This is a genomic window from Pseudomonas migulae (genome assembly GCF_024169315.1).
GTDB lineage: Bacteria > Pseudomonadota > Gammaproteobacteria > Pseudomonadales > Pseudomonadaceae > Aquipseudomonas > Aquipseudomonas migulae_B.
This window is the reverse complement of the sequence record NZ_JALJWR010000001.1, coordinates 3,873,944-4,331,763: the sequence shown is the minus strand read 5'-3', so window position 1 is coordinate 4,331,763 and position 457,820 is coordinate 3,873,944. Positions and strand designations below refer to the sequence as shown.

The 457,820-nt window shown below is 59.3% G+C and carries 419 protein-coding genes, 5 tRNA genes, 4 rRNA genes and 5 pseudogenes (2 of these 433 running past the window's edge); 224 read left to right on the top strand and 209 right to left on the bottom strand.

Annotated elements, in window-relative coordinates; all coding sequences use genetic code 11:
- The 15 genes from gspD to J2Y86_RS19890 all read right to left on the bottom strand — a co-directional run.
- Positions 1-717, bottom strand: partial view of a type II secretion system secretin GspD gene (gene gspD / locus J2Y86_RS19960; protein ID WP_253435268.1) — the beginning only. Its footprint begins 1,212 nt before the window's first position; only the first 717 of its 1,929 coding nucleotides appear in the window; its start codon is at positions 715-717; the stop codon falls past the left edge of the window.
- An 8-nt stretch (positions 718-725) separates the two neighbouring features.
- On the bottom strand, positions 726-1,235 hold the full coding sequence (locus tag J2Y86_RS19955) for a type II secretion system protein N (RefSeq protein ID WP_253435265.1): 510 nt from the start codon (positions 1,233-1,235) through the stop codon (positions 726-728).
- Positions 1,232-1,774, bottom strand: coding sequence for a cytochrome b (locus tag J2Y86_RS19950; RefSeq protein WP_253435263.1), 543 nt, complete (start codon positions 1,772-1,774; stop codon positions 1,232-1,234). The genes J2Y86_RS19955 and J2Y86_RS19950 overlap by 4 nt, the downstream gene beginning before the upstream one ends.
- Positions 1,775-1,851: 77 nt before the next feature.
- Positions 1,852-3,318, bottom strand: a complete 1,467-nt coding sequence (gene gbpA, locus J2Y86_RS19945) for an N-acetylglucosamine-binding protein GbpA (protein WP_253435261.1) — start codon at positions 3,316-3,318, stop codon at positions 1,852-1,854.
- A 293-nt stretch (positions 3,319-3,611) separates the two neighbouring features.
- Positions 3,612-4,679, bottom strand: a complete 1,068-nt coding sequence (gene hemE / locus J2Y86_RS19940) for a uroporphyrinogen decarboxylase (protein ID WP_253435258.1) — start codon at positions 4,677-4,679, stop codon at positions 3,612-3,614.
- A 253-nt stretch (positions 4,680-4,932) separates the two neighbouring features.
- Positions 4,933-6,351 carry an FAD-dependent oxidoreductase gene (locus tag J2Y86_RS19935; protein ID WP_084323148.1) on the bottom strand — a complete coding sequence of 473 codons (1,419 nt, stop codon included), beginning with the start codon at positions 6,349-6,351 and terminating at the stop codon, positions 4,933-4,935.
- Between the two features lie 33 nt (positions 6,352-6,384).
- Entirely contained in the window at positions 6,385-10,830 is a 4,446-nt protein-coding gene (gene gltB / locus J2Y86_RS19930; RefSeq protein ID WP_253435255.1) for a glutamate synthase large subunit, read from the bottom strand.
- Between the two features lie 350 nt (positions 10,831-11,180).
- Positions 11,181-12,776, bottom strand: coding sequence for an AAA family ATPase (locus J2Y86_RS19925; RefSeq protein WP_253435252.1), 1,596 nt, complete (start codon positions 12,774-12,776; stop codon positions 11,181-11,183).
- A gap of 9 nt (positions 12,777-12,785) precedes the next feature.
- Positions 12,786-13,886, bottom strand: coding sequence for a 3-dehydroquinate synthase (gene aroB / locus J2Y86_RS19920; RefSeq protein ID WP_253435250.1), 1,101 nt, complete (start codon positions 13,884-13,886; stop codon positions 12,786-12,788).
- A 151-nt stretch (positions 13,887-14,037) separates the two neighbouring features.
- The gene (aroK, locus tag J2Y86_RS19915; protein ID WP_017336125.1) at positions 14,038-14,556 is read right to left on the bottom strand and encodes a shikimate kinase AroK; all 519 of its coding nucleotides are present in this window, start codon (positions 14,554-14,556) and stop codon (positions 14,038-14,040) included.
- A 4-nt stretch (positions 14,557-14,560) separates the two neighbouring features.
- Positions 14,561-16,648, bottom strand: a complete 2,088-nt coding sequence (gene pilQ, locus J2Y86_RS19910; RefSeq protein ID WP_253435247.1) for a type IV pilus secretin PilQ — start codon at positions 16,646-16,648, stop codon at positions 14,561-14,563.
- Positions 16,649-16,661: 13 nt separating this feature from the next.
- On the bottom strand, positions 16,662-17,189 hold the full coding sequence (locus J2Y86_RS19905) for a pilus assembly protein PilP (protein ID WP_253435244.1): 528 nt from the start codon (positions 17,187-17,189) through the stop codon (positions 16,662-16,664).
- On the bottom strand, positions 17,186-17,809 hold the full coding sequence (pilO, locus tag J2Y86_RS19900; RefSeq protein WP_214380303.1) for a type 4a pilus biogenesis protein PilO: 624 nt from the start codon (positions 17,807-17,809) through the stop codon (positions 17,186-17,188). Before pilO ends, J2Y86_RS19905 begins: the two co-directional genes overlap by 4 nt.
- Positions 17,806-18,369 (bottom strand): PilN domain-containing protein, encoded by a 564-nt coding sequence (locus tag J2Y86_RS19895; protein ID WP_253435241.1) that lies wholly within the window; start codon positions 18,367-18,369, stop codon positions 17,806-17,808. The genes pilO and J2Y86_RS19895 overlap by 4 nt, the downstream gene beginning before the upstream one ends.
- Positions 18,369-19,433, bottom strand: coding sequence for a pilus assembly protein PilM (locus J2Y86_RS19890; RefSeq protein ID WP_253435238.1), 1,065 nt, complete (start codon positions 19,431-19,433; stop codon positions 18,369-18,371). The genes J2Y86_RS19895 and J2Y86_RS19890 overlap by 1 nt, the downstream gene beginning before the upstream one ends.
- A gap of 219 nt (positions 19,434-19,652) precedes the next feature.
- Between J2Y86_RS19890 and J2Y86_RS19885 the strand changes: the two genes are divergently transcribed.
- Positions 19,653-22,088, top strand: coding sequence for a penicillin-binding protein 1A (locus J2Y86_RS19885; protein WP_437180688.1), 2,436 nt, complete (start codon positions 19,653-19,655; stop codon positions 22,086-22,088).
- A gap of 264 nt (positions 22,089-22,352) precedes the next feature.
- On the opposite strand, the gene J2Y86_RS19880 is transcribed toward J2Y86_RS19885, so the two are convergent.
- The 3 genes from J2Y86_RS19880 to rpmE form a co-directional block, all read right to left on the bottom strand.
- Complete coding sequence (locus tag J2Y86_RS19880) at positions 22,353-23,621, bottom strand: malic enzyme-like NAD(P)-binding protein (RefSeq protein ID WP_253435232.1); 1,269 nt, start codon at positions 23,619-23,621, stop codon at positions 22,353-22,355.
- Positions 23,622-23,803: 182 nt separating this feature from the next.
- Positions 23,804-24,604, bottom strand: coding sequence for a thermonuclease family protein (locus J2Y86_RS19875; protein WP_253435229.1), 801 nt, complete (start codon positions 24,602-24,604; stop codon positions 23,804-23,806).
- Positions 24,605-24,618: 14 nt separating this feature from the next.
- Positions 24,619-24,849 carry a 50S ribosomal protein L31 gene (gene rpmE, locus J2Y86_RS19870; protein WP_253435226.1) on the bottom strand — a complete coding sequence of 77 codons (231 nt, stop codon included), beginning with the start codon at positions 24,847-24,849 and terminating at the stop codon, positions 24,619-24,621.
- A gap of 349 nt (positions 24,850-25,198) precedes the next feature.
- Here rpmE and J2Y86_RS19865 point away from each other — a divergent pair, with 349 nt between their 5' ends.
- From J2Y86_RS19865 to J2Y86_RS19815, 10 genes are all read left to right on the top strand, one after another.
- Positions 25,199-27,418: a primosomal protein N' gene (locus J2Y86_RS19865; protein WP_253435222.1), complete on the top strand. Its 2,220-nt coding sequence runs from the start codon at positions 25,199-25,201 to the stop codon at positions 27,416-27,418.
- 226 nt (positions 27,419-27,644) lie between these two features.
- On the top strand, positions 27,645-29,381 hold the full coding sequence (gene argS / locus J2Y86_RS19860) for an arginine--tRNA ligase (RefSeq protein WP_253435219.1): 1,737 nt from the start codon (positions 27,645-27,647) through the stop codon (positions 29,379-29,381).
- Between the two features lies 1 nt (position 29,382).
- Positions 29,383-30,081, top strand: a complete 699-nt coding sequence (locus J2Y86_RS19855) for an SPOR domain-containing protein (protein WP_253435216.1) — start codon at positions 29,383-29,385, stop codon at positions 30,079-30,081.
- A gap of 272 nt (positions 30,082-30,353) precedes the next feature.
- Positions 30,354-30,884: an ATP-dependent protease subunit HslV gene (hslV, locus tag J2Y86_RS19850; protein ID WP_007899242.1), complete on the top strand. Its 531-nt coding sequence runs from the start codon at positions 30,354-30,356 to the stop codon at positions 30,882-30,884.
- 55 nt (positions 30,885-30,939) lie between these two features.
- Positions 30,940-32,277 carry an ATP-dependent protease ATPase subunit HslU gene (hslU, locus tag J2Y86_RS19845; RefSeq protein ID WP_253435213.1) on the top strand — a complete coding sequence of 446 codons (1,338 nt, stop codon included), beginning with the start codon at positions 30,940-30,942 and terminating at the stop codon, positions 32,275-32,277.
- A 153-nt stretch (positions 32,278-32,430) separates the two neighbouring features.
- Positions 32,431-32,808: a gamma-butyrobetaine hydroxylase-like domain-containing protein gene (locus J2Y86_RS19840; RefSeq protein WP_084322547.1), complete on the top strand. Its 378-nt coding sequence runs from the start codon at positions 32,431-32,433 to the stop codon at positions 32,806-32,808.
- Between the two features lie 260 nt (positions 32,809-33,068).
- Positions 33,069-34,748, top strand: a complete 1,680-nt coding sequence (gene phaC, locus J2Y86_RS19835; RefSeq protein WP_253435210.1) for a class II poly(R)-hydroxyalkanoic acid synthase — start codon at positions 33,069-33,071, stop codon at positions 34,746-34,748.
- A 146-nt stretch (positions 34,749-34,894) separates the two neighbouring features.
- Positions 34,895-35,749, top strand: a complete 855-nt coding sequence (gene phaZ, locus J2Y86_RS19825) for a poly(3-hydroxyalkanoate) depolymerase (protein ID WP_219093393.1) — start codon at positions 34,895-34,897, stop codon at positions 35,747-35,749.
- 114 nt (positions 35,750-35,863) lie between these two features.
- Positions 35,864-37,546: a class II poly(R)-hydroxyalkanoic acid synthase gene (phaC, locus tag J2Y86_RS19820; RefSeq protein WP_253435208.1), complete on the top strand. Its 1,683-nt coding sequence runs from the start codon at positions 35,864-35,866 to the stop codon at positions 37,544-37,546.
- A 59-nt stretch (positions 37,547-37,605) separates the two neighbouring features.
- Positions 37,606-38,226, top strand: a complete 621-nt coding sequence (locus tag J2Y86_RS19815) for a TetR/AcrR family transcriptional regulator (protein WP_253435205.1) — start codon at positions 37,606-37,608, stop codon at positions 38,224-38,226.
- Between the two features lie 198 nt (positions 38,227-38,424).
- Here J2Y86_RS19815 and J2Y86_RS19810 read toward each other — a convergent pair whose 3' ends face one another.
- From J2Y86_RS19810 to J2Y86_RS19800, 3 genes are all read right to left on the bottom strand, one after another.
- Positions 38,425-39,294: a phasin family protein gene (locus J2Y86_RS19810; protein WP_253435202.1), complete on the bottom strand. Its 870-nt coding sequence runs from the start codon at positions 39,292-39,294 to the stop codon at positions 38,425-38,427.
- A 10-nt stretch (positions 39,295-39,304) separates the two neighbouring features.
- Positions 39,305-39,727, bottom strand: a complete 423-nt coding sequence (locus tag J2Y86_RS19805) for a phasin family protein (protein WP_214380288.1) — start codon at positions 39,725-39,727, stop codon at positions 39,305-39,307.
- A 252-nt stretch (positions 39,728-39,979) separates the two neighbouring features.
- Entirely contained in the window at positions 39,980-40,255 is a 276-nt protein-coding gene (locus J2Y86_RS19800) for a polyhydroxyalkanoic acid system family protein (RefSeq protein ID WP_149416788.1), read from the bottom strand.
- 155 nt (positions 40,256-40,410) lie between these two features.
- On the opposite strand from J2Y86_RS19800, the gene ubiE reads away from it, so the two are divergent.
- The 11 genes and pseudogenes from ubiE to J2Y86_RS30485 all read left to right on the top strand — a co-directional run bounded on the left by ubiE (position 40,411) and on the right by J2Y86_RS30485 (position 48,596).
- Positions 40,411-41,181, top strand: coding sequence for a bifunctional demethylmenaquinone methyltransferase/2-methoxy-6-polyprenyl-1,4-benzoquinol methylase UbiE (ubiE, locus tag J2Y86_RS19795; RefSeq protein ID WP_007948968.1), 771 nt, complete (start codon positions 40,411-40,413; stop codon positions 41,179-41,181).
- Positions 41,181-41,804: a ubiquinone biosynthesis accessory factor UbiJ gene (locus J2Y86_RS19790; RefSeq protein ID WP_253435199.1), complete on the top strand. Its 624-nt coding sequence runs from the start codon at positions 41,181-41,183 to the stop codon at positions 41,802-41,804. The genes ubiE and J2Y86_RS19790 overlap by 1 nt, the downstream gene beginning before the upstream one ends.
- Positions 41,801-43,405, top strand: coding sequence for a ubiquinone biosynthesis regulatory protein kinase UbiB (gene ubiB / locus J2Y86_RS19785; protein WP_253435196.1), 1,605 nt, complete (start codon positions 41,801-41,803; stop codon positions 43,403-43,405). Before J2Y86_RS19790 ends, ubiB begins: the two co-directional genes overlap by 4 nt.
- An 80-nt stretch (positions 43,406-43,485) precedes the next feature.
- Entirely contained in the window at positions 43,486-43,887 is a 402-nt protein-coding gene (gene hisI, locus J2Y86_RS19780; protein ID WP_054054645.1) for a phosphoribosyl-AMP cyclohydrolase, read from the top strand.
- Positions 43,880-44,212, top strand: coding sequence for a phosphoribosyl-ATP diphosphatase (locus J2Y86_RS19775; protein ID WP_008047820.1), 333 nt, complete (start codon positions 43,880-43,882; stop codon positions 44,210-44,212). Before hisI ends, J2Y86_RS19775 begins: the two co-directional genes overlap by 8 nt.
- A 25-nt stretch (positions 44,213-44,237) precedes the next feature.
- Positions 44,238-44,516, top strand: coding sequence for a twin-arginine translocase TatA/TatE family subunit (locus J2Y86_RS19770; RefSeq protein WP_010464483.1), 279 nt, complete (start codon positions 44,238-44,240; stop codon positions 44,514-44,516).
- Positions 44,517-44,526: 10 nt separating this feature from the next.
- Entirely contained in the window at positions 44,527-44,967 is a 441-nt protein-coding gene (gene tatB, locus J2Y86_RS19765) for a Sec-independent protein translocase protein TatB (RefSeq protein ID WP_253435193.1), read from the top strand.
- Positions 44,964-45,758: a twin-arginine translocase subunit TatC gene (tatC, locus tag J2Y86_RS19760; RefSeq protein ID WP_008025235.1), complete on the top strand. Its 795-nt coding sequence runs from the start codon at positions 44,964-44,966 to the stop codon at positions 45,756-45,758. The genes tatB and tatC overlap by 4 nt, the downstream gene beginning before the upstream one ends.
- Positions 45,755-46,462, top strand: coding sequence for a 16S rRNA (uracil(1498)-N(3))-methyltransferase (locus J2Y86_RS19755; protein WP_253435189.1), 708 nt, complete (start codon positions 45,755-45,757; stop codon positions 46,460-46,462). Before tatC ends, J2Y86_RS19755 begins: the two co-directional genes overlap by 4 nt.
- A gap of 217 nt (positions 46,463-46,679) precedes the next feature.
- A pseudogene (locus J2Y86_RS30490) lies at positions 46,680-47,738 on the top strand (methyl-accepting chemotaxis protein); the annotation flags it as partial.
- Positions 47,724-48,596 (top strand): methyl-accepting chemotaxis protein, encoded by an 873-nt coding sequence (locus J2Y86_RS30485; protein ID WP_437180687.1) that lies wholly within the window; start codon positions 47,724-47,726, stop codon positions 48,594-48,596. The pseudogene J2Y86_RS30490 and the gene J2Y86_RS30485, both read left to right, overlap by 15 nt.
- Before the next feature lie 157 nt (positions 48,597-48,753).
- On the opposite strand, the gene J2Y86_RS19745 is transcribed toward J2Y86_RS30485, so the two are convergent.
- From J2Y86_RS19745 to hutC, 20 genes are all read right to left on the bottom strand, one after another.
- Positions 48,754-49,488 (bottom strand): amino acid ABC transporter ATP-binding protein, encoded by a 735-nt coding sequence (locus J2Y86_RS19745; protein ID WP_253435182.1) that lies wholly within the window; start codon positions 49,486-49,488, stop codon positions 48,754-48,756.
- Positions 49,481-50,440 (bottom strand): amino acid ABC transporter permease, encoded by a 960-nt coding sequence (locus J2Y86_RS19740; RefSeq protein WP_253435179.1) that lies wholly within the window; start codon positions 50,438-50,440, stop codon positions 49,481-49,483. The genes J2Y86_RS19745 and J2Y86_RS19740 overlap by 8 nt, the downstream gene beginning before the upstream one ends.
- Positions 50,441-50,579: 139 nt before the next feature.
- Complete coding sequence (locus tag J2Y86_RS19735; protein WP_060542934.1) at positions 50,580-51,377, bottom strand: transporter substrate-binding domain-containing protein; 798 nt, start codon at positions 51,375-51,377, stop codon at positions 50,580-50,582.
- A gap of 187 nt (positions 51,378-51,564) precedes the next feature.
- Complete coding sequence (gene mdoH, locus J2Y86_RS19730) at positions 51,565-54,135, bottom strand: glucans biosynthesis glucosyltransferase MdoH (protein ID WP_253435176.1); 2,571 nt, start codon at positions 54,133-54,135, stop codon at positions 51,565-51,567.
- Entirely contained in the window at positions 54,128-55,942 is a 1,815-nt protein-coding gene (locus tag J2Y86_RS19725; protein WP_253435173.1) for a glucan biosynthesis protein G, read from the bottom strand. The genes mdoH and J2Y86_RS19725 overlap by 8 nt, the downstream gene beginning before the upstream one ends.
- Before the next feature lie 321 nt (positions 55,943-56,263).
- The gene (dtd, locus tag J2Y86_RS19720; protein WP_253435170.1) at positions 56,264-56,701 is read right to left on the bottom strand and encodes a D-aminoacyl-tRNA deacylase; all 438 of its coding nucleotides are present in this window, start codon (positions 56,699-56,701) and stop codon (positions 56,264-56,266) included.
- On the bottom strand, positions 56,698-57,669 hold the full coding sequence (pip, locus tag J2Y86_RS19715) for a prolyl aminopeptidase (RefSeq protein ID WP_253435167.1): 972 nt from the start codon (positions 57,667-57,669) through the stop codon (positions 56,698-56,700). The genes dtd and pip overlap by 4 nt, the downstream gene beginning before the upstream one ends.
- A gap of 111 nt (positions 57,670-57,780) precedes the next feature.
- Complete coding sequence (locus tag J2Y86_RS19710) at positions 57,781-58,704, bottom strand: alpha/beta hydrolase (protein WP_253435164.1); 924 nt, start codon at positions 58,702-58,704, stop codon at positions 57,781-57,783.
- Between the two features lie 217 nt (positions 58,705-58,921).
- On the bottom strand, positions 58,922-59,878 hold the full coding sequence (locus J2Y86_RS19705; protein ID WP_253435160.1) for a choline ABC transporter substrate-binding protein: 957 nt from the start codon (positions 59,876-59,878) through the stop codon (positions 58,922-58,924).
- Positions 59,879-60,154: 276 nt separating this feature from the next.
- Positions 60,155-60,958 carry an N-formylglutamate deformylase gene (gene hutG, locus J2Y86_RS19700; RefSeq protein WP_253435157.1) on the bottom strand — a complete coding sequence of 268 codons (804 nt, stop codon included), beginning with the start codon at positions 60,956-60,958 and terminating at the stop codon, positions 60,155-60,157.
- A 10-nt stretch (positions 60,959-60,968) separates the two neighbouring features.
- Positions 60,969-62,174: an imidazolonepropionase gene (gene hutI, locus J2Y86_RS19695; RefSeq protein WP_253435155.1), complete on the bottom strand. Its 1,206-nt coding sequence runs from the start codon at positions 62,172-62,174 to the stop codon at positions 60,969-60,971.
- A gap of 103 nt (positions 62,175-62,277) precedes the next feature.
- A complete protein-coding gene (gene hutH, locus J2Y86_RS19690; protein WP_253435152.1) occupies positions 62,278-63,810 on the bottom strand; it encodes a histidine ammonia-lyase in 1,533 nt (510 codons plus the stop codon).
- A 119-nt stretch (positions 63,811-63,929) separates the two neighbouring features.
- Positions 63,930-65,453: a histidine ammonia-lyase gene (gene hutH, locus J2Y86_RS19685; protein ID WP_253435149.1), complete on the bottom strand. Its 1,524-nt coding sequence runs from the start codon at positions 65,451-65,453 to the stop codon at positions 63,930-63,932.
- A 177-nt stretch (positions 65,454-65,630) separates the two neighbouring features.
- Positions 65,631-66,461: a quaternary amine ABC transporter ATP-binding protein gene (locus J2Y86_RS19680; protein WP_253435146.1), complete on the bottom strand. Its 831-nt coding sequence runs from the start codon at positions 66,459-66,461 to the stop codon at positions 65,631-65,633.
- Positions 66,458-67,309 carry an ABC transporter permease gene (locus J2Y86_RS19675; RefSeq protein ID WP_253435143.1) on the bottom strand — a complete coding sequence of 284 codons (852 nt, stop codon included), beginning with the start codon at positions 67,307-67,309 and terminating at the stop codon, positions 66,458-66,460. The genes J2Y86_RS19680 and J2Y86_RS19675 overlap by 4 nt, the downstream gene beginning before the upstream one ends.
- A 71-nt stretch (positions 67,310-67,380) precedes the next feature.
- On the bottom strand, positions 67,381-68,349 hold the full coding sequence (locus tag J2Y86_RS19670; RefSeq protein ID WP_253435141.1) for an ABC transporter substrate-binding protein: 969 nt from the start codon (positions 68,347-68,349) through the stop codon (positions 67,381-67,383).
- A gap of 69 nt (positions 68,350-68,418) precedes the next feature.
- Positions 68,419-69,891 carry a purine-cytosine permease family protein gene (locus J2Y86_RS19665; RefSeq protein ID WP_253435139.1) on the bottom strand — a complete coding sequence of 491 codons (1,473 nt, stop codon included), beginning with the start codon at positions 69,889-69,891 and terminating at the stop codon, positions 68,419-68,421.
- Between the two features lie 156 nt (positions 69,892-70,047).
- On the bottom strand, positions 70,048-71,730 hold the full coding sequence (gene hutU / locus J2Y86_RS19660; protein ID WP_253435135.1) for a urocanate hydratase: 1,683 nt from the start codon (positions 71,728-71,730) through the stop codon (positions 70,048-70,050).
- A gap of 488 nt (positions 71,731-72,218) precedes the next feature.
- Entirely contained in the window at positions 72,219-72,791 is a 573-nt protein-coding gene (locus J2Y86_RS19655) for a HutD/Ves family protein (protein ID WP_253435133.1), read from the bottom strand.
- Positions 72,788-73,498: a histidine utilization repressor gene (hutC, locus tag J2Y86_RS19650; protein ID WP_174602685.1), complete on the bottom strand. Its 711-nt coding sequence runs from the start codon at positions 73,496-73,498 to the stop codon at positions 72,788-72,790. Before hutC ends, J2Y86_RS19655 begins: the two co-directional genes overlap by 4 nt.
- 146 nt (positions 73,499-73,644) lie before the next feature.
- Between hutC and J2Y86_RS19645 the strand changes: the two genes are divergently transcribed.
- Positions 73,645-75,009, top strand: coding sequence for a formimidoylglutamate deiminase (locus J2Y86_RS19645; protein ID WP_253435130.1), 1,365 nt, complete (start codon positions 73,645-73,647; stop codon positions 75,007-75,009).
- Positions 75,010-75,129: 120 nt separating this feature from the next.
- Here the strand turns inward: J2Y86_RS19645 and J2Y86_RS19640 are convergent, their stop codons facing one another.
- On the bottom strand, positions 75,130-75,699 hold the full coding sequence (locus J2Y86_RS19640) for a lipocalin family protein (protein ID WP_253435116.1): 570 nt from the start codon (positions 75,697-75,699) through the stop codon (positions 75,130-75,132).
- A 31-nt stretch (positions 75,700-75,730) separates the two neighbouring features.
- Positions 75,731-75,985, bottom strand: a complete 255-nt coding sequence (locus J2Y86_RS19635) for a hypothetical protein (protein WP_007907841.1) — start codon at positions 75,983-75,985, stop codon at positions 75,731-75,733.
- A gap of 281 nt (positions 75,986-76,266) precedes the next feature.
- Between J2Y86_RS19635 and J2Y86_RS30480 the strand changes: the two are divergent.
- Positions 76,267-77,304, top strand: a pseudogene (locus J2Y86_RS30480) (HAMP domain-containing protein); the annotation flags it as partial.
- Positions 77,305-77,394: 90 nt separating this feature from the next.
- Complete coding sequence (locus tag J2Y86_RS30475) at positions 77,395-78,159, top strand: methyl-accepting chemotaxis protein (RefSeq protein ID WP_375538756.1); 765 nt, start codon at positions 77,395-77,397, stop codon at positions 78,157-78,159.
- Between the two features lie 134 nt (positions 78,160-78,293).
- Here J2Y86_RS30475 and J2Y86_RS19625 read toward each other — a convergent pair whose 3' ends face one another.
- The 5 genes from J2Y86_RS19625 to J2Y86_RS19605 all read right to left on the bottom strand — a co-directional run bounded on the left by J2Y86_RS19625 (position 78,294) and on the right by J2Y86_RS19605 (position 87,842).
- Positions 78,294-78,896 (bottom strand): DUF924 family protein, encoded by a 603-nt coding sequence (locus tag J2Y86_RS19625; RefSeq protein ID WP_253435096.1) that lies wholly within the window; start codon positions 78,894-78,896, stop codon positions 78,294-78,296.
- 3 nt (positions 78,897-78,899) lie between these two features.
- Complete coding sequence (locus J2Y86_RS19620) at positions 78,900-79,910, bottom strand: class 1 fructose-bisphosphatase (protein WP_253435084.1); 1,011 nt, start codon at positions 79,908-79,910, stop codon at positions 78,900-78,902.
- Positions 79,911-80,212: 302 nt separating this feature from the next.
- Positions 80,213-81,586 carry a DUF3999 domain-containing protein gene (locus J2Y86_RS19615; protein ID WP_253435074.1) on the bottom strand — a complete coding sequence of 458 codons (1,374 nt, stop codon included), beginning with the start codon at positions 81,584-81,586 and terminating at the stop codon, positions 80,213-80,215.
- Entirely contained in the window at positions 81,583-85,185 is a 3,603-nt protein-coding gene (locus J2Y86_RS19610) for a DUF2339 domain-containing protein (RefSeq protein ID WP_253435063.1), read from the bottom strand. Before J2Y86_RS19610 ends, J2Y86_RS19615 begins: the two co-directional genes overlap by 4 nt.
- Positions 85,186-85,391: 206 nt before the next feature.
- On the bottom strand, positions 85,392-87,842 hold the full coding sequence (locus tag J2Y86_RS19605; protein WP_253435055.1) for a glycogen/starch/alpha-glucan phosphorylase: 2,451 nt from the start codon (positions 87,840-87,842) through the stop codon (positions 85,392-85,394).
- A 259-nt stretch (positions 87,843-88,101) separates the two neighbouring features.
- Between J2Y86_RS19605 and J2Y86_RS19600 the strand changes: the two genes are divergently transcribed.
- Positions 88,102-88,542: a YkgJ family cysteine cluster protein gene (locus J2Y86_RS19600; RefSeq protein ID WP_090473876.1), complete on the top strand. Its 441-nt coding sequence runs from the start codon at positions 88,102-88,104 to the stop codon at positions 88,540-88,542.
- 216 nt (positions 88,543-88,758) lie between these two features.
- Here the strand turns inward: J2Y86_RS19600 and typA are convergent, their stop codons facing one another.
- Together typA and thiI are read right to left on the bottom strand one after the other, a co-directional pair.
- Complete coding sequence (typA, locus tag J2Y86_RS19595) at positions 88,759-90,579, bottom strand: translational GTPase TypA (protein ID WP_150712542.1); 1,821 nt, start codon at positions 90,577-90,579, stop codon at positions 88,759-88,761.
- 139 nt (positions 90,580-90,718) lie between these two features.
- Positions 90,719-92,173, bottom strand: a complete 1,455-nt coding sequence (thiI, locus tag J2Y86_RS19590; protein WP_253435043.1) for a tRNA uracil 4-sulfurtransferase ThiI — start codon at positions 92,171-92,173, stop codon at positions 90,719-90,721.
- 328 nt (positions 92,174-92,501) lie between these two features.
- Here thiI and glnA point away from each other — a divergent pair, with 328 nt between their 5' ends.
- From glnA to ntrC, 5 genes are all read left to right on the top strand, one after another.
- Positions 92,502-93,908, top strand: a complete 1,407-nt coding sequence (gene glnA, locus J2Y86_RS19585) for a glutamate--ammonia ligase (RefSeq protein WP_017336068.1) — start codon at positions 92,502-92,504, stop codon at positions 93,906-93,908.
- Positions 93,909-94,206: 298 nt separating this feature from the next.
- Positions 94,207-94,716 carry a DUF4124 domain-containing protein gene (locus tag J2Y86_RS19580; RefSeq protein ID WP_253435040.1) on the top strand — a complete coding sequence of 170 codons (510 nt, stop codon included), beginning with the start codon at positions 94,207-94,209 and terminating at the stop codon, positions 94,714-94,716.
- Positions 94,713-95,333: a DUF4124 domain-containing protein gene (locus J2Y86_RS19575; RefSeq protein WP_253435038.1), complete on the top strand. Its 621-nt coding sequence runs from the start codon at positions 94,713-94,715 to the stop codon at positions 95,331-95,333. The genes J2Y86_RS19580 and J2Y86_RS19575 overlap by 4 nt, the downstream gene beginning before the upstream one ends.
- Before the next feature lie 230 nt (positions 95,334-95,563).
- Positions 95,564-96,649 carry a nitrogen regulation protein NR(II) gene (gene glnL, locus J2Y86_RS19570; RefSeq protein WP_010464561.1) on the top strand — a complete coding sequence of 362 codons (1,086 nt, stop codon included), beginning with the start codon at positions 95,564-95,566 and terminating at the stop codon, positions 96,647-96,649.
- Positions 96,646-98,082: a nitrogen regulation protein NR(I) gene (gene ntrC / locus J2Y86_RS19565; protein WP_253435034.1), complete on the top strand. Its 1,437-nt coding sequence runs from the start codon at positions 96,646-96,648 to the stop codon at positions 98,080-98,082. The genes glnL and ntrC overlap by 4 nt, the downstream gene beginning before the upstream one ends.
- A gap of 524 nt (positions 98,083-98,606) precedes the next feature.
- Here ntrC and J2Y86_RS19560 read toward each other — a convergent pair.
- Positions 98,607-99,047: a hypothetical protein gene (locus J2Y86_RS19560; RefSeq protein ID WP_253435031.1), complete on the bottom strand. Its 441-nt coding sequence runs from the start codon at positions 99,045-99,047 to the stop codon at positions 98,607-98,609.
- Here J2Y86_RS19560 and J2Y86_RS19555 point away from each other — a divergent pair.
- Positions 99,046-99,501 (top strand): tRNA (cytidine(34)-2'-O)-methyltransferase, encoded by a 456-nt coding sequence (locus J2Y86_RS19555; RefSeq protein ID WP_007949025.1) that lies wholly within the window; start codon positions 99,046-99,048, stop codon positions 99,499-99,501. The two genes, J2Y86_RS19560 and J2Y86_RS19555, sit on opposite strands and share 2 nt — an antisense overlap.
- A gap of 131 nt (positions 99,502-99,632) precedes the next feature.
- Here the strand turns inward: J2Y86_RS19555 and secB are convergent, their stop codons facing one another.
- Genes secB through J2Y86_RS19540 form a run of 3 tightly spaced genes read right to left on the bottom strand, consistent with a single transcriptional unit; the run spans position 99,633 to position 100,835 of the window.
- Positions 99,633-100,124: a protein-export chaperone SecB gene (secB, locus tag J2Y86_RS19550; RefSeq protein ID WP_017336062.1), complete on the bottom strand. Its 492-nt coding sequence runs from the start codon at positions 100,122-100,124 to the stop codon at positions 99,633-99,635.
- Between the two features lie 41 nt (positions 100,125-100,165).
- On the bottom strand, positions 100,166-100,420 hold the full coding sequence (gene grxC, locus J2Y86_RS19545) for a glutaredoxin 3 (RefSeq protein WP_010464569.1): 255 nt from the start codon (positions 100,418-100,420) through the stop codon (positions 100,166-100,168).
- A 1-nt stretch (position 100,421) separates the two neighbouring features.
- Entirely contained in the window at positions 100,422-100,835 is a 414-nt protein-coding gene (locus tag J2Y86_RS19540; protein WP_008024918.1) for a rhodanese-like domain-containing protein, read from the bottom strand.
- A gap of 153 nt (positions 100,836-100,988) precedes the next feature.
- Here J2Y86_RS19540 and gpmI point away from each other — a divergent pair, with 153 nt between their 5' ends.
- The 4 genes from gpmI (at position 100,989) to J2Y86_RS19520 (ending at position 106,179) form a co-directional block, all read left to right on the top strand.
- A complete protein-coding gene (gene gpmI, locus J2Y86_RS19535; protein WP_253435028.1) occupies positions 100,989-102,518 on the top strand; it encodes a 2,3-bisphosphoglycerate-independent phosphoglycerate mutase in 1,530 nt (509 codons plus the stop codon).
- A gap of 239 nt (positions 102,519-102,757) precedes the next feature.
- A complete protein-coding gene (locus tag J2Y86_RS19530) occupies positions 102,758-104,056 on the top strand; it encodes a murein hydrolase activator EnvC family protein (RefSeq protein ID WP_253435025.1) in 1,299 nt (432 codons plus the stop codon).
- Between the two features lie 34 nt (positions 104,057-104,090).
- On the top strand, positions 104,091-105,410 hold the full coding sequence (locus J2Y86_RS19525; protein WP_253435022.1) for a S41 family peptidase: 1,320 nt from the start codon (positions 104,091-104,093) through the stop codon (positions 105,408-105,410).
- Position 105,411: 1 nt separating this feature from the next.
- Positions 105,412-106,179 (top strand): divergent polysaccharide deacetylase family protein, encoded by a 768-nt coding sequence (locus tag J2Y86_RS19520; protein WP_253435020.1) that lies wholly within the window; start codon positions 105,412-105,414, stop codon positions 106,177-106,179.
- Positions 106,180-106,323: 144 nt separating this feature from the next.
- Here J2Y86_RS19520 and J2Y86_RS19515 read toward each other — a convergent pair whose 3' ends face one another.
- The 7 genes from J2Y86_RS19515 to J2Y86_RS19485 all read right to left on the bottom strand — a co-directional run bounded on the left by J2Y86_RS19515 (position 106,324) and on the right by J2Y86_RS19485 (position 112,101).
- Positions 106,324-107,079 (bottom strand): substrate-binding periplasmic protein, encoded by a 756-nt coding sequence (locus tag J2Y86_RS19515; protein WP_253435017.1) that lies wholly within the window; start codon positions 107,077-107,079, stop codon positions 106,324-106,326.
- Between the two features lie 78 nt (positions 107,080-107,157).
- Positions 107,158-107,928 carry an imidazole glycerol phosphate synthase subunit HisF gene (hisF, locus tag J2Y86_RS19510; protein WP_007897430.1) on the bottom strand — a complete coding sequence of 257 codons (771 nt, stop codon included), beginning with the start codon at positions 107,926-107,928 and terminating at the stop codon, positions 107,158-107,160.
- Between the two features lie 9 nt (positions 107,929-107,937).
- Entirely contained in the window at positions 107,938-108,675 is a 738-nt protein-coding gene (hisA, locus tag J2Y86_RS19505; RefSeq protein ID WP_017336056.1) for a 1-(5-phosphoribosyl)-5-[(5-phosphoribosylamino)methylideneamino]imidazole-4-carboxamide isomerase, read from the bottom strand.
- A 42-nt stretch (positions 108,676-108,717) separates the two neighbouring features.
- Complete coding sequence (locus tag J2Y86_RS19500) at positions 108,718-108,978, bottom strand: DUF2164 domain-containing protein (protein WP_253435014.1); 261 nt, start codon at positions 108,976-108,978, stop codon at positions 108,718-108,720.
- Positions 108,979-109,617, bottom strand: coding sequence for an imidazole glycerol phosphate synthase subunit HisH (gene hisH / locus J2Y86_RS19495; protein ID WP_253435011.1), 639 nt, complete (start codon positions 109,615-109,617; stop codon positions 108,979-108,981). It abuts the gene before it with no gap.
- The gene (hisB, locus tag J2Y86_RS19490) at positions 109,617-110,210 is read right to left on the bottom strand and encodes an imidazoleglycerol-phosphate dehydratase HisB (protein WP_003218037.1); all 594 of its coding nucleotides are present in this window, start codon (positions 110,208-110,210) and stop codon (positions 109,617-109,619) included. The genes hisH and hisB overlap by 1 nt, the downstream gene beginning before the upstream one ends.
- A gap of 226 nt (positions 110,211-110,436) precedes the next feature.
- Complete coding sequence (locus J2Y86_RS19485; RefSeq protein ID WP_253435007.1) at positions 110,437-112,101, bottom strand: OFA family MFS transporter; 1,665 nt, start codon at positions 112,099-112,101, stop codon at positions 110,437-110,439.
- 220 nt (positions 112,102-112,321) lie between these two features.
- On the opposite strand from J2Y86_RS19485, the gene J2Y86_RS19480 reads away from it, so the two are divergent.
- From J2Y86_RS19480 to J2Y86_RS19450, 7 genes are all read left to right on the top strand, one after another.
- Entirely contained in the window at positions 112,322-112,726 is a 405-nt protein-coding gene (locus J2Y86_RS19480) for an acetyl-CoA sensor PanZ family protein (protein ID WP_253435004.1), read from the top strand.
- 77 nt (positions 112,727-112,803) lie between these two features.
- Positions 112,804-115,029 (top strand): AsmA family protein, encoded by a 2,226-nt coding sequence (locus tag J2Y86_RS19475; protein WP_253435001.1) that lies wholly within the window; start codon positions 112,804-112,806, stop codon positions 115,027-115,029.
- A complete protein-coding gene (gene mutY / locus J2Y86_RS19470) occupies positions 115,026-116,093 on the top strand; it encodes an A/G-specific adenine glycosylase (protein ID WP_253434998.1) in 1,068 nt (355 codons plus the stop codon). The genes J2Y86_RS19475 and mutY overlap by 4 nt, the downstream gene beginning before the upstream one ends.
- Complete coding sequence (locus tag J2Y86_RS19465) at positions 116,090-116,362, top strand: oxidative damage protection protein (protein ID WP_010464608.1); 273 nt, start codon at positions 116,090-116,092, stop codon at positions 116,360-116,362. The genes mutY and J2Y86_RS19465 overlap by 4 nt, the downstream gene beginning before the upstream one ends.
- A 103-nt stretch (positions 116,363-116,465) precedes the next feature.
- Positions 116,466-116,541: transfer RNA gene (locus J2Y86_RS19460), tRNA-Phe, on the top strand.
- Between the two features lie 330 nt (positions 116,542-116,871).
- Complete coding sequence (locus J2Y86_RS19455; protein ID WP_253434995.1) at positions 116,872-117,951, top strand: hypothetical protein; 1,080 nt, start codon at positions 116,872-116,874, stop codon at positions 117,949-117,951.
- Positions 117,952-118,022: 71 nt separating this feature from the next.
- Complete coding sequence (locus J2Y86_RS19450; protein WP_253434992.1) at positions 118,023-118,814, top strand: TSUP family transporter; 792 nt, start codon at positions 118,023-118,025, stop codon at positions 118,812-118,814.
- Between the two features lie 13 nt (positions 118,815-118,827).
- On the opposite strand, the gene J2Y86_RS19445 is transcribed toward J2Y86_RS19450, so the two are convergent.
- Positions 118,828-119,277: a carboxypeptidase regulatory-like domain-containing protein gene (locus J2Y86_RS19445; protein WP_253434990.1), complete on the bottom strand. Its 450-nt coding sequence runs from the start codon at positions 119,275-119,277 to the stop codon at positions 118,828-118,830.
- A 261-nt stretch (positions 119,278-119,538) separates the two neighbouring features.
- Between J2Y86_RS19445 and J2Y86_RS19440 the strand changes: the two genes are divergently transcribed.
- The 6 genes from J2Y86_RS19440 (at position 119,539) to vapC (ending at position 123,362) form a co-directional block, all read left to right on the top strand.
- Positions 119,539-120,597 carry a PDDEXK nuclease domain-containing protein gene (locus tag J2Y86_RS19440; RefSeq protein ID WP_253434987.1) on the top strand — a complete coding sequence of 353 codons (1,059 nt, stop codon included), beginning with the start codon at positions 119,539-119,541 and terminating at the stop codon, positions 120,595-120,597.
- Positions 120,598-120,666: 69 nt separating this feature from the next.
- Entirely contained in the window at positions 120,667-121,647 is a 981-nt protein-coding gene (locus tag J2Y86_RS19435; RefSeq protein WP_253434983.1) for an alpha/beta hydrolase family protein, read from the top strand.
- 20 nt (positions 121,648-121,667) lie between these two features.
- Entirely contained in the window at positions 121,668-122,084 is a 417-nt protein-coding gene (locus tag J2Y86_RS19430; protein WP_084318230.1) for a hypothetical protein, read from the top strand.
- A 6-nt stretch (positions 122,085-122,090) separates the two neighbouring features.
- Positions 122,091-122,543, top strand: a complete 453-nt coding sequence (locus J2Y86_RS19425) for a hypothetical protein (protein WP_253434980.1) — start codon at positions 122,091-122,093, stop codon at positions 122,541-122,543.
- Between the two features lie 181 nt (positions 122,544-122,724).
- The gene (gene vapB / locus J2Y86_RS19420; protein WP_253434977.1) at positions 122,725-122,955 is read left to right on the top strand and encodes a type II toxin-antitoxin system VapB family antitoxin; all 231 of its coding nucleotides are present in this window, start codon (positions 122,725-122,727) and stop codon (positions 122,953-122,955) included.
- Positions 122,955-123,362 (top strand): type II toxin-antitoxin system tRNA(fMet)-specific endonuclease VapC, encoded by a 408-nt coding sequence (gene vapC / locus J2Y86_RS19415; protein ID WP_253434974.1) that lies wholly within the window; start codon positions 122,955-122,957, stop codon positions 123,360-123,362. Before vapB ends, vapC begins: the two co-directional genes overlap by 1 nt.
- Before the next feature lie 80 nt (positions 123,363-123,442).
- On the opposite strand, the gene J2Y86_RS19410 is transcribed toward vapC, so the two are convergent.
- The 3 genes from J2Y86_RS19410 to J2Y86_RS19400 form a co-directional block, all read right to left on the bottom strand.
- Entirely contained in the window at positions 123,443-123,769 is a 327-nt protein-coding gene (locus J2Y86_RS19410) for a hypothetical protein (RefSeq protein WP_084318232.1), read from the bottom strand.
- A 368-nt stretch (positions 123,770-124,137) separates the two neighbouring features.
- Positions 124,138-125,529, bottom strand: a complete 1,392-nt coding sequence (gene gabP / locus J2Y86_RS19405; RefSeq protein WP_253434971.1) for a GABA permease — start codon at positions 125,527-125,529, stop codon at positions 124,138-124,140.
- Between the two features lie 257 nt (positions 125,530-125,786).
- Positions 125,787-125,966, bottom strand: coding sequence for a hypothetical protein (locus tag J2Y86_RS19400; RefSeq protein WP_253434968.1), 180 nt, complete (start codon positions 125,964-125,966; stop codon positions 125,787-125,789).
- A 115-nt stretch (positions 125,967-126,081) separates the two neighbouring features.
- Here J2Y86_RS19400 and J2Y86_RS19395 point away from each other — a divergent pair, with 115 nt between their 5' ends.
- The 10 genes from J2Y86_RS19395 to J2Y86_RS19350 all read left to right on the top strand — a co-directional run bounded on the left by J2Y86_RS19395 (position 126,082) and on the right by J2Y86_RS19350 (position 133,859).
- Positions 126,082-126,855 carry an ABC transporter ATP-binding protein gene (locus tag J2Y86_RS19395; protein WP_253434965.1) on the top strand — a complete coding sequence of 258 codons (774 nt, stop codon included), beginning with the start codon at positions 126,082-126,084 and terminating at the stop codon, positions 126,853-126,855.
- Between the two features lie 13 nt (positions 126,856-126,868).
- Entirely contained in the window at positions 126,869-127,615 is a 747-nt protein-coding gene (locus tag J2Y86_RS19390; protein WP_253434962.1) for an ABC transporter substrate-binding protein, read from the top strand.
- Positions 127,616-127,693: 78 nt separating this feature from the next.
- A complete protein-coding gene (locus J2Y86_RS19385) occupies positions 127,694-128,389 on the top strand; it encodes an ABC transporter permease (RefSeq protein WP_214380217.1) in 696 nt (231 codons plus the stop codon).
- Positions 128,386-129,075: an ABC transporter permease gene (locus tag J2Y86_RS19380; protein ID WP_214380216.1), complete on the top strand. Its 690-nt coding sequence runs from the start codon at positions 128,386-128,388 to the stop codon at positions 129,073-129,075. The genes J2Y86_RS19385 and J2Y86_RS19380 overlap by 4 nt, the downstream gene beginning before the upstream one ends.
- Positions 129,056-130,285 (top strand): methyltransferase, encoded by a 1,230-nt coding sequence (locus J2Y86_RS19375; RefSeq protein ID WP_253434959.1) that lies wholly within the window; start codon positions 129,056-129,058, stop codon positions 130,283-130,285. The genes J2Y86_RS19380 and J2Y86_RS19375 overlap by 20 nt, the downstream gene beginning before the upstream one ends.
- A 296-nt stretch (positions 130,286-130,581) precedes the next feature.
- Positions 130,582-131,823 (top strand): nucleoside deaminase, encoded by a 1,242-nt coding sequence (locus J2Y86_RS19370; protein ID WP_253434956.1) that lies wholly within the window; start codon positions 130,582-130,584, stop codon positions 131,821-131,823.
- 119 nt (positions 131,824-131,942) lie between these two features.
- A tRNA-Thr gene (locus J2Y86_RS19365) sits at positions 131,943-132,018 on the top strand.
- A gap of 195 nt (positions 132,019-132,213) precedes the next feature.
- Positions 132,214-132,756: a hypothetical protein gene (locus tag J2Y86_RS19360; protein ID WP_253434952.1), complete on the top strand. Its 543-nt coding sequence runs from the start codon at positions 132,214-132,216 to the stop codon at positions 132,754-132,756.
- A gap of 220 nt (positions 132,757-132,976) precedes the next feature.
- Positions 132,977-133,486: a Panacea domain-containing protein gene (locus J2Y86_RS19355; protein ID WP_253434950.1), complete on the top strand. Its 510-nt coding sequence runs from the start codon at positions 132,977-132,979 to the stop codon at positions 133,484-133,486.
- Positions 133,476-133,859 carry a hypothetical protein gene (locus J2Y86_RS19350; RefSeq protein ID WP_253434947.1) on the top strand — a complete coding sequence of 128 codons (384 nt, stop codon included), beginning with the start codon at positions 133,476-133,478 and terminating at the stop codon, positions 133,857-133,859. The genes J2Y86_RS19355 and J2Y86_RS19350 overlap by 11 nt, the downstream gene beginning before the upstream one ends.
- An 81-nt stretch (positions 133,860-133,940) precedes the next feature.
- On the opposite strand, the gene J2Y86_RS19345 is transcribed toward J2Y86_RS19350, so the two are convergent.
- The 5 genes and pseudogenes from J2Y86_RS19345 to J2Y86_RS19325 all read right to left on the bottom strand — a co-directional run bounded on the left by J2Y86_RS19345 (position 133,941) and on the right by J2Y86_RS19325 (position 136,390).
- Positions 133,941-134,651, bottom strand: a complete 711-nt coding sequence (locus J2Y86_RS19345; protein WP_253434944.1) for an SDR family NAD(P)-dependent oxidoreductase — start codon at positions 134,649-134,651, stop codon at positions 133,941-133,943.
- 43 nt (positions 134,652-134,694) lie between these two features.
- Positions 134,695-135,351, bottom strand: coding sequence for a DsbA family oxidoreductase (locus tag J2Y86_RS19340; protein ID WP_253434941.1), 657 nt, complete (start codon positions 135,349-135,351; stop codon positions 134,695-134,697).
- Complete coding sequence (locus tag J2Y86_RS19335) at positions 135,348-135,569, bottom strand: tautomerase family protein (RefSeq protein WP_008025002.1); 222 nt, start codon at positions 135,567-135,569, stop codon at positions 135,348-135,350. The genes J2Y86_RS19340 and J2Y86_RS19335 overlap by 4 nt, the downstream gene beginning before the upstream one ends.
- A gap of 210 nt (positions 135,570-135,779) precedes the next feature.
- Positions 135,780-136,064 carry a helix-turn-helix domain-containing protein gene (locus tag J2Y86_RS19330; RefSeq protein ID WP_017335959.1) on the bottom strand — a complete coding sequence of 95 codons (285 nt, stop codon included), beginning with the start codon at positions 136,062-136,064 and terminating at the stop codon, positions 135,780-135,782.
- Positions 136,054-136,390: pseudogene (locus J2Y86_RS19325) on the bottom strand (transcriptional regulator). Before J2Y86_RS19325 ends, J2Y86_RS19330 begins: the two are co-directional and overlap by 11 nt.
- Positions 136,391-136,839: 449 nt before the next feature.
- On the opposite strand from J2Y86_RS19325, the gene J2Y86_RS19320 reads away from it, so the two are divergent.
- Positions 136,840-137,121: a DUF3077 domain-containing protein gene (locus J2Y86_RS19320; protein ID WP_253434936.1), complete on the top strand. Its 282-nt coding sequence runs from the start codon at positions 136,840-136,842 to the stop codon at positions 137,119-137,121.
- 310 nt (positions 137,122-137,431) lie between these two features.
- Here the strand turns inward: J2Y86_RS19320 and J2Y86_RS19315 are convergent, their stop codons facing one another.
- The 6 genes from J2Y86_RS19315 to J2Y86_RS19290 all read right to left on the bottom strand — a co-directional run bounded on the left by J2Y86_RS19315 (position 137,432) and on the right by J2Y86_RS19290 (position 144,041).
- A complete protein-coding gene (locus J2Y86_RS19315; RefSeq protein ID WP_253434932.1) occupies positions 137,432-138,205 on the bottom strand; it encodes a DeoR/GlpR family DNA-binding transcription regulator in 774 nt (257 codons plus the stop codon).
- Between the two features lie 55 nt (positions 138,206-138,260).
- Entirely contained in the window at positions 138,261-139,262 is a 1,002-nt protein-coding gene (gene pdxA / locus J2Y86_RS19310; RefSeq protein WP_017335953.1) for a 4-hydroxythreonine-4-phosphate dehydrogenase PdxA, read from the bottom strand.
- A 5-nt stretch (positions 139,263-139,267) separates the two neighbouring features.
- Complete coding sequence (locus J2Y86_RS19305; protein ID WP_253434929.1) at positions 139,268-140,548, bottom strand: four-carbon acid sugar kinase family protein; 1,281 nt, start codon at positions 140,546-140,548, stop codon at positions 139,268-139,270.
- Entirely contained in the window at positions 140,545-141,558 is a 1,014-nt protein-coding gene (locus J2Y86_RS19300; RefSeq protein WP_367399716.1) for a 2-keto-3-deoxygluconate permease, read from the bottom strand. The genes J2Y86_RS19305 and J2Y86_RS19300 overlap by 4 nt, the downstream gene beginning before the upstream one ends.
- Before the next feature lie 284 nt (positions 141,559-141,842).
- A complete protein-coding gene (locus J2Y86_RS19295) occupies positions 141,843-143,129 on the bottom strand; it encodes an OprD family porin (protein WP_253434926.1) in 1,287 nt (428 codons plus the stop codon).
- A gap of 243 nt (positions 143,130-143,372) precedes the next feature.
- A complete protein-coding gene (locus tag J2Y86_RS19290; protein ID WP_253434923.1) occupies positions 143,373-144,041 on the bottom strand; it encodes a DsbA family protein in 669 nt (222 codons plus the stop codon).
- A 257-nt stretch (positions 144,042-144,298) separates the two neighbouring features.
- On the opposite strand from J2Y86_RS19290, the gene J2Y86_RS19285 reads away from it, so the two are divergent.
- On the top strand, positions 144,299-146,392 hold the full coding sequence (locus J2Y86_RS19285; RefSeq protein WP_253434920.1) for a TonB-dependent receptor: 2,094 nt from the start codon (positions 144,299-144,301) through the stop codon (positions 146,390-146,392).
- 209 nt (positions 146,393-146,601) lie between these two features.
- Here the strand turns inward: J2Y86_RS19285 and J2Y86_RS19280 are convergent, their stop codons facing one another.
- The 4 genes from J2Y86_RS19280 to J2Y86_RS19265 all read right to left on the bottom strand — a co-directional run bounded on the left by J2Y86_RS19280 (position 146,602) and on the right by J2Y86_RS19265 (position 152,263).
- A complete protein-coding gene (locus J2Y86_RS19280) occupies positions 146,602-146,814 on the bottom strand; it encodes a hypothetical protein (protein ID WP_084318254.1) in 213 nt (70 codons plus the stop codon).
- A 244-nt stretch (positions 146,815-147,058) separates the two neighbouring features.
- The gene (aguA, locus tag J2Y86_RS19275; protein ID WP_253434917.1) at positions 147,059-148,165 is read right to left on the bottom strand and encodes an agmatine deiminase; all 1,107 of its coding nucleotides are present in this window, start codon (positions 148,163-148,165) and stop codon (positions 147,059-147,061) included.
- Between the two features lie 4 nt (positions 148,166-148,169).
- On the bottom strand, positions 148,170-149,048 hold the full coding sequence (aguB, locus tag J2Y86_RS19270; RefSeq protein WP_253434914.1) for an N-carbamoylputrescine amidase: 879 nt from the start codon (positions 149,046-149,048) through the stop codon (positions 148,170-148,172).
- A gap of 302 nt (positions 149,049-149,350) precedes the next feature.
- Positions 149,351-152,263 (bottom strand): aminotransferase, encoded by a 2,913-nt coding sequence (locus J2Y86_RS19265; protein WP_253434909.1) that lies wholly within the window; start codon positions 152,261-152,263, stop codon positions 149,351-149,353.
- 176 nt (positions 152,264-152,439) lie between these two features.
- Here J2Y86_RS19265 and rfbB point away from each other — a divergent pair, with 176 nt between their 5' ends.
- Genes rfbB through J2Y86_RS19230 form a run of 7 tightly spaced genes read left to right on the top strand, consistent with a single transcriptional unit; the run spans position 152,440 to position 159,507 of the window.
- Positions 152,440-153,522 (top strand): dTDP-glucose 4,6-dehydratase, encoded by a 1,083-nt coding sequence (gene rfbB / locus J2Y86_RS19260; RefSeq protein ID WP_253434906.1) that lies wholly within the window; start codon positions 152,440-152,442, stop codon positions 153,520-153,522.
- Positions 153,519-154,394 carry a glucose-1-phosphate thymidylyltransferase RfbA gene (gene rfbA / locus J2Y86_RS19255; protein WP_253434903.1) on the top strand — a complete coding sequence of 292 codons (876 nt, stop codon included), beginning with the start codon at positions 153,519-153,521 and terminating at the stop codon, positions 154,392-154,394. Before rfbB ends, rfbA begins: the two co-directional genes overlap by 4 nt.
- The gene (rfbC, locus tag J2Y86_RS19250; RefSeq protein WP_253434900.1) at positions 154,391-154,936 is read left to right on the top strand and encodes a dTDP-4-dehydrorhamnose 3,5-epimerase; all 546 of its coding nucleotides are present in this window, start codon (positions 154,391-154,393) and stop codon (positions 154,934-154,936) included. Before rfbA ends, rfbC begins: the two co-directional genes overlap by 4 nt.
- Positions 154,933-155,802, top strand: coding sequence for a dTDP-4-dehydrorhamnose reductase (gene rfbD, locus J2Y86_RS19245; RefSeq protein ID WP_253434897.1), 870 nt, complete (start codon positions 154,933-154,935; stop codon positions 155,800-155,802). The genes rfbC and rfbD overlap by 4 nt, the downstream gene beginning before the upstream one ends.
- Positions 155,803-155,838: 36 nt before the next feature.
- Complete coding sequence (locus J2Y86_RS19240; protein WP_253434893.1) at positions 155,839-157,647, top strand: sensor histidine kinase; 1,809 nt, start codon at positions 155,839-155,841, stop codon at positions 157,645-157,647.
- The gene (locus tag J2Y86_RS19235) at positions 157,644-159,029 is read left to right on the top strand and encodes a sigma-54-dependent transcriptional regulator (protein WP_253434890.1); all 1,386 of its coding nucleotides are present in this window, start codon (positions 157,644-157,646) and stop codon (positions 159,027-159,029) included. The genes J2Y86_RS19240 and J2Y86_RS19235 overlap by 4 nt, the downstream gene beginning before the upstream one ends.
- A gap of 22 nt (positions 159,030-159,051) precedes the next feature.
- Positions 159,052-159,507, top strand: coding sequence for a thioesterase domain-containing protein (locus J2Y86_RS19230; RefSeq protein ID WP_253434887.1), 456 nt, complete (start codon positions 159,052-159,054; stop codon positions 159,505-159,507).
- A gap of 174 nt (positions 159,508-159,681) precedes the next feature.
- Here J2Y86_RS19230 and cysQ read toward each other — a convergent pair whose 3' ends face one another.
- Together cysQ and nudE are read right to left on the bottom strand one after the other, a co-directional pair.
- Positions 159,682-160,509: a 3'(2'),5'-bisphosphate nucleotidase CysQ gene (gene cysQ / locus J2Y86_RS19225; RefSeq protein ID WP_253434884.1), complete on the bottom strand. Its 828-nt coding sequence runs from the start codon at positions 160,507-160,509 to the stop codon at positions 159,682-159,684.
- Positions 160,506-161,072, bottom strand: a complete 567-nt coding sequence (gene nudE, locus J2Y86_RS19220; protein WP_253434882.1) for an ADP compounds hydrolase NudE — start codon at positions 161,070-161,072, stop codon at positions 160,506-160,508. Before nudE ends, cysQ begins: the two co-directional genes overlap by 4 nt.
- Before the next feature lie 90 nt (positions 161,073-161,162).
- On the opposite strand from nudE, the gene yrfG reads away from it, so the two are divergent.
- Entirely contained in the window at positions 161,163-161,825 is a 663-nt protein-coding gene (yrfG, locus tag J2Y86_RS19215) for a GMP/IMP nucleotidase (protein ID WP_253434879.1), read from the top strand.
- A 127-nt stretch (positions 161,826-161,952) separates the two neighbouring features.
- Here the strand turns inward: yrfG and lysM are convergent, their stop codons facing one another.
- On the bottom strand, positions 161,953-162,393 hold the full coding sequence (gene lysM, locus J2Y86_RS19210) for a peptidoglycan-binding protein LysM (protein ID WP_253434877.1): 441 nt from the start codon (positions 162,391-162,393) through the stop codon (positions 161,953-161,955).
- Between the two features lie 136 nt (positions 162,394-162,529).
- On the opposite strand from lysM, the gene J2Y86_RS19205 reads away from it, so the two are divergent.
- The 4 genes from J2Y86_RS19205 to J2Y86_RS19190 all read left to right on the top strand — a co-directional run bounded on the left by J2Y86_RS19205 (position 162,530) and on the right by J2Y86_RS19190 (position 167,532).
- The gene (locus J2Y86_RS19205; RefSeq protein ID WP_253434872.1) at positions 162,530-163,417 is read left to right on the top strand and encodes a LysR family transcriptional regulator; all 888 of its coding nucleotides are present in this window, start codon (positions 162,530-162,532) and stop codon (positions 163,415-163,417) included.
- Positions 163,418-163,510: 93 nt separating this feature from the next.
- Positions 163,511-164,350 (top strand): formate dehydrogenase accessory sulfurtransferase FdhD, encoded by an 840-nt coding sequence (gene fdhD / locus J2Y86_RS19200; protein ID WP_253434869.1) that lies wholly within the window; start codon positions 163,511-163,513, stop codon positions 164,348-164,350.
- Complete coding sequence (locus tag J2Y86_RS19195) at positions 164,347-166,695, top strand: FdhF/YdeP family oxidoreductase (protein WP_253434866.1); 2,349 nt, start codon at positions 164,347-164,349, stop codon at positions 166,693-166,695. The genes fdhD and J2Y86_RS19195 overlap by 4 nt, the downstream gene beginning before the upstream one ends.
- Before the next feature lie 357 nt (positions 166,696-167,052).
- Entirely contained in the window at positions 167,053-167,532 is a 480-nt protein-coding gene (locus J2Y86_RS19190) for a glycine zipper domain-containing protein (RefSeq protein ID WP_253434863.1), read from the top strand.
- A 69-nt stretch (positions 167,533-167,601) separates the two neighbouring features.
- Here the strand turns inward: J2Y86_RS19190 and J2Y86_RS19185 are convergent, their stop codons facing one another.
- From J2Y86_RS19185 to J2Y86_RS19170, 4 genes are all read right to left on the bottom strand, one after another.
- On the bottom strand, positions 167,602-168,033 hold the full coding sequence (locus J2Y86_RS19185) for an acyl-CoA thioesterase (RefSeq protein ID WP_253434860.1): 432 nt from the start codon (positions 168,031-168,033) through the stop codon (positions 167,602-167,604).
- Between the two features lie 167 nt (positions 168,034-168,200).
- Positions 168,201-169,430: a 3-hydroxyacyl-CoA dehydrogenase gene (locus J2Y86_RS19180; RefSeq protein WP_253434857.1), complete on the bottom strand. Its 1,230-nt coding sequence runs from the start codon at positions 169,428-169,430 to the stop codon at positions 168,201-168,203.
- Positions 169,431-169,658: 228 nt separating this feature from the next.
- Positions 169,659-171,593: a RecQ family ATP-dependent DNA helicase gene (locus J2Y86_RS19175; RefSeq protein WP_253434853.1), complete on the bottom strand. Its 1,935-nt coding sequence runs from the start codon at positions 171,591-171,593 to the stop codon at positions 169,659-169,661.
- A gap of 284 nt (positions 171,594-171,877) precedes the next feature.
- The gene (locus J2Y86_RS19170) at positions 171,878-172,381 is read right to left on the bottom strand and encodes a polysaccharide deacetylase (RefSeq protein ID WP_253434850.1); all 504 of its coding nucleotides are present in this window, start codon (positions 172,379-172,381) and stop codon (positions 171,878-171,880) included.
- A 296-nt stretch (positions 172,382-172,677) separates the two neighbouring features.
- Here J2Y86_RS19170 and J2Y86_RS19165 point away from each other — a divergent pair, with 296 nt between their 5' ends.
- From J2Y86_RS19165 to J2Y86_RS19150, 4 genes are all read left to right on the top strand, one after another.
- Positions 172,678-172,953, top strand: a complete 276-nt coding sequence (locus tag J2Y86_RS19165) for a hypothetical protein (protein WP_253434847.1) — start codon at positions 172,678-172,680, stop codon at positions 172,951-172,953.
- Between the two features lie 22 nt (positions 172,954-172,975).
- A complete protein-coding gene (gene relB, locus J2Y86_RS19160; protein ID WP_253434843.1) occupies positions 172,976-173,176 on the top strand; it encodes a type II toxin-antitoxin system RelB family antitoxin in 201 nt (66 codons plus the stop codon).
- A 335-nt stretch (positions 173,177-173,511) separates the two neighbouring features.
- Positions 173,512-173,808 (top strand): hypothetical protein, encoded by a 297-nt coding sequence (locus tag J2Y86_RS19155; RefSeq protein WP_253434840.1) that lies wholly within the window; start codon positions 173,512-173,514, stop codon positions 173,806-173,808.
- Positions 173,809-174,054: 246 nt separating this feature from the next.
- A complete protein-coding gene (locus J2Y86_RS19150; protein ID WP_253440375.1) occupies positions 174,055-174,408 on the top strand; it encodes a DUF1493 family protein in 354 nt (117 codons plus the stop codon).
- A 143-nt stretch (positions 174,409-174,551) separates the two neighbouring features.
- On the opposite strand, the gene J2Y86_RS19145 is transcribed toward J2Y86_RS19150, so the two are convergent.
- Complete coding sequence (locus J2Y86_RS19145) at positions 174,552-176,093, bottom strand: phosphoenolpyruvate carboxykinase (RefSeq protein WP_253434837.1); 1,542 nt, start codon at positions 176,091-176,093, stop codon at positions 174,552-174,554.
- Between the two features lie 179 nt (positions 176,094-176,272).
- Complete coding sequence (hslO, locus tag J2Y86_RS19140) at positions 176,273-177,175, bottom strand: Hsp33 family molecular chaperone HslO (protein ID WP_253434833.1); 903 nt, start codon at positions 177,173-177,175, stop codon at positions 176,273-176,275.
- A 101-nt stretch (positions 177,176-177,276) separates the two neighbouring features.
- Between hslO and J2Y86_RS19135 the strand changes: the two are divergent.
- Positions 177,277-177,516 (top strand): annotated as a pseudogene (locus J2Y86_RS19135) (phosphatase PAP2 family protein); the annotation flags it as partial.
- Positions 177,517-177,754: 238 nt separating this feature from the next.
- Here J2Y86_RS19135 and J2Y86_RS19130 read toward each other — a convergent pair.
- Complete coding sequence (locus J2Y86_RS19130; protein WP_253434830.1) at positions 177,755-178,162, bottom strand: RNA-binding S4 domain-containing protein; 408 nt, start codon at positions 178,160-178,162, stop codon at positions 177,755-177,757.
- Positions 178,163-178,278: 116 nt separating this feature from the next.
- On the opposite strand from J2Y86_RS19130, the gene J2Y86_RS19125 reads away from it, so the two are divergent.
- The 3 genes from J2Y86_RS19125 to rimK are packed head-to-tail and all read left to right on the top strand — an operon-like array spanning position 178,279 to position 180,456.
- Entirely contained in the window at positions 178,279-179,058 is a 780-nt protein-coding gene (locus tag J2Y86_RS19125) for an EAL domain-containing protein (RefSeq protein ID WP_253434827.1), read from the top strand.
- Between the two features lie 34 nt (positions 179,059-179,092).
- The gene (locus J2Y86_RS19120) at positions 179,093-179,554 is read left to right on the top strand and encodes an ATP-dependent zinc protease family protein (protein ID WP_193393014.1); all 462 of its coding nucleotides are present in this window, start codon (positions 179,093-179,095) and stop codon (positions 179,552-179,554) included.
- The gene (gene rimK / locus J2Y86_RS19115) at positions 179,551-180,456 is read left to right on the top strand and encodes a 30S ribosomal protein S6--L-glutamate ligase (RefSeq protein ID WP_007952690.1); all 906 of its coding nucleotides are present in this window, start codon (positions 179,551-179,553) and stop codon (positions 180,454-180,456) included. The genes J2Y86_RS19120 and rimK overlap by 4 nt, the downstream gene beginning before the upstream one ends.
- A gap of 130 nt (positions 180,457-180,586) precedes the next feature.
- Here the strand turns inward: rimK and J2Y86_RS19110 are convergent, their stop codons facing one another.
- Positions 180,587-181,900, bottom strand: coding sequence for an ATP-binding protein (locus J2Y86_RS19110; RefSeq protein ID WP_253434825.1), 1,314 nt, complete (start codon positions 181,898-181,900; stop codon positions 180,587-180,589).
- 103 nt (positions 181,901-182,003) lie between these two features.
- On the bottom strand, positions 182,004-182,744 hold the full coding sequence (ompR, locus tag J2Y86_RS19105; protein ID WP_008032260.1) for an osmolarity response regulator transcription factor OmpR: 741 nt from the start codon (positions 182,742-182,744) through the stop codon (positions 182,004-182,006).
- Between the two features lie 363 nt (positions 182,745-183,107).
- On the opposite strand from ompR, the gene J2Y86_RS19100 reads away from it, so the two are divergent.
- From J2Y86_RS19100 to tauD, 7 genes are all read left to right on the top strand, one after another.
- Positions 183,108-185,432, top strand: a complete 2,325-nt coding sequence (locus tag J2Y86_RS19100) for a Tex family protein (RefSeq protein ID WP_253434821.1) — start codon at positions 183,108-183,110, stop codon at positions 185,430-185,432.
- Complete coding sequence (locus J2Y86_RS19095; RefSeq protein ID WP_007972875.1) at positions 185,432-185,815, top strand: PaaI family thioesterase; 384 nt, start codon at positions 185,432-185,434, stop codon at positions 185,813-185,815. The genes J2Y86_RS19100 and J2Y86_RS19095 overlap by 1 nt, the downstream gene beginning before the upstream one ends.
- Positions 185,816-186,107: 292 nt before the next feature.
- Positions 186,108-187,691 (top strand): glutamate--cysteine ligase, encoded by a 1,584-nt coding sequence (gshA, locus tag J2Y86_RS19090; RefSeq protein ID WP_253434819.1) that lies wholly within the window; start codon positions 186,108-186,110, stop codon positions 187,689-187,691.
- Positions 187,692-187,935: 244 nt separating this feature from the next.
- Complete coding sequence (tauA, locus tag J2Y86_RS19085) at positions 187,936-188,913, top strand: taurine ABC transporter substrate-binding protein (RefSeq protein ID WP_253434816.1); 978 nt, start codon at positions 187,936-187,938, stop codon at positions 188,911-188,913.
- Positions 188,914-188,929: 16 nt separating this feature from the next.
- Positions 188,930-189,724 carry a taurine ABC transporter ATP-binding subunit gene (gene tauB, locus J2Y86_RS19080; protein ID WP_253434813.1) on the top strand — a complete coding sequence of 265 codons (795 nt, stop codon included), beginning with the start codon at positions 188,930-188,932 and terminating at the stop codon, positions 189,722-189,724.
- Complete coding sequence (gene tauC, locus J2Y86_RS19075) at positions 189,721-190,554, top strand: taurine ABC transporter permease TauC (protein WP_253434810.1); 834 nt, start codon at positions 189,721-189,723, stop codon at positions 190,552-190,554. The genes tauB and tauC overlap by 4 nt, the downstream gene beginning before the upstream one ends.
- A 55-nt stretch (positions 190,555-190,609) precedes the next feature.
- Positions 190,610-191,452, top strand: a complete 843-nt coding sequence (gene tauD / locus J2Y86_RS19070; protein ID WP_253434807.1) for a taurine dioxygenase — start codon at positions 190,610-190,612, stop codon at positions 191,450-191,452.
- A gap of 163 nt (positions 191,453-191,615) precedes the next feature.
- Here tauD and mgrA read toward each other — a convergent pair whose 3' ends face one another.
- The gene (gene mgrA / locus J2Y86_RS19065; RefSeq protein WP_253434804.1) at positions 191,616-192,653 is read right to left on the bottom strand and encodes an L-glyceraldehyde 3-phosphate reductase; all 1,038 of its coding nucleotides are present in this window, start codon (positions 192,651-192,653) and stop codon (positions 191,616-191,618) included.
- A 160-nt stretch (positions 192,654-192,813) separates the two neighbouring features.
- Complete coding sequence (locus tag J2Y86_RS19060; RefSeq protein ID WP_253434801.1) at positions 192,814-193,704, bottom strand: LysR family transcriptional regulator; 891 nt, start codon at positions 193,702-193,704, stop codon at positions 192,814-192,816.
- Positions 193,705-193,833: 129 nt separating this feature from the next.
- On the opposite strand from J2Y86_RS19060, the gene J2Y86_RS19055 reads away from it, so the two are divergent.
- Both J2Y86_RS19055 and J2Y86_RS19050 read left to right on the top strand, forming a co-directional pair.
- Entirely contained in the window at positions 193,834-194,574 is a 741-nt protein-coding gene (locus tag J2Y86_RS19055) for an SDR family oxidoreductase (protein WP_253434797.1), read from the top strand.
- Between the two features lie 194 nt (positions 194,575-194,768).
- Complete coding sequence (locus J2Y86_RS19050; protein ID WP_253434794.1) at positions 194,769-195,029, top strand: hypothetical protein; 261 nt, start codon at positions 194,769-194,771, stop codon at positions 195,027-195,029.
- Positions 195,030-195,046: 17 nt separating this feature from the next.
- Here the strand turns inward: J2Y86_RS19050 and betT are convergent, their stop codons facing one another.
- Positions 195,047-197,002, bottom strand: coding sequence for a choline transporter BetT (betT, locus tag J2Y86_RS19045; RefSeq protein ID WP_253440371.1), 1,956 nt, complete (start codon positions 197,000-197,002; stop codon positions 195,047-195,049).
- Positions 197,003-197,542: 540 nt separating this feature from the next.
- A complete protein-coding gene (gene epsC / locus J2Y86_RS19040; RefSeq protein WP_253434791.1) occupies positions 197,543-198,469 on the bottom strand; it encodes a serine O-acetyltransferase EpsC in 927 nt (308 codons plus the stop codon).
- Positions 198,470-198,661: 192 nt separating this feature from the next.
- Between epsC and J2Y86_RS19035 the strand changes: the two genes are divergently transcribed.
- The 11 genes from J2Y86_RS19035 (at position 198,662) to J2Y86_RS18985 (ending at position 210,338) form a co-directional block, all read left to right on the top strand.
- A complete protein-coding gene (locus J2Y86_RS19035) occupies positions 198,662-199,660 on the top strand; it encodes a D-cysteine desulfhydrase (RefSeq protein WP_253434788.1) in 999 nt (332 codons plus the stop codon).
- Positions 199,661-199,997: 337 nt separating this feature from the next.
- The gene (gene tcyJ / locus J2Y86_RS19030; protein WP_253434785.1) at positions 199,998-200,792 is read left to right on the top strand and encodes a cystine ABC transporter substrate-binding protein; all 795 of its coding nucleotides are present in this window, start codon (positions 199,998-200,000) and stop codon (positions 200,790-200,792) included.
- Positions 200,792-201,457 (top strand): cystine ABC transporter permease, encoded by a 666-nt coding sequence (gene tcyL, locus J2Y86_RS19025; RefSeq protein ID WP_253434782.1) that lies wholly within the window; start codon positions 200,792-200,794, stop codon positions 201,455-201,457. Before tcyJ ends, tcyL begins: the two co-directional genes overlap by 1 nt.
- A gap of 4 nt (positions 201,458-201,461) precedes the next feature.
- Entirely contained in the window at positions 201,462-202,217 is a 756-nt protein-coding gene (gene tcyN, locus J2Y86_RS19020) for an L-cystine ABC transporter ATP-binding protein TcyN (protein ID WP_253434779.1), read from the top strand.
- Positions 202,218-202,677: 460 nt separating this feature from the next.
- Complete coding sequence (locus tag J2Y86_RS19015; RefSeq protein ID WP_253434776.1) at positions 202,678-203,442, top strand: hypothetical protein; 765 nt, start codon at positions 202,678-202,680, stop codon at positions 203,440-203,442.
- A 383-nt stretch (positions 203,443-203,825) separates the two neighbouring features.
- Positions 203,826-205,067, top strand: coding sequence for an SfnB family sulfur acquisition oxidoreductase (locus J2Y86_RS19010; protein ID WP_253434772.1), 1,242 nt, complete (start codon positions 203,826-203,828; stop codon positions 205,065-205,067).
- A 23-nt stretch (positions 205,068-205,090) separates the two neighbouring features.
- A complete protein-coding gene (locus J2Y86_RS19005; protein ID WP_253434769.1) occupies positions 205,091-206,284 on the top strand; it encodes an SfnB family sulfur acquisition oxidoreductase in 1,194 nt (397 codons plus the stop codon).
- Positions 206,284-207,642 carry an LLM class flavin-dependent oxidoreductase gene (locus J2Y86_RS19000; protein WP_253434766.1) on the top strand — a complete coding sequence of 453 codons (1,359 nt, stop codon included), beginning with the start codon at positions 206,284-206,286 and terminating at the stop codon, positions 207,640-207,642. Before J2Y86_RS19005 ends, J2Y86_RS19000 begins: the two co-directional genes overlap by 1 nt.
- Before the next feature lie 128 nt (positions 207,643-207,770).
- Positions 207,771-208,580 carry a MetQ/NlpA family ABC transporter substrate-binding protein gene (locus J2Y86_RS18995; protein ID WP_253440367.1) on the top strand — a complete coding sequence of 270 codons (810 nt, stop codon included), beginning with the start codon at positions 207,771-207,773 and terminating at the stop codon, positions 208,578-208,580.
- A gap of 2 nt (positions 208,581-208,582) precedes the next feature.
- Positions 208,583-209,704 (top strand): methionine ABC transporter ATP-binding protein, encoded by a 1,122-nt coding sequence (locus J2Y86_RS18990; protein ID WP_253434763.1) that lies wholly within the window; start codon positions 208,583-208,585, stop codon positions 209,702-209,704.
- On the top strand, positions 209,694-210,338 hold the full coding sequence (locus J2Y86_RS18985; RefSeq protein ID WP_017335887.1) for a methionine ABC transporter permease: 645 nt from the start codon (positions 209,694-209,696) through the stop codon (positions 210,336-210,338). Before J2Y86_RS18990 ends, J2Y86_RS18985 begins: the two co-directional genes overlap by 11 nt.
- A gap of 45 nt (positions 210,339-210,383) precedes the next feature.
- Here J2Y86_RS18985 and J2Y86_RS18980 read toward each other — a convergent pair whose 3' ends face one another.
- The gene (locus J2Y86_RS18980; RefSeq protein WP_253434760.1) at positions 210,384-213,209 is read right to left on the bottom strand and encodes an RHS repeat domain-containing protein; all 2,826 of its coding nucleotides are present in this window, start codon (positions 213,207-213,209) and stop codon (positions 210,384-210,386) included.
- Positions 213,210-213,517: 308 nt separating this feature from the next.
- Between J2Y86_RS18980 and J2Y86_RS18975 the strand changes: the two genes are divergently transcribed.
- The gene (locus J2Y86_RS18975; RefSeq protein ID WP_253434757.1) at positions 213,518-214,147 is read left to right on the top strand and encodes a class I SAM-dependent methyltransferase; all 630 of its coding nucleotides are present in this window, start codon (positions 213,518-213,520) and stop codon (positions 214,145-214,147) included.
- A 122-nt stretch (positions 214,148-214,269) separates the two neighbouring features.
- Here the strand turns inward: J2Y86_RS18975 and J2Y86_RS18970 are convergent, their stop codons facing one another.
- From J2Y86_RS18970 to J2Y86_RS18960, 3 genes are read right to left on the bottom strand one after another with little or no spacing between them, the layout of a single operon-like run.
- Complete coding sequence (locus tag J2Y86_RS18970; RefSeq protein WP_253434754.1) at positions 214,270-217,323, bottom strand: efflux RND transporter permease subunit; 3,054 nt, start codon at positions 217,321-217,323, stop codon at positions 214,270-214,272.
- Positions 217,320-218,387 (bottom strand): efflux RND transporter periplasmic adaptor subunit, encoded by a 1,068-nt coding sequence (locus tag J2Y86_RS18965; protein ID WP_253434751.1) that lies wholly within the window; start codon positions 218,385-218,387, stop codon positions 217,320-217,322. Before J2Y86_RS18965 ends, J2Y86_RS18970 begins: the two co-directional genes overlap by 4 nt.
- Positions 218,384-219,487 carry an efflux RND transporter periplasmic adaptor subunit gene (locus J2Y86_RS18960; protein WP_253434747.1) on the bottom strand — a complete coding sequence of 368 codons (1,104 nt, stop codon included), beginning with the start codon at positions 219,485-219,487 and terminating at the stop codon, positions 218,384-218,386. The genes J2Y86_RS18965 and J2Y86_RS18960 overlap by 4 nt, the downstream gene beginning before the upstream one ends.
- A 314-nt stretch (positions 219,488-219,801) precedes the next feature.
- On the opposite strand from J2Y86_RS18960, the gene J2Y86_RS18955 reads away from it, so the two are divergent.
- A complete protein-coding gene (locus J2Y86_RS18955) occupies positions 219,802-220,998 on the top strand; it encodes an AAA family ATPase (RefSeq protein ID WP_253434744.1) in 1,197 nt (398 codons plus the stop codon).
- Positions 220,999-221,132: 134 nt separating this feature from the next.
- Here J2Y86_RS18955 and J2Y86_RS18950 read toward each other — a convergent pair whose 3' ends face one another.
- The 8 genes from J2Y86_RS18950 to J2Y86_RS18915 all read right to left on the bottom strand — a co-directional run bounded on the left by J2Y86_RS18950 (position 221,133) and on the right by J2Y86_RS18915 (position 228,865).
- Positions 221,133-222,014, bottom strand: coding sequence for a transporter substrate-binding domain-containing protein (locus J2Y86_RS18950; protein WP_253434741.1), 882 nt, complete (start codon positions 222,012-222,014; stop codon positions 221,133-221,135).
- Positions 222,011-222,793, bottom strand: coding sequence for an amino acid ABC transporter ATP-binding protein (locus tag J2Y86_RS18945; protein ID WP_253434737.1), 783 nt, complete (start codon positions 222,791-222,793; stop codon positions 222,011-222,013). The genes J2Y86_RS18950 and J2Y86_RS18945 overlap by 4 nt, the downstream gene beginning before the upstream one ends.
- Entirely contained in the window at positions 222,790-223,449 is a 660-nt protein-coding gene (locus J2Y86_RS18940) for an amino acid ABC transporter permease (RefSeq protein ID WP_253434734.1), read from the bottom strand. Before J2Y86_RS18940 ends, J2Y86_RS18945 begins: the two co-directional genes overlap by 4 nt.
- Positions 223,430-224,095 carry an amino acid ABC transporter permease gene (locus J2Y86_RS18935; protein ID WP_253434731.1) on the bottom strand — a complete coding sequence of 222 codons (666 nt, stop codon included), beginning with the start codon at positions 224,093-224,095 and terminating at the stop codon, positions 223,430-223,432. The genes J2Y86_RS18940 and J2Y86_RS18935 overlap by 20 nt, the downstream gene beginning before the upstream one ends.
- A gap of 578 nt (positions 224,096-224,673) precedes the next feature.
- Positions 224,674-225,456: a MetQ/NlpA family ABC transporter substrate-binding protein gene (locus J2Y86_RS18930; protein WP_253434728.1), complete on the bottom strand. Its 783-nt coding sequence runs from the start codon at positions 225,454-225,456 to the stop codon at positions 224,674-224,676.
- 274 nt (positions 225,457-225,730) lie between these two features.
- On the bottom strand, positions 225,731-226,651 hold the full coding sequence (locus tag J2Y86_RS18925) for a sigma 54-interacting transcriptional regulator (RefSeq protein WP_253434725.1): 921 nt from the start codon (positions 226,649-226,651) through the stop codon (positions 225,731-225,733).
- A 59-nt stretch (positions 226,652-226,710) separates the two neighbouring features.
- Positions 226,711-227,292, bottom strand: coding sequence for an alpha/beta hydrolase (locus J2Y86_RS18920; protein WP_253434708.1), 582 nt, complete (start codon positions 227,290-227,292; stop codon positions 226,711-226,713).
- A gap of 499 nt (positions 227,293-227,791) precedes the next feature.
- Positions 227,792-228,865, bottom strand: coding sequence for a fatty acid desaturase (locus tag J2Y86_RS18915; RefSeq protein WP_253434705.1), 1,074 nt, complete (start codon positions 228,863-228,865; stop codon positions 227,792-227,794).
- Between the two features lie 100 nt (positions 228,866-228,965).
- On the opposite strand from J2Y86_RS18915, the gene J2Y86_RS18910 reads away from it, so the two are divergent.
- Positions 228,966-229,970, top strand: coding sequence for an AraC family transcriptional regulator (locus tag J2Y86_RS18910; RefSeq protein WP_253434702.1), 1,005 nt, complete (start codon positions 228,966-228,968; stop codon positions 229,968-229,970).
- A gap of 155 nt (positions 229,971-230,125) precedes the next feature.
- Here the strand turns inward: J2Y86_RS18910 and J2Y86_RS18905 are convergent, their stop codons facing one another.
- Both J2Y86_RS18905 and J2Y86_RS18900 read right to left on the bottom strand, forming a co-directional pair.
- Positions 230,126-230,491 (bottom strand): response regulator, encoded by a 366-nt coding sequence (locus tag J2Y86_RS18905; protein WP_201255345.1) that lies wholly within the window; start codon positions 230,489-230,491, stop codon positions 230,126-230,128.
- A 70-nt stretch (positions 230,492-230,561) separates the two neighbouring features.
- Positions 230,562-231,248 carry a Crp/Fnr family transcriptional regulator gene (locus J2Y86_RS18900; RefSeq protein WP_253434699.1) on the bottom strand — a complete coding sequence of 229 codons (687 nt, stop codon included), beginning with the start codon at positions 231,246-231,248 and terminating at the stop codon, positions 230,562-230,564.
- Positions 231,249-231,332: 84 nt separating this feature from the next.
- Between J2Y86_RS18900 and J2Y86_RS18895 the strand changes: the two genes are divergently transcribed.
- Positions 231,333-231,851: a DUF962 domain-containing protein gene (locus J2Y86_RS18895; protein WP_253434696.1), complete on the top strand. Its 519-nt coding sequence runs from the start codon at positions 231,333-231,335 to the stop codon at positions 231,849-231,851.
- A gap of 82 nt (positions 231,852-231,933) precedes the next feature.
- On the opposite strand, the gene J2Y86_RS18890 is transcribed toward J2Y86_RS18895, so the two are convergent.
- From J2Y86_RS18890 to dibA, 6 genes are all read right to left on the bottom strand, one after another.
- Complete coding sequence (locus J2Y86_RS18890) at positions 231,934-232,923, bottom strand: sulfate/molybdate ABC transporter ATP-binding protein (RefSeq protein ID WP_214380133.1); 990 nt, start codon at positions 232,921-232,923, stop codon at positions 231,934-231,936.
- 3 nt (positions 232,924-232,926) lie between these two features.
- On the bottom strand, positions 232,927-233,799 hold the full coding sequence (cysW, locus tag J2Y86_RS18885; RefSeq protein ID WP_253434693.1) for a sulfate ABC transporter permease subunit CysW: 873 nt from the start codon (positions 233,797-233,799) through the stop codon (positions 232,927-232,929).
- Between the two features lie 13 nt (positions 233,800-233,812).
- Positions 233,813-234,631 (bottom strand): sulfate ABC transporter permease subunit CysT, encoded by an 819-nt coding sequence (cysT, locus tag J2Y86_RS18880; RefSeq protein ID WP_253434690.1) that lies wholly within the window; start codon positions 234,629-234,631, stop codon positions 233,813-233,815.
- A gap of 70 nt (positions 234,632-234,701) precedes the next feature.
- Positions 234,702-235,715, bottom strand: a complete 1,014-nt coding sequence (locus J2Y86_RS18875; RefSeq protein WP_253434687.1) for a sulfate ABC transporter substrate-binding protein — start codon at positions 235,713-235,715, stop codon at positions 234,702-234,704.
- Between the two features lie 70 nt (positions 235,716-235,785).
- Positions 235,786-235,968, bottom strand: coding sequence for a sulfur starvation response protein OscA (oscA, locus tag J2Y86_RS18870; protein ID WP_253434684.1), 183 nt, complete (start codon positions 235,966-235,968; stop codon positions 235,786-235,788).
- Between the two features lie 299 nt (positions 235,969-236,267).
- Complete coding sequence (gene dibA, locus J2Y86_RS18865) at positions 236,268-238,187, bottom strand: phosphodiesterase DibA (protein ID WP_253434681.1); 1,920 nt, start codon at positions 238,185-238,187, stop codon at positions 236,268-236,270.
- 147 nt (positions 238,188-238,334) lie between these two features.
- Here dibA and desA point away from each other — a divergent pair, with 147 nt between their 5' ends.
- Together desA and J2Y86_RS18855 are read left to right on the top strand one after the other, a co-directional pair.
- A complete protein-coding gene (gene desA / locus J2Y86_RS18860; protein WP_253434677.1) occupies positions 238,335-239,522 on the top strand; it encodes a delta-9 fatty acid desaturase DesA in 1,188 nt (395 codons plus the stop codon).
- A gap of 259 nt (positions 239,523-239,781) precedes the next feature.
- A complete protein-coding gene (locus tag J2Y86_RS18855) occupies positions 239,782-240,771 on the top strand; it encodes a GGDEF domain-containing protein (protein ID WP_253434674.1) in 990 nt (329 codons plus the stop codon).
- Positions 240,772-240,906: 135 nt separating this feature from the next.
- Here the strand turns inward: J2Y86_RS18855 and J2Y86_RS18845 are convergent, their stop codons facing one another.
- From J2Y86_RS18845 to gabD, 3 genes are all read right to left on the bottom strand, one after another.
- Complete coding sequence (locus J2Y86_RS18845) at positions 240,907-242,121, bottom strand: response regulator (RefSeq protein ID WP_253434671.1); 1,215 nt, start codon at positions 242,119-242,121, stop codon at positions 240,907-240,909.
- A gap of 123 nt (positions 242,122-242,244) precedes the next feature.
- Positions 242,245-243,522: a 4-aminobutyrate--2-oxoglutarate transaminase gene (gene gabT, locus J2Y86_RS18840; RefSeq protein ID WP_253434668.1), complete on the bottom strand. Its 1,278-nt coding sequence runs from the start codon at positions 243,520-243,522 to the stop codon at positions 242,245-242,247.
- 183 nt (positions 243,523-243,705) lie between these two features.
- Complete coding sequence (gene gabD / locus J2Y86_RS18835) at positions 243,706-245,148, bottom strand: NADP-dependent succinate-semialdehyde dehydrogenase (RefSeq protein WP_253434666.1); 1,443 nt, start codon at positions 245,146-245,148, stop codon at positions 243,706-243,708.
- Positions 245,149-245,497: 349 nt separating this feature from the next.
- On the opposite strand from gabD, the gene J2Y86_RS18830 reads away from it, so the two are divergent.
- The 9 genes from J2Y86_RS18830 to J2Y86_RS18790 all read left to right on the top strand — a co-directional run bounded on the left by J2Y86_RS18830 (position 245,498) and on the right by J2Y86_RS18790 (position 253,281).
- Positions 245,498-245,574: transfer RNA gene (locus J2Y86_RS18830), tRNA-Arg, on the top strand.
- A 167-nt stretch (positions 245,575-245,741) separates the two neighbouring features.
- Positions 245,742-246,977, top strand: coding sequence for a tyrosine-type recombinase/integrase (locus J2Y86_RS18825; RefSeq protein WP_253434662.1), 1,236 nt, complete (start codon positions 245,742-245,744; stop codon positions 246,975-246,977).
- 492 nt (positions 246,978-247,469) lie between these two features.
- On the top strand, positions 247,470-247,718 hold the full coding sequence (locus J2Y86_RS18820; RefSeq protein ID WP_253434641.1) for a helix-turn-helix domain-containing protein: 249 nt from the start codon (positions 247,470-247,472) through the stop codon (positions 247,716-247,718).
- Positions 247,719-247,816: 98 nt separating this feature from the next.
- Entirely contained in the window at positions 247,817-248,071 is a 255-nt protein-coding gene (locus J2Y86_RS18815; RefSeq protein WP_092281582.1) for a helix-turn-helix transcriptional regulator, read from the top strand.
- Complete coding sequence (locus tag J2Y86_RS18810) at positions 248,068-248,373, top strand: hypothetical protein (protein ID WP_253434638.1); 306 nt, start codon at positions 248,068-248,070, stop codon at positions 248,371-248,373. Before J2Y86_RS18815 ends, J2Y86_RS18810 begins: the two co-directional genes overlap by 4 nt.
- Before the next feature lie 531 nt (positions 248,374-248,904).
- Positions 248,905-249,195, top strand: coding sequence for a hypothetical protein (locus tag J2Y86_RS18805; protein WP_253434635.1), 291 nt, complete (start codon positions 248,905-248,907; stop codon positions 249,193-249,195).
- The gene (locus J2Y86_RS18800) at positions 249,192-249,479 is read left to right on the top strand and encodes a DUF3077 domain-containing protein (RefSeq protein WP_253434632.1); all 288 of its coding nucleotides are present in this window, start codon (positions 249,192-249,194) and stop codon (positions 249,477-249,479) included. Before J2Y86_RS18805 ends, J2Y86_RS18800 begins: the two co-directional genes overlap by 4 nt.
- Positions 249,469-252,351, top strand: a complete 2,883-nt coding sequence (locus J2Y86_RS18795; RefSeq protein WP_253434629.1) for a DUF927 domain-containing protein — start codon at positions 249,469-249,471, stop codon at positions 252,349-252,351. Before J2Y86_RS18800 ends, J2Y86_RS18795 begins: the two co-directional genes overlap by 11 nt.
- An 87-nt stretch (positions 252,352-252,438) precedes the next feature.
- On the top strand, positions 252,439-253,281 hold the full coding sequence (locus tag J2Y86_RS18790) for a chromosome segregation protein SMC (protein WP_253434626.1): 843 nt from the start codon (positions 252,439-252,441) through the stop codon (positions 253,279-253,281).
- A gap of 83 nt (positions 253,282-253,364) precedes the next feature.
- Here the strand turns inward: J2Y86_RS18790 and J2Y86_RS18785 are convergent, their stop codons facing one another.
- The 5 genes from J2Y86_RS18785 to J2Y86_RS30280 form a co-directional block, all read right to left on the bottom strand.
- On the bottom strand, positions 253,365-254,882 hold the full coding sequence (locus J2Y86_RS18785) for an HsdM family class I SAM-dependent methyltransferase (protein WP_253434623.1): 1,518 nt from the start codon (positions 254,880-254,882) through the stop codon (positions 253,365-253,367).
- Positions 254,883-254,884: 2 nt separating this feature from the next.
- Complete coding sequence (locus tag J2Y86_RS18780) at positions 254,885-255,700, bottom strand: hypothetical protein (RefSeq protein WP_253434621.1); 816 nt, start codon at positions 255,698-255,700, stop codon at positions 254,885-254,887.
- Positions 255,697-257,433 (bottom strand): AAA family ATPase, encoded by a 1,737-nt coding sequence (locus J2Y86_RS18775; RefSeq protein WP_253434618.1) that lies wholly within the window; start codon positions 257,431-257,433, stop codon positions 255,697-255,699. The genes J2Y86_RS18780 and J2Y86_RS18775 overlap by 4 nt, the downstream gene beginning before the upstream one ends.
- On the bottom strand, positions 257,430-259,205 hold the full coding sequence (locus tag J2Y86_RS18770) for a restriction endonuclease subunit S (RefSeq protein WP_253434615.1): 1,776 nt from the start codon (positions 259,203-259,205) through the stop codon (positions 257,430-257,432). The genes J2Y86_RS18775 and J2Y86_RS18770 overlap by 4 nt, the downstream gene beginning before the upstream one ends.
- Positions 259,206-259,472: 267 nt before the next feature.
- On the bottom strand, positions 259,473-259,805 hold the full coding sequence (locus tag J2Y86_RS30280; protein ID WP_437180686.1) for an HVO_A0114 family putative DNA-binding protein: 333 nt from the start codon (positions 259,803-259,805) through the stop codon (positions 259,473-259,475).
- A 770-nt stretch (positions 259,806-260,575) separates the two neighbouring features.
- Here J2Y86_RS30280 and J2Y86_RS18765 point away from each other — a divergent pair.
- The 5 genes from J2Y86_RS18765 to J2Y86_RS18745 all read left to right on the top strand — a co-directional run bounded on the left by J2Y86_RS18765 (position 260,576) and on the right by J2Y86_RS18745 (position 265,512).
- Positions 260,576-261,502, top strand: coding sequence for a hypothetical protein (locus J2Y86_RS18765; protein ID WP_253434598.1), 927 nt, complete (start codon positions 260,576-260,578; stop codon positions 261,500-261,502).
- A gap of 68 nt (positions 261,503-261,570) precedes the next feature.
- The gene (locus J2Y86_RS18760) at positions 261,571-262,149 is read left to right on the top strand and encodes an HNH endonuclease (protein ID WP_253434595.1); all 579 of its coding nucleotides are present in this window, start codon (positions 261,571-261,573) and stop codon (positions 262,147-262,149) included.
- Between the two features lie 339 nt (positions 262,150-262,488).
- Positions 262,489-263,484 (top strand): restriction endonuclease, encoded by a 996-nt coding sequence (locus J2Y86_RS18755; RefSeq protein ID WP_253434592.1) that lies wholly within the window; start codon positions 262,489-262,491, stop codon positions 263,482-263,484.
- An 81-nt stretch (positions 263,485-263,565) separates the two neighbouring features.
- Positions 263,566-264,573 carry an Abi family protein gene (locus tag J2Y86_RS18750; RefSeq protein ID WP_017335860.1) on the top strand — a complete coding sequence of 336 codons (1,008 nt, stop codon included), beginning with the start codon at positions 263,566-263,568 and terminating at the stop codon, positions 264,571-264,573.
- A gap of 645 nt (positions 264,574-265,218) precedes the next feature.
- Positions 265,219-265,512 (top strand): DUF3077 domain-containing protein, encoded by a 294-nt coding sequence (locus tag J2Y86_RS18745; protein ID WP_253434590.1) that lies wholly within the window; start codon positions 265,219-265,221, stop codon positions 265,510-265,512.
- Between the two features lie 82 nt (positions 265,513-265,594).
- Here J2Y86_RS18745 and J2Y86_RS18740 read toward each other — a convergent pair whose 3' ends face one another.
- The 5 genes from J2Y86_RS18740 to J2Y86_RS18720 form a co-directional block, all read right to left on the bottom strand.
- Positions 265,595-265,861, bottom strand: a complete 267-nt coding sequence (locus J2Y86_RS18740) for a hypothetical protein (RefSeq protein WP_253440365.1) — start codon at positions 265,859-265,861, stop codon at positions 265,595-265,597.
- Positions 265,862-265,881: 20 nt separating this feature from the next.
- Positions 265,882-266,484, bottom strand: a complete 603-nt coding sequence (locus tag J2Y86_RS18735; protein WP_253434587.1) for a hypothetical protein — start codon at positions 266,482-266,484, stop codon at positions 265,882-265,884.
- Positions 266,481-267,047, bottom strand: coding sequence for an RNA polymerase sigma factor (locus J2Y86_RS18730; RefSeq protein WP_253434584.1), 567 nt, complete (start codon positions 267,045-267,047; stop codon positions 266,481-266,483). The genes J2Y86_RS18735 and J2Y86_RS18730 overlap by 4 nt, the downstream gene beginning before the upstream one ends.
- Position 267,048: 1 nt before the next feature.
- The gene (locus tag J2Y86_RS18725; RefSeq protein WP_253434581.1) at positions 267,049-268,746 is read right to left on the bottom strand and encodes a vWA domain-containing protein; all 1,698 of its coding nucleotides are present in this window, start codon (positions 268,744-268,746) and stop codon (positions 267,049-267,051) included.
- 87 nt (positions 268,747-268,833) lie between these two features.
- Complete coding sequence (locus J2Y86_RS18720; RefSeq protein ID WP_253434578.1) at positions 268,834-269,394, bottom strand: YbhB/YbcL family Raf kinase inhibitor-like protein; 561 nt, start codon at positions 269,392-269,394, stop codon at positions 268,834-268,836.
- 139 nt (positions 269,395-269,533) lie between these two features.
- Here J2Y86_RS18720 and J2Y86_RS18715 point away from each other — a divergent pair, with 139 nt between their 5' ends.
- On the top strand, positions 269,534-271,060 hold the full coding sequence (locus J2Y86_RS18715; RefSeq protein ID WP_253434575.1) for an apoptosis inducing factor family protein: 1,527 nt from the start codon (positions 269,534-269,536) through the stop codon (positions 271,058-271,060).
- Between the two features lie 3 nt (positions 271,061-271,063).
- Here the strand turns inward: J2Y86_RS18715 and J2Y86_RS18710 are convergent, their stop codons facing one another.
- From J2Y86_RS18710 to J2Y86_RS18680, 7 genes are all read right to left on the bottom strand, one after another.
- A complete protein-coding gene (locus J2Y86_RS18710; protein ID WP_253434571.1) occupies positions 271,064-272,569 on the bottom strand; it encodes a YdgA family protein in 1,506 nt (501 codons plus the stop codon).
- A 284-nt stretch (positions 272,570-272,853) separates the two neighbouring features.
- Positions 272,854-273,489, bottom strand: coding sequence for an NADH:ubiquinone oxidoreductase subunit N (locus J2Y86_RS18705; protein ID WP_253434569.1), 636 nt, complete (start codon positions 273,487-273,489; stop codon positions 272,854-272,856).
- 82 nt (positions 273,490-273,571) lie between these two features.
- On the bottom strand, positions 273,572-275,020 hold the full coding sequence (locus J2Y86_RS18700; protein WP_253434554.1) for an efflux transporter outer membrane subunit: 1,449 nt from the start codon (positions 275,018-275,020) through the stop codon (positions 273,572-273,574).
- Positions 275,017-275,904 (bottom strand): efflux RND transporter periplasmic adaptor subunit, encoded by an 888-nt coding sequence (locus J2Y86_RS18695; RefSeq protein WP_253434540.1) that lies wholly within the window; start codon positions 275,902-275,904, stop codon positions 275,017-275,019. Before J2Y86_RS18695 ends, J2Y86_RS18700 begins: the two co-directional genes overlap by 4 nt.
- Positions 275,901-276,110, bottom strand: coding sequence for a DUF1656 domain-containing protein (locus J2Y86_RS18690; RefSeq protein WP_008034684.1), 210 nt, complete (start codon positions 276,108-276,110; stop codon positions 275,901-275,903). The genes J2Y86_RS18695 and J2Y86_RS18690 overlap by 4 nt, the downstream gene beginning before the upstream one ends.
- Positions 276,107-278,179: an FUSC family protein gene (locus tag J2Y86_RS18685; protein WP_253434535.1), complete on the bottom strand. Its 2,073-nt coding sequence runs from the start codon at positions 278,177-278,179 to the stop codon at positions 276,107-276,109. The genes J2Y86_RS18690 and J2Y86_RS18685 overlap by 4 nt, the downstream gene beginning before the upstream one ends.
- Entirely contained in the window at positions 278,176-278,604 is a 429-nt protein-coding gene (locus J2Y86_RS18680) for a MarR family winged helix-turn-helix transcriptional regulator (RefSeq protein WP_008034693.1), read from the bottom strand. Before J2Y86_RS18680 ends, J2Y86_RS18685 begins: the two co-directional genes overlap by 4 nt.
- A 194-nt stretch (positions 278,605-278,798) precedes the next feature.
- Here J2Y86_RS18680 and J2Y86_RS18675 point away from each other — a divergent pair, with 194 nt between their 5' ends.
- On the top strand, positions 278,799-279,077 hold the full coding sequence (locus J2Y86_RS18675) for an antitoxin of toxin-antitoxin stability system (protein ID WP_253434532.1): 279 nt from the start codon (positions 278,799-278,801) through the stop codon (positions 279,075-279,077).
- Entirely contained in the window at positions 279,074-279,286 is a 213-nt protein-coding gene (locus tag J2Y86_RS18670; RefSeq protein WP_437180666.1) for a type II toxin-antitoxin system RelE/ParE family toxin, read from the top strand. The genes J2Y86_RS18675 and J2Y86_RS18670 overlap by 4 nt, the downstream gene beginning before the upstream one ends.
- A gap of 62 nt (positions 279,287-279,348) precedes the next feature.
- On the opposite strand, the gene J2Y86_RS18665 is transcribed toward J2Y86_RS18670, so the two are convergent.
- Positions 279,349-279,594 (bottom strand): DUF2789 domain-containing protein, encoded by a 246-nt coding sequence (locus tag J2Y86_RS18665; RefSeq protein ID WP_253434530.1) that lies wholly within the window; start codon positions 279,592-279,594, stop codon positions 279,349-279,351.
- A 138-nt stretch (positions 279,595-279,732) separates the two neighbouring features.
- Positions 279,733-280,194 carry an aminoacyl-tRNA deacylase gene (locus tag J2Y86_RS18660; RefSeq protein WP_253434527.1) on the bottom strand — a complete coding sequence of 154 codons (462 nt, stop codon included), beginning with the start codon at positions 280,192-280,194 and terminating at the stop codon, positions 279,733-279,735.
- 262 nt (positions 280,195-280,456) lie between these two features.
- Here J2Y86_RS18660 and J2Y86_RS18655 point away from each other — a divergent pair, with 262 nt between their 5' ends.
- The 3 genes and pseudogenes from J2Y86_RS18655 to J2Y86_RS18645 form a co-directional block, all read left to right on the top strand.
- The gene (locus J2Y86_RS18655; protein ID WP_253434524.1) at positions 280,457-280,987 is read left to right on the top strand and encodes an NfeD family protein; all 531 of its coding nucleotides are present in this window, start codon (positions 280,457-280,459) and stop codon (positions 280,985-280,987) included.
- Between the two features lie 2 nt (positions 280,988-280,989).
- A complete protein-coding gene (locus J2Y86_RS18650; RefSeq protein ID WP_253434521.1) occupies positions 280,990-281,748 on the top strand; it encodes a slipin family protein in 759 nt (252 codons plus the stop codon).
- Positions 281,749-281,923: 175 nt separating this feature from the next.
- A pseudogene (locus J2Y86_RS18645) lies at positions 281,924-282,295 on the top strand (NYN domain-containing protein); the annotation flags it as partial.
- Here the strand turns inward: J2Y86_RS18645 and J2Y86_RS18640 are convergent.
- The 8 genes from J2Y86_RS18640 to J2Y86_RS18605 form a co-directional block, all read right to left on the bottom strand.
- Positions 282,276-283,862, bottom strand: coding sequence for an efflux transporter outer membrane subunit (locus J2Y86_RS18640; RefSeq protein WP_253434517.1), 1,587 nt, complete (start codon positions 283,860-283,862; stop codon positions 282,276-282,278). The pseudogene J2Y86_RS18645 and the gene J2Y86_RS18640 sit on opposite strands and share 20 nt — an antisense overlap.
- Positions 283,859-284,923, bottom strand: coding sequence for an HlyD family secretion protein (locus J2Y86_RS18635; RefSeq protein WP_253434515.1), 1,065 nt, complete (start codon positions 284,921-284,923; stop codon positions 283,859-283,861). The genes J2Y86_RS18640 and J2Y86_RS18635 overlap by 4 nt, the downstream gene beginning before the upstream one ends.
- A gap of 26 nt (positions 284,924-284,949) precedes the next feature.
- Positions 284,950-286,485, bottom strand: coding sequence for an MFS transporter (locus tag J2Y86_RS18630; RefSeq protein ID WP_253434512.1), 1,536 nt, complete (start codon positions 286,483-286,485; stop codon positions 284,950-284,952).
- Positions 286,486-286,690: 205 nt separating this feature from the next.
- Positions 286,691-287,611 carry a LysR family transcriptional regulator gene (locus tag J2Y86_RS18625; protein ID WP_253434510.1) on the bottom strand — a complete coding sequence of 307 codons (921 nt, stop codon included), beginning with the start codon at positions 287,609-287,611 and terminating at the stop codon, positions 286,691-286,693.
- A gap of 182 nt (positions 287,612-287,793) precedes the next feature.
- A complete protein-coding gene (locus J2Y86_RS18620) occupies positions 287,794-288,660 on the bottom strand; it encodes an ABC transporter permease (RefSeq protein ID WP_253434507.1) in 867 nt (288 codons plus the stop codon).
- 20 nt (positions 288,661-288,680) lie between these two features.
- A complete protein-coding gene (locus J2Y86_RS18615; protein ID WP_253434504.1) occupies positions 288,681-289,541 on the bottom strand; it encodes an ABC transporter ATP-binding protein in 861 nt (286 codons plus the stop codon).
- 5 nt (positions 289,542-289,546) lie between these two features.
- Positions 289,547-290,572, bottom strand: a complete 1,026-nt coding sequence (locus J2Y86_RS18610; protein WP_253434501.1) for an ABC transporter substrate-binding protein — start codon at positions 290,570-290,572, stop codon at positions 289,547-289,549.
- Positions 290,573-290,590: 18 nt separating this feature from the next.
- Entirely contained in the window at positions 290,591-291,478 is an 888-nt protein-coding gene (locus J2Y86_RS18605; protein WP_253434497.1) for a TauD/TfdA dioxygenase family protein, read from the bottom strand.
- 229 nt (positions 291,479-291,707) lie between these two features.
- Here J2Y86_RS18605 and J2Y86_RS18600 point away from each other — a divergent pair, with 229 nt between their 5' ends.
- The gene (locus J2Y86_RS18600; RefSeq protein ID WP_253434495.1) at positions 291,708-292,073 is read left to right on the top strand and encodes a tryptophan synthase subunit beta; all 366 of its coding nucleotides are present in this window, start codon (positions 291,708-291,710) and stop codon (positions 292,071-292,073) included.
- A gap of 158 nt (positions 292,074-292,231) precedes the next feature.
- On the opposite strand, the gene lapD is transcribed toward J2Y86_RS18600, so the two are convergent.
- Both lapD and lapG read right to left on the bottom strand, forming a co-directional pair.
- Entirely contained in the window at positions 292,232-294,178 is a 1,947-nt protein-coding gene (gene lapD / locus J2Y86_RS18595) for a cyclic di-GMP receptor LapD (RefSeq protein WP_253434492.1), read from the bottom strand.
- Between the two features lie 14 nt (positions 294,179-294,192).
- Positions 294,193-294,885 (bottom strand): cysteine protease LapG, encoded by a 693-nt coding sequence (gene lapG, locus J2Y86_RS18590; protein ID WP_253434489.1) that lies wholly within the window; start codon positions 294,883-294,885, stop codon positions 294,193-294,195.
- 198 nt (positions 294,886-295,083) lie between these two features.
- On the opposite strand from lapG, the gene J2Y86_RS18585 reads away from it, so the two are divergent.
- The 5 genes from J2Y86_RS18585 (at position 295,084) to J2Y86_RS18565 (ending at position 302,053) form a co-directional block, all read left to right on the top strand.
- On the top strand, positions 295,084-295,794 hold the full coding sequence (locus tag J2Y86_RS18585) for a GntR family transcriptional regulator (RefSeq protein WP_253434486.1): 711 nt from the start codon (positions 295,084-295,086) through the stop codon (positions 295,792-295,794).
- A 636-nt stretch (positions 295,795-296,430) separates the two neighbouring features.
- On the top strand, positions 296,431-297,207 hold the full coding sequence (locus J2Y86_RS18580) for a DUF3050 domain-containing protein (protein WP_253434483.1): 777 nt from the start codon (positions 296,431-296,433) through the stop codon (positions 297,205-297,207).
- The gene (locus J2Y86_RS18575) at positions 297,204-298,133 is read left to right on the top strand and encodes a diiron oxygenase (protein ID WP_253434481.1); all 930 of its coding nucleotides are present in this window, start codon (positions 297,204-297,206) and stop codon (positions 298,131-298,133) included. The genes J2Y86_RS18580 and J2Y86_RS18575 overlap by 4 nt, the downstream gene beginning before the upstream one ends.
- Before the next feature lie 13 nt (positions 298,134-298,146).
- Positions 298,147-301,563, top strand: a complete 3,417-nt coding sequence (locus tag J2Y86_RS18570; protein WP_253434478.1) for a non-ribosomal peptide synthetase — start codon at positions 298,147-298,149, stop codon at positions 301,561-301,563.
- A 22-nt stretch (positions 301,564-301,585) separates the two neighbouring features.
- Positions 301,586-302,053, top strand: coding sequence for an SRPBCC family protein (locus tag J2Y86_RS18565; RefSeq protein ID WP_253434475.1), 468 nt, complete (start codon positions 301,586-301,588; stop codon positions 302,051-302,053).
- Between the two features lie 125 nt (positions 302,054-302,178).
- Here J2Y86_RS18565 and J2Y86_RS18560 read toward each other — a convergent pair whose 3' ends face one another.
- Positions 302,179-304,059 carry a methyl-accepting chemotaxis protein gene (locus J2Y86_RS18560; protein WP_253434472.1) on the bottom strand — a complete coding sequence of 627 codons (1,881 nt, stop codon included), beginning with the start codon at positions 304,057-304,059 and terminating at the stop codon, positions 302,179-302,181.
- A 312-nt stretch (positions 304,060-304,371) separates the two neighbouring features.
- Between J2Y86_RS18560 and J2Y86_RS18555 the strand changes: the two genes are divergently transcribed.
- The 3 genes from J2Y86_RS18555 to J2Y86_RS18545 all read left to right on the top strand — a co-directional run bounded on the left by J2Y86_RS18555 (position 304,372) and on the right by J2Y86_RS18545 (position 308,468).
- Positions 304,372-304,872 carry a sigma-70 family RNA polymerase sigma factor gene (locus J2Y86_RS18555; protein WP_253434469.1) on the top strand — a complete coding sequence of 167 codons (501 nt, stop codon included), beginning with the start codon at positions 304,372-304,374 and terminating at the stop codon, positions 304,870-304,872.
- The gene (locus tag J2Y86_RS18550) at positions 304,872-305,885 is read left to right on the top strand and encodes a FecR domain-containing protein (protein ID WP_253440362.1); all 1,014 of its coding nucleotides are present in this window, start codon (positions 304,872-304,874) and stop codon (positions 305,883-305,885) included. Before J2Y86_RS18555 ends, J2Y86_RS18550 begins: the two co-directional genes overlap by 1 nt.
- Before the next feature lie 87 nt (positions 305,886-305,972).
- Positions 305,973-308,468, top strand: a complete 2,496-nt coding sequence (locus tag J2Y86_RS18545; RefSeq protein ID WP_253434466.1) for a TonB-dependent siderophore receptor — start codon at positions 305,973-305,975, stop codon at positions 308,466-308,468.
- A 140-nt stretch (positions 308,469-308,608) separates the two neighbouring features.
- On the opposite strand, the gene rrf (J2Y86_RS18540) is transcribed toward J2Y86_RS18545, so the two are convergent.
- The 8 genes from rrf (J2Y86_RS18540) to J2Y86_RS18505 all read right to left on the bottom strand — a co-directional run bounded on the left by rrf (J2Y86_RS18540) (position 308,609) and on the right by J2Y86_RS18505 (position 317,167).
- A 5S ribosomal RNA gene (rrf, locus tag J2Y86_RS18540) occupies positions 308,609-308,724 on the bottom strand.
- Positions 308,725-308,828: 104 nt separating this feature from the next.
- Positions 308,829-308,944, bottom strand: a 5S ribosomal RNA gene (gene rrf, locus J2Y86_RS18535).
- Positions 308,945-309,099: 155 nt separating this feature from the next.
- Positions 309,100-311,991, bottom strand: a 23S ribosomal RNA gene (locus J2Y86_RS18530).
- Positions 311,992-312,227: 236 nt separating this feature from the next.
- Positions 312,228-312,303, bottom strand: a tRNA-Ala gene (locus J2Y86_RS18525).
- A 28-nt stretch (positions 312,304-312,331) separates the two neighbouring features.
- Positions 312,332-312,408, bottom strand: a tRNA-Ile gene (locus J2Y86_RS18520).
- Between the two features lie 162 nt (positions 312,409-312,570).
- Positions 312,571-314,107 (bottom strand): 16S ribosomal RNA (locus J2Y86_RS18515).
- The 16S, 23S and 5S rRNA genes sit together here with 2 tRNA genes alongside, the layout of an rRNA operon.
- Before the next feature lie 644 nt (positions 314,108-314,751).
- Positions 314,752-315,972, bottom strand: a complete 1,221-nt coding sequence (locus tag J2Y86_RS18510) for a CaiB/BaiF CoA transferase family protein (protein ID WP_253434462.1) — start codon at positions 315,970-315,972, stop codon at positions 314,752-314,754.
- 13 nt (positions 315,973-315,985) lie between these two features.
- Positions 315,986-317,167 carry an acyl-CoA dehydrogenase gene (locus J2Y86_RS18505; protein WP_253434458.1) on the bottom strand — a complete coding sequence of 394 codons (1,182 nt, stop codon included), beginning with the start codon at positions 317,165-317,167 and terminating at the stop codon, positions 315,986-315,988.
- 157 nt (positions 317,168-317,324) lie between these two features.
- Here J2Y86_RS18505 and J2Y86_RS18500 point away from each other — a divergent pair, with 157 nt between their 5' ends.
- The 11 genes from J2Y86_RS18500 to J2Y86_RS18450 all read left to right on the top strand — a co-directional run bounded on the left by J2Y86_RS18500 (position 317,325) and on the right by J2Y86_RS18450 (position 327,414).
- Positions 317,325-318,224, top strand: a complete 900-nt coding sequence (locus tag J2Y86_RS18500; protein WP_253440359.1) for a LysR family transcriptional regulator — start codon at positions 317,325-317,327, stop codon at positions 318,222-318,224.
- Positions 318,225-318,659: 435 nt separating this feature from the next.
- The gene (locus J2Y86_RS18495; protein ID WP_253434455.1) at positions 318,660-319,781 is read left to right on the top strand and encodes a Re/Si-specific NAD(P)(+) transhydrogenase subunit alpha; all 1,122 of its coding nucleotides are present in this window, start codon (positions 318,660-318,662) and stop codon (positions 319,779-319,781) included.
- Between the two features lie 15 nt (positions 319,782-319,796).
- Positions 319,797-320,120, top strand: coding sequence for an NAD(P) transhydrogenase subunit alpha (locus tag J2Y86_RS18490; protein WP_007947884.1), 324 nt, complete (start codon positions 319,797-319,799; stop codon positions 320,118-320,120).
- The gene (locus tag J2Y86_RS18485) at positions 320,120-321,553 is read left to right on the top strand and encodes an NAD(P)(+) transhydrogenase (Re/Si-specific) subunit beta (RefSeq protein WP_253434451.1); all 1,434 of its coding nucleotides are present in this window, start codon (positions 320,120-320,122) and stop codon (positions 321,551-321,553) included. The genes J2Y86_RS18490 and J2Y86_RS18485 overlap by 1 nt, the downstream gene beginning before the upstream one ends.
- Positions 321,554-321,733: 180 nt before the next feature.
- Positions 321,734-323,227 carry an acetyl-CoA hydrolase/transferase family protein gene (locus tag J2Y86_RS18480; protein ID WP_253434448.1) on the top strand — a complete coding sequence of 498 codons (1,494 nt, stop codon included), beginning with the start codon at positions 321,734-321,736 and terminating at the stop codon, positions 323,225-323,227.
- Positions 323,228-323,546: 319 nt separating this feature from the next.
- Positions 323,547-323,762, top strand: coding sequence for a DUF1127 domain-containing protein (locus J2Y86_RS18475; protein ID WP_007947887.1), 216 nt, complete (start codon positions 323,547-323,549; stop codon positions 323,760-323,762).
- A gap of 257 nt (positions 323,763-324,019) precedes the next feature.
- The gene (locus J2Y86_RS18470; RefSeq protein ID WP_253434446.1) at positions 324,020-324,229 is read left to right on the top strand and encodes a DUF1127 domain-containing protein; all 210 of its coding nucleotides are present in this window, start codon (positions 324,020-324,022) and stop codon (positions 324,227-324,229) included.
- Positions 324,230-324,374: 145 nt separating this feature from the next.
- Positions 324,375-324,692, top strand: coding sequence for a DUF2388 domain-containing protein (locus tag J2Y86_RS18465; protein ID WP_017335802.1), 318 nt, complete (start codon positions 324,375-324,377; stop codon positions 324,690-324,692).
- A gap of 107 nt (positions 324,693-324,799) precedes the next feature.
- Complete coding sequence (locus tag J2Y86_RS18460) at positions 324,800-325,108, top strand: DUF2388 domain-containing protein (RefSeq protein ID WP_253434442.1); 309 nt, start codon at positions 324,800-324,802, stop codon at positions 325,106-325,108.
- A gap of 27 nt (positions 325,109-325,135) precedes the next feature.
- Positions 325,136-325,456, top strand: coding sequence for a DUF2388 domain-containing protein (locus J2Y86_RS18455; RefSeq protein WP_253434439.1), 321 nt, complete (start codon positions 325,136-325,138; stop codon positions 325,454-325,456).
- Complete coding sequence (locus J2Y86_RS18450; RefSeq protein WP_253434436.1) at positions 325,453-327,414, top strand: DUF7844 domain-containing protein; 1,962 nt, start codon at positions 325,453-325,455, stop codon at positions 327,412-327,414. The genes J2Y86_RS18455 and J2Y86_RS18450 overlap by 4 nt, the downstream gene beginning before the upstream one ends.
- 110 nt (positions 327,415-327,524) lie before the next feature.
- On the opposite strand, the gene J2Y86_RS18445 is transcribed toward J2Y86_RS18450, so the two are convergent.
- The 3 genes from J2Y86_RS18445 to trpB form a co-directional block, all read right to left on the bottom strand.
- Positions 327,525-327,968 carry an anti-virulence regulator CigR family protein gene (locus J2Y86_RS18445; protein ID WP_253434432.1) on the bottom strand — a complete coding sequence of 148 codons (444 nt, stop codon included), beginning with the start codon at positions 327,966-327,968 and terminating at the stop codon, positions 327,525-327,527.
- Positions 327,969-328,089: 121 nt separating this feature from the next.
- Positions 328,090-328,902: a tryptophan synthase subunit alpha gene (gene trpA, locus J2Y86_RS18440; RefSeq protein ID WP_253434429.1), complete on the bottom strand. Its 813-nt coding sequence runs from the start codon at positions 328,900-328,902 to the stop codon at positions 328,090-328,092.
- The gene (gene trpB / locus J2Y86_RS18435) at positions 328,902-330,137 is read right to left on the bottom strand and encodes a tryptophan synthase subunit beta (protein WP_253434426.1); all 1,236 of its coding nucleotides are present in this window, start codon (positions 330,135-330,137) and stop codon (positions 328,902-328,904) included. Before trpB ends, trpA begins: the two co-directional genes overlap by 1 nt.
- Before the next feature lie 112 nt (positions 330,138-330,249).
- Here trpB and J2Y86_RS18430 point away from each other — a divergent pair, with 112 nt between their 5' ends.
- Positions 330,250-331,143, top strand: a complete 894-nt coding sequence (locus tag J2Y86_RS18430) for a LysR family transcriptional regulator (RefSeq protein ID WP_253434423.1) — start codon at positions 330,250-330,252, stop codon at positions 331,141-331,143.
- On the opposite strand, the gene J2Y86_RS18425 is transcribed toward J2Y86_RS18430, so the two are convergent.
- Positions 331,140-331,466, bottom strand: coding sequence for a DUF883 family protein (locus tag J2Y86_RS18425; RefSeq protein ID WP_253434420.1), 327 nt, complete (start codon positions 331,464-331,466; stop codon positions 331,140-331,142). The genes J2Y86_RS18430 and J2Y86_RS18425 overlap by 4 nt on opposite strands.
- Before the next feature lie 158 nt (positions 331,467-331,624).
- Here J2Y86_RS18425 and J2Y86_RS18420 point away from each other — a divergent pair, with 158 nt between their 5' ends.
- Both J2Y86_RS18420 and J2Y86_RS18415 read left to right on the top strand, forming a co-directional pair.
- Positions 331,625-331,840 (top strand): dodecin, encoded by a 216-nt coding sequence (locus tag J2Y86_RS18420; RefSeq protein WP_010465710.1) that lies wholly within the window; start codon positions 331,625-331,627, stop codon positions 331,838-331,840.
- A gap of 122 nt (positions 331,841-331,962) precedes the next feature.
- A complete protein-coding gene (locus tag J2Y86_RS18415; RefSeq protein ID WP_253434417.1) occupies positions 331,963-332,187 on the top strand; it encodes a DUF1161 domain-containing protein in 225 nt (74 codons plus the stop codon).
- A gap of 68 nt (positions 332,188-332,255) precedes the next feature.
- On the opposite strand, the gene J2Y86_RS18410 is transcribed toward J2Y86_RS18415, so the two are convergent.
- Complete coding sequence (locus J2Y86_RS18410; RefSeq protein WP_084317486.1) at positions 332,256-333,257, bottom strand: LLM class flavin-dependent oxidoreductase; 1,002 nt, start codon at positions 333,255-333,257, stop codon at positions 332,256-332,258.
- Between the two features lie 244 nt (positions 333,258-333,501).
- Here J2Y86_RS18410 and J2Y86_RS18405 point away from each other — a divergent pair, with 244 nt between their 5' ends.
- Entirely contained in the window at positions 333,502-333,933 is a 432-nt protein-coding gene (locus tag J2Y86_RS18405) for an OsmC family protein (protein ID WP_253434414.1), read from the top strand.
- Between the two features lie 150 nt (positions 333,934-334,083).
- Positions 334,084-334,323, top strand: coding sequence for a DUF1161 domain-containing protein (locus J2Y86_RS18400; RefSeq protein WP_253434411.1), 240 nt, complete (start codon positions 334,084-334,086; stop codon positions 334,321-334,323).
- 6 nt (positions 334,324-334,329) lie between these two features.
- Here J2Y86_RS18400 and J2Y86_RS18395 read toward each other — a convergent pair whose 3' ends face one another.
- Both J2Y86_RS18395 and J2Y86_RS18390 read right to left on the bottom strand, forming a co-directional pair.
- Entirely contained in the window at positions 334,330-334,752 is a 423-nt protein-coding gene (locus J2Y86_RS18395) for a hypothetical protein (protein WP_253434408.1), read from the bottom strand.
- 40 nt (positions 334,753-334,792) lie between these two features.
- Positions 334,793-335,215 carry a hypothetical protein gene (locus J2Y86_RS18390; RefSeq protein ID WP_253434406.1) on the bottom strand — a complete coding sequence of 141 codons (423 nt, stop codon included), beginning with the start codon at positions 335,213-335,215 and terminating at the stop codon, positions 334,793-334,795.
- Between the two features lie 60 nt (positions 335,216-335,275).
- On the opposite strand from J2Y86_RS18390, the gene J2Y86_RS18385 reads away from it, so the two are divergent.
- Complete coding sequence (locus J2Y86_RS18385; RefSeq protein WP_253434402.1) at positions 335,276-336,367, top strand: aminopeptidase; 1,092 nt, start codon at positions 335,276-335,278, stop codon at positions 336,365-336,367.
- Positions 336,368-336,459: 92 nt separating this feature from the next.
- Here J2Y86_RS18385 and J2Y86_RS18380 read toward each other — a convergent pair whose 3' ends face one another.
- Entirely contained in the window at positions 336,460-337,110 is a 651-nt protein-coding gene (locus J2Y86_RS18380) for an HAD family hydrolase (protein WP_253434399.1), read from the bottom strand.
- Positions 337,111-337,137: 27 nt separating this feature from the next.
- Positions 337,138-337,683 carry a gamma carbonic anhydrase family protein gene (locus tag J2Y86_RS18375; RefSeq protein ID WP_253434397.1) on the bottom strand — a complete coding sequence of 182 codons (546 nt, stop codon included), beginning with the start codon at positions 337,681-337,683 and terminating at the stop codon, positions 337,138-337,140.
- Positions 337,684-337,772: 89 nt separating this feature from the next.
- On the opposite strand from J2Y86_RS18375, the gene prlC reads away from it, so the two are divergent.
- Positions 337,773-339,824, top strand: a complete 2,052-nt coding sequence (gene prlC, locus J2Y86_RS18370; protein WP_253434394.1) for an oligopeptidase A — start codon at positions 337,773-337,775, stop codon at positions 339,822-339,824.
- A complete protein-coding gene (locus J2Y86_RS18365; protein ID WP_253434391.1) occupies positions 339,821-340,108 on the top strand; it encodes a YheV family putative zinc ribbon protein in 288 nt (95 codons plus the stop codon). Before prlC ends, J2Y86_RS18365 begins: the two co-directional genes overlap by 4 nt.
- A 45-nt stretch (positions 340,109-340,153) precedes the next feature.
- On the opposite strand, the gene J2Y86_RS18360 is transcribed toward J2Y86_RS18365, so the two are convergent.
- Positions 340,154-340,795, bottom strand: coding sequence for a phosphatase domain-containing protein (locus tag J2Y86_RS18360; RefSeq protein WP_253434388.1), 642 nt, complete (start codon positions 340,793-340,795; stop codon positions 340,154-340,156).
- 191 nt (positions 340,796-340,986) lie between these two features.
- Positions 340,987-341,289 carry a hypothetical protein gene (locus J2Y86_RS18355; protein ID WP_253434385.1) on the bottom strand — a complete coding sequence of 101 codons (303 nt, stop codon included), beginning with the start codon at positions 341,287-341,289 and terminating at the stop codon, positions 340,987-340,989.
- A gap of 231 nt (positions 341,290-341,520) precedes the next feature.
- Between J2Y86_RS18355 and J2Y86_RS18350 the strand changes: the two genes are divergently transcribed.
- The 3 genes from J2Y86_RS18350 (at position 341,521) to J2Y86_RS18340 (ending at position 345,165) form a co-directional block, all read left to right on the top strand.
- On the top strand, positions 341,521-342,579 hold the full coding sequence (locus J2Y86_RS18350) for a PA0069 family radical SAM protein (protein ID WP_253434383.1): 1,059 nt from the start codon (positions 341,521-341,523) through the stop codon (positions 342,577-342,579).
- Between the two features lie 244 nt (positions 342,580-342,823).
- Entirely contained in the window at positions 342,824-343,555 is a 732-nt protein-coding gene (locus J2Y86_RS18345; RefSeq protein WP_253434381.1) for a carbonic anhydrase, read from the top strand.
- An 83-nt stretch (positions 343,556-343,638) separates the two neighbouring features.
- The gene (locus tag J2Y86_RS18340) at positions 343,639-345,165 is read left to right on the top strand and encodes a SulP family inorganic anion transporter (protein WP_253434378.1); all 1,527 of its coding nucleotides are present in this window, start codon (positions 343,639-343,641) and stop codon (positions 345,163-345,165) included.
- A gap of 123 nt (positions 345,166-345,288) precedes the next feature.
- Here J2Y86_RS18340 and J2Y86_RS18335 read toward each other — a convergent pair whose 3' ends face one another.
- On the bottom strand, positions 345,289-345,939 hold the full coding sequence (locus J2Y86_RS18335; protein WP_253434373.1) for a hypothetical protein: 651 nt from the start codon (positions 345,937-345,939) through the stop codon (positions 345,289-345,291).
- Positions 345,940-346,310: 371 nt separating this feature from the next.
- Here J2Y86_RS18335 and coxB point away from each other — a divergent pair, with 371 nt between their 5' ends.
- The 4 genes from coxB to J2Y86_RS18315 all read left to right on the top strand — a co-directional run bounded on the left by coxB (position 346,311) and on the right by J2Y86_RS18315 (position 350,770).
- A complete protein-coding gene (gene coxB, locus J2Y86_RS18330) occupies positions 346,311-347,438 on the top strand; it encodes a cytochrome c oxidase subunit II (RefSeq protein WP_253434370.1) in 1,128 nt (375 codons plus the stop codon).
- Between the two features lie 82 nt (positions 347,439-347,520).
- Positions 347,521-349,110 carry a cytochrome c oxidase subunit I gene (ctaD, locus tag J2Y86_RS18325; protein ID WP_253434367.1) on the top strand — a complete coding sequence of 530 codons (1,590 nt, stop codon included), beginning with the start codon at positions 347,521-347,523 and terminating at the stop codon, positions 349,108-349,110.
- Between the two features lie 195 nt (positions 349,111-349,305).
- Positions 349,306-349,857: a cytochrome c oxidase assembly protein gene (locus J2Y86_RS18320; RefSeq protein ID WP_214380049.1), complete on the top strand. Its 552-nt coding sequence runs from the start codon at positions 349,306-349,308 to the stop codon at positions 349,855-349,857.
- 25 nt (positions 349,858-349,882) lie between these two features.
- On the top strand, positions 349,883-350,770 hold the full coding sequence (locus J2Y86_RS18315; RefSeq protein ID WP_253434365.1) for a cytochrome c oxidase subunit 3: 888 nt from the start codon (positions 349,883-349,885) through the stop codon (positions 350,768-350,770).
- A 3-nt stretch (positions 350,771-350,773) separates the two neighbouring features.
- On the opposite strand, the gene J2Y86_RS18310 is transcribed toward J2Y86_RS18315, so the two are convergent.
- Positions 350,774-350,977 carry a twin transmembrane helix small protein gene (locus tag J2Y86_RS18310; RefSeq protein WP_008064738.1) on the bottom strand — a complete coding sequence of 68 codons (204 nt, stop codon included), beginning with the start codon at positions 350,975-350,977 and terminating at the stop codon, positions 350,774-350,776.
- 70 nt (positions 350,978-351,047) lie between these two features.
- Between J2Y86_RS18310 and J2Y86_RS18305 the strand changes: the two genes are divergently transcribed.
- From J2Y86_RS18305 to J2Y86_RS18285, 5 genes are read left to right on the top strand one after another with little or no spacing between them, the layout of a single operon-like run.
- Positions 351,048-351,788 (top strand): SURF1 family protein, encoded by a 741-nt coding sequence (locus J2Y86_RS18305; protein WP_253434363.1) that lies wholly within the window; start codon positions 351,048-351,050, stop codon positions 351,786-351,788.
- Positions 351,754-352,347, top strand: a complete 594-nt coding sequence (locus J2Y86_RS18300; protein ID WP_253434360.1) for a hypothetical protein — start codon at positions 351,754-351,756, stop codon at positions 352,345-352,347. The genes J2Y86_RS18305 and J2Y86_RS18300 overlap by 35 nt, the downstream gene beginning before the upstream one ends.
- A gap of 10 nt (positions 352,348-352,357) precedes the next feature.
- A complete protein-coding gene (locus J2Y86_RS18295; protein ID WP_253434357.1) occupies positions 352,358-353,437 on the top strand; it encodes a COX15/CtaA family protein in 1,080 nt (359 codons plus the stop codon).
- On the top strand, positions 353,425-354,324 hold the full coding sequence (cyoE, locus tag J2Y86_RS18290) for a heme o synthase (protein ID WP_253434354.1): 900 nt from the start codon (positions 353,425-353,427) through the stop codon (positions 354,322-354,324). Before J2Y86_RS18295 ends, cyoE begins: the two co-directional genes overlap by 13 nt.
- Positions 354,321-354,956, top strand: a complete 636-nt coding sequence (locus tag J2Y86_RS18285) for an SCO family protein (protein ID WP_253434351.1) — start codon at positions 354,321-354,323, stop codon at positions 354,954-354,956. Before cyoE ends, J2Y86_RS18285 begins: the two co-directional genes overlap by 4 nt.
- A gap of 153 nt (positions 354,957-355,109) precedes the next feature.
- Here the strand turns inward: J2Y86_RS18285 and J2Y86_RS18280 are convergent, their stop codons facing one another.
- The 3 genes from J2Y86_RS18280 to J2Y86_RS18270 form a co-directional block, all read right to left on the bottom strand.
- Entirely contained in the window at positions 355,110-355,880 is a 771-nt protein-coding gene (locus tag J2Y86_RS18280) for a MetQ/NlpA family ABC transporter substrate-binding protein (RefSeq protein ID WP_214380043.1), read from the bottom strand.
- A 62-nt stretch (positions 355,881-355,942) separates the two neighbouring features.
- Positions 355,943-356,617 carry a methionine ABC transporter permease gene (locus tag J2Y86_RS18275; RefSeq protein WP_253434348.1) on the bottom strand — a complete coding sequence of 225 codons (675 nt, stop codon included), beginning with the start codon at positions 356,615-356,617 and terminating at the stop codon, positions 355,943-355,945.
- Positions 356,617-357,624, bottom strand: a complete 1,008-nt coding sequence (locus J2Y86_RS18270) for a methionine ABC transporter ATP-binding protein (protein WP_253434346.1) — start codon at positions 357,622-357,624, stop codon at positions 356,617-356,619. Before J2Y86_RS18270 ends, J2Y86_RS18275 begins: the two co-directional genes overlap by 1 nt.
- Positions 357,625-357,888: 264 nt before the next feature.
- On the opposite strand from J2Y86_RS18270, the gene katE reads away from it, so the two are divergent.
- Complete coding sequence (gene katE, locus J2Y86_RS18265; protein WP_253434343.1) at positions 357,889-360,027, top strand: catalase HPII; 2,139 nt, start codon at positions 357,889-357,891, stop codon at positions 360,025-360,027.
- Positions 360,028-360,147: 120 nt separating this feature from the next.
- Here katE and J2Y86_RS18260 read toward each other — a convergent pair whose 3' ends face one another.
- The 4 genes from J2Y86_RS18260 to zur are packed head-to-tail and all read right to left on the bottom strand — an operon-like array spanning position 360,148 to position 362,950.
- Positions 360,148-360,864, bottom strand: a complete 717-nt coding sequence (locus J2Y86_RS18260) for a PA5502 family lipoprotein (protein WP_253434340.1) — start codon at positions 360,862-360,864, stop codon at positions 360,148-360,150.
- Between the two features lie 37 nt (positions 360,865-360,901).
- Complete coding sequence (znuB, locus tag J2Y86_RS18255) at positions 360,902-361,690, bottom strand: zinc ABC transporter permease subunit ZnuB (protein WP_253434337.1); 789 nt, start codon at positions 361,688-361,690, stop codon at positions 360,902-360,904.
- The gene (znuC, locus tag J2Y86_RS18250) at positions 361,683-362,468 is read right to left on the bottom strand and encodes a zinc ABC transporter ATP-binding protein ZnuC (RefSeq protein WP_253434332.1); all 786 of its coding nucleotides are present in this window, start codon (positions 362,466-362,468) and stop codon (positions 361,683-361,685) included. The genes znuB and znuC overlap by 8 nt, the downstream gene beginning before the upstream one ends.
- Positions 362,468-362,950 carry a zinc uptake transcriptional repressor Zur gene (gene zur, locus J2Y86_RS18245; protein WP_017341763.1) on the bottom strand — a complete coding sequence of 161 codons (483 nt, stop codon included), beginning with the start codon at positions 362,948-362,950 and terminating at the stop codon, positions 362,468-362,470. Before zur ends, znuC begins: the two co-directional genes overlap by 1 nt.
- 66 nt (positions 362,951-363,016) lie before the next feature.
- Between zur and znuA the strand changes: the two genes are divergently transcribed.
- Positions 363,017-363,937, top strand: a complete 921-nt coding sequence (gene znuA, locus J2Y86_RS18240) for a zinc ABC transporter substrate-binding protein ZnuA (protein ID WP_253434329.1) — start codon at positions 363,017-363,019, stop codon at positions 363,935-363,937.
- Positions 363,938-364,051: 114 nt separating this feature from the next.
- Here znuA and J2Y86_RS18235 read toward each other — a convergent pair whose 3' ends face one another.
- Both J2Y86_RS18235 and J2Y86_RS18230 read right to left on the bottom strand, forming a co-directional pair.
- Positions 364,052-365,002, bottom strand: coding sequence for a homoserine kinase (locus tag J2Y86_RS18235; protein WP_253434326.1), 951 nt, complete (start codon positions 365,000-365,002; stop codon positions 364,052-364,054).
- Between the two features lie 58 nt (positions 365,003-365,060).
- Positions 365,061-365,351, bottom strand: coding sequence for a DUF2782 domain-containing protein (locus tag J2Y86_RS18230; RefSeq protein WP_253434324.1), 291 nt, complete (start codon positions 365,349-365,351; stop codon positions 365,061-365,063).
- A 74-nt stretch (positions 365,352-365,425) separates the two neighbouring features.
- Between J2Y86_RS18230 and polA the strand changes: the two genes are divergently transcribed.
- Positions 365,426-368,197: a DNA polymerase I gene (gene polA, locus J2Y86_RS18225; protein ID WP_253434319.1), complete on the top strand. Its 2,772-nt coding sequence runs from the start codon at positions 365,426-365,428 to the stop codon at positions 368,195-368,197.
- Between the two features lie 289 nt (positions 368,198-368,486).
- Here the strand turns inward: polA and yihA are convergent, their stop codons facing one another.
- On the bottom strand, positions 368,487-369,128 hold the full coding sequence (yihA, locus tag J2Y86_RS18220) for a ribosome biogenesis GTP-binding protein YihA/YsxC (RefSeq protein ID WP_017341758.1): 642 nt from the start codon (positions 369,126-369,128) through the stop codon (positions 368,487-368,489).
- Between the two features lie 191 nt (positions 369,129-369,319).
- Here yihA and J2Y86_RS18215 point away from each other — a divergent pair, with 191 nt between their 5' ends.
- From J2Y86_RS18215 to J2Y86_RS18185, 7 genes are all read left to right on the top strand, one after another.
- On the top strand, positions 369,320-369,610 hold the full coding sequence (locus J2Y86_RS18215; RefSeq protein WP_253434316.1) for a c-type cytochrome: 291 nt from the start codon (positions 369,320-369,322) through the stop codon (positions 369,608-369,610).
- A 46-nt stretch (positions 369,611-369,656) separates the two neighbouring features.
- Positions 369,657-370,268: a c-type cytochrome gene (locus tag J2Y86_RS18210; RefSeq protein ID WP_214380033.1), complete on the top strand. Its 612-nt coding sequence runs from the start codon at positions 369,657-369,659 to the stop codon at positions 370,266-370,268.
- Between the two features lie 199 nt (positions 370,269-370,467).
- Positions 370,468-371,109: a thiol:disulfide interchange protein DsbA/DsbL gene (locus J2Y86_RS18205; protein ID WP_150630684.1), complete on the top strand. Its 642-nt coding sequence runs from the start codon at positions 370,468-370,470 to the stop codon at positions 371,107-371,109.
- Positions 371,110-371,123: 14 nt separating this feature from the next.
- Entirely contained in the window at positions 371,124-372,002 is an 879-nt protein-coding gene (locus tag J2Y86_RS18200) for an endonuclease/exonuclease/phosphatase family protein (RefSeq protein WP_253434313.1), read from the top strand.
- On the top strand, positions 371,999-374,047 hold the full coding sequence (locus J2Y86_RS18195) for a GGDEF domain-containing protein (protein WP_253434309.1): 2,049 nt from the start codon (positions 371,999-372,001) through the stop codon (positions 374,045-374,047). The genes J2Y86_RS18200 and J2Y86_RS18195 overlap by 4 nt, the downstream gene beginning before the upstream one ends.
- A gap of 102 nt (positions 374,048-374,149) precedes the next feature.
- On the top strand, positions 374,150-374,932 hold the full coding sequence (locus tag J2Y86_RS18190; RefSeq protein WP_253434306.1) for an N-acetylmuramoyl-L-alanine amidase: 783 nt from the start codon (positions 374,150-374,152) through the stop codon (positions 374,930-374,932).
- Between the two features lie 76 nt (positions 374,933-375,008).
- On the top strand, positions 375,009-376,622 hold the full coding sequence (locus J2Y86_RS18185) for an EAL domain-containing protein (protein WP_253434303.1): 1,614 nt from the start codon (positions 375,009-375,011) through the stop codon (positions 376,620-376,622).
- Positions 376,623-376,629: 7 nt separating this feature from the next.
- Here J2Y86_RS18185 and J2Y86_RS18180 read toward each other — a convergent pair whose 3' ends face one another.
- Entirely contained in the window at positions 376,630-378,420 is a 1,791-nt protein-coding gene (locus J2Y86_RS18180) for an ATP-binding protein (protein WP_253434300.1), read from the bottom strand.
- Between the two features lie 10 nt (positions 378,421-378,430).
- A complete protein-coding gene (algB, locus tag J2Y86_RS18175) occupies positions 378,431-379,777 on the bottom strand; it encodes a sigma-54-dependent response regulator transcription factor AlgB (RefSeq protein WP_253434297.1) in 1,347 nt (448 codons plus the stop codon).
- Positions 379,778-380,213: 436 nt separating this feature from the next.
- Here algB and J2Y86_RS18170 point away from each other — a divergent pair, with 436 nt between their 5' ends.
- The 5 genes from J2Y86_RS18170 to J2Y86_RS18150 all read left to right on the top strand — a co-directional run bounded on the left by J2Y86_RS18170 (position 380,214) and on the right by J2Y86_RS18150 (position 384,697).
- On the top strand, positions 380,214-380,501 hold the full coding sequence (locus J2Y86_RS18170) for a hypothetical protein (protein WP_253434294.1): 288 nt from the start codon (positions 380,214-380,216) through the stop codon (positions 380,499-380,501).
- An 81-nt stretch (positions 380,502-380,582) separates the two neighbouring features.
- Positions 380,583-380,747, top strand: coding sequence for a DUF1328 domain-containing protein (locus J2Y86_RS18165; protein ID WP_003177151.1), 165 nt, complete (start codon positions 380,583-380,585; stop codon positions 380,745-380,747).
- A gap of 2 nt (positions 380,748-380,749) precedes the next feature.
- On the top strand, positions 380,750-381,214 hold the full coding sequence (locus J2Y86_RS18160; RefSeq protein WP_253434291.1) for an inhibitor of vertebrate lysozyme family protein: 465 nt from the start codon (positions 380,750-380,752) through the stop codon (positions 381,212-381,214).
- A 716-nt stretch (positions 381,215-381,930) separates the two neighbouring features.
- Complete coding sequence (gene gltP, locus J2Y86_RS18155) at positions 381,931-383,262, top strand: glutamate/aspartate:proton symporter GltP (RefSeq protein ID WP_253434288.1); 1,332 nt, start codon at positions 381,931-381,933, stop codon at positions 383,260-383,262.
- 205 nt (positions 383,263-383,467) lie between these two features.
- Entirely contained in the window at positions 383,468-384,697 is a 1,230-nt protein-coding gene (locus J2Y86_RS18150) for a nucleoside recognition domain-containing protein (protein ID WP_214380022.1), read from the top strand.
- 129 nt (positions 384,698-384,826) lie between these two features.
- Here J2Y86_RS18150 and J2Y86_RS18145 read toward each other — a convergent pair whose 3' ends face one another.
- From J2Y86_RS18145 to J2Y86_RS18105, 9 genes are all read right to left on the bottom strand, one after another.
- On the bottom strand, positions 384,827-385,450 hold the full coding sequence (locus J2Y86_RS18145; RefSeq protein ID WP_253434285.1) for an ABC-type transport auxiliary lipoprotein family protein: 624 nt from the start codon (positions 385,448-385,450) through the stop codon (positions 384,827-384,829).
- Positions 385,447-386,385 (bottom strand): MlaD family protein, encoded by a 939-nt coding sequence (locus J2Y86_RS18140; RefSeq protein ID WP_253434282.1) that lies wholly within the window; start codon positions 386,383-386,385, stop codon positions 385,447-385,449. Before J2Y86_RS18140 ends, J2Y86_RS18145 begins: the two co-directional genes overlap by 4 nt.
- A gap of 1 nt (position 386,386) precedes the next feature.
- Positions 386,387-387,190 carry an ABC transporter ATP-binding protein gene (locus J2Y86_RS18135; RefSeq protein ID WP_253434279.1) on the bottom strand — a complete coding sequence of 268 codons (804 nt, stop codon included), beginning with the start codon at positions 387,188-387,190 and terminating at the stop codon, positions 386,387-386,389.
- A complete protein-coding gene (locus J2Y86_RS18130; RefSeq protein WP_253434275.1) occupies positions 387,187-388,335 on the bottom strand; it encodes an ABC transporter permease in 1,149 nt (382 codons plus the stop codon). The genes J2Y86_RS18135 and J2Y86_RS18130 overlap by 4 nt, the downstream gene beginning before the upstream one ends.
- A gap of 54 nt (positions 388,336-388,389) precedes the next feature.
- Positions 388,390-389,418 carry a DUF5924 family protein gene (locus J2Y86_RS18125; RefSeq protein WP_253434272.1) on the bottom strand — a complete coding sequence of 343 codons (1,029 nt, stop codon included), beginning with the start codon at positions 389,416-389,418 and terminating at the stop codon, positions 388,390-388,392.
- Between the two features lie 189 nt (positions 389,419-389,607).
- Positions 389,608-390,984, bottom strand: a complete 1,377-nt coding sequence (locus J2Y86_RS18120; RefSeq protein ID WP_253434268.1) for a M16 family metallopeptidase — start codon at positions 390,982-390,984, stop codon at positions 389,608-389,610.
- A gap of 193 nt (positions 390,985-391,177) precedes the next feature.
- Positions 391,178-392,836 carry a Na/Pi cotransporter family protein gene (locus tag J2Y86_RS18115; RefSeq protein WP_253434264.1) on the bottom strand — a complete coding sequence of 553 codons (1,659 nt, stop codon included), beginning with the start codon at positions 392,834-392,836 and terminating at the stop codon, positions 391,178-391,180.
- Between the two features lie 215 nt (positions 392,837-393,051).
- On the bottom strand, positions 393,052-393,819 hold the full coding sequence (locus J2Y86_RS18110; RefSeq protein ID WP_253434261.1) for a TerC family protein: 768 nt from the start codon (positions 393,817-393,819) through the stop codon (positions 393,052-393,054).
- A gap of 85 nt (positions 393,820-393,904) precedes the next feature.
- Entirely contained in the window at positions 393,905-395,212 is a 1,308-nt protein-coding gene (locus J2Y86_RS18105) for a CitMHS family transporter (protein ID WP_214380014.1), read from the bottom strand.
- A gap of 418 nt (positions 395,213-395,630) precedes the next feature.
- On the opposite strand from J2Y86_RS18105, the gene J2Y86_RS18100 reads away from it, so the two are divergent.
- Positions 395,631-396,032 (top strand): GFA family protein, encoded by a 402-nt coding sequence (locus tag J2Y86_RS18100; protein ID WP_253434258.1) that lies wholly within the window; start codon positions 395,631-395,633, stop codon positions 396,030-396,032.
- On the opposite strand, the gene J2Y86_RS18095 is transcribed toward J2Y86_RS18100, so the two are convergent.
- A complete protein-coding gene (locus J2Y86_RS18095) occupies positions 396,033-396,359 on the bottom strand; it encodes a DOPA 4,5-dioxygenase family protein (RefSeq protein ID WP_253434255.1) in 327 nt (108 codons plus the stop codon).
- Positions 396,360-396,443: 84 nt separating this feature from the next.
- Here J2Y86_RS18095 and J2Y86_RS18090 point away from each other — a divergent pair, with 84 nt between their 5' ends.
- On the top strand, positions 396,444-397,106 hold the full coding sequence (locus tag J2Y86_RS18090) for an NAD(P)-dependent oxidoreductase (RefSeq protein WP_253434252.1): 663 nt from the start codon (positions 396,444-396,446) through the stop codon (positions 397,104-397,106).
- A 33-nt stretch (positions 397,107-397,139) separates the two neighbouring features.
- Here the strand turns inward: J2Y86_RS18090 and J2Y86_RS18085 are convergent, their stop codons facing one another.
- Positions 397,140-398,090, bottom strand: coding sequence for a choline sulfate utilization transcriptional regulator (locus J2Y86_RS18085; RefSeq protein ID WP_253434249.1), 951 nt, complete (start codon positions 398,088-398,090; stop codon positions 397,140-397,142).
- Between the two features lie 114 nt (positions 398,091-398,204).
- Here J2Y86_RS18085 and betC point away from each other — a divergent pair, with 114 nt between their 5' ends.
- The 3 genes from betC to J2Y86_RS18070 all read left to right on the top strand — a co-directional run bounded on the left by betC (position 398,205) and on the right by J2Y86_RS18070 (position 402,411).
- Positions 398,205-399,719 (top strand): choline-sulfatase, encoded by a 1,515-nt coding sequence (gene betC, locus J2Y86_RS18080; protein WP_253434246.1) that lies wholly within the window; start codon positions 398,205-398,207, stop codon positions 399,717-399,719.
- 16 nt (positions 399,720-399,735) lie between these two features.
- A complete protein-coding gene (choX, locus tag J2Y86_RS18075; protein WP_253434243.1) occupies positions 399,736-400,656 on the top strand; it encodes a choline ABC transporter substrate-binding protein in 921 nt (306 codons plus the stop codon).
- Positions 400,657-400,842: 186 nt separating this feature from the next.
- Positions 400,843-402,411, top strand: a complete 1,569-nt coding sequence (locus J2Y86_RS18070) for a SulP family inorganic anion transporter (protein ID WP_253434240.1) — start codon at positions 400,843-400,845, stop codon at positions 402,409-402,411.
- A 74-nt stretch (positions 402,412-402,485) separates the two neighbouring features.
- Here the strand turns inward: J2Y86_RS18070 and aroE are convergent, their stop codons facing one another.
- On the bottom strand, positions 402,486-403,307 hold the full coding sequence (gene aroE / locus J2Y86_RS18065) for a shikimate dehydrogenase (RefSeq protein ID WP_253434237.1): 822 nt from the start codon (positions 403,305-403,307) through the stop codon (positions 402,486-402,488).
- 13 nt (positions 403,308-403,320) lie between these two features.
- On the bottom strand, positions 403,321-404,235 hold the full coding sequence (hemF, locus tag J2Y86_RS18060) for an oxygen-dependent coproporphyrinogen oxidase (protein WP_253434234.1): 915 nt from the start codon (positions 404,233-404,235) through the stop codon (positions 403,321-403,323).
- A 178-nt stretch (positions 404,236-404,413) separates the two neighbouring features.
- Between hemF and J2Y86_RS18055 the strand changes: the two genes are divergently transcribed.
- Positions 404,414-405,391, top strand: coding sequence for an NADPH:quinone reductase (locus tag J2Y86_RS18055; RefSeq protein WP_253434231.1), 978 nt, complete (start codon positions 404,414-404,416; stop codon positions 405,389-405,391).
- A 112-nt stretch (positions 405,392-405,503) separates the two neighbouring features.
- On the opposite strand, the gene J2Y86_RS18050 is transcribed toward J2Y86_RS18055, so the two are convergent.
- The 3 genes from J2Y86_RS18050 to J2Y86_RS18040 all read right to left on the bottom strand — a co-directional run bounded on the left by J2Y86_RS18050 (position 405,504) and on the right by J2Y86_RS18040 (position 408,322).
- A complete protein-coding gene (locus J2Y86_RS18050) occupies positions 405,504-406,061 on the bottom strand; it encodes an L-threonylcarbamoyladenylate synthase (RefSeq protein ID WP_253434228.1) in 558 nt (185 codons plus the stop codon).
- 54 nt (positions 406,062-406,115) lie between these two features.
- A complete protein-coding gene (gene dprA / locus J2Y86_RS18045) occupies positions 406,116-407,216 on the bottom strand; it encodes a DNA-processing protein DprA (protein ID WP_253434225.1) in 1,101 nt (366 codons plus the stop codon).
- A gap of 80 nt (positions 407,217-407,296) precedes the next feature.
- Positions 407,297-408,322, bottom strand: a complete 1,026-nt coding sequence (locus tag J2Y86_RS18040; RefSeq protein ID WP_253434221.1) for a LysM peptidoglycan-binding domain-containing protein — start codon at positions 408,320-408,322, stop codon at positions 407,297-407,299.
- A gap of 172 nt (positions 408,323-408,494) precedes the next feature.
- On the opposite strand from J2Y86_RS18040, the gene def reads away from it, so the two are divergent.
- The 4 genes from def to trkA are packed head-to-tail and all read left to right on the top strand — an operon-like array spanning position 408,495 to position 412,721.
- On the top strand, positions 408,495-409,001 hold the full coding sequence (def, locus tag J2Y86_RS18035; RefSeq protein WP_253434218.1) for a peptide deformylase: 507 nt from the start codon (positions 408,495-408,497) through the stop codon (positions 408,999-409,001).
- Positions 409,002-409,058: 57 nt separating this feature from the next.
- On the top strand, positions 409,059-410,018 hold the full coding sequence (gene fmt, locus J2Y86_RS18030) for a methionyl-tRNA formyltransferase (protein WP_253434214.1): 960 nt from the start codon (positions 409,059-409,061) through the stop codon (positions 410,016-410,018).
- Positions 410,015-411,325 carry a 16S rRNA (cytosine(967)-C(5))-methyltransferase RsmB gene (gene rsmB / locus J2Y86_RS18025; protein ID WP_253434211.1) on the top strand — a complete coding sequence of 437 codons (1,311 nt, stop codon included), beginning with the start codon at positions 410,015-410,017 and terminating at the stop codon, positions 411,323-411,325. Before fmt ends, rsmB begins: the two co-directional genes overlap by 4 nt.
- Before the next feature lie 22 nt (positions 411,326-411,347).
- A complete protein-coding gene (gene trkA / locus J2Y86_RS18020; RefSeq protein WP_017341720.1) occupies positions 411,348-412,721 on the top strand; it encodes a Trk system potassium transporter TrkA in 1,374 nt (457 codons plus the stop codon).
- Between the two features lie 108 nt (positions 412,722-412,829).
- On the opposite strand, the gene J2Y86_RS18015 is transcribed toward trkA, so the two are convergent.
- Complete coding sequence (locus J2Y86_RS18015; RefSeq protein WP_253434208.1) at positions 412,830-413,792, bottom strand: IS110 family transposase; 963 nt, start codon at positions 413,790-413,792, stop codon at positions 412,830-412,832.
- Positions 413,793-414,063: 271 nt separating this feature from the next.
- On the opposite strand from J2Y86_RS18015, the gene J2Y86_RS18010 reads away from it, so the two are divergent.
- Positions 414,064-414,378: a tetratricopeptide repeat protein gene (locus J2Y86_RS18010; protein WP_253434205.1), complete on the top strand. Its 315-nt coding sequence runs from the start codon at positions 414,064-414,066 to the stop codon at positions 414,376-414,378.
- Here the strand turns inward: J2Y86_RS18010 and J2Y86_RS18005 are convergent, their stop codons facing one another.
- From J2Y86_RS18005 to tag, 3 genes are all read right to left on the bottom strand, one after another.
- Positions 414,379-414,618 carry a PilZ domain-containing protein gene (locus tag J2Y86_RS18005; protein WP_253434190.1) on the bottom strand — a complete coding sequence of 80 codons (240 nt, stop codon included), beginning with the start codon at positions 414,616-414,618 and terminating at the stop codon, positions 414,379-414,381.
- Positions 414,619-414,778: 160 nt separating this feature from the next.
- Complete coding sequence (locus J2Y86_RS18000) at positions 414,779-415,666, bottom strand: lysophospholipid acyltransferase (protein ID WP_253434187.1); 888 nt, start codon at positions 415,664-415,666, stop codon at positions 414,779-414,781.
- Between the two features lie 40 nt (positions 415,667-415,706).
- A complete protein-coding gene (tag, locus tag J2Y86_RS17995; RefSeq protein ID WP_253434184.1) occupies positions 415,707-416,264 on the bottom strand; it encodes a DNA-3-methyladenine glycosylase I in 558 nt (185 codons plus the stop codon).
- A gap of 81 nt (positions 416,265-416,345) precedes the next feature.
- Between tag and glyQ the strand changes: the two genes are divergently transcribed.
- The 4 genes from glyQ to J2Y86_RS17975 all read left to right on the top strand — a co-directional run bounded on the left by glyQ (position 416,346) and on the right by J2Y86_RS17975 (position 420,752).
- Entirely contained in the window at positions 416,346-417,299 is a 954-nt protein-coding gene (gene glyQ / locus J2Y86_RS17990; RefSeq protein WP_003213601.1) for a glycine--tRNA ligase subunit alpha, read from the top strand.
- Entirely contained in the window at positions 417,296-419,350 is a 2,055-nt protein-coding gene (glyS, locus tag J2Y86_RS17985; protein WP_253434181.1) for a glycine--tRNA ligase subunit beta, read from the top strand. The genes glyQ and glyS overlap by 4 nt, the downstream gene beginning before the upstream one ends.
- 6 nt (positions 419,351-419,356) lie before the next feature.
- The gene (gene gmhB, locus J2Y86_RS17980; RefSeq protein ID WP_253434178.1) at positions 419,357-419,890 is read left to right on the top strand and encodes a D-glycero-beta-D-manno-heptose 1,7-bisphosphate 7-phosphatase; all 534 of its coding nucleotides are present in this window, start codon (positions 419,357-419,359) and stop codon (positions 419,888-419,890) included.
- An 82-nt stretch (positions 419,891-419,972) separates the two neighbouring features.
- Positions 419,973-420,752 carry a lysophospholipid acyltransferase family protein gene (locus tag J2Y86_RS17975; RefSeq protein WP_253434175.1) on the top strand — a complete coding sequence of 260 codons (780 nt, stop codon included), beginning with the start codon at positions 419,973-419,975 and terminating at the stop codon, positions 420,750-420,752.
- A 188-nt stretch (positions 420,753-420,940) separates the two neighbouring features.
- On the opposite strand, the gene J2Y86_RS17970 is transcribed toward J2Y86_RS17975, so the two are convergent.
- From J2Y86_RS17970 to dnaA, 5 genes are all read right to left on the bottom strand, one after another.
- A complete protein-coding gene (locus J2Y86_RS17970) occupies positions 420,941-421,459 on the bottom strand; it encodes an Hcp family type VI secretion system effector (RefSeq protein WP_253440356.1) in 519 nt (172 codons plus the stop codon).
- Between the two features lie 235 nt (positions 421,460-421,694).
- Positions 421,695-424,112, bottom strand: coding sequence for a DNA topoisomerase (ATP-hydrolyzing) subunit B (gene gyrB / locus J2Y86_RS17965; protein ID WP_253434172.1), 2,418 nt, complete (start codon positions 424,110-424,112; stop codon positions 421,695-421,697).
- A 5-nt stretch (positions 424,113-424,117) separates the two neighbouring features.
- Entirely contained in the window at positions 424,118-425,221 is a 1,104-nt protein-coding gene (gene recF, locus J2Y86_RS17960; RefSeq protein WP_010465495.1) for a DNA replication/repair protein RecF, read from the bottom strand.
- A gap of 20 nt (positions 425,222-425,241) precedes the next feature.
- Positions 425,242-426,345: a DNA polymerase III subunit beta gene (gene dnaN / locus J2Y86_RS17955; protein ID WP_017341709.1), complete on the bottom strand. Its 1,104-nt coding sequence runs from the start codon at positions 426,343-426,345 to the stop codon at positions 425,242-425,244.
- Positions 426,346-426,384: 39 nt separating this feature from the next.
- On the bottom strand, positions 426,385-427,905 hold the full coding sequence (dnaA, locus tag J2Y86_RS17950; RefSeq protein WP_253434170.1) for a chromosomal replication initiator protein DnaA: 1,521 nt from the start codon (positions 427,903-427,905) through the stop codon (positions 426,385-426,387).
- A gap of 566 nt (positions 427,906-428,471) precedes the next feature.
- Here dnaA and rpmH point away from each other — a divergent pair.
- From rpmH to J2Y86_RS17820, 26 genes are all read left to right on the top strand, one after another.
- Complete coding sequence (gene rpmH / locus J2Y86_RS17945) at positions 428,472-428,606, top strand: 50S ribosomal protein L34 (protein ID WP_003213577.1); 135 nt, start codon at positions 428,472-428,474, stop codon at positions 428,604-428,606.
- Positions 428,607-428,622: 16 nt separating this feature from the next.
- Complete coding sequence (rnpA, locus tag J2Y86_RS17940) at positions 428,623-429,024, top strand: ribonuclease P protein component (protein WP_197678881.1); 402 nt, start codon at positions 428,623-428,625, stop codon at positions 429,022-429,024.
- The gene (gene yidD / locus J2Y86_RS17935) at positions 429,017-429,262 is read left to right on the top strand and encodes a membrane protein insertion efficiency factor YidD (protein WP_010207715.1); all 246 of its coding nucleotides are present in this window, start codon (positions 429,017-429,019) and stop codon (positions 429,260-429,262) included. Before rnpA ends, yidD begins: the two co-directional genes overlap by 8 nt.
- A 2-nt stretch (positions 429,263-429,264) precedes the next feature.
- Complete coding sequence (yidC, locus tag J2Y86_RS17930; protein WP_253434167.1) at positions 429,265-430,953, top strand: membrane protein insertase YidC; 1,689 nt, start codon at positions 429,265-429,267, stop codon at positions 430,951-430,953.
- Between the two features lie 79 nt (positions 430,954-431,032).
- Positions 431,033-432,403, top strand: coding sequence for a tRNA uridine-5-carboxymethylaminomethyl(34) synthesis GTPase MnmE (gene mnmE / locus J2Y86_RS17925; RefSeq protein ID WP_253434164.1), 1,371 nt, complete (start codon positions 431,033-431,035; stop codon positions 432,401-432,403).
- 551 nt (positions 432,404-432,954) lie between these two features.
- Positions 432,955-434,853, top strand: coding sequence for a tRNA uridine-5-carboxymethylaminomethyl(34) synthesis enzyme MnmG (gene mnmG / locus J2Y86_RS17920; RefSeq protein WP_253434162.1), 1,899 nt, complete (start codon positions 432,955-432,957; stop codon positions 434,851-434,853).
- Positions 434,850-435,494: a 16S rRNA (guanine(527)-N(7))-methyltransferase RsmG gene (gene rsmG / locus J2Y86_RS17915; protein ID WP_253434159.1), complete on the top strand. Its 645-nt coding sequence runs from the start codon at positions 434,850-434,852 to the stop codon at positions 435,492-435,494. The genes mnmG and rsmG overlap by 4 nt, the downstream gene beginning before the upstream one ends.
- An 18-nt stretch (positions 435,495-435,512) precedes the next feature.
- A complete protein-coding gene (locus tag J2Y86_RS17910; protein WP_017341702.1) occupies positions 435,513-436,310 on the top strand; it encodes a ParA family protein in 798 nt (265 codons plus the stop codon).
- Positions 436,311-436,319: 9 nt separating this feature from the next.
- Positions 436,320-437,192, top strand: a complete 873-nt coding sequence (locus J2Y86_RS17905) for a ParB/RepB/Spo0J family partition protein (RefSeq protein WP_253434156.1) — start codon at positions 436,320-436,322, stop codon at positions 437,190-437,192.
- 148 nt (positions 437,193-437,340) lie between these two features.
- Positions 437,341-437,748, top strand: a complete 408-nt coding sequence (locus J2Y86_RS17900; RefSeq protein ID WP_010465473.1) for a F0F1 ATP synthase subunit I — start codon at positions 437,341-437,343, stop codon at positions 437,746-437,748.
- A gap of 16 nt (positions 437,749-437,764) precedes the next feature.
- Positions 437,765-438,634: a F0F1 ATP synthase subunit A gene (gene atpB, locus J2Y86_RS17895; protein ID WP_017341701.1), complete on the top strand. Its 870-nt coding sequence runs from the start codon at positions 437,765-437,767 to the stop codon at positions 438,632-438,634.
- Between the two features lie 133 nt (positions 438,635-438,767).
- Positions 438,768-439,025: a F0F1 ATP synthase subunit C gene (atpE, locus tag J2Y86_RS17890; RefSeq protein WP_002555987.1), complete on the top strand. Its 258-nt coding sequence runs from the start codon at positions 438,768-438,770 to the stop codon at positions 439,023-439,025.
- Between the two features lie 56 nt (positions 439,026-439,081).
- The gene (locus J2Y86_RS17885) at positions 439,082-439,552 is read left to right on the top strand and encodes a F0F1 ATP synthase subunit B (RefSeq protein WP_008027535.1); all 471 of its coding nucleotides are present in this window, start codon (positions 439,082-439,084) and stop codon (positions 439,550-439,552) included.
- Positions 439,553-439,564: 12 nt separating this feature from the next.
- On the top strand, positions 439,565-440,101 hold the full coding sequence (locus tag J2Y86_RS17880; RefSeq protein WP_253434152.1) for a F0F1 ATP synthase subunit delta: 537 nt from the start codon (positions 439,565-439,567) through the stop codon (positions 440,099-440,101).
- A gap of 21 nt (positions 440,102-440,122) precedes the next feature.
- On the top strand, positions 440,123-441,667 hold the full coding sequence (atpA, locus tag J2Y86_RS17875) for a F0F1 ATP synthase subunit alpha (protein ID WP_008155713.1): 1,545 nt from the start codon (positions 440,123-440,125) through the stop codon (positions 441,665-441,667).
- 50 nt (positions 441,668-441,717) lie between these two features.
- Positions 441,718-442,578 (top strand): F0F1 ATP synthase subunit gamma, encoded by an 861-nt coding sequence (gene atpG, locus J2Y86_RS17870; protein ID WP_253434148.1) that lies wholly within the window; start codon positions 441,718-441,720, stop codon positions 442,576-442,578.
- 27 nt (positions 442,579-442,605) lie between these two features.
- A complete protein-coding gene (gene atpD / locus J2Y86_RS17865; protein WP_105342556.1) occupies positions 442,606-443,985 on the top strand; it encodes a F0F1 ATP synthase subunit beta in 1,380 nt (459 codons plus the stop codon).
- A 45-nt stretch (positions 443,986-444,030) separates the two neighbouring features.
- Complete coding sequence (locus J2Y86_RS17860) at positions 444,031-444,456, top strand: F0F1 ATP synthase subunit epsilon (protein ID WP_007969909.1); 426 nt, start codon at positions 444,031-444,033, stop codon at positions 444,454-444,456.
- 116 nt (positions 444,457-444,572) lie between these two features.
- Positions 444,573-445,940 (top strand): bifunctional UDP-N-acetylglucosamine diphosphorylase/glucosamine-1-phosphate N-acetyltransferase GlmU, encoded by a 1,368-nt coding sequence (gene glmU, locus J2Y86_RS17855; protein WP_253434145.1) that lies wholly within the window; start codon positions 444,573-444,575, stop codon positions 445,938-445,940.
- Positions 445,941-446,165: 225 nt separating this feature from the next.
- Positions 446,166-446,942 carry a DeoR/GlpR family DNA-binding transcription regulator gene (locus J2Y86_RS17850; RefSeq protein ID WP_253434143.1) on the top strand — a complete coding sequence of 259 codons (777 nt, stop codon included), beginning with the start codon at positions 446,166-446,168 and terminating at the stop codon, positions 446,940-446,942.
- 1 nt (position 446,943) lies between these two features.
- The gene (glmS, locus tag J2Y86_RS17845) at positions 446,944-448,776 is read left to right on the top strand and encodes a glutamine--fructose-6-phosphate transaminase (isomerizing) (protein WP_253434140.1); all 1,833 of its coding nucleotides are present in this window, start codon (positions 446,944-446,946) and stop codon (positions 448,774-448,776) included.
- A gap of 79 nt (positions 448,777-448,855) precedes the next feature.
- Positions 448,856-449,758, top strand: coding sequence for a LysR family transcriptional regulator (locus J2Y86_RS17840; RefSeq protein WP_253434137.1), 903 nt, complete (start codon positions 448,856-448,858; stop codon positions 449,756-449,758).
- Positions 449,759-449,888: 130 nt separating this feature from the next.
- Positions 449,889-450,515, top strand: a complete 627-nt coding sequence (locus J2Y86_RS17835; protein WP_253434133.1) for a glutathione S-transferase family protein — start codon at positions 449,889-449,891, stop codon at positions 450,513-450,515.
- 63 nt (positions 450,516-450,578) lie between these two features.
- Complete coding sequence (locus tag J2Y86_RS17830) at positions 450,579-452,609, top strand: pyridoxamine 5'-phosphate oxidase family protein (protein ID WP_253434130.1); 2,031 nt, start codon at positions 450,579-450,581, stop codon at positions 452,607-452,609.
- Between the two features lie 42 nt (positions 452,610-452,651).
- The gene (locus tag J2Y86_RS17825; protein WP_253434127.1) at positions 452,652-453,848 is read left to right on the top strand and encodes a DUF3142 domain-containing protein; all 1,197 of its coding nucleotides are present in this window, start codon (positions 452,652-452,654) and stop codon (positions 453,846-453,848) included.
- Positions 453,835-455,958, top strand: coding sequence for a hypothetical protein (locus tag J2Y86_RS17820; RefSeq protein WP_253434124.1), 2,124 nt, complete (start codon positions 453,835-453,837; stop codon positions 455,956-455,958). Before J2Y86_RS17825 ends, J2Y86_RS17820 begins: the two co-directional genes overlap by 14 nt.
- Here the strand turns inward: J2Y86_RS17820 and J2Y86_RS17815 are convergent, their stop codons facing one another.
- On the bottom strand, positions 455,959-456,588 hold the full coding sequence (locus tag J2Y86_RS17815; protein WP_253434121.1) for a LysE family translocator: 630 nt from the start codon (positions 456,586-456,588) through the stop codon (positions 455,959-455,961).
- A 144-nt stretch (positions 456,589-456,732) separates the two neighbouring features.
- On the opposite strand from J2Y86_RS17815, the gene J2Y86_RS17810 reads away from it, so the two are divergent.
- The gene (locus tag J2Y86_RS17810) at positions 456,733-457,206 is read left to right on the top strand and encodes an Lrp/AsnC family transcriptional regulator (protein ID WP_253434118.1); all 474 of its coding nucleotides are present in this window, start codon (positions 456,733-456,735) and stop codon (positions 457,204-457,206) included.
- Positions 457,207-457,259: 53 nt separating this feature from the next.
- On the opposite strand, the gene lpdA is transcribed toward J2Y86_RS17810, so the two are convergent.
- Positions 457,260-457,820: the 3' end of a dihydrolipoyl dehydrogenase gene (gene lpdA, locus J2Y86_RS17805; RefSeq protein ID WP_253434115.1), read on the bottom strand. 840 nt of this gene lie beyond the right edge of the window; the window shows 561 of its 1,401 coding nt (coding positions 841-1,401); its start codon lies beyond the right edge, outside the window — the gene reads right to left on this strand; the stop codon is at positions 457,260-457,262.

Genomic DNA, 457,820 nt, shown 5'->3' with positions numbered 1-457,820 from the left:
GCCGATAAAGATCAGGCGGTTGGTTCGGGCGTCGGCCAGCACCTGAATGGTCGTATCGGCGTTGCGCTTGCCCAGTGAGGATTCAAGCGTGGTGGCCACATCGGCGGCCTGGGCGTGACGCAGTTGCACCATGGCATGCAGGTTGTTCTGCCCCGAATCCAGCTGACGCACGACCTTGGCAATTCGACCTACATTGGCAGCCGTATCGGTGACGACCAGCGCATTGGCCGACACCGACGGGCCGACGTAGCCATTGACCGACACCAGGGGCCGGACCAACCCGGCGATATCGGTGGCGCTGCTGGTGTTCAGTTCGATGACCTGCGTGACGAACTGCGATGCCGTGGCGTTTTTTGCAGTGCCTTGGCCCGCTCGGGTTTTCGCTTCGGTGACTGGCGTGATCAGAATGCGGTCGCCCTCGTCGATCACCGTAAAGTTATGGGCATCGAGCACCGAGTAAAACAACCGGCGAACGCCCTCGCGGTCAAGGGCCTGGCGGGACATGACGGTGATGCGCCCGGAGACTCGGGGGTCGAGCACCACCGTGGTCCCGAGAATGGTCGAGATCTCTTCCACGATGTCGCGCAACTCGGCATTGTTCATCGCCAACTGCCATTTTTCTTCCTCGGCTCGCGACGTGTCAGGAAAGAACGCCATCGCCAAAGCGACCAGGAAAAGAAGGATGCGCAGGGTATTCGCGCCGATGAAGCTGTACATGGGTGTGATCACTCTGACTGCCCGGAAAGAGGGCGTAGAAAACGCGTGGAACTGGCGGGTGTCTGTGGGTTGGGTGACGAGTCGAGTTGACGCAGGAACCGCTCGGCAGATGTCTGCAACGTCAGCACCTCTTCTCGACCCTTGTTCCACAACACCGCTTGATTCACCTCGACGCGCCGCAGGACGCTACCACCCGGCAACTGATCGCCCACCTGGTAAACCCGCGAGCCCTGAGCGTCCGCCAGCAACGCTCTGGACAACCCTGTGTCGAGGACAAAACTGGCGTGCAAGGTCAACGGCTCGGCACTGGGCATCATCGTGGTTTCAGTCGCCAGACCGAGTACCGTAGCGACCGCGGTGGTATCGAGGGGCGCACGGGAAGGTGGCGTCGGCACGGTCGCGGTGAACGGTAAAGGCGAGGCAAGACTTGTGCGAAAGCCCCATTCCTGCCACGCCAAAAACGCGGCGTAGCCTACGGGTATCACCAGCAGGCAGAGCGTGCTCAGGCGCCTGTTCACTCGAATCGTTCACTTCGAACAAGGCTGCACAAGGACATTCGTCGCAGCACGCGGTGGCCGCACAGCTCATGGACAACGACCGCGCCGACATGCAGCACGATGAGCAACGAAAGGACCACACAGGCCCAAACGTGAATGATGAAGAAGCGGGAGATCAGCTCAGGATCGTTCAGTGGCTGAGCTATTTCGACCAGGCCGAACACGTCGATCGGACGATCCATCATCAACACGCCGGTGGCCAGCACGATACTGATGACGAGATAGATCAGGGTGTGCGCGAACAGCGCGAGTTTTTCCATGAAGCTAAAGGCCCTCACGCTGACATGCCGGGCATGAGAGACAAAAATGAACAAGCGCCAGACGAAAAACGGTATGAACACCGTGGTCAGCGACACATTGAGAAAAGCGACCCATTGAGCGAGCCGTGGGGACACGTCGACGCTGGCCACATAAAAACCGGAAATCAGGGTCCAGACGATGACTGCCGCCGATAACCAGTGCAGCCATACGCGTTGGGTGGAATAACCCAAAACCGTCATTTTTCAACTCGATTTTCAACAATAGGATGAACCTTCAGGCGATCCATTCGCGGATCGCCTGAAGGGTTACGGCGGTTTTAAAGCTTGTTCCACGCCATGTGCGAATGGTCACCGTAACCGGGTTCAAAACCAGTGGCGGTCGGGCTGTATTGCTTGCAATAGCCGGACTCGGGGAATGGCTTGCACTCGTAGACTGCGTTGTCCTTCGGCTGCAGCACTTTGGTGCCGGCGGTGTACTCGCTGAGGCCTTCGGGGAACACGAAGTCATGCTCGACGCCAGCGCCTTCACCGGTCATGTTGGTGGCCTGGGTGTCCTGGCGAGTGGTACGGCCGTCGAGGGTGGTACCGACCAGTGTCAGCGTGTGTTTACCGGGATTGCTGCGAACATCCATGGTCAGCCAGGTCGGGCCGCTGTCCACCTGCTTCGCCACTGTGCCGACCGGCTTGTTGTTCTCATCGAACAAGGTCGCTTCAACGTTCATTTTGCGATTGGAGATCATGCTGAAATCGACCTTGGCCAGGCCTTTTTCCAGCACGTATTCAGCTTGCTGAGAGGCCACCGACATGCGAGCTGCGGTGTCTTCCTTCATCTCCAGCTGAACTTCGAAACGGGTCACGCCGCTTTCTTTTTGCGCGTACAGGGAATTGTTACCCCGGACCGGTTCGATGTTGCCGCTCTCATCACGAATACCCGCGCGGATGAGTGTGTGAGTGGCGTTGATCTTTTCTGCCAGTTTGAACGCCCAGTTATTCGGCGAGCCGTCTTCGGCAGTGTCGATGCTGATTTCAACGTCGTAAGCCGGGCTGACTCCGTTGGCCGAGAATGCACGGGCCTTGACCTTGTCGCCGACCAGCAATTGCGCCGACGGTGCGATACCGCCAACGGAAGACCAGCCACCGGGCAACTCTGCTTCGGCAATGATGTTCACATCGGTCGCGTTGTAAAACGCCGCGTCGGTATCTCCGACCGTCCAGATCGCCAGGACCACATGCTGGCCGGATTTGTCTGACGGGATGGTGCAGTTGTGCTTGTCACCCGATACAGGCCTCTGATTACCGCCATCAATGGTGCAGAACGGAGTGCTTTCGAAGGTAGCGCGTTTCAGTGACTCGTTCGGATTCCAGCCGTTGCGACTGATGAAGTACTCATGTTTGGTCGCCGGATGAACCGCGGTGTAGCGCCATTGGAAATCGATGTTGCGATCCTTGATTTCCGTCAGGTGCCAACGGGTGGCGGACTGGGCATCCAGAGCGGAGAACGATGGATGACCGCCACTCGCAATTTTGCCGTCGATCGGCCCCTGCAACGGAGCACCGCCAATACCGGCGGGAAAGCCTTTGAACGTTTCGCCAACACTTTGAGGTTCGTATTGCGCGCCGCCACAGTTGGTGTTCATGCCTTTCTGGCACAGCAATGCCCGCGAAGGTGGCACTTCAAGATAGCCATGGGCCGAAACAGTTTGAGACGCCAGCATTGCCGATAACAGGATCATTGGAGAGGCGCATGCAGTGAATGCACCTCCCTTGTAGAAGGTTTTTTTCATGGGTGTGTTCCAGACTACTTATCGAAAATTAAGGCGCCTTTTCGGGCGCCGCTGTTTCTGATTCCGTTCGGTGTGGGGGCACCGAACGAAGGTCTGAAACCTTACCGGGATGAACGCGACTTCTATGTAGGACAAGTCTTCGCTTACATGAGGATTGATCTCTCTCTTCACTGATCTGACAAAGAGAGAAGCCATTCCTACAAGAAGAAACGAATGAGGCTGTCATACGTTTTTCAGGCAAAAAAAAGCCTGTCCGGCGTTGACCGGACAGGCTTGATGGAACCTGGAAATGACTACTCGTGATACTGCGCCGACAACTCATGCACCGCGCGCAGGAACGCACCCGCATGTTCCGGATCGACTTCCGGCGTAATGCCATGACCGAGGTTGAACACGTGACCGCTGCCCTTGCCATAGCTGGCGAGGATGCGGCCCACTTCGGTGCGAATGGCTTCCGGTTTTGCGTAGAGCACTGTCGGGTCCATGTTGCCTTGCAACGCGACTTTGTTGCCGACGCGATCACGGGCGTTGCCGATGTCGCAGGTCCAGTCCAGACCCAGGGCATCAGCGCCAGCGTCGGCGATACTTTCCAGCCACAGGCCGCCGTTCTTGGTGAACAGGATGACCGGAACCTTGCGGCCTTCGTGTTCGCGGATCAGGCCGCTGACGATTTTGCGCATGTAGGCCAGGGAGAACTCCTGATACGCCGCCGCCGAGAGGTTGCCGCCCCAGGTGTCGAAGATCTGCACCGCTTGCGCGCCGGCCATGATCTGGCCGTTGAGATAGCTGGTGACCGATTGCGCGAGCTTGTCCAGCAGCAGGTGCATGGCTTGCGGATTGTCGTAGAGCATGGCTTTGGTCTTGCGGAAGTCTTTGGACGAACCGCCTTCAACCATGTAGGTGGCCAGCGTCCAGGGGCTGCCGGAAAAGCCGATCAGCGGTACGCGGCCGTTCAGTTCGCGGCGAATGGTGCTGACCGCATCCATCACGTAGCCGAGGTCTTTGTGCGGATCTGGAATCGGCAGGGCTTCGATGTCGGCCATCGTGCTGACGACCTTCCTGAAGCGCGGGCCTTCACCGGTTTCGAAGTACAGACCCTGGCCCATGGCGTCCGGAATGGTGAGGATGTCGGAGAACAGGATCGCCGCGTCCAGCTGCGGATAGCGATCGAGCGGCTGCATCGTGACCTCGCAAGCGAACGCCGGGTTCATGCACAGGCTCATGAAGTCGCCGGCCTTGGCACGGCTGGCACGGTATTCCGGCAGGTAGCGACCGGCCTGACGCATCATCCAGACAGGCGTGACGTCTACGGGTTGCTTGAGCAGGGCGCGAAGGAAACGGTCGTTCTTCAGGGCAGTCATGTCGGCATCCGGAAAAAAAGTGCGGGCATTTTCTCAGAGCTCGACGCAAAAGGCACGGTTGCAGGTCAGCCTTTTGTCTATCGGGTCAATTTGTCGCGGTGGAATGCGGTGTTTGGCAACACCCTGAAACCAATGTGGGAGCGGGCTTGCTCGCGAAAGCGGTGTGTCAGGCAACATCAATGCTGACTGACACTCCCTCTTCGCGAGCAAGCCCGCTCCCACATTTTGACCGCATTCCAGTTATGGAAAGTGATCAGACGCCCAGGTAATCCAGGATCCCTTCGGCGGCATTGCGGCCTTCGAAGATCGCCGTCACCACCAGGTCAGAACCACGAACCATGTCGCCACCGGCGAAGATTTTCGGGTTGCTGGTCTGGTGCTTGTACTGACCTTGTTCCGGCGCCACAACGCGGCCCTGGCTGTCGGTCTGGATGCTGAACTGCTCGAACCACGGCGCCGGGCTTGGGCGGAAACCGAAAGCGATGACCACGGCGTCGGCCGGGATGATCTCTTCGGAGCCCGGGATCGGCTCGGGGCTGCGGCGGCCACGGGCGTCCGGTTCGCCAAGACGGGTCTCGACCACCTTCACACCTTCGACCTTGTCTTCACCAACGATGGCGATCGGCTGGCGGTTGTAGAGGAATTTCACGCCTTCTTCCTTGGCGTTCTTCACCTCTTTGCGCGAGCCCGGCATGTTCGCTTCGTCACGACGATAGGCACAGGTCACCGACTTGGCGCCCTGGCGGATCGACGTACGGTTGCAGTCCATCGCCGTGTCGCCGCCACCCAGTACCACGACCTTCTTGCCTTTCATGTCGACGAAATCTTCCGGCGACTTTTCAAAGCCCAGGTTACGGTTGACGTTAGCGATCAGGAAGTCGAGCGCGTCATGCACACCCGGCAAATCTTCACCGGCAAAGCCGCCCTTCATGTAGGTGTAGGTGCCCATGCCCATGAACACGGCATCGTATTCTTCAAGCAGTTGCTCGACGGACACGTCCTTGCCCACTTCGGTGTTCAGGCGGAACTCGATGCCCATGCCGGTGAAGACTTCGCGGCGATTGCTCAGCACGGTCTTTTCCAGCTTGAACTCGGGGATGCCGAAGGTCAGCAGACCACCGATTTCCGGGTTCTTGTCGAACACCACCGGCGTCACGCCGCCACGCACCAGCACGTCGGCACAACCGAGGCCCGCAGGGCCCGCGCCGATGATCGCGACACGCTTGCCGGTCGGCTTGACCTTGGACATGTCCGGGCGCCAGCCCATGGCGAACGCGGTGTCGGTGATGTACTTCTCGACCGAACCGATGGTCACCGCGCCGAAGCCGTCGTTGAGGGTGCAGGCACCCTCGCACAGACGATCCTGCGGGCACACCCGGCCGCACACTTCCGGCAGGGTGTTGGTCTGGTGCGACAGCTCGGCAGCTTGAAGGATGTTGCCTTCAGCCACCAGTTTCAGCCAGTTTGGAATGAAGTTGTGCACCGGGCACTTCCATTCGCAATACGGGTTACCGCAACCCAGGCAGCGGTGGGCCTGATCGGCCGAATGCTGGGGTTTGAAGGGTTCGTAGATTTCCACGAACTCTTTCTTGCGTTGACGCAACAGTTTCTTCTTCGGATCTTTGCGCCCGACGTCGATGAACTGGAAGTCGTTATTCAGACGTTCAGCCATTGTTAAAACCTCATCAAACTCTTCAGGCGCATATCACTGCGGGTTGGCACGGGTGCTGGAAAGCAACGTTTTCAAGCTGGCAGCCTTTGGCTTGACCAACCAGAAACGGCGCAGGTAGTCATCGAGGTTTTCCGCGAGTTCACGACCCCACTCGCTGTCGGTTTCCTCGACGTACTCATTCAGCACGCGTTGCAGGTGGCTACGGTAGGCTTCCATCGCTTCGCCGCTGATCCGCTGGATTTCCACCAGTTCGTGGTTGACCCGGTCAACGAAGGTGTTGTCCTGGTCGAGCACGTAGGCGAAACCGCCGGTCATGCCTGAGCCGAAGTTGTAACCGGTCTTGCCCAGCACGCAGACGAAACCACCGGTCATGTATTCGCAGCAGTGATCGCCAGTGCCTTCAACGACGGTGTGAGCACCGGAGTTACGCACCGCGAAACGTTCGCCCGCGGTGCCGGCAGCAAACAGCTTGCCGCCGGTGGCGCCGTACAGGCAGGTGTTGCCGATGATGGCACTGTCCTGAGTCTTGTAGGCGCTGCCCTTCGGCGGAACGATGACCAGCTTGCCGCCGGTCATGCCTTTGCCGACGTAATCGTTGGCGTCGCCTTCCAGGTACATGTTCAGGCCGCCGGCGTTCCACACGCCGAAGCTCTGACCGGCCGTCCCTTTGAAGCGGAAGGTGATCGGCGCGTTCGCCATGCCTTGGTTGCCGTGTTTGCGGGCAATTTCACCGGAGATCCGTGCGCCGATCGAACGGTCGCAGTTGCAGATATCCAGGGCGAAATCGGCGCCACTCATGTCGTTGATGGCCGAGGTAGCCATGTCGATCATTTTCTCGGCCAGCAAGCCTTTGTCGAACGGCGGGTTGCGGTCGACCTGGCAGAACTGTGGTTTGTCCGCCGGGATGTGATCGCTGCCGAGCAACGGCGTCAGGTCGAGGTGGTTCTGCTTGGCAGTCTGGCCTTCGAGGATTTCCAGCAGATCGGTGCGACCGATCAGCTCCTCGAGGGAGCGCACGCCCAGCTTGGCCAGCCACTCACGGGTTTCTTCGGCGACGTAGGTGAAGAAGTTCACCACCATGTCGACCGTACCGATGTAGTGGTCCTTACGCAGCTTCTCGTTCTGAGTCGCGACGCCGGTGGCGCAGTTGTTCAGGTGGCAGATGCGCAGGTATTTGCAGCCCAGGGCGATCATTGGCGCGGTGCCGAAACCGAAGCTTTCAGCGCCGAGAATGGCCGCCTTGATCACGTCGAGGCCGGTTTTCAGCCCGCCGTCGGTCTGCACCCGGACTTTGCCGCGCAGGTCATTGCCGCGCAGGGTCTGGTGGGTTTCGGCCAGGCCGAGTTCCCACGGCGCGCCCGCGTATTTGATCGAAGTCAGCGGCGAGGCACCGGTGCCACCGTCGTAACCGGAGATGGTGATCAAGTCCGCGTAGGCCTTGGCCACACCGGCGGCGATGGTGCCGACGCCCGCTTCTGCCACCAGCTTCACCGAGACCAGGGCCTTCGGGTTGACCTGTTTCAGGTCGAAAATCAGCTGCGACAAGTCTTCGATCGAATAGATGTCATGGTGCGGCGGCGGCGAAATCAGGGTCACGCCTGGCACTGCGTAACGCAGCTTGGCGATCAGGCCGTTAACCTTGCCGCCTGGCAGTTGACCACCTTCGCCGGGCTTGGCGCCCTGAGCGACCTTGATCTGCAGCACTTCAGCGTTGACCAGGTATTCCGGGGTCACGCCGAAACGGCCAGTCGCGACCTGCTTGATTTTCGAGCTCTTGATGGTGCCGTAACGCGCCGGGTCTTCGCCGCCTTCGCCGGAGTTGGAACGCGCACCGAGGCGGTTCATGGCTTCGGCCAGGGCTTCGTGAGCTTCCGGCGACAACGCGCCCAACGAGATGCCGGCGGAGTCGAAGCGCTTGAGCACCGATTCCAGCGGTTCGATCTCGCTGATGTCCAGCGGCGTGTCCAACGTCTTCACTTTGAACAAGTCGCGGATCATCGACACCGGACGGTTGTCCACCAGCGCCGTGTATTCCTTGAACTTGCTGTAGTCGCCCTGCTGCACAGCGGCCTGCAGGGTGTTGACCACGTCCGGGTTGTACGCGTGATATTCGCCACCGTGGACGAACTTCAGCAGACCGCCCTGCTGGATCGGCTTGCGCGGGCTCCAGGCTTCGGCGGCGAGGGCTTTCTGCTCGGCTTCGATGTCGACGAAACGCGCACCCTTGATGCGGCTCGGAACGCCACGGAAGCTCAGGTCGCAGACTTCTTCGGACAAGCCGATGGCTTCGAACAGCTGCGCACCACGGTACGAAGCGATGGTCGAAATCCCCATCTTCGACAGGATTTTCAGCAGGCCTTTGGTGATGCCTTTGCGGTAGTTCTTGAATACCTCGTAGAGGTCGCCCAGCACTTCACCGGTGCGGATCAGGTCACCCAGCACTTCGTAGGCCAGGAACGGATAGACCGCCGAGGCGCCGAAACCGATCAACACCGCAAAGTGATGCGGGTCGCGAGCGGTGGCGGTTTCCACGAGGATGTTGGAGTCGCAACGCAGGCCTTTTTCGGTCAGGCGGTGGTGTACCGCGCCAGTGGCCAGGGAAGCGTGGATCGGCAACTTGCCCGGGGCAATGTGACGGTCACTCAGGACGATCTGGGTGCGACCGGCGCGAACGGCTTCTTCAGCCTGATCGGCGACGTTGCGCACCGCGGCTTCGAGGCCGACGCTCTCGTCGTAATTGAGGTCGATGATCGCGCGCTCGAACCCCGGACGATCGAGGTTCATCAGCGAGCGCCACTTGGCCGGGGAAATGACCGGCGAGCTGAGGATCACGCGCGAAGCGTGTTCCGGCGACTCCTGGAAGATGTTGCGCTCGGCACCGAGGCAGATCTCCAGCGACATGACGATGGCTTCACGCAGCGGGTCGATCGGCGGGTTGGTGACCTGCGCGAACTGCTGACGGAAATAGTCGTACGGCGTACGCACGCGCTGGGACAGCACGGCCATCGGCGTATCGTCGCCCATCGAGCCCACGGCTTCGTAGCCTTGCTCGCCGAGCGGACGCAGTACCTGGTCGCGCTCTTCGAACGTGACCTGGTACATCTTCATGTACTGCTTGAGCTGGTCCACGTCATAGAAAGCCGAACCGTGGTCGTTGTCTTCCATGGTCGCCTGGATGCGCAGGGCATTCTTGCGCAGCCATTGCTTGTACGGATGACGGGACTTCAGACGGTTGTCGATGGCGTCGGTGTCGAGGATCTGGCCGGTTTCAGTGTCCACGGCAAAGATCTGGCCCGGGCCCACGCGGCCCTTGGCGATCACGTCTTCAGGCTGGTAGTTCCAGACACCGATTTCCGACGCCAGGGTGATGAAACCATTTTTGGTGGTGACCCAACGCGCCGGGCGCAGACCGTTACGGTCGAGCAGGCACACCGCGTAGCGACCGTCGGTCATTACCACGCCGGCCGGGCCGTCCCACGGTTCCATATGCATCGAGTTGTATTCGTAGAACGCACGCAGGTCCGGGTCCATGGTTTCGACGTTCTGCCACGCAGGCGGAATGATCATCCGCACGCCACGGAACAGGTCGATGCCACCGGTGACCATCAGCTCGAGCATGTTGTCCATGCTCGAGGAGTCGGAACCGACACGGTTGACCAGCGGACCGAGCTCTTCCAGATCCATCAGATCGTTGGTGAACTTGGTGCGACGGGCCTGGGCCCAGTTTCGGTTGCCGGTGATGGTGTTGATCTCGCCGTTGTGGGCGAGGAAGCGGAACGGCTGCGCCAGCGGCCATTTCGGCAGGGTGTTGGTGGAGAAGCGCTGGTGGAACACGCAAATCGAGGTTTGCAGGCGCTGGTCGCTGAGGTCTGGATAGAAGGCGGTCAAATCCGCCGGCATCATCAGGCCTTTATAAATGATGGTCTTGTGGGAAAAGCTGCAGATGTAGTGATCGACGTCGGCGGCGTTGGCCACGGACGAACGACGACGGGCGCTGAACAGCTTGATCGCCATGTCCTGGTCGCTCAGGCCTTCGCCACCGATGTAGACCTGCTCGATCTGCGGCAGACGCTCGAGGGCCAGCCGGCCGAGGACACTGGTGTCGATCGGCACTTTGCGCCAGCCGACCAGGGTCAGGCCTTCAGCCAGGACCTCGCGGTTCATGTTCTCGCGAGCGGCCTCGGCTTTGACCGGGTCCTGATTGAAGAAGACCATGCCCACTGCATATTGCTTGGGCAGTTCGACGCCGAAGGTTTCCTGGGCGATGGCACGCAGGAACACATCCGGCTTTTGAATCAGCAGACCGCAACCGTCACCGGTCTTGCCGTCGGCGTTGATCCCACCGCGGTGGGTCATGCAGGTCAGGGCCTCGATGGCCGTTTGCAAAAGGGTATGACTGGGTTCGCCCTGCATATGCGCTATCAGGCCGAAACCGCAGTTATCCTTGAATTCATCTGGTTGGTACAGACCTGCTTTCATAGACACTTTCTCACCAGGCTGCCTCTTATCGAGGCAAATTTCTTTTCAATTCAACCACTTGCATTCCACGCCGAACGTACGCCGGCTTAGCGGGGGCAAAAGGGTGGTCATTGTACACAGCGACACAGACGCTCACAAATTTGACGACGAACTGTCGCAAATCTATGTCGCATTTGTGAAAGGTTTAAAGCGATCTGCTGTGCTAGTCAAAACTTTTTTAATTTTGACCGCAACGACTCAAAGACTACTGTAACGCAGACACCACAAGGCACGCGGTCTGTAGAGACGGCATGCGCTTGTAGAAATTTTGAGGTGCTTGGAGAGGCGGCCTGGGTAAGGCCGCCGAATCTTCAGCGAGTTGTAGCCAGTTCCTGTTGGACGCTGGCGACAGTGCGAGGCCAAGGTTTACCAGCCTGAACCTTCGCTGGCAAGGCCTTGATAGCAGTAACGGCTGCATCGCGGTTGGCGAAGTTACCGTAGGTAATGACGTAAAGCGGCTTGCCGTTGAGGACTTTCTTGAAATAACGGTACTCGCCGCCCTGCTCCTTGACGAAGTTTTGCGCGGCCGCTTCGGAGCTGGTGCCGAGGATCTGCACTACGTAATTGCTCGTAGGTTGTCCGGCATACCAGGTGCCGCCGGCAGCCTTCGCCGCGGTGGCTGGCTTCTCGGCAGGCTTGGCGGTAGCGACCGCGGCTGGCTTGGCTGGCGCTGGCGCCGGCTTCACCGCAGGCGTGGTCGGGACCGGCTTGGCTGTCGCGACCTGAGTCGGCGCAGGCGTCGGCTTGGCAGCTGGCGTCGGCGCAGGACCGGCCGGAACGCCCGCAGGAGGCGCGGTAGTGGTCACGGTCGGCGGCGTATCGCTGGAGCCTTCGACCGGCACACCGTCGTCGCCTTCGGTAATGCCACCGGCCGCTTCGGCCAGCGGACCGCGCATGACCGGTTGCGAGTTGCCGACCAGCGGCAATGGCATCGGTTGCGAATTACCGGCGAATTCGACGGCGGGTGCGCCGCCGCTGTTGGGTTGTGGCGTGCCCTGGCCAAGCGGCAGTTGTGCCTGTTCGTTGGCAGGTGCGCCGGTGGTCGGTGCTTTGCTGCGACCCGGCATCAACCAGGCGGCGGCTACCGCGACCACGACAACGGCGGAAATCGCCAATACGTGTTTCTTCGGCATGTTGAACCCCATACTTGGACGCTTGACCGCAGAGCGGCTGGCAATCATGGCTTCGATCATTGCATCGCGGGCAACCTGGTTGATATTGCCAGGCCAGCCGTCGGAGCTTTCGTGAATATCAGAGATCTGATCTGCGGTAAAAAGTTCGATACCGCGACCTGCGCCTTCCAGCCGCTGATCCAGATATTCGCGGGTTTCTTCTTCGGTGTAAGGCTGCAGTTCGATGACGTGGAAGCGCTCTTCTTCGAGGTTCAACGCCTCGAGTTGCGCGATCAGCGAGGACTCGCCGAACAGGAACACATGCGGACGACCTTCCGGTGCACCTGCGGCCAGTTCCATCAAGGCTTCCAGTGCGGACTCGTCAAGCTGCTCGGCGTCGTCCACCAGCAAATAGACTTCCTGCCCGGTCAGCGCGAGCTGCACGACCTGAGCCAGGATCGGGCCGATCTCTGCTTGAGCGACGTTCAACGCCTGGGCCACCTGACGCAGCACGCCCGCCGCATCGCCGGCGCCACGGGCGGAAACCACCACGCTCTGGACGGACTGTTTGTTGGTACTGGCCACCAACGCCTGACGCAACAGCGTTTTACCACTGCCTTGCGGACCGGTAACCACCAGCAACAACTGGCTGTAGCGAGCCAGGTGATGCAATTGCCCCAGCACCGGTTTGCGCTGGGCCGGGAAGAATTTGAAGCCCGGCACCCGTGGAGCAAAAGGGTCATGGCTTAACTGGTAATGGCCGAGGAAAGCCTCGTCGGCGTGCAAACTAGTCATCGGAATCTATTAACCTTTAAGCTGAGCCAGGGCGCGATAGTCCGCTCCCAGCGTGGCCTGTAGAACCTCTTTCGGATAATCGTCGGTCACTACCGCTTCGCCCATGCGGCGCAGCAGCACCAGGCGCAAACGACCGTCGATCACTTTCTTGTCAATTGCCATGTGTTCGAGAAAATCGGCTTCAGTCATCTCTTCAGGCGGGATGACCGGCAGGCCTGCACGCTGGAACAGGCGAATGCCACGATCACGCTCCTGCTCGCTGATCCAGCCCAGGCGCGTGGACATTTCCAAGGCCATTACGGTGCCAGCAGCGACCGCTTCACCATGCAGCCACACACCATATCCCATGTGGGTTTCGATGGCATGGCCGAAGGTGTGTCCCAGGTTCAAGGTGGCACGAACGCCGGTTTCCTTCTCATCGGCACCGACCACCGCCGCTTTGGCTGCGCAGGACCGCTCGATCGCATACGTCAGGGCGACCTGGTCCAGCGCACGCAGGCGATCGACGTTTTCTTCGAGCCAGGTGAGGAACGGCTCGTCGCAAATCAGCCCGTACTTGATGACTTCAGCCAGCCCGGCGGACAACTCGCGGGCCGGCAACGTATTGAGGGAGGCGGTATCGATCAGCACCACGTTCGGCTGATAGAAGGCGCCGACCATGTTCTTGCCCAGCGGATGATTGATCCCGGTCTTGCCACCTACCGAGGAGTCGACTTGCGACAGCAAGGTGGTCGGGACCTGAATGAAATCGACACCGCGCTGGTAGCAGGCGGCAGCAAAACCGGCCATGTCACCAATCACACCGCCGCCGAGGGCGATCACGGTGGTACGGCGATCATGGCGCGCGGTCAGCAGGCCGTCGAAAATCAGTTGCAGGGTTTCCCAGGTCTTGAAGGCTTCGCCGTCGGGCAGCACCACGGAAATCACCGAGAACTGCGCAAGGCTGCGGGTCAGACGTTCGAGATAGAGCGGCGCAACGGTTTCGTTGGAGATGATCGCCACTTGCCGCCCGCGAATATGCGGGGCCAGCAGCTCAGGCTGATCCAACAAACCTTCGCCAATATGAATCGGGTAGCTGCGCTCGCCTAGATCGACCTTGAGTGTCTGCATGTGTCCCCACAGTGAAGATGGAATCAGGCGTCCTGCCTTGAGTTATCGAATGTCCATGGCATCTGCTGGTGTGACGCCGTCCGGCAACCTCGCGCCACAACCTTGAGCGGTCGTGGCAGGACGCCGAGGATAGCGCATTTCGCGCTGAGCTTTAACGGGGAGGCAGCTGCTGCAGGCGGTCAAGAATGTCGAGCACCACCATTCGCGGCGGTCGCTCATCGGTTTCCACCACCAGGTCGGCGATTTCCCGATACAACGGATCGCGCAACTCCAGCAGGTCCCGAAGGGTCTTGGCCGGGTCGGCAGTACGCAACAGGGGTCGATTGCGGTCACGAGCGGTGCGGCCAACCTGCTGCTCAACGGAAGCATGCAGATAAACCACCCGACCACCGGCACGCAGTGCCCGACGATTGGCTTCGCGCATCACCGCGCCGCCTCCGGTCGCCAGCACCACGCCATCGCAGCCGCACAGCTCGGCAATCATCGCCTGCTCGCGGTCACGAAAGCCCGGTTCGCCTTCCTTATCGAAAATCCATGGGATATTGGCGCCCGTGCGCAATTCAATTTCCTTATCGGAATCTTTGAATGGCAGGCGCAGCTCTTTGGCCAGCAACCGGCCGATGGTGCTTTTTCCAGCCCCCATCGGTCCAACAAGAATCAAATTTCGCACAGAATCAATGACTCACAGCAATCGCCTGGTTGTTCATGATACGCGGAGTGAGAAATACCAGCAGCTCGGATTTTTTCTCCGAAACCACGTCACGCCGGAAAAGGCGGCCAAGATACGGCACATCACCGAGAAATGGCACCTTATCTACAACCTTGCTCTGAGTATTTGAGAAAACACCACCGATCACGATGGTCTCGCCGTCATTGACGAGGACCTTGGCGTTGACCTCGTTTTTCTTGATGGGCGGCACATCCTGCACCTTGTTCAGGTAGTCCGGTTCGTCCTTGGTGACCTTGACCTCCATGATGATCCGGTTGTCCGGCGTGATCTGCGGCGTCACCTCCAGCGACAGGGAGGCTTCCTTGAATGACACGGAGGTAGCGCCACTGGAGCTGGCTTCCTGATAGGGAATCTCGGTGCCCTTGAGGATTTTGGCGGTTTCCTTGTCGGAGGTGACCACCTTGGGTTGCGAGACGATTTCACCGTTACCGGTTTTTTCCATCGCGGTCAGCTCGAGATCCAGCAGCACATTGTCGGTGATGAAGGCGATGCCGAGCCCCGAGGTGTTGCCGGCAGTGCCCATGTCGACGAACGGTGAGTTGGTACTGGTGCTGCCAGGCGTGCCGATGGTCGACGACGCGTTGGCACCGTTGCTGACCCCGGACGTGTTCCAGTTGCCCTTGTTCTGGATCGACCCGCCCCAGCGCACGCCGAGACTCTTATCGTAATCGACGTTGGCTTCGACGATCCGTGCCTCGATCATCACCTGACGCACCGGAATATCCAGTTGCGCGACGATACGGCGCAGCTCATCAAGGCGGTCCTGGGTCTGATAGGCAATGATGTTATTGGTTCGTTCGTCGACGGTGATTGAGCCCCGTTCGTCGACTTTCGCCTCGGCACTGGTCACCGACTGGAACAGCTTGGCGATATCGGCCGCCTTGGCGTAATTGACTTGCAGCAGCTCGCGGCGCAAAGGCGCCAGTTCGGCGATCTGCTTCTGCGATTCGAGTTCCTGGCGCTCGCGAGCGGCAATTTCATCAGCCGGCGCCACCAGCAGCACGTTGCCGATCTTGCGTTTATCCAGTCCCTTGGTCTTCAACACCAGGTCCAGCGCCTGATCCCACGGCACGTTCTGCAAGCGCAAGGTAATGCCGCCCTGCACGGTGTCGCTGGCCACCAGATTGAGGTTGGTAAAATCGGCAATCAGTTGCAGCACCGAGCGCACGTCAATGTCCTGGAAGTTCAGCGAGAGCTTTTCCCCGGTGTAGGCAAAACGCTCGGCGTTGCGTTTCTGCAAGTCGTCCACGGTCATCGGGCGGATGCTGACGGTCAGCTTGTTGTCGGTCTGATAGGTCGAGTAATCAAACGCGCCACTGGGCTCAATGCTGATGGTCGCCCGGTCTCCCGTAGCGCTGGCGTTGACGAATTGCACAGGGGTGGCGAAATCCTTGACGTCCAGCCGGACCCGCAACGGTTCCGGCAATTGGGTCCTGGCGAAACCGACGACAATCTTGCCATCGCGCTCCTGAATGTCCGGAGCAATGGACGGATCCGACAGATCGATGACCACATTGCCTTCACCCTGGGTGCCGCGCTGGAAATCCACGCCCCGGATCGCCTTGCTCACCGGCGCATAGGCCTTGGCCGGCGCCGGAGTGGCCGTGGCGACGCGTGGCGGCTTGGCTGCGGGTGCCGAGGCCGCGTTACTCGCTCCCCGCCCGACCACCACAAACAGATTATTGCCTTCGACACGAGCGGTGTACGGGGTCAGTTGAGTCAGGTTGATGATCAGCCGCGTACGGTCCTTGGCTTCCACCACTGTGGCGCTGCGGGCATTACCGCCGCCCAGGTCACGGGTCTTGCTCGACAGCTGGTTGACCACACCGGGCAGGTCCAGCGCAATCCGCGCAGGCTGCTCCGTGGTGTAACCGTGGGGCACCGGTGGCGCGCCATCGAAAGACAACTTCAACTCGACGCGGTCTCCCGGCAGCGCAGCGACATCCAGCGCCTTGAGGTTGGCCGCTTGTACCATCGGCGACAGCAACGCTATCCATAGCGAAATTCCGAAGGTTGCGAAAATCCTGTTCATTATTCGAGTTCCACTATGAGTGCTCTTTCAAAGGGATGGTCCGCGGCCGTTCCAGCCAGGCGCCTTCGCCGTCGGGAACGATTTCGACCACATCGACTTGCGAGCCGCTGATGGCCACGATCCGCCCATCGTTACGTCCCAGGTAATCGCCGACCTTCAACCGATGCACACCACCTGCTCCGCGCAAGAGCGCAAAGGAGCCAGTCGCATTGGAGATCGTGCCGACCATTTCAAACTGCTCGATGTTGAAACCTTCGAGATACTGCTTGACCCGATTGGGGTCAGGCCTGACGTTGCGCGAGCCGTGTTTCTGGCCAGCCAGGTCGACTTTGACCTGCCGGGAAAACGGGCTTCGCAGGTTGGCGGCGTTATAGGTGAACGTTGGGTAAGACCGGAATGTCGGCGTTGGTTCAATCCTGCCCGGCGCACGCAGGCGCATTTCGTTCATGTACGCGTCCAGGTCGCCGAAGTCAGAGTCGCCGCCACAACCGGCCAGAACGACCAGTATTCCAATCATCGACAGAAAACGAATCGGGCTCATTTCTGCAGCCCCTTGTCGTTATAGCGGTAAGTCTTGGCGAGAATGCTCATGCGCAATTTCGTCCCGCCCTCGGGGTTGGCCGGCGCGAGATCGAAATCATGCAGGGTGACGATTCGCGGCAACCCGGCCACGCCACTGACGAAGGTGGCGAGGTCGTGATACGCGCCGGTGACGGTGATCTGGATCGGCAGTTCGATGTAAAACGGCTGGGTGACCTCCGGCAGCAGTTTGATTTCTTCGAACTCCAGGCCACTGCCCAGGCCGGTTCTAGTGATGTCCTCCAGCAGGCCAGGTACTTCGGTGTCGCTGGGCAATTGCCGCAAGAGCACGCCAAAGGAATTCTCCATTTCCTTCATCTGCTGGATGTACAGCTCCAGATTCGCCGCCATGTGTGCCTTGGTGGCGAATTGCTCCTTGAGCGTCGACTCTTCCTCGCGTTTGAGTTCGAGCTGACTCTCAAGGTCGCTGATGGAAAAGCTGTAGCCCAGAGCCAATACCAGGATCATCAACAGCACACCCGCCAGCGCCTTGATGGCGGGCGGCCAGGAGCCCATGTTGTTGGTGTCCAGATCGTTGATGTCGATCTTGCGCAAGCCTTCAAACCATTCGGCCGGACTCATTGAACGGCCTCCGCAGCAGGCTGGGTCTGACGCACGGTCAACTGAAAGACGTTGGCCTGATCCAGCTGTCCGGCGGTGGTTGCCTTGACTTCCGTCAGGGTTGGCGCGTCGAACCAGTCCGATGCATCCAGATTGCGCATCAGGTCCGACACGCGGTTATTGGAATCTGCCGCACCGGTAATGGACAGGGTTTTGCCTTCCATTTTCACCTCGGTGAAATACACCCCGTCCGGCAAGGTACGCGCTAATTGATCGAAGATTCGCCCACTGATCGGACGATTGCCTTGCAGGTCCTGAATGATGCGCATGCGCTCGACCAGTTGCTGGCGTCGGGCTTTCAGGTCACTGATCTGCTTGATCCGCTCGTCGACCACCGTAATCTGTTTACCGATGTATTCGTTTCGGGCGATTTGTCGATCGATGGCGCCACTGATGGCCCGGTCCGCAATCAGCACCGCGCCCACGGAACCCAGCAGCACTCCGACCAGCGCCAGCAAGAAGCGCTTGCGGCGCTGTTCCCGAAGTTCTTCGCGCCAGGGTAAAAGGTTGATCCGCGCCATCAGTCGAAACTCCTGAGGGCCAGCCCGCAAGCGATCATCAGCGCCGGTGCATCACTGGCCAGGGCGCCGGCGTTGACCTTGCTGCTCAGGGTCATGTCCGAGAAGGGATTGGCCACCTGCGTCGGCGTGCCCAAGCGTTGCTCGATCAAGCGGTCCAGCCCCGGGACCGAAGCGGTGCCACCGGCCAGCAAGATGTGATCGACAGCGTTGTACTGCCCGGAGGCGAAGAAAAACTGCAATGACCGCGACACCTGCTGCACCAGCGCATCACGAAACGGCTGCAGCACTTCACTGACGTAGTCGTCCGGCAAACCGCCCTGCTTCTTTGCCAACCCTGCTTGTTCGAGGGTCAGCCCATAACGTCGCTGGATTTCTTCCGTCAGCTGACGGCCGCCGAACAATTGTTCGCGGGTGTAGATGATGCGTCCATTGAACAGGACGCTGAGCGTGGTCATGGTCGCACCGATGTCGACCACGGCAACCGTCAGGCGCTCCTGAGAGGCTGCCAGCTGTCCGGTCAGCAAACCGAAGGATCGCTCCAGCGCGTAGGCCTCGACATCGACCACGCGAGCGGTCAGACCGGCCAGCGCGAGCGCCGCTTCACGGACTTCGACGTTTTCCTTGCGACAGGCTGCCAGCAACACGTTGACCCGCTCGGGGTTGCGCGCCGATGGACCCTGGACTTCGAAGTCGATGGCCACTTCATCCAGCGGATAAGGGATGTATTGATCAGCCTCGATTTTCAGCTGGTTTTCCAACTCGTCGTCGGAAAGACCGGCATCCATTTCGATGGTCTTGGTGATCACTGCCGAACCGGCCACCGCCACCGCGACGTTCCTGATATTGGTTCGGGCCTTGAGCAGCACGCGTGACAGTGCCTGACCCACGCCTTCGAGCTCGGCGATATTTTTTTCGACCACTGCACTGGCTGGCAGCGGCTCTACCGCATAGGCCTCGACCCGGTAGCGGTCGCCCTGACGGCTTAGCTCAAGAAGCTTTACCGACGTGGAGCTGATGTCGATCCCCAACAGCGTATTGGCCTTTTTATTGAAGAGTCCTAGCACTACCAATTCCCTATGACTATCCGTGAGTTACGGACTCTGTAATGTTCATTGCGTTCAATCCACCCGTCTTGACAGCAGCGCCAATGACGCCCTCGACGGAAAAATGCTTATAATGCCCAGCGTTTTTTTCCGGTTTTCACGTCAAGCGCGGGTCGTTCTCCTTTTAACCTGAACCCTGATGCCTCATTCATTCTTTGCCCTGGATATCCCAAAGCCTTGATTCGTCTGCTGAAGTTTTTCGGTTGGTCCATCGTCGCCGTATTCTGCGGACTGCTTCTTGGTCTGAGCGGTGCTTTTCTTTACCTTAGCCCCGGATTGCCGTCTGTGGAGGCGCTGAGAAGCATTCAGTTGCAGATTCCATTGCGGGTCTACAGCAGCGACAACAAGTTGATCGCAGAATTTGGCGAAATGCGCCGTACTCCGATCCGTTTCGCCGACATTCCCCCCAATTTCATAAATGCGTTACTAAGTGCTGAAGACGACAATTTCGCCAACCATTACGGCGTCGATCCCAGCAGCCTGATGCGCGCCGCCACCCAATTGGTCAAAAGCGGCCACATCCAGTCCGGTGGCAGCACCATCACCATGCAGGTGGCGAAGAACTTCTTCCTGACCAGCGAACGCAGCTTCTCGCGCAAGACCACTGAAATCCTCCTGGCCCTGCAGATCGAACGGCAACTGACCAAGGATGAGATCCTCGAGTTGTACGTGAACAAGATCTACCTGGGTAACCGAGCTTACGGCATTGAGGCGGCGGCGCAGGTTTATTACGGCAAGTCGATCCGTGACGTCAGCCTGGCGCAGATGGCAATGATCGCCGGACTGCCTAAAGCTCCGTCGCGCTTCAACCCGCTGGCCAACCCGGCGCGCAGCAAGGAACGTCGCGACTGGATCCTCGGACGCATGTACAAGCTCGGCAAAATCACCGAAGCCGATTACACCGCTGCGATCAACGAGCCGCTGAACGCCAGCTATCACGTGCCGACTCCGGAAGTGAACGCACCTTACATCGCTGAAATGGCGCGCGCCGAAATGGTCGGCCGCTATGGCAGCGATGCGTACACCGAAGGCTTCCGCGTCACGACCACCGTACCAAGCAACCTCCAGGAAATGGCCAACACCGCACTTCACGAAGGCTTGATGACCTACGATCAGCGTCACGGTTATCGCGGTCCTGAATCGCGCCTGCCGGGCAAGACGCGTGAGGCTTGGGCCACCGAGCTGACCAAACAGCGCACCATCAGCAGCCTTGAACCTGCCATCGTCACCCAGGTCGACAAGACCGGCTTGCAGGTGATGACCCGCACCGGCGATGAGCACATCGCTTGGGACAGCATGAAATGGGCGCGGCCTTTCCTGAACACCAACAGCATGGGCGCCAATCCGAAGCAGCCGTCTGACGTCGCCCAGGTCGGCGACCTGATTCGCGTGCAGCGCCAGCCGGACAACTCGCTGAAGTTCAGCCAGATCCCGCAGGCACAAGGCGCGCTGGTTTCCCTTGATCCGCAGAACGGCGCCATTCGCTCCCTGGTCGGCGGCTTCGCCTTCGAGCAAAGTAACTACAACCGCGCCCTGCAGGCCAAGCGTCAGCCGGGCTCGAGCTTCAAGCCGTTCGTCTACAGTGCCGCGCTGGATAACGGCTACACCGCCGCCAGCCTGGTGAACGACGCACCGATCGTGTTCGTCGACGAATACCTGGACAAGGTCTGGCGGCCGAAGAACGACACCAACACCTTCCTCGGCCCGATCCGTCTGCGCGAAGGGCTGTACAAGTCGCGCAACCTGGTGTCGATCCGTCTGGTGCAAGCGCTGGGCGTTGATCGCACCATCGACTACATCAGCAAGTTCGGCTTCAACAAACAGGACCTGCCGCGCAACCTGTCGCTGGCCCTGGGCACCGCGACCCTGACGCCAATGGAAATCGCCACCGGCTGGAGCACGTTTGCCAACGGCGGCTACAAGGTCAGCCCGTACATCATCGACAAGATCGAAAGCCGAAACGGCGATACGCTGTTCGTGGCCAACCCACCGAGCGTGCCGAAAGGTGATGTCGCCCCGGATGGCATTGCCGCCCCCGCCGCCCAGGCCTTTACGGTCAACGCGACGCCTGGCGAGGCGCCGGGCCAACCAGTCCCTCAAGCACCTGCCGTGGCCGAACGCATCGTCGATGGCCGCACCACTTACATCCTCAACAGCATGCTCGAGGACGTGATCAAACTCGGCACAGGCCGCCGCGCACTGGCCTTGGGTCGCCCGGACATCGCGGGCAAGACCGGTACCACCAACGAATCCAAGGATGCGTGGTTCTCGGGCTACAACGCCGATTATGTCACCACCGTCTGGACCGGTTTCGACCAGCCGGAAAGCCTGGGCAAACGGGAGTTCGGCGGTACTGTGGCGCTGCCGATCTGGATGAATTACATGGCGGCCGCGCTCAAGGACAAGCCGCCGCATACGCAGCCAGAGCCGGAAGGCATTCTGAGCCTGCGGGTTGATCCGGTCAGTGGCCGTGCAGCCACCCCTGGCACGCCAGGCGCGTACTTCGAGCTGTTCAAGGCCGAAGACACACCGCCATCGGTGAATGAGCTGGGTAACGGCAATGCGCCGGGCAGTCCATTGCCAGCGGATGAAGCGGCGCCGATCGATCTCTTCTGATCGCAGCGGCACCGAAAAGCCCCGCCTTCGAAAGAAGTGCGGGGCTTTTTATTGCTTGCAGGTTTTGTGTTGTCTTTGAGGGCCTCTTCGCGGGCAAGCCCGCTCCCACAAGGATCTGTGGCGTATTGAAGAAATGTGTATCACCGCAATCCCTGTGGGAGCGGGCTTGCCCGCGAAGAGGCCCTCACTGGCCACACAAACCTGCAGAAAAAAAAAGCCCCGACTCACAAGAGCCGGGGCTTTCGGTTGAAGCGCTACAACGACTTAGCCGTTGAACACGTCATCCACGCTTTTCAGCGGGTAGTTCTTCGGATACGGCAGGGTGGCCACACCGGTCTCGATGGCAGCTTTAGCCACAGCATCGGAGATCACGGTGATCAGGCGGGCATCCATTGGTTTCGGGATGATGTACTCACGACCGAATTCCAGCTTGATGCCGCCGTAGGCGTCGCACACTTCCTGAGGCACTGGCAGCTTGGCCAATTCACGCAGGGCGTTGGCGGCTGCCACTTTCATTTCTTCGTTGATGCGCTTGGCGCGAACGTCCAGGGCACCACGGAAGATGAACGGGAAGCCCAGTACGTTGTTGACCTGGTTCGGGTAGTCCGAACGGCCGGTCGCCATGATCACGTCGTCACGGGTAGCGTGAGCCAGTTCCGGGGAGATTTCCGGATCCGGGTTCGAGCACGCGAACACGATCGGGTTGGCCGCCATGGATTTCAGGCCTTCAGCGCTCAGCAGGTTCGGGCCGGACAGGCCAACGAACACGTCAGCGCCGGCCAGGGCGTCGGCCAGGGTGCGCTTGTCGGTCGCGTGAGCGAAGACAGCCTTGTACTGGTTCAGGTCGTCACGGCCGGAGTGGATCACGCCGGTACGGTCAACCATGAAGATGTTTTCGATGTTGGCGCCCATGCTCACCAGCAACTTCATGCAGGAGATGGCGGCGGCACCGGCGCCCAGGCAGACGATCTTTGCGTCAGCGAGGGTTTTGCCAGCGATTTCCAGGGCGTTGATCATGCCGGCCGCGGTAACGATCGCGGTGCCGTGCTGGTCATCGTGGAACACCGGAATGTCGCACTGCTCGATCAGAGCGCGCTCGATCTCAAAGCACTCAGGTGCCTTGATGTCTTCCAGGTTGATGCCACCGAAGGTGATGGAAATGCGCTTGACGGTGTCGATGAAGGCTTGCGGGCTTTCGGAATCGACTTCGATGTCGAACACGTCGATGCCGGCGAAGCGCTTGAACAGCACGCCTTTACCTTCCATCACTGGCTTGGAAGCCAAAGGACCGAGGTTGCCCAGGCCCAGAATCGCGGTGCCATCGGAAATGACTGCAACCAGGTTGCCTTTGCCGGTGTATTTGTAGGCCAGCTCAGGATCGCGAGCGATTTCGCGTACTGGTTCGGCTACGCCGGGGCTGTAGGCCAGCGACAGGTCGCGGGCGGTAGCGGTGGCCTTGGTGAGCTCGACACTCAGCTTACCTGGACGAGGATGGGCGTGATATTCGAGAGCGGCAGTTTTCAAATCAGACATGGGGGCATTCCGCTTTTACTGTTGGACAGACTGGTCAGCGAGGATACGCGCCTCGCAAAGTCCCCACAAGACTGACCAGTCACCCCTGTCAAGCGCCCGGCCTTACGACTTTGGGCCAAGAGCCACGGAACACAAGGGATGCACTGTTCACAATCAAGCTAAAAAATGTCTACAATTTTTTGTCAGGGCGCCGCTTGCAACATCGCCGGATCGGTCAACGGCAGGAGCCAGCGCGCTTGCCCCGGTTGCAACCCGCCACGGCGGGAACGGTCCACGACCCAGCCACGCGCCTCGATCTGCATGCCCTTCAGGCGCTCCAGCGCCGCGACATCGAACTGGCCCAGCAAATTGGGTGCAACACGCAATACAAGCGCATCCTGCAACTCGATCCAAACGCCGCCGCGATTGCGTTGAACCTTGCTCACACGCCCACTGACCATGGCGAAACCGGACGTGTTGATCTGCTCCGCTTTCAGTACAGGTGACTGACGCCACACGCCGAGCCCGGCCTGCCGTGCACTGCGTTCCGCCGCTTGCTGACAGGCAACCAGATCGACATTCGGCGCGACCGCCACCTGGAAACCGAGCCCTTCTGCGAGCATTTGCGCTTCGAGGTTGGCGCCATCGGTGCCATAAAGATGCGCAAGGGTGCGACCGTAGTGATCCTTGCTCTCCTTACCCGGGAGCACGCCGACCCGCCCGTCGCTGGCGGCGACCAATGCTTCCAGACGTTTGCGCGCCGCCACGGCGAACGGCTCGTCGGAGCGGCCCTGCTTGCCCAGCTCAGGCGTGTTCAAGCCGATCATGCGCACACTGCGGCCATCGCTCAGGCGCACGGTGTCGCCATCCACCACTCGCTGCACCGCGGCCGTGGCCAGGCCGTTCGGCACCGGGCAGAAGGCCTGGGCGCCGGAAAGCCAAATCGCGGACACAAAAAAGGCGCCCGCAAGGGACGCCTTTTTCATTAGCAAGGTAAAGCCCATGGGGCTTTCGAACCTTACTCTGCTGCAGCAGCAGGTTTCTTGCCGAAAGCACCGAAACGGTCTGCGAAGCGCTGAACGCGGCCGCCAGTGTCCAGAGTCTTCTGCTTACCGGTGTAGAACGGGTGGCACTCGTTGCAAACGTCGATCGGCAGAGCTTTGCCGAAGGTCGAACGAGTTTCGAACTTGTTGCCACAGCTGCAAGTAACAGCAATGACTGGATAATCTGGATGGATATCAGCTTTCATGGTGTCTTCCTCGGGCTGCGTGCCGCCACCCAACACTATTGTTGAATACCGCACGTAATTAGGCCGCGGATTCTACCAGACAATCCAAATCGCGCAAGCTGTCGCCAGGACCGACCGTCTGCTAGGCTCCCGAACCTAATACCGCCTCTGTGGCAGTTAACTGTGGCGAGGGGATTTATCCCCGTTGGGGCGCGAAGCGGCCCTGAACCTGTGATTGCGGTGCTTCAGAGAAACCGTATTCACCGGGTTTACGACTGCTTCGCAGCCGAACGGGGATAAATCCCCTCACCACAGTTCGCTCCCACAGGTTATGACCCTGCTGATATTTTTCGCTATCGAGATCCCCCGCGTGCCCGACGCCATTCTGCGCCTCGCCCTGCCTTCGCCCCTGCGCCGTCTGTTTGACTACCGCGCCCCGGCCGGAATCCTGCGCGCCCAGCTGCAACCGGGCATGCGCCTGCGGGTGCCGTTCGGCCGGCGGGAGATGATCGGCATTCTGGTGGAGATCACCGACACCAGTGAAGTCCCCGCGGAAAAGCTCAAACCGGCCCTGGCCCTGCTCGACGCAACGCCACCCTTGCCGCCAGCGCTGTTCAAGCTGTGCCTGTGGACATCTCAGTATTACCAGCACAGCCTCGGCGATACCTTGAGTTGGGCATTGCCGGTGTTGCTGCGCCAGGGCGAGCTGGCCGAAGCACGCCAGGAACGCTTCTGGTCCGCTGCGCCCGGCGCCAGCCTTGATGATCCGCGCATCGCTCGCGCCCCGCGTCAACGTGAAGCGCTGGCAACCCTGGCCCAGCATCCCCACGGCGTCGCTCATCAATTGCTGAGCAAACTGATGCTGAGCAAGGACAGCCTCGATCTGCTGCTGGCCAAGGACCTGGTGCAAGTGGAGATCCGCAAGCACGCCCCCAGCGCACGTCACGACCGATGGCTGGCACAACCGGAGTTGCCGCTCAACCCCGAGCAGCGCGCTGCTTATGAAGCGATTCGCGCCGGGTTCGACAGTTATCACGCGTTCCTGCTGGCCGGCGTTACCGGCAGCGGCAAGACCGAAGTCTATTTGCAGTTGATCCGCGAAACCCTCGAGGCCGGCAAGCAGGCGCTGGTGCTGATCCCGGAGATCAACCTCGGCCCGCAAACCCTGGCGCGCTTCGAGCAACGGTTCAATGCGCGCATCGCGCTGATCCACTCGGCGGTCAACGATCGCGAACGCCTGGAGGCCTGGCTCGCCGCCCGGGATGGCGACGCCGACATTATTATCGGCACCCGTTCCGCGCTGTTCACGCCGATGAAGAACCCCGGCCTGATCATCATCGACGAAGAGCACGACGGCTCCTATAAACAACAGGAAGGCCTGCGCTATCACGCCCGCGACCTGGCACTGGTGCGCGCACGGCAGGAAAACATCCCGATCGTGCTCGGCTCCGCCACGCCTTCACTCGAAAGCCTGCACAACGCCTACACCGGTCGGTATGGCCTCCTGCGCCTGAATGAGCGCGCCGGTGGCGCCAAGCAACCGCGCTTCCTGCGTCTGGATGTGAAAAGTCGCCCGCTCGACAGCGGCATTTCCGGGCCGATGCAGCAAGCCATCGGTCAGACCCTGGCTGCGGGCCAGCAAGTATTGGTTTTTCTCAATCGTCGAGGTTTTGCACCAACCCTGCTCTGCCACGACTGCGGCTGGATGTCCGAATGCCAGCGCTGCGATGCGCGGATGACCGTGCACCAGCGCTCCGGTGAACTGCGCTGCCACCATTGTGGCTACGTCGAACGCGTGCCCCGGCATTGTCCGAAGTGCGGCAAGGTCGACTTGCGGCCCGTCGGCGCCGGCACCGAACGTGCCGAAGAACGCCTGGCCATTCTGTTTCCGGACGTTCCGGTGCTGCGGGTCGACCGCGACAGCACGTCACGCAAGGACGCGATGAATCAGCTGTTCGCGACCATCCAGAAAGGTCACCCGTGCATTCTGGTGGGCACGCAGATGCTTGCCAAAGGGCATCACTTTCCACGGGTGACGCTGGTGTCGATTCTCGATGCCGACGGCGGATTGTTCTCTGGCGACTTCCGCGCCAGCGAGCGCATGGCACAACTGATCGTCCAGGTCGCCGGACGCGCGGGCCGGGCGGAAGAGCCTGGCAAGGTGATTATCCAGACGCACCTGGCGGACCATCCGCTGCTGGTGCAGCTGACTGAGCAAGGTTATTTCGCCTTTGCCGAGCAAGCGCTGAGCGAGCGCCGCTCCGCCGGTTTGCCACCATTTGCGCACTTGGCGTTGTTGCGGGCCGAAGCACATAAACCGGGGCAGGCCGAAGGTTTTCTGGATGAGGCGTGCAGCGAAGCCGAGCGTTTGCTGGCCGAACAGGGCTTGAACGGGATCGAGCTGCTTGGGCCGGTGCCGGCGCCGATGGAACGTCGGGCCGGGCGTTATCGCGCGCAGTTGTTGCTGCAAGCGACGGCTCGAGCGCCACTCCATCGGTTGCTGGCCAGTTGGTTGCTGGTGCTGGAGCAGATGCCGAGCGGGCGGGCGGTGCGTTGGTCGCTGGATGTTGATCCCGTCGATTTGTATTGATTGGTAGATTGTCTTCGCGGGCAAGCCTCGCTCCTACAAGTTTGTGTCGTTCACAATATTGGTGCCCCTGTAGGAGCGAGGCTTGCCTGCGAAGGCGGTCTAATTGTCACCACATATCCATAACCTGCCCGCTATAGTTGGCAAGCCCGCCTTCGCAACGGATAATGCCCAGTTTTTCCACCAGCGCATCGAAGCGCCGCCGCGCTTGCGGTCGAAAGAGAAGACCATGAAAGACACCATTCGCCAGCTGATCCAACAAGCCATCACCCAACTCGTCAACGAAGGTGTGTTGCCTGAAGGCCTGTCGCCGGCGATCCAGGTGGAAAACTCCCGCGACAAGAAGAACGGCGACTTCGCCAGCAACATCGCCATGATGCTGGCCAAGCCGGCCGGCATGAAGCCGCGCGACCTGGCCGAGAAAATCATCGCCGCGCTGCCGGCTGACGAGAACGTCACCAAGACCGAAATCGCCGGCCCCGGTTTCCTGAACTTCTTCCAGAACACCCAGGCCCTGGCCACTCGCCTCGATGCCGCTTTGGCTGACGAACATATCGGCGTGCGCAAGGCCGGCCCGGTGCAGCGCACCGTGGTTGACCTGTCGGCGCCTAACCTCGCCAAAGAGATGCACGTCGGCCACTTGCGCTCGACCATCATTGGCGACGGCGTGGCCCGCGTGCTGGAATTCCTCGGCGACGACGTGATCCGTCAGAACCATGTGGGCGACTGGGGCACCCAGTTCGGCATGCTGATGGCTTATCTACAAGAAAACCCGATCACCAGCGACGAGCTGTCCGACCTGGAAAACTTCTACCGCGCCGCCAAGCAACGCTTCGACGAATCCGAAGAGTTCGCCGATCGCGCCCGTGGCCTGGTGGTCAAGCTGCAGGCCGGCGATCCTGATTGCCTGGCGCTGTGGACCAAGTTCAAGGACATCTCGCTGTCCCATTGCCAGAAAATCTACGAACTGCTGAACGTCAAACTGACCATGGCCGACGTGATGGGCGAAAGCGCCTACAACGACGACCTGATCAACGTGGTCAACGACCTCAAGGCTGCTGGCCTGCTGGTCGAGAGCAATGGCGCCCTGTGCGTGTTCCTCGACGAGTTCAAGAACGCCGACGGCGACCCGCTGCCCGTGATCATCGTCAAGGCGGATGGCGGTTACCTCTACGCCACCACCGACCTGGCGGCCGTGCGTTATCGCAGTGGCAAGCTGAAGGCTGATCGCGCGCTGTACTTCGTCGACCAGCGTCAGGCCCTGCACTTCCAGCAAGTGTTCGCGGTCGCCCGCAAGGCCGGCTTCGTGACGCACCCGATGGAAATGGAACACATGGGCTTCGGCACCATGAACGGCGCCGATGGCCGTCCGTTCAAGACCCGTGATGGCGGCACCGTGAAGCTGATCGACCTGCTGACCGAAGCCCAGGAACGCGCCTACACCCTGGTGAAGGACAAGAACCCGGAGCTGGCCGAAGCCGAGTTGCGCAACATCGCCAAGGTCGTGGGCATCGGCGCGGTGAAATACGCCGACCTGTCCAAGCACCGTACCAGCGACTACAGCTTCAACTTCGACCTGATGCTGAACTTCGAAGGCAACACCGCGCCGTATCTGCTGTACGCCTACACCCGCGTGGCCGGTGTGTTCCGCAAGCTCGGCAAGGACTTCAGCGAAGTCGAAGGGCAGATCGTTCTGGAAGCCGCACATGAACATGAGCTGGCGGCGAAACTCGCGCAGTTCGGCGAAATCCTGAACAACGTGTCCGAGAAAGGCACCCCGCACATCCTCTGCACCTACCTGTACGACGTCGCCGGCCTGTTCTCCAGCTTCTACGAGAACTGCCCGATCCTCAGTGCTGAAACCCCGGCGCAAATGCAAAGCCGCCTGCGCCTCGCCGCGCTGACCGGCCGCACTCTCAAGCAAGGCCTGGAACTCTTGGGTCTGGAAACTCTGGAGCGCATGTAAGTTGGCTGCCAAGAAAAAACCTGCACCCAAGCGTGGCGCCAGCCGTTACCAAGCTCCTGCAAAGCAACCGATCCCGGGCTGGCTGTGGATGGCGATCGGCCTGACGGTCGGCGCGTTCATTGTGTTCCTGATGAAGCTGGAGCCGGGCAAGGGCAGCGAGAGCGTCAAGCGCGAGAAGATCGAGCAGCAGAAAGCCACCAAGATCGCCGAGGCCAACAAGACCCCACCGAGCCCGACGCAACCGGTGAAGCCGAAGTACGACTTCTACACCTTGCTGCCGGAATCGGAAGTCATCGTGCCGCCGGATGCCGTGCCGGAGAAAACGCCGCCGACGCCAGCTGTACCGACCACGCCGGTCACGCCAGCGGAAGCGGCGAAGATCGACACCGCGCGCGCTCAAGCGGCATTGGCCGGCATCACTCCGCCACCGCCGCCACCCGTGGCCAAGGCCGCGCCAGTGACCAAGTTTTTCCTGCAGGCCGGCTCGTTCCGCAAGGAAGCCGATGCAGACAAGGTACGTGCACAGATCATCTTGCTCGGTCAGGCGGTGGCGGTTGAATCCGGCACGGTCAAAGACGAGACCTGGTATCGGGTTTTGGTCGGGCCGTTCAGCAACCGTGAACAACTGACCACTGCGCAGAAGCAACTGGCCGGGGCGGGTTTCAGCAACCTGCTGTTACAACAACGCCAGAACCGCTGATTTGAATTTGTAAGGGTCACCCGCAACCCTGTGGTGAGGGGATTTATCCCCGCTGGGTCGCGAAGCGGCCCTGAAGCCTACAGCTGCGGTGTATCAGAAGTATCGCGAACACCGGTTTCGCGACTGCTTCGCAGCCGAACGGGGATAAATCCCCTCGCCACAGTCATTGCACGCCATTCGTCCCCCGCCAAGTCCCGCAGTTGAAATCCTCTCCACCACCCCCATATGAGTTGGCATAAGGCATTTTCGCCCCGCTGCGTGGAGACTCTCCCTTGACCACCATCGTTTCAGTTCGCCGCCACGGCAAAGTCGTCATGGGCGGCGACGGCCAGGTTTCTCTCGGCAATACCGTGATGAAAGGCAACGCGAAGAAAGTTCGTCGCCTGTACCACGGCCAGGTTATTGCCGGTTTTGCCGGGGCCACTGCTGACGCCTTCACCCTCTTCGAGCGTTTCGAAGGCCAGCTCGAGAAACATCAGGGTCACCTGGTTCGCGCCGCCGTCGAACTCGCCAAAGAATGGCGCACCGACCGCTCCCTCAGCCGCCTCGAAGCCATGCTCGCGGTCGCCAACAAAGACGCCTCGCTGATCATCACCGGCAACGGCGATGTGGTCGAGCCCGAAGAAGGCCTGATCGCCATGGGCTCCGGTGGCGGTTACGCCCAGGCCGCCGCCAGCGCGCTGTTGAAGAAGACCGATCTGTCGGCCCGCGAAATCGTCGAAACCGCGCTCGGCATCGCCGGCGACATCTGCGTATTCACCAACCACACCTTCACCATTGAGGAGCAGGACCTCGCCGAGTAAGCCTGTTCCGGCCTTAGCGCCACGGCTCACTTTTGCTTGAGGACCGCCAATTACTATGTCCATGACTCCCCGTGAAATCGTCCACGAACTCAATCGCCACATCATCGGCCAGGACGATGCCAAGCGCGCCGTCGCCATCGCGCTGCGTAACCGCTGGCGCCGGATGCAGCTGCCGGAAGAGCTGCGTGTTGAAGTAACTCCGAAGAACATCCTGATGATCGGCCCGACCGGTGTCGGTAAAACCGAGATCGCCCGCCGCCTGGCCAAGCTGGCCAACGCACCGTTCATCAAAGTCGAAGCGACCAAGTTCACCGAAGTCGGCTACGTCGGTCGCGACGTCGAATCGATCATTCGTGACCTGGCGGATGCGGCGATCAAACTGCTGCGCGAACAGGAAATGACCAAGGTTCGCCACCGCGCCGAAGACGCCGCCGAAGAGCGCATCCTCGACGCCCTGCTGCCACCGGCTCGCATGGGCTTCAGCAGCGATGACGCCCCGGCGACCGACTCCAACACCCGCCAGCTGTTCCGCAAGCGCCTGCGCGAAGGTCAGCTGGATGACAAGGAGATCGAAATCGAAGTCGCCGAAGTGGCCGGCGTCGATATCTCCGCGCCACCGGGCATGGAAGAAATGACCAACCAGTTGCAGAGCCTGTTCGCCAACATGGGCAAGGGCAAACGCAAGAGCCGCAAGCTCAAGGTCAAGGAAGCGTTGAAACTGGTCCGCGACGAAGAAGCGAGCCGCCTGGTCAACGATGAAGAGTTGAAGGCCAAGGCCCTGGAAGCGGTCGAGCAGCACGGCATCGTGTTCATTGACGAAATCGACAAGGTGGCCAAGCGCGGCAACTCCGGTGGCGTCGACGTGTCCCGTGAAGGCGTACAGCGCGACCTGCTGCCGCTGATCGAGGGCTGCACCGTCAACACCAAACTGGGCATGGTCAAGACCGACCACATCCTGTTCATCGCCTCCGGCGCGTTCCATCTGAGCAAGCCGAGCGACCTGGTGCCTGAGCTGCAAGGTCGTCTGCCGATCCGCGTCGAGCTGAAAGCGCTGACACCTGAAGACTTCGAACGCATCCTCAGCGAGCCGCACGCGTCGCTCACCGAGCAGTATTGCGCACTGCTGAAAACCGAAGGCCTGGCCATCGAGTTCCAGCCGGACGGCATCAAGCGCATCGCCGAGATCGCCTGGCAGGTCAACGAGAAGACCGAGAACATCGGTGCCCGTCGCCTGCACACCTTGCTTGAGCGACTGCTCGAAGAGGTGTCGTTCAGCGCCGGCGACCTGGCCAGCGCCCACGACGGCAAGGTGATCCTGATCGACGCCGACTACGTCAACAGCCATCTGGGCGAATTGGCGCAGAACGAAGACCTGTCCCGTTATATCCTGTAAGCCATACTTACAGGCGAACGCAGACCTGTGGGAGCGGGCTTGCTCGCGAAGGCGGTGTGTCAGTCAACTAAATGTTGCCTGACACACCGCCTTCGCGAGCAAGCCCGCTCCCACATTTGAACCAGGTTCGCCCACACAAATGGATTGCTGGCCATGACCCAACTCCCCACCGACATCAAACTGCACAAAGCCTCCAAAACCCTGTCGCTGAAATACGCGTCCGGCGAAGAGCATCACCTGCCCGCCGAGTTCCTGCGCGTGCACTCTCCTTCCGCCGAGGTCCAGGGCCACGGCAAACCTATCCTGCAATTTGGCAAGATCGGCGTAGGCCTGACCAAGGTAGAACCGGCCGGTCAGTACGCACTGAAATTGACCTTCGACGATGGCCACGACAGCGGCCTATTCACCTGGGATTATTTGTATCAGCTGGGCGTGCGTCAGGAGGATCTCTGGAACGATTATCTTGCCGAACTGAAAGCCGCCGGAAAGACCCGTGATCCGAACGAGTCCGTCGTCAAGCTGATGCTCTAGCCCGAGCCTCTTGCGCTTTAGAGGGCATTTTCTAATTTCATCTGTTTGAATGCTTGGCCGCGAGGTCAGTCATTGGCCTGCTTGCGAAAAAAATTAAACTCGGGTAACCAATGGAACTGGCAAGTTCCCTGCAGTGCTCTCTGCGAACAAAAAAGCAGCGATGCAGAATTAACGGTCACCCGAGCAGTAGTACCTGGCATTGGCTGTGTACTTACACAGCTGGACCCTGGTACTCGTCTCAGGACAATGGAGCGTCGTAGATGAGTAACAAGAATAACGATGACTTGAAGTATCAGGCCTCGGAAAATACCTTGGGGCTGAATCCTGTCGTTGGGCTGCGTGGAAAGGATCTACTGGCTTCTGCTCGAATGGTGCTCAGGCAGGCCATCAGGCAACCGATTCATAGCGCCAGGCATGTCGCTCATTTCGGCCTTGAACTCAAGAACGTGCTGTTCGGCAAGTCCGAGCTGCAACCGACCAGCGATGACCGTCGCTTCCACGATCCGGCCTGGAGCCAGAACCCGCTCTACAAACGTTATCTGCAGACTTACCTGGCGTGGCGCAAGGAACTCCACGACTGGATCGACGACAGCAACCTCGGGCCCAAGGATGTGGCACGCGGGCACTTCGTGATCAACCTCATGACCGAAGCCATGGCCCCGACCAACAGTGCGGCCAACCCGGCGGCGGTCAAACGCTTCTTCGAAACCGGTGGCAAGAGCCTGCTCGACGGCCTCTCGCACCTGGCCAAGGATCTGGTGCACAACGGCGGCATGCCGAGCCAGGTCAACATGGGCGCATTCGAAGTCGGCAAGAGCCTGGGCGTGACCGAAGGCGCCGTGGTGTTTCGCAACGATGTGCTGGAGCTGATCCAGTACCGGCCGACCACCGAGCAGGTGCACGAGCGCCCATTGCTGGTGGTGCCGCCGCAGATCAACAAGTTTTATGTCTTCGACCTGAGCCCGGACAAGAGTCTGGCGCGCTTCTGCCTGCGCAATCACGTGCAGACCTTCATCGTCAGTTGGCGCAACCCGACCAAGGAGCAACGCGAGTGGGGCCTGTCGACCTACATCGAAGCGCTCAAGGAAGCGGTCGACGTGGTCACCGCGATCACCGGCAGCAAAGACGTGAACATGCTCGGCGCCTGCTCGGGCGGCATCACCTGCACCGCCCTGCTGGGCCACTACGCGGCGATCGGCGAGAAGAAGGTCAACGCCCTCACCTTGCTGGTGAGCGTGCTGGATACCACGCTGGACAGCGACGTGGCGTTGTTCGTCGACGAGCAGACCCTCGAAGCCGCCAAGCGTCACTCGTATCAGGCGGGCGTGCTGGAAGGCCGCGACATGGCAAAAGTCTTTGCCTGGATGCGCCCCAATGACCTGATCTGGAATTACTGGGTCAACAACTACCTGCTGGGCAACGAGCCGCCGGTGTTCGATATCCTGTTCTGGAACAACGACACCACACGGTTGCCCGCAGCGTTCCACGGCGACCTGATCGAGATGTTTAAAAACAACCCGCTGATTCGTCCGGACGCACTGGAAGTGTGCGGCACGCCGATCGACCTGAAGCAGGTCACGGCGGACATCTATTCCCTGGCCGGCACCAACGACCACATCACGCCGTGGAAGTCCTGCTACAAGTCGGCGCAACTGTTTGGCGGCAAGGTCGAGTTCGTGTTGTCCAGCAGCGGTCACATCCAGAGCATCCTGAACCCGCCGGGCAATCCGAAATCACGTTACATGACCAGCACCGAAATGCCGTTGAAGGCCGAGGACTGGCAGGAAAATTCCACCAAACACACCGATTCCTGGTGGCTGCACTGGCAGGCCTGGCAAGCGCAACGTTCGGGCGAACTGAAAAAAGCCCCGACGAAACTGGGCAACAAGGCGTATCCCGAGGGCGAGGCAGCGCCGGGCACTTACGTACATGAGCGGTAACTGACACACCCCGTCCCACTGTGGGAGCGGGCTTGCTCGCGAAAGCGGTCGTTCTTCCGACGTCGATGTTGACTGACCTGACGCCTTCGCGAGCAAGCCCGCTCCCACATGGGATTCGGGGATAATTAACCCACAGGGCTTGAAGCATGCCGCAACCGTTTATTTTTCGTACCGTCGACCTGGATGGCCAGACCCTCCGCACGGCAGTACGCCCCGGCAAGCCTCACTTGACGCCCTTGCTGATTTTCAATGGCATCGGCGCCAACCTGGAGCTGGTGTTTCCGTTCGTCGCGGCGCTGGACCCGGACCTCGAAGTCATCGCGTTCGATGTCCCGGGTGTTGGCGGCTCGTCGACACCGAACCGGCCGTATCGTTTTCCGGGCCTGGCCAAGCTCACGGCGCGGATGCTCGATTATCTCGATTACGGGCAAGTCAACGTGATTGGTGTGTCGTGGGGGGGCGCCCTCGCCCAGCAGTTTGCCTACGACTATCCCGAGCGCTGCAAGAAACTGGTGCTGGCGGCCACCGCGGCAGGTGCGGTGATGGTGCCGGGCAAGCCGAAGGTGCTGTGGATGATGGCCAGCCCACGGCGCTACATCCAGCCGTCTCATGTGATCCGCATTGCGCCAATGATCTACGGCGGCTCGTTCCGTCGCGATCCGACCCTCGCCGCCAGCCATGCGGCAAAGGTGCGTTCCGCAGGCAAGCTCGGTTACTACTGGCAGCTGTTCGCCGGCCTCGGCTGGACCAGCATTCACTGGCTGCACAAGATCAACCAGCCGACGCTGGTGCTGGCGGGTGACGATGACCCGCTGATCCCGCTGATCAACATGCGCGTGCTGGCCTGGCGGATTCCCAATGCCCAGTTGCACATCATCGATGACGGGCATCTGTTCCTGATCACCCGCGCCGAGGCCGTGGCGCCGATCATCATGAAATTCCTCGAGGAAGAACGGCAGCGCGCCGTGATGCATCCGCATCCGGCGCCTTTGGGCGGTTAACCGACTCATCGTCGGCCGGCAGGACGCCGCGCCGCGCAACAACCCGTTACAGCGTCTATGGTGTTCTGGTTCGGTGTATTTGTTTTAGGCCTGAAGACGAAGGAGTGTTGATTCATGCGCGAAAAACCAACGAGGGAGTTTTTGCCCACTCCCGCCGCGTTCATCAACGCACAGAGTGCGATTACCGGCCTGCGTGGTCGGGATCTGATGTCGACCCTGCGCAGTGTTGCCGCCCATGGTTTGCGCAACCCGGTGCACAGCGCCCGACACGCCTTGAAGCTGGGCGGTCAATTGGGGCGGGTGTTGCTGGGCGAAACCCTGCACCCGACCAACCCGCAGGACAGTCGCTTTGCCGACCCGGCCTGGAGTCTCAATCCGTTTTATCGCCGCAGCCTGCAGGCGTACCTGAGTTGGCAAAAGCAGGTCAAAAGCTGGATCGACGAAAGCAACATGAACCCGGACGATCGCGCCCGCGCCCACTTCGCGTTCGCCTTGCTCAACGATGCGGTGTCACCGTCCAACACCCTGCTCAATCCGCTGGCGATCAAGGAGATTTTCAACTCCGGCGGCAACAGCCTGGTGCGCGGCATCAGCCATCTGGTCGATGATTTGCTGCACAACGACGGCCTGCCCAGGCAAGTCACCAAACAGGCATTCGAGGTCGGCAAAACGGTCGCCACCACCACCGGTTCCGTGGTGTTTCGCAATGAGCTGCTGGAGCTGATCCAGTACAAGCCGATGAGCGAGAAGCAGTATTCCAAACCGCTGCTGGTGGTGCCACCGCAGATCAACAAGTACTACATTTTCGACCTGAGCCCGAGCAACAGCTTCGTTCAGTTCGCTCTGAAAAATGGCCTGCAGACCTTCATGATCAGCTGGCGCAACCCGGATGTGCGCCATCGCGAATGGGGCCTGTCGACCTACGTCGAAGCCGTGGAAGAAGCGATGAACGTGTGCCGGGCGATCACCGGCGCCCGCGAGGTCAACCTGATGGGCGCCTGCGCCGGCGGGTTGACCATTGCCGCGCTGCAAGGTCATTTGCAAGCCAAGCGGCAGCTGCGTCGGGTATCCAGCGCGACCTACCTGGTGAGCCTGCTCGACAGCCAGATGGAAAGCCCCGCCACCCTGTTCGCCGATGAACAAACCCTGGAAGCGGCCAAGCGCCGCTCCTATCAGAAGGGCGTGCTGGACGGGCGCGACATGGCCAAGGTCTTCGCCTGGATGCGCCCCAACGATTTGATCTGGAGCTACTTCGTCAACAACTACCTGTTGGGCAAGGAGCCGCCGGCGTTCGATATTCTCTACTGGAACAACGACAACACGCGTCTGCCCGCCGCCTTTCACGGCGACCTGCTGGACTTCTTCAAGCACAACCCCTTGAGTCATCCGGGCGGTCTTGAAGTGTGCGGCACGCCGATCGATTTGCAGAAAGTCACCGTCGACAGCTTCAGCGTGGCCGGCATCAACGACCACATCACCCCGTGGGATGCGGTGTATCGCTCGACGCTGCTGCTGGGTGGCGAGCGGCGCTTTGTGCTGTCCAACAGCGGTCATGTGCAGAGCATCCTCAACCCGCCTTCCAACCCGAAAGCCAACTTCATCGAAAGCACGAAACTGAGCGGCGATCCCCGGGCCTGGTATTACGACGCCAAGCAAGTCGACGGCAGTTGGTGGACGCAATGGCTCGGCTGGATCCAGGAGCGCTCGGGCGCGCAGAAAGAAACCCACATGGCGCTCGGCAACCAGAACTATCCACCGATGGAGGCGGCACCCGGTACTTACGTGCGTGTGCGCTGACGCTCAACACACCACGGCCGGCATCGGCCGTGGCATGACCTGATCATTAAGAAGACTGGATGAAAACCCGCGACCGGATCCTCGAATGTGCCCTGCAGTTGTTTAACCAGAAGGGCGAACCGAACGTCTCCACCATGGAAGTTGCCAACGAAATGGGCATCAGCCCGGGCAACCTCTACTACCACTTCCACGGCAAGGAACCGCTGATTCTCGGGTTGTTCGAGCGCTTCCAGGCTGAGCTCTCGCCGCTGCTCGATCCGCCGTCCGACGTGGAACTGGCCCCTGAAGACTATTGGCTGTTTCTGCATCTGATCGTCGAGCGCCTGGCTCATTACCGGTTTCTGTTCCAGGACCTGTCGAACCTCGCCGGGCGATTGCCGAAACTGGCCAAAGGGATACGCAACCTGCTCAATGCGCTGAAACGCACGCTGGCTTCCTTACTGGCGCGGCTGAAGGCGCGGGGGCAGTTGGTCAGTGACACGCAGGCGCTGGGGCAACTGGTGGAGCAGATCACCATGACGCTGCTGTTCTCGCTGGACTATCAGCGGATCCTGGATCGTGAGGGCGAGGTGAGGCTGGTGGTGTATCAGATCATGATGCTGGTGGCGCCGCATCTGCTGCCACCGATCAAGGTTGCGACCGAGCAACTGGCGCTGCAATACCTCGAAGAACACGACTGACAGTGCCACTGAATAAACACATTTCAGTGTGGGAGCGGGCTTGCTCGCGAATGCGGTGTGTCATTCAGAATTGATGTGTCTGACACACCGTATTCGCGAGCAAGCCCGCTCCCACATTGGATCTGCGGTGTTCATGGAATCGTGCACAAACAAAAACGCCCGACCTTTGCAGGCCGGGCGTTTTTTTAAGCCCTGAAATCAGGACTGACTGGTTGGCGTCGATGGAGCTGGCGCGGCAGTCGAGGTTGCAGCAGGGGTCGGCGCGGAAGCAGAGTTCGATGCGCTTGGAGCCGACGGGGTTGCCGGTTTGGCGGCAGCCACTGCTGGTTTCGGTGCAGCGGCTTTCGGTGCCGCCGGTTTTTTCACCGCTGGCTTCTTCGCTGCGGCAGGTTTTGCCGCTGGCTTGGCTGCCGGTTTGGCGGCTGCGGTTTTCGCTGCAGGTTTGGCAGCTGGTTTAGCTGCGGCTTTGGCGGCGACCGGTTTGGCCGCTGGCTTGGCTGCGGCAGGTTTGGCTGCGGCGGTTTTCGCTGCAGGCTTGGCCGCTGCTTTTGCAGCTGGTTTGGCGGCTGGTTTAGCGGCCGCTTTTGCCAGTGGCTTGGCAGCCGTTTTAGCAGCAGGTTTGGCCGCTGCGGTTTTCGCCGCAACTGGCGCAACCTTGGCACCGGTGAGTCGTTCGATTTGCTTGGTCAGGGTATCGACCTTGCTGTGCAGCGCTTTCACTTCGTTACGGCTTGGTACACCCAGGCGCGAAATGGCGCTGTTCAGGCGCTTGTCGAAAGCCCCTTCCAGCTCATCCCACTTGCCCAGCGCACGATCTTTCACGCCACTGATGCGCGACTTGGCCGAGGAAGCGGAATCCTTGACGTCGTCGACTTTTTTGCCGACAGCGTTCTTGGTGAGCTTCTCGGCTTTCTCGCCGTCTTTGACCAATGCATCGAAGAGCTTGCTGCCGTCAGTGTCGATCTTCGAGTACACGCCTAAACCAGCCAGCCAGATTTTGCGGGAGTAGTCTTCGACTTTCCCAATCCACGAGCTGCCTTCTTTTTCGGTGTTCTTTTTACCAGCCATCCCGTTCTCCTTAAGATTTACGCGCGACGCGTTCGAGCAATGCCGTCAGCTCATCGAGCTTAGCAGAGAGTGTCTCAACGTCATGTTTAGACGGAATGCCGATACGATTCAAGGCACTTGCAACACGCGAGTCAAAAGCCTTCTCGACCTTGTCGAGTTGAAGTTCGACCTTGCCTTTGAATGTGCTCACTTCACTCTTGGCTTCATCGATCTCGGCGTTAGCGGCTTCAAGTTTCTCGGCAACTACTTTTTTGCCTTTGGTTTCAACAGTTTGACCTGCCTTCACCAACTCTTGAAAGTACTCGCTACCCTCTTGGCCGACCTTGGTATAGGCACCCAGGCCTGCCAGCCAGATCTTGCGGGCATAGGATTTGACGTCGCTCAGAGCGGTTGTCGAAGCGTCGATTTTTTTCTTCAAAATAACTTTGGCCATGGTGCACCTCACGCGCAGAAGGTTTGAGGAACTGCCCGCGAAAGAGTCGGGCTCAGGCACAAAGTAGGGAGAAAAATTAGAAACGGCACCCTAACAACTGACATAAACAAGTAGTCGGAACGCCACCGAACCTGTGGGAGCGGGCTTGCCCGCGAAGACGATGGTTCAACCACAAAATTTATTGCGGATGTTCCGGCCTCTTCGCGGGCAAGCCCGCTCCCACAGGGATCGTGTTTCACAGAAAGAACCGGATCAGACCAAGGCTTTGTCGAGGGCCTTTTCGATTTCCGATTTGATCATGCCGCTCATGGCCGACATCATCAGGCCCAACTCCACATCGACGCGGATCGAATCTTCGCTGACATGCACCGCGCCTTTCACCCCGGAACGCTTGAGGTTCAAGGTGTCGCCGGACCACTGCGGCTCCAGGCCATATTGATCGGACAGCTTCTGCGCCAACTGGTCGGCCTTCTCCCGGGCCGCTTCCTTGCCCAGGCCGTGGGCACGCTCAACACTAATACGGGCCATCGAATGACTCCTGCTTTATGGATACTTTCCTGAAGCATCTTGACCGCTGCTGCGGCAAAACGTCCCGGTGATTGCCTATCTTACCTTCAGCCTTGCCAAGACAAAGCAGGCCACCGGGATTAGAATGTCCCGCATTCTCTTCTGGTGACAGCGATATGACTGATCAGCGCAAAGGCAGCGATGCCGAACCCACCACTCACTTCGGTTTCAAAAACGTCCCGGAAAGCCAAAAAGCGGAAAAAGTCGCTGAGGTTTTCCACTCGGTAGCCGCCAAGTACGACTTGATGAACGACCTCCTGTCGGGCGGCATGCACCGCTTGTGGAAGCGTTTCGCGATCGAGCTGTCGGGCGTGCGCACCGGTAACCGCGTGCTGGACATTGCCGGTGGTACCGGCGACCTGACCAAGAAATTCTCGCACCTCGTGGGCCCGACCGGCCAGGTGGTGTTGGCCGACATCAACGAATCCATGCTCAAGGTCGGTCGTGACCGCCTGCTGGATCTCGGCGTGGCCGGCAACGTCGAATTCGTTCAGGCCGATGCTGAAAAGCTGCCATTCCCGGACAACCATTTCGACTGCGTGACCATCGCTTTCGGCCTGCGCAACGTCACGCATAAAGAAGATGCCCTGCGTTCGATGCTGCGCGTCCTCAAGCCGGGCGGCCGTTTGCTGGTGCTGGAATTCTCCAAACCGACCAACGCGCTGATGTCCAAGGCCTACGACGCCTACTCGTTCGCCTTCATGCCGCTGATGGGCAAGCTGATCACCAACGACTCGGAAAGCTATCGCTACCTGGCCGAATCGATCCGCATGCACCCGAATCAGGAAACCCTGAAGTCGATGATGGTCGAGGCCGGTTTCGACCGCGTGACCTATCACAACATGACCGCAGGCATCGTCGCCCTGCACCGCGGCATCAAACCCTGATGTTGCTCGCCGGTCTGCTCGCCAGCGTTGAACTCGGTCTGAACCGGGTGCTGCGTCTCGACAGCACGGCGCTGCCGCGGCTGGCGCATTTGAGCGGCAAAGTGATTGCCGTCGATTGCCGCAGCCCGGCGCTGCAACTGTTCATCCTGCCCAGCGACGAAGGCTTGATGCTCGCTGCTCACTGGGAAACCGGCGCCGACTGCACCTTGCGTGCACCGGCCTCCAGCCTGTTGAAGCTGGCGATGAGCAAGGACAAGACCTCGGTCCTGCATGGTCCTGAAGTTGAACTCGACGGCGACAGCGGCGTGCTGCTGGAACTGGCGGCGATCCTTCAGGACCTCGAGCTGGACTGGGAGTACGAGCTTTCGCGCTGGCTCGGCCCGGTCGCCACGTATTTGGTCAGCGGGCACCTGCGCAGCCGCGCACGCTGGTATCAGCAAGGGTTCGCCAGCCTGAATCAGAACCTGGGCGAATACCTGGCCGAAGAATCGCGCACCCTCGTCGGTCAGCGCGAAGCCGAAGCCCGTTTCAGTGAACTGGACCAGATCAAACTCGATCTGGAACGTCTCGAGGCGCGTTTCGAGCGCCTTTCCCGATCCCTCGACCCAAGCGATAACGCATGAAGCTGCTTGCCGTCCGCCGTTTGTTGCGCATCCAGCGCGTTGTGATTCGCTACCGCCTCGATGACCTGCTGTTCGCCCTGCCGCTGCCCTGGTTTTTGCTGGCGTTGCGCTACGCGTTGCCGTGGCGCTGGTTCCCGCGCAAGACCCTGGACCTGAGCCGTGGCGCGCGATTGCGCCTGGCGCTGCAGGACCTGGGGCCGATTTTCATCAAGTTCGGGCAGATCCTGTCTACCCGCCGCGACCTGCTGCCGGAAGACATCGCCGACGAGCTGATGAAGTTGCAGGACCGCGTGCCGCCGTTCGATTCGCAAGTGTCGATCAAGCTGATCGAAGAACAGCTCGGCAAGAAAATCAGTGAAGTGTTCAGCCGCTTTGACGTCGAACCGCTGGCTTCTGCTTCGGTGGCGCAGGTGCATGCCGCGCAGCTGAAAACCGGTGAAGAAGTCGTCGTCAAAGTCATCCGCCCCGGCCTGAAACCCATCATCGCGCAGGATCTGGCGTGGCTGTTCATCCTCGCCCGCGCCGCGGAAAAACTCTCTGCAGACGCGCGTCTGCTGCACCCGGTGGACGTGGTCAGCGACTACGAAAAAACCATCTACGACGAACTCGACCTGCTGCGCGAGGCGGCCAACGCCAGCCAGTTGAAGCGCAACTTCGACGGCTCGCCGCTGCTGTATGTGCCGCAAGTCTATTGGGACTGGTGCCGGCCGAAAGTGTTGGTGATGGAGCGCATCTACGGGATTCAGGTGACCGATCTGGCGACCCTCGCCGACCAGCGCACCGACATGAAAATGCTCGCCGAGCGCGGCGTGGAAATTTTCTTCACCCAAGTGTTCCGCGACAGCTTCTTCCACGCCGACATGCACCCGGGCAACATCTTCGTCAGCACCGTCAACCCGTGGAGCCCGCAGTACATTGCGATCGACTGCGGCATCGTCGGCAGCCTGACCCCGGAAGACCAGGATTACCTGGCGCGAAACCTGTTCGCGTTCTTCAAGCGTGATTACCGTCGTGTAGCGCAATTGCACATCGATTCGGGCTGGGTGCCGGCGGAAACCAAACTCAACGAATTCGAAGCGGCGATCCGTACGGTGTGCGAGCCGATCTTCGAAAAACCGTTAAAAGATATTTCATTCGGCCAGGTGCTGATGCGCCTGTTCCAGACCGCTCGACGCTTCAACATGGAAGTGCAGCCGCAACTTGTTCTCTTGCAGAAAACCCTGCTGAACATTGAAGGCCTGGGCCGTCAGCTGTACCCGGACCTCGATTTGTGGAACACCGCCCAACCGTTCCTCGAACGCTGGATGCGTGAACGCGTCAGCCCCAAAGCCTTGCTCGGCAACGTGCAGAGCCAGTTCGAACAGCTGCCGCACCTGGCCAACATGGCCCGCGATCTGCTCGAACGCATGTCCCAGCCCCACGCCTACGACCCGCCGCCACCGTGGCATCGTCGCCGGGACGACTGGTTCCTGCGGCTGCTCGGCACCGCCCATCTGGCTGGCGGCGCCATACTCGCCGTTGGCGGGCCGCTGAACGAACTGGCTTACTGGCCGGCCGGGATCATGATGGCCGTCGGTTTGTATCTGGTCGTTCGCCGATAGCCAGTTGTGTGATCCACTGGCACACTGTTTGAACGTTGGGCCCTGCTAATGAAGTGCGGGGCCCGCTGTCGGAGTCGAAGATGAAAAACTGGCTGGACGAGATCAAGTGGGACGCCGATGGCCTGGTGCCGGCAATCGCCCAGGATCACAAGACCGGGCGCGTCCTGATGATGGCCTGGATGAACCGCGAAGCGCTGGAACTGAGCGCTGCCGAGAACCGCGCCATTTACTGGTCACGTTCCCGTGGCAAGCTGTGGCGCAAGGGCGAAGAGTCCGGCCACGTGCAGACCCTGCATGAGATGCGCCTGGACTGTGACGCCGACGTGATCATCCTGATGGTCGAGCAGATCGGCGACATCGCCTGCCATACCGGCCGCCAGAGCTGCTTCTACCGCGTCTTCGAGAACGGCGACTGGAAAACCGTCGACCCGGTCCTGAAAGACCCGCACGCCATCTATTCCGCAGGACACACCCATGAGTGACACTCTGACCCGACTGGCCGAGGTACTGGAAGAGCGCAAAGGCGCCGCCGCCGACAGCTCGTATGTCGCCAGCCTGTACCACAAGGGCTTGAACAAGATTCTGGAAAAAGTCGGCGAAGAGTCGGTCGAAACGATCATTGCCGCCAAGGACGCCGCCATCAGCGGTGACTGCAGCGATGTGATCTACGAGACCGCCGATCTATGGTTCCACAGCATGGTCATGCTCGCCCAGCTGGGGCAGCATCCACAGGCTGTACTCGATGAACTGGACCGTCGTTTCGGTCTGTCCGGACACGCCGAGAAAGCCTCGCGCCCGTCCGCCTGAACAATTATTAGAGAGGAGCAGCAACATGGGCATTTTTGACTGGAAACACTGGATCGTCATCCTGGTTGTTGTCGTTCTGGTGTTCGGCACCAAGAAACTGAAAAACCTCGGCACCGACGTCGGTGAATCGATCAAGGGCTTCAAGAAAGCCATGAACGACGACGAAAAACCGGCCGACCCGACCGTGACCCCGGCCCAACCGGTGCCACCGGTTCAGCCACAGACCACGCAGTCCGTGAACCAGCCGCACACCATCGACGTGCAGGCGCAAAAAGTCGAAGAGCCGATCCGCAAAGACGTGTGAGCACTGACTAATGTTTGGTATCAGCTTCTCTGAACTGCTGCTCGTCGGCCTCGTGGCCCTGCTGGTGCTCGGCCCCGAACGCCTGCCGGGTGCTGCGCGCACGGCAGGCCTGTGGGTCGGGCGCCTGAAGCGCAGCTTCAACGCGATCAAACAGGAAGTTGAACGTGAAATCGGTGCCGACGAAATTCGTCGGCAACTGCACAACGAGCACATTCTGTCGCTGGAACAGGAGGCGCGGAAGATCTTCACGCCGACTCAGCAGGAAGCCACACCGGTTCAACCGGCGGCGGAGCAGACGATTCATGCTCCGGCCGCAGAACCTGCACCTGTTGCAGTGGCTGCAGAACCTGCGCCCGTGGTTGCAGCACTTCCGGTTGAACCTGTTACGCCTGCGGCTGCGCCTGTTGCGCCGGCCCCTCATGACCCAACACTGCCGCCGCGAGCCCCATGAGCGATCTCCCAGAAAACGACCAGCACATGCCGCTGGTTTCGCACCTCACCGAGTTGCGTACCCGTCTGCTGCGCTGCGTAGCGGCGATCTTCATCATCTTCGCCGGGTTGTTTGCCTTCACCCAGCAGATCTACACCTTCGTCTCCACGCCACTGCGGCAATACCTGCCGGTGGGCGCGACGATGATCGCCACCGACGTGTCGTCGCCGTTCCTGACGCCACTGAAGCTGACCATGATGGTGTCGCTGTTCCTGGCGATCCCGGTGATCCTGCATCAGATCTGGGGCTTCATTGCGCCAGGCCTGTACAAGCATGAAAAACGCATCGCCGTACCCTTGCTGGTATCGAGCATCATGCTGTTCTACGCCGGCATGGCATTCGCCTATTACCTGGTGTTCCCGCTGATCTTCAAGTTCTTCGCCGCTGCCACCCCGGCCGGCGTGGAGATGATGACCGACATCAGCAGCTACCTCGATTTCGTCATGACGCTGTTCTTCGCCTTCGGCGTGGCGTTCGAGATCCCGGTGGCCGTGGTGTTGCTGGTATGGATCGGCGTGGTCGACGTCAAATACCTGAAGAAAATCCGCCCGTACGTGATCATCGGCTGCTTCGTGGTCGGCATGATCCTGACGCCACCGGACATCTTTTCGCAGACGCTGCTGGCCGTGCCGATGTGGCTGCTGTTTGAAATCGGCATCCTGTTCGGCGGGCTGATCAGCAAACGCGGCGACCACCCGGACGACCAACCGGTCGACGATCACAACGACCAGCCGCCAGCGACCCAAGCGTGAACCTGCTGCTCCTCGAAGACGCCGATTTCATTGCGGCTGACCGGGTCATCCTGCGCGATCGCCGGTTGACCCACATGCAGGAAGTCCACCGCTGTGAAGTGGGTGACAGCATGCGTGTCGGGCGTATCGGTGGCCTGATGGGTTCGGCCGAAGTCCTGCGCCTGGACGCCGATGAAGCCGAACTGCGCGTCACGCTCGACCAGCTCCCGCCGGCCAAGCTGCCCCTGACCCTGGTATTGGCCCTGCCACGGCCCAAAATGCTGCGTCGGGTGTTTCAGACCGTGGCAGCCATGGGTGTGCCGCGGATCGTGCTGGTGAACAGCTATCGCGTCGAGAAGAGCTTCTGGCAGACGCCGTTTCTGGAGCCCGAGGCGATTCGCGAGCAACTGATCCTCGGCCTCGAACAGGCCCGGGACAGCGTGTTGCCCGAAGTCGTCATCGAAAAGCGCTTCAAACCGTTCGTCGAAGACCGACTGCCAGCGATCACCGAAGGCACCCTCGGCCTGGTCGGTCATCCCGGCAATTACCCGCCCTGCCCCCGCGGCCTGAACGAACCGGTGACCCTGGCCATCGGCCCGGAAGGCGGCTGGATCCCCTACGAAATCGATTTGCTGGCCAAGTCCGGCCTGCAACCGGTGCAGCTCGGCGAGCGCATCCTGCGCGTCGAGACTGCCGTCACTGCGTTGCTCGCCCGCCTGTTCTAAACACCGCCATCCCTGTGGGAGCGGGCTTGCTCGCGAAAGCGGTGTGTCAGTCGAGATAGACGTGGCTGACACACCGCCTTCGCGAGCAAGCCCGCTCCCACAAGTCATCATTCACTTCGAATATTGCTGGCCGCACATCGGCCTGCACCTACAGAACCCCACACCCCTGCCGATACACCTCCCATAAAACCAACTTGTGGTCCGAGGGAGTTGCAGCATGTACCGATGGCTAGCCGAGAAACTGGGGAACGTCAGCGTTAATCGCAAACTGGGTGTCGGCTTCGGTCTGGTGCTGCTTCTGACGTTGTTGATCACCTTCACCGGATGGACCGGTCTGGGTGACGTGATCAGTCGCGGCGACAAGCTGGGGTTCATTTCCAGCCTCAATGAGCTGACCAAGGACTTGCGCCTGGCCCGCCTCGATTACGAGATGCGCCGTGGCGAACAAGGACCGGGCGCCGTCAACGACCTGCTCGGCCAACTCGATACCGGTCTGAAAACCGCGCGCACGCTGATCGAACAACCGGCCGACGTGGCGATGATCGACCAACAACTGGCCGCCGTCAGCGAATACAAACAAGCCTTCGCCGCCATGACCCAGGCAGGCGCCAACCGCGAAGATGCTCGCAGCAAACTCGGCGCCAACGCCGACAACGCTGTGGCGCGAGTCACTGAAGTCGAGAAGTCCCTGCTGCAAGGCGACAACGTCGCTGACTTCAACAGCGTGGTGGAAGTCAGCAAGCTGCTGCAACAAGCCCGGTATCAGGTTCGCGGCTACACCTACAGTGGCAAAGCCGATGCCGAACAACCGGCGCTGGATGCCATCGCCAACGCGTTGAACAGTCTCGAAAGCCTTCCATCGAAACTGCCGCAGCAGCACACCGCCAATCTGCAACTGGCCAGCGAAGCGCTCAAAGCCTACCGAGCCGCGGTGACTCAGTTCCGTGACTCGCAGGTTGCGACGGCTGAGGCCCTGAAACGCATGGCCGCTCAAGGCGACATCCTGCTCGGCGTCAGCAAAAAACTCACCGCCTCGCAAACCGTCGTGCGTGACACCGATGCGGCGCGCGCCAAGAACATGCTGTTGCTGGCCACCGCCCTGGCGCTGGTCTTCGGCCTCTTCGCGGCGTGGGCCATCACCCGACAGATCGTCATTCCATTGAGCCAGACGCTGAAAGTGGCCGAGCGCATTGCCGCCGGCGACTTGACCCACAACCTCGTTTCCGAGCGTCAGGACGAACTCGGTCAACTCCAGCGCGCCATGCAGAGCATGACCCTGGGCCTGCGCGAATTGATCGGTGGCATCAGCGACGGCGTCACACAAATCGCCAGCGCCGCCGAAGAACTGTCCGCCGTGACCGAACAGACCAGCGCCGGGGTCAACAGCCAGAAGGTCGAGACCGACCAGGTGGCCACCGCGATGAACGAAATGACTGCCACCGTGCAGGAAGTCGCGCGCAACGCCGAAGAAGCCTCTGAAGCGGCAGTCGCCGCCGACCAGCAAGCCCGCGAAGGTGACAAGGTGGTCGGCGAAGCCATCGCCCAGATCGAGCGCCTGGCCCTCGAAGTCGGCAACTCCACCGAAGCCATGGAACATCTCAAGCGCGAAAGCGACAAGATCGGCAGCGTGCTCGACGTGATCAAATCCGTGGCCCAGCAAACCAACCTGCTGGCGCTCAACGCGGCCATTGAAGCCGCCCGGGCCGGTGAAGCCGGACGCGGGTTTGCGGTGGTCGCCGACGAAGTCCGCAGCCTGGCCCAACGCACCCAGAAGTCCACCGAAGAAATCGAAGAGCTGATCGTCGGCCTGCAAACCGGCACCCAGCAAGTCGCAACCATCATGGACAACAGCCGCAGCCTGACCGACAGCAGCGTCGAACTGACCCGTCGCGCCGGCGGCTCGCTGGAAAGCATTACCCGCACCGTGTCGGCGATCCAGTCGATGAACCAGCAGATCGCCGCAGCGGCCGAGCAGCAAACGGCAGTGGCCGAAGAGATCAACCGTAGCGTGCTGAACGTGCGCGATGTGTCCGAGCAGACCTCGGCCGCCAGTGAAGAGACCGCGGCCTCCAGTGTCGAGCTGGCGCGGCTGGGGACGCATCTGCAGATGTTGGTGGGCAGGTTCAAGGTTTGAGGTGATGCGGGGGCCTCGGTTCACACAGGACCGAGGGGATGCAATCGCGGGCAAGCCCGCTCCCACAGGGTTTTTCGGTGTTCACGCAACCTGAGTAACACCGCTACTCCCTGTGGGAGCGGGCTTGCCCGCGATGACGACCGGAAGGTCGCCGCCCTTAGAGAACCTGCCGCAAGAACGCCTGCGCCCGCGGATCCTTCGGCGCATCGAAGAACTCGGCCGGCGAAGCATCTTCCAACAATTTGCCGTGATCGAAGAACAGCACCCGATCCGCCACTTCCCGCGCAAAGCCCATTTCATGGGTAACGCAGACCATCGTCATGCCTTCCACGGCCAGGGTTTTCATAACGTCCAGCACTTCGCCGACCATTTCCGGGTCGAGTGCCGAGGTCGGCTCATCGAACAACATGACCTTGGGTTCCATGGCCAATGCCCGGGCAATCGCCACTCGCTGTTGCTGGCCGCCGGACAGGCGCGACGGGTATTCGTTGGCCTTCTGCGCAATACCGACCTTTTCCAGTAACGCCAACGCCTTGGCCTCGCGCTCCTTCTTGCCGCGCTTGCGCACGACCTTCTGGGCGAGGCAAAGGTTTTCCAGCACAGTCATGTGCGGGAACAGGTTGAAATGCTGGAACACCATGCCGACTTCGCGGCGGTAGGCATTGACGTCGGTTTTCGGATCGGCCAGTTGCAGGCCGTCGATGCTCACCGAGCCCGAGTCGAATTCTTCCAGGCCATTGAGGCAGCGCAGGAAGGTCGACTTGCCGGAGCCGGACGGACCGATCACCACCAGCACTTCGCCCTTGGCGACGGTGGTGCTGACGTTGTCCACGGCGCGAACCACATGGCCGCGGGTGTCGAAGACTTTTACCAGATCGCGGACTTCAATCACTTTGCGCGAGCCTCCGCTCAAGCCGGCTGGCGATTTTCGACAGTGGCAGGTTGATCAACAAATACAGGCCGGCCACGCAGAACAGGATTTCGAATGGCGAAAACGAGGTGGTGATGACTTCGCGACCGCTTTTCAGCAGCTCGGTAATCGCGATCACCGACACCAGCGAGGTGTCCTTGACCAGGCTGATGAATTGCCCGGCAAGCGGCGGCAGCACGCGTTTTAACGCTTGCGGCAGCACCACATGGCGCATCGACTGACCCGCGCTCAAGCCGAGGGATCGCGCGGCTTCATTCTGACCACGGGCGATCGACTGCACGCCCGAGCGAATGATTTCCGCGACATACGCACCGGTGAACAGCGACAGCGCGGCGATCCCGGCGAACTCCCGGGACAGGTTCATCACGGTGCCGATGAAGAAGTAGAAAATGAAAATCTGCACCAGCAACGGCGTGCCGCGCACCAGTTCGACGTAGATCGTCGAGAGGTCGCGCAGGGTCGGGTTGTTCGACAGACGACACAGGCCGGTGGCCAGGCCGATCAGCAAGCCGAGCACGCCCGACACCACGGACAGCCACAACGTGGTCCAAAGCCCCCAAATAAGCGGTCCGGCAGCCCAATGGCGAGTCACGCCAATCACGTCACCTTCGGCCACGTCATCGCCCTGGGCGACTTGCAGGCTGTTGTCGTCGACGGTCAGGTGCTGCTCGTCACCCGCGTCGTTGCGCAGGGTGACTTCAGCCTTGTCGCCTTTGCGCACCAGCTCGCTGACGGTCGAGATGTCGGCGGCGCGCTGGGATTCTTCGGCGTGGTAGGCGAAGTACTGCGGCACGCGGTTCCAGCGCCATTCGTAGGACATCAGCGAGGTGGCGTAATACAACGCGCCAGCCAGGCCGATCAGCACCAGCACGGTCAACACGTGCCAGGGCCATTGGGCTTTTTTCTGTTTCATTTGCTCTGAAGATTCCGAATTCTGTGTCGCCGGGGAGGCCGTCTTCGCGGGCAAGCCTCGCTCCTACAGGATTTACGCGAACTCCTGTAGGAGCGAGGATTGCCCGCGAATGAGGCGACGCGGTCTATCTGACCGAGCCTTATTCCATGTCTTTTTGCCAAGCGGTGTCTTTGAACCACTTGTCATGGATGCGATCGTAGGTGCCGTCTTCGTGAATCTGGTGCAGGAAGTTGTTGATGAAGTTGATGCTGTCGTAGTCACCCTTCTTCAGGCCGAAGGCCAGCGGCTCGTAGGTGAACGGCTTGTCGAGGAACACCAGTTTGCCGTTGCCGACCTTGTTCACGGCCACAACGTTGTAAGGCGCGTCGTAGATGAAGGCGTCGGCCTTGCCGTTGACCACGTCGAGCACTGCTTCCTGCTCGTTGTCGTAGCCGTGGTACTTGGCTTTGGAGATCAGCTTCTTGGCGACCATCTCGCCGGTGGTGCCGAGCTTGGAGGTGATGCGGTAATCGGCGGTGTTCAGGTCTTTGTAGGACTTGATGGTGCCTTCCAGTTCCTTGCGGATCAGCAAGGTCTGGCCGACCACGATGAACGGTTCGCTGAAGTTCAGGCGCAGGTTACGCTCCTGGGTCAGGGTCATGCCGCTGCCGATCATGTCGAATTTGTCGGTCAGCAGGGCCGGGATGATGCCGTCGTAGCCGGTGGACACCAGCTCCAGCTTGACGCCCATCGCCTTGGTCATGGCTTTGAGAATGTCGACTTCGAACCCGATGATCTCGCCGCGCTTGTTGGTCATCTCGAACGGCATGTAGGTCGGGTCCATGCCGACTTTCAGCGTGCCGCGCTTGACCGCGTCATCGATGGCACCGGCCTGCGCCGCGCTGACTGCAACCAATGCCGTGACGCCGACCAGCAGCATCGAGAGATACTTCTTCATCATCATGTCCCCAAACCCATTGCGATATGAGGCGCGCAAACGGCGGCTCCCCTCAGGAAACGCATCGATACGGACAAAAATTATCCGGGCGCACCAATTCGGGGACGGATCCTAACGTACTCGCCCATTTGCACAAGTGTTTGGAAACGTTGAGGCAAAAAAAACCCCGCTTTCGCGGGGTTCTTTGTCATGCCATCTGCGGTTGCGCGCTCAGCGGCTTGAGCGGCAGCAGCGGCGCGTGGGGATCGGCTTTCACCGATTTGCGCCAGGCTTCCAGCCAGTCCGGATGACCTTCGTTCCACACCTGCTCATGCAAGCGAGCCAGTGCCACCGGATCGCTCAGCAATTGCACACGCTCATTGTTGGTCAAACCGTCAGGCCCGACTTTCAAGGCATGGCGAACACGCTCGATCCGCAGCCATTCGATCGGCTCGGCCTCGCGGTGACGCGACGTCGCCAGCGAGCACGCCAGGGCGTTCTGCTGTGGATCGACCACCGCACGGATGAAGCCGTCTTTCAGCGCGTGATAACGGTTTTCATGGGTGTACTGATCCGTTGCCAGCAACGCCTGTGGCGGATTGTATTCCTCAGGGATCAGGAACAGGCTCTCGTCACGGGACTTCAGGCCCAGGCCGACACGGCTGGAGATCACCGATACCGGGATCGACAGCATCAACGAACCGACGATCGGCACCAGCCACCAGAGGAAGCTCGGGTTGAGCCAGATCACCAGCAGCGCCCAGAAAAAGCCCAGCAGGGTTTGCGGACCGTGGCGCTTGACCGCTTCACTCCACGGCGTGGAGTCGTCGTCACGTTGCGGCGAGTTCCAGGTGGCGGCCCAGCCAAGGAACGCGGCGAGCACGAAGCGGGTGTGGAAAATCATCCGCACCGGCGCCAGCAACATGGAGAACAGCATCTCCAGCAGCATCGACAAGGTCACCTTGAACTTGCCGCCGAACTCTTTCGCGCCCTTGGCCCAGATCAGGATGATGCTCAACAGCTTCGGCAGGAACAGCAGCACGATGGTGGTCGAGAACAACGCGATCGCCTTGTCCGGGTGCCATTGTGGCCACAGCGGATAGAGCTGACGCGGCTCCAGGAAGTACTGCGGTTCCATCAGCGTGTTGACCGCCAGCAGCGCCGTCGACAGCACCAGGAAGAAGAACCACAGCGGCGCCGACAGGTAAGACATCACGCCGGTAAGGAACACTGCACGGTGAACCGGGTGCATGCCCTTGACCAGGAACAGGCGGAAGTTCATCAGGTTACCGTGGCACCAGCGACGGTCACGCTTGAGTTCGTCCAGCAGGTTCGGCGGCAGTTCTTCATAGCTGCCCGGCAAGTCGTAGGCAATCCACACGCCCCAACCCGCACGACGCATCAACGCTGCTTCGACGAAGTCGTGGGACAGAATCGCACCAGCGAATGCGCCTTTACCCGGCAACGGCGCCAGGGCGCAGTGCTCGATGAACGGCTTCATGCGGATGATCGCGTTGTGGCCCCAATAGTGGGATTCGCCCAACTGCCAGAAGTGCAAGCCGGCCGTAAACAGCGGACCGTATACACGGGTCGCGAACTGCTGCATGCGCGCATACAGCGTGTCCATGCCCGAGGCGCGCGGCGCGGTTTGAATGATCCCGGCGTCCGGCGTGGCTTCCATCAAGCGCACCAGACTGGTCAGGCATTCGCCGCTCATCACCGAGTCAGCGTCGAGCACGACCATGTACTTGTAGTCACCGCCCCAACGACGGCAGAAGTCGTCGAGGTTACCGCTTTTGCGTTTTACCCGACGGCGACGGCGGCGGTAGAAAATCTTGCCAAAGCCCTTGGCTTCACGGCAGACGTCCAGCCAGGCCTGCTGCTCGGCAACGCAGATATCCGCGTCGTTACTGTCGCTGAGGACGAAAAAGTCGAAGCGGTCCAGGTCGCCCGTGGCCGCGACCGACTCGAACGTCGCGCGCAAACCGGCGAACACCCGTGGCACGTCTTCGTTGCAGATCGGCATCACCAGTGCGGTGCGCGCGTCCTTGGCGATCGGCTCGTTGCCGGCACTTTTACCGGAGATGCGGTATTTATCGTGACCGGTGAGCAGCTCGAGGAAGCCCATCAGCGCTGTCCAGAAACCAGCCGACACCCAGCAGAACAGAATCCCGAACAGAATCAGGATGCTGGTCTGCAGCGCATACGGCAGCACTTGCGTGACGGTTTGCAGGATTGGCTGATGCAGGACTTCGTTCAGGTCGACGAACGACCAGCCCTGGTACGGCATGATGCCTTTCATGTACCAGCCGGCAACGATGGTTTGACCGAGCATCAATACCAGCAGGATGTAACGGCGGATCGAACCAACCGTACGCCAGCGAGCCGCCGGCAGCACGTTCTCGTCTTTCGGCGGGGCCGGCGGATTGGTGCGACCAGTCAGACGCCGCCAGCCACGCACCAGAATGTTGGTGCGCCACGGCTCGGGCACGACTTTGGTCCGGCGGATCGGCGGAGTGGCCTTGAGGCAAACACGACCGCTGGCGTCGAGCACCAGCATTTCCGCTTCTTCCAGCTCTTCAGCGGTGTTCAGGGTCAAACGACGGCCCACCGAAGCTTGAGCAGCTTCGGTCGGCGCATCAAATGTCGAGGACGACAGACGCTGGTGCAATTCGCTGAAGGACTGGCAGCCCGCGAGTTCCGCGCGCTGCTGGTCGGTCATCGGTAGATGTGCCAGATACTCGGCAAGCGTCTCTGGCTGTACTTGAGAATTACTCATCGGCAGGCAACTGGTAGCTCCAGGTCTCGGTCAGGACTTCTTCAGTCGCGGCCGATTCCGGTGTGGCTGGGGCCGCGTCCGTAGCAGCAGGCTGCTTGGCGTCTTTGTTGTCCTTGTCCTTGGCATCTGCGACTGGCTTGGCTTCGGCCTGCTTGGCCTCGGCGGCCTTCGCTTCCTTGTCTGCTTTTTCCGCTTGGCGGGCCGCAACCTTGTCAGCCTTGGCCACCGAAGAATTGGACGCAGGAACCGAAGACTTGGCGAGATCGGCAGGCACGATGTTCTGAACCAGTGCCGCACGCATCTCGGTGGACTTGCCCGGATCCTTGATCTTCATCCGCAGGGTCAGGCGCCAGCCTTTGGTTTCAGGATTGTAACGCACGCTGTTCTCGACCAGCTCGGCGTTGTCGCCAACGCTGACCTGGCTGCGAACGTCCGCATCCGGGGCCAAGGCCGCCAGGGACGGGCCTTCGAAGTCCACCAGGTAGGCAACGCTGCCGTCCGGCTGACGGATCAGGTTGGACTGTTTCACGTCACCCGTGGAACGCAGGGTCTGCTGCACCCAGGCGCTGTCCGGCGCGTGAAGCGCGGCTTCGTCGATGGTCCAGTGCATGCGGTAGCCGAATTCCAGCGGCTGGCCAGGCTCCGGCAGTTTTTCCGGGCTCCAGAACGCAACGATGTTGTCGTTGGTTTCATCGGCGGTCGGAATTTCAACCAGGTCTACAGAACCCTTGCCCCAATCGCCTTTTGGCTCGATCCAGGCACTTGGGCGCTTGTCGTAGCGGTCGTCGAGGTCTTCGTAGTGACTGAAGTCACGGCCACGTTGCAGCAAACCGAAACCGCGCGGGTTCTCGATCGAGAAGTTGCTCACCGCCAGGTGTTTCGGGTTGTTCAGCGGGCGCCAGATCCACTCGCCGTTGCCGGCATGGATCGACAGGCCGCTGGAGTCATGCAGCTCGCGACGATAGTTCAGCACTTTGGAAGGCTGGTTGGCGCCGAACAGGAACATGCTGGTCAGCGGCGCAACGCCGAGCTTGGTGACCTTGTCACGCAGGAACATCTGCGCCTTGACGTCGACAACGGTGTCGCTGCCCGGACGCAGGGTCAGGCGATACGCACCGGTGGCGCGTGGCGAATCAAGCAGGGCGAAAATGACCAGGTGCTTGTCACCCGGTTTCGGCTGTTGAATCCAGAATTCGGTGAAACGCGGGAATTCTTCGCCGGACGGCAATGCGGTATCGATGGCCATGCCGCGAGCGGACAAGCCATAGGTGTGACCCTTGCCGACAACGCGGAAATAACTCGCGCCGAGCATGGTCATGATTTCGTCTTGCTTGTCGGCCTTGTTGATCGGGTACAGCACACGGAAGCCGGCATAACCCAGCTGTTCGGTGGCTTTAGGATCGAACTTCACATCGCCGAAATCGAAACGACTTGGGTCGTATTTGATCTCTTCGACGGTGTTGGCCGTGATTTCGTTGATTTTCACCGGCGTATCGAAGTGCATGCCCTGGTGATAGAACGAAAGTTTGAACGGGGTTTTCTGATCGGCCCACTCCGCTTTCTCGGTGCGGAAACGAATTTTCTGATAGTCCGCGAATTTCATCTCACGGAATTCGTTCGGCAGGTTACTGCGCGGGGCTTCGTATTTCTGCCCGGCCAGCTCTTTTGCCTTGGCCGACACATCATCCAGACTGAATGCCCAAAGCTGGCCGGCGCTGAGCAGGCAGAGCAGAGCAGAGCCCGCTACCAGAGCGCTTCGTAACCGTTTGGCAGACAATTTTGGTGCAATACAGGGACTAACAATCACGAGCAACCCTCGCCGAAAACAGATCAAAAAACCAACGGCCAGTTAAAGGGCCTGTGAGGTGGACGGCATGAAAAACCCGCTCCTACAAACCACTCTTGCCAAGTTGGCGAGCATTGTTCCGACTCCTATGGGGCCAAATGATTCCCCAACAGGTCCAGGACAAGTCTCTACCTAAGTCAAAACGGACCAACGAACGCTGATCCCCGTAGCGCGCGATTATCTAGTAGGCCGCGTTACAACGCATCAGGCGCAACAAAGTATTTCTCGCGAAAAACCCCTGTTTTCAGTGAAAAAGCGCTTAAAAACTTGTTTCAAGCGCTTTCAGGTCTGTAACAGGAAGGTAACCGGGCCATCATTGACCAGGTGCACCTGCATATCCGCGCCGAATCTACCTGATGCCACTGTGCCATGCACCTGTTTCGCTTTCCCTAATAGATAGTCGAAAATCTCCTCGCCCAGCGCCGGAGGGGCAGCGGTCGAAAAACTCGGGCGCAACCCGTTTTTGGTGTCGGCGGCCAGGGTGAACTGAGAGACCAGCAGCAACCCGCCACCGACGTCCGCCAGGGACAGATTCATCTTGCCCTCGGCGTCACTGAACACACGATAGTTAAGCAGCTTATGCAGTAGTTTGTCGGCGCTGGCCCGAGTATCCTCGGGCTCGACCGCGACCAGCACCAGCAAACCCTGATCGACGGCACCGACCACCTCCCCCTCTACCTCGACTCGCGCGCCACGCACGCGTTGCAACAGGCCCTTCATGCTTCTTCAGGGGACAGGTCGAGCAAGCGCCGGGCCATCTGATCGGCGGCGCGCACCAATGCATCGGTAATGCCCGGCTCGGAAGCGGCATGCCCGGCGTCACGGATGACCTGCAGTTCACTGTTCGGCCAGTTCTGATGCAATTCCCAGGCGTTATCCAGCGGGCAGATCACGTCATAACGACCGTGCACGATCACGCCCGGCAAATGGGCGATCTTGCCCATGTCGCGGATCAGCTGGTTCGGCTCGAGGAACGCATTGTTGGTGAAGTAATGACATTCGATGCGGGCAATCGACAACGCGCGCTGCGGCTCGGAGAAACGATCGACCACCAGCGGGTTCGGGCGCAAGGTCGCGGTCCGGCCTTCCCAGGTGGACCAGGCTTTGGCCGCGTGCATCTGGGCGATCTGATCGTTGCCGGTCAGGCGCTTGTGGAAAGCACTGAGCAAGTCTTCGCGCTCATCCATCGGGATCGGCGCGATGTAGTCCTGCCAGTAATCAGGAAACAGACGACTGGCGCCTGCCTGATAGAACCACTCGATTTCCTGCGGACGGCAGAGAAAAATCCCGCGCAGAATCAGACCGTGCACACGCTCCGGGTGGGTTTGCGCGTAGGCCAGCGCCAGGGTCGAGCCCCACGAACCGCCGAACAGCACCCATTTGTCGATGCCCAGGTGCTGGCGAATCCGCTCAAGGTCGGCGACCAGATCCCAGGTGGTGTTGTTTTCCAGGCTGGCGTGGGGGGTGGAGCGACCGCAACCGCGCTGATCGAAGGTGACGATGCGATACAGGTTCGGATCAAAAAAACAGCGACTCTGCGCATCACACCCGGCGCCGGGGCCGCCGTGGATGAACACCACCGGCAAACCTTCCGGTGAACCGCTTTCGTCGACATACAGGGTGTGGGTTTCATCGACGGCCAGATCGTGCCGGGCGTGGGGTTTGATCTGCGGGTACAAAGTCTGCATTGCGCGCTCCGTATGGGGTCGAGGTCATCCCTGGGGGGACTTCTATTATTCTGCCGTCCGGCATCATAAACCCGAATTACGCCAATGAGCATGCCCTTGCTGAGTCAGAGTTCAGCCACCCGTTTTTTCAGCCAGATAACCGAGCAGCGTTTCATAGAGCGCATCGACTTCGGCGACCTGTCCACGCCCCCGCAAACAGCCGTGAACCAGGCCCTCGCCGTAATAAACGGTCACGGCCACGCCGGCGGCATTCAGTCGCTCGGCGTAGTGCACGCCGTCATCGCGCAGCGGATCGAATTGCGCCACAGCGATCAGCGCCGGCGGCAAGCCACCGAGATCTTCGGCGAGCAACGGCATCGCATAGGCACCCGGCTGTCGACTGCCGCGCAAGTACAAGGTGTGATAACAGTCCACGTCGCTGCTGCTGAGCAACGGCGCGTCGACGCATTCGCTGCGCGACGCCAGCCGCTGGTCGCCACCGAGTCCCGGATAGATCAGGACTTGCGCCGCGGGCAGTGGCTCACCCGCATCACGCAAGGCCAGGCAAAGCGCAGCGGCGAGATTGCCCCCGGCACTGTCGCCAGCCACCAGCGTTCGTACAGGATCGAGCTGGAATGGTCCGGTTCGCAGCGCCCGCCACACACCCAGGCAATCGTTGAACCCCGCCGGAAACGGATGCTCCGGCGCCAGACGGTAATCGACGGCGATCACCAACACGCCAAGCGTCGACGCCAGTTCGGCGCAGATGAAGTCGTGGGAATCCAGATCCCCCACCACCCAACCGCCGCCGTGCAGATACACAATGCACGGACTACCGCCGGTCGACGGTGAAACTGGCGGCTGATATGAGCGCACCGGCACGCCGGCCAGTTCGAAATCCACCACGTACAGCCCGGCGGGACGCGGCGGGGTGAATGCCCGGCACATCTCGCTGTAGGCCCCGCGCAAACCGGCGAGGCTGCTGTCGGTGCTGTTGAAGCTGACGGTTTTCTCGACGAACGCCAACATTTGTGCGGATAGCGGGTAAGTAGACATGAGTCTGGTGCCGAGATGTTGTGGAGAGTGGCGCAACCCTGTAGGAGCGAGCCTGTGTGGCGAGGGGATTTATCCCCGTTGGGTCGCGAAGCGGCCCCAAAATCTGTGACTGCGTTGTTCCAGTTAACCGCATTCACCTCATTTGCGACTGCTTCGCAGCCGAACGGGGATAAATCCCCTCGCCACAGACTCGCTCCCACAGGTTTTGCGATTACGGTCAGTTTTTCAGGCTGGCCTGAACGGTGGCGACGCCGTCCTTGCCGTCAAAACTGCTGACACCGGCCAGCCAGCGCTGCAAATCTTCCGGGTGATCACGCAGCCATTGCCGGGCAACCTCCTGCGGCGTCTTGCGCTCCATGATCGGCACCATCAGCTGGCTTTCCTGAGCGGCGGTGAACGTCAGGTTCTCCAGCAAGCGGTTCACGTTCGGGCAGCGCTCTGCGTAATCCGGTGAAGTCACCGTGGAGACCGTGGCGGCCCCTTCGTTCGGCCCGTACACATCTTCGCTGCCAGTCAGGTAGGTGATCTTCATGTTGATGTTCATCGGGTGCGGGGTCCAACCGACGAACACCACGAATTCCTTGCGGTTCACTGCCCGCTGAACGGCGGCCAGCATGCCGGCCTCACCGGACTCGATCAGTTTGAAATCCTTCAAGCCGAAGTGATTGGTCTCGATCATGGTTTTGATCGTGGTATTGGCGCCGCTACCCGGCTCGATGCCGTAGATCTTGCCGCCGAGCTTGTCTTTGAATTTGGCGATGTCGGCGAAGGTTTTCAGCCCGGCGTCGGCGACGTACTGCGGCACGGCGAGCGTTGCCTGGGCGTCTGCCAGACTCGGCTTGGCCATGACTTTCAGCTGATTGGCCGCCACGAACGGCGCGATATTGTTGTCCATCGCCGGTTTCCAGTAACCGAGGAAGATGTCGAGGCGCTTGTCGCGGATGCCGGCGAAGATGATTTGCTGCACGGCGCTGGTTTGCTTGCTTTCGTAGCCCAGCCCGTTGAGCAGCACATCGGCCATGCCACTGGTGGCGATCACGTCGGTCCAGTTGACCACGCCCATGCGCACGGCTTTGCAGGAAGCATCGTCACTGGCCAGAACACTGGTGCTCAGAAGAGCGGTACCGCAGAGGATTGAGAGACAGCGGGTGAGCAAACTTTTGGTGCTTGTCATAGAGGGCGTTCTCGTGCGGCAGCGGATTGTTGTGGGCTCGGTGTCTTTGTGCACCGTGCCCGGAACATTACGCAGCGTCGAGAGGGGAAAAGCGAACTGTGGCGACCGAGATTTGCACGGTGGCGACAGAATCGAAAAGGTATCGGGGCGTATGTAACCCTGTGGCGAGGGGGCTTGCCCCCGTTGGGCTGCGGAGCAGCCCCAAAAAATCTGCGACCGCTTCGCGCTCGAACGGGGGCAAGCCCCCTCGCCACAAAAAGCCCCCTCCCAATAGAGTTATTCGGCGTAGCGCTTTTCACCCCAGGCGAGCAACCCTTGCAGCAATTCCTTGAGCACCACTTGCGTAGGCGCCGCCAGGTCCGGGCGATAGCGGAACGGCTCGAATTCTTCCATGTAGGTGCACTGGCCCAACTCCAGTTGCACCGCATGAATGTTTTCCGCCGGATTGCCGTAATTCCGGGTGATGTGGCCGCCCTTGAAACGCCCGTTCAGCACATGGCTGTAGTCGCCGTGTCGCGCGCAGATCGCTTCCAGTTGAGTGGCCAACTGTGGATCGCAACTGGCACCGTTGAATGTGCCGAGGTTGAAGTCCGGCAGCTTGCCGTCAAACAGGTGCGGGATGATCGAACGGATCGAATGCGCATCGAACAGCAGTGCATAGCCGAATTCGGCTTTCAACCGCGCCAGTTCGCTCTGCAGCGTGCTGTGGTACGGCGTCCAGACCTGTTCCAGATAGGTCGCGCGTTCTTCTTTCGAAGGCTCCATGCCCTCACGGAACAACGGAATGCCGTCGAACAGCGTCGCCGGGTACAGGCCAGTGGTCGCGCCTGCGTACAAAGGCTTGTCGTCGGACGGTCGGTTCAGGTCGATGACAAACCGCGAGTACTCGGCGGCCAGCGTACTGGCGCCCAGCTCTGCGGCAAATTCGTAAAGCTGCGGGATGTGCCAGTCGGTGTCCGGCAGGCTTTTCGCGTCGGGGATCAACCCGGCTTCGACCGCCGGGGTCAGGCGCAGGCCAGCGTGGGGCATGCTGATCAGCAGCGGCACGCGACCTTGTTTGAAGTTCAGAACCTTATCCACAACTGTTCTCCTAAACGCTCGTTTCGACGCCGTGACGCACGACGCGTTTTTCCAGATCACCGCCCAGCCAGTACGACAGGTCGGCAGGGCGATCGATTTGCCAGGCGACGAAATCCGCGACCTTGCCCGCTTCCAGCGAACCGTGCGTCTGGGCCATGCCCAACGCGGTGGCGGCATGAATCGTCGCTCCGGCCAGGGCTTCTTCCGGGGTCATGCGGAAACAGGTGCAGGCCATGTTCAACATCAAACGCAGCGACAGCGCTGGCGAGGTGCCGGGATTGAGGTCGCTGGCGATGGCGATTTTCACGCCGTGTTTGCGCAGGGCATCCATCGGCGGCAATTGGGTTTCACGCAGGAAGTAGAACGCGCCGGGCAGCAACACGGCAACGGTGCCCGACTCGGCCATGGCGATGGCGTCTTCTTCGGTCATGAACTCCAGGTGATCGGCAGACAATGCGTGATAACGCGCCGCCAGACTCGAACCGTGCAGCGATGACAATTGCTCGGCGTGCAGTTTCACCGGCAGACCGAGCTCTTGTGCGGTGATGAACACCCGCTCTACCTGCGCCGGCGAGAACGCCAGGTATTCGCAGAATGCATCCACCGCGTCCACCAGGCCTTCGGCAGCGAGTGCGGGAAGCATCTCGGCGCAGATGTGATCGATGTAGTCGTCGGCGCGATCCTTGTATTCCGGAGGCAACGCGTGAGCCGCCAGGCAAGTGCTGCGCACGCTGATCGGCAGTTCGGCGCCGAGGCGACGGGCGACCCGCAGCATCTTGCGTTCGTTGGCCAGATCGAGGCCGTATCCGGATTTGATTTCGATGCTGGTGACGCCGTCACGCATCAGGCTTTTCAGCCGCTTGGCGGCACTGGCGAACAGCTCGTCTTCGGTTGCTGCGCGGGTGGCGCGTACGGTGCTGGCGATGCCGCCACCGGCCGCCGCGATTTCCGCGTAGCTGACGCCTTGCAGGCGCTGTTCGAATTCACCGCTGCGGTTGCCGCCGAACACCGTGTGGGTGTGGCAGTCGATCAGGCCCGGGGTGACCCAGGCCCCTTTCAAATCATTGACGGCCGGGTATTCGCCCGCCGGCAGTTCAGCGCGTGGGCCGATCCACTCAATGAGCGCACCTGACGTCACGATGGCCGCATCCTCGATGATCGAGTAGACGCCTTGCGCCATGGTTGCGACGTGGCAGTGTTGCCAGAGAGTTTTCATCCCGAATTCCTCGTCTTGTTCAAAATCGATTCGCGGGCAAGCCTCGCTCCTGCAGGTTCTACGCGATCCATTGTAGGAGCGAGGCTTGCCCGCGAAGAGGCCATCACAGGCTAGGCAGCAACTTCGTCGAAACCAGCTCATTCAGGCAACGCGTGGCCAACAACTCAGTCGCCGCATTGATGTCCGGCGCAAAGAAGCGGTCCTTCTCATAGAACGGCACTTCTTTACGCAGAATCGCCCGGGCTTTTTCCAGCTTCGGCGAGGTTTTCAGGCCATTGCGCAAGTCCAGTCCTTGCACCGCGGCCAACCATTCCACCGCCAGCACACCGCGAGTATTTTCAGCCATTTCCCACAGGCGCTTGCCGGCAGCCGGAGCCATGGAAACGTGGTCTTCCTGGTTGGCCGACGTCGGCAGGCTGTCCACCGAATGCGGATGGGACAACGCCTTGTTCTCGCTGGCCAGTGCCGCAGCGGTCACTTGGGCGATCATGAAGCCCGAGTTCACACCGCCATTGGCCACCAGGAACGGCGGCAGTTGCGACATGTGTTTGTCCATCATCAGCGAGATGCGGCGCTCGCTCAGCGAGCCAATTTCAGCGATGGCCAGGGCCATGTTGTCGGCGGCCATGGCCACCGGTTCGGCGTGGAAGTTACCGCCAGAAATCACGTCGCCTTCAGCGTCAAATACCAGCGGGTTATCCGAGACGGCGTTGGCTTCGACAGCGAGCACTTCGGCGGCCTGACGGAACTGAGTCAGGCAGGCGCCCATGACTTGCGGCTGGCAGCGCAGGGAGTACGGGTCCTGAACCTTTTCGCAGTTCTGGTGCGAGTCAGACACTTCACTGCGCTCGCCCAAGAGATCGCGATAAGCGGCAGCAGCGTCGATCTGGCCTTTCTGGCCACGCGCGGCGTGGATGCGAGCGTCAAACGGCGAGCGCGAGCCCAGTACCGCTTCGACGGTCAGGGCACCAAGGGCCAAAGCACCGGCAAACAGATCTTCGCCTTCGAACAAGCCACGCAACGCATAAGCGGTGGAAACCTGAGTACCGTTGAGCAGTGCCAGGCCTTCTTTCGCCGCCAGCGTCAGTGGGGTCAGACCGGCGACTTTCAGCGCTTCGGTCGCTTCCATCCACTCACCCTTGTAGCGCGCCTTGCCTTCGCCCAGCAGGACCAGCGACATGTGGGCCAATGGCGCCAGGTCACCGGAAGCACCGACCGAACCTTTCAACGGAATGTGCGGGTAAACCTCGGCGTTGATCAGGGCGATCAGCGCGTCGATCACCACGCGGCGAATGCCGGAGAAACCACGGCTCAGGCTGTTGACCTTGAGCACCATGACCAGGCGCACCAGCGCGTCGCTGATCGGCTCGCCGACGCCGGCGGCGTGGGACAGCACCAGCGAGCGCTGCAGGTTTTCCAGGTCTTCGCTGGCGATGCGGGTCGAGGCCAGCAGGCCGAAACCGGTGTTGATGCCGTAGGCGGTGCGGTTCTCGGCGAGGATCTGTTCCACGCAGGCAACGCTGGCTTCGATCTGCGCCGAGGCGCTGTCGTCGAGGGTGATCCGGACCGGTTGCTGATAGATATCACGCAGTTGGGCAAGGCTCAGTTGACCGGGAATCAGGTTTAGCGCAGTCACTTTTATTCTCCTTTTGAGAGTTTTTATTAACTAACCAGACGCTCCGGAAATGTCCGTTGTCCGTCGCTTCCCGACTTTGTGAGAGGGGCTGGCGCCTTGGCACGCTGGTGTTGTGGATTTCAGTTCAGATTGGGTAATGCCTTGTGCAGCAAAATCGGGTCTTTCAACACACCGGCAGCAGCGGCGATGTCCGGTGCCAACCAACGATCCTGGTCGTAGGCCGGGACTCGCTCACGCAGCAGACGCCAGGCGCTATCCGTGCCGGCGCCGAAGCGTTGCTCTTTGAGGAATTCAAACGCCTGGGCCGCCAGCAGGTACTCGATCGCGAGGATCTGCGTGCAGTTTTCCAGCGCGCGATGCAGCTTCAACGCGGCGTTGGTGCCCATGCTCAGGTGGTCTTCCTGCAGGCCCGAAGTGACGTAGTTATCGAGCACCGCCGGTTGCGCCAATTGACGGTTTTCCGCACACAGCGAAGCGGCGACATATTGCACGATCATCATTCCGGAGTTCACCCCCGGATTGGCCACCAGGAACGCCGGCAGACCGCTGACATGCGGGTTGATCAAACGGTCGAGACGTCGCTCGGCGATGGAGCCGATTTCCGCCATGGCGATGGCCAGCAAATCAGCGGCCATGGCCACGGACTGACCGTGCGGGTTGGCCTGGGACATGATGCGGAAATTGTCCGGTGTGCCCAGCAACAACGGGTTGTCGGTGCAGCCGTTGAGTTCGGTTTCGATCTGTTGGATCGCGTGCGCCAGTTGATCCCGTGCAGCGCCGTGGACCTGCGGAATAGAACGGATGCTCAGCGCATCCTGGGTGCGGATGCCTTTGCTCGACGCAATCACTTCACTGCCATCGAGCAACGCCCGCAGATTGATGCCGACCTGTTGCATGCCCGGATGCGGCTTGAGGGCGATGATCTCGGCATCGAACGCTGCGATCTGGCCGCGCTGGGCCTCGAAGCTCATGGCGCCGATCACGTCGGCCCATTGCAGCAGGCGCGTGGCATCGGCAATCGCCAGGGAGCTGAGGCCGCTCATGCACGGCGTGCCGTTGACCAGGCACAAGCCGTCTTTGGCGCCGAGTTGAACCGGCTGCAGACCTTCTTCGGCCAGGGCCTGTTGCGCAGAAACAATCTGCCCGCGATAGCTGACATTGCCGACGCCCAGCAGCGCGATGCCGATGTGCGCCATGTGGGTCAGGTAACCCACCGAGCCCTGGGACGGTACTTGCGGGGTGATACCGCGATTGAGCAGCGCCAGCAGCGCTTCGACTACCCGGCGATGAATGCCGGACTTGCCGTGGCTGTAGTTGCGGATCGCTGCGCACATGATCGCGCGCGTCTGTTCGTCGGCCAGTGGCGCGCCAACGCCACAGGCGTGACTGAGCAAGGTGTTGCGCGACAGCTGGCTGAGTTGTTCGTCCTTCAGCGAAACGTTGCACAGCGCGCCCAGACCGGTGTTGACGCCGTAGGCGCGTTCGCCGCTGGTAACGATGCGCTGGACGATCGCCTGAGCATTCTCGATCCGCGCCCAGGCCTGGGTCGACAGCTCGAGCTGTGCGCCGTGGCGAGCTACTGCGACCACATCCTGCCAACGCAACGGGGCGTCGGCGATTACGATTTTTTCAGCCTGGGACATCTGGAGCCTCATACCAATTCTGTTGAACACTGAAACCCTGTGGCGAGGGGATTTATCCCCGTTGGGCAGCGAAGCGGCCCCAAAACCTACCGCCACAGTTTCTCAGGCATAACGCGTGTACTGGTTTACGACTGCTTCGCAGCCGAACGGGGATAAATCCCCTCGCCACAAAAGCGTTTAAACCACCGCCGCCCGCCGCTGCACGAACCGGTCGACATACTCATCCGCCGGGGAATGCAGGATCTCTCGCGGCGTGCCGACCTGAATCAGGCGGCCATCCTTGAGGATCGCGATGCGGTTGCCGATACGCACGGCTTCGTCGAGGTCGTGGGTAATGAAGACGATGGTCTTGTGCAGGGTCTTTTGCAGCTCCAGCAACTGGTCCTGCATCTCCGCGCGAATCAGCGGATCGAGCGCACTGAACGCTTCGTCCATCAGGATGATGTCGGTGTCTGCCGCCAGTGCACGGGCCAGGCCTACACGCTGACGCATGCCGCCCGAAAGCTGATGCGGGTATTTGTTTTCGTAGCCTTTCAGGCCCACGGTGTTGATCCAGTGCAGCGCGCGCTCGGAGCACATCTGCTTGGTCTCGCCACGCACTTTCAGGCCGTAGGCGACGTTGTCCACCACGGTCTTGTGCGGCAGCAGGCCGAAGCTCTGGAACACCATGCTGATCTTGCGCCGGCGAAATTCGCGCAGGGCTTCCATGTCGTATTGCAGGATGTCCACGCCATCCACCAGGATCGCGCCGCTGGTCGGGTCGATCAGGCGGTTGAAGTGGCGCACCAGGGTCGATTTGCCGGAACCGGACAGGCCCATGATCACGAAGATCTCACCGCTACCGATGCTCAACGACAGGTCGTTCACGCCGACCACGCAGCCGGTTTCGGCCAGCACCTGATCCTTGGTCTTGCCCTGGCCAATCATGCCCAGCGCTTCCTTGGAACGGTTGCCGAAAATCTTGAAGACGTTTTTGACTTCGATTTTGCTGATGGCTTCGTTACTCATTTGCTCACCTCATGCCGTGCACGACCGTACGCCTGTGTAATGCGATCGATCACCACTGCCAGAATCACGATCGCCAGACCGGCTTCAAGGCCACGTCCGACGTTGAGGGTCTGAATCCCCACCAACACATCTTCACCGAGGCCACGGGCACCGATCATCGAGGCGATCACCACCATCGACAGGGCCATCATGGTGGTCTGGTTGATCCCGGCCATGATGCTCGGCAGGGCCAGCGGCAGTTGCACGCCGAACAGTTGCTGCCAGCGGTTGGCACCGAAGGCGTTGATCGCTTCCATCACTTCGCCGTCAACCTGGCGAATGCCCAGATCGGTCAGGCGGATCAGCGGTGGCGCCGCGTAAATCACCGTGGCGAAAATCGCCGGAACCTTGCCCAGACCGAACAGCATCAGCACCGGGATCAGGTACACGAAACTCGGCATGGTCTGCATGATGTCCAGCAACGGCATCAGCACCGAACGCAGGCGATTGCTGCGCGCCGAGAGAATGCCCAGCGGAATGCCGATCAGCACCGAAATGACCGTCGCCACCATCATCAGCGCGAGGGTCTGCATCAGCTTGTCCCAGAGGCCGACCGCACCCACCAGGAACAACAGACCGACGATGACGGCAGTGGTCACGACCTTGCGGGTCGCGTGCCAGGCAATGCCCGCCACGATCGCCAGCATCAGCCACCAAGGCGCCGCACGCAGCAGCCCTTCAAGATTGACGATGGCCCACAACAGGGTGTCGGAGATGTGCCGGAACACGTCGCCGTAGTTGGTGACCAGCGAATCGACCCAACCGTTGACCCAGTCGGCGATGGAAAAGGTAAAGCTTTCGGGAAACATAAAGAGACTCTCAATCAAGGGGTTGCGGTTCAGCGTCCGACTGCCGTTACCGGCAGTCGGAGAGGCTCAACCTACAAGGCCGCGTCGATCTTTTTGGCTGCGTCTTCGCTCACCCATGCGTGCCAGACTTCAGGATGTTCCTTGAGGAAGATTTTCGCCAGTTTTGGTGACTCGATCCGCTCTTTGGCCATGCGCCCGAGGTTCTGGTTCAGCAGGTCGATCGGCAGGTTGACCTTTTCCAGCACGGCCACCAGTTCCGGGGCTTGCTCGTGGAAGGCCTTGGACACGCCGACCTTGATGGTCACTTGCTTGTTCACGCCTGGTTTCTCTTCGAGTTTCACCAGGTCAACCTGGCCCATCAGCGGCGTTGGCGACCAGTAGTAGAACAGGATCGGCTCGCCACGTTTGTAGCTCGACAGCACCGCGGCATCCAGCGCCGGGCCGGTGCCCGGGCGGAAGTTGGTGTAGCTGCTTTCCAGGCCGTAGCTTTTCAGCATTTCGCTGTTGTCCAGCTCACAGGTCCAGCCGGCCGGGCAGTTGTAGAAACGGCCCTTGGCAGGCTCTTCGGCATCCTTGAACACCGAGGCGTATTTGGCCAGGTCAGCAATGTTTTTCAGGTCCGGGGCCTTGGCTTCCAGCTTGCGCTTGGCGTCGCCTTCGATCACGTAGCGCGGCACGTACCAGCCTTCGACTGCGCCTACGACAGGGGCGCCGATGCCAACGACTTTGCCGGCCTTCTCGGCCTTGTTCCAGACTTCGCTGCGGCCGACCCACTCTTCGGCAAACACTTGAATGTCGTTGCTGCTCAGGGCGTTTTCCATGGTGATGGAGTTGCCCGGCAGGCTGTCGGTCTTGCAGTCGTAACCTTTCTCCAACACGACTTGCAGCACGTCGGTCAGCAACATGGCGCTTTCCCAGTTCAGGCCGGCGAATTTCACCGGTTTGCCCGACTCGCACCAACCGGCAGCCTGAGTGGCGCCGGCGCTGGCTAGCAGGCCCATGGAAAGCAATGTGGTCAGCAGGGTCTTGTTCGATTTCATTGTAGTGACGCTCCTAATCATGAATTGGCTTACGGCAGTCAAGAGGCATCCAGCCCTATCCACGTCCAATCAGGCCTGCGCCGCAGCGCGACCGGCCCCGCTTGTTTTAGGTTGTACAGCGCTGTCCTGCTCGACCGGCAGAATCAGGTGATCGGGCACGCTGCCGTGCCATTTTTTCGCACACACGTAATACAGGGCTGCAGGAATCACCAGACCGATGATCCAGGAAATATCCACATCACCCAGGGCTGCCACCAGCGGACCGGTATAGAACTTGGTGGAAATGAACGGCAGTTGCACCAGCACACCGAACACATAGACGCTGATACCGAGCATGTTCCAGCGACCGTAGCGACCGTTCGGATCGGACAGCGCCGGCACGTCATAGCGCTCGCGGGTGATGCAGTAGTAGTCCACCAGGTTGATCGCGCTCCATGGCGTAAAGAACGCCAGCAGAAACAGGATGAAGGACTTGAACGCACCGAGGAACGAGTGCTGGCCGAGCAACGCCATCAGAGTCGCAGCACCGACGATGACCAGCACGAAGAGTAGACGCTGCAAGCGCGTTACTTTCAGGTCACCACGGAAGCCGCTGATGATGGTCGCAATGCACATGAAGCTGCCGTAGGAGTTCAGCGTGGAGATGGTGACCTTGCCGAACGCGATGCTGAAATACAGCAGCGCAGCAGTGGCACCGGTACCGCCCAGGCCAACGATGTAGGCTACTTCGTGGCCGGCGAATTGCCCGTTGGCCGAAGCGGCAGCGAACACGCCGAGGACCATCGCCACCTGTGCACCAATCACCGAACCTGCGCCCGCGGCAAAAAAAGTTTTCACCGAGGAAACCTTGCTCGGCAGGTAGCGGGAGTAGTCAGCCACATAGGGGCCGAAGGCGATCTGCCAGGACGCCGCGAGCGACACCGCAAGCAAGAAACTGCTCCAGCTGAAGTGACGTATTTCCAACAGTGCGCCAACGTCAACCTGGCTCACCAGACGGCTGAACAGGTAAACAAAGGCAATCACGCCAATGACACTGGCCACACGGCCGATCCAATGGATCACCCGATAACCGAGCACCGTGACCAGCACGATGACACTGGCGAAAAGCAGGATACCGACGGTGTCGCTGACGCCAAACAACTGGCCCAGCGCCTGGCCGGAAAGCACGGTGCCTGTTGCAGTGAAGCCCAGGTACATCAGGCACACCAGAACGATCGGGATGGCCGCGCCATAAACGCCGAACTGTACCCGGCTGGAGATCATCTGCGGCAGGCCAAGCTTGGGCCCTTGCGCCGCGTGCAGCGCCATTACGCCACCGCCGATCAGTTGACCGATCAACAGGCCGATCAACGACCAGAACACATCACCGCCCAGCACCACGGCCAGGGCCCCGGTGACAATCGCGGTGATTTGCAGGTTGGCACCCATCCACAGGGTGAACTGGCTCAACAGACGACCGTGTCTCTCCGCTTCCGGGATGTAGTCGATCGAGCGTTTCTCGATCAACGGTTTACTGCCTGCACGTTCGTTGTTAACTGCCATGGTTCAACCTCTGTGGATTGTTATGGGAAGCCATTGTGGAACTGCTTTTTTGTGGGAGCGGGCTTGCTCGCGAAAGCGGTGGATCAGCCAGCACAGATGTTGAATGTGCCGGCCTCTTCGCGAGCAAGCCCGCTCCCACAGGTAAAGCAATCTGCGTTACTTGCCGGTAATCATCGGCAGGTTCAGCCCTTGTTCCTTGGCGCAATCGATCGCGATCTGGTAACCCGCATCGGCGTGACGCATGACACCGGTCGCCGGGTCGTTGTGCAGAACGCGAGCAATACGCTCGGCCGCTTCGTCAGTACCGTCGCAGACAATTACCATGCCCGAGTGCTGGGAGAAGCCCATGCCGACGCCGCCGCCGTGGTGCAGGGAAACCCAGGTCGCGCCGCTCGCGGTGTTGAGCAGAGCGTTGAGCAGTGGCCAGTCGGACACGGCGTCGGAACCGTCCTGCATGGATTCGGTTTCCCGGTTCGGGCTCGATACCGAACCGGAGTCCAGGTGGTCGCGACCGATCACGATTGGCGCGGACAATTCACCGCTGCGAACCATTTCGTTGAACGCCAGACCCAGCTTGGCGCGCAGGCCCAGGCCAACCCAGCAGATACGTGCCGGCAGACCCTGGAAGCTGATGCGCTCGCGTGCCATGTCCAGCCAGTTGTGGAGGTGCGCGTCGTCCGGGATCAGCTCTTTTACCTTGGCGTCGGTTTTGTAGATGTCTTCAGCGTTACCCGACAGCGCAGCCCAACGGAATGGGCCGATGCCGCGGCAGAACAGCGGGCGGATGTAAGCCGGTACGAAGCCTGGGAAGTCGAATGCGTTTTCCACGCCTTCTTCTTGCGCCATCTGACGGATGTTGTTGCCGTAGTCGAAGGTCGGAATGCCCATTTTCTGGAATTCGAGCATCGCTTTAACGTGCACGGCCATCGATTGCTTCGCGGCTTTGACCACGGCAGCAGGCTCGGTCTTGGCGCGAGCGCGGTACTCTTCCCAGGTCCAGCCGGCCGGCAGGTAACCGTTGAGCGGGTCGTGGGCGCTGGTCTGGTCGGTGACCATGTCCGGGCGCACGCCGCGCTTGACCAGTTCCGGCAGGATTTCAGCCGCGTTACCCAGCAGAGCGATGGAAATCGCTTTGCCTTCCTTGGTGTATTTTTCGATGCGGGCCAGCGCGTCGTCGAGGTCGGTGGCTTGCTCGTCGACATAACGGCTGTTCAGGCGGAAATCGATGCTGACCTGCTGGCATTCGATGTTCAGCGAGCAAGCGCCGGCCAGGGTAGCGGCCAGAGGCTGAGCGCCACCCATGCCACCCAGGCCTGCGGTCAGGACCCAACGACCTTTCAGGTCATCGTTGTAGTGCTGGCGACCAGCTTCGACGAAGGTTTCGTAGGTGCCCTGGACGATGCCCTGGCTGCCGATGTAGATCCAGCTGCCAGCGGTCATCTGGCCGTACATGGCCAGGCCTTTGGCGTCGAGTTCGTTGAAGTGTTCCCAGCTCGCCCAGTGCGGCACCAGGTTGGAGTTGGCGATCAGCACGCGTGGGGCGTTGGTGTGAGTCTTGAACACGCCGACCGGCTTGCCGGATTGCACCAGCAGGGTCTCGTCATCGTTCAGGTTGGTCAGGCTTTCAACGATCTTGTCGTAGCATTCCCAGTTACGCGCCGCACGACCGATACCACCGTAAACCACCAGTTCTTTAGGGTTCTCGGCGACTTCAGGGTCGAGGTTGTTCATCAGCATGCGCAACGGCGCTTCAGTCAGCCAGCTCTTGGCGGTCAGCTTGTTACCGCGGGCAGCGCGGATTTCAACGTCACGAAACTTAGTAGGTTTAATGTCAGTCACGAAAAAGACTCCTCAGCGATCAATCCAAACCAACCCTGGCGGTGGGTAACCCAGCCTGTGCACGTCAAAGCGACACAAGCGAATCAGTGGACGTTGCGGGGAGTCTCGATCGACTCATACGCATACGTCTTTACTTGTACATACAAGCATATGCAATCAAGCGGCCAACTTGTTGGATGAGCATTCAAGAAAAATTCTGAACGGGCTGAGAAGCCTGTAGATCAAGGGTTTTGAGGAAGATGAAATTTTTCGGGGGGATTTTGAGAAGGGGTGACGGCTTGTTACCTGAGCGTGGTTTTGCGCCACGCTGGGGCGTTCGGTAACAAGTTGGTGCGCTTTGAGAAACAGGAAAGGTGATTGCTTTTGTGGCGAGGGGGCTTGCCCCCAATGGGTCGCGAAGCGGCCCCAAAAATGGGGCTGCTGCGCAGCCCAACGGGGCGGTGCGACGTTTCGCTAAATCCCCTCGCTACATAAGATTTCTTCAGCAGTTAACCGCGTGCAGTGAGTTCGATCACGCAGCAGGCGCCGTTGCTGGAGACTTCCAGCAGGCCGGTGTTACCGACAAGTTGCAGGCAATCATGCCGGCCGAGTAGCGAGGCGCTATTACCGAGCTTCACTTCCAGCGCTTCGCTGACACTGAACACCAACACAGTCCCGGCCTCGCTGAAAAACCGCTGCTCGCCGTCCAGCCATTGCAGCCGCGCGCGGTATCGCTGTGGCGCATAAATCAGGTTGAAGTCGCGAATCGGACCACCCATCAACGTGCAGGACACCTGGCTTTCGCCGCTGAAGGCGAACGGGTCCGGCGGTAACAACGGCCGCGTGACCTGGCCATCCACCGACAAGGTCATGCCGTCGCCCTGCAACACGGTGATGATCCGCTCGTAACCGGCGAAGGTGGAAAATCCGCCCGACTCGCCGATATCGGCAATCGACAGGCGCCAACCGAAGCCATCAAGGCCGGTGCCAGCGTCGCGGGTGATTTCTTCAGTGCTTCCGCCGCCGTTTTTCCATGGCATGCGTGGGTAATCGATGGCTCGTAGAACCTTCAAGCTACTCATTTGTGAAAGCGTCCTTCCAGACGATGACGGGAACCTGGGTGGATCAAACGGGCGGCAGTCACTGGCTGGCGGCCGGACCAGGTGCGGCGACGGATCAGCAGGCACGGCTCGCCCTTTTCAATCTGCAGCAATTTGCACTCGCTGGCCTCGGCCAGAATCGCCTCGACCACGTGCTCACCTTCGGTCAGCGGCGCGACCTGGTTCAGGTAGGCGTAAGGCGTTTGCAGGGTGAAATCCTGCTTGAGGTAATCGGGCGCCACCAGCGCGTTGACGAAACGGTCTTCGATTTGCACCGGAATGTCGTTTTCGAAATGCACGATCAGCGAATGGAAGACCTTCTGGCCTTCACGCATGTCCAGGGCCAGGGCGCGCTCGGAACCGGCGGCCTCTTCTTCAAGGGTGATCACCTGGCACGTATGGCGATGGCCACGGGAGGCGATTTCGTCGGCGATGTTGTGCACTTCAAACAGCGCGGACTGGCTTTTAGGCTCGGCGACGAACGTGCCGACGCCTTGCATGCGCACCAACAGACCGTCGGCAGTCATCTCGCGCAGTGCGCGATTGATGGTCATGCGGCTGAAACCGAGTTGGCTGACCAGCTCGCTTTCCGACGGAACGCGGTAGTGCGGCGGCCAGTTTCCACTGTCGATTTGCTGGGTGATCATCTGTTTGACGCGGGCGTACAAGGGCGCCGGACTGTCGCCCATGTTCGCGGCCAACGGTGACACTGTAGGCGGAGTCGGCACGGTTAATCCTTGGTCATTTGGTAGAGGTTGCTAGCTTGCCGGAGTTTACCGAGCAGGCAAACGTCTGTATATGTATATACAAATAACACACGATGGGGTGCTGAACCATGTCCGCCTTCTTTGCCGAACGCGCGCTGCTGCCTAGTGGATGGGCCAACAATGTACGTCTTGAGGTCAGCGCCGACGGCGTATTGACCCATATCCAGGCCGATTCCAACGCAGATGGCGCCGAACGGCTCAGCGGTCCGCTGTTGCCGGGGATGCCAAACCTGCACTCCCACGCGTTCCAGCGGGCGATGGCCGGATTGGCCGAAGTGGCCGGTAATCCGAACGACAGTTTCTGGACCTGGCGCGATCTGATGTATCGGCTTGTCGGAAAAATCAGCCCGGACCAGCTCGGCGTCATCGCCCGTCAGCTGTACATCGAAATGCTCAAGGCCGGCTACACCTCGGTGGCGGAATTTCATTACGTGCACCACGACACCAGCGGCCAGCCTTACGCAGATCCTGCCGAGCTGGCGCTGCGCATCAGCCAGGCGGCCAGTTCCGCCGGTATCGGGCTGACCCTGCTGCCGGTGCTCTACAGCCATTCCGGATTCGGCGGCCAGACCCCGAACGAAGGCCAGCGTCGGTTTATCAACAGCACTGAAAACTACCTGAAGCTTCAATCGCGCTTGCAGCCGATCCTTGCGCAGCAACCGGCGCAGTCGCTGGGTTTGTGTTTCCACTCGTTGCGCGCGGTGACACCGCAGCAGATCAGCGAAGTGCTGGCGGCCAGCGATAAGCAGTGCCCGGTGCACATTCACATCGCCGAACAGCAGAAGGAGGTCGATGACTGCCTGAGCTGGAGCGGCCGTCGTCCGTTGCAATGGCTGTACGAAAACACTGAAGTCGATCAGCGCTGGTGCCTGGTTCACGCGACCCACGCCAATCCGGAAGAAGTCACGCTGATGGCCAAGAGTCGCGCCATCGCCGGCTTGTGCCTGACCACCGAAGCCAACCTTGGCGACGGGATTTTCCCGGCCGTGGATTTCCTCGCCCAGGGCGGGCGCATGGGCATCGGTTCCGACAGCCATGTGTCATTGAGCGTGGTGGAAGAATTGCGCTGGCTGGAATACGGCCAGCGTTTGCGCGATCAACGGCGTAACCGGTTGTATGGCGCGAATCAGCCTATGGTGGGTCGCACGCTGTATGACGCGGCACTGGACGGCGGCGCGCAGGCGCTGGGTCAACCGATTGGTGCGCTGGAAGTTGGCAAGCGCGCGGATTGGCTGGTGCTGGACGGTAGCGATCCGTACCTGGCGACCGCCAGTGGTGACGGGATTCTCAATCGATGGTTGTTTGCCGGTGGCGATCGCCAGGTGCGGGATGTACTGGTCAATGGCCAGTGGGTTGTGCGGGATGGGCGTCATGCTGGCGAGGAAGAAAGCAGCTGGGCGTTCACCCAGGTTCTGCGCGACCTCTTAGGCTGACACCAAACGAAATATGGGAGCGGGCTTGCTCGCGAAGGCGGTCTGTCAGTCAACAGTGATGTTGAATCTGACGTCCCCTTCGCGAGCAAGCCCGCTCCCACATTTGCTATGCGGTGACCGCTAGTTCGAGGTCTTGGCCATCTGCGTGTCCGTCGCACGCCAGATCAGTCGCGTCGTGTCATACCCCTGCTGACGCGCCTTGCTCAGCAGTTCTTCGCGCACGACCCCGTTGACCGTCGGGGTTCGCGACAGCAGCCACAGATAGCGGCGGCTCGGGTCGCCGACGATGGCGGTCTTGTAGTCATCGCTGACAAACAACACCCAGTATTCACCCTTCGCCACACCCGGAATCAGGCGCGAGAACCAGTTGTCGAACTCGACCCACAACTTGTCGGTCTTGCCCGGCACTTGCGGATACGCCGTACCCTTGGCCTCTTCCCACTGCCAATCCGCCGTCAGGCAGCGGTTCAGCACCAGCACGTTACCGTCAGGCTTGAGCGTGTAATGGGCTTCGGATTGCGCGCAGTTGCGCTGGAAATACATCGGCAGACGCGCCAACTCGTACCAGGTCCCTTGGTACTTCTTCAGGTTGACGCTGTTGACGGTTTTCGGCGCCAACGGATCTTCGCCAGACGTGGCGCAGCCGGCCAATACCAGGCCGGCAAAAAGGAGGATCAATAACCGCTTCATTGTTTTTCTCCCGCGGGCGCATCGCCCCGGTTTACTTCAGGCCTTGGCCGGAAAACATCAACACTTTGTCACCGGCGTACTGCACGCTGATAAAGCTGTTCTTGTCGCCCCAGGTGCAACTGGACATGCCGAGCGCGCCCGAGCAGTCGGTGGGCTTGCCCAGCAAGGTTTCAACCTCGGCCTTGGGCATGCCTGTCGACAGCTTCGAATAGTTTTCCTGATTGATCTTGCCGCATGCAGCCAACAACACGCAGAACGAAAGCAAAGCGATGGAACGCAGCGACATGGTGTAGCTCCTGGGGCGAAGGGGAATGGCATGCTGCCAAGCAGAAGCTTAGAAGAGAAAACCCCTGTCTGGTTCCCTGACCAAGCGCCTATTTATCGGGCCGCTCGTCTGCCTTTTGCCGAAAAATCAGCCACTTTCTTTCGCTGTCGAGCATTTCGTCGGTTTTGGCAAAAGTCGCCTAATCTTTGGCGCCGGCCAGTCGACATAAAAGCAGCGCAAAGCCTGTTCCTGTGGCACATTGGCGCCCCTTGTTGACCAGCCCCTCCGCGGTAGCTCATTTAATGACCAGAAATATGAAGTTCAGCCACAAGATCCTGCTGGCTGCTGCCCTCGTGGTGGCCGTCGCATTTGCTTGTTTCATCCTTTTCAACGACTACCGCCAGCGGCAGACCCTGCGCAGCAATACCGAATCGTCGATGCAGGAACTCGGCAGCCTGACCACCAGCAACATCCAGACCTGGCTGGAGAGCCGCATTCAGTTGCTGCAATCGATGTCCCAACAGATCGTGGCGGATGGCAGTGCACCGGCCAACCTCAAGCGCGCTATCGACCTGCCCGCCTACACCAGCAACTTCCAGCTGAGCTATTTTGGCGGCACCGACGGTGTGATGTTTTCGGTCCCGGCCGGCAATCGCGCTGCGGACTACGACCCTCGCGCACGCGGCTGGTACAAGGCAGCCAACAGCGCGCAACAGACCATCGTCACCGAACCGTACATCGCTGCGTCTTCCGGCAAACTGGTGATCACCGTCGCCACGCCGGTGCAGCGTCAGGGCCAGATGATCGGCGTCGCCGGCGCCGACATTGACCTGTCCAGCGTCAGCGCGATCATCAACTCGCTGAATTTCGGCGGTCACGGTCATGCGTTCATCGTCGGCGCCGACGGCAAGATCCTGATTCACCCGGACAGCAAACTGGTCCTCAAGAACCTCGCCGAGGCCTACCCGAACGGCGCCCCGCAAGTCAGCCCGGGGATGAAAGAAGTCGAGATCGACGGCAAGCGCCAGTTCATCTCCTTCACCCACGTCAACGGCGTGCCGTCGGCAAACTGGTACGTCGCTCTGGTGCTGGATCAGGACACCGCGTTCTCGATGATCGGCGAATTCCGCACCTCGGCGATCATTGCCATGGTCATCGCCGTGGTGATCATCATTGCGTTGCTGGGCATGCTGATCAGCTTCCTGATGCAGCCGCTGCTGACCATGGGGCGCGCCATGCATGACATCGCCGAAGGCGAAGGTGACCTGACCAAACGCCTGACCATTCACGGCCATGACGAATTCGGTGCGCTGGGCACCTCGTTCAACCGTTTCGTAGAACGGATTCACGCCTCGATCCGCGAAGTGTCCTCGGCCACCGGCCAGGTCAACGAAGTCGCACTGCGCGTCGTCGCCGCATCCAACTCGTCGATGTACAACTCCGACCAGCAAGCCTCGCGCACCAGCAGCGTGGCCGCAGCGATCAACGAACTGGGCGCCGCCGCCCAGGAAATCGCCCAGAACGCCGCCCTCGCCTCGCAGCACTCCAGCGACGCGCGCGCCCTCGCTGAAGACGGTCAGCAGGTGGTGGATAAAACCATCGCGGCGATGCAGCAGCTCTCGGCGAAGATCAGCGATTCGTGCGGCAACATCGAGACGCTCAACAGCAACACAGTGAACATCGGACAGATTCTGGAAGTGATTACCAGCATCTCGCAGCAGACCAACCTGTTGGCCTTGAACGCCGCCATCGAAGCAGCCCGGGCCGGTGAAGCCGGTCGTGGTTTTGCCGTGGTGGCCGACGAGGTGCGCAACCTCGCCCACCGCACGCAGGATTCGGCGCAACAAGTGCAAAAGATGATCGAGGAGCTGCAAGTCGGCGCTCGCGAAGCAGTGAGCACCATGACCGACAGCCAGCGCCAGAGCGAAAGCAGCGTGGGCATAGCCAACCAGGCCGGCGAGCGACTGGGCAGCGTGACGCAGCGAATCGGCGAGATCGACGGAATGAACCAGTCCGTGGCGACAGCGACCGAAGAGCAGACCGCCGTGGTGGAATCGATCAACGTCGACATCACCGAGATCAACACGCTGAATCAGGAAGGGGTGGAGAACCTGCAGGCGACGTTGCGTGCGTGTTCTGACCTTGAACAGCAGGCGGCGCGGTTGAAGCAGTTGGTCGGCAGCTTCAGAATCTAAGGCGCTTTCACTGGCCTCATCGCGGGCAAGCCCGCTCCCACAGGAATAGTTCGGTGGACACAAATTTTGTGTACGACTGAGATTACTGTGGGAGCGGGCTTGCCCGCGATGACGGCATCAGCCACGACTAAAATCTAAAACCGTGAGCCTGGCTTCGAAAGAAACGCCACTTCCTCCGCCGTAGACTCCCTTCCCAACACCGCATTGCGATGCGGAAACCGCCCAAACCGCGCAATCACCTGCTGATGCTTCTCGGCATAGCTCAGATAGTCGGTGAAGAGTTTCCGCTCGGCCTCTGGCTGCTGCGCCACAAGATCGATATACCGCGAGACCGCTTCATTCTGCACCGCCAGGTTCTCGCAATGCTCAAACACCAGGTAGATGAACACCCGCTGAATTGGCCGCAACTGCCGATCGAAATCCGCAGCAATGCCTTGCGCCACCAGTGCCTGAGCCCTGAGATCGCCGGAAAAGGATTTGGGAGAGTCGCGAAAGATCATTCGCGGGAGTTGGTCGAGCAACAGCACCAGTGCCAGCCAACCTTCAGGGCGTTGCGCCCAGTCAGTCAATCCGCCGGCCAGTGCCTGCTCGACCCAGTCCCCGAAACGCTCGAACGCTTCGAGGTCCTGACTGTCTCGCTTGCCGAACCATAACTTGCCCTTCTCAGCCGCTGTTTCGATGGGTGATTCGGAGCTTCCGAACCACCATTCGAGCAACGGCTGCCAGGGCGCGGTCATGGTTTATTCCTTGTGGTAAGCCGTGACGCGTGAGACTTCTTCTTTCGAACCGAGGAACACCGCTACGCGCTGGTGCAGGCCTTCCGGCTGAATGTCGAGGATGCGCTGGTGACCATCGGTGGAGGCGCCGCCGGCTTGTTCGACCAGGAACGACATCGGGTTGGCTTCGTACATCAGGCGCAGTTTGCCCGGCTTCGACGGCTCGCGGCTGTCGCGTGGGTACATGAACAGGCCGCCACGGGTCAGGATACGGTGCACGTCGGCGACCATCGCGGCGACCCAGCGCATGTTGTAGTTCTTTTTCAGCGGGCCTTCGTCTCCAGCCAGCAATTCGTCGACGTAACGTTGTACCGGCGCTTCCCAGTGACGCTTGTTGGACGCGTTGATCGCGAATTCCTGCGTGGACTCCGGGATCGTGATGTCTTCATGGGTCAGCACGAAGCTGCCCATTTCACGGTCCAGGGTAAAGCCTTTCACGCCATTGCCCAGGGTCAGCACCAGCATGGTCTGTGGGCCGTAAATCGCGTAACCGGCGGCAACCTGCTGAGTGCCTGGCTGCAGGAAGGCCTTTTCGTTCAAAGGCTCGTTCTGGGTCAGGTATTCGTTCGGGCAACGCAGCACCGAGAAGATCGTACCGACCGGCGCGTTGATGTCGATGTTCGACGAACCGTCCAGTGGGTCGAATACCAGCAGGTACGCGCCTTTCGGGTATTTGCCCGGGATCTGGTAGGCATTGTCCATTTCTTCGGACGCCATGCCGGCCAGGTGACCGCCCCATTCGTTGGCTTCGAGCAGGATGTCGTTGGACATCACGTCGAGTTTCTTCTGCACTTCACCTTGGACGTTTTCGGTGCCCATGCTGCCCAGAACACCACCCAGGGCGCCTTTGGACACGGCGTGGCTGATTTCCTTGCAGGCACGCGCCACCACTTCGATCAGGAAGCGCAGATCGGCAGGGGTGTTGTTGCTACGGGTCTGCTCAATCAAATAGCGACTCAGGGTAACGCGGGACATGGAAGGCTCCGGTGGAATGGGGGGCTAAAAACCCGCGCAGTTTAACGCGAGTCGGGGCGCATTTCCTCCTATCAGACGTGGAACACCCAATAGAGTTCATGTGCCGGGTTTAGCGTAGTTCGAAACGGGCCGGATGTGGACCGGCGACAGGCGGCAGTTTTTCAGACTTTCTTTGTCTGACAGTCAGTCTTCGCGGGCAAGCCCGCTCCCACAGGTTTCGCGTCGTACGCGATTTCGACATACGACGCAAAACCCTGTGGGAGCGGGCTTGCCCGCGATCTGGCGCGCAGCGCCAGCCATCCTCAGGAGTTGGCTGGGGGTTTGCGCAGCAGACTGAACGCCATCGCCGCCAGGAACAGAACACTCAGCAACAACACCGCCCACAACCCGAACTTCTTCCAGTTGGTCTCAACCTGCGAAGTCGACGTGACTGTCGAGGTCGGTGTCGCCACCGCACCGCTATCCACCTTTGCCTTACCCAACGCCGCCCACTTCGCCGCGCTGTAATCCGGGATCAGCGTCGACAACGGCAGGTTCGCGGCCTTCACCGTCGCGCTGCCCAGCGCCAGCGTATACGGCCCGGCGCCGCGCGCCAGGAACACCAGTTGCGTCGAACGCACGGCAAACTTCACCATCGGCGCTTCGGCCCCCAAACCACCGCCCCGCTCGTCCACCGTCAACTTCAATTGCTGCACCGTTTGCCCCGGCAGCTGCAATTCGTTCTGCACCACGTCCTGGCCACTCTGGGTCAGGCGATAAAGCAAACCGCTGCTCAGCGGCTGCCACGGCAGACTGCTGTCCCGACGACCGGCCAAGGTCACCGGCGCCAGGCTGTTCGGCTGGCTCAGCTCGACCTGCAAGCGCTCGACGTTCAGCCCCATTGGCAATTGCCAGGTGTATTCACCGGCCTTCACGCTGCTACCGGCCAACGGTTGCGACCAGACCAACGGCAACGGCAGGCTGCGGGTGCTGGCGCTTTCCAGTTGCACCGACGTCAGCGTCGGCGCCGACTGCGGCGTGCTCCACAACAATCGCAGATAACGCGCGGTTTGCCCTGGCAGGCCGACTTCATGCTGCTCGACGCGCTCGTCGGCAAACGTCAGTCGTGCCACCTGTCCGTCACCCCACGATTGCCAATGCTGCAAATCGTCGCTGGCTTCGATGCTGAAACGCTGGAAGCCGTCGCGCTCGCTGGTCCAGTCGAGGATCAACTGCTGCAACGGTGCCTTGATGCCGCTGGCGTCGAGCAACCAGCCACGCAGCACTTCTTCGCCCGCTTCCAGCTGACTCGACGGCTGCACTTCGACCAGCGTGCCATTGGCGCTCGATTGCACCCGCACACTCGGCGCGTGCTCGGTGGCGTCTGCGGAGCTGTACAGCGGGAACCACTTCACGTCGGTCAGCGTACGGTTTTCGCGGGTTTGCGCGGCTTCCCGCGCCAATGCGTAGGCCTGAGCCTCGCCTGCCGCGTTGAACACGCGCACGTCGCTGAGGTCGGTCTGCCGCGCGTTCAATTGCACGATCAAGGGCAATTCGAGGCGATACCACGGCCCCTCACCACTCACGGTCAACGGCACTTGCGTGGCGAAATCCGCCGGTTTTTCCTGCGCGCCGGCCGACAGCGCCATACCCATGGCAACAGCGCCCAACCAGACCAGGTTCAGCTTCTGACTCAAGACGACACTCCTTCGGTTTGCGGAGCCGGTTTTTCTGATTCCGGCGCAGCGTCGGCGCGCTTGGGTGGCAACGGGGCAAAATAGCCCACCACCAACAGCAACACACCCACGCCGATAAACGAGACGATCCGGGCGAGTCCGCCACGGTTACTCAGTTCGACAAAGAACAACTTGGCCACCACCACGCCGATCAACGCCGCGCCGATCAGCCAGACTTCGCGACGATGACGCAGATGGCCGCCGATCATCAGGCTCAGGGCCATCAAGGTCCAGACGATCGAAAGACCGGCCTGCACCTGCATCGACGCGAGCAGCAAATCCAGCTCGAACGGCACGCCACCCCAATGGTGAGCCGTGCGGTTCACCAACGCGGTGAAGAACGCGAACAGCGAGACGCCCGCGATCAGTTGTGTAGCGTGATCGAAGGTGTCCTTGCGGATCGCCAGCTGCGTCACCGCGCTGCGCGCCCAGACATAAACCCCGAACAGCGCAAACAGCAGGCCCAATTCCAGCGGGTTGATCAGCGGCACGTAGGGCAACGGTTCGGCCGTGCCGTCGCTGACGATGTTCGCCAGCCAGAACCAGCCGAGCATCAGCACCGCCAGAGGTGCCGCCGCGTAAAGTCGGTATTCGCGCGAGTAAGCCGACACCGGCCAAGGCCAGTTGCGTGGCGCCGCCATCAGCACCAGGTACAGGCTCGGCAGAATCGCCCAGCCCAACCAGCGCCAGGCGTTGTACTGCTCGGATAGCAGCAGCAAGCCGTAACGCAACTCCAGCGCCAGCACCCCGATCAATAGCCAGCAGCCGAGCACATGAGCAGTGCTCAGGGCCCGCGCCGGCAGCATCGGCGCCAGACGCCGCAGCGAGATGAAATGCACGACGAATATCGCCGCCCAGGCCAGCCAACCGACATCCGCCGCCGGGTGATAACGCGAGTGCCAGGCGGCGAGCAACACCACACCGGCCGCAGGAATCAGCAAAGTGCAGAGCAAGCCCAGAGACGGCCATTTCAGGCGCAACGCCAATACGGCCCACAACGCCACACTCACCGTCGCGACCGCCAGCAACAAGGTCGCTTGAACATTCTCCGGTGCAAAACGCAGCACTTCACTGATCCACGCCAGCGCCCACCAACCGGCGCCCCACACCAGCAACACTTCGGACAAGCGCTGCAAGCTCAGCACATCGAACGCCGAAGCGTGGTTGCCGATTTGCAAGCGCCAGGCCCCGACCAACGCGGCCAGGCCCAACACCAACGGCGTCCAGAAACCGCTATGCGCCAACGGTTTCAACCCTTCGCTGGCCAGCGGCCCGAGCAGCTCCGGCCCGGCGAACAGGAACGCCGCACCGCCGATCACCTGCAGCAGCAGACCGAAGACAAAACTCACGCGCTGCTTCAGATGCAGGCTCAGCCAGATAATGAACAAACCACTGGCCGCCCACACCGCGCTCGCGGTTTGCCACGGCAGCACGAACAGCACCGCCAGATTGATCAGCACCAGACCGGCCAGCAACACCACCGACAAACCGCGCAACAGCCGGACGTCGCTGCGTACCATGTCGTCCCGCGCTGCCAGCAGCATGCCGGCGATCAACGCCAGACCGATCAGGGACGCGCTGAGCAAGCCGCTCCAACCCGCGCTGAATACCGCGCCGGACTCACCGCTTGCGCCTTGCAGACGCAGCAGGAACAACGCGCCACCCAGCAACTGCACAGCGAACGCGGTAAACAGGAAGGTCCGCGATTGCAGGCGCAAGCCGACAAACAAGGTCGCCAGTCCGGCTAGAGCCCAACTGATCGCCGTTCCGTGGGTGAAGAAGAACAGCGGCGCCAGCAGATAGAGAAAGGTCAGGCCCAGGCACGCCAACACCGGCAGACCTTTGCGCTCCCACTCCGACGTTTGCCCGGGCAAGGCGTTGCGCAATTGGTAGAAACTGAACAGCAATGCCAAGCCGAGCATCAACGCGCCCAGCGGTGCGCCGTCGAGCAGGCTGCTTTCACCGATCCGCAACTCGCCGAGAAACGCCAGCGCCGCCCCCAGTTGCAGCAGCAAGGCAAACGCCCGGGCCAGCGGTCGTTGCTGACGCAGGCCAAGCCAGAAAATCCCCGCGCCTTCCACGGCCCAGGCGGCCGAGGTCCAGCGCGCGTCGAGGCCCAGCGGAATCGCCAGGCTGGCAAAGATCACGCCCAGCGCCAGACAGGTTTCCGCCAGCAGCAATGCCCGTCCGCCCATCAGCAGACGCGCGAGCCCCATGTAGATCATGCCCAGCGCGAGGGCGCTGAAGGCAGCGGCGAACTCCAGGTGCTGGACCAGCGCGAACTGCAATCCGAATCCCACCAGCGGAGGACCGAACAGCATCGTGCCGTCGACGTAGTCACCCTTGCGTGCCGACCAGCGCAGCAGTGCTTCGCGGCTGTCGTCCTCGGGCGCGTCGCTCATTTCCAGCAACTTGCGCCGGGCGAACAGCAGGCCGATGGCCAGGTACATCAGGAAGAACAGAATCAGGAACGGTTCGGTGCTCCACAGCAATTCCGGCGTGTAGGAGCGCAGGCCCCAGGCGAAACCGATGCCGAAGGTGCCGACGAAGCCGATCAGGTTGAGCAGCCGCCAGGCCTTGAACCAGGCGATGGCGAGGATGCCGGCGTTGAGCAGGGCGAAGTAGCTGAACAGCGCGACGTGGTTGCCGGCGCCGGTAGACGTCAGGATCGGCGCAGCGAAACCGCCCAGCACCGCGGCGCATGCCAGGGCCAGGGAATCCTGGGTAATTGCGAGAATGGCCGAGAACACCGTCACCGCCACCAGCAGGCCCAGCGCGGCCGAAGGATCCAGCAGTGGATGCAAACGCATGGCCGCAAATACCGTCAGGTACAACACGGCAATCCCGGTGCCTTGCAGCATCAACGCATAGTGGTTGTTGCGATGGCGCAGCCACCAACCGAGCCCCAGCAAGCCCAATGCAGCCGCCGCCACCCCGGCGTAACGCAGTTCAATCGGCACCACCATGCCTTCGGTGGCGTAACGCAGCAAAAACGCCAGGCCGAGGAACAACAGCACCACACCGACCCGCAGCACGGTGTTGCCACCGAACAGCCAGTCACGCGCACCGCTGATGGCCCGGTCGATGAAGTTCGGGCCGCGCGGAGCGGCAGGTTGCTGCGGCTCGCGAGCGACTGGCTCGGCTTTCCAGGCATCGTCGGGCAGCGGACGGCTGGTTTGCGTCGCCGTCGCGGTGATCGGTTCGAGTTCGGGAGGAAGCTCCCAGACCATCTCCGGAGTCGAGACCGGGATTTCTTCGAGAATGAATACAGGAGAGGGGGCGGGGTCGCTGGCAACCGGTTCTTCGGCAAGCGGTTCGCTGGCTTCTGGCATCTTGACGCCAGACACCTCCAGCAAGGCCAGGCGTTGCTGAACGCCACTCAGGGCCACTTGCGCCTGCTCCAGCAGAAGACGCTGTTCAGCCGTCTGCGTACCCAAACGGCCGATGCGAATGGCCTGGCCGATCCCCAACCCGAGCAACGCGCCCAACAGCGCATCGCTGAACGACTCGTCGAGTATCCAGCCCAGCACCAGCCCAATCAGCATGAACATCCATTGCATGGTCGATATCCCTAAGCGGCCCATTGCCTTGTGGCGTCTGCTTTGACGCCTTCGCGGGCAAGCCTCGCTCCTACAGGATTTGCACATAACCTGTAGGAGCGAGGCTTGCCCGCGAAAGCGTTGGCGCAGCGCTCACTGAAACTGGTGCTTAGTATATCGGCCAGGCCCAACAACCGTCGGACCTTGCTCGCAATTATTGCTAAAAGTTACTCCAATGCTTTCCAGATATCCGTGGCGTACTCGCGAATAGTCCGGTCGGAAGAGAACCAGCCCATCCGGGACGTGTTCAACACCGCTGAACGCCACCACTCGTTCGAATCGTGCCAATGGGCTTCCACGCGCATCTGCGCCTCCCAATAGGAATCGAAATCGGCGCAGACCAGGAAGCGGTCGTAGTCGATCAGCGAGTCGATCAAGCCGGAGTAGCGGGACGGATCATCGGGCGAGAACACCCCGCCGCGAATCGCTTGCAGCACATCATTGAGCCGATGGGACGCGGCAATGTCCGGCACCGCGCTGAACTCGTGGTTCTGCTTGCGGGCTTCGACCTGCTGCGCACTGAGGCCAAAGATAAACATGTGCTCGGCGCCAATGCGTTCACACATTTCCACGTTGGCGCCGTCCAGGGTGCCGATGGTCAGCGCGCCGTTGAGGCCGAATTTCATGTTACTGGTGCCCGAGGCTTCAAAACCTGCGGTGGAAATCTGCTCCGACAAGTCCGCCGCCGGAATGATGCTCTCCGCGAGGCTGACGTTGTAGTTGGGCAAGAACACCACTTTGAGCAAACCGCGCACGGTCGGGTCGTTGTTCACGACCCGGGCGATGTCGTTGGTGAGTTTGATGATCAGCTTGGCCTGGTGATAACTGGCGGCGGCCTTGCCGGCGAAGATCTTCACCCGCGGTACCCAGTCGATTTCCGGCTCCGCGCGGATCGCCTGATACAGCGCGACAGTGTGCAGCAGGTTGAGCAACTGACGTTTGTATTCGTGGATCCGTTTGACCTGAACATCGAACATCGCCGCCGGGTTGACCGCGACCCCAAGCCGCTCATGAATGATGTACGCCAGGGCCTTCTTGCTGTGCAGGCGCTGCTCGGCGAAGGCCTTGCGGAACGCGGCTTTTTCAGCGAACGGCTCCAGATCGAGCAAGCGCTCTTCCGGGTTATCCAGAAGATCAGGGCCGAGGGCGTCGACCAGCATCGAGGTCAACTCCGAGTTGGCCTGATACAACCAGCGGCGGAAGGTGATGCCGTTGGTCTTGTTGTTGATCCGGTCCGGATAAATCTTGTGCAGTTCGGAGAACACGGTCTTGCGCATCAGCTGCGTGTGCAGCCCGGACACGCCGTTGACGCTGTGGGAGCCGAGAAACGCGAGGTTACCCATGCGCACGCGGCGGCCGTTGTCTTCTTCGATCAGCGACACCGCGCGCAGCACGTCGAAATCGTGAATGCCTGTGGCACGCAGCGAGTCGATGTGCTGGGCGTTGATCAGGTAAATGATCTGCATATGCCGCGGCAGCATCCGCTCCATCAAACCGACCGGCCAGGTTTCCAGCGCTTCCGGCAACAGCGTGTGGTTGGTGTACGAGAGCGTGTCGACGGTGACCTGCCACGCGGCGTCCCACGCCACGTCGTAGACATCGACCAATTGCCGCATCAGTTCGGCCACGGCAATGGACGGGTGAGTGTCGTTGAGCTGGATCGCCGCGTGATCGCCCAGGGTCAGCACCGAGGTGTGCATGTTGCGGTGGCGGCGCAGCAAATCCTGGAGGGACGCCGCGACAAAGAAGTATTCCTGGCGCAGGCGCAGCTCCTGGCCGGCTTCGGTACTGTCCGCCGGGTAGAGCACACGGGAAATACTTTCCGCCCGGGCCACTTCCGCGACCGCACCCAAGTGGTCGCCGGCGTTGAAGCGCTCAAGGTGCAAATCTTCCATCGCACGGGCACGCCACAGGCGCAGCGTGTTGACGCTCGCCCCGCGCCAGCCGACCACCGGGGTGTCATACGCAATGGCACGTACGGTTTCCGCCGGGGACCAGACTTGCTTGGACTTGCCGTTTTCGTCGGTGACGGTTTCGACACTGCCGCCGAAGCCGATCGGGTAAACGACTTCTGGCCGTTCGAATTCCCATGGGTTACCGAAATCCAGCCAGTGTTCGGTCTGCTCCTGCTGCCAGCCGTCGACGATCGCCTGACGGAACAAGCCGTGCTCATACCGAATGCCGTAGCCGTGGCCGGCGATACCGAGGGTCGACATGCTTTCCATGAAGCACGCCGCCAGACGACCGAGGCCACCGTTGCCCAGGGCCGCGTCGGGCTCCAGCAGGCGGATGCGCTCAATGTCGACACCGAGTTCGGTCATGGCTTCGCGGGCGACGTCGAGCAGGCCGAGGTTGCTCAGGCTGTCGTAGAGCAAGCGGCCGATGAGGAATTCAAGGGAGAGGTAATAAACCCGCTTCTGACCTTTGCGATAGATCTGCCGGGTGTGGTCCATCCAGTGCTCGACCATGTGATCGCGCGCGGCGAGCGCAATGGCTTCGAACCAGTCGTGGTCGAAGGCGTGATCCGGGTCTTTACCCACCGCGTAGGTGAGCTTGGTCAAGACGGCGTCGCGAAATGCGGCCACCTCTGCTTCGCGAACAAGTGGTTCTTGAGTCATCGATAGGACCTCGAGCGAGCGTGGAGTTGTTGAGCCTAGACGGTCAGACAGACGGTGTGGTCTCTGGTTCGGCAGTTTTTCCTGATAGTGCGAGATCGGCCGGCATTACATTGTCGTGTGCCTGAATCAATGCAGGGCCCGTGCCGGATTAACGGTGTTTATGGGGCGGCAAAGAAAAAATCTGGCGAAAGGTTGTTCAAAAATCCACCAGTCCCGGTATGATCGCGCGCCCTGATGCACACGCTGGTAACAACTGATGATGAAGCCCAACCTGATCGCCGCCGCAGAGATCGATCGTCTCGATACCTGGGCCAAATATTCTGCGCCGATGTGCGGCTCGTGTGTATCCAGCTGCTGCACCCTGCCGGTCGAGGTCAAGATCAAGGATCTGATCCGCATCGGCATCGTCGACGAGTTCGAGCGCGGCGAACCGGCGAAGAACATCGCCAAGCGGCTGCAGAAGGAAGGGATCGTCGAGCGTTACAGCCAGAAGACCGAGATCTTCACCCTTCAGCGCATGAGCAACAACGATTGCCTGTACCTGGATCGTAAGAGCCGTCTGTGCACTATTTATGAAAAGCGCCCGGACACCTGCCGCAATCACCCGAAAATCGGGCCGCGGCCGGGGTATTGCGCTTACAAGCCGAAAGAAGTGGCGCGTGAGACCAGCAGCTCCCGTCGTCCCCTCGAGAAATTCTGATCCGGAACCTCGCTGCCTGACAGGTCCTCATCGCGGACAAGCCCGCTCCCACAGGGTTCGGCACTGAATTCAAATTTTGTGAACACCACAAATCACTGTGGGAGCGGGCTTGCCCGCGAAGGGGCCCGCACAAACACCGCACAACTCCCAGACAAACAAAAACGCCCCCGACCTTGCGGTCGGGGGCGTTTTTTCAAGCCTTAACTAAGTCGAAACTCAGTTGCCGCTTTTCTTGGCAGCGCGGGTACGCTCGCTTTCGCCCAGGATCTTCTTGCGAAGACGGATGGACTTAGGAGTGACTTCGCACAATTCGTCTTCTTGAACGAATTCCAGAGCTTGTTCCAGGGTGAAACGGATAGGCGGAACCAGAGCGATGGTTTCGTCTTTACCCGAAGCACGCATGTTGTCGAGCTTCTTGCCTTTGGTTGGGTTGACGCCCAGGTCGTTGTCGCGGCTGTTGATGCCGACGATTTGACCTTCGTACACGTCTTCACCGTGACCCAGGAACAGTTTGCCGCGAGCTTGCAGGGTTTCCAGCGAGTAAGTCAGAGCCTTACCGGTAGCAACCGAAACCAGCACGCCGTTCTGACGGCCGGACATGTCGCCGGACTTCATCACGTCGTAACGGTCGAAGATCGAGGTCAGGATGCCTGCACCGGAGGTCAGGGTCAGGAACTCGTTACGGAAACCGATCAGGCCACGGGCCGGGATGTTGTACTCAAGGCGCACACGGCCCTTGCCATCCGGAACCATGTTGGTCAGGTCGCCCTTACGGATACCGATCTGTTCCATGATCGAACCTTGCGATTCTTCCGGCAGGTCGATGGTCACGTTTTCGTACGGTTCGTGCTTGACGCCGTCAACCATGCGGATGATCACTTCCGGACGACCAACACCCATTTCGAAGCCTTCGCGACGCATGGTTTCGATCAGTACCGAGAGGTGCAGCTCACCACGGCCGGAGACCTTGAACTTGTCAGCCGAGTCGCCTTCTTCAACGCGCAGAGCAACGTTGTACAGCAGCTCTTTGTCCAGACGTTCCTTGATGTTACGGGAAGTCACGAACTTGCCTTCTTTACCGCAGAATGGCGAGTCGTTTACCTGGAAGGTCATGGAAACGGTTGGTTCGTCAACGGTCAGCGGCTTCATCGCTTCGACGTTCAGTGGGTCGCACAGAGTGTCGGAGATGAACAGCTGGTCGAAGCCGCTGATGCAGACGATGTCGCCGGCAGCTGCTTCTTCAACGTCGATACGGTGCAGACCGTGGTGACCCATCAGCTTCAGGATACGGCCGTTACGCTTCTTGCCGTCGGCGTCGATAGCGACAACCGGAGTGTTCGGCTTGATGCGACCACGAGCGATACGGCCAACGCCGATAACACCCAGGAAGCTGTTGTAGTCCAGAGCGGAGATCTGCATCTGGAACGGACCGTCACGGTCGACTTTCGGCGCAGGTACGTTGTCGACGATCGACTGGTACAGCGGGGTCATGTCTTCAGCCATGTCGGTGTGTTCCAGACCGGCAATGCCGTTCAGGGCCGAGGCGTAGACGACTTTGAAGTCCAGCTGTTCTTCGGTAGCACCGAGGTTGTCGAACAGGTCGAAGATCTGGTCCAGAACCCAGTCCGGACGCGCGCCTGGACGGTCAACCTTGTTGATGACCACGATCGGACGCAGGCCGGCTTCGAAAGCCTTCTTGGTCACGAAACGGGTTTGCGGCATAGGGCCGTCTTGAGCGTCAACCAGCAGCAGAACGGAGTCAACCATCGACATTACGCGTTCAACTTCGCCGCCGAAGTCGGCGTGGCCCGGGGTGTCCACGATGTTGATGTGGAAGCCGTTCCAGTTGATGGCGGTGTTTTTCGCCAGAATGGTAATACCGCGCTCTTTCTCCTGGTCGTTGGAGTCCATCACGCGCTCGTCGTTGAGCTCGTTGCGCTCCAGGGTGCCGGATTGACGCAAGAGTTTGTCTACCAGGGTGGTTTTACCATGGTCAACGTGAGCAATGATGGCGATGTTGCGTAGATTTTCGATCACTTGTGTATCTCGATCAGAGGATTCGGTGTGCTGACAAGTCTTGGCAGCGATTAACAGTAGAGTCCGGCAAGGCCGTTACAGCTTGACGGCAGCGTCGGGGGGCCGGTGACGCAGGCCACAGGCAAACAGCCCCGGGCACTTAGCTCGGTCGATAAACGCGCACATTGGCATGCCCCTCACTGAGCAAATGGTGGGCATGCAGGCGACTCATCACGCCTTTGTCGCAATACAACAGGTACTGGCGAGTAGGGTCCAGTTCCTTGAAACGAGCGTTCAATGCATAAAACGGCATCGCTTGTACCTCAATGCCAGCGAGTTCCAGCGGCTCGTCTTCAGCGGCATCCGGGTGACGGATGTCGATGATGATCTGGCCCGCCAGTGCTTCGCTGACTTCTTCGATCTGCAAGTCCTGGCCCAATTCGTCGATCACGCGATCGATCGGCACCAGTTTGGCGTTCTCGAGCGCACGCTCGAGGACCGCCATGTCGAATTCTTTCTCTTCATGCTCCACGCGCGGACGCTTGGCGTGGGTCTTGGGGTTCACCGAGATGACCCCGCAATACTCCGGCATGTGCTTGGCGAAGTCGGCAGTGCCGATTTCGTTGGCCAGGTCGATGATGTCCTGCTTGTGACTGGCGATCAGCGGACGCAAGACCAGCTTGTCGGTCACGCAGTCGATCACGGACAGGTTCGGCAGCGTCTGGCTCGACACCTGGGAAATCGCTTCGCCGGTAACCAGCGCTTCGATCTCCAGCCGATCGGCAATACGGGAAGCAGCGCGCAACATCATACGCTTCAAAACTACACCCATATGACTGTTATCGACTTTCCCGAGAATTTCTCCCAGTACTTCCTCGAACGGCACACTGACAAATAACACGCGTTGGGAGCTGCCGTACTTCTTCCAGATGAAGTGCGCGACTTCCATGACGCCCAGTTCATGGGCCCGCCCGCCCAGATTGAAGAAGCAGAAATGGCTCATCAGGCCGCGGCGCATGATCTGGTAGGCAGCAACAGTGGAATCGAAGCCGCCGGACATCAGCACAAGTGTCTGTTCCAGTGCACCCAGCGGATATCCGCCGATGCTGTTGTGCTGGCTGTGGATCACGAACAACCGTTTGTCGCGAATTTCGAGGCGAACTTCGATTTCCGGCTCTTTCAGCGAGATTCCGGCGGCGCCGCACTGACGACGCAGTTGGCTGCCGACGTATTTCTCGACATCCATCGAACTGAATTCATGCTTGCCGGCGCGTTTGCAGCGCACCGAAAAAATCTTCCCGGCCAGCGAATCACCGAAATGCAGCTTGCACTTGGCGACGATGTCATCGAAGTCGCCCAACGGGTATTCGTCGACCTGCAGGAAATGCGCGATACCCGGCATGCAGCTCAGGCGCTCGGTCATGTCCTTCAGGACTTTGGGCTCAGTGACGCGGGTTTCAAGCTCGAGATTGTCCCACACACCGTTCACCACCACGGCCGGGTCCAGGTCACGGAGCACGGTGCGGATGTTTTTGGCCAACTGGCGGATGAAACGCATCCGTACCGGGCGGCTCTTGATGGTGATCTCGGGGAAGACTTTTACGATTAGTTTCATGAAAACAGCGCGCGCTGGGCCAGCCGAAAAAGGGGGGCGCGGATTATAGCGGAAATTGCTCAAGGTTTAACCAGTTAATGTGCAGAAGGTTTTGCACGCACCAAAACAGGTCATTTACGGGTTTTAACGCAACATTGTAGGGCGATGTTTTGTCCGGAAATGCGATTTGTGCCTTTATAAGCGTGATATTGGGGCAAAAAACCCATGCTGGGGCACTGGCATGCAATTTGCTCCCTTGTGAGGCAGGTTGCCTTGGCAGAGTATTCGCGCCGGCATCACAAACATTAAAGGGCAACCACTACCAGCCCTAATCCACCCGGAGGACACTATGTCGAAGTCGGTTCAACTCATCAAAGATCATGACGTCAAGTGGATTGATCTGCGCTTCACGGACACCAAAGGCACTCAGCACCACGTGACCATGCCGGCTCGCGACGCGCTGGATGAAGCTTTCTTCGAAGAAGGCAAAATGTTCGACGGTTCCTCCATCGCTGGCTGGAAAGGCATCGAAGCCTCCGACATGATCCTGATGCCGGACGACAGCACTGCCGTTCTCGACCCGTTCACCGAAGAGCCGACCCTGATCCTGGTTTGCGACGTGATCGAGCCTTCGACCATGCAAGGCTACGACCGTGACCCACGTGCGATCGCCAAGCGTGCCGAGGAATACCTGAAGTCGACCGGTATCGGCGACACCGTATTTGTTGGTCCGGAACCAGAATTCTTCATCTTCGACGAAGTGAAGTTCAAGTCCGACATCTCGGGCTCGATGTTCAAGATCTTCTCCGAACAAGGTTCGTGGATGTCCGACCAGGACGTGGAAGGCGGCAACCGTGGCCACCGTCCAGGCGTCAAAGGCGGCTACTTCCCTGTTCCGCCGTTCGACCACGACCACGAAATCCGTACCTCCATGTGCAACGCCATGGAAGAAATGGGTCTGGTCATCGAAGTTCACCACCACGAAGTGGCGACTGCCGGTCAGAACGAAATCGGTGTGAAGTTCAACACCCTGGTAGCCAAGGCTGACGAAGTTCAGACCCTGAAGTACTGCGTACACAACGTTGCTGACGCATACGGCCGCACCGCGACCTTCATGCCTAAGCCTCTGTACGGCGACAACGGTTCGGGTATGCACGTTCACCTGTCCATCGCCAAAGATGGCAAGAACACCTTCGCTGGCGAAGGCTATGCCGGCCTGTCCGACACCGCTCTGTACTTCATCGGCGGCATCATCAAGCACGGTAAGGCCCTGAACGGCTTCACCAACCCGTCGACCAACTCCTACAAGCGTCTGGTCCCAGGCTTCGAAGCTCCAGTGATGCTGGCCTACTCGGCTCGCAACCGTTCCGCTTCGATCCGTATTCCTTACGTGTCCAGCCCTCGCGCTCGCCGTATCGAAGCCCGCTTCCCGGATCCAGCAGCCAACCCGTACCTGGGCTTTGCTGCACTGTTGATGGCTGGCCTGGACGGCATCCAGAACAAGATCCACCCTGGCGACGCAGCTGACAAAAACCTGTACGACCTGCCGCCTGAAGAGGCGAAAGAGATCCCACAAGTTTGCGGCAGCCTGAAAGAAGCCCTGGAAGAGCTGGACAAAGGTCGTGCGTTCCTGACCAAAGGCGGCGTGTTCTCCGATGACTTCATCGACGCTTACATCGCTCTGAAAAGCGAAGAAGAAATCAAGGTACGTACCTTCGTACACCCACTGGAATACGAGCTGTACTACAGCTGCTGATCCGGTAGCGCCTGCGCAAGCGGCGTGACAAAAAAGAGGCCTCCTTCGGGAGGCCTTTTTTGTGCCCGCAATTCAATGACCACAGCAAATCCCTGCGGGAGCGGGCTTGCCCGCGATGACGTCAGCACATCCAACAGCAATGTTGCCTGGTGTAACGCTATCGCGGGCAAGCCCGCTCCCACAGGGTTTTGTAGTGTTTGGGGGATTTCGGTAAATCATGGCGAAATGTTTACAGCTTGGGTCAATCACCGGCCCTGACCTATGCTGCAAGCCAACGCCTTCGCTTCTGGTCGATTTTATGGGTCGTGGTTTTCTATTGATGTTGCTGTTGATCGCCCTGCCCGCCGCCGCGCAGATCTATAAGTACACCGACGCCGCCGGCAACACCGCCTACAGCAATCAACCGCCCGACGGCGTGAAGGCGGAGCCGGTCGAGTTACCGCCGCTCAATAGCATCGAGCCCCAGGCGCCTCCTGCCCCACCTGCGCCAGCCACCAGCGGCGAACAGTCTCGCGACGCCTACGAGGTGCTGGAGCTGACCAACTTGCCCACCACCGAGGCGCTACGCGCCAACAACGGCACCTTCACCGTCAACGTGCTGATCAAACCCCGACTGCAAGGTCCCCATCTATTCAGGTTGTTGCTGGACGACCAGCCTTACGGCCAGCCGAGCAACGTGCCGATCCTGCAACTGGTCAACATTGATCGCGGCACACACAGCCTCGCGGTCCAGGTGATCGAGGGGGAAGACGTCGTCCAGCAGAGCCCGATCGTGACCTTCACCGTCCAGCGGGTGCACAAGCCGTGAGGGGGTGGCTGTTGATCGCCTGCCTGTTCGTGTTGCCCGTGTCGGCCGAGGTCTTCACCTACATCGACGCTCAGGGCAATCGGGTCTTCACCGACCAGCCCGGCTCCCGCAACGCCAAACGCGTGCCGTTGGCGACGAGCAACCGCATGTCCGCCAACCCGACCGCCGCAGCGCCGGTGATTGCCGAGAAAAAAGCCGAAACCAGGCCCCTGTTTCGCTACGACCTGCTCAGAGTGCTGGTGCCCGAACCCGACGCCACGATCCGCAGCAGCGCCGGCGAGCTGATCGTCAGCGTTACCAGCGAACCCGGCCTGCAACCGGGTCATCGCTACCGCTTGTTGCTGGACGGGCAGGCCACCGCTGAACCGGGTCCGAGCCCAGTATTTGCCTTGGGCAACATCGACCGCGGCAGCCATAACCTGTCGGTAGAAATTCTCGATGAGCATGGCCGCATCGTCGAGCGTACGGCCAATCAACCGTTTCATATGCTGCGCATCTCCCTCGCGCAGAAACGTCAAGTCAAACCCTGCACGCTGACCGACTACGGCCAACGGCCGGAATGTCCGCTCAAAGACAAACCCGAAGAAGAAAAAAATCCCTTCCTGCGCTTCTTCTAACGTTGCTCAGCTTTGCGCACTATATTGGTGCAACAGGTTGCACCGTACCCACATTCCAACCCATTTTGGTTCGAAAGTACCCGCCAAAGCTGGCAGAACGCCACGCAAACGAGCGTCAAACGCCCGTTTCAGGCCTTTAACGCTTCTTTTCGGAGCCTTGGTTTGGTTTTTGCATTTTCCTCGCATCAGCGCTTTATTCATGCGCGCGCCCTGCTCCAAAAGAGGTCCCGATGACCATTAGCGACGCACTACACCGTTTGCTACTCGACAACCTCACCACCGCCACCATTCTGCTCGATGCCGAACTGCGCCTCGAGTACATGAACCCGGCGGCGGAGATGCTCCTGGCCATCAGCGGCCAGCGTAGCCATGGGCAGTTCATCAGCGAGTTGTTCACCGAATCCACCGAGGCGCTGAATTCCCTGCGTCAGGCGGTCGAGCAAGCGCACCCGTTCACCAAGCGCGAAGCGATGCTCACGGCCCTCACCGGCCAGACGCTGACCGTCGATTACGCGGTAACACCGATCCTCGCCAACGGCGCCACCATGCTGCTGCTGGAAGTGCATCCGCGGGATCGCTTGTTGCGGATCACCAAGGAAGAAGCGCAACTGTCGAAACAGGAAACCAGCAAGATGCTGGTGCGCGGGCTGGCTCATGAAATCAAGAACCCGTTGGGCGGGATTCGCGGCGCAGCCCAGTTGCTCGCCCGCGAACTGCCGGAAGAAAGCCTGCGTGACTACACCAACGTCATCATTGAAGAAGCCGACCGCCTGCGAAACCTCGTGGACCGCATGCTCGGCTCCAACAAGCTGCCATCGCTGGCCATGTGCAACGTCCACGAAGTGCTGGAACGCGTCTGCCATCTGGTCGAAGCGGAAAGCCAAGGCTGCATCACGCTGGTGCGCGACTACGATCCAAGCATTCCCGACGTATTGATCGACCGCGAACAAATGATCCAGGCGGTCCTGAACATCGTGCGCAACGCGATGCAGGCCATCAGCAGCCAGAACGAGCTGCGCCTGGGGCGCATCAGCCTGCGCACCCGCGCCATGCGCCAATTCACCATCGGCCACGTGCGCCATCGCCTCGTGACCAAGATCGAAATCATCGACAACGGTCCCGGCATTCCCGCAGACCTGCAGGAAACCATCTTCTTCCCCATGGTCAGCGGCCGCCCGGACGGTACCGGGCTGGGCCTGGCCATTACCCAGAACATCATCAGCCAGCACCAGGGCCTGATCGAATGTGACAGCCATCCAGGCCACACCACCTTCTCGATCTTTCTGCCACTGGAACAAGGAGCCACATCGACATGAGCCGTAGTGAAACCGTGTGGATCGTCGATGACGACCGTTCTATCCGTTGGGTCCTTGAAAAAGCCTTGCAGCAGGAAGGCATGACCACGCAAAGCTTCGACAGCGCCGATGGCGTGATGAGCCGCCTGGCGCGCCAGCAGCCGGACGTGATCATCTCCGACATCCGCATGCCGGGTGCCAGCGGTCTGGACCTTCTGGCGCGGATTCGCGAGCAACACCCACGGTTGCCAGTGATCATCATGACTGCGCACTCCGATCTGGACAGCGCTGTCGCGTCTTATCAGGGCGGTGCGTTCGAGTACCTGCCCAAGCCGTTCGACGTGGACGAAGCGGTGTCGCTGGTCAAGCGCGCAAACCAGCACGCCCAGGAACAGCAAGGCCTGGAAGTCGCTCCCACCCTGACACGCACCCCGGAAATCATCGGTGAAGCGCCGGCGATGCAGGAAGTGTTTCGCGCCATCGGGCGCTTGAGCCACTCCAACATTACCGTGCTGATCAACGGCGAATCCGGGACCGGCAAAGAGCTGGTGGCCCACGCTCTGCACCGTCACAGCCCACGGGCGACTTCGCCGTTCATTGCGCTGAACATGGCGGCGATCCCGAAGGATCTGATGGAGTCCGAACTGTTCGGCCACGAAAAAGGCGCCTTCACCGGCGCGGCCAATCTGCGTCGCGGACGGTTCGAGCAGGCTGACGGCGGCACGCTGTTCCTTGATGAAATCGGCGACATGCCGGCGGACACGCAAACCCGTTTGCTGCGTGTGCTGGCCGACGGCGAGTTTTATCGCGTCGGCGGTCATGTGCCGGTCAAGGTAGATGTGCGAATCATCGCCGCGACGCACCAGAATCTGGAAACCCTGGTGCACGCCGGAAAATTCCGTGAAGACTTGTTCCACCGCCTCAATGTGATCCGCATCCACATTCCACGGTTGTCGGACCGTCGCGAAGACATCCCGACACTCGCCAAGCACTTCCTCAGCCGCGCCGCACAAGAATTGGCGGTGGAGCCGAAGCTGCTGAAAAGTGAAACCGAGGAATACCTGAAGAACCTGCCGTGGGGCGGCAACGTGCGTCAGCTGGAGAACACCTGCCGCTGGATCACGGTGATGGCTTCGGGTCGCGAAGTGCACATCAGCGACCTGCCACCGGAGCTGCTGAGCCTGCCGCAGGACTCGGCGCCGGTGACGAACTGGGAGCAAGCGCTGCGCCAGTGGGCTGATCAGGCGTTGGCGCGTGGTCAGTCGAGCCTGCTCGACACGGCAGTGCCGGCGTTTGAGCGGATCATGATCGAAACCGCGCTCAAGCATACCGCCGGCCGCCGCCGCGATGCCGCGGTGTTGCTGGGTTGGGGGCGTAATACCCTGACGCGCAAGATCAAGGAGTTGGGAATGAAGGTGGATGGTGGGGACGATGATGAGGGGGAAGAGGGTTAAACAGCCTTCAGATCTTCGCTGACAGTTACATCCATTCGCGGGCAAGCCTCGCTCCTACAGGTTCACACTAACCCCTGTAGGAGCGAGGCTTGCCCGCGAAGCTTTTGGGGCCTCGTGCACCGCCGCAATGCACCGTGAACCGCAATCGCGCACGGCATCTGTTCTGTAACCCCTCCCATATTCGCAATCGAACCCTTATCGAAAAAACACGAAAGCCCCGTAATCCGGGGCTTTCGGCGTTTCGGAAAGCGTTTCTGTACCAATTTGTTAAAACCTGGCACGCCCCCTGCAATAGTCCATTCAGTGATTCAGTTCACTACCCGGTTTCGGGGACCTTGGTACAGGCAGGCCGGGGATTCCCCTCTTTACATCGGGCTCATACCGCACTTGCGACGAGCCCAACAGTTTTGGGGCCCTTGATACAGGCAGGTCAGGGGTTCCTTCTTTACACCGGGCTCACGACGCAATGCGCGAGCCCTCCCGTTTTGGGAACCTTGGTACAGGCAGGCCGGGGATTCCCTCTTTTATTGCTCTCGGAGATGGATCTCCAGCCGCCAGCGGTCATCGACCTCACTACCGGCCCACTCGCCCTGCAGCGGCCGGGCCGCCACGACCGACAGCAACAACCCCTCATCACTCAAACGCACCCGCCAGTTCACGCTCTTGTCGTTGAGCTTGAGCTGGCCTTTCTGTGCCTTCCCTTGCGCCTCGAACAGTAACGCCAGGCTGCCGTCCACAAACTCGCCATGGGTCTTGGGCGGATTGTTGAACCACACCACCAGCCCGTCGTTCGTCACGTCGATTTGTTGCAGTTCGCTCGGGTCGGGCGTGGTCAGGCGACCGATCATCAGCCCCACCATCACCCCGACAATCGCCAGCGACCCCATCACCCGCGGGAATAGTTTCGAACGCGGGTCCGCTTGCGGCGTAGAATGCGCGTCATCTTTACCTTCGGAGCCGTGCATGTTTCACGTCATCCTTTTCCAACCAGAAATTCCGCCGAATACCGGCAACGTTATCAGGCTGTGCGCCAACAGTGGCTGCCACCTGCATTTGATCGAACCGCTGGGCTTCGAGATGGACGACAAGCGCCTGCGCCGGGCCGGTCTCGACTACCACGAGTATGCCACCCTGCAACGCCACGCAGACCTCGCCAGCTGTCTGGAAAGCCTTGGCCATCCGCGGCTGTTCGCGTTTACCACCAAAGGTTCGCGGCCGTTCCATGACGCCAGTTTCGCCGAGGGCGACGCGTTCCTGTTCGGCCCGGAAAGCCGTGGCTTGCCGGCTGAAGTGCTCGACGCCCTGCCCGGCGAACAACGCCTGCGCCTGCCAATGCGCGAAGGTTGCCGCAGCCTGAACCTGTCGAACACCGTGGCGGTTGCCGTGTACGAAGGCTGGCGCCAGCTCGGGTTCAAGTAGCCCCGCATAACAAATGTGGGAGCGGGCTTGCTCGCGAAGGCGTCGTGTCAGTCAACATCAGTGTTGACTTATCAACCGCTTTCGCGAGCAAGCCCGCTCCCACATTGGACTTGCTTCGACGCTCAGACCGTTTACTGAACGGTCGGAGTCTCGCCCGCAGCCTGCATGCGTTGCAGTTCTTGCGCGTACAGCGCATCGAAGTTCACCGGAGCCAGCATCAGGGCCGGGAACGAACCGCGGGTCACCAGGCTGTCCAGGGTTTCGCGAGCGTACGGGAACAGGATGTTCGGGCAGAACGCGCCGAGGGTATGGCTCATCGAAGCGTCGTCCAGGTTCTTGATCAGGAAGATCCCGGCCTGCTGCACTTCAGCGATGAACGCCACTTCGCCGTTTTCACCGTTCTTCACGGTAACCGACAAGGTCAGTACGACCTCGTGGAAATCGCCTTCCAGGGCCTTTTGACGGGTGTTCAGATCCAGACCGACGCTCGGTTCCCACTGCTGGCGGAAGATTGCCGGGCTTTTCGGGGCTTCGAACGACAAGTCACGTACGTAGATGCGCTGCAAGGAGAATTGCGGTGCGGTGTCTTCTTCGCTGGCTGCAGTGTTCTGTTGGTCAGTCATCTCAGATCCTTTCTGATCTTGGGGTCTTATAGGGAAGGCATTCAGGCCTTGAGCATGGCGTCGAGCTTGCCGGCGCGCTCAAGGGCAAACAAATCATCACAGCCGCCAATGTGGCGCTCACCGATCCAGATCTGCGGCACGGACGTACGTCCGGCCTTCTGGGCCATGGCGGCGCGCACCTGCGGCTTGCCATCGACCTTGATCTCTTCGAAGGCCACGCCTTTGTTCTCGAGCAGGTACTTGGCTCGCGAGCAGTAGGGGCAGTAATCGCTGGAATAGACGACGACGTTGCTCATATCACTTCACCAGCGGCAGGTTGTCGCCTTTCCAGCTGGAAATACCGCCGGACAGCTTGGCGGCGGTGAAGCCGGACTTCATCAGTTCGCGGGCATGCGTGCCGGCGGTCTGGCCCATGGCGTCGACCAGAATGATGGTCTTGGCCTTGTGCTTTTCCAGTTCGGCGACGCGAGCGGCCAGTTTGTCGTGAGGAATGTTCAACGCGCCAACAATGTGACCGGCGGCGAAATCCTTGACCGGACGAATGTCGATCACAACGCCCGCGTCCTTGTTGACCAGGCCGGTCAGTTCACCGGTGCTCAGGCTGCGGCCGCCGCCTTGCATCTGATAGGCGATCAGCAACGCCAGCAGTACGACGAAGATACCGACGAGCAGATAGTGGTTAGTGGCAAATTCAATCAGGTGAGCAACCATCGAAGGAGGTTCCAGGGCGTTAAAATGTCGGCCAGTATACACAGCCACTATGGTGGGCCAAACCCCGTCCGGCGGTGACGCCGTCGGAACTTCGCTTTAAACTGCCACTCCCTTTTCCATTGCCCTCTTTTAACTCAGCCACGAGTGGAATCCATGACTACCACGCCTAAACCTTTGGTCCTGATTATTCTCGACGGCTTCGGTCACAGTGACAGCCCTGAGTCCAACGCCGTGTTTGCGGCGAAGAAGCCCGTACTGGACCGTTTGTGGGCCACCGTGCCGAACGGTCTGATCTCGGGCAGCGGCATGGACGTCGGCCTGCCGGATGGCCAGATGGGCAACTCCGAAGTCGGCCACATGAACCTCGGTGCCGGCCGCGTTGTGTATCAGGACTTTACGCGCGTGACCAAATCGATCCGCGACGGCGAGTTTTTCGAAAACCCGACCATCTGCGCCGCTGTGGACAAGGCCGTGGCTGCCGGCAAAGCCGTGCACTTCATGGGCCTGCTGTCCGATGGCGGGGTTCACAGCCACCAGGATCACCTGATCGCCATGGCTGAACTGGCCTACAAGCGCGGCGCCGAAAAAATCTACCTGCACGCCTTCCTCGATGGCCGTGACACGCCGCCGAAAAGCGCTCAGTCGTCCATCGAACTGCTCGACGCGACTTTCCAGGCCCTGGGCAAAGGCCGGATCGCCAGCATTATCGGCCGATACTTCGCCATGGACCGCGACAACCGCTGGGATCGCGTGTCCCAGGCCTACAACCTGATCGTCGATGGCAACGGCGAATTCAACGCCGCCACCGCACAGGAAGGTCTGCAAGCGGCGTACGAACGTGGCGAGAGCGACGAATTCGTCAAAGCCACCTCCATCGGTGAGCCGGTGAAAGTCGAAGACGGCGACGCCGTGGTGTTCATGAACTTCCGCGCCGACCGCGCCCGCGAACTGACCCGCGTATTCGTCGAAGACGGTTTCAAGGAATTCGAACGTACGCGCCAGCCAAAACTGGCCGGTTTCGTCATGCTGACCCAATACGCCGCCAGCATTCCTGCGCCATCGGCTTTCGCCGCCGGCAGCCTGGACAACGTGCTGGGTGACTACCTGGCGAAAAACGGCAAGACCCAGCTGCGCATCGCCGAAACCGAGAAGTACGCCCACGTGACCTTCTTCTTCTCCGGCGGTCGTGAAGAACCGTTCCCGGGCGAAGAACGCATCCTGATCCCGTCGCCGAAGGTCGCTACCTATGACTTGCAGCCAGAGATGAGCGCGCCGGAAGTCACCGACCGCATCGTCGACGCCATCGAAAACCAGCGTTACGACGTGATCGTGGTCAACTACGCCAACGGCGACATGGTCGGCCACAGCGGTGTGTTCGATGCGGCGGTGAAAGCCGTGGAATGCCTGGACCTGTGCGTCGGCCGCATCGTCGAAGCGCTGGAAAAAGTCGGCGGCGAAGCGCTGATCACCGCTGACCACGGCAACGTCGAGCAAATGTCCGATGAATCCACCGGTCAGGCGCACACCGCACACACCACCGAGCCGGTGCCGTTCATCTATGTCGGCAAGCGTGACTTCAAGGTGCGCGATGGCGGCGTGCTCGCGGATGTGGCACCGACCATGTTGATGCTGATGGGGCTTGAGAAACCGGCGGAAATGACCGGAACCTCCATTCTGGTGTAACCAGTCTTAAAAGCGCCGTAAACCCTGTGGGAGCGGGCTTGCTCGCGAATGCGGTGTGTCAGTCGACATCAACGTTGACTGATACACCGCATTCGCGAGCAAGCCCGCTCCCACATTGGTTTTGGGGTGTTTTTGGATGCAACACTGCTCCAGTTATCACACAGTCCGAAATGGGCGTTTTTTTTGCAGCTCATGGCGGGCATACTAGGCCGTCCCTTTCCCTGGTGTCGCCCGCCTCTATGCTTCGCGTCCTGATAGCCCTTGCTCTGACTTGCCTGCTCCAACCGGCCTTTGCTGACGAGCGCGCGCAAACCCAACAACAGTTGGACGCCACGCGTCAGGACATTGCAGAGCTGAAAAAACTGCTGGGCAAGCTCCAGGAAGAAAAATCCGGTGTGCAGAAAGACCTCAAGGGCACCGAGACCGAGATGGGCAAGCTCGAGAAGCAGGTCGAAGCCCTGCAAAAAGAGCTGAAGAAAAGCGAATCCGAGCTGCAGCGACTCGATGGTGAGAAAAAAAAACTCCAGAGCGCGCGCATTGAACAGCAACGACTGATCGCCATCCAGGCCCGCGCGGCCTATCAGAACGGCCGTCAGGAGTACTTGAAACTGTTGCTCAACCAGCAGAATCCGGAAAAATTCGCCCGCACCCTCACCTATTACGATTACCTGAGCCAGGCTCGCCTGGAGCAGTTGAAGAATTTCAACGAAACCCTGCGCCAACTGGCCAACGTCGAAAAAGACATCGCCCTGCAACAAGCGCAATTGCTGGTGCAGAAGAGCAGCCTCGACAGCCAGCGTGACGAACTCGACAAAGTCCGACAGGAACGCCAGCAAGTCCTCGCCAAGCTGAGCGACGACGTAAAGGCTCGCGACCAGAAGCTGGCCGCCCGCGAGCAGGATCAGGCGGACCTGTCTAAAGTCCTTAAAACCATCGAAGAAACCCTGGCCCGCCAGGCTCGTGAGGCAGAAGAAGCGCGGCAAAAAGCGCTGATCGCCCAGCAGGAAGCCGAAAAAAAGCGTTTACGTGAGGCTCAGGCTGCCGCAGACGCAGACGCCACTGACGCCCCACGCAAACCCGTTAAATCGACACCCGGCGCCCTGGTATCAAGCTCAGGCGAGACGTTTGGCGGCCCCTTTGCTTCAAGCCGGGGAAAACTTCCGTGGCCGGTTGATGGTCGACTGCTGGCACGCTTTGGCGAATCCCGTGGCGACGACACCCGGACCAAGTGGGACGGCGTGATGATCAGCGCCTCCGCCGGCAGCCAGGTGCACGCTGTGCATGGCGGCCGCGTGGTGTTTGCCGACTGGTTGCGCGGTGCGGGGCTGCTGGTGATCCTCGACCACGGCAACGGTTTTTTGAGTCTTTACGGTCACAACCAGACGCTGCTCAAGTCTGCGGGTGACGTGGTAAAAGCCGGTGAGTCCATCTCCACTGTCGGTAACAGTGGCGGGCAGGACACACCAGCGCTGTATTTCGCTATTCGTCAGCAGGGTCACCCGAGTGATCCGGCGCAATGGTGCCGCGCGCAAGGATAGGCGTTGAGTCACCTACATTAGGAGTTCGTTCGACATGCTGCATTTGTCCCGTCTTACCTCGCTGGCCCTGACGATCGCCCTGGTGATCGGCGCGCCTCTGGCGTTCGCTGCTCAACCGGCTCCGGCGGTCGCGCCTGCGGGCACTGCCGCGACCACCAAGGCGCCGTTGCCGCTGGAAGAGTTGCGCACCTTTGCCGAGGTCATGGATCGGATCAAGGCAGCCTATGTCGAGCCGGTGGACGACAAGACCCTGCTGGAAAACGCGATCAAGGGCATGCTCAGCAACCTCGACCCGCACTCCGCCTACCTGGGCCCTGAAGACTTTGCCGAGCTGCAGGAAAGCACCAGCGGCGAATTCGGCGGTCTGGGCATCGAAGTTGGTGCCGAAGACGGCTTCATCAAGGTGGTTTCGCCCATCGATGACACCCCGGCCTCCAAGGCTGGCATTCAGGCCGGCGACTTCATCGTCAAGATCAACGGCCAGCCGACTCGCGGCCAGAGCATGACCGAAGCCGTGGACAAGATGCGCGGCAAGATCGGCCAGAAAATCACCCTGACCCTGGTGCGCGATGGCGGCACGCCGTTCGACGTGACCCTGGCCCGCGCCATCATTCAGGTGAAGAGCGTGAAGGCGCAGCTGCTGGAGTCGGGTTACGGCTACATCCGCATCACCCAGTTCCAGGTCAAGACCGGCGACGAAGTCTCCAAGGCCTTGGCCAAGTTGCGCAAGGACAACGGCAAGAAGCTCAACGGCATCATTCTCGACCTGCGGAACAACCCGGGCGGCGTGCTGCAAGCGGCGGTGGAAGTGGTCGACCACTTCATCACCAAGGGCCTGATCGTTTACACCAAGGGCCGCATCGCCAACTCCGAGTTGCGCTTCTCCGCCACCGGCAAGGACGAAAGCGAAGCCGTGCCAATGGTCGCGCTGATCAACGGCGGCAGCGCCTCGGCTTCGGAAATCGTCGCCGGCGCCCTGCAGGACCAGAAACGCGCAGTGGTCATGGGCACTACCAGTTTCGGCAAAGGCTCGGTGCAAACCGTATTGCCGCTGAACAACGAACGCGCACTGAAGATCACCACGGCGCTGTACTACACGCCGAACGGTCGCTCGATCCAGGCCCAGGGCATCGTCCCGGACATCGAAGTACGCAAGGCCAAGATCACCAGCGAGCAGGACGGCGAATACTTCAAGGAAGCCGATCTGCAAGGTCACCTGGGCAATGGCAACGGCGGCGCCGACAAACCGACCGGCTCCGCTGGCAAGGCCAAGGCGATGCCGCAGGATGATGATTACCAGTTGGCCCAGGCCCTGAGCCTGCTCAAAGGGTTGAGCATCACCTCCGGCCGCTGAGATGCGCCTGCGGTTACTCCTCGGCCTGTTGTGTTGTCTGGCGGGCGTTGCTCATGCGGCGCCAGCCCCTCAAAAGGCCTACATCACCCTGATCATCGATGACCTGGGGCAGAACCTGCCCCGGGATCGCCGCGTGCTGGCCCTGCCGGGCCCGGTGACCACGGCGATCATGCCCGACACACCCCACGCCACCGAATTTGCCCGCGAAGCCCATCGCGCCGGCAAGGTCGTGATCCTGCACATGCCCATGGACCCGGCCACCGGGCCGTTCGCCTGGCATCCTGACCTGCCTATCGAGGAACTCGAAAAACGCCTGAATGCGGCGTTCAAGGTCGTGCCTTACACCGCGGGCATCAACAATCACATGGGCAGTCGGATGACCGCTCGACCCGCCGCCATGGCCTGGTTGATGGCGGATTTGCAGCGGCGGCACAAGTTCTTCCTCGACAGTCGCACCAGCGCGCAAACCGTCGCGGCGGCCGAGGCACAGAAGATCGGGTTGGCGAGTGTCTCGCGGGATGTGTTTCTGGATGATGAGCGCACGGAAGCGGCGATCTTTACCCAGCTGCAGACCGCGATCAGCCTGGCGCACAAGCAGGGTTCGGCGGTGATGATCGGGCATCCGTATCCGCAGACATTGGCGGTGCTGGAGCGTGAACTGCCGAAACTCAAGGCTCAGGGAATCGAGTGGATCGATATCAAACAGATGATCAGCGTACGCAGCAATCGGGCAACGGCTGCGCATGGCAAGGATGGGGTGTACCGCTAATCCGCCACACCACAACACCATTGTGGGAGCGGGCTTGCTCGCGAAGAGGGTGTGTCAGTCGACATTAATGCTGACTGATACACCGCATTCGCGAGCAAGCCCGCTCCCACAGTTTTTGTGTTGGGTCAGGTTCGGCGTTTGGATTCAGAGGTACCGCGCCATGATCTCGTCCACCACGCCTTGCTTGCGCAGCTGATCCAGCGCTGCCTGGAGCTTTGCCACTACCTCATCCGGCACATTTTTGTTCAGCGCCAGATACAACTCGGCGCTGTTGAAGCGCAGTACCGTCTTGAGCCCGGTCACGCCGTCCTGTCGAGCCAGGTAACGCCCGGCCGGATCACCCGTGGCCCACAAGTCGATTTGTCCGCTAGTCAGTTTCTTCGCATTGTCCTGATCGCGCAGCACCACAATCGGCTTTAACCCTTGCTTGGCCAGCGTCTCGGCAATCGCATCGCCCTTGTACGCACCGATCTTGTATTTGCGCGCATCTTCCAGTGTTTCCAGGCTGATCTTGCTGTCCGCCTTGGCCAGCATGATCCAGTCATCCGGGCCGATCGGGCCGACCCACTTGAAGAGCTTTTCGCGATCCGGCAACCGCGCCATCACGAACACGCCATACCCTGGTTTCTCGAGGGCGAGTTTGTAGATTCGCTCCCAAGGGAAACGTAGCGTCAGGCTGTAGGTAATATTGGCGCGCTTGAACATCTCGCGGACGATATCCACAGCGATGCCATTGATGTTCTCGTCCTGAGCAAAGTTCTTGCCGTTCTTGGCCATGTTGTATGGCGGAAAGTTTTCCGTCAGCAACACAAGGTCGGCGTCAGGATTTTCTGCAGCGTGCACTCCATTGATGAGCAATAGAGAAGCGCTGGCGAAGGCAAGAAGAAGGCGTTTGAGCATGTCTGGCTACCGAGATCCATGGCGTACCCAAGAGTGCCCTGAGCCCGCCATGATGTCCACTGGCCTGTATCGGTTTGTTTAGCGCATCACGATGCCGCGATGAGCCATGTAGGCCTTGGCTTCCTGCACGGTGTATTCGCCGAAGTGGAAAATACTCGCCGCCAACACTGCACTGGCATGGCCCTCGAGAATGCCGTCGGCCAGATGCTGCAGGTTGCCGACGCCGCCGGACGCGATCACCGGAATGCCCAACGCATCGCTGATGGCGCGGGTCACGCCCAGGTCGAAGCCGTTTTTCATGCCGTCCTGATCCATGCTGGTCAGCAGGATTTCGCCGGCACCCAGGCCTTCCATTTTCTTCGCCCATTCGACGGCATCGAGACCGGTCGGTTTGCGACCGCCGTGGGTGAAGATTTCCCAGCGCGGGGTTTCGCCCGGGCCGGAGACCTTCTTGGCGTCGATGGCGACGACGATGCACTGCGAACCGAAATGCTGGGCGGCCTCGCCCACGAACTCCGGATTGAACACCGCAGCAGTATTGATCGAGACCTTGTCCGCGCCGGCATTCAGCAGATTGCGAATGTCCTGCACGGTGCGCACACCGCCGCCCACGGTCAGCGGGATGAACACCTGGCTGGCCATGCGCTCGACGGTATGCAGCGTGGTGTCGCGACCGTCGACGCTGGCGGTGATGTCGAGAAAGGTAATCTCGTCGGCACCTTGCTCGTCGTAACGGCGGGCGATTTCCACCGGGTCACCGGCGTCGCGAATATTCTCGAACTTGACGCCCTTGACCACCCGGCCGTTGTCCACGTCCAGGCAAGGGATGATACGTTTGGCCAGCGCCATGGTCAGTCCTCAGCCTTTGTACGAATCGCAGAAAGCTTGCGCTTCAGCGACGTCGAGGGTGCCTTCGTAGATCGCCCGGCCGGTGATCGCGCCGATGATGCCTGGCGCCTTGGCGTCGAGCAGCGACTTGATGTCACCGAGGTTGTGGATGCCGCCGGACGCAATCACCGGAATGCGCGTGGCAGCGGCCAGCGCCGCAGTGAACGGTACGTTGCAGCCTTGCATCATGCCGTCTTTGGCGATGTCGGTATAAACGATCGCGGACACGCCGTCGGCTTCGAACTGCTTGGCCAGGTCGATGACCTGCACGGTGCTGATTTCAGCCCAGCCGTCGGTGGCGACAAAACCGTCTTTGGCATCCAGGCCGACGATCACCTTGCCCGGGAACGCGCGGCAGGCTTCAGCAACGAAAGCCGGATCTTTCACGGCTTTGGTGCCGATGATCACGTAGCTCACGCCCGCTTTCACGTAGTGCTCGATGGTTTCCAGGGAGCGGATACCGCCGCCGATCTGGATCGGCAGGTTCGGGTAGCGCTTGGCGATGGCGGTGACCACTTCGCCGTTGACCGGCTGGCCTTCGAAGGCGCCGTTCAGGTCGACCAGATGCAGACGGCGGCAACCGCCTTCCACCCACTTGGCAGCCATGCTCACCGGGTCATCGGAGAACACTGTGGAATCTTCCATGCGGCCCTGGCGCAGACGAACACAGGCACCGTCTTTAAGATCGATAGCGGGAATAATCAGCATCTGGCAAACCTTCAAATTCGATTGTTCAGCTTCGCTCGAAAATCAGTTTTTCTCGAGCGCCCACAGGTCGCTTTCGATGCTTTCGAACCTCTCTTTGAGGTGCGTCTGCACATCGAAAATCGCCCTGTTGTAATAGTGCGGAGCAATTTCACGGGTAAACAGCTCAAGGATTTCAGCCGCTTCGAACGAACCCAGGTCCAGTTCGAAGCGATCCTCCATGAAGCGTTTGATCTTGAGATTGGCCTCGTTCTCCTGCTCGGGAGTGAGGGTCAGGATCGGCGGCTTCGTTTTCTTGACAGCCATTTACCAGCGACCATCCCACGCAGCGAAGTTCTGCAGCAATTGCAGGCCATGGGTATGGCTCTTCTCCGGGTGGAATTGCACGGCGAACCGCGAGCCATCGGCCAGCGCCGCCGCGAAATCGACACCGTAGTGACCGCCACCCACCACGTGCCGCACATTGGCGGCAGCGATGTAGTAACTGTGTACGAAGTAGAAACGCGCCAGGTCCGGAATGTTGTGCCACAGCGGATGCGAGATCGTCTGCTTCACTTCGTTCCAGCCCATGTGCGGGACTTTCAGGTGTTCGCCGTCTTCATGCAGATCTTTGCCGAAGAATTTCACCGCGCCCGGGAACAGGCCGATACAGTCGACGCCGTCGTTCTCTTCGCTGCTGTCGAGCAAGGCTTGCATGCCGACGCAGATGCCGAGGAACGGACGGTCCTGGCTGACTTCACGCACCAGCGAATCGAAGCCCAGGCGACGGATCTCCGCCATGCAATCGCGAATCGCGCCGACGCCGGGAAAAACCACCCGGTCGGCTTCGCGAATCACGTCGGCATCGCTGGTGATCAGTACTTTACCGGCACCGACGTGCTCGAGGGCCTTGGCCACCGAGTGCAGGTTGCCCATGCCGTAATCGATAACCGCGACCGTCTGCATTACAGAACGCCTTTGGTCGACGGCATCTGACCGGCCATGCGGTCGTCGAGCTCTACGGCCATGCGCAGGGCGCGGCCGAATGCCTTGAACACGGTTTCGATCTGGTGGTGGGTGTTGGTGCCACGCAGGTTGTCGATGTGCAGACTGACGAGGGCATGGTTGACGAAGCCCTGGAAGAATTCCTGGAACAGGTCAACGTCAAAACCGCCGACGGTGGCGCGGGTGTAGGGAACATGCATCTGCAGGCCAGGGCGGCCGGAGAAGTCGATCACAACGCGCGACAGCGCTTCATCGAGCGGCACGTAGGCGTGGCCGTAGCGACGAATGCCTTTTTTGTCGCCGATGGCTTTGGCGAAGGCCTGACCCAAAGTGATACCGACGTCTTCCACCGTGTGGTGGTCGTCGATATGCAGGTCGCCCTTGCTGACAATATCCAGGTCGATCAGCCCGTGACGGGCGATCTGGTCCAGCATGTGCTCAAGAAAAGGAACACCGATATCAAATCGGGCCTTTCCGGTGCCATCCAGGTTGATCGAGGCTTTGATCTGGGTTTCCAGAGTGTCGCGCTCGACTGACGCCTTACGTTCGGCCATCACCAGCTCCGCAAAATCATTGGGCGAAAAAGGCAGCCATTATAGGGGCGCGGGCGGGAAACAGAAACACGAGAGGTGATATCGCTGACGGACAGGACCCAGCGGCGTCGAGGATATACCTGTAATGACATGTAGGAGCGAGGCTTGCCCGCGAAGACGGTGTGCCTGACACACCGTGTTATCGTTCTTCGCGAGCAAGCTTCGCTCCTACAGGAGGTACGCGGAATTAGTGGAACAGAACCGCCGTCTTCTGCAGGGTCACCCAGACACCCCACGCCAACGGAATCCCCACCACCAGCCACGCAGCTATCGCCAGCGGACGTGTGCCAGGTGCCGCTTTCCACTCCAGCGAAGTGCTGGCATCGGCGCCCTTGTCATGGCCCAGCGCCTGTTCGGCGGCCAGTTCAGCGTCGGTCATGAAGTACTTGTCGGCCACCGGACGTACCAGCAGGTTGCAGATGAAACCCAGCACCAGCAGGCCCGCGAGGATGTACAAGGTGATGTCATAGGCTGCGGCGCGTTCAACGCCGATGCTCAGCTGATATTCACGCAGGTAGTTCACCAACACCGGACCCAGCACGCCTGCCGCCGCCCATGCCGTCAGCAGACGACCGTGGATCGCGCCGACCATTTGCGTACCGAACAGGTCTGCCAGGTAAGCCGGCACGGTCGCAAAACCGCCGCCGTACATCGACAGGATGACGCAGAACGCCCCCACGAACAGTGCAACGTTGCCCAGGTGACCGAGGTTCGGGATCAACGCGTACAGCGCGAAACCGAGAGCGAAGAACACAAAGTAAGTGTTTTTGCGGCCCAGGTAGTCCGAGAAAGATGCCCAGAAGAACCGGCCACCAATGTTGAACAGGCTCAGCAAACCGGTGAAACCGGCAGCAATCGCAGCAATCGAGGCCAGTTGGCCCGCGTCCAGCTGACCAAACGTCTGGTCAGTGCCCAGCAATTTACCCGCGAACACTTCCTGCAACAGTGGCGAAGCCATGCCGAGGATGCCGATACCGGCAGAAACGTTCAGGCACAGCACCAGCCACACCAGACGGAATTGTGGAGTCTTCCACGCCACATTCACGTGCACGTGACGATGAGTGATCATCGCGTTCGAAGCTTTTTTCGCCGGAGCAGTCCAGCCTTCAGGCTTCCAGCCGGTTGGCGGAACGCGGTAGGACAGTGCGCCACCGATCATGAACACGAAGTAGATCGCGGCCATCACCAGGAAGCTCTGCCACACGCCCACGCTGTCTGCCGAGGCGAAGTGGCCCATCAATGCTGCGGCCAGCGGAGCACCAACCATCGCGCCACCACCGAAACCCATGATCGCCATGCCGGTCGCCATGCCGCGCTTGTCCGGGAACCACTTGATCAGTGTCGAAACCGGCGAGATGTAACCCAGGCCCAGGCCGATACCGCCAATGACCCCGGAGCCGATCCACATCAGCCAGATCTGGTGCGTGTACACCCCCAGCGCCGAAATCAGCAGGCCACCGCACCAGCACAGAGCCGACACAACGCCAGCCTTGCGCGGCCCGGCGTGTTCCAGCCAGCCACCCCAGATCGCTGCGGAACAGCCGAGGAAGATGAAGAACAGGGTGTAGATCCAGCCGAGCATCGAGATCGGCCAGTCGCATTGCGAAGAGAAAACTTGCGAGATGAAGCTCATGTCCGGCGCGCAGGCCACGGCCTTGGTCACGCCCAGGGCTTTGGACAGCGGCAGCCAGAACACCGAGAAGCCGTAGGCCATGCCGATGCAGAGGTGGATGGCCAACGCGGCCGGTGGTACCAGCCAGCGGTTGAAACCGGGCTTGGCGATGATGCGCTCCTTGGACAGGAACGAGGGCTGGTCGGCGTTGAGGCCGTCCGCCGTGATGCTCGTGGTCATTGTGTATCCCCCAATTATTAGTATGGTTCGCCAGCGCTCTCCACCCCCAGCCTTATGCGCACGCATGACTGTTTTTAAGGTGAAGCTCCATTTTGGTGCGACATCACGTCGCAGAAGGACGGACGAACCGGCAGAGGTTACCATTTGCACGTGACAGAAAAACCAAACTGATATCACCTTTTTGCAAGTCGTCTGTTCTCGTACCACTGAAGGAACCGCCATGCCTATCATCGTCGAGCTGCTGAACGAAGCCACCTACCAGGATCAGCAGGATCTGCAGAAGATCTACCGCGACGCGCCGGACTGGTTATTCGCCCCGTTTGCCGGTGATGTGCAGTTGATCGAAGGCTGCCTGGGCGAAGGCTCGCTGATCGGCGGGCGCTTCAACGACCGCCTGCTGGGCGCCGCACGCCTGCAAAGGCACCAGGGCGTCTGGCATCTGTCCCAACTATGCGTGCGAAAAATCACCCGCCGTCGCGGGGTTGCTGAACGGCTGGTGAACGAAGCACGGGAAATGGCGTCGCAATCGGGCGCGACATTACGCCTGCTGGCGCCTGACGGGCACCTTGAAGCACAGGCACTGTCGGCCAAGCTGAAAGTGCCGCTGGACATACTGCCGGGCTGATCGCTGACCGGTCGTCCGCTTTGGAGCGCTATACTCCCCGGCTAAATTCGAATTCGACTAACTACAAGGACTCGCCCATGAAAGCGTTCGGCAAAATCCTGGGTCTGGTACTTCTCGGGCTGTTGCTGATCATTGTGGCGCTGGGCTTTGCCCTGACCCACCTCTTCGATCCCAACGATTACAAAGACGAGATCCGCCAGATTGCCCGCGACAAGGCCCACATCGAGCTGACGCTCAATGGCGACATCGGCTGGAGCCTGTTCCCGTGGCTGGGCCTGGAATTGCACGAAGCCAGTGTCGCGACCCTGGCCAAGCCCACCGAACCGTTCGCCGACCTGCAGATGCTCGGCCTGTCGGTGCGCGTGCTGCCGTTGCTGCGCCGTGAAGTGCAGATGAGCGATGTCCGCGTAGAAGGCCTGAACCTGCGCCTGAACCGCGACAAGGACGGTCACGGCAACTGGGAAGACATCGGCAAGGTCCCGACGGCTGCGAGCCCGACGGCACCGGCGGTCACTCCTGGCGAGCCCGCTCCGGAAACCACCGTTCAGGTGGAAAAACCGGCGCAGCCGATTCGCCTGGACATCGACAGCCTGACCGTCAATAACGCCCGCGTTGAATACAGCGACGAGAAAACCGGCAAGCAATTCAGCGCTGAAAGCATCCAGCTGAGCACCGGTCCGGTCCACGATTCCACCAACATCCCGGTCAAACTCACCGCGTTTCTCGGCACCAACCAGCCGGTTCTGCGGGTGCGCACCGAGCTCAATGGCGAGCTGCGTTTTGAACGCGCCTTGCAACGCTACAAGTTCGAAGACCTGAAACTGACCGGTGAAGTCGCCGGCGATCCGCTCCAAGGCAAGACCGTGACCTTCGCCGCCCAAGGGCAATTGCTGCTGGATAAAGCAGCGAACGTCGCCGAATGGACCGGCATCAAGATCTCCGCCAACCAACTGCGCGCACTGGGAGAGCTGAAGGTCAACGACCTCGACAAGACGCCGCAAATCAACGGCGGCATTTCGATCGCCCAGTTCGACCTGGCGAAGTTCGTCGACAGCATCGGCCAGACGCTCCCGGCCATGGCCGAGGGCAGCCTGAGCAAAGTCGAACTGGTCAGCCGCGTGGCCGGCACGCCGACCAGCGTGGTGTTCGACAACATCAACCTGAAAGTCGACGACAGCACCTTCACCGGCCGCATCGCCGTCGAGGACTTCGCCAAGCAATCGTTACGAGCAGTCCTCAAGGCTGACACCTTCAACGTCGACCGCTACCTGCCACCAAAATCCGCCGAAGCCAACAGCGCGGCACAAGTGCGTAAAGCCGAAGTGGCCAGCACCGAAGCCGACGCCATGGCCGGTGCAGGCAGCACGCCGCTGCCGGACAAGCCCACCAAAGACGCGTGGAGCAGCGAGCGCCTGTTACCGGTGGAGCGCCTGAGCAAACTCGATGTGGACGCTGACCTGACATTTGGCCAGTTGACCCTCGAGAAACTGCCGATCCAGAACGCGGCGCTCAAGGCCAATGGCAAGGAAGGCCTGCTGACCCTCGAGAACCTGCGCGGCGACCTGTACGACGGCACCTTCGAATCCAAGGGCACCCTCGACGTGCGCCAACAGCCTCCGGCGCTGAATCTGCAGACTCGCATCAGCAAAGTGCCTGTGGAAAAAATCCTCGAAAGCCAGGGCAAGAATCCACCGGTCAAAGGCCTGGCCACGCTCGACAGCAACCTGACAGGCAATGGCAACAGCCAGAAAGCGCTGATCGAAACCCTCAACGGCAATGCCAGCTTCGTCATCAACAACGGCGTGCTGCTCAATGCCAACCTCGAACAACAACTGTGCAAAGGCATCGCCACGCTCAACCGCAAAACCCTGAGCGGCGAGCCGCGCGGCAAAGACACACCGTTCCAGGAGCTCAAGGGCAACCTGACTTTCCGCAACGGTGTGGCCAACAACCCGGACCTGAAAGTTCGTATTCCGGGCATGACAGTGAAGGGTGACGGCGACGTCGACCTGCGGGTGCTGGGCATGGATTACCGCGTCGGCATCATCGTCGAAGGCGATACGAGTGCCATGCCGGATCCGGCCTGCCAGGTCGGCGACAAGTTCGTCGGCATCGAGTGGCCGCTGCGCTGCCGCGGCCCGCTGGAACTCGGCGCTAAGGCTTGCCGCCTCGACAATGAACGCATGGGTCAGGTCGCCACCAAACTGGCCGGCGACAAGATCAGCGAAAAGATCGACGAGAAGCTGGGCGACAAGGTCAACCCTGAGCTGAAAAACGCGCTGAAGGGGCTGTTCAAGCGATGAGAGCCGAGCAGTTTTCATCGGCGGTGCTGGATTGGTACGACCGCCACGGCCGCCACGATTTGCCCTGGCAACAAGGCATCACACCGTATCGGGTGTGGGTCTCGGAAATCATGTTGCAGCAGACCCAGGTCAGCACCGTGCTGAATTACTTCGACCGCTTCATGGCCTCGCTGCCGACGGTCGAAGCGCTGGCCGCTGCGCCGGAAGATGAAGTGCTGCACCTGTGGACCGGCCTCGGTTACTACACCCGCGCGCGCAATTTGCAGAAGACCGCGAAGATCGTCGTCGCCGAGTACGGCGGCGAATTTCCGCGCGATGTTGAAAAGCTGGTTGAGTTGCCGGGCATAGGCCTGTCCACGGCGGGCGCCATCGCCAGCCTGAGCATGGGCCTGCGGGCGCCGATCCTCGATGGCAACGTCAAACGCGTCCTGGCGCGGTTTACGGCGCAGGAGGGTTATCCCGGCGAACCGAAGGTCGCCAAACAGCTGTGGGCGAACGCTGAGCGCTTTACGCCGCATGATCGGGTCAACGCCTACACCCAGGCGATGATGGATCTGGGCGCCACGCTTTGCACCCGCAGCAAACCGAGCTGCCTGCTCTGCCCGCTGGAAAAGGGTTGCGAGGCGCACATGCTTGGCCTGGAAACCCGCTACCCGATCCCCAAGCCGCGCAAAACCGTGCCACAGAAGCGCACGCTGATGCCGATGCTCGCCAACGGCGACGGCGCGATTCTGCTTTACCGGCGCCCTTCCACGGGCTTGTGGGGCGGCCTCTGGAGCCTGCCGGAACTCGACGACCTCGACGACCTTCGCCATCTGGCCTCGCAGCACTCACTGGAACTGGGCAGCCAACAGGCGCTGCCGAGCCTGGTGCACACGTTCAGCCATTTTCAGTTATCCATCGAACCCTGGCTGGTTCAGGTCCAGGAGGCCGGCCATCACGTGGCCGAGGCCGACTGGCTCTGGTATAACCTCGCCACCCCGCCGCGCCTGGGCCTTGCCGCCCCGGTCAAAACCTTGCTCGAACGCGCGGCCGCCGTATTGAACGCAGGAGAGTCGTCATGACCCGCACCATCATGTGCCGCAAGTATAAAGAAGAACTGCCCGCCCTGGAGCGCGCTCCATTCCCGGGCGCAAAAGGCCAGGACATTTTTGACCACGTCTCGGCCAAGGCCTGGGCCGACTGGCAGAAACACCAGACCCTGCTGATCAACGAAAAACGCCTGAACATGATGAACGCCGAAGACCGCAAATACCTTCAGGGCGAGATGGACAAGTACTTCTCCGGCGAGGAATACGCCAAGGCTGACGGTTACGTTCCGCCGGCTGAATAATTGCGTTTTTTCGAGGGTCGGATCGTAAGCGACGGTAATAATTAAAATTTTTTTGAAAACTTTCTTGACGACCCCCTGAAAAACCAGTTTAATGCGCCCCGTTGCCCAGATAGCTCAGTCGGTAGAGCAGGGGATTGAAAATCCCCGTGTCGGCGGTTCGATTCCGTCTCTGGGCACCAAATACCGAAAACCCTGAATCGAAAGATTCAGGGTTTTTTTATGTCCGGGATTTGATGAAGCACTGTTCCATTCACTCTCAAAGCACCAGACGAAGCATCAATTCCCTCCTCTTGGCGCCACGCCAGCACGCACCTGCAACGCTTTCCGAAGCGGCGTCCCGAATGACATCACGCATGGGGGATCGGCCCTTCTCTCAGTCTCTCGGGTTTGTCGGAACGCTCCGTATGCTTTAACGGAAGTGGATGACATACGCTCATCATCGGATTGGGCAGAATCGTGGGAGGAGCTGCCGCATCACCGGGAGCAGATACACAACAGGGATGTAGACAATGACTGACGCCATCAAACGGGATGTCGAAAACGTTGAGCTGTTTACTGGGCAGGACATCAGAATTTTCAGCTTTGATACTCGGCAGTCAGCACGGCTTCAGACGCTCGCCGAAGAACTGGCCGCCATTGGCGGGCCGCAGGCACCAGGCGCCAGGTCCAAAGCCTCTCTGGCAGCCACAGAACTAAAGCGCTCGTTTTCGAAAGACCAATGCGAACTGCTGGCGGCCTACTCCAATGGGCTTGTCTGCGTGTTGATCTTTGAAGGGCTGCAAAAAATCACCGATGGCAGCCCTCCAGATGAACTACCCCACCTGACATCCCTGGAAAATCGCTACGACATCCTTTGCCTGGCGGCCCGTAATCAGATCCTGCTGAAACTGGTGGATAACACTTCCTTTGCCTATGACATGGACAACGAAGGAAAGCTGGTTCGATTGGTGGCCAACTTCAAGGGTGGCGGGCTCGTCAAAATCAATGCCGAGCCGGACATCAAAGAACTGAGCTCTCATTCCGGCCTCGCGCTCGGCCCGCATACCGAAGCGCCTTACTGGTGCGCGGTGAACGCGAAAGACGGGCACTCGCCCTCTCCCTCGTCGCTCATACTTTCCGCACTGTGGAACCCGAGCCTGGAATCTACACGGGTCATTCCGTTGCCTCCCGTACTGGAAAAAATCGGCGTCATCCACTGCCTCGCCCTGACCACGGGCAACTTCCAGTTCACTCGTAGCGATTCTTTTGTCAGTGGCAAAGGGGGAGATGGCCGCAACGTTTCGATTCTGGAGTTTGACGACAAGGTCGGGTTCGCAGCGCGCTTCAACTCCTATCGCTTTTCGGTCAATGACAACGCCTCGACTTTTGTCAAAACGGCCTACGCCGCTCTTTGCCAGGGGGTAAGCGAGGCAACGCCAGTCGAGTACACGCTGACGCAAGCATCGGCCATGGTCATCAATAACGTCCGGGCCCTGCACTGTCGCGATGTCATCAAAGACAACAGACGGGTCCTGGTTCGAATATTCGGGCTTTCAAAATTTTCATCCCCTGTCGTTATTTCAGAGGACCCGTTACTGCTGCAGGGCTGATTTTCAAGCGTTCAAGCTGATCAACGACCAGTCATGTAATCACTGGCCAATAACGAGAAAGAGGGAATGCAATGTCTTGGGATTTAATAGGCATGTTGGCGCTTGTTGCTTTTTTCGCCGGTTTTTTTGATGCGATTGCCGGGGGTGGGGGCCTGATTACCTTGCCTGCATTGTTCCTGGCCGGTGTAGATCCGATCAGTGCCATTGCAACGAACAAGTTCCAGGCCGCTTCAGCAACCATTTCGGCCACTGTGACCTTTGCTCGCAAAGGAATGATCGAGTGGCGCGAAGGTCGCTTCCTGGTGATCTGCGGATTTATTGGCGGGGCCAGTGGCGCCTTGCTGGTCAGCTCTATTGATAAGCGTTATCTGGAAGTTTGCGTGCCGGTCATGCTGATTCTGGTGGCGATGTACTTTGCTTTCTCTCCCAAGCTGGCCAATGAGGATCGACGCAAGAGAATCGGCATTCTGCTTTTTTCGTTTACCGTCGCGCCGATCTTGGGCTTTTACGACGGCATATTTGGCCCCGGTGTGGGCTCTTTCTTTATTGTCGGGTTTGTACTTCTCTGCGGCCTGGGCATGATGCGGGCCATGAGCTTTACCAAACTTGCCAACGCCTCATGCAACTTGGGTTCCTTGTCGGTCTTCATTACCAAAGGTGTGATTATTTGGCCGATTGCCATCGCCATGGCTTTGGCTGCCTTCATCGGCGCTCAATTGGGTGCACGAGCCGCTGTTCGTGTCGGTCCACGGTTGATCAAACCCATGTTGATCGTGGTTTGCTGCGCCTTGGCCATCAAGCTGCTGAGCGTAGAAAGCAATCCCTTGCGCGTCGCATTCCTTGAGTCGTTGGCTTGGTTATGATTGCCTGCCGCTACTATTCAGCGCTGTTCCAATGAAAGACCAGATTGCGGGCCGCACCGCTTCCCACATCAGCCGTGTCACGTCGCTCCTCGCCATTGCGCGTTGCGACAACGGTGTACTTGCCAGGCGGCAATTGGACGTACACCAGCGGGCCAGCCTCACTCAGGGTGAGCACGGTTTGTCCTTGGGCTTTTTGAATGGCCACGTCTACATCGGGGACGTATTTATTTTCAGGCCCAATCGCAAACGTCATGTGCAGGTTGTAACCGGTGGCCTCCTGAATAGCCGTCGCCTCATCCTCGCCGACGCCACCGGAAAGACAGGCAATCCCGTTTTGCTCTTGCCGCTGAATTTGAACGCCTGAACTGTCGATCGGCTCCAGGCTGGCCGCCTGCAGCATGACGGGAAACATCAACAGCCCCACGGCGGCGAGCGGCAGGATGAATGCATGGACGTGTTTCATGATGGGCACTCCCGGGCTCCGCAGAACCCATTCGTTACCTTATTTTTGATTTCCCTCAGTGCGGCCGGTTTTAGATTGATTGGATCTTGGGGTCACTGCGAAATGGACTACATGTTGTATTCCCCGAGCCTTGATTGCCGTCGGAGCGATCCCGCAAAACCATTCGGGCTTTCCTTCTGATTTACCAGCCGCGCCCGGCATCGTCGTCCCTGCCTCCCCTGCAATCCTCTTCTGCCTGTTCACATAGACGCGGAAGACTTCATGAACTCACTCAAACCCGATAACACTCAAGACCCACAACTCGCCTCGCTATTAGGCAATCTTGGCGAACTGATCCGTGAAGCTCGGCAGAAGGTGCTGCGGGTGGTCGATACGGTCCAGGTGCAAACCTGCTGGCAGATTGGGAGGCATATTGTGGAGTTTGAGCAGGAAGGGGCTCGGCGAGCGGGTTATGGAAAGCAGTTGCTAGCGACGCTGGCGCAGAGCCTGACAGCAGAGTTCGGGAAGGGCTTTGACAATTCCAATCTTCGCTATATGCGCCTGTTTTACCAAGCATTCCCAATTCGTGACGCACTGCGTCACGAATTGAGCTGGACCCACTATCGCAGATTGTTGCGAGTCGATAGCGACACGGCACGCACGTGGTATATGGACGAAGCCGCCAACCAAAACTGGTCAAGCCGCGCTCTGGAACGCCAGATCAACACCCTCTACTACGAACGCCTGCTGACAAGCCGCGACCGACCTGCAGTCAAACAGGAAGCTGCCACTAATATCCAAAAAATGAAAGCACAACCACGGGAGTTCATCAGGGATCCGGTGATGCTGGAGTTTCTTGGGTTGCCCAACACAGGCTTGACTCAGGAAACCAATCTCGAACAAGCGCTGATCAATCAGCTACAGGCCTTCCTGCTTGAGCTGGGCAAGGGCTTTGCCTTCATCGCTCGCCAGCAACGCATCAGCACCGAAAGCAAAGACTTCTACATTGATCTGGTGTTCTACAACTACCTGCTCAAGTGCTTTGTCATCTTCGATCTGAAGCGCGGCGAACTGACCCATCAGGATGTCGGCCAGATGGACATGTACGTGCGCATGTATGACGACCTCAAATGCGGACCGGAAGATGGTCCCACCGTCGGCATCATCCTCTGCGCGAAAAAAGATGAATCAGTGGTTCGCTACTCGGTGTTGAAAGACAACGAACAACTCTTCGCCAGCAAATACAAAACAGTCCTGCCCAGCGAAGAGGAACTACGCGCGGAACTGGACAGGGAGCAGGCGGCAATAGAGGAGCGACTGCTCGATCAGATCCCCCTATAGCCGCGGATGGATTGTTCATCAGCGGCGTGAAGACTATCGTTGGCAGCTACCCGCAAAGGTCCGAAGTCGATGAATTTGCAGGACACGTCACTCGCGCCCACTCAAATCGAGTTGCCGCTGCCAACCTCCGTTTCTGGCGAACCGTTCAGGGAGCCCGCCGCAGACGGCTTCATCCTCGGTGGTTTCACCTGGCGACACGCTTCCCAGAACATCGCGCGCCCGGTCGTCATCATCAACGCCGCCACCTCTGTCCGCTGCCGCCACTACTCTCGCTTCGCCGATTACCTGTTCGCCAACGGCTTCGACGTCATCACCTACGATTACCGTGGCATCGGCGAATCGCGCCCTGCGTCCTTAAAAAATCTCGACGCGTCATGGTCTGACTGGGGCGCGCTGGATTTCGAGGCGATGCTCAAGCGCGCTCAGCGAGAATTCCCCGGCCAGCCCATCGATGTCGTGGGACACAGCTTTGGAGGCTGTGCGGCGGGCCTGGGCGCCTCAGGGCATTTGATCCGGCGCCTGGTGACCGTCGGTGCGCAATTCGCTTACTGGCGCGACTATGCGCCGGCTCATCGTTGGCGGATGTTCAGCAAATGGCATGTGGTGATGCCGCTGCTGACGATGATCTACGGATACTTTCCCGGAAAGCGCCTTGGCTGGCTGGAAGACACGCCTGCCGGCGTGGTTCGCGACTGGGCCACGCCCACCGGTCGGTACGAAACACGCCCCAGCGGTCGCACCATCAGCGCGAAAACAGGCTCGCTACCCTTCGCGACGATGACAGCCAAAACCCTGGCCATCAGCATCACCGACGATCCTTACGGCACGATCCCGGCCATCGAACGCCTGCTCCGCTACTTCAGCGGCGGTACCAACACCCATTTGCGAATCGCCCCCGAAGACATCGACGAAGAAGAAGTCGGACATTTCGCCTTTTTTCGTAGCGCATACCAAGCCACACTATGGCCCATTGCATTGTCCTGGCTGCAAAACGGCGAATTGGCCCCCGATACCCCCGGGCGGACAGTACCGCGCAGCGAATCCTTTTAACGCACCACGGATCAACAACCATGGCCTCCGCCAACAAGCAGCAAAAACGCGCCACCCGCGCCAAAGCCAAGGCCAAGCAGAACCGCACCCAACGGGCTGCTGCGCCGGTCGAGCTGGATCCGAACGACGATCGCATCGACTTTGAATCGGTGGACCTCACCGAACTGTTCAAGAAAATGATCGACGCTGAAAAAACCAGTCAGCAAGCCATGTGCGTCGCGTTCCTCGAAGACCCATTGCTGGAACTGGTGTACGAGCAGGAAGGTGAAGAAGGCGCGATGGATTTCATCCTCGCCGCGCTGATCGAGTATCGCCAATGGTCCACCGAAGTCGACGAAGCGGGCGCCCTGGCGTGGATCGAATCCCCGGCCTTCCAGGCCGACTATGTAGCGGCTTCCGACATCATCGCAGCCCAAACCCAACAGAAACCGAACTGAGTTCCCATGGCATCCCTGAACAAGCAACAGAAACGCGCCAAACGCGCCAAGATCAAAGCCCGCCAGATCAATATCCACGGCAGAAAACCCGCCGCGCTGGACGATGACATCGACGACATCGGCGAGCCGATCCCGGAATACACCCTGGCAATGTTCAGCAAGATGCGCGACGCGGAAGCCACCAGCCGCAACGATATGCTGCTGACGCTGCTGTCCGACCTCGCACAAATCATCAGCGACCATCCCGAACTGCTGGACATGGAAAACGCCGACAACGAAGCCATGGCCGCCACCCACCTGGCCGCCGACATGCTGATCGACTACCGCATGTGGGCCGACGGCATGGACCGCGATGCCGCCCAGGCCTGGCTGACCGATCCGCAGTTCATCACCGACTTTGGCGATGCGCTGGACAGCTATCGCCAGTCACTGGATGCGCAGGAAGAAAAAGCCGAGTAAGTACCGTCGTCAAAAACAAAAACGGCCGCGAGTCATCACTGACAGCGGCCGTTTTTTATGGAGGCCATCTCTCAAAAATCTATATAACCTCTCGTCAGAGGCTGTGTATATCCCATTGACATATCCCCCAAGGATTCTATTCTTTGGACTCACAACAGCCGCAGAAACGCAGGGGCCAAAAATGGAACAGACTACCCTTTTCATGAGCAATCGAAGCCAGGCCGTCCGCCTTCCCAAAGCCGTTGCAATGCCGAGCGATGTAAAACGAGTCAACGTAGTCGCCATCGGCAGGGCTCGCATCATCACTCCGGCAGACGAAACATGGGATAGCTGGTTCGACGGTGATGGAGTGAGCACGGACTTCATGACCCAACGCGACCAACCTGCTGATCAGGAGCGTGAGTCGTTCTGATGATCAAGTTCATGCTCGACACCAACATCTGCATCTTCACCATCAAGAACAAACCGCAAATCGTAAGAGAAGCTTTCAACCTTCATGACGGACAGTTATGCATCAGTACGGTGACGCTGATGGAGCTGATCTACGGTGCCGAAAAATCTGCGACTCCCGAAAAGAATATTGCCGTGGTTGAGGGGTTCGCGGCACGTCTTGAGGTTTTGTCTTTCGACAATGAAGCCGCTGCGCACACCGGAATGATTAGATCCGAACTGGCCAAGGCTGGAACGCCCATAGGCCCCTATGATCAGATGATTGCCGGACACGCGCGCTCACGCGGATTAGTTGTCGTAACCAACAACCTGCGAGAGTTCGAGCGGGTTTCTGGGTTACGTGTTGAAGACTGGGTTCATCCCGATTGAATCGCCAAACTGATGAAAACAATAACGGCCGCGAGTCATCACTGACAGCGGCCGTTTTTTTGCAAACCTGAAAACAACAATCAGGCAGCGACAGCATCCAGACGCGGAATTTCCATCCCGACCTTGGCGCTGGCGTAGCTCAGGTCGCCGCTGGCGATGGACTGAGCCTTGAAGCCGGCGCCGATCAGGTCGCGCACGTACAGCTTGTTGTAGATGAACATGAACACGAAGTTGCTGAGGCCGAACGTGAAGCAGGCGATGATGAACATGATCGCTGCCCACTTGATGTCGCCACGGAACAGCGGCGGCAGGAAGCCAAAGAAAAACACGGTCCACGAGAAGCCGATCGGCGCTTCCTTCATGGCTCCGGTGTTAGGGTTTTTGAACACAACCGATGTAAACGCCATGCCTGTCTCTCCTTGATGCCCCAATGGGTTGGCTGAATGGCCGGGCTAGCTCCATGCAGCATTGGCTCGTGACTGCCGCACTAACGGCAGGCGCACGCAAATGCATCTGAGACACGCATCAGATGAGGGAGCAGGCAAGAAAGGGTCGGGGGCTTTAGCCAGGAAGGCTGGGGGCGTCGAACAATCCATGTCCTGAAACTCCATCGCATCCCGCAACAGCGAGATACACATTCGGCGGGAAGGCTACTATCTCGACATCATCGTGTCCATCAGAGAGCCGGTCGATAAAGGCCCTGAATGAAAGCAAAAACGACCGCGATCATTTCTGATGGCGGTCGTTTGCGGTACATCGACAGTGGACGTGAAACCTAGCGCGCCACTGCGCCAATCAGCTGCTCATTGCGACGACGGCGAGCCACGAACAACCCGGTAGCCACCACACACAGGCTCAGGAAACCGGTCGCGAGAATTTCCACGCGGTGGGCGTCCTGGAACAACATGATGGTCAGGGCCGCGACGATGAAGACGATCACCGCGTAGGTCAGGCCCGGGAACAGCCACATGCTGAAGGCGATTTTTTCACCGCGGGCCACACGCTGTTTGCGCATGCGCAGTTGCGAGATCGCGATCACCAGGTACACCAGCAACGCGATGGCACCGGAGCTGGCCAGCAGGAATTCGAACACCGCGGTCGGCGCCACGTAGTTGGCGAAGGTTGCCAGGAACGCTGCGCCCGTGGACAACATTACCGCCCAGTAGGGCGTGCCGCTCTTGTTAGTGCGGGTGGATACGGCCGGTGCATCACCGCGCTTGCCCAGGGAAAACATCATGCGCGACGACGTGTACAGCGCCGAGTTCAGGCAACTGGTCACGGCAACCAAAACTACGATATCGACGATCATTTTGGCATTCGGGATGCCCATGCGCTCAAGCACAGTCTGGTAGGAACCGACGCTGGCCAGTACCGGGTCGTTCCATGGCACCAGGGCTACGACGATGAAGATCGACACGAGGTAGAACAAACCGATCCGCCAGATCACCGAATTGGTGGCCTTGGAGATTTGCTTGCCAGGGTTTTTCGATTCCGCGGCCGCGATGGTCACGATCTCGGTGCCCATGAAAGAAAACATGGTGGTCAGGATGGCACCCAGCACGGCGCCCATGCCGTTCGGCAGGAAGCCCTGAGTATCGAACAGGTGCGAAACGCCGCTGACCTGGCTGTTCGGCAGGAAACCGAAGATCGCCAGAACGCCCAGAATGATGAAACCGATGATCGCCACGACTTTTAGCAGAGCGAACCAGAACTCGAATTCGCCGTAGTTCTTCACGCTGAACAGGTTGGTGACGGTCAGCAGCATCGTGATGACCAGGGCGAAAGCCCAGATGTCCACGCCAGGGAACCAGGCATGCAGGATGGCTGCGGCGGCGTTGGCCTCCAGCGGGATGACCAGCACCCAGAACCACCAGTACAACCAGCCGATGGTAAAACCGGCCCAGTGACCGATCGCGCGATCGGCGTATGTCGAAAAGGAGCCAGTGTCCGGCGAGGCAACCGCCATTTCACCCAGCATGCGCATCACCAACACCACCAGCATGCCGGCGGCCGCGTAGGCCAGCAGCACGGCCGGGCCTGCTGCAGCGATTGCGTGGCCCGAGCCAACGAACAAGCCGGCGCCGATAACCCCGGCGATCGACAGCATGGTGACATGCCGCGGTTTGAGCCCCTGTTCGAGGCCGTTAGAGCTTTGGGTATTGCTCATTGAAACTACCTTTGTAAGGAAAAGCGAATGCGTGCATCCCGCTGCGAATTCTCTTCTGTAAAAAGAAACCAACGGGGCGTTCCGGAATCTGCACGCAATAATTGCGCCAAAATGTTTCAAAACCCTCTACCCCGGCGATCTGGTCCTGACCGGACAGTCATCGCAAGTCATTGAAAATAATGGCACTTTGCCAGAGCGTTACCCTGCGACTCACTTAAGGAACGAATCTGCGCACCGGAAACACACTCAGGAAATGCTCAACGCACAATAAAAGTGCGGATCAGGAACGTTTGGCCGGTTAGCGCTTCCAACACCCCGCCAAAGCTGGCAACATCGCGCCCTTTTTTACGGGACAGCCGCACCCCATCTGGTTCAAACGGCTGTTCGGTTGATAGCAGCGCGACAGTCTGCTGTACCGATGCGACAACCTGCCACATGCCACCCGTTTACCGCCCGTAGCGCTGTTGGCTGCCATTCAGACGCTATGCTAGGTTGGCCGCCTCGCCAGGAAGGCCAACCAACAGCAGGAGCGAAACACTATGAGGAACGCACATGGCTGAGGCCACGCCCGCGCTTGAAATCCGCAACTTGCACAAACGCTACGGACAGCTTGAGGTGCTCAAAGGCATCTCGCTGACCGCCCGCGACGGCGATGTGATCTCGATCCTGGGTTCCTCCGGTTCCGGCAAGTCCACGTTCCTGCGTTGCATCAACCTGCTGGAAAACCCGCACCAGGGCCAGATTTTCGTGGCCGGCGAAGAACTCAAACTCAAAGCCGCCAAGAACGGCGAACTGGTCGCGGCCGACGGCAAGCAGATCAATCGCCTGCGCAGCGAGATTGGTTTTGTGTTTCAAAACTTTAATTTGTGGCCGCACATGAGCGTGCTCGACAACATCATCGAAGCGCCGCGTCGCGTGCTTGGTCAGACCAAGGCCGAAGCCATCGAAGTCGCCGAAGCCTTGCTGGCCAAGGTCGGCATCGCCGACAAGCGCCATGCGTACCCGGCGCAACTGTCCGGCGGTCAGCAACAACGTGCGGCCATCGCCCGCACGCTGGCAATGCAACCCAAGGTGATCCTGTTCGACGAACCCACCTCCGCCCTTGACCCGGAAATGGTCCAGGAAGTACTTAATGTCATCCGCGCACTGGCCGAAGAAGGCCGCACCATGCTGCTGGTCACCCACGAAATGGGGTTCGCCCGTCAGGTGTCCAGCGAAGTGGTGTTCCTCCACCAGGGCCTGGTAGAAGAGCAAGGATCGCCACAGCAGGTGTTCGAAAACCCGCTTTCGGCGCGCTGCAAACAATTCATGTCCAGCAACCGCTAACGGAGCTACCCGCATGCAGAACTACAAAAAGGTCTTCCTGGCAGCCGCCGTCACCCTGGCCTTCAGCGCCGGTGCCATGGCCGAAACCCTGAAGATGGGCATCGAAGCGGCCTACCCGCCGTTCAACAACAAAGATGCCAGTGGCAATGTCGTCGGCTTCGACAAGGAAATCGGCGACGCCCTGTGCGCCAAGATGAAAGTCGAATGCACCGTGGTCACCTCTGACTGGGACGGCATCATCCCGGCCCTGAACGCCAAGAAGTTCGACTTCCTGATCTCCTCGATGTCGATCACCGACGAGCGCAAGCAAGCGGTCGACTTCACCGACCCGTACTACTCGAACAAGCTGCAGTTCATCGCGCCGAAAAACGTCGACTTCAAAACCGACAAGGCTGCGTTGCAAGGCAAGGTGATTGGCGCTCAACGCGCGACACTGGCCGGCACCTGGCTTGAAGACAACATGGAAGGGGTTGAAGTCAAACTCTACGACACTCAGGAAAACGCCTACCTCGACCTGACTTCCGGTCGTCTGGACGGCATCCTGGCGGACAAATACGTCAACTATGAGTGGCTGAAAAGCGACGCTGGCAAACCTTACGAATTCAAAGGCGACCCGGTGGAAGAAAGCGACAAGATCGGTATCGCTGTACGTAAAGGCGATGAGATCCGCACGAAGCTGAACACCGCACTGAAAGAAATCGTTGCTGACGGCACCTACAAGAAGATCAACGACAAGTACTTCCCGTTCAGCATCTATTGATACGGACCTGCCTGACTGGCACCGTTCGCTGACGGTGCCAGTCTCTGGCATTGCCTGCCGCGATTTGAAAAGAAATCCATGATTATCGACCTCTACGGATTCGGCCCGGCGCTCGCCGCTGGCGCGCTGATGACTGTGAAACTGGCACTCTCGGCCCTGTGTCTCGGGCTGGTGCTCGGTTTGCTCGGCGCCTTGGCCAAGACTTCACCGTACAAGCCATTGCAATGGCTTGGCGGCACTTATTCGACACTGGTTCGCGGCATCCCGGAATTGCTCTGGGTGCTGTTGATCTACTTCGGCACGGTCAACCTGATGCGTGCCCTGGGCGAGTTTTTCGGCAATCCCGACCTCGAACTCAATGCCTTCGCCGCCGGCGTGATTGCGCTGGGCCTGTGCTTTGGCGCCTACGCCACGGAAGTGTTTCGGGGTGCGATCCTCGCCATTCCCAAAGGTCATCGTGAAGCTGGCGTGGCGTTGGGCTTGTCGAAATTGCGCATCTTCACCCGCCTGATCATGCCGCAGATGTGGCGCATCGCCCTGCCCGGCCTGGGCAACCTGTTCATGATCCTGATGAAAGACACCGCACTGGTGTCGGTGATCGGCCTGGAAGAAATCATGCGCCACGCGCAAATCGGCGTGACCGTATCCAAGCAGCCGTTCACCTTTTATATGGTGGCCGCGTTCATGTACCTGGGCCTGACGATTCTCGCCATGACCGGCATGCACTTCATGGAAAAACGCGCCGCTCGCGGCTTTGCGAGGAGCACCCAATGAACTGGGAAGTCATCATCAAGTGGCTGCCGAAACTGGCCCAAGGCGCGACGCTGACCCTGGAGCTGGTGGCCATTGCCGTGATTGCCGGTCTGTTGCTGGCGATTCCGCTGGGCATCGCGCGCTCGTCGCGCCTGTGGTGGGTGCGAGCATTTCCCTACGGCTACATCTTCTTTTTCCGTGGCACGCCGTTGCTGGTTCAGCTGTTCCTGGTCTACTACGGCCTGGCGCAGTTCGATGCGATTCGTAACAGCTCGATGTGGCCGTACCTGCGCAACCCGTTCTGGTGCGCCACGGCGACCATGACTCTGCACACGGCGGCTTACATCGCCGAAATCCTGCGCGGTGCGATCCAGGCGATTCCACCGGGCGAGATCGAAGCGGCGCGGGCGCTGGGCATGTCCCGGGCCAAGGCGTTGTTCTACATCATCCTGCCCCGTGCCGCGCGCATCGGTCTGCCGGCGTACAGCAACGAAGTGATCCTGATGCTCAAGGCCAGCGCCCTGGCCAGTACCGTGACCCTGCTGGAACTGACCGGCATGGCCCGCACCATCATTGCCCGGACGTATTTGCCGGTGGAGATCTTCTTCGCCGCGGGCATGTTCTATCTGCTGATGGCTTACGTGCTGGTTCGCGGCTTCAAGCTGCTGGAGCGCTGGTTGCGCGTCGATGCCTGCCAAGGGCGTTGATGCCCGCGTGTTGACGGGCGAGGACCTGCTCGCCCGTTTCATGGCACTGGATGCTTTTCTGATCGAGCATCAGGCGCTGTGGAAGCCTCGACCGTTTACTCATCTGCGGCTTCCTTGGGAAACTTCCTACCCAGAGTTGGCTTTATGGCTACGCGGGCGGTCGCTGGAAGACGCGGAAAACAGTCACAACCAACCTTGCCTGCTGGATGCGCCGGAGCCGTTTGCTTCGTTGGCGGCGTTAGCCCTCGAGCTGGGTTCTGTTGGCGAGCTGCCAGCACATGAGCTGGAGACGGCCGGGCATCGCTTGAATGTCGATGTGCCGGGGCGCAAGTGGCAGCAGATCGAGGCGTTTGCCAGTCGCTTGTCGTTTGCCATGCCGTCGAAGCATTGGCTGGATTGGTGTTCGGGCAAAGGTCACTTGGGCCGACGGTTGCTGCAACCCGGTCAATTGCTCACTTGCCTTGAGTACGATCCAGCACTGGTCCTCAGCGGTCAGGCGCTCAGCGAACGTCATCAACTGCATGCGCTGCATGTCGAGCAGGATGTGCTCGCGCCTGGCGCCGCCTCTTTGCTGAATGCCGATCACACACCTGTTGCGCTGCACGCCTGTGGCGATCTGCATGTGCGACTGATCCAGATCGCCAGCGCCGCCGGGTGCAAACAAATGGCTATTGCGCCGTGTTGCTATAACCGGATCAGTCTTCCTGCGTACCAGCCCGTTTCCTCTGCCGGATTGAGCTCAGACCTACAGCTGTCGCTCGATGATCTCTCACTTCCGATGAGCGAAACCGTCACCGCCGGTGCCCGTGTCCGACGTCAGCGCGACACGTCCATGGCCCGGCGTCTGGCGTTCGACCTGCTGCAACGTCAGCTGCGCGGTGTTGATGAATACCTGCCCACGCCATCCCTGCCCAGCGCCTGGCTGGACAGATCCTTCGCCGATTACTGCCATCATTTGGCCGCACTTAAAGAGTTATCCACAATAGCTCCGCAAGACTGGCTAGCCATCGAAGCCGCCGGTTGGCAGCGGCTGGCAGAAGTACGCAATCTGGAACTGCTGCGCGGCCTTTTCCGACGCCCGCTGGAGCTTTGGCTGAACCTTGATCGAGCACTTTTCCTCACCGAGCAGGGTTATACCGTTCGCCTCGGCACCTTTTGTGAAACCTCACTCACGCCGCGTAATTTCCTGGTGCTGGCGGAACGCGCCTAAACAGTCACAGCCTGTGGATAACTCTGTTGATGAAATATCGTGGATCCAATATCCACGGCTGTTTCAGGGCTGAAACTAAACTGTTCAATTTTCGTACACCGGAATAAAAAACCGGAAAAACAGGCATTTGCAAGAAAATGAGAATGGATCCACATTTTTGATCTTAGCCGCGTGCGTCGGACGCCCCGTTGTGCATAAGCGTTAAGCCAAAAGAACATAAACGACCGCGAAATCCTCAACTATCTTTGCCATGCGCCAGAATTCTCTGACGTCAGGGATAGCAAGGAGCTGAAAACATGAGCACATTGAACAGTGCGCAGGAAGCCGTCGATACCGTCGCCAACGAAGCCATATACGCTGCGCTGCAGCAAACCTTCGCGGTGGGCGGCGCCATCATCAACAACGCAACAGGCGAGGTCATCGCCGCATTGCACAACAACGTGCTGATGCCTTTCCCCGGCAATGGCACCACCTACTTTCTACCCCATGACCCGACCGCCCACGGCGAGCGCCAGTTGGTGGACTGGTACTACGAAAACGTTGCGCCACTGAACCTGCCACCGCCCAACCAACTGACCGTCGTCACCACACTCGATCCGTGCGCCATGTGCGCCGGTTCGCTGCTGACCGCAGGATTCAACGTCGCCGTCAGTGCGATCGATGACTACGCGGGCATCAACTACAACAGCCAGTTCACCTTTCCGTCTCTACCACCGCAAATCCGCCAGCAAGCGCAGAATACGTGGGGCTATTACGCGATTGCAGCGCCGGTCAGCCGCGCCTATCAGGGTTCGAACAGCCCGGTGTTCGGCGGCCAGACCATCGATTCTGCGGCGTATTTCCTCTGCAGTTCGATATTCTCCGCCAGCGTCAACACGGTGCGCGATGCCAGTAACAACAGCGGCCTGCCGCCGGATCAACTGCAAAACCCGGCCAACCTGCCGGCCAACAGCAAAGTGCGCCAGGCACTGACGGCGCTCAGCCCCTTCGCGCTGACGGTGCAATCGTCGAACCCGCGCGATCCCGGCGCCGAGCTCGCGCCTCCCCTGCTGAAAACCGCGCAACAAAGCACGGTGTTCAACTCAGTGGCGTTGATCGATCCATTCGGCAACCTGCTGGTATGCCTGGGCGGTGTCGAGAACCAGTCGCCGATTCGTACAGCATTCATGGAAACGACCCGCGGCTACGCCGTCATGCGCTGGACCCTGATGAACGACCCCGACCCAGCCGTACGCGCCGAAGCCGCGCAATACCTGACCCATCCGAAATACGGCACCTTCGTCTTCCTCTACGCCCCAGACCCGACCACCCCGCAGGCGGTGATGACCTTCGGCGCCTACGGTTCGACCATGGAAGGCCCCGTGCCGCAGAGCTATCCGTCCAACCTGCAATACGTGTTGCTGCCAAGCAACACCACCCCGCAAGCGTTGTCGACACTGGCCCAGAACCTACCGCCGTTCTATACGCAAAGCGTGCAAGTAGCGCCCGCGCAGGTGCTGAGCCAAGACCTGATCAACGCCGTCAAAAACGGCGTGTAACGCTCTACTCGCCAGTCCCGCGGAAGCGTCCGCGGGGCTGGTCTTACGCCTGCGCAAAAATAGTCTGAATTCAGGGGTTTACAGAACCAACCCAATCGCTATAATCGTCGCCCTAACACGCCGGTATAGCTCAGTTGGTAGAGCAACTGACTTGTAATCAGTAGGTCCCGGGTTCGACTCCTGGTGCCGGCACCATACAAAACGAAGGCTCGCAGAAATGCGGGCCTTTTGTTTTTTTGCGTCGTACATAACGAGCGACGCAGCAGGCATCGTTTGCCGCGATACCTCTGAGTGAGACAAAACTCATAGGATTACAAGGAAGGCTATACGACCTGCCAACACGATATGGCGAGTCGCTTAATTAGTAGTGAATCCCTATCGGAGAACTCTATGTCGCGCGGTGATGGATACGACCAAATTTTTTCCCTGTGGGGCATACAGGAGTCACTGCTTCAAGCGTATCGATCGATCTTCATTACTGCAGAATCGATCATAATTTCGGTCGCCGCAACCATCGCAACTTCGAGTCCTGTGTCTGCACTTATGCTTACGTTTCTCGGGTGCTTCCAGCTTTGGATGTGGCATCGGGTTTGCGCAAATCGTGCTAAAGACGTGTCGTTCACTCAATGGCTTCTTGCCCGAGCAGAAGAAGGCGCTGATGTATCAGCCCCTTTAGCCTGTTTCAAACGCTTTCAGGCTGGAAACGTCATTACCATCAACGACCGATCCGTCTGGCGTGATATCGAGAAAGCGATGGTTAGTCATGTCCATGACGAACAATTTATCGCCATGACAAATTCACCTACTCGCCGCTGGATGGAAATTTACCTTCCTTTACTTTTTTTGCTGCTGTGGTTGTACTTTGCGTGTGTGGCACTCAACAACTTGATGCCCAGTATCCTTGGCTTTCTTGGTCGCCTTGGACTTGGATAACATGAACTCGGCCAAGGCTAAATACGTACAGTGCCGATAGCCTGCAAACAAAGCCCTCGCAGTATGCGAGGGCTTTGTTGTTTCAGCCCTTCGCAAAATCCCGCTTAAAATTCTTGAAATGCTTTTATAGCCCGTGCGCCCCAAAAGCTGTTTATGCTTCACCCCTACCCTCTCAGGAAGAGACGACTGCTACGGCAGCCAGTTCGTCGGGGATCTCGATATGTTCAGCCCAAAATCAATCGCCAATTACTTTCTCGAACTCGCCGCCGCCAGCGGGGAGTCGATCAGCCCGATCAAGCTTCAAAAGCTGGTGTATTACGCGCATGGCTGGTACTCCGGCTACACAAAAAAGCCATTGATCGACGAAGCGGTCGAGGCATGGCAATACGGTCCGGTCATTCCGTCCCTTTACCACGAGTTCAAACGTTTCGGCTCGGGCGTGATAAGGGGCAAAGCCGTGGAGTACCTCGGTTTCGGCAACCCGGCAGCGGTGATACCTCCGGCAGCCCCCGACATTCGCAAATTTCTCACCAACGTCTGGAACAGCTACGGTCGGTACACCGGTGTCGCTCTATCAGAGATGACCCACGCTTCGGGTACGCCTTGGGATACGACCTGGAGCAAATGCCCTGGCGTTCGCGGCCAGGACATACCGTTCGAACACATCATCAACTGGTTCGGCGCGGCAGTTGCCAAAACCCAACAACCGGTCGCCAAGCTTGAATGTTGATGGCAGGCAAATCCCCCACGCGCAGAGCATCGACGAACTGATTATTGATCCAAAGGCAGAAGGTGTTTTTCCGCAGCAACAACCCGGTAGCGGCAACGAAGAGGTCAGGTTTTTTACTGAAGCCGGTGAGCAATACAAACTGCTGCATAACCAGCAGAGCCTTGGCTTGTTAGGAAAATTATGGGGTTCAAGCTGTTCCGCCCCCACCAACATCGCGGGGCTGCTTCTGCTGATTTGTTTTGTCATGGGAGCACTGAGTTTTGCAATCGATCAGAACGCCGAGACCGTCTCAGCCCGAAGCTGGTTGTTTGGCGTCACCACCACGATTCTCGGCTTCTTGTTCGGAGCCCGGACAACCAGTAAATCCGAGTGATTGACCGCGATTTTCGCCGGACACAAAACAAAGCCCTCATACGAGGGCTTTGTTGTTTCTGCAGTTATGGAAAAGCCGGTCTTAGTGACCCGCGCTCTGCCCACCATCAACGTGCAAGATTTCGCCAGTCACAAAGTTGGCGCTGTCCAGGTACACAACCGCCTGAGCAATGTCGCTGATCTCACCCATGTGTCCGACCGGGTGCAGTGCGCCCAGTGCTGCGTGGGTTTCTTGGCCGTGCATCGGGGTTTTGATGATGCCTGGGGAAACCGCGTTTACCCGAATGCCGCGCTTGGCGTATTCGATGGCCAGGGATTTGGTCGCCGCATTCAGGCCACCTTTGGTCAGCGAAGCCAATACCGATGGCACGCCGTCGATAGCGTGATCGACCAGGCTGGTGGTGATGTTGACGACGTGGCCGCTGCCGTTCTTTTCCATCTCGGTGATCGCGAGTTGGGTGATGTAGAAGAAGCCGTTCAGGTTCACCGACAACACATTGGCGTAGTCTTCAGCGGTGTACTGGGTAAACGGTTTGGCGACGAAGATACCGGCGTTGTTGACCAGGGTGTCGATGCGGCCGAAGCGTGCGATGGCTTCACGGATGACTTGTTGAGCGACTTCCGGGTTGCCGATGTCGCCGGCCACGGTGAGGATGTCCGGATCGGTGGACGGTTTGATCGAACGCGAAGTGGCGACGACTTTGTAATCCAGATCACGGAACGCCTTGACCATGCCTGCACCGAGACCTTGGGAGGCGCCAGTGATAACGATGACTTTTTTCGAATTGCTCATGATGAACCTCTACTGAAAAATGATGGTTTAAAAAAGTAATGAATCAGGCTTCGGCGGGTTCCTTCGCCATTTGTCTCAACATTTGCTCGTAGTACTCGACCGACTGCGAACCGGACACCAGGTGACGACCGTTAAGCACCATGGCCGGAACCGAGTTGACGCCGCGTTGCTGGTAAAACGCTTCAAGTTCACGCACTTCTTTGGCGAACGCGCCGGACGTCAACACCTCTTGAGCGGCTGCTGCATCCAGTCCCGCTTCCGCGGCCAAACGAACCAGCGTCTCGCGATCGCTCGGGTTCTGGCCGTCGGTGAAGTAACCGCGCAGCAGGATCTTTTTCAGCGCGACTTGCCGCCCTTCCTGCAACGCCCAAAACAGCAACCGGTGAGCATCAAACGTGTTGTAGAAGTGGCTGCGCTTTTCCAGATCGAAGGTGAACCCGATGGCCTTGCCGCGTTCGATCTGCATCGCTTTACCGGCGGCAACGTCTTCGGCGGTGCGCCCGTATTTGCGCATCAAATGCTCAACGGCTTTCTCACCTTCCGGCGGCATGTTCGGGTTCAACTCGAAGGGCTTGTAGGTCAGCTCTACCGAGACTTCACCGGCCACGTTCGCGATCGCTTGCTCTAACGCCGTCGCGCCCAGGGCGCACCACGGGCACACCACGTCGGAAACGAAATCGATGGAGACTGAAGGCGTCACGACTTGCCCTCCTTTTCAGCCAGTTGCTTGCGGTACTGGGTGGTGGTAATGCCGGCGTAGCCCCAGTTATCGGTGTCGACTTCTTCGATCACGATGTGGGTCAGGTGCGGGTCCTTCTTGAGGACGCGTTCCAGTGTTTCAGTGATTTCGGCGATCACCTGAGCTTTCTGCTCAGAGGTAACACCATCGCGGGTGATGCGAACGCTTACGAAAGGCATGAGGAAGATCTCCAGTGACCTGACCATCGGGATGATGGGTAGGTGTTGGAGCTCAATGTAGGAGTTTGGGGGGTGGGGATAAAGGTGGGGGCGGGAACATCATTAGTTACGTGGTGTAATGACTAGTCGAGATATGCGCCGAAAAAATGGAACAGTGATCTTTAAATGGCCAGATTGGTTACGTGAAACAAATCTGGCCTTTCCCTAGTCCTAGACTGCTTGCAGGTCACGCAAAGCCTCAGGATGCTGACTCGCAACACGCAGCAGCGTTTGCGCCGCTCCCGTCGGTTGCCGACGCCCTTGCTCCCAATCCTGCAACGTTCGCAAACTGACTCCAATCAGTTTAGCGAACGCACTTTGAGAAATACCCACTTTGGCACGCGCTTCAGCAGCTGCTGACAGCGGCACCTCTGTCACGCGAGCCGCTTTGCCGGCTTTCATTTGACGTACAGAGTCCAGCAAGTCCTGCTGGAATTGCTCCAGTTCATTGACCATTGCTGATTTCCTCCTTCAGTTGCTTAAGGAAGGCTGCGGGTAAATTGTCGAATTTCGCCTTGGTATAGGCGATAAGCAACCAGATAGAGCCTTCTGAAAGCGTGTTGTAGTAAATAACACGTGTACCACCTCGTTTGCCCATCCCGCTACGGGACCAACGAACCTTGCGCAGACCACCGCTGCCAGGAACCACATCGCCGGCCAACGGGTTAGCCGCCAGCCAACGGGTTAGCCGCCAGCCAGGTAATGAATTCATGACGTTCGCCATCGTCCCAAATGGATTCAGCGTAACGCTTGAAAATTTCGGTTTCGATAATAGTGAAAATGAGCCCGACTGTACGGCTTTGCCGTACAGCTGAGCAATGCTCGATCGTCTGATCTCCACCCTAAAATTTTCCACCCACGCCACCACCTAGCCACGATTGCGCATCCGCAGCCCTCAAGCTACCTTCATCCCGTCGCTGCCAATTCAGCGACTGGGCCTGAGAACCCGGGTAATATGTAGGCGCACGAGCGCCCCAAATCACGATTGTCGGCGTTTTTTTGTGCCTGCATTTCCGTGTAATGGCGGCTGTGCGTGGGAGACCTTCGGGTCTGCCGGTTTCCTACATTTCCGGTTCTCAGCCTGCGCACAGCTGTCACCCATTCGCCTGAGAACGAACGTGGTAGCGCTCACTTAATGTAGGAGATTGCTAATGCCCGGTATCAATCCGTTCAAATTTATTTCTGCTTCACTGGTTAGCACCCACCACCGCCCAAAAAGCAGAGGTGCCCAATGACCAACCCTCAAGATCTAAAAACCATCGGCCTCACCCCCTTCTCCTATCACGACAACCAACCTCTATTCCGAGTCAACCGGGATGTCCCGATCATACGAGCGCTTTACCACGCATCAGATCTGCTCCATATCTCCAAATTGCTGGCATCAGACGCAGCCATGATTCGCGATTCCGACCGGCATGCCTGGGCGTCGCATTTCTTGCAGGATATGAGTAAGGCAATCATCGATGATGTGGCGAAGGTGCTTGATGCGCCGGGTAGCAACTGCAGCCAGTGACGTTGTCTCTAAATCGCACGCATAAAAAGCCCCGAATCAATCGGGGCTTTTTGCATTCAACGCGTCCGCTTCGCAGCGCATGAGGCCACAACGTGTCGCAATTTTTCACTTTTTGCGACACGTCTTGGGAACGTGTCGCTGCGGACGACATGTTGGAGGAACGTGTCGCCGAAATTGGATTTCTGCGACATGAGCCTTGTCGCGAGGGAGGTTAATAACGCCTGAGTGCAAAAAACGGCGTTGCTTGTGAGATTTTTTGGGGCCGCTACGCGACCCAGCGCGAGCAAGCTCGCTCGCCACAGGGGGGCAATTATTCGACGGTTACGGTTTCCACGGTGATTTGCTTGAGGGCATGAAACGGTGCGAGAGCAGATTCATCGGCAGTGGCACCGGTAATCAACCGCCACTCCCGCTCAATCGGCGTCCAATGCTGTTGACGGGCGCGGCCGAGTTTATCGGTGTCGGCAAGGACGACGATTTGTGCCGCCCGTTTGATGATGCATTCCTTGAGATACGCCTGCTGCGCGCTCGCTTCACACAAACCAAACTCCGCCACCACGCCATCCGCACCAAGAAAGGCCTTGTCGACACTCAACCGACTCAACGTCAGCTCCGCCAATGGTCCTAATGTGCTCATGCTCGAACCGCGCAAATCGCCGCCGATCAAGGTCAGGCGAATACCCGGCGCATTAGCCAGGGTCATCACGGCCAGCAGGTTATTGGTCACCACATGCACGTCTTGTCGCGAGCACAAATGATGGGCCAGTGCGGCGCAGGTGGTGCCGCCATCGAGCAGCACGGTATCGCCATCCTGGACATGCGCCGCCGCAGCCTGGGCGATGGCGTCTTTTTGTTCCCACTGAGACGTCTTGCGTTCTTCGAGCGAAGCTTCCGGCTCATGAACGCCGACCACGGCAGTGGCGCCGCCGTAGGTTCTCACCAGGTGTCGCTGTTTGGCGAGCATGGTCAGGTCGCGTCGCACTGTCGCTTCCGAGACTCCGAGCGCCGCGCTCAATTGCTCGACGTTGGCATCGCCGATGCGTACGAGGTCGAGGATGGCGCGGTGGCGTTCGGAGGCTTTCATGGCGGGTCTCGCGTGGTGGACGGTGGTCGATCTTACACGACAGCGCCCGTGCGGCTCATCCCCGTCGCGTGGCCAGCTCGGCACCCTGGCGCAGCGCTTCGAGCAGGCTGCGTTCATCGGCGATGCCTTTACCGGCGATGTCGAATGCGGTGCCGTGGTCGACCGAGGTGCGGATCACGTCCAGGCCGACGGTGACGTTTACGCCTGCTTCAAGACCGAGCACTTTGACCGGGCCGTGGCCCTGGTCGTGATACATCGCGACCACCAGATCGAAGTCACCGCGGCCAGCGCGGAAGAACAGCGTGTCGGCCGGCAACGGACCGGTGACATCGAGGCCACGTTCCTGCAACAGCTTCACTGCCGGGATGATTTTTTCTTCCTCTTCGCCATAACCAAACAGACCGTTTTCACCAGCATGTGGGTTGATCCCGCACACGCCGATCCGCGGACGGGCGATGCCGGCCTTGATCAGTGTCGCGTTGCCGCGCTCGATGGTGCGCTGGACCAGGCCCGGCTCGATCTTGCGGATCGCGTCGATGATGCCGATGTGGGTCGTGACGTGAATCACCCGCAGCTGCGGCGCCACCAGCATCATCGACACTTCATCGACGTTGGTCAGGTGCGCGAGCATTTCGGTGTGGCCAGGGTACTTGTGGCCGCCGGCGTGCAGCGCTTCCTTGTTCAGCGGCGCAGTGCAAATGGCATCAATCTGGCTGGCTTCGGCCAGTTGCACGGCGCGGGCAATGTATTGGTAGGCAGCGTCACCGGCGATGGCCGACAGTTCGCCGAACGGCAGGTCGTCAGGGATCAGGTCGAGGTCGATGCAGTCGATGACGCCGGCCTCGTATCGCGCCTCGGAGGCGTCCTTGATACGGCGCACTTTGGCGCTGCCGCCGACGATGACGTTGGCCTGTTCGAGCCGGCGCGCATCACCAATCACCAGCGGTCGGCATTGTTGATAGACGATGTCGTGAGTCAGGCTCTTGACGATGATTTCCGGACCGACACCCGAGGCGTCGCCCATGGTGATGCCGATGACGGGGAGGTAGTTGCTCATAGTGTTCATTCGAGTCCTTGGATTCGTGTGCGTTGGGGCGGGGAGCGATCGGCGCTTTCGCTCAAGTGTTGCCATGCCGCATACAAAGCGTGATCGGTGCCGAACGCGCCGGCCTTGGTCACGATGCCGGGACAATGGCCTTGCCGGGAAACAGTTGGGCGGGCGTAGGCGACCCCGGCTTCGACTTCGGCCAGCAGTTGCAGGCTGTCGATGCCGACGGTGGTCAATATGGCCCGTGCGGTCTCACCGCCCGTGGCGATCAGGCCGCCGACCTTGGCGAAATGTGGCTCTACCAATACGGCCAGCATGGTCGAGAGTTGCGCGCCCTCTTGCGGATCGAACGCCTCATCGCGACCGATGCGCAGCAGCAGGTCACTCCAGCCGTCCAGTTGTTCGCCGATCCGCGCTTGCCACATCGCCCAGTCGCCATGGGTTGTGCCTTGGCGAAGGACCTCGGGCGGGACGACCAGTTCGCTGACGCCGCCACGCTCCTTGAGCAACGCGCATTGCCGTTCGCAGACACCGGAGAGGCTGCCGACGAGGATCAGAATCGGCGCCTGGCTTTTTTCCCGCGCGGTCGGTTCGATGGCCGTAAATCGTGCTTCGGAGAAATCCGGAAGACTGGCGATCTCCCGCGCCAGGCCGCCCGAGCCGATCCAGAACAGCGGCTGCTCCATCGACGCGGTCAGTCGAGCGAGAGTCAGCAGATCGTCTTCGGTTTGCGCATCGACGATCAGCGCTTGGGTGCCGCTGCGGGCGACTTCGGCAATGTGTTGCGCGAGCGCCTTTTCGTTGCCGCGCAAGGTGTCGAGGTCCAGCTTCGCGGTGCTCAGGCCAGCGGCGATGAGCATGGCTTCGACGTCAGCCGGGCGATCGGCGTTTTCAAGTTTCCAGGTGTCGGTGGTTTCCAGTGGCTGGCCGTTCACGAACACCCGGCCGCCGCGCAATGTGCGCCCCGTGGCGGGGAACGCCGGGGCGACGATGGCCAGGCCGGCCAAGGGTTGCAGGGCGGCGACTTCCGCCGCCCAGTTGCCGCGCAGGGTCGAATCGATTTTCTTGTACAGCCGTTGCCCCGGCCGATGCAGCGCCTTGAATGCCGCAACGGTGCGCTCGGCGGCCCGCGCCGGCGACAAGCGCCGGGTGTCCGTGTCGGCGGCAATCACCTGCGCATCGGCCTTGTCATTCAAGGGGTCGAGCGTGACCACCGTTTGCAGCCCCACGCTCGCAAAACCGATGGCGCAATCCGCCGCACCGGACAGATCATCCGCGATGATCAGAATCCTCATCGCAGGGCCTCCTGCTTTTGAGGTTCGATCTCCTGCTCAGGAATGACGACGGGGTTGCGCTGTTGCACGCGCTTGGCGACGGCTGCGGTGAGTATCGGCGCAAGGATCGCGGTGACCACCACACAGGCTGCTACCAATATGGTCGCGCTCTTGGCGGCTTCGGCGTAAACCGGATTGGCCGCTGCGATCAGCGCAGGAACGGCTGCAGCGTTCCCGGCGGTAGTGGCCGCGGCGACACCGGCGACACCTGTGCCACCGGTCAAGCGATCAGCGAAGAACAGCGGAATGCCGGTCAGCACGACCACCGCCACGCCCATGCCAAGACCCAGCAAACCGGCCTGCCAGACGTTATGCAAGTCCAGGCTGGCGCCCAGTGCCAGGGCGAAGAACGGAATCATCACCGGAACGGCCTTGGCCAGGAAATCGCGCATGTCACGGTCGAGATTACCCAACAGCATGCCCAGCGCCAGCGGCAGGATGCTGCCCACCAACGTCGGCCACGGAAACGCCGACAGACCGGCGATGCCCAGGGTGACCATGGTCAGAAAAGGACCGGACTCAAGGGACATGACCGAGTAGGCACCGACGTCTTCGGAGCGACCGTACTGTCCCATCAGCGCCATGTACAAGCCGCCGTTGGTGTCGTTCATCGCGGCGACCACCGCCAGCGTCGAGATGCCGGCGAACAGACCAGACGAAATCGGCTGCTCGCCGAGGAAATGCCCGAGGATGATGCCGATGAGCACGGCGATACCGACTTTGGTGATGAGCAGCGTGCCGCCCTTCTTGAGCAAGTAAGGCGTGGCTTTGATGTTGATGCTCGCGCCCATGCAGACATAGAACACCGCGAGGATAGGCAGCGCCCCGGTGAACAAAGCATTGGTGAACGAGCCGAAAAATTTTGGCGTGTCAGGCAGGAAGGTTGCCACCAGCGAACCAATCAGCAGAGGCACAATCATCATGCCGCCCGGGATGCGTTCTATGGTGCGCTTGATAGGAATCTGGGCCACGAGGGTCTCCTTTTATAATTGTAGGGTAAGACGTGTTTCACCTCGAAACTGACTGATTCGATCACGAAGTGATTGCTTCAGTCAAAATAATCTTATTCCACCCTTACAAAATGCGCAAACCAATCATTTCGTATGCTCGTTTTGATCATTTTGCGTGGGTAACCTTTGAGCACTGACGCGCTTGCCGCGACCTAGAGCCTCGCGCCGCCCAAAAAAAAGCCCCGAACCAGTCGGGGCTTCTTCTTTGTCAGCCTTGAATCAGGCTTCGATACTGCAACCGATCATCAGAAAATGTTGATCGGGTAGTCCACGAACACACGCACTTCGTTACCGCTGACGTTGTACTCGCTGGATTTCTGCGCGACACGCAGGATCGAGCTACGCAGTTTGATGCTCAGGTCTTTGGCCGGGCCGCTTTGCACGACGTACTTGAACTGGTTGAAGATTTCGCGCTCGGTACCGCCCTCGCTGGTGGAGGTGGTGATGTTGTCGCCGCGCACGTAGGCCACGTTGTAGCTCAGACCCGGGACGCCGAAGGTGCTGAAATCCAGACCGTAGCCCAACTGCCAGCTGCGTTCGTCTTCAGCGTTGAAGTCGGACCAGTAGGAGTTCGCCAGGTAGATGGTGTTGCCGCCATCGCCGACGCGACCTTGATCTTTCTGGTAGCCGCCGTAGGCGTAGCCCAGGTTGCTGTCGCCGGTGCTGCGCTGGTGCGCGACAGTGAACGAGTGCGGGCCGGTGGCGAAAGTCGCTGCCAGGCTCCAGATCTTGTTGTCGTCACCGGTCGCACCGCTTTCGCGGACGTAGGAATCTTCCAGCTTGGTACGGTAGCCGTTGAAGTCCAGGGTCAGGGACTGATCCTTGTCGATCGGGAACACGTAGTTGGCGTTCACGTATTGCTTTTTCAACACGTCTTCAACGTCAGACGCGTACACCGCTGCCTTGAACTGTTCGGTGAACTGGTAGCTGCCGCCCAATACGTTGATCGACTTCAAGCCACCGCTGTCACGACCTTCAGCGCTTTTGCGCGATTCAGCGGTGAAGCGACCGGCGTTCAGCTCCAGGCCTTTGATCTCCTTGGAGGTGATCAGGGTGCCGGTGTAGCTTTCCGGCAGCAGGCGCACGTTGTCGTAGCTCAACACCGGCAGGGCCGGCATCTGGTCGCCGTAAGTCAGTGTGGTGCTGGAGAGACGGAATTTGACCGCTGCGCCGCCTTTGGACAGGTCATCTGCCGCGTTGCCGCTGTCGCCTTTTTTGAAGAAGTCGATACCTTGCGCGCCGGTACGACCTTTGCCGCCATCCAGGCGGAGTGCGTACAGACCGAACGCGTCCACGCCCACACCGACGGTGCCTTGGGTGAAACCGGACGAGAACGTACCGATGGCCGCTTGGCCCCACTCGGCTTTATCCGGTCGGCCGTCTTTGTAGTCACGGTTGATGTAGGCATTGCGCAGCAGCACTTTGAGGCTGCTGTCTTCAACAAAACCCTTGGATTCGGCCTGGTCGTTTGCCATGGCCTGTGTCGCGCTCAACATCCCCAGAGCGATCAGGCTGATTCGCTTGTTCAACATTTTGTTCTTTTCCTTATTACGGGTTGATACGCGCTGTGTCGAACGGCTGAAACGGCGCTATCGCACTCTTTTTTCACCCCGAAACAAAAAGGCCCGCCCACGAATAATCGCGGCGGGCCTTTTTATTATTTTTTGAGTCATGGCGGTTGGCCACAGGCGTTAGGGCGAATGCTAGTCGCGCCCTGAACCCTGTGTCAATTTCATGAATCGTCTGTGAATAGGCGAAAATCGTCTAAGAAGTTTTTAATCGCAGCCGTTGAGCCCACACGCTTGAAACCCGGTTGAAGCGGCTTGCACGGGAAGCGACTGACTCAGCCAGGCCGCAAAAGCTTGCGGCTTGCCGAGCCACGGCCCGATATCGACCAGCGTGAACTGGCCATCCTGCTCCTGGGCGAAGGTAGGGAAACCATGGCCACCGATGTTGGCCAACAGGTCGCGACTGGCCTTGATGTGGCGATCGGTGTCGGCGTTTTTGAACGCACTCTCGAAGGCTTCAGGTTCCAGGCCGATGTCGTGGGCGAGTTCAAACAATACGGCTTCATCGGCAATGCGCCGACCTTCCACGTAATGGGCGCTCTGTAAACGTCCCAGCAATGCCAGTCCACGGCCCGCGATCTGCTCGGCCGCGAGCACGGCGGCAATCGGTGGAGCGGAATCGAACACCGCCGTCTCATCGCGCATCAAACCTTCGAAATAGGCTTCGCCGAATGGCTGAGCGGTGTACTCGGCGATGCGCCGGTCGTGGGGTATCACGTAGTTGCGCAAGTGGGGCGAGACGCTCTGGCGGTTGGCGCCCGTCATCATGCCACCGCCATGGGCAATCACCGGCAGGACTGCCTGGGCGGCTTGCACCAGCGGTTCGGCACCGTAGCACCAGCCGCAAAACGGATCGTAAATGTAGTGAAGGATCATGGGACGGCTCCGGCGCAAAGTCAGGGAATTTCGATGCCGGCAGGTTAGCCCTCCTTCTGTTTCTGAAAAACGCTGGAATGGCTTTCAGTCTGTTTCAGGAATCGGTCGAATACCTCCCACGTTCTGTAACAACCAAGACACAAATTGAAACAATCAATCAGCGTAACTTTTCAGGAATAATTCACGAAAGTAAATAGCACGCATTATCATTCGCGCCCACACGCAAGACCCCCAATATCCTACGGACGCGTCCTTCAATGCCTGCCCCTTTTCGTCTTACGCCTTTCAGTCTTGGGCTCTCTGCCTTGCTATCTGCCGGTGTCTCCTACGCCGCCCCTACGACATTGCCAGAAACCTCCATCAGCGCCGAAGCGGAAGCCGACGACCCACGCGTAAAAGAAACCAGCACCGCGACCCGCACCGCCACCCCCGTGCGCTACGTGCCACAAGCCATCGACTCGATAAAAACCTCAAATGTCGTCGATTACGGCACCAACGATCTGGGCACCGCCCTGAGCGGCATTCCCAACGTCAGCAGCGGCGCCGACACCCGCTTCGACAGTCTGCGCATCCGCGGTTTCGACGCCAGTAACGATTTCTATCTGGACGGCATCCGCGACGACAGTCAGTACGTGCGCGACCTGCACAACATCGAACGCATCGAAGTCCTCAAAGGCCCGGCTGCGGTGTTGTACGGCCGTGGCAGTCAGGGCGGGATCGTCAACCGGGTCAGCAAATTACCGGAGTTCGGACGCCGCTCTTCCATTGAAGCCCAGGGCGGCAGCAACGACTTGCGCAGCCTTTACGCGGACCTGAGCACCGATCCCAGCGAGAACATCAGCCTGCGCCTGAACATGGGCAACATGGACCAGAACAGCTTTCGAGATGGCGTCAGCGGCAATCGCCAGTTGTTTGCGCCGTCTATGAGCTGGCAACTGACACCCGACCTGAACTGGTTGGTGCAGTACGAATACAGCCGCTACAACCGTACGCCGGATCGCGGAATCCCCGGTGTAAACGGACGCCCGGCCGACGTCGGACGGGATACGACCTACGGCAGCGATCACGATTTCATCGACGACAAGTCGCAATCCCTGCGCTCGAAACTCAGCTACGACATCAACGAAAACTGGCAACTGCGCCAGACGCTGGGTGTGTTCAAGCTCGACAGCGATTTCGACAACACCTACCTCACCGGCTACACACCGGCGACCAACCGGGTCACGCGCCAGCATTGGCAGCAGGACCTGACCACTCGCAATGTCTACAACAACATTGAGCTGGAAGGTGGCTTCGATACGTTCGGCCTTGAGCATCGCCTGCTCACCGGCGTCGAAATCGGCAGTCAGCGCCGTGATCCGAAACTCTACACAGCGGCCACTACCGGGCCTGGCCGCCAGGCCGTGCCGTCGCTGGATCTGTATAACCCGGATCGGGATTTGCGCCATACCGGGCGCATGCAAGTGTCCAGCGACAACCACACCGAAGTCGAAAGCCGTGCGGTATATGTTCAGGATCAGCTGCGCCTGAACGATCAATGGCAATTGCTGGCCGGTCTGCGCTACGACACCTTCGACATCGAGTCGACCAACAAGCTGCGCAACCTGTCCGAAGACCGCGACAGTCACAGCACCAGCCCGCGGGTGGGAGTGGTCTGGACGCCACTGCAGAATCATTCCTTCTACGCCTCCTGGACCAAAACCTTTTCGCCGGTCGGCGGCGGTTTGATCGGCATCACCCCGGGCGCCGCCGGCAATACCAACGACCTGAGCCCCGAGCTGACCAAGCAGAAAGAAATCGGCGTGAAAAGCGACTGGCTCGACGATCGCCTGAGCACCACGCTGGCGATCTACGAACTGGAGCTCTACAACCGTCGCACCAGCGACCCGCTCAACCCGACCGTGACCTTGCTCAGCGGCCTGCAACGTTCCCGCGGGATCGAGCTGACCGGCACCGGCAAGATTGCCGGCAACTGGTACGTGCGAGGTGGCGTGGGTGTGCAGGACGCGACAGTCGAGAAGGACAACAACGGTTTTGAAGGCAAGCGCATCAGCAACGTGGCCAAGCACAACGGCAGTCTGTTCCTGACCTGGAAACCGGAAATGGGCTGGTACGCCGAAACCGGCCTGACCCTGGTGGGCGACCGTTATGCGGATAACCTCAACACCACCGTCCTGCCAGGTTATGGCCGCTGGGATGCACTAACCGGGTTCCGTCAGAAGGACTGGGATTTGCGCGCGGCGCTGAACAACATCAGTGATAAAACCTATTACTCGTCGGCCACCAGCGCGGCGCAGATTCAACCGGGTGAGCCGCGCAGCCTGGTGGTGACCGGGACCTACAGTTTCTAAACACCGCAATACCCTGTGGGAGCGAGCTTGCTCGCGATAGCGGTGGGTCAGTCGACATCAATGCTGACTGACCGGCTGCCATCGCGGGCAAGCCCGCTCCCACAGGGTTTGATAGTGACAGTTAGCATGCATTCCGCACACAAACCCTTCGCCCATAAAAAAGCGCCGCCTTCCCGGCAGCGCTTTTATCAATCCGTTGTTGTTCTTTTTTATCCTTCCATCACATCCCACAACGCATCCAGCTCCGCTTCGCTGAATAAACCAGCGGGGTAGCGCTCGATCATCATCCGGCGCGGATCAGGCTCCCTGATCTGACGCGTTCCATTGGACTTCAACCAGTGCGCCAGGATCTGGAGCGATTCGCTGTTTACTGCCAGGGGATGCAGTGCCCGCTCGCTCACTACGTTCATTTCGGCGTTCATTTCCGCGCTCTCTCCTGGTTTGTGAGCGGCTAACTTATCCAAGGTTTATGACAGAACATCGAAGTTCTCCCCTCCCTGTTTCTCGTCAGGAGAGATACAAGAGCTGTGCCAATGTATCGGGACGGCCGACCAGCGGATACAAAAAAGCCCGCAGTCCTGATGGGCTGCGGGCTTTTTGCGAGGTGTCGAAGTAAAACCGTTGCCTGAGTGATTTTCCAATCAACTCAGGCTGTTACAACGGCACTCACTCCTTGTGCGGCGCAGGCTGCTGTTGGGTAAGGCAGTGGATGTTACCGCCGCCCAGTAACAGTTCGCGGCCCGGCACCATGACGACTTCGTGCTGCGGGAACAGGCTCTGCAAAATCTCTTTTGCGGGACCATCCAGCGGATCGTCGAAGCTCGGCGCGATGATGCCGCCGTTGACGATGAGGAAGTTCACGTAGGAACCGGCCAGACGAACGGTCGGATTGCGTTCCTGAGTTCCGTCTACCGGGTCGACACCGGCACACTCTTCTTCGGTCGCATACAGCGGCCCGGGAATCGGCATCTTGTGCACCGTGAACGGGCGACCCTTGGCGTCGGTGCTGCTTTCCAGCACTTTCATCGCCGCCTGGCAGCGCGGGTAGTTCGGGTCTTGCGGGTCGTCGGTCCAGGCCAGCAATACTTCACCCGGACGCACGTAGCAGCAGAAGTTATCCACATGACCGTCGGTTTCGTCGTTAAACAAACCGTCCGGCAGCCAGATGATTTTATCCACCGCCAGGTTCGCGCTGAGCACCGCTTCGATTTCTGCACGGTTCAAGTGCGGGTTGCGATTGCGGTTGAGCAGGCATTCCTCGGTCGTGATCAGCGTGCCTTCACCATCAACGTGGATCGAACCGCCTTCGAGCACAAAGCCCTTGGTGCGATAACGCGGGCTACGTTCAATCTCGAGGATCTTGCCGCCGACCTGCGAATCACGGTTCCACGGCGAATACAGGCCACCGTCAAAACCGCCCCACGAATTGAAATCCCAGTTCACACCGCGGACTTCGCCGCGGTTATTGATAACGAATGTCGGCCCCGTGTCGCGGACCCAGGCGTCGTCACTGGACATCTCGACCACACGAATATTCGGCACGTCGAGACGGGCGCGAGCATTTTCGTACTGTCCGGCGGACACCGCCACAGTCACCGGTTCAAAACGCGCGATGGCCTTGGCCACCGCCACGTGGGCGGCTTGCGCCGGCTTGCCACCGAGGCGCCAGTTGTCCGGACGCTCGGGCCAGATCATCCAGGTCTGGGTTTGAGGCGCCCACTCGGCGGGCATGTAGAAGCCGTCGGCACGCGGGCTGCTGTTTAAAGTGGTCATGCGGTCAGGACTCCAGGGAACCGTCGAGGGTTTTGAGCGCATTGTATAGGTTCGGGCGACGATCACGGAACGAGCCCCATGCGCTGCGGATGTGTTCCAGCTCGTCGAGGTCGAAGCTGTGAACCAGCACGCCTTCTTCGGTTTTATCGAGTTCCTGGACCTTCTCGCCGAACTGGTTAGCGATAAACGACGAGCCATAGAAGGTGATGTCGTACCCGTCTTGCTCCTCGTTGCCGATACGGTTACTGGCGATCAGCGGCATCAGGTTGGCGCCGGCATGGCCCTGCTGCACACGCTGCCAGTGGTCGCGGGACGAGATGGTTTTGTCGTGCGGCTCGCTGCCGATGGCGGTCGGGTAGAACAGAATTTCCGCACCCAGCAACGCCATGCTGCGGGCGCACTCGGGGAACCACTGATCCCAGCAGATGCCCACGCCGATTTTCGCGTAACGGGTATTCCAGACTTTGAAACCGGTGTCGCCCGGGTTGAAGTAGTACTTCTCGTGGTAGCCAGGGCCATCCGGGATGTGGCTTTTACGATAAATCCCGAGGTTGCTGCCGTCGGCATCGATGATCGCGATGCTGTTGAAACGCGCGCGGCCGGCCCGTTCATAGAAGCTGATCGGCAGCACCACTTGCAGTTCTCTGGCGACTTTCTGGAAATGCTTGATGGCGACGTTGTCTTCCACCGTCGTGGCCAATTGCAGGTAATCCGGGTTGGGCTTCTGGCAGAAGTACGGCGCCTCGAACAGTTCCTGGATCAGGATGATCTGCGCGCCTTTGGCCGCGGCCTCACGGACCAGCCTTTCAGCGGTTTCGAGGTTGGCTTCAAGGTCCCAGGAACAGGCCATCTGGGTGGCGGCGACGGTAACGATACGGCTCATGAATCATCTCCGGGCAAGTGCTGTGAGTCGAGTTTGGCATCGACTAATGACAGAAACGGGAAGCACGGGCGTGATGAAGCACGCCGTGGGCAATGGCGACTTTATAGCCGATAAAAATCGGCTTTAAAAGCGATTAATCTTCCTTCTGTCGAAAACAACAGCGCTTAAACCAGATAATAATCGGCAAATCAGCGTCCCCTGTGGGAGCGGGCTTGCTCGCGAATGCGGTGTGTCAATCAACACAATTGTCGGCTGATTCCACCGCATTCGCGAGCAAGCCCGCTCCCACAGGGGAGATGTATTTACAGCCCCTCCGCGAGCACCTTCGCCAACATATCGACAAAGAAATCCACACTCCGGCGCGATGTCACCATCGGTGGTTTGATCTTGAGGACGTTCAGATAATCCCCCGTCGGCTGCATGAAGATCCCCAATTCCCGCAGGCGATCACACAACGCCGTGGTTTCTTCAGTCGCCGGTTCCAGGGTCTCGCGGTCGCGGATCAATTCGACACCCAGATAAAACCCGGACCCGTGCACCGCGCCCACCAACGGATGACTATCGATCAGCGCCTCAAGACGCTCCTTGAAATACCCGCCTACGACCTGGGCGTTTTCCCAGAGTTTTTCTTCTTCCATCACATCCAGAACGGCCATGCCGATCTGGCAACTGACCGGGCTGCCACCCGCCGACGAGAAGAAATAACCTTCGGCTTCCAACGCTTCGGCGATTTCCCGGCGGGTAATCACCGCGCCCAGCGGCTGGCCGTTGCCCATGCCTTTGGCCATGGTGATGATGTCCGGCACCACGCCCTGTTCTTCGAAACCCCAGAAGAAGTGGCCCATACGCCCGTAGCCGACCTGCACTTCGTCGGCGATGCACACGCCGCCCTGGGCACGAACCAACCCGTAGACTTTTTTCAGATACCCCGGCGGCAGCGAGATGCCGCCCGCATTGCCGTACACCGGCTCGCAAATGAAACCGCCCAGCTGGCGCCCCTGCTCAGCGATTTTCGCCAGGTTGTGTTCGACGCTGCGCACATAATCCGGCGCACTGTCCGGACCACGGAATTCGCCGCGATAGGTGTTCGGCGCCGTCACCGGGTGCACCCAGTCCGGGCGGCTGCTCAAGGCCTTGGGGTTGTCGGCAATCGAAGTCGAAACCGCGTCCGCGCCCACCGTCCAGCCGTGATAGGCCTCCAGCACGCTGACGATGTCGCGACCACCGCTGTAGGCCCATGCCAGGCGGATCGCCAGGTCATTGGCCTCGCTGCCGCTGTTGACCAGGAACACCCGGTCCATGCCCTCCGGCGACAGCTTCAGCAAACGCTCGGAAAATTCGGCAACCGCCGCGTAGTTGAACCGCGAGTTGGTATTGAGCAGCGACCACTGACGGCTGGCTACTGCGGCCATACGCGGATGACCGTGGCCGAGCACCGCGACGTTGTTGAGCATGTCGAGGTAGGAACGGCCCTGCATGTCGATCAGGTGGTTGCGCCAGCCGCGTTCGATGCGTGGCGGGTCGACGTAATAGTGTTTCTGGGTCCGGGCGAAACTGGCGTCGCGGCGCGCCAGCAAGGTCTGCGAATCAAGCTCCGCTTCAGCGTCGCACGCCAGCCCCAGCAGCACCGCCGGCGACGGACACAACGCTTGCCAGGCCGGCGCACGAGACGGCGTGCAAAACAACGGCGCATCGAACGAAGCACCTCGGCACAGCTGCACTCGCAACGGACCGCTGACTGCGCCCAACACCTGGCCTTTGACCAGCGCCGCGCCGGTGTGCAGCGACGGCGTCACGCCCCACAGCCGCACGCTCAATTGCGGGCCGTCGAGTTGCAACACACCCGGCGCCGGTTGGTGGACCACGCCGGCAAATGGCGATTCGACCGCCGTGCCGTGGGGCACTCGCAACTCGACATGCAGCGGGCACGTGTCCGGCTCGCTGGCACTGTCGGGGCGGGTGCGGGACAACCGATATTGTCCGTAACGGCTGGCAGCCAAGCCGTGCGCTGCCGCCGCTTCGCTCAACAGACGCTGATCGATCCCTTCCTGCTCCCAGTTACCGGCCTCGAAATGCGGGCTGAGTACGCCCAGGTCGATCAAGGCGAACTCACGTCCGACCAGGCTCGGCAGCAGCGGCGCGAAACCTTCGCCGCCGATGTCTGGCAGGCTCTGGCCGACAGAGGTGAGGATCGCCGCTTCCATCAGCGCCAGCGGCACCGAGGTGGCGACGCGGAAAATTTCCCATTCGTGGGTCAGGTTGTCGCGACTGTATTGGTTGCCCGGATCGATGCTGACCTGCTGTTCACCGCTGAGCACCAGCACCGCCGCCCGCGCGACGATCAGCGGCCACAGCGCCAGCAGTTCTTCGTGTTGCAACGGGTTGACCGCGTGATAGGCCTGGACCGCCGGCAAAATATAGAACGGATCGCCACCGGCATGGTGCAGCAACGCCGCGCAGGTCACCGACAGGTCGGTAATGCGCCAGGTGCGGACCAGATCACCGAAATCGATCACGCCTTGCAGTTGCCACTGGCGTTGCGAATCGCGCTCCCAGACCACGTTGTCATCGGTGATGTCCATGTGGATGGCCTGCACCGGCAACTTGTCCACCAACGGCTGCAAATGCCGCTCGGCCTGTTCGGCCACTTGCGCGATCAGCGCTCGCTGCGCGTCATCCCCGATGACCGGCAGCAAATGCGCGATCAACGCATTGGCGTGGCGCGCGTCCCACTGAAGGGTGCGTTCAAGCCCCGCATGGTTGAAGTCGGCCAGCGCCTGATCCATTTCACCGCAGAGCCGGCCGAAACCGGCCACCACGGCTCCAGGCAAATGATCCAGGTGTGTGAGCGACTGACCCTCGATGTATTCGAGCAGGCGTACATGCACCGCTTGTCCGCCGACTTCAAGTGACAGCAGATCGGCGCCGTTCTCGGCGGCAATCACTCGCGGCACCGGCACGTTGGAGTGCTCGGCCAGATGCTTGAGCCCCGCATGCTGGGCTTGCAGTTCCAGCGCCGAATAGTCGCCCCGGCAGATTTTCAGGACGAAACGCCCATGCTTACTGTCAACGCGGTAGTTGAGATCCTGCTGGCTGCCGAGCGCCTGTAGCTTTCCGCTCAGCCCGTAATGCCCTTCGAGCAGCTCTAGCGCTTGCGCCGCAGACACCTGCGGGCTGGGCAAACTGGCGCGATGAATCAACGTGGCGAGCGGCATACAACAACCCCTGAAATTTTATTAGTCGCTTATATCGCCACTGCGTCGGTCGATAATCAACCCCTGTTCATGGGTCAAAACCCAAATAGATGTCGCAACCCTATTGCACCACCCCTCTCCTGCCGACAAGCTATGCTCATTTGCTTCAATCGTCTTACAGATAAAGGCTGGCCAACATGCGTATTCTCATCACCGGCGGTGCCGGTTTCATTGGCTCTGCCCTGGTTCGCCACCTGATTCGGCACACTGAGCATGAAGTGCTCAACCTGGACAAACTGACCTACGCTGGCAATCTGGAATCGCTGACCAGTATTGCCAACGACACCCGCTACGAATTCGTGCAGGCCGATATCGTTGATCAGGCCGCCGTCAGCGCCGTGCTGGCACGTTTCCAGCCGCATGCGATCATGCATCTGGCGGCCGAGTCCCATGTCGACCGCTCCATCGACGGTCCGTCGGATTTCATTCAAACCAATATCGTCGGCACCTACAGCCTGCTCGAGGCAACCCGCGCCTACTGGCAGACCCTGGCCGAGCCCGAGAAAAGCGCTTTCCGCTTTCACCACATCTCCACGGATGAGGTTTACGGCGACCTGCATGGCGTCGATGACCTGTTCACGGAAACGACGCCGTACGCACCGAGCTCACCGTATTCCGCCAGCAAGGCGGCCTCCGACCATCTGGTCCGCGCCTGGCAACGCACCTATGGCCTGCCGGTGTTGCTGACCAACTGCTCGAACAACTACGGGCCGTTCCACTTCCCTGAAAAACTGATCCCGCTGGTGATTCTCAACGCCCTCGCCGGCAAGCCGCTGCCTGTCTACGGTAACGGCCTGCAGGTTCGCGACTGGCTGTTCGTCGAGGATCACGCTCGCGCACTGTTCAAAGTGGTCACCGAAGGCGTGGTCGGCGAGACCTACAACATCGGCGGTCACAACGAGCAGAAGAACATCGACGTGGTGCGTGGCATCTGCGCGCTACTCGAAGAACTGGCGCCGAACAAACCTGAAGGCGTCGCGCATTTCGCCGACCTGATCACTTTCGTCCAGGACCGTCCTGGCCATGACCTGCGCTACGCGATCGATGCCAGCAAGATTGAGCGCGAACTCGGCTGGACGCCCGAAGAAACCTTCGAGACCGGCCTGCGCAAAACCGTCCAGTGGTATCTGGAAAACCTGGAGTGGTGCCGCCGTGTTCAGGACGGCAGCTACCAGGGTGAACGACTGGGCGCCATCAATACCAAGGAGTTGATCGCATGATGAAAGGAATTGTGTTGGCCGGGGGTTCGGGCACGCGTCTGCACCCGATCACGCTGGGCGTATCAAAACAGCTATTGCCGATCTACGACAAACCGATGATCTACTACCCGATCTCGGTCCTGATGCTGGCCGGCATCAAGGAAATCCTGGTGATCTCCACCCCGCAGGACCTCCCGCAGTATCGCAACCTGCTGGGTGACGGCAGTCAGTTCGGCGTGCATTTCAGCTACGCCGAACAACCTTCGCCGGATGGCCTGGCCCAGGCCTTTCTGATTGGTGAGGAATTCATTGGCAAGGATCCGGTGTGCCTGATCCTCGGCGACAACATCTTCCACGGTCAGCGCTTTAGCGAGCAGTTGAACAACGCCGTTAATCGCCCTTCTGGCGCCACCGTGTTCGGTTACTGGGTCAAAGACCCGGAGCGCTTCGGCGTGATCGATTTCGACGACGAAGGCCGCGCCTTGTCGATCGAAGAAAAGCCGAAAGTACCGAAATCCAGCTATGCCGTGACCGGCCTGTATTTCTACGACAACGACGTGATCGAGATCGCCAAGGCCGTGAAGCCTTCACCGCGCGGTGAACTGGAGATCACCGACGTCAACAATGCCTACCTCAAGCGTGGCGATCTGCAGGTCGAGCGCTTCGGTCGTGGTTTCGCCTGGCTGGATACCGGCACTCACGACAGCCTGCTCGAAGCCTCCCAATACGTGCAGACCATCGAGCACCGCCAAGGGTTGAAAGTCGCCTGTCTTGAAGAAATTGCCTACGAAAAAGGCTGGATCGACCGCGAGCATTTGCTCGAGCGCGCCAAGTATTTTGGCAAGACCGGTTACGGCCAGTACCTTTACAAACTGGCTGAGGGTGGACAATGAATGTGATTGAAACCGAGCTGCCCGGTGTGTTGATCCTTGAGCCCAAGGTCTTCGGGGACGAGCGCGGCTTTTTCTACGAAAGCTTCAATGCAAAGGCGTTTGAAGAGGCGACGGGCCTGAAGAGGCAGTTCGTTCAGGACAACCATTCCCGCTCACAGAAGGGCGTCCTGCGCGGCCTGCACTATCAACTGGAAAACACTCAGGGAAAACTGGTGCGCGTTACCGCCGGTGAAGTGCTCGATGTCGCGGTGGATGTACGTCGCAGTTCACCGAATTTCGGCCAGTGGGCGGCAGTGCGTTTGTCCGCAGAAAACAGTCGCCAACTCTGGGTGCCGGAAGGATTTGCCCATGGGTTCGTGGTGCTGAGTGACTTCGCCGAGTTCCTCTACAAGACCACCGACTATTACAACCCGACCGCCGAATGTTGCATCCGATGGGACGATCCAACACTTGCCATCGACTGGCAACTGGAGGAAGCGCCCAAGCTTTCGGCCAGGGATCAGCACGGTAAAACCTTGCAAGAAGTTGATCTGTTTCCATGAAAATACTCATCTGTGGCAAGCAGGGCCAGGTTTCACGTGAGTTACAGCATCGTCTCGGTGTACTGGGCGAGTTGGTCGTTCCGGGACGCGATCAACTCGATCTGACTCAACCGGAACAGATTCGCCAGCAGGTCCGGCGCGTTCGTCCCGACCTGATCATCAATGCCGCAGCCCACACAGCAGTCGATCAGGCTGAAAGCGAGCCGCAAGCAGCCTTCGCCATCAACGCCGAGGCACCGGGCATTCTCGCCGAGGAAGCCTTGGCGCTGGACATTCCGCTGATCCACTACTCCACCGATTACGTGTTCGACGGCAGCAAGACTGCGCCTTACAACGAAGCTGACGAACCTCACCCGTTGGGCGTTTACGGCCAGAGCAAACTGGCGGGCGAACACGCAATAACCGCGGTACAGGGCAAGCACCTGATCTTGCGCACCAGTTGGGTCTATTCGAACCACGGCCGCAATTTCCTGCTGACCATGCAACGCCTGCTGCAGGAAAAACCGGAGTTGCGCATCGTCGCCGACCAGATCGGCGCGCCCACCTGGGCCGGCACGATCGCCAACAGCACCCTCGCCCTGATCGAACGCTGGCAGGCCGGCGAGACCGGCGCCTGGGGCACTTATCACCTGACCGCGCAGGGTGAAACCTCGTGGTTCGGTTTCGCCCAGGCCATCGGCGAAGCGCTGCGGGAACAGGGAAAGCCTTGCGCAACCCTGCTGCCGATCACCACCAGCGACTACCCGACACCCGCCACCCGACCGCTGAACTCGCGCCTGGATTGCAGTCGCCTGCAACGTGAATGGGGCGTCAGTCAGCCTGACTGGCAAACCGCGTTGCGCGAGTGTCTTGCCGGACAAGCCTAGGCATAATGCGCCTGTACCCACAGGCGCCTGATGCTCATGAACCCGACCCTTCCCCGCCGACCCCGCTGGCGCAGCCTGGCCCTGCTTGCGCTGTGCCTGGCGCCTTTGCTGTGGCCGCTGGAGCATCTGGCCGAGCGTTACTACCGCAGCGAACTGGCCGGGCAAAACCGTCAGACCCTCGACCTGTACGTCGCCAACCTGCTGGGCACGCTGCATCGCTATGAGGTGCTGCCGCAGATTCTGGGCGACCTGCCGGCCCTGCGCGCCGACCTGTCGGCACCGGACGACGGCGTCACCCAAGGCAACGCCAACCGGTTGCTGAAGAACATCAGCGCCCAGACCGGCGCCGAAGTCATGTACCTGATGGACACCACGGGCAAGACGCTCGCCGCCTCCAACTGGGACAAACACGACAGCTTCGTCGGGCGCAATTTCGCCTTTCGGCCGTATTTCAGTGAAGCCATGGCCGGGCGCCTGGGGCGCTTCTTCGGTCTGGGCACCACGTCGGCCAAACGCGGTTACTTCTTCGCGGCAGCGGTCCGGGATCGCGAAAAAATCATCGGCGTGCTGGTGGTCAAGGTTGACCTGGACCACACCGAAAGCCTCTGGGGCAAAACCCCCGAACAACTGCTGGTGACTGACCACAACGGCGTGGTCATTCTCACCTCGCGGCCGGAATGGCGGTTTCGCGCGACCCGCCCGCTGAGCGATGCGGAGCGTGAAGCAATCACCGCGATTCAACCCTACCCGACCGTCGAACCCAAGCCGTTGAACCTCAATCCGGACGCGTGGTTGACGCAGACCCGGCAGATCGACGAAACCGGCTGGAGCGTCAGCATCCTTGCGCCGCGCACCCTGATCGACCGCCCGGTGCGCACGGTGGTCGCCATCGGCGGCGCGACGCTGCTGGTCTTGATGCTGCTGCTTGGCCTGATGATGCAGCGCCGCCGCCACTACCTCGACCGAATCGCCTTCGAAGCCAAGGCCCGTCGGGAACTGGAAGGCCGCGTCGCCGAACGTACCAGCGACCTCGAAGGCCTTAACCGTCGGCTGAAACAGGAAGTCCTGGAGCGCGAAAACGCCCAGCAGGAACTGGTGCGCGCCCAGGATGACCTGGTGCAGGCCGGCAAGCTGTCGGCGCTCGGGACCATGTCGGCGAGCATCAGCCACGAACTCAATCAGCCGCTGGCGGCGATCCGCAGCTACGCGGAAAACGCCGAAGTGCTGCTCGATCACGAGCGCACCGACGATGCGCGCGGCAACCTCAAGCTGATCAGTGAACTGACCGGGCGCATGGCCTCGATCATCGCGCACCTGCGCGCCTTCGCCCGGCGTGATCGCCACGCGCCGGAAAGTGTCGCGCTGCAACCGGCGCTGGATGACGCGCTGGCGCTGCTGGCCAAGCGCCGGCGGAGCATGGAAGTCGAGCTGATCCGCGATTTGCCCGCCGCCACGCTGTGGGTCGAGGCCGGGGAAACCCGTTTGCGCCAGGTGCTGGGCAACCTGCTGGCCAACGCCCTGGACGCGCTGACGGAAAAAGGCCCGCCACGTAAACTCTGGTTGAGTGCCCAATCCACCGCCGATGGCGTCATTCTGTACATTCGCGACAATGGCCCCGGCTTTTGCATGGAAGCCCTTGGCCGCGCCAGCGAGCCTTTCTACACCACCAAGACCCGCACGCAGGGACTGGGCCTGGGGCTGGCGATCTGCGAGACCCTGATGCGCGCCTTCGGGGGTGAACTGTCGTTCGCCAACCACAAGGAAGGCGGTGCCCTGATTACCCTGAAACTGCGCGCAGGCGCACCGGGCGTGAGCCTGCAACCGTCCGAGGACCGAAGTGCATGACCATCGACAACCGCATCCAGGTCGTGCTGATCGACGACGATCCCCATCTACGACAGGCCTTGAGCCAGACGCTGGACCTGGCAGGCCTGAAAATCCTGCCGCTCGCCGAAGCCAAAGGCGTGGCCGGGCAACTGGAGCGCGACTGGCCGGGGGTGGTGGTCAGCGATATCCGCATGCCGGGCATGGACGGTCTTGAGTTGCTGACCGAGCTGCACGCGCAAGACCCGGAACTGCCGGTGCTGCTGATCACCGGCCACGGCGACGTGCCGCTGGCGGTGCAAGCGATGCGCATCGGCGCCTATGACTTTCTGGAAAAACCCTTCGCCAGCGACGCCCTGCTCGACAGTGTGCGCCGTGCATTGGCCTTGCGCCGGTTGGTGCTGGATAACCGCAGCCTGCGTCTGGCCCTGAGCGACCGCAATGAACTGAGTACACGACTGGTCGGGCAATCGGCGCCGATGCTGCGCTTGCGCGAACAGATCGGCGCACTGGCCGCGACCAAGGCCGACGTGCTGATCCTCGGCGAAACCGGTGCCGGCAAAGAAGTCGTGGCCCGGGCGCTGCACGATTTGTCGAGCCGGCGTAACGGACCGTTCGTGGCGATCAACGCCGGCGCCCTGGCCGAATCGGTAGTGGAAAGCGAACTGTTCGGCCACGAGCCGGGCGCCTTTACCGGCGCGCAAAAGCGCCGCATCGGCAAGTTCGAATTCGCCAACGGCGGCACGCTGTTCCTCGATGAAATCGAAAGCATGAGCCTGGACGTACAGGTGAAGTTGCTGCGCTTGCTGCAAGAGCGGGTGGTCGAGCGTCTGGGTGGCAATCAGCTGATCCCGCTGGACATCCGCATCATCGCCGCGACCAAGGAGGATCTGCGCCAGTCCGCCGATCAGGGACGCTTCCGTGCTGACTTGTATTACCGCCTCAACGTCGCGCCGCTGCGCATTCCGCCGTTGCGCGAACGGGGTGAAGATGCGTTGATGCTGTTCCAGCATTTTGCCGATGAAGCCAGTGCACGCCATGGCTTGCCGCCCCACGAACTGCAACCGGGACAACGGGCGTTGCTGCTGCGCCACACCTGGCCGGGCAACGTGCGGGAATTGCAGAACGCCGCCGAACGTTTTGCCCTGGGCCTGGAACTGGCGCTGGACAACAGCGCGCCGGAGGGCGGGGCGAGCACAACGGTTGAAGTGGTCAGCGGCGGGTTGAGCGAGCAGGTGGAAAACTTCGAGAAATCGTTGATTGCCGCCGAACTGGCACGCTCTCACAGCTCAGTCCGCAGCCTCGCCGAAGCCCTCGGCATTCCGCGCAAGACCTTGCACGACAAACTGCGCAAGCACGGGCTGAACTTTGCCGACCATCACCCGACCGACGAACTCGATTGAGTCATTAAACAAGAGGCCCTGCATGAACCGCGACAGTCGTCACCTGGAATCAGTCCTGCACCGCGACATTCCCCTGACGCAGGCCATGGGCGTCAAAGTGCTCGACTGGCATGACCAGCAATTACGCCTGTACTTGCCGCTGGAAGCCAACGTCAATCACAAGAGCACCATGTTTGGCGGCAGCCTGTATTGCGGCGCGGTGCTGGCGGGCTGGGGCTGGCTGCATTTGCGTTTGCGCGAAGAAGGGATTGAAGACGGGCACATCGTGATTCACGAAGGGCACATCAGCTATCCGCTGCCGGTGACCATGGACGCGACGGCGATTTGCCAGGCGCCGAGTGCGGCGGTGTGGAAGAAGTTTTTGGCGATGTATGAACGGTATGGGAGAGCGCGCTTGACCCTGCATTCACGGATTGTGAATGAGGGGAGTGAGGAGGATGCGGTGACGTTTACCGGGCAGTACGTTCTTCACCGCTAGATCGTGAGGCTACACATACCCTGTGGCGAGGGGGCTTGTCGGAACGCCGCATCGCCCCGTTCGGCTGCGCAGCAGCCGCCATTCAGTCAACAGGATTTCAGCGGATACTGCGCGGTGGTTGGTTTGGGGCGGCTTCGCCGACCAACGGGGGCAAGCCCCCTCGCCACAGAGGTCTCAGGAGCGGGCGAGCTCCAGCAGTTTTTCCCGCCAGGCAGCCTTCGCCGGCAGCGCCAGGAAAAACTCGTTGCGCAAAGACTCCCGCGCCGGATAGCTGAACGGCACGCCGCTCACATCCAATACTTCGCCGCCCGCCCCTTCCAGCACACCTTGCGCAGCCGCCGTGTCCCACTGCGAAGTCGGCGCCAGGCGCGGATAACAATCAGCCGCCCCTTCCGCCAGCAGACAGAACTTCAACGAACTGCCGATATTGGCCAATTGCAGTTCACCCAGGCTGGCGCTCAACCCGGCCAGCAAACGCTCTTGTTCAGGACTTGAATGCCGACGGCTGGCGACGACAGTGAACGCCTCTCCCGCAGCCGGAGCATTGCGAACCTGAATCGGCAACGGCTCGGCTTCTCGATCACCGCGCCACGCGCCCAGGCCGGCACCACCGAGATAGAAACGTCCGTTGGTCGGCATCGACACCACGCCAAACACCACACGACCTTGCTCGATCAGCGCGATGTTGACGGTGAACTCTTCGCTGCCCGAGATGAATTCCTTGGTCCCGTCCAGCGGATCGACCAGCCACCAGCGCTGCCACCCGGCACGCACGCTCTGCGGGATGTCGGCGTCCTCTTCGGACAACACCGGGATGCTCGGGTCGAGCGCGGTCAGCCCGGCCAGAATCAGATGATGAGCGGCCAGGTCAGCTGCGGTGACTGGAGAATCGTCAGACTTGGCGGTCACCGCGGTGCCGATACGCCAGAACGGCAGGATCGCGTCGCCGGCCTTCAACGCCAGTTCAACCACCGGCGCCATCAATGGATGCGGAAAATTCATGGCAGGAACACCCCACGTTGAGTCAGCAGATCACGGGCCAGGTACAATGCCGCCAAGGCACGGCCCTCGGTGAATCGCGGGTTCTGGGCCAGACCGGACAGTTCGCGCAGATTGATCTTGTCCACGCCCATCGGCTCAGGCTCGTCGCCTTCCAGCCGTTCCTCGTACAGGTCCGTGGCCAGCACCACCTGGATTTTCTGGCTCATGTAACCCGGCGACAAGGACAACTCGGTCAGATGCTCCAGCTGTCGCGCGCCATACCCGGCTTCTTCCTTGAGCTCGCGCTCCGCCGCCGCCAGCACGTCTTCACCCGGCTCGATCAAGCCTTTGGGCAGCGACAGCTCGTATTCATCGGTGCCGCCACAATATTCCTCGACCAATACCGCGTGGTCCGAATCGAGCATCGCCACGATCATCACCGCGCCATACCCGGCGCCCTTGCCGACCAGTCGCTCATAAGTGCGCTCCACGCCATTGGAAAAGCGCAACTTCAGCTCTTCGACGCAGAACAAACGACTGGTGGCGACAATCTCGCGAGCGAGGATGGTGGGTTTCTGGCGCATGAGCGGCTCCTTGGCGATAGCGGGTTACTATACCCGGCCTATCCTGATTGTTGACCTCGGATATCTTTTTTACCGCTGGAGAAGTTTTTTATGTCCCTGCTGCCCTGGCACGACATCGACACCGTTCTGCTGGACATGGATGGCACGCTGCTGGACCTGCACTTCGACAATCATTTCTGGCTGGAGCATTTGCCCCAGCGTTATGCCGAGCTGCACGGAGTGAGCCGGGCCATGGCCGAGATGGAATTGCAGCCGCTGTTCGAACGCCATGCCGGTCAGTTGCAGTGGTATTGCCTGGATTTCTGGAGCGCCGAGCTGAAGCTGTCGGTGCGCGAGCTGAAACTGGAAACCGCCCACCTGATCGCTTTACGCCCGGATGCGGATACGTTTCTGGAGGCGCTCAAAAAGGCTGGTAAACGGGTGGTGATGATCACCAATGCGCACCGTGATTCGCTGTCACTGAAACTGGAAAGAATTGAACTGGCGCCGTACTTCGAGCGGTTGATCAGCTCTCACGATTACGGTTTTCCCAAGGAAAACCCGCAATTCTGGGACGCATTGCAGGCGGATATCGGCTTCGATCCGGCGCGCAGCCTGTTTATCGACGATACGTTGCCGATCCTGCGCAGTGCGCGGGATTTCGGGGTCACGCATTTATTGGCAGTGAGAGAGCCGGACAGCCGCAAGGGGCCGAAGGATACGGCGGAGTTTGCGGCGGTGGTCGATTATCGGGAGTTGATTGCAGGGCTTTAGACCGCGTCGCCTGCATCGCGGGCAAGCCACGCTCCCACAGGTTTTTGTGTCGTGTGCACCTTTTGTGAACGACACAACTCCTGTGGGAGCGGGCTTGCCCGCGATAGCCATCACACGGTCTTGAGACTTACTCAGGAATCCGCAACGACTGCCCCGGATAAATCTTGTTCACATCCTTGAGCATCGGCTTATTGGCCTCGAAGATTTTCTGATACTTGTTGGCATCGCCATACACGCGCAAGGAAATCGCACTCAGGGTGTCGCCCTTCACAACCGTGACAAAGGTCGCAGCCTTCACCACCGGCCCGGTCACCGTAATCTGGTCATCCACGCTCCCGACGCCGGCAATATTGCCCACCGCCAACAGAATCTTTTCCTTCTCTTCCTGACTGCCGACTTCACCCGTCACGGTGACCTTGTCGCCCTCCACTGTCGCCTGCACATTCGGGTTACCCAGGCCGACCTTGCTGATGTGTTCCTTCAACTGCTCGCTGGCATTGGCATTGCCAGGCGTCAGCAGGTCGATAAGCTTTTCGCCTGCTTCCTTCACAAAGCTAAAAATACTCATGGCGCACTCTCCTTGGTTTTCAGGTTCCAGACGCAAAAGCCTAGACCAAGGTTGCAACCCCCGGCTCCCACCCGACCAATGACGCCGCTTGCTCCCAGGCGCTAGAATCCCGACCTTCCCGCGCCCTGGAGCGAAGATGGACATCAAGCAGCTGAAATTCCTCATCGCCCTCGACGAAACCCGGCACTTCGGCCAGGCCGCCGCACGGTGTCACATCACCCAGCCAACCTTGTCCATGCGCCTGCGCAGCCTCGAAGAAGAGCTGGAGTTGCCATTGGTCAACCGTGGCCAACGCTTCGAAGGCTTTACCGCGCCGGGCGAGCGGGTGCTGGCCTGGGCGCGCACCGTGCTGGCGGCCTGTGACGGTTTGCAGGCCGAGGCCGCTGCGTGTCGCGGCAACCTGGTGGGTACGCTGCGTCTAGGCGTGGTGCCATTGTCGAGTTTCGATCCGCTGCCCCTGCTGCAACGCCTGCACGCCGAACACCCGAACCTGCGTTTCGAACTCTCGGCGCTGAGCTCCGAGCAGATCCTCGAACAACTGGCGAACAATCGCCTTGACCTCGGCGTGTCGTACCTGGAGCGTCTGGACGCCGAACGCTTCGACTCCCTGACCTTCAGCGAAACCCGCATGGGCCTGCTCTACGACCAGCGCTTCTTCACGTTCGGCGAGACGCCACTGAGCTGGGAGTCGTTGATCGAACTGCCGCTGGGCATGCTCACCAGCGGCATGCATTTCCGTCAGTCCATCGACCACAATTTCCACAGCCGCGGCCTCACCCCGCAGCCGCTGTTGCAGACCGATGCCGTGCATCAACTGTTACAAGCTGTGCACGGTGGTTTGTGCTGCGCCGTAATGCCGCTGGACGGAGGCCTGGAAAACCTGACCGATCATCTGCGTTTGCAACCGATCGAAAACGCGCAGACCCTCGGCCAACTGGGGCTGATCATGCGTCGCAGCGCGCCGCGGTCGGCGCTGGCGGAAGCCTGTTTTGCGATCTATCAGAAATCGTCAACCGGCTCTTGATCGACGCCATCTATCGGCAGATCAGTAATAGCGATTAGACGCGACACTTTGACGCGCATAGGCTTAAACCTGACCAAACCGTCGGTGATGCTCATGAACGCCAAGCGTCCTGTTTGCGCGGCGCCAGCCCTCGAAACGCCCGCGCCCTCCGCCAGCCAAACGTACAGTTACAGCGATCTTCAATTCGCCGAATCGGCCAGCACCGCGCTGGCCGAAGAAGTTGCGCTGGCGATTGCCTTCAACGGCATCAGCCAGGCGGTGATGCTGGTGACGCCGACGGATCTGGAAGACTTCATCGTCGGTTTCAGCCTCGGCAGCGGCATCATTGAAGACGCCTCCGACATTTATGACCTGCAACTCAGCGGCTCGGGTTCGGCGCAGTACGCGCAAGTGACCATCGCCAACCGCGCCTTCTGGAACCTCAAGCAGCAGCGCCGGCAACTGGCCGGCACCAGCGGTTGCGGTCTGTGTGGCGTGGAAGCGGTGGAGCAGGCCCTGCCGGACCTCAAGGTCTTGCCCGGCGCCCCCTTGCCACCCGCCGAATGGCTTGACGGCTTGCGCCAGCGCATCAGCGCGTTTCAGCCTCTGGGCCAGCATTGCGGCGCGGTACATGCGGCCGTGTTCATGAACGCCGAAGGCGAATTGCTGCTCGGTCGCGAAGACATCGGCCGGCACAACGCCCTCGACAAACTGATCGGCGGACTGATCCGGCAAAAAATCCCAACCACCGGCGGCCTGGCGATTGTCACCAGTCGTTGCAGCCTGGAGTTGATCCAGAAAGTATTGCGCGCAGGCATCCAGACACTCGTCAGCCTGTCGGCGCCCACTGGCCTTGCCGTGCAATGGGCCCGTCGTCACAACCTTAACCTTATCCATTTGCCACAGAAGAATGCGCCGCGGGTTTACAGCCCAGCGTTGGAGAATCAAGCGTGAGTCAACATCGTCAAGCCGACCAGACACCCGTCCCCCGCTACAAGCCCTACAAAGGACCGGCCGGTGGCTGGGGCGCGCTGATCAGCGTTGCCCAGGCCTGGTTGACCAGCGACAACGCGCTGAAAAACCTGCGCATGATGCTCAAGACCAACAAGAACGGCGGCTTCGATTGCCCCGGTTGCGCCTGGGGCGATTCCAATGAAGCCGGCATGGTGGCGTTCTGCGAGAACGGCGCCAAAGCGGTGAACTGGGAAGCGACCAAACGCCGTGTCGACGGCAAGTTCTTCGCCAAGCACAGCGTCACTCAGCTACTTGAGCAGAGCGACTACTGGCTTGAATATCAGGGCCGCCTGACCGAGCCATTGAGCTACAACGCCGAAACCGATCGCTACCAACCGATCAGCTGGGACGATGCGTTTGCCATCATCGCCAAGCACCTGCGCGGTTTGTCGAGCCCGGACCAGGCCGAGTTCTACACCTCGGGACGTGCCAGCAACGAAGCGGCATTCCTCTATCAATTGTTCGTGCGTGCCTATGGCACCAACAACTTCCCCGACTGCTCGAACATGTGCCACGAAGCCAGCGGCGTCGCGCTGTCGCAGAGCGTTGGCGTCGGCAAAGGCACCGTGACGTTCGATGACTTCGAACACGCCGATGCGATTTTCGTCTGGGGCCAGAACCCCGGCACCAACCACCCACGGATGCTCGAACCGCTGCGTGAAGCGGTGAAACGCGGTGCTCAGGTGGTGTGCATCAATCCTCTGAAAGAGCGCGGCCTGGAACGTTTTCAGCACCCGCAACACCCGATCGAAATGCTCACCAACGGCGACAGGCCGACCAACACCGCGTACTTCCGTCCGGCCCTGGGCGGCGACATGGCGATCATGCGCGGCATGGCCAAGTTCCTGCTGCAATGGGAGCGCGATGCGCAGAAGGCGGGTGAGCCTGCCGTGTTCGATCACGACTTCCTCAATGAACATAGCGTCAACGTGCTGGAATACCTGGGCATCGTCGACGACACCACGTGGGAGCAGATCGTCGAGCAATCGGGTCTGCCCCTGGTCGAGATCGAGCAAGCGGCGCGCATGTACGCCAAGGGCAAGAACGTCATCATGTGCTGGGCCATGGGTATCACCCAGCATCGTCATTCGGTGGCGACCATCCAGGAAATCGCCAACCTGATGCTCTTGCGCGGCAACATCGGCCGGCCGGGCGCAGGCCTGTGCCCGGTGCGTGGCCACAGTAACGTGCAGGGCGACCGGACCATGGGCATCAACGAACGCCCGCCGGTGGCGTTTCTCGATGCGCTGGAGCGTCGCTTCCAGTTCAAGGTACCGCGTGAAAACGGCCACAACGTGGTTGAAGCGATTCACGCCATGGCCGAAGGCCGGGCAAAAGTGTTCATCGCCCTCGGCGGCAACTTCGCCCAGGCCACGCCGGACAGTCCGCGTACCTTCCAGGCCTTGAGCAATTGTGACCTGACCGTGCAGATCAGCACCAAGCTCAACCGCAGCCACCTGGCCCACGGTAAAGAAGCGCTGATCCTGCCATGCCTGGGTCGGACCGACATCGACCGGCAAACCGAAGGCCCACAGGCAGTAACCGTCGAAGACTCGTTCAGCATGGTCCACGCCTCCAATGGCCAGCTGGAGCCGCTGTCGAACCAGATGCGCTCGGAGCCGGCAATTCTTGCCGGTATCGCGGCCGCCACGCTGGGCAGCCAACCGGTGGACTGGAACTGGCTGGTGGCGGATTACAGACGTATCCGCGACCTGATTGCCGACACCATTCCCAACTTCAAGAATTTCAACGAGCGGATCAAGAATCCTGGTGGCTTTTACCTCGGCAACAGTGCCGGTGCGCGCAAATGGAACACCGCGTCAGGCCGGGCGAATTTCCGCCCGAACGTATTGCCCAAGGACCTCGTGCACGAACGCACCCGCGCCACTGGCGTATTGCCGGACCTGATCCTGCAGTCGATGCGTTCCCACGATCAATACAACACAACGATCTATGGCCTGAATGACCGTTATCGCGGTGTGAAAGGTCAGCGCGATGTGTTGTTCGTCAACGAAGCCGACATCATTCGCCTGGGCTTCAAGCCTGGGCAGAAGGCCGACATCGTGTCGATCTGGGACGATGGGGTCGAGCGTCGGGTGAAGGGCTTTACGCTGCTGGCGTTTGATATTCCTGCGGGGCAGGCTGCTGCGTATTACCCGGAAGTGAACCCGCTGGTGCCGCTGGAGAGCACCGGGGATGGCAGCCATACACCGACGTCGAAGTTTGTGGCGATCCGGTTGGAAGCGGCGAGTGAGACTGGGTTGATCATGGCCAAGTCGGCTTAACGCGACAGCAGGTCTGGCCTCTTCGCGGGCAAGCCACGCTCCCACAGGTTTTGTATTGTGCTCACCTTTTGGTGAACGACACAGGTCCTGTGGGAGCGCGGCTTGCCCGCGAAGGCGTCCGACATGGCAACACATGATCGGAACCATTCGGCACTTTCCAAACGCCCACAAAAAAGGCCGTTTTTCCACAAAAACGGCCATTCCGAAGTAGTTAAAGACCGGCGAAAAATACTTAAGTTCCAGCCAAAAAACAGCAACTTAGGTATATTTTCTGAAGTCGTGTCATTCGTCGGATATCGATTGTAAGCACCCTGCCTCAGCCTCAGGATCGCGCCGTCATCCCCTTGAGGTTCCTCTATGAAGTTCTCCTCGATTCTCTTGTTGTCCCTTGGCCTGGTCAGTGGCTTCGCTTCTGCCGGAGGCACCACCGAAGCAGGTGTGGGCGGCGCATTGGGCGGGGTTTTGGGCTCAGTCGTCGGTCAATCGTTAGGCGGCAACACAGGTTCCACCATTGGCGCGGCCCTGGGCGGCGCGGGTGGTAGCGCAGTCGGCGCAGACAAACGCAGCCGTGGCGAAGCGGCCATTGGCGGTGCGTTGGGCGCAGCGGGCGGTAACGTGGTCGGCCGCAGCATGGGCGGCACCACAGGCAGCCTGATCGGCTCCGCAGCAGGTGGCGGCGCCGGTGGCGCGCTGGGTAACTACATGGGTAACAAGAGCGATGACGACGATGATCGTCGCTCTCATCGTGGCGGTGATCGTCGCTACTACCGTGATGGTCATCCCGGTCGCGGTCACGCCTATGGCCACCGCAAGCATCACCATCGCTATCGCGACTGAGGCTTGAATCACCTCGTTTACCGGTAGATCAAAAAGTCGCAGCCCTCGGGCTGCGATTTTTTTTGCCCGTCAAACCACCAACCGCTCCAGCGCCCCGCGCAAACCGGCAGGAATCGCCACCGGCTGGTTCGACGCCCGGTCCACAAATACATGCACGAAACGCCCCGCCGCACAGGCGTCTTCTTCACCGGCCTTGAACACCGCCAGTTCGTATTGCACAGAGCTGTTGCCCAACTTGCCCACCCGCAAACCGATCTCGATCCGGTCGGGGAAAGCGATGGAGGCAAAATAATCACAAGCCGAACTCACCACGAAACCCACGACTTCACCGTCATGAATATCCAGCCCGCCGACTTCGATCAGATAAGTGTTCACCGCCGTGTCGAAGAAGCTGTAGTAGGTGACGTTGTTGACGTGACCGTAGGCATCGTTGTCGTGCCAGCGAGTGGTGATGGGCTGGAAGTGCGGGTAGTCGGTGCGTTGGGGCATCGGGTTGGACATCAATGTCGGTTCCTTGAGTTGGATGGCGAGTTTAAGGCGAAAACCGCGTTATCGTTCTTCGCGGGCAAGCCCGCTCCCACAGGTATTTTCAGTAAATGTCTGTTTTGTGAACGACACTAACTATGTGGGAGCGGGCTGCCCGCGATGAGGCCATCAGAGGCTCTACTTCAATCAACGGTCGAAAACCCCTTACCCACCGCTGCCAACTCCCCAATCAACCGCGCCGGCTGCCAGTGATCGCCTTGCCGGGTCTCTAGCGCCAACAACCGCTGATGAATGTCCGCCAACCCCTGCTGATCCGCCCAGGCCATCGGCCCGCCCTTGTCCGCCGGGAAACCATAGCCGTTGAGGTACACCAGATCGATGTCGTGCGCCGATTCGGCAATCCCTTCCTGAAGGATTTTCGCGCCCTCGTTGACCAGCGCCAGCAAGCAGCGCTCCAGAATTTCCTCAGGGCCGATTTCGCGACGTTGGAAGCCCAATCCCTCGCTGACTTGCAGCACCAGCGCATCCACCTCCACATCGTGCTCAGCCTGGCGACTGCCCGCCTCGTAGTGGTAATAACCGTTGCCGCTTTTCTGACCGAAACGGCCCAGCTCGCACAGGCGGTTGTCCACCTGGACCTGCGGCACATCCTGCCCGACGCCGGCCAGTTCCCGAGCGCGCCATTGCAGGTCGATACCGACCACATCGAACATGCGAAACGGCCCCATGGCGAAACCAAAACCCTGCAACGCCGCATCCACCTGATAGGGATAAGCCCCCTCAAGCAGCATCTTGCGCGCTTCGAGCACGTAGGTATTGAGCATGCGGTTGCCGATGAAACCCTCGCAATTGCCCGACACCACACTGACCTTGCCCATGCGCTTGCCCAGTTCCAGCGCGGCATCCAGCACGGCGGGTGCCGTCTGTGCACCACGAACGATTTCCAGCAATTTCATGATGTGCGCCGGGCTGAAGAAGTGCAGGCCCAACACCTGTTGCGGACGGCGAGTGGCCGCGGCGATCGCGTCGATATCCAGCGCTGACGTGTTGCTCGCCAGGATGGCTTCGGGTTTGAGCAAACCATCGAGTTCGCGGAAGATTTTCTGCTTGAGCTCGAGGTTTTCGTACACCGCTTCAATCACCAGATCGACATCGCGGATCGCTGCGTAATCGGCAGCGGCCGTGACCCGTGCAATACGAGCATCCGCTTCGGCCTGATCGATCCGGCCCTGACGCACGTTGTGCGCACAGGTCTCGGCCACGGTGGCCAGCGCCTGCTCAAGCATCTGCGGATTGTTATCGACCCACTGCACCGGCACCCCGGCGTTGGCCAGGCACATGACAATGCCACGGCCCATGGTGCCCGCACCGATGACGGCAGCGCGCTGAATGTTGAACGGTGTCTGGCTCATGATTGTTCTCTTGTTGGCGATCCAAAGACAGTTCCCACCATAGTCAGCCACCGGGCTTTTTTGAAATTTATTCCTGTGATGGGGGACATTCAGCGGATGGATGCGCATCAGCCAGACACTGAGATCCCTGTGGGAGCGGGCTTGCTCGCGAAAGCGGTGTATCAGCCGACATCAATGTTGAATGAAAAACCGTATTCGCGAGCAAGCCCGCTCCCACAAGGTCACCGTTCATTTGGGTAAATGCGCTTCAGTCCACCCTCGCACTTCGCCGTATGGATAATTCTCCAGCGCGGCAAATCCGGGAATCGACCGTGCCTTGAGCTTGGTAAACAGCGGTACGCTGATCCCGCACAAAAACCGTGTCACCCGCTCGGCCGAGGGAACGCTGCCGACGTGCTGCTCATGCTTGTGGATAAAATCACCGCACAGCGCCTCGAAATTTTTATCCACAAGCGCCGGCAACTCCGGAGGTGCGGGCAGTCGGGCCACATGCCCATAGCACACCGAACAATGCCCGCACTGCTGCGGCGCGTTTTCGTCACCGAAATACTCGGCCAGTCGATAACCCAGGCAATGGTCAGTGGCGAACAGATCCAGCATGGCGTGGATTCGCGCGATCTCGGTGCGTTCGTGCTGGGTGAAATAGGTGTGCAGTTCGGCACTCAGTGCCTGACTGTCGAATTCCGTTTGCAGTAGGCTGTAGACCTCGGTCATTTGCTTGCTTTCGAGCTCGACCCAACCCTTCTCCTGGAAATAATCCAGTGCCTTGACCACCCGATCGCGCTCGGCTCGATGCTGCGCGTACAACGCATCGAAATTGACCGTGGCCCAGCTCCGCGCGCGAGTGGACGTCTGGATGATTGCTGCGACGAAGTCCCTGCGCTCACCCTCGAAGCGGGCCAGCAAGTCCTCCGGCTCCTGCAAATACTTGAAGCGGTATTCGGCGTAATAGGCGTAACGCGGGGTAATGATTCTGCGCAGTTCCAATTGCACCAACAAGGTTTTGAGCGGTAACTGGCGAATGTTGCTTTGATCGGCCAACGGTCCCAGCAGAAACTCCCACTGCCCCTCAGGCGCAGCGGCTTGCAACTCGTCGAGCACATGACGAATGCCGTCCAGTTCCGGCGTATCGCCGTAGACGAAGTTTTCCAGCACGTTGAGGCTGTCGCGGTTGGCCAATACCAGACAGTCAGACGGCTGCCCGTCACGACCGGCGCGACCGATTTCCTGACTGTAGTTTTCGGTGGATTTCGGCAGGTCGAAATGCACCACGTTGCGGATGTCACTCTTGTCGATGCCCATGCCAAAGGCGATGGTCGCGACGATGCAATTGGACTGCCCGCCCATGAAGCGCTTCTGGATCGCTTCCCGTTGTTCGTGGGGCAAACCGGCGTGATACGCCTCAGCCTGAATGCCGTTGCGCCCCAAGTGTTCGGCGACGTGCTCGGCAGTTTTCTGCTGGGTCACGTAGACGATGCTCGGCTGGTCGGGACGTTCGCTCATCCATTCGACCAAACGTCGGCGTTTGTCCTGACCGCGAACCGGCTCGACCAGCAAGTTGAGGTTTGGCCGGTAGAAACCGGTAGTCACCACGTCTTCCGGAGCGATGGCGAACTTGGCCTCCATATCCGCGATCACCTTGGGCGTCGCAGTGGCAGTGAGCAGCAACGCTTGAGGGATGTTGAACTGGCGCTGATAGTCCGGGAGCTTGAGGTAGTCGGGGCGGAAGTTATGGCCCCACTCCGAGATGCAATGCGCCTCGTCCACCACCAGCAGCGAGATCGGCACCTGCTGCAAGAAATTGCGGAAGCGCTCGTTCTTCAGACGCTCCACGGAAATCATCAGAATCTTCAATTCACCGGACTTGGCGCGGGCCATCACATCGCTGGCGTCGTCGCGGCTCTGGGCCGAATCGATACTGCCCGCCGCGATACCGTGTCGCTGCAGAAACGCCAATTGATCCTGCATCAACGCCAGCAGCGGCGAGACCACCAACGTCAGGTGCGGCAGCAACAACGCCGACATTTGGTAACACAGAGACTTGCCTGAACCCGTGGGGAAAATCGCCGCCGCCGAACGCCCCGCGAGCACCGCGCTGATCGTCGCCTCCTGGCCGGGCCGAAACTGTGGATAACCGAAAACCTGTTCCAGGGTGTTGTGCATAAGCTGTCACTCCGTTGACCGCTGCGAAGCCCAAAGCCTAGCCGGTGATCGCAGCGAGTCGAGAAAAGGTCGGGGGCAAAAACGATACGGAATGATACAGCGGATGGTGCGGAGGGATGGCAAGGCATGAGGAATTGGGTGACTGTCAGATCGCTATCGCGAGCAGGCTCACTCCCACAAAGGTTTTGGGTCGTACACAAACCCCGGGGTCACTGAAGATCAACTGTGGGAGCGCGCTTGCTCGCGAAGAGGCCAGGAAAAAACTGCAAAAACATCGGGCAAGCTCAGGGCACCAACACCGCCACCCGCAGCTGCTCATTCAACGCCTGCTCATGAAACACCTGGCTCTTGCTCGCCCAAGCCGCATGAGCCGGACTGATTTCGCCAGTGAACGCCGCCGCCAACTGACGCAAATCAGCGACGCTTCGCACACGCGGGCAGAACGGTTCGCCATCGCAGTTCTGGCTGGCGTTGCGGTAGGTGGTCAGCAATCGATCCCACAGCCCGTCACGCACCTGTCGCACAGACTTGAGCTTCACCGCCTGCACGCCCAAGCGTTGTTTCAGACCCTGCTCGTCCAGCGCTTCACTGGCCAGCAGCGCCTTGCCGAACATCAACACCTCGGCGCGGGAGGCGGTGTCCATGTTCGCTTGCGTGGTGAGCGCGTCGGGCCAACCGGTGCGGTCCATGTTGGCCAGCAACATCGAGTTACCCGCGTCGGCCGCGCCGGTCAATCGACAAACACCCGCCCACAACAACAAAACCGAGGCCATACGTAGCCACTGCATACCTAATTCCCTTTAAGTGCTTAACCAGGCATTTTCGAAATGCCCTACAGATTCTGGCGCGCACGATACAGAGGTTTGCTGCGCTGCGCCTGACAAACACGTAGGAAATTTCACTTGTAAGGGTTTTGATTAAAAAACCTCGGGAAACGTGTAGGGCTAATACCCGAAGACCAGTAAATCCCCTACAAACTGTGTCGATTGCGGCCGTATTGCCGCAACACGTCGTGCGCTTCATAGTTTTCGGCGCGGCTGAAACAGTGTGTCGGCCTGCCAGACTTCCTACAGGACTGACCCAGATGCAAGACCGCTATCGCCCACTCAAAAGCCGCTACAGCGACACCCCGGTCCTGGTCATTGACACCGAGGCCGACCCGCACGAAATCCTCGACGCCGCCCGCCAACGCATCCACGCCGCCAGCGACCTGCTCGAAACGCTGTACTGCCTGTGCTTCAAACAGGCGGACGCGAGCGACATTCCCAACATCGTCAACGCGCTTTACCTGCTGACCCAGGACGGCAACGAACTCCTCGACATCGCCCGCCAACGCCTCCCAAAACTCACCGCTGGTTAATGCCCCCCTGTAGGAGCGAGGCTTGCCCGCGAAGAACGATAACGCGGTAACCCTGATGAAAACCAAAATCCCCGAAACTCAACCATCTCAAGAAAAAGCAGCCTACGACGCATGGTTCAGAGCCCAGGTACAAGCCAGTCTCGACGACCCACGCCCAAGCATTCCCGACGAGGAAGCCAGGCAATTGATGGCAAGCAAACGCGAAAAATTGCGCAAGAGATAAGTCCGTAGGCAACGCCCTATCAAAGCTTCATCCCGGTCCTACAACAGAAGACACCTTGTCGCCTATCGCCAACCGGCGACTCACACCTATAGTCAGACCGTCGCTGCCAAATCAGCGACTCGGGTTTGGTCACCTGATTTTGAGAGAAAACTTACGCATGCCCTTGTATGCTGCCGACTTCTTTTTGTATCGGTACGCTTTATGGCGGCTGTGTTCGGGACGCTTTTGCGTACCCGGGTTTTCTCTCCCTGGTTGACCAACCTGAACACAGTCCGCCACCCATCGTTTGGTCACGATAGTGGCGGTTCTTCAGATACATAAAAGAGAAAAGTTAAATGAATATTTTGAACCCGTTCCCCGATCGCTACCGCCCACTCAAAACCAACCTAACCGATACCCCGGCCCTGATCATCGACACAGAGGCCAACCCCCAAGACCTCCTCGAAGCCGCCCTCCAGCGTGTGCGAGCCTCCAGCGAACTGCTCCGAACCCTGCACTGCCAATGCTTCGAACAAGGCGATCTCGAAGACATCCCGCATATCACCCACGCGCTATACCTGTTGGCCCAAGACGGCTGCGACCTGCTCACAGTCGCCCAACAACGCATGATGGGCTGGAAAGCCCCTGCCTGACGTCGAGTAAACAGATCGTTCTTACGTTCTGCGTGGGAACGGTCAAACAGCGCTGGAAGCCGCCATCGAAAACCGGAGATAACCATGAGCAAATTTTTTGATGAGCTGATGGAAAGCGTGCAACAGACGAACGAGATCCTACGGGATGCGCGTCAGCCTTCCCGTGAATCTCATGTTGATGCGTTGCAAGCCAGAAAAAATCGCAAGGATATCGGTATGACTCAGGCCAATAAGGGGCAACGCACCATGAACCTCGCCCCCAACTTCCCCGACGACCACACCATGCACCTGCTCATGCAGTTGCTGCACGAAGAACTCGGCCTGCCCGAACGCAAAACTATCAGCCTCAACACCTCGATCAACTTCGACCTGGGCTGCGACGGCGCCGATGCGCGAAACCTGATGGAAGCCCTGGAAGAACAGTTTGGAATCGATTTCATCGACTACGACGCTTATCGCTACTTCCAACCGGAAGGGTTTGATGTGTTTCAAAAGCGCCGGGCGAAGGGGCGCGGTGACAAAGTCCCGCTAACCATCGGAATGCTTTACCAAGCGATCAAAGTGCAACGGTGGGAGACACAGGAATTGGAAGGCATCTAGCCGAACGCGTAAGTGTCATTATTCTGGTCGTTTAGTGCCTTTTCGGTTGGAATAATGGCAGTTACGGTGTGCCTGACAGCCTGAATTGCACATACAAAAAAGCCGCCCCAAAGGGCGGCTTTCTCATTCCATCAAACCAGCTCTTACAACTTAGGCCCAGCAGCCTTGATCGCGTCGCTCACTTCGAACTTCTTGAAGTTCTCAACGAACAACCCGGCCAGTGCTTTAGCGGCTTCATCGTAAGCAGCCTTGTCAGCCCAGGTATTACGTGGGTTCAACAGGCCGGTCTCAACGCCCGGTACGGCCAGTGGCACGTCGAGGTTGATGGTGTCGAGGTGTTCGGTTTCAGCACCGATCAACGCGCCGCTCTGGATCGCTGCGATCACGCCGCGAGTGGTCGGGATGTTGAAACGTTTGCCGACGCCGTAGCCGCCGCCGGTCCAGCCGGTGTTGACCAGGTAGACCTTGGAGCCGAAGCCGCGGATGCGCTTGATCAGCAGTTCTGCGTATTCGCCGGCCGGACGCGGGAAGAACGGTGCGCCGAAGCAGGTGGAGAAGGTCGACTTGATGCCGCTGCCGGAACCCATTTCGGTCGAGCCCACCAGTGCGGTGTAGCCGGACAGGAAGTGGTAGGCCGCTTGTTCTTCGCTGAGGATCGAGACTGGCGGCAGTACGCCGGTCAGGTCGCAGGTCAGGAAGATCACAGCGTTTGGCTCGCCACCGAGGTTTTTCTCGGAACGCTTGGCAACGTGTTCCAGCGGGTAGGCGGCGCGGCTGTTCTGGGTCAGGCTGACATCGGCGTAGTCGGCGTGCTTGGCGTCATCGATCACGACGTTTTCCAGGACTGCGCCGTGCTTGATGGCTTTCCAGATGACCGGCTCGTTCTTCTCGGACAGGTCGATGCACTTGGCGTAGCAGCCGCCTTCGATGTTGAAGACAACGCCTTCGCCCCAGCCGTGTTCGTCGTCACCGATCAGGTAACGGCTTTCGTCGGCGGACAGGGTGGTTTTACCGGTGCCGGACAGGCCGAAGAACAGGGTCACGTCGCCCGCTTCGCCGATGTTGGCGGCGCAGTGCATCGGCAGTACGTCGGCAGCTGGCAGCAGGAAGTTCTGCACCGAGAACATGGCTTTTTTCATTTCGCCGGCGTAGCGCATACCAGCAATCAGCACTTTCTTCTGGGCGAAGTTGAGGATCACGCAACCATCGGAGTTGGTGCCGTCACGCTCAGGCACGCATTCGAAGTTGGCAACGTTGAGCACTTGCCACTCATCACGGCCAGCCGGGTTGTACTTTTCCGGGTTGATGAACAGGCAACGACCGAACAGGTTCTGCCAGGCAGTCTGGGTGGTCATCTTCACGGCCAGGTAGTGGTCTTCAGACGCACCTACATGCACGTGGGAAACGAAATGCTCTTGCGCGTTGTTGAACGCCTCGACGCGAGCCCACAGGGCATCGAACTTGTCGGCCGGGAACTTGCGGTTGATCGGGCCCCAGGCGATAGCGGCCTGGGTGGTCGGCTCTTCAACGATGAAACGATCGACTGGCGAGCGGCCGGTACGGTGACCGGTGCGAACAACCAGCGCGCCGGTATCGGCAAGCTCGCCTTCACCGCGATTCAGGGCTTCTTTAACCAGATCATCAACACTCAGATCGGTGTACACGGCGTTATTGGCTTGCGTCATGAGGTTCCCCGTCGGCCAGTGGCCGAGTGCTCCAAACGTTTTGTAGTAGAAAGTCGTGCACTACTACCGCGAAAAAAGTGGGCCGGATTATGCCAGAAAAGCCCAAAAAAAGTAGGGCCCTCCCGTCGTAACGGCGTTATTCCGGCACTATCCAGTGAATTTACCTGCGCTGAACCGTTTTAGTGACGGGTATCTGACGGCGTCTCGACACCCGCGCCAGCGAACAATTGACTGATATCGGCGGCATCGAACAGGTAACGCTGATTGCAGAACTGGCAATCGATCTCGATGTGGCCACCGTGTTCGATGACCAGTGCCTGGGCATCTTCCTGACCCAAACTGACCAGTGCATTGGCAGAACGTTCGCGCGAGCAGCTGCAACGGAAGCGTAGCTTCTGCACATCGAACAGCCGAACCTGCTCTTCGTGGTACAGGCGATGGAGCACGGTTTCGTTGTCCAGGCTGAGCAATTCATCGGCCGTCAGGGTGCTGGCCAATGCAGTGACATGCTGCCAACTGGCGGCGCGTTCTTCTTCGTCTTTCAGACGATCGGCGGGCAGTTGCTGCAGCAACAGGCCACGGGCGCGACGGCCATCGGCGTACAGCCAGAAACGCGTGCCTACCTGCTGGGACATGACGAAGTAATTGGTGAAGCACTCCGACAGGGTTTCGCCATCCAGGTCGACGATGCCCTGGTAGCGCTGGCCTTGGGTCGGGTCGACGGTCAGCGCCAATACGCCGTTGGGCATCAGGTCGGCGAGGGTTGCGTCGGGGGCGATCTGGTCAGCCTCGTAACGGGCCAGGCCACGGATTTCGCGCTCACTGGAGCATTCGATCATCAGCAACGGCACCGGGCCATCGGAACGGGCCTGGAGAATCAGCAAGCCATCGAACTTCAAGGTGCCGACCAGCAACGACGCCGCGGCCATCAGTTCGCCGAGCAGCTGTTTTACCGGCTCCGGGTAAGCGTGTTTGGCGAGGACTTCGGTGTAGCTACGCTCCAACGACACCAGCTCGCCGCGGGTGTCGCTGTCATCGAAGATGAAGCGTTGGGTGTAGTCGGTATCCGGTAGATCGGTCATAGGTCTGGGTATCTGAAGTAATGACAAGAATTACATAACGTGAAAATTGCGCCTCTGCAGCACCGTTTTGGTGCGCGATGTTCAGCCATGGGAGGCATTTTATGAACAATCCGGGTTTGTTCCAAGCAAGGTGGAACGCCCGCCGGTTTGGCAATCTGCATGTTGTGCCTCTGGCACTGTTGGCCTTCTGGTTATGGCCTACGGGTCAGAGGCTGTGTGTGATATTCGACGAGTGGCTGTTTCACCCACTCAATTCGCCGCTGGCGACTAACCCGATATGGCTGCACATCTGGGCAATTGCAAGTCTGTGCCCTTTCGATGCGGTGGTCGGGGCGATTCTGTTTCACTGGTGATCTGGGGGCTGGCGTTGTTTGGGCTACTGGGGAACATGCCGATGGTTTCGCGGATGAGTGTGGTGCGTATCGCCTGATTTTGTGGTGCTGCCGGGCGAGTGCTGCGCACTCGATCGCGGGCAAGCCACGCTCCCACAGGGACCGCATAACGTTCAAACAACGCGGTCACTGTGGGAGCGGGCTTGCCCGCGATGACGTCAGCCCAAGCAATACAGAAACATCTGACTCACTCGTCGTTACTGCTCCCACGAAACTTAAACAAATCCCGCCGCTGTTTCTTGCTCGGCTTGCCATCGGTGCTCACGCCCAACGCACCGGCCTTGCGCATGGCCGCCGCCGCTTCGCGCTTGGCGATACTGGCTTCGGTTTCGGCGTACAACGCCTGAGCCTCCGGCGCACCACGGCGCACGATCGATAGCGCCTGGACCACCACCGTGCGCTCCTCAAACCCAGCGCGAATCTGGAATTCGTCGCCGATTCGCGGCTCCTTGCCTGGCTTGCAGCGCTCGCCCCGGCAATGCACCTTGCCGCTTTCAATCGCCGCTTTCGCCAAGGCACGTGTTTTATAAAAACGCGCGGCCCACAACCATTTATCGAGACGGACCTTGTCGTCCTCTTCCTGTTTTTGTGCCATATGAATTCCTCTTTCGGCCAATAGTCGGAACTGTACTACCGTTTCTGTCGGGCGCAAGAACCCGGCTCTCCAGATAGACTGTGAGCAAGGCCGGATCCCCGGCATGGAGTGATCGAGTGACTATATTTCCGGCTTCATTGACCTCGCCCCAAGGCGGTTGCCAGGGCTGTCAGCAAAGCGAGCCGCTGGGCTTCGATTTTGCCTTTGCCTACCAACCGATCGTCGACTTGCGGGATCAGTCGATTTTCGCCCACGAAGCCCTGGTGCGCGGCCTCGCGGGGGAAGGCGCACTGTCTGTGCTGGATCAGATTACAGAGGCGAATCGCTACCGCTTCGACCAGCTCTGCCGGATGCGAGCCATTGAAGGCGCGGCTCGTCTAAACATGCAGACACACTTGTCGATCAACTTCATGCCCAACGCTGTCTACCGCCCGGAACTCTGCATTCGCAGCACGCTGGAGGCCGCGAAAACACACAACTTTCCCATCGACCGTCTGATTTTCGAAACCCTGGAAAGCGAGCACGTAGATAACTATCGCCATTTGACTAATATTCTGCGTGAATACCGCGAATTCGGCTTCAAGACCGCAATCGACGATTTCGGCGCGGGCTACTCGGGGCTCAATCTGCTGGCTGATTTCCAACCGGACCTGATCAAACTCGACATGGCACTGATCCGCGATGTCGACCGCGATCGTGTTCGTCAGGCTATCGTTCGGGGGATTGTCACAATCTGTGCGGAGTTGGACGTTACAGTCATCGCCGAAGGCATTGAAAGCGCCGGAGAACGGGATTTCCTGGCGGACTGTGGAATTTTTCTGATGCAGGGTTACTGGTTCGCCAAACCTGCATTCAAAGCGTTGGCTCAGGTATCGCCTGACGCCTGGACGCGATAATCGCCGGTTTTTCCTATTGAAGACATTTGACCATTTGACCGTTATCGGTCTGCGCGAGTGGGTGGCGCTTCCGGATTTGGGAGTCGCGGGCCTGCGGGCAAAAATCGACACCGGCGCCAGCACCTCCAGCCTGCACGCCACCGACATCGAGCCGTTCGAGCGCGAGGGCGAGAGCTGGGTGCGCTTCACCGCGCACCTGGGCACGGTCGTGCAACTGCGTCACCGTCGCTGCGAAGCGCCGCTGGTGACGATGAAAACCATCAAAAGCTCCAACGGCCATGCGCAGAAGCGATACGTGGTCAGCACCACCCTGGCCCTCGGTGATCGGGTCTGGCGGGTCGAGTTCACCCTCGCCTGCCGCAAGTCCATGCGTTATCGCCTGCTACTCGGTTCCAAAGCCTTGATCGACGGCCAGCTGGTGGTCAATCCGGGCATTAAATATGTACAAGACAAGCCGGTGTTCCCGGTATCTACCTCCTCCACAGGTGTTGCATGAAGATCGCTGTGCTGTCGCGGAACCCGCGTCTGTATTCCACTCGTCGTCTGGTCGAAGCCGGTACCGAGCGTGGCCATGAAATGGTGGTGATCGACACCCTGCGCGCCTACATGAACATCGCCAGTCACAAGCCGCAGATCCACTACCGCGGCAAGCCGCTGGAAGGTTTCGACGCGGTGATCCCGCGGATCGGTGCGTCGGTCACGTTCTATGGCTGCGCGGTGTTGCGCCAGTTCGAAATGATGGGGGTGTTTCCACTCAATGAGTCGGTAGCCATTGCCCGCTCGCGGGACAAACTGCGTTCGCTGCAATTGCTGTCACGCCGTGGAATCGGTTTGCCGGTCACCGGGTTTGCGCATTCCCCGGATGACATTCCCGACCTGATCGACATGGTCAACGGCGCACCGCTGGTGATCAAGGTGCTGGAAGGCACCCAGGGCATTGGCGTGGTGCTGTGTGAAACGGCGACGGCGGCGGAATCGGTGATCGAGGCGTTCATGGGCCTCAAGCAGAACATCATGGTTCAGGAATACATCAAGGAAGCCGGCGGTGCGGACATTCGCTGTTTCGTGGTGGGCGACAAGGTGATCGCGGCAATGAAGCGTCAGGCCAAGCCTGGAGAGTTTCGCTCCAACCTGCATCGCGGTGGCAGCGCCAGCCTGATCAAGATCACGCCGGAAGAACGCATGACCGCGCTGCGCGCGGCGAAGGTGATGGGCTTGTCGGTGGCGGGTGTGGATATCCTGCGTTCCAATCACGGGCCGTTGGTGATGGAAGTGAATTCCTCACCGGGTCTGGAAGGGATTGAAACCACCACCGGGAAGAATGTGGCGGGGATCATCATTGAGCATCTTGAGAAGAATGGCGGGCCGAATATGACACGGACCAAAGGCAAGGGTTAAACCCTTAAAGTTATGGCGGCTGGAAGGCCGCCTTCGCGGGCAAGCCTCGCTCCTACAGTTGACCGCATTCAACTGTAGGAGCGAGGCTTGCCCGCGAAGAGGCCATCAGCAACACCGAAGATGCCAGCGCTTAAACCGCATCCCGAGGCAACATCAACCCAAGCGGCAACCGCACCCGCGCTTCCAGCCCACCACCAGACCGATTGCGCAACTCAACATTCCCGCCATGCATCGAAGCAATCCGCTTCACGATCGCCAAGCCTAAACCGGTCCCCTTGCCACCCCGAGCACGATCCCCCCGAGTAAACGGATTGAAGATCGCTTCCAGCTCCGACGGATCGATCCCCGCCCCACGGTCCATGACGCTCAGCACCACATACGGTGCGCTGGTATCCCCGGACACATAGGCCGCCACCTCAACCCCACTGCCGGCATGATGCAGCGCGTTGCCTATCAGGTTGTTCAGCAGCCGCTTCATCGACACACGACGCAATGGAAACGGCTGAATCGGCTCCAGTCGCAGGCGTACTTTCTCTTCATTCTGGTTGTACGGCGCGGCGACTTCGCGGACCAGATCGGTCAAGTCCACCTCTTCCACCGATTCATCGCGGCCATCGCGAATGAACGCGAGGAACTGGTCGAGAATCGCGTCCATGTCTTCGATGTCACGCACCATGTCGTCCGTCAGGTCGCTGTGGTCGCCCATCAGTTCCAGTGAAAGGCGCAATCGCGTCAGCGGCGTACGCAAGTCATGGGACACCCCGGCCAGCATCAGCTCGCGCTCGCGGCCGGCCTGTTCGACGTCTTCAGCCATCTGGTTGAAGGCGCGATACACCTCGGTCATCTCACTCGGTGTGTCGCTGATTGGCAGGCGCACGCTACGGCCCTGGCCCAGTTGCCTCGCGGCATAGACCAGGCGCTTCAACGGTTGATTGAGCTGACTGACGAAGATCCACGCCGAGGCCGTGGACAGCAAGCCGATGGCAAGGAACCAGCCCAGCACGTTCCAGATTTTCTGGCCGCGCAACGGATGCGGGTACAACGGCACCTTCAGCCAGCCATCACCGAGACTCGGCGCCCTAACCCACAGAGCCGGCGGCGAGTGCATGCGCAATCGCACCTCGGTGTCGGCACCAAGCTCAGCCTGCATCTGCCGCTGATAGATCTCGCTGTAAGGCCAGTGTTGCTCGCCTTCCGGCACACCGGCGCCCACCACCCTGATCAGGGTCGCGGCTTCGGCAATCTTTTCACGGTTGTTTTCATCCGCCGCCCAATAGGCGCGCAGCGTCAGGGCGACGCCGTGGCTGTATTGGCGATCCACCAGCACGTCTTCGTTCATCAGCAGATAAACCAGGGTCAGCGCCTTGGAGAACAGGACGACGATGAGCACCAGCCACAGGGTGCGGGAGAAGAAACTCTGGGGGAACCACACGGGGGTTTTCATGAATAACCGCTACACACTTGCAGGAGCGAGCGATGCTCGCATATTGCGGATCGCGAGTCTGCGGACAATAACGTCCGCACGACCCGCTCCTACAAATCGCCGATCACTTGGTGGCGGCGCCATCCGGAACGAACACGTAGCCCACGCCCCAGACGGTCTGGATGTAACGCGGCTTGGATGGATCGGGTTCGATCATCCGGCGCAGACGGGAAATCTGCACGTCGATGGAACGCTCCAGGGCATCCCACTCGCGGCCACGGGCCAGGTTCATCAGCTTGTCGCGAGTCAGTGGCTGACGCGCGTTCATGACCAACGCCTTGAGCACCGCGAACTCACCGGTGGTGAGCATGTGCACTTCGTCTCCGCGTTTCAGTTCGCGAGTCGCCAGCGACAATTCGTAGTCGCCGAACGTCACGCTTTCGTCTTCGCTGCCAGGTGCGCCCGGCACCGGAGCGGACTGACGACGCAGGACGGCTTTGACACGCGCCATCAGCTCGTCAGGGTTGAACGGCTTGGCCAGGTAATCGTCGGCGCCCAGTTCCAGGCCCTTGATTCGGCTCAGCTCGTCGCCCTTGGCGGTGAGCATGATGATCGGAATCTGATTGTTCGCGCCGCGCAGGCGGCGGCAGGCGGTCAGGCCGTCTTCGCCGGGCAGCATCAGGTCGAGGACGACCAGGTTGAACACTTCACGCGCCAGCAGGCGGTCCATTTGCTCGGTGTTCGGTACGGCGCGGGCACGGTAGCCCTTGCTGACGAAAAAGCGTTCCAGCAGGCTGCTGAGCCCCGGATCGTCGTCAACGATAAGAATTTTTTCGCCTTCAGCAATGTTTGCAGTGCTGCTCATTGGATGCTCCTTTGATCTCGGCGCGCATTATGGCGTAGCTGCCGTTATACGCACCGTGTGCATTGTTAGCAGATTTTTCCTTCACCGCCAGAAATCCGGGCATTGTGCCTACAGCCTGTGATGCCCCCGAATGACAGAACGCTGGTTATAATGCGCGGCCTTTTGTGTCAGGCAACGTCTTATCGTTACCTTGTTGGCTGCGGCTTTTTATTTTCATCGCCGCGGCAGTAATTGTTCGATTTCACGGGTCAACGGGATGCCTGTTGATCCAGGTAGCGGCGCAGGCCAGGCCGCTCAACCAGACTCGCCGAGCCTTTATCCCTGCGCCTGCGAGCCTGCTTTCACAATTTGTCAGGTGGTTTTATGGACAGCATCAACAGCCGCATCGCCGAGGAACTCGGCGTACGCCCACAACAGGTCGAAGCGGCCGTCGCGCTACTCGATGAAGGCTCTACCGTTCCCTTCATCGCCCGTTACCGGAAAGAAGTGACCGGCAGCCTCGATGACATCCAGTTGCGTCATCTGGAAGAGCGTCTGCGCTACCTGCGAGAACTCGACGAACGGCGCATCAGCATCCTTGCCAGCATCGAAGAGCAAGGCAAGCTGACCCCGCAACTGGAACGCGACATCAAGCTCGCGGACACCAAGACCCGCCTCGAAGACTTGTACCTGCCGTACAAGCAGAAGCGCCGCACCAAGGGCCAGATCGCCCTGGAAGCCGGCCTCGGCGAGCTGGCCGACGGCCTGTTCAACGACCCGACCCTCACGCCAGACACCGAAGCCGCGCGCTTCATCAACGCCGAAAAAGGCGTCGCCGATGTGAAGGCCGCCCTCGAAGGCGCCAAGTACATCCTGATGGAACGCTTCGCCGAAGACGCCGGTTTGCTGGACAAGCTGCGCAGCTACCTCAAGCAGGAAGCCACCCTCAGTGCCCGCGTGATTGCCGGCAAGGAAGAGGAAGGCGCCAAGTTCCGCGACTACTTCGAACACGACGAACCCCTGAAAAGCATGCCGTCGCACCGCGCGCTGGCGATTTTCCGTGGCCGCAACGAAGGCATTCTCAGCTCCGCGCTGAAAGTCGGCGATGAACTGCCGGGCACCATGCACCCGTGCGAAGGCATGATCGGCCAGCAGTTCGGCATCCAGAACCAGAACCGCGCCGCTGACAAATGGCTGGGCGAAGTGGTGCGCTGGACCTGGAAAGTGAAGCTCTACACTCACCTGGAAACCGATCTGTTGGGCGAGCTGCGCGATGGCGCAGAAACCGAAGCGATCAACGTGTTCGCGCACAACCTGCACGACCTGCTGCTGTCGGCCCCGGCCGGCCCGCGCGCCACCCTGGGCCTCGACCCGGGTCTGCGCACCGGTTGCAAGGTGGCCGTGGTCGATGCCACCGGCAAACTGCTGGATCACGCCACGGTTTACCCGCACGTGCCGCACAACAAGTGGGATCAGACCATTGCGATTCTGGCCGCCCTCTGCGCCAAGCATTCGGTGGACCTGATCGCCATCGGCAACGGCACCGCCAGCCGCGAGACCGACAAGCTGGCCGCTGAGCTGATCAAAAAATACCCGGCGATGAAGATGACCAAAGTCATGGTCTCCGAGGCCGGCGCATCGGTTTACTCCGCGTCGGAACTGGCCTCCAAGGAATTCCCGGACCTCGACGTGTCGATCCGTGGCGCGGTGTCCATCGCTCGTCGCTTGCAGGATCCTCTCGCCGAACTGGTGAAGATCGATCCGAAATCCATCGGCGTCGGCCAGTACCAGCATGACGTGTCGCAGCTGAAACTGGCACGCGGCCTGGACGCCGTGGTCGAAGACTGCGTGAACGCCGTGGGCGTGGACGTGAACACCGCTTCCGTAGCGTTGCTGGCTCGCATCTCCGGCCTCAACGCGACCCTTGCGCAGAACATCGTCAGCCACCGCGACGAGCACGGCGCGTTCAAAACCCGTGCGGCGTTGAAGAAAGTTGCGCGTCTGGGCGAGAAAACCTTCGAACAGGCCGCCGGCTTCCTGCGCGTCATGAACGGTGACAACCCACTGGATTCGTCCGCGGTTCACCCGGAAGCCTATCCGCTGGTGCAGCGCATCGCCGCTGAAACCGACCGCGACATTCGCTCGCTGATCGGCGACGCCGGCTTCCTCAAGCGTCTTGATCCGAAAAAGTACACCGACGAAACCTTCGGTCTGCCAACGGTCACCGACATCCTGCAAGAGCTGGAAAAACCCGGTCGCGACCCGCGTCCCGAGTTCAAGACCGCCGAGTTCCAGGAAGGCGTCGAAGACCTCAAGGACCTGCAGCTGGGCATGATCCTCGAAGGCGTCGTGACCAACGTGACCAACTTTGGCGCGTTCGTCGACATCGGCGTGCATCAGGACGGTTTGGTGCACATTTCCGCGCTTTCGGAGAAGTTCATCAAGGATCCGCGCGAAGCGGTGAAGGCCGGTGACGTGGTGAAAGTGAAGGTCATGGAAGTCGACATCCCGCGCAAACGCGTGGGCCTGTCGATGCGCATGAGCGACACCCCCGGCGAGAAAATCGACGGTGCCCGTGGTGCACGTCCGGGTTCGGCGCCACGCCAGTCGCAGAACACTGCACCGCGCAAGGAAACCACGGCAGCGGCTCCGGCCAACAACGCCATGGCTTCGCTGTTCGCCAACGCCAAGCAACTGAAGAAACGTTGATGGACATCCCGGCCGGGCTGACCGAAAGCGCTTTTTTCAAGTTGCTGGGGTGTCGCTTGCACAGCCTGGAAACCGGGGTGGCGCAAGTCGCCCTGGCGCTGGAGCCAGAACTGCGCAATCGCGGCGGCAAGCTGCACGGCGGGGCCTTGTTCAGTCTGGTGGACATTGCCATGGGGCTGGCCTGTTCCAGTACCCATGGCTTTGACCAGCAGAGCGCGACCATCGAATGCAAGATCAACTACATCCGCGCCGTTTCTGACGGTGAGGTGATGTGCACGGCGCGGGTCATCCACCCGGGCCGCCGCACGCTGGTGGTCGAAGCCGACGTGATGCAAGGCGACAAACTCGTCGCAAAAGCACAAGGCACGTTCGCTGTCCTGTAGCTACCCACCCCCGATTTGAGTTAATTTCGGCGCTATGAAAGCGGCGCCGGGATTTTCTGTGGGAGCGGGCTTGCTCGCGAAAGCGGTGTGTCAGGCGACTTAAATGTTGACTGACACGCCCTCTTCGCGAGCAAGCCCGCTCCCACAGGGTCCGTGGCGACTGATCCTTGACCGACCGGCATGAGGTCTGTGCTGCTCAAAAACCAGGCGAAAACGCCAGTTTCAACTTCACCCTTGTAGACCGTCTTGCCCACCCCCATATTGGGGCGACTGACGCGTGAAGGAATCCAACTTGAGCGAACTTCTCAACCGCCGCCTGGCTCTGCTCGGCGAGCGCGCTAACCTCTCTCTGCTCGAACAGTGCCTTCACGGCATCGAACGTGAATGCCTGCGCGTGACCGGCGAAGGTCGCCTGGCGCAAACGCCGCACCCGGAAGAATTGGGTTCCGCGCTGACCAACGAACAAATCACCACCGACTATTCCGAGTCGCTGCTGGAATTCATCACGCCCGCCCTGCCCGACCCGGCCGACACCCTGGCGAGCCTGGACAGGATTCACCGTTTTGCCTACAGCAAGCTCGGCAACGAGTACCTGTGGAGTCCGTCGATGCCGTGCCCGTTGCCGGCCGAGGAAGATATCCCGATCGCCTATTACGGCACGTCCAACATCGGCAAGCTCAAGTATGTCTATCGCAAGGGGCTGGCCCTGCGCTACGGCAAGACCATGCAGTGCATCGCCGGGATTCACTACAACTTTTCCCTGCCGGAAAAACTCTGGCCGCTGCTCAAGGAAGCGGAAGGCTTTGTCGGTACTGACCGCGACTATCAGTCGTCGGCCTACATCGCGTTGATCCGCAACTTCCGCCGCTACAGCTGGCTGCTGATGTACCTGTTCGGTGCTTCGCCTGCGCTGGACGCCGGTTTCCTGCGCGGTCGTTCGCACCAGTTGGAACAACTGGACCCGGACACTTTGTACCTCCCGTACGCTACCAGCCTGCGCATGAGCGACCTCGGTTACCAGAGCAACGCCCAGGCCGGTCTGACGCCGTGCTACAACGATCTGGCGAGCTACACCGACAGCCTGCGCAAAGCCGTGGCCACGCCGTATCCCCCGTACGTTGAAATCGGTACGCATCAGGACGGCGAGTGGGTTCAGCTCAACACCAACATCCTGCAGATCGAAAACGAGTACTACTCCAACATCCGTCCGAAGCGCGTGACCTACACCGGCGAACGGCCGATCCAGGCGCTGGTGGCCCGTGGCATTCAGTACGTCGAAGTGCGTTGCCTGGACATCAACCCGTTCTTACCGATGGGCATCGACCTCACCGAATCACGCTTCCTCGATGCGTTCCTGCTGTACTGCGCGCTGAACGACAGCCCGCTGCTGACCAATAATTCGTGCGGCAACGCGACCTCGAACTTCCTCAGCGTGGTCAAGGAAGGTCGCCGCCCTGGCCTGCAACTGCAGCGCGACGGTCAACCGGTTGACTTGAAAGAGTGGGCTGGCGAGTTGCTGGAGAAGATTGCACCTCTCGCGGCGTTGCTCGATCAGAGCCATGGCGGCGATGCGCACAGCAAGGCGCTGAACGCGCAACTGGCCAAGGTCAAAGACCCGTCCCTGACGCCATCGGCCCAGGTGCTGGCGGCGATGGCCGAGCACAAGGAAAGCTTCAGCCAGTTCTCCCTGCGTCAGAGCCAGGCCCACGCGGAGTATTTCCGTAGCGAGCCGCTTTCAAGCGAAGACCAGGCGAAATTTGAAGACCGGGCGCGTTCGTCACTGGCCGAACAGGTCGAGCTGGAACAGAACGAAGTCGGCGATTTCGATGTGTTTGTCGGGTCGTATCAGGCGAGCATTCTGGCGATCAGCAACTAACCTCTGAAGGTCCTTCGGACCTTTTCGCGGGCAAGCCTCGCTCCTACAGGTTCGGGGTCAGTCACAATTGTGTGACCGACACAAAACCGTAGGAGCGAGGCTTGCCCGCGAAGGCCGCGCCGCGGTCCTGCTTAGAATTTTCCGCTCATAAGCTCATTCGAAAAAGTTATTTATTTTCGGATTCTTATATCATTTAGTCTCCTTTTCACGCCGACCCTCGGTCCGCCTGACAAGGAGCTTTTCAATGAAACTGCATTTCCCTCTTCGCCTCCTGGCGGCCGCGTCTTTGGCGGCAGCGAGTTTCTTTGCCCAGGCGGCTGACGTGACCGTTGCCTACCAGACCACCGTGGACCCGGCAAAAGTCGCCCAGGCCGACGGCGCGTACGAAAAAGCCACCAACGCCAAGATCGACTGGCGCAAATTCGACAACGGTGCCGACATCATCGCTGCCATCGCGTCCGGCGACGTGCAGATCGGTTACCTCGGTTCCAGCCCCCTGACGGCTGCAATCACCCGTAAAGTCCCGGTAGAAACCTTCCTCATTGCCACGCAGATCGGCGCCGCTGAAGCACTGGTCGCCCGCGACGGTTCCGGCATCAAGACCCCACAAGACCTGATCGGCAAGAAAATCGCCGTGCCGTTCGTTTCCACCGGTCACTACAGCCTGCTCGCCGCACTGAAGCACTGGAACATCGACCCATCGAAAGTCACCGTCCTCAACCTCGCCCCGCCGGCGATCATCGCTGCGTGGAAACGCGGTGACATCGACGCCACTTACGTTTGGGATCCGGCACTCGGCGTGGCCAAGGAAAACGGCAAGGTGCTGATCACCTCCGGCGAACTGGCCAAGTTCGGCGCGCCGACCTTTGATGCGTGGATCGTGCGCAAAGACTTCGCCGAGAAACACCCGGAAATCGTCACCGCGTTCGCCAAAGTCACCCTCGACGCCTACGCCGATTACCGCAAGGACCCGAAAGCCTGGCTCGCCAATCAATCCAACGTCGACAAACTGGTGAAGCTGTCCGGTGCCAAGGCCAGCGACATTCCGCTGTTGTTGCAAGGCAACGTCTTCCCGCTGGCAGCTGATCAGGTGATTACCCTCGGCGCGCCGACCACCAAAGCCATCACCGACACCGCCGTGTTCCTCAAGGAGCAAGGCAAGGTCGAGGCCGTGCTGCCGGACTACGCGCCGTACGTCAGCGCCAAGTTCATCACCAACTGATCGGGAGTTATTTGCGATGGCTTTGCTACAGCTGGAGCGCATCAGCGCACAGTACCCCGGTAGCCCGGAACCGGTATTGGCGGATATTTCCCTGAGTCTTGGGCCCCAGCAGTTGCTGGTCGCCCTCGGCCCGTCCGGCAGTGGCAAGACTTCGCTGTTGAACCTGATTGCCGGTTTCGTCGAACCCAGCGCCGGGCGCGTCACCCTCGATGGCGTGCCCGTCAAAGGCCCGAGCGCCGAACGTGGCGTGGTGTTCCAGGACGATGCCTTGTTGCCTTGGCAGGACGTGCTGGCCAACGTGGGTTTCGGTCTGGAACTGGCCGGTGTTTCCCGGGACAAACGCGAAATCCGCGCCCGGGAAATGCTCGCACTGGTGGACCTTTCCGGTTTCGAGCATCGCCGCATCTGGCAGCTCTCGGGCGGCCAGAAGCAACGTGTCGGCCTCGCTCGCGCACTCGCCGCCGACCCTCGCGTATTGCTGATGGACGAACCTTTCGGCGCCCTCGACGCCTTCACCCGTGAACAGATGCAGGAGTTGCTGCTGCAAGTGTGGCAGCGCACTGCCAAACCGGTGTTCCTGATTACCCACGACATCGAGGAAGCGGTGTTCCTCGCCACGGACCTGATTCTGCTGGCGCCAAACCCCGGGCAAATCGTCGAGCGCCTGAGCCTGGATTTCGGTCAGCGTTACGCCGCCGGCGAGTCCGCACGGTCGATCAAATCCGACCCGCGTTTTATCGAAACCCGCGAACACGTACTCGCCAAAGTGTTCTCCCAACGCAGCGCCGCCACGCGGCAGGAGCGCGCATGAGCAGCTATGAAATTCCGGCCGTGACGGTGAAACCGGGTGCGACGGTCATTCCTGTCCGTCGCAGTTTGAGCACCCGATGGATCAGTGTGTTGACCCTGGTCGCGCTGGTCGCTATTTGGTGGGCCGTTACCGCCACAGGAATGATCGAACCTCTGTTTCTGCCGCCGCCATCCGCCGTGCTGCAAAAAGGCTGGCTGCTGGTGACCAGCGGCTACATGGATTCGACGCTGTGGCAGCACTTGGGCGCCAGTCTTAGCCGCATCGGTCTGGGTCTCGGTTTTGCCGTGCTGACCGCCGTGCCGGTCGGCATTGCGATCGGTGCCAACCGCATCGCGCGCGGCATTCTCGATCCACTGATCGAGTTCTACCGTCCGATTCCACCACTGGCCTATTTGCCGCTGATCGTTATCTGGTGCGGCATTGGTGAATTGTCGAAGGTCTTGCTGATCTACCTGGCGATTTTCGCCCCGATCGCCATCGCGACCGCGACCGGCGTGCGCACCGTCGACCCGGCCAAGTTGCGCGCCGCGCAGTCGCTGGGTGCGACCCGCGCGCAATTGATTCGCCATGTGATTCTGCCGAGCGCCTTGCCGGATATTTTGACTGGCGTGCGCATTGGCCTGGGTGTGGGCTGGTCGACGTTGGTCGCCGCCGAACTGATCGCCGCCACCAGCGGTTTGGGCTTCATGGTCCAGTCAGCCGCGCAGTTCCTGGTCACCGATGTGGTGGTGCTGGGGATTCTGGTGATTGCGCTGATCGCCTTTGCCATGGAAATGGGTCTGCGCGCCCTGCAGCGCAAACTGGTGCCGTGGCACGGCCAGGCTCACTAAAGACTTGTCATTGACCATGCCGACAGCTCGGCACCCCGGATTGAAGAGAAAGACCATGAGCCACCTGACAATCGTCCCCCTCAGCTCCGCGCTCGGCGCGCAAATCAACGGCATCGACATCAGTCAGCCGCTAAATCTGGAACAACGCGATGTCATCGAGCAGGCGCTGCTCAAGCATCAAGTGCTGTTCTTCCGCGACCAACCGATCACGCCGCAGCAACAGGCGCGTTTCGCCGCCAATTTTGGCGATCTGCACATTCACCCGATCTACCCGAATGTGCCCGAACAGCCGGAGGTGCTGATCCTCGACACCGCCGTCACCGACGTACGCGACAACGCCATCTGGCACACCGACGTGACCTTCCTGCCGACCCCGGCGCTGGGCGCGGTGCTCAGCGCCAAGTTGCTGCCGGAGTTTGGTGGCGACACGTTGTGGGCCAGTGGCATTGCAGCGTATGAAGCGTTGTCCGCGCCGATGAAGAGTTTGCTTGAAGGGCTGACGGCGACCCACGATTTCACTCGCTCGTTTCCGCTGGAACGCTACGGCAATACGCCTGAGGCGCTGGCGCAGTGGGAAGAGGCACGCCGGAAAAATCCGCCGCTGTCGCACCCGGTCATCCGCACGCACCCGGTGAGCGGACGCCGCTCGCTGTTCGTCAATGAAGGCTTCACGGCGAAGATCAATGAGCTGTCGGAAACCGAGAGCGAGGTGATCCTGAAGTTTTTGTTTGCCCATGCAACACGCCCCGAATTCACCATTCGCTGGCGCTGGCAGAAGGATGACGTGGCGTTCTGGGATAACCGCGTGACGCAGCATTACGCGGTGGATGATTACCGACCGGCGCGGCGGGTGATGCAGCGGGCGACGGTGTTGGGGGATGTGCCGTTTTTTCGGTAACAGCCAGCTTCTTTACTGAACGTGATGGCCCCATCGCGGGCAAGCCCGCTCCCACAGGGTTTATGTGTTGAACCAACACTCTGTGGCCAACCGATAATCCTGTGGGAGCGGGCTTGCCCGCGATAGCGATGTAACAGGCGTCAGAGGCTCCGGCGCCTGGCGCTTACTCAGCCGTCGAAGGCTTCTCCCAAAGATTGATCCCGCCCTCTTGGGCGAACCGGTCAATCTCCGCCAACTCCTCCCCACTGAAGCTCAAATTCTTCAACGCCCCAACGTTCTCGATGATCTGCTCCGGCCGGCTCGCACCGATCAGCGCCGAGGTCACGCGCGGATCGCGCAGCGTCCAGGCCAACGCCAGTTGCGCCAGGCTCTGACCGCGACGCTTGGCGATTTCGTTGAGCCCGCGCACATGGGCGATGTTGGCCTCCGACAGGTGCGATGACTGCAAGGAACCGCCGCCCGGACGATTGACCCGCGCGTCCTTCGGAATGCCGTTGAGGTATTTGTCGGTCAACAAACCCTGCGCCAACGGCGTGAACGCAATCACACCGGTGCCCAGTTCGTCGGTGACGTCCAGCAGGTCCTTTTCCACCCAGCGATTGAGCAGGTTGTAGGCCGGCTGGTGAATCAGCAACGGCACTTTCCACTCTTTCAACAGCGCCGCCATCTCACGGGTTTTCACCCCGGAATACGACGAGATGCCGATGTACAACGCCTTGCCCTGCTGCACCGCCGTAGCCAATGCGCTGGCGGTTTCCTCCAGCGGAGTGTCCGGATCGAAGCGGTGCGAATAGAAAATATCCACATAATCCAGGCCCAGGCGCTGCAGGCTCTGATCAAGACTGGCGAGCACGTATTTGCGCGAACCGCCGCCCTGCCCATAAGGACCGGGCCACATGTCCCAACCGGCCTTGCTGGAAATGATCAGCTCATCGCGATACTGCTTGAAGTCTTCGCGCAGCAAACGGCCGAAATTGATTTCGGCACTGCCGTACGGCGGGCCGTAGTTGTTGGCCAGGTCGAAGTGGTTGATCCCCAGATCGAACGCCGTGCGCAGCAACGAACGCTGGGTGTCGATCGGTGTGCTGTCGCCGAAGTTGTGCCACAGGCCCAGGGACAACGCCGGCAACACCAGACCGCTGCGACCGACGCGGCGGTAAGGGATGGAATCGTAGCGGTTTTCGGCAGCGGTGTAGGTCATCGAATCCTCTCTTGTCTGTCTTGAAGTTGGTATCGACTGCTTCGCAAGTTGCCCAGCATACGCCCAGACAAACGCCGATAAACCTCGGACTCGAGGAAATGCTGAAACGTTTCACAAGTTTCATCTTCAGCGCCGGTTTTCTCGCAATTATCACCCGCCTTCAAACGGCCCCCGCAAACACCTCCCCCAACCAATCCACAAACACCCGAACCCGTGGCGACATGTGTCGGTTGTGCGGATACAGCACTGAAACCGGCATCGGCGGCGGTGGGGTGTCGATCAGGATTTCCTGCACCACCCCCTGTGCAATCAACGATTCCATTCGGTAATGCGGGCACTGGATCAAACCCAGTCCGGCAATGGCCGACGCGGCGTAGATTTCCGCGCCGAACGCCGAAATCGCGCCGTCGATGGCCACTTCCTTCAACTCGCCATCGACCATGAATTCGAACGGAAACAACTTGGCCGTGGTGCGCGAGACGTAGTTCACCGCGCGATGGTGTTTCAGGTCTTCGAGGGTTTTCGGCTCACCGTATTTGCGCAGATACGCAGGGCTGGCGCAGGTGATCTGCCGCAGGTTGGCCACACGTTTGCCGATCAACGCCGAGTCGCCGAGGGTGCCTGCGCGCAGTACGCAGTCGACACCTTCGGCAATCAGGTCGACGAGACGGTCCGCCTCGCTGATGGACAGTTCGATATCCGGGTAACGGGCCATGAACTGCGGCAACGCAGGGATCACGAAATGCCTGGCCAGCGTGCCATGCAAATCCACGCGCAATCGTCCCTTCGGCGCCACGCTGCGAAAGGCCAGTTCGGCTTCTTCCAGCTCCGCCAGCAACTGCACACAACGCAGGTAGTACGCCTCGCCATCCAGTGTTGGACGCACCTTGCGCGTGCTGCGCTCCAGTAAACGCGTGCCCAGCCAGGCTTCGAACTGATTCAGCGTGTGGGTCAGGGTTGCTCGCGGCAGGTTCAGGTCTTCGGCAGCCAGTGTGAAGCTGCTGCGCTCGTAGATCCGCACGAAAACCTTCATTGCCTTGACTTGATCCACGCTGCGCTCCGGGGCTTCGATTGTTGGCGATTATTGAACAGTCAAGGCAACTCTCGTGCATTTATCGACCTGAGTAAACATGTGAATCTGGCTTCAACCCCAACCAACACCTTCAAAGGATTCACCACCATGACGACTCAAACGTCGAAAGTTGCCATCGTGACCGGCGCCTCCCGCGGCATCGGCGCTGTCATCGCCAGACAACTGGCCAGCGAAGGTTTCGCCGTCGCCATCAACTACGCCAGCAGCGCCTCCGAAGCATCCAGACTGGTTGTCGAGTTGCGTCAGGCCGGCCATCAAGCCATAGCGATCAAGGCTGACGTGGCCAATGCCGACGACGTACGCCGGATGTTCGATGAAACCGAAACGCAGCTGGGCAAAGTCGATGTGTTGATCAACAACGCCGGCATTCTCAAAGTGATGCCGCTGGCGCAACACACTGACGAGCTGTTCGACCAGAACTTCAACATCCACGCTCGCGGCACGTTCAACACGTTGCGTGAAGCGGCGACACGCCTGAACAGCGGCGGGCGGATCGTCAACTTTTCCAGCAGCACCGTCGGTATGAACTTGCCGGGTTACGCGGTATACATCGCCAGCAAAGCGGCGGTGGAATCCCTGACTCAGGTGTTCGCCAAGGAAATGCGCGGCCGCCACATCACCGTCAACGCCGTCGCCCCCGGCCCGGTGGCGACCGATCTGTTCCTTCACGGCAAGAGCGAAGAGCAAATTCAAACCTTCGCCAGGATGCCACCGCTGGAACGCCTGGCCCAGCCGGAGGATATCTCCCGCGTTGTGTCCTTCCTCGTCGGGCCGGATTCGGCGTGGGTCAACGGGCAGATCCTGCGGGTCAATGGCGGGTTGGTTTAAGCACAGAGCGCGCACCGACGCCTATGCTCAAAGGTGAGCAGGGAGACCGAGATGCCCCCTTCGCGAGCAAGCCCGCTCCCACATTCGATCTCGATTGAACACAAAATTTTTGTACTACAGAGCACTATGTGGGAGCGGGCTTGCCCGCGAAGGCGGCTTTACAGGCGAAGCACATCTGAAGGGAGGAACACACCATGCACACCACCATCATCATCTTCTTCGGCCTGGTCCTCCTGGCGCTGATGCTGTTCATCGGCGAGAAAATCGGCTTCGGTCGGCAGACCCTGACCTACAGTTTCATCATCCTGTGGCTGGCCCTGACGATGATCAACGGTGCCATCGGCGTGGTCACTGCCGGCCAGTCCGTGACGACGGAGCTGGTGGTCGGCAGCGTGGTGTTTGGTATACCGGTGGCGGCGCTGGTGCTGTTCATGGTGATGAGCAGCGAGACCTGAGCGCCACCGGTTGCCGGTCAACGCACCAAATGCAAAAACTGCATGTGCCGCTCGTACTGATCGAGGATGTCGTTGATGACCTGCTCCTTGGTGTAGCCCACCAGATCGTAGTCCTGACTGCCCTCGCTCAAATGCACTTCGGCCCGATAATAACGGCGATTGTTGAGCTCCTTGGAACCCATGCCGCCACGGGCGAAGGACGGCGTAAAGTAACCACGCATCTGCACCTGATAGATGAACGGATGCTGCTCGCCGTGACCGATTTCCAGGCTGACGCTGTCGTTCGCCGGATCGGGCTGAGTGACCACATTCAAGCCCTTCTCGACGAACACCGCGGTGACTTCTTCAATCGCCGGGCGCACCGTCGTGTCGAGGAAGCGATAGACCTCATCCCGCGACGGGAAATGCACCGCCTGACTCAAGCGTTGACGCCATCCGCCACGCCTGGAACCGGACACAGGCGCCAGGGAATGCAACTGCGCGATCTGCTTTTGCGACTCCAGATAAAACGCCTTGTGCAGTCCCCACATCATCAGCAGCAAAATCATCGAGAACGGTAAAGAGGTCAGCACCACTGCCGACTTCAGCGCATCGATGCTGCCGGAAAACAGCAGCGCACTGGTCACCAGCGCGGTCATCGCGCCCCAGAACACCCGCAGCCATTTCGGCCCGTCTTCATCCGGGTTGCCGCCCTTGGCGGAGAGCGTCGACAGCACCACGGTGCCGGAATCGGCCGAGGTGACGAAGAACACGAAGCTGATGAACACCGTGACCGCAATCACGGTTTTGCTCCACGGGTAGGTTTCCAGCAGCAGGTAGAGGGTCATTGAGGGGTTGTCGATGGCCGACATGCCGAGGGCGCTCATGCCGTGATTGAGCACCTGATCGATGGCGCTGTTGCCGAAGATCGACATCCACGCCAGGGTGAAACCGAGCGGGATCAACAGCACGCCGAAGACGAATTCGCGGATGGTCCGGCCACGGGAGATCCGGGCGATGAACAGGCCCACGAACGGCGACCATGCAATCCACCAGGCCCAATAGAACACTGTCCAGCCGCCCAGCCAGTCGCTGGGTTTGTCGTAGGCGTAGAGGTCGAAACTTTTCATCGGCAACGCGCCGAGGTAGTCACCGATGTTCTGGATCAGGGTGTTGAGCAAGTGCTGCGTCGGGCCGGCGAACAACACGAACAGCAGCAGCGCACAGGCCAGCAGCATGTTGATGTCGGACATCACCCGCACGCCCTTATCGACGCCGGACACCGCGACGATGATCGCCGCTCCCATCATCAGCGTGATCAGGCCGACCTGAATCCACTGGGTGTGCGCGACGCCGAACAGGTAGTCGAGCCCCGAGTTGAGGTGCAACACGCCGAAGCCCATGTCGGCACCGAGGCCGAACACCGTGGCGATGATGCCGAAGCCGTCCACCGCGTATCCGATTGGGCCGTTGATGCGTTTGCCGATCAGCGGATACAGCGCCGAACGCAAGGCCAGCGGCAGATTGTGGCGGTAGGCGAAATAGGCGAGTGCCATGCCGACGAAGGCAAACACACCCCAGCCGTGCAGGCCCCAGTGCAGAAACAGAATCTGCATTGCCTGGCGCGCCGCGTCCGCCGTGCCGGCCTCGCCTTGCGGCGGTTGCGACAGGTGCGTCAGCGGTTCGGACACGCAAAAGAAGAACAGCGTGATGCTGATCCCGGCGGCGAACAGCATGCCGGCCCAGGACAGGTAACTGAATTCGGGCTCGTCGTGGTCGGCACCGAGCTTGATCTTGCCGTAGCCGGACAAGGCGGTGACCACCACGAAGACCAGATACAGGGTCATCGCGAGCATGTAGTACCAGCCGACCGTGTTGGCCGCCCAGTTTTGCGCTTGCAGCAGCCAGGCGCCGGCCTGTTCAGGCATGGCGATGACGACGATGCCGAAGAGCAGGATGAAGGTCGCCGCGAAGTAGAACACCGGCGGATTCATGCGGACCTGGCCGCTGGCGGGGGTGGACGGTGCACTCATGAAAGGTGCGCCTCAAGGGGGTGAAACCGGGCAATCAGTAACGGACTCGGCAAGGGCAAGCCTCCTGTTGTGAACGGGCAGCAAACCGGTGGTTTAACTTGAATGAGCGTTCAAGTTAAACATGAATAGGGTGCTAAGGACTAATCGCAGGGCTCGGCGGTACCCTGTGGCGAGGGGGCTTGCCCCCGTTATGTCGCGAAGCGGCACCCCGGTTTTAGCCGGGGATGCGGCTGCTTCGCAACCGAGCGGGAGCAAGCTTCCTCGCCACAAAAGCTTGTTTGTGTACGCTAGCTCAAGGATGGGTATGACGTGGGGTTTGGGGGATTCGTTCAGAGGGAAATTAAGGAAATGCCATTTTCCGGGTTCGGCTTGAAAACAATCGCGGGCAAGCCACGCTCCCACAGGTTTTATGTCGTTCACAAAATTCAGGTTCGACACAAAACCTGTGGGAGCGTGGCTTGCCCGCGATAGCGTCAGCAAGACCACTAGAGATCTCGAGACTTACTTCTGCGTCCCATCATCATGCTGAAGATTCGCCTGGGTCAGGTTGCACCCCGCTGGCACGCTGCGGGTCAGCCAGACGTTGCCGCCAATGGTCGAGCCCTTGCCGATGGTGATCCGCCCCAGAATCGTCGCGCCGGCATAGATCACCACATCATCCTCGACAATCGGATGCCGCGGATGGCCCTTCTGCAACTGGCCGTCTTCATCCGACGGGAAGCGCTTGGCGCCCAGAGTCACTGCCTGATAAATCCGCACGCGTTCGCCGATGATCGCGGTCTCGCCGATCACCACGCCCGTCCCGTGGTCGATGAAGAAGCTGCGACCGATTTGCGCGCCCGGGTGGATGTCGATACCGGTCGCCGAGTGGGCAATTTCCGAACTGATCCGCGCCAGCAACGGCAACCCGGCGCGATACAAATGGTGTGCAAGACGATGGTGAATCACCGCCAGAATCCCCGGATAGCACAGCAACACTTCATCGACGCTGCGAGCCGCCGGGTCACCGTGATAGGCCGCCAGCACGTCGCTATCCAACAAACTGCGCAGTCCCGGCAAGGCGAGTGCGAAATCCTGAATGATCTGGATGGTTTTTGCCTCGATGTCCGCCTCCGCCTGCTGACTGTGGCGTGCGGCGTAGTGCAATTCGAGTCGTGCCTGCGCCAGCAGTGCATTCAGTGCCACATCGAGGGTGTGACCGACGTAGAAGTCTTCACTTTCTTCGCGCAAATCCACAGGTCCCAGGCGCATCGGGAACAACGCCCCGCAGAGAGCTTCAAGAATCTCCGCCATGGCCGCTCGCGAAGGCAATTCGCGCCCACCCTGCTCGGTGCTGGCACGGCCATTTTGGGCACGCCACTGCGCACGCGCCGTGCGCAGCTGGCTGACGATGGTCTGCAATTGCCAATGGCTGGAACGCTCGCTCACGGTAAAAACTCCACACGGGCGGCCGGACTGTCTGGCCGCGCTGACGGCGATTACTTTACGGCAAGGTCTGGAAGCCGAATTAAGAACCGATTGTGCTGTGCTCAGCACGTTTGGCTATAAGTCACCTTGCCGGTTGCCCACACTTATAGCCGTGCCTATAGTCCTGTCATCTCCCACCGCCAGTACGGACCCATGATCAAACAACAGCTCGCCCGTTTTGCCCGCCTCGATCTACTCGGCCACCCGACCCCTCTGGAAAAACTCGAACGCCTGTCGACCTGGCTGGGCCGCGACGTGTACGTCAAACGCGACGACCTGACGCCACTGGCGATGGGCGGCAACAAACTGCGCAAGCTCGAATACCTGGCCGCCGATGCACTGGCCCAGGGTGCCGACACGCTGATCACCGCTGGCGCGCTGCAATCCAACCACGTGCGCCAGACAGCGGCTCTCGCAGCGAAACTGGGCCTGGGTTGTGTCGCGCTGCTGGAAAATCCTTTGGGCACCGACGACGCCAACTATGTCGGCAACGGCAATCGGCTTTTGCTCGACCTGTTCGATACCAAGGTCGAGTTGGTGGAAAACCTCGACAACGCCGACGAGCAACTGGAAGCATTGGCCGCACGCCTGCGCAGCAATGGCAAAAAACCGTATCTGGTGCCGATCGGTGGCTCGAACGCATTGGGCGCTTTGGGTTATGTGCGTGCCGGGCTGGAACTGGCCGAGCAGATCAAGGACACCGGCCTGACGTTCGCTGCGGTGGTGTTGGCCTCCGGCAGCGCCGGCACTCACAGCGGCCTGGCACTCGCGTTGAGCGAAGCACTGCCGGATTTGCCAGTGATTGGCGTGACGGTGTCCCGCAGCGATGAAGATCAGCGGCCCAAGGTACAGGGATTGGTCGAGCGTACCGCGGCGTTGTTGGACGTGAGCCTGCCGGACAGCTTCAAGGTCGAGTTGTGGGACGAATATTTTGCTCCGCGTTATGGCGAGCCGAATGCCGGGACGCTGTCGGCGGTGAAGCTGGTGGCGAGTCAGGAAGGTTTGCTGCTGGACCCGGTGTATACCGGCAAGGCCATGGCCGGTTTGCTCGACGGAATTGGTCGTCAGCGTTTTGATGAAGGGCCGATCATCTTCCTGCACACCGGCGGGGCGCCGGCGTTGTTTGCCTACAAGGACTCACTGACTGGCTGAAGGGCTTTTGTGGCGAGGGAGCTTGCTCCCGCTGGGCTGCGCAGCCGTCGTAAAGCAGCTGGCACGGATGGCTGACGGACGCAGGGGTCGCTGCGCGACCCAACGGGGGGTAAACCCCCTCGCCACAGGGGACCGAGTCGATTGTATATTCCATTTAAGAATAACAAAGATCGTATTTATTATTTTCCTATCTAAAAGCGTCGTCATATAGTCACGCCGCAGGCGAATTTGCAGCGAGACGCATACGCTGCTTTAGGGCAGGATATCGCAGTCGTCCAAATCCCGATTTTGCCAACATTCCTAAAAGCGTCTTCATAAGAAAACACAGGGGCTTGTCATGAATTTTTCCGCACTACGTCGAAATCTGCTGGTGGGTTCGCTGGGTCTGGCGCTGAGCGCCGGCCTGCTGGGGCAAGCGGTTGCCGGTGAGCAGCTGCAAAAAATCAAGGATGCAGGCGTGATCAACGTCGGCCTGGAAGGCACTTACCCACCGTTCAGTTTCGTCGACGCCGACGGCAAACTGGCCGGCTTCGAAGTCGAGTTCTCCGAAGCCCTGGCCAAAGAGCTGGGCGTGAAGGTCAAACTGCAACCGACCAAATGGGACGGCATCCTCGCGGCGCTGGAATCCAAGCGTCTGGACGCGGTCATCAACCAGGTGACCATCTCCGAAGAGCGCAAGAAGAAGTATGACTTCTCCGAGCCGTACACCGTTTCCGGGATTCAGGCGCTGACCCTGACCAAGAACAAAGACACCATCAAGACCGCCGCCGACCTGGCCGGCAAGAAAGTAGGTGTCGGTCTGGGCACCAACTACGAGCAGTGGGTGAAAGAAAACGTACCGAAGGCAGACATCCGCACATACGAAGATGATCCGACCAAGTTCCAGGATCTGCGCGTAGGCCGTATCGACGCCATTCTGATCGACCGCCTCGCCGCACTGGAATACGCCAAGAAAGCCAAGGACACCTCCGCTGCCGGCGAAGCATTCTCCCGCCAGGAAGCCGGTGTTGCCCTGCGCAAAGGCGAGCCTGAGCTGCTGGCAGCGGTGAACAAGGCCATCGACAAGCTGCGCTCCGATGGCACGCTGAAAAAGCTTTCGGAAAAATACTTCAGCGCTGACGTCACTCAATAATGGAAGAAGCTTTCCAACTTGCGCTGGACTCCGCGCCCTTCCTGCTGAAGGGCGCGTACTACACGGTAATCCTCAGTCTGGGCGGAATGTTCTTCGGCCTGGTGATGGGCTTTGGCCTGGCGTTGATGCGCCTGTCGCGCTTCAAACTGGTGAGCTGGCTTGCCCGCATCTACGTGTCGTTCTTTCGCGGCACGCCGTTGCTGGTGCAACTGTTCGTGATCTATTACGGCTTGCCGCAATTGGGCATCGAACTGGATCCGCTGCCGGCGGCCCTGATCGGCTTCTCGCTGAACATGGCGGCCTACGCCTGCGAAATCCTGCGTTCCGCGATCAGCTCCATCGAGCGCGGCCAGTGGGAAGCCGCCGCGAGTATCGGCATGACCCGCGCGCAGACCCTGCGCCGGGCCATCCTGCCGCAGGCGATGCGCACGGCGCTGCCACCACTGGGCAACAGCTTCATCTCGCTGGTCAAGGACACGGCGCTGGCCGCCACCATTCAGGTGCCGGAACTGTTCCGCCAGGCGCAGCTGATTACCGCGCGTACCTTCGAAATTTTCACCATGTATCTTGCCGCCGCGCTGATCTACTGGATTCTGGCCACGGTGCTGTCGCACCTGCAGAACAAGTTGGAAGAGCGGGTCAATCGGCACGACCAGGAGTCCTGACCCCATGATTGTCGTGGAAAAACTGACAAAGCAGTTCAAGGGTCAAGTCGTGCTCAACGGCATCGATCTGGAAGTGAAGGAAGGCGAGGTCGTGGCGATCATCGGGCCGAGCGGCTCGGGTAAAACCACGTTCCTGCGTTGCCTGAACTTCCTGGAAGAACCCACCAGTGGCCGGATCAAGGTCGGTGACATCGAAATCGATGGCAGCCGTCCACTGAACCAGCAGCAGAACCTGGTGCGGCGCCTGCGTCAGCACGTCGGCTTCGTGTTCCAGAACTTCAACCTGTTCCCCCATCGCACCGCCCTGGAAAACGTCATCGAAGGCCCGATCATCGTGAAGAAGATCCCGCACGCCGACGCCGTTGCCCTGGGTAAAAAGCTGTTGGCCAGGGTTGGCCTGGCGGGCAAGGAAGATGCTTACCCGCGACGCCTTTCCGGTGGGCAGCAACAGCGGGTGGCGATTGCCCGCGCGCTGGCGATGGAGCCGGAAGTGATCCTGTTCGATGAACCCACCTCAGCGCTCGATCCGGAGCTGGTGGGTGAAGTGCTGGCGACTATCCGCAGCCTGGCCGAGGAGAAACGCACCATGGTCATCGTCACTCACGAAATGGGTTTTGCCCGTGACGTGGCCAACCGCGTGGTGTTTTTCGACAAGGGTGTGATCGTCGAACAAGGCGAAGCCAAGGCGTTGTTTGCCAATCCTAAAGAAGAACGTACGAAGCAGTTCCTCAGCAAGTTTCTGAATAACGCCCACAACTAATCCACAGCAATAAAATCTAACTTCCACGGACGGAAGTTACATCTCGCCGCCATATCCCCCCTCAAGCACACTCATATAATTTAGCCCTCTTTGAATATTCGCATGCGGTACATATATATGTCCCGCCACGGAACAACCTCGCCTAAAGTCCACGAAATGTTCACGTGCGAGTAGTCTGCAGCCTTGAGCATTCAAAACCCGCTGATTCCGTGGCCATGTTCGACAAACCCATGGAGCTTCCTAACCCGCATGTGTAGGAGTTTTCTGAATAACATCAGATTCACTGCCCAACTAACTCATTCTATTGACAGTTATTCATGCGCACTCTTATCTAGTCGCCAGCCGATCTAATCATTCATGACCAATCATTGTTTTCATATGAAAGTAATGAGCCGTTTGTTACTCGGCAATTCAGCTCTTTCAGAAACGGACTTCGCTGCAAGACTTCAAGGAGAAACCCATGAAAAACACTTCGAACAAACCCGAACTTGCGGCGCCGACCGTGGCGCAATCACACAAGAGCGGCATCAACATCACCTCGGCAGCTCATCTGCTGATCGACGTCGCCCCTTACCCCGGCATGGATGAAGGCGACTTGATCGAGCTGTTCTGGGACAACTGCTACGTGGCTTCCAGGGTGCTGAATACCGAAGACGTCGGAAAAGCGATCAGTCTGCGAGTGCCGGAAAGCTTCATCGCCAACGGCTCCTCGCGCCTTCACTATCGGCTCATGCAGGTCGGCCATGGGCCTGCGCTGTCACCGGCAACCCGTGTACAGGTCAAGCTCGACTGCCCGGGTGGCCAGCCATCGGCACTGTGTGGTGACGAAAACCAGCACCTCGCGCCAGTGAGCATTCCCGAAACCATTCGCCGTCAGGGCGTCAACCCGCACCAGATCAAGCGTGGCGTTCCCTTGACCATCGAGCCGTACCTGAACATGGCCGCCGACGATGAAATCACCCTGCGCTGGGGCGATGTGCGCATGGACCTGCCACGGCTCAAGGTAAGCGACGTGGGCGAGCCGATTCAGGTCTGGGTGCCGCCAGCCATCATTCTCGAAGCGGGCGAAGATCTTCGACTGGAAGTGACTTACTGCATCCTCGACCGGGTGGGTAACAATTCCCGCTGGGCACCGGCGCGTACGCTGAAAATCGGGTGTGTGAATCCCTATTCAACGGTCCGGCGAAAAGAAACGCTCATGGCCGCAGAACCCCGAAAACACTGAACGTTGTGCGTTCACTGTAGAAGCGAACGGTGCGGCGATCCGACTTGCTCGCGTAGGCGTCAGTTCTGACACACCGCGTTATCGTTCTTCGCGAGCAAGCTTCGCTCCTACGGTAAGTACACAGGCTGTATCTGTTGCTACAAAAACAAAGTGTTGCCCTGCGTACAGTTGCTCACGACACACTTCTATCCATATTCCTAAAAGTTAGTTTATTAATTTTTTATACACGCTTAGGGTATATGCACCGGACCACCGGACATTCTTGTTTTTACTTCGCCGCAACTCTCGCGGCGTTCCATGAGATGTGAGGTAGGTATGGTCCGGAACACAATCACCCCAGTGCACATCGCCAGGGCATTGCGTGCAGCCAAGGAGCGGCACTGATGTCCAGTCTGGCAGAAGCAACCATTCAGAGTGATCTGGATGTCGCCCCGTTGTTGTTGCCCGCGCAGGTCTTGCGCAACGACGCTCAAGCCATCAAGGCCGCCCACGAGCTGGCGCATGTCGCCCGCCTGCAAGCGGCCAGACGCGACCAGCAGCGCAAGTTGCCCTGGTCGGAAATCGAACAGTTCACCCGTAGCGGCCTGGGCAGCATTGCCATCCCGCGCGAATACGGCGGTCCACAGGTTTCGTTCGTCACACTGGCCGAGGTGTTCGCGATCATTTCCGCAGCTGACCCGGCGCTGGGACAAATCCCGCAGAACCAGTTCGGCATTCTCAACCTGGTGCTCGGCAGCGCCACCGAAGCGCAGAAAAAGCAGCTGTTCAAAAGCGTGCTGGAAGGCTGGCGCATCGGTAACGCGGGCCCAGAACGCGGCACCAAAAACACCCTGGAACTCAAGGCACGGATCACCGCCGACGGCGACGGCTTTGTCATTAGCGGACAGAAGTTCTATTCCACCGGCGCCCTGTTCGCCCACTGGGTCGCGGTCAAGGCGCTGAATGACGACGGCAAGCAAGTGCTGGCCTTCGTCCGTCGTGGCACGCCGGGTTTGCGCATCGTCGATGACTGGTCCGGTTTCGGCCAGCGCACCACCGCCAGCGGCACCATTTTGCTCAACAACGTGCGGGTCGACGCCGAGCTGGTGGTGGATAACTGGAAGATCAACGACACGCCGAATATCCAGGGCGCCGTTTCGCAACTGATTCAAGCGGCCATCGACGCCGGCATCGCTCGCGGCGCCATCGATGATGCCATCGAATTCGTGAAAACCCGCGCACGGCCGTGGATCGACGCCAACGTCGAACGCGCCAGCGATGACCTGTACGTGATTGCTGATATCGGCAAGCTGAAAATCGAGCTGCACGCCGCCGAAGCGCTGCTGCGCAAGGCCGGGCAAGTGCTCGATCAGGTCAACGCCGCGCCGCTCACCGCCGAGTCCGCCGCCCGCGCTTCGATTGCCGTGGCCGAAGCCAAGGTGCTGACCACCGAGGTCTCGCTGCTGGCCAGCGAAAAGCTCTTCGAACTGGCCGGCAGCCGCGCCACCCTCGCCGAATTCAACCTCGACCGCCACTGGCGCAACGCCCGCGTGCACACCCTGCACGACCCGGTGCGCTGGAAATATCACGCCGTCGGCGCTTATCACCTCAACGGCACGCTGCCGGCTCGCCACTCCTGGATTTAACGACCAGACCTCTGGAGAAGCACATGACTCTTTCTCACCACGTCGCGGTCATCACCAGCGATGAGCAAGCCTTGATTGTCGCCACTGATCTGGCTGAAGACTTCAAGCGCGACAGCGCCGTGCGCGACCGCGAACGCCGTTTGCCGCACCCCGAACTGGAAGTGTTTTCGCGCTCGGGCCTGTGGGGTATCAGCGTGCCGAAGGCGTATGGCGGTGCCGGCGTTTCCAACGTCACGCTGGCCAAGGTGATTGCCTTGATCGCCCAGGCTGACGGCTCCCTCGGACAAATTCCGCAGAACCATTTTTATGCCCTCGAAGTGCTGCGCGTGAATGGCAGTGAAGAGCAGAAAAAACGCCTCTACGCCGAAGTGCTGGCCGGCCAGCGCTTCGGCAATGCCCTCGCCGAACTCGGTACAAAAACCGCTCACGACCGTGTTACCAGCCTGAGCCGCGACGGTGACGGCTATCGCATCAACGGCCGCAAGTTCTACGCCACGGGTGCGATCTACGCGCAACGCATCCCGACGTCGGTGGTGGATGAAAACGGCGTGCAGCAACTCGCATTCGTCCCGCGCGACAGCAAAGGCCTGACCGTCATCGATGACTGGAGCGGCTTCGGCCAGCGCACCACCGGTAGCGGTTCGGTGGTCTTCGAAGACGTCTACGTCGCCGCCGAAGACGTGATCCCGTTTCAAAGCGCCTTCGAACGTCCGACGACCGTCGGCCCGTTGGCGCAGATTCTTCATGCCGCCATCGACACCGGCATCGCCCGCGCCGCCTATGAAGATGCGCTGCATTTTGTGCGGACCAAAACCCGGCCATGGATCGACGCCACGCACGAAAAAGCCATCGACGACCCGCTGACCATCAAGAGTTTTGGCCACCTGAGTATCCGCCTGCACGCCGCCGAAGCCTTGCTGGAACGCTCCGGCGAATTCCTCGACAAGGCCCAGGCCGAGACCAACGCCGAGACCGTCGCCGCGGCGTCGATTGCCGTTGCTGAAGCCCGCGCCATCAGCACCGAAATCTCCCTCGCCGCCGGCAGCACGCTGTTTGAACTGGCCGGCAGCCAGGCAACCCTGATCGAACACGGACTGGATCGCCACTGGCGCAACGCTCGGGTGCACACGCTGCACGACCCGGTACGCTGGAAGTATCACGCCGTGGGCAACTATTACCTCAACGATGAAAACCCGCCGTTGCGGGGGACCATCTGATGGCCGACGCCAAGAAGAAGATCCTGCTCAACGCGTTCAACATGAACTGCATCGGGCACATCAACCATGGCTTGTGGACGCATCCACGGGACACCTCCACCCAATACAAAACCATCGAATACTGGACCGAGCTCGCACAATTGCTGGAGCGCGGGTTGTTCGACGGTTTGTTCATCGCCGACATCGTCGGCGTGTACGACGTCTACCAGAACTCGGTGGACGTGCCGCTGAAAGAGTCGATCCAGTTGCCGGTGAACGATCCGTTGCTGCTGGTCTCGGCGATGGCCGCCGTCACCAAAAACCTCGGTTTCGGGCTGACCGCCAACCTGACTTACGAACCGCCCTATCTGTTCGCCCGACGCATGTCGTCACTCGATCATTTGAGCCGTGGTCGGGTCGGCTGGAACATCGTCACCGGTTACCTCGACAGCGCCGCCAAGGCCATGGGCTTGAGCGAACAGGTGGAACACGACCGGCGTTACGACCAGGCCGACGAATACCTCGAAGTGCTCTACAAACTCTGGGAAGGCAGTTGGGAAAACGGCGCAGTGCTCAACGATCCGCAGCAACGGATCTACGCGCAGCCGGACAAAGTGCACAAGGTCGAGCACAAGGGCGAGTTCTATCAGGTCGAGGGTTATCACCTCTGCGAACCGTCGCCGCAGCGTACGCCGGTGCTGTTCCAGGCCGGCAGTTCGGACCGCGGCTTGCTGTTCGCCGGGCGCCACGCCGAGTGCGTGTTCATCAGCGGCCAGAACAAACCGTCGACCAAGGTTCAGGTCGACAAGGTCCGCGCCAGCGCCGTCGAGGCCGGGCGCAACCCGGAGGACATCAAAGTGTTCATGGGGTTGAACGTGATTGTCGGCGCCACAGAAGAACTGGCCTGGGCCAAGCATGCCGAGTACCTGAGCTACGCCAGTGCCGAGGCCGGCGTGGCGCATTTCTCGGCGTCGACCGGCATCGATTTCTCCGAGTACGCCATCGACGAACCGATCCAGTACGTGAAGAGCAACGCGATTCAGTCGGCCACCAAGAACCTGCAAAACAACGACTGGACTCGCCGCAAATTGCTCGAACAACACGCCCTCGGCGGCCGCTACATCACCGTGGTGGGATCACCGGAGCAAGTGGCCGATGAGCTGGAATCGTGGATCGCCGAGACCGGGCTGGATGGCTTCAACCTGACGCGAATTGTCACGCCGGAAAGCTATGTGGATTTCATAGAACTGGTGATTCCGGAGTTGCAACGACGTGGGTCGTACAAGACGGCTTATGACAGCGGCAGCTTGCGGGAAAAGCTGTTTCACGGTGAGGCGCATCTGGCTGAGCAACATACCGGTTCGGCTTACCGACGCTAAAAGCTTCGCGGGCAAGCCCGCTCCCAAAGTGTTCTCGGGTGTTCACACAATCCCTGTGGGAGCGGGCTTGCCCGCGATGGGGCCCGAACAGACACCCAAAATTTAATGCCCTGACTGGAAAACTCATGATGAAAAAGACCTACCTCTCTCACCCAGTCAAAGCACTGGCCCTGGCCATCGGCCTCTTCAGCTCCATCACCTTCGCCGCCGACGCGCCGCTGAAAGTCGGCACCACCGCCGCGTTCGCCATTCCCCTGGAAGCCGCCGTCGAAGAAGCCAACAAACAAGGTCTGAAAGTCGAGCTCGTGGAGTTCACCGACTGGATCGCCCCCAACGTCAGCCTCGCCGCCGGCGACATCGACGTGAACTACTTCCAGCACGTGCCGTTCCTGGAAAACGCCAAGGCCGCCTCCGGTTTTGACCTGGTGCCGTTCGCGCCGGGGATCATCAACAACGTCGGCCTCTACTCGAAAAAATACAAAAGCTTCGACGAGCTGCCGGAAGGCGCCAGCGTCGCCATCGCCAACGACCCGATCAACAGCGGGCGCGGCCTGCAACTACTGGCCAAGGCTGGCCTGATCACGCTCAAACCGGGTGTCGGCTACAAGGCCACCGAAGAAGACATCATCGCCAACCCGAAGAAAATCAAGATTCTTCAGGTCGAAGCCGTGCAACTGGTACGCGCCTACGATGATGCCGATCTGGTCCAGGGCTACCCGGCCTACATTCGCTTGTCGAAAACCTTCGATGCGGGCTCGGCCCTGCTGTTCGACGGCCTCGATCACAAGGAATACGTGATCCAGTTCGTGATCCAGCCAAAAAGCAAAACCGACCCGCGCCTGATCAAATTCGTCGACATCTACCAGCATTCGCCCGCCGTTCGCGCCGCCCTGGACAAGGCTCACGGCAAGCTCTATCAAGCCGGTTGGGAAAGCTGAACATGACGGCCGCTATCCAACGGCGACTGGAAATTCCAGAGCCTCAGAAAGCCGAACAGACCGAACTGCACCCGGACCTGAACCGTGCTCACGTGCGCTTCATCGGCCTGGGCAAAACCTACAACGGTCAGCAAGGTCCGGTGGCCGCGCTGCACGGCATCGACCTGGCGATCCAGCGCGGTGAAGTGTTCGGCATCATCGGCCGCAGCGGCGCCGGCAAGTCGTCGCTGATCCGCACCATCAACCGCCTCGAACAACCGAGCACGGGCCGCGTGCTGATCGATCAAATGGACATCGGCGAGTTCGACGAAGACCGTTTGGTCACGCTGCGTCGTCGGATCGGCATGATCTTCCAGCACTTCAACCTGATGTCGGCCAAGACGGTTTGGCAGAACGTCGAGTTGCCGCTGAAAGTCGCCGGTGTGCCCAAGGAGAAACGCGAGCAAAAGGTGCGTGAACTGCTTGAACTGGTCGGCCTGCAAGAGAAACACAAGGCGTACCCGGCGCAGTTGTCCGGTGGGCAGAAACAGCGCGTCGGCATTGCTCGCGCGCTGGTGCATGACCCGGCGATTCTGCTGTGCGACGAAGCCACGTCCGCACTTGACCCGGAGACCACGCAATCGATCCTCGGCCTGCTGCGCGAGATCAATCAGCGCCTGGGTTTGACCATCGTGCTGATCACTCACGAGATGGCCGTGATCCGCGATATCTGCGACCGCGTCGTGGTGCTGGAGCACGGCCGCATCGTCGAGCAAGGCCCGGTCTGGGAAGTCTTCGGCAACCCGCAGCATGAAGTCAGCAAAACCTTGCTCGCACCGTTGCAACACGCGTTGCCGGAAGAACTGCAAAGTCGTTTGCGCCCACAGCCTCAGTCTTCGGATGACGCGGTGGTGCTGCGCCTGCAATTCACCGGCAGCGCAAGCGACGAACCGGATCTGGCCGCGCTGTTCAACGCCCTCGGTGGTCGTGTGCGCTTGCTGCAAGGCGGCGTGGAACGGATTCAGGGCCATGCGCTAGGGCAATTGCTGCTGGCGGTGGCCGGCTCGTCGGTCGGCGCCGAAGAACTGCGCCAGCGCGCCGCTCAGTGGGCACAACAGGTGGAGGTGCTGGGTTATGTGGTTTGATCGCTTGCTGCAGGGTTTTATCGACACGTTCTTGATGGTGGGCGTGTCGTCGTTGATCGCGCTCCTGGCGGGGATTCCTCTGGCGGTGATCCTGGTCACCAGCTCCAAGGGCGGGATCTACGAAGCACCGGCGCTGAACCGCGCATTGGGCGCGTTCGTGAACCTGTTCCGCTCGATTCCATTCTTGATATTGATGGTGGCGTTGATTCCTTTCACACGGTTGATCGTGGGCACCACTTACGGCGTCTGGGCCGCCGTGGTGCCGCTGACCATTGCCGCCACGCCGTTCTTTGCGCGTATCGCGGAAGTAAGCTTGCGTGAAGTGGATTTCGGCTTGATCGAGGCAGCACAGGCGATGGGATGCCGGCGTTGGCATATCGTTTGGCATGTGTTGCTGCCTGAGGCGCTGCCGGGGATTGTCGGTGGTTTCACGATTACCCTGGTGACGATGATCAACTCGTCGGCCATGGCCGGGGCGATTGGTGCCGGCGGGCTGGGGGACATTGCTTATCGGTACGGGTATCAGCGCTTTGATAGCCAGATCATGCTGACGGTGATTGTGTTGCTGGTGGTGTTGGTGGCGGTGATTCAGTTGGGTGGGGATCGGTTGGCTCGGGGATTGAACAAGCGGTGAGCAGGGGGCGGGCAGGAAGCCCGCGCGCCCATTGCTGCAACGAATCTAGTGAGGATTCCGCACGCCCTCGACTTTGTAGTTAAGCCCTCCCTGATGTCTGAGCATCAATCTGTACGCTCCACGTCCCCTACTTCCGGGCACTCCATTCAAGTCTGCAGACCACAACCCATCACTATGGGGGTGCCAATTGACCGCGGATGTACGGCCGGTGCGCAAATGGCCGATCGTCGACTCGAGGCTTTTACTGAGAGGATCAGTTTCGTCATTCAGGATCGTATCTACCACTTGTGTATCAATGTTCCATCGCAGATCGGGTGCGGGCTCCGCATTTAGACGTTGGACCAAGCCTGAACCAGGCTGTGGAGTGCCGCGCCCCTTTCGTCGACCGGAAACAGACACCGAACTGCCTGGCTCAAATTGGCTCGCGTCGGTAGGGGCCGACGTGGTTGGCAAATTTTCTCTCGACGAATCTCGAAGTAACAGCGCGCTGTAGCCAAGTCGCTTTAATCCACGTTCGGGATTTTTATCCGAACTCAGGACCTGCCAAGCCTGATCAGACGTTGCTCCTGGACCTACGTATCCATAAGTTTGCCCTGCTTGAGTAGTGAAAAGCCTGACCGCTATGCCCTCTAAAGCATTGCGCCGCTCGTATGCGAAATCCGCAAACCTGCCGGTTTCGCCCTCAGTCAACTTTGCGTTCTCTGCGAGCCCGCGTGCGAGTCTTCTGATATCTTCGCCGAACTTTCTCTCCACCTCCTCTATTTTTCTAGCGCTGACCCCCGGTCTTGATTGCTGATGCTCGTGCCAACGCATGATTGCGAACAACGCACCACCCACCAAGGCTCCAACTGACAACCCCGTTTGAGCACTCCCGCCTATCCCACCTAATCCGGCCCCGATCAGGGCGAGCAAGCTCATAATGATGACGCCTCCCAACATTCGGGTGCCCTGAGCCTGCTCTCCCTCCAGCCCGGATCTATCAATGAAGTTAATCGGGTTATTGTTCACCATTGCATAAAGATTATGTCCATCCATATGGCCTGCGGGGTCCGAACACATCCAGCGCTGCGACCATGGTGCGTAATACCGATAACCATAGTAGTAAAGCCCCGTAGCATCGCGCTCTTTGCCCGAATAGCGAATGGTCTTGTACTTCGCCACCAACTCACTTTTACTTGCCCAGCACGCCGTTCCACCGAAGGGGTAATAGTATTCCTGAGTCAGCACGCCCGCCTTGTGGTCCAGTTCCAATGTGCTGGAGCCGAGGTGGTCACAGAGGCTGTAACGAAGTTGATTGGCATGGGTGCCTTCGGGCCAGTGCAAGGCCCGAACACTGCAACGTCCTGCTTCGGCGCTGATGACGTGGTGCACCTCGCCATTGGCCTGTCGGTGGATTTCCAGGCTGGGAAGGTAACGGACTTCTGTTCGCAGAGTTAGGCGACCGGTCTGGTTGAAATGCACCTTACGCAGCCGATGGCCAGGGCGGTCGTAGGTATAGCCTTCGTAATCGTCGAGTTCATCTTTGCGTTTGACCAGGGTTACCCGGCTCAACTGGTTGCGGATGTCCCAGGTCATGGCCTGGCCCCGCTGCAATTCCAGTTGATTGCCGCAGGCATCGAAGCCTGAATTGATTTCCGGCTCGCCGGGCAATGAACCATCGTCCCGCTGCGCCAGGCTTCGGTTACTGCTGGCGGAGGTGAACATCGAAAAACCCGGCGCACCGCTGTGGTGCCGGGTGATCAGATTACCCGCCGCGTCGTACTCGAAACGCTGGGTGTAATTGCGCCGCTGATTGGGGTCCAGCGGTGTGGGCAGCAAGTCCGGTAACGCCGGTCCGTGGCTGGGGTTGGCGACTTCCCAACCCTTGGCTTCGACCAGTTGAGACAGGCTGTCATAGCGGTAACGGTTGATCGGTTCGATATGCTGATTGCTGAACCAGGTAACGGCTTGGGCCTTGTCCTCCAGCTCGACGATATTGCCTGCCGGGTCATGGACGTAGTTCAAGTCCTGCAACGGTTTTTGATTCTCGACCGCCGCCACCAGCCTGACCAGCCGACCGTCTTCGGTGCCGTATTCAGCTTGCGTTTTCACACCGTTGCCAGCGATTTCGCTTTCGATTTGGTCATGCGCGTTGTAGCGGGTGTCGCTGACCAGGCATTGCGGTTGTCTTCCCTCACCCGCCAGCAGCAACCAAGCCTCACTCAGCTTACCCGCCACGTCGTAGGCAAAGGTTCGGACATTGCCCATGGCATCGGTCTGGCGCTCGATCTCGCCCGTGGGAGAGAAGACGTGCCGAGTGACGAACGACTGCTCCTCAAGCAACGCGTCCAGGGCCTCGAATTCACTTGGCCAGTCGGGTGTTTCAAGGTCGATCAGGAAGCATTGGTTTTCACTCAGTTCCGCACCAGCCAAACCGTAGTCGATGACGAATCGGGTACTGGCCGGATTGTCATGGCGGATCAGCTTCGCGCATTGGTTATGCGCAGCGAATGCCGGGGCAGAGCCGCCATAGGTCATTCGCTCGACTACGCGCGGCAGGGCTTCGACGGCCTGTTCGGTGACGGCGATCGGACGTTGCTGATCGTCGTAGTCGAGGTGACGCTGACTGCCTCGGCCATCCCATGATGAATGCAGCGAACCGGTGTGATTCAACAGGTTTAACTGCCAGCCGGCATCAACGCTGGCCGTCAGCAACGACTGGCTACTCAAGCCGTAGACGGTGCCCAGATTCGGTTTCGGCGCCGCGCCCCAAAGCCGCGGATCCCATGACGCAACCAGCCGCCCGGCCTCATCGAAGATTTCCCGGGTGATGCGCGGTTCAATAACGATCTCGTCCGGATGGCGACAATACTCCACGCTGCGGATCGCCAAGGCTCGCGGGTCCATGACCGACAGTTTCGGTGTGTGTTGGTGAGCGTTCACGGTATCGACGGTCCTTCGCTCGGGGTCGAGAAAAGACTGAGCCTTTTTTGGATGGGCCGATACTGTAAGAAGTAACAGGTCGGCGGCTGTTAGATCGCCTTCGCGAGCAAGCCCCACATTTGACCGCGCCCGTCTGAACTACGCGTTCGAATGTGGGAGCGGGCTTGCTCGCGAAGGCGATCCGACGATGGGCTACGCAGCAGCCCCGGATCTGATGGCGTATATTCGGCACATCCCAATTGCCTGCGCAGCCAACCATGAAACAGACTCCCGCCGACCTCGAGCAGATCACCTCCACCACCCTGGGCCATTACAACTCAGTGGCCGAAGGTTTTCGCGAGGGCACGCGCGATCACGATGTCAGCCAGAACATCGATGCGCTGCTGCGGCATATCCAGGGCGAGACGCCGTTCGACATTCTCGATTTTGGCTGTGGGCCGGGTCGTGATTTGCAAACCTTCACGCGCATGGGTCACACCGCGGTCGGCCTCGACGGCTCGGAGAAGTTTGCGCAAATGGCGCGCGAGGACAGTGGTTGCGAGGTCTGGCAGCAGGATTTTCTGAAGCTTGATTTGCCGGCTGAACGCTTCGACGGGATTTTTGCCAACGCCGTGCTGTTCCACATTCCGCGTCAGGAATTGCCTCGGGTGTTGAAGCAATTGCACGGGGCTTTGAAGCCGGGCGGTGTGTTGTTCAGTTCCAATCCGCGTGGTGAGAATCAGGAAGGCTGGAATGGGCCGCGGTATGGGGCGTATCACGATCTTCAGGCGTGGCAGGAATTGCTGACCGAGGCGGGGTTTGTGGAACTTGAGCATTACTACCGCCCGGCGGGGCTGCCGCGGGAGCAGCAGCCTTGGTTGGCGAGTGTCTGGCGTAAATCTGTGTAGTCAGTTCGGATGCCATCGCGGGCAAGCCCGCTCCCACAGGTTTTGCGACGATCACAACATCCGGGATCGACACAAAACCTGTGGGAGCGTGGCTTGCCCGCGATGAGCGCGCAGCGCTCGCCTTACCGCACCTCGTTCTTCGGCTCGCGAATCTTGTACCAGGCCACATACAGCGCCGGCAAAAACAGCAGCGTCAGCAACGTCGCGATGATGATCCCGCCGATCATCGCGTACGCCATCGGCCCCCAGAACACTTCCCGCGCAATAGGGATCATCCCCAGGCTCGCCGCCGCAGCCGTCAGCAAAATGGGCCGGCGACGGTGTTCCGTGGCTTGCGCCACCGCATCCCACGGTGACAGCCCCTCTTTCTCCAAAGCATCGATCTGCGTCACCAGAATCACCGAATTGCGGATGATGATGCCGATCAGCGCCAGAATCCCGAGGATCGCCACGAAGCCCATCGGCGTACCCGTGGGGATCAGCGCCAGCACCACGCCGATCAGGCCGAGCGGCGCGACGCTGGCGACCAGGAACAGCTTCTGCACGCTGTGCAACTGGATCATCAGGAAGGTCGCCATCAGGAACAGCATCAACGGCACGACCTTGGCAATCGGCCCTTGGGCCTTGCCGCTTTCCTCGACGGTGCCGCCCGTAGCGACCTTGTAGCCCACCGGCAGCGACGCGGCGAATTTGTCGATATCGGGTTTGAGTTGTTTCACCAGATCCGTCGGTTGAATCTCGTCGCGCACCGCAGCCTTGATGGTGATGGTCGGCTTGCGGTCACGGCGCCACACCAGCGGCTGCTCCAGTTCATAGCGCACAGTCGCGAAGGCCAGCAGCGGAATCGAGGTGCCGCTCGGCGTGACGATTTGCAGGTTCTGCAGGGTTTCCGGCGTACCGCGCTCCGCGTCCACTGCGCGGCCGACGACGTTGATCAGGTAGATATCGTCATCGACCTGGGTCACCGGCGCACCGACCACGATGCTGTTCATCAGGTTGGCCACGTCTTCTGACGACAACCCCAGTTGCCGCACCTTGTCCTGCGCAATGTCGATGCGCAGGACTTTGCCCGGCTCGTTCCAGTCGTAAATGATCTCGCCGATGTGCGAGTTCTTGTCCAGCTCGGTGGCCAGGGCGATGGCGTGTTTGCGCACCTGGTCGATGTCCTTGCCGCTGACCCGGTACTGAATCGGCCGACCGACTGGCGGACCCATTTCCAGCGCCTGGACGTAACTGCCGATACCGACGAAATCCTTGCGCAGGCGCTCGCGCAAACGCTGACTCAGCGCCTCTCGCGATTCCAGACCCTTGCTGACGATGACCAATTGCGCGTAGTACGGATTCTGCAATTGCTGGTCGAGGGGCAGGTAGAAACGGATCGCGCCCTCGCCGATGTAGGTGCTCCAGCGCTCGATGTCCGGGTCATCCTTGAGCGTGGCTTCGAGCTTGTCCACGGCCTTGCGGGTTTCAGCGATCGAAGCGTTTTGCGGCAGGTTCAGGTCGACAAGGATTTCCGGACGGTCGGAGGACGGAAAGAACTGGTTCTGCACGAACTGCATGGAAAACACCGACGCCACGAACAACGCAATGGTGATGCCGATGGCCCACCAGCGATTGCGCATCGACCAGAGCATGCCGTAATTGAAGGCACGACCGATGCGCCCAAGCTCGGCGTCATGGGGTTTCACGTTGGCGCTGAGGATGTGCAGGCCGATCACCGGGGCGAACAACACCGCGACAATCCACGACACCAGCATCGCCACCGCAATCACCGCGAACAGCGTGAAGGTGTACTCGCCCGCCGAACTGGCGTTCAGGCCGATGGGCACGAAACCCGCGACGGTGACCAGCGTGCCGGTGAGCATCGGAAACGCGGTCGAGGTGTAGGCGAACGTGGCCGCCTGCTCCTTGGTTTCGCCCATCTCCAGCCGGGTGACCATCATCTCCACCGTGATCATCGCATCGTCCACCAGCAGGCCGAGGGCGATGATCAACGCGCCGAGGGAAATACGCTGCATGGTGATGCCGCTGTATTCCATGAAGACGAAGACCATCGCCAGTACCAGCGGAATCGAGCACGCCACCACCAGTCCGGCGCGCACGCCGAGGCTGACGAAACTGACGATCAGCACGATCACCACCGCTTCAAACAGCGCGCTGGTGAAGCCACCGACGGCCTTTTCCACAACGGCAGCCTGGTCGGAAACGTTGTACACACCGACGCCCACCGGCAGGTCAGCGGTCAGGTCGGTCATTCGCTCATGCAGCGCCTTGCCGAAATCCTGAATGTTGCCGCCCTTCTTCATGGCGATGGCCAGACCAATGCCCGGGTGACCGTTGAAGCGAAACTCCGGCGTCGACGGGTCGACGTAACCCCGACTGATGTCCGCGATGTCGGCCAGGCGATAGAAGCGATCGTTGAGCCGCAGGTTAACGTTTGCCAGGTCTTTCTCGGAAGCGAACTGCCCTGTGGTGCGCACGGAAATCCGCTCCGGCCCGGCCTCGATCACCCCAGCGGGCGTCACGGCGTTTTGCGATTGCAGGCTCTCCACGACCTGGCGCTGATCGATGCCCAGCGCCGCCAGTTTGCGGGTGGAGAAGTTCAGATACAGCACTTCATCCTGCTCACCGACCATCTCGACCTTGCCCAGACCCGGCACTTCACGAATCTCGGCGCGGACCTGCTCGACGTAGTCGCGCAACTGACGCATCGACAAGCCGTCGGCGGTGAAGGCGTACACCGAACCGAACACATCACCGAATTCGTCGTTGAATCCCGGCCCTTGCAGGCCCTTGGGGAAGTCGCCGCGAATGTCGTTGATCTTCTTGCGCACCTGGTACCAGATTTCCGGGATGTCCTTGGCACTGGTGGTGTCGCGCAGGTTGACGAAGACCGTCGATTCACCGGGGCGGGTGTAGCTTTTCACATAGTCGAGGGAGTCGAGTTCCTCGAGTTTTTTCTCGATGCGGTCCGTGACCTGGTCGAGGGTTTCTTCCTGGGTCGCGCCCGGCCAGTTGGACTGGATGACCATGGTTTTGATGGTAAACGACGGGTCTTCTTCGCGACCCAGGTTCATGTACGAAAACACGCCCATCAACAGCGCGACGAACATCAGATACCAGACAAACGACTGATGTTTGATGGCCCATTCGGATAAGTTGAAACTCCCTTTCATTGTGGGCTGTCCTCGTCGATTTTCACTTTCTGCCCCGGTTTCAGGCTGTTCACACCGGCACTGACGACGCGCTCGCCGGACTTCACGCCGCTGGCCAGGACCATCGTCGAGTCAGTGCGGCTGATCAGGCTGATGTCACGGGGGGAAACGGTCTGGGTCTGTGGGTCGATGACCCAGATTCGCGATTTGCCATCGACCTCCTGAAGCGCAGTCAGGGGCAGTTCGATACGGGGTTTGATGGCGGAGCTGAGGGTCACGCTGATCGCCGTGCCCAGGCGAAAACCCGCTGGCGTATCGGTCAGCGTCAGGCGGGCGCGACGGGTGCGGGTGGCGCTTTGGGCCTGGGGTTCGATTTCGCGAACGATGGCGGTGGTGGTGATGCTCGGGTCCAGTTGCACGGCGACCTGAAACACCACGTCCGCCGGCAACTGATCGACCAGCGTGTCGGGCAGGTCGATCACCGCTTCCTTGATGTCCGGCTGCGCCAGGGTCACCACTTGCTGGCCGGCGGTCACCACTTGCCCGGCTTCGGCATTCCACGCGGTGACGATGGCTTTGTGGTCCGTGCGCAGTTCGACGTAACCGAGTTGATCCCTGGCCTGATCGACGGCCGCCTTCGCTTGATCGAGGGAGGCCTGGGTGGTTTTCAGATCGGTCTGGGCGATGTCCAGTTGTGCCTGCGCACCGACCCCGCGATCGAACAGCTCCTGCTGACGCCGGGCGTTGGCCTGGGCGTTGATCAACTGCGCCTGAACCTTCGCCAGGTCGCCCTCGGCCGAGCGCAGCTGGTTCTGCTGATCCGTGGGATCGAGCGTGGCGAGCAAGGCGCCTTTCTCGACTTCGGCGCCAACATCGACGTTGCGACTGGCGATCCGTCCCGGTACGCGGAAACCGACATTGGTTTCGTAACGTGCCTGGATACTGCCGGCGAAACGGCCGAGATTTTCTTCGTCCAGCGCCAGCACTTTGATCGACAACACCGGGCGTACCGGCTCCAGCGGTGGCTCTTCTTTCGAACAGGCCACCAGCATCACACCGGCGAACACCAGCAACATGCGCTTCATGGCTGGGCTCCTTCGGCCAGGTCTTTATAGGTGTTTTCGGCGATTTCCACCTTCACGCCGGGGTGCAACAACTGGCCGCCCGCGATGACGACTTTTTCGCCGCCCTTCAGGCCGTCGCTGATGATGATTTTGCCGGTCAGGTAGCGACCGACCGTGACCGTATGCAACTGCGCCGTTCCTTGGTCGTCCACCAGCCACACGGCCGGATCGCTGAGGTTTTTGGTCAGGGCCGACCACGGCAGCTCAACTGCCGATTTGCCCGGCGTCTTCGCCGTGGCGCTGACCACCGACCCCAGCTGCATGCCCTCCGGCAGACCGTCAAGGGTGACTTTGACCTGCACCGTGCCGGTCTGCGCGGAAACGGCCGGGGTGATTTCCCGAACCGTACCGGTGGTCTTGATGGACGGGTTGCCGAGCAGGCTGACCACGATGGTTTTGTCTTCGGGGGCCTCCGCCAGCAGCGATTCGTAGACGTTGAACACGGCATCACGCTCACCGTCCCGGGCGAGGCTGAAAATCGGCATGGTGGCCTGCACCACTTGGCCGACTTCCGCCTGGCGGGCGGTAATGACGCCCGGCGCATCGGCAATCAGCGCGGTGTAGCTCAGTTGTTCACGGGCGTTGGCCAATTGCGCCTGAGCGGCCGTCAGCGAACTTTGACTGCTGTGCAACGCGGCCTGGGCGGAGTCGTATTCGCTTTGACTGGTGTAGCCCTTGGGCAGGAGTTTTTGCTGGCGCACGAAGGCCGCCGCAGACTGTTTGACCCGTGCCTGTTCGGCGACGACCTGAGCCTGGGCCGAGTCGACGTTGGTCTGCAGGTCTTTCGGATCGAGTTTGGCCAACACCTGTTTGGCCGATACCCGGTCACCGACATCGACCATGCGCTGGATGATCTTGCCGCCGACGCGGAACGACAGCTCGGTCTGGACGCGTGCCTGAACATCGCCGGTAAGGGTCACGGATGCGGCGTAATCAGCCGGTTTGACCACCTGCACGAACACCCTTGGACGGTCCTTCTCGACCTGAGGTTTTTCGCCGCAGGCGCTCAACAGGACAAGGAGGCTCAGGCCAACCACTCTTTTCAATCCGGGAACAGCCATGCAGACTCCTTTGCGCTGTACGAACGTGCCAATGGCGATACGACTGTGAGCTTAGAACAGGGTTCAACAGATGCGCCTGACCGTTTGAAATATAGCTTAGAGATCACTGAGATCTCTGTGGCGATGGGGCTTGCCCCCGTTGGGGCGCGAAGCGGCCCCGCTGTTTCTTTAAAACACCGCCTCCGCTGAAATTGCGACTGCTCGGCATTCGAACGGGGGCAAGCCCCCTCGCCACGAAAGCTCGCTCGCCACAGGGGATCACGGTGTGCCTGACAATAAGGCAAACTGGCCGACTATGCAGCAGGACGCTTCCCATGCTCAAAACCCTCGCGGTGGCCAATTACCGCTCGATCAATAAACTGGTGATTCCGCTGGGTCGGTTGAACCTGATCACCGGTCCGAACGGCAGCGGCAAATCCAACCTCTACCGCGCGCTGCGCCTGCTGGCGGAAACCGCCCAAGGCGGCGTGGTCAATGCGCTGGCCCGCGAGGGTGGGCTGGATTCGACCTTCTGGGCCGGACCGGAAAACATCACCCGACGCATGCGTAACGGTGAAGTGCCGATCGAGGCGACCGTGCGTCACGGCGTCAAACGCCTGCGCCTGGGGTTCGCCGGCGAGGATTTCGGTTATTCGATCAGCCTGGGGCTGCCCGATTCCAACGGTCATTTCATGTTGCCCGGGCACAGCTCACCCATTCCGTCACGTTTCAGCCTCGACCCGCAAATCAAGCGCGAATGCCTGTGGGCCGGGGCGTTTTATCGTCCAGCGAGCCTGCTGGTGGATCGCGACGGCCCGATGATCCGCACCCGAGCCAACCGCAGCTGGGACGTGCTGGCTCAACACACGCCGACGTTCGACAGCCTGTTCGATCAGGTCGGCAGCTTGCGTACCTCGCCGGAGGTTCTGGAGATGCGTGAGTTCATCCGCCGCTGGCGCTTCTACGATCACTTTCGCAGCGACGCCGACGCACCGGTGCGTCAGCCACAACTGGGCACCCGCACCCCGGTGCTGCACCACGACGGCAGGGATCTGGCAGCGGCGTTGCAGACCATCATCGAAATTGGCGACCCCGACGCTTTGCGCAACGCAATCAGCGATGCGTTTCCCGGTGCACGGCTGCATATCGAGCCGCTGGCCGGCGGCCGGTTCGCCATCGAGTTTTATCAGGAAGGGTTGTTGCGGCCGCTCTCGGCGGCTGAATTGTCCGATGGGACGTTGCGGTATTTGCTGTTGGTGGCGGCTTTGCTGACGCCGCGCCCGCCAACGCTGATGGTGCTGAACGAACCGGAAACCAGCCTGCATCCGGACCTGTTGCCGGCGCTGGCGCGCTTGATTATCCGGGCGTCGGAGAAGTGTCAGGTGTGGGTGGTGTCCCATGCGCGGCGGCTTATCTCGGCGTTGCAGGAGGACCCGGAATGCAACTGCATCGTGCTGGAGAAAAACCTCGGGCAGACCGGGATTGTCGGACAGCGGGTGCTGGATGAACCGGCGTGGTATTGGCCGGATTGATCAGTGCCGGATAAACCGCTTTCGCGAGCAAGCCCGCTCCCACATCAAACCGCGTCCGCCGGGACAACTCGGTCTAATGTGGGAGCGGGCTTGCTCGCGAAGACGATCGAAAGAACACCGCCTCCTTTAGCTCATCACCCCTGCCACTTCCCACCCTCGACAATCACGCTCTCAGGCTTGGTGTCATCGCTCAATTCCTTGCGCACATACTGGTCGTACAGCTTGAGCAAATACTTCTCCTCACCCAGCTTCGCCAACTCGGCGTTCACCCAGTCACGCAGTTCGATGTTGCCCTTCTTCACCGCCGGCGCAATCGGCGCTTCGGCACCCAGCGTCTGGCTCAGCACGCGATAGCCAGGGTTCTGCTTGGCCCAGCTGAACAGCACCAGATTGTCCTGGGCGTACGCATCGCCACGACCATTGGCCAATGCTTGCAGGGACTCGGAGTTTTTCTCGAACTTGAGCAGTTTCCAGTCCGGGTGATTCTTGGTCAGCCAGATGTCCGCCGTGGTGCCGGTGGTGACGATCGTGGTACGGGTCGCCAGGTCATCGAGGTTTTTCACGTCGCTGGCCTGCGGCACGAGCGCCTGCACGGCGACCTTGAGGTTCGGGTTGGTGAATTCCACCGCCTCCTTGCGCTCCGGGGTCACGGTCATGTTGGCCAGGATCAGGTCGACCTTGTCACTTTGCAGGAACGGAATCCGGCTCGCCGGTTCCACGGCAACGAACTCGACCTTGTTTTCATCGCCCAGCAGGTCCTTGGCGAATTGACGGCCGATGTCGGTATCAAAACCAACGTAACGCCCCGCTTCATCGACGAAACCAAACGGCGGCTTGTCGGTGAAGACGCCGACGATCAGCTTGTCCCGCGCCTTGATTTTCTCCAGGTAGCTGGCTGGCGCGGGGCTTTCGCTCGCGACTTTCGGCTTCGGTGGCTCTTCGGTTTTGTTGCAGCCGGCCAGCAGAGCAAGGCCGAGCAGCGGGAGTAGCAGCAGTGAAGACTTGGCAGTTTTCATGGCAGTTCCAGTTCCTTTGTTTGAGTCGTTTTGGGTAGTGCGGCGACGTAGGAGAACTTCTCCAGGAACTGCTGCGCTCGTGCGGTTTGCGGGTTCGTAAAGAAAATCTCGGGAGGGTTTTGTTCAAGGATTCGCCCGGCATCCATGAACACGATTCGGTCAGCCACGGCACGGGCAAACGCCATTTCGTGGGTGACGATCAACAGCGTCATTCCTTCGCGGGCCAAACCCTGAATGACTTCCAGCACTTCCTTGACCATTTCCGGGTCGAGGGCGGCGGTGACTTCATCGAACAACATGACCTTGGGGTTCATGCACAGCGAACGGACGATGGCGATGCGTTGCTGCTGGCCGCCGGAGAGCTGGCGTGGAAAGGCGTCGCGCTTGTCCAGCAGGCCCACGCGTGCCAGCAAGGCTTCGGCCTGATCCCGGGCTTCGCGGCGGTCGCGTTTCTGCACTTTGACCGGCCCGAGCAGCAGGTTGTCGAGCACGCTCATGTGCGGAAACAGGTGATAACTCTGGAACACCATGCCGATCTGCTGCCGCACTTCGCGCCAGTCGGTGCCCTTGTCCAGCAACTCGCGGCCATTGAATTTCAAGCTGCCGCTGTGGGCGACTTCCAGTCCGTTGAGGCAACGCAGCAACGTGCTTTTACCGCAGCCGCTGGGGCCGAGGATGACGATCACTTCGCCGGACTTCACCTGCAGGTCGATACCGTTCAGCACCTGCTGCTCGCCGAAAAACTTGTTGAAACCTTCGAACTCGATCAATGCGCTCATGCTTGCGTCCAGCGCCGCTCCAGCACGCGCGAGGCGGCCGAGAGCGGGTAGCAGATGAAAAAGAAAAACAGGAACAGCGCGCCGTAGATCAGCACGGATTCGTAGGTGCGTTCGATGATTTGCTGGCCGACCTTGATCACGTCGACCACACCGATCAGCACCGCCAGCGAGCTGGTCTTGATGATGCGTGTGTAGACGTTGATGGTCGGCGGCGTCATGCGTTTCAGCGCCTGGGGCAACAGCACGTAGCCGTAGAGTTGCGGGCCGTTCAGGCCAATCGACAATCCTGCCTCACGTTGGCCGCGCGGCAACGAATGCAACGCGCCGCGCACCACTTCGCCGACCTCGCTGGCGCCCCACAGCGATAGCACCAGCACCGCGCACCAGAAGCTCGGGATGCTCAGGCCGAAGAAAATCGGCAAACCGAAGAACAGCAAGTACAGCCAGACCAGCACCGGGATCGCCCGAAACAGCTCCAGATACACGCGCAAAATCGCATTCAGCCACGTCGAATTCAGCGTGCGCAATACGCCGTAAAGCACACCGCCGACGGTGCTGATGGCAATGCTCAGAAAAGAGATCGATAGGGTTTGCGCGGCGCCCTTGCCCAATTGCGGCAACGACACCCACAACAATTCAAGACCCGAACTGGCCATGCTGGAGCCTCCTTTCCAGTCGGCTGAGCAGCAGCGACAGCGGTAAAAACAACAGCACGCAAATCAGCGTCAGCACGGCGAGCATTTCGTAGGTTTTGTAGTAGAGCGCGATGTAGCTTTTGGTGGTATAGAGAATTTCCGGCACCGCCACGGCCGAGACCACGGTCGTCTCCTTGAGCAGGAAAATGAAGTTGGCGAACAGCGACGGCAGGCTGAGGATGCCGGCTTGGGGCAGGATCACGTAGCGAAGTAATTGCCCGTGAGACAAACCGATGGAGCGACCGGATTCCAGCTGCGCCTGAGGCACCGCGTCCACACCGGCTCGCAGCACTTCCGTGAGGTAAGCACCGCCCAGGAACGTCATGGTGATGATCGCTGCCGCAAACCCCGAGACCTTGATGCCCAGCGCCGGCAAGGCGAAGTAAACGAAGAACAGCTGGATAAGCAGCGGCGTGTTGCGCGCCAACTCCACGTACAGCCCGACCAGGCGTTGCAGGTAAGGCGTACGGAACACCAGAATCGTCGCGTTGATCAGCGCCACCAGCAACGACGTGCCGATGGCGATGAAGCCGACCTGCAGCGTCACGCCCACAGCCTTGAGAAACGCCGGCAGGGTGCTGAGGATAAAAGCGTAATCGAGGTTCATTGAACATCCTGGACGCCGCTGGGTAAGCGACGGTGGCGCAGTCCATGGGCAGTGGATAACTACCCCGCAGGCACCGACTTTAAAGGTATAAAAAGAAGAATTTAAATACCGTTAAAGCATATTGATATCACGCAAAAAACTATCCTGCGGATTTGATGCGAAGGAGGAAGACGACTATTTTCCTTTTGGCTGTAGGAAGGATCTTTTTTTCAAAATGGCCCTCCAAGGACGCACAGCTTTTGGCCAGACTCCCTCGGCCAAACCATCACAAGGAAGAGAACATGGCTGACGTAAAAGTGCCGCAACGACTGGATCCGCAGGACATCGTGAAGTTATTGGTGGCGTTGCGCAGGGCGTTGAAGGCCAGGGTGGCCTAGACCTTAAGATCGCGGACCTCTGTAGGAGCGAAGCTTGCTCGCGAAGCAGGCGACTCGGTCTGCCTGAGAGGACGCCTTCGCGGGCAAGCCTCGCTCCTACAGAAGACTGCAATCTTTTAATTTTCAAGCGCCATAAAAAACGCCGACGCTGTACTAGCCGTCGGCGTTTGAAACCTTGAAGAGGTTCGATGCAGCGTCGAATCAGAACGCTGGCAATACCGCGCCGCTGTACTTCTTCTCGATGAACGCTTTCACTTCAGGGCTGGTCAATGCCTTGGCCAGTTTCTGGATGGCTACGCTGTCCTTGTTGTCCGGACGAGCCACCAGGAAGTTCACGTAAGGCGAATCGGCACCTTCGATGATCAGCGCGTCTTTGGCCGGGTTCAGGCCGGCTTCCAGCGCGTAGTTGGTGTTGATCATGTCCAGGTCAACCTGATCCAGCACACGCGGCAGCATGGCCGATTCCAGTTCCTTGAACTTGAAGTTGTGCGGGTTCTTGGCGATGTCTTTCGGGGTGGACACGGCGTTTTTCGGGTCTTTCAACTCGATCAGGCCCGCCTTCTGCAGCAGGATCAGGGCACGGCCGCTGTTGCTGCCTTCGTTAGGGATGGCAATGGTTGCGCCGTCTTTCAGCTCAGCCAGGCTTTTGACTTTCTTCGAGTAGCCACCGAACGGTTCAACGTGGACGCCGATCACAGTCACCAGGTTGGTGCCTTTGCCTTCGTTGAAGTTTTTCAGGTATGGCAGGGTCTGGAAGTAGTTGGCGTCCAGACGCTTCTGGTCAACTTGCACGTTCGGCTGAACGTAGTCGGTGAAGACTTTGATTTCCAGGTCCACGCCTTCTTTGGCGAGGGTTGGCTTGATCAGTTCCAGAATCTCGGCGTGTGGGACCGGGGTCGCCGCAACTACCAGTTTCTCGCCAGCCTGGGCCAGGCCCGCAGTCAGGGCAGCCGCCAATGCGGTGAACAACAGAACCTTTTTCATGCAGTGTCCTTATCGAAAATCACGGTCGTCATCGACGACGGCTTGTTTAGTACGAGTGCCAGTGAAGTGCTATCGCTGGCGTGAGGCGGACAATACCGGGATTTTTTATTCCCGAACAATATCTTTTATTCACTTTCATATTCCATTTTGTTCATACAGCTCTAACTCGCGCATCGCCCGCATTTTTGCGTTTGCCACGGTAGGAGCGAGGCTTGCCCGCGAAAGGGCCATTCTTGACACACCGCGTCGCCTGGTTCGCGAGCAAGCTTCGCTCCTACAGGAGCGCAGCGTTTTTGAGGAGTTGCTTCAGGGCGCCCTTTTCGGCGGCAGATCCGCTGCCAAGGATTTGCTTCAGTTGCTGCTCGATCTGCACCAGTGGCGCCGGCAGATTCAAATGCTCCGGCAGAATCTCGTCCCCGGTGCTGACCAGCAGCGCAAAGTGAATGACGTTTTCCAGCTCCCGGGTATTGCCAGGCCAGCTATGCGCCTCCAACAACTGTTGAGCCGCTTCGCTGATCAGCGGCACCGGCAAATCGAGTCGCTGGCTATAGATGCCGAGGAAGTATTCGGACAGCGACAGGATATCGCCCACCCTTTCGCGCAAGGCCGGCAGTTCGAGCTGACCTTCGCTGAGGTAGTGATAAAGCCGCTCATGGAATTTACCGGCCGCCACGGCTTGCGCCAGGTCAATGCTGGTTGCCGCCACGAGACGCACGTCCACCGGGCTCGGTTGCGGTGCGCCGACGCGGGTGACTTCATGGTTTTCCAGCGCGGCGAGCAACTTGATCTGGATCGGCAGCGGCAGGTCGCCGATCTCATCCAGGTACAGCGTGCCGCCATTGGCCGAACCGAACCAGCCGGCGCGACTGCTCGCCGAACCGCTGTAGCTGCCGGCCGCATAGCCGAACAATTCGGCGTCGGCGTAGGTCGGGCTGATCGCGCCGCAATTGACCGAGACGAACAGACCGCCGCGATCACTGGCGCGATGGATGTGTCGCGCCAGCAGCTCTTTACCGCTACCGGTTTCACCACGGATCAATACGGAAATCGAACGCGGCGCCAGTTGCTCCAGTTCCTCGCGCAACTGACGCGAGCGCGGATCAACGAACACCAGCGCCTTTGCGCGGATGCTCAGTGGGCTTTTTTCTGCGTCGGGAAAGGTCAGCAGCGGCTGACCGAAGGCTTCAAAACTCATGGCAGGCTCCCGGCCAAAACCGCCGGGAGGCGGGGGCCGTTTTTAAAAAAAGAAAAGGCTCAAGCGCGGCGCAGGGCGTGATGTTCCATGCGGTTTTGCAGGCGATACAGATAAGCAAAACCCTGCTCCCAACGCTGGTGACCGGACTTCACGTTGATGTGCCCGGCACCGGACAGAATCCCCGCCTCGGCGCCCCAGTTACGCGCCAGTTCCAGGGCGCGTGGTGCGCTGACGGCACTGTCGTTGTCGGAGCTGACGACCTGGCTCGGAAACGGCAAAAGGTGGGTCGGGATCGGCGCAAAATTACGCAGCGCAGGCGCGCAGGCCGGACGCTCGACGTCTGCGGGCGCAACCAGCAAGGCCCCGCGCACCTGACGCAGAAAATTCAGCGGTGCAGTGGCCGCCCAATGCGCGACGGTGATGCAGCCCAGGCTATGGGCAATCAGGATCACCGGAGTGCTGTCGGCGGCAATCGCCTCGGCCAGCGCCGCGACCCAGTCTTCACGACGCGGGGTCAGCCAGTCGGCCTGCTCCACCCGCGCACTGTTCGGCAGGCTGTTCTGCCAGTGGCTTTGCCAATGATCTTCTGGCGATCCTTGCCAGCCCGGCACAATCAGGTAGCGAATTGATTCGTTGCGCATGGGGAACTCTCCTGCTGCGTGTCTGTTCCCGGTCGAGTATAGGGAGGAGAGTTATATTCGTTAAGGAATAAGGAGCTATTTATTAAGACCCATATCGAATATAAAAATATCTTATGGGGGATCAAGCCCTGTGTGTCGAGTGGATTTATCCCCGTTGGGCTGCGAAGCGGCCCCGAAGTGGAAAACCGCGGTTTACCAGGCACACCGCACACGACTGCTTCGCAGCCGAACGGGGATAAATCCCCTCGCCACATAAGCTTGCTCCCACAAGGGAATTGCGTTTATCGAGGCATAAAAAAGGGGCCGCACCCTGCCAAGGAGACGGCCCCGGAAACTCAAAATCTGTGGCGCAATGATTGGCGGAAACGTTTATCTAATAAAGGAATATTTACTTACTTTATTAGACCTGAATCGCATATGACAATCACTCTCCAAGCCACAACTTAGCGCCCCTTTGGGTCATTTTGATGACCAGCGTTTGAGTTTCCGGATGCCTCGATCAAGCCTGGGCTGCACGCACCTCCTGCTGCTCGATGCTTTCCTTGCGAACAAAGCGGTTGGCCCGCGCAAACGTTCCGAAGTCATTGAACCGCACGCCCATTTCGCGCATCACTTTGTGCGCCACCGGCACGGTCAGCTGGCGGATGTAGAACGGTTCTTTCACCACGAAGTGATGAATGCCGTGGCTGCTGCCGAAGTTGAAGCAAAACGCCTGCAGCGGCCATAGCCACCAAGCGTTCAGTACCTGGCATTGCTGCATCACGTTCCCCGACTCGATGTCGCCGTAATAGTGCATGTTCGAGCTGACGAAGTGCAGGCAAAACGTGCGCAACACGTTCGGGCCGATGATCACCACCACTGCGATGTCGATCACCTGCATCACGGAAAGCGTGTTCGCCGACCACTCGATCGGTGCCCCCAGCAGATGCGCAACGCCGTTGGCGGCGTGGAAGCCGAGGAACACGTACCACGCGCCCCAATGCACCAGCGCGAGTGGCGCATAGACCTTCAATGCGCGCTTGATGATGCTGAACTTGTGCTCCCAGGTCTTGGCCCGCAGCATGCGGATGAACGCCGACATCATGTTATCGCCGACCATCAACAACCGCGCAAAACCCCAAGGCTCGCCATTGGTGATCGCCCGTTCTTCCATGTCGGTTTCCGTGCCGGAGACCTTGTGGTGGTTGAGGTGCAAATGCCGACGAATCCACGGGTTGATCGTGCTCGGCCGCGCCAGCCACACCAGGCCCATCATCAGGTTGTGCGGCACGCGCTGCTTGCGAAAGTACATGCTATGAATCAGGTCGTGTTCCAGCTCGTGGGTCAATGAGGCGAAGAACGCATTGAGCAACAGGCACACCCACCAGGCCATATACCCGGTGAGGTAGAGCGCCGCAGAGCCAATCATTCCGGCCAGGGCGAAGGCCAGAATGCCCGAGCCCAAGGCGTCCTGATGGTTGAGAATCGGGTAGCGTTTACGCAGTTCGACCCCTCTGGCCAGCACCACTTCGCGAATATGCGCGGATCGTTGTGCTGCATTCAGTCGCTGGGGACTTGCAGAAGTACCTTCCATGCTTCCATCCTCTGGTTATTGATGTTCGCATCCTGCCTTGTGACCCCTCACAACGCGGTAGCCGTGGACGCCAACCTGTTGACCGGAAGCGCCAATCAGCATGACTGAACCGACCTCCCTCGCCAGCTGGACCCGCGCCCTGCGCAAGCAACTCGATGCGCTGGGCCTCGACAGCACCGCCCTGTGTCACCAGGCGGGGCTCGACCCGCAATTGATGGACGACCCGAACGCCCGTTACCCGTTGTCCGGCACCACGCGCCTGTGGGAAATCGCCGTGCAGGTCAGTGGCGATCCGGCGATCGGCTTGCGCGTCTCGCGGTTCGTCAGCCCGACCACCTTTCACGCGCTCGGTTATGCCCTGGTGGCCAGCGGCAGTTTGCGGGAGGTGTTCGAGCGCATCGTGCGTTATCACCAGGTGGTCAGCGATGCGTTAGAGCTTGAATTGAGCCGCACCGAAGATCGCTATCGCTTTCGCCTGAAAATCCCGCCAGGCAATCCGGCGCCGGCGTTCGAAGCCATCGACGCCTTCGCCGCAATTTACGTGCGCACCTGCCGCAATCGCCTCGGCCGCGACTACGCGCCGCTGGCGGTTTATCTGCGCCGCCCGGAACCGGCCGACGCACATCAATGGCACAAAGTCTTCCGCGCACCGGTGTACTTTTCCGCTGACGAGGACCGGCTGGAATTTTCCCTGGTGGATTTCGACAGTCACCTGGACGACGCCAATCCGGAACTGGCGGAGCACAACGAAACCGTGCTCAAACGCACGCTGGCGCAACTCAAGCCGCTGACCTGGGAACGCAAGGTTCGCGACGCCATCGAGGAGCAATTGCCCGAAGGCGAGCCCAGCGCCGAGCACATCGCCCAGGCTCTGCACCTGAGTTTGCGCAGCCTGCAACGGCATCTGGCGGATGAGGGTTGCCGGTTCGATACGCTGCTCAATGAAAGCCGCGAAAACCTGGCCCTGCTGCACCTGCGCGACCCGCAATGCTCGTTGAGCGAGATCAGTTATTTGTTGGGGTTTGCGGATACCAGCAGCTTCAGCCGTGCGTTCAAGCGCTGGACGGGGATGACGCCGGGGCAGTTTCGGGATGGGTTGCGGTGACAGGTCTGGGAGGTGGGTTGCCTGGTCTGGCCTCTTCGCGGGCAAGCCTCGCTCCTACAGTGGTTCTATGTGGACCACAATATCGCGGCCAATCGAAAAACCTGTAGGAGCGAGGCTTGCCCGCGAAGAGGCCAGACCAGCCACCGCAGTAATCCCTAACGCCCGCGATCTCTCCGCAACAACTTGCGCACCCGCGCCACCAGCTCGCTCACCGTAAACGGCTTGAGCAGATAATCATCCTCATGCAACTCCAACCCGCGCAAGCGATCCTCGATGCCGTCCTTGGTCGTGAGAAACAGCACCGGCGTCTCGCCGAGCTTGCGGATCTGTTGCTGCAACTGCCAGCCGTTGAGCCCCGGCAGCATCACGTCGAGGATGATCAATTCATATTCGCCCGACTCGATGAAGCGGCGGCCGTCCATGCCGTTGAGCGCTACATCCACCGAGTAACTCGCCTCGTTCAGGCCGTTGGCCAGCAGTTTGGCAGTCTCCGGTTCGTCTTCCACTAACAGCACACGCATGGCACACCTCGATTGTCGTCTTCACAGGCTAGGCGCCTTCGCAGACAAAGCCCACCAATAACGCCGTGTTTCAAAAAATCGCCAACGCCCGCAACCGCTCGGCATCCAGAATTTCGATCTCGCCGTACTTCAGGTTCAGAATCCCCTGGCCTTGCAACTCCTTGAGCAGCTGATTGGTGGTTTGGCGTGACAGCGACAACATCGAAGCCAGCTGCTCCTGCGGCAGTTGCAACACACGTCGTGGCGGGTCGATTTCGCCGTAGCCCTTGGCAATCATCAGCAAGCGATGCGCCAACCGTGCCGGCGCCGGCATCAGGCTCAGTTGTTCGAGGTTGATGAAGGTCAGGCGCAGTTTCTGGCTCATCAGCAATGCCAGTTGCCGCCAGTAAACCGGTTGTTCGTCCAGCATGGCCAACAGCGCCGCTTGCGGGATGTGCAACAGGATGCACTGTCCCAGACCGAACGCATCGTGGGTGCGCGGCTGACCGTCGAACAGGCAGATTTCACCGAACCAGTGTGGCGACTCCACCAGGCTCAGCAACGCCTCCTTGCCCTGCTCGCTCACCGCGCCGATGCGCACCGCACCTTCGAGCACGGCGTACAGGCCACACGGCGGATCACCGCGCTTGAACAGCCGCTGCCCCGATGACAGGCGCCGCACCTTGGCCGCGGCCAGCAGACTATTCTGTAAGGGAGCAGGTAAATGGCTGAACCATTGCCCCGTCGTCAGGCGCGAACGCCATACCTGCATGTCCATCAAAACTCCTGGAGATTGTCGCCTGGCTGACAGAGCGAGAGGTGAACCCGGGGCATGATCAATCACCCTACAGGAGGAATAACAATGAAAAGCCTCGTTGACCATCTCAGTCAATACGCCGCTTACCACCGTGACCCGCGCAATATTGCCAGCCACTTTATCGGTATTCCGCTGATTGTCGTGGCGGTGGCGGTGTTGCTGTCCCGTCCGCAATGGGCCGCAGGCTGGTTGTCGCCGGCGCTGCTGGTCGCGCTGGCGTCGGCCTGGTTCTACCTGCGCCTGGAGTTGCGCCTCGGGGTGTTGATGACGGTGTTGCTCGGTCTGTGCGTTTGGGCAGGTCAGGTGCTGGCTCAGCAAAGCACGCTGGTGTGGCTGGCGAGCGGCATCGGGATGTTCGTGATCGGCTGGGCGATTCAGTTTGTCGGGCATCACTACGAAGGACGCAAGCCGGCGTTTGTCGATGATGTGACGGGGCTGATTGTCGGGCCGTTGTTCGTGGTGGTTGAGCTGGCGTTTTTGCTGGGGATGCGGCGGGATTTGAAAGAGCAGATCGAGGCGCGGGTTGGGGGGGTGCGGATAAATCCGAATCGCGCTGCTGCGTAGATCGCCTTCGCGGGCAAGCCTCGCTCCTACAGGTAAACGCATTACCCTGTAGGAGCGAGGCTTGCCCGCGAAGCTTTTGATCTTAGATGTTGGCGACTTTCTGCCAGACCTTTGGTTTGAAGAACAAGGTTTCACCCTTCGCCAAGCCAATCAGGCTGTCGTGATCCTTCACCACTTCAGCCTCGATCAATTCGCTCTGGCCTTCGACCTTCAACGTCACCCGGGTCGTTGCGCCCAGCGGACGAATGTCCCGCACTTCAGCCGCATGGTGGTCGTCCAGTTCATGCCGCGACAGCGACACTTCGTGCGGACGGAACAGCACGTGATTGTCCTCACCCAGATGCAGGCGGTTCGAATCACCGAGGAAGTGATAAACGAAATCGCTGGCCGGGTTTTCGTAGACGTCACCCGGCGAGCCGATCTGCTCGATCACGCCCTTGTTCATCACCACGATGCGGTCGGCGACTTCCATCGCTTCTTCCTGGTCGTGGGTCACGAATACCGAAGTCAGGTTGATGTCTTCGTGCAAGCGCGCGAGCCAGCGGCGCAGTTCTTTACGCACCTTGGCGTCGAGCGCACCGAAGGGTTCGTCGAGCAGCAGGACTTTCGGCTCCACCGCCAGGGCACGGGCCAGCGCGATACGCTGACGTTGACCACCGGAGAGTTGTTCCGGGTAACGATCCGACAACCAGTCCAGTTGCACCATGTTCAGCAGTTCGTGGACTTTCACCGCGATCTGGCTTTCGCTTGGGCGCTGGTTTTTCGGTTTCATGCGCAGGCCGAACGCGACGTTGTCGAACACCGTCATGTGGCGGAACAATGCGTAGTGCTGAAACACGAAACCGACGTTGCGATCACGCACGTCGTGGCCGGAAACGTCTTCACCGTGGAACACGATGCTGCCCTTATCCGGAGTTTCCAGACCGGCGATGATCCGCAGCAGCGTGGTCTTGCCGCAACCCGACGGGCCAAGCAGCGCCACGAGTTCGCCGCTTTGAATGTCCAGGCTGATGTCATTGAGCGCCTTGAACGCATTGAAATTCTTGCTGACGTTACGCACTTCGATCGACATGAATTATTCCTCCGCGGCGCTGGCGCGCAGGCGGTTAATACGGTTTTCGCTCCACTGCTTGGCCAGCAGGATGAAGAGCGCCAGGATCAGCAACAGGCTCGCCACGGCGAACGCGGCCACGTGGTTGTATTCGTTGTAGAGGATCTCGACGTGCAGCGGCAAGGTGTTGGTCACCCCGCGAATGTGCCCGGAAACCACCGACACCGCACCGAACTCACCCATCGCCCGCGCGGTACAGAGCACCACGCCGTAGATCAGGCCCCATTTGATATTGGGAACGGTGACGTGCCAGAACATCTGCCAGCCATTGGCACCGAGCAGGCGCGCGGCCTCTTCTTCCTGAGTGCCTTGCTCCTGCATCAGCGGAATCAGCTCACGGGCCACGAACGGCACGGTGACGAAAATCGTCGCCAGCACGATGCCCGGCAAGGCGAAGACGATCTGAATGTCGTGATCCTGCAGCCACGGGCCGAACAAACCCTGGGCGCCGAACATCAGCACATAGACCAGACCGGCGATGACCGGCGACACCGAGAACGGCAAGTCGATCAGGGTCACCAGCATGCTCTTGCCACGGAACGAGTACTTGCTCACGCACCATGCGGCGCTGACGCCGAATACCAGGTTGAGCGGCACCGAGATCAGCACGGCGATCACCGTGAGCTTCAATGCGGACAAGGCGTCCGGTTCGAAGATCGCGGTGAAGAACGCACCCAAGCCGTTTTTCAGACCCTGGGACACGACGATAAACAGCGGCAACACCAAAAACAGGATGAAGACCAGCCAGCACAGGCCGATCAGGATTCGCCGCGACGTGGCACTGCCACGGCGGGCAGCGTTAGCCGAAGAGGCGGCTGCAATAGACGATTGGGACATGGTTCGCGCCTCCTTATGGGGTTTCGATGCGGCGTTGCAGCAAGTTGATCAGCAGCAACAGGACGAAGGAAACCACCAGCATCAGTACACCAATGGAGGTAGCGCCGGTGTAATCGTACTGGTCGAGCTTGACCATGATCAGCAACGGCAGGATCTCGGTTTTCATCGGCATGTTGCCGGCGATGAAAATCACCGAACCGTACTCGCCGACCCCGCGGGCAAAGGCCAACGCAAAACCAGTCAACCACGCGGGCAGCAGCGCAGGCACCAGGATATGGCGGAAAACCTGCAGCGGTTTTGCACCGAGGCACGCCGCCGCCTCTTCCACTTCACGGGGTATATCGGCCAATACTGGCTGTACCGTACGTACTACGAATGGAAGCGTTACAAAAGTCAGCGCCAGCGTGATGCCGAGGGGGGTATACGCGATCTTGAAGCCAAGGTCCGCCGCGAACTGACCCACCAGCCCGGTCGGGGTGTACAACGCGGTCAGCGCAATACCGGCCACGGCCGTGGGCAATGCGAAGGGCAGATCGATCATCGCATCGATGATCTTGCGACCCGGGAAGGTGTAGCGCACCAGCACCCAGGCCAGCAGCGTGCCGATGATGCCGTTGATGATCGCGGCATAGAACGCCGTGCCGAAGCTCAGCTTCAACGCCGCCAGCACGCGGGGCGCCGAGATGATCGCCCAGAACTGATCCCAGGTGAGTTGAGCGGCATGCACGAACATCGCCGCCAGTGGAATGAGCACAATCAGGCTGAGGTACACCAAGGTGTAGCCCAGCGTCAGCCCGAAGCCGGGTATGACGGGGGAGATACGACGCGACATAAAAGTCCTTGGTTGAGAACGCGCAAAGCCCCGACGGTTAAATCAGGGCTCGTTTATGACCTACAGCAGATTACTGCGCCGAGTAGATCTGGTCGAACACGCCACCGTCATTGAAGAATTTCGGCTGCGCGGTTTTCCAGCCGCCGAAGTCCTTGTCGATGGTCACCAGGTCCAGTTTCGGGAACTGCTGGGCGTACTTCGCGGCGACATCCTTGTCACGTGGACGATAGAAGTTTTTCGCCGCGATTTCCTGACCGGCCGGGCTGTACAGGTGCTTGAGGTACGCTTCGGCGATCTGTTCGTTGCCCTTTTTCTCGGCATTCTTGTCGACCACGGCCACTGGCGGTTCGGCGAGGATCGACAGCGAAGGTACGACGATTTCGAATTTGTCGGCGCCACCGTCTTCTTTCAGGGCCAGGAAGGCTTCGTTTTCCCAGGCCAGCAACACGTCACCCTGACCGTTGTTGACGAAGGTGATGGTCGAACCGCGCGCACCGGTGTCCAGCACTGGCACGTGCTTGAACAGGGTTTGTACGTATTCTTTGGCCTTGGCTTCGTCGCCGCCGTTGGCTTTCAGGCCGTAGGCCCAGGCTGCGAGGAAGTTCCAGCGAGCGCCGCCGGAGGTTTTCGGGTTCGGGGTGATGACCGACACGTCGTTCTTGACCAGGTCGCCCCAGTCCTTGATGCCTTTAGGGTTGCCCTTGCGCACCAGGAACACGATGGTCGAGGTGTACGGCGTGCTCGCTTCCGGCAGACGCTTCTGCCAGTCAGCCGGCAGAGTCTTGCCAAGCTTGGCGATTTCGTCGATGTCACCGGCCAGCGCCAGAGTCACTACGTCAGCCCGCAGACCGTCGATCACCGCACGGCCCTGTTTGCCCGAACCACCGTGGGATTGCTGGATCTTCACGTTGTCGCCAGCGTGATCTTTCTGCCAGAACTTCACGAACTCAGCGTTGTAATCCTGATACAGCTCACGCGTCGGGTCGTATGACACATTGAGCAGCTCGTAATCCTTGGCAACCGCGGAACCCGCAAAAAGGGCACTGGCCAGGGCGGCCAAAGCGAAATGACGAATCGACGACATGGTGAAAGCTCCTGGAATTCTGGGTGTGTTGGATTTTTTTTATGGTTGCGGGAATCGGGCTGCCGGTGGTTTAGCTCGGTTTGTTGCTCGGGGTCTGCAAACGGAATTTTTCCTTGCGTTCGATCTGGACCACCTGAGCGTTGTGCACGGTGATTTCCACGGCGCCGAACCGCAGGTCGCGCAGGGCGCTCTGGATCTCACGCAAGATGGTGGCTTCGTCTTGACCGTCAACGCTACGTAGGGATGCGCTCATGGTGCTGCTCCTTCGACTGAGAGGTTGCCTGGCAGTGTCCGGCACTGCTTGCGGCGTGAGACCAATAGTAGATAGGTGCGGATATTCTTAAAAAGACTATTTAAGAATGTTTATATAACCAGAAAAATAATTCGGCAGGGCAAGGGGTTGTGCAGGGAGATATGATTTTCCCTGACCACACAAATCCCTTGTGGCGAGGGGACTTGTCCCCGTTGGGTGGCGCAGCGGCCCCATTTTTTTGCGTCTGCTGCGCAGCCGAACGGGGACAAGTCCCCTCGCCACAAAGGTAGAAGGTGACCTCAGCCAATCACCGGTGCACTCGCCCAATCGAGTTTCTCAGCCGGCACCGGCCGCCCAAACCAGTACCCCTGCCCCAGATCGCAACTCTGCTCAAGAAGGAAACTCGCCTGTTCGACCTGCTCGATGCCTTCGGCATGCACCTGCATCCCCATGCTCTGCGCCAGGGCGATGATCACGCGCACGATCGCCACGTCATCCTCATCCCACGGCAAACCGGCGACAAATCCCTGATCGATCTTGAGCTTCTGCACCGGCAGACGCTTGAGCCGCAACAGCGACGAATAGCCCGTACCGAAATCATCGATGGCCAGTCGCACACCCAGCTCGCGCAGTCGATGCATCTGCTCCAACGCCACTTCAGGGTCTTCCATCACCGCGCTCTCAGTGACTTCCAGCTCCAGATACGCCGGATCCAGCCCGGTTTCGTGCAGCACTTTCGCCACTTGCTGAAAGAGCTCACGACGAGCGAACAATCGAGACGAGACGTTCACCGCTACAAACGACAACGCCACACCTGCCTGCTGCCACAGGCACATTTGCTGACAAGCCTGGCGCATCACCCAGGTATCGATTTCTGCGATCAACCCGGTCCGTTCAGCGATGGGAATGAATTCTGCCGGCGACACGAGCCCGCGCTTCGGATGCTCCCAGCGCACCAGCGCTTCGACGCCGACCAGGCGACGGGTCTTCAAGTCATGAACCGGCTGGTAATAAACGCGCAGCTCCTGCTGTTCCAGCGCTCGGCGCAGCTCTACAGCAGTCTCGACCCTGTTCTGGGCATGGGCTGTCAGCTCTTCGGTATAAAGGGCGTAGCCATCGCGTCCGGCGCTTTTGGCCTTGAACAGCGCCGAGTCAGCATTACGCAATAGCTGTTCAGCGCTCAAGGCATCGCCGGGGAACAGACTGATACCGATGCTGGTATTGATGAACAGTTGATGCTCGCCAATCAGGAACGGCTCTTTGAGGCCATCAATGATCCGCTGCGCCAACGCCGCAGCCTGCATCAACTGCGGACAGCTTTCGGCGAGCACTGCGAACTCATCCCCCCCCAGTCGCGCCAACGTGATCTCCGGGCCAAGCAAGGCCTGCAAACGCTCGGCCACGGCTTTGAGCAGTTGGTCGCCGACCGTGTGTCCGAGGCTGTCGTTGATCATCTTGAAATGATCCAGATCGATCATCAGTAACGCACAGCCACGCTTGTGGAGTTGCGCCGAAGTCAGCGCCTGCTCGGTACGGTCGGTGAACAGCAAGCGGTTAGGCAAATCCGTCAGTGGGTCGTGATGAGCCAGATGCTTGAGTTCATGTTCGGAGTTCTTGATCGCGCTGATATCGGAAAACACGGCAACGTAATGGCTGAGCTGGCCCAGTTCGTCGTGAATAATGCGGATCGTCTGCCATTGCGGGTAGATCTCACCGCTTTTTCGGCGATTCCAGATTTCCCCGCTCCATTCGCCGATGCTATTGAGTGTCGCGAACATCGCCTGGTAAAAATCCGCCGGGTGATGACCCGACTTGAACAGGCTCGGTCGCTGGCCCAGCACTTCCTCAAGCGAGTACCCGGTGATTTCCATGAACGCCCGGTTAACGTGGACGATCAAGCCGTTGCGATCGGTGACCAGCACACCTTCGCGCGTGCAATCAAATACCGCAGCCGCCTGACGCAAACGCTCGCGGTCGTCATTTCGCTCACGCAATGTGGCAGCGATCCCGAGGCACCGGAGCAATCGCGCTCTGGCGATGAAGATCAGCCCGGCACTAAACGCGACCCAGACGTAACCGTTGATCAGTTGCCACCGCAGCAGCTCGTCAGAGCTATCGAAGAAACTGTTCAATAAATAACCACTAAACTGCAGCCAGACTACGGATAGCAACAGATAAAGCAGCGCCGCACGCAATGCGTCGCGAAAGGTGGCAGACATTCGGCCGTCCATGTCCCTACAAAAGAGTTGGAATTATAGGTTAAAGAAACATCCAGCCACTCTTATCTGAAAGGGCGACTGGTTTTATCTGTGGGCTTAGTGATAATGCAACGGCTGTTTTTTTCTTTTTCGAGGGCCCTATAGCCTATGTGGTACGAAGGTTTTCTCGGCTTGTCGCCCTGGTCACTGGTGGCAGTCACCCTGCTGATGACCCACGTCACGATTATCGGCGTCACGGTCTATCTGCATCGTTATTCAGCCCATCGCTCGCTTGAGCTCAATGCTGGCCTGAAACATTTCTTCCGCTTCTGGCTGTGGCTCACCACGGCGCAGAACACCCGCGAGTGGACCGCCATCCACCGCAAGCATCACGCCAAATGCGAAACCGCCGATGACCCGCACAGCCCGGTCATCAAGGGCTTGTCCACCGTTCTGCGCAAAGGCGCCGAGCTGTACCGCGCCGAAGCGGAAAACCCCGAGACCCTGCGCATCTACGGCAAGAACTGCCCCGAAGACTGGATCGAACGCAACCTCTACAGCCGTTTCCCGCTGCTGGGTGTGGCGATCATGGGCGTCATCGACCTGCTGCTGTTCGGCACCATCGGCATCACCATCTGGGCCATCCAGATGATGTGGATCCCGGTCTGGGCCGCCGGCGTGGTCAATGGCCTGGGCCATGCCGTCGGCTACCGCAACTTCGAATGCCGCGATGCGGCGACCAACCTGGTGCCCTGGGGCATCCTGATCGGCGGTGAAGAACTGCATAACAACCATCACACCTACCCTAATTCGGCAAAACTGTCGGTGAAGAAGTGGGAGTTCGACCTTGGCTGGGCCTGGATCCAGGTCTTCAGCTTCCTGCGTCTGGCCAAGGTTCAGCGGGTTGCACCGATTGCCCACCGGGTCGAAGGTAAAGGCAGCCTGGACATGGACACTGCCATGGCCATCCTCAACAACCGCTTCCAGATCATGGCCCAATACCGCAAATTGGTGATCGCGCCGCTGGTCAAACAGGAACTGGAAAAGGTCGATCACTCGGTCCGTCACCAGTTCCATCGGGCCAAACGTCTGCTCTCCCGGGAAACCAGCCTGCTCGATGACAAACACCACGTACGCATCCAGACCATGCTCGAGCACAGCCAGGCGCTGAAGGTAATTTACGAGAAACGACTGGCCTTGCAGCAGATCTGGGTCAAGACCAGCTCAAATGGTCACGACATGCTGGCCGCCATCAAGGATTGGGTACACGAAGCCGAAGCCAGCGGGATTCAATCCCTGCGCGACTTCGCCGACCAACTGAAGACCTACTCCCTGCGCCCCGCCGCCACCGCCTGACTGTGGCAAGGGAGCTTTTTGTGGCGAGGGGATTCATCGGAACGCCGCACCGCCCCGTTCGGCTGCGCAGCAGCCGCAAAACCTGACGACGCGTTTCAACTGAAAAACGCGTCGCCAGTACCGCCCGGCGGGAGCAGCCCCGCTAGCCACCCAAGGCGGGAACTAAGCTCCAAATCCCCTATCTCAAAGACACTTCGCCACTACGGCGGGCTTAGTTGCGACCGCTGTCCAATACGCGGCCCTTTGAGATTTTGTGTCGATGGTCACCAAGAACCTCCAAGACTCATCCCTACCCCAGTGGCCCGAGGCCGCACAAACCTTGATGGCATTGATGCACGCCCAAGGCGAAGTCGCACGCCTGAGCGAGCGCGAACAGCTGTTCAGCTCTCTGCTGGTAAGCGTTAACGCGGTGCTTTGGGCATTCAACTGGGAAACCCGCCAGGTGCTCTACGTGAGCCCCGCCTATGAGCGGATTTTCGGCCGTTCCGCGGGCCTGTTGCTGTCCGACTACAGCCAGTGGCGTGACAGCATTTACCCCGACGATCTGGAGTACGCCGAGCGCAGCCTCGCCGAAGTGCTGGAAAAAGGCGCCGTCGAAGACCGCGAGTACCGCATCATCGCCGCCGATGGCCAAGTGCGCTGGCTCAGTGACAAGTGCTTCATCAACCGTCAGGCCGAACCCGGCCAGCCGGTGATCATTGTCGGCATTGCCGAAGACATCACTGACAAGAAGCTGATGGAAAGCGAGCTGCATCGCCTGGCCACCACCGACGTCCTGACCCAGAGCAGCAATCGCCGGCATTTCTTCGACTGTGCCCATCGTGAGTTCGAACTGGCACGCCAACAAGGTGCGCCGCTGGCGTTTCTGCTGCTGGACATAGATGACTTCAAGGTAATCAACGACACCTACGGTCACCCGGAAGGCGACAACGTGCTGCAACACATTGCCGAGACCGGTCGCGGGACATTGCGTCGCGGCGATGTGTTCGGACGGATCGGTGGCGAGGAATTCGCCGCGGTGTTTCCCGGCTGTGCGCCAGACATGGCCATGCAAGTGGCCGAGCGTCTGCAACGGGAGATTCAGCGTTTGAGCTTCAGCCATGACCAGCAGACGTTCGGCATCACTGTCAGCCAGGGTTTGACCAGCTTGACCGCCGAGGATGAAAGCGTCGAGAGCCTGTTTGCCAGGGCGGATGCGGCGATGTATGAAGCGAAGCGCCAGGGCAAGAACCGGATCATATCCAGCTGACAAAAACCTCAGGAGCCACGCAAAACCCCTGTGGGAGCGGGCTTGCTCGCGAATGCGGTGTGTCAGTCAAAGTTGATGTCGACTGATACACCACATTCGCGAGCAAGCCCGCTCCCACAGGGATCTGTGTCGGACTTACTTTTTGCGCAGACGCATCAGCTCCGGCAACCCGATCTTGAGCAACCGCGCCGTCCGGCTCTTGGCCAGCGCTTCAATGCCCTCATGCTCGGTCAGACGCGCCATCTGCGCCGCCATGTTCATCACCAACGCCTCGCGGGAGTAAACCCCGCCACCGAGCTGGTACACCGCCGCAATCAGCTCTCGCAGCTCCAGAGGCAAGCGCCAGCGGGTGCGCAGCGCGGAACCATACGCCGCGCCGAAATCGGCGAGGGCATCACCCACCTCCTCCCATTCATCCAGCTCACCACCGGCCTGTTTCCATTCCTGCAAACAGCGCAGCAACGCCAGATCACCCAGGCGATGCAACATCCCGGCGCAATAGCACCGCTCCTGATCCAGATCGAGCAGGCGCGCCAGCGTCCGGGCATATTCGGCGGTGTGCAGCGACAGCTCCCAATAACGCTCGGCATAGTCCGCCAACAACGGATCGCTGAGCCGTGCACTGCGCTTGAGTGCCAGCCCCAGAATAAGGTTCATGCTCTGCCCGGTGCCCAGTCGATGCAACGCCTGGGACAGGGTTTGTACGGCGACACCATGATGCTGGGCTGCGCTGTTGGCGGCGGCGATCAGGACGGCGGTAATCTGCGGATCGGTACGGATCTCATCTTCCAGCCGCGTCAGATCGAGGCCGTTGGGGTTCAGGCTGCGTTTGACCGCAAGCTGCACGTCCGTCATCAGCGGCGCGCCGTCAGCCAGTTCGCGACGACGTTCCAGGTACACCGACAAGGTCATGCCCGGTGCGAGCGCTGGAACCTCACAAGACACCTCTTCTCCGGCGTTCAGCAGCAGGTCTTGCAGACGCTGGGTCAGGCTTTCCATGTTCAACGGCTTGGTCAGGTACGCAGTGGGCGCATACGACAAGGCTTCGCGCACGCTGACGCCATCGTTACGGCTACTCATCAGGATGAAAGGCAGCGGCGGATTACGTTTGCGCTGACGGACGCTGCGCAAGACATTCAAGCCATCCACGCCGGGCAATTCCCAATCGACGATTACCAGGTCGTAAACGTTTTCCGCCAGTCGCGTCAGCGCGTCGTGGCCATCGGCGCACAAATCCAGGCGCGCATCGCAGCGCACATTCAGCAGCACTTGCTTGAGCAGATCGCGCGACCAGGGATCGGCCTCGGCAATCAGCACTCGGGGTACGGCGGGTAAATCAACGGCGGTCATGCAACAAGCTCCCTCTCAATGCCTGTACCTTAGTCAATGCGGGGCGTTCGAAACAGCGCAGTGTGTAATGCAGACAAAAAAAACCCGCCGAAGCGGGTTTTTGTCGATCAGATCACCAGTCGATCAGAGCTCCGAGAAGCACTCTTCGATGATCGCCAGACCTTTGTCCAGTTGCTCATCCGGCGAAGTCAGCGGTACCAGGACGCGCAGAACGTTGCCGTAGGTGCCGCAGGACAGCAGGATCAGGCCCTTGTCGCGCGCCTTGGCCACAACCGATGCCACGGCAGCGGCGTTTGGCTTGTGGCTGTCGCCGTCAACGAACAGCTCGACCGCGATCATCGCGCCGAGGGCACGGACTTCGCCGATCACCGGGTACTTGGCCTGGATGGCCTTGAGGCCAGTGACCAGACGCTCGCCGACTGCCTTGCAGCGGTCCAGCAGGTGTTCTTCTTCAAACACTTCCATTACGGCCAGGGCTGCGGCGCAAGCGATCGGGCTACCAGCGTAGGTGCCGCCCAGGCCGCCTGGAGCGATAGCGTCCATGTATTCGGCCTTGCCGCACACACCGGCCAGCGGGAAGCCGCCAGCGATGGATTTGGCGAAGGTGGTCAGGTCGGCAGCAACGCCCATCTGCTCCATGGCGAAGAAAGTGCCGGTACGGCCAGCGCCGGTCTGCACTTCGTCAGCGATCAGCAGAATGCCGTGCTGGTCGCACAGAGCGCGCAGGCGCTTCATGAACTCTTTAGGCGCGACGTAGAAACCGCCTTCGCCCTGAACCGGCTCGATGATGATGGCAGCGATATCACGCGGCTCGGCGTCGTTCTTGAAGATGCGTTCGATGCTGGCGATCGAATCGTCGATGCTCACACCGTGCAGTTCGTTCGGGTACAGCGCGCGGAAGATGCCGCCTGGCATCAAGCCCATGCCGGCCGAGTAAGGCACGACTTTACCGGTCAGGCCCAAGGTCATCATGGTGCGACCGTGGTAAGCGCCGGTGAACGCGATCACGCCGGCACGGCCAGTGGCGGCACGGGCGATCTTGATGGAGTTTTCCACGGCTTCGGAACCGGTGGTCACCAGCAGGGTTTTCTTGTCGAAATCACCTGGCACCTTGGCGTTGATTTTTTCGCACACTTCTACGTACGGCTCGTAAGCCAGTACCTGGAAGCAAGTGTGGGTCAGCTTGTTCAGCTGCTCGGTCACGGCCGCGATGATTTTCGGGTGCACGTGGCCGGTGTTCAACACGGCGATACCGCCGGCGAAGTCGATGAACTCGCGACCTTCAACGTCGGTCACGGTAGCGTTCTTCGCGGACTCGGCGAAGATCGGGTGAATCTGGCCAACACCGCGTGGTACAGCGGCTTCGCGGCGTTTCATCAGGGATGCGTTAGTCTTGCTCATAAAGTCCTCATTCACCGCTCATCGGGCGGCGTGGTTCAAGGAAAATGCGGCGGGGAGGCAACTACGGCAGCATGCGATGATCGACTGCCACAGCTTTCCCGGTCACAGAGAAAATTCCGTTTGAAACACGCAAAGGGTCAGCGCTCTCGTGCCCTTTGCGTTTGAAGCAATGCCCAGCCGAGCTTAGATGCCCAGGCAGAGGTATTTGATTTCCAGGTAATCTTCGATGCCGTACTTGGAGCCTTCACGGCCCAGGCCCGACGCCTTGATGCCGCCGAACGGCGCGACTTCGTTGGAGATCAACCCGGTGTTGACGCCGACCATACCGTATTCCAGGGCTTCCGCCACACGGAACACACGGCCCAGGTCGCGAGCATAGAAGTACGAGGCCAGACCGAACTCGGTGTCGTTCGACATCGCGATCACTTCGGCTTCGTCCTTGAAGCGGAACAGCGGCGCCAATGGACCGAAGGTTTCTTCCTTGGCCACGGCTGCGTTCTTCGGCACGTTGGTCAGGATGGTCGGCTCGAAGAAGTTGCCTTCCATGCTCTTGCCACCGGACAGCACGGTCGCGCCTTTGGAAACGGCGTCAGCGATGTGCTCTTGAACCTTGGCCACGGCTTTTTCGTCGATCAGCGGACCGGTGGTGGTGCCTTCTTCCAGACCGTTACCGATCTTGAGCTTGGACACTGCCACTTTCAGCTTCTCGGCGAACGCGTCGTAGACCGAATCCTGGATGTACAGACGGTTGGCGCAGACGCAGGTCTGGCCGTTGTTGCGGTACTTGGAAATGATCGCGCCTTCGACGGCCTTATCCAGGTCCGCGTCGTCAAACACGATGAACGGCGCGTTGCCGCCCAGTTCCAGGGACACTTTCTTGATGTCCTTGGCGCATTCGGCCATCAGCTGACGACCGATTTCGGTCGAGCCAGTGAAGGACAATTTACGCACGATCGGGTTGCTGGTCAGTTCGCTACCGATGTCGCCGGCGCTGCCGGACACCACGCTGAACACGCCAGCAGGAATGCCGGCACGTTGCGCCAGTTCAGCCAAGGCGAATGCCGAGAACGGCGTTTGCGAAGCAGGCTTGAGCACCATGGTGCAACCGGCGGCCAGGGCCGGGCCGGCTTTACGGGTGATCATCGCGGCCGGGAAGTTCCACGGGGTGATTGCAGCGGTCACGCCGATTGGCTGCTTGATCACGATCAGGCGCTTGTCTGGCTGGTGGCCCGGAATCACGTCACCGTAGACGCGTTTGGCTTCTTCAGCGAACCACTCGATAAAGGAAGCGGCGTAAACGATTTCGCCCTTGGCTTCGGCCAATGGCTTGCCTTGCTCCAGGGTCATCAGGCGAGCCAGGTCGTCCTGGTTCTCGATGATCAGTTCGAACCAGCGACGCAGCTTGTTCGCACGGTCCTTGGCGGTCAGTGCACGCCAGGCCGGCAACGCCTTGTCAGCGGCTTCGATCGCACGGCGGGTTTCGGCAGCGCCCATTTTCGGCACGGTGCCCAGAATTTCGCCCGTTGCCGGGTTGTTGACCTTGATCGTCTGACCATTGTCCGCATCGACCCAAGCGCCATCGATGAAGGCTTGCTGGCGGAACAACTGGGTGTCTTTAAGCTGCATGTCGGCTTTCCTTAACAGCACCGCGGCAGGCGCGGAGCAAATTATGATTGTAGAAAGGCGCCTCAAAAGGCTGCCGTCAGGGAAATCATTCACCGGGCTGAAGCACATAAATAGCGCACGGAATGAACTCGTGCGGTTCAGCACCCAGACAAGAGCGTTTGAAATCTCAAACGAATCCTAGGATCAAAGGGGGTAAAGGACAATAGGCTGTTCGAAAAAAAGAACGAAAACGCCGCATTTACCGAATTTTTCTGATCAACGTAGCAAACGCAGGTTACGCTTTGGAAAAGCGCTGTCGATTCAGCGGCATGGACGCATGCAGTGCATATGAGTATCATGGCGCCCGCTTGCACCAGTAGCTCAGCTGGATAGAGTACTGCCCTCCGAAGGCAGGGGTCGTGGGTTCGAATCCCGCCTGGTGCACCATATTGCAGTCTAGACCTGTCTCAGACAGTCTACGAAACACCCCAAGAAGCCCGCCCTGTGCGGGCTTTCTTGTTTCTGGCTATCCCTCCCTGTCTACCCCTATAACTTCACGCCGTGTATGCCCACGTGTATGCTTTGAGATTCATTGAACTGGAGGCATACACGCAGTGAAGCGTACTGAAATCAAACGCCGCCCACTGGCCGACACTACTCTTGCAGGCTTGGAGCCAGAGAGTGCGACGTACCGGGAGCAAGACGGCAACGGCTTGTATTTTCGGGTCAAGGCAAATGGGCAGAAGTCGTGGGAGTTGCGCTACAAAAAACCAGACGGGAAATGGTCCTGGCTGGGCCTAGGCGGTTACCCCGAAATCAGTGGCTCGCTAGCCAGGCAGAAGGCGGCGCAACTGCGGGATGACGCATCGACGGGTAAAAACCCTTTAGTCAGTAAGCAGGCTCGCAAGATTGCTGACCGGGTGGCTGCCAACAACACTTTCGAAGCATTGGGACGCGAATGGTTTGAGGCTAGGCGCTCAAGCTGGGAAGCCGGCACGTCCCGTCGAGTCCTTGGTGCCCTGGAGCTTCACGTATTCCCCGTTTTCGGCAAACGCATCTACACAGAAATACTGCCCCTCGAATGGATGGAGTTTCTGCGCGGCATGGAGCAGAAAGGGATCATTGAGCAAATGGGCAGAGTTCGGGCCTTCTGCAAAGAAATCTACGACTTGGCACGCGTGACAGGCCGAGCGATCCACAACCCGCTTGAAGGCCTTAATAAATTTCTTCAGACACGAAGTGCTGAAAATTATGCACACGTATCAATAGAAGAGCTGCCTGCATTACTTCGAGCTATCAACTCTTACCCTCACGCAAAGGATGTCCGTCTTGGGCTTCGTTTGCTTGCTCTGTTAGCGGCGCGCCCGAGCGAGATTAGAGAAGCACGCTGGTCAGAAATCGACCTCAACAAAAAGCTCTGGACGATTCCAGCCGAGAGAATGAAGCGTCGGCGCGAGCATGTAGTGCCTTTATCTCGACAGGCCATTGAATCGATAACGGAGCTGCGCACGCTGACAGGCGCATACCCCCTTCTCTTCCCTGGGAGAAAAGATCGAACCATCCCCCGTAGCAATACCGTCTTTCTGATGGCGCTGCGCAGGCTGGGATATGCGGGCCGGCAAACTGGCCATGGTTTCCGTCACATTGCTAGCACGATCCTTAATGAACAGGGATTTGACGAAAACCACATTGAGGCTCAGCTCTCTCATGTAAAAGAGGGAATAGCAGGTGTGTACAACAAGGCTGTGTACTTGCCTCAGCGCAAAGTCATGATGCAGTGGTATGCAGACCACCTTGATGAATTGGAGCACGGCAACATTGTCCAGGGTCAATTTGGCAAGGCGGTATGACTGTGTAATCCCAGCACCCATGAAAAATGGGTGTTACGAGTGTTACGGGTGTTACAGCACCGACCAACCCATTGAATTTATTGGGTAATTTCCGCGCAACACGCTGCACAGGCTATCCATCCACCCGGTGTTACGCGGCAAAGAGGTGTAACGCCTTAAATCCTCCTCACCTTCCTGCCGGCTGCTCCGTTTCGTGTAATCCGGCGGAATTCGCGTCGCTGCTCCTGATTACGGATCAGGGGCCCGGGGGCTACCGTTCGTCGGATTTGTACACAGCCGCCATCTCTGACTTTTCGTTTTTAAACTGTATGAAAAACCAGTAGGACATGGTTGGACGTCTACAGTGAAAATCAAAACTGTGCTGCGAACGTGCACGACTTCCCCCCAAAAAAAGCACCGCAGAAGGCTAAACCCCCAGAAAATCGAACTTCCAATAAATGCAAAAGCGTTTATATAGCTTGGGCCTGTAAGAACTACTACAGGAAACGCGCTATGACGCTCCTCAACGCTTCAGTTACATCTGATACCACGATCACATCTGAACTGCTGACCACCGATCAAGTTGCCACTGCACTTGGCTTGTCCAGCCGAACGCTTGCCGCTTGGCGCAGTTCTCGCACCAACTCTCTTCCTTACCTAAAGACCGGATCTCGAGTGCGTTACCGCCCTCAAGATGTCGCCACCTGGCTCGAAAGTCGTGTGTGCTCCGCTACCACCAACTTAGCGCGAGGACATGCGTAATGGTTGAAACCAAGCAGAAATGCACCGTTACGGCGCTTGCACTTTCAGTAACCAATGCCGATTCGATTCGAGAATTTGTGCCGCCTACGATCTCGCCAATGAGAGTTAGCGATTCAGAGTTAGGACGCTTCGATCCCGCCGCCACACTCATCCGCATCCACCTGGTGATGGCCATCACAGGTATCGGTCGCGCTACCGTTTACAAACTCATGAGTCAGCCCGAAAGCGGATTCCCGCAGTCCGTAAAGCTCACTGACAGCAATGCTCGTGGTGCTCCAGTCGCCTGGGTTTTGTCTGAGGTTTTGAGTTGGACCCGAGCGCGTATCGCCGCTCGCAACGAGGCAGCAGCATGAGAAGGCACATTGCTCGTAGGGCGGTATTGAAGCCGTTTTCAGTCCTTCGCGAGATCGGTCTATCGGCATCGTACATGCAACGACTCGAGCGCTACCGAACCAAACACGAACGCCTTAATCGCGTCGTGGGAGTGTTGAAGTGGCCTGATGGAACCTGGTGCGCCCTAGCGATGCATACCGAGAAATTCAGCGCTGTAATTGTCGACGAAGGCCAGCAAGTAGCAGCCTACGAAGATGCTCGCTCAATGATTGATGGTGACTTCCTGCCCCTGCTTTCTCTGCACTGGGAAGTTCACACCTGAAATGGAAACGCCCCCGGGAGCGATCCGGAGGCGTTGAGGTAAATCTACATGCCAGCACAATTTATGACGCATCGAAAAAATGCGCAAGGTTTCCGCACGGTTGCACTTTCGAAAATGGGACGTTACTCTCTGGCGGTCGCTGCAAATTCAGTGACCGACCTTGGCGGGTCGAACGATTTCAGGCGCAACAGCGCCATATACTCAATTGCAGGCGCTTTTTTTGTGCCCGCGATTATGCGTTATGGCGAGTTGCGCAGGAGCACCTTCGGGTGCGCCGGGTTCCTGAATCACCGGTCCGCCAATCTTGCGCAATTCGCCACCCATTCCTGCTTGGCGGCAGGTTGTGGTGGCTCCTCTGATTCGGGAGCTACATCAAATGATCACTATGGATCCGTCCAAAAATCGCGCCGCTGCCCATCGTGCAATGGCTCTCGCCGCTTTACACGCCAACTCCAGCCTCGCTACACGTCTCACCCGATACAACGCCCATATGGCCAAAGCCCGCGCGCTCGAAACCGCAGGCGGTGCCCAATGAACAACGCCCTGAGCTGTTCCCTGCCCGAAGACCTGCTCGACGTCAGCAACGATGTCGAGGCCGGCATTCCGATTGACGCCATCACCTGCGCCATTAACCGCGCCGACTCAGTGCTGACCCTGCTCGAGGACCACTTCGAAAGCGACAGCGACAGACCTCGTCTGGCCAATCACATATTGGCGGCCGTTATTTGGGACGTGCGCGGCACCCTGGGCCTAATCAAAACCCTGACTCTGCATGGTGATGCGACGTCGATACCTCGGGCTAAAGCCGGGGGTGCGCGATGAGTCTTCATGCCAACGTCACCACCCAGGGCGCGACCACTTTTGCGCAGTGCGGGAAACCCAATCAGACGCTGTTTCAGCTCAGTGCCGGCATCCCGGTATCCGACGCGCTTGAATACGCCTCCGACCTGCTGAGCTGCGCGAATCGCATGACGCTCCTGGCCACCCACGGCGACAACACTGAGCAGTGCGCGATGGCCGCCCACTACCTCAGTGAAATGGGCAAAGCGGTGATCGATGATGTGACCACCGCCCTCCTGCAAATGGAGGCTGGCCATGACCAATAACGCGAAACGCCCCAGCTTCGCCGACGTGAAAGCGGCCTCTCTGAAAGAGATCGAGCGGGTACTTGCCCATTGGCTGCCAAATGGCAAACGCGTCGACGGCGGCAAGGAATACACCGCTCCCAATCCAACCCGTGCCGACAAGCGCGTCGGCTCGCTCAAGGTCAACTTGAGAAAAGGCACCTGGGCGGATTTTGCCACCGGAGACAAAGGCGGCGACCTGATCGATCTGGTGCGCTATCTCGACGGCGGTACCGACGTCGAGGCTTGCAGCAAGCTGGCGGATCTGCTGCATGTTACCGCAGGCGCGGCTCTATCGAAGCCGAGCCCAACCAAAAGCAAAATGCCGGAATGGCTCGCCATCCAGCCGATCCCGGCCGAGGCCATGAACAAGTGCCCGACCAAACACCGGCAACACGGTACGCCGTCCAACGTCTGGATCTACCGCGACGCTCAAGGCCAGCCGGTCATGGCGCTCTATCGCTTCGATTTGGGCCCGGACGAAGACGGCAAACCGCATAAGGTGTTTGCCCCCTTGACCTGGTGCCAGCGTACCGACGGTCAAACGCAGCAATGGCGTTGGCAGGGGCTACCTGAGCCGCGTCCTCTGCTGCGCTTGGATGAACTGACACAACGCGCAGAGGCTCCGGTCATTCTGTGCGAAGGCGAAAAGGCCGCCGACTCCGCAGCGGAGCTGCTGCCCCACTACGTGGCCACGTGCTGGCCGAACGGCTCGAACTCCTGGCACAAAGCCGACCTGACACCGCTCAAAGGTCGATCCGTGGTGTTGTGGCCAGACAACGACGCCAGCGGCAAAAGCTGCATGGACGCCGTCGCCGAACAACTGCACCAGATCGGCGCCGCGTCGGTGCGCGTGATCGCCCTGGATGTCTTCAAACGCAAGCCCACCCTCAAGAATGACCAACCGGCCTTCGCCAAGGGTGGTCAATGGGATGACGGCGACGACGCGGCCGATGCGCAGGCCAAAGGCTGGACGGCGGCGCACGTCGCCGAGTTGGAACGCATTGGCGAATTGTTCGGCGTCGAGCCGGAGAAAGCACCGGCCGAACCACCCGAAGCCAAGGCTAAGCCGGCGACCAAGCGCGCCGCGAAACCCAAAAACGATCTGTTGCCCGGCGGCTTCCGCCTGACGCCCGAAGGCGTGTTTTATTCCGGTGACGATGGCGAGGCACGTCCAGTGTGCTCGCCACTGGAGATCTTGGCGCGCACCCGCGACGCGCAAGGTCATAACTGGGGTTTGCTGGTCGAGTTCGACGATCCAGACGGGGCGAAAAAGCGCTGGAACATTCCGGCGCGGACCATGACCGGCGACTTCGGCAAGGACGTACTCGGCCCACTCGTAGACATGGGTTTGCGACTAGCTGGCAGTCGTTCCGGGCGCAATGCACGCAATGACCTGCAGAGTTATCTCGGTGGCTTTGACAGTGCCCAGCGCGCACGACTAGTCACCCGCTTGGGCTGGCATGACAGCGCCTTCTTGCTGCCCGAACAACAGGTCGGCTCGCACATCGAACACCTGCACTTCTATGAGGCCGGCGCGCAGCTTCCCCCCATCAGCGAAGCCGGTACTTTGGAGCAATGGCAAGAGCAGATCGGCGCGTTGTGCATCGGCAATCACCGTCTGGCGTTTGTGGCCAGCGTGGCGTTTGCCGGCCCGCTGCTGCACATGCTCGGCCATGAGTCGGGCGGCTTTCACCTCTACGGTGACAGCTCGGGAGGCAAGACTACGCACCTGCAAGTGGCCGCCTCGATCTACGGCGGGCCCCGCTTGGTGCGCTCCTGGCGCTCGACCGATAACGCCTTGGAATCCATCGCCGCCGCACATTCGGACGGGCTCTTGGTGCTGGATGAAATTGGCATGTGCGACCCGCGCATCATTGGCGAAACGGTGTACATGCTCGGCAACGGCACCGGCAAGGCTCGCGCCAATGATCGAGGACAAGCAGGCCGACAGGTGCAGGAGTGGCGTTTGCTTTTTCTCTCGACCGGTGAGAAGACCTTGGCGCAACACATGGCCGAAGCCAACAAGGAACTGAAAGCCGGCATGGAAGTACGCATGCTCGCCGTACCGGCGGACGCCAGCAAGGGCCTCGGCATGTTCGATGTACTGAACGGTTTCGACGACGCCGCCGCCCTCTCCGACGCACTCAAGGCACGGGTGGCCAAATACTACGGCACACCACTCACTGCTTTCCTGTCGGCCCTCTGTGAGCCTGGCAAACGGCATGGTTGGTCGGCGATTTTGCGCCACACCCTGGAGGGCTTTATCGCCAAGGCATTGCCCGCGACAGCGAGTGGCCAAGCGCACCGTGCAGCAGCCCGTTTTGGTCTGGCCGCCGCTGCCGGCGAACTGGCCACTGCGATGGGAATTACCGGCTGGCCAGACGGCACGGCCACCACCGCTGCCCGGGTGTGCCTCAGTGCTTGGATGAATGAGCGCGGAGGCGCCGGGAACCTCGAAGGGGACACGATATTGGCGCGGTTGCGCCAGGTGATCGAGCGCTTCGGTGAAAGCCGTTTCACGCGCTGGGAGTCGGCAGCCGCGAAGATCGATGAGCATGGACCACGCACCATCGACCGGTTGGGTTTTCGCAAGACGCTGGAGCACGGCCTGGGTGACGCGTTACACACCACCAACACCTACTACGTGCTGCCTGAGGCATGGCGCTCTGAAGTGTTCAAAGGCATGAACATCAATGCGGTGAACAAGGAGTTGATACGCCGTGGCGTCCTTGAGCCCGGGCCGGACGGCAAAGCCTCCTGCTCCGTCCGCCTACCCGGCCTGGGCACTCAGCGTTGCTATGTGGTGAAGACCGTGCCGGGAACGGATGAATGCGAGGCTCAGGCCGCCTGACGGCGGGCCTACTGACTGAGGTAGAGCCGGCTCAAGCGGGCCTCGCCAGCCACTCCGACCCCCAATTAAATCATCAGGGCAAAACTCATGAACCGAATTGAACAACTGAAAGACAGACGCGCCAAATTGGTCATTGAAATGGAAGCCATCAAAAAGGAACTGCCACCTTTTGAGGCTGCGCTTCAAAGCGAAGATGTCATTAACCACGGCCGCGAGAGCGACGTCCGGCATGAAATCAGCAGTCGAAAATTAAAGATCGATTCGCTCGATCATCAGATTTTCCGACTGGATCACCAGCTGGACCGCCTGGAGAAGCTGGCCAACCGGGAAAGCTTGATGGAAGGCTACATTGCCGACATGGCGAACTGGATGGCTGATGAATTGGAGCTCAACGCTAAACGCCATAGCCTCAGCACTCGCCTGGAGGAAATTCGCCAACAAACGCAGGAAGAGATGGCTAGCGCACGGCAGGCGGAGACCCTGGCCGCTACCGCTTATGCACAGGCCGTGGCCTGGGGCGATGTCGACGGCGAAAAAGCAGCCAGCACCGACGCTCAGAAAGCCGCGAAAAACCTCACTACCGCGACCGAACAACATCGCCGCCAACTCCTGATCATCACTGCGTTGGAGCAAGAGCTGGCCATCGTAGACAGACACATTAGTGAGGCTCAGGTAGAACACCAAAAAATTGAAGACACCGCCTTGCGGCTCGCTCACGACGCCCTGGAGGAAACGTGGAATGAAGCGGCCCAAACACTGCTGGATGTAGGCGGCAAACTTTACGCCGCCGCTCGGCTGATAGGCCGCGACCCGGTGTCCTTAATGAAGCTCGATATTCCCGAGCAGGGTGAAAATTTCGCTAGTTGGAAGTGGAATGAACTCGCAAATCGAGCTTCCCTATACAAATCGCGGGATGTCCTTGCAATGTAAGGCTATCGAGACAAAAGAAGCCGACAACAGTCGGCTTTTTATAATTAAATTACTTGAATGAATGCCCCCCATCCATTACCTAATCATTCCTTATTAGCAGCAGAACTAGGAAGTTCCGCAGCAACATCACGAAAAGCGAGCAGCGCGGCTTCTAAGTGATCAATTATCTCAAGCTGCAATACGTCTGGAGGAGGCAAATTATCATGACTATCTAACGAGTCATCCTTTAACCAGAACAAGTCCAAGCTCGTCTTTTCACGAACAATAAGATCCTCATAGCTATAATATCTAAAACGATCATTTTCAGTTCGATCGTTTCGATTATCTGGACTAAAGCAAATTACAAAGTCGCGAAGATCTACAAATTTTAACGGTCTAGTTTTAAGAGTAAAGTGCTGATTTGTTCGTAAGTCATAAAACCAAACCCCCTTTGTTTTAGTGTTGCCATCGTTTGGCTTAGCGTCAAAAAACACCACATTTGCCTTTACGCCATTCGCATAAAAAATGCCTGTAGGCAAGCGTAATATAGTATGCACATCACACGTTTCTAGAAGCCGCTTTCTGATCTTCTCGCCGGCCCCTCCCTCATATAAAACGTTATCTGGCAATACTACCGCCGCCTTTCCATCGACCTTCAACAAGGAAACTATGTGCTGCAGAAAATTCAACTGCTTATTAGCTGTAGTCTCCCAGAAATCAGGACGCTCATACATTAATGCATCTTTATCCTCATCACCCTCTTCATTGGTGATAGTCATACTGCTTTTTTTCCCAAAAGGTGGATTAGCCAAAACATAATCAACACGCATTTTTGGTTCAGATATTAACGCATCCGATCGATCTACAGACGGTTCGCCTATGAGCTCGCCAATATCATGTAGAAATAGATTCATTAGACACAACCGTCGTGTGTTTGGAACTATTTCGTTACCATGAAAGGTTTCATCTCGCAGAAATTTCTTTTGCTTAGTATTAAGTTTAGGAAACTTATAGTCCAACCAATCAGAATTTTGCTTTATCCAATCTGCGGATCCATTCAGCCACTCGTTCGCGACTAGAAAAAATCCGCCAGTGCCACAAGCGGGATCGGCTATTGACTTAAGTGGTTTAGGACGCAAGCACGCCACCATAGCTTGAATCAATGCGCGAGGCGTGAAATATTGGCCTGCTCCACTCTTAGTATCTTCCGCGTTCTTCTGAAGCAATCCTTCATATAAATCACCCTTTGCGTCCGTACCCATGCTAACCCAACTTTCTGCGTCTATCAGTTGAACCAAACGAGAAAGCTTTGCAGGGTCTTGTATTTTGTTCTGTGCTTTAAAGAATATCGCACCTAACATACCAGGTTGTTGCCCAAGAGTGTGGAGAGTCGATAAGTAATGGGCTTCCAGCTCTACACCATCTTTGTCACACAGATTGCCCCAATCATAACCTTCAGGGATTTGTGTTTCACGGTAGTATGGCTTCTGCGCATATTCATGCGCCATTTTAAGAAATAAAAGATATGTGAGCTGTTCAAGATAATCACCGTAACCTACGCCATCATCTCGTAGAGTGTGGCAGAAATTCCAGACTTTCTGAACGAGCGTGGAACTATTCATCATCATGCTTCCAGTAATTTTTGAATCCAAGGATGATCAACGTGCCGCTGCCCTTTAAGCAGAAATATCATTTCCCCGCTAAAAACAGCTTTGCGATCTATTGCTCTACGAATTTTTCTCGCGACAATTGTAAAAAGTTCTTGCATAGCGTTATCAGTTCTTGAGAGCGGAAAAAGTAACTTTCCCTGTTCCACATCTGCCATTAATTGAACACTCACTGCATGACGTTTTTTGCAGGTTGGTTCGTAATGCAGGTGGTATACCTCAATGGAGGTTTCGGCGCGTTTTTTTTCAATAGGATCCTGGCTTGTCGCACATGGCTTTCCATTCTCCTGGCGGCACCCCAGCAACTCCCACTCATGCAATTGACAAGGATCGAGAAGTTCTGGTGTTTCTTGGCTTAGAGGTCCAGCTGCATATAGTCGATTAGCTTCATTGAGAAGTGGAAACCTGTCGGCCTTTCCACCAACAGTGAGACCTTCTATACCCTTGCGACGACTGTTACAAAAAGTACATGCATACCTAAAGTTTCGCGGGTCGAATGCAAGCCAGCGATACCCAGTGTGAATATTGGTCGCGTCTCCAACACGCCCTTTAGGACGAAAATGGTCAACTGCATTATCTGCGCGATCAACGGGAGTTTCACAGTACCAACACTTCTTTTCTGGAAATAGATCAGCCAAGAAGTCTTTCAAATCTCGCCAGACACTGGCGAAGTCATCGGGATCTGCACCAGCGAGCACAGCAACAGAAGCGGCCTGTGCTCGATCTGTCCACCCATCCGGTAATCTTAATTCGTCCTGATCTATATATCTCATCGATCTTTACTACCCGCTAGTTCAAGATCTTCGGCGAGGAGTCTTTCTATTAATTCAGACGCCAACGCCTCCTTTTCCTCGCGACTCATTTCTACAGTTTCGAAAGCAAGCGTATCGGGGTCGTCTGTGCCAAATCGGTCTTTTAGTATCTTATCTCGCAATCTAAGATATCGAGAAAATTCATCATCCGGATGGAAAAAGCGGAAACCGAGACGATCGAGCTTTCCATTCAAAGTATCTAGCTCTACCTGCTCGGGATTTGAGAGGTCTTGTTTAGCTGACAATACTCTCTGTTTTTCTAGAAGAAGTTGAGTGGTTTGATCCAAACTGGAAGCGATCCCGAACATATCGCTAGTCACAATGGCAGCATACCCCATGCCACGGGGATCCATATCTGGATAGCATGCAACAATGTGACGGCGATCTGCATGCTTACTCATCTGCAGAATTTGAACTTGTTTTCGTTCAAGATCAGCTACCGCCAGCGGGTTATGTGTGGTCAGAAGGATATGGCTAGTTTCTTCTTTCCCATCACCGGCAGCGATAAAGCTCTTCAGATAAGATATATAATCAACACTCCAGCGTGGATTAAGGTGTGTATCCGGCTCATCCAGAAGAAAAAGACTTTCGTTTTCGGAAGTAAATCGTAATAAGCCAAGAACAGTTAGTAACTGTCGTTCACCCTCGCTTAACTCTCTAAAAGTCACACACCCATCATTTTTTTTAAGACGAACGCGAATCCTGACTTCTTCGATCAGCTCCGAAACATACGTGCTTTCTAGGTCGCGAAAAAAACTTGCAGGTGATTGCGTTCCTACCAATTCTCGTAATGCAGATATATCCTTAACGAAAAGATATTTAAACTGTAGCGTTTCTTTATTCCAGATGGAGGTAGATACTCGACGGCTCACTTCAATAGGAGCAATCGCAATATTATATAGCCGAGACAAAAACTCCTGGACCACCCCCCTTGCATTCCAAAATCGCGAATCCCCATCTGGTGCTCTTGACTTCCAAGGAGGCTGACGAAGTACAAAAAGCACCGATTCGATTCCTTCGTCTGGATCAAGTCCTAAATGATCATCTAAAAAAGACCGAACCACATCCGACTGCTGTATCAAAAAAGCTAAAAGTACAAACTGACTGTGTACCGGCATCGCATAAAAAAGCCGTTTCAACCCCGGATCTTCACCATTCCTTAGTTTGCTATCATAACTTTCTAGATAAGGAAGAAACACATCGTGCATACGTGTGCTTTCCCCAGAATAATAACTGAATACATACCTAGGCAAATAGGTTGTATCAGCATCCAAAAAAGTCTTTAACTTTATCAACTCACCTTGATGAGCAGTTTGCTGAAAAGAGTCTGCCTCTGACTCTTCAGATCCAAGCTCAATCTCTTTCGCCTCATTAAAAACATTAGAGACTCGAATAATCAATGGTTCTTTTTCTCGATCCGGATCCGCATCAATGTATATATGCTTAGATTGATCGCCTTCACCCATACGATAAGAAAGCTTAAATGCAAAAACTACTGTGCGTTTCTTGCTTATTAAATCGCGAAAAATTATTGCCAATGCTTCTAAAACATTGGACTTTCCTGTTCCATTCCACCCAATTACAACAGTAACCCAATGATCCGCATCAAAATCAATCGTTACATTTTTCAGGTTTTTAAATTGGTGTGTAGGACTGTTCTTATCACTACCAATCGTGAGTTTTTTCAGTCTCATAGTCTGCTCGCTTCCCTAAGCTTCAAGCGGTCATATACCTTTCGACCTTTTTCATCCATTACAGGCACCACCGATACAAGACTCGCCTGGACCAGCTCACGCAACTCAGCATACAAAACTTCTATCTGATCGGTCTCCGAACCATCGGTAACGCCACAAAGTCGAAATACTTCCTGCGCAGTCAACCAATCAGTAGCTTCATTCAAAACCTCAAATAAGCTCCTATTCACCGTTGCGATCTCCTTTCTGGCCACCCTTTTGCGTGCCTTTGGTTGAGCGTCTCTCTCTTCTTGATCTGCGTTTATACGCGCCAACAAATCCTCAGCAGATTCGTCACCGGCATCTTGTGGCACGAGCGAGCCGCAAAACGCTGTCCTGAGGATATTTGCGCGTTGAGCTGCTGACTGTTTGAGAGCATGCGAAACAGCCGCCTGCTGATCCCGAAGTTTGGATAACTGGTCTGCAAGCTGCTTTACTATTTCTACTTGTTCAACAGTACTTGGTAATGGAAATTCCACCTCGGAAAATCGTGAAGCCCCAAGATGAGCGATATTTGTTGTAATTGTTGCGATCTTACGAAACCGCCCAGAATGCATATAGTTTAAGAACACTGCTAAAGCATACTCAGGCACAACGCCTTCTTCCGACCTGAAGCGAACAAGCGTGTTAGTAAAACATGCACGAGGTAGCTCACCTCGGTAGATGGCAGGACGCCCAATTAGCTCCAGGCTTTGACCCTCGTTCAGCAAAATGTCATTTACTTCTAATTTGAATGTTTGCTCTTCTGCCTCGGAAAAATGCATTTCCATAACATCTGAAATATCAATACGATCTTCGTACACGTTCGCAACGCGAAGATAAGGCACCATATTGCTTCCAGTATGAAACTGAGGAGCCCGTTGTCGCCCAAGCTGTACAGCCCCTGCTTGTGCGACTTTGGCCCACACCCAACTTTCCGGCAATGCCGAAAGCTCATCCGCATCGGGAGAAGTAGGCTCGACATATTTTCTTTGCCAATCTTTTGGCGGAACTTTATGTTGTTCAGCAAACTTTTCTTGCTGCTTAGCTTCCCAGCGTTTAAGACGCTTTGCTCGAATACTCTCTAATAAATCTAAACCGGACTCAGAAATTACATTTCGCTGGCGCCACTGAGCAGTGAGTGTCCCCTCAACTGCGGCTCGCAAAAGAGACTTCCGATACTGTCCAAGCTTCTTCTGCGCGGCCTTAAGCTCCGCCACGCCGAAATCAAGATCTGTAAGAAGTTCTTCAAGTTTCGCGACAATTCGCGTTTGTTCCGACAGGGGAGGCAAAGGTAGCAAAATTTCGTTTACCGTTCCCGAAGAAAGATGCTTAACTGTCACCGAAGACGTATTACTATTAATCGCAGATAGATAACCAGGAAGTACAAACGCCAAAAACTTTTTTGAATAAAAGTCTTGGTAAGGAACTATCTTGCAAACACGCTGATTCAAAAGACCGGGCTTTGCACCCCAAAATGCCGAATTGAAGTCCCCATCCATTCCTACAAGCAAATCACCTGAGCGCACGATAAAATTTTCATCGTATTCTCCAGTATAAAATGTGGATGTACTTCCCACCATAATGTCGCGAATTCTTATTAAAGGAAAACCTGTTGTTGTGCTAAACAAATTTGAACTAAAAGGAGCACCATTCAATACAAACGCTACCTTCGACAAAGAAACTCTCTGCCAGGAGCGATGTTTAGCTAAGAGCCCCGTTTTATCGCTGGCAATTATCTCTGAAATACTCATAGTAAATGCCATTACGCAACAAACCTCTCTTCACTTCTATTCGATAGGGGCTTTAAAGAAGTACCGATTTTGGCCACCGCATCGTACAGATTTACAGGATAATCGTTATGAAACAGTTCAAAAAATCTGGAAAATGCTTCGGCCAAAATAAATAGTCGTGCATTTGATTTTCCGGTAATTCGCTGCGATCTAGTTTTAAAACTCATTTTTAATCGCACCTATTTAACAGGCCAATACCTACTTGATTACATTTAGTATTGATGCCCATTACTCCAGTACCACGAGAAATTTTGTAACCAACGCCACTGGTTCGATTTCTCGCATGTTCCTGTTTAGTTTTACGAAGCCATACCCTGCCATCATTCTGAGCGTACGGGAAAGGTTGGGCACCTTACGACCAGTAATCTCAGCAAGCTCCGTTAGCGACCTTGGACGACGATGATGGATGGTTCGTAGCAAAGCCCGATTATCATCAGACAGCACTGCGGCAAGTGAAGCCATCGAGCTGAACCAAACGGTAGGCTGGTCATGCTCATCATGCTCATTTTGAGTACAAGTCGGTTCACCTGGCCGGCGGACGCCAGCGACACATCGATTCATCGAAGTCACTCAGAACACCTAAAATATGGGGAATTGTATCAGTGCCTCATAAGCATCGTCGAGACGATCACCCTTTATCTTCAGCCTCATACGATTACCAGTTTCGAAACAATGGTGTTACACGCCATCCCCCCTTGACGGAGTCGTGTAACACTTCTCAAAAATTAGTGTAACGTCAAATAATCGTTTAAATACAATGAGATATGATTATCTGTAACACATGAAACACCAGTTACACCTTTTTTTACCGTAGGGGCTTGGCCCCCTAGCCCCAAACATAATCAACCACCCGCGCCCGAGCCTAGTGAACGGGTAAACCGGGTGGTTGCGGTTCATTTGAGCATTGCCAATGGCCAGGGAGGTCGCCGGGGACCCTGAGCATTTCGAGAAGGCACGGGGCGAGTAACCCGCCGGATCTTGTTAGCGGGAGAACTCCCAGCTTAGTGAACAGGTGAACCCGGTGAACTGCTGTTCACCTGTGCATTTGCCCTAGAAAAAAGCCGGTCTCAGGCTACCTTTACCGATACGGTAACGATGCCCTTTCTTCTTCAAGATCCTTTCAATTTCAACACTGAAATTTCAGTAAGCTGGGGCGCCAGCTGCTAACCAGATCCCGCGGGTTTCCGACCCCGTGTGGCGTTAAATATGCCAGGGGCCCCGGCGCCTTTTCAGCATTCAGGCAGTATCAAATTGGTCGATTCTCGGTTACATCTGAGTGTCACCAAGCCGAAACAGGTTGCCAGCTCATTTCCACCAGGGAGAGGTATCGAGTGTTGAACATCAAACCCACCAAAGCTTTTTTTATCAAACTGGGGCCCAGTGGACTATGGGAAAAGGAGTGTGTTGAAAACGGAACCTTGAGAATCGGCTACCGTGACGTACCACATCAGCAGTGCGTGGATGGGGACTGGGAAGCAGCACGAAACTCCTTTCCCTCTGACTCAGATCAGGGCAGCGTCACCAGACACATCAACCAGGTAAGGCAATTCTACGAAGAGCCAGAGACAACGCTCTGGATAACCTTTTTTTCTGACCGTCTGTGGTGGTGCTTTGCTACACCCGGGATCAGCCAGCTTCCAGATAACACAAAGACCCGAGCGGTCGCAGGCCAATGGCGTGACACGGACATCAACGGAAGGCCCCTTATCAAAGGCCAACTGAGTGGCAAGCTTCTCGCTGTACAAAGCTTCCAAGGTACGATTTGCACGGTCAGAGAACTCGATTACCTGATTCACAAAATCATGGGGACGTCTGAGCCTCATATTGCAGAAGCTCAGCTAGCAGTAGAGAACTTGGTCGCAGCAGTCATACCCATCATAAAAAACTTGCATCCCAAGGATCTTGAAACACTCACGGACTTGATTTTCCGACAGGCAGGTTGGCAGCGAACTGGAGTAGCTGGCGAGGTAGAGAAGGATATAGATCTCGACCTACTGTCTCCCATTACTCAAGAGCGAATTGGCATTCAAGTGAAGTCAAAAGCGTCAGCTTCGGTCTATCGCTCCTATCAGGATAAATTTGCTGACATGAGTGGCTTTACGCACTTCTACTTCATAACGCACTCTCCGGATTCAAGCCTGAAGGCTGTAGCGACCGAGAGCAGTGATGGTTCATTTATTTACTGGGGACCAGAGAAGCTAGCTCAGCAAGCCGTTCGGAACGGGCTCGTAGGATGGCTGATAGACCGAGCGTCATAACCTGCAAACGGCACGCGCTATCAAAGAACGTTAATTGACCTACCCCTGCCGCACGAAGGAACGTTTTCATGTCGTCGAAACTCTTGACCAAATCATCCATAGAAAAAGCGATCCGGGATTACGACAACGGAGAACGGCCCTTCAGGTACACGAAGCCAAAATCTTGGTACATCAAAGGATCAACAAAAACCCTTTATCCTCTGAAGTACATTTATGCGATGGCGATCGGTAGCCCACCGAGCTCGTTTAAAAGTTCCAAACCGATTAGCGAATTTCCCGCATATGGTTTTCAACCGATTCGCAAAACAGAGGATCCGAATGAGGAATTCGAAAGGAAGGTTCTTGCGTCCTTAAAAGATCCGAAGGGCCGGGCAGCGCGGCTCAAGGAGCCCGCCGCGATTCCCGTGACACGAATTGTCAGCACCATAGTTTTCATCCGGAACCCTGATGTCGTGGCAGAGGTGTTAGCTCAAGCAAACGGTGTATGCAGTCTTTGCAACCAAAAGGCGCCCTTCAAACGCAAGAAGGACCAAAGCCCATATTTAGAGGTTCACCATCGAAAGCGCCTAGCCGATGGAGGGGAGGACACAGTCGCGAATGCCATTGCTGTCTGTCCGAACTGTCATCGCAAAGCCCATCATGGCTGAGGTCTTTCCCCATCTTAGGGAGGCTCCAAGCATGCAGTGTCGGGTTCGCTAGTAGACGTCCCCGTGTATGCCCACGTGTATGCCTAATAGAAACAGTGCCAACCAAACCCCTGTAGAAAGGGGCCCGCAGAGCTCAGTTCAAACGACGCCTGGGCACCATATGTAGAAACGAGAAAGCCTCAGGCCGTAGGGTCTGGGGCTTTTTTGTGTCCAGAATTCGTCAATTGCTGTTGGGGCATGAAACACCTACCTTATCCTGCGTTTGTCTCAATGCGTTCAATATGGCGATCAACCCCAAACCGCGTACATACCGGCGCGATCGATGTCTAAGGAAGTGATATGGCGAAAATGTGGATGATCCGTGGCGAATCTGGCCGGCTATACGATGATTTTCGTGAGCGTGGCGTCGCCGCAATTGGATGGTCAAAACTCGCGCCATTAGCCAAACCTGGTATGACGCGCAAAGAAGTCACTCGGCTCTACCAAGACATTGAGCCCAACATCAAACCCGGCACCGCTATTTCAGGCGCCTCGCAAGTATGGCGCTTCATCAATGAAATGCAGCCTGGTGACTGGGTGGTGACCTACTCGCCCGCCAACCGCACCTATTTAGTGGGCAAAATCACTGGCGACTTCAAACACAATCCTGATCTGGCCGATCTGGGAATGTCGTTGACCCGTCCGGTGCAATGGCAGGCTCAGGAAGTCGACCGCGATAGCCTGAGTACTGCCAGCAAGAACAGTCTTGGCTCTACGCTTACTGTATTTGTTGTACCTGATTTTGCCCTTCAGGAGCTGAAAGCGATGGCGGCCGGGGACAAGCCGCCCGCGTTACCACCAGTTGAAGAAGAGTATCCCGACAGCGATCCTCTGGCAGGCATGGAAAGTTTGGCTCTCGAACGCATTAAGGACCTGATCAACGCTTTGCCCTGGGACGATATGCAGCACTTGGTCGCAGGAATCTTGCGGGCGATGGGCTACAAAACCCAGGTCTCCCCGGCCGGCCCTGATCGTGGGAAAGACATCATCGCGTCACCCGACGGGTTTGGCTTTGAAAACCCGCGAATCATCGTTGAGGTCAAGCATCGCAAAGAGAAAATGGGCCGCCAGGAAATCTGCAGTTTTCTGGGCGGACGGCACAAAGATGATCGCGGGCTGTATGTCAGTACCGGCGGTTTCAGCAAAGATGCTTACTACGAAGCCGAGCGAGCCAGTGTGCCGCTGACGCTATGGACGTTGGACAACCTCGTACGAACATTGATTGAGCACTATGCCCAGACGGATTCGGAAACCAAAAGACTGGTACCGCTGAAGCTGACGTACTTGCCGCTATAAATTCGTCTTTTGATTCAGGTTTCAACCCCAAATTTTAACCAACAAAACGAGGCTGCCATCGGTAGCCAAGGTGGTGTGCCGATGACGCAAGGCTATCCAAAACCGTGGCAGAGCTATCAAGAGCAGCTTGAATTGCTGATGGCTCGCGGGATGGTAGTGACTGATAAACCCAAAGCAATGGAGTATCTGGAGCGCATCGGATACTACCGCCTCAGTGGTTATTGGTTTGCCTTTCGCGAGCGCACCGAGCTCTGCTGCCCAATCAATCAGCAAGGCAGCAAACAACCATCCAAAACAAAACCGACTCGCTTTCCACTCGATGATTTCAAGCCTGGGACTACATTCCAGAATTCGGTCGACCTTTACGTTTTCGATAAGAAACTGCGGCTATTGATTCTGGATGCTTTGGAGCGCATAGAAATTGCGTTACGGGTGGACATTTCCCACGGGCTTGGCAAACACGAAAAGTTTGCTTACCTAAGGTCCGAGCTGTTCCACGAAAGCTTTTCTAAACAGCTGGACGGCAAAACTGGTCTGACTAAACATCATGTCTGGCTTGGCAAGCACGCTGCGTTGATCAATCGCTCGAACGAAGACTTTATTCGCCACAATAAGGAAAAATATGGCCTTCCGTTAGCGGTCTGGGTGGCGTGCGAAGTTTGGGATTTCGGCACGCTTTCGATGCTTTTTGCCGGTATGACTGAGGCGGATCAAGATGATATCTCGCAAGAGTACGGCATCAGCAATGGCAGGGTCTTCGCCAGTTGGCTTCGAAGCCTGAACTATCTACGCAATGTGTGCGCCCATCACAGTCGTCTGTGGAACCGAAACATCGTCGATCAACCGAAGCTGCCACCGATAGACCAAGCGCCGACATTGTCCGCGTTCCATGATGACGCACACCGTCGAGCTCGTCCGTTTATGCTTTTTTGCATCACTCAACACCTGATGAAGGTCATCAATCCATCATCGAGCTGGGGAAAACGCTTGAAGGCACTGCTGCTAAATGACTTCCCCAATCTGACCCATCTGGATCTCAACCTTGACGGCATGGGAATTGACCAAGACTGGCAGAAACGCGACTGGTAGGCGGCAAAAGCCAGGCAATAAAAAACCCCTGAGCAGTCTCAGCGCCGGAGCGCATCAACCGACAGGGGCCGTGTTGTGGGCGATTATAAGGATTGAGGACTTCTCGTCAACTACCGATAAGCAGGCGCAACCACATGAACGCGGAAGCAACTATCAAGGAAAACTTGACAGTTCGGTTCGGTGGATTGAGCCGAATTCGTCCAATTTCTGGGCAGTTTCTTGGGTGGCTCGCTAAAATTGTTGCTGACGTTTTTCCCAGCACTTCGTTACGAATTTCAAGGTTGCAGGAGATAAGTCCGCACGATACCCTTCCGCCGTCGCTGCCAATTCAGCGGCCGGGCTTGGTAACCCGATGGAATAAAGGCGCAACAGCGCCCCAAACACGTTTGCAGGCGTTTTTTTCGTCTGTGATCTTGTGCTATGGCGGCTGTGCGTGGGACGTCTTCGGACGTGCCGGTTTCCTTGATTCCCCGGTTTACCAACCTGCGCACAGTTGCCACCCATTCGCTTGGTATCGAATGCGCGGCAACTTCTTAAATCAAGGAAGTGAACAATGCGCAGCATCAATCCGTACGAAATTCGGCTTACCCCCCAACGCGATTTCCAATCGCAATCCCACCGTACCTCCATCAACGGAGGTGGCAAATGACCGATCCAACAGAACTGAAAACCATCGGCTTAACGCCTGCCATCTATTGCCTGGATAAGGCAGTCTTCCACGTCACTCGCGATGTGCCTCTCGGCGACGCGCTAGGCATGGCTTCTGACTTTCTTTTCCTTGCCAAGGCACTGACCAGAGATGCGGCCTATGACAAAGAAAGCGATCGCCATGCCTGGGCGGCACATTATCTAACGGCTCTGAGTAAGGCATTGGTAGATGATGCTGTGAAAGTGCTGACGCGAGACGAACCTTCGCGGAAGGGTAAAACCAAAGAATAGCGGCAACCCACCATTCAAATTGCGGATCCTGATTTGTACGGATCTGCAATTTGAAAGAGCAGTGCTTTCCTAAGTGCCGCTTTCACTCAGTCGTCCAGTCAAACTCGTCGTACTCATCATCCTCGTCGTCCTCAATCTCTTCATCATCAAGAACGTCTTCCTCAGGCGCTTCTTCCGCCTGCTTCGCCAGAAGAAACTCCTTACGACTCTCCGTCACTGCTCGCCGCAATTCCTCACCCTTGACCGGGCAGCTGAGCATTTGGGCGATGCGGTCGATTTTTTTTGCCACGGCATCCTCCAACGCATCGGCTATAGGCCGATAGTGCGCGCTTTCGGGGGTTGATGCCAAATCGTGGAGCATCGCTCTCTTCAGTTTTTCTTCAATTCCTCGAGTCGGGCGCTGAGGTTTTCCTTGGGAAAGCGCTTGTGCAATGTAGCCATCAAGTCATCCGCTGCGTGTGTCTGACCGGCCTTCTGCAGGCGAATCACTTCAAGCAATTGCTCATCCAGGGTTGTCACCGGAGCGGCTGCGCGTTTGCTGACCTTTGCTTCATCGGCCATTTCGGCGCTGATCGATTCGCTCTGCGCGGGGGCGGCGAAACCTGCCATCGGTGCGGCCGGCGCTGGCGCTGCGTGGGAGCGCGCAACCGACGACGGCGCTTGCGCAGCCTCTTTTTTAGCGACCGGTGCGGACGCTTTGGGCGCGAAGTCATAACTCGCGGGCTGTTCTGGGGTTCGCTGCACCAGCGCCAGCATCAGCGCGACGCCGACAAGGCTGGCAAATGCGACCTGCCAACGAGGTTGCTGGCAAGCCTGAACCCAGCGTTGCCACAGGTTCTGTTTCGGCGCAGGGACTTCACGCTGTGCGGCCGCCAGGATAAACGCGTCGAGATGGGCCGGTGGTTCGCCGGTCGAATGCTCGCGGAAATGCTGAAGCACTTGGTCTTCCGGTGGTTTGCGGGCGTCAGTCATGTCAGTACCTCCTCGGCCAGCAGCCGACGCAGTTTTTGCTGGGCGTAGCGCAAGCGGCTTTTGACGGTTTCCAGCGGAGTTTCGGTAAGGGTGGCGATCTGCGGCAAATCGAGATCACCGTGGGCGCGCAGCAGAAACACTTCGCGCTGGTCGGTCGGCAGGGTTTGCAGGGCGACTTCGAGGCGCTGGCTGTCGCGGCTCAGGCTGAGCAGTTGTTCGGGATCGGCGGCGTCATCGGCCATGGCGTGGGTCTGTTCGTCGTAGCTGTCGTGCAAGGGGTTGTGGATTCCGTGTTTGCGCCAGTGATCGATCAGGCGATTGCGGGCAATCTGGAAAAGCCAGGTACGAAAATTCGCCCGACCTTGTGGCTGACTGGTGCTGCGGATCAGGCTCAGCCAGGTGTCCTGGTAAACCTCTTCGGCCAGTTCGGACTTGCCGCTGAGGCCGAGGAGGAACCGATAAAGGCCTTGTCGATGGCGGGCGTACAGAATCTCGAACGCTGGCCCGTCGCCCGAGCGATAGCGGGCCAGCAGTGATTCGTCGCTCGATTCGGGAGCAGACATGTCAGTTGTAGCCTCCTTTATGCGGCTCACTGTTGGATGCTGTGGTGGTTCGCAGGCTCTGCGCCAGTTCCACCAACTGTACGAATTCTGCGCGCAAACCGAATCGATCATCACCCCGCGCACCGCGAGCCAGCGCTTCAGTGTCCTTCAGGCTGAAATCACCGGTGTAACGCCCGTCCTTGAGCTGTTGCGAAAACGCCGCCACGGCCGCCGCAAATCGCAGGTCGTCACTGGCCTTGCCTTCCGAACCACCTGCAATCGGCCGCTCGATCAAGCGACTTTTCCCACCTTCGGGCAGCTGATAACGCACACGCAGCATCGCCAGTTCCCCGGCACTCCCCGAAACAACCGACTCGGACTTGCCATACCGCAACAGCTCCAACCAACCCTTCTCTCCCTTCGGCACAATTTCGTACAACGCCGTGACCGTGTGCCCTGCACCGATTTCACCGGCATCAACCTTGTCGTTGCTGAAATCCTCACGCTTTAACGCGCGATTCTCATAGCCCAACAATCGGTACTCGCTGACCTGCGCCGGGTTGAACTCCACTTGCAGCTTCACGTTTTTCGCCACGACCGCGAGGGTCGAGCCGAGCTGATCCACCAATACCTTGCGCGCTTCGCGCAGGTTGTCGATGTAGGCGTAGTTGCCATCGCCGGCGTCGGCCAGTTGTTCCATCAGGTGTTCATTGTAGTTATCCACACCAAAACCCAGGGTGGTCAGGGAAACGCCGGTCTTGCGTTTATCCACAGCCATTTCCTTGAGGCTGTCGAAGTCGCTGATGCCGACGTTGAAATCTCCGTCGGTGGCCAGCAGGATGCGGTTGATGCCTTTAGGGATGAACGCTTGCTGTGCCATTTGATAGGCGAGCTCAATGCCCGACGCCCCGGCGGTGGAGCCGCCAGCAGTTAATTGGTCGATGGCTGTGCGAATTTTCGCTTTTTCCCGTCCGGAGGTGGGTTCGAGCACCACACGCGAGTCGCCGGCGTAGACCACCAATGACACGCGATCCTGCTCGCGCAATTGATCGACCAGCAATTTCAGGGTGCTTTTGACCAGCGGCAAGCCCTCGCGGCGGTCCATCGAGCCCGACACGTCCACCAGAAACACCAGGTTCGCCGGGGCCAGTTCAGCTACCGCGCGGTCCGATGCCTTGATGCCGATGCGCAGTAAGCGGGTGTGCGGGTTCCACGGGGACGGCGACAGCTCAGTGGTCACACCAAACGGTGAGCCATCGGTGGGCAAGGCGTAATCGTAGGGGAAGTAATTGACCATCTCCTCCAGTCGCACCGCGCCTTCGGGTGGCAGGCGGCCTTGATTGAGCAAACGGCGAACGTTGGCGTAGGCACCCGTGTCGACGTCGGCGCTGAAGGTGGAGACCGGCGCCTCGGCGACGCTGTGAATCGGGTTATCCGCCAGCGCTTGATACTGCTCACGCTGTTCATCTTGATAACCGGGAGGTGAAGATTCAGGCGCATAACCCGCGATGGGCGCCGGACTTATGCTGCGTTTGGCCATGGTCACATCGGTCATGACCGCTTCACTGCGCACCAACGCACCTTGCGCGGGAGGCGAAACCACAACCGGAACGGCAGCAGAATCAGGCTTGGAAGAAACACCGCAACCGGCAACAGCCAGCAGCAACCCGGCGGCGAAACCCTGGGCGGCCGGGCGGAGGACATGCAGAGGGAGGGACATGGGGGCTGACCTCAGGAGGAAATTGATCCATTCATCCTCTGAGACGGGCAGCCCGGTCGGTTCGGGTTAAACGCGCTGAAAAAAACTTCAGCGGTGATAACGCCGCACCACGCTGCTGTTTTTCAGCACATGGCCTTTGATTTTTTCCAGCAATTGCGCGCGGGTCAGGCCGGCGGGCAAGGCGTCTGGCGCGAGGTCGAGCGCGTAGAGCTGGATGATGTAGTGATGGGAGCTGTCGCCGACCGGCGGGCAAGGGCCGATGTAGCCGGTGGTGCCTTTGCTGTTGCTGCCACCCACGCCTTCGAGGGCGGATTTGGCGCCGACACCGGCCGGAATCTGGCGGGTCGCGGGTTTGATGCCGTAGTGAATCCAGTGATCGACACCCAGGCCTTTCTGACCGTCCGGATCGTGCATGACGATCGCGTAGCTCAACGTGCCCGGCGGGGGCGCGGTCCAGCTCAACGCCGGGGACTGGTTCTTGCCGCCGCAGCCGGCTGCATCGCTGGCCGCCGCCGAAGTGAACAGGCGGTTGTCCGAAACGCCGGGAATGCTGACGGTGAAACGTTCCGCGGCCTGCGCCGGAAACTGCACGCAAAGGGCGACGGCGACGGCCGCCAACCAAGGGTTCAGAGAGGTCAATCGGGTCATACCGGAGCACCTTGTGCGGGTGGGGCCGTGGGCGGCGTGCAAACTATAGCCGGACCGTTCGTGCGGTGGCAGTGGGAATTGGCTGAACCTCAGGATAAGCGCCAAACTCATAAGTGAAACGCCTGCCTGGAGAACAATCATGGCACTGCACCGCGTTGCCCGTTTTGCCGATGTTCCCGACAACCGAGGCCTGGAAGTCCGGATCGGGGACACCAAAATCGTCTTGCTGCGCAGTGGCGATGAATTGCGCGCCTATCAGGGTGAATGCCCGCACGCCGGGGCGCCGCTGGCCGAGGGCGCGCTGTGTCACGGACGCCTGATTTGCCCGTGGCACAAGGCAGCGTACCGGATAGAAGACGGCGCGCTGTGTGAGCCGCCATCGCTGGACAGTCTCAAGCGCTATCCCCTGGAAGTGCGCGACGACGAAGTCTGGGTCGACGAAAACCCTCTTCCCGATGCTCACTCCCCACCGGCCGATGATGAACGCACGTTTGTGATTATCGGCGCCGGCGCGGCGGGCACAGCGGGTGCGGCGGCGCTACGCGAAAAGGGTTTCGGCGGCCGTGTGCTGCTGATCGACCGCGAACCCGAGGCCGGTTACGACCGCACCGTGTTGAGCAAATTCGTGATCGCCGGGGAGATGCCGCCAGAGGAAGTCCCGCCGCTGCGCGATGAAAACTTTTATCGCGAGCAGCGCATCGATCGGATACGCGGTGAAGTGGTGAGCCTGGATGCCAAGGCCCGGACCGTGCAGCTCAAGGATGGCCAGACATTGACCTATGACGCCGCGCTGATCGCCACGGGCGGCACACCCAAATCGCTCGATTTACCTGGCGCCGAACTACCACAAGTGTTCTTGCTGCGCTCGAAAGACCAGGCACAAAAAATCCTGGCCGCCGCCCAGCCAGGCCAACGGGCAGTGATCATCGGCGACAGCTTTATTGCAATGGAATCCGCGTCGGCGCTACGCGAATACGGTGTGGACGTCACGGTGCTGGCCCGCCACGAGGTGCCCTTCGCCAAGCAGTTCGGCGAAACGGTCGGCAAAGCGATTCTTGCCCGCCACGTGGCCCACGGCGTGGTGTTTCACACCGACAGCGAAGCCGCGCAGATTGAGGGCACAGACAAGGTTGAAGCGGTGAAACTGAAAAACGGTCAGCGTTTGCCGGCAGATTTGGTATTGGTCGGCATTGGTGTCACCCCGGAAACCGGATCGTTCAAGGATCTGCCCATGGAAAAAGATCATTCCCTGAAGGTCGATGGCGGCATGCGCGTGACCGAAGGGCTGTGGGCGGCCGGCGATATCGCGACCTTCCCGCTCAACGGCCAGCCGCAACGGATCGAGCATTGGCGCCTGGCACAACAGCACGCACGGATTGCGGCGATGAATATGCTGGGCGGCGACGAGCATTACCTGGATGTGCCGTACTTCTGGACTTGGCACTTCGGTAAAAACTACGACTACCTGGGGCATGCCGAGACTTGGGACGAGGTCGAGTTCAAGGGCGACCCGTACCACCCACCCTTTATCGGCCTGTTCGGCAAGAACGGCGTGGTGACCGCCGCCATCGCCTGCGATGAAGAGCGGGCGATGGCGATGCTGGCCGAGCGAATGAAGCAGCCGCTGCCTGTTGACGAGGCGTGGCGGCTGATTCGGGACGTCTAGGCGTTACTGGGCGACTTCGGCACCACCAAGCTTGCTCATGACGAAGCCGACAAACTCTTCAACGGTCATTTTCTGGCCGTTGAATTCCACCTGTTTATTGGCGTAGTGCAGCTTGGTGACGATGTTGGTGCCATCCAGTTTGGCGAACTGCGTGCCGACCGCCATGGCGCCGAACATGTCGGCAGTCGCCGTGGCCTGATCGGCGATGACCTTGGCGTCGGTCTGACCGTCGATTTGCCCCTGGACACTCAGCAAGTCGACCAGCATCGGCTTGGATACCTGGATATTGACGTCCAGCAGCGCGATCAGCTGTTGGGTCAATTGATCCGGTGGCAGGTCCATGGATTGCGGTTTGGTCAGGTCGAGCACCAGGTTGGCGCGGCTTTCACCGTTGGCGGTGGTGAACGAAAGGTTCTCCAGCGCAACCTGCGGACCGGCTGCCAGCAGTTTCTCCAGACCGGTTTTGACCTGGGCCTCTTCGGCCGGAGTCAGCACCAGCTCGGGTGCCGGCTCGCCAGCGGCAGCCGCTTCGGCGGCAGCTTTTTCGTACGGTTGCAGTTTGGTCTGGTAAATCTGCATCAACGACATGGTTGCCGGGATGTCGAGGTTCTTCAGGCTCATGGCCATCTGCGCCGAACCCACCGGTTTGCCGTTCAACGACACTTCACCGATCTTGTAATCGGCACGCCCGGAAGCGCTGGTGCCCGACTCCTCGGTCTGGTTCTTCATTTCGAATTTCTTGATGCCCAACACCGACTGCTGCGCGCCGAACGTGGTTTTGCTGTCGGTCAGTTCGACGGTGTTCTCGCCGGTGTAATAGCCGTAGGTACTTTTGACGAGATTGCTGGCCAGGGTCAGGCCGCTCAATTCGACTTTTACCGGTGTCTGGTCTTCAGCCACGGTGGTCAGCGTGAAGTTGTCCATGTAACCGTTGGCTTTGACTTTCTGCGCCTGGGCGTTGGCCGCGACATCGAGGTTCAGACCGGAGAATTTCAGGTGGGACTTGTCGTCCAGCGCCACATCCAGCGGCAGCAATGCGAGGGTGCCGTTGGTGGCATTGTCGTAGCCGATATTGACCACGCCGGTGAGCGGCGATTTGTCCTTGGCGGCGGCAAACCACTTCTCGGTGACCGGGGTCTTTTCCAGCTCGTAATGACTGGTGGCCAGGACTGGCAGCCACTTCAGCGATACCAGGCGCGAGAACGGCAGCGGGCCGTGTTCGATGCGATCGACGAAGAGCAGTTCGACCGGCGCCTCGCCGAACATCTCACCCTCACCCTTGAGGCGGTAATGCGCGGTGCTGCTGAACACGTGGCGCTCAAGCGACACCAGCTCCAGCGACGCGGTGCCGTTGGAACCGACCAGCGCGGCTTGCAGTTCCTTGTTGGCGTCGGCGATCGAGGTGTTCAGTACCCCTTCGAGTTTGGTGCCGGTGAACCAGGCACCGCCAGCGCTGATTGCACCGATGGCCACGACAATTCCAAGAAGCACGCCTGCTGATTTATTCATGAATGACCCGATCAATGTCCGTTGTTTGAGGTGTGGTCGTCTTCCCTGAACCCATGACGGGCTACGGTCACGACTGCGTTTAAAGTGCGATGGAGATTAGCATCAGGCGCACCGGGGGGCCCAATGTTTAAAGGTTAAAGAGTGTCTATGGACCGCGGCGAGGGTTTGAGAGTTTCGGCGGACATACAATCGCCTTCGCGGGCAAGCCTCGCTCCTACAGATTCAGCGCTGAACCTGTAGGAGCGAGGCTTGCCCGCGAAGGCGTCCGCTCAGGCAACATCCATTCAGGAATACTGAACCTCAATCTCATCCAGCTGATGATCAAAACTTTTCAGCCGCGCGGTCCACGTATAAACCAGCACTTCAAAGTCCCGATTGATCACCGCGCCGCCCGTCACATCCGCGCGCGGGTCGCAGAAGTCCAGCTGATAGCGCTCGCGGGCCATGGCGGAGGCGACATCGGAGAGTTCACGGGCGTTGTTCAGCCAATGCCAACCGTCCTCGGACACTTGCTTGTCCAGGGCCAGGCATTGCTTCTTCAAGGTTTCGAGGCTTTTTTCCAGCGGCGTGCCGGTCAGTTCGCCCATGACTTCCTGAAAGGTACGCCCCGGTTGCCAGTAACTGCCCCAGAAATACCGGTCGAACACCGTTTCGACCCGACGCAAAGCGACCTTGGTGTCCCAGATCAGCACCAGCGTCTTGCCTTGTTCCAGTTGTCTTTTCTTGATGCGCTGGCCCTGGAGCGAAGCCCAGGCCACCACCACGATGGCCATCACGGCAATCAGCGCGGCGGCGCTGTCGAGGAACACCAGCGCCTTGTCGATCTGGTGAGCCAGCATGATGCCGTAGAAATAGGTGGCCGACAGCAACACCAATGCCGCAATAGCGCACCAGAAGCCGGGAGCATAAGGGTTTTTCATTATTAGAGTCCCCATGACCAACGCGAGCCGTGATTGATGAGTTCGACGCGCGACCTCATCAAGTCAAAGCATAGCAACGGCCTCAGGGTTTGCTGGTGTTCGTGGCTTGCGTTCGTCCGCTTTCCCAGCCACCGCCCAGTGCCAGGAACAAATCGATCTGGCTCATGGCAACCTGGGTGTTGGCGGAGGCCAGTTGCGCCCGTACGTCGGTGTAGGTGCGCGTGGCTTGCAGATCGGCCAGGAACGATTCACGACCGGCGGTGAAAAAGCGGTGGGTCTGATCGGCCGCCAGTTGCGCCGACTGTTCGGCATCCGCCAGCGCATCGCGGCGTTGCAGCAGCGCGGAGTACTGGGCCAGACCGGTCTGGGTCTCGCGGATGGCGTTGAGCACCACGCCATCGAAGTGCGCCAGCGCGCCTTGGGTCGTCGCTTCGGCCTCGCGGATTCGCGCCCGGGAGCCATTGGACGGTACGGTCCAGGTCAGCAATGGGCCAAAGCCCCAGCGGTTGGTCGCCGGTTTACCGAGATTCTCCAGAATCCCGACCGTGCCGACGGTCGCGCCGATGCTGATGTCCGGGTACAACTCACCGGTGGCAATGCCGATACCCGCAGTCGCGGCGGCCAATCGACGCTCGGCCTGACGCACGTCCGGGCGACGCTTGAGCAATGTGGCGCCGTCACCGACCGGCAACAGTTGCGCAATTTTCGGCAATTGCGCGCAGTCGCTGGTGCCGGCCGGCAATTGGTCGACCGGTTTGGCCAGCAACATCGACAAACGGAACAATCCCGCCTGACGCGCCGCTTCATAACGCGGCATGTCGGCGCGCAGGGATTTGAATTGGGTTTGCGAGCGGGTGACCTGGGTTTCATCGCCACGCCCGGCGTCGCGCAAACGCTGGATCAGCGTGGTGCCCTGGGCTTGCAGGTCGAGGGAATGCTGGGCGATTTCCTGTTCTTCGTTGGCCGCGCACACTTGGGTGTAGGCGCGGACAACGTCGGCCACCAAGGTGATTCGCGCCGTATCCGCCGCCGCTTGCGTCGCATCGGCATTGGCCTTGGCGGCCTCGATGCCGCGCTGCAAGGTGCCGAACAGATCGAATTGATACGAGGTGGTGATGCCGATATCACCGACGTTAGCCACGGGGACTTTTTCCGGCAGCAAGAAGGCTTCGCCGGACTCCTGCAGACGCTGGGCGCCGAGCTTCACGCCGCCACTCCAGCCACCCGCGGCCTGGGCTTCGTCGACCTGAGCGCGGGCGCGGGAGAGGTTCGCAGCGGCCACGCGCAAATCGGTGTTGGACGCCATGGCCTGTTGCACCAACTGGTCCAGACGCGGGTCTTGATACAGGCGCCACCAGTCGCTGGGCACCGGCGCGGAAACCACATTTTTGCCGTTCACCGCCAGGTCGCCCTGCAGGTCTTCACGGTGGACGGCGGCTTCATCCGGCAAGTGATAATCCGGCCCGACCACCTGACACGCCGACAACAGCAGGCCTAATCCGGCAACCGCCAAACCCGAGGTCCTGCTCATTTGCCCGGCTCCTGCTGCTGATCGTCGATGATCGACACCGTCGCGGTGCGCCCGGCAATCATGCGGAAGTCGGCCGGCACGTCATCGAAGGCGATCCGCACCGGAATCCGCTGCGCGAGTCGCACCCAGCTGAACGCCGGATTGACGTTAGGCAACAGGTTGCTGCCGCTGCTGCGGTCGCGGTCTTCGATGCCGGCGACAATGCTCTCCACGTGGCCGCGCAGACGAGCGCGGTCGCCGATCACCCGAATGTCGACGCTTTGGCCAACGTGAATACCATCGAGTTTGGTTTCCTCGAAATAGCCGTCGATGTGAAACGAATTGCTGTCCACCACCGACAACACCGGGCGCCCGGCGGTGACGAATTCCTGGGCACGCGGCGCACGGTCGTTGACGTAGCCATCGACCGGGCTGCGGATGGTCGAGCGGTCGAGGTTGAGCTGGGCGCTGTCCACCGCCACCTGCGCTTCCATCAACGCCACTTCGGCGCGGGCCACCCGCGATTGGCTTTCTTCCAGTTGCTCGCCCGGCACCAGGTTGCCGAGTCCGCGGTTACGCTTGGCTTCGCGTTGCGCTTGCGCCAGGGTTTCCTGACGGTCGGCGACCGCCGCCTTGGCTTGGCGCAGCGCCAGTTTGAAACGGTCCTGATCGATGCTGAACAGCACCTGGCCGCGCTTCACCAATTGGTTGTCGCGCACCTCGACTTGCTGGATCAGGCCGGACACGTCCGGGGCGATCTGCACGATGTCGGCGCGGATATGCCCGTCGCGGGTCCACGGGGCGAACATGTAATACATCACCATGCGCCAGACCACGACGACCGCGAAGCTCACGATCAGTAGCGTCAGGACCACACGGCCGAGGGTCAAAAAAGGTTTTTTCATGTCATCAGGTATCGACTGAGTGAGTCCACGGCGCCGAGCAGCAAAGCGTAGAGAGCCACGTTGAACAATGCCCGGTGCCAGACCAGACGGTAAAAGTGCAGGCGCGTCAGCAACCCGTGCACCAGCAGGTAAATCACATACGTAATGCCCATCAGCACCAGCAGCGTGGGCAGGAACACCCCGCTGATATCCAGGTCACCGATCATAAAGGCGCTCCATCGATGCCATGGGGAAGCGGTTCTTCGAGGTCGCCGGCGCCGACGAATTCAACGCCGGGAAGCAGTGCCAGACGCAGACCGCTCAACGCGTGCAGCAGGTGCAGACGGGCGCCGTCATCGCACTCGCGGTTGAGGGCGCGACGCGTGCGGTCCATGGTCATCAACAACGCACTGGGCGCCGGCAAACGCTCGCCCGCCTTGAGGCAGGCTTTGAAATACTCGCCGACTTCGTTCACCACTTGATGCAGCAGCACCTGCGGCACGCCGAGCACACGTGGTGTGTAGGCGAGCAGGTCGAGCAGGTTCAGCGCCACGCGTACTTCCCGTAGCGCGATGCCGGTGTCCTGGCCGGTCATGACCAGCCGCGGCAAATGCTGCATCAGGCGATCGAGGATCTGCACGCCTAACTGCCGGTGTTCGGCCAGCGAGGCGGGTTCGGTGAGGCTGACGATGTCACGCCAGCTGAAACGGGTCAGGCGCTTGGCCGCCAATTCCGCGCCGAACGGCCGCGCAATCAGGGTCCAGATAAAGGCGAACAGCAAACCGACCGGGCCGGCCAGGTTGGAGTTGGCGAAGCTGAGGAAATCCGCGTCGTAGGCACCCTGGATACTGATGAAAGATGAGGTGTTGACCAGCGTCAGCAACATGCCCAGGTAAAACTGCGGCTTGACCGTCAGGGTGCCGATGCAAATGAACGGCACGGCGAACGCCAGCACCAGCATCGGGAAGTCATGCAGGTTGGGCAGCACCAGAAACAGGTAAAGACTGGCGAACAGCACCGACATCGCCGTCCAGAAGAAGAACCGGTAAATCTGCGGCGCCGGGTCGTCCATCGAGGCAAAAAAGCTGCACGCCACCGCCGCCAGAATCACCGCGCTGCCACCGTCGGTCCAGCCGAGCAGAATCCACAGCACCGAGGCGACGATGATCGCGGTGACCGTGGACGCCGCCGAATAAAGCATCAGCCCGCTGTCGAGAAACGGCGACAGGCGACCGAGGCGCCAGTGCCGATACACGGCGCGCCAGCTGTCCTGGCTTTCGCACTGAATGGCGTATTGCAGGCTGCGGCAGTCTTGCCACAAATCGATCCATTCGCCGAGACGATACAGGGCGTTGGAGAACAGTAATTGCTTGCGATCATCCAGCGCTTCGGCGGACGGTTGCAGCGCTTCGAGCTGATCTTTCAGCGCTTGCCAGCGAGCGAGGTCGGCATCTTTGTGGTTGAGCCATTCAGTGGTCGCCGCCAGCAACGGCGCGAACTTATCCACAAGCTCTGGTGTGCGGCGTTCGAGGGCGTAGAGCGCATCGTCGAGGGCATCGATCACCGGCAGCAAATGAATCATTCGCCCGCGCAGTTCCTTGGTATTGCGCACGGTTTGCGGACGCGCGCCCTCGTGGGGCAACTGGCCGATCATCAATTCGAGCGTGTTGAAGGTTGCGACCATCGACGCGCGCAGTGCGCTGACTTCATCGGGCTGCACGTTGCGGCTGAGGAAGCGCAGGCTGTAGGTCGAGGCATCGGTGAACCATTTGTTCACCGAATCGTTGAATACCGGCGCCAGGCGCCGTGGCCAGAACATCGCACCGACCACTGCCGCGACGGCGATGCCGAGGAAGATTTCTTCGGTCCGCGCCTCGGCCACATCCCACACCGCCAGCGGGTTATCCACCACGGGCAAGGCGATCAACGGCAGCGTGTATCCGGCAAGCATTAACGCGTAGCTGTTGGCGGTGCGCAGGTGCAGCGACAGGAACAGCAGAATCCCGGTCCACAGCGCGATGACCACCACCAGCACATAGGGGCTCTGAACAAACATCGGCACGAAAAACACCGCCGCCGCCGCACCGAGAAACGTACCGACTGCGCGGTACAGCGCCTTGGAACTGGTCGGGCCGACGAAGGGGCTGGAAACGATGTAGACCGTGGCCATCGCCCAATACGGACGCGGCATTTGCATGAGCATGGCGATGTACAACGCGATCATCGACGCCGCGAAAGTCCGCACACCGTAGAACCAGTCTCGCGCCGGGGGAACGCCGGTAAAAAATCCGCTCAAGGGTTCACCACCGACGGAGCGTTGGCCGCCTCAAACGCTTTCAATACCCGCAGCGCCGCTTCCAGATCACTCGGGGCGATCCCTTCCAGCACTTCATTGCGCAAGCGCACCAACTCGATTTCAACCGCCTGGACCAGCTCCCGACCGGTGTCGGTCAGGCTCAGGCACTTGGCGCGACGGTCATGCGCATCTTCGGTTCGACGGACGTAGCCGGCATGACACAACTGGTCGAGCAGACGCACCAGAGAAGGGCTCTCCATCCCGGCCGCCTGCGCGACCGTCACCTGCCGCACACCCTCGCCCAGACGCCCGATCATCAACAACGGAACGGCGCAGGCTTCGGATATTCCATAGTTGACCAGCGTGGTCTGGCAGATCTTCCGCCAGTGCCGGGCGGCCACCACCATGGAGCTGCTGATGTTCATCTGGAGAGCGTCGATATTTTTTGACACGGGCGAAAAGACACACTGTTAGTTTGCTAACTATCAATATGGCATTTGAGGGGAAAGTTGGTCAAGTTTTGAAACAATTTAGCAGCCATCTGTCGCGAGAGGCATTACCGAGAGTGAACGTACTGAAGATGTATACTTCATCAGTACGATGAATCGAGGATAGCGCTATGTCAAAACAAGCCGTTTTTACGATGAAACTTGAACCTGAACTGCGTGAACAGTTCATGGCCGAAGCAGAAGCTTCTCATCGCCCTGCCTCGCAAATCGTCAGGGAAATGATGCGTCAATTCGTTCAAACCCAAAGAGAGTCACGTGAGTACGAAGCGTTCTTGCAACGCAAAGTCGACAGCGCACGTGTTTCCATGCGGGCTGGCGAAGGCCTGACAAATGATGAGGTTGAAGCGCAATTCGCAGCCAGGCGTGAGCAGGCAATCAAAAAAGGATGACGATAATATGGACGCCGGAAGCAGCACAGGATAGTGCAGACATTTGGGATTACTTGCATTCGCTCAACCCAATAGCAGCTCTCGATATGGACAACCGCTTCAAGGATGTGATATCCCGCATTTCCCGGTTTCCTGAAAGCGGCCCTTTCAGGTACTCGCGAGTTAATCCCCCATCAAAGCTATCGCTTGGTTTACCAGCTCGAATCTGATGCAGCCTGGATACTCGCGCTGGTCCACACATCCCGACAGTGGCCACCCGAGAGTTGAGTTGTTACACCCCCCGCCCCTTCCTCAGCAGCACATTCAACTGATCCACCACCTCCGCCCAATCCGCGTCATCCAGAATCTCGTCGCGCAAAAACGCTGCCTGACTCTCGGTCCAGAAAAAGGCGTCTGCCAGGTGCAGTTCCGGTTTTAGTGGTGAATGGGTGGCGATGAATTGGTCGATGCTGATCGCGTCGCAGTCCAGACCAAGTTGTTTGAACAGGGAGGGGAGGCTGTGGGTTGGGGATTCCATGTCGGGGTCCTTTTTATGGCAAATGATGGGTGACTGCTGTGCAGTCAATCGCGGGCAAGCCGCGCTCCCACAGGAATGGCGAGATCCCTGTGGGAGCGTGGCTTGCCCGCGAAGGCGATGTGACGGACGCCGCTAAACTCAATTACTCAACTCCCGCACCTCCGCACGCGGAACCAGTTTCAAATACTCCGGCACGCTCATGTGCACCAGATTGTTGTGGTTGCCGGCCTCCAGGTAGATGTCTTTCTGCCGGGTCAGCAAGGGGTCGATGACCATGTCCATGCCATAGGACTCACCCAAAGCCGGCACTGCGCCGCGCTCGCAGTCTTCGAACAGATGCGCCAGGGTGCTTTCCCGGGAGACCTGCCATTCGCCACTACTGCGTACTTTGCTCAGGTCCAGGTGACGGCTGGCGGGGAGTACGGCCATCAGGTAATGACCGTGGTGATCGTCGAGGATTACCGACTTGGCCACCCGTTCGGCAGGAATGCCCGAGACCCGCGCGGTCTCCAGGCTGCTGGCCGAGTGGGGGTGGGTGACAATGTCATATTCGCATTGAGCCTTTTCCAGGCTTCTCTGCACGGTTCTTGCCATACGCATGATGCACCTCGGTGTCCGCAAACAGTATGTGACGGACGATGGGTTAACACTTTTCTCTGTACTGAAAGTCTAGGCCTGTCGCCGCATTCCAGTGGGAAATCTGCCCACCGGAACATCGTCGACAACTGATCAAAATTCGTACAACTCATGGCTCGACTAGACTGTATTTAGCGATGGGCGTTAACGGTACTGCGGACAACAGGAATCAACGCGGTGCTCTCTGGCTCATCGCGAGCAAGCTCGCTCCTACACGGAGGGTCAAGTGAACACTCGTTGCTGTGCAGTGGCGTTGCTGTTGGCCTTGAGCGGATCGGCGTTCGCGGCGGACACCCTCGTGCTGATTCCCAACCCCATCGGGATCTGGCTGATCACGTTCGGCATCGCCTTTCTGATCGCCGAGGCCGCGTTGCCCAATTACGGCGTTATCGGGTTGGGCGGGATTGTGATGTTCGTCATCGGTGCGGTGATCCTGAGCAACACCGAAGTGCCAGTCCCGTTGATGATCGGCCTCGGCCTGATCAGTGCGTTGTTGTTGATATTCCTGGTGATCCACGCCCTGAAAACCCGACCGCGCCAGACCGTCAGTGGCGATGCCGGGCTCGTGGGCAGCGTGGCTCCGGTGATGTCGTTGCAGCCCGGCAATGCCTGCAACGGCTGGGTGCACCTGCAAGGAGAAAAATGGCAAGTGCTCAGCGCCACGCCACTGGAAACCGGGCAACGGGTCCGGGTGGTGGCGCGCCAGGGATTACTGCTGCAAGTGGCCGCGGCTGACGCGGCGCCGGGTGGAGAATAACCATGGGCCTGCAACTGGGTTTTGTCGCGCTACTGCTGTTGGTGATTGCGCTGGCGGGATCGACCTTCCGCATCCTGCGCGAGTACGAACGCGGGGTGGTGTTCCAGCTCGGCCGTTTCTGGCAAGTCAAAGGCCCCGGCCTGATCCTGCTGATTCCAGTGGTGCAGCAAATGGTCCGCGTCGATTTGCGCACCGTGGTGCTCGACGTGCCGCCGCAAGACGTGATCACCCGCGACAACGTCTCGGTCAAGGTCAACGCGGTGCTGTACTTCCGCGTGCTCGACCCGCAGAAGGCAATCATTCAGGTCGAAGACTTCCTCATGGCCACCAGTCAGCTGGCCCAGACCACCTTGCGCGCAGTGCTCGGTAAACACGAACTCGATGAGCTACTGGCCGAGCGTGAACGGTTGAACATCGACATCCAGCAAGTGCTCGATGCCCAGACCGACGCTTGGGGTATCAAAGTGGCCAACGTCGAGATCAAACACGTGGACCTCAACGAGTCGATGGTCCGCGCCATCGCCAAGCAGGCCGAAGCGGAGCGGGAACGCCGGGCCAAGGTCATCCACGCGGAAGGTGAATTGCAGGCCTCGGAAAAGCTCATGCAGGCCGCCGAAATGCTCGGCCGTCAGCCGGGCGCCATGCAGTTGCGGTACATGCAAACCCTGAGCTCGATTGCCGGGGACAAGAGTTCGACCATCGTCTTTCCGTTGCCGATCGAATTGCTCAAGGGCATGGCCGATTTGTCGCAAAAACCTTGAAGCGGTGATGACCTGTGGCGAGGGGATTTATCCCCGTTGGGTCGCGAAGCGGCCCCGGCGCCCGGCCAAATAGAATGAATTGTCCGTACGGGCGACTGCTTCGCAGTCGAACGGGGATGAATCCCCTCGCCACAGATTCTTGCCCACTGAAGAATTTCTTAAGGGAACAGAATGCCGCCAGGATAAAGTCGCGATATGGAAACTCGAAGAAAAAGAAACCGACGTCCATATCGCAATAAGCATGTATCGCACCGCAGCCAGACAAGCGGACATTCACGTCGCTGAGCGCATACAGCAATTCGTTCTGGTGTCCGGAGATACCGACATGACTCCCGCACTGCGAGCGATCCGAGAGGACTTCCCTCAAGTGACCGTTGGCGTCGTTCTTCCATGTCGGACCGGGTTCAAGCGCTCTCCACCCGGCTCGCTGATAGAGCATTCCCACTGGATGCGCCGAGTCGTCTCGCCAGAAGAGCTGCATGCACACCAGTTCCCGAACCGAGTCCCCACCCACAAGGCACCCGCGATCAAACCGGATTATTGGTAACGCCATCCCCCACCGGATACACCGACTCCCACCCCCCACCCAACGCCTTGTACAACCCGACCATCGCCAGCGACACCCCGGTCGAACTCTCGACCCACTGCTGCTGAGTCGCCAGTAACTCGCCTTGCACGGTGAGGACGTTGACGAAATCCACCACCCCTTCCACGTACTGTTGTTGCGCGGTACGCAAGGCGATCTGGTTTTGGCGTACGGCTTCGGCGAGGCTGTCGCGGCGCAGTTGGCTGGCGTTGTAGGCGGTCAGCTGGTCGTCGATTTCATGCCAGGCCCGCAGGACGGTTTGCTGGTAGGCAATCGCGGCTTCCTGTTGCTGGGCTTCACGCAAGTTCAGCACGCCGCGCAGGCGCCCGCCATCGAACAGCGGCAGGCTGAATTGCGGGCCGATGCCGAACGCGCGCGAGCCCCAGGAGCCGAAATCGCTCAATTGCATCGCTTGCGAACCGATATTCCCCGACAGGGTGATGCGCGGATAGAAATCACCCTTGGCCACACCAATGTTTGCCGTGGCGGCATGCAGGCGAGCTTCGGCCTGACGGATGTCCGGGCGACGTTCAGCCAGTTGCGATGGCAGGCCGATGGCGACCTGGCGCGGGGTTTGCGGCACGGGCGCGTCTGTGGATAACTCGGCATGCAGCGCCTGGGGCGGTTCGCCCATCAACAGGCTCAGGGCATTGATCAGTTGCGACTGACGTTGTTCCAGCGCCGGCAGCCGCGATTCGATGGCCGCGACTTGCGCGGCGGCTTCGGCGACATCCAGGTCAGTAGCGACGCCATCAGCCAGGCGCAGCTGCGACAGTTTCAGGCTATGGCGAGCGACGTCGAGGTTCTCTTCAGTGACGGCACGCGTACTTTGCACGCCGCGTAGCTGAATGTAGTCCTGGGCCGTCTCGGCAAGAACCGACAGCAGCACACCGCGCTGGTCGTTTTCCGCGATTTCCAGCGTGGCATCCGCCGCTTCGGTTTCGCGGCGCACCCGTCCCCAGAAATCCAGCTCCCAGGAGGCCGAGAAACCGGCATCCCACAGATTGAATGCCGAATTACCATTGTTCCCCGACGGATCGCTCAGCCCTTCGCCACTGTTGCGTTTACGCCCATAGCTGCCTGTGGCGGCGGTGTTTGGGTAGCGGTCCGCGGTGACCACCTGGCGCGCGGCGCGGCTTTGCTGCAGACGACTGCTGGCGAGTTTCAGGTCGAGGTTGTCGGTCAGGGCACGCTGGGTCAGGGCCGAGAGTTTCAAGTCGTGGAAGACTTCCCACCAGCGTTCTTCCATTGTGTCGACGACGGCTTGGCTAGCGGCGGCTTTTTGTGGTTTGGACCATTCGCTGATTTGTGCTGCCTGCGGTTTCTGAAAGTCCGGGCCGACGGTGCAGGCGGTGAGGCCCAGGACCAGTAAGGCGCAAAAGGATAGTTGAGGCAGCCGGCCTCTTCGCGAGCAAGCCCGCTCCCACAGGGAGTCTCCGTTTGGGCAGTGATTGTGTGTATTGCACAACCCCAATGTGGGAGCGGGCTTGCTCGCGAAAGCGTCAGAACAGTCGACGAAGATGTTCATCGTTGCGCAACCTCATGCTCACCGTTGTCGGCGGTATCAATACTCGCCTCCACCGACATCCCCACGCGCAGCCGTTCGGCCAGCACTTGCCCCGGATCCAGAATGATTTTCACCGGAATCCGCTGCACAACCTTGGTGAAGTTGCCGGTCGCGTTATCCGGTTTGATCGAAGCGAAAGTCACCCCGGTCGCCGGGGCAATGCTCTCGACGCGACCGCGCAACGCTTCGCCGCCAAGGCTGTCGACGCGCACCTGCACACGCTGCCCCGGTTGCACGTCGGTCAGTTGGGTCTCCTGAAAATTGGCGACCACATACGCCTGCGTCAGCGGCACCACCGCCAGCAACTTGCTGCCCGGCGTGACATACGCGCCGACACGCACGGCGCGCTCGCCGACCATACCGTCCTGAGGCGCGACGATGCGCGTATAGGACAGCTCGAAGCTGGCCATTTCCAGCGCCGCTTGCGCCCGCTTCAATCCACCGTCTGCCGCATCGCGCTGGGCGATGAGGATGTCCACTTGCTTGCGTTCCGCCGCCAACACCGCGGTCGCATTGGCCAACCGGGCAGTGGCCTGATCGATACGCGTGCGGGCTTGCTGAGCGTTCTGCACCGTACCCGCGCCAACGCCGGCGAGGTGGTTGTAGCGATTCAATTCATGTTCGGCGAATGCCATTTCTGCCTTGGCCGACACGACCGTGGCTTGGGCCTGAGCGATCACCGATGTCTGGCGCTCAAGGGTCGCACGAGCATTTTGCAACTGCGCCCGCGCCACCAGCGTTTCGGCGTCGGCGGCCTGGGCAGCGGCGCGCAAATCCCGATCATCGATCAGCGCCAGCAATTGCCCGGCCTTGACCTGCTGATTGTCTTCCACCAGCACGTCCTTGATGAATCCGGCCACACGAGGCACCACCAGGGTGAAGTCCGCGGAGACAAAGGCGTCATTGGTGTTCTGTTGTGTGCGTTTGCCGAACATCCCCGGCGCCAGCAGATAAACCAGCACGCCGACCGCCACCAGGGCGGCGACGCCCACGGCGACTTTTTTCGTTGTTTGAGTCGTCATAAAAACCTTCTGTTTCAGTGGAGCAATCAAGTCGGTGCACGCGGCGGATAGATCCGCGTCGGCAGCCAGAAAATCAGCAGGATCAGCGCCAGGGCGACACCGGTCATGCACAGATAAAGGTCCGATGCGGTCAGCACTACGGCCTGCTCATGCAATCGATGGGCGAGCCCCGCGCTGTCTCTGTCGGCCAGCGGCGAATTGCCCAGACGGTCCACCAACATGGTGGAATGAAAGTGCAGCCGCGATGTGGTCAGCGCGTCGATCACGCCCGTGGCGATCACCGCCGACAGGCCTTTCACGGTGTTAAACCAGGCGGACGCGAACGGCCCTTCCATCGGGCTGATGCTGCCGGTCGAGAGCATCAACAACGGCAACACCGCCATCGGTTGCCCGAAGATTTGCAGCAGTTGCAGCACGTAGAAATCGTCGCGAATCCACACTGACGTCAGCTGCGAACCGCCGATGCACGACAGCGCCAGCATGCTCAGGCCGATCCCCAGCACCCAGCGGCAATCGATCCAGCGCAGGTTGCACAGCGCCGCCACCAATGGCAGCGCGATCAACTGCGGCAACGCTGCCAGCAGCATGATCGGTGCGGTCTGCACCGGGCGATAACCCTGCACCTGCGCCAGGTAACTGGACGGAATGATGATCACCGCCAGCAAAATCACCAGCACCCCAGCGAGGGTCAGCAAGGCGAACGACAGGTTGCGGATGCCGAGCATCTGCATCTTGAAAAACGGGATCGGCTGCGACCATTCGTTGATCAGAAACAGCACCAGCAACACCAGCCCGCCACCGAGCAATCCGCAGATCAGGCTCGACTCGAACCAGTCCAGCCGGTTGCCCTGCAGGATGCCGATCACCAGCATGCAGATCGCCGGAAAACCCAGCAGCACACCGCGCCAATTGAATTGCTTGAAACGCTCCAGGCGCAGCGGGTCCTGGGGCAAGCCGTAGGCCACGGCGGCCATGGCGATCAGGCATGGCGCGATGATTTGCCAGAAGGTCCATTGCCAGCCGACATGCTCGGTCCACAACCCGGCCAGCGGCGTGCCGAGCCCGGGGCCGAACGTCGCCGTCAGGGCATAACCGGCCAGGCCGTAGAGCTTCACGTTGGCCGGCAAGAAGCGCAGGGCGACGGTCATCAGCATCGGCGGCAACGCACCGCCCGCGAGACCTTGCAGGGTGCGCATCAACAACAGGCTTTCGTAGTTCGGGGCGAAGGGGCACAGCACGCCCAACAAGGTAAACACGCTGATCGCGCAGAGGGTGAAGCGTCGCAACGAGAACGTCACCGCACACCACGGTGCAAACGCCATCGCAGCTACCGAGGTTGCGGTGTAACTGGCAACGAGCCAGGTGCCTTCGTCATAGCCGATGGCCAAGGCGCCACGGATGTCGGCGAGGGCGACCTTGGTCACCATTTCGTTGAGGCCCGACACCAGCACCGCCAGCAACACGCCCACCAGACCGATGATGATCCGCGGGCCGAAGACCGGTGGCGTCATGGCGGCAGGACTGGCCGCGGCGAGAGGTGCCGGGGCCGTGAGGGAAGTCATGGACTGCAAGCTCCGGGATTGAATTCCGAAGCATTTTAAGAAGCGTGGAAGCTGACGAAAATCAACTTATTGGCAAGTTATAAGTGCGTTTCATGCAGCAATACATATCCCTTGTGGGAGCGGGCTTGCTCGCGAATACGGCGGCACATCCAGCATCTATGTGACTGACACACCGCTTTCGCGAGCAAGCCCGCTCCCACAAGTATCAGGTCGGTTGCGCAGCCAGCCACGTCTCGTCGCAACACGCCTTGAGCGTTTCACGCATCCAGCGATGCGCCGGGTCTTTGTCGAAACGCGGGTGCCAGGCCTGAGTCAACATCAGGGTCGGCAACGGGATCGGCAGCGTGAATGAACGCAGCTTCAACCCCAGGCGCCGCACGCTCAGCAGCGCTTCTTTGGGCACCGGCAGAATCAGATCGGAATCCGGCAATGCAAACATCGCCGCATGGAAACTCGGCGCGATCACCGCGACCCTCCGCTCCAGCCCCAAGGCGTTGAGCGCTGTATCGATCGGGCCGCGGGCGATGCCGCGACGAGACATGCTGATGTGAGAAAACCCGGCATAACGTTCGGCGGTGATTTCTTCATCAAACAACGGGTGGTCGTCGCGCACCAGGCCGACAAAGTGCGTGGAGAACAGGTTCTGCACCTTCACTTCCGGCATCAGCGGCCGGTTGTTGCTGACGCTCAAATCGATGCGTCCTTCACGCAACGCTTCGTCATCCCCATCGCCCTCCGGGACAAAACGCAGTTCGCAGTGCGGCGCCTGTCGCTCCATCGTGTCGAAGAGCTTGCCGCCGTAGACGCCCACAAAGAAATCGTTGGCGCGAATGCTGAAGCGTCGACGCAAACTGCCCAGTTCCACTTCATCGGCCGACCGGAATAGCAGCGCGGCCTGCTCCACCAGATCCCGCACCTGTTCACGCAATGCCAGCGCCTTGGGCGTCGGTACCAGGCCACGGCCGGCGCGCACCAGAATCGGATCGCCGATGGCCTCGCGGATTCGTGTGAGCGTGCGGCTCATGGCCGCCGGGCTGAGGTTCATCCGCCGCGCGGCGCCCACCACGCTGCCTTCGTCGAGCAAGGCGTCGAGGGCGACCAGAAGATTCATGTCCGGGAGTTGCATGCTGAGCACTCGTGGCTGATCTGGATTGATTCATACGCAATGCTAGCAAACATCCTTGAAATGATGTGGTGACGGTCCCGGCCCCTTCGCGGGCAAGCCCGCTCCCACAAGGATCTTCAGTGGATGCAGAACCTGTGGGAGCGGGCTTGCCCGCGATGAGGCCTGACCAGACACCACAAACCTTAGCGCTGCATCCCCCACCGCTTAACCGTCACCCGCTCCAGCGTATCGAACACCAGATTCTCCACCAGCAACCCAATCAAAATCACCACCGCCAATCCGGCAAACACCTTGTCGGTGTACAGCTCATTGCGGTTCTGAAAGATGTACCAACCCAATCCCCCCTTGCCACTGGTCGCACCAAACACCAGTTCAGCCGCGATCAACGTGCGCCAGGCAAACGCCCAGCCGATTTTCAGCCCGGCGAGGATCGATGACAGCGCCGCAGGAATCAGGATGAACAGCACGAAACGCATGCCCTTCAAACCGTAATTGCGCCCGGCCATGCGCAACGTTTCCGAGACGCCCAGGAACCCCGCGTAAGTGTTCAACGCCAACGCCCACAGCACCGAATGCACCAGTACGAAAATCAGGCTGTTCTGCCCCAGCCCGAACCACAACAGCGCCAACGGCAACAACGCAATAGCCGGGAGCGGGTTGAACATCGAGGTCAGTGTGCTAAGCAGATCGCGACCGAACTGCGTCGACACCGCCAGCGTGGTCAGGGCAAACGCCAGGGCGATGCCGATCAGGTAACCCTTGAGCAACACCACCAGCGAAATCCACACCTTGCCCAGCAACTCGCCGCTGAGCAGGCCGCCATACAACGCACTGCCGGTTTGCAGAAAACTCGGCAACAGCAGGTCGTTGTTCTGGAGGCGGGCCACCACTTCCCACAGCACCGCGAGCAAAATCAGGATCAGGCTTTTGCGAATCCAGCCCTGTTGCCACAGCCGTTGACCCAGGGGCAACTCACGCTCGAGCGGTACGCTGGTCAGCGGCTGCAAAACGGTTTCAAATTCTTCACGCGCAGATGATAACTGGCTCATCGGGCACTCCTCTCAATGGCTCAGTAAGCGATGCGAATGTCGGAAAAATCCAGCTCGCGCGCGGTTTCCGGCGACTGGCCTTCATCGAACAGCAACCGATGAATCTTGCGCGCCGACTCCTGAAACGCGACGCCGCCGAGGCTGTGTAAATCGTATTGATGGCTGTGGACTTCCGCCCGTACCCGGCCGGGATGCGGCGACAGCAGCAGGATGCGATTGCCCACCACCAGCGCTTCTTCGATGGAGTGCGTGACGAACAGCAGCGTGAAGCGCACCTCTTCCCAGAGCAGCAGCAATTCTTCCTGCATCTTGCGTCGGGTCAGCGCATCGAGGGCGGCGAAGGGTTCGTCCATCAACAGGATTTTCGGCTGCATCGCCAAGGCCCGCGCAATGGCAACGCGAGCCTTCATGCCGCCCGACAAGGTGTGCGGATACGCATCGGCAAACGCCGCGAGTCCAACCTTCTCCAGGTAGTGCAGCGCCCGTTCTTCGGCCTCTTTGCGCTTGAGGGTTTTCGACGCCAGCAGTGGAAACATCACGTTCTGTTTGACGGTTTTCCACGGCGGCAGTTGATCGAATTCCTGAAACACCACGATCCGGTCCGGCCCCGGCGCATTGACCGTTTGCCCTTGCAGACGGATCTCGCCCTCGACGGGCTGAATGAATCCGGCAATCGCCTTGAGCAAGGTCGACTTGCCGCAACCGGACGGACCGAGCAGCACAAAGCGGTCCGCCGGATCGATTTCAAAACTGACTTGGTGGGTCGCTCGAACCACACGTTGCGGCGTGCGGTATTCGAGGCTGACGTTGTCGACCGACAGCAGCGCCTGGGTTGTGGCGTTCGGTTTGCTGACCGTGTGGCCTTGCAAAGGGGCATTCATGACGATCAGCTCCCTTGCAGCGGCTTGGCGTCCTGGAAGAAGTAATCCTTCCACGAATCCGGTTTGTTTTTGATCGCGCCGACGCGGTACAGGAACTCGGCGAGCGGGTAGGTATTTTTCGGCGTGACGCTGAATTCGAACTGTGGGTTGTCGATGATTTTCAGCAGCGCAGCGCGATCGATTTTGGCCTTGGTCACGCGGATGTAGGTATCGGCGGCGGCGCCTTTATCGTTCTGGGCGAATTGCGCGGCTTCGGTCAGCGCCTCGACGAACGCCTTGTAGGTTTTAGGGTTCTCGTTGCGGAATTTCTCCGTGGCGAACAGCACCGTCGGCGAGTTCGGGCCGAGCAGGTCATAGGTGTTCAGCACCACATGCACATTGGGGTTGGCCAGCGCCTGATCCTGGAACGGCGGGTTGGAAAAGTGCCCGGTCAGCTCGGTGCCGCCAGCAATCAACGCCGCCGTGGCGTCGGGGTGCGGAACAGCGATGGTGTACTTGTCGAGGCGATTGAAGTCCTTGTCGCCCCACTGCTTGGCGGCCGCGTATTGCAGGAAGCGCGACTGCACCGACACACCCACCGCCGGCACCGCGATGCGGTCCTGCTCGGTGAAGTCGGCGATGGTTTTGACCTTGGGATTGTTGCTCACCAGGTAGTACGGGAAGTTACCGAGGGAGGCCACGGCCTTGACGTTCTGCTTGCCGTGGGTGCGGTCCCAGATGGTCAGCAGCGGACCGACGCCAGCACCGGCGATATCAATCGAACCGGAGAGCAGCGCATCGTTGACCGCTGCGCCACCGGACAACTGAGTCCAGTCGACCTTGATGTCGATGCCTTCCTGCTTGCCGTACTTCTCGATCAGGTTCTGGTCGCGCACCACGTTGAGCAACAGATAAACGATGCCGAACTGTTCGGCAATGCGGATTTCACCTTCGGCGTGGGCCACGGTCGGCGCCACCAGGCTGCCGGCGATCAGGCTGAAACCGAGGCCGATGGCCGCCGCCAGCGGTGCAAAGGGAAGACGTTTGGACATGATTCGATCTCCGACAAATCAGAAAGGCGCATCGCCCTGAATGGTGGTGCGATACAACTTGCGACGCAGATGACTCGGGCATCCGGCGGCGAGGTGAATCAGCGAGCGGTTGTCCCAGAACACCAGGTCGTGGGGCTGCCATTGATGGCGATAGATGTTGTGCGGCAACACGCTGTGGGCGTAGAGCTCGTCGAGCAGTTGCTTGCTCTCGTCGTCCGGCAAGCCAACGATGCGGGTGGTGAAACCCTCGCTGACGAACAACGCCTTGCGACCGTTTTCCGGGTGCGTACGCACGATTGGGTGGACGACTTCGGCGACCTGAGCCAGTTGCTCCGGGGTCAACGTCGGGCGCCAGTTGCCTTCGAACTTGGTCTCGCTGTAGCGCGCCGTGTACGAGTGCGCCGCCGAGCGACCTTCGACCGCTTTGCGCAGCGCTTCGGGCAGGTTGTCCCAGGCTTTGTGCATGTCGGCAAACAAGGTGTCGCCACCTTCGGACGGCAATTCCTGGGCGTGCAGCATCGAGCCCAGGCTGGGCAGTTCTTTATAGGAGAGGTCGGAGTGCCAGAACTTGCCGGCGTCACCGAGGCCGATGGATTGGCCGTTTTCGACGATATTGGAAACGATGAGGATTTCCGGGTGCCCGGCCAGCAGGAACTGATTGAGCACATGGATCTGCAACACGCCGAAACGACGGCTGAAGTCGATTTGCTGTTCAGGGGTAATGCGCTGGTCGCGGAACACCACAACATGGTGATCAAGGTGCGCGCGGTGAATGCGGGCGAAGTCCTGATCATTGACCGGGCGAGACAGATCAAGCCCGATGATTTCGGCACCGACGGCACCGCTGAACGGGCGGATCTCGAAAATTTGCGGCGCGATGCTTTGAGTTGCAGAGACAACAGACATAAATCACTCCCACGCACGGCACGCTCAAGGGCGCGCGCGTCGATCAGAAACTCACGGAGGTCCCGTGTTGGTTCGTGTCGTGCGGCGCGCCGATTGGTCGGCAGGTACGCAGGAGATTGACTTTATAGATATAAGAACGTGAATTTAAATACCGTTAGCGAATAACCATATGGCTTATTTCGCCTATGCTGCTGACAGGATGAGGCTGCTCACGCTTGAGGGACGCTCAATGTTCTATGTGCAACGCAATGAAGAAGGCCAACTGATGCGCGTGGAAGCCGAGGCCTATGCCGAGTCCACCGAAAGCCTGCCCGCCGATCACCCGGACCTTCAGGCGTGGTTCGCCAGCGAAGTCATGGCCATCGGCTACAAGCAACTGCAGCAAATCAAACAGCTCAAGCAGTTGAAGCAGAGCGATCTGGACATGATCCGGGTACTGGACGACCTGATTCAGGTGCTGACTGACAAGGGCGTGATGCGCATCACTGACCTGCCGGCCGCTGCACAGGACAAACTCATGGGCCGATCGCAGGCCCGGGAGGAGTTGGGTGGGTTGAGTAATCTGGTGGATGAGGATGAGTCGGGGTTGATCTAGCCCCCCTCGGTCATCGTTGTGTGTACTGACGCCTTCGCGAGCAAGCCCGCTCCCACATTGGATCTCGGTCGTACACAAATAGGGAGCTCGCAGAAGATCGACTGTGGGAGCGGGCTTGCTCGCGAAGGCGTCAGCTCAGACAAAGCAACTTCACAGCCTTACTCCCAAGGCTTTGGCTCCCCAAACAACTGCCCCTGCACACCATAAATCCCCATCTCGCGAATCACCGACAACTCCCCTTCGGTCTCGACCCGCTCGGCAATCAACGGCAGATCAATGCTGTGCGCCGCCCGCTGAATCGCCTCGATAAACAGACGCTTGTCACTCTCCTGATCAATCGCACGGATGTAAACGCCGTCGATTTTCAGATACGCCAACCCGAGCCGGGCCAGGTTGCCTATCATGCTGAAGCGTCCACCAAAGTGTTGCAGGCTTAACGAAAATCCGATTTCTCGCAGGCGCCGAGTCAGCTCTTCCAGCTTCGCTTGCTCCGGCAGTTGCTCCTCGCCGATTTCCAGGGTCAGCCGCGAGCCCAGATTGGAGTGCGCGCGCAAAATATCCAGGACTTTGGCCAGCGCCTGCGGATGGGTCAGCGTCGCCGAAGACAGGTTCAGCGCCAGCGACGCTTGATGGTCGGCCATTTGCTCCAGCACCTTCTCCAACATCAGGCGATCCAGTCTTGCAGCCCAGCCGAAACGCTCGAGCCACGGCAGGAATCGACCGGCGGGAATCGCCTGGCCCTGCTCGTCGATCAAGCGCGAAAGCACCTTGTAATGCAGCACCAGTGCCGTGTCCTGACTCGCCACCACCGGCTGGAAATACAACTCGAACCGCCGCTGATTCAGCGCCTCGTCGAGCAAACTGTGCCAGGCATGATGATCATCGCCAAGGCTCGACGCCGCCGTGTGATCCAGGCAGACCCACCTCGAATCGCCCTGGCCTTCGGCCTGCGCCAGCGCCTGATCCGCCAGCCCGAGCACCGCTTGCGGTGAGTCGCCATACATGAACGGCGCCAGCCCGATGTACGCCACAGCGGCCACATCGGTGGCGCCGGTTGCGTGCAGGCTCGCCAGGGCACTGTCGAGGTTTTGCGCCAGTTGCAACGCTTCGGCGTGCACCAACCCCGGCGCCAGCACGGCGAATTCGCCGCCACGGATCCGCGTGACGAGGGTCTGCGTTTCCGGGTATCTGGCGCACTCACGGGACAGCTGCTCAGCGACTGCGATCAGTAAATCATCGGTGTGCTGGCCGCCCAGACGCTGATTCAAGCCAGCGAGATCCCGGACCCGCAGCAGCAACAGATAGCCTGAACTCGCCTTTTCGGGATTGCTCACCCGCGCATTCAATTGCATCTCGAAATAGCGCCGGTTGGCCAACCCGGTCAACGCGTCCTGATAGGACTCGTCGCGCAATTTTTCACTGCGCTCGGCCTGTTCCTGAAACAACGCCTTGAGCTTCTCGACCATCTGATTCATGGCCTGGACCACGCGACGCAATTCAGGCGTGCGCGGCAGGTTGGGCAGGCTGAGGAATTCCCGGCGGGCGATGGCGTGGGATTGCTGGACCATGTAGTCCAGTGGTTTCAGTTGCCGGCGCAACAGCAACGCACCCAGTGCTGCACTCACCGCGCCGCAGAGCAGCAACCAGCCGAGGCTGCCCAAGGCGCTCTGCCAGAGTTTGGCCAACGCGAACATCGGGTGACTGACCACTTCGACCCGGGCCGCCTGCTCCCAGCCACGGCTGACAATCGCATCGCCGCCCGCCGGCTCCAGGCCGATCAGTTTGACGAACCAGTCCGGCACGTTTGTCACCGCAGGAATGCCGCTGCGCTCCACCAAAGTCTTGTCGTTCGACAGATCGACGACGCGGATGCTCGCGTAATAACCGCTGTCGAAAATCGAGCTGACCAGCAACTCGACCATCGCCGGGTCGTCGATGTTCGGCGTCAACGATAGCGCCAGCGCCGTCGCGGCGTCCTGCGCGTGGGAACGCAGTTGATTGACGTACTGGGTGCGCGAGCTCTCGAGGCTGACCATGAAGCTGCCGGTGAAGGCGACCACCAGGAACAGACAGATTGCGATCAACAGCTGTTTGAACAAAGACATCTGAGCGCGTGCTCCTAGTTAATCGTCTCGACCGGAAAACCTTCCGCCTGCATTTTCTTCAACACATCCTGCCAACGGGACAAGCGTTTGGTGTCACCCACTTTTTTGTTGCCCTTGGCACCGGGCAACCACAGCCCTTCGGCATTGAAAGCGTAGACCGGCAGCAGATCGGTTCGTTGGCTGGCGGGCTTGATCCCGTCGATCAGGCTGTCGAGCACCAACGGCATGGCGTCGGGGCTGGCGTAGTAAGTCAGCACCATGTGCGCGCGGTTCAGGCTCACGGCCTTGACGTAGGTAATGCGTAGCTTGTCGCTGGATACGCCGAGGTGGCGCAGGCTGAAATACTTGGCGATGGCGTAGTCCTCGCAGTCACCAGCGCCCTTCCACAAGGCTTCGATCGGGGTTTCCCAATAGTCGACCTCGTGCCACAGATCGATGTCCTCTTCGTAGCGCATCTGTCTATTGAAGAACAGATTGACCACGTTGAGCTGCTCCAGCTCGCTGATCTGCTTCTGCGTGGCAAGCAAATGCTGCCAGGCATCAATGCGCGGCTGCCCTGCGCCCAATGGCCCGTACAACGCCTGCGCCCGGCGGCTGATCAGGGAAAAATCCCAGTCGGCATGCAGACCGCCCGGCAAGACGCCGGCCAGCAGCAACGCGCAGCAGAGCCAGCGCAACGTCCAGGGGATCGCGAAACGTACCGCCAATGCGAGGCATCCAGGTAAGCAGGTGGAATCGATTGATGGTGAAGGGTAGCCGGTTAAAAGACAATGGCACGGTGAGATCACCGGGGCGGGCTAAACTGGGGGGTGTGAGCTGTTTATTCTGCGGGTTTGACAACCTGTCAGGCAGTCACTAGTGTCCTCTTGGATCCAAATTCTTTCAGTCATTCAGGGTGTGTAGTAGTGCCACAGAAGCCCAACCCTCTCAGCAGTATCAAGGTCGCCGGTCCGATTCCCGCTCATCTGGCACGCTCGGTCATCGAAGAAACCCTGCGTGCCGCCATTCTCGATGGCCGTATTCCCTGCGGTACAGCCCTTCGTCAGCAAGACCTGGCCGACCTGTTCGGGGTCAGCCGCATGCCGGTCCGTGAGGCGTTGCGCCAGCTCGAAGCCCAAGCGCTTCTTAACGTGATCGCCCATAAAGGTGCGGTGGTCGCGCCATTGGTTCAGGGCGACGCCGTCGAAACTTACGCGCTGCGGATCCTGCTGGAGTCCGAAGCCCTGCGCCTGTCGATCCCGTTGCTGACCCATGAGGACTTTGAACGGGCCGCCCGCTACATCGATGAACTGGAAACGGAACACGACTACACAGAAATTGGCCGGCTCAACCGCCTGTTTCACATGGCGATGTACTGCAAGGCCCCTAATCGTCGACTGTTGAGACTGGTCGAAGACGGGTTGAACGAAGAAGAACGCTTCCTGCGCTTCAACCTGGAAGCCATGGGCCTGGGCAAACTGTCCCAGGAAGATCACCGTGCGCTGTTGCGCGCAGTGGAAGAGCGCGACGTCGAGCGCGCGATAAAGCTGCTCGAACATCACCTCAATCGGGGCGTCGAGGTCATCACGAACTACCTCAACGGCCCCGAAGCACAAAGCAGAAAAACCTCGAAATAAATCATATCGGCAACCGGAGCGAGCAGATCAACCTGCTCGCCTGCGCTTGCCGCGCCTGCGTGCCGCTATCCCAGTCAGATAATTGCCTCGACCGTATGACGCGTCGGCGATAGCGGCTGCCTTGATTTACGCTCACTCTTGGCCTGCCAACCAATAATAAACGGGTGACGTACCGCGTCAGCGGCGCAGTCCCCGCATCAAGAACCTACGGAAGGAGTCTTGTCACGGGAAAGGAAGCATCGGCATCCCGGCCAACTTCCACCCCTCAATCACACTAACGATCACCCTTGGAAAGTTGCTTCGAGTGAGGCATTCACTCTTTATTTCGATTTCGACTTATATAAGCCGGAAGGAGCAACTACGCCCAAATAAAACTTTAACCAAAAGTCTTATTGGAACTTGTCACGCCCGGGAAAACTGAACTTAAAATTAGTGCAAAAATAACTTGCCCGAAACTTTATTCGTGTATTAGCTTTTCTCCGCGACCACTGGACACTGGCCGCAACGCTGCAGCCACACGACTTATACGCAACTTATAACGATCAATTAACTTGAGGCACTCACTCGCCTTCAGATTATTTAATCGCCCGTGAATTATTGATCGCAACTCCACTCCGGATTACATATAGGCTCGACATGAAATCGACTAAAGACCGTCTTAATCAGAAGAAAGCAGAACTGAGTGCGCACCCGATTTTTTCTGAAATACATTCGCTTTCAGTACTCCAACGCTTCATGGAATCCCATGTATTCGCGGTCTGGGATTTCATGTCGCTGACCAAGCGCCTGCAACAGGAGCTGACCTGCGTCCAGTTGCCCTGGCTGCCGCCGAGAGATCCGCAGGCTGCCCGACTGATCAATGAGATCGTGCTGGGTGAAGAGTCCGATGATCGGCCGGCTCAGGGTCATTACAGCCACTTCGAGTTGTACCTGGATGCGATGCGCGAAGTGGGTGCCAGCACGGTTGCCGTCGAGCGCTTCGTGGCCCTGCAGCAAGAAGGCGTGAGTTACGACGTGGCGTTGCAAAGCGTGGACATCGACCCGGCGGCGGCGCAATTCGTGCGCCACACCTTGCACACCGCGCTGCATGCGCCCGGCCACAGCGTGGCGGCGGCGTTTCTGCACGGACGCGAGAGCGTCATCCCGCAGATGTTCCAGCGCATTCTCGACGATTGGGGCATCGGCATCGAACAGGCGCCGACCTTCCGTTACTACCTGGAGCGGCACATCGAAGTCGATTCCGAAGACCACGGCCCGGCCGCGGAAAAACTCCTCGCGCGGCTGGTCGATGGCGATCCACAACGGGAAGAAGACGTCTACGCCAGCGCCCTGGCGGCCGTGGAAAGTCGCATCGCCCTGTGGGACGGCCTGCGCCTGAGCATGAGCGAACCGGTGGCGGAGGTGAACGCATGAACGCCGCCGACTACCAATCCTTCGCCGACGCCTGGGAAAGCCGCGCGACCATTCGCACTCGCCCGCGCCGTATGTTGGAAAACGACGAAAAGCTGATCTACCCGCTCAGTCGTCAACCGCTGGTGTTGAGCGAAACCTTCCTGCGCGAATGCCCCGAACAACGGGATTTCGCCCTGGTGCAGACGCTCTACAAATTCATCAACGACGTGGTGATTTTCGAAACCGAGATCGTCGACAAAACCGCGCGCAGCATCGCCAAGAATCGCTTCGCCGTGACCTTCCCGTTCGCCTGCCGTTACGACGCCATGACCGTTGTGGTGGACGAGGATTACCACGCGCTGGTGGCGATGGATTTCATGCAGCAAACCGTCGCCATGACGGGGATCACGCCGATCGAACTGCCGGATGAAATCGAGTTGAGCCGGGCGATTCCGGCGGCTGTTGCGCTGGCACCGGAGCATTTGCGCAGCGCCGTGGAATTGATCTGCGTGGCCATCGCCGAAAACACCGTGACCGGCGACGTGGCGGCCTTCGCCAAGGACGACACGGTCAAGCAATCGATCAAGGGCTTGATGGCTGACCATTTGCTCGACGAAGGTCGCCACTCCGGGTTCTGGGCGCGGCTGGTGCGCATCTACTGGCACACCGCAAGCGAAGAAGACCGTCAGTGCATCGCGCAGATTCTGCCGGTGTTCATCGGCCATTACCTGACCAACGACATCCAGAAATCCTTCGACTTCCGCCTGATCGACGCCTTGCAGATCAGCGACGCCGCGCGCCGCGCACTCAAGAACGAAGTGTCGGGGCTGGCCTTTCCGATCAACCGCCATCACCCGCTGGTCGCCAACATCGTGCGGTTTTTCCACAGCAGTTCGCTGCTCGATTCGCCCTGCGTTCAAGCAGCCTTGAGCGACTACCTGGTTTAACGAGGAGCACATCATGAGACGTCTCGACATTCTGCTCATTGGGCAGAGCCAGGCCCTGACCGACCTGGCGCAAGAGCTTGAACAACACGGTCATTCACTGACGCGGCTGACGATTCTCGACCAGCCGCCATCGGGAAATGCTGATTTGCTGATCGACGATGCCAGCCTGTCGTTCCAGCCGCTGGGCGATGTGCCGCGACTGACATTGAGCCTGGGGGTCGGAATGCGAGGGGATTCAGGTTTGCCGCCGCTGGACCTGCTGTGCCTGTACGGTTCGACGCTGCTCACCCGCGTGCCGATTGCCGACGAACCTTCGGGCAACGGCCAGGCGCTGCGTCTTCGAGCGGTGGCGGAACTGGTGGACCATGCAGCCTTGCTGGTCAGCCGTTTCTCCCGGGATGCGGACTATTTCCTGCTCGCCGAACCAGCGACTGCCGTTCATTTCGAACAGGTGGAAAGTCTGCTGTTTTCAGAACACCTGGCCTTCATCCACCGTCTCAATGCAACCGCCAACCCCGGCTTGCTGCAACTCGCTCAGGTGCCAATGATCGAGCGCCTTGAGCAGCGCTTCATTCAGTCCGCCGAAAGACCGGCGCTGAACCTGGCCGGCACGTCCCTCAGCTATCGCCAACTGCACGCTCACAGCCGTGCCATTGCGCAGCGACTGCAACCGCTGCTCGAACGGCACGACGGGCCGTTGGTGGTCGGCATCTGCCTGCCGAAATGCAGCGCATTGTATGCGGGGATCCTGGCGATTCTTGGCAGCGGCGCGGTGTACCTGCCGCTGGAGCCGAGCCATCCGTTGCAGCGTCAGCAATACATTCTGTCGAACGCCGGCGCCGTGCTGTTGCTGCACGACGGACAGCATCCGCTCGCATCCGGGATGCTCAGTCTGGACCTCACCAAGATCGACGTTGAAGGCGCAGATCTCGATCAACCGTTGATGCGCCAGCGCCCTGATCTCGATGCGCCGTGCATGGCGCTCTACACCTCGGGCACCACCGGTCACCCCAAAGGCGTGTTGCTCAGCCAGGCTAACCTCGCGCACTTCACCGCGTGGTACGCCGACTATGTGCAACTCACCGAACAGAGCCGCGTACTGCAGTTTTCGTCATTGAGCTTCGACTCCTCGTTGATCGATATTTTCCCGACGCTGCTCCAGGGTGCCGAGCTGATCGTACCCAGCGACGATCAACGCCGTGACCCGCTGCAACTGGTCGAACTGATCCGGCACCAACAGCTGAGCCATGCATTTTTGCCACCGGCCTTGCTGAGCATTCTGCCGCTGGATCAGTTGCAGGTGCTGGACCATGTGATGACCGGTGGCGATGTCTGCGAACCCTATGTCATCGAGCAACTCACCCGTCAGGGCAATCTCTACAACCTCTATGGCCCGACCGAAGCCACGGTGCTGATCACCGCGCGGCAACTGCGCGCTGGCGACAGCAACCGCACCCTCGGCGCACCGATCGCCAACAGTCAGGTGCTGATTCTCGACGAAGATTTTCAACCAGTGGCCGAACAGACCGTCGGCGAGTTGTACATCGTCGGACCGGGGGTGTGCCTGGGCTATTTGAACAATCCGCAGCAGACCGCCGAACGTTATCTGAACCTGAGCCTGCCGAACGGTGAGAGCCTGCGTGCGTATCGCACCGGCGACATGGCGAAGTGGACCGGCGCAGGCATCGAGCTGTGCGGACGCCGGGACAATCAGGTAAAGATTCGTGGCTTTCGGGTCGAGCCGGAAGAGATCGAACGCTGCCTGCGCGACAGTCAGCTGTACCGCCAGGTGGCGGTGGTGATCGACAGCCAACGGCGCATTCTCGCCTTCCTCGCCCAGCCCCAGGAGGATCAAACCGGTGCCGCACGCGAAGCGCTGAAGGCGCACGCCACGCAATTCCTGCCGGATTACATGCAGCCCACCGCCTGGACCGAACTGACGAGCATGCCGTTCGCCAGCAATGGCAAGGTTGACCGCAAAGTGCTGCTGGGGCTGCCCGTCAGCATGACCGAAAACCCGTCGCGGCGTTTGCCCGCCAGCGCCGATGAAGCGCTTCTGCTGGAGATTTGGGCGGAACTGCTGGAGCTGCCAGCCAGCGATATTTCCACCGACGAAAGCTTCTTCAATCTGGGCGGCCACTCGATTTTGCTGTCGCGCATGCTGCTGCGTCTGCGTGAAGAGTTCGGGCGTAGCATCTCGATCAACCGCTTCATCGAACTGCCCACAATCGCAAAACTGGCGACGCTGGTGCGCGGCTCCGGCACTGAAGAAGTGCTGAGTGAACAAGCCATGGCGGATGCCTTCCGCGAGCTGGATGTGCAGCCGTTGCCGGTCAGCCGCATGGGCGATGTGCACAAGGTGATCGTCACCGGCGCCAACAGTTTTGTCGGCGTGCACATCGTCGAGGCGTTGCTGGCCTGGGGCGCCAGCGAAGTGGCTTGCCTGGTGCGCGATGGCGGCGGGCAATCGGCGGCCGAGCGCTTTGCTCATGCACTGCGCGAGAACCGTCTGGAGCATCTGGATCTCAGCCGGGTGCGGGTTTACGCGGCAGACATCACGCGGCCCTCACTCGGGCTCGCCGTGGAGGTTTACGAGCGACTGGATCGCGAGTTCGGCGCACTGGTGCACAACGCCGCCAACGTCAATCACGTGCTCGATTACGAGTCGCTGGCGCGGGACAACGTCGAGCCGATTTTCGAGTGCCTGCGCTTGTGCGAAGGGCACAGTAAAAAGATCTTCAATTTCGTTTCGACATTGTCGGCGTCGAGCACGATTTCCGACGACGGCCGGGTGCTTGAATTGCCCGCCGCGCAGACCCCACCGATCTACATCAAGAACGGCTACAACCTGTCGAAGTGGGTCGGTGAGCGCATCCTCGAGCGGGCGCGGGAACGCGGCGTTCGGGTCAATGTGTATCGCCCCGGCAACATCAGTTTCAACAGCCTCACGGGTGTCTGCCAACCGCACAAGAATCGATTGATGCTGATGCTCAAGGGCTCGATCCAGCTCGGTCAGGTGCCGGAGTTCGCGCTGAATTTCGACCTGATGCCGGTGGACTTTCTCGCCCGTTTCATCGCCTTCCACGCCAGCCGTTATTCGGCGGAAAAAGCGGTGTTCAACCTGCACAACCCCGAACCCTTGAGTTGGGACGATTACGTCGCGTCCTTCCGTGAGGCCGGCCGGGAGTTCTCCATGGTCAGCGTGGCCGACTGGCAGCAGCAACTGGGCCGGGTCGACAGCGACAACGCGCTGTTCGGCGTACTCGGTTTCTACCTCAATGGCTTCGAGGAAGACATCGGCGATATCTCGATGATCGGCCACGACAACGCCCAGGCCGGCGTGCGGCAGATGGGCACGCACTACCCGGAAAAATCCCCGGCGCTGCTGCGTCGCGGCTGCGACTACCTCAAAGAAATCAACTTCATCTGATTCACTCAACCGGAGCAAAACCATGAAAACCCTGCAACCCGATACCCTGATCAAAAACCCTCAAGGCTGCCACGTCGTGTCGTCGGTGGACGTGCCGGCCGAGGCCACGAACGTGTGGGCGGTGGTCGGCAACTTTGCCGGCTTCGATCAATTCATCCCGGCGTTGTCGCACATCGAGATGACCGGCGAAGGCGTGTCGTCCCTGCGCAAGAAATTCTTCAAGGACGGTAACCTGGTGGTCGAGCAACTCAACTCGCGGGATGACCAGGCGTGGAGCATGACCTGGACCACGATTTACAACACACTGGGCGTGGCGAATTTGTGGGCGGCGATGACGGTTGAAGCGCTGGGTGAAGGCAAGTCCCGGGCGACCTGGACCATCATTGCTGAACCGGCTCAGGGCGGCGCGGAGGCACTGCCGGGGTTCAAGGGGTTTGTGCAGGGGTTTGCCGATGATGCGATGAATAATGTGTTGAAGCTGTTTGCGTAGAACACATTTTGTCGTTGATGCGGAAGTCCCTTTCGCGGGCAAGCCTCGCTCCTACAGGTTACTCGATACCCTGTAGGAGCGAGGCTTGCCCGCGAAGAACGATAACGCGGTCCGACAAACCTGAATCAGATCTTGAAGCTATCAACCAACTGCTTCAACCGATTCGCCTGCAACGACAACGCATCACAATCCTTCAACGTTTCATTGAGGTTGGCCACGCTCTGCTGGTTCAGCAGGTTGATCTGGTTGACGTCGACATTGAGCGTCTCCACTACCGCAGTCTGCTCTTCCGTCGCAGCAGCCACCGACTGGTTCATCCCATCGATTTCGCCGATGCGCTGGGTCACGCTGACCAGACGCAAACCGGCCTGGTTCGCCACTTCGACGCTCTCTTCGCTGGAGACCTGACTGGCGTTCATGGTGGTCACCGCTTCGCGCGAGCCGATCTGCAGCGAAGTGATCATCTTGTGAATCTCCTCCGCCGACTCCTGCGTGCGATGGGCCAGGTTGCGTACCTCGTCCGCCACCACCGCAAAACCACGTCCGGCTTCACCGGCGCGGGCCGCTTCGATGGCGGCATTGAGGGCGAGCAAGTTGGTCTGCTGGGAGATGCCTTTGATCACATCGAGAATGTGCCCGATGTTGTCAGTGCTGGCGTTGAGGGTTTCGATCTGCGTGCAGGACAGACTGATTTTCTGCGACAGCTCGGTCATGGCCAGAATGGTTTTTTCCACCACCAGACGACCGTCATCCGCCTGTTCGCTCGCGCCGCTGGCGTGCTGCGAGGCATCGGCGGCGTTACGAGCGATTTCCTGGGTCGCTGCGCCCAACTGGTTGATCGCCGCCGCCACGCTGTTGGTGCGCGCACTTTGCTCGTCAGAGCCGACGATCGAGGCGTTGGATGAGGCCATGACCCGTTGCGACAGGTCATGGACCTGGCGAGTGGCCGACGACACCTCGGAAATCGATGCGTGTATCCGCTCCACGAACTGGTTGAAAGAACCGCCCAGTTCGCCGAATTCGTCTTTGCTTTCCACGGACAGACGACGGGTCAGGTCGCCTTCGCCCTGGGCGATGTCCTGCATCGCGCGCCCCATGGTGGTCAGCGGACGCATCAGCACGTTGATCAACAGGCTCAGCAGCACTGCAATCACGGCCACGGCGATGAACATCGCGATCAATGCCGAGGTGCGGAATTGGCTCAATGGTGCGTAGGCCTTGTCCTTATCGATCGACAGACCGATGTACCACGCCGCATTCGGTAAACCGTTGACCGGAGTGAACGAGAGGATGCGCTCCTGGTTGTTCAGGGTAACTTGCTGATTACCCTTTTCGATGCGCAAGCCCGCGTTGGGGTAGATGTCCTTCAGGTTCTTCATGACCTGGTCTTTGTCCGGACTGACGATCACCTGACCGTCGGCGCTGACCAGAAACGCATGGCCGATGCCGCCGAAATCCACCGAGTTGATGATCTTCACCAGGGTTTCCAGGCTCAGGTCACCGCCGACTACGCCGAGTAGTTCGCCGTTCTTTTTCACCGGCATGGCGATGGTCACGACCAGGCCACCGACGGCGGCCATGTAAGGCGGGGTCAGCATGGTTTTGTCAGCGACAACGGCTTGCTTGTACCACGGCCGCTGACGCGGATCGTAGCCGTCCGGCATCTTCGCGTCCGGGCGCTGGGTGAAGACGCCATTGGTCTGGCCGACGTACGTGAACTGGAAGTTCGAGGTGAAAGCCGGCTGATCAACCAGCCCCGGCAGATCGGCTGTGGCGCCTTGATGAGCGACGTTCTGCGCGAGGTTTTCCAGCACCAGCACGCGGCCGCTCATCCAGTTCTGCACGCTGCTGGCGGTCAGGTCGCCGGCTTGTTGAACAGAGGATTCGAGGTTTTGCCGAATGGTATTTCGCTGCAGATAGTCGTTGTACAAAGTGAACAACGCAAAAGCCAGCACCACGACGCCGGAGGCGGCCAACAGGATTTTATGGCTGAACTTGAGATTCATTTCATGGGACTTCTATGCAGAAAGTGGGGATGCGGTCCGGGTTGCAACATTCCATGTACAGCTCGAGCGGCATTCTGTGACCGCTCTACTTTGGTGCACGCATGTCTCACCAGTCTGTCGGCACAAACCGGATAAATCTTAGGAGCATGTACGAAATGGCCGGCATTTCCGTCAGATACCCGCCGAACGGTGTGCTAGAGCGCCTGAGTAGCATTTTTGTGATGACGGTTGTTCGTGCGGCAGTTGCAAATCTGCCAACCCTTGATGACAATGCGACTAATTATCATTTGTGACGTCCGGGCAGTCGCATTCATGTCCTCATCTGAGTTTGCGGTACAGGCGCTTTACTGTAGCCATCACGGTTGGCTCAACACGTGGCTGCGCGCGCGCCTGGGCAATGCCGCCGATGCTGCGGACCTGGCCCAGGACACGTTCGTACGCCTGCTGCAAAGAACCGAACGCCTGGAACTCAAGGCCCCTCGCGCGTTTCTGCGAACGATTGCTCGCGGCCTGGTGATCGATCACTGGCGCCGCGAAGAAATCGAGCGCGCGTACCTGGAAACCATCGCCCACTTGCCGGAGGCCGAAACGCCGAGCACTGAAGCCCGGGCGCTGGTGCTTGAGTTGCTGGAAAGCATCGCGCGCATGCTTGAAGGACTGAAGCCGAAAGTGCGTCAGGCGTTTCTGCTGGCTCAGTGTGAAGGGCTGACTCACAAACAGATCGCCAAGCAGATGGGCTTGTCTCTCCGCTCTGTGGAACGCTACGTCGCCGATGCCTTGTTTCACTGCTACCAGCTGCGGTACGAAGCATGATGCCTGTGGATAACCTGTCGGTGAGCCGCCGTGGCGAACCCCATCAGCAGGTGGTCAAACAAGCCATCCACTGGCTGTTGCGCCTGCGAAACAACGCGAGCAATCCCCGGCTGCGTCAGCAATGCGATGTCTGGCGGGCGGAACACCATGAGCACGAAGTGGCTTGGCAACGGGTGCAGTCCCTGCAGGCCGAACTGAGCAGCAATCTGCGTGCAGTGCCCGGTGCTCACGTCGCCTTCAACACGTTGGAAAACAGTGTTCAGGGATTGGGCAGACGTCAGGCCTTGAAGTTGCTGTCCGGCGCAGTGTTGATGGGGTCGGCGGCATGGTTGGGCAGGGATGTGACGGGCTGGCAGCAGTGGACCGCCGATTTCGCCACCGCCACGGGCGAGCGTCGTGGTTTCCAGCTACCGGATGGCACGCGGCTGGAACTGAATACAGCGAGCGCGGTGGATCTGGACTACACCGCGCACCAGCGACTGATCAAACTGGCCCGCGGCGAAATCATCGTGACGTGCGGCGGTGCCGATGAAGGGTCTTCGTTTGATCGACCGCTACGGGTGCAAAGTCGAGAGGGTGTGTATGAGGGTGTGGCGGCACGTTTCATCCTCCGCCAGGAAGCGGACTGCACGCGACTCAGTGTGACCAGCGGCAGGGTCGTGATCCACTCGCCACTGCCCGCCAATGGATTGCCCACTCAGGTTCAGGCCGGACAGAGCTATCTGATCGATCACCAGCGAGCGCGCCTGGCCCCGCCGCTGAACATGGACGTCGGCGCCTGGGTCGATGGCCTGATCGTTACCCGCAACATGCGTCTGGGCGATTTCCTGCAAGAGGTCGGACGCTATCGACACGGGTATCTGACGTGCGCAGCGGACATTGCCGACCTGCGCCTGTCCGGTGTTTTCCGTCTGGAAAACACCGACAAGCTGCTGACCATCCTCCCGCAAACCTTGCCGGTGCAATTGCGTTACCGCACACGCTGGTGGGTCACGCTGGAGCGTCAGGCCTGAATTTTTTTGGCGGGTTTTCCGTGGGAGGCCGGCTTAGTCAGTAAGCACTTCAACGCTGACTTCAGTGACTTCCTACGGAAACCTACAATGACTGTCCGCTACATCAGTAAGAACTCTCCTAATTTCACCGCGGATGGCGGCGCCTTGCGTCACGCCATTCGCGCAGCGTTGTTCTCTACCGCGCTGGGTGTGGGTCTATTGCCGATATCCGCTGTGGCGGCAGGGAGCAGCGCAGTCAGCAGCCATCGCTACAACATTGCCGCCGGGCCATTGAGCGATGTACTCAATCAGTTTGCGCGTCAGGCGGGCATCACGTTATCGACCACACCTTCGCAAACGGCGGGACTTCAGTCCCCCGGCGTACAAGGACAGTACTCGGCCGATCAGGCGCTGAGCCATTTGCTCAGCGGTTCGGGCCTGGAAGCGGTAAGTCAGGATGGCAACGGCTACGTTCTGCGCTCCGTCACCGAAGCGTTGGCGCTGCCAACGACCGACATCAAAGGCTTTGCCCTCGGTAACGCACTGGGCAGCATGGACGGCTACAACGCGACGCACAGCCAGATCGCCACCAAAACCAGCACCGCACTGCTGGAAACCTCGCAAAGTGTGTCGGTGGTGACTCGCCAGCAAATGGATGACCAGGGTTCGCAAACCGTTGCCCAGGCCATGCGCTACACCCCCGGCGTGCTGACCAATCCTTACGGCGCTACCCATCGCTATGACTATGTGGCGATGCGCGGTTTCAACGACGGCTCGGTGGACAACATTTATCTCGATGGCCTCAAATCCATGGGTGACAGCGGCACCTACAGCACCATGCAGGTGGACCCATATTTCCTCGAGCGCGTCGATATCCTCAAAGGACCGTCATCGGTGCTCTACGGCCGTAGCTCACCGGGCGGTCTGGTGGCGCTGACCAGTAAGAAGCCGCTCTATGAGGCCTATCACCAGGTTCAGGCCACGGTGGGCACGCAGGGCCAGCGCGGCATGGGTTTCGACTTCAGTGGCCCGGTGGATGATGACAAACGCATTGCCTATCGCCTGACAGGGTTGACGGATCAGTCCGACACACAGTTCGACCACAACAAGGAAAAGCGCTACGCGTTGGCACCAACGGTGAGTATCGACTTCACCGAAGATACGTCGCTAACGCTACAGGCCTATCTGCAACACGATCCGGAGGGTGGTTATCACGGTGGCGTGCCGGCCGACGGCACTCTGCACCAACGCAATGGCAACCGCATCTCGCCACACTTCTTCGAAGGTGAACCGGGCGTTGATGGTTATCGGCGTGATCAACAGTCCTTCGGATATCAGTTCGAGCACCGTTTCAACGATGTTTTCACCGCACGGCAAAACTTCAGGTATCTCGACTCCAAGGTGAAGATCGATCAGGTCTACGCCTATGGCTGGACGACGCCGACCAGTAATGAGTTGAACCGTTACTACACTGGCGGTGATGAAAAGCTTCATGCCTTCATTGTCGATAACATGCTGCAAGCGGAGTTTTTCACCGGGGCAACCAAGCATACCGTACTGTTGGGGGCGGATTATCAGCGCCGCAAAACCGTGGTCGACTGGAGCAGCGGCGGGCTTGCGCCGATTGATGCGTTTAATCCGGTGTACGGCAATTCGGACATCGACTTCTACAGTCCGACCAGTTATCTGCGACGCCTGGAGCAAACCGGCGTCTACCTGCAAGACCTGATCGAGATGGACAAGTGGCGCTTCTCCCTCGGTCTGCGGCAAGACTGGGTCGAAACCTCGGATGAAAATCGGCTGGCTGAAACCGGACGCCCAGTGGGCACTGAAATCAGCGACAAACGAACCAAGCTGACGGGGCGTGCAGGTGCGCTCTATTTGTTTGATAGCGGTCTGGCGCCGTACATTAGTTATTCCGAGTCTTTCAATCCAAACTCCTACGCGGACAGCGCCGGTAACCCACTGGCACCCACCGATGGCACACAGTGGGAAGTCGGTTTGAAGTATCAACCTCCGGGTACCGACAATTTGTTCACGGCATCGTTGTTCCGCATCGATCAGGAAAACCTGGCGACGAAACTGCCTCAGGAAAACTTCTATCGCGCCGTCGGCGCTGTGCGCTCTCAAGGGCTGGAGCTGGAAGCGCACCTGCAGCTGACCGATAACCTCAAAGTGCTTGGCAGCTACACCTTCACCGACATCGAATACTCGAAGTCGATGATCAGCACCTTGAGTACGCCAACAGACGTGATCGAGAACAAGGGCAACTCGCCTACCCAGGCACCGCGGCATATGGCGTCGGTCTGGGCTGACTATAAGTTCGACAGCGCGGCACTGGATGGTCTGCGGCTCGGCGGTGGTGTGCGTTATGTCGGCTACAGCTGGGCTGATGCTGAAAACACCATGAAGGTGCCGTCCTACACCTTGTTCGATGCGTCTGTCGGCTATGACCTGGGCAAGGTTGGCCTGAAGGGCGTTGACGTACGCCTGAATGCGAACAATCTGACCAACGAGTCCTACGTGGCCTCCTGTGCCAGTCTGAACTTCTGCTACCTGGGCGAAGAACGCAATCTCGCCGCCACAATCAGCTACCAGTTCTAAATATCAGCCCATAAAAAAGCCAGCCCTTGATTTCCAGGGGCTGGCTTTTTTGTTTCTCCGAGGCGGCCTATCGGGCTTTTAGCAAGCCCGAAACGACAAAACCCCTGTCTGCGTTAGCGGACAGGGGTTTCGGAATTCAATCTTGACGATGACCTACTCTCACATGGGGAAACCCCACACTACCATCGGCGATGCATCGTTTCACTGCTGAGTTCGGGATGGGATCAGGTGGTTCCAATGCTCTATGGTCGTCAAGAAATTCTGTGACCAGCCCGTTAGTTCGTAACGTGCCAGCAAAATTGGTGACTTCTACTAAAACAAAACCCCAACTGCTTTCGCAATTGGGGTTTCGGAATTTAATCTTGACGATGACCTACTCTCACATGGGGAAACCCCACACTACCATCGGCGATGCATCGTTTCACTACTGAGTTCGGGATGGGATCAGGTGGTTCCAACGCTCTATGGTCGTCAAGAAATTCGGTAGCCGGCTCGTTTTCTCTTGCGAGATCACGTTCCAGCGAATGGGTATGCGATAGTTTGTGTGTTTGTTTCTCGAACTTTCGGTTCGTTTCGTCTTCACACACCGCAATCTGGCCTCTCTCGAGTTCACAGATTGCTTGGGTGTTATATGGTCAAGCCTCACGGGCAATTAGTATTGGTTAGCTCAACGCCTCACAGCGCTTACACACCCAACCTATCAACGTCGTAGTCTTCGACGGCCCTTCAGGGGACTCAAGGTCCCAGTGAGATCTCATCTTGAGGCTAGTTTCCCGCTTAGATGCTTTCAGCGGTTATCTATTCCGAACATAGCTACCCGGCAATGCCACTGGCGTGACAACCGGAACACCAGAGGTTCGTCCACTCCGGTCCTCTCGTACTAGGAGCAGCCCCTCTCAAATCTCAAACGTCCACGGCAGATAGGGACCGAACTGTCTCACGACGTTCTAAACCCAGCTCGCGTACCACTTTAAATGGCGAACAGCCATACCCTTGGGACCGGCTTCAGCCCCAGGATGTGATGAGCCGACATCGAGGTGCCAAACACCGCCGTCGATATGAACTCTTGGGCGGTATCAGCCTGTTATCCCCGGAGTACCTTTTATCCGTTGAGCGATGGCCCTTCCATACAGAACCACCGGATCACTAAGACCTACTTTCGTACCTGCTCGACGTGTCTGTCTCGCAGTCAAGCGCGCTTTTGCCTTTATACTCTACGACCGATTTCCGACCGGTCTGAGCGCACCTTCGTACTCCTCCGTTACTCTTTAGGAGGAGACCGCCCCAGTCAAACTACCCACCATACACTGTCCTCGATCCGGATAACGGACCTGAGTTAGAACCTCAAAGTTGCCAGGGTGGTATTTCAAGGTTGGCTCCACGCGAACTGGCGTCCACGCTTCAAAGCCTCCCACCTATCCTACACAAGCAAATTCAAAGTCCAGTGCAAAGCTATAGTAAAGGTTCACGGGGTCTTTCCGTCTAGCCGCGGATACACTGCATCTTCACAGCGATTTCAATTTCACTGAGTCTCGGGTGGAGACAGCGCCGCCATCGTTACGCCATTCGTGCAGGTCGGAACTTACCCGACAAGGAATTTCGCTACCTTAGGACCGTTATAGTTACGGCCGCCGTTTACCGGGGCTTCGATCAAGAGCTTCGCGTTAGCTAACCCCATCAATTAACCTTCCGGCACCGGGCAGGCGTCACACCCTATACGTCCACTTTCGTGTTTGCAGAGTGCTGTGTTTTTAATAAACAGTCGCAGCGGCCTGGTATCTTCGACCGGCATGGGCTTACGCAGTAAATGCTTCACCCTCACCGGCGCACCTTCTCCCGAAGTTACGGTGCCATTTTGCCTAGTTCCTTCACCCGAGTTCTCTCAAGCGCCTTGGTATTCTCTACCCAACCACCTGTGTCGGTTTGGGGTACGGTTCCTGGTTACCTGAAGCTTAGAAGCTTTTCTTGGAAGCATGGCATCAACCACTTCGTCATCTAAAAGATAACTCGTCATCAGCTCTCGGCCTTAGAATCCCGGATTTACCTAAGATTCCAGCCTACCACCTTAAACTTGGACAACCAACGCCAAGCTGGCCTAGCCTTCTCCGTCCCTCCATCGCAATAACCAGAAGTACAGGAATATTAACCTGTTTTCCATCGACTACGCTTTTCAGCCTCGCCTTAGGGACCGACTAACCCTGCGTCGATTAACGTTGCGCAGGAAACCTTGGTCTTTCGGCGTGGGTGTTTTTCACACCCATTGTCGTTACTCATGTCAGCATTCGCACTTCTGATACCTCCAGCAAGCTTCTCAACTCACCTTCACAGGCTTACAGAACGCTCCTCTACCGCATCACCTAAGTGATACCCGTAGCTTCGGTGTATGGTTTGAGCCCCGTTACATCTTCCGCGCAGGCCGACTCGACTAGTGAGCTATTACGCTTTCTTTAAAGGGTGGCTGCTTCTAAGCCAACCTCCTAGCTGTCTAAGCCTTCCCACATCGTTTCCCACTTAACCATAACTTTGGGACCTTAGCTGACGGTCTGGGTTGTTTCCCTTTTCACGACGGACGTTAGCACCCGCCGTGTGTCTCCCATGCTCGGCACTTGTAGGTATTCGGAGTTTGCATCGGTTTGGTAAGTCGGGATGACCCCCTAGCCGAAACAGTGCTCTACCCCCTACAGTGATACATGAGGCGCTACCTAAATAGCTTTCGAGGAGAACCAGCTATCTCCGAGCTTGATTAGCCTTTCACTCCGATCCACAGGTCATCCGCTAACTTTTCAACGGTAGTCGGTTCGGTCCTCCAGTTAGTGTTACCCAACCTTCAACCTGCCCATGGATAGATCGCCCGGTTTCGGGTCTATTCCCAGCGACTAGACGCCCTATTAAGACTCGCTTTCGCTACGCCTCCCCTATTCGGTTAAGCTCGCCACTGAAAATAAGTCGCTGACCCATTATACAAAAGGTACGCAGTCACCCAACAAAGTGGGCTCCCACTGCTTGTACGCATACGGTTTCAGGATCTATTTCACTCCCCTCTCCGGGGTTCTTTTCGCCTTTCCCTCACGGTACTAGTTCACTATCGGTCAGTCAGTAGTATTTAGCCTTGGAGGATGGTCCCCCCATATTCAGACAAAGTTTCTCGTGCTCCGTCCTACTCGATTTCATGACTAAGAGATTTTCGCGTACAGGGCTATCACCCACTATGGCCGCACTTTCCAGAGCGTTCCGCTAATCTCAAAGCCACTTAAGGGCTAGTCCCCGTTCGCTCGCCACTACTAAGGGAATCTCGGTTGATTTCTTTTCCTCAGGGTACTTAGATGTTTCAGTTCCCCTGGTTCGCTTCTTAAGCCTATGTATTCAGCTTAAGATACCTAACTTATGTTAGGTGGGTTCCCCCATTCAGACATCTCCGGATCAAAGTCTGTTTGCCGACTCCCCGAAGCTTTTCGCAGGCTACCACGTCTTTCATCGCCTCTGACTGCCAAGGCATCCACCGTATGCGCTTCTTCACTTGACCATATAACCCCAAGCAATCTGGTTATACTGTGAAGACGACATTCGCCGAAAATTCGCGATTAAACTCACAAATTTTACCTTAGCCTGATCCGTTACCAGTGAAAGTAACGTTCAGTCTATCTTTCTATCACATACCCAAATTTTTAAAGAACGATCTAGCCAAAGACTAGAAATCAACATTCACCATCATCACGATGGAATGCTCATTTCTAAGCTTTCAACAAACAGAAGCAGTAGTGGTGGAGCCAAACGGGATCGAACCGTTGACCTCCTGCGTGCAAGGCAGGCGCTCTCCCAGCTGAGCTATGGCCCCGTATTGCTACAGGATCCCACACAAAAATTGGTGGGTCTGGGCAGATTCGAACTGCCGACCTCACCCTTATCAGGGGTGCGCTCTAACCAACTGAGCTACAGACCCAATTTCGAGCTATCCGGCCGACCTCACCCTGCTCTTTACCACAAAGCATGGGGTGCGCTCTAACCAACCAAGCTACAACCCGTTAGGGCTGCTTCTTTATCGTCTTCTTCAATGAATCAAGCAATTCGTGTGGGAACTTATGGAGCAGCTGATGTCGTCGATTAAGGAGGTGATCCAGCCGCAGGTTCCCCTACGGCTACCTTGTTACGACTTCACCCCAGTCATGAATCACACCGTGGTAACCGTCCTCCCGAAGGTTAGACTAGCTACTTCTGGTGCAACCCACTCCCATGGTGTGACGGGCGGTGTGTACAAGGCCCGGGAACGTATTCACCGCGACATTCTGATTCGCGATTACTAGCGATTCCGACTTCACGCAGTCGAGTTGCAGACTGCGATCCGGACTACGATCGGTTTTGTGGGATTAGCTCCACCTCGCGGCTTGGCAACCCTCTGTACCGACCATTGTAGCACGTGTGTAGCCCAGGCCGTAAGGGCCATGATGACTTGACGTCATCCCCACCTTCCTCCGGTTTGTCACCGGCAGTCTCCTTAGAGTGCCCACCATTACGTGCTGGTAACTAAGGACAAGGGTTGCGCTCGTTACGGGACTTAACCCAACATCTCACGACACGAGCTGACGACAGCCATGCAGCACCTGTCTCAATGTTCCCGAAGGCACCAATCCATCTCTGGAAAGTTCATTGGATGTCAAGGCCTGGTAAGGTTCTTCGCGTTGCTTCGAATTAAACCACATGCTCCACCGCTTGTGCGGGCCCCCGTCAATTCATTTGAGTTTTAACCTTGCGGCCGTACTCCCCAGGCGGTCAACTTAATGCGTTAGCTGCGCCACTAAGAGCTCAAGGCTCCCAACGGCTAGTTGACATCGTTTACGGCGTGGACTACCAGGGTATCTAATCCTGTTTGCTCCCCACGCTTTCGCACCTCAGTGTCAGTATCAGTCCAGGTGGTCGCCTTCGCCACTGGTGTTCCTTCCTATATCTACGCATTTCACCGCTACACAGGAAATTCCACCACCCTCTACCATACTCTAGCTTGTCAGTTTTGAATGCAGTTCCCAGGTTGAGCCCGGGGATTTCACATCCAACTTAACAAACCACCTACGCGCGCTTTACGCCCAGTAATTCCGATTAACGCTTGCACCCTCTGTATTACCGCGGCTGCTGGCACAGAGTTAGCCGGTGCTTATTCTGTCGGTAACGTCAAGACACCAACGTATTAGGTTAATGCCCTTCCTCCCAACTTAAAGTGCTTTACAATCCGAAGACCTTCTTCACACACGCGGCATGGCTGGATCAGGCTTTCGCCCATTGTCCAATATTCCCCACTGCTGCCTCCCGTAGGAGTCTGGACCGTGTCTCAGTTCCAGTGTGACTGATCATCCTCTCAGACCAGTTACGGATCGTCGCCTTGGTGAGCCATTACCTCACCAACTAGCTAATCCGACCTAGGCTCATCTGATAGCGCAAGGCCCGAAGGTCCCCTGCTTTCTCCCGTAGGACGTATGCGGTATTAGCGTCCGTTTCCGAGCGTTATCCCCCACTACCAGGCAGATTCCTAGGCATTACTCACCCGTCCGCCGCTCTCAAGAGAAGCAAGCTCCTCTCTACCGCTCGACTTGCATGTGTTAGGCCTGCCGCCAGCGTTCAATCTGAGCCATGATCAAACTCTTCAGTTCAAACATCTTTGGGTTTTTAAGAAACCCTAAACTTGGCTCAGCAATCGTTGGTTACATCTTTGATTTCTCGCGGAGTAACTTGTGATGCTGATAATCTTGTTGACTATCAGTCTGACTCCACAAGCACCCACACGAATTGCTTGATTCAGTTGTTAAAGAGCGGTTGGTTAAGATCTTTCGTCTCAACCGAGGCGCGCATTCTACAGCGTCCCCTGTATCTGTCAAGCGGTTATTTTCAGAAGTTTTCAAAGTTTCCTTTGCAACTTCAACCACTTGCGCTTCCGATCTCTCGTTAGCGGGAGGCGAATTCTACAGCGTTACTCGCTGCTGTCAACACCTCTTTTTCTCCGCTTTCGACCGAGAAGATCGAACCGTCAATCAAGCGAAAACACACTGCTCAACCAACTCCTTCTGGGCTTCGATGATCTGAAGCAACTCGCTGTCGAAAACTGCGTAACTCTTTGTTTACCAAGGAGTTTTCCGTTTCGACTGCGCCGGAAGTGGGGCGAATTATAGACTTCCAGAATCTGCCGTCAACCCCTGATTTGGCTTTTCTATCAATAACTTGCAGAAAGCCAGAAAACAGCCTGTTTTCCTCTATATGGGAAGGAGTGAAAACCACTCCCTCTATATAGAAGGAATCCTCAGAGCACTCCGGCCTCTTTAAAAGCAGCTACCGCACCAGCATCCAGACCCAATACCCGCTGCAATACCTCGGACGTGTGCTCACCCAGCAAAGGAGGCGCATTGCGATACTCCACAGGAGTCTCGGACAGACGAATCGGACTCGCCACCTGCGGCACCATTCCGGCCAGAACATGAGGCAGCTCGATTGCCAGCCCGCGCGCCTTCACCTGAGGATCGGCAAACACTTGAGCCAGATCATTGATCGGGCCGCATGGCACGCCCGCCTGCTCCAGCTGCGCCACCCACTCAGCAGTGGTCTTGAACACCGTAGCCTGGCGGATCAATGGAATCAGCAATGCCCGATTCGCCACTCGCAGCTTGTTGGTGGCAAAGCGCGGATCATCCGCCCACTGAGGCTGCCCAGCCACCTCCGCAAATTTGCGAAATTGGCCGTCATTGCCCACGGTCAGGATGAAATCGCCATCTGCCGTAGGAAAGTCCTGATAAGGCACGATGTTCGGATGCGCATTGCCCAGACGCTTCGGTGCATTGCCCGTCGTCAGGTAATTCATCGCCTGGTTAGCCAGACACGCCACCTGAACATCCAGCAGAGCCATATCGATATGCTGACCGCCGCCGTCATGATCCCTATGAGCCAGCGCTGCAAGGATCGCCACAGTCGAGTAGAGCCCGGTCAAAATATCCGTCAGCGCCACGCCGACTTTCACCGGCCCCGCCCCCTCATCTCCTTCCGGCCGACCTGTAAGGCTCATCAGGCCCCCCAGGCCCTGAATCATGAAGTCATAACCCGCGCGCTTGGCATACGGGCCGGTCTGACCAAACCCCGTGATCGAGCAGTAAATCAGATTCGGATTGGCAGCCCTGAGCGACTGATAGTCCAGCCCATAAGCCGCCAGACCACCGACCTTGAAGTTCTCGATCAGGATGTCGGACTTGGCCGCCAGCTCGCGCACCAGCTTCTGCCCCTCCGGACGCGTGAAGTCGATGGTCACGGATTGCTTGTTGCGATTGGCCGACAAGTAATAGGCGGCTTCGCTGGTGTTCTCGCCATAGGCGTCTTTAAGAAACGGAGGCCCCCAGGCGCGCGTGTCATCGCCATTACCCGGACGCTCGACCTTGATCACCTCGGCGCCAAGGTCCGCCAGTATCTGCCCGGACCAAGGCCCGGCCAGCACCCGCGATAAATCCAGTACCCGTAGATGCGAAAGCGCGCCCATGGCCGTTCTCCTGTTAATAGAACGCCTGGATACCGGTCTGCGCACGACCGAGGATCAGCGCATGGACGTCATGCGTACCTTCATAGGTATTCACCACTTCCAGGTTGACCAGGTGACGGGCAACGCCGAACTCATCAGAGATACCATTGCCACCCAGCATGTCGCGCGCCATTCGGGCAATGTCCAGGGACTTGCCGCAGGAGTTGCGCTTCATTATCGAAGTGATCTCCACCGCTGCCGTGCCTTCATCTTTCATGCGACCCAGACGCAGGCAGCCTTGCAGCGCCATGGTGATCTCGGTCTGCATGTCGGCCAGCTTCTTCTGGATCAGCTGAGTAGCGGCCAACGGGCGACCGAACTGCTGACGATCCAGGGTGTATTGGCGAGCGGTGTGCCAGCAGAACTCCGCAGCACCCAAGGCGCCCCAAGCGATGCCGTAACGCGCAGAGTTGAGGCAAGTAAAAGGGCCTTTCAAACCACGAACGTCAGGGAAAATGTTCTCTTCAGGGACAAACACGTTGTCCATGACGATCTCACCGGTGATGGACGCACGCAGGCCGACCTTGCCGTGGATTGCAGGAGCGCTCAGGCCTTTCCAGCCCTTTTCCAGAACGAAGCCACGAATGTCGCCGGCGTCGTCCTTGCCCCAAACCACGAACACGTCGGCGATCGGGCTGTTGGTGATCCACATCTTGCTGCCGGTCAGGCTGTAGCCGCCTTCCACTTTGCGCGCACGAGTAATCATCGAGCCCGGGTCGGAACCGTGGTCAGGCTCGGTCAGACCGAAGCAACCGATCCATTCGCCCGTTGCGAGTTTTGGCAGGTACTTCTGCTTTTGGGCTTCAGTACCGAATTCATTGATCGGCACCATCACCAACGAGGACTGCACGCTCATCATCGAGCGATAACCCGAATCGACGCGCTCGACTTCACGGGCGATCAAGCCGTAGCTGACGTAGTTCAGGCCGCTGCCGCCATACTGCTCAGGAATGGTTGCGCCGAGCAGGCCGACTTCGCCCATCTCGCGGAAGATTGCCGGATCGGTTTTCTCATGACGGAATGCTTCAAGAACACGCGGAGCGAGCTTTTGCCGAGCGAATTGCTCGGCGGTGTCGCGGATCATGCGTTCTTCTTCGGTGAGCTGTTGATCCAGCAGCAGGGGATCAATCCAATTGAAGCTAGCTTTACCGCCCATGAGTGTGTCCTCTCGAATCGGGTCAAATAACGTGGACTGATCCTAGGCCCGCTTCGGCGTTACAGCAAACGAGGATTTTGCATACTGTTGTGCTAATTTCTCACTCCGAAACGTCGCGAAACAGATTTAATGCGATGCATTAGTGAGGTTGACGTACATGCGCAGAAAGATTCCCAGCACAACAGCCATGATCAGCTTTGAAGCGGCCGCGCGCCACGAGAGCTTTACCAAGGCCGCCCAAGAACTTTCACTCACCCAGGGAGCGATTTGCCGACAGATCGCCAGCCTTGAGGAGTTCCTCGGTGTGGAACTGTTCCGACGCTCCCGGCGCGGGGTCAAGCTGACGGAAGCGGGGCTTTCCTACAGCCGCAGGGTCGCCACCCAACTCGATGCCGTAGAGCGCGACACGTTGTCGGTCATGGGCCAGCAAGGCGCCAACGTGATCGAGCTGGCGGTTGTGCCGACCTTCGGCACTCAATGGCTCTTGCCTAGACTCAAGGATTTCCAGCAAAAACATCCGGAAGTGACGGTCAACCTCACTAACCGCACCCGCCCCTTCCTGTTTGCCGACACCGACTTCGACGCGGCGATTTACTTTGGCGATGCGGACTGGTCGGGTACTGAATCCCACAGGCTGATGGGCGAAAACCCGATGCCCGTATGCAGCCCCACTCTACTGGGCAAAAAGACAGACCTAACCCCCGCTGAAATCGCCGAGCTGCCCCTGCTGCAACAGACCACCCGCCCCTACGCCTGGCGCCAATGGTTCAACTCGCAAAACCTTAATATCCCGCGCGACATGACAGGACCGCGCTACGAGCTATTCTCCATGCTTGCCCAAGCGGCGATGCACGACATGGGGATAGCCTTGATCCCGCCGTTCCTGATTCAGCGCGAACTGGCGGAGAAGCGGCTGGTGATTGCCAACGCTCAGGCAATGTCGAGCATCAAGGCGTATTACTTGATGATTCCTGAGCGAAAAGTCGAATCGGCGTCTTTGAAGGCATTTCGCGATTGGCTGGTGAATCAGGCGCAGGGCTACAGCCTAGAGGGATAACGGCTCATCGGAATTAGCTGACCTCGTAGTCAGCAACTTCAAAGCCCTACAGATATAAGTATTTGTCGCATATTCGCAGACTGTACCGCGAAGCGGTACAAACGTCCCACAAGCGCCTGAAGACGTGGCCTTGAGCCGCTATTCGACAGCAATACCACCTCATTCACCGTGCCGATGTGTAAATTCTTGAATTTCGGCCAGAATCCTTACAAGGCACGGTCTGCAAGGGATTGAACCGGGTGGTTGCGACATTCGGTCACGGGGTGACTTGTAGTTAATTTTCCGTCACCCGTCATAATCCCTTGAAGGGCACAAAGTTCGCCTGCAAAATGCCGCGCCCCGCCCTGATTTGGCGGGATCGTGCTGATCGGCCGCCCCAGCCGCACCATCCGAAGTGCCTGGGTTTACTCAATAAGATCACGCAGGAGATTTGACGTGCACATTGGTGTTCCTCTCGAAACCCAGACGGGTGAAACACGGGTTGCTGCAACCCCGGAAACCATCAAGAAGCTGATCGGCCAGGGTCATAAGGTTACTGTGCAAAGCGGCGCCGGCATTAAGGCCAGCGTTGTCGACAGTGCTTATGAAGCGGCAGGCGCAATTATTGGCAGCGCCAACGATGCGTTTGGTGCCGAGCTGATTCTCAAGGTGGTCGCCCCCAGCGACAGCGAGCTGGCTCTGATCAAGAGCGGCACCGTTGTGGTGGGCATGCTCAACCCGTTCAGCAATGAAACCATTGCCAAGCTGGCTGAGTGCGGCATTACCGCGTTCGCACTGGAAGCTGCGCCGCGCACCTCCCGCGCCCAGAGCCTGGATGTACTGTCCTCCCAAGCAAACATCGCCGGCTATAAAGCCGTGTTGCTGGCCGCTCACCACTACCCACGCTTCATGCCAATGCTGATGACAGCTGCGGGCACCGTGAAAGCGGCTCGCGTGCTTATTCTTGGCGCCGGCGTTGCGGGGTTGCAGGCGATTGCCACCGCGAAACGCCTGGGTGCAGTGATCGAAGCCTCCGACGTTCGTCCTGCGGTGAAGGAGCAGATCGAATCCCTCGGCGCCAAGTTCGTCGACGTGCCGTACGAAACCGATGAAGAGCGCGAATGCGCTGTCGGTGTCGGCGGTTACGCCCGGCCGATGCCCGCCAGCTGGATGCAACGTCAGGCCCTGGCCGTGCACGAGCGCGCCAAGCAAGCCGACATCGTCATCACCACCGCCCTGATTCCGGGCCGCAAGGCACCGACGCTGCTGAGCGCGGAAACCGTCGCGCAAATGAAGCCAGGCTCAGTGGTCATCGACCTCGCGGCGGCTCAGGGCGGCAACTGCCCGCTGACCGTGGCGGATCAGGTGGTGGTCGAGAATGGCGTGACCATTTGCGGCCCGACCAACCTGGCCGGCGCAGTCGCGGCAGATGCTTCAGCACTGTATGCGCGCAACCTGCTGGACTTCCTGAAGCTGGTCTTCAACAAAGAAGGCCAGTTCGAAGTGAACCTCGAAGACGACATCGTCGCCGCGTGCCTGATGTGCCGCGACGGCCAAGTCATCCGCAAAAACGCCTAAGCAGGGATTCAGACGATGGAAGAGCTTATCTCCCCCGGTATCTACAACCTGATCATCTTCGTGCTGGCGATTTATGTCGGTTATCACGTGGTCTGGAACGTTACGCCTGCACTGCACACGCCATTGATGGCCGTGACCAACGCCATCTCGGCGATCGTCATCGTCGGCGCCATGCTGGCGGCGGCATTGACCGTCACGCCTCTGGGCAAAACCATGGGCACCCTGGCGGTGGCTCTGGCGGCGGTGAACGTTTTTGGTGGCTTCCTGGTGACTCGCCGGATGCTTGAGATGTTCAAGAAGAAAGCCCCGAAAGTCGTAAAAGAAGAGGCGCCTAAGTAATGAGCATGAACCTCGTAACGACGCTCTACTTGATCGCGTCCATCTGCTTCATCCAGGCCCTGAAAGGCCTGTCGCACCCGACCACTTCGCGGCGCGGCAATCTGTACGGCATGCTCGGCATGGCACTGGCGATCCTCACTACCGTGGGCCTCATCTATAAGCTGGGCGCAGAGCTTGCCACCGCCGGTATCGGTTACGTCATTGTCGGGCTACTGGTCGGCGGCACTGCCGGTTCGATCATGGCCAAGCGCGTTGAAATGACCAAGATGCCGGAACTGGTCGCCTTCATGCACAGCATGATCGGGATGGCTGCGGTATTCATTGCCATCGCGGCGGTGGTCGAGCCGCAATCCCTGGGCATCGTCAAACAGCTGGGCGATTCGATTCCTGCCGGTAACCGCCTGGAGCTGTTCCTCGGCGCGGCCATCGGTGCAATTACCTTCTCCGGTTCGGTGATCGCATTCGGCAAGCTCTCGGGCAAGTACAAGTTCCGTCTGTTCCAGGGCGCACCGGTACAGTTCAGCGGTCAACACAAGCTCAACCTGCTGCTGGGTCTGGCGACGCTCGCGCTGGGCATCACCTTCATGATGACCGGCAACCTCGGCGCTTTCGCGTTGATGCTGGCGCTGGCCTTCGTGATGGGCGTGCTGATCATCATCCCGATCGGCGGCGCGGACATGCCGGTAGTGGTATCGATGCTCAACAGCTACTCCGGCTGGGCAGCGGCGGGTATCGGCTTCTCGCTGAACAACTCGATGCTGATCATCGCGGGTTCGCTGGTGGGTTCGTCCGGTGCGATCCTCTCGTACATCATGTGCAAGGCGATGAACCGCTCCTTCTTTAATGTACTGCTCGGCGGTTTCGGCAATACGGCCGAAGCAGGCCCGGTTGGCGCCAAGGAAGCCCGCCCGGTGAAATCCGGCTCGGCTGACGACGCGACCTTCCTGCTGGCCAACGCCGATACCGTGATCATCGTTCCGGGTTACGGCCTGGCGGTAGCACGGGCGCAGCACGCGCTGAAAGAGCTGACAGAGAAGTTGACCCACCGCGGCGTGACCGTGAAGTACGCGATCCACCCGGTGGCCGGTCGGATGCCCGGCCACATGAACGTCTTGCTGGCCGAGGCGGAAGTGCCTTATGACCAAGTGTTCGAGATGGAAGACATCAACTCTGAGTTCGGTCAGGCCGACGTGGTGCTGGTGCTCGGCGCGAACGACGTGGTCAACCCGGCCGCGAAGAACGATCCGAAATCGCCGATTGCCGGCATGCCGATTCTCGAAGCGTTCAAGGCCAAGACCATCATCGTCAACAAGCGTTCGATGGCCAGCGGTTATGCCGGTCTGGACAACGAGCTGTTCTACCTCGACAAAACCATGATGGTCTTCGGCGACGCCAAGAAAGTCATCGAAGACATGGTCAAAGCCGTCGAATAAAACTTGCTCCAACGCAATACCCAAAACCTCAGCCTTTAGTAGGCTGGGGTTTTTTTATTCCCCGTGAAACCCGACCAAAGGCTCTAAATCAGGGCTTGGCATTCGACCATGGTAGCGGGACGGATTTTTTTCAAGCCACTAGACTGCACACCTTGCTTCCGTTACCCGAGATAACAACCCATGTACCGTGATCGTATTCGCTTGCCTTCGTTGTTGGACAAGGTGATGAGCGCAGCTGACGCTGCCGCTCTGATTGAGGACGGCATGACCGTCGGCATGAGCGGTTTCACACGCGCCGGCGAAGCCAAGGCCGTGCCTCACGCATTGGCCGAACGCGCCAAAGTCACCCCGCTGAAAATCACGTTGATGACCGGCGCGAGCCTGGGCAACGACCTCGATAAACAGCTCACCGAAGCCGGCGTTCTGTCGCGACGCATGCCATTCCAGGTTGATAGCACTTTGCGCAAGGCGATCAACGCTGGCGAAGTGATGTTCATTGATCAGCATCTTTCAGAAACCGTGGAGTCGCTGCGTAATCAGCAGCTAAAACTGCCGGACATTGCAGTGATCGAAGCCGTAGCGATCACCGAGCAGGGCCACATCGTGCCGACCACTTCCGTGGGCAATTCGGCCAGCTTCGCGATCTTCGCCAAACACGTGATCGTCGAGATCAATCTGGCGCACAACCCGAACCTCGAGGGTTTGCACGACATCTATATCCCGACGTACCGCCCGACCCGTACGCCGATTCCGCTGGTGAAGGTCGACGATCGGATTGGCAGCACCGCCATTCCGATCCCGCCGGAAAAGATCGTTGCGATCGTGATCACCAACCAGTCCGACTCGCCGTCGACCGTGCTGCCGCCGGACGTTGACACTCAGGCCATTGCCGACCATCTGATCGGCTTCTTCAAGCAGGAAGTGGCAGCCGGGCGCATGACCAACAAACTCGGCCCACTGCAGGCGGGCATCGGCACCATCGCCAATTCCGTGATGTGCGGCCTGATCGACTCGCCGTTCGAAGACCTGACCATGTACTCCGAAGTGTTGCAGGACTCGACCTTCGACTTGATCGACGCCGGCAAGCTGAGCTTTGCCTCAGGCAGCTCGATCACCTTGTCGAGCCGTCGTAACGCCGATGTGTTCGGTAACCTGGAGCGCTACAAGGACAAGCTGGTCCTGCGTCCGCAGGAAATTTCCAACCACCCGGAAGTGGTGCGCCGACTCGGCATCATTGGCATCAACACCGCGCTGGAGTTCGACCTGTACGGCAACGTCAACTCCACCCATGTCTGTGGCACACGGATGATGAACGGTATCGGCGGCTCGGGCGATTTCGCGCGCAACGCGCACTTGGCAATCTTCGTGACCAAATCAATCGCCAAGGGTGGCGCGATCTCCAGCGTGGTGCCTATGGTCAGCCACGTCGATCACACAGAACACGACGTCGACATCCTCGTGACCGAGGTGGGTCTGGCCGACTTGCGTGGCTTGGCCCCTCGGGAGCGGGCTCGCGTCATCATCGACAACTGCGTGCACCCGGACTACCGCCAAGCCCTCGATGACTACTTCACCGCCGCCTGCGCACTCGGCGGACACACCCCGCATATCCTGCGCGACGCCCTGAGCTGGCACATGAACCTGGAAGAAACCGGGCGGATGCTGGCGGTGTAATTGGTACAGATAGCGGCTGACGCAAACACAGTTTCGTCAGCTCGCTATTGCCAGACAGAAATGTGTTTAAAACTGTACTGCTGTACCGGTCATTTCCTACCGTATTTGCCTACCCTATCGACCGAAATCCTAATAAACGCACCATATCAGTGCTGACAAGTACAGTTGCCTCAATTTTGACCAGTACACCACCCTTTAACAGTTAACTGGTCCCTCACAATACAGGTGAACTGTATCTAGAGAGACTGGCCAAACGAGAGGATCATTGGCATCAGTTAAACCACTACCTAATCCCGCCACAAGCGGAAGGATGAAAACCATGGAACGTACACTCAGTTCCGATCTGTTCTTCGAAGACACCGCTGCAAAAACCCAGGCTTCCATGCCTCTGCGCGTTATCGCCAACCTGATGCTGTGGCAGCGCCGCATCTCCAGCCGCCACCAACTGGCTCGCCTGGATTCGCGTCTGCTGGCTGACGCCGGGATTAGCGAAGCACAACGCTACGAAGAGCTGAGCAAGCCGTTCTGGCGCTAAGTTAGCGTCGCTGGCTCTGATCCTTAAGGTCAACCGCCAGCACCCGAATTGAACAAACAAGACCCGTCGTGGGAAACCACGACGGGTTTTGTCGTTTTGGGCTGCGAAATCCTCAAAACAATAACCACACCTAGCAACAGGTACAGTTAACAAACATATATAACTGAACCAGTACAATTTAACTTGAGTGTGTCTGTCCCGGGATATCGGGCGGGATCATCATTGAAATCCCGACCTGCCCGCAAAAGGACTGCACCATGGATCACCTACTGGATCTTGCCACTACCTCCCCGCAATCCAAGCCCCGATTTACCTGGACTAGAAGATTGCTCGGAGGCCTCGCCGACAGCCTCGAAAGAGCCAGAACCCGGCGTTTACTGGCGCAACTCGATGGCCGACAGCTGTCTGACCTGGGCATCAGTCCTTCCGATCGTGTCAGGGAACTGGATAAACCGTTCTGGCGCTGATGTCTCGCTTGAACAGACGGGACTGTGCGAACCGCTGTCTACAGGCCTAATATCAATCCAGAACGTGGCGATGACCGCGCGACAGGCGTCTGACTCAACAGATACCGCGCCACCTCTCAATCGGTTCACCCAAAGGAGTTACACCATGTCCCGTCTTCGTCTGCTCAGCGCTGCAGCCCTGCTTGCCGTGGCTGCCAATTCCCACGCCACCAGCTTCATCGTGACCACCGACGCTGTCGTCGGTGCACTCAAGGCCACGTCCGACGCCACTTCCGATGTCACGTCGTCCTTTCGGGATGACAAGATCGTCCGTGCCGCCCGTGATGACGCCGCCAGTTTTGTCGCCAGCGAAGGCGCCATTCGCGGCGTGAAACTGGAAAGTGCACTCGACCACATTCGCCATCAGGCGCCAGGGTTGAACGCAACGGACGCTCAACTGGCTCAGGCAATTCTGACGATCTGAAACGTCATCTCCTTTTGGGACACGCCCAACGTGTCCCAATGTTTCGGCGCTGGCTCTAAACCGGGCGTTGCGCTAGCCTTTGGACTCGCTTTCAACTGTCGAGTCTCATGCGTTTTCCTACACATCTACTGATCACACCGGTTTTCATGGCGGCCTGCTGGGCTGGCTCGGCCCATGCCATTGACCTGACGACCCAGGGTCTCGTGGCCACTGGCTACGCCACAAGCATGGTGACCTCCGCCCCCTTCGACCGTAAGCTGCTGCTGGCCGCCCGGGATGACGCCGCGTCATTCATTGCCAGCGACGGCCAATTGCGAGGAGCACGACTGGAATCCGCGCTGGTTTACCTGCGTCGGGCCCAGCCAAAACTTCATGCAAGCGATCTTGAACTGGCACAGGCTATTCTCGTCCAATAGTTATCCTTGTTCCTCCGGAGTCGTTCCATGCGTAGCCCGCTGATTGTCGCCACCCTTGGCCTGCTGTTATTGGCCGATCTGGCCCAGGCGCACACCCTGGTAGCCACCAGTAACATCATTATCAACGCCACCCAGCGCACACTCGATTTCACGTCCGACACCACCACGTCGATCCGTGATTCGAAAATCGTCCGTGAAGCCCACGACGATGCGGCCAGTTTCGTCGCCAGTGAAGGTGAAATCCGTGGTGCGCACCTGGAAGCGGCCTTCGATACATTGCGCACACGCGTGCCGGAAGCCCGGGATGCCAGTGATCAGGTACTCGCCGAAGCCATCCTCGCACTGTGAGGTCGTTTAGTGCCTGGCTACTGGCCGGGGTCGTGTTGCTGCTTGGCAATACGGCCCAGGCCAGCCTGCAATTACGGCTCAAGACCGAAGGCTTGAGCCCTGCGCAACAACAGGCCAGCCAGGCGCTGCTTGATGAAGCCATGCAGGCGCTGCCGCCGCGGTTCATCGAGCAACTCGACCGGCGCATAGACGTCGGCTGGACCGATGACATGCCGAGCAATGCCTACGGCCAGGCGTCGCTGGTGTCCGAGCTCGATCTCAACCGCAACCTGCTCGCCAGCCTCACCGACGGCAGCGCTGCAACAAAAAAGACCTATCGCCCTCACGGCACCGTCCGCCGCGAAATGCTCGCCACAGTGCTGCACGAGCTCACCCACATTTACGACCGCTCGCGTTTCTGGTCAGCTGCCGAACGCACGCTGATCCAACGCTGCACCCGGCGTAACAACAGCTCCGGCCTGATCGGCATTCCGGATGAATGCCGCGGCCAATCCTCCCGACGCTTTACCCTCAGCGACGACCCGCGCCTGCTTGACCTCGCTGGCTGGCCGCAATACGTCGGCCGTCGCGGCGAACGCGAACAGTACAACCGACAGATCGCTCGCAGCCCGGACATCTACGAAACCAGCAGCCCCAAAGAGTTCGTCGCGGTCAACATGGAGTATTTCCTCCTCGACCCGAGCTACGCCTGTCGCCGCCCTGCGCTGTACCGCTACTACAAGGAACATTTCGGCTGGGCGCCCGCGGCCAAAGACACCTGCGGCAAATCCTTCGCCTTCCTCAACGCCGGCAATGACTTCGCCAAACAACCCTTGGGTCAGGTCGATCCGGAACGGGTGTATGCCGTGGACTATCTGCTGGCCGAAGCCAACCAGAACTGGGTCAGCCGCTGGGGCCACAGCATGTTGCGCCTGGTGATCTGTGCACCCGGCCGACCACGCGGACCGGATTGCCGGCTGGACCTGGATCAGCACCTGGTGTTGTCCTATCGCGCCTTTGTCGGTGACGTACAGCTGTCGAGCTGGGACGGCCTGGTCGGCAAGTATCCGTCGCGCCTGTTCGTCCTGCCGCTGGCCCAGGTCATCGACGAGTACACCAAGACCGAACTGCGCAGCCTCGCCTCGGTGCCGCTGAACCTGTCGCGCAACGAGATCGAAGACGTGGTGGAACACGCCGCCGAGATGCACTGGAGCTACGACGGCAATTACTTCTTCCTATCCAACAACTGCGCGGTCGAAGGCCTGAAGTTGCTACGCAGCGGCACCAACAACGCGAAGCTGGTCGGACTGGACAACATCATGCCCAACGGTTTGCTGGAAGTACTCAAGGGCCGCGGCCTGGCGGATACCAGCGTGCTGGACGATCCTCGCGAGGCGCTGCGTCTGGGCTACCGCTTCGACTCTTTCCGCGATCGCTATCAAGCGATGTTCGAAGTGCTGAAGAAGCACCTGCCGATCAAACAGGACAAGGTCGAAGACTGGCTGGCATTGAAGGCTGAAGAGCGTCGCAAATGGATCGATCAGGCTGACCTGCGCACCAGCGCGGCGTTGCTGTTGCTGGAGCAGGCCGCGTTCCGCCAACAACTGGTGCTGGCTCAGGACGAAGTGAAGCAACGCTATCTGGGTGCTCGGGAGTTGAAGAACGGTGGCATGGACAAAGCCAACGCGACGTTGCAGCAGATTCTCGCCAACAGCGGCTTCCTCAGCCGTCCAGCGGAGCTGCTCGGCACCGGTGGGTATGGATTGCCACAGCCCAGCGAATGGCAACGTCTGGAATCGGAAAGCAGTCTGCGGCAGAAACAGCTTCAGGCATTGACCGGTGATCTGGACAAGGAAGTGAGAGCCTTGCTCGAGCCGAGCCGTGCAGCGGAGATGGCCGCCAACGAAGCCAACCTGAAACAGGTTGGCGAGCATTTGCGGAAACTGCATAAAGCATCGGGCGGATTGGAGTTGCCGTGAACATCAAAAGATCGCAGCCTTCGGCAGCTCCACGGGATTGCGATCCTGTGTAGGAGCTGCCGAAGGCTGCGATCTTTTTTGGCATTACGCAGAAGCGCGTCCCTCCAGCACTACAAAACCCCTTCCAGAACTTCATAAACAATCCCGCTGCCCACGGCGATCAGCACAATGTCGCCACCCGCGCGCCGCCATTCGTAACCCGGATAATACGGCAGTCGACTCAGCGCGCGATTATCCAGGCGTTCTCCGTAATAACCGCGCGGCAACGGCCGACCACGTACCAGATGAATGCCGGGAGGTGGCGGCGCGCCGCGTACGAAATAGCCATGATTGTCGTGGATGGTTTGGCGTACCGGGCCAAAGTCCCGTGGCGGAGGGCCGCCGCGATGATTGTCCTGCGGGCCACGGTGGTCATCGCCGTGATTGTCGTAATGGCCTTGTTGCTGGCCGCCGCGGTCGTGATCGTCGCGCTGATCGGCATTGGCATGCAGCAACGGGGTGGCACTGAGCATCAGCACGCCCAGGCTGGCAATCAGACGTTTCGGCATTTTCATCAGGTCTTTCCTCACTGCACCTACAGCAAAAAGGGCTTCAGAACGTAGTCCTGAAGCCCTCGGTCTTGCTGTTTAGTCTGTGCCGCGAGGCTCTAATTCCTCTGTATCAGGAACTTTACCTTCAGCTGACGCGGGCCTTACGCACGCCATCAGCCAGCGCCGAGCAAAGACTCAACACGCCATCAATCGCCTGTTCTGGCGTCGATGCATTGGCGATGTGATCGATCAACGCCGAACCCACCACGACACCGTCGGCCAAACGCGCGATGGACGCCGCTTGCTCCGGTGTACGAATACCGAAACCGATGCTGATCGGCAGATCAGTGTGGCGACGCAGACGCGCAACAGCTTCTTCAACGTGCTCCAGCGTTGCCGCGCCGGCACCGGTCACACCGGCCACAGACACGTAGTAGACAAAACCGGAGCTGCCATTCAGAACGGTTGGCAGACGGACATCGTCGGTTGTCGGGGTGGTTAGACGAATGAAGTCCAGGCCGGCCGCCTGGGCGGGGTCGCACAGTTCGCCGTTATGCTCGGGCGGCAGGTCGACCACGATCAGACCATCCACGCCAGCTTCTTTGGCGTCGGCGATGAAACGTGGCACGCCGTACATGTGGATCGGGTTGAAGTAACCCATCAGCACCAGCGGCGTTTCGCTGTTGCCTTCACGGAACTCGCGCACCATTTGCAGGGTTTTCGTCAGGTTCTGTTTGGCCGCCAGTGCGCGAATGTTCGCCAACTGGATCGCCGGACCGTCGGCCATTGGATCGGTGAAGGGCATGCCCAACTCGATCACATCAGCGCCAGCGCCGGGCAAGCCTTTGAGAATCGCCAGCGAAGTGTCATAGCTCGGGTCGCCGGCGGTCACGAAGGTCACCAGGGCGGCGCGGTTCTGTTCCTTGAGTTCGGCAAAACGCGTTTGCAGGCGGCTCATCAGTGTTTCTCCTGCTGGGATTGCTCTTGTTGAGCGAGTTCCATGTGGTGCATCACGGTTTGCATGTCTTTGTCACCACGGCCGGACAGGTTGACCACCATCAGGTGATCTTTCGGCAGGCCCGGTGCACGTTTGAACACTTCGGCCAGGGCATGGGCGCTTTCCAGCGCCGGAATTATCCCTTCCAGACGGCAGCATTTATGGAATGCGTCGAGGGCTTCATCGTCGGTCACCGAGGTGTATTGAACGCGACCGATGTCATGCAACCAGGCGTGTTCCGGGCCGATGCCCGGGTAGTCGAGACCGGCGGAAATCGAGTGAGCATCGATGATCTGGCCGTCGTCGTCCTGCAACAGGAAGGTACGGTTGCCGTGCAACACACCCGGTACGCCGCCGTTCAGGCTGGCAGCGTGCTTGCCGGTTTCGATGCCGTGACCGGCCGCCTCGACCCCAATGATTTCGACACTTTTGTCGTCGAGGAAGGGATGGAACAGGCCCATGGCGTTGGAACCACCGCCGATGCACGCCACCAGGCTGTCGGGCAGACGGCCTTCCTGGGCTTGCAACTGGTCGCGGGTTTCCTTGCCGATGACAGCCTGGAAGTCGCGAACCATCGCCGGATAAGGGTGCGGGCCGGCCACGGTACCAATCAGGTAGAAAGTGCTGTCGACGTTAGTCACCCAGTCACGCAGCGCTTCGTTCATCGCATCTTTCAGGGTGCCGGTGCCGGCGACCACCGGGATGACTTCGGCGCCCAGCAGTTTCATGCGGAATACGTTGGCTTGCTGACGCTCGATGTCGGTAGTGCCCATGTAGATCACGCAGTCGAGGCCAAAACGCGCGGCCACGGTGGCCGTTGCCACGCCGTGCATGCCGGCGCCGGTCTCGGCGATGATGCGTTTCTTGCCCATGCGCCGAGCCAGCAGGATCTGACCGATGCAGTTGTTGATCTTGTGCGCGCCGGTGTGGTTCAGCTCTTCACGCTTCAGATAGATCTTCGCGCCACCACAGAACTCGGTCAGGCGTTCGGCGTAATACAGTGGGCTCGGACGTCCGACGTAGTCGCGCTGGAAGTAGGCCAATTCCTCTTTGAATGCCGGATCTTCCTTGGCCGCTTCGTATTCGCGGGCCAGATCGAGGATCAACGGCATCAGGGTTTCGGCGACGTAGCGGCCACCGAACGCGCCAAACAGGCCGTTGGCGTCGGGGCCGTTGCGCAGATTAGTCTGGGTCATGGGTCGCTCCGGTTGAATGCGTAAGATGACAATGGGCTTAACTCTACCCCTGACGCCCCAGGCTGAAAACCGATAAGATCGCCGCAACCTGTCAGGAAAACTCACAGATCCCATGAGCCATGACCTTCCCCCGCTGAACGCCCTTCGCGCTTTCGAAGCCACTGCCCGCCTGAATAGCGTCAGTCGGGCCGCCGAACAGCTGCACGTCACTCATGGCGCAGTCAGCCGACAACTGAAAGTGCTGGAAGAGCATCTCGGGGTGAGCCTGTTCATCAAGGATGGACGCGGCCTTAAACTCACAGATGCCGGCGTGCGTTTGCGCGACGCCAGTGGTGAAGCGTTCGAACGCTTGCGCACCGTCTGCGCCGAGTTGACGCAAAGCACTGCCGACGCACCGTTCGTGCTCGGCTGCTCGGGAAGTCTGCTGGCGCGCTGGTTCATTCCGCGCCTGGGCCGGTTGAATGCTGACTTGCCGGACCTGCGCCTGCACCTGTCGGCCGGAGAAGGCGATCTCGATCCTCGTCGACCGGGGCTGGACGCCTTACTGGTGTTTGCCGAGCCGCCATGGCCCGCGGACATGCAGGTCTACGAATTGGCCAGCGAACGCATCGGCCCGGTCATGAGCCCTCGCATCGCCGGATACGACCGACTCGAAAAATCACCGGCAAGCGTGTTGTTGAACGAACCGTTGCTGCACACCACCTCACGTCCGCAGGCCTGGCCAAGCTGGGCGCAGCAAAGCGGCCTCGACGCCAGTGCGTTGAAGTACGGGCAGGGTTTTGAGCATTTGTATTATTTGCTGGAGGCGGCGGTCGCCGGGCTGGGCGTGGCGATTGCCCCTGAACCGCTGGTGGCCGAGGACTTGAAGGCCGGTCGCCTGGTTGCGCCATGGGGTTTCAGTGAAACCTCGGCGCAACTGGCGTTGTGGCTACCCAAGCGCGCCGCGGACGGGCGCGCTCGGCAGCTGGCGCAGTGGCTCAAAAACGAGCTGCGCCAAGCCGATTAGTCGCCGCGCTTGCACAGCAGGTAAGCCGCGAGCAGACCCAGCGCACCCACAGCGACACCGGCTGTAGTCCAAGGGTGTTCCTGGGCGTAGTCCCGAGTAGCAATCCCGGTTTCACGGGTTTTGACTTTGACTTCTTCATACGCATCGCTGAGCAGATGACGCGAATGCTTCAGGGCATTCTCGGCGTTGGCTTTCAAGGCCTTGAGGGTTTTACGCGACTCGTCCGAGGCGTCGTCCTTCAGGTTTTCCAAAGACTTCAGCAGACTCTCGATCTCGGCTTCCATGCTTTGCAATGAGGCTTTACGTAAAGAGGTGTTGGCCATGGTGGCTCTCCTGCATTGGTGATGAGTGGCGTGTGTTGGTTGGGACTTCAGGGGTTCGAGAAAGTGCAGTAAATCTGAACTTCTGCGTCGGAGGAGCCGACAGAAGTAATACGAAAAATCACTGCTAGGCTGTATTTCACACCCTGAGGAGAACGCCCATGACTGACCATCACACTTACAAGAAAGTCGAGCTTGTCGGCTCATCCACCAGCAGCATTGAAGACGCCATCAACAACGCACTGGCCGAAGCCAACAAGAGCATCAAGCACCTGGAATGGTTTGAAGTGACCGAAACCCGCGGGCACATCAAGGACGGCAAGGCTGCACACTTCCAGGTAACGCTCAAAGTCGGGTTCCGGATTGCCAGCAGCTGAATTTGAGCGAGTCTTCTGAACTTGCGCGCTGGCCGAGTGCCATAGGGAATGGCAATACGCTATATATTTGCATCCGGCCGATGGCTGGATGCTCCCTTTGATCCGACCAGGGAGTGCGACCGATGAAGAAGTTTATGTTGGCGGTAGGTTTGTTGAGCCTTGCGGGGACGGCCTTGGCTGAAGGCAAGTCGTGCGAAGAGCTCAAAGCCGAAATCGCAGCGAAACTTGATGCCAAGGGCGTTGCAGGTTATTCACTGGAAATCGTTGATAAAGGCACTCCTACTGACGGAGGAGAAATCGTCGGCAGATGTGAAAAAGGCACCAAGGAAATCGTCTACAAGCGGTAGGCCGATTCCATCATCAATGAAAAAGCCGACGCAATGGCGTCGGCTTTTTTGTGTGCGCTATTTGAGCGTCAGCCTTTCATGACCTGCGCCAGCAGCTCGTAGGAGTGCACGCGGTCGGCATGTTCGTACAGGTCGCAGGTAAAAATCAGCTCGTCTGCCTGGGTCTGCTCAATCAGCACGTCCAGCTTGGCGCGGATTTTTTGCGGGCTACCGACCATCGCCAGCCCCAGGAAATCATGGACCGCGTCTTTCTCGTGGGGCAACCACAGGCCGTCCATGGTTTTCACCGGCGGACGTTGCACCAGGCTTTGGCCGCGCATCAACGCGAGGATGCGCTGATAGACCGACGTTGCCAGATACTCGGCCTGCTCGTCGGTGTCAGCCGCGACCAGCGGAACGCCCAGCATCACGTAAGGCTTATCCAGCACCGCGGAAGGCTTGAAGTGATTGCGATAGACGCGAATCGCCTCATGCATGAAACGTGGTGCGAAATGGGAAGCGAAGGCGTAGGGCAAACCGCGCTCACCCGCCAGTTGTGCACTGAACAAGCTCGAACCCAGCAACCAGACCGGGACATTGGTGCCGGTGCCCGGCATCGCGATGATTCGCTGGTCCGGCGTGCGAGGGCCGAGGTAGCGCATCAGCTCCGCCACATCTTCAGGAAAATCGTCGGCGCTGCCGGAGCGCTCACGACGCAGGGCGCGAGCGGTCATTTGATCGGAGCCGGGGGCGCGTCCCAGACCCAGGTCGATCCGACCCGGATAAAGGCTTTCGAGGGTGCCAAACTGTTCGGCGATCACCAGCGGCGCGTGGTTGGGCAACATTACGCCACCCGAGCCGACCCGGATGGTGGACGTGCCACCGGCTAGATAGCCAAGCAACACCGAGGTCGCCGAGCTGGCGATGCCGTCCATGTTGTGGTGCTCTGCGACCCAGAAACGGTTGTAACCGAATTTTTCGACGTGCTGCGCCAGGTCCAGAGAGTTACGCAGCGACTGCGCTGCGCTGCCGTTCTCGCGAACAGGCACCAGATCAAGGGTTGAGAATTTGATATCGGACAGTCGTTTCATAAACCTGCTTCTCCAAATTGAGGACGCAGGTTTTTTCTTGTAAACGAAAACCTGCCGAATCCATAAGCGTGTTTCATGCAATGAGGGCATATACCCGAGTTTCAATAGCCAAGGCAAAAAAACCTACGAAAACGGTAGGATTTAAGAGATCAGGTGAACTTTGCATCACCGTCTATCCTCAGAACCCTAACAACCGAAAACCACGAAGGCGCGACGCTTCGCGCCGGATCCTGAGGAGGCAGACATGGCTATTACCAAGAAAGCATCGGCGCATTGGGAAGGTGATCTGAAAACCGGCATCGGCTCGATTTCCACGGAGACCGGTGTTCTCAGAGAAGCGCCCTACGGTTTCAAGGCCCGTTTCGAAGGCGGTAAAGGTACCAATCCGGAGGAGCTGATCGGCGCGGCCCACGCGGGCTGTTTCTCCATGGCATTTTCGATGATTCTCGGCGATGCCGGTCTCAAGGCTGACAGCATCGATACCGATGCCGAGGTCACACTGGACCAGGTGGACGGCGGGTTCGCTATCACGGCGGTGAAACTGATCCTCAAGGCAAAAATCCCTGGCGCGACTCAGGCGCAGTTCGAGGAACTGAGCAATAAAGCCAAAGAAGGCTGCCCGGTGTCCAAAGTGCTGAATGCGAAGATCAGCCTGGATGCCACGCTGGTCAGCTAGATCCGCGTTATCGCGATAAGTGATCGCAGCCTTCGACAGGCTGCGATTTTTTTGCGCTGAAACAAAACCCGGCTGGCGAAACTGTGGTCGAATAAATGACAGCAGCGAAAATGCATCAAGGTGCGTGCTGCCTCAAAAGGAGCTTCAACCATGAAACGTCTTGCCCTGGCGGTTATCTGCGGTGTGCTGGCGACCTCAGCGTATGCAGCGCCCAAAGATTGCGAAGAGCTCAAGAATGAGATCGAAGTGAAGATTCAGGCGAATGCCGTGCCCTCCTACACGCTGGAAATCGTGTCGAAGGAAGAGGCCGACAAGCATGACGCCGCGATGGTCGTAGGCACGTGCGACTACGGTAGAAAAGCCATCATTTACCAGAAGAACGACCGCTGATACGCCTCACATGAGGCAATAGGACTCTCGGTCTTCAGCGACGATTTCCCGCTTGGCGTTGTACAACCGGGCGCCGGGAGTGAACGCTATCGAACGGCCTTCCAACACATAACGCTGGCCGGCTTCAAAATGATCGTACTTGATGGTCAGGTAACACAACCGTTCCGAAGGACCGTTCATCACACCCAAGCCACCACCACCGGGCACTTCGAAGTCGAAACGAACGATCAGCTCATGGCTGCCGGGCGTAACCTGGAAGAAGCGCCCATCGCGCAATCGCTGCTTGTCCAGTCGCTCCGCCATCAGCAACTTATCGTTGGGGAATGGCGTAGAAAATTCGACCCACGCCATCTGTGGATTGACTGCCGGCAACGGACTCTGGCAACCGGCGAAGGCGCCTGCCGCGAGCAATAGCAACAACCTGCGCATGATGAATGTCCCGAGGATTGGGCATTCAGCATAACGCCGATCAAGTGCGTTGGCAGCCCGCCGGTGTGCCCTGGCCTATCACTTTTCGCTGTTGATCATAGAGCTTGGCCCACGGCCGAAAGCCGATATTCCCTGCTTTCAGCTGATATTTCTCACCCGCGTTGAAGCTGTTGAATTTTACATTCAGTTGGCAATCGCGCCACAGCGGTTCGGCGGAAGGCCCGATATTGCTCGGCTCGACCGCGAATTGATAACGCACCGTCAACTCATGACTGCCGGGCTGAACCTCGAAATAGCGTTTGTCCGTGGAGGCCTTGTCATCGACTTCCAACGCCTGCAGCGCCGTGTCTTGCTGCTGTGAGTCGAGGTCGATCCACGCTTGAGCGGGATCAGGTTGAGGTAATCCGAATCCTGCACAGCCTGTCAGCATCAACAGGCCTCCCGTCAGCATCATCTTGCGCATAGCGGAGCTCCAGTCAGGCGGGATAGTCTTGCGGGCAGACTCTCCAGGGATGATTTTATTTTGATCAGGCCGCTTCCAAGCCTTGGGTTACTTGATCGCGTTTTGCGCGTTTTGTTTCCGGGTGTGTTGTTTTTGTTTATCAATGGCTGCACCAGCGTCAGCTATTACGGCCAATTGGCCAGTGGTCAGCTGCAATTGCTGCGGGCGCGGGAGCCGGTTTCCGACGTAATCGCCGACCCGGCTCGCGATGCGAAGTTGCGTGCGCATCTGGCCCAGTCGCAGAAGGCACGGACGTTCGCCAGCCAGCAGCTGCATCTGCCGGATAACCAGAGCTACCGCTTGTACGCTGACATTGGCCGACCGTTCGTAGTCTGGAACGTGTTCGCCACGCCGGAATTTTCCCTCACCCCGCAAAACCATTGTTTCCCCGTCGCCGGTTGCGTGGCCTATCGCGGCTATTACAGCCAGAGCGCGGCCCGTGGCGAAGCTGCATTGTTGCGATTGCAAGGTATGGACGTGTCGATCGGCGGTGTCGAGGCCTATTCGACGCTCGGCTGGTTCAACGATCCGATCATCAGTTCGATGATGGGTTGGGGCGACGAGCGGCTGGCGACCTTGATCTTCCATGAGTTGGCGCATCAGCGTTTTTATGTGAAGGACGACACAGAGTTCAATGAATCCTTCGCCACTTTTGTGGAGCAGGAAGGCACTCGGCAATGGCGTGCCCATCGCGGGTTGGCCCCGGACAATGGCGCCGAAGCGCAGCGGCGGGATCAGTTCATTCAACTGGTTCTGGACACTCGCAAGCGGCTTGAACAGCTATACGCTCAGCCACTGACCAGCGAGCTGATGCGTCAACGCAAAGCGGCCGAGTTCGAGCGGTTGCGCGCCGAATACCGGCAGTTACGCGACAGCCAATGGACCGGAGACAAACGCTATGACGCCTGGATCAACGCACCGATGAACAACGCCCGGTTGTTGCCGTTTGGTTTGTACGACCAGTGGGTGCCGGCGTTTGTGGCGTTGTTCAGGCAAGAGGATGGGGATTGGGTGAAGTTTTATGCGGCGGTAGAGAAGCTTGGTGCGCTGCCCGTTGGTGAGCGTAAAGCGGCATTGAAAATATTAGCGGAATCGAAAATTTCCGGTGATTGAACCGGCCTCTTCGCGGGCAAGCCCGCTCCCACATTGGTTCTGCTGTGTACACAAATCCTGTGGGAGCGGGCTTGCCCGCGAAGGCAATTTCACTAGCGTTGCAAAAACGCCTGATGCATCTCATCCAGCGTTTCAAAGTGATAAGTCGGCGCTTCTGCGCTCAGCTCTTCCCGACTGCCAAAACCATAACCCACCGCCGCCGCATCCAGCCCGTTGCTGCGTGCGCCGATCAGGTCATGTTTGCGATCGCCGATCATCAGGGTGCTGGCCGGGTCCAGGCCTTCTTCGGCCATCAGGTGGGCGATCAGCTCGACTTTGTTGGTTCGCGTGCCATCCAGTTCGCTGCCGTAAATGACTTTGAAGTGCTTGGCAAAGTCGAAGTGCCGGGCGATTTCCCGGGCGAAGATCCACGGCTTGGAGGTCGCGATGTACAGCTGGCGCCCTTGCCCGCCGAGAGTTTCCAGCAGTGGCGTGACACCGTCGAACACGCGGTTTTCATAGAGTCCTGTGACCTTGAAGCGCTCGCGATAGAAGTTTACCGCCTCCCAGGCTTTGGGCTCATCGAAGTCGTAGAACTGCATGAACGCCTGCAACAACGGCGGGCCGATGAAATGTTCGAGTCGGGTCAGGTCGGGCTCGTCGATTCCCAGTTTGCTCAGGGCGAACTGGATCGAGCGGGTGATCCCCTCGCGTGGATCGGTCAGGGTGCCATCGAGGTCGAACAAAACGGTTTGGTAATGCATGTTGAATCCTGAATAAGGGCGTCGATGTCAGATCTGGTCGTAGCCTTCAGCCAGATGCAGGTCCTTGAGCTTCACGTAGTTCGCCGCGCTGTAGGTGAAAAAGGCCTGTTCCTTGTCCGTCAGCGGACGGATCTGTTTCACCGGGCTGCCCACATACAGAAAGCCGCTTGCCAGGCGTTTGCCTGGCGGCACCAGGCTGCCGGCACCGATGATCACATCGTCCTCGACCACAGCGCCGTCCATGACGATGCTGCCCATGCCGATCAGCACCCGGCTGCCCACGCTGCACCCGTGCAGCATGACTTTATGCGCGATAGTCACGTCATCACCGATCAAACACGCAAAGCCATCAGGATTGAACGGCCCGGCGTGAGTGATGTGCAGCACACAGCCGTCCTGCACGCTGGTGCGCGCGCCGATGCGGATGCGGTGCATGTCGCCGCGGATCACCGTCAGCGGCCAAACGGAGCTGTCATCGCCGATTTCGACGTCGCCGATCACCACCGCCGAGCTGTCGACAAAAGCGCCTTTGCCCAGCAGTGGCGTGTGGTTCTGATACTTGCGAAGGGTCACGATAGGGTTTCTCTCTGTTGCCGATAGCTGCGGTGAGCGTCGATTGTAATTAAGATGGCCGCATGTTTCTTCCAGCCAAGGTGCCAACCGTGAGCGTGAACAACCCTCTTTTGCAGTCCTACGACCTGCCGCCGTTCTCGGCGATCCGCGCCGAACACGTGCAACCGGCCATTGAACAGATCCTGGCTGACAACCGCGCCGCGATTATCGAGATCCTCAAAACCCAGGGCAAACAACCGACCTGGGCCGGCCTCGTGCTGGCGATGGACGAACTCAACGATCGTCTGGGCGCGGCCTGGAGCCCGGTCAGCCACCTGAATGCCGTGTGCAACAGCGCCGAATTGCGCGAAGCCTACGAGTCCTGCCTGCCCGCCCTGAGTGCCTACTCTACCGAGCTGGGCCAGAACCGCGAATTGTTCGAGGCCTTCGAAGCCCTGGCCAACAGTCCGGAAGCCGCCGGTTTCGATGTGGCGCAGAAAACTATCCTGGAACACTCCCTGCGTGACTTCCGTCTGTCGGGTATTGATCTGCCTGAAGCCGAGCAAAAGCGTTACGCCGAAGTGCAAAGCAAATTGTCGGAACTGGGCAGCCGCTTCTCCAACCAGCTGCTCGATGCGACCCAAGCCTGGACCAAGCACGTTACCGACGAAGCCGCCCTCGCCGGTCTGACCGACTCGGCCAAGGCGCAAATGGCCGCCGCAGCCCAGGCCAAGGGTCTGGAAGGCTTCCTGATCACCCTGGAATTCCCGAGCTACTACGCGGTAATGACCTACGCCCACGACCGTGCCCTGCGCGAAGAAGTCTACGCCGCCTACTGCACCCGCGCGTCGGACCAAGGCCCGAATGCCGGTCAGAACGATAACGGCCCGGTGATGGAGGAAATCCTCGACCTGCGCCAGGAGCTGGCGAGACTCTTGGGCTTCGCCAGTTTCTCGGAGCTGAGCCTGGCCACCAAAATGGCCGAGTCCAGCGATCAGGTGCTGAGTTTCCTGCGCGACCTGGCCAAGCGCAGCAAGCCGTTCGCCGCCCAGGATCTGGAACAGCTCAAGGCCTACGCCGCCGAACAAGGCTGCCCGGACCTGCAAAGCTGGGACAGCGGTTTCTACGGTGAAAAACTCCGCGAACAACGTTACAGCGTTGCCCAGGAAGCCCTGCGCGCCTACTTCCCGATCGATAAAGTGTTGAGCGGTCTGTTTGCCATCGTTCAACGCCTGTACGGCATCGAAATCGCCGAGCAGAAAGGCTTCGACACCTGGCACCCGGACGTTCGCCTGTTCGAGATCAAGGAAAACGGCCAGCATGTCGGCCGCTTCTTCTTCGACCTCTACGCCCGCGCCAACAAACGCGGCGGCGCCTGGATGGACGGCGCCCGCGACCGTCGCCGCACCGCTGTAGGCGCACTGCAAAACCCGGTGGCCAATCTGGTGTGCAACTTCACCCCGGCCGACAGCGGCAAGCCTGCGCTGCTGACGCACGACGAAGTGACCACCCTGTTCCACGAATTCGGTCACGGCCTGCATCACCTGCTGACCCGCGTCGAACACGCAGGCGTGTCCGGCATCAACGGCGTGGCGTGGGATGCGGTCGAGCTGCCAAGCCAGTTCATGGAAAACTGGTGCTGGGAGCCGGAAGGCCTGGCGCTGATTTCCGGTCATTACGAAACCGGTGAGCCGCTGCCCCAGGATCTGCTGGAAAAAATGCTCGCGGCGAAGAACTTCCAGTCCGGCCTGATGATGGTGCGCCAGCTGGAATTCTCGTTGTTTGACTTCGAACTGCATGCCACCCACGGCGATGGCCGCAGCGTGCTGCAAGTGCTCGAAGGCGTGCGCGACGAGGTCTCGGTCATGCGTCCGCCGGCTTACAACCGCTTCCCGAACAGCTTCGCGCACATTTTCGCCGGTGGTTACGCCGCGGGTTACTACAGCTACAAATGGGCAGAAGTACTGTCCGCGGACGCATTCTCGAAGTTCGAAGAGGACGGTGTGCTGAATCCCGAAACCGGTCGCGCCTTCCGCGAAGCGATCCTGGCGCGCGGCGGTTCTCAGGAACCGATGGTGCTGTTCGTCGACTTCCGTGGCCGTGCGCCGTCGATTGACGCACTCTTGCGCCACAGCGGCCTGAGTGAGGACGCAGCAGCATGAGTGAGGGGCCTGTGAAGACGAAAAAACGCTTCATCGCCGGGGCAGTCTGCCCGGCCTGTAGTGTGCCGGACAAGTTGATGATGTGGAGCGAAGACGATGTCCCGCATCGCGAATGCGTGGGCTGCGGGTATTCGGACACGTTGAATGAACAAGGCCAGTCCGTGCCCAAGGAATTGGGGACGCGGGTCAATGTTTCGGCGCTGAAAGTGCCGGACGCCAAGGTTCAGGCCGTACAGTTTTTCCCGAACCCGAAGCTGAAGAAAAAGCCTGACGAACAGCACTGAGTACAGCGGTCGCCTTCCACAGCGCAACGCCGTGGAAGGTGCCGTTTACTCGACGTGGGCAGACTTGAACCAGCTTTTCATCGAACAGGCAGCAAACGGACTCGTGCTGCAATCCCCGTTGGCCAGCGCAGTACGCAGTTTGTCGGCATCGGCCTGCATCATGTAATGAACACCGTCCCTGAAGTGGGTGCTGTCACCGAAGCCGCCTTGAGTCATCTCGCTCAGCGCATCCTCCTTGCTCCATCCCTGCACGACCACCCGGTACATGGCGGCCATCAGGCCCGTCCGGTCCGAGCCGTGTTTGCAGTGCATCAACACCGGGCCATTGGCCTCGGCGCTCTGGATGGCACGAAGGGACCTGAGCACATCCGCATCATCCACATGATTGGTGCGGTAAGGCAGTTGAACCTGCTCGATACCTGGCGTGGTCAGCCAGCTTGAATCGGACTCGGGGAGGAAGTTGATCACGGTGACGACCTTGAGTTTTGCCAGCAAGGGAACGACTCCACGGTCGGGTAATGCGCTGCGATAGAGCGTTGGGGACATCTGGAAAAGGTTGTACTGAGCCTCGACCGGTTGAGCCCACTCCGCAGGACGGGGCTCGATTGTCTCGTCAGCGTGAACGAGCGTCAGGTTGAACAGTGCAACCAGCGACAGACATATCGCAGGGATAAGGCGTGAGGACATGCTCGGCGACCGTATTGAGAGGCGGGGGTGACGACGCCACAATGAGCGTTGAACGGTCAAAGGTCCGTGAGCCATCTGTCAAAGAATCGTGAAGGCCAATTTTGATTCGATAGTTAGTACAAACGATCATCACACTTACCCACTACAACCAAGCCTGCATGAATATTCACACAGGCTCAGCGATAACAGGCTTATGGGTTGACGATACTGGAATAAGCTTTTGCCAGCGCCAACAGTTTTGCCTTGTCGTCACTGTCGATATCGCCATCACCGTCCACATCACTTTTGACTGTTTTGAGGTTGAAAGAACGGCCGCCATCAACCGAGGTTGCCGTCATATAGACGGAATCCACCAGCGCTTCGGTCTGCGCTTCGGTAGCGGCATCCCAACCCAACTCCTTACGGGCAAGCTGCATTGAAACGAGCGTGTTTGGCTCCGAAGGACTTGGTTGCATAAGTTGTAAGAAGATACCGCGCTGATTAAAAAACGACATTTATAAATTCCATTTAATGAGTTAATGCACGAAGCTTCGTGCGAGACAAATACTACTTATGAAGTTAGCGTCCAAGCTATTCGCCTTATGTTTCCCCGCGTGTCATAAAGTTGCACTTGCCGATCAACTACATTGCAAATAAGTTCCCTGTCTGGCCGGAGTGCCGAACGGCACTGGCCGCTTCGCTCGACCTCGGATACTGTATGCACATACAGCAACGAGTATTGATCGATGAACACCCCCTTGCCGCCGCGCGGTCGCGGCACCGCCACCAATCCGCATAACCGCTTCGCGCCAAATCGTTCGGTGGCCGAGGACGACGGCTGGTACCAGGAAGCGCCGATCACCCAGGGCACCGAGGTGCGCATCGAAACCGCGAAAACCATCATTACCCGCAACAACTCGCCGGACCTGCCCTTCGATCGTTCGATCAATCCCTATCGCGGCTGCGAGCACGGCTGCATTTATTGCTATGCGCGGCCCAGCCACGCTTATTGGGACATGTCACCCGGGCTGGACTTCGAAACAAAACTGATCGCCAAGACCAACGCCGCCGATGTGCTCGAGGAACAGCTGTCCAAACGCGGTTATCAATGCGCGCCGATCAACCTGGGTTCCAACACCGATCCGTATCAACCCATCGAGCGCGAACACAAGATCACCCGCAAAACCCTGGAAGTGCTGCTGCGTTACCGCCATCCCGTGACCATCATTACCAAGGGCTCGCTGATTCTGCGCGACCTGGACCTGCTGGCCGAACTCGCCGAGCAACGTTTGGTGGCGGTGATGATCAGCCTCACCACCCTGGACGATGAACTCAAACGCATCCTCGAACCCCGCGCCGCTGCGCCCAAGGCCCGTCTGCGGGCGATCCGTGTGATGCGTGAAGCCGGGATTCCGGTGGGTGTGCTGTGTTCGCCGATGATTCCGATGATCAACGACAGCGAGCTCGAAAGCCTGCTGACCGAAGCGCAGGCGGCCGGTGCACAAAGTGCGGCCTACATGATGTTGCGCCTGCCACTGGAGGTGGCGCCGTTGTTCGAGGAATGGCTGGCGGCCCACTACCCTCAACGCGCCACCCATGTGTTGAGCCTGATTCGCCAGAGCCGCGGCGGTGAGCTCTACGACAGTCGGTTTGGCAGCCGGATGCGTGGCGAAGGTCCGTTTGCCGACCTGCTGGCGCAACGGTTTGCCAAAACCATCAAACGCCTGGGACTCAATCGACGGGAGGGTTTCAATCTGGATTGCGATGCCTTTTGTCCGCCGGGTCGCCAGATGTCGTTGATTTGAGGACAATTGGCCTATGGTTGAGTAGTAGTAAACGTGTGACATATTTAGGCTGGTCACATTTTTTGTAACCTGTAACGCACGTTTTAGAGCGGTTGATTCAGTTTGAGTTAAGTTTCGGCGGCTACCTTGTTCATCGAGTGACTGACGGGTCGGGGTTCATGACCTGGATGTTTTTTAACCAGCCACTGGCTTCACACCGGACAAAACGGGAAAATTCCCTGACTCCGCCAATGAGGATGAATTTATGAGTGACAAGGATAAACAGCCGTTGGCTGTGTCGGCTTCAGCCCAACCGGAGGCGGAAACCGCCGATGCAGCGCTGCAGCATATTGTTGACGGCTTTTTGCATTTTCATCATGAGGTTTTTCCGCAGCAGGAAGAACTGTTCAAAAAACTCGCCACGGCCCAGAGCCCCAGAGCGATGTTCATTGCATGCGCCGATTCGCGCATCGTTCCTGAACTGATTACCCAAAGCGCCCCCGGCGACCTGTTCGTAACCCGTAACGTCGGTAACGTCGTGCCGCCTTATGGGCAAATGAACGGCGGTGTTTCCACCGCCATCGAATACGCCGTGCTCGCACTCGGCGTGCAGCACATCATCATCTGCGGGCATTCCGACTGCGGCGCCATGCGTGCGGTGCTCAACCCGCAGAGCCTGGAAAAAATGCCAACGGTCAAAGCCTGGTTGCGTCATGCCGAAGTGGCGAAAACCATGGTCCAGGAAAACTGCCACTGCGCCGATGAAAACGAAAGCATGCACATCCTCACCGAAGAGAATGTGATCGCCCAGTTGCAGCATTTGCGTACGCACCCGTCGGTGGCCTCGCGCATGGCCAACGGTCAGCTGTTTATCCATGGCTGGGTCTACAGCATCGAAACCAGCGAAATCAAAGCTTACGACGCGGATCAGGGTTGCTTCCTGCCTCTCGATGGCAGCCATCCAATTCCGGTGGCGACGCCCAAAGCGCGCTTCTAAAAAATTCCTGTGTGGTTTGACCGAGGCTGCTGATCAAGCAGCCCGGCTTCGCCATGCCTGAAGAAAACTTCGGGAGAATCACCATGCGTGCTGCGCAACTAAAGGCTGTTCTGCCACGGGAGCTGCTGGCTTCCGTGGTCGTGTTTCTGGTCGCCCTGCCCTTGTGCATGGGCATCGCCATTGCTTCGGGATTACCACCGGCCAAAGGCCTGATCACCGGGATCATCGGTGGGCTGGTCGTGGGCTGGCTCGCGGGTTCGCCACTGCAAGTCAGCGGTCCGGCGGCGGGTCTGGCTGTTCTGGTGTTCGAACTGGTGCGCCAGCACGGCATCGACATGCTCGGGCCGATTCTGCTGCTGGCGGGTTTTCTGCAATTGGTCGCCGGACGTTTGAAGCTGGGCTGCTGGTTTCGGGTAACCGCGCCGGCGGTGGTTTACGGCATGCTCGCCGGGATTGGTGTGCTGATCGTGTTGTCACAGATCCATGTGATGCTCGATGCCGTGCCCAAACCGTCGGGGCTGGATAACCTCGCGGCCTTTCCGGCTGCCGTGGCGCAAGCCTTGCCTTCATTTGGCTGGCAAGCCGGTCTGCTCGGGCTCGCGACCATAGCGGTGATGTACCTGTGGGAAAAACTGCGCCCACATTCCCTGCGTTTCATTCCGGGAGCGCTGTTGGGCGTAGGCCTGGCGACTATCGCCAGCCTGATGCTCGCCTTGCAGGTCAAACGCGTGGAAGTCCCGGCCAATCTGGCGGAAGCCATCGACTGGCTGAAACCGGCGGACTTGCTCAATCTTGCTGACCCGACCTTGCTGATCGCCGCGTTCGCTGTCGCCTTCATTGCCAGTGCCGAAACCCTGCTGTCTGCCGCTGCAGTGGACCGCATGCACAGCGGTCAACGCTCGGACTTCGACCGGGAATTGTCGGCCCAGGGTGTTGGCAACATGCTCTGCGGCCTGCTCGGTGCACTGCCCATGACCGGCGTGATCGTACGCAGCTCGGCCAACGTGCAGGCCGGCGCCACCACGCGAATGTCGGCGATATTCCATGGCCTGTGGCTACTGGCGTTCGTGCTGCTGTTGTCGAGCGTGCTGCAAAGCATTCCCGTGGCGAGCCTGGCGGGTGTGCTGGTTTACACCGGTTTCAAATTGGTGGACCTGAAAGCCTTCCGCGGTCTGGGCCGTTATGGCCGGATGCCGATGTTCACCTACGCCGCGACGGCGCTGGCGATCATCTTCACCGACTTGCTGACCGGCGTGCTGATCGGCTTCGGTCTGACCCTGGCCAAGCTTGCATGGAAAGCCTCGCGGTTGAAGATCAGCCTGATCGATCTGCCCAGGGACGGCGAAATGGAGTTGCGATTGACCGGGGCCGCGACCTTTCTCAAGGTGCCAGCACTGACTCAGGTGTTGGGGACCATTCCCGCCGGCACGACGGTGCATGTGCCGCTCAATAACCTGAGCTACATCGATCACTCGTGCCTGGAGTTGCTTGAAGAATGGGGTCGAGCCAATGCGGCCAAGGGTTCGACGCTATTGATAGAGGCGCGGGGGTTGAAACGCAGGCTGGAAGGGCGGGTGCGGACTACCACTGGAGTAGGTTCTACGGCCTGAACATAGACAATGTGGGAGCGGGCTTGCTCGCGAAGGCGGTGAGTCAGTCGACATTAATGTTGAATGACCCACCGACTTCGCGAGCAAGCCCGCTCCCACAGGGGTTTGGTTTTTTCAGTTGGATCAGGCGGCAGGCTGATCCAGCTCCAGCCCTACGCCCAGCCGGCGCGACATGCACGGCCAGCGCTTCCACGCAGCGCCGGTATCGGGGCTGCTGAGTTTCTCGCGATAGGCTTCCACCGACTCCAGCGCAAAGCTTTCGTCGTCGAGCATGCTATCCACCGCGTGGTGAACCACTTCATCCAGTTGGTTGGCAAATTCCTCACCGATCAGTTGGTGAGCAATCAGGTTGGCAACAGTCATGTCCAGGGGGATCAGTGGCTGGCCAAAGTGCTTGATGTACAGGTCGTTGACCTCTTCGACAAACCGGTGCGCCAGATACGCTTCGTCCAGCAGGCTGTCGAGCCCGATGTGACCAGCCATGACCGCCGGCGGCTGGAGGAAGTACTGCTCGGCGATTGTCAGCACCGGTTTGATCTGTGACTCGATACCCGCTTCCCTGGCGACTTCATTGGCTGCATCCAGCAGATCAGGAACTTCATCGATGTAGGCGGCGACAAAACGCGTCAGCACGCCATTGGCATCCGCCTCCGGCAATTGGATCGACGGGTGCAGGTGAGGCAGTTTACTTTCCAGTTGACGCGTCAACAGGCCGGTCTCGGCCTCGTGTTGTTGGGCTTTTTGGATCTGCTCGCGCAATGCGGCGGTGTTCATGAAAACTCCAGGAAACAAAGGCAATGAAATAGGGAAGACATAACTTAGCTGGCCTTTGAAAAAGGCTAAGACGCATTTGTCATAATTATTTCATCCTTGAGACATCACAGTTATATCGATTTGCCACCACTCGTCTGCATCCTTCTCCATTCGGGACCTTGAACGCAAGTCCCAGCTGTTTCAGATCATTTACGCCGTCACGTTGCGAGGTAGCAGTCGCTGTCTATACTCGGGTGGGAATGGAGTTAGCTGATGACGCCCGACTGCACACGCAGCAAGGCTCGGCGATTCAAGTTCGTAGTCTGAAAAAGCCGCTCCCTTGCCGCAGGTGAAAGCCGGCGGGATAACAAGAACGATAAGGGGAACCCGCAATGATGCGACATCCACACGTCTGGATGGGCCTCCTGTTGTGGTCGATTTTCGGTCAGGCGCAAGCTGCCTGGACCGTGAATATGGCGCCGGGAGCGACTGAAATCAGTCACGCAGTATTTGACCTGCACATGACCATTTTCTGGATCTGTGTAGTGATCGGCATCATCGTCTTCGGCGCCATGTTCTGGTCGATGATCCTCCACCGTCGCTCGACCGGGCAGGTGGCCGCAAAATTTCATGAAAGCACCACCGTCGAAATCCTCTGGACCATCGTGCCCTTCCTGATCCTGGTGGCCATGGCGGTACCGGCGACGGCGACCCTGATCAAGATGTACGATGCCAGTGAGCCGGATATCGATATCCAGGTCACCGGCTATCAGTGGAAGTGGCATTACAAATACCTGGGCCAGGACGTCGAGTTCTTCAGCAACCTGGCCACGCCCGCCGACCAGATTCACAACAAGGAAGCCAAGGGCGAGCATTACCTGCTGGAGGTCGACAAGCCGCTGGTGCTGCCGATTGGCGCCAAAGTGCGCTTCCTGGTGACCTCCGCCGACGTTATCCACTCCTGGTGGGTGCCGGCCTTCGCGGTCAAGCGCGATGCGATTCCGGGGTTCGTCAATGAAGCCTGGACCCGTATCGACAAGCCCGGCCTCTACCGTGGCCAGTGCGCCGAGTTGTGCGGCAAGGACCACGGTTTCATGCCGATCGTGGTCGAGGTCAAGGAAAAGGCCGATTACGAAAAATGGCTGGGCGAGCGCAAGGCCGAGGCCCTGCAGCTTAAAGAACTGACCAGCAAGGAATGGACCCTCGACGAGCTCAAGGAGCGCGGCGACAAGGTCTATCACACCACTTGCGTGGCTTGTCACCAGGCCGAAGGCCAAGGCTTGCCGCCGATGTTCCCGGCACTCAAAGGCTCGAAAATCGCCACCGGACCGAAAGAAGGTCACCTGAGTATTGTCTTCCACGGCAAGCCCGGCACCTCTATGGCGGCGTTCGGCAAGCAGCTCTCGGAAGTCGATATCGCAGCGGTCGTGACCTACGAACGTAACGCCTGGGGCAACAACAAAGGCGACATGGTCACTCCTAAAGAAGTGCTGGAGCTGAAACAGGCGGAAAGCAAATGACCCGGTCTATTGCGCAACCAAGGAACCGGTCGGGGCAGCGAGCCCCGGCCTGCCCAGCCCATCTGTTTGCAGGAGACAAGCCATGAGCGCCGTCATCGATGATCATGGTCATGCCACCGATCACGCCCACGGCCCCGCCAAAGGCCTGATGCGCTGGGTGCTGACCACCAACCACAAGGACATCGGCACGCTGTACCTGTGGTTCGCGTTTTCCATGTTCCTGTTGGGCGGTTCGTTCGCGATGGTGATTCGCGCCGAACTGTTCCAGCCTGGATTGCAGATCGTCCAGCCGGAATTCTTCAACCAGATGACCACCATGCACGGTCTGGTGATGGTGTTCGGCGCGGTGATGCCGGCGTTCGTCGGCCTCGCCAACTGGATGATCCCGCTGATGATCGGCGCGCCGGACATGGCCCTGCCACGGATGAACAACTTCAGCTTCTGGCTGTTGCCGGCGGCGTTCATCCTGCTGGTGTCGACCCTGTTCACCCCCGGTGGCGGACCGAACTTCGGCTGGACGTTCTACGCCCCGTTGTCGACGACCTACGCGCCGGAAAGCGTGACGTTCTTTATCTTCGCCATCCACTTGATGGGGATCAGTTCGATCATGGGCGCGATCAACGTGATCGCCACCATCCTCAACCTGCGCGCCCCCGGCATGACGCTGATGAAAATGCCGCTCTTCGTCTGGACCTGGCTGATCACCGCGTTCCTGCTGATCGCGGTGATGCCGGTGCTTGCAGGCTGCGTGACGATGATGCTGATGGACATCCACTTCGGCACCAGTTTCTTCAGTGCAGCCGGTGGCGGTGATCCGGTGCTGTTCCAGCACGTGTTCTGGTTCTTCGGGCACCCTGAGGTGTACATCATGATCCTGCCGGCCTTCGGTGCCGTCAGCTCGATCATCCCGACCTTCTCGCGCAAGCCGCTGTTCGGCTACACCTCGATGGTCTACGCGACGGCGAGCATCGCGTTCCTGTCGTTCATCGTCTGGGCGCACCACATGTTCGTGGTCGGCATTCCGCTGGTGGGCGAGTTGTTCTTCATGTACGCGACGTTGCTGATTGCGGTGCCGACCGGGGTGAAGGTGTTCAACTGGGCCAGCACCATGTGGCAAGGCTCGCTGACCTTCGAGACACCCATGCTGTTTGCCGTGGCGTTCGTGATCCTGTTCTCCATCGGCGGCTTCTCCGGGTTGATGCTGGCCATCGCCCCGGCGGACTTCCAGTACCAGGACACCTACTTCGTGGTCGCGCATTTCCACTATGTACTGGTGCCGGGGGCGATCTTCGGGATCTTCGCCTCCGCCTACTACTGGATGCCGAAATGGACCGGCCACATGTACGACGAAACCCTCGGCAAGCTGCACTTCTGGCTCTCGTTCATCGGCATGAACATGGCGTTCTTCCCGATGCACTTCGTGGGGCTGGCGGGTATGCCGCGACGGATTCCGGACTACAACCTGCAGTTCGCCGATTTCAACATGGTGTCGTCGATCGGCGCGTTCATGTTCGGTGCCACGCAGATTTTCTTCCTGTTCATCGTGATCAAGACCATTCGCGGCGGCCCGCCAGCACCGGCCAAACCGTGGGACGGAGCAGAAGGCCTGGAGTGGAGCATTCCGTCACCGGCGCCGTATCACACGTTCACCACGCCGCCGGAAGTGAAATGAACACTCTGGCCGGCGAAGCCTTTGTGGCGAGGGGATTTATCGAAACGTCGCACCGCCCCGTTCGGCTGCGAAGCAGTCGTGAAACCAAAACACGCGGTGTGCCTGATACACCGCGGTTGCAGGTTTTGGGGCCGCTTCGCGACCCAATGGGGATAAATCCCCTCGCCACAGGGTTCTCGCTGGAGGATGGAAACCATGGCTGACTCGATTTCGATGAAGAAGCTGGTCACGCGCCTGCTACTGGTGGTGGTGGCGATGTTTATCTTCGGGTTTGCCCTGGTGCCGATCTACGACGTGATGTGCAAGGCGTTCGGCATCAACGGCAAGACCGCCGGGCAGTACGAAGGCGAGCAAACGGTCGACACGTCGCGGCAGGTGCGCGTGCAGTTTCTGTCGACCAATTCCGCCGACATGTCCTGGGATTTCTACCCCAAGAGCGACGAACTGACGGCCAACCCGGGGGCGGTGAACGAGATGATTTTCATCGCGCACAATCCGACGGACAAGCCGATGAGCGCGCAGGCGGTGCCGAGCATTGCGCCGAGCAACGCGGCGGCGTATTTCCACAAGACCGAATGTTTCTGCTTTACCCAGCAAGTGCTGCAGCCCGGTCAACGGATCGAGATGCCGGTACGTTTCATCGTTGACCGTGACATGCCCAAGGATGTGAAGCACCTGACGCTGTCCTACACGCTGTTCGATATCACCGCCCGACATCCACCGGTGGCTGTAAATACTGGCGGCTGAGCGTGCCCGATAAGGAGAACAATAAATGGCAACTCATGAACATTATTACGTTCCGGCCCAGAGCAAATGGCCGATCATCGCCACGGTCGGTATGTTCGTCACCGTGTTCGGCCTGGCCACCTGGTTCAATGACCTGAAAGCGGCGCGGCCGGAATCCCACGGCCCGCTGATCTTTTTCGTCGGCGGCCTGCTGCTGGCGTACATGCTGTTCGGCTGGTTCGGCACGGTGATCAAGGAAAGTCGTCAGGGGTTATACAGCGCACAGATGGACCGCTCGTTCCGCTGGGGCATGAGCTGGTTCATTTTCTCGGAGGTGATGTTCTTCATCGCCTTCTTTGGTGCGCTGTTTTATGTGCGCCACGTTTCCGGTCCGGCACTCGGCGGGGAAGGTGCCAAAGGCATCGCGCATATGTTGTGGCCAAACTTCGAATTCGTCTGGCCGCTGCTGAACAACCCTGACTCCAAACTGTTTCCGCCGCCCAAGGAAGTCATCAGTCCCTGGGGCCTGCCGCTGCTTAACACCGTGCTGCTGGTGAGTTCCAGCGTCACCGTGACCATCGCCCACCACGCCTTGAAAAAGGGCCATCGCGGCGCGTTGAAAATCTGGCTGGCGATCACCGTGTTGCTGGGCTGCGCGTTCCTCGGTTTTCAGGCCGAAGAGTACCTGCACGCCTACAACGAACTGGGCCTGACCCTGGGTTCGGGCATCTACGGCGCGACGTTCTTCATGCTCACCGGTTTCCACGGCGCTCACGTCACCATCGGCACCATCATCCTGTTCGTGATGCTGATGCGGGTCATGCGCGGGCACTTCGATAACGAGCACCAGTTCGCCTTCGAGGCGGCGAGCTGGTACTGGCACTTCGTGGACGTGGTGTGGATCGGGCTGTTCGTTTTCGTCTACGTGCTCTGAGGCTTACCAGGGCGCATGCGACACCAGCTGGCCGCTGAAAAAGCCCCAGGCGATCAAGCCGACGGTGATGGCGGCCAGCGCCACACGAACACTCAAGGCAATGACGAGGCGGTTCGAGCTGCTGTCGTCCTTGACCAGAAAAAACAGGCCGCTGAACAGGCTGACAACCGTGGCAATCAGCATCAGGACGATGGCTGCTTTGAGCATGGTGGGACTCCGGGGGAAAGGCGATGCACTTGAGTATAGCTATCGCGACTGCCGACTTTCTGGCGACGCCATGAAGCGCTTTCGGCCGGGCATCGTGCCGACACTGGTGGTCGCGCTCCTGCTGCCGCTGCTGGTCTCGCTCGGCTTCTGGCAACTGAGCCGGGGCGCAGAAAAAAGTGCGCTGCTGCAGGCCTATGCCGAGCGCCGTGCCGCCGCACCGATGGCCAGCACCGAACTGAAACACAGCGAAGATCCGGCCTTTCGCCGGGTCCGCCTGCACGGCGAGTTCGATGCGGCGCACAGCCTGTTGCTGGATAACCGTCAGCGTGACGGCAAGGTTGGCGTCGAGCTGCTGCAACCCTTTCAGGATCAGGCGACCGGGTTGTGGCTGCTGGTCAATCGCGGCTGGTTGCCCTGGCCGGACCGGCGCACACCGCCGCAATTCACCACGCCGACTCAGGCCTTGAGCCTGGATGCCTGGGTCTATGTTTCGCCCGGCGCGACCTTTCAACTGCAGGCCGATCCAAGCACCTCGACCTGGCCTCGATTAGTCACCGCGGTCGAACCTTCCAGGCTCTGGACGGCGCTGGACCGTGACGGGTTCGCCTACGAATTACGCGCAGAAACCGGCCCCGCGTCCTACCAGGCCGATTGGCCGGTGGTGGCCATGGGGCCGGAAAAACACATCGCTTATGCCGTGCAGTGGTTCGCCTTGTCGATCGCCCTGCTCGGCCTCTATGCCTATCTCGGCTGGCACAACGCAAAGGAGAAACACCATGGGAGCGGCCATGAATCCACCCAGCATGTCTGAGGCGAAAACACCGGCGGCCCGGCGCAAGGGTCGCTTGCAGCTGCTGCTGATTGTGCTTGGCGTGATCGGTCCGATGATCCTCGCCACCGGCATGTACAAATTGCAGTTCTGGGTGCCGGAAGGTCGCAGTTATCACGGCGAGCTGATCGGCAACGGCCAGACCCGCGCCGACCTCGGCGTGCAGGCGCAGGAAGACCGTTGGCAATTGCTGGTCACCGCGCCCAAGGAGTGTTCGGTGGACTGCCAGCAGTTGGTGTATCTGGCGCGACAAATCCAGATCGGCCTTGGCCGCGATGCCGGGCGCGCCAGTCACGCCCTGGCCGCCGCACAACCGCTGAACAGCGACTACGACGCCAAGCTGACCCGCGAATACCCGCAGCTGCAACGCTACCCCATGGACCTGACCACGTTCAGCAAGACCACTGGCGATCAAAGCGTGCCGCAGCTATGGATCATCGACCCGCACGGCAATCTGGTGCTGCGCTACGACCCGACGGTGAAGGGCAAGGACTTGCTCAATGACCTGCGCCACCTGCTGAAACTGTCGAACATCGGATAAGGGCATCGTCATGGCCAAACCTGGATTTCGCCTCGCGCTGTTTGCCACCTTGCTGGCACTGATTGTGGTGCTGCTCGGCGCCTACACCCGCCTGACCCACGCCGGCCTCGGTTGTCCGGACTGGCCCGGTTGCTATGGTTTTATCAGCGTGCCGAAAAGCGAAGCCCAACTGGCCCATGCCGAACTGCATTTTCCCGATGCGCCGGTCGAAGCGCACAAGGGCTGGAATGAAATGCTCCACCGCTACTTCGCCGGCACGCTCGGGTTGCTGATTTCGGTGCTCGCCGGGCGCGCCTGGGTGCATCGTCGTCATCCGGGGCAACCGGTGAAGCTGCCGCTGTTCCTGTTGGCGGTGGTGTTCGCCCAAGCGGCGTTCGGCATGTGGACGGTGACGCTCAAGCTTTGGCCGCAAGTGGTGACCGGGCATTTACTCGGGGGTTTCGCCACGTTGAGCCTGTTGTTTCTGCTGACCTTGCGCCTGTCCGGTGTGCTGCCGGCACTGACCGTGCCCCGGCGTTTGCAGTACTGGGCGACGGCCGGGTTGCTGCTGGTGATCCTGCAAATTGCGTTGGGTGGCTGGGTCAGTTCCAACTACGCGGCGGTGGCTTGCATCGACTTTCCCACCTGCCACGGACAATGGCTGCCGCCCGCTGATTTCGCCAACGGCTTTCACCTGACCCAACACATCGGCCCCAACTACCTGGGCGGGCAGCTCGACAGCGATGCCCGCACCGCGATTCATCTGACTCACCGCATTGGCGCGCTGCTGGTGACGCTGGTGCTGTTCGGTCTGGCGTGGCAACTGAAAGTCGTCGGTATGACACGCCTGGCGGGGCTGGTGCTGATTGCCCTCGCTGCACAGATCACCCTCGGGATCAGCAACGTGCTGTTTCACCTGCCGCTGCCGGTGGCCGTCGCGCATAACGCTGGCGGCGCAGCGCTGCTGCTGACGATGGTGCTGGTCAATTATCACGCGCGAACCAGTCTGGTTCGGGTCACGCAGCAACCCCCTGCACGCTGGCGGTTCAGTCCGCGTAAACACTCAGCCGGGCCCATAACAATAAAAGGAGAGATGCCATGGCGACTCTGATCGGCGCACGTCACAGCCAGGCGATCTGGCGTGACTACCTGGAGCTGACCAAGCCGAAAGTGGTGGTGCTGATGCTCATCACTTCGCTGGTCGGCATGTTCCTCGCGACCCGCGCCGGGGTGCCGTGGACGGTGCTGGTGTTCGGCAATCTGGGGATTGCGTTGTGTGCCGGCGGGGCGGCCGCGGTCAACCATGTGGTGGACCGGCGGATCGATGCCGTGATGGCGCGCACCCATAAACGTCCCTTGGCCGAAGGCCGGGTTTCACCGACGGCTGCGCTGACCTTCGCATTGGTGCTGGCGGTGTTGGGTCAGGCGTTGTTGCTGGCGTTCACCAATCCCCTGACGGCGTGGCTGACCCTGGCTTCCCTGCTCGGTTACGCCGTGGTCTATACCGGTTTCCTCAAACGCGCGACGCCACAGAACATCGTCATCGGCGGTCTCGCCGGGGCCGCCCCGCCGCTGCTCGGCTGGACCGCCGCGACGGGTCACGTCAGTGCCGAACCGCTGCTGCTGGTGCTGATCATCTTCGCCTGGACCCCGCCGCATTTCTGGGCGCTGGCAATCCATCGCAAAGAGGAATACGCCAAGGCCGATATTCCGATGCTACCGGTGACCCACGGCGAGCACTACACCAAAATTCATATCCTGCTTTATACCTTCGCGCTGCTGGCCGTGAGCCTGATGCCGTACGTCATCCACATGAGCGGCGTCCTCTACCTGGTTTGCGCCGTCGGGCTTGGCGCGAGGTTTCTGCAATGGGCCGTCGTGCTGTACTGTGGCACTCGGCCGCACGCGGCGATCAACACGTTCAAGTACTCTATCTGGTACTTGTTCCTGCTGTTTATCGCGCTGCTCGTAGACCACTACTTACTGTTGAACCTATGACTCGAACCCAGAAAACCGTCTTCATCCTTGTCGCCCTGATCGCGCTGGTCCTGGGCCTGACCATCAACAAAGTGCTGTCCGGCAAGGGCCAGGGCGACCCGACGGCGTTGATTGACGCCGGGATCATCCTGTTGCCGCAAAGCCGCAATCTGCCGGACGTGACGATGATTGATCAGGACGGCAAACCGGTGGCGGTCAATGCGTTGAAAGACAAGTGGTCGCTGCTGTTCTTTGGCTACACCTTCTGCCCGGACATCTGCCCGACCACCCTCGCCCAGCTGCGCCAGATCAAGAGCGAACTGCCGCCGGAGGCTGTGGATAAATTGCAGATCATCCTGGTCAGCGTCGACCCGAACCGTGATACACCCAAGCAGCTCAAGCAATACCTGGGCTACTTCGATCCGCAGTTTCAAGGGCTGACGGCGGCCTCGGTCGAGGACATTCAGAAGCTGGCCAACGCGGTGAGCATCCCGTTCATTCCGGCAGACACCAGCAAGCCAAATTACACGGTTGATCACAGCGGCAACCTGGCCGTGATCGGGCCGGACGGGACGCAACGCGGGTTCATTCGGGCGCCGTTGAACAACGCCAAGTTGGTGGCGCAGTTGCCGGTGATGCTTAACCGCAAATAAGTACGACACGATACCTGTAGGAGCCAGGCTTACCGGCGAAGGCGATCTCACAGACGCTTTCGCCGGCAAGCCTGGCTCCTACGGGGTCCGTGTTTCAGGCATAAAAAAAATGGGGCGCATTCAATGCGCCCCATTTTTCGTTACAGCTTCAAATCAGAACGCCGGCACGACCGCGCCTTTGTACTTCTCGAGAATGAAGGCTTTCACTTCCGGGCTATGCAAGGCAGCCACCAGCTTCTTCATGTCTTCGCTGTCCTTGTCGTCCGGGCGGGCAACGAGGATGTTCACGTACGGCGAGTCGCTGCCTTCGATGACCAGCGCATCCTTGGCCGGATCAAGCTTGGCTTCCAGCGCGTAGTTGGTGTTGATCAGCGCCAGGTCGACCTGAGTCAGCACACGCGGGATGGTCGCGGCTTCCAGTTCGCGGAATTTCAGGTCCTTGGTGTTCTCGGTGATGTCCTTGATGGTCGCCAGGATATTGTTCGAATCCTTCAACTTGATCAGGCCAGACTTCGCCAGCAGCAACAGCGCGCGGCCGCCGTTGGTGGCATCGTTAGGAATCACCACGGTGGCGCCGCCCGGCAGTTCAGTCAGCGCTTTGTACTTGCTGGAATAAGCGCCCAGCGGTTCCAGGTGCACACCGGCCACGGAAACCAGGTTGGTGCCCTTGGCCTTGTTGAATTCATCGAGGTACGGCTGGTGCTGGAAGAAGTTGGCGTCCAGGCGTTTCTCGGCCACTTGCACGTTAGGCTGGATGTAGTCGGTGAAGACTTTGACCTTCAGGTCCACGCCTTCCTTGGCCAGGGCCGGTTTCACGAATTCGAGGATTTCTGCGTGCGGGACCGGTGAGGCCGCAACGGTCAGGGTGTCGGCGTGGGCGGAAAAGGCTGCAACGGCAGCGAACGCGACGAGTAGTTTTTTCATTCAGCTAACTCCTTGTGAGGCGCCTGTTGATGGCGCCTGCCAGCGAATGGCCGGCTCATGACTTATTTACGCGAGAAGTGTGCCACGAGCTTATCGCCCACGGTTTGCAGCACTTGTACCAGTACCACCAGCAAAACCACGGTCACCAGCATCACATCGTTCTGGAACCGCTGATAACCATAGCGGATCGCCAGATCGCCGAGGCCACCGGCACCGACGACACCGGCCATGGCGGTGTAGCCCACCAAGGTAATCGTGGTCACGGTGATGGCGGCCAGGATGCCGGTTCGGGCTTCAGGCAACAGGGCGTTGAACACGATCTGCCGTGTCGTCGCGCCCATCGCCTGGGTGGCTTCAATGATCCCTCGATCGACTTCACGCAGGGCCGTTTCCACCAGGCGGGCAAAAAACGGTGCCGCACCGATCACCAACGGCGGTATTGCGCCGGCCACTCCCAGCGACGTGCCGGTGAGGAAGATGGTGGTGGGGATCAACACGATCAGCAGGATAATGAACGGCAGCGAGCGCACCACGTTCACGATGAAGGCCAGCACCGAATAGGTGGCCTTGTGCTCAAGCAATTGACGCGGGCTGCACAGAAACAACAGCACACCCAGCGGCAAGCCCAGCAACACGGTGAACACCAGTGATCCACCGAGCATCATCATCGTGTCGCCCGTGGCTTCCCAGATGTCCGACCAGTCAATGTTAGCGAAAAAACCCAGAATCAGATCCATCAGCGCAGAACCTCCATGTGGACATCAGCCGCGGTGAAGCGGGCAAACGCCGCCTCCATGTCGCCGCCGGTGACCGCCAGGGTCAATTGCCCGTAGGGAATGTCTTTGATGCGGTCGATACGACCGGCCAGGATGCTGTAGTCCACGCCCGTTTCCCGAGCGACGGTGCCCAGCAAAGGCGCGTAGGTCGCTTCGCCCTGGAAGGTCAGACGCACGATACGGCCTGGTACGTGAGAGAAATCGTCGCGTTGTTCGCTTTCATCGATCTGCTCGTCTTCCTGCACAAAACGCTTGGTCGTCGGGTGCTTGGGATGCAGGAACACCTCGGCCACCGAGCCTTGTTCGACGATCACACCTGCATCCATCACCGCCACCTGGTCACAGACCCGACGGATCACGTCCATCTCGTGGGTGATCAGGACGATGGTCAGCTTCAGCTCGCGGTTGATCTCGGCCAGCAATTGCAGGACCGACGCCGTGGTTTGCGGGTCCAGGGCGCTGGTCGCTTCATCGCACAGCAGAATTTTTGGCTTGGTCGCCAGCGCGCGGGCAATACCCACACGCTGCTTCTGACCGCCGGACAACTGCGCCGGGTACTTTTTGGCGTGGTCGGACAAGCCAACCCGCGCCAGCAACTCGGCCACACGCTTATCGATCTCGCTGCGCGACATTTCGCCCGCGAGGGTCAGCGGCAGCGCGACGTTGTCGGCAACGGTCTTGGACGCCAGCAAGTTGAAGTGCTGGAAAATCATCCCGACCTGCTGACGGAAGCGGCGCAAGCCATTGGCGTCGAGCGCCGTGACTTCTTCGCCGTCGACGATGATCTTGCCGCCACTGGAGTTCTCCAGGCGATTGATCAGACGCAGCAGGGTACTTTTTCCCGCACCGGAATGACCGATCAGGCCGAAGACCTGACCGTTCTCAATCGTGAGACTGGTCGGGTGCAGGGCGGGGATATCCTTACCGGCGACGCGGTAGGTTTTGTGGACGTTTTGAAACTCGATCACGTAGCGAACCTTGTGGGGCGCGTTAGAAAAGGATCAGCGGTTAGCCGGGCGCGCATTTTAGCCTGTCCGTATAGAGGTTATTAGCATTTATTCCGTATTCATCCTTTCATTTGGCAATAACGCGATCAAAGGTCATAAAAAAGGAACGGCTAAAAAGCCCATCAGTCACTAATAAGGCAACTCGAAAACGCCCCCGGTGCCGTGCCTGGGGAATGCATAAGCGTCCTGGCTACGGCAGGAATCGCAACGAGGAGTTAACGACTGATGAGTACTAAAAAGCCTGCCGCACCCAAAAGCGCACTAGCCGGGACCGACACCCTGGACCGCGGCAACACCAATACCAAGCTCGACAGCCTGGAAAAATTCCGCTCCGACGCCACCGAACAGGCCCTGCGCACTAACCAGGGCGTGAAAGTTTCGGACAACCAGAACACGTTGAAAGTCGGCGCCCGCGGACCGTCGTTGCTGGAAGACTTCATCATGCGTGAAAAGATCACGCACTTTGACCATGAGCGGATCCCGGAGCGCATTGTCCATGCCCGGGGCACTGGTGCTCATGGCTTTTTCCAGACCTATGAAAACCATTCCGTGCTGACCAAGGCCGGTTTCCTACAGGACCCGGGTAAGAAAACTCCGGTCTTCGTACGATTTTCCACGGTGCAAGGCCCGCGCGGGTCGGGCGATACCGTGCGCGACGTACGCGGTTTCGCCGTGAAGTTCTTCACCGACGAAGGCAACTTCGACCTGGTCGGCAACAACATGCCGGTGTTTTTCATACAGGATGCAATCAAGTTTCCTGACTTCGTGCACGCGGTAAAACCCGAGCCACACAATGAGATTCCTACGGGCGGCTCGGCGCACGACACCTTTTGGGATTTTGTCTCCCTGGTGCCGGAATCCGCGCACATGGTGATGTGGGCGATGTCCGACCGGGCGATCCCGAAAAGTCTGCGCAGCATGCAGGGCTTCGGCGTGCACACGTTCCGGCTGATCAACGCCGAGGGCAAATCGCGGTTCGTCAAATTCCACTGGCGGCCTTCCGCCGGGACCTGCTCGCTGGTCTGGGACGAAGCGCAAAAACTCGCCGGTAAAGACACCGACTACCACCGCCGCGATCTTTGGGAATCGATCGAGATGGGCGACTACCCGGAATGGGAGTTGGGCGTACAGGTCGTCGAGGAGGAAAACGAACATTCCTTCGATTTCGACATTCTCGACCCGACCAAAATCATCCCCGAGGAAATCGTGCCGATCACGCCGCTGGGCAAGATGGTGCTCAACCGCAACCCGGACAACTTCTTCGCCGAAACCGAGCAGGTCGCTTTCTGCCCGGGGCATATCGTGCCGGGCATCGATTTCTCCAACGATCCGTTGCTGCAAGGTCGGCTGTTTTCCTACACCGATACACAAATCAGCCGACTCGGTGGGCCGAATTTTCACGAGATCCCGATTAACCGTCCGGTCGCCCCCTTCCATAATGGCCAGCGCGATGCGATGCACCGCACCACCATCGACAAGGGTCGCGCATCCTACGAGCCGAATTCCATCGACGGTGGCTGGCCGAAAGAAACACCGCCCGCCGCGCAGGATGGCGGCTTCGAGACCTATCCAGAGCGCATCGACGCCAACAAGATCCGCCAGCGCAGCGAGTCGTTCAGCGATCACTTCTCGCAGGCGCGGCTGTTCTTTCACAGCATGAGCAAGCACGAGCAGGAACACATCATCGCGGCCTACAGCTTTGAGCTGGGCAAGGTTGAGCGGGAGTTTATCCGTGCGCGTGAAGTGAATGAGATCCTCGCCAACATCGACCTCGAACTGGCCAAGCGTGTGGCGCAGAACCTTGGCTTGCCGGCGCCGAAGGCCGGTACGGTGGATGTTCCGAAAATCTCCCTGGACCGCTCACCGGCCCTGAGCCAGGCCAATTTGTTGCCCGGCGATATCAAAACCCGAAAAGTCGCGATCCTGGCGGCCAACGGTGTCGATGGCGCGGCAATCGATGCGATGAAAAAAGCGCTGAAAGCAGAAGGCGCGCACGCCAAGCTGCTCGGCCCGACGTCCGCCCCGGTGACAACGGCCGATGGCAAGTCGCTGCCGGTGGATGCGTCGATGGAGGGGTTGCCATCCATCGCCTTCGATGCGGTCTTTGTGCCGGGTGGTGCAGCATCGATCAAAGCGTTGAGCGGTGATGGCGTGGCGCTGCATTACGTACTGGAAGCGTACAAGCACTTGAAAGCGATCGCGCTGCAAGGCGAGGCGAAGCAGCTGTTGGATGTGCTGAAGCTCGAGGCTGATGCGGGGTTGATCGTGGGGACGGATGCGAAGTTGATCAAAGCGTTTTTTGCAGCGATCGGGCAGCATCGGGTTTGGGATCGGGAGCCTAAGGCCAAGGCGGTTCCGGCTTAAAGTGCTGTGTTGCTAGACAGGGCGCCTTCGCGGGCAAGCCCGCTCCCACAGGTCCAGTGTCGTTCACATAGTTGGCGAACGACACAAATCCTGTGGGAGCGGGCTTGCCCGCGAAGCTTTTCAGGGTCTACGCGGACTCAAGACGATTTGCGCCGGAATGTTGCGCACGATCTGCTTCTGCAGATTCAGATCGAAATCCGAATCCAGCTTCTTCACCCGTTTGGTCAACAGCGTCGCCAACCACGGATAATCCTGCGTACGCGGCGCCTGAATGCTCACGTCACATTGATAATTCACCACATCGGCGGCGATCGCATCCAGTTGGCGACGAAGTTTGCCCATATCGGTGAGGTTCAGCGCTACGGTGGTGCTCTCAGCGGTCGGATCGATCACTTTTGCTTGCGGTTTCGCCTCTGCAGCCAACAGCGCCGCTTCAGCTCTATCGAGCTCAGCCTTGCGCGCATTGACGATAGCGTTGTTGACCCCACCGGTCAGCGCTGGCGCCTTGGGCATCAACGCCCGCGCACGGCTCAGGGCGGTAGCAGCCGCGTTCACATCGCCTTTTTGCAGCACGATCTGGCTGCGTTGCAGATAGGCCTCGGCGAGTTGCCGTTGGTATTGCACGAGGGATGGGTCGTCTGGTGATCCGGCCTGCAAGGCAGCCAGTTGGTCTTCAGCAGTGGCCAGCTCGCTGCTGGCGAGGCTTTGCTCGAGCTGTGCGATGGCCGTGGCCCGTGCATCAGTGGCCTCGGTGGCCGCCGGTGGCGTGCTTTGACATGCGCCCAGTAGCAGCGAAAATGCAACAAGGAGCAGATAACGGGAGGCTAACAGCTTCATTCCTGCGACTCTCTATTTGCGCAAAAAACGAGCAAGTCTACACCCCTCGACGGGGCAGGACAAAACTCAGCAGAAACAGCGCGGCGGCCGTCACCACAATCGACGGCCCCGCCGGGGTGTCCTTGAACCAGGACAATGCCAACCCGCCACACACCGCGAGCATGCCCAGCAGGCTCGCGCCCAGTGCCATCTGTTCCGGCGACCGGGCGTGACGTTGTGCCGCAGCCGCGGGGATTATCAACAGCGACGTAATCAACAACACACCGACGATTTTCATCGCCACGGCGATCACTACGGCGATCAGCAACATCAGGGTCAGACGCAGCGCCGGTACCGGCAGCCCTTCCACTCTCGCCAGCTCTTCATGCACCGTGATCGCCAGCAATGGCCGCCACATTGTCACCAGCAAGGCCATGACCGCCGCGCTGCCGCCGAGAATCCAGGCCAGATCGGTCGGACTGATCGCCAGCAAATCGCCGAACAGATAGGCCATCAGGTCGATCCGCACTTCGTGCATGAAGCTTAGTACGACAAGGCCTAAAGAGAGCGTGCTCGGTGCGAGAATTCCCAAAAGCGTGTCGGAGGCCAGCGGCTGACGCTGTTGCAAAGTCACCAGCAACACCGCCAATAACAAGCAGCCTACGGTGACCGCCACGGTCGGGCTGACATCCAGCAGAAAGCCCAACGCCACGCCGAGCAAGGCCGCGTGGGACAGGGTGTCGCCAAAATAAGCCATGCGCCGCCAGACCACGAAAGAGCCCAACGGGCCCGCCACCAGTGCCAGGGCCAGGCCTGCAAGCAGGGCGTAGAGCAGAAAATCAGCCATGCTTGCAGCTATCTCCATGAACGTGGGGTTGGCCCGACGGGGCCGTGGTGACCACCGAACCATGCAGATCATGGGCGTGGTCGTGATGGTGGTGATAAATCGCCAGGCTCTGTGCGTTCTTTCCGAACAGCTCGACGAAAGCCGGATCGCCGCTGACCTGCTCGGGATGGCCGGAACAGCAGACGTGACGGTTGAGGCAGACCACTTGATCGGTGGTGCTCATGACCAGATGCAAATCGTGGGAAACCATCAGCACGCCGCAGCCGTGACGGTCACGCAGACGAGTGATCAGGCTGTACAGCTCGGCTTGCCCCGCTACGTCAACGCCTTGCACCGGCTCGTCGAGCACCAGCAACTCAGGCTCGCGCAACAGCGCCCGGGCCAGCAGCACGCGCTGCATTTCACCACCGGAAACGCTCTGCACCGGGCTGTCGATCACCTGTTCGGCGCCCACTTCCTTGAGGGCCGCCAACGCACGAGCGCGATCCACACCGGGCACCAGTCGCAAGAAGCGCAACACCGACAGCGGTAGCGTCGGATCGACATGAAGTTTTTGCGGCATGTAACCGACCCGCAGTTTCGGCTTGCGCCACACGCTGCCGCTGTCCGGCTTCAACAGGCCGAGCACCGCACGCACGAGGGTGGTTTTGCCAGCACCGTTGGGACCGATCAGGGTGACGATCTGCCCCGGTTCGACGCTCAGTTCAATGTTATCCAGCACGTTTTGCCCGGCAAAGGTGACGGCAACCTGCTCGAGGCGGATCAGCGCATTGCTCATCAAGCCCCCTGGCAACCCGAACAGACGCCGACCACTTCGACGGTCTGGCTTTCGACGACGAATCCGACATCCCTGGCGCTGCCGATGATCGCGTCGCTGATGGACTTCTGCTCAAGTTCGATGGCAGCGTGGCATTCGCGGCAGATCAGGAACTGGCCCTGGTGGGCGTGCTCCGGGTGATTGCAGCCGACGAAAGCGTTCAGCGAGGAGATGCGGTGCACCAGACCGTTTTCCAGCAGGAAATCCAGTGCGCGGTACACGGTCGGCGGCGCAGCGCGGCGGCCATCCTGCTCGCTGAGCACGGCCAGGATGTCGTAGGCACCCAGCGGCTTGTGGCTTTGCCACACCAGTTCCAGCACCCGCCGACGCAAGGCGGTCAGGCGCAGGCCTTGACGTGCGCACAGGGCATCGGCCTCAGACAGTGCGCTGTGAACGCAATGAGAGTGGTCGTGGGGACGGCTGGCAATCGGTGTTTTAGGCATGAGCGGCGACGAGTTTTGTGAGAGACGTTATTATGTTACCCGTTCTCGCCTCTTCGAGTGGTCATCGTGTCCCGACTTTTTTCTATCTTTGTCGCATTTGTCGCCAGTTTTCTGTTGATCGGTTCTGCTCATGCCGAAGTCAAGGTTCTCACCAGCATCAAGCCGCTACAGCTGATTGCCGCTGCGGTGCAGGACGGCGTGGCCATTCCGGAAGTGCTGCTGCCGCCGGGTGCCTCCCCGCATAACTATGCCCTGCGCCCTTCCGACGTACGGAAGGTGCAATCGGTGGATCTGGTTTACTGGATCGGTCCGGCCATGGAAGGTTTCCTGCCTCGCGTGCTCAATGGTCGTACGCTGCCGAGCGTCGCCGTGCAGGATCTGCCGGGGCTGAAATTGCGTCGCTTCGCCGAAGACAGTCACTCCCACGCCGAAGAAGCCGATGAGCATGATCACGATCACCGACCCGGCAGTCTGGATGCGCATTTGTGGTTGTCGCCAGCCAACGCTCGGGTGATCGCGACGAAAATGGCCGCGGATCTGAGTGCTGCCGATCCGGCCAATGCGGCGCGTTATCAAAGCAATCTCAAAGCGTTCGATGAACGCCTGGATGCACTGGACCTGCGCTTGAAGGCGCGGTTGGCGAGTATCGCGGGCAAACCGTACTTCGTGTTCCATGAAGCGTTCGACTACTTCGAAGAGGCTTACGGCTTGAAGCACACGGGCGTATTCAGCGTCGCCGCCGAAGTCCAGCCGGGCGCCCAGCATGTGGCGGCAATGCGCACACGGTTGCAGGAAGTGGGTAAGACCTGCGTGTTCAGCGAACCGCCGTTGCGTCCGCGCCTGGCGGAAACCCTGGTGGCTGGCCTGCCGGTGAAACTGGCGGAACTGGATGCGCTGGGCGGGTACACGCCGGCGACTGCTCAAGGTTATGAGCAGGTGCTGGAGAAATTGGGGAATGATTTGGCAGGGTGTCTGGAGTCGCTATAGCACCGCGAATTGTGGGAATCCATTCGCGGGCAAGCCTCGCTCCTACAAGTTCGAGCCGTACACACCATTGTGAACGACGTTGACCTGTAGGAGCGAGGCTTGCCCGCGAAGCTTTCAGAGGGCGAACGGTAAAGGCGTACTGACCTTCTGCCGCTGCGCCAGGCGCTGCTGAAACTCCATCGGATCGTGAATCAACACGTCCTGCCCGGCAAAAGACTCCGCCGCAATCAACCGCGACAACCAGAATCGCACGCACGCCACGCGCAGCATGGTCGGCCACAACTCCGCCTCGGCAGCGGTGAATGGCCGCAGTGCCGCATAAGCGCCCAACAAGGCCCGAGCCCGTGGCCCATCGATCAACCCGTCGTCATCCGAACACCAATCGTTCAACGCAATCGCCACGTCGTAGAGCATTGGTCCCGAGCAAGCATTGTAAAAGTCGATCAATCCCGTCAGGTGCGTGCCTTCGAACATCGCGTTGTCGCGGAACAGGTCCGCGTGGATGTTCGCCCGAGGCAACGCCAGGATTTTCTCTTTCTGCTGTGTGATTTCGTCCAGCGCCCGTTGCAGCAGATCGCTCTGCTCGGCATTCAGGTGCGACAACAGCTGCGTGCCCTCTTCCTGCATCCAGTCCAGGCCACGATCGGTTTTGCGCTTGATCATGTTCGCCTGGGTCGCCAAATGCAGATGGCCCAGCAACTCGCCGACCTGCGCGCAATGCTGAGCGTTGGCTTCCTTGATGTGCTTGCCAGCCAGGCGCGGCTGCAACAGCGCAGGCTTGCCCGCCAACTCGCGCAAGGCGACACCATCGGTCGTGCGCAGGGCGTAGGGCACCGGCAGGTCGGCTTCATGCAGCACGTCCAGCAGCTCGATGAAGAACGGCATCTCCTGAACCGGACCGCGCTCGACCAGGGTCAGGACAAATTCGCCCTGCTCCAGGCTGATAAAGAAATTGGTATTTTCGCTACCGGCGGCAATCCCCTGGAAATCAAGCAGGCGGCCGAGCCCGTATGGGGCGAGAAAGGTTTCCAGCTCGGGCCGAGCCAGCGGGGTGAACACAGACATGTTTTAACTGCCAGTACGGGCGCCGCTGCTTGAGCCGGCGCCGATTGAAATTAAGAATCTACTTCCATTCAAAAATCTTCCACGACGGAATCAGCATATCCGGCTGATCCGAGCGGATGAAGTTCGCATCCGTCCCGTCTGCGCGCACCAGGAAATACGGCGGAGCCCCCTTCGGCGTGACCTTGATCGCATACAGGAAACCGTTTTGGCGGTATTCCTGAATGACTTTGTCCCCTTCCGTGCGGATCGTGACTTCAGGCTCCGGAGTCGGCGCATCGTCCGCCGCCATCGCGGCCAGTGGAACGGTTGCAAACAAGCCAGCCAGCAACAGGCGATTTAGTGTGCGCATGATAACCTTGTCCCTTTGTCGTCAACGGTCCCGCTATTCTAGCGCCGGACCCGCCGAAAAGGTTGATCCTGCTCATGAGCCAAGCCCCCCTCGTCCTGGTGGACGGTTCTTCTTACCTGTACCGCGCCTTTCACGCCCTGCCACCGCTGACCACTTCCAAAGGTCTGCCGACCGGAGCGGTCAAAGGCGTGCTGAACATGCTCAAGAGTCTGCGCAAGCAGTACCCGGACAGTCCGTTCGCCGTGGTGTTCGACGCCAAGGGTGGGACGTTTCGCGATGACATGTACGCCGAATATAAGGCCAACCGTCCGAGCATGCCCGACGACATGCGCGTGCAGATCGAGCCGCTGCATCAAAGCGTGATCGCCCTGGGCTTCCCGTTGCTGTGCGTCGAAGGTGTCGAGGCCGATGACGTGATCGGCACCCTGGCCCGCAGCAGTGCGGCGGCCGACCGCCCGGTAATCATCTCCACCGGCGACAAGGACATGGCGCAGCTGGTCGACGGCCACATTACCTTGGTCAACACCATGACCGGTAGCGCGCTGGACGTGGAGGGCGTGAAGGAGAAATTCGGCGTCGCTCCCGAGCAGATCATCGATTATCTGGCGTTGATGGGCGACTCTTCCGACAACATCCCGGGTGTTCCGGGCATCGGTCCGAAGACGGCATCCGGCCTGCTGGTCGGGGTGAACGGCGGCCTGACTGAGCTCTATGCGCAGCTCGACATCGTTCCGACCCTGCCGATTCGCGGCGCGAAAACCCTGCCGGCCAAACTCGAAGAGCACAAGGAGATGGCCTTCCTCTCCTATCAATTGGCGACGATCAAGATCGACGTGCCACTGGATATCGGCCTCGACGACCTGCAAATGGGCAAGCCGGATCACGACAAACTCGCCGAGCTCTACACGCTGCTGGAATTCAAGAGCTGGTTCGAAGAGAACCAGCGCGACGCCAAGCGTTCCGGCCAGGAAGTCACCGCGCCAGTGGCTGAAGAAGCCGCCGTCGAGACTGAACTCAAGTACACCACGATCCTCACCCAGGCCGATTTCGACCTGTGGCTGAAGAAGCTCAACGACGCCCAGCTGATCGCCTTTGATACCGAAACCACCGGCATCGATGCGCAACAGGCGCAACTGGTCGGCCTGTCGTTCGCTGTACAGGCCAACGAAGCGGCCTACATCCCGCTGACCCATTCCTACATGGGCGTTCCGGATCAGCTTGATCGCGACACCGTGCTGCGCGCACTGAAACCGATCCTGGAAGACCCGAACAAACTCAAGGTCGGCCAGCACGCCAAGTTCGACATGAACATCCTGGCCAACTGCGCCATCGGTGGGGATCAGAGCTGCGGCATCACCGTGCAAGGCATCGCCTTCGACACCATGCTCGAATCCTACGTGCTGGATTCCACCGCGACCCGCCACGACATGGACAGCCTGGCGCTGAAGTACCTGAATCACACCACCACGGGTTTTCAGGGCATCGCCGGCAAGGGTGCCAAGCAGCTGACCTTCGATCAGATTTCCCTGGAGCTGGCCGGGCCTTACGCCGCTGAAGACGCCGACGTGACGCTGCGCCTGCATCAGACCTTGCAGGAAAAACTCAACGCGATTCCGAGCCTGAGCAAAGTCCTGAGCGACATCGAAATGCCGCTGGTGCCGGTGCTTGCGCGGATCGAGCGTCAGGGCGCATTGGTCGACGCCAACCTGCTGGGCATCCAGAGCGTTGAGCTGGGCGAGAAAATGGTCGCCCTCGAGCGTGAGGCGTTCGCCATCGCCGGTGAGGAATTCAACCTCGGCTCGCCGAAGCAACTGGGCGTGATCCTGTACGAAAAACTCGGCCTGCCAATCCTCAGCAAAACCGCCAAGGGTCAGGCTTCAACGGCCGAAGCGGTGCTGGCGGAACTGGCCGAGCAGGATTACCCGCTGCCCAAAGTGCTGATGCAATACCGCTCGATGAGCAAGCTGAAAAGCACCTACACCGATCGCCTGCCGGAGCAGATCAACCCGCGCACCGGGCGGATTCACACGTCTTATCATCAGGCTGTCGCGGCGACCGGGCGTTTGTCGTCCAGCGATCCGAACCTGCAGAACATTCCGATCCGCACCGCCGAAGGTCGGCGGATTCGTCAGGCGTTCGTTGCGCCAAAAGGCTACAAGCTGCTGGCCGCGGACTACTCGCAAATCGAGCTGCGCATCATGGCTCACCTGGCCAAGGACGAAGGGCTGCTGCACGCCTTCCGCAATGACCTGGACGTGCACAAAGCCACCGCCGCCGAGGTTTTCGGTGTTGAGCTGGAGCAGGTCACCACGGATCAGCGCCGCAGCGCCAAGGCGATCAACTTCGGTTTGATCTACGGCATGAGTGCGTTTGGCCTGGCCAAGCAGATCGGCGTCGATCGCAAACAGTCCCAAGCGTACATCGACCGCTATTTCGCCCGTTATCCAGGCGTTCTGGAATACATGGAGCGCACTCGCGCCCAGGCGGCCGAGCAAGGTTTCGTCGAGACCATCTTCGGTCGTCGTCTGTACCTGCCGGAAATCAACGCAAAAAACCCGGCCCTGCGCAAAGGCGCCGAACGCACGGCGATCAACGCCCCGATGCAAGGCACGGCGGCGGACATCATCAAGAAAGCCATGGTGGCTGTGGATAACTGGCTGACCTCGTCGGGGCTAGACGCCAAAGTCATCCTGCAGGTGCACGATGAATTGGTGCTCGAGGTGCGTGAAGATCTGGTCGATCACGTTCGTCAGGAAATTCGCCTGCACATGAGCGAAGCCGCGAAGCTTGATGTGCCGCTGCTGGTCGAGGTTGGCGTGGGCAATAACTGGGATGAGGCTCACTGAGCCGTCTGAACAGGCGTGTTCTGCTGCGGCATAGTGCCGCGGCAGAAGAGGCGAAGGGCGCTTATTTCAGTTAGCGATCCGGCTTATTTCAAATGGTTTTTGAAACGCCGGAACTAAACCTGTGAACTGCCACTCAGAGTAACTGAATGGCTGGTGAAGCCCTTCGATGCTCCTATGTTGTGTTAAGTGTTGGCAGATAATCTGGACCCCGCCCTAGCGGTCCGGAGCTTGAACCCCGGAACTTCCCCCTCCCCATAAGAAGTCCGGGGTTTTTTTTGCCCGCGATTTGTTATTCCGCGAGCTCCGAGCCTTTGTCAGCCAGTTCCATCCAGCCCGCCAGTACAGTGTAGGCGTCTTCCAGGCCCATACGTTTTGGCGCTGAAAACAGCTGGATGCTGATCGCATCACCCCAGCCTTTTCGGATGTCCGACTGAACCTTGAGCAGCACGTTTTTCGCGGCGCCGTAAGTCAGCTTGTCCGCTTTGGTCAGCAGAATGTGCATCGGCATGCCGCTGGCAACGGCCCAATCGAGCATCAACAGGTCGAAGTCGGTCATTGGATGACGGATGTCCATCATCAGGATCAGACCTTTCAAACTCTCGCGACCACCCAGATAAGCTTCCAGGTGACGCTGCCAGTGCAGCTTCAACGGGATCGGTACTTTCGCGTAACCGTAGCCCGGCAGGTCGACCAGACGACGATCATCGTCTAGCTTGAAGAAGTTCAAGAGTTGCGTGCGACCCGGAGTTTTCGAGGTCCGCGCCAGGCTGGCATGCGTCAGGGTGTTCAACGCGCTGGATTTACCGGCGTTGGAACGCCCGGCGAAGGCCACTTCAAAGCCTTCGTCGTCGGGACATTGATCGACTTTGGCAGCGCTGAGCATGAAGGTGGACTGTTGGCACAGGCCGAGGATGGGGTTCTTGAGTTGCATGGGATTTCCGATGTGGGCGGCGCCGGGAATGGACGCGGCAAGCGGTGTCGTTTCCGTTTCAGTAGCGCCAGTATATAATGCCGCAGATTTTGTGTGCGCTTTGTCCCAGCGTAGGATGAAGTTCACGAGAGCGATTGACCTTGATTGCGCATTAGAACGCAGAACGCTCTCAACCCTGAAAAGGTCGTTTTATGACGAAATGGCTGCTAGCTGCCGGTGTCTTGATGCCGCTTTACGGCGCTCAGGCTACACAGGATCCGGAAGCTGTGTACAACCGTGTTTGTGGTGCCTGTCATTCCGGCCAACTACCCATGGCGCCCAAAAAGGGCGATCAGGAAGCTTGGACGCCGAGGTTGGCGAAAGGTATGGAGACGCTGGTGCAACACGTGACCCAGGGTTTCAAGGCGATGCCGCCGCGTGGTTTGTGCATGGACTGCAGTGCCGAGGATTACCAAGCCATCATCCACTGGATGAGCGAGTGATCCCGGTCCATAACTCTTTAACCCTTAGCCGTAGTTGGATTAGCTGATGAACAAATTGATCGTGAGTCTGCTGTTGACCGTGGGGATCTCCGGCATAGCCCATGCTGCAGGTGATGCAACTGCTGGTCAGGCGAAAGCCGCAGTATGTGGCGCCTGTCATGGCCCGGATGGCAACAGCATGGCGCCTAACTTTCCGAAACTGGCAGGTCAGGGCGAGCGTTATCTGAACAAGCAGCTGCACGACATCAAGTCCGGCAAACGCACGGTACTGGAAATGACCGGCCTGCTGACCAACCTGAGCGATCAGGACCTGGCCGATATCGCCGCCTACTTCGCCAGCCAGAAAGGCAGCGTTGGCGCCGCCGACCCTAAAGTCGTGGCTCGCGGTGAAGCACTGTTCCGTGGTGGCGACCTTGCCAAGGGCCTGCCAGCCTGCACCGGCTGCCACTCGCCAAACGGCGCGGGCAACGCGGCCGCCGGCTTCCCGCACCTGGGTGGCCAGCACGCTCAATACATTGCCAAGCAGCTGACCGATTTCCGCAAGGAAGAAGGCGGTCGCAGCAACGACGGCGACACAAAAACCATGCAGACCATTGCCAAGCGCCTGAGCGACGAAGATATCGCCGCAGTCTCCAGCTACATTCAGGGCCTGCACTAAGACGGCGAAGCGGGCGCCGCGCGGGACGTACATCTCCTGCAACGTTAACGCTCTATTAATCCGTCGCAGCAAGTATAAAAAGGGTGGCTCAGGCCGCCCTTTTTTGTGCCTGCTGCCGTTACACTACAGAACTCAAGCCCGCCATGACCTGTCTGAAAACAGGTCGCGCGAGGCGACCCAAATTGTCCAGGAGTAAAGCATGCGTAATCTGATCATCAGCGCCGCACTCGTCGCTGCCAGCCTGTTCGGCATGACTGCCCAAGCCGCCGAAGCACCCGCCGCCCCTTATGTCGAACTGAGCAATCCGGTTCCGGTAGCAGTGCCTGGCAAGATCGAAGTCGTTGAATTGTTCTGGTATGGCTGCCCGCATTGCTACGCGTTCGAGCCAGTGATCAATCCTTGGGTCGAGAAACTGCCGTCCGACGTGAACTTCGTTCGTATTCCTGCGATGTTCGGCGGCCCGTGGGACGCACACGGCCAAATGTTCCTGACCCTGGAAGCCATGGGCGTCGAGAGCAAGGTTCACGCTGCGGTGTTCAACGCCATTCAGAAAGAACACAAAAAGCTGGTCGATAAAAACGAAATGGCCGACTTCCTGGCGACTCAAGGCGTAGACAAGGACAAGTTCCTGGCGACCTTCGACTCCTTCGCCATCAAGGGCCAGATCAACAAGGCTCGCGAACTGGCCAAGAAATATGAAATCTCTGGCGTTCCGACCATGATCGTCAACGGCAAGTATCGCTTTGACGTGGGTTCTGCCGGTGGCGCCGAGCAAGCCCTGCAACTGGCCGACAAACTGGTCGACAAAGAGCGAGCGGCTAACAAGGCTGCTGCCAACTAAGCGCGGGGCCCGCCATGCGCCGCTGGGGTACTGAACGCATCGTTGGCCTGCATGATCCGCGGGTCAACGAGCATCACCTGGAATCGACGGGCTTGCCCGCAGACAGCCGTCTGCGCTTGCTCAGCTTCAATATCCAGGTCGGCATCAGTACCGAGCGGTATCGGCACTACCTGACCCGGGGCTGGCAACACCTGTTGCCGCATACCGGGCGTGCCGACAACCTGCAAAAGATCGGCAATCTGCTGGGCGACTTCGATCTGGTCGCCCTGCAGGAAGCCGATGGCGGCAGCCTGAGATCAGGCTACGTCAATCAAGTCGAACACCTGGCGCAACTCGGCGCCTTCCCCTACTGGTATCAACAACTCAATCGCAACCTCGGTCGCCTCGGCCAGCACAGCAATGGCGTGCTCAGCCGCCTGCGCCCGTGGGCGATCGAAGATCATCCGCTACCGGGGCCCAAGGGTCGCGGGGCAATCCTGGTGCGTTTCGGTGAAGGTCCGGAAGCGTTGGTGGTGGTCATGATGCACCTGGCATTGGGCGCCCGTGCCCGAAGCCTGCAACTGGCTTACATCCGTGAGCTGATCGGCGGTTACAAGCATCAGGTGCTGATGGGCGACATGAACACCCACGCCAGTGACCTGCTGCAAAATTCTCCGTTGCGCGACCTCGGCCTGCTGGCGCCGCAACTGGAAGCAACCTTCCCCAGCTGGCGCCCGCAGCGCTGCCTGGACCATATTCTGCTGAGCCCGACCCTGACACTGGAAAAGGTCGAAGTGCTGGCACAACCTATTTCCGATCACCTGCCGGTCGCGGTAGAGATTCGTCTGCCGGGTTCGCTCACGGCCGATGCATTGCCCGCGTTGAGTCCTGCCCTTCGCGGAACCCATGAATGAGCGACGAAACAGAACGCTGGAAAGAGAAATACCTCAAAAGCATCGAACAACAGGAAAAGTTAGAACGTCGCTGGGACGCCCGGCTCGACCTGCTGCGGCGCGGACTGGTGCGCAGTACCCTGGCAGCCGAGGGAACCGACCGCGCGGTCGACCAGTGCATGAAAGAAATGCGCGAAGTCATTCGCACCAATGACATGGACGCCGGCCTCGCGGCACTGCTTCCACGCCTGGAAAAAGCGGTACTCGACTCCGAGCAACGCCGCGAGACCCGGGTCAACCAGACCAGCGCCGCACTGACCGCGCTGGTGGCGCAACTGCAGACATTGCCGCTACCACGGGAAGTCAGCCGCCCACTCAAGAACTTCGCCAAGACACTGGACGGACGCGTCAGCCAGGCGCGCGAGATCCCTTTGCTGCTCAGCGAGCTGAGCGGCCTGCAGGGAAAAGCCCTGAGTCAGCTGGAGAACCCGGCGGAACCTGGTCGTCCGGGCTTGTTGCAGCGCCTGTTCGGCACTCGTGAAACGGAAGATGCGCTACAACAGGTGGCTCCCCCGCTGACGAACGCGCCCACCCTGCCGCCTGTCGAAGAGGTCGCTGCAGCACCTGCCGAACTACCGAAAGTGACCGTCGATCCCGCGCCAGTTGCCGACGAGCCGCTCGTGACACCGCCCGCCAATCACCCTGCCCAGCCCGATCCACTGATCGAAGCACCCGCAGCAACGGCGCCGATCGCAGAAGTCGTGGCTTTTGTACCCCCCGTCCATGAACCTCAGCGAACGCCTGCTCCTAGTGAACAACCAGAGAATCCCGCATCAGCCGCCCCGTCAGCGGTTGTCGAAACGCAACTGGCGACCAATCCGGACGAACTGACCCCGACTGTAGTTCTCGACCGCCCGTCCCTGCCCTCGACCATGGTCCAAGCCGAGGCATCGGCCGCCATCGATCCGGAGCACTCTGAACACGATATTCTCTACGCCCTGCCGGACTCGCCGGAACCGTCCTACAGCTCTGTCGCCAAGCACATCGAAGACACGCTTCTGGGCCTGCTGGACGACCTGTCACTGCCAGAGCGTTATCGCCCACAAGCCGAAGCGATGCGCGATCGCCTGCAAAACGGTTTGAACTGGTACGAATTGCTGCCGATCCTCGACGACCTGGCGACCTTGATGCTGGCCATAAACAACAGCGGCCAGCACGAATTTGAAGTCTATCTACAGCAACTCAATGAGCGCCTCGAGTCATTCCAGAGCAACCTGCAAGCCGCCAGCGATGGCCACGCGGACAACCGCTCGGCCGCGCGCGAAATGGACACGCAGATCCGCGAGCAGGTCGACGGCTTGCAGAGCAGCATGCAAGAGGCAGCGGATCTCGAAGACCTCAAGCATGTCCTGGAGAACCACCTCGAAGGCCTGCTCGGGACCATGGATCAGCACCAGAAGCAACGCGACGAGCGCGAGCAGGAAGTGGCCGCCCGCCTCAAGGGTCTGGCTGAACGCGTGGCGCACATGGAGCAGGAAGCACAAGGCTACCGCGAGCATCTTGAAGAACAGCGACAGAAAGCCTTGATCGACCCACTGACCGGACTGCCCAACCGTGCGGCCTGGAGCGAACGGCTCGATCACGAAATCGCCCAATGGCAGCAACACGGCAACACCCTGTTGCTGGCCATGCTCGACCTCGATCATTTCAAACGCATCAATGACAACTATGGCCACCTGGCGGGCGACAAGGTGCTGAAAATCATCGCCAGCGTCTTGCGCAAGCGCCTTCGCGGGACGGATTTCATCGCGCGGTTTGGCGGTGAAGAGTTTGTCCTGCTGATGCCGGGCACAGTGCCAGCGATGGGGGCAAAACTGCTGGAAAACCTGCGCGCGTCCATCGAAGCCTGTCCGTTCCACTTCAAAGGGGAACCAGTGACCATTACCATTTCGATGGGAATGACTGCGTTCAAACCGGGGGAACACAGCGATATGGTACTGAAAAGAGCCGATCAGGCGTTGTACCGGGCCAAACATGCAGGCCGTAATCGAGTGGAGTTCGGCTGAGAAGCAATTGTTCAATTTTGTTTAAATGGCCCCTTGAGCCGTCGTCGCGCAAATCAATACGTTACACTGTTGCATTATTGTCTTGCGCGTACTGCCTCTCCCATGAAATTTCTCGCCCTCATCGTGTCGCTGATTCTGCTGGCCGGTTGTGCCAGCGGTCCCAGGTTCGACACCAGCCATCCTTCAGCCAATCACGACAGCCGAATCCAGTTCGTGGTGGTGCATTACACCTCCGCATCGCTGGAACGTTCGCTGCAGCTGCTGACCCACGGCGAAGTCAGCAGCCACTACCTGATCGGCGACGATAAAAACGCCACCATCTATAAGCTGATGGATGAAAACCTGCGGGCGTGGCACGCCGGAGAGAGTGAGTGGCAGGGTCGCACCTGGTTGAATTCCAGCTCCATCGGCATCGAAATCGTCAATCCGGGTTTCAAGGAAACCCCGACCGGAGAGCGCTACTGGTATCCCTACAGCGAAGCTCAGGTCCAGTCGCTGATCGTGTTGCTCAAGGACATCAGCCAGCGCTACGCCATCAGCCCCCGCAGCATTATCGGCCATAGCGACATCGCACCGTTGCGCAAGCTGGATCCAGGCCCGGTTTTCCCCTGGAAACGCCTGGCGGCCGAAGGCCTTGGTGTCTGGCCGAACGAACAGGCTGTGGCGCGCCAACAAGCGCAGTTCGACGTCGAATTGCCGAGCATCGGCTGGTTTCAGGGACAGTTGGCTCGCCTGGGTTATGCCACGCCGCAAACCGGTGAGCTGGATGTTGCGACCCGTCATGTGATTGCAGCCTTTCAGATGCATTTCCGCCCATCCCGCTTCGACGGTATGCCGGACGCCCAGACGGCAGCACTTCTTCAGGTGTTGAACCAGACAAAATAATGACGCCCGCCCGACGGTCCGGGCTTTTTCCCAATCAGCAGCTATAACTCATTGGTAATTCTTCGGATATTCCCATATGACCGCTGCTCGAGAGACGCTACGTAGCTGGTTCTATCGCCCCTGGTTTTTGGCGATGCTGGCTGCTGCCCTCAGCAGCGTGGTGCTATTGGCGCTCAGCCTGTTCGTGGCCATCCATCAGGTCGAGCAGAAAGAGAGTATGGAAATGAATGCGCAGGGTGAGCGATTTCTTGCGCGCCTGGAGCAGTTGTTCGGACAGCTGCGCGAAAGTCTCGATGATCTGGAAGCCCAACCGCTGCGAACCTGCGACAAAGACATGATCGCCACGTTGCAGCAGGTCACCTTCAATTACCGCTTCGTTTACGAAGCCGCGTATATGGATGCCTCGAAGATCTGCTCTAACCGTCCGCGCCAGGCCGGATTGTCGCTGACACGACCACCGGATATTAAAGACCCCACTTACAGTTATTGGCTGAACACCACCACCGAACCTGATGAAAACCGGGCCGCACTCATGCTCGGGCGTGGCAATTTCCGTGTCGCAACCTCTCGCGGACATTTGACCGACATGGTCGACCTGTCGCCCGGCAGCAGTCTTTTAGTGATACTCGACCGCGGCACCCGCGCAATTCCGGTGCTGGGCTCCGCACAAGCCTGGCCGCCGACCGAACCTTGGCCACCGAAAAGCAGCGATGCCTTGCAAGTCACCCAGACTCGCTTGATTTATCGTATGCCGACCAAAAGCCCTGAATACCAATTGGTGCTGATCACCCCGCGCACCGCCGTGAATGTGCCCACCTCATGGTGGTGGCTGGTGCCGGCCAGCCTGGCGCTGGGAGCCCTCGTGGGCTTCATGGTGTTTCTGCTGGTGCGCCAGCGACAGTCGCTGGATGCCGAATTGGCTGGCGCGATACGGCGAGGCGAGCTGCAGGTGTTGTACCAACCCATCTTCGACCTCGACAGCCGCAACTGTGTCGGGGCTGAAGCCTTGCTGCGCTGGCGCCGGCCGGACGGCACCCTGACCAGCCCCGAGCTGTTTATCCCCATGGCGGAGAACACCGGCCAGATCCGCCAGATGACCGACTTCGTCCTGCAACGCCTGCTGGAGCAACTGGGGCATTTGTTGCGGGCCAATCCGAAGCTGTACATCTCGGTCAACCTGGCAGCCTGCGACGTCATGGTGCCGCGTATCGGCCAGGTGATGGCGCGGCTGTTGATCCTGCACCGGGTCGCAGCCAAACAGATTGCCTTTGAAGTGACGGAGCGCGGCCTGATCGACGTGGTGGTGGCCCGGGAAAACCTTCAGGCCTTGCGTGACGTCGGTCATCAGGTGTTGATCGATGACTTTGGCACCGGCTATTGCAGCCTCGCCTACTTGCAGACCCTGCCAGTGGATTGCCTGAAAATCGACAAGGCGTTCATCGATGCGCTTGGGCATGACGCCGCCAGCAGCGGCGTGGCACCGCACATCATTCACATGGCCCAGGCGCTGCAACTCAACGTGATTGCCGAGGGCATCGAACATGAAGCGCAAGCGGCGTTTCTAAGCAGTGAAGGGGTGAAGTTCGGCCAGGGCTGGTTGTTCGCCCATGCGTTGAGCGCCGTTCAGTTCATCGAGCTGATCACCCGTGGTCGGCGCCTGGCCAGCCGACGCCTGGATGACGAAGCGTAAACGCGGGTTATACCGCCAGCGCCATGTAGAACTGAGTGCCCTGCCCCGGCCGCGAATAGACGCCCATCCGCCCACCGTGCAACTGCACGATTTCCTTGCACAACGCCAGACCAAGTCCCGCGCCACCCTTCTTGCGCCCGACTTGTACGAACGGCTCGAAGATCCGCCCCTGCTGGCCGTAAGCGATACCTTCGCCATTGTCCTCGACACTGATAATCACCCGCTCGCCGTGGCGTCGCGCCTGCAAGCGAATCTGGCCATCGGTGCCGGTATGACGCAACGCGTTGTCGATGAGGTTATCGAGCACCCGGTCCAGTTGTGGTTGATCGGCCTGTAGCCACGGTAATGGCCCCTGCACTTCCACCAGCAAATCGATGCCTTTTTCTTGCGCCGAATCGACAAACCGCGACCGGGCCTGCTCCAGCAGTTCCTCGATGGAACACGGCGCCAGCGACAGTTTCTGCAATCCGTTCTGGTAGCGTGAGAAGTTCAGCAGGTCGTTGATCAACTGCATCAAGCGCTGCATTTCTTCATTCACGGTGTCCAGCAGGTCGGCTTCTCGCGAGTCCGGGGCAAAATGCGCGCGCTCACGGAACAGGCCGAAGGCCATGTGCATCCCGGTGACGGGCGTGCGCAGCTCATGGGAGGCGCGTAATACAAACTCGCTGCGCACCCGCTCGAAAGCTCGCTGCTCGGTGACGTCATGCAACACCATCACCGCGCCCAGAATATGGCCCTGGGTATGACTGACCGGCGTCAGGCTGTAAGTGAGCAGCCGGGACTCGCCATCGACTTCGATACTCAAGTCCTCCGGCGCCCGCTCCAGCGTGCCTCCGCGCAGGACCAGTTGCAGCTGCTGATCCAGCTCGGGGCGTTCGAGCGCCGAGCCCAACCCCTGGCCGAGACGGTCGGTGTCCCAACCCAACTGGCGTTGCGCCACCGGGTTGAGGTGTTCGAGATGGCCATCACGGTCGATCATCAACAGACCGTCGTCAATGCTGTCGAGCACCGCCTGCAACCGCTGCTGGCCGGCAAGCAATTCGTCGATATTGGTCGCCTGATGCTGTCGCAGGGCTTCGGCCATGATTCCGAAGCGCTTGGTCAGCTGATTCATCTCCACTGCCGAGGAAATCGGCAGTGTCACCTCGAAGTTGCCTTGGCCGATGTGGTCGGCGGCCTGGGCCAGGGCTTCGATCGGCTCACCGAAACGCCGCGCGATCGCATGAGCGGTCACAAACCCGATAATCAGCACCGCCAGACCTACCAGCCCGAGCAGGCCGGCAATCAGCAGCGCCCGATCCCGGGCCTTACGTTGCGTTTCATTGATACTGTCCAGCGCGTGTTTGTGCTCGGTGATCAGACCGTTGCGCAATACATTGAATTTTTCAGTGAGCGCTGCATTGCCAATCAGCACATGGGACGGATCATTTGACAGAGCCAACGCCTGAAGAAAGTTCAGGTAATCGTTCTTGGCCTGCACAAAACCGTACTGGCGTCCTTCGCTCCCCTGATCATGGGCGATACCTTCATCCAGCAGCTGAAAATAATGCTGCTTTGAAGCTTCAAACGCCGCGGGATCGGGTTTGTCGCTCATCATCAAAATCAGCTGATCGCCTAAGGTCTGGCGCAGTTTCAAGCCCAGATCCAGGCTGACGAAATTGTTGCGGACCAGTGCTTCCTGGGTTCCGGCCATCTGCATCACGCTAACCAGCCCGAGCAACAGCCCAAGCAGCGCGACGGTGATCAGTGCGGAAATACTCAGAAAAAGCCGAGTACGCAACTTCATCGCCAGTTTCATCGGGCAGGACTCACAGGTTGTACTGCTTGCGTTTGCGGTACAGCGTCGAAGCGTCGATGCCGAGCGTCTTCGCGGCCTGGTCCAGCGTGTCCGCGGTGGCCAGTACCGCGCCGATGTGCGCCTTCTCCAACTCGTCCAGACTCAGCGCAGCACCAATGCGCGGCGCATTGTTGACCGGCGTTTCGGCCATGCCCAAGTGGCTGATCTCGACGCGCTCCTGTGGACAAATGATGCTCGCCCGCTCAACCACGTTGCGCAACTCTCGAATGTTCCCCGGCCAGCGGTAGCTGAGCAACGCTTCACGGGCCTCATCGCTGAAACCTCGCGCCGGACGGGCGTATTCCTTGACGAAACGCGCCAGGAACCGGTCAGCGAGGTTCAAGATGTCTTCCCGGCGTTCGCGCAACGGCGGCAGATGCAAGGTGATGACGTTCAAGCGATAGAGCAAGTCTTCACGGAAACGACCGTCGCGCACCATGTCTTCAAGATTGAGGTTGGTGGCGGCCAGGATGCGTACATCGGCGCGGCGGGTTACCGGGTCGCCGACGCGCTCGTATTCCTTGTCCTGAATGAAACGCAGCAACTTTGGCTGCAACGTCAGGGGAAAATCGCCGATCTCGTCGAGAAACAACGTACCGCCATCAGCCTGGTTCACTCGCCCCAGCGTACTTTCGCTCGCACCGGTGAAGGCCCCACGGCTGTGGCCGAAGAGTTCGCTTTCCATCAATTCGGCCGTCAGCGAGGGGCAGTTGATGGTGACGCAGGATTTTTTCGCGCGCTTGCTCCAGCCGTGAATGGCCTGGGAAAGTTCACCTTTACCGGTGCCGGATTCACCAAGGATCAAAATGTTGGCATCCGTGCTGGCCACCTGGCGGGCGGTTTCGAGCACGACTTTCATGGCCGGGCTGTGGGAGTCCAGCCCATCCTTGGGTTTGCGCACTTCACCTTCCAGCGCTTCCAGACGTGCTGACAATTGCCGCACTTCCAGTTGCTTGGCGGTGGCCAGGCGCAATTGATCGGGGCTGCACGGCTTGACCAGGTAATCAGCGGCGCCCGCCTGGATCGCGTCTACGGCGGTGTCCACGGCCGAGTGAGCAGTAACGATGACAACCCGCATCCACGGCGCCTGAATGCGCATCTGGGCCAGCACATCGAGACCGTTGTCTTCCCCCAGGCGCAAATCGAGGAAACACAGATCAAACACCTGGCGTTGCAACAACGCATCAGCCTGCGCCGCGCTGTTGGCCGTGGCGACGCTGTAGCCCTCGTCTTCGAGGCAATAGCGGAACGTTCGCAGGATGGCAGACTCGTCGTCCACCAGCAAAATGCGGCCCCGATGCTCGGTGGCTGATTCCATTTTCCTACGCTCCTTAACGAATGATCTTGGTTAGTCCCGGAAAAATCGGGCAAGTTGCATGGTTGATTCTGGTCGATTCCGACCGCATCGGGGTAGCTATCTACTCACCCTACGGCTAATCACCTGATTTTGTTGTTTTTTTATCGGATCGCTGGTTTTCAGGCGCTCTCCCGACTTCCTGTGAGACATCTACGCCCTCCTCGCAATTCAAAAATTCTGAAACTTCCTACGAGCTTATCGTGCATTACGCACGACGCCAAAAGGGCCATCGTGCAGGATGCGTCCGAAGTGATTTTCACGACCTTCATAACTGATTGATTTTATTGATATTTTTTATCATGAAAAGCTGGCATGCGGGCTGCAATAGTCTGATTAACCAAGGGCATCGAAATCGTCGCCCTCAATCAAATCACCACCGTGTGGGAGGAGCTTCAGGATGAGTCGCCAACGTGCCGCCCAATTGCGTATCTCGCCACTGCATATCCAGCAAGGCCTGTTTGCTGTCCTGGCGCTATTGATCACCTTGATCGGCGGCCAGCAGTTTCAGCGCTGGGAGCAGAGCCAGGAGCAAGAAGCGCCACGCCTGTCGATTCAGCACAAGACCCAAACCCACTTCAGCGCCGTCAGCAGCACCTCTGCCGACAGCGCGCCGATGCGAATGATGGACGTCGACCAGGCTCAGCCTGTGGATGAGATGCCCCGTCAGGAACGTTGGGTGTTCTAGACACACGAACTTGGCGCATTCGATGCGCCGGGACATGCACCACAAGCATTACCTCTAAATAGAAGCGTAAGGAGAATCACCATGTTGAGCTGGGCAATCACATTCTTGATCATTGCCATCATCGCTGCAGTACTGGGCTTCGGTGGTATCGCGGGCACCGCCACGGGTATCGCCAAGATTCTCTTTGTCGTGTTCCTGGTGATGTTTATTGCTTCGTTCTTCTTTGGCCGTCGCGGTCGAGGTTGAAGATGAACGTTTTACTGAAAACGATGGCAGCCGCCCTGCTTTTGGGCGGCAGTGCCACCGCGATGGCGGCCAATGATGGCCAGGCGCGGGTCAACGAGTTGTTGAGCGCAGACCCGCAGTTTCATGACACTTGGCAAGGCGTGGTGAAGAAGGAAGAACGCCTGCCGGAATGGGTGATGAACCTGTCTGGTGACGCCGAGCAAATGAACGCCGTGGAAGAAGATGGCGACAAGTATCTGGTGGGGCCGCTCTGCGAATCGCATGACACATGCCTCAACAAACGCTTGATCGTGGCCATCAGCTTCGACAAGAAGGACGCCTACGCCATGCTGGTCGAAGTGCCTGCAGGATTGCCGGCCGACAAGTCGCCAACGCGGCATGCCGATTACCGCTTCCTCGGCAAGCCTGACCAGGGCATGCAGGATCTGTTGATGGAACAACTGAAAAAAGATCCGAACTGGTACTGAATCTGTCACATGAAAGAAGCAGCATTGCTTCTCTCCAATGCGCTGCCTGAGGAAGGTAGACGCATGACCAAGGGGCCGGGACGTTCTGCCTGTTTCAAGGGCGGAGTGACCTACGGGTACAGGGAGTGCCTGCGCAAGGGCCGGGTCAGGTAAAAGCTGCGACGCAAGTTCGCCGCCCCAAGGTGGCGCGACGGACTTGCGAAGAGCTTATGCGCGCAATGCGCTGAAACAGAGCAATCCATTCGGTGTTGCTGAATCACTCTCCCATTCGCACGAACGATTACCGGAAAATACGCTCCCGGTGTTTCTTGCGTGACCGTACATCGAGAAAAAACTGCCTGATTTTGCAGCGATTTCTTGTTCCTCTCGATCGGAATTTTCTGAAATACCCCTCCCGCGCAAATGATCAAAAAACACCCACCCCGCCCGGAAATGGCCGGTTCACGGCACGTATGCCTGCCGAAATGTCACATTCGAACCGTTTGCGACGTCGGTTTCAGGAAAAAAACCTCATGCCGATTCGGCATAGGGTAGGCGTTTACGGCATTAGACGTCGCTTCCTTGCATCGGAATAGTTGCGCCTTTTTTCGCCTGCCAGAGAGCCATGAATAATCGCTCCGGGGCACCTTATACGGGGGCAGATGCTCAAGACTTTTTCGCCACAAGCGTTCCAGTTCCTGCATCTGCCTGAGTCAAACGCAAGTAAGGGTAAAGATATGAAGAAGGCAAAGCTCAGCCTCGCCTGGCAGATCCTCATCGGTCTGGTATTGGGGATTGCAATCGGTGCGCTGCTCAACCATTTCAGTGCCGAAAAGGCCTGGTGGATCAGCAACGTCCTGCAACCGGCAGGCGATATCTTTATCCGTCTGATCAAGATGATTGTGATCCCGATCGTGATCTCGTCGCTGATCGTCGGTATCGCTGGCGTCGGTGATGCGAAGAAACTCGGCAGCATCGGCCTCAAGACCATCATCTACTTCGAGATCGTCACCACGATCGCCATCGTCGTCGGTCTGGTATTGGCCAACGTGTTCCATCCGGGCGCCGGCATCGACATGAGCACCCTGGGCACCGTGGACATTTCCAAGTACCAGGCGACCGCCGCCGAGGTACAGCATGAACACGCGTTCATCGAAACCATCCTCAACCTGATCCCGTCGAACATCTTCGCGGCCATCGCTCGCGGTGAAATGCTGCCGATCATCTTCTTCTCGGTGCTGTTCGGTCTCGGTCTGTCGAGCCTCAAGCCCGAGTTGCGCGACCCGCTGGTAACGATGTTCCAGGGCGTGTCGGAAAGCATGTTCAAGGTCACCCACATGATCATGAACTACGCCCCGATCGGCGTTTTCGCACTGATCGCAGTGACCGTTGCCAACTTCGGTTTCGCGTCCCTGCTGCCGCTGGCCAAACTGGTGATCCTGGTTTACTTCGCCATCGCCTTCTTCGCCTTCATGGTGCTGGGCCTGATCGCTCGCCTGTTCGGCTTCTCGGTGATCAAGCTGATGCGCATCTTCAAGGATGAGCTGGTGCTGGCCTACTCCACCGCCAGCTCCGAAACCGTGCTGCCGCGCGTGATCGAGAAGATGGAAGCCTACGGCGCGCCAAAAGCGATCTGCAGCTTCGTGGTGCCGACTGGCTACTCCTTCAACCTCGACGGTTCGACCCTGTACCAAAGCATCGCGGCGATCTTCATTGCCCAGCTGTATGGCATTGATCTGTCGATCAGCCAGCAATTGCTGCTGGTGTTGACCCTGATGGTGACCTCCAAAGGCATCGCCGGCGTACCGGGCGTGTCCTTCGTTGTATTGCTGGCGACGTTGGGCAGCGTGGGTATCCCGCTGGAAGGCCTGGCGTTCATTGCCGGTGTCGATCGCATCATGGACATGGCGCGTACCGCACTGAACGTGATCGGCAACGCCCTGGCCGTACTGGTCATCTCCCGTTGGGAAGGCATGTACGACGATGCCAAGGGCCAGCGCTACTGGAACTCGCTGCCGCACTGGCGCAGCAAGGAAAAACTGCCGGTGGGTGAGACTTCCAACAACTGATGCAAAACCCATGTGGGAGCGGGCTTGCTCGCAAAGAGGCCGGTACATTCAACATCTATGTTGACTGACACACCGCCTTCGCGAGCAAGCCCGCTCCCACATTGGGCCTTCGCTGGCAATACCAAACAAACCCCGGAGAAATCCGGGGTTTGTCGTTTCTGGCTACCCCGCTATCATTCGCGGCATTCTTCGGGGGATTTGACTGATGCTTAATGGCCTGTGGCTTAGCTTCTTCATCGTGGCGGCCGTTTCGGCGCTGGCGCAATGGCTGATCGGTGGCAACGCCGGGATCTTCGCGGCGATGGTGGAAAGCATTTTCGCCATGGCCAAGTTGTCGGTCGAGGTTATGGTCCTGCTGTTCGGCACGCTGACGCTTTGGCTGGGCTTTCTGCGCATCGCCGAGAAGGCCGGGATCGTCGAATGGCTGGCCAAGGCGCTGGGCCCGTTGTTCCTGCGCCTGATGCCGGGAGTGCCGGCCGGTCACCCCGCCATCGGCCTGATTACCCTGAACTTCGCCGCCAACGGCCTGGGCCTGGACAACGCCGCCACGCCGATCGGCCTGAAAGCCATGAAGGCGCTGCAAGAGCTCAACCCCAGCGACACCATCGCCAGCAACGCGCAGATCCTGTTCCTGGTACTCAACGCCTCCTCCCTGACCCTGCTGCCGGTGACGATCTTCATGTACCGCGCCCAGCAAGGCGCGCCGGATCCGACGCTGGTGTTCCTGCCGATCCTGCTCGCCACCAGTTGTTCGACGCTGGTGGGATTGCTGTCGGTGGCGGTCATGCAGCGCCTGCGCCTGTGGGACCCGGTGGTGCTCGCCTATCTGATCCCCGGAGCCCTCGCCCTCGGCGGCTTCATGGCGTTGCTGGGGACGCTCTCGGCGACCGCGCTGGCCGGTTTGTCCTCGATCCTCGGCAACGTGACGCTGTTCGGGCTGATCATGCTGTTCCTGGTGATCGGCGCGCTGCGCAAAGTGAAGGTGTATGAGGCGTTCGTCGAAGGTGCGAAAGAAGGCTTCGACGTGGCCAAGAATCTGCTGCCGTACCTGGTGGCGATGCTGTGCGCGGTGGGCGTGCTGCGCGCCTCCGGGGCGCTGGATTTCGGCCTCGACGGGATTCGGCATCTGGTGGAGTGGGCCGGTTGGGACACCCGCTTCGTGGATGCGTTGCCGACCGCGATGGTCAAGCCGTTCTCCGGCAGCGCGGCTCGGGCGATGCTGATCGAAACCATGAAGACGTCCGGGGTAGACAGCTTCCCGGCGTTGGTGGCGGCGACGATTCAGGGCAGTACGGAAACGACGTTCTACGTGCTGGCGGTGTATTTCGGCGCCGTGGGGATTCAGCGGGCACGGCATGCGGTGGGGTGTGCGTTGCTGGCGGAACTGGCCGGGGTGCTCGGCGCTATCGGTGTTTGCTACTGGTTCTTCGGCTAAGCACAAAACCCTGTGGGAGCGGCGGTGCGACGATTCGACTTGCCCGCGAAGGCGTCAGCACAATCGACACCGCTATCGCTGGCAAGTCGAATCGTCGCACCGCCGCTCCCACAGGGTTCAGCGTTGGCTTCAAGGGCGGGGAGGCGGCGCGACTTTCTGTCCTTGCTCCACCGCCCAACTCACCACCTGCGCCGTCAACTGGTCGCTCGCCTGGCCAAACCCGGCCACCACCGCCGGCACCTTCACATCGTTCAACGGCTGGCGCACTTCAAAGCGGCGGCTGGCGAGTATGCGTTGGTCATAACCGCGCACCAGCAACGCATCCAGACGCACAACCACACTCGCCGCGGTGCCTTGGTATTCAGTCTGGAACGCCTGCAAACTCCCGCCCAATTCCAGGTCCGCCTGGAAATTGCTGTCGTCGGTGCTCAGCAACGCAACCCGACCGTCACGCTGGAAACCATCGAGCAGACGATTGCGCAGCAACACCGGCGCCGGGTCGCTCCAGCGTGAAGCCTTGTAGCTGCTGATCAGGTCGCCTTGCGGAATCACGGCGATCTGCGGACTGTTCAACGCCTCGCTGGCTTGCGGCTTGGTCAGGCGCAGCGACCAGCGCTGCGGCGTGCCGTGGCTGGGAGAAACGCTCTGGGCCGAAGGCAACCGATACACATCGGACGGCTCGGACTTGGGCAGGATCGAGCAAGCGCTGGTCAACGCAAAAGCGCCGAGGAGGGCAACGTGGCGCAGTTTCATGGCGTGAACTCCTTGTTCTTGTCATTGCCCAGCAGGTATCCGCTGGGGTTGGCTTCCAGGCGCTGGGAAATCGCCCGCAACGACGTCAGGGTATCGCGCAACTCGCGCATCGCCGGGGCCAGACCGTTCAGACCTTGCATGCCGCTGTTGAGGGAATCCTGATTGTTGGTGAGCAACTTGTTGATCGTCGCGCTGCTTTGTTCCAGCGACTTCATGGCCTGCTCGGCACTGCCGAACATCTGCTTGCCCTGATCGTTGAGCATGCCGTTGGCGTTGCGCATCAGCGCCGACGTCTGCTCCAGCATCGCGCCGGCCTGCTTGCCGACCGACGCCAGTTGCTGCATCGCCTGGCGGATGTCACCGCGCTGATCGGCGATGGTGCCGGTGGTTTGCTCCAGATGCTCGAGGGTCTTGCTGATGCGCTCGACGTTCTGCGCGGAAAACATCTGATTGGCGTTGTGCATCAAGACGTTCACGCCAGCCATCAAATCGTTGCTGTCGTTGAGCAGACGGGCGATGGGCGAGGGCGATGCGACGATGGTCGGCAGATCACCGTCCTTGCCCTTGAGCGTCGGGCTTTGCGGCGTGCCACCGCTGAGCTGGATGATCGACGTACCGGTGATCCCGGTCAGCGCCAGTTTGGCCTGGGTGTCTTCCTTGATCGGCGTATCACCGCCCAGACGAATTCGCGCCAACACCCGGCGCGGGTCTTTCGGGTCCAGGCGCAATGTCACCACGTCGCCGACCTTGATCCCGCTGTACTGCACCGCGCTGCCCTTGGACAGGCCGCTGACCGCCTCGTTGAAAACGATTTCATAATCCTTGAACTCGGTGTCGACGCTGGACTTGGCCAGCCACAAGCCGAAGAGCAGGGCACCTGCCACCACAATCACGGTGAACAGGCCGATCAATACATGATGGGCTCGGGTTTCCATGTCAGACCTCATTCAACTGTTGAGCGGCCGTCAGCGCCGCGCGGCCGCGAGGGCCATGGAAGTATTCGTGAATCCACGGGTCGTCGGTTTCCGAGACCCTGTCGATGGCGTCCGCCACCAGCACTTTCTTCTGCGCCAGCACCGCCACGCGGTCGGTGATGGTGTAGAGCGTGTCGAGGTCGTGGGTCACCAGAAACACACTCAAACCCAACGCATCGCGCAGGGTCAGGATCAACTGATCGAAAGCCGCCGCGCCGATCGGGTCGAGGCCGGCGGTGGGTTCGTCGAGAAACAGGATGTCCGGGTCCAGCGCCAGCGCACGGGCCAGTGCCGCGCGCTTGATCATCCCGCCGGACAGCGAAGCGGGGTACTTGTCTGCCGCCGACAGTGGTAGCCCGGCCAACGCCAGTTTGACCGCCGCCAGGTGTTCGGCATCGTTGCGGCTCAGGCCAGCGTGTTCGATCAGGGGCAGGGCCACGTTTTCGGTCACGGTCAGCGAAGAGAACAGGGCGCCTTTCTGAAACAGCACACCGAAGCGCCGTTCGACCATCGAGCGCTCGTGTTCGGACAGCGTCGGGAGGTTCTTGCCAAAGACCTTCACCACCCCGTCACTGGGCTGGCGCAAGCCGACAATGCTGCGCAGCAGCACCGATTTGCCGCTGCCGGAACCGCCGACCACGGCCAGGATTTCGCCCTTGTACAGATCCAGGTCGAGGTTCTCGTGCACGCTCTGGCGGCCAAAACGATTGCACAGCCCACGGACTTCGATCACCGCCTCGGAGGGCGCTCGGGGTAGACGACTCACCAGCCCATCTCCATGAAAAACAACGCGGCCACGGCGTCGAGCACGATCACCACGAAAATCGACTGCACCACACTCGACGTGGTGTGCGCCCCCACAGACTCGGCGCTGCCACTGACCTTGAAGCCTTCAAGGCAACCAATGGCGGCGATGAGGAACGCAAAGATCGGCGCTTTGACGATGCCCACCAAAAAGTGCTGAACGCCGATGTCGGTTTGCAGCAGCGAGAGGAACATGGCCGGCGAGATATCCAGCGCCACGGCGCACACCACGCCACCGCCGACAATCCCCGACAGCATCGCCAGAAAGGTCAGCATCGGCAGCGCCACCAGCAGCGCGAGCACGCGCGGCACCACCAGCAACTCCATCGGGTCGAGGCCGAGGGTGCGAATGGCATCGATCTCTTCATTGGCCTTCATCGAGCCGATCTGCGCGGTAAACGCACTGGCGGTTCGCCCGGCCATCAGGATGGCGGTGAGCAGCACGCCGAATTCGCGCAGGAAGGAGAACGCCACCAGGTCCACGGTGAAAATGCTCGCACCGAAACTCTGCAGCACCGTCGCCCCGAGAAACGCCACGACAGCGCCCACCAGAAACGTCAGCAGGGCTACGATGGGTGCGGCGTCGAGGCCGGTCTGCTCGATGTGCGCAACCATTGGCGTGATGCGCCAGCGTTTGGGACGGAACAGGCCGCGGGCGATGGTTTCCAGGATCAGGCCGACGAATCCCAGCAGTTGCAGGGTGTCCTGCCAAACAGCATCCACCGCCCGGCCAATGCGCGTCAGCAGTTGAATGCCGACGCCGATTTCCGGTTCCTTGATCGGCACGCAGAAGTCGGTCATCGAGCAATAAACGGTCTGCAATAACGCACGATCGGCGACGGACAAGGTGCAGTCGGGATGTTCGGCGGACTTGCCCAGCCGGTCCGAACCGAGCAATTCCACCAACAGCGAGGCGCCGGCGGTGTCGAGCGCACCGAGGCTGTTAAGGTCGATGTGGGTTTTGTCGTCGTATTGGCCGCGGAGCTTTTCGCACAACGCCTTGAGATCGGCGTAATGGGCGAGCGTCCAGTCACCCGTGACCCGCAATTGCGCAGGGGTGTGCGAAGTGTCCATCAAGGCACTGCCGGGCATTGTGCTGCTGGTCATAAGCTCCGTGCTTGTTCGGCTGTTACGCAGAACTACGTAATAGCACGAACCGCATTACTTTTCTTTGGTCGGTGTGCTGTCCGTGATCGTGAAGCGCAACACACCGATCAACTGGCCGTCCTCGGTCAGCACCCGCACCTGCCACTTGCCCGCCGGGTTACCGGGGAAGTTCTGCTTGTGGGTCCAGGCGCGATAGCCTTCCTTGCGCCCGCCGTGGATGTCCAGGGCGATGCGGTCGACTTCTTTACCGTTGAACTGCCAGACATGGTAAATCCGCTCGTCCAGACCGCGCGGCGCGTTGATCGCCGTGTAGGCGTACAGGCCGTCGCCACGGATCTGCTCGGCGCTGACTTCTTCCAGACTCTTGCCAGGCGTGCGGTCCTGCATCTGGGTGCTGATCGCGACATCGGTCATCCACAGCGTGGCTGGCGGCACCCACGAGCGCAGCACCCAACCCACGCCACCAATGCCGACGGTGATGCTCAGAATGGCCAGCGCGTTGCGCACCGTCCGGATCGGGAAGATCGACGCCAGGCTCGGGAACGACAAAACGACGGCCGTACCCAGGGCCAGTTTGAAACTCTGGGACGTGGTCAGGTGCAGGATGACGGGCAGGGCGGTCAGCAGCGCGGCAAACAGCGTCAGCGTGTGCAGCGCCAGGAACGCCCAGCGCCGGGGCGCCAGCCATTTGTAGTAGAGCGGGTCGGTGATGGAAATCAGCGCGGCGATGCCCAGCAGCCCGGTGAAAAACAGCTGTCCGCTGTTCCACGTGGTGGTGATGAGAAAGAACGGCAGGACGAAAAACAGACTTTCCTGGTGGATCATCTGCGTGGCGTAACGCAGCAACGGCTGGGGAATTTCCCGTTTGAAGATCCGGGTGAAGAGCTGGGTGAGGCTGTTTTCCAGCATCAGCCAGATCCAGCTGATCACCATGATAATGGTGATCCAGGTCGCCAGGCCTTGCTGACGATCCACCAGCATGAAGCTGCCGACCCCCGAGATGAAACCGCCGAGCGCAATGACCCCTGGGTAGCGCTTCATCAATTCGAGGATGCGCTGTACGAACAAGGTCAGGGTAGGCATTCGGCGATTCACAATAGTCGTGGGAAAAATCCCCGACAGGTTACCGCTGAGGAGGGCGCTGTGGCGAGGGCGCCCGGTCACTTTGGCCAAATACAAAACCCGGATTGGAAATCTTACTGTGGCGAGGGGATTTGTTGCCAGCCTGATGATTTTCTCAAGTGAACAGCATACGCAGCCACAGGGGATTGGTTATCGTCTGCGATGAACACGCCACGCCAACAGCCCGAGCACAATCAAAGCGAACACCCCGGCGATCGCCCACATCACCTGGTCATAACTCATCAACGGCTTCTCGATCCGCAGATAGCCCGGTTGCAACAGCAACTCACGCATGGCCTTGTTGGCCTCTGCCAGCGTCACGCCCTGCAGCTCCCTGGCCGGGTCAGCGAAACGCCCCTCCTCGTAGTCCCCCAGCGCGCTCCAGTAGTAATCGGCCACAGCGCTGTTACCTTGCACAGCCCAGGCCTGACGGGCAATGGCGGCCTGCTTGAGGCGGTTGAAGGTGTCGGCGTCCAGGCCGTTCTTGAGCAAGTCGGCCTTCAACTCATCCAGTACTTGCTCGGCCTCGGGCACATCGTCGCGCTCAAGGTCGGCGTTGAGGCTCATGAAACCCACGCCGCCAAACACCTCTCGTTCGGCAGAGGGCCCGTAGGACAGACTGTGCGCCAGGCGCAACTGGCGATAGAGCGCCCAGTCCAGATAGTCCTTGAGCAGGTCGAAGGTTTCGTCGTGCTGGTCTTCCAGCACCGGTTCCGGCACCAGCCAGTGTAACTTCGCTCCACCGCCGACAAAGCCGTGACTCAACGTACGCTCATGGGCCGCGCTGGCCTGGATTTGCGGCAGCGGCGGATGCTCGCTCGGGTCAACCGCCTGGAGTGCGCCCCAGGCCCGTTCCAGATAGGCCGGCAGCAAGCGGTCGAGGTCGCCGACCATGATCAGTGTCATGTTGTTCGGCGCATACCAGGCCTTGCGGGTCGTCTCCAGTTGTTCGCGGGTCAGGTGATCCACCTCGGCCCGCTCCGGGCACTTGAGGCCCAATTCCACCGCCAGCTGATTGCTCGCCGTGTGGCCCACGTCCTGACGATCCAGCCAGCGTTGCAGGTGTGAGTAATGGCCGCCGTCCTCGCGCTCGACCACCTGTTTGGCGGCGTTGATGGCGTTGTCGTCGATTCGGGTCTGGGTCAGCAGCGCCAGCAGCAGGTCGAGGACCTTGCGCTGGTTTTTCGCCGGCGCCTCGATGACGAACGTGGTGTCGGCGTTGCTGGTGTACGCGTTCCACTCGCCGCCGAGCGCCTGCATGCGTTCTTCCAGACCGCCTTCGCCGGTGGCGTCGATGCCGCTGAACAGCAGGTGTTCGAGCAGGTGCGGCAGTTCCTTGTCGGCGCAGCTGAAATCATCGATGCCGATGCCGACCACCAGCCGAATGGCCACATGCCCGCGTTCGGTGCCGGGTTTGAGCAGCATTTGCAGGCCGTTGGGCAGGGTATAGCCCTCGACCTGAAAGCGATCCAGGGCAAACGAAGGCAGTGATCCGAGCAACAGGCAGGCGAACAACAAACAACGCATAGCATGCTTCCAGGCAATCAATCGGAGATCCGTGGCGTCCTTCAGGCCGCTATCGCGGGCAAGCCCGCTCCCACAGGTGATCTTGGTCGGACACAATTCTGATTACACCAAAGATCACTGTGGGAGCGGGCTTGCCCGCGATAGCGGCCTGAAGGCTGAACCATTGTTACTGACTGACCACACTGCCAGACGTTCAAGGCGAATGTGTGATGTCAGCCAAATCATCGACGATGAGCGCACCGGTGTCAGACGTTTCCAGCACCACATACGCACTGCTGCAGAACAACGAATTCAGGCGTTTCATGTCGGCGATCAGCTCTAGGTGCAACGAACTGGTCTCGATACTCTGCACGATCTTGCGTTGCAACCGGCTGACATGAGCGTGGGCCAAGCGGCGTTCCTGCGCGCGAAAGCGACGTTTCTCACGCAACAACTGGCGAGCACTTTCCTTGTCGGCGCTGAGAAACACCGACAATCCCAGACGCAAATTGGAAATCAGCTGGCTGTGCAACCCCGCCAATTCGTCCAGACCGACTTCGGAAAAAGACCGGCGCTGCGAGGTTTTCTGCTGTTGCACCTTGCGCAGCATGCGCTCGATCAGGTCGCTGGCGAGTTTGAGGTTGATCGCCAGTTCGATGATTTCCGCCCAGCGCCGACTGTCGTGTTCGCTAAGGTCTTCGCGAGGCATCTGTGCCAGATAGAGTTTGATCGAACTGTAGAGTGCTTCCACGTCATCGGTCAGGCGGCGCATTTCCTGGGTGACCGCAGTTTGTTTGCCGCGCAGCACGTCGAGCATGGCTTCGAGCATGTTGTCGATCAGGTCGCCGATGCGCAGGGTTTCCCGGGCGGCGTTGGCCAGCGCCAGGCTGGGGGTCACCAATGCCGTCGGGTCAAGATGCCGTGGCTTGGTGGTGCCGTTGATTTCCGGCCGCTCCGGCAGCAGCCACGCACAGAGCCTGGCCATCGGCCCGACGCTGGGTAGCAGGATCAGGCAACGCACGGTGTTGTAGAGCAGGTGGAAGCCGATGACCATTTCCTGCGGGCTGAAATCCAGACTGTCGATCCAGTGCACAAGCGGGTCGAGCACCGGAATGATCAGCAACAGGCCGATCAGCTTGTATAGCAGGCTCCCCAGCGCCACCTGACGGCCTGCAGCGTTCTGCATGCTGGTGCTCATGAACGCCAGAATGCCGCTGCCGATGTTGGCGCCGATCACCAGGCCGATGGCCACGGGCAAGCTGATCACACTGGCGCCGGCCAGGGTCGCGGTCAGCAGGACGGCGGCCAGGCTGGAGTAGGAAATCATCGCAAATAACGCGCCGACCAGGGCGTCGAGCAGGATGTCGCCGGTCAACGAGGCGAAAATCACCTTGACCCCTTGGGCGTGGGTGATCGGCGCAGCCGCTTCGACAATCAGTTGCAGCGCCAGAATGATCAGCCCCAGGCCGATACTGACGCGGCCCATCTGCCCGAGCCGCGTCTGTTTGCGCGACAAGAAGAAAATCACCCCGAGGAAAATCAGCAACGGCGACAGCCATGACAGATCGAAGGTCAGGACCCGCGCCATCAGCGCCGTACCCACATCGGCGCCGAGCATGGTTGCCAGTGCCGGCATCAGCGCCATCAGGCCCTGACCGACAAAAGACGTGACGAGCATGGCGGTGGCGTTGCTGCTCTGGACCATGGCGGTCACCACGATGCCGGCGATGAACGCCAGCCAGCGCTTGGACATGTTCTGGCCGATCACATGGCGCAAGTTGGAACCGTAGACCCGCAGGATGCCGGTTCGGACGATGTGCGTGCCCCAGATCAACAAGGCCACGGCCGATAACAAATTGAGCAGGGTGAGCATACGGGCCCCCTGTGGTGGTAGCGCCCCAAAGGGGCAAGTTGACGGTGCCGCGCGACTTTCTACGTTGTGTACTTAAGCTGTAGTTGGCTAACGGTCTGGGCGCCAGCATCGCATAGCTAAAGAGGCGATTGAAACAAAACTGTCATGAAAACAATTTGATGCGGACAATGAAAAAGGAGCCCGAAGGCTCCTTTCTTGTCAGCACAGCATTCGGGTTACTGCCCCGGAATATCCTTGCGCAGTTTCACAGGATCCTGCTGTTTTTTCTTTTTCGCCATCGCGGTGCGCATCTTGATGTTGATGGCTTCCACCGCCAACGAGAACGCCATGGCGAAGTAGACGTAGCCTTTTGGCACGTGCACGTCCAGGGATTCGGCAATCAGCACGGTACCGACGATCAACAGGAACGACAGCGCCAGCATCTTCAGCGACGGGTGCTTGTCGATGAACTCGCTGATGGTGCCCGAAGCCCACATCATCACCAGCACTGCCACGATGATTGCCGCGACCATGACCGGAACGTGGGAGACCATGCCGACGGCGGTGATCACCGAGTCCAGCGAGAACACGATGTCGATGATCGCGATCTGGATGATGGTGTAGATGAAGCTGCCGCCCTTGCCGCCCGGCTCTTCATGGGTTTCATCTTCACCTTCCAGCGCGTGGTACATCTCTTGCGAGCTCTTCCACAGCAGGAACAGACCACCGAAGAACAGGATCAGGTCTCGCCCGGAAATACCCTGGCCGAACACTTCGAACAGGTCTGCGGTGAGGCGCATGACCCAGGTGATCGACAGCAGCAACAGAATCCGCGTGATCATGGCCAGCGCCAGACCGAAGATTCGGGTGCGCGCCTGCATGTGTTTGGGCATGCGGCTGACCAGGATCGAAATCATGATGATGTTATCGATACCCAGGACGATTTCCAGGGCGGTCAGGGTAAAGAAGGCAACCCAGATTTCAGGGTTGGTCAGCCATTCCATGTGTATTCCTTTGAGCGAGTGTTAAACCAGAACGGGCCCGGGCTTCAAACAGCAAAGCCTGGACCCGTTTTGGTGAGTCTTGGGCTTATAGAGTGCTGAACAGCGGAAAGATCCCCATCAGCAACGCGGCAACCAGTATGCACATGCACACCAGCACTGCCCACTTCAGGGTGAAGCGCTGATGGTCACCAAAGTCGATACCGGCCAGGGCCACCAACAAATAGGTCGATGGTACCAGCGGGCTCAGCAAGTGGACGGGCTGACCGACGATCGAGGCACGTGCCATTTCAACCGCGGTTATACCGTAATGACTGGCTGCTTCGGCAAGTACTGGTAACACGCCGTAATAAAATGCGTCGTTCGACATGAAGAACGTGAACGGCATGCTCACCAGCGCGGTAATCACGGCCAGGTACGGGCCGAGGAAATCCGGGATGACGGCCAACAGGCTCTTCGACATCGCATCGACCATGCCGGTGCCCGACAGGATACCGGTGAAGATACCCGCCGCGAAAATCAAACCGACCACCGCCAGCACGCTACCGGCGTGAGCCGCGACGCGATCCTTCTGCTGTTGCAGGCAAGGATAGTTGACGATCATTGCAATACTGAAGGCCACCATGAACAGCACCGGCAGCGGCAACAGGCCGGCGATCAGGGTGCACATCAGGGCGAACGTCAATGCGCCGTTGAACCAGATCAGCTTCGGACGACGGGCGTCCGGGAACTGCGACACGCTGATTTCGCTGTGGTCGATTTCGTCACCCACCAGGTGCAGTTCACCCAGACGCGCACGTTCACGTTTGCCGTAGAAGTAAGCGATGGCGAGGATGGCCAGGACACCGGCAGCCATCGCCGGAATCATCGGAACGAAGATAGCCGAAGGGTCCACGTGCAGCGCACTGGCCGCACGGGCGGTCGGGCCGCCCCACGGGGTCATGTTCATCACGCCGCCGGCGAGGATGATCAGGCCGGCCATGATCCGCGGGCTCATGCCGATGCGGCTGTAGAGCGGCAGCATGGCGGCCACGCAGATCATGTAAGTGGTCGCGCCGTCACCATCAAGGGAAACGACGAGCGCCAGTACGGCGGTGCCGACCGAAACCTTCAACGGGTCGCCCTTGACCAGTTTGAGGATCTTGCGCACGGCCGGGTCGAACAGGCCGGAATCGATCATCAGGGCGAAGTAGAGAATGGCGAACATCAGCATCACGCCGGTCGGCGCGAGCTTGGTGATGCCTTCGAGCATCATCGGGCCGATCTTCGGCGCAAAACCGCCGAACAGGGCGAAGACGATCGGGATGATGATCAGGGCGATCAGCGCGGACAGGCGCTTGGTCATGATCAGGAACATGAACGTGATGACCATGGCGAAGCCAAGGAAAGTCAGCATGGGAATACTCCAGGCGTAGCGCGGCTAGGGAATGGGCGAACCGGGTGGGGTCAGCGCAGAACGGGAAGCACGAGGCGTACGGGCGGAGTTGCGGCGAAGCGGCGGGTAGCAAAGGACATCAGGGTCACCATTGTTGTTGTTAAATGGGCCGTGCGAGCTATAAAACACTGGCATTGGCCACCGGTCTGTTGCCGGCAGTGAGGGCGATCCTAATCGGGGAAGCTTTCACCGAGCTTTCGCCGATGAAAGCATTGACCGGATGTGCAACCGGTCGTCGGACCGGGGCAGGGGGTGAGACCGGGTTGAGGCCTTCGCGAGCAAGCCTGCTCCCACACTGGTTCAGCGTCGTACACAAAACAACTGTGGGAGCGGGCTTGCTCGCGAAGGCGTCCGTAAAATCGCAACAGGAGGAAAGGTCATGAGCGACATTCACACAGGTGGCTGCCACTGCGGCCATCTCCGCTATCAATTCAGCGGCCCTTTGCACGACATCGCCCACTGCCACTGCTCGATTTGCCGACGGGTCAGCGGCGGGATCGTGACCACCTGGATCACCGTGCCCGCCTCCACCTTCGAATGGGTGAAAGGCACACCGGCGCAGTACGTTTCCTCATCCAGCTGCGTACGTTATTTCTGCCCGACCTGTGGGGCCCAGGTTGCTTTGGTCACGCAGCTCAGTCCCGAGAGCATCGACCTGACCATCGCCACCCTCGATCATCCCGAGCAGGCCCCGGCCGAGCGGCATATCTGGACCGACAGCCGTCTGCCATGGCTGCACCTGGACGAACACTTGCCGGGTGAAGCCGAAGAAACCCTGTGATCAGAAAATAGACAGATCCAGTGGCCGAATCGCGCCCATCCAGATGGCATGCTCGGTGTGATCGAGCAGATCGTCGCCGGTGTCCGGGTGCAGGAACACCACCAGGCCCTTGCGGTTGAGGGCCAGCCACGGCAACACGTCGCCGATGATCTCCGGACCGAATGCCAACTGGCAGCTCCAGTCCGGGTGCGGCCCCACCGGGCGTTCGTGCACGCGCCCCATCTTTAGCGGGAATAGCTGCGCCGCTTGCTCACACAACGCGCGCGCCTGATCAATGCAGGCGGCGTCGAAATACACATGGGCGTGATAGCCCTTGATCTGTTGCATCTGAATCCCTCTGAAACCCGGTCGAACCCTCACCGATTCCTACAGGTCACACGCCATATAGGTAGGAAAGTGCGGAGCCCAGCCATGAAAAATGCCGAAACCCCAGTGATAAAAGTGGTGCTGTATGGTGCCATGAGTAGCTTGGGCAGTGCGCTGATGGCTGAAATGCTGCGGCGCCAACATGAAGTGATCGCCATTCTCGACGACCTGACGGCGCTGGCGCCGCGCCCCGGTTTGCGCGCCAAGACCGGCGATCTGTTTGACTCCGAGCGAGTGAAGCAAAGCGTGGCGGGCTGCTCGGCCGTCATCTGTCTACTGGACGCACCCGGGTTGCCGTTCAACAGCGAGCATGTAGAAAAATCCATCCTGCTGGGTCCCGTCGAACAAGTACTGGCGGTCGATGCACTCATCGATGGCATGGAAGCCGCCGGCATCGCCAGACTGTTTCTGGTGGGGGACTTCGAGGTGCTGGACGATCCGCAGATCGAGGATCAACTGCAACGCCACGCGGCGGAGGAAATCCGCGATGCGCTGCAAGGCAGCGCGTTGCACTGGACGATGGTCAATGCGCCACGCGGCGTAGCGGGGCTGACAATCGAGCATTTCAGTCAGGTCAGCAGCAGCCTGGAACCAGGGTTGGCCGAACCGCTTCAGCGGTTGAGCCGCGTCGCGGCGGGTATTGCCGATGAGCTGCACATGAATCTGCACGTTGGCGAACACGTTAATTTCATTGCGACTTCGGACTAGTAAAAGGCCGCGTTCGGGCGATCTTTTCCGTGCTCACACAGCGATAGAAGGCAACGGCAGACCATTGAGCGATTGCGCACTGCTGGCCTGTTCCGCCATCAACCAGTCCACAAACTGTTGAATCAATGCCCCACGCCGTTTGCGCTGGGGCAGGACCACGTAATAACCCTGCCGGGACATCACCGTATCGGCAATCGGTCGACACAACAAACCTTGCGCGAGCAAGTTATCCACAAGGTGCCGCCAACCAATCGCCACGCCTTGGCCGCCAATCGCCGCTTGAATCAGCAGTGTGTAATTGTCGAAGCGTAATTGACCGGGCGCTGGCGCCGACGTGATGCCCAACTCGCGAAACACGCCGCTCCAGTCGAACCAGTTGCTACTGTTTTCACCCCGCAGGTGCAGCAGCGGGAATTCCAGCAGCGCCTGTGCAGGCAAGGGCAGGGCACGGTCCTTCAACAGCAGCGGACTGCACACCGGAAACACTTCTTCGCTGAACAGCCAATGGCTTTCACCCTGTTTAAAACGCCCATCGCCGAACAGCACCGCCACATCAATATCCGTGCGCAGCATATTGAGGCTGCGTTCGCTGGTGACCAGGCTGACGTCCACTTGCGGATTGGCCGCATGAAAGCGGTGCAGACGGGGCATCAGCCAGTAGGCGGCGAAGGCGAAATCGGTGGCAACCTGCAACACTTCATGCTGGTGCTGTGCGCTGATTGCGCTCAATCCTGCGTCGATATTCTGTAAACCGAGTTGAACTTGCTCGAAAAGAATCGCCCCCGCCTCAGTCAATTCGATGCCGCGATAAATGCGATCGAACAGCCGTGTGGCGAGCTGATCTTCCAGCCGTTTGATCTGCTGGCTGATCGCCGGTTGCGTGGTGCCGAGCTCAACCGCCGCTGCGGTGAAGCTGCGCTGGCGCGCCGCGGCCTCGAAGGCACGGAGCAGATCAAGGGACAAATCACCCAGAGCGTCATACATAAGCTGTGCTTATCCTAGTCATTGCCTGGCATGGGCTTTACCACAAAGTGCATGGACTCCATGCTCGATCGCAGCACTCTCGCATAAATATTCACTATGGAATGCCGCGATCACATGAAGCGCAAGAACATTCTTTTCATCATGGCCGATCAAATGGCCGCGCCAATGTTGCCGTTCTACGGTCCTTCGCCAATCAAACTGCCGAATCTCAGCCGCCTCGCCGCGCAAGGCGTGGTGTTCGACGCCGCTTATTGCAACAGCCCACTCTGCGCGCCGTCGCGTTTTACCCTGGTCAGCGGTCAGTTGCCGAGCAAGATCGGCGCCTACGACAACGCGGCCGATTTCCCCGCCGATGTGCCGACTTACGCCCACTACCTGCGGCGCCTCGGCTACCGCACCGCGCTGTCCGGCAAGATGCACTTCTGCGGTCCGGACCAACTCCATGGTTACGAAGAACGCCTGACCAGTGATATTTACCCGGCCGATTACGGTTGGGCAGTGAACTGGGACGAACCGGACGTGCGTCCGACCTGGTACCACAACATGTCGTCGGTGTTGCAAGCCGGACCGTGTGTGCGCACCAACCAGCTGGATTTCGACGAAGAGGTGGTGTTCAAGGCCCAGCAATACCTGTTCGATCACATTCGTGAGGATGGCGACCAGCCGTTCTGCCTGACCGTGTCGATGACTCACCCACACGATCCGTACACGATTCCCAAGGCGTTCTGGGATATGTACGACGATGCCGATATCCCGTTGCCGCAGACGCCGGCGCAAACCGAACTCGATCCGCACTCCCAGCGTTTGCTCAAAGTCTACGACCTGTGGGACAAACCGCTGCCTGTGGATAAGATTCGGGATGCGCGCCGTGCGTACTTTGGAGCGTGCAGCTATATCGACAGCAACGTCGGCAAACTCCTGCAAACACTCGAAGAAACCGGCCTTATAGACGACACCGTCATCGTTTTCTCCGGTGACCACGGCGACATGCTCGGCGAGCGCGGGCTCTGGTACAAAATGCATTGGTTTGAAATGGCCGCGCGAGTCCCCCTGTTGATAAGTGCTCCGGGGCAGTTCGGCGCCGGCCGGGTCAGCGCGGCGGTCTCCACCGCTGACTTGTTGCCAACCTTTGTGGAGTTGGCCGGCGGCTCGCTGGAGCCGGGCCTGCCACTGGACGGCCGCTCGCTGGTTTCGCACCTGCAAGGGCAGGGCGGTCATGATGAAGTCTTTGGCGAATACATGGCCGAAGGCACCATCAGCCCGTTGATGATGATTCGTCGCGGCGCCTACAAATTCATCTACAGCGAAGACGACCCGTGCCTACTCTTCGACGTACACAACGACCCGCGTGAGCAGGAAGAACTCAGCCAGTCGCCGCAACATCGGCCACTGTTCGAGGAATTTCTGGCCGAAGCGCGGGCCAAATGGAACATTCCGGCGATACACCAACAGGTGCTCGCGAGCCAGCGTCGTCGGCGATTCGTCGCCGACGCGCTGACCATCGGCAAGCTGAAGAGCTGGGATCACCAGCCCCTGGTGGACGCCAGTCAGCAGTACATGCGCAACCACATCGATCTCGACGACCTGGAACGCAAAGCACGTTATCCACAACCCTGCCAAAACCAATAATGTTAAGGGGAAGTCCATGCAAAAGTTATCCACAGTACTGACGGTCGGGCTGCTGGCTCTGGGCAGTGCGTCGGCGTATGCCGATCAAAGCTGCGAGACGGTGAAAATGGCCGATCCTGGCTGGAGCGACATCGCCGCCACCAACGCCATCACCGGGTTTCTGCTGGACGGCATGGGCTACAAGGCCAAAGTCGATACCCTCGCGGTGCCGATTACCTTTGGTGGTTTGAAGGATGGCCAGGTCGACGTGTTCCTCGGGAACTGGATGCCGGCGCAACAGGGTTTCTACGACAAGTTCGTGGCCACTGGCGATGTCACGCAACTGGCAAAGAACCTCGACGGCACCGAGTTCACACTGGCTGTCCCGGACTACGTCTGGGACGCGGGTGTGCATAACTTTGCCGACCTGAACAAGTTCGCTGACAAGTTCGACAAGAAGATCTACGGCATCGGCTCCGGGGCTCCGGCGAACATTTCGCTGCAAGAGATCATCAAGAAGAACGACTTCGACATGGGCCAGTGGAAACTCGTCGAGTCCAGCGAGCAGGCGATGCTGGCCGAAGTGTCTCGCGCGGTGAAGAAGCAGAAGTTCGTGACCTTCCTCGGCTGGACGCCGCACCCGATGAACGTGCAGTTGAAAATGCATTACCTCAAGGGTGGCGAGAAATATTTTGGCGACACCGGCAGCGTCCACACACTGACCCGCAAAGGTTATGCACAGGCCTGCCCGAACGTCGGCAAGCTGCTCACCAACCTGAGTTTCACTCAGGAGATGGAGAACAGCATCATGGCGGATGTGGTGAACAAGAAGGTCAGCAATGCGGACGCCGCCAAGGCTTGGATCAAGGCTAATCCGGCGGTGCTGGACAAGTGGCTGGATGGCGTGAAGACCGTGGACGGGAAGGATGCGTTACCGGCCGTAAAAGCCAAGCTCTAATTTCCCAGCCCCTCAATACAGTTCACCCACTGTGGCGAGGGGATTTATCCCCGTTGGGCTGCGAAGCGGCCCCAAACTCCTGCAATCGATAAACGACTGCTGCGCAGCCGAACGGGGATGAATCCCCTCGCCACAATGATCGCGTCGTGCTGCTACCCTTGCGCAAAACCCCATCCGAGAGGACCCATGGCCTTCCCCAGCCGCCACTCACTCTTTCCCTTCCTCACGTGGTTGCCGCGGCAGACCCGCGCCAGCGTCGGTCGTGATCTGATTGTCGGTCTCAGCGGCGCCATTCTCGCGTTGCCGCAATCCATTGCCTACGCGCTGATCGCCGGTCTCCCACCGGAATACGGCTTGTACGCCGCGATCATCCCGGTGCTGATCGCCTGCCTCTGGGGGTCGTCGTGGCATCTGATCTGCGGCCCTACGGCAGCCATTTCGATTGTCCTGTACGCCAGCGTCAGTCCTCTGGCCGTTCCAGCGTCCAAGGACTACATCACGCTGATCCTGCTTCTGACGCTCCTCGCCGGCATTTTCCAGTGGCTGCTGGGTTTGCTGCGATTCGGTGCTCTGGTGAATTTCGTCTCGCACTCGGTAGTGCTCGGTTTCACCCTTGGCGCCGCGGTGGTGATTGCCATAGGCCAAATGCCCAACCTGCTGGGGCTGGACTTGCCCAACCAGGCCACGGCGCTGGACAGTTTCACGATGCTGTTCAGGCATCTCGGCGAGGTGGATCAACCCTCGCTGATGCTGGGCCTGGCGACTGTCGTTGTCGGGGTGACGCTGAAACTGCTGATGCCGCGTTGGCCAACGCTGTTGATCACCCTGGTCTTGAGCGGATTGCTGGTGTGGCTCTGGCCATCCATGTTTGGTCATGTGCAGTTGGTCAGCGCGTTTGTCGGGCGGCTGCCACCCTTCAGCCCGTTGCCGCTGGACCTGGATCTGATCCTGCGTCTGTTGCCCAGCGCCGTGGCGGTCGGGATGCTCGGGCTGGTGACGAGTCTGTCGATTGCCCGCTCCTTGTCGGCGCGGTCGCAGCAGTTGCTCGATGCCAATCAGGAAGTCCGCGCCCAGGGTTTGTCGAACATGGTCGGTGCGTTTTTCTCCGGGTCGCTGTCAGCCGGATCCTTCACACGCTCGGGACTGAGCTACGAAGCGGGTGCCTGCTCACCGCTGGCAGGGGTTTTTTCGGCCATGTGGGTAGCGCTTTTCGCGATCTTCGGCGCCCACCTGATTGCGCATATCCCGATTCCGGCCATGGCCGGCAGCATTCTGTTGATCGCCTGGGGCTTGGTCGACCATCGCGGCATTCGCGCGTTGCTGCGGGTTAGCCGCGCCGAGTTCGTGGTGATGGCGCTGACCTGTGTCGCCACGCTGTTGCTGGAGTTGCAGACAGCTATCTACGCCGGCGTGCTCGCGTCCCTGTTTTTCTACCTCAAGCGCACCTCACAACCGCGCGTACAGCACTGGCGCGACGGCGATGAAGACATTCTGCGGGTCGGCGGTTCGATCTTCTTCGGCGCCAGCCATTACCTGCAAGTGCGCCTGCAACGGATGCACGGCGCGCGCGTGGTGATCGAGGCGCAGCACATCAACTTCATCGACTATTCGGGTGTGGAAATGCTGCACCAGGAGGCTCGCCGACTGCGCAAGCAGGACCGCAGCCTGACCCTGCGCGGAGCGCGGCCGCCGGTGGTGGAAGAGTTGAGGAAGCTGGAAGGGGCGGAGAAATGCCCGATCCGTTTCGAAGATTAAACACCGTCCTTGTAGGAGCGAAGCTTTTGGCGAACTTGAGGACGCCTTCGCGGGCAAGCCTCGCTCCTACAGGTTTATGCAGCCAGTTGGCGGCGTAGTTCGGCCAGCACCGGCGCCGTGTCCGGGCGCACACCGCGCCACAGGAAGAACGCTTCTGCCGCTTGTTCAGCGAGCATCCCCAGGCCATCCATCGACACTGCCGCACCATGCTCCGTAGCCCAGCGGCAGAAAGAGGTCGGCTCCTTGCTGTACATCATGTCGTAGCAAACGGTCTTGCCCGGCTCGATCAAACTGCCGGCAATCGGCGGTACATCACCTGTCAGGCTGGCGGATGTCGCGTTGATGATCAGGTCCACCGGCTCCTGCAGCCAATCGAAACCACTGGCCGACACCGGCCCCAGATCCGCGAACAACTCCGCCAGCAACTCGGCTTTATCCACCGTGCGGTTCGCGATGATCACCGAGGCCGGCTGCTCGGCCAGCAGGGGTTCAAGCGCACCGCGCACTGCGCCACCCGCGCCGAGCAACAGGATGCGTTTGTCCTTGAGACTGAATCCGGCGTTGACCGTCAGGTCGCGCACCAGCCCGGCGCCATCGGTGTTGTCGCCCAGCAGCGTGCCATCGGCGAGTTTGCTCAGGGTGTTCACCGCACCGGCCCGCTGCGCTCGCGCCGTCAGACTGTGTGCCAGACGAAACGCTTCTTCCTTGAACGGCACCGTCACATTCGCCCCGCGCCCTTCAAGGAAAAACGCCCGGGCAAAGTCGGAAAAATCGTCGAGCGGTGCCAGCGAAGTGCTGTAGTCCAGTTGCTGAGCAGTCTGCTCGGCGAACAGACGATGGATCAGTGGCGACTTGCTGTGGCCAATCGGGTTACCGAATACGACGTAACGGTCCATCAGGATTCCTCGTTCAGGCCTTGGCCAACCAATCGCGATCTTGCAGGAAGTACTCGGTCAGGCGCGCTTCTTCACTGCCCGGCTCGGCTTTCCAGTCATAGCTCCAGCGAACTTGCGGCGGCAGCGACATGAGGATCGACTCGGTACGCCCGCCCGATTGCAGGCCGAACAGCGTGCCACGGTCGTAAACCAGGTTGAATTCGACGTAACGGCCACGGCGGAACTCCTGGAATTCGCGCTGTTTGGCGGTAAACGCATCGTTCTTGCGACGCTGCACGATCGGCAAGTAAGCATCGATGTAGGCATCACCGATGGCGCGAATGAAGGCGAAGCTGGTGTCGAAGTCCCATTCGTTCAAGTCATCGAAGAACAGACCGCCGATGCCGCGCGGTTCGTGGCGATGCTTGATGTGGAAGTAGCTGTCACACCAGGCTTTGTAGCGTGAATAGACATCCGGACCGAACGGCGCGCAGGCCTGCTCGGCGACGCGGTGCCAGTGTACGCAGTCTTCTTCATTGCCGTAATACGGCGTCAGGTCGAAGCCGCCGCCGAACCACCAGACCGCCTCTTCACCTTCTTTTTCAGCGATGAAAAAACGCACGTTGGCGTGGGAAGTCGGCACATGCGGGTTGTGCGGGTGAATCACCAGCGACACGCCGAGGGCCTCGAAGCCACGCCCGGCCAGTTCCGGCCGATGAGCGCTGGCGGACGGTGGGAGGCCGCTACCAAAGACGTGGGAAAAGTTAACGCCGCCCTTTTCGATGACAGCACCGTTCTCGATCACTCGCGTGCGACCGCCACCGCCGGCAGATCGGGTCCAGGCGTCTTCGACGAAGTGCGTGCCGCCGTCTTCGGCTTCCAGAGTGGCGCAAATGCGGTCTTGCAGGTCGAGCAGGTAGGCTTTTACGGCCTCGGTGCGGGTCGTCATGTCATCACCTTGAATCGGGCAAAACTACGCGGCGCGCCTTCGGAGCAGGGCCGGCGCAAATGGGCGCGTAGCATACCATCGCAGATGGGCCTGCCGCAGTTGACGGGGATCAAGCTTAGGAGTCCGATAGAGCGCTTCGCGCTACACCTCTAGTAGCTATGACCTAAGGAGAGTTCTGATGGCAAAGCGTATCCAGTTCCGCGCCCATGGCGGCCCCGAAGTGCTCGAGTATGTGGATTACCAGCCTGCCGAGCCCGGCCCGCAGCAGGTCCGCGTCACCAACAAGGCCATCGGCCTGAACTTCATCGACACATATTTCCGTAGTGGTCTCTATGCGCCACCCGCCTTGCCGTCGGGTGTGGGTTCGGAAGGTGCGGGCGTGGTCGAGGCGGTGGGCAGTGAAGTCACCCGCTTCAAGGTCGGCGACCGCGTGGCATACGGCAGCGGCCCGCTGGGCGCCTACAGCGAAGTTCACGTGTTGCCGGAGGCCAATCTGGTACACCTTCCGGACGCGATCAGCTTCGAACAGGCTGCCGGGGTAATGCTCAAGGGCCTGACCGTGCAGTACCTGTTGCGTCAGACCTATGAACTCAAGGGCGGCGAAACCATCCTGTTTCACGCAGCGGCCGGAGGTGTTGGTTCCCTGGCCTGCCAATGGGCCCGGGCCTTGGGCGTGAAGTTGATCGGTACGGTCAGCTCGCCGGAGAAAGCCGCGCTGGCAAAAGCCAACGGTGCATGGGCGACCATCGACTACAGCCATGAAAACGTCGCACAACGCGTGCTGGAATTGACTGACGGGAAAAAAGTCCCGGTGGTGTACGACGGCGTCGGCAAGGACACCTGGCTGACGTCGCTGGACAGCGCCGCACCTCGGGGTCTGGTGGTGAGTTTCGGCAATGCGTCGGGTGCCGTAGACGGCGTGAACCTGGGGATTTTGTCGGCGAAAGGCTCGCTGTACGTGACCCGTCCGACACTGGCGACTTACGCCAACAACGCCGAGAACCTGCAGCGGATGGCGGATGAGCTGTTCGAGATGATCATCAGCGGGAAGTTGACGGTGGACATCAGCCAGAAATACTCGCTGGTTGACGCGGCGAAGGCGCAGACAGAGTTGTCGGCGCGGCGGACGACTGGTTCGACTGTTTTGTTGCCTTGAGGACGCCTTCGCGGGCAAGCCCGCTCCCACAGGTACCGGGTCGGTCACAAATTATGTAAACGACCGAAATCCTGTGGGAGCTGGCTTGCCAGCGATGAACGATGACTCGGCCTCAACCCGGGCGAATGACGTTCCCGGTCGCCAGATCGCGAATCACGCTCGGATTCTTGCGCCCGCCAAGGTTGCCGCCCAGGATGAAATCAACCTGCCCACGGAAATACTGCTCCACGCGAATCCGCGTCCGTGCCGCCGGCCGTCCTTGAGGGTTGGCCGAGGTCGAGACCAACGGCCCGACCACCGCACACAAATCCCGCACCAACGGGTGATCGCTGACCCGCAACGCCACCGTCTCATGCACGCCAGTGATCCACTGCGGCAACTGATTCTGATGCGGCACCAGCCAGGTATTCGGCCCCGGCCAGGTGCTGGCCATGCGATCCATCCACAGTTCAGGGAAGTCTTCGAAGAGAAAATCGAACTGACGAATGTTGTCCGCCACCAGAATCAGGCCCTTTTCCACCGACCGGCCCTTGAGCATCAGCAGACGTTCGACCGCTTCCAGGTCCCACGGATCGCAACCCAGACCCCAGACCGCCTCGGTTGGATAGGCAATCACCGCCCCTGCGCGAATGGCTTGCGCGGCTTGTTGCACACGCCAACTGTTGACCATGAAAAACTCTCCGGAATAAGGCTCTGCGCAGTTTACCGATCTTCCTTATAAAACCTAGCTCACCCGCGCAAACCAGCGCCCGTTTTCGCAAACCGCCCGGCCTTCCAGTTCCAGCTCCGTCAACGCTGCCAGCACTTTCGACAGGGCCCAGCCGCTGGTGTCTGCTAACGCTTCACTGGTGTGCGGCGCTGCATGCAGCAACATCAGCAGCGGATGAGCCACCGAGGGTGTCTCCGTGGACAACGGCAATTGTTGCCAGCCGCGCAAAGCTTCGAGGATATGTTCGATAGTTTCCACCAATACCGCACCATCACGGATCAGCTGATGACAGCCTCGGGCGCCGGGATGATGGATCGACCCCGGAATGGCATACACCTCGCGGCCTTGCTCCGCCGCCAGCCGCGCGGTGATCAATGAACCACTGGCGACACTGGCCTCCACCACCAGCACGCCAAGGGACAAACCGCTGATGATCCGGTTGCGCCGGGGAAAGTTGCTGGCGGTGGGTCCCGCATCCAGCGGGAACTCCGAAAGCACTGCGCTGCCCGACGCAATCATGGCGTCCGCGAGCCTCCGGTTGCGCTGTGGATAAAACTTTTCAAGTCCCGTGCCAAGTACACCGACCGTTCGCCCGCCCACGTCCAGGGCGGCTTGATGCGCGGCGGCATCGATGCCCAGCGCCAGACCGCTGGTGATGACAAAACCGGCGCTGGCCAGACTCCGGGAAAACGCCCCGGCGGTATCCATGCCCGGTCGCGAGGCGCGACGACTCCCAACCATCGCCAGCTGCGGCTTTTCCAGAATGCCCGGATCGCCCGCGACGAATAACAGCGGCGGCGCGTCGCTGATTTCGGCGAGCAATGCCGGGTAGTCAGGCTGGTCCCACATCAGTAAATGCTGGCCCGGACGCTCTAGCCAGGCCAATGCGTGACTGGCGCCATCGCGAATTTCGCTCGAGCGCCTTGCCTCCGAACAAGCCAGTGGCAAACCCAATGCACGCCAGGCACTGGCCGGCGCGCTGATGGCTTTGGATGCCGAGCCAAAGGCCTCAAGCAACTTCTTGAAACGCACCGGGCCGAGTTCCGGCAAACGATGCAGGCGTAGACGAGCTTCCAGTTCCGCAGGCGAAACCGGTGTTACAGCAGACAGCGACATGGATCATCCTTGATCGTTATGAGCCCCGTTCAAACGGGAATAAGCTGTGGATAACTCTGTTGGTAACTTGTGGAGCAGGCTTACGGATTTCGCACCTTGTCCATCACCGCCAATGAGCGCGATGCGTTGAGCACCAGCCCGTAACTGAGCTTGTCGTAGGTGCGGAATACCATCAGCAAACCGGCGCGCTCATCAGGAATCTTCAGCGGTTGGCCGGTGATCCGGTCACGCACGGTTTCGCCGGTTTTCATCACCACCAGCACGTTGCCTTCGGCCAGGCCGTCACGCTGCCCCTTGTTCAGCGTGACGACGTCCATCGCGCCAATCTGCGTAACGCCGCGCGGCACGTCGATGATCAGGCCGTTTATGTCGGTTGTCGGCGCACTGGGCATGAACGTCGAGTTGATCGATCGCTCTTCACTGCTGAACAGACGGTCCCCAAGACGCACTTCCTGAGTCGTGCGCTGCAGGGCGAGGGTGGCGACATCGCCTTCAGTGGCCACGATTTCGCCGCCGCCAATGTCGTCCGCATTGATACCCAGAAACTCTTTGCTGTCGGGATCGGTGTAGACCTTGCCCTGGCGGAAGATGCCGTAAACCGGCTGGTTCGGGTCGAATTGGCCACGGGCAAAAATTCGGTCACCGGTACCGCTGAGCACCCGTTCGGCGTCGCCCGCGACGATATAAGGCGCCTGGTCGAAATCCTCCACCTTGTCGACGATGCGGTTGCTCAGCAGGAAGCTGTTGATCGCTTGCAGCGGAATACTCGGGATGGCATCCGCCACCGGGGAGCTGCGCACCCGGGGCGAAAGCTTGATAGTGCCCCGTGAAGCCCCGCGATTAAGGGTCAGACGCGGCTGGCCATTGACGTAGACCAGCGACAGCACATCGCCGGGGTAGATGAGATTGGGGTTCTGGATCTGTGGATTGGCCTGCCAGAGCTCAGGCCATTTCCACGGTTCACGGAGGTATTTTCCGGAGATATCCCAAAGTGTGTCACCCGTGACAACGGTGTATTGCCGTGGAAAACCTTCCCTGAGTTGCACTTGCCCGTGCGCGAATCCGGCCGAGGCCAGAAGGAGCAGGGCGAGTAGTGATTTCCTCATGCGGTGAATCCCTTTATTATGTGCGTTCGCGTGAAACGCCAGAGCCCTCGTGGCTCGCTTCCGATTCTTTACCAAAAAGAAAAGGAAGCTACGCTTCACAACGGTAGCCTGCATCTCCGGACCTGCCAGGCCATCGACCCGACTTTACCTCACACGTGCAGCAATCAAGCTTATGGCCATTTTAGACATCCTCGAATTCCCCGACTCGCGTCTGCGCACTATCGCCAAACCTGTGGCTGTAGTGGACGACGAAGTGCGTCAGTTGGTCGATGATATGTTTGAAACAATGTATGAAGCGCCAGGCATCGGCCTCGCCGCGACCCAGGTCAACGTGCACAAACGTATCGTCGTGATGGACCTCTCCGAAGACCGCAGCGAACCGCGGGTGTTCATCAACCCCGAGTTCGAGTCCCTGACCGACGAGATGGAGCAATACCAGGAAGGCTGCCTCTCGGTGCCGGGCTTCTACGAAAACGTCGATCGCCCGCAGAAGGTCAAGATCAAGGCCCTGGACCGCGACGGCAAGCCGTACGAACTGATCGCCGAAGGCCTGCTCGCCGTGTGCATCCAGCACGAATGCGACCACCTCAATGGCAAATTGTTCGTCGACTACCTGTCGAATCTCAAGCGCGACCGAATCAAGAAGAAACTGGAAAAGCTCCATCGCCAGAACGCTTGATGCCCTCCTTTCAAAGGCTTGCTGCGGCAAGCCTTTTTCTTTTCAGAGATTGCTCCCATGACTGAGCCACTGCGCATCGTCTTTGCCGGCACCCCGGAATTCGCCGCCGAACACCTCAAGGCCCTGCTCGACAGCCCTTACGAGATCGTCGCGGTCTACACCCAACCGGACCGTCCGGCGGGTCGCGGGCAAAAGTTGATGCCGAGCCCGGTCAAGCAGTTGGCACTGGAAAACAACATCCAGGTCTTGCAACCGCCGACCCTGCGCAACGAAGACGCTCAGGCCGAACTGGCCGCGCTGAAGCCGGATTTGCTGGTGGTCGTCGCTTATGGCCTGATCCTGCCGCAAGTGGTGCTGGATATCCCGCGCCTGGGTTGCATCAACAGTCACGCGTCGTTGCTGCCACGCTGGCGCGGCGCGGCGCCGATCCAGCGTGCCGTCGAAGCCGGCGACAGCGAAAGCGGCGTGACCGTGATGCGCATGGAACTGGGCCTCGACACCGGGCCGATGCTGCTGAAAGTCACCACACCGATCAGCGCTGAAGACACCGGCGGCAGCCTTCATGACCGTCTGGCGGAAATCGGTCCACCGGCGGTGATTCAAGCCATCGCCGGCCTCGCCGCGGGCACGCTGGAAGGTGAAGTGCAAGACGACAGCCTCGCCACTTACGCTCACAAATTGAACAAGGACGAAGCGCGCATCGACTGGAACCGTCCGGCCATTGAACTGGAACGTCTGGTTCGAGCCTTCAATCCATGGCCGATCACCCACAGCACGCTGAACGGCGAAGCGCTGAAAGTATTGGCTGCGAGCGTCACTGAAGAGCAGGGCGCCTCAGGGGAAATCCTCAGCGCCAGCAAGGACGGCCTGATCGTCGCTTGCGGTGATCAAGCGCTGCGTCTGACCCGTCTGCAATTGCCCGGCGGCAAGGCGCTGAACTTCAGCGATTTGTTCAACAGCCGTCGTGAGAAATTCGCCGTCGGCACCGTCCTCGGTCAAACGGCGGACGCTCAATGAATCCACGTCTGGCCGCCGCCAAGGCACTTGCTGCAGTTCTCAACGGAAAAGCCTCACTCAACAGTTCGCTGCCGACACAAATGGACAAGGTCGAAGACCGCGATCGCGGTTTCACCCAGGACCTGGCGTTCGGCACCGCTCGCTGGCAGCCGCGCTTGTCGGCACTGGCAGCCAGGTTGCTGCAGAAACCCTTCAAGGCTGCCGACGCCGATGTCGAGGCGCTGTTGCTGGTCGGCCTCTACCAACTGCTGTACACCCGCGTCCCGGCACACGCCGCCATCGGCGAAACCGTCGGTTGCGCCGACAAGCTGAAAAAACCGTGGGCCAAGGCGTTGCTCAACGCCGTGTTACGCCGCGCCCAACGTGAAAGCGAAGCGCTGCTGGCCGAACTGGAACATGACCCGGTGGTGCGCACGGCGCACCCGCGCTGGCTGCAAAAATCCCTGAAAGCGTTCTGGCCTGAGCAATGGGAAGCGATTTGCGCAGCGAACAACGCGCATCCGCCAATGATTCTTCGGGTCAACCGTCGCCATCACGCTCGCGATGCCTACCTGGGGCTGCTGACCGAAGCGGGCATCGCCGCCACGCCGTGCATTTACAGTCAGGACGGCATCATTCTCGACGCTGCCGCCGACGTGCGCAGCCTGCCGGGTTTCGCCGAAGGCTGGATCAGCGTGCAGGACGAAGCGGCGCAACTGGCCGCTGACCTGCTGGACCTGGTGCCGGGCCAACGGGTACTCGACGCCTGCTGCGCACCGGGAGGCAAGACCTGCCACATCCTTGAAGCCGAACCTGCATTGGCCGGCGTCGTCGCCGTGGACCTGGAAGCCAAGCGCCTGGTGCGTGTGCGGGAAAACCTCGCACGCCTGGGCCTGAGCGCCGAACTGATCGCCGCCGATGGCCGCGACACCGCGACCTGGTGGGACGGCAAACCCTTCCAGCGCATCCTCCTCGACGCGCCATGCTCGGCCACCGGCGTGATCCGTCGTCACCCGGACATCAAGCTGACTCGCCAACCGGATGACATCGCCGCACTTGCCGTGCTTCAAGGTGAATTGCTCGATGCCATGTGGATAACTCTGGAGGTGGGCGGCATTCTGCTTTATGCCACCTGCTCGACATTGCCGACCGAGAACACCGAAGTCATCGAAGCCTTCCTCGCCCGCACGCCGGGAGCCCGTGAGCTGGACCTCGCCACGACGGCGGGCATCAAGCAGCCTCATGGTCGCCAGTTGCTGGCCCAGGAAGGCGGCCACGACGGGTTCTACTACGCCAAGCTGATCAAGATCGCCGCCGCGCGCGGTTAACCGGTTTTAAGGGAGTGACTGGATGAAAATCATCATCCTCGGCGCAGGGCAGGTCGGCGGTTCGCTGGCGGAACACTTGGCCAGCGAGGCCAACGACATCACCGTGGTCGACACCGACGGCGAACGCCTGCGCGACCTCGGCGACCGGCTGGACATCCGCACGGTGCAGGGCCGCGGCTCGCTGCCGACGGTACTGCGTCAGGCCGGCGCGGACGATGCCGACATGCTGGTCGCGGTGACCAACAGTGACGAGACCAACATGGTGGCCTGCCAGGTTGCTCATACCCTGTTCCACACCCCGACCAAGATCGCCCGGGTGCGTGAAGCGGCGTACCTGACGCGCTCCGAGCTGTTCGACAACGAAGCGATTCCGGTAGATGTGTTGATCAGTCCGGAACAAGTGGTCACCAACTACATCAAGCGCCTGATCCAGCACCCGGGCGCGCTTCAAGTGATCGACTTCGCCGAAGGCAAAGCGCAGCTGGTCGCGGTGAAGGCGTACTACGGCGGACCGCTGGTGGGTCAGCAACTGCGTCAGTTGCGCGAGCACATGCCGAACGTCGAAACCCGCGTCGCGGCGATTTTCCGACGTGACCGGCCCATCCTGCCCCAGGGCGATACGGTGATCGAGGCCGACGACGAAGTGTTTTTCATCGCCGCCAAGGCGAATATTCGCGCAGTCATGAGCGAAATGCGCCGGCTCGACGAAAGCTACAAGCGCATCGTCATCGCCGGTGGCGGTCAGATCGGCGAGCGCCTGGCCGAGGCCATCGAAAGCCGCTATCAGGTGAAAATCATCGAGATGAACCCGGCACGCTGCCGCCATCTCTCGGACACCCTCGACAGCACCGTGGTGTTGCAGGGCAGCGCCTCCGACCGCGATTTGCTGATGGAAGAGAACATCGCAGACGCCGACATCTTCCTGGCCCTGACCAACGATGATGAAGCCAACATCATGTCATCGCTGCTGGCCAAACGGCTGGGCGCGAAGAAGGTGATGACGATCATCAACAATCCGGCCTACGTCGACCTGATCCAGGGTGGCGACATCGACATCGCCATCAGCCCGCAATTGGCGACCATTGGCACCTTGTTGGCGCACGTACGGCGCGGCGATATCGTCAGCGTGCACTCATTGCGCCGCGGCGCGGCGGAGGCCATCGAGGCGATTGCCCATGGTGATGCGAAGTCGAGCAAGGTGATTGGCAAGGCCATCGAAAACATTGGCCTGCCGCCGGGTACGACGATTGGCGCGATCATTCGTGATGAAGAAGTGATCATTGCCCACGACGATACGGTGATCGAAGCGGGGGACCATGTGATTCTGTTCCTTGTGGATAAAAAGCATATTCGGGATGTGGAGAAGTTGTTCCATGTCGGCCTCAGCTTCTTCTGATCCGGCATTTGCGGTGGCGGGGCGGGTCTCTTCGCGGGCACGCCCGCTCCCACAGTGTTTTGCGGTAAAAACATATCTTGTGTACGGCTGAGATCCCTGTGGGAGATTCTATGTTTGGGGGCAACCCCCAAACATAGAACTTGGCTTGTACTCGCTTTGATTTTTCATCAAGGCAAACAGTACTCTGGCCAGCTTACGGGCAAGTATTACCAAGGCTTGAGTGCCCTTCATGCCTCTTGCCAGATAGCTTTGATAGTAAGGTTTCCAGGCTGGAGAGCGACTCGCGGCCATGGCGCTGTTATGAAATAAGCGCCGGAACTCCGAATCGCCTCGTTTGGATAAGTATCGTTTCTGATCCTTCTTTCCCGATTGTCTGACTCGCGGATCCATTCCTAGAAAGGCGATGTAGCCATCGCTGTCGGAAAAATCTCCACGCATAAAGGCGGTGACTGCAGCTGTAGCCGTCAGGACGCCTACACCCTCAACCGCTTGGCAGCGTTTTACCTGCGCGTCCATGTCAGCTTCGCTGACAATGCTCTTCAGCACTTTCTGTATGCTTTTTTCAATCTGCTCAAGGCATGCCAGATAGTCGGCCAATGCCTCTTCGAGCAACGGTTCGTCCTTCCAGCTTTGTTTGATGGCCACACGATGCCGAACAAGCTCGGCCCGACGACGCAGCAAGCTTTTGAGTTGTGTGTAGGCCTTTGGAGGCGGACTCCAAATCCTCAACTTGTCGGACTCTTTACTCAAGTAACGAGCCAGCAACGCTGCATCCAGGGCATCTGTTTTAGCCCGAATACCTATCCCTTCGCGGTATCGATTAAGACGGCTGCCATCGATGACGTAAACGTCATGACCCATTTCATGGGCCATCTCCGTCGTATCGAGGTGATAGGTGTTGGTGGCTTCGAGGGCAATGGCGCTGTTTGCGGGCAGCGCCTTGAGCCACACCTTAAGGGCCGATCGCTCGTTCGAAACAATCAAGACCTGCTCCAGATCGGATCGATAAACAGCGATCTCGTCCTTCGCGACATCCACACCAACGACCACCTGCGAAACATGAATTGTCATGGCACGCCCTCCGAGCTAGGGTTTAAAGACTTGTCGGGGTTCACCGTTGCGCTGGCTTGTTTCTATCGTCGGTCTAGGCCGATGCATTCCTTATCGGCGCATTAGGTGAAGGGGCGGGACGAAGTCTCCCACGGTCTGTACTGGTCAGAGTCAGAAGCTAGGCTTTAGTCCCGCCCACCCCTTCAAGTCTAAACATACAAGCGGGCTTGCCCGCGAAAGCGATCTCATAACCACACAGGCATCCCTGAAAAACCTCAATAAGGAATCCACCATGCTCGAATCCCTGGAAAAAATGCTCGCCAAGGGTGTGGATAACTCATTGCTGCGCTTTGGTCTGGGCAAGGGCTATCTGGATCTTGGGGAAAACGCCAAAGCCGCCGAACATTTCCAGCGTTGCGTCGAGTTCGATCCGAAGTATTCAGCGGCGTGGAAGCTGTTGGGCAAGGCGCACTTGGCGCTGGCAGACCATCCGGCGGCGCGTCAGGCGTGGGAACAAGGTCTGGAAGCCGCCCGGGCCCATGGCGACAAGCAGGCAGAGAAAGAAATGACGGTGTTTCTGAAAAAGCTTGAGCGTCAGGCGCCCTGATCAGAGATAGCGCAGGCCAATGCCTTCGGCATCCACCAGCACCACTTCCATGCGAACCCGCGGCGCGCCTGTGGGTAAATCCTGCACCTGACCAAACACCACTGCCCCTTTTGGCAGCGCAGACAAGCCCGGATGCTTGACGTAGACACCCGTCGTCGAGAGGTTGCGGGTCTGGCCGAGGCATTCGCCAAAGCTTTCATGACTGATCTTGATGCGAAACGATTTTCGGTGTTCGGACATCTTCTGCGCCCTTTTCTGAACAGTTGTGGATAACTTGCAGAAGCGAAGCTTGCTCGCGAAGAGGCCATTAAATTCAACGATGATGTTGGATGAAATATCGCCTTCGCGGGCAAGCCTCGCGCCTACAAAAAGAAGTTATCCACAGATCATGCCAATCCACTCAATACCAGCGTTCTTCACCCGGTGGACGCTTCTTGAAGCGCTTCATGCTCCACATGTATTGGCTCGGATACGCCCGCACATAGCGCTCCACCACCTTGCTCATGGCGGCGCAGGATGTCTCGGTATCGGTGCTGTACATGGCCTCCGGCGCGGCTTCGAGGATCACTTTGTAACCCGAACCGTCCGGCAGGCGCAGGGCGTGCAGGAATACGCCGACCGCTTTGCCGCCGGCGAGCATGTTCGGTACGAACTTGCTGGTCAGCGCCTGAGTGGCGAAGAACGGCACGAAGATCCCGGCGGACTCGGACGGTTCCGGGTCAGCGGGAATCCCCACTGCACCACCTTTGCGCACTTCCTTGATGATACTGAGGATGCCTTCCTTGGTGGAGGCCGCCACCTTGTTACCCAGTTGCACCCGCTGCTTGCGCAACAAATCATCCACCGCCTTCAACTTCGGCGGGCGATAGAAAATGATCGGTTTGCACTGACTGCAATAGAAGTGGTTCAACACTTCCCAGTTGCCCAGGTGACTGGTAATGCCAACGACACCTTTGCCGGAGGCGAGGGCGTCTTTCAAGACGTCGAGACCTTCGACTTCGCGGACCAGATCAATGGAACGCTGCGCCGGCCAGATCCATGCACAGGCACTTTCGGTCAGCGACTTGCCGATGTCCTTCAGGCTCTGGCCGACCAGACGCTCGCGCTCGGCAGGGTCCATCTCGGGGAAGCACTTGGCCAGATTGATCCGCACCACGTCGCGGGAACGGTTCGGGGTTTTCCACATCATCCAGCCGATGGCCGAGCCCACCGCCTGCACGGCCCGCCACGGAAGCAGGGCGAACAACCGCAGAGCGCCTACCAGCAAGGCGCCTTTCAACTTATCCACAGGTCACTCCTGATTTTGTGCTGTGCGCGAGGCGGCTATTCTAACCGCCGATCGACAAGCTCGCGTAACGATCGCAATCGCGGGTGTGGTCCATGACCATCCCCGAGGCCTGCATCAGCGCGTAGCAAATGGTCGGGCCGACGAAGGTGAACCCGGCTTTTTTCAAGCCTTTGCTCATCTCCACGGCGGTCGGCGTTACTGCCGGGACTTCGGTTCGATCCTTGAAGTGATTGATCACCGGTTTACCGCCAACGAAGGACCAGAGAAACGCCACCGGGTCCTCCAGCGCCAGCCAGGCCTGGGCATTGCGCCTGGCCGCGTTGAGTTTGAGGCGATTGCGGATAATGCCGGGATCGAGCATCAATTCATCGATTTCAGCGTCACTCATCTGCGCCACGCGCTGTACGTCAAAGCCGAACAACACCTCGCGATATCGCTCACGTTTACGCAACACGGTGATCCAGGAGAGGCCGGCCTGGAACCCTTCGAGCAAAAGCAACTCGAACAATCCCTGCGCATCGCGTAGCGGCGTGCCCCACTCCTGGTCGTGATAAGCCATGTACAACGGATCTTCGGAACACCAAAAGCAGCGTGGCATAAGGCTCCAGGGGGCGTGCGCAGCAACGAATCGGGTATACTCCCGCTCTTTAAATCGCAGCCCAAGAAACAGGTGAATTTCGTGAGCCAGCCTACGCCAGCCGTGCGTACCTTCCAAGACTTGATCCTCGCCCTCCAGCAATACTGGGCCGAGCAAGGTTGCGTGGTACTTCAGCCCTACGATATGGAAGTAGGCGCCGGGACTTTCCACACTGCCACGTTTCTGCGCGCCATCGGCCCGGAAACCTGGAACGCCGCTTATGTGCAGCCCAGTCGTCGCCCGACTGACGGCCGCTACGGCGAAAACCCGAACCGCCTGCAGCACTACTACCAGTTCCAGGTAGTCCTGAAGCCGAACCCGGACAACTTCCAGGAACTGTACCTGGGCTCCCTCAAGCACGTCGGCCTGGACCCGCTGGTCCACGACATTCGCTTCGTCGAAGACAACTGGGAGTCGCCAACGCTGGGCGCCTGGGGTCTGGGCTGGGAAGTCTGGCTGAACGGCATGGAAGTGACGCAGTTCACTTACTTCCAGCAAGCGGGCGGCATCGAGTGCTACCCGGTGACCGGCGAGATCACCTACGGCCTCGAGCGTCTGGCCATGTACCTGCAAGGCGTGGACTCGGTCTACGACCTGGTCTGGGCTGACGGTCCGTTCGGCAAAGTGACCTACGGCGACGTGTTCCACCAGAACGAAGTGGAGCAGTCGACCTACAACTTCGAACACGCGAACGTCGAGAAGCTGTTCGAACTGTTCGATTTCTACGAAAGCGAAGCCAAGCGCCTGATCGAACTCGACCAGCCGCTGCCGTTGCCGAGCTACGAAATGGTGTTGAAGGCGTCCCACACCTTCAACCTGCTGGATGCGCGCCGGGCAATCTCGGTCACCGCGCGTCAGCAATACATCCTGCGTGTGCGCACCCTGGCGCGTTCCGTTGCGCAAGCCTACCTGCTGGCTCGCGCCAAGCTGGGCTTCCCGATGGCGACCCCGGACCTGCGTGATGAAGTACTGGCCAAGCTGGAGGCTGCACAATGAGTGCTCAAGATTTTCTGGTTGAACTGGGCACCGAAGAACTGCCACCCAAAGCCCTGAACACCCTGGCTGATGCGTTCCTGGCCGGTATCGACAAGGGCCTGCAAGCCGCGGGTCTGAACTACGAGACCAAAACCGTCTACGCCGCGCCGCGTCGTCTGGCTGTGCTGATCACCTCGCTGGCCACTCAGCAGCCGGATCGCAGCATCAACCTCGACGGCCCGCCACGTCAGGCCGCGTTCGATGCCGAAGGCAACCCGACGCAAGCGGCACTGGGTTTTGCCAAGAAGTGCGGCGTCGAGCTGAGCGAAATCGATCAGAGCGGTCCGAAACTGCGCTACAGCCAAAGCATCGCCGGCAAGCCAACCGCGAGCCTGCTGCCGACCATCGTTGAAGACTCCCTCAACGACCTGCCGATCCCGAAGCGCATGCGCTGGGGTGCTCGCAAGGAAGAATTCGTTCGTCCGACCCAGTGGCTGGTGATGCTGCTCGGTGACCAGGTCATCGATTGCACGATCCTCGCCCAGAAGGCCGGTCGCGATTCCCGTGGTCACCGCTTCCATCACCCGGAAAGCGTGCGCATCACTTCGCCCGCCAACTACCTGAGCGACCTGCGTGCCGCTTACGTGCTGGCCGATGCCAACGAGCGTCGCGCGATCATCAGCAAGCGCACCGAAGAACTGGCGACGATGCAGGAAGGCACGGCGATCGTTCCGCCAGCCCTGCTCGACGAAGTGACCGCGCTGGTTGAATGGCCGGTGCCGCTGGTGTGCTCGTTCGAGGAGCGTTTCCTCGACGTGCCGCAAGAAGCGCTGATCACCACCATGCAGGACAACCAGAAGTATTTCTGCCTGCTGGACGCCGACGGCAAGTTGCTGCCACGTTTCATTACCGTGGCCAACATCGAAAGCAAAGACCCGCAACAAATCATCGCCGGTAACGAGAAAGTGGTTCGCCCACGCCTGACCGACGCCGAGTTCTTCTTCAAGCAAGACAAGAAGCAGAAACTCGAAGACTTCAACCTGCGCCTGCAAAACGTGGTGTTCCAGGAAAAACTCGGCAGCGTCTACGACAAGGCCGAGCGCGTTTCCAAACTCGCCGCGTTCATCGCGCAACGCATTGGCGGCAACGCAGCCTGGGCCTCCCGTGCCGGCCTGCTGTCCAAGTGTGACCTGGCGACCGAGATGGTCGGTGAGTTCCCGGAGATGCAAGGCGTCGCCGGTTACTACTACGCCCTCAATGACGGCGAGCCGGAAGAAGTCGCGCTGGCCCTGAACGAGCAGTACATGCCGCGCGGTGCCGGAGCTGAATTGCCGACCTCCCTGACCGGTGCGGCCGTGGCCATCGCCGACAAACTCGACACGCTGGTAGGTATCTTCGGTATCGGCATGCTGCCGACCGGTAGCAAAGACCCGTATGCCTTGCGTCGTGCGGCACTCGGCGTGTTGCGCATCCTGATCGAGAAGAAGCTCGACCTGGACCTGAACGATGCCGTGGCGTTCGCTGTGAATGCATTCGGCGCCAAGGTCAAGGCTGCTGGCCTGGCTGATTCGGTACTCGAATTCGTATTTGACCGCCTGCGTGCCCGTTACGAAGACGAAGGCGTGGATGTCGGGACTTATCTGTCGGTCCGTGCCCTGAAGCCGGGTTCGGCGCTGGACTTCGATCAGCGTGTACAAGCGGTAGAAGCTTTCCGCAAATTGCCGGAAGCCGCTGCCCTCGCCGCCGTGAACAAGCGCGTTTCGAACTTGCTGAGCAAGGTCGAAGGCTCTGTTCCTTCGGTTGTGGAAGCCAAGTACTTCGACAATGCCAACGAGTTCTCCCTGTACTCGGCGATCCAGCAGGCAGACCAGGCTGTTCAGCCAATGGCCGCTGCGCGTCAGTACAGCGAATCGCTGGCACGCCTGGCCGCCCTGCGCGAACCGGTGGATGCATTCTTCGAAGCCGTGATGGTCAACGCGGATGACGCCAACGTGCGCGCCAACCGCTATGCGCTGCTGTCGCGTCTGCGTGGGTTGTTCCTCGGCGTCGCCGATATTTCGCTGCTGGGGTAAGACTGTTTGAAACTGCTGATTCTCGATCGGGACGGGGTGATCAACTACGACTCCGACGCTTACATCAAGTCGGTGGAGGAGTGGATTCCGCTCCCCGGTTCGATCGAAGCCATCGCGCAGTTGAGCAAGGCTGGCTGGACGGTAGCGGTTGCTACCAACCAGTCGGGCATCGCTCGCGGCTATTACGACATCGCCACCCTGGACGCCATGCACGAGCGCTTGCGTTCGTTGGTGGCGGAGCAGGGCGGTGAAGTCGGGCTGATCGTCTATTGCCCGCACGGGCCGGACGACGGCTGCGATTGCCGCAAGCCAAAACCCGGGATGTTGAAAACCATCGCCGCGCATTACAACGTATCGCTGACTGATCTATGGTTCGTTGGCGATAGTCTCGGTGACCTGGAAGCCGCCAAAGCCGTCGATTCTCAGCCAGTTTTGGTAAAGACCGGGAAAGGCGTAAAGACTTTGGGCAAGTCCCTACCGGTAGGCACCTTGATATTTGACGATCTGGCGGCGATTGCCGCAGAACTTATCCACAATTAGAGTGCTTCTGATATTCCTGTCAAAGGATTGATCGGGAGTGCGCTTTAAATAGACGGGCAGAGCCCGCACGGTAAACGTCGCCATGTCGATACTGCAGGCCATCAGAACCTTCCTCTTTTACCTGCTGCTGGGCACCAGCTCCTTGCTCTGGTGCAGCCTGAGCTTTTTTATCGCGCCCTTTCTGCCATTCAGGGCGCGCTATCGTTTTATCAACGTGTACTGGTGCCGTTGCGCCTTGTGGCTGAGCAAAGTCTTTCTGGGCATCAGCTACGAAGTGAAGGGCGCCGAGAACGTGCCTGACCAGCCCTGCGTGATTCAGTCCAATCACCAGAGCACCTGGGAGACGTTCTTCCTCTCGGCTTATTTCGAACCTTTGAGCCAAGTGCTGAAGCGTGAATTGCTCTACGTTCCGTTCTTTGGCTGGGCAATGGCCATGCTGCGACCAATCGCCATCGACCGCGACAATCCGAAAGCGGCGCTCAAACATGTGGCGAAGAAGGGCGATGAGCTGCTCAAGGATCGCGTCTGGGTACTGATCTTCCCTGAAGGAACTCGGGTTCCTTATGGCACCATCGGAAAATTCTCTCGCGGTGGTACCGCGTTAGCCGTAAACGCCGCGCTTCCAGTGCTGCCGATTGCGCACAATGCCGGCAAGTTCTGGCCGAAAACCGGTTGGAAGAAGAAGCAAGGCGTGATCACGGTAATCATCGGCGAGCCGATGTACGCCGAGGGCAGCGGGCCGCGAGCCATTGCCGACCTGAACGATCGGGTTCAGGCCTGGAACGAGCAGATGCAACGGGACATGGGCTCGCTTCCACCCGCCCCGCAAGCCCCGGCTGCCAGCGATCAGGTGGCTGTCTGAAGTTCTGTGGATAACCTGTGTACCGTTTTGTCGAAAAGTCGCTCGTTTTGATTTTAAGCTTATGATTTATATATATATTTCCTAAACACATAAAACTCAGAAAAAGGTGCATAAGTTTTTTTTGGACGTAAAAAAACCGGCTGATATAGCCGGTTTTTTTATGTCTGCGATTCGGATTGCTGCAGGCGTTAGCTGGTGATGGGGGCACGCCAGTCATCGGAACCCGAGGTGCCGCAGACTTCGTGGATCCAGGTAATTTTTCGGTAGGTGAAGTACACGTCTTCGAGATGCGTAAAGTGGGCCATGTTGGGATCCTGGCAGCTCGGCATTCTGGTCTGTACATCGACAATCACAGCATCGCTTAACTCGATACTGAAATAGTGCTCTTGAGTGCCCGCCGACGATGTTCGATACCAGGCGATATTACAGTTCTGCAGCACTTCACCACTCGTTAAGGCGTTGAAGATCAGCGGTGATGATTTATCAAAGACTTTGGAGATCATGAGTGGCTTGTGCACTCGCTGACCCGTGGGTTGGCCGGATTGAGGATCTCTTGGAATAATGATCTGGTGACTGAATGCCTGTACCAGGATCTGGTCCTCATGCCCCTCCTGATACACATTTCCAACCGACTCTTGAGTAAAGGTCCCGGCAGTGATCATCCCTTGCCGATTTCCATTGATTGTTAAGTACGCGGGTGTTGGCATAGCAGCATTCCCTTTTCGATATCCCAAAAATGATCGCTTCCTCAAGTCATACACTTGACGAGGAGGCGGTAGGATAAAGAGCACCAGGGATGACGTATGTAGGACTTTTCTGCGAGATGCCGAGGTATAACGCCTGCGTTCGATACGATTTTCAGCCGTGCCGTAAGAGCGAATTCCCGACGCAATAAAAAAGGCCAGCGCAATGCGCTGGCCTTTTTTTGGCAAGTCCGCTGGATCAGAAATCCAGGTTGGACACCGCCAAGGCGTTGCTTTCGATGAAATCACGACGAGGTTCGACCGCATCACCCATCAGGGTGTTGAAGATCTGATCCGCGCCAATGGCGTCTTCGATGGTCACTTTGAGCATCCGGCGCTGGCTTGGGTCCATGGTGGTTTCCCACAGCTGATCCGGGTTCATCTCACCCAGACCTTTGTATCGCTGGATGGTGTGACGCTTGGTGCTTTCAGCCATCAGCCATTCAAGCGCTTCCTTGAACTCGGTGACCGGCTTCTTGCGCTCGCCACGCTGGATGTACGCGCCGTCGTCCAGCAAGGTGCTCAACTGAGCGCCTAGGGAGACAACGGTCTTGTAATCGTTGCTGCCGAAGAAGTCGCGGTTGAAGGTGATGTAGTTCGACAGGCCGTGGGAGATCAACTCGACCTCTGGCAGCCAGACGTTACGTTCACGGTCTTCACGCAGGCTGGCTTTGTAAACCAGGCCGGATTTCTCGACGGTGCGCAGGCGAACTTCGAACTGAGCCATCCAGTCCTGCATCGCTGCGTGATCGGACAGTTGCTCCATGCTGACCGCTGGCAGGTAGATGAAGTGCTCGGTCAGTTCCTGCGGGTACAGGCGCGACAGACGCTTGAGGGTCTTCATGACCAGACGGAAGTCATTCACCAGACGCTCGAGCGCTTCGCCGGAGATACCCGGGGCTTCTTCGTTCAGGTGCAGGCTCGCGTCTTCCAGGGCCGACTGCGTCATGTACTCTTCCATGGCGTCGTCGTCTTTGATGTATTGCTCTTGCTTGCCTTTCTTGACCTTGTACAGCGGTGGCTGAGCGATGTAGATGTAGCCTCGTTCGATCAGCTCCGGCAACTGACGGAAGAAGAAGGTCAGCAGCAGGGTACGGATGTGCGAACCGTCGACGTCAGCATCGGTCATGATGATGATGTTGTGATAACGCAGCTTGTCGATGTTGTACTCGTCGCGGCCAATGCCGCAGCCCAGCGCGGTAATCAAGGTGCCCACTTCTTGCGAAGAGATCATCTTGTCGAAGCGTGCCTTCTCGACGTTCAGGATCTTGCCCTTGAGCGGCAGGATGGCCTGGGTGCGACGGTTACGTCCCTGCTTGGCGGAGCCGCCAGCAGAGTCACCTTCCACGAGGTACAGTTCGGAGAGGGCAGGGTCTTTTTCCTGGCAGTCAGCCAGTTTGCCCGGCAGGCCGGCGATGTCCAGTGCGCCTTTGCGGCGGGTCATCTCGCGAGCCTTGCGCGCCGCTTCACGTGCACGCGCCGCGTCGATCATCTTGCCGACGACCAGCTTGGCTTCGTTCGGGTTCTCCAGCAGGAAGTCAGAGAAGTACTTGCCCATTTCCTGTTCGACCGCAGTCTTCACTTCGGAAGACACCAGCTTGTCTTTGGTCTGGGAGCTGAACTTCGGATCCGGCACCTTCACCGAAATAATCGCGGTCAGGCCTTCGCGGGCATCGTCACCGGTGGTGGCGACTTTGTGTTTCTTCGCCAGGCCTTCAGCTTCGATGTAGGTGTTCAGGTTACGCGTCAGTGCGGAACGGAAACCCACCAGGTGAGTACCGCCATCGCGCTGTGGAATGTTGTTGGTGAAGCACAACAGGTTCTCGTTGAAGCTGTCGTTCCACTGCAGGGCGATTTCGACGCCGATGCCGTCTTCACGCTGGATGTTGAAGTGGAACACCTGGTTGACCGGGGTCTTGTTGGTGTTCAGGTATTCAACGAACGCACGCAGACCACCTTCGTACTTGAACAGCTCTTCCTTGCCGCTGCGCTCGTCCTTGAGAACGATACCAACACCGGAGTTGAGGAAGGACAGTTCGCGAATCCGCTTGGCCAGGATGTCCCAGCTGAAGTGGATATTCTTGAACGTATCTTCTGAAGGCTTGAAGTGAATCTGGGTGCCGGTGGTTTCGCTCTCGCCAACGATTTTCATCGGCTCTTGCGGAACACCGTGGACGTAAGTCTGTTCCCAGATCTTGCCGCTGCGGCGAACGGTCAGGATCAGTTCTTTGGACAGTGCGTTCACTACCGAAACACCTACACCGTGCAGACCGCCGGATACTTTGTAGGAGTTGTCATCGAACTTACCGCCGGCGTGCAGCACGGTCATGATGACCTCGGCTGCGGAAACGCCTTCTTCTTTGTGCACGTCTACCGGGATGCCACGGCCGTTGTCGCGAACGGTAATGGACTCATCCGGGTGGATGATGATGCTGATGTCGTCGCAGTGGCCGGCGAGAGCTTCGTCGATCGAGTTATCGACCACTTCGAACACCATGTGGTGCAGACCGCTGCCATCGTCGGTGTCACCAATGTACATACCGGGACGTTTGCGTACGGCATCCAGGCCTTTCAGCACTTTAATGCTCGTTGAGTCGTACGTATTTTCTTCGCTCAATGCCTTCACTCCCGATGGTCGTGGGTCTGGGTGATACGGCCCTGTTCCACGTGGAACAGAGCGACTGGCGTTTCCGTCTGCCAGCCGTCCCTCAGTAATTCGTGATCTACACAGGTGATGAACACCTGGCAGCGTAAGTCTTCCAGCAAGCGGCAAAGCGCGCGACGGTGGTGCTCGTCCAGTTCAGACGGCAGGTCATCCACCAGATAAATACACTGGCCGCGACGGGCCTGGCTAACCAAGTGCCCTTGGGCAATCCGCAATGCGCAGACCACCAACTTCTGCTGGCCACGAGACAAGATGTCCGCGGCGTTGTGTGCGCCCAATCTGAGACGCAAATCAGCGCGTTGTGGTCCGGCCTGGGTATGACCCATTTGCTGATCCCGCTGAAGGGACCCGGCGAGCACTGCACTCAACTCACGGTCTTTGTCCCAACCTCGGTAATAGCTGAGCGTTAAGCCTTCCAGCTCAACCAGTTCGCTCAAGGTCTGTTCAAAGACTGGTTTCAAGGCTTTGATGTAAGCGCGGCGGTATTCATCTATTTCAGCGCTGGCCTGGCACAGTTCCCTGTCCCAAACCGCTTGCGAAACGGCGTCAAGTGTACCATGCCGCAGCCAAGAGTTTCTCTGGCGCAGGGCCTTCTGCAAGCGTTGCCAGGTTGACATGAATCGCGGTTCCACGTGGAACACGCCCCAATCGAGAAACTGTCGACGAATCTTCGGTGCGCCTTCCAGTAAACGGAAACTGTCTGGGTTGATGAGTTGCAGAGGCAGAATTTCAGCCAGTTGCGCGGCGCTACGGGCGTTTTGACCGTCAATGCGAATCTGGAACTCACCCTGGCGGTCGCGGGATATCCCCAATGCGCTATGCCCGCCCTCAGCCAATTCGACCTGGCCAAACACCGTGCACGCCAATTGCTCGTACTGAATGACCGGAAGCAGGCGGGTGCTACGAAACGAACGGGCAAGCCCCAGCAGGTGAATGGCTTCCAGAACACTGGTTTTGCCGCTGCCGTTGGCGCCGTAAAGAATGTTGATTCGGGGGGAGGGGGAGAAGGTCACCGGGTGCAGATTACGCACCGCGGTGACCGAAACGCGACTTAAGGACATCTAGCTTCTGCTGAGCATGATTACAGACGCATCGGCATGACGACGTAAGCCGAATCGTCGTTGTCCGACTCTTGCACCAGCGCACTGCTGTTGGAGTCGGACAGGATCAGACGGACTTGCTCGGTGGTCATCACGCCCAGCACGTCGAGCAAGTAGCTCACGTTGAAACCGATTTCCAGGTTGCCGCCGTTGTATTCAACGCCCACCTCTTCTTCCGCTTCCTCCTGCTCCGGGTTATTCGCCTGGATCTTCAACTGACCGTTGGCCAGTTGCAGACGGATGCCACGGTACTTCTCGTTGGACAGAATCGCGGTACGGCTGAACGCTTCACGCAGGGCCTGACGGTCGCCGAGTACCAGCTTGTCACCGCCTTTTGGCAGAACGCGCTCGTAGTCAGGGAATTTACCGTCGACCAGTTTCGAGGTGAAGGTGAACTCGCCCGTGGTAGCGCGGATGTGGTGCTGACCCAGGACGATGCTGACGATGCCATCCGGCTCAGTCAGCAGGCGGGCCAATTCCAGAATACCTTTGCGCGGCACGATGACCTGGTGGCGATCCGGCTGACCAATATCAGCCTGCATCGAGCACATGGCCAGGCGGTGACCGTCGGTAGCCACAGCGCGGATGATACCGGCCGAGACTTCCAGCAGCATGCCGTTGAGGTAGTAACGCACGTCCTGCTGGGCCATGGCGAAGCTGGTGCGTTCGATCAAACGACGCAGTTTGCTTTGCTCAAGGCTGCAGGTCAGCGAGCCCGGGCCTTCTTCAACCGTCGGGAAATCGTTGGCCGGCAGGGTCGACAGGGTGAAGCGGCTACGGCCAGCCTTTACCACCAGCTTCTGCTCATCAACCTTGATGTCGATCAGCGCGTCGTTCGGCAGGCTCTTGCAGATGTCCATCAGCTTGCGCGCAGGCACAGTGATGGAACCCGGGTCTGCGGGCTCTTCGAGTTGTACACGACCGACCAGCTCGACTTCCAGGTCGGTACCGGTCAGCGACAGTTGCTGGCCTTCGACAACCAGCAGCACGTTGGAAAGCACCGGCAAGGTCTGTCGGCGCTCGACGACGCCTGCGACCAGTTGCAGGGGTTTCAACAGGGCTTCGCGTTGAATGGTGAAATGCATGGTCTAGTCCCTTGCCTTAATAAGCTGCGCTGGTATGCATCAAGTGGTCAGTGTACGCAGCAGGTTCTTGTAGTCCTCGCGGATGTCCGCGTCGGATTCCTTAAGTTCATTGATCTTGCGGCAGGCGTGCAAAACGGTCGTGTGGTCGCGGCCGCCAAACACGTCGCCGATTTCCGGCAGGCTGTGGTTAGTCAACTCTTTGGACAACGCCATGGCAACCTGACGCGGACGAGCGACCGAGCGAGAACGACGCTTGGACAGCAGGTCGGAAATCTTGATCTTGTAGTACTCGGCGACAGTGCGCTGAATGTTATCCACAGAGACCAGTTTGTCTTGCAGCGCCAACAGGTCTTTCAGGGATTCACGAATAAGCTCGATGGTGATATCGCGGCCCATGAAGTGCGAGTGGGCGATCACGCGCTTGAGCGCGCCTTCCAGCTCACGGACGTTGGAACGAATGCGCTGGGCAATGAAGAACGCCGCATCGTGAGGCAGATCGACTTTGGCCTGATCGGCTTTTTTCATCAGGATCGCTACACGGGTTTCCAGCTCCGGCGGCTCGACGGCAACCGTCAGGCCCCAGCCAAAGCGGGATTTCAGGCGTTCTTCAAGACCTTCGATCTCTTTAGGGTAGCGGTCACTGGTGAGAATGACCTGCTGGCCACCTTCGAGCAGGGCGTTGAAGGTGTGGAAAAACTCTTCCTGTGAGCGTTCCTTGCGGGCAAAGAACTGAATGTCATCGATCAGCAATGCATCCACCGAACGGTAGAAGCGCTTGAACTCGTTGATTGCGTTCAGTTGCAGTGCCTTGACCATGTCGGCCACAAAACGCTCCGAATGCAGGTACACGACCTTGGCATTCGGGTTCTTCTTTAATAGATGGTTACCCACAGCGTGCATCAAGTGGGTTTTACCCAAGCCGACACCACCATAAAGGAAGAGCGGGTTGTAACCGTGCTTGGGGTTGTCCGCTACCTGCCAGGCCGCTGCGCGGGCCAGTTGGTTCGACTTGCCCTCGACGAAGTTCTCGAAGGTGAACGTGCGGTTCAGGTAGCTGGTGTGCTTGAGCGCACCTTCGACCTGCACCGTGCGCTGTTCCGAACGCACCGGGGCCTGTTGAGAACTGGCACCGGCCATCGGGTCGAAACTGTCGCGCGATGGCTCTTCACTGACTTCGGCAACCTTCTGCGTCGAACGCTTGGTCGGCGTAGCCGATGGGGCGGGCGCCGGAGCGCTGACAGGCGATTGAGCCGCCTGTGCCTGGGACGCGGCAGCAGCCAGTGGAGCGTTCGGTGCGGCACGCGGCGCCGAACTGCGTTTGCTGCCTATTAATAAGGAGAGCGCCGGCGCCATGCCGTTGCCATGCTCATCAAGCAGTTCGAGGACGCGGCCCAGGTACTTTTCGTTGACCCAGTCGAGAACAAAACGATTCGGCGCGTAGACACGCAACTCGTCGCCTTCGGCTTCGACCTGTAGTGGACGGATCCAAGTGTTGAATTGTTGGGCAGGCAGCTCATCGCGCAAAAGCTCCACGCACTGCTGCCAAAGTTCCACTGACACGGATATCCCCTAAGTTGAAAGCCGGTGAGGCAAAAACAAGCGGCCATTGTAGCGACCAGACGCCGACTTATCCACACGTAGGTGGATCACCGACCAAGAAGAATCAACGATTTATACGCAAAAAAGACGACCAATGGTCTGTGCATAAGGTCTGTGGATAACCGACCCTGAGGTCGTTGTACAAGTGGGGGCGAAACTCGGTGGATAACCAGCCTGTGGATAACTACCCCTTTCACGCACAGCTTATCCGACAGCGCAGCACAGGCTGACCACCGTTTTCCACCGTAGTTGTCATTCTCTGTACATCACGGGATAGAAGGCCTTAAGGCAGTTATCCACAGACGATCGGTGCCCTAGCTTTTATAAGCTTTACAGAAAAGCTTTAAATACTTTCCTTCTTTATTTTTATATTTGGCCAAGGTGGAAGGCGAGCAAAACCACGGGAGATCTATTTATAAGGAAACGCTGGTTGGAAATTGACCTAGAGGCTTGCTTTCTCTAGAATCCCCGGTCTCTTAAAACGGGGGCCATTCCGGCCCGTTGTGGACGAACCAGGTAACACGACAATGAAACGTACTTTCCAACCAAGCACTATCAAACGCGCTCGTACCCACGGTTTCCGTGCTCGCATGGCTACCAAGAACGGCCGTGCCGTTCTGTCGCGTCGTCGCGCCAAAGGTCGTGCGCGTCTGGCAGTTTGATAAGCCGGCACTGGAGGTGAGTCAGGACTTCAGTCGGGAAAAGCGTCTGCTTACTCCCCGGCATTTCAAGGCAGTCTTTGACTCCCCTACCGGCAAGGTTCCGGGGAAAAATCTCCTGCTCCTTGCGCGCAACAACGATCTTGATCACCCCCGTCTCGGGTTGGTTATCGGGAAAAAGAGCGTAAAGCTCTCCGTCGAGCGCAATCGCCTCAAACGTCTGATGCGCGAATCGTTCCGTCTGCACCAGGATTCACTGGTCGGTTGGGACATCGTTATCGTCGCGCGCAAAGGTTTGGGTGACGTAGAAAACCCCGAATTGATTCAGCATTTCGGCAAACTCTGGAAACGTCTGGCACGTAGCTCGCCGGTACCAGCAGTCAAAACCGAAACTGTAGGGGTAGACAGTCCCGATGCGTAAACTGGCACTCGTTCCGATCCAGTTTTATCGCTATGCCATTAGTCCCCTGATGGCCAGTCACTGTCGTTTCTACCCCAGTTGTTCCTGCTACGCGTTAGAAGCCATAGAAAATCATGGCCTTCTGCGCGGTGGCTGGCTGACCTTTCGTCGTTTAGGTCGCTGTCATCCGTGGAATCCCGGTGGTTATGACCCGGTTCCACCTATCCCTACCTCCCGTTCTTCTTCGATGGCCGAGTAATCATGGATATCAAACGCACGATCCTGATCGTCGCCCTGGCAATCGTGTCCTACGTTATGGTTCTTAAATGGAACCAGGACTATGGCCAGGCTGCCCTGCCGACTCAGAATGTTGCTTCCAGTACTACCGCACCGGGCCTACCGGATACGGCGACTGGCAATAATGCTTCCGTCAGTGACGACATTCCACGCGCCGCAAGCGATACCACTGCTACTGCTCCTGCTGAAACGCCGGTAGCTGCAAGCAAAGACCTCATCCAGATCAAAACGGATGTGCTCGATCTGGCTATCGATCCACAAGGTGGTGATGTCGCCCAACTGAAATTGCCGCTGTATCCACGTCGTCAGGACCATCCGGAAATTCCGTTCCAGCTGTTTGATAACGGCGGCGAACTGACTTACCTGGCGCAAAGCGGTCTGATCGGTACCAACGGCCCGGACGCAAGTCCAGCCGGTCGTCCGGTTTACGCCTCGGAGAAGAAGATTTACCAACTGGCTGACGGTCAGGACCAATTGGTCGTGGACCTGAAGTTCAGCAAGGACGGCGTCAACTACATCAAGCGTTTCACCCTGAAACGTGGCCTGTATGACGTAACCGTTTCCTACCTGATCGACAACCAGAGCGCACAGCCCTGGTCCGGTGCGATGTTCGCGCAACTGAAGCGTGACGCCAGCGGCGATCCTTCCTCAACCACCGCCACCGGTACCGCGACTTACCTGGGCGCAGCCCTGTGGACAAGTAACGAGCCGTACAAGAAAGTGTCCATGAAGGACATGGACAAGGCGCAGTTGAAGGAAACCGTCACTGGTGGTTGGGTTGCCTGGTTGCAGCACTACTTCGTGACCGCGTGGATTCCGGCGAAGGGCGAAAACAACGTCGTCCAGACCCGCAAAGACAGCAAAGGCAACTACATCATCGGTTATACCGGCCCGGCAATCAGTGTTGCGCCAGGTGCGAAAGCCGAAACCAGTGCCGTTCTGTACGCCGGGCCGAAAAGCCAGGCAGTGCTGAAAGAGTTGTCCCCAGGCCTGGAACTGACTGTCGACTACGGCATTCTTTGGTTCATTGCCCAGCCAATCTTCTGGCTGCTGGGACACATTCACGCCATCGTCGGTAACTGGGGCTGGTCGATTATCTTCCTGACCATGCTGATCAAAGGGATCTTCTTCCCGCTGTCGGCTGCCAGCTACAAATCCATGGCCCGTATGCGTGCAGTGGCTCCGAAACTGGCTGCGTTGAAAGAGCAACATGGCGATGACCGGCAGAAAATGTCGCAAGCCATGATGGAGCTGTACAAGAAAGAGAAGATCAATCCGCTGGGTGGTTGCTTGCCAATCCTCGTGCAGATGCCGGTTTTCCTTTCGCTGTATTGGGTTCTGCTTGAAAGCGTTGAAATGCGCCAGGCGCCGTTCATGCTGTGGATTACCGACCTGTCGATCAAGGATCCGTTCTTCATTCTGCCGATCATCATGGGTGCAACCATGTTTATCCAGCAGCAGTTGAACCCGACTCCTCCGGATCCGATGCAGGCGAAGGTCATGAAAATGATGCCAATCATCTTCACCTTCTTCTTCCTGTGGTTCCCGGCTGGTCTGGTGCTGTACTGGGTAGTGAACAACTGCCTGTCCATCGCCCAACAGTGGTACATCACGCGTAAGATCGAAGCGGCTACCAAAAAAGCCGAGGCGTAACTTACTCTGTGGGTAACCACTCAAAACGCCCCCTAGTGGGGCGTTTTGCTATCTGTCACTTTTGTCTGGATACCGGTTTATGAGCGTTCCTCGTGAAACCATCGCCGCCGTCGCCACCGCTCAAGGTCGCGGCGGTGTGGGCATCGTCCGTATTTCCGGGCCGTTGGCGAGTGTGGCGGCCAAAGCGTTCAGTGGTCGTGAACTCAAGCCGCGATTTGCCCACTATGGCCCGTTCCTGAGTGAAAACGATGAGGTGCTCGACCAAGGCATCGCGCTCTATTTCCCGGGACCGAACTCGTTCACCGGCGAAGATGTGCTGGAACTCCAGGGCCATGGCGGCCCGATCGTTCTCGATATGCTGCTAAAACGTTGTCTGGAACTGGGTTGCCGCCTGGCCCGTCCGGGTGAATTCAGTGAGCGTGCCTTCCTGAACGACAAGCTCGACCTGGCCCAGGCCGAAGCCATCGCCGATTTGATCGAGGCAAGTTCTGCACAGGCGGCGCGAAATGCACTGCGTTCGTTGCAGGGCGCCTTTTCCGAACGTGTGCATAACCTCACCGAGCAACTGATTGGCCTGCGGATCTATGTCGAAGCGGCAATCGACTTTCCGGAAGAAGAAATCGACTTCCTTGCCGATGGCCACGTGTTGACCATGCTCGACAAAGTACGCGACGAGTTATCCACCGTACTGCGAGAAGCCGGGCAAGGCGCCTTGTTGCGTGACGGCATGACGGTGGTCATCGCGGGTCGGCCGAATGCCGGAAAATCCAGCTTGCTGAACGCCCTGGCCGGGCGAGAAGCAGCGATCGTGACTGAGATTGCCGGCACGACCCGGGATATTCTTCGTGAACATATCCACATTGATGGCATGCCGTTGCACGTTGTCGACACGGCTGGCCTGCGGGATACCGATGATCAGGTTGAGAAAATCGGTGTGGAACGGGCGCTGAAAGCCATCGGCGAGGCAGATCGCGTACTGCTGGTCGTCGATGCCACCGCTCCTGAAGCCCTTGATCCGTTCGCGCTGTGGCCGGAGTTCCTGGAGACCCGCCCGGATCCGGCCAAAGTCACGCTGATCCGGAACAAGGCGGACCTGACTGGCGAAGCTATTGCCCTGGAAGTCAGCGAGGATGGGCACGTCACCATCAGCCTCAGCGCCAAGTCTGCAGGCGAGGGCCTGGAATTGCTGCGTGACCACCTCAAGGCCTGCATGGGCTATGAACAGACCTCGGAAAGCAGCTTCAGTGCTCGCAGGCGTCACCTTGAAGCATTGCGGCATGCCAGTGCTTCCCTCGAGCATGGTCGTGCACAGCTGACCCTGGCAGGTGCCGGTGAACTGCTGGCAGAGGATTTGCGTCAGGCGCAGCACGCCTTGGGTGAAATTACCGGCGCATTCAGCTCCGATGATCTGCTGGGACGAATCTTTTCCAGCTTCTGTATCGGTAAATAAACCTCCGTTGTCCACAGACAGGCCGTCCCGCGCCTGTCTGTTTCCCTCCTTTCTCTAATTCTTCCTCCAGTGCCGAGCTGATTCTTTTTGCTTGAGCGGATTTTCCATGCCTGGAATTCGATCATTCCCGGTTTTTCTGTGGATTAAGCCCTGTGAATAACTGCCACTAAGGGCAGTTGATAACAGGGCCTCAAAACTGAAGATAACCGCCTCTGTGGATAACCACCCCTTTCATCCACAGGCTTACACCGGTTATCCAAGGCCCTCATTGGCACATGACCACAGGGTTTTGAATCTCTGTACATATTGAATATAAGGGCCTGTAGAGATCTATCCACAGAAAGGTGCCTCAGTAGAAATAAACATAAAAACAAAGATTTAATAAATTTCTCTCTTTTTAATTTCTATAACCCCGACTTCTCCACAGCTGGTTAAATTTTGTGCAAAGGGTTCTTTAGGAAGGGCGAAGTCCCTATACTTGCCGACCTGGTCCAGAAACCCGGGCTCAAACTATTCCTGAATTACCTACTTAAGCAGGCACGAGGTGCGTGGTGGATTTCCCTTCCCGTTTTGAAGTGATCGTCATCGGCGGCGGTCATGCCGGTACCGAGGCAGCACTGGCGTCAGCACGCATGGGGGCGAAAACCCTGTTGCTGACGCATAACGTGGAAACCCTCGGTGCCATGAGTTGCAACCCTGCCATTGGCGGGATCGGCAAAAGCCATCTGGTGAAAGAAATCGATGCCCTCGGCGGCGCGATGGCCATGGCAACCGATAAAGGCGGTATCCAGTTTCGCGTTCTGAACAGCCGCAAAGGCCCGGCCGTGCGTGCAACGCGCGCTCAGGCAGACCGTGTTCTGTACAAGGCCGCTGTCCGCGAAGCATTGGAAAACCAGCCGAACCTGTGGATATTTCAACAAGCCGCTGATGACCTGATCGTCGAGCAGGAACAAGTGCGCGGTGTCGTCACCCAAATGGGCCTGCGTTTCTTCGCGGATTCCGTGGTGTTGACCACTGGCACCTTCCTCGGTGGACTTATCCACATCGGGATGCAGAATTATTCCGGTGGTCGCGCTGGTGATCCGCCCTCGATTGCCCTGGCTCATCGTTTGCGTGAATTGCCACTGCGTGTCGGCCGCTTGAAAACAGGGACACCGCCGCGCATCGACGGTCGATCCGTGGATTTCTCGGTGATGACCGAGCAAGCCGGTGATACGCCGATCCCGGTGATGTCGTTCATGGGTTCCAAAGAGCAGCATCCGAAACAGGTGAGCTGCTGGATTACCCACACCAACGCCCGGACCCACGAGATCATCGCGGCGAACCTCGATCGTTCGCCGATGTATTCCGATGCAGGGTTGATCGAGGGCATTGGCCCGCGTTACTGCCCGTCGATCGAAGACAAGATCCACCGCTTTGCCGACAAGGAAAGCCACCAGGTCTTCATCGAACCGGAAGGTCTGACCACGCACGAGTTGTATCCGAACGGGATATCCACATCCCTGCCATTCGACGTGCAGTTGCAGATCGTGCAATCGATCCGCGGCATGGAGAACGCACACATCGTGCGTCCGGGATACGCCATCGAATATGACTATTTCGATCCGCGTGACCTGAAATACAGCCTGGAAACCAAAGTGATTGCCGGTCTGTTTTTCGCCGGACAGATCAATGGCACCACCGGTTACGAAGAAGCCGGTGCCCAAGGTTTGCTGGCCGGAGCCAACGCCGCACTGCGCGCAAAAGGCCAAGAGGCCTGGTGCCCGCGTCGCGACGAGGCGTACATCGGAGTGTTGGTCGATGACCTGATTACGTTGGGGACTCAAGAACCGTACCGGATGTTCACTTCCCGTGCCGAATACCGTTTGATCCTGCGCGAAGACAACGCGGACCTGCGCTTGACCGAAAAAGGTCGTGAACTGGGTCTGGTCGATGACGCGCGTTGGGCGGCTTTCTGCACCAAGCGCGAAAGCATCGCACTGGAAGAACAACGCCTGAAAAGCACCTGGGTTCGCCCGGGCACCGAGCAGGGCGATGCGATTTCCGAAAAATTCGGTACGCCGCTGACCCACGAATACAACTTGCTCAACCTGCTGAGCCGTCCGGAAATCGACTACGCTGGTCTGATCGCCGTCACCGGCGGTGGCGCAGAAGATCCACAGGTTGCCGAGCAGGTCGAAATCAAGACCAAATACGCCGGCTACATCGATCGTCAACAGGATGAAATCGCGCGCCTGCGGGCCAGCGAAGACACAAAACTGCCTGTGGATATCGATTACACGAACATTTCCGGTCTCTCGAAAGAGATCCAGAGCAAGCTCGGCGCGACCCGTCCAGAGACTTTGGGCCAGGCGTCACGTATTCCGGGCGTTACGCCAGCAGCGATTTCGCTGTTGATGATTCATTTGAAAAAACGCGGCGCGGGCCGTCAGTTGGAGCAAAGCGCTTGAGTTCGTTGGTCACCTCGCAACACGCCGAAGAGTTATCCACAGGTGCTCGCCAGCTCGGTGTCACACTGACCGAAACCCAGCACGCGCAGTTGCTGGGCTATCTGGCCCTGTTGATCAAATGGAACAAGGCCTACAACCTGACCGCCGTGCGCGACCCGGACGAAATGGTCTCGCGCCACTTGCTCGATAGTTTGAGCATCATGTCGTTCATCGAAAACGGCCGCTGGCTGGACGTGGGTAGCGGCGGCGGCATGCCGGGCATTCCGTTGGCTATCCTGTTTCCAGAGTCGCAAGTGACCTGCCTGGACAGCAACGGCAAGAAAACCCGCTTTCTGACCCAGGTCAAACTCGAACTCAAACTGGATAACCTGCAAGTTATCCACAGTCGCGTCGAAGCCTTCCAGCCTGCGCAGCCGTTCAACGGGATCATTTCCCGGGCGTTCAGCAGCATGGAGAACTTCAGCAACTGGACTCGCCACCTCGGCGACGCCGATACACGCTGGCTGGCAATGAAGGGCGTTCATCCGGCCGATGAGCTGGTAGCATTGCCGGCAGACTTCCACCTCGATAGCGAACACGCCCTGGCCGTACCTGGTTGCCAAGGCCAACGCCATCTGCTGATACTGCGCCGCACGGCATGATTGGGAACACAAGCAAGAATGGCTAAGGTATTCGCGATAGCGAACCAAAAGGGTGGTGTGGGTAAAACCACCACCTGCATCAACCTCGCAGCTTCCCTGGTCGCTACCAAGCGCCGGGTGCTGTTGATCGATCTCGATCCACAGGGCAACGCCACCATGGGCAGCGGTGTGGATAAACACGGCCTGGAAAATTCGGTTTACGACTTGCTGATCGGCGAGTGCGACCTGGCCCAGGCCATGCACTACTCGGAGCACGGTGGTTACCAGCTGTTGCCGGCCAACCGTGACCTGACCGCGGCCGAAGTGGTTCTGCTGGAAATGCAGATGAAGGAAAGCCGCCTGCGCAGCGCGTTGGCGCCGATCCGTGAAAACTACGATTACATTTTGATCGACTGCCCGCCGTCGCTGTCGATGCTGACACTGAACGCTCTGGTTGCGGCCGACGGGGTCATTATCCCCATGCAGTGCGAGTACTTCGCGCTCGAAGGCTTGAGCGATCTTGTGGATAACATCAAGCGCATCGCTGAACTGCTGAACCCGAACCTGAAAGTCGAAGGCTTGTTGCGCACGATGTACGACCCGCGCCTGAGCCTGATGAACGACGTGTCGGCTCAGCTCAAGGAACACTTCGGCGAGCAGCTCTACGACACCGTCATTCCGCGCAACATCCGCCTGGCCGAAGCGCCAAGCTATGGCATGCCGGCGCTGGCGTACGACAAGACATCACGGGGCGCCATTGCCTATCTGGCATTGGCGGGCGAGATGGTTCGCCGTCAACGCAAAAACTCACGCACCGCCGCTGCTCAGCCAACTTAAGGAATCCCCATGGCCGTCAAGAAACGAGGTCTCGGACGTGGACTGGATGCACTGCTGAGCGGTCCGACTGTCAGCTCTCTGGAAGAACAGGCGGTACAAGCCGATCAACGTGAGCTGCAGCATTTGCCCCTGGACCTGATCCAGCGTGGCAAGTACCAGCCACGTCGGGATATGGACCCGCAGGCGCTGGAAGAACTGGCGCAGTCGATCAAGGCCCAAGGCGTGATGCAGCCGATCGTGGTTCGTCCGATCGGTAGCGGCCGCTTCGAAATCATCGCCGGCGAACGCCGCTGGCGCGCCAGCCAGCAGGCTGGCCAGGAAACCATCCCGGCGATGGTTCGCGATGTGCCGGATGAAACCGCCATCGCCATGGCGCTGATCGAGAACATCCAGCGTGAAGACCTCAATCCGATCGAAGAAGCGGTAGCCCTGCAGCGTTTGCAGCAGGAATTCCAGCTGACTCAGCAACAAGTGGCCGAAGCGGTGGGCAAGTCCCGCGTGACCGTGGCCAACCTGCTACGCTTGATCGCGTTGCCGGAAGTTATCAAGACCATGCTGTCCCACGGTGACCTGGAAATGGGTCATGCGCGTGCTTTGCTTGGTTTGCCGGAGAATCAACAGGTTGAAGGGGCGCGACATGTTGTCGCACGGGGGCTGACTGTGCGCCAAACTGAGGCACTGGTTCGCCAGTGGTTGAGTGGCAAACCGGAGCCTGTCGAAGCGACAAAACCGGACCCTGATATCGCCCGACTCGAGCAGCGCCTGGCTGAGCGCCTAGGCTCTGCGGTGCAGATCCGACACGGAAAGAAGGGGAAGGGGCAGTTGGTGATCGGTTACAACTCCCTCGATGAGCTTCAGGGTGTGCTTGCACACATTCGCTGAAACATTTCCTCATGTAGCGTGCAGTCGGAAATCACTACCTGACAGTTGAATAGGGGCAGAACCGCCCCTATACTCTGCGCGCATTTTGTCGGCACAAATTATGCCAAGTTATTGAATTCTGGCAGCCGACCATTGGGGAGTAATTGTGATGGAAAGCCGCACGCCAAACCGCTTGCCGTTCCATCGCCTGGCAGTTTTTCCGGTGTTGATGGCTCAGTTTGTCGTTTTGCTGATCGCCGCTTTGGCGCTCTGGCAATGGCACGGAGTCGTTGCCGGGTACTCAGGACTCTGCGGAGGCCTGATAGCCTTGCTACCCAATGTTTATTTCGCTCACAGGGCATTTCGGTTTTCCGGCGCCCGAGCAGCTCAAGCCATCGTCCGGTCTTTTTATGCCGGCGAGGCGGGCAAACTGATTTTGACGGCAGTGCTTTTTGCGTTGACGTTTGCAGGTGTGAAGCCATTGGCGCCGCTAGCTGTATTCGGCGTCTTCGTGTTGACCCAACTGGTCAGCTGGTTCGCGCCCCTGCTGATGAGAACAAGACTTTCGAGACCTTAGGGCGTTTGAGGCAACCATGGCAGAAACAACCGCTTCGGGCTATATCCAGCACCACTTGCAGAACCTGACCTTCGGTCAGCACCCAACCGGCGGGTGGGGTTTTGCCCACACCGCAGCAGAGGCCAAGGAAATGGGCTTCTGGGCTTTCCACGTCGATACCCTCGGCTGGTCGGTCGCTTTGGGTCTGATCTTCGTTCTTCTTTTCCGCATGGCGGCAAAGAAAGCGACTTCCGGTCAGCCTGGTGCATTGCAGAACTTCGTTGAAGTATTGGTCGAATTCGTCGATGGCAGCGTGAAAGACAGCTTCCATGGCCGTAGCCCGGTGATTGCACCGCTGGCACTGACCATCTTCGTCTGGGTCTTCCTGATGAACGCCGTCGACCTTATCCCGGTCGACTGGATTCCTCAGCTGGCCATCCTGATCACTGGCGATGCGCACATTCCATTCCGTGCCGTATCGACCACTGACCCGAACGCTACCCTGGGCATGGCCCTGTCGGTGTTCGCGTTGATCATTTTCTACAGCATCAAGGTCAAGGGCATCGGCGGCTTCATCGGCGAACTGACCCTGCACCCGTTCGGCAGCAAGAACATCTTCGTTCAGGCCCTGCTGATTCCGGTGAACTTCCTGCTGGAGTTCGTGACGCTGGTGGCCAAGCCGATTTCGCTGGCACTGCGTCTGTTCGGCAACATGTACGCCGGCGAACTGGTCTTCATTCTGATTGCTGTGATGTTCGGCAGCGGTCTGCTCTGGCTTAGCGGCCTGGGCATAGTTCTGCAGTGGGCGTGGGCTGTGTTCCACATCCTGATCATCACCCTGCAGGCGTTTATCTTCATGATGCTGACCATCGTCTACCTGTCGATGGCGCACGAAGAGAACCATTAAGACCAGTCTCGACTAGTCTGATGTCCCACCCGGTCAAACGGGTGGGTGCCCGAACAGGGCTATGAAACGATTTGTTTTACCGCTTTAAAATCTAAAAAACCTAAACCATACGACGTAAAAGTCGGGAGGAAAGATGGAAACTGTAGTTGGTCTAACCGCTATCGCTGTTGCACTGTTGATCGGCCTGGGCGCACTGGGTACCGCAATTGGTTTCGGCCTGTTGGGCGGCAAGTTCCTGGAAGGCGCAGCGCGTCAACCAGAAATGGTTCCAATGCTGCAAGTCAAAATGTTCATCGTTGCCGGTCTGCTCGACGCCGTAACCATGATCGGTGTTGGTATCGCTCTGTTCTTCACCTTCGCGAACCCATTCGTTGGTCAACTCGCTGGCTAATCACTCGAACCTTCGAGTGATTGGTTTGATGTGCAACGAACGAGCGAGGTGTTGGCGTGAACATTAATGCAACCCTGATTGGCCAGTCCGTTGCGTTCTTCATTTTTGTACTGTTTTGCATGAAGTTCGTGTGGCCTCCGGTCATCGCGGCTTTGCACGAACGTCAGAAGAAGATCGCGGATGGACTGGACGCTGCCGCCCGAGCAGCTCGCGACCTGGAGTTGGCCCAAGATAAAGCGGGTCAACAACTGCGCGAAGCTAAGGCTCAGGCAGCTGAAATCATTGAGCAAGCCAAGAAACGCGGTAACCAGATCGTTGAAGAGGCTGTTGAAAAAGCCCGTATCGACGCTGACCGTGTGAAGGTTCAGGCTCAGGCCGAGATCGAGCAGGAACTGAACAGTGTCAAAGACGCGCTGCGTGCCCAACTGGGTGCACTGGCCGTCGGCGGCGCCGAGAAGATCCTGGGTGCCACAATCGATCAAAACGCGCACGCGGAGCTGGTAAACAAACTGGCTGCTGAAATTTAAGCGAGGGCGATCATGGCAGAATTGACCACGTTGGCCCGACCTTACGCTAAGGCAGCCTTCGAGCACGCCCAGGCCCACCAGCAACTGGCCTCTTGGTCAGCCATGCTCGGCCTGGCTGCAGCAGTGTCGCAAGACGACACCATGCAGCGCGTGCTCAAGGCCCCGCGACTGACGAGCGCAGACAAGGCCGCCACGTTTATTGACGTGTGCGGCGACAAGTTTGATGCCAAGGCACAGAACTTCATTCACGTCGTTGCCGAAAACGACCGTCTCCCGCTTTTGCCGGAGATATCCGCTCTGTTCGACCTGTACAAGGCCGAACAAGAGAAGTCGGTAGACGTTGAAGTGACCAGTGCTTTTGCATTGAACCAAGAACAGCAAGACAAACTCGCCAAGGTTCTCAGTGCACGACTCAACCGGGAAGTGCGCCTGCAAGTCGAGGAAGACAAATCCCTTATTGGGGGCATTGTCATCCGCGCCGGCGACCTGGTTATCGATGGCTCGGTTCGCGGCAAACTCGCGAACCTTGCCGAAGCATTGAAATCTTGAGTTTGAAGGGGCAGCAGAGCAATGCAGCAACTCAATCCTTCCGAAATAAGTGAAATTATCAAGGGCCGCATCGACAAGCTCGATGTGACCTCCCAAGCCCGTAACGAAGGCACTGTCGTCAGCGTATCTGACGGTATCGTGCGGATTCACGGTCTGGCCGACGTCATGTACGGCGAGATGATCGAGTTTCCGGGCGGCGTCTTCGGTATGGCTCTCAACCTGGAGCAAGACTCCGTAGGTGCCGTAGTTTTGGGCTCCTACCAGTCTCTGGCCGAAGGCATGAGCGCCAAGTGCACCGGTCGCATCCTCGAAGTTCCGGTTGGTAAGGAACTGCTGGGTCGCGTAGTCGACGCACTGGGTAACCCTGTTGACGGCAAAGGTCCGCTGAACAACACCGAGACCGATGCGGTCGAGAAAGTTGCTCCAGGCGTGATCTGGCGTAAGTCGGTAGACCAGCCTGTACAGACTGGCTACAAGGCTGTCGATGCCATGATCCCTGTCGGCCGTGGCCAGCGTGAGCTGATCATCGGTGACCGTCAGATCGGTAAAACCGCTCTGGCGATCGACGCGATCATCAACCAGAAAAACAGCGGCATTTTCTGCGTCTACGTAGCAATCGGTCAGAAACAATCGACCATTGCCAACGTGGTTCGCAAGCTGGAAGAAAACGGCGCACTGGCTAACACCATCGTCGTAGCTGCGAGCGCTTCGGAATCTGCAGCACTGCAATTCCTGGCACCGTACTCCGGTTGCACCATGGGTGAATTCTTCCGCGACCGCGGTGAAGACGCGCTGATCGTTTATGACGATCTGTCCAAGCAAGCAGTGGCTTACCGCCAGATTTCCCTGCTGCTGCGCCGTCCACCAGGCCGTGAAGCTTACCCAGGCGACGTGTTCTATCTCCACTCCCGTCTGCTGGAGCGCGCATCCCGCGTTTCGGAAGAATACGTAGAGAAGTTCACCAACGGCGCAGTGACCGGCAAAACCGGTTCCCTGACCGCACTGCCGATCATCGAAACCCAGGCTGGCGACGTTTCCGCGTTCGTTCCGACCAACGTGATTTCCATCACCGACGGTCAGATCTTCCTGGAATCCGCCATGTTCAACTCCGGGATCCGTCCTGCTGTGAACGCCGGTGTTTCGGTATCCCGTGTGGGTGGTGCCGCTCAGACCAAGATCATCAAGAAGCTCTCCGGTGGTATCCGTACCGCTCTGGCTCAGTACCGTGAACTGGCGGCATTCGCCCAGTTCGCTTCTGACCTGGACGAAGCGACCCGTAAGCAACTTGAGCATGGTCAGCGCGTTACCGAGCTGATGAAGCAGAAGCAATACGCACCAATGTCGATCGCTGACATGGCGCTGTCGCTGTATGCCGCTGAGCGTGGGTTCCTGACTGACGTTGAAATCGCCAAGATCGGCAGCTTCGAACAAGCGCTGATTGCTTTCTTCAACCGCGATCACGCCGATTTGATGGCGAAGATCAACGTGAAGGGTGACTTCAATGACGAAATCGACGCTGGCATGAAAGCCGGTATCGAGAAGTTCAAGGCCACCCAAACCTGGTAAGCCGCAGCGGGGGCCGCAAGGCTCCCGCTTGCTAACCTGATAGGTGTTACATGGCAGGCGCAAAAGAGATTCGCAGTAAGATTGCGAGCATCAAAAGCACGCAAAAGATTACCAGCGCCATGGAAAAAGTGGCGGTCAGTAAAATGCGCAAGGCACAAATGCGCATGGCTGCTAGCCGTCCTTACGCGGAGCGCATCCGCCAGGTTATTGGTCATTTGGCCAACGCCAACCCGGAATATCGCCACCCGTTCATGATCGACCGTGAAATCAAGCGCGTCGGTTATGTCGTAGTGAGCAGTGACCGTGGTCTGTGTGGTGGCTTGAACACCAACCTGTTCAAGGCTCTGGTCAAGGACATGGCGGTAAACCGCGAAAACGGCGTCGAGATCGATCTGTGTGTTGTTGGTAGCAAGGGTGCGGCTTTCTTCCGCAACTTCGGCGGTAACGTCGTAGCAGCTATCAGCCACCTGGGTGAAGAGCCGTCGATCAATGACCTGATCGGCAGCGTCAAGGTGATGCTGGATGCCTACCTGGACGGCCGTATTGATCGCCTGTCCGTGGTGTCCAACAAGTTCATCAACACCATGACGCAACAGCCTACGGTGGAGCAGTTGATTCCATTGGTGGCAACCCCGGATCAAGGACTCAAGCACCACTGGGATTATCTGTACGAACCGGACGCCAAAGAGCTGCTTGACGGCTTGATGGTCCGTTACGTGGAGTCGCAGGTCTACCAGGCGGTGGTCGAGAACAACGCGGCTGAACAGGCTGCGCGGATGATCGCGATGAAGAACGCTACCGACAACGCCGGTGATTTGATCAGCGATTTGCAGCTGGTCTACAACAAGGCGCGTCAGGCTGCGATCACCCAAGAGATCTCGGAAATCGTCGGCGGCGCTGCCGCGGTTTAACGGTTCAAATATTCAGAGGATCCAGCTATGAGTAGCGGACGTATCGTTCAAATCATCGGCGCCGTTATCGACGTGGAATTTCCACGCGACAGCGTACCGAGCATCTACAACGCGCTGAAAGTACAAAGCGCGGCCGAAACCACCCTGGAAGTTCAGCAGCAGCTGGGCGACGGCGTGGTTCGTACCATTGCGATGGGTTCCACCGAGGGCTTGAAGCGCGGTCTGGAAGTCACCGACTCTGGCGCTGCCATCTCCGTACCGGTCGGTAAAGCGACTCTGGGCCGGATCATGGACGTACTGGGCAACCCGATCGACGAAGCGGGCCCGATCGACACCGAAGAGCGCTGGGGCATTCACCGTCCTGCGCCAACCTTCGCTGAACAAGCGGGCGGCAACGACCTGCTGGAAACCGGCATCAAGGTTATCGACCTGGTTTGCCCGTTCGCCAAGGGCGGTAAAGTCGGTCTGTTCGGTGGTGCCGGTGTAGGCAAAACCGTAAACATGATGGAACTGATCCGTAACATCGCCATCGAGCACAGCGGTTATTCCGTGTTCGCCGGTGTGGGTGAGCGTACTCGTGAGGGTAACGACTTCTACCACGAGATGAAGGATTCCAACGTTCTGGACAAAGTGGCACTGGTTTACGGTCAGATGAACGAGCCGCCGGGTAACCGTCTGCGCGTAGCACTGACCGGCCTGACCATGGCCGAGAAGTTCCGTGACGAAGGTAACGACGTTCTGCTGTTCGTCGACAACATCTATCGTTACACCCTGGCCGGTACTGAAGTATCCGCACTGCTGGGCCGTATGCCTTCCGCAGTAGGTTACCAGCCGACCCTGGCCGAAGAGATGGGTACTCTGCAAGAGCGTATCACTTCGACCAAAAACGGTTCGATCACCTCGATCCAGGCGGTATACGTACCGGCGGATGACTTGACTGACCCGTCGCCAGCGACCACCTTCGCCCACTTGGACGCCACCGTCGTTCTGTCCCGTGACATCGCTTCCCTGGGTATCTACCCGGCGGTCGATCCACTCGACTCGACTTCGCGTCAGCTGGACCCGAACGTGATCGGCCAGGACCACTACGACACCGCTCGCGGTGTACAGTATGTTCTGCAGCGTTACAAAGAACTGAAGGACATCATTGCGATCCTGGGTATGGACGAGCTGTCGGAAGCCGACAAGCAGTTGGTAAACCGTGCTCGTAAGATCCAGCGTTTCTTGTCGCAGCCGTTCTTCGTGGCTGAAGTCTTCACCGGTGCTTCGGGTAAATACGTTTCCCTGAAAGACACCATTGCTGGCTTCAAAGGCATCCTCAACGGTGACTACGACCACCTGCCAGAACAAGCGTTCTACATGGTCGGCGGCATCGAAGAAGCGATCGAGAAAGCCAAGAAACTGTAATCCCGGCGCCCGGCAACGGGCGCTAATTTAGGTTGAGGCAATCAGATGGCTATGACAGTCCATTGCGATATCGTCAGCGCGGAAGGAGAAATCTTTTCCGGCCTGGTCGAGATGGTGATTGCGCACGGTGCACTCGGTGATCTTGGTATCGCCCTGGGCCACGCGCCGCTGATCACTAATCTCAAGCCTGGCCCGATCCGCCTGGTCAAGCAGGGCGGGGAAGAGGAGGTGTATTACATCTCCGGCGGTTTCCTCGAGGTTCAGCCGAACATGGTCAAGGTTCTTGCCGACACCGTGCAACGTGCTGCCGACCTGGACGAAGCCTCCGCTCAGGAAGCCGTTAAGGCTGCCGAGAAGGCCTTGCATGAGCGGGGCGCGGAATTCGATTACGGTTCTGCTGCCGCACGTCTGGCCGAGGCTGCAGCTCAGCTGCGCACCGTCCAGCAGATCCGCAAGAAGTTCGGCCACTAACAGGCCATCACTTGTTGCGCGATTGATTAAAAAGGGTAGCCTCGGCTACCCTTTTTTCTTTTCCGAATTTCATAACCTGGTCACAGTCGCTGACCACTCAGGATTGGTAGCCAGTCATGTCTCTTGAAATCGTTATCCTCGCTGCTGGTCAGGGCACTCGTATGCGCTCGGCATTGCCGAAAGTGCTGCACCCGATTGCCGGCAATTCGATGCTTGGCCATGTTATCCACAGCGCGCGGCAACTTGATCCACAGCGCATCCACGTGGTGATTGGCCACGGTGCCGATGCCGTTCGAGAGCGTCTGGCGGCGGATGACCTGAATTTTGTCCTGCAGGACAAACAGCTGGGTACTGGCCATGCGGTAGCTCAAGCCGTGCCATTCATCGAGTCCGACACCGTTTTGATTCTCTACGGCGACGTGCCGTTGATCGAAGTCGAAACCCTTAAGCGCCTGCTCAATCAGGTTGCGCCGCAGCAATTGGCCTTGCTGACCGTCGAACTGGACGACCCGACGGGCTATGGCCGCATCGTCCGTGATGCCGACGGCAAGGTCACGGCCATCGTCGAGCAGAAAGACGCCAACGAAGCCGAACGCGCGATCAGTGAAGGCAACACCGGCATCCTGGCGCTGCCATTTGCGCAGTTGGGCGGCTGGATGAGTCGTCTCTCCAACAACAACGCCCAGGGCGAGTACTACCTGACCGACGTGATTGCCATGGCGGTCAGCGATGGTCTGGTGGTGGCGACCGAGCAGCCGCATGACGCCATGGAGGTGCAGGGCGCTAACGATCGCAAGCAGCTTTCCGAACTCGAGCGTCACTATCAATTGCGCGCGGGTCGTCGTTTGATGGCTCAAGGCGTAACCCTGCGTGACCCGGCGCGTTTCGACGTGCGCGGTGAAGTCACCGTCGGCCGTGATGTGCTGATCGACATCAACGTGATCCTCGAAGGCAAAGTCGTCATCGAAGATGACGTGGTGATCGGTCCGAACTGCGTGATCAAGGACAGCACGCTGCGTAAAGGCGTGGTGATCAAGGCCAACAGTCACATCGAAGGCGCGATCCTGGGTGAAGGCAGCGATGCCGGGCCGTTCGCCCGTCTGCGTCCCGGTACCGTGCTGGAGGCTCGCGCCCATGTGGGTAACTTTGTCGAGCTGAAAAACGCGCATCTGGGCGAAGGCGCCAAGGCCGGTCACCTGACCTATCTGGGCGATGCCGAAATCGGCGCACGCACCAACATCGGCGCGGGCACCATCACCTGCAACTATGACGGCGCCAACAAGTGGAAAACCGTCTTGGGTGAAGATGTGTTCATCGGTTCCAACAACTCGTTGGTGGCGCCTGTGGATATCTCTAGCGGTGCAACCACCGCTGCCGGATCGACCATTACGCAGAATGTGGATAACGCACAATTAGCGGTGGGCCGTGCACGCCAGAAGAACATCGACGGCTGGAAGCGGCCGGAGAAGATCAAGAAGAGCTGAGTTATCCACAAGTGTTTACGGCGTTCGTGAGATCGCCTTCGCGGGCAAGCCTCGCTCCTACGGGTTTAGGTTGTTCACATAATGGGTGACTACGCTGACCTGTAGGAGCGAGGCTTGCCCGCGAAGCTTTTATCCACAGATCTTTTTGTCGCCTCCCGCTTGACGAAGTTTCGCTGATAGGTTTTGATTGCTTCCGTTATCTTTCGAATCGATACTTACCCAGTCATGTCGAAACGCAATACGCCTCAACGCCGCCACAATATCCTCGCCTTGCTCAATGAGCAGGGCGAAGTCAGTGTGGATGAGCTGGCCAAGCGCTTCGAAACCTCGGAAGTTACGATTCGCAAGGATCTGGCAGCACTCGAAAGCAATGGCTTGTTGCTGCGCCGATACGGCGGCGCCATCACCATGCCTCAGGAATTGGTGGCCGATCTCGGTCAGCCCGTTTCCAAATACAAGCAGGCCATCGCCCGCGCTGCTGTCACGCGGATTCGCGAGCATGCACGAATCATCATCGACAGCGGCAGCACCACCGCGGCGATGATCCCCGAACTGGGTCAACAACCAGGCCTGGTGGTGATGACCAATTCCCTGCACGTTGCCAACGCCCTGAGCGAACTCGAACACGAACCGGTGTTGTTGATGACGGGCGGCACCTGGGATCCGCATTCCGAATCCTTTCAGGGGCAGGTCGCCGAGCAGGTTCTACGCTCGTACGATTTCGACCAGTTGTTCATCGGTGCCGACGGCATCGACCTGGTGCGCGGTACCACCACCTTCAATGAATTGCTGGGACTGAGCCGGGTCATGGCCGATGTCACCCGCGAAGTGATCGTAATGGTCGAGGCCGACAAGATCGGCCGCAAGATTCCCAACCTGGAACTGCCCTGGAGCAGTGTCCATACCCTTATTACCGATGATCGCCTGCCACGTGAGGCACGGGATCAGATTCAGGCCCGCGGCATCACTTTGATATGCGCGGTTGTCAGTCAGGAGAAATAGCATGTGTGGAATTGTCGGCGCAGTCGCAGAACGTAATATCACCGCCATCCTGCTCGAAGGCCTCAAGCGCCTGGAATACCGTGGTTATGACAGCGCCGGTGTGGCGGTCTTCACCAATGACGCAAAGCTCGAGCGCATGCGTCGCCCCGGCAAAGTCAGCGAGCTGGAACTGGCACTCGAAGCCGAGCCGCTGATCGGTCGCCTCGGTATTGCCCACACTCGCTGGGCCACACACGGTGCGCCGTGCGAGCGTAATGCGCACCCGCATTTCTCTGGTGACCTGGCGGTGGTGCACAACGGCATCATCGAGAACCACGAAGCCCTGCGCGAACAACTCAAGGCGCTGGGTTACGTGTTCACCTCCGACACCGACACTGAAGTCATCGCCCACCTGCTGAACCACAAACTCAAGGATCTGAAGGACTTGACCGTGGCGCTCAAGGCCACCGTTAAAGAGCTGCACGGTGCTTACGGTCTGGCCGTGATCAGCGCCGATCAACCGGATCGCCTGGTCGCTGCCCGCAGTGGCAGCCCGTTGGTGATCGGTCTGGGTCTTGGGGAAAACTTCCTCGCCTCCGACCAGTTGGCCCTGCGTCAGGTCACCGACCGCTTCATGTACCTGGAAGAAGGCGATATCGCCGAAATTCGTCGCGACAGCGTACAGATCTGGGACGTCAGCGGCAAAGCCGTCACCCGTGAAAGCGTGCAGTACCGTGATGGTGCCGAAGCGGCTGACAAGGGCGAATTCCGCCACTTCATGCTCAAGGAAATTCACGAGCAACCGGCCGTTGTGCAACGCACCCTTGAAGGTCGTCTGAGCCCGAACGGCGTGCTGGTGCAGGCTTTCGGTCCACAGGCCGCCGAGCTGTTCGCCAAAGTGCGTAACGTGCAGATCGTCGCATGCGGCACCAGCTACCACGCCGGCATGGTTGCCCGTTACTGGCTCGAAGAACTGGCCGGCATTCCGTGCCAGGTCGAAGTCGCCAGCGAATTCCGCTACCGCAAAGTGGTGGTGCAGCCCGATACCCTGTTCGTGACCATTTCCCAGTCCGGCGAAACCGCCGACACCCTGGCTGCGTTGCGCAACGCCAAGGAACTGGGCTTCCTCGCCAGCCTGGCCATCTGCAACGTCGGCATCAGCTCGCTGGTGCGTGAATCCGATCTGACTCTGCTGACCCAGGCCGGTCGCGAAATCGGCGTGGCCTCCACCAAAGCCTTCACCACTCAGCTGGTCGGCCTGCTGTTGTTGACCCTGTCCTTGGGCCAGGTTCGCGGCACATTGGCCAAAGGCGTCGAAGCCACGCTGGTCGAAGAACTGCGTCGCCTGCCAACCCGCTTGGGTGAAGCATTGGCCATGGACGGCACCGTGGAAAAAATCGCCGAGCTGTTCGCCGAGAAGAACCACACGCTGTTCCTCGGTCGCGGCGCACAATTCCCGGTGGCGATGGAAGGGGCACTCAAGCTCAAGGAAATCTCCTACATCCACGCCGAAGCTTATCCGGCTGGCGAGTTGAAACATGGCCCGTTGGCGCTTGTGGATAACGACATGCCCGTGGTGACCGTGGCGCCGAACAACGAGTTGCTGGAGAAGTTGAAGTCCAACCTCCAGGAAGTCCGCGCCCGTGGCGGCCAACTGATCGTCTTCGCCGACGAGCAAGCCGGCATGACCAACGGCGAAGGCACCCATGTTGTGCACATGCCGCACATCCACGACATCCTGTCGCCGATTCTCTACACCATTCCGCTGCAGTTACTGTCGTACTACGTTGCAGTGTTGAAAGGCACTGACGTTGACCAGCCACGTAACCTGGCGAAGTCGGTGACGGTGGAATAAGTTATCCACAGCTGATCGAACAATTAAAATCGCAGCCTCCGGTTGCGATTTTTTTTATCTGAAACGAGGACATGCCCCAGTGGACCGATTCCAGGAAATGCAGGTCTTCGCTGCCGTCGCGCAGGAACAAGGTTTCTCGGCGGCGGCGCGACGGTTGGGCCTGTCGGCGGCCAGTGTCACCCGTGCCGTGGCTGCGCTGGAAAAACGCATTGGCACGTCGCTGCTGACGCGGACCACCCGCAGTGTGCATTTGAGCGAGGCGGGTCAGCGGTATCTTGAGGATTGTCGGAGAATTCTCGCCGAGGTGCAGGAAGCGGAGGATTCCGCGGCGGGCAGTCACGCGGAACCCCGTGGGCAACTGACGATCACGGCGCCGGTGTTGTTTGGTGAGTTGTTTGTCACGCCCGTGATGGTGAGTTATCTGACACAGTTTCCTGAAGTCTGCATCAACGGGCTGCTGGTTGATCGAGTGGTGAGCATGGTCGAAGAGGGGATCGATGTGGCCGTGCGCATCGGTGAGTTGCCCGACAGTAATCAGCATGCGATCCGTGTCGGTGAAGTGCGACGGGTGATTTGTGCTTCTCCACAATTTCTGAAGGCTCATGGCAGACCGTTGCATCCTCAGGATCTGACCCGGGCACCGGTTATTGCAACGTCCGCTATCGGTCAGATGAGAAGCTGGCCCTTCCTTGAAGCCGGAGAGCCGCTGAATATTCGACCGGAACCGCGTCTGGTGGTGACGGCGAATCAGGCGGCCATTACCGCCGCGAGCCTGGGGCTGGGCTTCACCCGTGTCCTGTCTTATCAAGTCGCCAGTAAAGTCGCGTCCGGGGAGCTTGAGATCGTATTGGCTGACTTCGAACTGCCACCACTGCCCATCCATGTCGTCTACCAGGGCGGACGCAACGCCCCCGCGCGGATTCGCAGTTTTGTGGACTTCACAGTGAAAGCCTTGCGGGAACACCCGGGCTTGCAGGGCTGACGGTTTATTGCACTGGCTGAAATAATAGATTGCGTTTGCTGGTTATTCTGTTGTTTTGGTTGCGGGTGGAAGATAGCGGCCATCGGTGCTGATCTGTCCTGGACGGCACCACCACCCAGTGGAGTCGACCATGCAAGCGATCAAACTCTATAACTTCCCGCGCTCTGGCCATGCTCATCGTGTGGAATTGATGCTGTCCCTGCTGCAACTGCCGACCGAGCTGATCTTTGTCGATCTGGCCAAGGGCGAGCATAAACAGCCAACGTACCTGGCGATCAACCCGTTCGGGCAGGTGCCAGCCATCGACGATCAGGGTGTGGTGCTGGCGGATTCCAATGCGATTCTGGTTTACCTGGCGCAGAAATACGGCAACGGGCGCTGGCTGCCAGCCGATCCGGTCGGCGCCGCCAAGGTTCAGCGCTGGTTGTCGATTGCTGCTGGGCCCATTGCGTTTGGTCCCGCCAGAGCAAGGCTGATCACTGTATTTGGTGCGGCTTACAACGCTGAGGAAGTGATCGCGTATTCCCACATCTGGCTCAAGATGATCGATCAGGAATTGGCTGATTCGCCCTATCTGGTCGGCAGCGAACCCACTATTGCCGACGTCGCGGCCTACAGCTACATCGCCCATGCGCCCGAGGGCAACGTGTCGCTCGAGGACTACGCCAATGTACGGGCCTGGCTGGCGCGTATCGAAGCCTTGCCTGGTTTTGTCGGCATGCCGCGCACCGTCACCGGCCTGCAAAAAACTGCCTGATGCTTGCGGCCCGACATTGTCGGGCCGTTCACACTGCGTCTATTGCGCAGGGGAGAAGCCGTTATGGACCGTTCACCTTGGCACGCTGGCGAAAAACAGATGCAGGCACACGTCGGTGTTGCCGAGCGAATGGAGACGTTGGGCCGTAGGGTGGTTCGCACCGAGATGCCGGACCAGCACCGTACATTCTATGAGCAACTGCCGTTCATGCTGTACGGCGCGGTGGATGCGGACGGTAACCCTTGGGCCAGCATTCTTGAAGGGCCACCAGGTTTCGCTCACTCGCCCGAGCCGGGTGCGTTGCAGTTCAGCAGCATGCCGGGAGCTGATGATCCTGCGCAATTGATCGATGGCGCGGCGATAGGCTTGCTGGGGATTGAACTGCATACGCGGCGGCGCAACCGTATCAACGGTCGTGTCGGCGCCGTAACGGCAAAGGGTTTCGAGGTAAAGGTCGAACAGTCCTTCGGCAATTGTCCGCAATACATTCAATTACGGCAGTTTCGCTCGGTGCCGCTGGCGGATCCAGCGACGCGCATTGCGCAACACCTGGACGGTCTGGATGAAGAGGCCAAAGCCGTGATCACCGGCGCCGACACCTTTTTCGTCGCCAGTTATGTGGAGGTCGATGGCCAGCGTTCAGTGGATGTTTCACACCGTGGCGGCCAATCCGGTTTCGTACAGGTGGAAGGCAATCGCCTGACGATCCCGGACTTCGCCGGCAACCTGTTCTTCAATACCTTGGGCAACCTGCTGATCAATCCGCGTGCAGGTCTGTTGTTTATCGATTTCAACTCGGGCGACCTGCTGCACCTCAGCGGTCGTACCGAAGTCATTCTTGAAGGCCCGCAGGTCGAAGCCTTTCAAGGTGCCGAGCGTCTGTGGACATTCGAAGTGGAGCAGGTAGTGCGTCGGCCCGCAGCGTTGGCTTTGCGTTGGCGCTTCGATGGCGTGTCACCGACCAGTCTGCTGACCGGCACCTGGGAGCAGGCTAACGCCCGTCTGCATGCCCAGGCGCTGGGTGATCGGTGGCGGCCGCTGCGGGTCGTGCGGATTGAAGCGGAAAGCCACAACATCCGCTCGATCTATCTGGAACCAGCCGATGACGCCGGGTTACCGGTGTTTCAGGCCGGGCAGCATTTACCGCTGCGGTTCAACATTGGCGGTGAGGTGCATATCCGCACTTACAGCCTGTCGAGCGCGCCGTCCGATGACTTTTTCCGTATCAGCGTGAAGCGTGAAGGGCTGGTGTCTTCACACCTGCATGAGCAGGTTCGTGTCGGTGATCTGCTGGAAGCCCGCGCACCTCAAGGGCATTTCACCGTGGCAACCCATGAACGTCGGCCACTGGTGCTGTTGGCGGCCGGCGTCGGCATTACGCCTTTGCTGTCGATGGTGCGGGAGGTGGTGTATCAAGGCCTGCGCACCCGGCACATTCGCCCTACATTGTTTTTGCAGAGTTCACGCACACTGGCCGATCAACCGTTTCGTCCCGAGCTGGATCGCTTGCTCGAGAGTGCGGGTGAATCGGTGCGGGTGCTGCGTCTGCTCAGTCAGCCGGAGGCCGATGTTCACGAGGGTGAAGACTTTGATTTGACCGGACGGATCGACACAGCTTTGCTCCAGTCCATCCTTGAAGTGGAGGACTACGATCAGTTGGATTTTGTCCTCTGCGGCCCGGGCGGTTTTACCCAAGGGCTGTATGACAGCCTTAGGGAGCTGGACATCCGTGACAGCAGGATTCACGCCGAGACCTTCGGCCCGTCGACCTTGCGTCGTCAGCCGGACCCCGACGCGGTGGTCATCGAGCAACCGCCCGCCGCAACCAACTCGGTGCCCGTGGTGTTTCAGCGCTCGGCCAAGGAAGCCCGCTGGCAACCGGATGGCGGCAGTTTGCTGGAGTTGGCGGAAAGCCGTGGCTTGCGGCCGGAATTCAGTTGTCGCGGTGGTTCCTGTGGGACCTGCAAGACTCGCCTGGTCAGCGGCCAGGTGAATTATCCACAGCCGCCAGCAGAAGTGCCGGACGAAGGACACGTTCTGATTTGTTGTGCGATTCCGGCGCAGGGCGCGCAGCCTTTGGTGCTCGACCTGTAGCATCTGACGGACGCTGCCTTCAGCAGCTACAAAGGATGCTTTATGGTTTTTCTCGCTCGCCTGTCGGGTTTGTTGGTGATGGTGGCGCTGCTTGCCGGTTGCGAACGACAGGATGCGCCGCCGCTCGATCAGCAACTCTACGTCTGGCAACGGCAATGGACGCCCGCCCACGAAGCCGCACTCAAAGACAGTCGCGCTGACTTTTCCACTCTGCGAGTGCTGGCGTTGCAGGCCTTCCCCCGAGCAGGTTGGAGCCGGGCGCGCATCGATGCGGCGTTGCTCAAACAGGATGGTCGGCCGCTGATCGCGGTGATTCGTCTCGATGGCCAGCTCAAGTCGCTGGACCAGGACGAGGTTAGCGCGCAGATCCGCCAGGTGCTCAGTGATTGGCAAGCGCAGGGGTTGATCCTCGCCGGTGTGGAAATCGACCACGATGCCGGCAGCTCCCGCCTACCGGCGTATCGGAAATTCCTCACGGCGTTGCGCGCGGTTCTTCCGGCCTCCATGCCGCTCAGTATTACAGCGTTACCTGCCTGGCTCGACAGCCCCGAACTGCCGGCGTTGTTATCCACAGTCGATAGCAGCGTGTTGCAGGTGCATGCGGTGAGCGATCCGCGCAGGGGCTTGTTTGATCCGGATCAGGCGCAAAAATGGGCGAGGGCCTGGAGTCGTATCACTTCGAAACCTTTTTATCTGGCGCTGCCGGCGTATGGCGTGGCGTTGCTGCCGCAGACCAGCGGCGCACCGCTGGTGGAGAGTGAAGTGCCGGTTGAGCGCGGCGGCGAACGTCGGGAACTGCTGGCCGATCCGCAGCAACTGCGCACGCTGGCCACTGAGTTGCGCAACGATCCGCCGGTGCACCTGACCGGGCTGATCTGGTTTCGCTTGCCCCTGGCCAATGATCGCCGGGCCTGGAGCCTGACGACCTTGGGCGCCGTAGCCCGCGGCGACCCCCTCGACAGTCGCCTGACGCTGAAACTCTCGGCGCAGGACAGCCTCTATGACGTCAGCATCAGCAATCAAGGCAACCTCGACAGCGCGTGGCCCGAACGCCTGACACTCGCGGTGCGAGGCTGTGAGGGCGCCGATGCCCTGGCCGGTTATGCGTTGCAACAGAGCCCGGATCTGCTTACCTTCACCCGCCTGCGCGACGGTCGTATTCCGGCTGGCGGGCAGCGCGCCATCGGTTGGGCGCGTTGCGCAAACATTGATCAAGGAGGTTTGAATGTTCACCCGTAACTGGCCCCGCCATTTGCTCTGTCTGAGCTTCAGCTTGCCGCTGGGTTCGGCATTGGCCTGCGGGCCGGATTTCCCCATGCGCCTGCTCGACAACCGGGGTCAGTCGCTGGCGGAGCTGCCGGAAGGCAATTTCCAGTTCGAGATCAATCGTCTCGGACATGCAATTGCGGGTCTGAAGAATGTCACCGAAGTCGTCTACAGCAGCATGGACCCGTCCGACTACGCCGAGCAGCGGGACAAGGCCGAGCAGGCGGGTTTGACCGTAGAGCAGCAAACGCAGGTCAAACAGTTGCGCAGTTTGACCGATGCTCATCAGGTTGAAGCACAGGGCACGAATCTGCCGACTGAACTCAGGCTCTATCTGGCGGGCGCCGTGGCGTTCAACGCGGGTGATCATGGATTGGCCGCTGACTACTTCCAGAAAGTCCTGGCGCTACCGACGGATCAACGCGCGCTGCGCAGCACCTGGGCCGCGTATTCGCTGGGCCGTGCGCTGTTTGCCATGAGCGCCGAAGCCGACGCGACGCCCGACCTGCTGACGCAATCGCGCAAAGCCTTCGAGCAGACTCGGCAACTGAGCATCGACGGTTTCAGCGATCCGCTGGAGCTGGGCGTCGCCAGCCTCGGTGAAGAAGCACGCGTGGCGCGCACGGCGGGCGACTGGAATCGGGCCATTGAGCTCTATGCCACGCAAAACCTCCACGGTTCAGCGGTGGGTTATACCTCGCTGAAACTGTTGGTGGCGGATCTGACGGAGATGCCCGATGAGCAACTGTCCGCGTTGCTCAAGGGCAAACCGGTGCAGCAACTGGTCACGGCGTCCCTGATCAGCCGGTTGGGTTGGTCATTTGGTGATCAACCACCCACCGAACAAAAGTTGATCAAGTTACTGCAAGCCAGCACCCGCGGCAGCCTGGATAACGCCGATCGACTGGCAGCGATGAATTATCAACAGGGTGACTACGCCAGCGCCAAGGCTTTCCTGGAGCACGCTGGCGACGGTGGCCTGGCGTGGTGGCTGCGGGCGAAACTGGCGGTGCGCGAGGGCGATAAAACCGCTGCCGCCGCGGCGTACGCCAAAGCGGCTCAGGCCTTTCCGCAGAATGAGTCCTGGGGTGAGCGGCGTACGCCGGACTGGGACTTTGAATCGCTTCAGCCCAAGTGCCGGGTCGAAGGCGAAAGCGCGATCCTGGCGTTGCAACGCGGGGATTATCTGCAGGCGTTCGATCAGCTCTATCGCAGCAACGACATTTACTGGTTCGACGCCGCGACCGTTGCCGAACGCGTGCTGACCGTCGATGAGCTCAAGCATTATGTCGATACTCAGGTGCCGGCACCGCCGCCGCTGACTCAGCAGGATCGCGACAATTACGTGCCGCTGCCGGTCGCGGCGAAGTTGCGCAACGTGCTGGCGCGGCGATTGTTGCGTGAGGAGCGTTACGACGAAGCCCCGGCGTACTTCGATAGCGTTCAATTGCAGCAACAGGCTACGTGGTACGGGCAGTTGCGCCACGACGCCGAATCGAAATGGTGGCCGAGCAAACGTGCATTCGCTTTCTACAATGCCGCGACCGTGGCCCGTTTCAATGGTATGGAGCTGTTGGGCTACGAGATGTCTCCGGATTACGCCACGTTCGGGGGCAATTACAGCCTCGAAAGCACCGAACTCAAGGTCGGCCCGTTAGTGGCTGAAGACGAGGTCAAGCGTCAGCAGGCCAGCGCGGCTCAACCCGATCAGCGTTACCACTACCGTTATGTCGCCAATGCGCTGGCCAACCGCGCCGCCGATAACTTGCCTCATACCAGTCAGGCCTTTGCGGCGGTGTTGTGTGCGGCGACGGGGTGGAACACGGGTCAGGAAGAAAAAACTGCCTTCTATCAACGTTACGTCAAAGAAGGCCCCTACGTGGATTGGGCATTGTTCTTCGGCGAGCGATGCCCTTATCCAGACTTCCAGAACGCAGACAAACGTTACGTCACCCAGGCGTTGAGTTCGATACGGGCGCCGCTGCGCCCTTACAAAAAATGGTTGGAAGTGGGCGGTGTGGTGGTATTTACAGCGTTCGCGCTGTTGCTGATCAATCGTCACAAGCGCAAGGCACGCCGCTGATCAGGCCTGTTGAACAAAGGTCAGTCGCACCGCAAAACCGATCAACAGGCTACCAAACAGCCATTGTTGGAAGCGTTGGGCCGAAGGACTGCGTTGCAGCCAGCGGCCCAGCGCGGCGCCCGCCAAGGCGTAGGCGCTGTCGAACAACAAACCGACACCGACCAGCACCACACCCAGGGTCGCGAATTGAGCGAGTACCGGTCCTGCGTGCGGATCGATGAACTGCGGCAACAGCACCGAGCAGAACAACAGCGCCTTGGGGTTAAGCAGGTTGGTCAGCAATCCGCGCTGGATCGCCTCGCGCCAACGTGGTTTTCCACAGGCCGCGTCTGCACCGTTGAGGTTCGGCAGCATCGTGGTTCGCAGGCACTGAATGCCGATCCACAACAGGTATGCGGCCCCGGCGAGGCGCACCACGTCGAAAGTCCAGGGCGCCGCCTTGAACAGCGCCGCCAGCCCCAATGCCGCCAGTAACACGTGGCAACCCCGCGCGATGCCCAAACCCACGGCCGTCGCCAGCGCCGCGCCTTTGCCTTGGCGTGCGCCGGTCTGCAGCAGCAGAATCATGTCCGGGCCGGGCAACAGGTAAACCACCGCCAGTGCCATGAAAAACAGCCAGAGTCCTGCCACGATGCACCCCATTCGTTGTCGATTCGGTAGGGCCAGTCTAGGGCGGAAGGTCAGGGCAGGTGGTTGCGTAGTTTGCTTTTAAAGCGTCTTTGTTTGGCATAACCTGCCATCGGATGACCACTCAACCAGCAGGATCTGCCAAACATGAAACTCGACGCTTATGATCGAAAGATTCTCGCGGCCCTGCAGCGGGATGGTCGGTTGAGCAACGTGCAATTGGCTGATGAGATCGGTCTGTCCGCGTCGCCGTGCCTGCGCCGGGTACGAATGCTTGAAGAAGCGGGGGTGATTCGCGGCTATCAGGCCAATCTGGATCGCGATGAAGTCGGGCTTGGGCTGACGGTGTTTGTCGGGGTCAAGGTTGAGCGTCACAACGATGAGCAGGCCGAGGCTTTTCGTCTAGCCGTGACGGCGTTGCCCGAGGTGATTTCGGCGTTTCTGGTGTCAGGGGAATCGGATTTTTTGCTGCAAGTGGTGGTGCCGGATTTGCGTGCTTATGACCGCTTTCTTACCGGGAGTTTGCTGAAGTTGCCGGGCGTGAGTGACATCCGCAGCAACTTTGCTATTCACACGGTGAAAACGCCGGGGGCGTTGCCTTTAGAGCATTTGCCGCTTTAGACCCAGTCAAGATCGTTCCCACGCAGAGCGGGGGAACGATCAGGCGAGAGAAGCTACATCTGCGTCGCCATCCCCTCCACATTCATCGCCGCCTGGCGCAACGCCTCGGAGCGGGTCGGATGGGGATGACAAGTCAGCGCGATGTCTTCCGCGGAGGCGCTGAACTCCATGGCCACGCAGTATTCGCCAATCATTTCGCTGACACTCGGACCCACCAGGTGCACACCGAGGATTTCGTCGGTGCGCTCATCGGCCAGCACTTTGGCGAATCCTTCGGTCTCGTGGTTGATCTTCGCCCGGCTGTTGGCGGTGAACGGGAATTTGCCGACCTTGTACGCGCGGCCTTCAGCCTTGAGTTGCTCTTCGGTCTTGCCGACGCTGGCCAGCTCCGGGCGGGTGTAGATGACGTTGGGAATCAGGTCGTAATTGACCTCGCCGGCCTTGCCGACGATCTGCTCGACGCAGGCCATGGCTTCATCTTCCGCCTTGTGCGCGAGCATCGGCCCGGACGTGACATCACCAATGACCCAGACGCCGGCCGCTTCAGTGCGATGGCCCTTGTTGGCAAGCATGCCGCGTTTATCCGTGTTAAGGCCGACGTTCTCCAGGCCCAA

What these genes read in the sequence shown, in the direction of transcription:
- J2Y86_RS19950 (WP_253435263.1), bottom strand. Translation starts at nt 1,774, where the DNA reads ATGACGGTTTTGGGTTATTCCACCCAACGCGTATGGCTGCACTGGTTA.
- gbpA (WP_253435261.1), bottom strand. Translation starts at nt 3,318, where the DNA reads ATGAAAAAAACCTTCTACAAGGGAGGTGCATTCACTGCATGCGCCTCT.
- hemE (WP_253435258.1), bottom strand. Translation starts at nt 4,679, where the DNA reads ATGACTGCCCTGAAGAACGACCGTTTCCTTCGCGCCCTGCTCAAGCAA.
- J2Y86_RS19935 (WP_084323148.1), bottom strand. Translation starts at nt 6,351, where the DNA reads ATGGCTGAACGTCTGAATAACGACTTCCAGTTCATCGACGTCGGGCGC.
- gltB (WP_253435255.1), bottom strand. Translation starts at nt 10,830, where the DNA reads ATGAAAGCAGGTCTGTACCAACCAGATGAATTCAAGGATAACTGCGGT.
- J2Y86_RS19925 (WP_253435252.1), bottom strand. Translation starts at nt 12,776, where the DNA reads ATGACTAGTTTGCACGCCGACGAGGCTTTCCTCGGCCATTACCAGTTA.
- aroB (WP_253435250.1), bottom strand. Translation starts at nt 13,886, where the DNA reads ATGCAGACACTCAAGGTCGATCTAGGCGAGCGCAGCTACCCGATTCAT.
- pilQ (WP_253435247.1), bottom strand. Translation starts at nt 16,648, where the DNA reads ATGAACAGGATTTTCGCAACCTTCGGAATTTCGCTATGGATAGCGTTG.
- J2Y86_RS19905 (WP_253435244.1), bottom strand. Translation starts at nt 17,189, where the DNA reads ATGAGCCCGATTCGTTTTCTGTCGATGATTGGAATACTGGTCGTTCTG.
- pilO (WP_214380303.1), bottom strand. Translation starts at nt 17,809, where the DNA reads ATGAGTCCGGCCGAATGGTTTGAAGGCTTGCGCAAGATCGACATCAAC.
- J2Y86_RS19895 (WP_253435241.1), bottom strand. Translation starts at nt 18,369, where the DNA reads ATGGCGCGGATCAACCTTTTACCCTGGCGCGAAGAACTTCGGGAACAG.
- J2Y86_RS19880 (WP_253435232.1), bottom strand. Translation starts at nt 23,621, where the DNA reads ATGTCTGATTTGAAAACTGCCGCTCTCGAATATCACGCCCATCCTCGT.
- J2Y86_RS19875 (WP_253435229.1), bottom strand. Translation starts at nt 24,604, where the DNA reads ATGGGCTTTACCTTGCTAATGAAAAAGGCGTCCCTTGCGGGCGCCTTT.
- rpmE (WP_253435226.1), bottom strand. Translation starts at nt 24,849, where the DNA reads ATGAAAGCTGATATCCATCCAGATTATCCAGTCATTGCTGTTACTTGC.
- argS (WP_253435219.1), top strand. Translation starts at nt 27,645, where the DNA reads ATGAAAGACACCATTCGCCAGCTGATCCAACAAGCCATCACCCAACTC.
- hslU (WP_253435213.1), top strand. Translation starts at nt 30,940, where the DNA reads ATGTCCATGACTCCCCGTGAAATCGTCCACGAACTCAATCGCCACATC.
- J2Y86_RS19840 (WP_084322547.1), top strand. Translation starts at nt 32,431, where the DNA reads ATGACCCAACTCCCCACCGACATCAAACTGCACAAAGCCTCCAAAACC.
- phaC (WP_253435210.1), top strand. Translation starts at nt 33,069, where the DNA reads ATGAGTAACAAGAATAACGATGACTTGAAGTATCAGGCCTCGGAAAAT.
- phaZ (WP_219093393.1), top strand. Translation starts at nt 34,895, where the DNA reads ATGCCGCAACCGTTTATTTTTCGTACCGTCGACCTGGATGGCCAGACC.
- phaC (WP_253435208.1), top strand. Translation starts at nt 35,864, where the DNA reads ATGCGCGAAAAACCAACGAGGGAGTTTTTGCCCACTCCCGCCGCGTTC.
- J2Y86_RS19815 (WP_253435205.1), top strand. Translation starts at nt 37,606, where the DNA reads ATGAAAACCCGCGACCGGATCCTCGAATGTGCCCTGCAGTTGTTTAAC.
- J2Y86_RS19810 (WP_253435202.1), bottom strand. Translation starts at nt 39,294, where the DNA reads ATGGCTGGTAAAAAGAACACCGAAAAAGAAGGCAGCTCGTGGATTGGG.
- J2Y86_RS19805 (WP_214380288.1), bottom strand. Translation starts at nt 39,727, where the DNA reads ATGGCCAAAGTTATTTTGAAGAAAAAAATCGACGCTTCGACAACCGCT.
- J2Y86_RS19800 (WP_149416788.1), bottom strand. Translation starts at nt 40,255, where the DNA reads ATGGCCCGTATTAGTGTTGAGCGTGCCCACGGCCTGGGCAAGGAAGCG.
- ubiE (WP_007948968.1), top strand. Translation starts at nt 40,411, where the DNA reads ATGACTGATCAGCGCAAAGGCAGCGATGCCGAACCCACCACTCACTTC.
- J2Y86_RS19790 (WP_253435199.1), top strand. Translation starts at nt 41,181, where the DNA reads ATGTTGCTCGCCGGTCTGCTCGCCAGCGTTGAACTCGGTCTGAACCGG.
- ubiB (WP_253435196.1), top strand. Translation starts at nt 41,801, where the DNA reads ATGAAGCTGCTTGCCGTCCGCCGTTTGTTGCGCATCCAGCGCGTTGTG.
- hisI (WP_054054645.1), top strand. Translation starts at nt 43,486, where the DNA reads ATGAAAAACTGGCTGGACGAGATCAAGTGGGACGCCGATGGCCTGGTG.
- J2Y86_RS19775 (WP_008047820.1), top strand. Translation starts at nt 43,880, where the DNA reads ATGAGTGACACTCTGACCCGACTGGCCGAGGTACTGGAAGAGCGCAAA.
- J2Y86_RS19770 (WP_010464483.1), top strand. Translation starts at nt 44,238, where the DNA reads ATGGGCATTTTTGACTGGAAACACTGGATCGTCATCCTGGTTGTTGTC.
- tatB (WP_253435193.1), top strand. Translation starts at nt 44,527, where the DNA reads ATGTTTGGTATCAGCTTCTCTGAACTGCTGCTCGTCGGCCTCGTGGCC.
- tatC (WP_008025235.1), top strand. Translation starts at nt 44,964, where the DNA reads ATGAGCGATCTCCCAGAAAACGACCAGCACATGCCGCTGGTTTCGCAC.
- J2Y86_RS30485 (WP_437180687.1), top strand. Translation starts at nt 47,724, where the DNA reads ATGCAGAGCATGACCCTGGGCCTGCGCGAATTGATCGGTGGCATCAGC.
- J2Y86_RS19740 (WP_253435179.1), bottom strand. Translation starts at nt 50,440, where the DNA reads ATGAAACAGAAAAAAGCCCAATGGCCCTGGCACGTGTTGACCGTGCTG.
- J2Y86_RS19735 (WP_060542934.1), bottom strand. Translation starts at nt 51,377, where the DNA reads ATGAAGAAGTATCTCTCGATGCTGCTGGTCGGCGTCACGGCATTGGTT.
- mdoH (WP_253435176.1), bottom strand. Translation starts at nt 54,135, where the DNA reads ATGAGTAATTCTCAAGTACAGCCAGAGACGCTTGCCGAGTATCTGGCA.
- dtd (WP_253435170.1), bottom strand. Translation starts at nt 56,701, where the DNA reads ATGAAGGGCCTGTTGCAACGCGTGCGTGGCGCGCGAGTCGAGGTAGAG.
- pip (WP_253435167.1), bottom strand. Translation starts at nt 57,669, where the DNA reads ATGCAGACTTTGTACCCGCAGATCAAACCCCACGCCCGGCACGATCTG.
- J2Y86_RS19710 (WP_253435164.1), bottom strand. Translation starts at nt 58,704, where the DNA reads ATGTCTACTTACCCGCTATCCGCACAAATGTTGGCGTTCGTCGAGAAA.
- J2Y86_RS19705 (WP_253435160.1), bottom strand. Translation starts at nt 59,878, where the DNA reads ATGACAAGCACCAAAAGTTTGCTCACCCGCTGTCTCTCAATCCTCTGC.
- hutI (WP_253435155.1), bottom strand. Translation starts at nt 62,174, where the DNA reads ATGAAAACTCTCTGGCAACACTGCCACGTCGCAACCATGGCGCAAGGC.
- hutH (WP_253435149.1), bottom strand. Translation starts at nt 65,453, where the DNA reads ATGTCCCAGGCTGAAAAAATCGTAATCGCCGACGCCCCGTTGCGTTGG.
- J2Y86_RS19680 (WP_253435146.1), bottom strand. Translation starts at nt 66,461, where the DNA reads ATGAGTAACGAAGCCATCAGCAAAATCGAAGTCAAAAACGTCTTCAAG.
- J2Y86_RS19675 (WP_253435143.1), bottom strand. Translation starts at nt 67,309, where the DNA reads ATGTTTCCCGAAAGCTTTACCTTTTCCATCGCCGACTGGGTCAACGGT.
- J2Y86_RS19670 (WP_253435141.1), bottom strand. Translation starts at nt 68,349, where the DNA reads ATGAAATCGAACAAGACCCTGCTGACCACATTGCTTTCCATGGGCCTG.
- J2Y86_RS19665 (WP_253435139.1), bottom strand. Translation starts at nt 69,891, where the DNA reads ATGGCAGTTAACAACGAACGTGCAGGCAGTAAACCGTTGATCGAGAAA.
- J2Y86_RS19655 (WP_253435133.1), bottom strand. Translation starts at nt 72,791, where the DNA reads ATGAGTAGCTTGAAGGTTCTACGAGCCATCGATTACCCACGCATGCCA.
- hutC (WP_174602685.1), bottom strand. Translation starts at nt 73,498, where the DNA reads ATGGGCGACAGTCCGGCGCCCTTGTACGCCCGCGTCAAACAGATGATC.
- J2Y86_RS19645 (WP_253435130.1), top strand. Translation starts at nt 73,645, where the DNA reads ATGTCCGCCTTCTTTGCCGAACGCGCGCTGCTGCCTAGTGGATGGGCC.
- J2Y86_RS19640 (WP_253435116.1), bottom strand. Translation starts at nt 75,699, where the DNA reads ATGAAGCGGTTATTGATCCTCCTTTTTGCCGGCCTGGTATTGGCCGGC.
- J2Y86_RS19635 (WP_007907841.1), bottom strand. Translation starts at nt 75,985, where the DNA reads ATGTCGCTGCGTTCCATCGCTTTGCTTTCGTTCTGCGTGTTGTTGGCT.
- J2Y86_RS30475 (WP_375538756.1), top strand. Translation starts at nt 77,395, where the DNA reads ATGTACAACTCCGACCAGCAAGCCTCGCGCACCAGCAGCGTGGCCGCA.
- J2Y86_RS19625 (WP_253435096.1), bottom strand. Translation starts at nt 78,896, where the DNA reads ATGACCGCGCCCTGGCAGCCGTTGCTCGAATGGTGGTTCGGAAGCTCC.
- J2Y86_RS19620 (WP_253435084.1), bottom strand. Translation starts at nt 79,910, where the DNA reads ATGTCCCGCGTTACCCTGAGTCGCTATTTGATTGAGCAGACCCGTAGC.
- J2Y86_RS19610 (WP_253435063.1), bottom strand. Translation starts at nt 85,185, where the DNA reads ATGCAATGGATGTTCATGCTGATTGGGCTGGTGCTGGGCTGGATACTC.
- J2Y86_RS19605 (WP_253435055.1), bottom strand. Translation starts at nt 87,842, where the DNA reads ATGACTCAAGAACCACTTGTTCGCGAAGCAGAGGTGGCCGCATTTCGC.
- J2Y86_RS19600 (WP_090473876.1), top strand. Translation starts at nt 88,102, where the DNA reads ATGAAGCCCAACCTGATCGCCGCCGCAGAGATCGATCGTCTCGATACC.
- thiI (WP_253435043.1), bottom strand. Translation starts at nt 92,173, where the DNA reads ATGAAACTAATCGTAAAAGTCTTCCCCGAGATCACCATCAAGAGCCGC.
- glnA (WP_017336068.1), top strand. Translation starts at nt 92,502, where the DNA reads ATGTCGAAGTCGGTTCAACTCATCAAAGATCATGACGTCAAGTGGATT.
- J2Y86_RS19580 (WP_253435040.1), top strand. Translation starts at nt 94,207, where the DNA reads ATGGGTCGTGGTTTTCTATTGATGTTGCTGTTGATCGCCCTGCCCGCC.
- glnL (WP_010464561.1), top strand. Translation starts at nt 95,564, where the DNA reads ATGACCATTAGCGACGCACTACACCGTTTGCTACTCGACAACCTCACC.
- ntrC (WP_253435034.1), top strand. Translation starts at nt 96,646, where the DNA reads ATGAGCCGTAGTGAAACCGTGTGGATCGTCGATGACGACCGTTCTATC.
- J2Y86_RS19555 (WP_007949025.1), top strand. Translation starts at nt 99,046, where the DNA reads ATGTTTCACGTCATCCTTTTCCAACCAGAAATTCCGCCGAATACCGGC.
- J2Y86_RS19560 (WP_253435031.1), bottom strand. Translation starts at nt 99,047, where the DNA reads ATGCACGGCTCCGAAGGTAAAGATGACGCGCATTCTACGCCGCAAGCG.
- secB (WP_017336062.1), bottom strand. Translation starts at nt 100,124, where the DNA reads ATGACTGACCAACAGAACACTGCAGCCAGCGAAGAAGACACCGCACCG.
- grxC (WP_010464569.1), bottom strand. Translation starts at nt 100,420, where the DNA reads ATGAGCAACGTCGTCGTCTATTCCAGCGATTACTGCCCCTACTGCTCG.
- J2Y86_RS19540 (WP_008024918.1), bottom strand. Translation starts at nt 100,835, where the DNA reads ATGGTTGCTCACCTGATTGAATTTGCCACTAACCACTATCTGCTCGTC.
- gpmI (WP_253435028.1), top strand. Translation starts at nt 100,989, where the DNA reads ATGACTACCACGCCTAAACCTTTGGTCCTGATTATTCTCGACGGCTTC.
- J2Y86_RS19530 (WP_253435025.1), top strand. Translation starts at nt 102,758, where the DNA reads ATGCTTCGCGTCCTGATAGCCCTTGCTCTGACTTGCCTGCTCCAACCG.
- J2Y86_RS19525 (WP_253435022.1), top strand. Translation starts at nt 104,091, where the DNA reads ATGCTGCATTTGTCCCGTCTTACCTCGCTGGCCCTGACGATCGCCCTG.
- J2Y86_RS19520 (WP_253435020.1), top strand. Translation starts at nt 105,412, where the DNA reads ATGCGCCTGCGGTTACTCCTCGGCCTGTTGTGTTGTCTGGCGGGCGTT.
- J2Y86_RS19515 (WP_253435017.1), bottom strand. Translation starts at nt 107,079, where the DNA reads ATGCTCAAACGCCTTCTTCTTGCCTTCGCCAGCGCTTCTCTATTGCTC.
- hisF (WP_007897430.1), bottom strand. Translation starts at nt 107,928, where the DNA reads ATGGCGCTGGCCAAACGTATCATCCCTTGCCTGGACGTGGACAACGGC.
- hisA (WP_017336056.1), bottom strand. Translation starts at nt 108,675, where the DNA reads ATGCTGATTATTCCCGCTATCGATCTTAAAGACGGTGCCTGTGTTCGT.
- J2Y86_RS19500 (WP_253435014.1), bottom strand. Translation starts at nt 108,978, where the DNA reads ATGGCTGTCAAGAAAACGAAGCCGCCGATCCTGACCCTCACTCCCGAG.
- hisH (WP_253435011.1), bottom strand. Translation starts at nt 109,617, where the DNA reads ATGCAGACGGTCGCGGTTATCGATTACGGCATGGGCAACCTGCACTCG.
- hisB (WP_003218037.1), bottom strand. Translation starts at nt 110,210, where the DNA reads ATGGCCGAACGTAAGGCGTCAGTCGAGCGCGACACTCTGGAAACCCAG.
- J2Y86_RS19485 (WP_253435007.1), bottom strand. Translation starts at nt 112,101, where the DNA reads ATGACCACGAGCATCACGGCGGACGGCCTCAACGCCGACCAGCCCTCG.
- J2Y86_RS19480 (WP_253435004.1), top strand. Translation starts at nt 112,322, where the DNA reads ATGCCTATCATCGTCGAGCTGCTGAACGAAGCCACCTACCAGGATCAG.
- J2Y86_RS19475 (WP_253435001.1), top strand. Translation starts at nt 112,804, where the DNA reads ATGAAAGCGTTCGGCAAAATCCTGGGTCTGGTACTTCTCGGGCTGTTG.
- mutY (WP_253434998.1), top strand. Translation starts at nt 115,026, where the DNA reads ATGAGAGCCGAGCAGTTTTCATCGGCGGTGCTGGATTGGTACGACCGC.
- J2Y86_RS19465 (WP_010464608.1), top strand. Translation starts at nt 116,090, where the DNA reads ATGACCCGCACCATCATGTGCCGCAAGTATAAAGAAGAACTGCCCGCC.
- J2Y86_RS19455 (WP_253434995.1), top strand. Translation starts at nt 116,872, where the DNA reads ATGACTGACGCCATCAAACGGGATGTCGAAAACGTTGAGCTGTTTACT.
- J2Y86_RS19450 (WP_253434992.1), top strand. Translation starts at nt 118,023, where the DNA reads ATGTCTTGGGATTTAATAGGCATGTTGGCGCTTGTTGCTTTTTTCGCC.
- J2Y86_RS19445 (WP_253434990.1), bottom strand. Translation starts at nt 119,277, where the DNA reads ATGAAACACGTCCATGCATTCATCCTGCCGCTCGCCGCCGTGGGGCTG.
- J2Y86_RS19440 (WP_253434987.1), top strand. Translation starts at nt 119,539, where the DNA reads ATGAACTCACTCAAACCCGATAACACTCAAGACCCACAACTCGCCTCG.
- J2Y86_RS19435 (WP_253434983.1), top strand. Translation starts at nt 120,667, where the DNA reads ATGAATTTGCAGGACACGTCACTCGCGCCCACTCAAATCGAGTTGCCG.
- J2Y86_RS19430 (WP_084318230.1), top strand. Translation starts at nt 121,668, where the DNA reads ATGGCCTCCGCCAACAAGCAGCAAAAACGCGCCACCCGCGCCAAAGCC.
- J2Y86_RS19425 (WP_253434980.1), top strand. Translation starts at nt 122,091, where the DNA reads ATGGCATCCCTGAACAAGCAACAGAAACGCGCCAAACGCGCCAAGATC.
- vapB (WP_253434977.1), top strand. Translation starts at nt 122,725, where the DNA reads ATGGAACAGACTACCCTTTTCATGAGCAATCGAAGCCAGGCCGTCCGC.
- vapC (WP_253434974.1), top strand. Translation starts at nt 122,955, where the DNA reads ATGATCAAGTTCATGCTCGACACCAACATCTGCATCTTCACCATCAAG.
- J2Y86_RS19410 (WP_084318232.1), bottom strand. Translation starts at nt 123,769, where the DNA reads ATGGCGTTTACATCGGTTGTGTTCAAAAACCCTAACACCGGAGCCATG.
- gabP (WP_253434971.1), bottom strand. Translation starts at nt 125,529, where the DNA reads ATGAGCAATACCCAAAGCTCTAACGGCCTCGAACAGGGGCTCAAACCG.
- J2Y86_RS19400 (WP_253434968.1), bottom strand. Translation starts at nt 125,966, where the DNA reads ATGTGGCAGGTTGTCGCATCGGTACAGCAGACTGTCGCGCTGCTATCA.
- J2Y86_RS19395 (WP_253434965.1), top strand. Translation starts at nt 126,082, where the DNA reads ATGGCTGAGGCCACGCCCGCGCTTGAAATCCGCAACTTGCACAAACGC.
- J2Y86_RS19390 (WP_253434962.1), top strand. Translation starts at nt 126,869, where the DNA reads ATGCAGAACTACAAAAAGGTCTTCCTGGCAGCCGCCGTCACCCTGGCC.
- J2Y86_RS19385 (WP_214380217.1), top strand. Translation starts at nt 127,694, where the DNA reads ATGATTATCGACCTCTACGGATTCGGCCCGGCGCTCGCCGCTGGCGCG.
- J2Y86_RS19380 (WP_214380216.1), top strand. Translation starts at nt 128,386, where the DNA reads ATGAACTGGGAAGTCATCATCAAGTGGCTGCCGAAACTGGCCCAAGGC.
- J2Y86_RS19375 (WP_253434959.1), top strand. Translation starts at nt 129,056, where the DNA reads ATGCCTGCCAAGGGCGTTGATGCCCGCGTGTTGACGGGCGAGGACCTG.
- J2Y86_RS19370 (WP_253434956.1), top strand. Translation starts at nt 130,582, where the DNA reads ATGAGCACATTGAACAGTGCGCAGGAAGCCGTCGATACCGTCGCCAAC.
- J2Y86_RS19360 (WP_253434952.1), top strand. Translation starts at nt 132,214, where the DNA reads ATGTCGCGCGGTGATGGATACGACCAAATTTTTTCCCTGTGGGGCATA.
- J2Y86_RS19355 (WP_253434950.1), top strand. Translation starts at nt 132,977, where the DNA reads ATGTTCAGCCCAAAATCAATCGCCAATTACTTTCTCGAACTCGCCGCC.
- J2Y86_RS19345 (WP_253434944.1), bottom strand. Translation starts at nt 134,651, where the DNA reads ATGAGCAATTCGAAAAAAGTCATCGTTATCACTGGCGCCTCCCAAGGT.
- J2Y86_RS19335 (WP_008025002.1), bottom strand. Translation starts at nt 135,569, where the DNA reads ATGCCTTTCGTAAGCGTTCGCATCACCCGCGATGGTGTTACCTCTGAG.
- J2Y86_RS19330 (WP_017335959.1), bottom strand. Translation starts at nt 136,064, where the DNA reads ATGGTCAATGAACTGGAGCAATTCCAGCAGGACTTGCTGGACTCTGTA.
- J2Y86_RS19320 (WP_253434936.1), top strand. Translation starts at nt 136,840, where the DNA reads ATGACCAACCCTCAAGATCTAAAAACCATCGGCCTCACCCCCTTCTCC.
- J2Y86_RS19315 (WP_253434932.1), bottom strand. Translation starts at nt 138,205, where the DNA reads ATGAAAGCCTCCGAACGCCACCGCGCCATCCTCGACCTCGTACGCATC.
- pdxA (WP_017335953.1), bottom strand. Translation starts at nt 139,262, where the DNA reads ATGAGCAACTACCTCCCCGTCATCGGCATCACCATGGGCGACGCCTCG.
- J2Y86_RS19305 (WP_253434929.1), bottom strand. Translation starts at nt 140,548, where the DNA reads ATGAGGATTCTGATCATCGCGGATGATCTGTCCGGTGCGGCGGATTGC.
- J2Y86_RS19295 (WP_253434926.1), bottom strand. Translation starts at nt 143,129, where the DNA reads ATGTTGAACAAGCGAATCAGCCTGATCGCTCTGGGGATGTTGAGCGCG.
- J2Y86_RS19290 (WP_253434923.1), bottom strand. Translation starts at nt 144,041, where the DNA reads ATGATCCTTCACTACATTTACGATCCGTTTTGCGGCTGGTGCTACGGT.
- J2Y86_RS19285 (WP_253434920.1), top strand. Translation starts at nt 144,299, where the DNA reads ATGCCTGCCCCTTTTCGTCTTACGCCTTTCAGTCTTGGGCTCTCTGCC.
- J2Y86_RS19280 (WP_084318254.1), bottom strand. Translation starts at nt 146,814, where the DNA reads ATGAACGCCGAAATGAACGTAGTGAGCGAGCGGGCACTGCATCCCCTG.
- aguA (WP_253434917.1), bottom strand. Translation starts at nt 148,165, where the DNA reads ATGACCACTTTAAACAGCAGCCCGCGTGCCGACGGCTTCTACATGCCC.
- aguB (WP_253434914.1), bottom strand. Translation starts at nt 149,048, where the DNA reads ATGAGCCGTATCGTTACCGTCGCCGCCACCCAGATGGCCTGTTCCTGG.
- J2Y86_RS19265 (WP_253434909.1), bottom strand. Translation starts at nt 152,263, where the DNA reads ATGCCGCTCGCCACGTTGATTCATCGCGCCAGTTTGCCCAGCCCGCAG.
- rfbB (WP_253434906.1), top strand. Translation starts at nt 152,440, where the DNA reads ATGCGTATTCTCATCACCGGCGGTGCCGGTTTCATTGGCTCTGCCCTG.
- rfbA (WP_253434903.1), top strand. Translation starts at nt 153,519, where the DNA reads ATGATGAAAGGAATTGTGTTGGCCGGGGGTTCGGGCACGCGTCTGCAC.
- rfbC (WP_253434900.1), top strand. Translation starts at nt 154,391, where the DNA reads ATGAATGTGATTGAAACCGAGCTGCCCGGTGTGTTGATCCTTGAGCCC.
- rfbD (WP_253434897.1), top strand. Translation starts at nt 154,933, where the DNA reads ATGAAAATACTCATCTGTGGCAAGCAGGGCCAGGTTTCACGTGAGTTA.
- J2Y86_RS19240 (WP_253434893.1), top strand. Translation starts at nt 155,839, where the DNA reads ATGAACCCGACCCTTCCCCGCCGACCCCGCTGGCGCAGCCTGGCCCTG.
- J2Y86_RS19235 (WP_253434890.1), top strand. Translation starts at nt 157,644, where the DNA reads ATGACCATCGACAACCGCATCCAGGTCGTGCTGATCGACGACGATCCC.
- J2Y86_RS19230 (WP_253434887.1), top strand. Translation starts at nt 159,052, where the DNA reads ATGAACCGCGACAGTCGTCACCTGGAATCAGTCCTGCACCGCGACATT.
- cysQ (WP_253434884.1), bottom strand. Translation starts at nt 160,509, where the DNA reads ATGAATTTTCCGCATCCATTGATGGCGCCGGTGGTTGAACTGGCGTTG.
- nudE (WP_253434882.1), bottom strand. Translation starts at nt 161,072, where the DNA reads ATGCGCCAGAAACCCACCATCCTCGCTCGCGAGATTGTCGCCACCAGT.
- yrfG (WP_253434879.1), top strand. Translation starts at nt 161,163, where the DNA reads ATGTCCCTGCTGCCCTGGCACGACATCGACACCGTTCTGCTGGACATG.
- lysM (WP_253434877.1), bottom strand. Translation starts at nt 162,393, where the DNA reads ATGAGTATTTTTAGCTTTGTGAAGGAAGCAGGCGAAAAGCTTATCGAC.
- J2Y86_RS19205 (WP_253434872.1), top strand. Translation starts at nt 162,530, where the DNA reads ATGGACATCAAGCAGCTGAAATTCCTCATCGCCCTCGACGAAACCCGG.
- fdhD (WP_253434869.1), top strand. Translation starts at nt 163,511, where the DNA reads ATGAACGCCAAGCGTCCTGTTTGCGCGGCGCCAGCCCTCGAAACGCCC.
- J2Y86_RS19190 (WP_253434863.1), top strand. Translation starts at nt 167,053, where the DNA reads ATGAAGTTCTCCTCGATTCTCTTGTTGTCCCTTGGCCTGGTCAGTGGC.
- J2Y86_RS19185 (WP_253434860.1), bottom strand. Translation starts at nt 168,033, where the DNA reads ATGTCCAACCCGATGCCCCAACGCACCGACTACCCGCACTTCCAGCCC.
- J2Y86_RS19180 (WP_253434857.1), bottom strand. Translation starts at nt 169,430, where the DNA reads ATGAGCCAGACACCGTTCAACATTCAGCGCGCTGCCGTCATCGGTGCG.
- J2Y86_RS19175 (WP_253434853.1), bottom strand. Translation starts at nt 171,593, where the DNA reads ATGCACAACACCCTGGAACAGGTTTTCGGTTATCCACAGTTTCGGCCC.
- J2Y86_RS19170 (WP_253434850.1), bottom strand. Translation starts at nt 172,381, where the DNA reads ATGCAGTGGCTACGTATGGCCTCGGTTTTGTTGTTGTGGGCGGGTGTT.
- J2Y86_RS19165 (WP_253434847.1), top strand. Translation starts at nt 172,678, where the DNA reads ATGCAAGACCGCTATCGCCCACTCAAAAGCCGCTACAGCGACACCCCG.
- J2Y86_RS19155 (WP_253434840.1), top strand. Translation starts at nt 173,512, where the DNA reads ATGAATATTTTGAACCCGTTCCCCGATCGCTACCGCCCACTCAAAACC.
- J2Y86_RS19150 (WP_253440375.1), top strand. Translation starts at nt 174,055, where the DNA reads ATGAACCTCGCCCCCAACTTCCCCGACGACCACACCATGCACCTGCTC.
- J2Y86_RS19145 (WP_253434837.1), bottom strand. Translation starts at nt 176,093, where the DNA reads ATGACGCAAGCCAATAACGCCGTGTACACCGATCTGAGTGTTGATGAT.
- hslO (WP_253434833.1), bottom strand. Translation starts at nt 177,175, where the DNA reads ATGACCGATCTACCGGATACCGACTACACCCAACGCTTCATCTTCGAT.
- J2Y86_RS19130 (WP_253434830.1), bottom strand. Translation starts at nt 178,162, where the DNA reads ATGGCACAAAAACAGGAAGAGGACGACAAGGTCCGTCTCGATAAATGG.
- rimK (WP_007952690.1), top strand. Translation starts at nt 179,551, where the DNA reads ATGAAGATCGCTGTGCTGTCGCGGAACCCGCGTCTGTATTCCACTCGT.
- J2Y86_RS19110 (WP_253434825.1), bottom strand. Translation starts at nt 181,900, where the DNA reads ATGAAAACCCCCGTGTGGTTCCCCCAGAGTTTCTTCTCCCGCACCCTG.
- ompR (WP_008032260.1), bottom strand. Translation starts at nt 182,744, where the DNA reads ATGAGCAGCACTGCAAACATTGCTGAAGGCGAAAAAATTCTTATCGTT.
- J2Y86_RS19100 (WP_253434821.1), top strand. Translation starts at nt 183,108, where the DNA reads ATGGACAGCATCAACAGCCGCATCGCCGAGGAACTCGGCGTACGCCCA.
- J2Y86_RS19095 (WP_007972875.1), top strand. Translation starts at nt 185,432, where the DNA reads ATGGACATCCCGGCCGGGCTGACCGAAAGCGCTTTTTTCAAGTTGCTG.
- tauA (WP_253434816.1), top strand. Translation starts at nt 187,936, where the DNA reads ATGAAACTGCATTTCCCTCTTCGCCTCCTGGCGGCCGCGTCTTTGGCG.
- tauB (WP_253434813.1), top strand. Translation starts at nt 188,930, where the DNA reads ATGGCTTTGCTACAGCTGGAGCGCATCAGCGCACAGTACCCCGGTAGC.
- tauC (WP_253434810.1), top strand. Translation starts at nt 189,721, where the DNA reads ATGAGCAGCTATGAAATTCCGGCCGTGACGGTGAAACCGGGTGCGACG.
- tauD (WP_253434807.1), top strand. Translation starts at nt 190,610, where the DNA reads ATGAGCCACCTGACAATCGTCCCCCTCAGCTCCGCGCTCGGCGCGCAA.
- mgrA (WP_253434804.1), bottom strand. Translation starts at nt 192,653, where the DNA reads ATGACCTACACCGCTGCCGAAAACCGCTACGATTCCATCCCTTACCGC.
- J2Y86_RS19055 (WP_253434797.1), top strand. Translation starts at nt 193,834, where the DNA reads ATGACGACTCAAACGTCGAAAGTTGCCATCGTGACCGGCGCCTCCCGC.
- J2Y86_RS19050 (WP_253434794.1), top strand. Translation starts at nt 194,769, where the DNA reads ATGCACACCACCATCATCATCTTCTTCGGCCTGGTCCTCCTGGCGCTG.
- betT (WP_253440371.1), bottom strand. Translation starts at nt 197,002, where the DNA reads ATGAATCCGCCGGTGTTCTACTTCGCGGCGACCTTCATCCTGCTCTTC.
- J2Y86_RS19035 (WP_253434788.1), top strand. Translation starts at nt 198,662, where the DNA reads ATGATCAAACAACAGCTCGCCCGTTTTGCCCGCCTCGATCTACTCGGC.
- tcyJ (WP_253434785.1), top strand. Translation starts at nt 199,998, where the DNA reads ATGAATTTTTCCGCACTACGTCGAAATCTGCTGGTGGGTTCGCTGGGT.
- tcyL (WP_253434782.1), top strand. Translation starts at nt 200,792, where the DNA reads ATGGAAGAAGCTTTCCAACTTGCGCTGGACTCCGCGCCCTTCCTGCTG.
- tcyN (WP_253434779.1), top strand. Translation starts at nt 201,462, where the DNA reads ATGATTGTCGTGGAAAAACTGACAAAGCAGTTCAAGGGTCAAGTCGTG.
- J2Y86_RS19015 (WP_253434776.1), top strand. Translation starts at nt 202,678, where the DNA reads ATGAAAAACACTTCGAACAAACCCGAACTTGCGGCGCCGACCGTGGCG.
- J2Y86_RS19010 (WP_253434772.1), top strand. Translation starts at nt 203,826, where the DNA reads ATGTCCAGTCTGGCAGAAGCAACCATTCAGAGTGATCTGGATGTCGCC.
- J2Y86_RS19005 (WP_253434769.1), top strand. Translation starts at nt 205,091, where the DNA reads ATGACTCTTTCTCACCACGTCGCGGTCATCACCAGCGATGAGCAAGCC.
- J2Y86_RS19000 (WP_253434766.1), top strand. Translation starts at nt 206,284, where the DNA reads ATGGCCGACGCCAAGAAGAAGATCCTGCTCAACGCGTTCAACATGAAC.
- J2Y86_RS18995 (WP_253440367.1), top strand. Translation starts at nt 207,771, where the DNA reads ATGAAAAAGACCTACCTCTCTCACCCAGTCAAAGCACTGGCCCTGGCC.
- J2Y86_RS18990 (WP_253434763.1), top strand. Translation starts at nt 208,583, where the DNA reads ATGACGGCCGCTATCCAACGGCGACTGGAAATTCCAGAGCCTCAGAAA.
- J2Y86_RS18985 (WP_017335887.1), top strand. Translation starts at nt 209,694, where the DNA reads ATGTGGTTTGATCGCTTGCTGCAGGGTTTTATCGACACGTTCTTGATG.
- J2Y86_RS18975 (WP_253434757.1), top strand. Translation starts at nt 213,518, where the DNA reads ATGAAACAGACTCCCGCCGACCTCGAGCAGATCACCTCCACCACCCTG.
- J2Y86_RS18970 (WP_253434754.1), bottom strand. Translation starts at nt 217,323, where the DNA reads ATGAAAGGGAGTTTCAACTTATCCGAATGGGCCATCAAACATCAGTCG.
- J2Y86_RS18965 (WP_253434751.1), bottom strand. Translation starts at nt 218,387, where the DNA reads ATGAAGCGCATGTTGCTGGTGTTCGCCGGTGTGATGCTGGTGGCCTGT.
- J2Y86_RS18960 (WP_253434747.1), bottom strand. Translation starts at nt 219,487, where the DNA reads ATGGCTGTTCCCGGATTGAAAAGAGTGGTTGGCCTGAGCCTCCTTGTC.
- J2Y86_RS18955 (WP_253434744.1), top strand. Translation starts at nt 219,802, where the DNA reads ATGCTCAAAACCCTCGCGGTGGCCAATTACCGCTCGATCAATAAACTG.
- J2Y86_RS18950 (WP_253434741.1), bottom strand. Translation starts at nt 222,014, where the DNA reads ATGAAAACTGCCAAGTCTTCACTGCTGCTACTCCCGCTGCTCGGCCTT.
- J2Y86_RS18945 (WP_253434737.1), bottom strand. Translation starts at nt 222,793, where the DNA reads ATGAGCGCATTGATCGAGTTCGAAGGTTTCAACAAGTTTTTCGGCGAG.
- J2Y86_RS18940 (WP_253434734.1), bottom strand. Translation starts at nt 223,449, where the DNA reads ATGGCCAGTTCGGGTCTTGAATTGTTGTGGGTGTCGTTGCCGCAATTG.
- J2Y86_RS18935 (WP_253434731.1), bottom strand. Translation starts at nt 224,095, where the DNA reads ATGAACCTCGATTACGCTTTTATCCTCAGCACCCTGCCGGCGTTTCTC.
- J2Y86_RS18930 (WP_253434728.1), bottom strand. Translation starts at nt 225,456, where the DNA reads ATGAAAAAGGTTCTGTTGTTCACCGCATTGGCGGCTGCCCTGACTGCG.
- J2Y86_RS18925 (WP_253434725.1), bottom strand. Translation starts at nt 226,651, where the DNA reads ATGAGTTTTGAAGCCTTCGGTCAGCCGCTGCTGACCTTTCCCGACGCA.
- J2Y86_RS18920 (WP_253434708.1), bottom strand. Translation starts at nt 227,292, where the DNA reads ATGCGCAACGAATCAATTCGCTACCTGATTGTGCCGGGCTGGCAAGGA.
- J2Y86_RS18915 (WP_253434705.1), bottom strand. Translation starts at nt 228,865, where the DNA reads ATGGAAGGTACTTCTGCAAGTCCCCAGCGACTGAATGCAGCACAACGA.
- J2Y86_RS18910 (WP_253434702.1), top strand. Translation starts at nt 228,966, where the DNA reads ATGACTGAACCGACCTCCCTCGCCAGCTGGACCCGCGCCCTGCGCAAG.
- J2Y86_RS18905 (WP_201255345.1), bottom strand. Translation starts at nt 230,491, where the DNA reads ATGCGTGTGCTGTTAGTGGAAGACGAACCGGAGACTGCCAAACTGCTG.
- J2Y86_RS18900 (WP_253434699.1), bottom strand. Translation starts at nt 231,248, where the DNA reads ATGGACATGCAGGTATGGCGTTCGCGCCTGACGACGGGGCAATGGTTC.
- J2Y86_RS18895 (WP_253434696.1), top strand. Translation starts at nt 231,333, where the DNA reads ATGAAAAGCCTCGTTGACCATCTCAGTCAATACGCCGCTTACCACCGT.
- J2Y86_RS18890 (WP_214380133.1), bottom strand. Translation starts at nt 232,923, where the DNA reads ATGTCGATCGAAGTGCGTAACGTCAGCAAGAATTTCAATGCGTTCAAG.
- cysW (WP_253434693.1), bottom strand. Translation starts at nt 233,799, where the DNA reads ATGTCCCAATCGTCTATTGCAGCCGCCTCTTCGGCTAACGCTGCCCGC.
- cysT (WP_253434690.1), bottom strand. Translation starts at nt 234,631, where the DNA reads ATGTCGCGTCGTATCTCCCCCGTCATACCCGGCTTCGGGCTGACGCTG.
- J2Y86_RS18875 (WP_253434687.1), bottom strand. Translation starts at nt 235,715, where the DNA reads ATGTCGTCGATTCGTCATTTCGCTTTGGCCGCCCTGGCCAGTGCCCTT.
- oscA (WP_253434684.1), bottom strand. Translation starts at nt 235,968, where the DNA reads ATGAGCGCATCCCTACGTAGCGTTGACGGTCAAGACGAAGCCACCATC.
- dibA (WP_253434681.1), bottom strand. Translation starts at nt 238,187, where the DNA reads ATGTCTGCCACCTTTCGCGACGCATTGCGTGCGGCGCTGCTTTATCTG.
- desA (WP_253434677.1), top strand. Translation starts at nt 238,335, where the DNA reads ATGTGGTACGAAGGTTTTCTCGGCTTGTCGCCCTGGTCACTGGTGGCA.
- J2Y86_RS18855 (WP_253434674.1), top strand. Translation starts at nt 239,782, where the DNA reads ATGGTCACCAAGAACCTCCAAGACTCATCCCTACCCCAGTGGCCCGAG.
- J2Y86_RS18845 (WP_253434671.1), bottom strand. Translation starts at nt 242,121, where the DNA reads ATGACCGCCGTTGATTTACCCGCCGTACCCCGAGTGCTGATTGCCGAG.
- gabT (WP_253434668.1), bottom strand. Translation starts at nt 243,522, where the DNA reads ATGAGCAAGACTAACGCATCCCTGATGAAACGCCGCGAAGCCGCTGTA.
- gabD (WP_253434666.1), bottom strand. Translation starts at nt 245,148, where the DNA reads ATGCAGCTTAAAGACACCCAGTTGTTCCGCCAGCAAGCCTTCATCGAT.
- J2Y86_RS18820 (WP_253434641.1), top strand. Translation starts at nt 247,470, where the DNA reads ATGACGCTCCTCAACGCTTCAGTTACATCTGATACCACGATCACATCT.
- J2Y86_RS18815 (WP_092281582.1), top strand. Translation starts at nt 247,817, where the DNA reads ATGAGAGTTAGCGATTCAGAGTTAGGACGCTTCGATCCCGCCGCCACA.
- J2Y86_RS18810 (WP_253434638.1), top strand. Translation starts at nt 248,068, where the DNA reads ATGAGAAGGCACATTGCTCGTAGGGCGGTATTGAAGCCGTTTTCAGTC.
- J2Y86_RS18805 (WP_253434635.1), top strand. Translation starts at nt 248,905, where the DNA reads ATGAACAACGCCCTGAGCTGTTCCCTGCCCGAAGACCTGCTCGACGTC.
- J2Y86_RS18800 (WP_253434632.1), top strand. Translation starts at nt 249,192, where the DNA reads ATGAGTCTTCATGCCAACGTCACCACCCAGGGCGCGACCACTTTTGCG.
- J2Y86_RS18795 (WP_253434629.1), top strand. Translation starts at nt 249,469, where the DNA reads ATGACCAATAACGCGAAACGCCCCAGCTTCGCCGACGTGAAAGCGGCC.
- J2Y86_RS18790 (WP_253434626.1), top strand. Translation starts at nt 252,439, where the DNA reads ATGAACCGAATTGAACAACTGAAAGACAGACGCGCCAAATTGGTCATT.
- J2Y86_RS18785 (WP_253434623.1), bottom strand. Translation starts at nt 254,882, where the DNA reads ATGAATAGTTCCACGCTCGTTCAGAAAGTCTGGAATTTCTGCCACACT.
- J2Y86_RS18780 (WP_253434621.1), bottom strand. Translation starts at nt 255,700, where the DNA reads ATGAGATATATAGATCAGGACGAATTAAGATTACCGGATGGGTGGACA.
- J2Y86_RS18775 (WP_253434618.1), bottom strand. Translation starts at nt 257,433, where the DNA reads ATGAGACTGAAAAAACTCACGATTGGTAGTGATAAGAACAGTCCTACA.
- J2Y86_RS18770 (WP_253434615.1), bottom strand. Translation starts at nt 259,205, where the DNA reads ATGAGTATTTCAGAGATAATTGCCAGCGATAAAACGGGGCTCTTAGCT.
- J2Y86_RS30280 (WP_437180686.1), bottom strand. Translation starts at nt 259,805, where the DNA reads ATGAATCGATGTGTCGCTGGCGTCCGCCGGCCAGGTGAACCGACTTGT.
- J2Y86_RS18760 (WP_253434595.1), top strand. Translation starts at nt 261,571, where the DNA reads ATGTCGTCGAAACTCTTGACCAAATCATCCATAGAAAAAGCGATCCGG.
- J2Y86_RS18755 (WP_253434592.1), top strand. Translation starts at nt 262,489, where the DNA reads ATGGCGAAAATGTGGATGATCCGTGGCGAATCTGGCCGGCTATACGAT.
- J2Y86_RS18750 (WP_017335860.1), top strand. Translation starts at nt 263,566, where the DNA reads ATGACGCAAGGCTATCCAAAACCGTGGCAGAGCTATCAAGAGCAGCTT.
- J2Y86_RS18745 (WP_253434590.1), top strand. Translation starts at nt 265,219, where the DNA reads ATGACCGATCCAACAGAACTGAAAACCATCGGCTTAACGCCTGCCATC.
- J2Y86_RS18735 (WP_253434587.1), bottom strand. Translation starts at nt 266,484, where the DNA reads ATGACTGACGCCCGCAAACCACCGGAAGACCAAGTGCTTCAGCATTTC.
- J2Y86_RS18730 (WP_253434584.1), bottom strand. Translation starts at nt 267,047, where the DNA reads ATGTCTGCTCCCGAATCGAGCGACGAATCACTGCTGGCCCGCTATCGC.
- J2Y86_RS18725 (WP_253434581.1), bottom strand. Translation starts at nt 268,746, where the DNA reads ATGTCCCTCCCTCTGCATGTCCTCCGCCCGGCCGCCCAGGGTTTCGCC.
- J2Y86_RS18720 (WP_253434578.1), bottom strand. Translation starts at nt 269,394, where the DNA reads ATGACCCGATTGACCTCTCTGAACCCTTGGTTGGCGGCCGTCGCCGTC.
- J2Y86_RS18715 (WP_253434575.1), top strand. Translation starts at nt 269,534, where the DNA reads ATGGCACTGCACCGCGTTGCCCGTTTTGCCGATGTTCCCGACAACCGA.
- J2Y86_RS18710 (WP_253434571.1), bottom strand. Translation starts at nt 272,569, where the DNA reads ATGAATAAATCAGCAGGCGTGCTTCTTGGAATTGTCGTGGCCATCGGT.
- J2Y86_RS18705 (WP_253434569.1), bottom strand. Translation starts at nt 273,489, where the DNA reads ATGAAAAACCCTTATGCTCCCGGCTTCTGGTGCGCTATTGCGGCATTG.
- J2Y86_RS18700 (WP_253434554.1), bottom strand. Translation starts at nt 275,020, where the DNA reads ATGAGCAGGACCTCGGGTTTGGCGGTTGCCGGATTAGGCCTGCTGTTG.
- J2Y86_RS18695 (WP_253434540.1), bottom strand. Translation starts at nt 275,904, where the DNA reads ATGAAAAAACCTTTTTTGACCCTCGGCCGTGTGGTCCTGACGCTACTG.
- J2Y86_RS18690 (WP_008034684.1), bottom strand. Translation starts at nt 276,110, where the DNA reads ATGATCGGTGACCTGGATATCAGCGGGGTGTTCCTGCCCACGCTGCTG.
- J2Y86_RS18680 (WP_008034693.1), bottom strand. Translation starts at nt 278,604, where the DNA reads ATGAACATCAGCAGCTCCATGGTGGTGGCCGCCCGGCACTGGCGGAAG.
- J2Y86_RS18675 (WP_253434532.1), top strand. Translation starts at nt 278,799, where the DNA reads ATGTCAAAACAAGCCGTTTTTACGATGAAACTTGAACCTGAACTGCGT.
- J2Y86_RS18670 (WP_437180666.1), top strand. Translation starts at nt 279,074, where the DNA reads ATGACGATAATATGGACGCCGGAAGCAGCACAGGATAGTGCAGACATT.
- J2Y86_RS18665 (WP_253434530.1), bottom strand. Translation starts at nt 279,594, where the DNA reads ATGGAATCCCCAACCCACAGCCTCCCCTCCCTGTTCAAACAACTTGGT.
- J2Y86_RS18660 (WP_253434527.1), bottom strand. Translation starts at nt 280,194, where the DNA reads ATGCGTATGGCAAGAACCGTGCAGAGAAGCCTGGAAAAGGCTCAATGC.
- J2Y86_RS18650 (WP_253434521.1), top strand. Translation starts at nt 280,990, where the DNA reads ATGGGCCTGCAACTGGGTTTTGTCGCGCTACTGCTGTTGGTGATTGCG.
- J2Y86_RS18640 (WP_253434517.1), bottom strand. Translation starts at nt 283,862, where the DNA reads ATGAACATCTTCGTCGACTGTTCTGACGCTTTCGCGAGCAAGCCCGCT.
- J2Y86_RS18635 (WP_253434515.1), bottom strand. Translation starts at nt 284,923, where the DNA reads ATGACGACTCAAACAACGAAAAAAGTCGCCGTGGGCGTCGCCGCCCTG.
- J2Y86_RS18630 (WP_253434512.1), bottom strand. Translation starts at nt 286,485, where the DNA reads ATGACTTCCCTCACGGCCCCGGCACCTCTCGCCGCGGCCAGTCCTGCC.
- J2Y86_RS18625 (WP_253434510.1), bottom strand. Translation starts at nt 287,611, where the DNA reads ATGCAACTCCCGGACATGAATCTTCTGGTCGCCCTCGACGCCTTGCTC.
- J2Y86_RS18620 (WP_253434507.1), bottom strand. Translation starts at nt 288,660, where the DNA reads ATGAGCCAGTTATCATCTGCGCGTGAAGAATTTGAAACCGTTTTGCAG.
- J2Y86_RS18615 (WP_253434504.1), bottom strand. Translation starts at nt 289,541, where the DNA reads ATGAATGCCCCTTTGCAAGGCCACACGGTCAGCAAACCGAACGCCACA.
- J2Y86_RS18610 (WP_253434501.1), bottom strand. Translation starts at nt 290,572, where the DNA reads ATGTCCAAACGTCTTCCCTTTGCACCGCTGGCGGCGGCCATCGGCCTC.
- J2Y86_RS18605 (WP_253434497.1), bottom strand. Translation starts at nt 291,478, where the DNA reads ATGTCTGTTGTCTCTGCAACTCAAAGCATCGCGCCGCAAATTTTCGAG.
- J2Y86_RS18600 (WP_253434495.1), top strand. Translation starts at nt 291,708, where the DNA reads ATGTTCTATGTGCAACGCAATGAAGAAGGCCAACTGATGCGCGTGGAA.
- lapD (WP_253434492.1), bottom strand. Translation starts at nt 294,178, where the DNA reads ATGTCTTTGTTCAAACAGCTGTTGATCGCAATCTGTCTGTTCCTGGTG.
- J2Y86_RS18580 (WP_253434483.1), top strand. Translation starts at nt 296,431, where the DNA reads ATGAAATCGACTAAAGACCGTCTTAATCAGAAGAAAGCAGAACTGAGT.
- J2Y86_RS18575 (WP_253434481.1), top strand. Translation starts at nt 297,204, where the DNA reads ATGAACGCCGCCGACTACCAATCCTTCGCCGACGCCTGGGAAAGCCGC.
- J2Y86_RS18570 (WP_253434478.1), top strand. Translation starts at nt 298,147, where the DNA reads ATGAGACGTCTCGACATTCTGCTCATTGGGCAGAGCCAGGCCCTGACC.
- J2Y86_RS18565 (WP_253434475.1), top strand. Translation starts at nt 301,586, where the DNA reads ATGAAAACCCTGCAACCCGATACCCTGATCAAAAACCCTCAAGGCTGC.
- J2Y86_RS18560 (WP_253434472.1), bottom strand. Translation starts at nt 304,059, where the DNA reads ATGAATCTCAAGTTCAGCCATAAAATCCTGTTGGCCGCCTCCGGCGTC.
- J2Y86_RS18555 (WP_253434469.1), top strand. Translation starts at nt 304,372, where the DNA reads ATGTCCTCATCTGAGTTTGCGGTACAGGCGCTTTACTGTAGCCATCAC.
- J2Y86_RS18550 (WP_253440362.1), top strand. Translation starts at nt 304,872, where the DNA reads ATGCCTGTGGATAACCTGTCGGTGAGCCGCCGTGGCGAACCCCATCAG.
- J2Y86_RS18545 (WP_253434466.1), top strand. Translation starts at nt 305,973, where the DNA reads ATGACTGTCCGCTACATCAGTAAGAACTCTCCTAATTTCACCGCGGAT.
- J2Y86_RS18510 (WP_253434462.1), bottom strand. Translation starts at nt 315,972, where the DNA reads ATGGGCGCGCTTTCGCATCTACGGGTACTGGATTTATCGCGGGTGCTG.
- J2Y86_RS18505 (WP_253434458.1), bottom strand. Translation starts at nt 317,167, where the DNA reads ATGGGCGGTAAAGCTAGCTTCAATTGGATTGATCCCCTGCTGCTGGAT.
- J2Y86_RS18500 (WP_253440359.1), top strand. Translation starts at nt 317,325, where the DNA reads ATGCGCAGAAAGATTCCCAGCACAACAGCCATGATCAGCTTTGAAGCG.
- J2Y86_RS18490 (WP_007947884.1), top strand. Translation starts at nt 319,797, where the DNA reads ATGGAAGAGCTTATCTCCCCCGGTATCTACAACCTGATCATCTTCGTG.
- J2Y86_RS18485 (WP_253434451.1), top strand. Translation starts at nt 320,120, where the DNA reads ATGAGCATGAACCTCGTAACGACGCTCTACTTGATCGCGTCCATCTGC.
- J2Y86_RS18480 (WP_253434448.1), top strand. Translation starts at nt 321,734, where the DNA reads ATGTACCGTGATCGTATTCGCTTGCCTTCGTTGTTGGACAAGGTGATG.
- J2Y86_RS18475 (WP_007947887.1), top strand. Translation starts at nt 323,547, where the DNA reads ATGGAACGTACACTCAGTTCCGATCTGTTCTTCGAAGACACCGCTGCA.
- J2Y86_RS18470 (WP_253434446.1), top strand. Translation starts at nt 324,020, where the DNA reads ATGGATCACCTACTGGATCTTGCCACTACCTCCCCGCAATCCAAGCCC.
- J2Y86_RS18465 (WP_017335802.1), top strand. Translation starts at nt 324,375, where the DNA reads ATGTCCCGTCTTCGTCTGCTCAGCGCTGCAGCCCTGCTTGCCGTGGCT.
- J2Y86_RS18460 (WP_253434442.1), top strand. Translation starts at nt 324,800, where the DNA reads ATGCGTTTTCCTACACATCTACTGATCACACCGGTTTTCATGGCGGCC.
- J2Y86_RS18455 (WP_253434439.1), top strand. Translation starts at nt 325,136, where the DNA reads ATGCGTAGCCCGCTGATTGTCGCCACCCTTGGCCTGCTGTTATTGGCC.
- J2Y86_RS18445 (WP_253434432.1), bottom strand. Translation starts at nt 327,968, where the DNA reads ATGAAAATGCCGAAACGTCTGATTGCCAGCCTGGGCGTGCTGATGCTC.
- trpA (WP_253434429.1), bottom strand. Translation starts at nt 328,902, where the DNA reads ATGAGCCGCCTGCAAACGCGTTTTGCCGAACTCAAGGAACAGAACCGC.
- trpB (WP_253434426.1), bottom strand. Translation starts at nt 330,137, where the DNA reads ATGACCCAGACTAATCTGCGCAACGGCCCCGACGCCAACGGCCTGTTT.
- J2Y86_RS18430 (WP_253434423.1), top strand. Translation starts at nt 330,250, where the DNA reads ATGAGCCATGACCTTCCCCCGCTGAACGCCCTTCGCGCTTTCGAAGCC.
- J2Y86_RS18425 (WP_253434420.1), bottom strand. Translation starts at nt 331,466, where the DNA reads ATGGCCAACACCTCTTTACGTAAAGCCTCATTGCAAAGCATGGAAGCC.
- J2Y86_RS18420 (WP_010465710.1), top strand. Translation starts at nt 331,625, where the DNA reads ATGACTGACCATCACACTTACAAGAAAGTCGAGCTTGTCGGCTCATCC.
- J2Y86_RS18415 (WP_253434417.1), top strand. Translation starts at nt 331,963, where the DNA reads ATGAAGAAGTTTATGTTGGCGGTAGGTTTGTTGAGCCTTGCGGGGACG.
- J2Y86_RS18410 (WP_084317486.1), bottom strand. Translation starts at nt 333,257, where the DNA reads ATGAAACGACTGTCCGATATCAAATTCTCAACCCTTGATCTGGTGCCT.
- J2Y86_RS18405 (WP_253434414.1), top strand. Translation starts at nt 333,502, where the DNA reads ATGGCTATTACCAAGAAAGCATCGGCGCATTGGGAAGGTGATCTGAAA.
- J2Y86_RS18400 (WP_253434411.1), top strand. Translation starts at nt 334,084, where the DNA reads ATGAAACGTCTTGCCCTGGCGGTTATCTGCGGTGTGCTGGCGACCTCA.
- J2Y86_RS18395 (WP_253434408.1), bottom strand. Translation starts at nt 334,752, where the DNA reads ATGCGCAGGTTGTTGCTATTGCTCGCGGCAGGCGCCTTCGCCGGTTGC.
- J2Y86_RS18390 (WP_253434406.1), bottom strand. Translation starts at nt 335,215, where the DNA reads ATGCGCAAGATGATGCTGACGGGAGGCCTGTTGATGCTGACAGGCTGT.
- J2Y86_RS18380 (WP_253434399.1), bottom strand. Translation starts at nt 337,110, where the DNA reads ATGCATTACCAAACCGTTTTGTTCGACCTCGATGGCACCCTGACCGAT.
- J2Y86_RS18365 (WP_253434391.1), top strand. Translation starts at nt 339,821, where the DNA reads ATGAGTGAGGGGCCTGTGAAGACGAAAAAACGCTTCATCGCCGGGGCA.
- J2Y86_RS18360 (WP_253434388.1), bottom strand. Translation starts at nt 340,795, where the DNA reads ATGTCCTCACGCCTTATCCCTGCGATATGTCTGTCGCTGGTTGCACTG.
- J2Y86_RS18355 (WP_253434385.1), bottom strand. Translation starts at nt 341,289, where the DNA reads ATGTCGTTTTTTAATCAGCGCGGTATCTTCTTACAACTTATGCAACCA.
- J2Y86_RS18350 (WP_253434383.1), top strand. Translation starts at nt 341,521, where the DNA reads ATGAACACCCCCTTGCCGCCGCGCGGTCGCGGCACCGCCACCAATCCG.
- J2Y86_RS18345 (WP_253434381.1), top strand. Translation starts at nt 342,824, where the DNA reads ATGAGTGACAAGGATAAACAGCCGTTGGCTGTGTCGGCTTCAGCCCAA.
- J2Y86_RS18340 (WP_253434378.1), top strand. Translation starts at nt 343,639, where the DNA reads ATGCGTGCTGCGCAACTAAAGGCTGTTCTGCCACGGGAGCTGCTGGCT.
- J2Y86_RS18335 (WP_253434373.1), bottom strand. Translation starts at nt 345,939, where the DNA reads ATGAACACCGCCGCATTGCGCGAGCAGATCCAAAAAGCCCAACAACAC.
- coxB (WP_253434370.1), top strand. Translation starts at nt 346,311, where the DNA reads ATGATGCGACATCCACACGTCTGGATGGGCCTCCTGTTGTGGTCGATT.
- ctaD (WP_253434367.1), top strand. Translation starts at nt 347,521, where the DNA reads ATGAGCGCCGTCATCGATGATCATGGTCATGCCACCGATCACGCCCAC.
- J2Y86_RS18320 (WP_214380049.1), top strand. Translation starts at nt 349,306, where the DNA reads ATGGCTGACTCGATTTCGATGAAGAAGCTGGTCACGCGCCTGCTACTG.
- J2Y86_RS18315 (WP_253434365.1), top strand. Translation starts at nt 349,883, where the DNA reads ATGGCAACTCATGAACATTATTACGTTCCGGCCCAGAGCAAATGGCCG.
- J2Y86_RS18310 (WP_008064738.1), bottom strand. Translation starts at nt 350,977, where the DNA reads ATGCTCAAAGCAGCCATCGTCCTGATGCTGATTGCCACGGTTGTCAGC.
- J2Y86_RS18305 (WP_253434363.1), top strand. Translation starts at nt 351,048, where the DNA reads ATGAAGCGCTTTCGGCCGGGCATCGTGCCGACACTGGTGGTCGCGCTC.
- J2Y86_RS18300 (WP_253434360.1), top strand. Translation starts at nt 351,754, where the DNA reads ATGGGAGCGGCCATGAATCCACCCAGCATGTCTGAGGCGAAAACACCG.
- J2Y86_RS18295 (WP_253434357.1), top strand. Translation starts at nt 352,358, where the DNA reads ATGGCCAAACCTGGATTTCGCCTCGCGCTGTTTGCCACCTTGCTGGCA.
- cyoE (WP_253434354.1), top strand. Translation starts at nt 353,425, where the DNA reads ATGGCGACTCTGATCGGCGCACGTCACAGCCAGGCGATCTGGCGTGAC.
- J2Y86_RS18285 (WP_253434351.1), top strand. Translation starts at nt 354,321, where the DNA reads ATGACTCGAACCCAGAAAACCGTCTTCATCCTTGTCGCCCTGATCGCG.
- J2Y86_RS18280 (WP_214380043.1), bottom strand. Translation starts at nt 355,880, where the DNA reads ATGAAAAAACTACTCGTCGCGTTCGCTGCCGTTGCAGCCTTTTCCGCC.
- J2Y86_RS18275 (WP_253434348.1), bottom strand. Translation starts at nt 356,617, where the DNA reads ATGGATCTGATTCTGGGTTTTTTCGCTAACATTGACTGGTCGGACATC.
- katE (WP_253434343.1), top strand. Translation starts at nt 357,889, where the DNA reads ATGAGTACTAAAAAGCCTGCCGCACCCAAAAGCGCACTAGCCGGGACC.
- J2Y86_RS18260 (WP_253434340.1), bottom strand. Translation starts at nt 360,864, where the DNA reads ATGAAGCTGTTAGCCTCCCGTTATCTGCTCCTTGTTGCATTTTCGCTG.
- znuB (WP_253434337.1), bottom strand. Translation starts at nt 361,690, where the DNA reads ATGGCTGATTTTCTGCTCTACGCCCTGCTTGCAGGCCTGGCCCTGGCA.
- znuC (WP_253434332.1), bottom strand. Translation starts at nt 362,468, where the DNA reads ATGAGCAATGCGCTGATCCGCCTCGAGCAGGTTGCCGTCACCTTTGCC.
- zur (WP_017341763.1), bottom strand. Translation starts at nt 362,950, where the DNA reads ATGCCTAAAACACCGATTGCCAGCCGTCCCCACGACCACTCTCATTGC.
- J2Y86_RS18235 (WP_253434326.1), bottom strand. Translation starts at nt 365,002, where the DNA reads ATGTCTGTGTTCACCCCGCTGGCTCGGCCCGAGCTGGAAACCTTTCTC.
- J2Y86_RS18230 (WP_253434324.1), bottom strand. Translation starts at nt 365,351, where the DNA reads ATGCGCACACTAAATCGCCTGTTGCTGGCTGGCTTGTTTGCAACCGTT.
- polA (WP_253434319.1), top strand. Translation starts at nt 365,426, where the DNA reads ATGAGCCAAGCCCCCCTCGTCCTGGTGGACGGTTCTTCTTACCTGTAC.
- yihA (WP_017341758.1), bottom strand. Translation starts at nt 369,128, where the DNA reads ATGCAACTCAAGAACCCCATCCTCGGCCTGTGCCAACAGTCCACCTTC.
- J2Y86_RS18215 (WP_253434316.1), top strand. Translation starts at nt 369,320, where the DNA reads ATGACGAAATGGCTGCTAGCTGCCGGTGTCTTGATGCCGCTTTACGGC.
- J2Y86_RS18210 (WP_214380033.1), top strand. Translation starts at nt 369,657, where the DNA reads ATGAACAAATTGATCGTGAGTCTGCTGTTGACCGTGGGGATCTCCGGC.
- J2Y86_RS18205 (WP_150630684.1), top strand. Translation starts at nt 370,468, where the DNA reads ATGCGTAATCTGATCATCAGCGCCGCACTCGTCGCTGCCAGCCTGTTC.
- J2Y86_RS18200 (WP_253434313.1), top strand. Translation starts at nt 371,124, where the DNA reads ATGCGCCGCTGGGGTACTGAACGCATCGTTGGCCTGCATGATCCGCGG.
- J2Y86_RS18195 (WP_253434309.1), top strand. Translation starts at nt 371,999, where the DNA reads ATGAGCGACGAAACAGAACGCTGGAAAGAGAAATACCTCAAAAGCATC.
- J2Y86_RS18190 (WP_253434306.1), top strand. Translation starts at nt 374,150, where the DNA reads ATGAAATTTCTCGCCCTCATCGTGTCGCTGATTCTGCTGGCCGGTTGT.
- J2Y86_RS18185 (WP_253434303.1), top strand. Translation starts at nt 375,009, where the DNA reads ATGACCGCTGCTCGAGAGACGCTACGTAGCTGGTTCTATCGCCCCTGG.
- J2Y86_RS18180 (WP_253434300.1), bottom strand. Translation starts at nt 378,420, where the DNA reads ATGAAACTGGCGATGAAGTTGCGTACTCGGCTTTTTCTGAGTATTTCC.
- algB (WP_253434297.1), bottom strand. Translation starts at nt 379,777, where the DNA reads ATGGAATCAGCCACCGAGCATCGGGGCCGCATTTTGCTGGTGGACGAC.
- J2Y86_RS18170 (WP_253434294.1), top strand. Translation starts at nt 380,214, where the DNA reads ATGAGTCGCCAACGTGCCGCCCAATTGCGTATCTCGCCACTGCATATC.
- J2Y86_RS18165 (WP_003177151.1), top strand. Translation starts at nt 380,583, where the DNA reads ATGTTGAGCTGGGCAATCACATTCTTGATCATTGCCATCATCGCTGCA.
- J2Y86_RS18160 (WP_253434291.1), top strand. Translation starts at nt 380,750, where the DNA reads ATGAACGTTTTACTGAAAACGATGGCAGCCGCCCTGCTTTTGGGCGGC.
- gltP (WP_253434288.1), top strand. Translation starts at nt 381,931, where the DNA reads ATGAAGAAGGCAAAGCTCAGCCTCGCCTGGCAGATCCTCATCGGTCTG.
- J2Y86_RS18150 (WP_214380022.1), top strand. Translation starts at nt 383,468, where the DNA reads ATGCTTAATGGCCTGTGGCTTAGCTTCTTCATCGTGGCGGCCGTTTCG.
- J2Y86_RS18145 (WP_253434285.1), bottom strand. Translation starts at nt 385,450, where the DNA reads ATGAAACTGCGCCACGTTGCCCTCCTCGGCGCTTTTGCGTTGACCAGC.
- J2Y86_RS18140 (WP_253434282.1), bottom strand. Translation starts at nt 386,385, where the DNA reads ATGGAAACCCGAGCCCATCATGTATTGATCGGCCTGTTCACCGTGATT.
- J2Y86_RS18130 (WP_253434275.1), bottom strand. Translation starts at nt 388,335, where the DNA reads ATGACCAGCAGCACAATGCCCGGCAGTGCCTTGATGGACACTTCGCAC.
- J2Y86_RS18125 (WP_253434272.1), bottom strand. Translation starts at nt 389,418, where the DNA reads ATGCCTACCCTGACCTTGTTCGTACAGCGCATCCTCGAATTGATGAAG.
- J2Y86_RS18120 (WP_253434268.1), bottom strand. Translation starts at nt 390,984, where the DNA reads ATGCGTTGTTTGTTGTTCGCCTGCCTGTTGCTCGGATCACTGCCTTCG.
- J2Y86_RS18115 (WP_253434264.1), bottom strand. Translation starts at nt 392,836, where the DNA reads ATGCTCACCCTGCTCAATTTGTTATCGGCCGTGGCCTTGTTGATCTGG.
- J2Y86_RS18110 (WP_253434261.1), bottom strand. Translation starts at nt 393,819, where the DNA reads ATGGAATGGCTGACCAACCCTGAAATCTGGGTTGCCTTCTTTACCCTG.
- J2Y86_RS18105 (WP_214380014.1), bottom strand. Translation starts at nt 395,212, where the DNA reads ATGCTGACTTTCCTTGGCTTCGCCATGGTCATCACGTTCATGTTCCTG.
- J2Y86_RS18100 (WP_253434258.1), top strand. Translation starts at nt 395,631, where the DNA reads ATGAGCGACATTCACACAGGTGGCTGCCACTGCGGCCATCTCCGCTAT.
- J2Y86_RS18095 (WP_253434255.1), bottom strand. Translation starts at nt 396,359, where the DNA reads ATGCAACAGATCAAGGGCTATCACGCCCATGTGTATTTCGACGCCGCC.
- J2Y86_RS18090 (WP_253434252.1), top strand. Translation starts at nt 396,444, where the DNA reads ATGAAAAATGCCGAAACCCCAGTGATAAAAGTGGTGCTGTATGGTGCC.
- J2Y86_RS18085 (WP_253434249.1), bottom strand. Translation starts at nt 398,090, where the DNA reads ATGTATGACGCTCTGGGTGATTTGTCCCTTGATCTGCTCCGTGCCTTC.
- betC (WP_253434246.1), top strand. Translation starts at nt 398,205, where the DNA reads ATGAAGCGCAAGAACATTCTTTTCATCATGGCCGATCAAATGGCCGCG.
- choX (WP_253434243.1), top strand. Translation starts at nt 399,736, where the DNA reads ATGCAAAAGTTATCCACAGTACTGACGGTCGGGCTGCTGGCTCTGGGC.
- J2Y86_RS18070 (WP_253434240.1), top strand. Translation starts at nt 400,843, where the DNA reads ATGGCCTTCCCCAGCCGCCACTCACTCTTTCCCTTCCTCACGTGGTTG.
- aroE (WP_253434237.1), bottom strand. Translation starts at nt 403,307, where the DNA reads ATGGACCGTTACGTCGTATTCGGTAACCCGATTGGCCACAGCAAGTCG.
- hemF (WP_253434234.1), bottom strand. Translation starts at nt 404,235, where the DNA reads ATGACGACCCGCACCGAGGCCGTAAAAGCCTACCTGCTCGACCTGCAA.
- J2Y86_RS18055 (WP_253434231.1), top strand. Translation starts at nt 404,414, where the DNA reads ATGGCAAAGCGTATCCAGTTCCGCGCCCATGGCGGCCCCGAAGTGCTC.
- J2Y86_RS18050 (WP_253434228.1), bottom strand. Translation starts at nt 406,061, where the DNA reads ATGGTCAACAGTTGGCGTGTGCAACAAGCCGCGCAAGCCATTCGCGCA.
- dprA (WP_253434225.1), bottom strand. Translation starts at nt 407,216, where the DNA reads ATGTCGCTGTCTGCTGTAACACCGGTTTCGCCTGCGGAACTGGAAGCT.
- J2Y86_RS18040 (WP_253434221.1), bottom strand. Translation starts at nt 408,322, where the DNA reads ATGAGGAAATCACTACTCGCCCTGCTCCTTCTGGCCTCGGCCGGATTC.
- def (WP_253434218.1), top strand. Translation starts at nt 408,495, where the DNA reads ATGGCCATTTTAGACATCCTCGAATTCCCCGACTCGCGTCTGCGCACT.
- fmt (WP_253434214.1), top strand. Translation starts at nt 409,059, where the DNA reads ATGACTGAGCCACTGCGCATCGTCTTTGCCGGCACCCCGGAATTCGCC.
- rsmB (WP_253434211.1), top strand. Translation starts at nt 410,015, where the DNA reads ATGAATCCACGTCTGGCCGCCGCCAAGGCACTTGCTGCAGTTCTCAAC.
- trkA (WP_017341720.1), top strand. Translation starts at nt 411,348, where the DNA reads ATGAAAATCATCATCCTCGGCGCAGGGCAGGTCGGCGGTTCGCTGGCG.
- J2Y86_RS18015 (WP_253434208.1), bottom strand. Translation starts at nt 413,792, where the DNA reads ATGACAATTCATGTTTCGCAGGTGGTCGTTGGTGTGGATGTCGCGAAG.
- J2Y86_RS18010 (WP_253434205.1), top strand. Translation starts at nt 414,064, where the DNA reads ATGCTCGAATCCCTGGAAAAAATGCTCGCCAAGGGTGTGGATAACTCA.
- J2Y86_RS18005 (WP_253434190.1), bottom strand. Translation starts at nt 414,618, where the DNA reads ATGTCCGAACACCGAAAATCGTTTCGCATCAAGATCAGTCATGAAAGC.
- tag (WP_253434184.1), bottom strand. Translation starts at nt 416,264, where the DNA reads ATGCCACGCTGCTTTTGGTGTTCCGAAGATCCGTTGTACATGGCTTAT.
- glyS (WP_253434181.1), top strand. Translation starts at nt 417,296, where the DNA reads ATGAGTGCTCAAGATTTTCTGGTTGAACTGGGCACCGAAGAACTGCCA.
- J2Y86_RS17975 (WP_253434175.1), top strand. Translation starts at nt 419,973, where the DNA reads ATGTCGATACTGCAGGCCATCAGAACCTTCCTCTTTTACCTGCTGCTG.
- J2Y86_RS17970 (WP_253440356.1), bottom strand. Translation starts at nt 421,459, where the DNA reads ATGCCAACACCCGCGTACTTAACAATCAATGGAAATCGGCAAGGGATG.
- recF (WP_010465495.1), bottom strand. Translation starts at nt 425,221, where the DNA reads ATGTCCTTAAGTCGCGTTTCGGTCACCGCGGTGCGTAATCTGCACCCG.
- dnaN (WP_017341709.1), bottom strand. Translation starts at nt 426,345, where the DNA reads ATGCATTTCACCATTCAACGCGAAGCCCTGTTGAAACCCCTGCAACTG.
- rpmH (WP_003213577.1), top strand. Translation starts at nt 428,472, where the DNA reads ATGAAACGTACTTTCCAACCAAGCACTATCAAACGCGCTCGTACCCAC.
- yidD (WP_010207715.1), top strand. Translation starts at nt 429,017, where the DNA reads ATGCGTAAACTGGCACTCGTTCCGATCCAGTTTTATCGCTATGCCATT.
- yidC (WP_253434167.1), top strand. Translation starts at nt 429,265, where the DNA reads ATGGATATCAAACGCACGATCCTGATCGTCGCCCTGGCAATCGTGTCC.
- mnmE (WP_253434164.1), top strand. Translation starts at nt 431,033, where the DNA reads ATGAGCGTTCCTCGTGAAACCATCGCCGCCGTCGCCACCGCTCAAGGT.
- J2Y86_RS17910 (WP_017341702.1), top strand. Translation starts at nt 435,513, where the DNA reads ATGGCTAAGGTATTCGCGATAGCGAACCAAAAGGGTGGTGTGGGTAAA.
- J2Y86_RS17905 (WP_253434156.1), top strand. Translation starts at nt 436,320, where the DNA reads ATGGCCGTCAAGAAACGAGGTCTCGGACGTGGACTGGATGCACTGCTG.
- J2Y86_RS17900 (WP_010465473.1), top strand. Translation starts at nt 437,341, where the DNA reads ATGGAAAGCCGCACGCCAAACCGCTTGCCGTTCCATCGCCTGGCAGTT.
- atpB (WP_017341701.1), top strand. Translation starts at nt 437,765, where the DNA reads ATGGCAGAAACAACCGCTTCGGGCTATATCCAGCACCACTTGCAGAAC.
- atpE (WP_002555987.1), top strand. Translation starts at nt 438,768, where the DNA reads ATGGAAACTGTAGTTGGTCTAACCGCTATCGCTGTTGCACTGTTGATC.
- J2Y86_RS17880 (WP_253434152.1), top strand. Translation starts at nt 439,565, where the DNA reads ATGGCAGAATTGACCACGTTGGCCCGACCTTACGCTAAGGCAGCCTTC.
- atpA (WP_008155713.1), top strand. Translation starts at nt 440,123, where the DNA reads ATGCAGCAACTCAATCCTTCCGAAATAAGTGAAATTATCAAGGGCCGC.
- atpG (WP_253434148.1), top strand. Translation starts at nt 441,718, where the DNA reads ATGGCAGGCGCAAAAGAGATTCGCAGTAAGATTGCGAGCATCAAAAGC.
- atpD (WP_105342556.1), top strand. Translation starts at nt 442,606, where the DNA reads ATGAGTAGCGGACGTATCGTTCAAATCATCGGCGCCGTTATCGACGTG.
- J2Y86_RS17860 (WP_007969909.1), top strand. Translation starts at nt 444,031, where the DNA reads ATGGCTATGACAGTCCATTGCGATATCGTCAGCGCGGAAGGAGAAATC.
- glmU (WP_253434145.1), top strand. Translation starts at nt 444,573, where the DNA reads ATGTCTCTTGAAATCGTTATCCTCGCTGCTGGTCAGGGCACTCGTATG.
- J2Y86_RS17850 (WP_253434143.1), top strand. Translation starts at nt 446,166, where the DNA reads ATGTCGAAACGCAATACGCCTCAACGCCGCCACAATATCCTCGCCTTG.
- glmS (WP_253434140.1), top strand. Translation starts at nt 446,944, where the DNA reads ATGTGTGGAATTGTCGGCGCAGTCGCAGAACGTAATATCACCGCCATC.
- J2Y86_RS17835 (WP_253434133.1), top strand. Translation starts at nt 449,889, where the DNA reads ATGCAAGCGATCAAACTCTATAACTTCCCGCGCTCTGGCCATGCTCAT.
- J2Y86_RS17830 (WP_253434130.1), top strand. Translation starts at nt 450,579, where the DNA reads ATGGACCGTTCACCTTGGCACGCTGGCGAAAAACAGATGCAGGCACAC.
- J2Y86_RS17825 (WP_253434127.1), top strand. Translation starts at nt 452,652, where the DNA reads ATGGTTTTTCTCGCTCGCCTGTCGGGTTTGTTGGTGATGGTGGCGCTG.
- J2Y86_RS17820 (WP_253434124.1), top strand. Translation starts at nt 453,835, where the DNA reads ATGTTCACCCGTAACTGGCCCCGCCATTTGCTCTGTCTGAGCTTCAGC.
- J2Y86_RS17810 (WP_253434118.1), top strand. Translation starts at nt 456,733, where the DNA reads ATGAAACTCGACGCTTATGATCGAAAGATTCTCGCGGCCCTGCAGCGG.